We start from the raw sequence: 452,610 nt of genomic DNA on the forward strand, positions 1-452,610 counted from the left end.
GGCGCGGACGCCGAGGCTCGTGAGCAGGTTCGCGGCGCGCTTCACCTCGGCGGTGAGCTCGGCGTAGGTGATCGAGCGGGAGTCGCCGGGCTCGCCCTCCCAGTGCAGGGCGACGCGGTCGCCGTGGCCGGCCAGGACGTGCCGGTCGAGGCAGTTGTAGGCCACGTTCAGCTCGCCGTCGTCGAACCACTTCGCGAACGGGGGCTCGCTCCAGTCGAGGGTGCGCGTGAAGGGCCGGTGCCAGTGCAGGAGCTCGCGGCTCCGGTCGGCCCAGAAGGCGAGGCGGTCGGCCGCGGCCTCGTCGTACAGCGCGGCGGTCGCGACCGCTCCGGCGGCGAGATCGGCCGGCGGCGGGAACCGGCGGGTCTCGTGGAGGAGGTTGTCGATGGCGTTCCGGTCGGCCGCCGGGGCGTCGGGGGGAGTGGACATCTGCGATTCGCTCCTTCGCGAGTGAGACGTTCGCCGGCCCGCGCGGTCGGCGTCGCACCACCGTAGCGCCCGCCTCCGACGGGGATCGCCGCGCGCCGGAAGCTGAGTGCGGGGCGGGTGTCGGATAAGAGTCCGCAGAGAACGGGATCCGGGCTTGGCGAATCGCGATCCGTCCCCTACAGTTGCATACGGCCGAATGAACTTCGGCCCAGCGGCGCAAGTGATTCCCCCCAATCCAGCGCCGCCGAGGCGGCACCTGTTCCCCCCAATGGGTGCCGCCCCCTTCTTCCCGCCGGATCCGGCGGACGGACGCCCCCGCTAGAGCCCTGCTCGCGGGGGCGTTTCCGCGTCATGGGGACTTCTCCTCCGCGCGGCTCCGGCCCGGTCGCCGCGGAGTGCCCCTCTGCGGGTCCGGCCCGGGTGTCCCGGATCGCTCCTCCACAGGCGCGCTCGCGCACTACTCTCCTCGGATCGGACATCGGGCCCCCCGCCACGCGAGGCGGGCTCCTAGCGTGCCGGGATGACCCGCGACTTCGTCCCCCTCGTCCCCGCCGAGCACCGCCGCGACCCGTTACCGGTGCGGCCCGCCGCCGCCGGCCTCGGGCTGCTCGCGCCGCACGCCGCGGATCCCGCGGTGACCGACCTCTTCGTGAACGGCGGCGCGGGTCTCTGGATCGACCGGGGCGGTGGTGCGGAGCGGGTCCCGGAGTGGACGCTCGACGCCGCCGGAGCGAGGCGGCTGGCCGTCGCGCTGGTCGCGGCCGGAGGGCGGCACGTCGACGAGGCGAGCCCGTGCGTCGACGTGAGGCTCCGGCACGGGGTCCGGGTGCACGTCGTTCTGCCGCCGGTGGCGACCGCGGGAGCGCTGGTGTCGGTGCGGGTGCCGCGGTCGGACTCCTGGACGCTCGGGGAGCTGCAGGCGGCGGGGATGCTGGACGACGACGGGGTGCGGCTTCTGCGCCGGGCGGTCCGCGAGCGGTGGAACCTGCTGATCACGGGAGCGGGCGGATCGGGGAAGACGACGCTGCTCGGCGCCCTGCTCGGGTGCGCGGCGCCGACCGAGCGGATCGTGGCCATCGAGGACGTCGGCGAGCTCCGGCCGGCGCACCCGCACGTCGTCTCGCTCGAGGCGCGGCAGCCCAACCTCGAGGGCGCCGGTGCGGTGGGCCTAAACCGGCTCGTGAGGGAGGCGCTGCGGATGCGGCCGGACCGCCTGGTCCTCGGCGAGTGCCGCGGAGTCGAGCTGCGCGAGCTGCTGTCCGCGCTGAACACCGGGCACGACGGCGGCGCGGGAACCCTCCACGCGAACTCCCTCGAGGACGTGCCCGCGCGTCTCGAGGCGCTCGGGGTCCTCGCAGGGCTGGGGCCCGAGGCGATCGCGCGGCAGACGGTCAGCGCGATCGACCTGGTGCTCCACCTCGAGCGCCGCGGCGGGCGGCGGCGGCTGGCGGCGTCCGGGACGTTCGCGCTCGACGCGGCAGGGCGCCTGAGGGTCGAGGACGGGGCGCTCCCGAGCGCCTCGAGGTCGGGCGCGTGACGGATCGCGACGGCCTGGACGAGGTCGCGGCGGTCGTGCACCGGCTGGCCGTCCTCCTCGCGGCGGGAGTGGCTCCCGCGTCGGCCCTCGGGCATCTCGCGGGGGCGGAGGGGTCGGACAGCGGGGACGCGCGGCGGCGGCGTCTGCTCCGGGCGGTGTCGGAGGAGGCCGGCCGCGGGGGCGACGTGACGGAGGCGCTGCTGCGCGGGACGCCGGCCTCGCGGCGGAGCGGCCCGGAGCGGAAGCGGCCGCGACGGAGAGCAGAGAACACCGGTGAGGCGACCGCGTGGGCTGCGCTGGCCGCGGCCTGGCGGGTGGCCGCCGACTCCGGCGCGCCGGTCGCCGCCGCTCTCGGCGAGCTGGCGGAGTCCCTGCGCGAGCTGGCACGCGCCCGCCGGGACATCGAGGTGGCTCTGGCCGGTCCCTCCGCCACCGGGAGGGTCGTGAGCGCGCTGCCGCTGGCGGCGCTGGGTCTGGGGGCCCTGCTGGGCTTCGACGTGGTCGGCGTGCTCCTCGGGACCGTGCCCGGTCTGATCTGCCTGGTCGGTGGAGCCGGGCTGATGGCGGGCGCGCACGCGTGGACGCGGCGCCTCGTCCGAGGGGCGGCCCCGGCCGATCCCGCGCCCGGGCTCGCGCTCGACCTCCTCTCGGTGGCGCTGGCAGGCGGCGGTTCGATCGGGTCGTCGCGCGCCCGGGTCGTGGCGGCGCTCGCGGAGTGCGGGCTCGACGCGGGCGAGCGCGTGCTCTCCGACGCGGACCCGGTGCTCGCCCTCTCGGCAGCGGCGGGCGTGCCGGCAGGACGCCTGCTCCGGAGCGAGGCGGCTCTGGTCCGGGCGCGGGCGTCCTCCGCTGCGCGGGAGCGCGCCGCTCGGCTCGGCGTGACCCTCCTGCTGCCGCTCGGGGTCTGCGTGCTTCCGGCGTTCCTCCTGCTGGGAGTGGCTCCGATGGTCGTCTCGGTGCTGCTCTCGACGTTCTCGGCGGCGGCGTGACGCGGTCGGCCCCTCCTCCACAGGGGCCGGATCGGGTGGCGTCTCCACGGATCGGCCGGAGGATCGGTCGGCGGGACCGGGAGTGCACGATCCTCGAGGAGGGGGCACGGAGCGGGGCGGAACGGAGCAGGACGGATGAGCAGTGACACGGCGATCAGCGGCGGGGGAGCGACGCGGAGTCGGGGACTCGGCAGGAGCAGGGATGCGGGCGGGGGTGCGGCCGGGAGGAGTCGGAGCCCGAGGAGCGGCGGAGGCGCGGCGTCCGGCGGAGGAACGGGCCTCGACGTCTCCGCAGGCCGCGTCGAGTGGCGCCGACCCGGGTGGGGAGGGTTCGGCGCGCTGGGCGACGAGGAGGGCTCGGCGACGGCGGAGTACGCGATCGCGACGATGGCCGCGGTCGGCTTCGCCGGGCTGCTGGTGGTCATCCTCAAGGGCGACGAGGTGCGGAGCATCCTGACCGACCTGGTGACCCGCGCGCTCACCGCGGCGGGATGAGAGGCCTCCCGCTGCTGCGCGGGCGGCTCGCTCACGAGGAGGGGTCGGCCACCGCCGAGCTCGCGCTCGTGCTTCCGGCGGTGGTCGTGGTGCTGGCGCTGTGCCTGGGGTCGGTGGCGGCCTCGGCGCAGTACGTCCGGCTCGTCGACGCGGCGGCCGACGCGGCCCGGTCCGCGGCCCGGGGCGACGATCCTCACGCGTCGCTCGCCCGGGTGGCGGGGGCGTCGCTCACGGCGGGGGAGCAGGACGGACTGGTCTGCGTCGACGTCGCGGCTCGACTCCGGCCGCTCCCGGCGGTGTCGCTCCCGGTCTCGGTCCGGTCCTGCGCCCTGGGCGGGGGCGGATGATGCGCCGGCTCCCCGGGGCTGTCCGTGACGGGGAGGAGGGATCGGCCGCGGTCGTGGCCGTCGGAGTCGTCGCGGGCACGATCCTGGTGACGGCCGCCGTGCTCGCCGGCTGCGCAGGAGTCGTCGGGCACCAGCGAGCGGTCGCCGCCGCGGACGCCTCGGCTCTGGCCGCGGCCGACGTCGCCTCCGGTCTGCTGGCCGGGGATCCGTGCGGGCGGGCCGCCGCCGTGGCCCGGGCGAACGGCGCCGAGCTCGTCCTCTGCGAGGTCGACGGCGGCGTCGCGAGGGCGGAGGCGACGGTCGCCGCGGGTCCGCTCTCCCTCACTGCGCGGTCGCGGGCCGGCCCGCCGCCCTGAGCGCGGAGGCAGCAGCGGGAGTCGTCCGGACCGAGGCGCGGACGACTTCCGCGGGAGCGGGTCAGTCGGAGGCGAGGCGCTGGTACCGGTACGCGGCGGCGGTCGGCAGGGCGCCCGCGCCCTCGTCGTGCTCGAGGCCGCCGGCGAGGAGGTAGATGTAGCGGGAGCCCGCTCTCGCCCCGGGGATCTCGAGGCGTGCGGCGGGGGCCTGATCGTCGCCGTATCCCCTGCGGAGGGTCTTGCCCTCCAGCGGTCCGTCGAGGAGCTTGGCCGTGTAGGCGGAGGTCGTGGTCGTGTGCGTCGTTGCCATGCCTCATCATGCGCCGATCAGCGCCGCGCGTCACCCCGCCCGTGCCAGGTCGGGCAGACGGCTCGGAGGCCGTGTCCAGCGTCCTCCCGAGGTCCCCGCGTCCTCGGGAGGAGGCAGGACGCCCGGGGTCAGTGTGTATGGTGTGCCTGTCGGGCGCCCCCGCCGATGGGGACGCGTCGCCGTTCCCCGCACCACGTCGCCGCGCACCGTCTCCCCGCAGCAGGGGACGTCGGACCACTGGTCGTCCGACCCGACAGCACCAATCGAGGAGAACTGTGTCCGGCACGAAGAAGCTGGTGATCGTCGAGTCGCCGGCGAAAGCCAAGACCATCGCCCAGTACCTGGGCGACGGCTACGAGGTGCTCGCCTCCGTCGGGCACATCCGCGACCTCATCGAGCCGAAGAACCTCCCCCCGGAGCTGAAGAAGGGCCCGCTGGGCAAGTTCTCCGTCGACGTCGACAACGGCTTCGAGCCCTACTACGTCGTCTCCGACCAGAAGAAGAAGACGGTCGCCGATCTCAAGCGCGCGCTGAAGAACGCCGACGAGCTCTACCTCGCCACTGATGAGGACCGCGAGGGCGAGGCCATCGCGTGGCACCTCCTCGAGGAGCTCAAGCCCAAGGTCCCCGTGCACCGCATGGTCTTCCACGAGATCACGAAGGACGCGATCCAGAAGGCGCGCGACAACACCCGGGACATCGACACCTCCCTGGTCGACGCCCAGGAGACCCGCCGCATCCTCGACCGCCTCTACGGCTACGAGATCTCGCCCGTGCTGTGGCGCAAGGTCGGCCCCGGGCTCTCGGCCGGCCGTGTGCAGTCGGCCGCGACCCGCCTGGTGGTCGACCGCGAGCGGGAGCGCCTGGCGTTCGTGTCCGCCGGCTACTGGGACCTCGCCACCGTGCTCGCACCCGAGGCGGACGCCGCGGCGGGCTTCGACGCCCGCCTCGCCCGACTCGACGGCAAGCGGATCGGAAGCGGCCGCGACTTCGACGACCGCGGTCAGCTGAAGGGCGACGTCACCGTCCTCGACGAGTCCACCGCCGGTGCCCTCGCCGAGGCGCTCCGCGACCCCGCCACGGCGGTCCGGGTCTCGAACCTCGAGTCCAAGCCCTACTCGCGGCGTCCCGCCGCCCCGTTCACCACGTCCACGCTCCAGCAGGAGGCGGCGCGCAAGCTCCGCTTCTCGGCGCGCCAGACGATGAGCGTCGCGCAGTCGCTCTACGAGAACGGCTTCATCACCTACATGAGGACCGACTCGCCCGGGCTCTCGCAGCAGGCGCTGAACGCCGCACGCACCCAGGCCGCCTCCCTCTACGGAGCCGAGACCGTCCCGGACAAGCCGCGCCTGTACTCCGGCAAGAACAAGAACGCGCAGGAGGCGCACGAGGCGATCCGGCCCGCGGGCGAGACCTTCCGCACTCCGGACCAGCTCTCGGGAACCCTCCGCGGCAACGACCTCCGCCTCTACGAGCTCATCTGGAAGCGCACCGTCGCCTCGCAGATGGCCGACGCCAAGGGCTCGACCGCCACGGTGACGCTGCTCGCCGAGCCGGCCGGCGACGTCGCGAAGACCGCCGAGTTCACCGCCTCCGGAACCGTCATCACCTTCCGCGGGTTCCTGCTCGCCTACGAGGAGGGGCGCGACGAGGAGCGACACGGCGCCCGCGACGAGAAGGACGCCAAGCTGCCGGTGCTCGAGGTCGGCCAGAGCCTGGTCGTCGCCGAGGTCGAGGCCAAGGGCCACGAGACCTCGCCGCCCCCGCGCTACACGGAGGCGAGCCTGGTCAAGGCGCTCGAGGAGCTCGGCATCGGCCGGCCCTCGACGTACGCCTCGATCATCTCCACCATCGTCGACCGCGGATACGTCACTCCGCGCGGCACCGCCCTCGTGCCGAACTGGATCGCCTTCTCGGTGGTCCGGCTGCTCGAGGACTTCTTCTCGGACCTGGTGGAGTACGACTTCACCGCCGAGATGGAGGGCGACCTCGACCGCATCGCCGGCGGCGAGGAGGACCGCGTCGCCTGGCTCAACCGCTTCTACTTCGGCGGGGGCACGCACCCCGGGCTCCGCCACGTCGTGGACAACCTCGGCGAGATCGACGCGAAGAGCATCAACTCCGTCCGGATCACCGACGACATCACCCTGCGCATCGGCAAGTACGGCCCCTACCTCGAGGTGGCCCAGGAGGAGGGGCAGGAGACGCCGCGCCGCGTCAACCTGCCGCTCGAGCTGGCCCCCGACGAGCTCACCCCCGCCAAGGCGCAGGAGCTCGTCGACGCCCCGGTCCAGACCGACCGCGTCCTCGGCAGCAACCCCGACTCGGGCAAGACCGTCGTCGTCAAGGACGGGCGATTCGGCCCCTACGTGACCGAGGTCGATCCGGAGCCGGAGACCACCGCCGATCCCGCCACCGGGGAGGTCGTCGAGCCCGCGCCCGCGAAGCGCGGCGCGAAGAAGCCCGCTGTCGTGAAGCCGCGCACCTCCTCCCTCTTCAAGTCGATGGACGTCGCCTCGATCGACCTGGCGACGGCTCTGCGCCTGCTCGACCTGCCCCGCACGGTCGGCGACGATCCCGAGAGCGGCGAGCCGATCACGGCTCAGAACGGCCGCTACGGCCCGTACATCAAGAAGGGCACCGACAGCCGGTCCCTCACCAGCGAGGACCAGATCTTCGAGGTCGACCTGCCGACGGCGCTCGAGATCTTCGCCCAGCCGAAGTACGGCGCGCGACGCGCATCGAGCGCGCTGAAGGAGTTCGAGGCGGACCCCGTCAGCGGCAAGCCGATCCGGATCCGCGACGGACGCTTCGGCGCCTACGTGACCGACGGCGAGACCAACGTCACGATCTCCAAGGGCCTGACCATCGAGGAGATCGACTTCGAGCAGGCGGTCCAGATGCTGGCCGACAAGCGTGCGAAGGGCCCGGCGAAGAAGGCCCCGGCCAAGCGTGCGCCGGCCAAGAAGCCCGCGGCGAAGACGACGGCGGCCAAGACGACGGCGGCCAAGACGACGGCGGCCAAGACGACGGCGGCCAAGACGACGGCGGCCAAGACGACGGCGGCCAAGACGACGGCGGCCAAGACGACGGCCGCGAAGACGACGGCGACGAAGACCACCGCGGCCAAGACGACCGCCACGAAGACGACCGCGGCGAAGAAGCCCGCCGCGCCCCGCGCCACCGCCGCGAGCCGCGCGGCTGCCGCGGCGGCCGCCGAGACGTCGGACGCGACGGAGTCGTGACCGGGCTGTTCGTCACCCTCGAGGGCGGGGACGGCGCGGGCAAGACCACGCAGGCGCGGCTGCTCGAGGAGTGGCTGGCCATGCGGGGCGAGACGGTCGTCCGCACCCGTGAGCCCGGGGGCACCGAGGTGGGCGTGCAGATCCGCGAGATCGTGCTGCACCACCGCGGTGAGATCGACCCCCGGGCCGAGGCACTGCTGTACGCGGCGGACCGCGCCCAGCACATGGGGACGCTCGTGCGACCGGCGCTCAAGCGCGGCGAGGTCGTCGTGCAGGACCGCTACATCGACTCCTCCGTCGCCTACCAGGGAGCCGGGCGCGTCCTCGACGCCGTCGAGGTCCGGCGGCTCTCGGAGTGGGCCACGCACGACCTGAGGCCCGACCTGACCGTCCTGCTCGACCTCGATCCCGCCGTCGCGCGGGGCCGGCTCGACGCGGCCCGCACCCGCTTCGACCGGCTGGAGGCCGAGAAGGCGGAGTTCCACGGACGCGTGCGCGAGGCGTTCCTGGCGATCGCCGAGGGAGACGCCGAGCGCTTCCTGGTCGTGGACGCCGCTCGCCCGGTCGAGGAGATCGCGGCCGCGGTGCGGGAGCGGGTCGCCGCCCTCCTCGACGGCGCCTCGGCTGTCGGTGCTCGCGGTTAGCCTGGTGGCATGACCGTCTGGAGCCAGCTCGTCGGGCAGGAGCACGCCATCGGCGCCCTGCAGGACGCCTCCACGCCCCGGGACGACCGGGGCCGGGAGTCGTCGTCGATGACGCACTCCTGGCTCATCACCGGCCCACCCGGGTCCGGCCGCTCGAACCTCGCCTACGCGTTCGCCTCCGCACTGCTCTGCCGCCACGGCGGCTGCGGGGAGTGCCCCGACTGCCGCCAGGTCGCCGCCCGCTCCCATCCCGACCTCTCCGTGCTGACGACCGAGCGCGTGATCATCTCGATCGACGAGGTGCGGCGGCTGGTCAGCAGCTCGCAGTACTCGCCCTCGGTCTCGCGCTACCGGGTCATGGTCATCGAGGACGCCGACCGGATGAGCGAGCGCACGTCCAACGTCCTGCTGAAGGCGCTCGAGGAGCCGCCGGAGCGCACGGTGTGGATCCTGTGCGCCCCGAGCGAGGCCGATCTGCTTCCCACCATCCGCTCCCGCGTCCGCTCCGTGCGGCTCCGGGTGCCGAGCGTCGAGGACGTCGCCGGGCTCCTCGAGCGCCGCGACGGGGTCGATCCCGAGACCGCCGAGCGCGCCGCCCGCCAGGCTCAGAGCCACATCGGGATGGCGCACCGCCTCGCGACCGACGCGAACGCGCGCGAGCGCCGGGAGGAGACGCTCCGCATCGCCCTGCGCCTCCGCGGCGTCTCGGACGCGGTGCTCGGCGCGGCGCGGATGATCGAGGTCGCGACGGAGGACGCCAAGGCGATCACCCTCGAGCGCGACGAGGCCGAGCGGCAGCAGGCGCTGCGCTCGCTCGGCGTCGAGCCCGGGGGCACTGTGCCCGCCCAGCTCCGCTCTCAGCTGCGGGCGCTCGAGGAGGACCAGAAGCGACGCGCGACACGGAGCCTCCGCGACGGCCTCGACCGGATCCTCGTCGACCTGCTCTCCCTCTACCGCGACGTGGTGCGCCTCCAGCTCGGGGCGCCCGGCGGCGTCATCAACGAGGAGGTCCGGACCGAGATGACCGCGCTCGCCGAGTCGACTCCGCCCGACCGCACGCTCGCCGTCCTCGATGCGATCGCGACCGCCCGGCAGCGGATCGACGCGAACGTCTCCCCGGTCCTCGCTCTCGAAGCGCTGCTCGTGGTGGCCGCTCGCCGTCCGGTGGCCGCGTGAGGCGGGGGCGCCGGTCGGCCGTCGTCGTCGCACTCGTCGCGGCGGCGTCCCTCCTGACCGGCTGCTTCGCGCCCGGCCCGACCGTCGACCGGACCTCCACCCCGTATCCGCAGACCGTCGACGACTCCCTGGAGCGCTTCTACTCGCAGGTGCTGGTCTGGGACGACTGCGGCGACGGCGCTCTCTGCGCCGACGCGACCGTCCCGCTCGACTGGGACGCCCCCTCGGGGGAGACGGCGTCGATCGCCCTGGTGCGCCGGCCCGCCACGCAGGGCCCGGCGATCGGGTCCCTGCTCGTGAACCCGGGTGGACCGGGAGCGTCGGGCGTCGACTTCATCCGCGACAGCGCCGACTACGCGGTCGACTCCGCACTCGCTGCCCGGTACGACGTCGTCGGCTTCGATCCGCGCGGAGTGGGCGCCTCCACCGCGGTCTCGTGCCTCGACGCCGCGGGTCTCGACTCCTACCTCTACGACATCACGCCGGGGGAGCGGGGCAGCGACGAGTGGATCCAGGCGCAGCGCACGTCCGCCGCCGCGTTCGCCGCCGCCTGCGAGGAGCGCAGCGGGCCGCTGCTGCCCGAGGTCGGCACCCCGAGCGCCGCCCGTGATCTCGACGTGCTGCGAGCGGCGCTCGGCGACGAGTCGCTGCACTACCTCGGCTACTCCTACGGCACGTTCCTCGGAGCGACCTACGCCGGGCTCTTCCCGGACCGGGTCGGCCGCCTCGTCCTCGACGGCGCGATCGATCCGGCGGCGACCTCGTTCGACGTGGTGCGGGAGCAGGCGAGGGGGTTCGAGAGCGCTCTGCGCGCCTACCTCGCCGACTGCCTCCGCTCGGACGACTGCCCGTTCACCGGGACGGTCGACGCGGGGATGGCCCAGCTGAAGCGCATGCTCGAGGACGTGGACGCCTCGCCGATCCGAGCGGCCGATGGCCGAGAGCTCGGCGCGAACACGCTGTTCACCGCGATCGTGTACCCGCTCTACGACGCCACGGCGTGGGGAGCGCTGAGCGAGATGCTCGCCGACGTGCGCCGGGGCGACCCCGCGGTCGCGTTCCAGTACGCCGACGCCTACAACGGACGCGACGCGGACGGCCGGTACGCGGACAACACCACCGAGGCCTTCCTCGCGATCAACTGCGTCGACTACTCCTACGACGCGGACACCGCCTCGATGCGCGCCGACGAGGCCGCTCTCGAGCAGGCCGCGCCGACGATCGGCCGGTACATGGCCTACGGCGACATCCTCTGCAGCGAGTGGCCGGCGGCGTTCGAGGGCTCCCGCGAGCCGATCACCGCGGAGGGCTCGGCGCCCATCCTGGTCGTGGGCACCACGAACGATCCCGCCACTCCCTACGTGTGGGCGCAGGCGCTCGCCGGCGAGCTCTCCGCCGGTCACCTGGTCACCTACGACGGGGAGGGCCACACGGCCTACAACAAGTCGACGTCCTGCGTGAACGACGCGGTCGACGCGTACCTGCTCGAGGGGACCGTCCCGGAGGAGGATCCGCAGTGCTGACCGAGCAGGAGCGGCCCCGTGAGCAGCAGCCCGGGCTCCGCGAGCGCAAGCGCCTCGCCACGCGGCGGGCCATCGAGATCGCCGTCCTCCGTCTCGCGAGCGAGCGCGGTCCGGAGCGCGTGACCATCGAGGACGTCTCGCGCGCCGCCGACGTCTCCACGCGCACCTTCTTCAACTACTTCGCCTCGAAGGAGGACGCGCTGGTCGGCGGGCTCCCCGTCATCGCCGACGAGACGGCGGCGGGGTTCGTCGCGGGCCGGGGCGCCGTGCTCGAGGACCTGCAGCGGGTCTTCGTCGCCGCGATGGAGGAGCCGCTCGAGGAGGACCGGGAGCTGCACGTCCTCCGCCGCGCGCTCTTCCGCGAGCACCCTCATCTGGTCGGCCTGAAGATCGCGGGCATGCGCGAGTTCGAGCTCGCGGTCGAGGGGCTCGTCGCCGAGCGTCTCAGCCGGGAGGACGACGACGCGGAGCGGGTGCGCAGCCGGGCACGGATGCTGACGCTCCTCGGACTCGCCGCCGTGCGCCACGCGTGGGCGGCGTGGGTCGATCACGACGGCCGGGAGGTGCTGGCGGGACGCATCGCGCGCTCCTTCGAGGAGCTGCGCGGCGCGCTCGCCTGAGCCGAGCGCAGCGGTCGCGGCTACCGTCCCGGAGCCTCTGCCCGACCGCGCCGCTCTGATTCACGCCCGGGCGCGCGAGCAGGCTATGCTGTGTAATCGTGTCCGGGGCTCAGGCCCCGCGTGCACGCCGCCTTAGCTCAGTCGGCAGAGCGTCTCACTCGTAATGAGAAGGTCGTGGGTTCGATTCCCACAGGCGGCTCCCTCTCCCCGGATCCGCGACGTCCAGGTCGCGTCGAACTCGCATCGCTACCCTGTTGCGGATGACCGACACCCCTCCTCCCCGCCGTCGCCGCACTCTCGCGGTCGCCGCGGTGCTCGTGGCCGCCGTGCTCGGTGGCGGCGCCTTCGGCGTCGGGACGGCTCTCGGCAGCGCCGCGGAGCCGGAGGCGCTGCCCGTCGCCGCGACCCCGATGGCCACCACGACTCCCACCCCGACGCTCACGGCCACGACGCGGCCCACCGCGGAGGCGGCCGCCGAGGCGCTCCGCACCTGCTCGGTGGCGGACCTCGCCGCCGACCCGCGCCTGGGCTCGATGCAGGCGCGCGTGGTCGACGCCGCGACGGGCGAGGTCCTGTTCGACCGCGGGGGCGGAACCGCGTCCCGCACCGCCTCCGCCCTGAAGATCCTGACGGCCGCGTCGGCGCTCGCGGTCCTCGGCCCGGACACGCGCATCGCCACCACCGTGGTCCGGGGGAGCGAGCCCGGGAGCGTCGTCCTCGTCGGCGGGGGAGACCTCACCCTGACTCGGCTCCCGACCGGCCGGCAGTCGACCTACGCGGGAGCGGCGCACCTCGACGACCTCGCCGCGCAGGTCGAGAGCGCCTGGGAGGCGGACCCCTCGACCGCCGGCACGCCGATCACCTCGCTGGTGCTCGACTCCTCCCTCTACTCGGGCGAGACCTGGCAGCCGAGCTGGAACCGCAAGGAGCAGGTCGACGGCTACATGCCCGAGATCACGGCGCTCCAGGTGGACGGCGACCGCGAGGACCCCACGGCCTCGACCTCCGAGCGCGGCACGGATCCGATCGGGCGGGCCGGAGAGGCGTTCGCCGACGAGCTGGACGGCTCGCCCGTGGTCTCCACCGGGACCGCTCCCGCGGGCGCCGCCGTGCTCGGCACGGTGGAGTCGGCTCCGGTCGGCACGCTCGTGCAGCAGATGCTGCTGGTCTCCGACAACGCGATCGCCGAGATGCTCGCGCGGCTCGTCGCGATCCGCACCGGCGCAGGGAGCGACTTCGGCGCTGAGCAGGCCGGTGTGCTGCAGGGGCTCGCCGGCTACGGCGTCGACACCTCCGGGATCGCGATCGTCGACGGCTCCGGCCTGAGCGACGACAACGCGGTCGCGCCGTCATACTTCACCGAGCTGCTCCGGAAGGTGCAGGCCCGCGAGGGGCAGTTGGGGATCCTCCTCGACGGCCTGCCGGTGTCGGGCCGGACGGGGTCGCTCTCCTACTCCGACCGCTTCGCCGGCGACAACGCCGCGGCCGACGGCGCAGTGCGCGCGAAGACGGGCTGGATCGACACCGGCTACACCCTGGCCGGTGTGGTCACCGCGGCGGACGGCACCGAGCTGACGTTCGCGGTCTACGCTCTCGGCGACGTCTCCGACTCGGCGAAGACCGCGATCGACACCCTCGTGACGGGCGTCTATCGCTGCGGATCCTCGCTCTCCGACTCCTGACCCGGGCGGGTCGACCGCCCGCTCCTCCTCCCTCCTCGTCCCGGAAGGCCCACGATGACCACCGCACTCCTGATCGTCGACGTGCAGAACGACTTCACCGAGGGCGGCGCGCTCGCCGTCACAGGCGGCGCGGCCGTCGCCCAGGGCGTCACCGCCCATCTCGCGGCGCACGCCGACCGCTACTCCACGGTGCTGGCCTCCCGCGACTGGCACGAGGGCGACTCCGACAACGGCGGCCACTTCGCGGCGGAGCCGGACTTCGTCGACAGCTGGCCCGTCCACTGCGTCGCGGGCACGGACGGCGCGCGCTTCCACCCGGCGCTGGACACCGCTCGGATCGATGTGCAGATCCTCAAGGGACAGGGCCGCCCCTCGTACTCGGCCTTCGAGGGGACGACGGAGGCGGGCGAGGAGCTCGGCGCCGTGCTGGCGGAGCGGGGCGTCACCGCGCTCGACGTCGTGGGGCTCGCGACCGACCACTGCGTGCGCGCCTCGGCGCTCGACGCGCGACGGGCGGGGCTCGAGGTCCGCGTGCTCGAGGACCTGGTCGCGGGCGTCTCCGAGGAGGCGAGTGCCGCGGCGCTGCGCGAACTGACGGAGGCGGGCGTCCGCGTCGAGCGGTCCGCCTGAGCGGTCGTCCCTCCACAGGGCCCACGGCGACGCAGGTCCTCCCGGCTCCCGGCGACCCCGTCTCCGGAGCGATCGCCCGTCCTACACTGGGAGGACGAGAAGCTCCTCCCGGCGCGGTCTCCGCGCTCCGATCCGAAGAAGTGGTTCCCTCCTGTGACTGATTCCGTCGCGTCCCGCGTCGCCGAGACCGCTCTGCTCGCCCGCATCCCCACGCAGCTGCTGATCGGCGGTGAGTGGGTGGACGCCTCAGGCGGCGGCTCGATCGACGTCGAGGACCCGGCCACCGGAGCGGTCCTGGTCTCGATCGCCGACGCGACTCCGGAGGACGGGGTCCGGGCCCTCGACGCCGCCGTGGCCGCCGGTCCGTCGTGGGCCGCGACGGCGCCGCGGAAGCGGGGCGAGATCCTCCGGCGGGCGTTCGACCTGCTGCAGGAGCGCACCGAGGAGTTCGCGCTCCTCATGGCGCTCGAGATGGGCAAGCCGGTCGCGGAGGCCCGAGGCGAGGTCGTCTACGGCGGCGAGTTCCTCCGCTGGTTCAGCGAGGAGGCGGTGCGCATCAGCGGACGCTACGGCGTCTCGCCCGAGGGCAGCGGCCGGATGATCGTCTCCCAGCACCCGGTGGGCCCCTGCTACCTGATCACCCCGTGGAACTTCCCGCTCGCGATGGCGACGCGGAAGATCGCTCCGGCGCTGGCGGCGGGCTGCACCGTCGTCGTGAAGCCGGCCGAGCTCACTCCGCTCACCACGCTCGCCTTCGCGGCGCTGCTCGCCGAGGCGGGGCTCCCCGACGGCGTGCTCAACGTGGTCACCACGTCCTCGGCGGGAGCCGTCTCGGCTCCGATCCTGTCGGATGCGCGCCTGCGGAAGGTCTCCTTCACCGGCTCCACGCCGGTCGGGCGCACCCTGCTGCAGCAGGCCTCCGAGAACGTGCTGCGGACCTCGATGGAGCTGGGCGGCAACGCGCCCTTCGTCGTGTTCGAGGACGCCGACCTCGACCGGGCGGTCGAGGGCGCGATGCTCGCGAAGTTCCGCAACATCGGCCAGGCCTGCACGGCCGCCAACCGCTTCTTCGTGCACGAGTCGATCGCCGAGGAGTTCGCCGCGCGCATCGTGGAGCGCGTGCGCGCTCTGCGCGTCGGCCGCGGCACCGAGGACGGGGTGGCCATCGGCCCCCTGATCGACGAGCGCGCGATCGAGAAGGCGTCCGCCCTGGTGGAGGACGCCGTCTCCCGCGGTGCGCGCCTGCTCACCGGCGGCGAGCGGATCGAGGGAGCCGGTCACTTCTACCGGCCCACCGTGCTCGCGGGGGTCGACCGGGAGAGCGAGATCCTCCGCACCGAGATCTTCGGTCCGGTCCTCGCGATCGTGCCGTTCACGGACGAGGACGACGCCGTCGCGCTCGCCAACGACACCGAGTACGGCCTGGTCTCCTACGTCTTCACGCGCGACCTCGCCCGCGGCCAGCGGATGATCGAGCGGCTCGCCACCGGGATGATGGGCCTCAACGTCGGCGTGGTGTCGAACGCGGCGGCGCCCTTCGGCGGGGTGAAGCAGTCGGGCCTCGGCCGCGAGGGCGGACTCGAGGGCATCCACGAGTACCTCAGCACCAAGTACACGCTCACTCCCGACCCCTTCGCCTGATCCGGTGGAGCGGATCGAGGTCACCGCGCTCGACGACCCGCGGCTGCGCGACTACGCGCACGCCACGGACGTCGCGCTGAAGAACGCCCGCGGCCCGCACGGCCTGTACATCGCGGAATCGGCGCTCGTCCTCGAGCGGGCGATCGCCGCCGGGCACCGTCCGCGCTCGGTGCTCGCTCTCGGCGGGTCGGCCGCCGAGGCCGAGCGCCTGGTCGGCCGCTTCGACGTCCCCGTCTTCACGGGCCCGGGGGAGCTCCTGGCCGAGCTCACGGGGTACTCCCTGCACCGCGGCCTGATCGCGGCGATGGACCGCCCCGTCCTGCCCGACCCGGCCGGCCTGCTCGCGGGAGCGCGCCGGATCGTCGTGCTCGAGGACGTGGTCGATCCGACCAACGTCGGCGCGATCTTCCGCTCCGTCGGGGCGATCGGAGCCGATGCCGTGCTGGTGACGCCGCGCTGCTCCGATCCTTACTACCGCCGCGCCATCCGCGTGAGCATGGGGACTGTCCTGCAGGTGCCCTGGACGCGCGTCGGCGATTGGCCGTCGACGCAGCGGCTCCTGCACGGCGCGGGCTTCACGATCGCCGCGATGGCGCTGACCCCGGAGGCGGTGCCCCTGCGGGACTTCGCCGCCCGCGCTCCGGAGCGCGTCGCCCTCGTTCTCGGCACCGAGGGGCAGGGGCTGACCGCCGAAGCGCTCGCCGCGGCCGACGTCGCCGTCCAGATCCCGATGCGGCACGGGATCGACTCGCTCAACGTCGCTGCGGCGTCGGCGGTCGCGATGTGGGCGCTCGCCGAGCCCGCCTGAGAGGCGGGCCTGTGCCCCGTTGGGGGTGCCACAGGGCGTGAGAGCGCGCCCAGCGCTCCCCGGAGGCGGCGACTGCGCTACCGTGGCCGCACTCCCGCCCGCAGCCGTCACGAACGAGGTCGTCCATGCTCCTGCGCACGACGCTCCGCCCGCCCGTCGCGCTGCTCCTCGGAGCCGCGCTCGCGATGAGCCTCACCGCCTGCTCCGGTCCCGCCGCGGAGGTGCCGGACGGGTCCGTGCGCGACTCGGGCTCCGTCGCGACCGCTGCCCCGTCGCCCACCGGCACAGCCGATGCCGAGAGCGGCGCGCGGATGACCCGCCTGATCAGCGACTGCCTCGCCCGCTACGGCCTGAGCGACCGGCCGCCGCTCGCGAGTCCGCTCGCGGAGGAAGAGGTCCGCATGGCGGCGCAGCGCGCCCGGGACGCCTACGACGCCACCCTGACCGACTGCTCGGCGCATGCGCTCGCGTCCGGGGGGCCGAGCAGTGATCCGACGGGGGAGCCCGGCAGCGAGCAGACCGACGAGCCCGACTCGACCCCCGCTCCGGCGGGCTGACCGTGCGGCTCGAGGGGACGTCCGCGCTGGTCGCGGGGGGAGCGTCCGGACTGGGAGCCGCGACGGCGACGGCGCTCGACGCCGCAGGAGCGCGGGTGGTCGTGCTCGATCTTCCGCACGCGGTGGGGGCCGCGCGCCTGCCCGCCTCCGTGCAGCTGGTCGCCGGGGACGTCGTCGATCCGGACGCCGTCTCGCGCGCCGTGGACGCCGCGGGGGAGCTGCGCATCGCCGTGAGCTGCGCGGGCATCGCGACACCGGGGCGGCTGCTCGGCCGCGACGGGCCGCTGCCGCTCGAGCAGTTCGAGCGGGTGCTGCGGATCAACACGACCGGGACGTTCAACGTGCTGCGCCTCGCCGCGGCCTCGATCGTCGAACGCGAGCCGATCGACGGGGAGCGGGGAGTCCTGGTGACGACGGCGTCCGTGGCCGCCTTCGAGGGGCAGATCGGGCAGGCGGCCTACGCCGCGTCCAAGGGAGCCGTGGCGGCGATGATCCTGCCGCTCGCGCGCGAGCTGGCGGCCCGGCTCGTGCGCGTGGTGTCGATCGCGCCGGGCACCTTCGACACGCCCCTGCTCGCCGGACTGCCGGAGAAGGCCCGCGAGGCGCTCGGCTCGGCGACGCCGCATCCGGCCCGCCTCGGACGCCCCGAGGAGTTCGCGGCTCTGGTGCGGCACATCGTCGAGAACCCCATGATCAACGGCGAGACCATCCGGCTCGACGGGGCCCTGCGGCTGCCGCCGCGCTGAGGGACGAGCGGGCTCGGGCGCCCGGTCGAGACGCGCGCGGGGTCTCGATACGCCGCTCCGCGGCTACTCGACCAGCATGGAGGCGGGCCGCAGCGGCGCCCGTCAGACCAGCAGCTGGTGCTTGGCGAGGTCGCGGTAGAGCGGTGTCGACTCGACCAGCTCGGAGTGGGTGCCGACTCCGACGACCTCGCCCTTCTGCAGGACGACGATGCGGTCGGAGTCGACCACCGTCGACAGGCGGTGCGCGATCACCAGCAGGGTCCGGTTCTCGGCGACCGCGTCGATCGCCAGGCGCAGGCGCTGCTCGTTGAGGCCGTCGAGGCTCGACGTGGACTCGTCCAGCAGCAGGATCGGCGGGGCCGCCAGGAGCGCGCGGCCGATCGCGAGGCGCTGGCGCTCGCCACCGGAGAGCATCACTCCGCTCTCGCCGACCGGCGCGTGCAGGCCGAGCGGGTTGCGCTCGAGCACGTCGGTCAGGTTGACGGCCTCGAGCACCCGGAGGCAGTCGGCGTCGTCGGCGTCGGGGCGGCCGAGGACGAGGTTCTCGCGGATGGTGCCGGCCAGCACGGGGGCGTCCTGCTCGACGTAGCCGATCTGCGCCCGCAGCGCGTCACGGTCGATGGCCGTGATGTCCACGCCGCCGAGACGGACGACGCCGGCCTCCGGGTCGTAGAAGCGCTCGATGAGGGCGAGGATCGTGCTCTTGCCCGCTCCCGAGGGCCCGACGAGGGCGGTGCGCTTGCCGCGCGGCACGGTGAAGGAGACGCCGCGCAGGACGGTGCGATCGCGCTCCTCCGCTGCGGAATCGGCGTCCGGCACGGCGCCCTCCTCGTAGGAGAACACGACGTCCTCGAAGGAGACGGCGTCCTCCGCGACGCCGGCGCCGAGCCCGCCCGCCGAGGTGTCGCCGTCGCCCTCGATCGGCAGGTCGATGATCTCCTGGATGCGGCCGAGGGCGCCCAGCGCCGAGTTCACCGAGGTGATGGCGCCGATGAAGTTGCCCAGCGGCATCACCATCATGAAGAGGAAGAGGATGAACGAGACCAGCTGGGCGATGTCGATCGCACCGGACGCGACGCGGTAGCCGCCGACGCCGAGGACGGCGAGGAACGCGACCTGCAGGGCGATCCCCGCGACAGGCACCACGAGGGCCGAGACGTGCGCGACGCGGAGGCCGAGGCGGTACGCCTCCGTCGCGTGCCGGTCGACGACCGCGATCTCGCGATCGGTCGCTCCTGCCGCGCGGATGGTCCGCACCGCGCTGATGGCGCGCTCGACGGCTGCAGCCAGGTCGCCGACCTTCTCCTGCGCCATGCGGCTGGCGGTCCGGATGCCGCGGCCGAGGGTCAGCGCGAGCCCGAGGGCCACCGCGACGACGGCCACGATGATCAGGAGCAGCACCCAGTCGATGATCGCCATCGCGATGATCGCGCCGACGAAGACGAGGGAGCCCGCGATCGAGTCGACGAGCCCCTGGGTCAGCACGGCGCGCAGGAGGGTGGAGTCGGAGCCGACGCGGGAGACGAGGTCGCCGGTGCGGCGCGCGTCGAACTCCCGGATCGGGAGGCGCAGCAGCCGCGCGACCAGGCGGCGGCGGCTCGAGAGCACGATCCCCTCGCCGGTGCGCTGGAGCAGGTAGTGCGCGAAGCCCGAGATGAGCCCGGACGCCACGACCAGGCCGACGAGGGCCCACACCAGCGGGCCGAGATCGAGGCCGGACTGGACGCGGGTGATGACCTGGCCGACGAGCAGGGGCTGGCCAAGGCTCGCCGCCGCTCCGAACAGGCTGAGGACCACGACGACCGAGAGGATGCCGCGGTGCTCGAGCAGGTAGGGCACGAGCTGCGAGAAGGAGGCGCGGGGTCCGTCGTCGCGGGAGGGTCGTCGTCCGCCGCGCCGGGAGGTGGTGGTGCTCATCAGCGTCCATTCTGCCCCGTCCTCGCTGCGAGCAGGCCGCCAGCGGGCGGCCCCGGTGCTCAGGGAGGGAGCGGAGACGCGGACGGCCCGCCGGGGATCCCGACGGGCCGTCCTCTGCAGGGAGCCCTACGAGACGTTGTCGTGGTACGACGCGTTCTTCGTCTCCTTCGAGAGCAGGAGCGCGATCAGCGTCAGCACGGCCGCGGCGCTGAGGTAGAGGCCGACCAGCACCGTGCTGCCGCCCGCCGCCCTCCAGAGCGCGACCGCGATGATCGGCGCGAGGGCCGCTCCGAGGATCGACGCGAGATTGTAGGCCATCGCCGAGCCGGTGTAGCGGACGTTGGTCGGGAACAGCTCGGGGAGGACGGCGCCCATCGGGCCGAAGGTCAGGCCCATCAGCGTGAAGCCGAGGATCAGCACCGCCATGACGCCCGCGAAGCCGGCGCTGAACAGCGGCACGAAGAGCAGGCCGAACACGAGGATCGCCGCGGTCACCACGAGCAGCGTGCGCCGGCGGCCGAAGCGCTCCGCGAGCGGGCCGGAGACGAGGGTGAAGATCCCGAAGAACACGACGCCGACGATCAGCATGACGAGGAAGTCGTTGCGCGTGTAGCCGAGGCCCGGGACGGCGCCGTCGACGGGCGACGTGCCGTAGGTGAGCGTGAACGTGGTCATCAGGTAGAAGAGCACGTAGGTCGCCAGCATGATGAAGGTGCCCAGGATGAGCGGGCGCCAGCTGGTGACGAAGACGCGGGCGAGGGGCAGCTTGGCGACCTCGCCCTTCTCGACGACCTTCTGGAACGCGGGCGTCTCGACGAGCTTGAACCGCACGTAGAGGCCGATGATCACGAGCACGGCGCTCGCCAGGAACGGCACGCGCCAGCCCCAGGCGGCGAACGTCTCGTCGCTCATCGTGCTCGCCAGCACCAGGAACAGGACGTTGGCGACGATGAAGCCGATCGGCGCGCCCAGCTGCGGGAAGGTGCCGTAGATGGCGCGCTTGCCGGCCGGCGCGTTCTCCGTCGCGAGCAGCGCGGCTCCGGACCACTCGCCGCCGAGGCCGAGGCCCTGGCAGAAGCGCATCACGACGAGCAGGAACGGAGCGAGGAACTCCCAGCCGGGCGTGAGCGCGGTGGGCAGGCAGCCGATCAGGAAGGTCGCGACGCCCATCGTGAGCAGCGACGCGACGAGGGTGCCCTTCCGGCCGACGCGGTCGCCGAAGTGGCCGAAGATGATCGACCCGATGGGGCGCGCGATGAACGCGACGCCGAAGACGGCGAAGGAGGCGAGGAGGGCCGTGGCCGGGTCCTCGTTGACGAAGAAGAGCGACGGGAAGACCAGGACGGCGGCGGTCGCGTAGGCGTAGAAGTCGTAGAACTCGATCGACGTGCCGATGAGGCTCGCGAGGATGACGCGGCCGCGGGAATTCTGCGGGGCGGCTGCTGGCGCGTCGGAGACGGCGGGAGAAGACATGAGGGAGGGGCTCCGTGTGGACGGCGGCTCCCCCGAGCCGGCGGGGCGGGGCGTCGATCGGGCGTCGCGGGCCGCTGAGGCGTGGGGGAGGAGAGAGGGGTCGCTCGTGACGACCTCTCCACTTTACTCCGTGTTCTCCCAGCTTCGTGTGCAGGCGGCCCGTGGAAGGGGGCCGCCCGCGGGCCGTCAGCCGCGCAGCGAGCGGAGGAGCAGAGCGGTCGACACCGCCGCCTCGGCCGCCTCGCGCCCCTTGTCCTCCTTCGAGCCGGGAAGACCCGCGCGGTCGAGGCCCTGCTGCTCGGTGTCGAGGGTGAGCACCCCGAAGCCGACCGGCTTGCCGGTCAGGATCGAGACGGTAGTGAGCCCGGAGGTCGCGGCGTCCGAGACGTACTCGAAGTGCGGGGTGCCGCCGCGGATGATCACGCCGAGGGCGACGACCGCGTCGGCCCCCGCCTCCAGAGCCGCCTTCGCGGCCACGGGCAGCTCGAACGAGCCGGGCACACGCACGAGCGACCAGGACGCTCCGGCCTCGTCGAGCGCTCGGCTCGCTCCGGCGATCAGGCCGTCGCTGATCTGCTCGTGCCAGGTCCCCGCGATGACGACGACGCGCAGTCCCGTGCCGTCGAGAGGGGAGGTGGTGGGGGCGCCGCTACCGGCCATTGCTACTCCTTCGTGGTGGCGCCGGGGATCCCGGCGTCGAGGGCGAGGCCGGAGATCCCGGCGTCGAGGGGGTCGTGGTCGAGGACGCTGTCGAGGGTGTGGCCCATGCGGTCGCGCTTGGTCTCGAGGTAGCCCTGGTTGAAGGAGCCGACTCCGACGACGAGCGGCACGCGCTCGGCGACGACGATGCCCCGGTCGGTGAGCTGCCGGACCTTCTCGGGATTGTTGGTGAGCAGGCGCACCTCGGTGAGGCCGAGGTCCTCGAGGATGCCGACCGCCGCTCCGTAGTCGCGCGCATCGGCGGGGAGGCCGAGGGCGAGGTTCGCGTCGAGGGTGTCGAGGCCGTCCTCCTGCAGGCGGTAGGCGCGCAGCTTGTTGATCAGGCCGATGCCCCGGCCCTCGTGCCCGCGGAGGTACACGACGACGCCGCCGTCCCGCTGGATCGTGTCGAGGGCGGCGTCGAGCTGGGGGCCGCACTCGCACTTCAGTGAGCCGAACGCCTCCCCGGTCAGGCACTCGGAGTGCACGCGCACCAGGGCGGGCCGCCCCGCGGCGATCTCTCCCGCGAGGATCGCGACGTGATCCGCTCCGGTCTGCCGGTCGCGGTAGGCGCGGATCCGGAACGGGCCGTGAGTGGTCGGCACCGTGGTCTCGACCTCGAAGCTCACCCGCGCGCTCTCCGGGACCGCGACCGTGACGGGCACCTCCGCGTCGCAGTGGAACTCCTGCAGGTACGCGATGAGGGCCGCGACCGTGGTCACCGGCACGCCCTCGCGCTCGCCGAGGGCGATCAGCCCGGGCAGCCGCATCATCTCGCCGTCCGCGGCGACGATCTCGGAGATCGCGCCCACGGGGTACAGGCCGGCGAGCTTCATCAGGTCGACCGCCGCCTCCGTGTGCCCGTCGCGCTCGCGCACGCCGCCGTCGACGGCGCGCAGCGGCAGGATGTGGCCGGGGCGGTTCAGCCTCGAGGGGGTCGCCTCGGGGTCGGCCAGCACGCGGAGGGTGTGCGCGCGGTCGGAGGCGCTGATGCCGGTGGAGAGGCGGTCGGCCGCGTCGACGGAGAGCGTGTAGGCGGTGCCGCGCGGGTCCTCGTTCTCGACGACCATCAGCGGCAGGGCGAGGCGGTCGGCGATCTCGTTGGTCATCGGCGCGCAGATGAACCCGGAGGAGTGGCGGACCATCCAGGCGATCGTCTCCTGGCTGGCGAGCTGGGCCGAGACGATGACGTCGCCCTCGTTCTCGCGGCCCTCGTCGTCCGCGACGATGATCGGGCGCCCGGCGCGCAGGGCCTCGACGGCCTCGGGGATGGTCGCGAGGCTCACGAGCGGGCCTCCGCGATCGAGCGCAGTGCGAGCATCCGCTCGACGTGGCGGGCCAGGACGTCGGTCTCGATGTTGACCTGCTCGCCGATCGCGCGCGCGCCCAGCGTGGTGACGGCCAGCGTCTCGGGGATCAGCGAGACCTCGAACCACTGCTCCGGCTCCGCGGCGGGGCTGATCGCCGAGACGGTCAGCGAGACGCCGTCGACCGCGATCGAGCCCTTGTCGACGACGAGCGGGGCGATGCCCGCCGGCAGCGAGAACCGCAGCACGCGCCAGGCCTCGCCCGGTGCGATCGAGAGCAGCGTCGCCGTGCCGTCGATGTGGCCCTGGACGATGTGGCCGCCGAGCCGGTCGCCGACCAGCGCGGCGCGCTCGAGGTTGACGGGGTCGCCGACGCTCACGCCGTCGAGGGTCGACATCCGCAGGGTCTGCGCCATGACGTCGGCGGTGAACCCCTCGTCGGTGTGCTCGACGACGGTGAGGCAGACGCCCGAGACCGCGATCGAGTCGCCGTGCCGCACGCCCTCGACGGCGAGGGGCCCGCGGATGCTGAGGCGGATCGCGTCGGCGCCCGCCTCGACGGCCGTCACGACGCCCTTCTCCTCGATGATTCCGGTGAACATCAGTGGGTCTCCATCTGCAGGGCGTGGGGGAGGCGGGCCGGGGTGCCGGCACCGCCTGCGGGGAGGACGTCGGGGCGCGCGGTCACGAGGAGGTCGTCGCCGAGGATCTCGACCGAGCGGAGGGAGAGGCGCCGGGCCCCGCCGATGCTCGTCACGCCGAGGTCGCCGAGCGCCAGGCGGGGGCCGCCGAGGAGTGCCGGCGCGAGGAACACGAGGTACTCGTCGACCAGTCCGGCGGCGACGAGCGCGGAGGCGAGGGTCGGCCCGGCCTCGACGTAGACGCTGCGGGTCTCGGCGGAGTAGAGGTGCGCGAGGACCGCGGCGAGGTCGCGGGTGCGCTCGATCATCGCGGCGCGGGGGTGCTCGTGGAGGCGGGCGCCGGGCGGCACGGGCCGGGTGCCGACGACGACGGGCACCGGCTGGTGGGCCAGCAGCTCGCCTCCGTCGCCGCGGGCGGTGAGGGCGGGGTCGTCGGCGAGGACGGTCCCGGTGCCGACGAGGATCGCGTCGTGAGCGGCGCGCTGCTCGTGCACACGGCGGCGGGCCGCCGCTCCGGTGATCCATCGGCTGCTGCCGTCCGCCGCCGCAGTGCGGCCGTCGAGAGTCGAGGCCCACTTCAGCGTGACGAAGGGGCGGTGCAGGCGGGTCGCGGTGAGCCAGGGGTGGAGGAACTGCTCGCCCTCCTCGGCGAGCACGCCCTCGATCACCTCGACGCCGGCCTCGCGGAGAGTGCGACCGCCGCCGGCCGAGCGCTCGCCCGGATCGGGCACGGCGTAGACGACGCGGGACACGCCCGCCTCGATCAGGGCGCGGCTGCAGGGGCCCGTGCGCCCGGTGTGGTCGCACGGCTCGAGGGAGACGACGGCGGTGGCGCCCTCGGCGGCGCCCGGGGCGACGTGCGACAGCGCGTCGACCTCGGCGTGCGCGGTGCCGGCTCCGTGGTGCCAGCCCTCGCCGAGGACGGTTCCGTCGGGCGCGAGGATCACGCAGCCCACGCGGGGGTTGGGGCCGCGGGCGGGCCCGCGCTCGGCGAGCGCCAGCGCTCGGCGCATCGCGTGCTCGTAGTCGATCGTCATTCCCGGTTCTTCCGTTCGTCGCCGAACTCCGGGGTCTCGAGCGAGGTGCGCGGGCACCGTCGCTCAGCATCGCGCGGTGATGCGCGACGCTCGTGCTGCCTCTCCTCCGGACTTTCACCGTCGGTCCTGGAGTTCCACCAGGTCAACCGCCGCCCCTCTCGAGGGGCTGCGGCTCGCGGACTGTGACCGCCGGTTCGGAATTCCCACCGACCCCGGAGCACGTGCTGTCCGGTCAGCCTACTCACCCGCCGCCCGGAGGGAGCCTCCGCGCGTCACACTCCCGGCGCACGGTCGGCTGGCGCGCGGCGGGCGCGTCGGCGCTGCGTCCGTCTGTCATCTCCTCGCGGCGGCCGGTCGTGACCCGTCCCGTCTCTCGATCGAGCGCGTGAGGTCAGCTGTCCCGCTCCTCCGCGCGCAGGCGCCGTCTCGCGCGTCGAGCCACCGCCACGGTGAAAGCGGTGAGGACGAGTCCCGTTCCGGGCCCGACGAAGGGCGTGAGAACGCCGCGTGCGTCGGTGAACCAGAACAGGAGCAGGAGCACCGCCGTTCCGCCGAAGAGCAGGATCGCGAGTCCTCCGAGAACGGGAGTGCGGAGCTCGCGGCGGATCGCCCGGCCGATGTCGTGATCAGGTGTCATGAGCTGTCCTTCACTGGCGTCGCATGCCGACGCGATGGCCGGAATCGTCCGACGGCGACGGAGCCGACTGCGTCGATCGGCTCCGTTCAGACTGGCGCGGTCGTCGCCGGGCTTCACTGATCGGGCGGGTTCCACGAGCCCGCTGGCGCACGCGGAGGACCGCCCGCTCGCTCGCCACCCGGCGAGGGTGAGGCGCGACGGCCGCGGGTGGCGAGCGGGACGCCCGGCTCAGTTCCGGTGCTCGTCCACCCAGCGCGGGAACGGGTCCGCGTACTCCGCCCAGGCGGCCGGGCCGGCCAGCAGCTCCTCGGGGGTGAGCAGGCAGCTCTGCAGGACGGCGGTCAGCCTCCCGGTGTCCAGGCCGGTCCCGAAGAAGGCGAGCTCCTGGCCCAGAGGCGCGTCCTCGTCCCAGCTGAGCAGGCTCGTCGGATCCAGGGTCAGCACGTCGCCCGCGACCGACCACGAGCCGACCCGGTCGGCGCGGGTCGCCAGACGCACCAGGCCGCGGGAGCGGAGGATGCGCCCCACCTTCTCCGCCACCAGCTCCCCGTGCACGGCCGCGCTGAGGCGGCCGGGGTGGAAGGGCAGCGGATCGCGGAAGACGAACTCCTCGACGGGCGTGCCCGAGGCGCGGCGCCGCGAGGTCCCGTTGAGGGCGCACTGCCAGCCCATCGAGGAGGCGATCGCGTGCGCGCGCCGGAGATGGAGCCTCCGGGGCTCCGCCGGGTGCTCGCCGACGGGGACGAGGTCGGCGGAGGGGGCGAGCGCTCGCAGGAGGTCGCGGACGAGCGCGGTCCGCTCGGGGTCGCTGTCGGAGTGGGGCTCGGCGAGCGCGATGAGGCTCGAGAACTCCAGGCGGGCGGCGAGGCGCTCCGCCGAGTCGGACGAGGGGCCCGCGCCGCCGCAGAGCACGCGCAGGATCTCCTCTGTCGACGTCACGGCGACCACGTCGAGGATCGCGATGCGGGTGTCGGCCGGATGCCGCTGCGCGCAGAGGTGCTCGAGGACGAGTCCGATCTCGAGCGGGTCCGCCTCGGCGTCGAGGGCGACGACGGTGTGACCGCGGTGACCGTCGTCGGCGTCGGCGGCGAGGCGCCGGTGCAGCTCCTCCGCGAAGGCGGGGCCGTCGGCGCCGGGCAGGTCGACCTCGATGTCGATTTGGGACTCGGGCCTGCCGGCGAGGAGCGCGGCGGTCCGCGCGGCGTCGTGGGGCTCGGTCGCGCTCACGAGGGTGACGGCGAGTGCGGGGGGTGCGGGGTGGCGGGGATCCATGAGCCGCTACTCTATCGATAACAGTTCTCATTAACGACAGGAGCATCCGTGAAGGTCCGCAACTCCCTCAGGTCGGTGAAGGCGCAGCCCGGCTCGCAGGTGGTCCGCCGCCGCGGCCGCGTCTTCGTGATCAACGCACTGAACCCGCGCTTCAAGGCCCGTCAGGGCTGAGCGCCGACGGGAGGGTGCGGGCCCTCCCGTCGCGCGCGGCCTCAGTGCTCGTCGTAGTGGCCGGCGTGAGCGGCGTGCCTGTGGCCGTCGTGGACGTAGTCCACGTGGTCGTCGTGCTGCACGGTCTCGTGGCCGCAGGCGTCGCCGTGCTCGTGCTCGGTGCTCGAGTGCTCGGCCTCCGACTCGTGCTCGTCGTAGTGATCGCCGTGCAGGGCGTGGTGGTGCGTGCCGTGGACGTAGTCGACGTGGTCCTCGTGCTGCACGGCCGGGTGGCCGCAGCCCTCGCCGTGCTCGTGCTCGGTGACGGGGTGCTCGGCGTGGAGATCGGTGGTGCTCATGGTGCTGCCTTTCCGGATGCGGGGGCCGCGGACGCGACGGACTCCAGTCGACCAGATCCATAAACGCATTGCAATGGATGCGCCTCATCGAGAGCGATCATCGTTCCCGACAAGAACGCTGGCTCACCCCTCGAGTGCGTGCCGGACCGCGTCGTCGACGATGTGCGTGACGTGGGTGTCGGCGACGGAGTAGTGCGCCTCCCGGCCCACGCGCTCGACCGCGACCAGCCCGGCGGTGCGGAGCATCCGCAGGTGCTGCGAGACCAGCGGCTGCGAGAGCCCGGTCACCTCGGCCAGCCGCCCGACGGTCGACGTCTCCTCGGCGAGGGCCCGGAGCAGGCGCAGGCGGGAGGAGGAGGACAGCACCTTGAAGAGCTCGGCGGCGGGTTCGAGGTCCTCGGTCATCTGCTCATGTAAGCAGAGGTGCATGCGCCGTGTCCGCGCGGCGTCCCGCGCGCCTCCGGCTACCCTCGGTGCGATGGACGAGGACAGGTACGGGCAGGACGTGCTCGCCGGCGACTGGCGGGCCCGCGGCAGGGTCGAGGTGGCGGTCGTCGAGGCCGAGCGCGATCTGGTCGTCGAGGAGGTCGCCTCCGGCTTCGTGGGCGCCGTACTCGGCGTGGAGCTGCGGATGGTGCGGCTGGAGGACCGGTTCGGCAAGGTCCGCGTGTTCCCGCTCGGCCCCGGGTTCCTCCTGGAGGGCAAGCCGGTGTCGCTGAAGGCGCCCGGGCTGAAGCGCGACGCGGGCCTCGGTCGCGCGCGCTCCGCCTCCGGCTCCTTCCACGTCGCCGACGCGAAGGCGCGGGTCGCCCTGCCCAGCCGCATCTACGTCGAGGGCCGGCACGACGCCGAGCTGGTCGAGAAGGTCTGGGGCCACGACCTGCGGGTCGAGGGCGTCGTCGTCGAGTACATCGAGGGCGTCGACAACCTCGACGAGCTGGTGCACGAGTTCCGGCCCGGTCCGGGGCGCCGCATCGGCGTGCTCGTCGACCACCTGGTGCGCGGCTCGAAGGAGTCGCGGATCGCCGACCAGGTCGCCGCCGGCCCCCACGGCGCCCACGTCCTCGTCGTCGGCCACCCCTACATCGACGTCTGGCAGGCCGTGAAGCCCGGCCGGATCGGCCTGGAGCGCTGGCCCGAGATCCCGCGCGGCACCGAGTGGAAGCACGGCATCTGCGAGGCGCTCGGCTGGCCCCACGAGGAGCAGGCCGACATCGCGCGCGCCTGGCAGCGCATCCTCGGCCGGGTGCGCACCTTCCAGGACCTGGAGCCGGCTCTGCTGGGCCGGGTCGAGCAGCTCATCGACTTCGTGACGGAGCCCGCATGACCCGGCACGCGGGGCTCGGCCTCGCCCTCGACGCCGTGCTCGTCCTGGTCTTCGTGCTGATCGGCCGCGGGAGCCACGACGAGGGGTCGGCCCTCGTCGGCCTGCTCACCACGCTCTGGCCGTTCCTGGCGGCGCTCCTGCTCGGCTGGGTCGTCACCCGCTCGTGGCGCTCGCCGGACCGGATCGTGCCCGCCGGGCTCGTCGTGTGGGCGGTGACCGTCGCGGGCGGGATGCTGCTGCGGATCGCCTCCGGTCAGGGCGTGCAGTGGAGCTTCGTGATCGTGACGGCCGTCGTGCTGGCCGTGTTCCTCCTCGGCCGCCGCGCGCTGACCCGGCTGATCGCGCCCCGGCGCTAGGCGGGCGGCTCAGCCCACCCGCACCCCGAAGTGCTCCGCGAACAGCGGCAGCAGGAGGCTGAGCTGCAGCTCCGAGAGGGTGGCGCCGTGGAGGCCGTCCAGCCCGGCGAGCACGTGCAGCTCGGCGCCGCGCAGATCGAGGTGCTCGATCCGCGCCCGGGAGAGATCGAGGGAGCGGACGTCGCAGTCGACCAGGCGCAGCCGCGTGCCGGTCGCACCCGCCAGGTCGAGCTCGTCGATCGTGCAGCGCTCGAGCAGCACGTCGCGCACCGCGGCGCCGCGGAGGTTCAGGTAGCCCAGCTTGCAGTCGGCGACGCGCACCTGCTCCCAGGTGCTCTCGTAGAGCTCCGCCGAGCCCACCCGGGAGGCGAGCAGCTCGACGGAGCGCAGCCGGCTCCGCGGGGCCGAGAGCCCGGGGACGTCCAGCCGCTCCAGCCGGGACTCCGCGATCGACGCGGCCCGCAGCTGGGCGCCGTCCAGGACCACTCCCTCCAGCAGGCACTCGCTGAAGGAGGCCGCGGTGAGATCGGCGCCGGTGAGGTCGGTGCCGGCGAAGTGCAGCCCCTCGGCGTGCTCCCGGGCGCCCGTGTCACCGGCGTACCCCTCGGCGAGGCCGTCGAGGAGGAGGGGGTCGAGCCGGGGAGGAGCGGTCGCGTCGCGCACGCGGCGAGCCTAGTGCTGGCACCATGGCGGCATGCCCCGACTGCTCGCCGTGTGCCGTGTCGCCCGCCTCCTGCCCGACCCCGGCACGGTCGGCGTGACCGCGATCGACAAGCGGCCCGTCGAGGGCCCGGTCGGCGTGCGCGATCTGGGCCTCTACGGCGACGTGCAGGCCGATCGCGCGCACCACGGCGGCCTCGACAAGGCGCTCTACGCCTACTCCGACGAGGACGCGCTCTGGTGGGCGGAGCGCCTGGGGCGGCCGATGGCCGCGGGGGTGTTCGGCGAGAACCTGCGGATCGGCGGCCTCGACGTGAGCGGCGCCGTGATCGGCGAGCGCTGGCGGATCGGCGAGGCGGTCGAGGTCGAGGTGACGATGCCGCGGACGCCGTGCGCGACGTTCCAGCGGGCCCTCGGAGAGCCGCAGTGGGTGAAGCGCTTCGCCGACGAGGGGCGCACCGGCGCGTACCTGCGGGTGCTGCACCGCGGCTCGGTGGAGGCGGGCGACGCCGTCGAGGTGCTGAGCCGGCCCGGGCACGGTGTCCCGGTCGACCGCTGGTACCGCGAGCACAGCCCGGCGGATGCGCAGGCGCTCCTCGAGGCGGAGGAGGCGGGTGCGCTCCGGCCGGCTCCGGCGCTGCGGGCGTCGATCGAGCGGGCGCTCGCCTGACCCGGTCTACTCCCCGCGCGCCTCGCGCTTGAGGCGGCGCTTGACCGCTCGCTCCGTGAGCACCGTCAGGTAGTCCTGCACGGGCCGGTCCTGCAGCCCCGCGAGCTCCTCGCGCACGAGCGGCGCGACCTGCTCCTCGGAGTGGTCGGGGAACTTCTTGCGCACGTTCGCGGTCACGTCGCGCACCACCTGGTCGAGATCGAAGTCGGTCGTCATGCGGAGATCCTGCCCCTCGCAGGTGAACAGGAGGGGCGCGGAGCCCACGGCCCCGCGCCCCTCCTCCGTGCCTGTCGTCAGCTCGCGGCGACGGCGATCTCGTTCGGAGTGACGTCGAGCTCGCCCGTGGCGACGATCTCACCGGTGGTGAGGTCGACGGCGTGGATGCTGTCGGCGGCCGGGTCGGTCACGTAGGCGATGTCGCCGGCGACGGTGATCGCGGGGTGCGGGTCCTGCCACTCGACCGGGCTCTCCCACGCGTCGACGACGGGGTAGGAGGCGGTCAGCTCGCCGGTCCCGGGGTCGAGCACGTGGATCGCGCCGTCCGAGGCGATCATGTACGCCAGGTCGTCGGGGCCGCGGGCGACGCCGCGGAAGGTGTACTCGACGCCCTCGGGCAGGTCGACGACGTCGAGGGTCTTCGCCTCGGTGTCGATCAGCGCGACGCGGTGCAGGAGGTAGCCCTCGGCGTCGCGGTCGTCCTTGTAGTCGCCGACGACGACCGGGCTGGTCTCGCTGACCCAGGCGTTGCCCATGCGGCCGTAGGGCTGGTCCGGCGCCTCGAGCTTGGTGATCTCGCCGCCGTCGTAGACCAGGGCGCCGTTCTCGCAGCCGAAGACGACGACCTCGTTCTCGGCCGTGCCCTCTCCGTGGACTCCGGGGCACTGGTCGTTCGTGGCCACGACGGCGCCGGAGGCGTCGCGCACCTCGATGCCGGTGCGCCCGTCGGCGTCGCCGACCGTGGTGAGGAAGGTGCCGTCCTCGAGGACGATCGAGACGCCGTGGTGCGCGTCGACTCCCGGGATGGTCTCGGTCTCGGGCATCCCGTCCGAGGTCGCGAGGTCGGCGGTCTCGAGGACGGTCGTGTCGCTCGTGCCGTCGGCGTAGAGGACGGTCTTCCCGGCGTGCCGGACGACGTGCCCCGGGGTGTCCGCGGGGAAGACGATGTCCGTCAGCTCCGGCTCGCCGCCGGTGCCGGCGGCGGTGTCGAGGAGCTGGAACCCCTCGCTCATGGTGACCATGACGTGACGGTCGTCGCCGGCGGGGTTGAGGCGGGTGAACTCCTCGGAGTCCAGGTCCGCGACGGTCTCGAGGGTCTCGCCGTCGAGGACGAGGATGCCGCCCTCGTAGGCGACGGCGACACGGGCGCCTGCGGCTGCCGCCGCCTCGGTGGCCGGCGCGGTGGCCGCCGAGGACTCGGCCGCGGGGGTCGAGCTCGACGAGCAGGCCGCGAGGACCGTGATCGAGCAGGCGGCGATCAGGCCGAGGCCCGCCCGCCGGAGGTGGGTGTTCTGCATGGGTGCTTCTTCTTCCTGGTGGTGGATCGGAGGGCTCAGGGCGAGAGCCCGGTGGCGATGCGCTGCGTGTTGACGCGCATCATGGCGAGGTAGTCGGGGGCGCCGCCCTCGGGCCCCGTCAGGGACTCCGTGAACAGCTCGACCACCTCCACGCGGATGTCGGCCTCGCTCGCGAGCGCCTGGACGAGGCGGTCGGGAGACGAGGACTCCGCGAAGACCGTGGGGACGCCGGTCTTCTCGACCGCGTCGACGAGATCGGCGAGGTCGGAGGCGGACGGCGCCGCGAGGGTCGTGCCTCCGGGGATGACGGCGCCGACGACGTCGAAGTCGAAGCGGTCGGCGAGGTACCCGAAGACGTGGTGGTTGGTGACGAGGGCGCGGCGCTCGGCGGGGATCGCGGCGAAGGCCGCGGCCATCTCGGAGTCGAGCCGCTCGAGCTCGGCGCGGTACTCGGCCGTCCGGTCCCGGACGGCGGCCGGATCGACGCCGTCGAGCTCGGCGAGCACGGGCCCGAGGGAGTCGACGACGTCGATCATCCGGCCGGGGTCCGTCCAGAAGTGCGAGTCCGGGCTCCCCTCCGCCTCGCCCTCGCTGTAGTCGAGGACGTCGACGGCGTCGCCGGCGACGAACGCGGGCACGTCCGCTCCGGAGGCCTCGTCGAGGTGCTGCTGCAGGCCCTCCTCGAGTCCGAGCCCGTTCGAGACGACGAGGTCGGCGGAGCGCAGGCGCGCCGCCTCCTGCGCCGAGATCTCGAAGGAGTGGGGGTCGGCGTCCGGCTTCATCAGCGTGACGACCTGCGCCTCGTCGCCGACGAGCTCGCCCACGACGTCGCCGAGGATGTTGGTGGAGACGATGACGAGGGGCCGGTCGTCCTCCTCCGCGGCGGTGCAGCCCGACAGGAGCAGGACCGCCGCGGCGAACGCGAGCGCCCAGCGGCGCCTCATCGGCCCGTCTCCGCCGTGAAGGCCGGCTCGGTGGCGGTCTCGAAGGTGCGGGCGAGGCGCGCGCCGTCCGCGTAGTCGATCTCGTGCAGCCTCCGCTCGGCCGGCGCGCTCAGGTAGGCCCGCTGCTGGTCGGCGATCAGGACGGGCCGCGAGCCGTCGGCCGTCGTGTCCGCGACGAGGGGCGCGGTCTCGGCGAGGACCGCGCCGTCGGAGCCGTCGAGCACCAGCACGCGGCCGTCGGCGGCGAGGGCGAGGACGGTCTCGTCCGCGTCGTCGACCGCGGTGACCTGCGCCAGCGGTGCGGGCGAGGGGAGGAGGCGCCACGAGCGCTCCCGGGTGTCGAGGAGCCAGATGCCCGCCTCGCCGGCGAGACCGGCGACCGTGGGGCGGCCCTCGCGATTGTCGAAGGACGTGGCAGGAGGCGCGGAGGTGCCGGCGGGGTAGGGGATCCGCTCGACGACGAGCTCCTCGTCCTCGATCGACGCCAGGAGCGCGCCGTCGGAGCAGCCGATGACGGCGCCGACGCGGGTCGTGATCGTCCCGGCCGGATCCGGGCAGGCCTCGCGCAGGCCCGTCGGCTCGCCGTCCGAGTCGTAGCCGGCGACGGTCGCCCCGGATCCGGATCCCTCGGTCACCAGCGCGGCCGAGCCGACGGGCACGACCATCCCGGGTCCGGGGTCGACGTCCTTCCGGAACCGCTCGACGATCTCGCCCTTCGACAGGGCCTCGGTGTCGAGGAGGACAGCCTCGCCGGAGTCGGGGAAGAAGAGTCCGGTGCCGCCGGTGGTCGAGAGGTTCGTCGTGGCGACGACGGCCGTCCCGGCGCCCTCGACCGTGCCGATCAGGCGAGGGTCCGCGCGGTAGTAGTGGAAGTGGTCGACGTGGTCCCAGGTCCACACGCCGCTGTCGACGATCTCGACGCCCGCGTCAGTCTGCGCGAAGAGGTAGCGGCCGTCGGTCGTCATCGCGCTCGGGGCGCCGATGGTGCCGAGGCCGGTGACCCTCTCGTCGAGGAGGTCGAGGTGCGACACGGCGCCCGACGGGTCGATCGACGTCAGCCCCAGGCGCGGCTCGGCGAGCTCGGCGGCGTTCGCGACGGCGCCGTGGCCGGAGCCGGTGTCGTCGGCGGCCGGTGCGGACGCGTCGGTCGAGCAGGCGGCCAGGCCGAGCGCGAGAGCGCCCAGGAGGACGGTGGAGGCGGTGGTTCGGGAGTGCACGGAGTCCTTTCGAGGGGGAGCGGGGGAGGGGCGGTGCCGGGGAGGCCTCACGCGGCGACCGGCTGAGGGGCCGAGGGGGACGCGAGGGCCGACGCGGCCGAGCGGATCGCCCAGGACACGGCGGCGACCGCGATGGCCGTGCCGGCGACCGAGGCGCCCGCGGCCGTCGCCGCGTGCCAGGAGACGAGCAGGCCGATGAGCACGGAGGCAGCGCCGAGGATCGACGCGAGCAGCATCCGGGTCGGGATGCGGGTGGTCCAGTGCCCCGCCGCGACCGCGGGAGCCAGCAGCAGTCCGACGACGAGCAGCGAGCCGACCGCCTGGTAGGAGGCGACGACGGCGAGCGTCACGAGGCCGACCAGCGCCGCCTGGGCCGAGCGGGGACCGAGACCGAGCACGGCGGCGATGCGCTGGTCCAGCGCCAGGGCGACCAGCGGACGGTGGAAGACCGCTGCGACGAGCAGGCCGGCGGCGGCGGCGGCGGCGAGCAGCCCGATGTCGACGGGGGTGATCGCGAGGATGTCCCCGAAGAGGAGGGAGGTCGCGTCCGTGGCGAAGCTGCCCGAGTGCGAGATGACGATGACCCCCAGCGCGAGCATGGCGACGAAGAGCAGGCCGATGCTGGTGTCGTAGGACAGGCGTCCGCGCCGCTGCAGGGCGGCTATGCCGAGGCTCATCAGCACCGCGCTGGCCGTGCCGCCCACGAGGACGGGGGCGCCGAGCACCGTCGCGAGGGCGACTCCGGGGAGCATCCCGTGGGCGAGGGCCTCGCCGAGGAAGGCCATCCCGCGGAGGACCACCCAGGTGCCGACCACGCCGCAGAGGACCGCGACGAGGACGCCGCCGAGGAGGGCGCGCTGGAGGAAGTCGAGAGCGAACGGCTCGAGGATTCCGGCGAGGAGGCTGGGCATGGTGCCCGACCGTACACGATAATGAGAACGGTTATCACTCCTGTACGCTCGTCGGGATGGACGTCTCACCCCTGCCCGAGCCCCCGGTCCGCCTCCGAGGCGCGCACGTCGACTTCGGCTCCCGCCGCGCTCTCGCGGGCGTCGACCTCGACGTCGCCGCGGGCTCGCTCACCGCGATCGCCGGGCCGAACGGCGCCGGCAAGTCGACGCTCCTGGAGGTGATCGCGGGAGTGCGTCCTCTGACGTCCGGCACGAGGGACGTCACCGGAGCGATCGCCTTCGTGCCGCAGCGGGCGTCGATCCCGGACCGCCTCCCGGTGACGGTGCGCGACGTGGTGGCGGTGGGCACCTGGGGCCGGCTCGGCCGCCTCCGCCGCAGCGACGCGCGGGCCGCGGACGCGATCGCGACGGCGCTCGAGCGGATGGAGATCGCCGCGCTCGCCCGGGAGCCCTTCGCGGTGCTCTCCGGAGGTCAGCGGCAGCGGGCGCTCCTCGCCCAGGGGCTCGCCCGCGGGGCGGACCTGCTGCTCCTGGACGAGCCCACCACCGGTCTCGACGCTGCGAGTGCGGAGCGGATCCGGTCGGTCCTGCGCGCGGAGGCGTACCGCGGCGCGACGGTGGTCTGCGTCTCGCACGACCCCGCCGTGCTGGCCGACGCCGACCGCGTCGTCGCGCTCGCCGAAGGAGCCCTCACCCCGGCGCTCTGACCGCGGTGAGGCGTCACGAACGGTCGTCATCGGAGCGCAATCACGACCGTCCGTGACGCCTCGCGCAGGGCCGCGGGCTGGGAGGATGGGGGGATGACCTCGACGCTGCTCGACCGGATGCCGACGCCCGACGCGGACGGGCGCGTCGACGACGACGCGGTCTACCTGGCCTTCACCGAGTGGGCGGAGTCGCGCGGCCTGCCGCTCTACCCGGCCCAGGACGAGTCCATGCTCGAGATCGCGTCCGGGGCGAACCTGATCCTCTCGACGCCCACCGGCACCGGCAAGTCGCTCGTCGCGATCGGCGCGCACGCCGCGGCGCTCGCCTCCGGACGCCGCAGCTTCTACACGGCGCCGATCAAGGCGCTCGTCTCCGAGAAGTTCTTCGCGCTGGTCGACGTCTTCGGCGCCTCCAACGTCGGGATGGTCACCGGCGACTCCTCGGTGAACGCCGACGCGCCGATCATCTGCTGCACGGCCGAGATCCTCGCGAACCTCGCGCTCCGGCACGGCGAGGACACCCCGGTCGACCAGGTCGTGATGGACGAGTTCCACTTCTACGCGGACCCGGCGCGCGGCTGGGCCTGGCAGGTGCCGCTGCTCACCCTCCCGCACGTGCAGTTCGTCCTGATGTCGGCCACCCTCGGCGACGTGACGGCGCTCGCCGCCGACCTCAGCCGCCGCACGGGGCGGGAGACCGCCCGGGTCACCGGTGTGGAGCGCCCGGTGCCGCTGCACTACTTCTACGAGATCGCGCCGATCCACGACTCCATCGAGGAGCTGCTCTCGACGAACCAGTCGCCGGTCTACGTCGTGCACTTCTCGCAGGCGGCCGCGCTCGAGCGCGCGCAGGCGCTCACCAGCGCGAACATCGCCACCCGCGAGCACCGCGACCGCATCGCCGAGGTGATCGGCGGCTTCCGCTTCACCACCGCGTTCGGCAAGACCCTCTCCCGCCTGCTCCGGCTGGGGATCGGCGTGCACCACGCGGGCATGCTGCCGAAGTACCGCCGGCTGGTCGAGCAGCTCGCCCAGCAGGGCATGCTGCGCGTGATCTGCGGCACGGACACTCTCGGCGTCGGCATCAACGTCCCCATCCGCACCGTCCTGCTCACCGCGCTGACCAAGTACGACGGCACCCGGACGCGCCAGCTCTCGGCCCGCGAGTTCCACCAGATCGCCGGCCGCGCCGGTCGCGCCGGCTACGACACCGCCGGGACCGTGGTCGTGCAGGCCCCCGAGCACGAGTCCGAGAACCGGAAGGCTCTCGACAAGATGGGCGACGACCCGAAGAAGCGGAGGAAGTGGGTCGCCAAGCGCGCGCCCCAGGGCTTCGTCAGCTGGGGGGAGCCCAGCTTCCGCAAGCTCGTCGACGCGGAGCCCGAGACGCTGACCTCGCACATGACGATCACCTCGGCGATGCTGCTGAATGTGATCGCCCGCGGCGGCGACGCCTACGCGAACGTGCACGCCCTGATCTTCGACAACCACGAGCCGTGGAAGCGGCAGCTGCAGCTGGCCCGCCGGGCGCTCGGCATCTACCGGACGCTGCGGGAGGCGGGCGTGGTCGAGCAGAGCGTCGGCGCCGACGGCGTGACCCGCATCCGCCTGACCGTCGACCTGCAGCCGAACTTCGCGCTCAACCAGCCGCTCTCGCCGTTCGCGCTGGCCGTGTTCGACGTGCTCGACCCGGAGTCGCCGAGCTTCGCGCTCGACGTGATCTCGGTGCTCGAGGCGACCCTCGACGATCCGCGCCCGATCCTCGGGGCGCAGCAGTTCCAGGCCCGCGGCGAGGCCGTGGCCGCGATGAAGGCCGAGGGGATCGAGTACGAGGAGCGGATGGAGCTGCTCGAGTCCGTCACGCACCCCAAGCCGCTCGAGGAGCTCCTCGAGGCGACCTTCGAGACCTACACCGCCGCGCAGCCGTGGGTGAAGGACTTCGAGCTCTCGCCGAAGTCGGTCGTCCGCGACATGTACGAGCGGGCGATGTCCTTCGGCGAGTACACCGCCTTCTACAAGCTCTCCCGCTCGGAGGGACTGGTGCTGCGCTACCTGTCGGACGCGTTCCGCGCGGCCCGGCAGACCATCCCCGACGAGCTCAAGAACGAGGAGCTGCACGACCTGATCGAGTGGCTGGGCGAGCTGGTGCGCCAGGTCGACTCCTCGCTGGTCGACGAGTGGGAGGAGCTGGTCAACCCGGCGCTCCACGCGGCGGACCAGGCGATCGTGCCGCCCGCTCCGCGCCGCCTCACCGCCAACCACCGCGCCTTCCGCGTGCTGGTGCGCAACGAGATGTTCCGCCGCGTCACGCTCGCCGCCCTCGACGACCACGAGGCGCTCGGCGAGCTCGACGCCGCCGCAGGCTTCGACGCCGACGCCTGGGGCGCCGCCCTGGACGACTACTACGACGAGCACGACAGCATCGGCATCGGGCCCGACGCCCGGGGGCCGAAGATGCTGCTCGTCACCGAGGAGCCGACGCAGTGGCTCGTGCGGCAGATCCTCGACGATCCGGCCGGCGACCACGACTGGGGGATCTCGGCGACCGTCGACCTCGCCGAGTCGGACGAGCAGGGTGCGGCCGTCGTCCGCGTCACCTCGGTCGGCCGCCTGGACTGATCAGCGGCCGCGCTTCTCCCGGCGCTGCATCTCGGCGGCGATGTCCGCCTCGGTGATCTCCTTGCGGGTGGGACCCCAGATCGAGGCGGCCTGGCCGACCACGCCGATCCCGATCCCGATCATGGGCCAGATCGGCCAGAAGTAGCCGTCGGCCCCCGTGGCGACCCAGACCGCGGTCGTGATCGCCGAGACACTGGCCCATCCGCCGACAGAGCCCAGGAAGTCGCGGCGCCGCTTGACCTCGCGCACGGCCAGCGCCCGCTCGGCGTCCTCGACGCGGGCGGGCTCCACCGCCTCGCCGGAGGCGGCGGCCGGGACGACCTCCGCGGACCGGTCTCGCCGGGCGGACGGATCCGGAGTTCCCCACTCGTTCGTCATGCGGCCAGCCTACGCAGGGGCCGTCGGCAGCGGTACGCGGGCGTCGGCGGCGGTCGCCGGCTCCGGCTGGCAGTGCGGGCACCACCAGGTGCGGCGCTGCTCGGGGTCGTCGCGGACCTCCTCGCGGACGAGGACCGTCGTGCCGCAGCGCAGGCACGGGCGCCCGGCGCGCCCGGCGACCCAGTGCCGCTCGCCGCGGCGGGCGTCGCCGGTGGTGGTCTGGAACATCCCGGGGATCGTGACGGAGGCGCGGAGGCCTCTCGCCGCGGTCGCCACGAGGGCGCGGACGTCGAGGGAGCCGATCGGCCGCCAGGGCCAGGCGCCGCGGAGGAAGCAGACCTCGTTGGCCCAGAGGTTGCCGAGGCCGGCGAGGCAGCGCTGGTCGAGGAGCGCGGCGACGACGGGCCGGTCCGGGAGGCGGGAGAGGCGCCGGACGGCCTCGTCGGCGTCCCAGTCCGCGCGGAGCGGGTCGGGACCGAGGTGCCCGACGGCGCGCGGCTCGTCGCGGGTGGCGAGGAGCTCGACGACCGGGAGGTCGATGCCCCAGACGGTCGAGCCGTCGTCGAGGCGGAGGCGGACGCGGACGTCCTTCTGCACCGAGCGGGGGACCGCGCGTCCGGGTGCGGTCACGGTCCAGGAGCCCTGCATCCGCAGGTGGGTGTGCAGGGTCGATCCGCCGGATAAGCAGGTGAGGAGGTGCTTGCCGTGGGTGTCGTGCTCGAGGATCCGCAGCCCGGCGAGGGAGGTGCCGGCCGCCTCCCCGGAGCGCAGCTCGCCCTCGAGGACGGTGCGCCCGTCCGCCGCCCGCCTGAGGCGGGCGGCGAGACGGTGCACACTGTCTCCCTCGGGCATCCCCGAACTCTAGGAGCCGGAGCTCGTCGAGATCAGGGGTCGCGCGGGATCAGGCGCCGCGGTACGCCTGCTTGTAGACGCGCTCGGTGCCGTCGGGCGCGGTGACCTCGATGGTCGCCGTGCCGGCCTTGATCGGCTTGAAGACGGTCACGGTCTTCACCGTGAACGACTGGCCGGGCTTGACCGACTTCTTCGTCTTGCTTCCGTAGGCCGTCGTGATCTCGATCGAGACCGTCTCCGGTCCGTTGTTCACCGCCGACACTGTCAGCGTCCGCACGACGGCGAGGCGCTTGGTGGAGGCGGTGGTCGCGACGTCGATGACCGTGACGGGCTCGGGCTCCGGGTCCGTCTGGGTCTCGGGCAGGTCGAGGCCGACGACGACCGGGTCGTGGTCGCTGGAGCGGTACGCCGAGGTGTCGTAGAAGATCGTCGCGTTGTAGTCGTAGCGGCTGTACTCCAGTGCCACGGACTCGCCGCTGTTGATGTTCCAGGTGTCGACCCCGGTGACCGTCCTGTCGGCCGCGGGCGAGGCGAAGACGTGGTCGAGCGAGCCGACCGCGCCGTCGAACGAGTACGAGTACTTGCCGTCCTTCGCGCCCTGGTCGATGTAGCCGGCGTCGGTGATGACCTTCACCGGGTCCTCCTTCGAGTAGGCGTTGAAGTCGCCCAGCAGGTAGACGAGCTCGGTGGCCTTCTCGGTGCGGAGGCGGTCGGCGAAGGCGACGAGGGCGGTCGCCTGCTTCACGCGCGAGGCGTTCGAGGCGCCCTGGCCGTCGCCCTGGTCGGCGTCGGCGCCGGACCCGGAGCCCTTCGACTTGAAGTGGTTCACGATCGCGACGAACTCGCTGGCGCTGTCGCCGAGGAGGCGGAACTCCTGGGCGAGGGGCTTGCGGGCGTTCGAGAAGTTCACCGTGTCGTTGAGCACGACGGACTCGCCGACCGGCTCGATCGCCGCCTTCTTGTAGATGAAGGCGGTGCGGATGACGTCCTCGTCCGCGAGCGCGGGGAGCGCTGCGGGGGAGGGGACGTAGGCCCAGACCTCGGAGCCGGCCGCCGTGTTGAGCGCGGCGGTCAGGGTGGCGAGGGCCTCGTCGCGCGGCTTGCCGAACTTGGCCGAGTTCTCGATCTCCTCGAGCGAGACGACGCCCGCGCCGAGAGTGTTGATCGCGGTCACGATCTTGGCCTGCTGGCGCTCGAGGTCGTCGGCGTTCGCCGCTCCGCGGGCGTCGCAGCCGCTGTTGACCGTGACGGGGTCGCCGTCGCGGTCGGTGTAGAAGGTGCAGCCGGTGATCGAGTCGCCGGTGGTGGAGAAGTAGTTGAGCACGTTGAAGGACGCGATCGACAGGTCGCCGCCGACGGCCTCGGGCTTCGCGGTCCGGGTGTTCGCGAAGGTCGCGGGCTGCACGTCGCCGGCGTTCTCGACGGTCAGCTGCGTGGTCGGCTGGAAGGCCCAGCCGCCGTTGCGGTAGTCGAGGACGACGGGGCGGGTGAAGGTCGCCGGAGCGCCGACGCGGATCGGCGCGGTCGGGGTGAGGTAGGGCAGCGGGATCGCCTTGTTCGCGGCGGCGCCGAGGAAGTTGATCGAGGCCCCGTCGTCGAGGGTGATCGCGCGGGCGGCGTTGTCGGCGACGACGGCGGCGAGCTCCGGCGAGCCGGGGCGGGCGACCTCGGTCGGCGTGAGCAGCGGGGACGTGCCGGCGGCGAGGCCGACCGAGCCGAAGCTGTTCAGGTCGAAGGTGTCGGTGACGGTGTAGGCGCCCTGCGGGGCGATCAGCATGCTCTCGAGCACCTCGCGCTCGGCGGCGGTGCGGGGGAGCGCGGCAGCGGCCGGGACCGGCGCGGCGGCGGCGTCGAGCTTCACGACGGTCGCGGCCGAGGTGGGGGTGAGCTCGGTCAGGCCGTTGTACTCGCTCACCTCGCCGGTGATGCGCAGGTGGTCGCCGATCGCGACCGACCCGACGGAGGCGGAGGAGAAGACGAAGACGGCGTCGGAGGCCGTGCGCGAGCTCTCGCTGCCTGTGCCGGGGGTCTGGATGACGTAGCCGTTGTAGCCGCCGGAGGGGTAGCGGGCGGTGACGACGCCGGAGGTGGTGACGGTGCTGCCGACGAGCGGCGACGCGTCGCCGGTGCCCTGGATCTCCGCGATCGAGACCGCCGGGACGTCGGTCGGCGGGGTCGTCGGGGGAGTGGTCGGCGGGGTCGTCGGCGGCGTCGTGGGCTCGGGCTCGGATCCGGTGCCCGCGGCCTGCGGGGTCGGTGCGCCGAGCACGAAGTCGGTCGAGTTGACGTCGGTGTCGCCGGTGGCGGTGTCCGCGCGGGCGATGGTCTGGGTGAGCGAGGGGACCGTCGCGACGGACGACTCGAAGGTGTTCGAGGTGCCGTAGCCGACGAGGTCGATCACCGCGTCCGGCTGGGCGGCGGCGCCGGTGGGCGGAGCCACGAGCGCCGAGGTCCCCTCGACGAGGAAGAGGGTGCCGCCCGCTGCGGCCATGTTGAGGCCGTTCGCGCTCTGGTCGGGCGTCGGCAGGGCCGCGCCGTTGGTGCCGTTGCTGGCGCCGGCGAGGAGGAAGTGGCCGCCCGCGGGGACCGAGCCGGTGAGCGGCACGGTCGTGGTGGGGTTCGCGGTGCCGGTCGCGGAGCGGTACTGGATCGAGAGGCCGCCGATGGCGATCTCGGCGGCGGTGGGGTTGTAGAGCTCCACGTAGCGGTTGCTGAACGCGGCGCCGGCGGAGCCTCCGCGGGCGAAGACCTCGCTGATGACGAGCTCGTCGCCCGAGGGCGCGGCCGTGGCGGAGGTCGCGACCAGCGGAGCGGCCGCCAGGGCCAGGCCGGTCAGGGCCGCCAGGCCGAGCCCGCGCCTCCGGCGGCGGTCGGGCGGGGTGGGAGAGTCGGGCATGGTGGTCCTCTCGATCGCCGCTCGGAAGAGCGGTCGCAGCGTCGTCGCCGCGCGGCGCGGCCGGCGCACCCCCGGAAGGGGCACGCATGGTCACGCTATGCAGTGCGGGTGCCCGGCCTGTGAACCGGACGTTTCATGAACGTAAACTCATCCACCGACATCGGGGCGCGCAGCTGCCGCTCGCGGCGCGTTCGCGGCTTCGCGGGCCACACTCGTCGGATGATCTCCTTCGAGCTGGCCCGTGCCCTGCGCACGGCGGGCGTGCGCTGGACGCCCCGCACCGGTGACCGCTTCCGCATCGAGCGCGAGGGCTTCGACGGCGACGTCTTCACCGTCAGCGACATGACCATCGAGGCGCACGAGTACCCGAGCGGGACCGTCCTGGGCTTCAACGGCACCACGGAGTGGGCGCTCGACTCCGTCTCCCTGGAGGACTCGCTCTGGCTGCCGCGGGAGGACCAGCTGCGCGAGCTCCTCCGCGGGACCTTCCGCTCCCTCCGGCGCCTCATGGAGCCGGAGGCGCGGTTCGCCGTCGAGGTCGAGCTCGGCGGGCGGGCGCGGACCTTCGAGGACGCGGCCGCCGAGAACGCCTACGCGGAGGCGCTGCTCGCGCTGGTCAGCTCGGTCGCTGTCGACCTCGACGACGTGGACGATCTGGACGCGGCCGAGGAGCCCGGCCGGGCGGCCGAGCGGGCCTGATGCGCGGGCGAGCCCCGACCGGCCGGATCCGGCGGGGCTAGGACGCCGCCTTCTCCGCCGCCGCGGCCTTCTTCGGGGTCCGCTTCTTCGCGGGCACGTCGGCGGTCTTCTCCGTGTCGGACGTCTTCGCGGCGGACTTCTTCTTCGCGGCGGTCTTCGCAGGAGCCTTGGCCGCCGCCTTCGCCGCCGCCTTCTTCGGGACCGCCTTCGTCGCGGCCTTCTTCTCGGCGGGCGCCTCCTCCGCCGGCGCGCCCTTCGCCCCGCGGCTGCGCTCGACCGAGCGCTTGAGCGCCTCCATCAGGTCGAGCACCTCGCCGCCGCCGCCCTCCTCCTCCGGCGCCTCGCCGAAGGTCGCGGCGGTGTCGAGGGCGTCGCCCTGGTCGATCTTGGCGTCGATCAGCGTGCGCAGCTCCTCCTGGTACGCGTCGTGGAACTTCGCGGCGTCGAAGTCCTCCGAGTAGGAGTCGACCAGGTGCGCCGACATCTCGAGCTCGCGCGCCGCGATCCGGGTGCTGCCCTCCAGCGACGGGAACTCGACCTCCCGCACCTCGTCCGCCCAGAGCAGGGTCTGCAGCATCAGGAGCTTGCCGCGCACCCGCAGCGCCGCCAGGCGGGTCTTCTGGCGCAGCGCGAACTCGACGATCGCGGTCCGATCGGTCTGCTCGAGCGTGCGCCGCAGCAGCACGTAGGCCTTGGGGGAGGAGGAATCCGGCTCCAGGATGTAGGCGCGGTCGAACATGATCGGGTCGACCTGCTCGCTGGGCACGAACTGCACGACGTCGATCTCGCGGTCGCGCTCCTCCGGCAGGGCCTTGAGCTCGTCCTTCGACAGGACCACCGTTCGCTCGCCGTCGTCGTAGGCCTTGTCGATGTGGTCGAAGGTGACGACCTCGCCGCAGATCTCGCACTTGCGCTGGTACCGGATCCGCCCGCCGTCCTTATCGTGCACCTGGTGCAGCGGGATGTCGTGGTCCTCGGTCGCGCTGTAGATCTTCACCGGCACGTTGACCAGGCCGAAGGTGATCGCGCCCTTCCAGATGGCTCGCATGCGCCCAGTGAACACCGTGTCCCCCGGCCGCCGGAAGCCCTGGCGGCGGCACGGACGAGCCCCGGGCCCTCGAGACCGCTCGCGGGAGCGGGGTCTCGACGGCCCGGGCTCGTCCGGCCGGACGTGTCAGCCGATCGGCGTCGGGTCCACCGGGTCGGGCGGCACGGGGAGGGAGCCGTTGATGCGGTTCTGCGCCTGGCACTGGCTGGTGCAGTTGGTGGCGCCCTGCGAGAGCTCCACGGCGTCCTCGCCGAGCACTCCGCCGAGACGCCCGCCGGGAGCGACCGACCAGGTGGTGGTCGTGGCCGTCTGCGAGGTCTTCGTCGCGACCTGAGGGCTGTCCTTGCCCAGCAGCATCGAGTGGTAGCCGGTGGCGCTCTGCGCCGGAGTCACGGCGTCGACGCCGTTCCCGAAGTTGATCTTCCCGGTGAAGCTGTTGACGAAGTAGAAGAGGCCGGGGCCCAGCGTGTGCACCAGCTCGACGTTCCCCGCGAACTCGGGCTCCATCTGGAAGATGCCGCCCTGCGCGCCGTCCTTCGCCTGGACCTTGAGCTTGCCGGTCGCCGTCTGCAGGATCACGACGAGACTGTCGTCCTTCACCTCGAGCGACGAGATCCGCACGCCCGCGCGCTGCGCGGCCGTGAGCGTCGGGACCTTGGAGGAGAAGACGACCGTCGGAGCGGTGACCATGCGCTGGGTGTCCGGAGCCCCGGTGAGCGTGTAGTCGTAGACGCCGAGCGTCGAGGGGCGGAGGTCGAAGCGGTTGTTGACGCCGCGGACCGCGATCGTGCCGGTCGCGGCGACGTCCTTGAGCTTGACGTCGCGACCGGCCGCCGGGTTGTAGGTGGTCCCGTTCACGGTGACGGAGTAGTCGCCGCCCGCGGAGGTGGTCTTGGCCTGGGCGGGGGAGGCGGCCAGGCCGGTGAGGAGCAGCGCGGCCGCGGCGATCGCCACGGTGCGAGCGGTTCTGCTGAAGGGGGACATCGAGGGCCTTCCTGTCGACCGGCGCCGTGCCGGTGCGGGGTAGGAGGCCACCCTCGCGCGTCCTGCGGCGCGCGTCGATCGGACCTTGGTACTAGTACCCCTCTCCCGCGGGTCAGGGCGCCAGGTGGTCGCGCGCCCAGAGGGCCGCGCTGGTGCGGTCGCGCACGCCGATGCGGGTGAAGGCGTGGCCGGCGTGCACCTTCACCGTGCGCTCGGCGATCCCCAGCTCGTGCGCGATCCGCCGGTTCGTGAAGCCCGAGGCGATCAGCCGCAGCACCTGCTCCTCCCGGACGCTCAGGCCGAGCCCGCCCGGTCCCGCGCCGGGCAGGAGTGCGCGCGCCGCCCGCGGATCCAGGGGAGCGTCTCCAGCGGCCGCCGAGCGGATCGCGGCCAGCACCGACTCCGGATCGGCGTCCTTCAGCTGGTACCCCTGGGCGCCGGCGCGGAGAGCGGCGAGCACGCGGGCGCGGTCGTCGAAGGAGGTGAGCACGACCACCCGGGTGGTGGGGAGGACCTCGCGGAGGCGGGCCGTCGCCTCGATCCCGTCCATCCCCGGCATCGAGAGGTCCATCAGCACCACGTCCGGAGCGAGACCGGGAGCGAGGGCGAGCGCCTCCTCACCGCTGGAGGCCTGGCCCAGCACGCGGAGACCCTCCGCGGCGCCGACGAGACCGGCGAGTCCCGCACGCACCAGCGGATGGTCGTCGACGATCAGGACGCCGATCATCCCGCGATCTCCAGCCGCCAGTGCGTGCCGGCACCGGGCGCCGTGCGCAGGCGCAGCTCCGCCCCGTGCTCGAGCGCGAGGTCCCGCAGGATGCGCAGACCCAGGTGCCCCTCCGCAGGGCGGGCGAGAGCCGCCTCCGCGTCGAAGCCGACGCCGTCGTCGACCACGTCGAGGACGGTCGAGCGGCCCTTCCGCGTGCGGAGGCGACGCAGCCGCACCCGGACCCGGTCCGCCTCCGCGTGCTTGACCACATTGGCCAGCGCCTCGTTCGCCACCCGGAAGAACAGGCGCTCCCCGGCGGCGTCGAGCCCGGTCATCGGCGGGGCGTCGACCACGACCTCCACTCCGCGGGCCCGGGTCGTCGTCGCGAGGTCCTGCAGTGCGGCGGCGAGGCCGGCGTCGGCGAGGCTCGGCGGGTAGATGTCGACCAGGAGCGAGCGCAGCCCGCCGAGACCGGCCCGGATGGTCGTCGCGACCCCGGCGAGCTCCTGGGCGAGCGGCGCGCCGCGTTCCGTCCCCGCCTGCTGGGCGAGGGCGTGCACCGCGAAGGAGGCGGCGGTGAGGTCCTGGACGGCACCGTCGTGGACCGTCGCGGCGATGCGCCGGCGCTCGTCGGCGGAGGCGTCCAGCGCGCGCTGCAGCAGCGCCTCCCGGTGCAGGCGGGACCGGTCGAGGAGCGAGATCAGCCGGGCGAGCACGGGCAGGAGCACGACCACCAGGAGGACGATGCTGCCGAGCGAGATGGCCGCGAAGCTGCGCCACAGCTCGCCGCTGCGCTCCACGACCTCGTCGTAGCGGACGTAGCTCTCGAAGAGCAGCGGCCGCCCCGAGGGGGTCCGCACCGAGCGGTAGGCCTCGAGCAGGCGGCCGCTGTCGCGCTCGTACACGTTCTCCGGCGCCTGCAGGTCCGAGGCCTCCGCGTGGACGGCGTCGTCCTCGAAGGCCTCGAGATCGTCCTCGTCGAGGTCGAACACCCGGCCGAGCAGGCGCGGCTCGTCCGAGTAGAGGATCCGCCCCGTCCGGTCCCACAGCTTCACGCGGACGAGCGAGGCGTCGAGGACGTGGGCGCGGATCTCCGAGTCCAGCGCCGCGATCGCGCCGGGCTGCTCGGAGAGCACGCCCTCGGAGAGCGCGGGCTCGACGATCACCTCCGCGAGCAGGTCGGCGGTGTCGGCGGCGTCGTCGATCGCCTCGCTCTCGGCGAGGCTCCGGGCGGCCTGGACGTCCAGCAGGCCGATGCCGGCGATCAGCGCCAGCGCCAGGACGACGACGCCCGTGAACAGGCGCCGTGGGCGCAGGACGGGCTCGGCCGGGTGCTCTCCCGCGGCGGCGACGACGATCCACGAGGAGTCCATGTCCGGCGAGGCTACCAACGGAGCGGCCGCACCGGGGGGCGCGGTCCGCGGCTGCGAGGACCGGCAGGATCGCGCTCGGAACGACGGAGCCGCCCGGGCGTCGCACGGGGCGACGGCCGGACGGCTCCGGGGTGGTGGCGGCTAGCCGCGCTCGGCGCGCTGACGGCGCAGCGCGGCGAGCAGGAGTCCGCCGACGCCTCCGGCGATCAGCAGTCCGCCGAGGCCCAGCGGCAGGCCGATGTCGGCTCCCGTCGAGGCCAGGGGCGGTCGGCCGCCGGGGTGCGGCGCCACGGCGGTCGGCGTGCTGCTCGGGGTCGGAGCGGCCGTCGGCGCGGTGGTGGGCGCGGTCGTCGGAGCGACGGTCGGCTGCGCGGTCGGGGCGACGGTCGGCTCGGCGGTCGGGGCCACGGTGGGCTCCGGCGTCGGGGTCGGCGTGGTCGGGTCCTTCTCGGCGTCGATCGCGGAGGTGTCCGCGGCGAACGAGGCGGTCACGAAGGCGATGGCCTTCGACGTGATGCCGAGCGCCTCCTGGTTGATGTTGTCGATGTCGTCGGCGGCGGAGTGGTAGTTCGGGTCGTGCGTGATGCCGGCGGTGCCGCCGAACAGCGCGACCTCCTCCTCCGTCTTGACGTCGTCGGCGCCGGTGAAGACGCCCGAGGACGGGATGCCGACCGAGATGAAGCCGTCGTAGTCGCTGCGGCCGTCGAACGCAGTGTCGATCCAGGGCTGGTCGATCGAGTCGAAGTAGTCGGTGAACGCCTTCTCGGTCGCGATCGAGCCGGCGGGCACGTCCACGGGGGCCTCGTAGGTGGACTGGTCCGCGTCGTAGACGGAGATCACGTAGTTCGGCGAGGCGACCATGTCGAAGTTCATGTAGGTCGCGATCTTCGAGGCGTCCTCCTCCGTCAGGGAGTCGACGTAGGTGTAGGAGCCGACCAGGCCGACCTCCTCGGCGCCCCACCAGGCGAAGCGGACCGCGTTGGTCGTGTCGCCCGCGGCGGCCAGCTGCACGGCCGTCTCGAGCAGCGTCGCGGATCCGGAGCCGTTGTCGTTGATGCCGGGGCCGGCGGGCACGCTGTCGAGGTGCGCGCCGAGCATGACCACGTTGTCGTGGTCGCCGCCCGCGGTCTCGGTGACGATGTTGAAGGTCTTCACGTCGGTCGTCGTCTGGTCGATGAGGAGCGAGACGCTCGCGGGGAGCGACGCCAGCAGCGCCTGCCCCTCGGCCTGCGTGATGCCGACGCCGGGGACGGCGGCCTCGTCCTGTCCGCCGAACGTCCCGTTGAGGGCGTCGCTCGGCGCGTTGTCGTAGATCACGATCGCGGCGGCGCCCGCGGCACCGGCGGCGATCGACTTCTCGAGGAAGCTGCAGGTGCCGCGGCTCACAAGCGCGACCTTCCCGGTGGCATCGAGGCCGGTCCAGGCGTCGGCGGTGCAGCCGAGCGGATCGACGGGGGCGATGAGCTCGCCGGTCACGCCGCCCTCGGGCGTCGACGGAGTGAACTCCATCGGGGTGCCGACGGCCCCGGTGCCGGTGGTCAGCGTGAACGCGTCGATCGTCTGCGTCGCGGTGGTGAAGTCCTGGCGCTCCGACGTGTAGCCGGCGTCCGCGAGGACCTTCTCGATGTACTCGCCGCTCAGCTCGTAGCCCGGGGTGCCGATCGCGCGGGTGCCGCCGTTGGCGTCCGCGATCGCCTGGAGTGCCTCCAGGTGGGTCATGATGCCGTCGACCGTGACGGTGTCGGCGAAGTCGACCGGCTCGACGGCGCTCGCCGTCGGCGCGAAGGCGAAGCCGGCGACGAGGGCGCCCGCTCCGATCAACGCGCTCGAGCCGATCAGCGAGCGGCGTCGGCGGCCGCTCGGGGTGTTCGTGGTGGTTCGCGCCACTGGGGCTCCCTCTCCTCGAGAACGGGCCGCCGCGTCGGCGGCCCCGACGCGCGCCTCCCGAGAACTGGGAGGTCATCGCGTCCTCTGCGAGGGTATTCACAGGAAACGGTGCGGCCCAGTCCCCCCTGCCAGATTTCATCCGCACGAAACACGGGTCGCGCCCGCGGCCGGATCAGGCCGTCGCCGGGCTCTCGGCCCACTCGCGGAGCATCGCGAGGGTCTCCTGCGGGCGGTCGCGGTGGGGGCTGTGGCCCGCGCCGGCGACGACCGCGTACCGGATGCGCGGGTTCGCGCTCAGCACCAGGGCGGCGAGCGAGGGAGGGAGCAGCGTCTCGACCTGCGGGTCGCCGGCCAGCACGAGGACCGGCGTGCGCAGACCCGGCAGGTCCGCCAGCAGGTCCCAGGGGTCGTTCTCGTCGATCGTCGCCGCCACCGCGGCAGGGTCGGCGGCCCGCACCGCGGCGAGCTTCTCGGCCCGGTCCCGCTCGTCCCAGAGCGGCTGCGCGACAGCGAGCTCCTCGGCCGAGACCGCGAGTCCGGCGAGCTCGCCCGCACGGACGGCGGCCCGCTGCTCCGGGGCCAGCCGGAGCACCGGGTCCAGCAGCGCCAGGCGTCCCGCCCAGCCGGCGTCACGGGCGGCGGCGCGCACCGCGACCGCTCCGCCGAGCGAGTGCCCGACGACGAGGTCGAACGGTCCCCGCGCGAGGGCGTCGTCGGCGTAGGCGTCGTGGCGGGAGGAGCCGCCGCGCGGCCCGTCGCCGTGTCCGCGCAGGTCGGGCGAGGACACGCTCCAGCCCGCCGCGGTCAGCTCGCGTGCCAGGTGCCACCAGGTGCGGCCCGAGCCGCCCAGACCGTGCAGGAGCAGCGCCCTGCCCGCCGTCATCGTCGGCGCCTCAGTCGAAGCGCGGGTCGCGGCCGGTGCGCTCGCCGGTCGCGAGCCCGGCGATCGCGGCGAGGTCCTCGTCGTCGAGGGTGAAGCCGAAGACGTCCAGGTTCTCGCGGATCCGCTCCGGCGTCACCGACTTCGGGATCACGACGACGCCGAGCTGCACGTGCCAGCGCAGCACCGCCTGCGCCGGCGAGACGCCGTGCTTCGCGGCGACGCGGGCCAGGGCGGGCTCGTCGAGGAGGCGCCCGCGGGCCAGCGGCGACCAGGCCTCGGTGACGATCCCGTGGGCGGCGTCGAAGGCGTGCAGCTCCTCCTGGGGCAGCCGCGGGTGCAGCTCGACCTGGTTGATCGCCGGCACCACTCCCGTCTCGTCCAGCAGGCGCTGCACGTGCTCCTCGGCGAAGTTCGAGACGCCGATCGAGCGGGCCCGCCCCTCGCTCTGCAGGCGCTCGAGCGCCCGGTAGGTGTCGACGTAGCGGTCGCGCGAGGGGATCGGCCAGTGCACGAGGTAGAGGTCGACGTAGTCGGTGCCGAGCAGCTCGAGGCTCCGGTCGAAGGCGGCGAGGGTCTCGTCGAAGCCGTGGTCGTCGTTCCAGACCTTGGTCGTCACGAAGACCTGCTCGCGGGGGAGGCCGCTCGCGCGGATCCCCTCGCCGACCCCGCGCTCGTTGCCGTAGAGGGTGGCCGTGTCGACGTGCCGGTAGCCGGCCTCCAGGGCGACGGCGACCGTGCGGGCCGCCTCCTCGTCGCCGATCTTGTAGACGCCGAGCCCGAGCTGGGGGATCGCGCGGCCGTCGTTGAGGGGGATCAGGGGGACGCTCATGCCTCCCATGCTGGCACGCGCGCTCAGACGCTCCAGTCGAGCTCGCCGTGCGGCCCCACGTGCACGTCGTCCTCGATCAGCGCCGCGAGACCGGCCACCCCGAAGAGGAGGCGCCGCTCCGCACGCTCCGCGTCGCTCCGCTCGTCGATGCCGCGCACGGCGAAGTGCACGTCGTGGCCCGCCTGCAGGCCCTCGACGCCGAGCCGGCCGCGGAGCGCGCGCACGGGGCGCCGGCCGATGCCGAGACCGCGCCAGAGGGAGCCGGTCTCGAGGACGACCGCCGTCTCGGAGGCGACGACCCCGTGCTGCTCGCGGTGCGCGGTGAGCTGCCACCCGTAGCCGAGGTGGTGCAGGCGGGTCGAGTGCGGGCCGCGCCAGGCGTGCGAGGACTCCTCGCGGCGGAAGTAGACGGGGCTCGGGCGGAAGGACCCCTGCCAGAGCGCGGCGGCGAGCTCGGTGCACCACTCCGGGGTCTCCGGATCTGACCACGGGTCGAGGAGGTCGGTGCGGGCGGCGGCGCGACGGTGCTCGCGCACCAGCTCCTCCGCGTCCTCCCGCAGCCCCATGTCGCCCTCCCCGTCGTGGGCCCCCACCCTAGGGTGCCCGACAGGCGCCGGACAACCGAGGCGATCGCCTAGGAGGGCAGGGTGACCGGCTCGGTGTCGGGGAGCGGACTGGCGTCGCGCCCGCGGAGATCCGGATGGTACCGGCGGCCGAGCAGGGGTACCAGGAAGCCGACCAGGGCGAAGGCGGCGGCCACGACGATCGCGGCGGTCGGCCCGGCCTGGTCGATCTGCACGCCGGCGATCGCGGAGCCCAGCGCCGCGCCGATCAGCTGACCGGTGCCGACCCAGCCGTAGGCCTCCGCCGTGTCCGAGAAGCGCACGCTCGAGGCGGTGATCGCGAACAGCGCCGCGAGAGCGGGAGCGATGCCGATGCCGGCGAGGAAGAGGGTGACGCACAGCCACCAGAAGTCGGTCGAGACCGCGGCCAGGCCCATGCCGACCGTGACGATCAGCATCCGCCGCGCGGTCGCCCACCGGCTGATCGGGATGTGGCCGAGTGCGAGACCGCCGACCAGGGAGCCCGCCGCGAACACGGCGAGCACGACGCCCGACTCCACTCCGCCCTCGCCGAAGACCGCGACCACGCCCGCCTCGACGGCCGAGCAGGCGCCGATCAGGAGGAAGCCGACGACCGTGGCCAGCAGCACCGGGGGCTTCGTGAGCACCACGCCGAGGCGGCGCGTGGAGCGCGGGATGCGGACGCGGCCCACCTCGGGCGAGGCGATGAACCAGATCCCGCCGCCGATCAGGAACGCGGCGGCGGTCAGGATGCCCGCGACCGTCGACACCTGGATCGAGACGAGCGTCGCCAGCACCGGGCCGAGCACCCAGATGATCTCCTGGGCGGAGGCGTCGAGCGAGAAGAGCGGGGTCAGCTGCGAGCTGGTGACCATCTTCGGGTAGATGGTGCGCACGGCCGGCTGCACCGGCGGCATGCTCAGGCCGGCGACGAACCCGATCACGACGAACTGCCACACCTCGAGCGGGAGCACGGCCATCGCGATGATCGCGGCCGCGCAGACCACGAGGGTGATCGTGAGCACGCGGCGCATCCCGAGCCGCCCCATCAGGCGGCTGGTCAGCGGGCCGGCGATGGCCTGCCCGATCGACATCGAGCCGAGCACCAGGCCGGCGGCGGCGTAGGAGTGGTGCACCCGCTCCACGTGCAGGAGGAACGCCAGCGAGAGCATCCCGAACGGGAAGCGCGCGGTCAGCTGCGCGAGGATGATGCGCCCCACCCCGGGGGTCTTCAGGAGATCGGTGTAGCTGCCCACCGGACGACACTAGCGCCCCCGAGGGAACCCCGGTTCGTCGAGGGAGCCCGCTGCGCGAGGCTCCCTCGACGGCTCGGGGTTCCCTCGGCGGAGGGACGCGTCAGCCGGCCAGCACCTTGCGGATCCGCTGCAGCGACACGCTCTCGGCGGTGCCGAGCGACTGCGCGAAGAAGCTCACCCGCAGCTCCTCGATCATCCAGCGGGCGCGCGCGATCCGCTCCGGGGCGTGCGCGGGCAGCGGCACGACGCCTCCGGCCGAGCGGTAGAGCTCCTGGGCGGCCTGCACCTCGTTCAGCCAGACGCGGTCGCGCCCGACGTTCTCGGCGATCTTGCCGAAGCGCTCGGTGATCGCGCCGAGGTAGCGCGGGAGGTGCCGCAGCCGCTCCACTCCGGTCGCCGAGACGAAGCCCGGGTAGACCAGTCCCGAGAGCTGCTCCCGCGCATCCGTGAGGGCGGGCAGGAGCGCCATGCTCGTCGAGGCCTTGAGCGCCTTCTCGACACCCCGAGCGGTGGTGAGGATCGTCGTGACCGTCTTCACGGTCTCGAACATCGCGTCCATGACGCTCGCCGAGACCCGGTCGCGCACGGCGTCGAACTCGGCACGGAGGAAGAGCATCCCGTCGGGCTTCATCCGCCAGAGGACCGCGTCGACGCAGGCGAGCAGGCAGTCGGTGAAGAGCGCGGTCGTGTTCTGGTACGGGCTCTGCGCGAGCACGAGCTTCTCGTTCGAGGTGAGGTGCTGCTGCACGTACGCGACGGGGCTCGGCGTCGCGAGCAGGAGGAGGCGGCGCACGCCGCGCGGGTGCTCGCGCGCCTGGTCCTCGGCCGTGGCGAGGAGGCGGATCGAGACCGAGTCGCCGTCGTCGATCAGGGCCGGGTAGGCGCGGATGGTGTTCCCGCCCTGCCGGGTGTCGGTGACCCGGGGCAGCTCCGGCATGTCCCAGGTCCTCAGACCCCGGCGCTCGAGCGCGTCGGGGACCCGGGCCTCGACCACGCGGGCGACCTCGTCGCGGACCCGGCCGCGCAGGCGCTCGGCCAGCGGGGCGAGCTCCTTGCCTGCGGCGACCGTGCGGCCCCGCTCGTCGGCGACGGCGAAGGTGACCCGGAGGTGCGAGGGGATGCGCTCGAGATCGAAGTCCTCGGGCTGCACGACCACGCCGGCCTCGCGGCGGATCGCCCCGGCCAGGGTCGCCGCGAACGACTCCGTCGGCGGGTTCGGCACGTCGTGCGGCAGGGAGGCGGTGAGCTTGCGGGCCCAGTCGTTCGCGGGCACGACGTTCCGGCGCAGGTGCTTGGGCAGCGCCTTGATCATCGCGGTGACCAGCTCGGCCCGGAGTCCCGGCACCAGCCAGTCGAAGCCGAGGGGCGTCACGCGGGGCAGGAGCGCGAGCGGCACGTGGACCGTCACTCCGTCCTCCTCCGTCCCCGGCTCGAACCGGTACGAGAGGCGGAAGCGCTGGTCGGCCTGGCGCCACTGCGTCGGGAACGCGGTCTCGTCGATCTGCTCCGCGTCCTCGGGGAGGAGGGTCTCCTGCGTCATCGTCAGCAGGTCGGGCTCGTCGTGCTGGGTCGTCCGCCACCAGGAGTCGAACGAGCGCACCGAGGTGATGTCGCGGGGGAGCCGGCGGTCGTAGAAGTCGAAGACGGCCTCGTCGTCGACGAGCAGGTCGCGGCGGCGGGTGCGCTCCTCCAGCCGCTCCAGCTCGGCCCGCAGCGCCCGGTTCTTGCGGTCGAAGGCGTGGCGCGACTCCCACTCGCCCTCGACGAGGGCGTGCCGGATGAACAGCTCGCGGGCGTACGAGGCGTCGATCCGCGAGAACTGGACGCGGCGGCGGGCGATGATCGGCACGCCGTAGAGCGTGACCTTCTCGTAGGCGACGGCCGCGCCCTGCGACTTCTCCCAGTGCGGCTCGCTGAACTGCCGCTTCACGAGGTCGCCCGCGATCGCCTCGGCCCAGGCCGGATCGATCGCGGCGTTCGAGCGGGCGAAGAGGCGGCTGGTCTCGACGAGCTCGGCGCTCATCACCGCATCGGGGAGCTTCTTGGCCAGGGCGCTGCCGGGGAAGATCGAGAACTTCGCGTTGCGGGCGCCGATGTACTGCACGTTCTGGCGCTCGCGGCTCTTCGCCGCGCGCTGCGCCTGCTGCGAGGTGGTGTCCTTGATGCCCAGGTGCGAGAGCAGGCCGGCCAGGAGGCTCCGGTGGATCCCGTCGGGGTCGACCTTCGGCTCGCCCAGCTCGAGCTTGAGGGGGCGCGCGAGCTGGCGCAGCTGGCGGAACACGTCCTGCCACTCGCGCACGCGCAGGTAGTTCAGGTACTCCGCCTTGCAGAGTCGCCGGAAGGCGCTCGAGGAGAGCTCCTCCTGCTTCTCCTCCACGTAGTTCCAGAGGTTCAGCAGGGTGAGGAAGTCGCTGGTGGGGTCCACGAAGCGCGCGTGCTGCTGGTCGGCCTGCGCGCGGCGCTCGAGCGGGCGCTCGCGGACGTCCTGGATCGTGAGGCCCGCGACGATCGCCATCACCTCGCGGCTGACGCCGTGGCGGCGGGACTCGATCACCATGCGCCCGAAGCGCGGATCGATGGGGAGCCGTGCGAGGTCGCGCCCGATGCGCGTGAGCTGCGGCGCGGCCTCCGCCGCCCCCTTCCGCGAGATGCCACTTGAGGACGCGTTCGGCGGCGTGTCGCGTACCGGAGTGGCATCTCGCGGAGCTGCGGAAGGGGCGGAGGAGGAGCCGGGGACGCGGAGGGCGCCGAGCTCCGTGAGCAGGTCGAGGCCGTCCTTGATGCCGCGGGAGTCGGGCGGAGTGAGGAACGGGAACGAGGCGATGTCGCCCAGGCCGAGCGAGATCATCTGCAGGATGACCGCGGCCAGGCCCGTGCGCAGGATCTCGGGGTCGGTGTACTCCGGGCGTCGGAGGTAGTCCTCCTCGGAGTAGAGGCGGATGGCGATGCCCGCGCTGGTGCGGCCCGAGCGGCCGGAGCGCTGGTTCGCGGAGGCCTGCGAGACGGCCTCGATCGGTAGTCGCTGCACCTTCGACCGCGCGCTGTAGCGCGAGATGCGGGCCGTGCCGCCGTCGATCACGTAGCGGATCCCGGGGACGGTGAGGCTCGTCTCCGCCACGTTCGTCGCGAGCACGACGCGGCGGCGGACGCCGGGCGTGCGCCCCTTCTCGAAGACGCGGTGCTGATCGGCCGCGGACAGGCGGCCGTAGAGGGGGAGCACCTCGGTGCCCGGCAGGCCGCGGCCGCGGATGGCGTCCTCGGCGTCGCGGATCTCGTTCTCGCCCGAGAGGAACACCAGGACGTCGCCCGGATCCTCGCGCGCCAGCTCGGCCAGGGCGTCGGCGATGCCGGTCATCAGGTCGCGGCTGCCGCTCGTCGCGTCGGGGACGTCGGTGTCGTCGTCCTCCTCCGGCTCCTCGGCGACCAGCGGGCGGTAGCGGATCTCGACCGGGTAGGTGCGGCCGGAGACCTCGATGATCGGCGCGGGCTCGCCGGCGGCGTCGGCGAAGTGGGCCGCGAAGCTCTGCGGGTCGATCGTCGCCGAGGTGATGATGACCTTCAGGTCGGGTCGCTGCGGCAGCAGGCGGTGCAGGTAGCCCAGGAGGAAGTCGATGTTGAGGCTGCGCTCGTGCGCCTCGTCGATGATGATCGTGTCGTACCGGCTGAGCATCCGGTCGTGGTTCATCTCGTTGAGCAGGATGCCGTCGGTCATGAGCTTGATCCGCGTCGAGGCGGACGCCTTGTCGGTGAACCGGACCTGGTAGCCGACCAGCCCGCCGACCTCGTCGTCGAGCTCCTCCGCGATGCGCTCGGCGATGGTGCGCGCGGCGATGCGCCGGGGCTGCGTGTGCGCGATGCTCTCGCGGCCGAGCTCCAGACAGATCTTCGGCAGCTGGGTCGTCTTGCCCGATCCGGTCGCGCCCGCGACGATGACCACCTGGTGGTCGCGGATCGCGGCGGCGATGTCCTCGCGCCGCGCCGACACGGGGAGTTCGGGCGGGTAGCGGATGCTGAGCACGTCTGACATGAGCCCTCCATCCTACGCCGCGTGCGACAATGCCCTGTCTCGTGAATCGTCGCGGGCCACCCTGCCCGGTCGGGCGCTCCGGCGCCGGTCGACCGCGGCGCACGATCCCGTGGAGCACCCCGATGAATCCGCAGTCCCTGCTGGTCGTGCTGAACATCGTGCTGCTGCTGTTCGCGATCCGGGGCGTGCTGTCGAACCCGCGGCTCTCGAAGGTCGCGAAGGTCTCGTGGGTGGCGTTCATCGTGATCGCGCCGTTCCTCGGCAGCCTCGCGTACCTGGCGCTGGGCCGTCGCGGCGGGAGCGGCGGAGGCGGCACGGTCGTCCGCGGCACGGAGCGGCCCACGGGCTGGTTCTTCGAGCGCTGAGCTCCTGTGCGTCCCGGCGGCGGGCGAGACCCGCGGATGTCGGCGCTCCGCGGACCTTCTGACCCTCCGACCCGCGGCAACCCCCTGACCGGCGGCTCCGCCCGCGTCTAGCGTGGAGCGCATGGCCGAACGTCTGCGCTCCAGTGTCAGCCCCTACCTCCGCTCGCACGCGGACAATCCGGTCGACTGGTTTCCCTGGGGCGAGGAGGCGTTCGCCGAGGCGGTGCGCCGCGACGTCCCGGTGATGGTGTCGATCGGCTACTCCACCTGCCACTGGTGCCACGTGATGGCGCGGGAGTCGTTCTCGGACCCGGTGCTCGCCGCGCGGCTGAACGCGGGCTTCGTCGCGGTGAAGGTCGACCGCGAGGAGCACCCGGACGTCGACACGGCCTACCTGACGGCCGCGAGCGCGTTCACGCGGCAGCTCGGCTGGCCGCTGACGGCCTTCGCCACCCCTGCCGGCGAGACCTTCTTCGCCGGCACCTACTTCCCGCCGCGCGCCGTCGGCGGCGTGCCCGCCTTCTCCGACGTCCTCGACGCGGTCTCGGAGGCGTGGCGGCTGCGGCGCGACGAGGTGCAGGCGACGGCAGGCGGCCTGGCCGCAGCCCTGCGCGAGGCGACCGCGGCGCTGCCCGCCGACTCCGCACTGCCCGGCGACGCCGAGCTCGACGGCGCCGTCCGCGCACTCGCGGACGAGGAGGACCGGGTGCACGGCGGCTTCGGCGGCGCCCCGAAGTTCCCGGTCGCCCCCGTGCTCGGGTTCCTGGCCTCGCGGCCCTCGGGAGCGGCGCTCGCCGAGCGCACGCTGCTCGCGCTGGCCGCGTCCCCGCTCCGCGACCGCGACGGTGGCTTCTTCCGCTACGCGACTCAGGCCGACTGGAGCGACCCGCACTACGAGCGGATGCTCTACGACAACGCGCAGCTGCTCGACGTCGCGGCCGTCCTGCTCGGGCAGGAGGGCGCCCGGGTGGAGGAGCTGACCGGGATCGCGGAGGGCGTCGCCGCGTTCCTCCTGACCACTCTCGAGCGGCCGGGCGGCGGCTTCGCGTCGGCGCAGGACTCGGAGAGCATCGTCGACGGTCAGCGCTCGGAGGGCGGCTACTACCTGGCCGAGGACCGCTCCCCCCTCGCGCCTCCCGCTCTCGACGAGAAGGTCGTCACCGGCTGGAACGGCCTGGCGATCCGCGCGCTCGCCCGCGCGGGACGCGTGCTCGGACGCGAGGAGTGGATCGACGCCGCCCGTCGCGCGGCCGATGCCGTGGTGGGGCTGCACGTCGTCGACGGGCGGGTGGCGGCGCGCGCCTCCCTCGACGGCACCGTCTCGGCCGCCCGCCCGGCGCTGGAGGACGTGGGGATGCTGGCCGGCGGGCTCCTCGAGCTCGCCCTGGCGGAGGGCCGTCCGCGCTACGCGGTCGCGGCGCGCACCCTGATCGACGGCGCGCTCGACGCGGCGGACGGCCCGCTGCCGTTCGCGCTGCCCGGGGGAGGGGACCCGGCGCTGACCGCGCGCGGCCTCCTGCTCGCGGCCGATCCCTCCGAGGGCGCCTACCCCTCCGGCCTGTCGGCGACGGCGGACGCGGCGCACGAGCTGTACCTGCTCACCGGATCGCAGCGCTACCGGGAGGCGGCCGAGGCGGTCGTCGCCTCGATCGCGCCGGGCGCGGTCCGGCAGCCGATGGGCTTCGGCGCCGTGCTCGGGCTGGCCTCGCGGCTCGCGCGCCCGGTGCGGCAGCTGGTCGTCGTCGGCCCCGGAGCGGCGGAGGCGGTGCAGGGCGCGCGGTCCGCCGGATTCGGAGTGCTGGTCGGCGTGTCCGATGAGGGCGCCCGGGACTGGGCGGGCGCGGGCTTCGAGCTGTTCGAGGGGCGGAGCTCGCGGGAGGGGCTGCCGACCGCCTACTCGTGCGAGGCCTTCGTCTGCGCCCTGCCGACGACCCGCCTGCCGGAGGAGCTGCTCACGCGGCCGTGACCACCAGCGGCGCGTCGGGGTCGGCGGCCCACTCGTTGAGCGAGCCGTCGTAGACCACCGCCGTGTCGACGCCGAGCACCGCGAGCGCGAGCGCATCGGCCGTCGCGGCGATCCCGCCGCCGCAGTAGAGGACGATCCGCTCGGCCTGGAGAGCGTCGCCGAACAGCGACCGCAGCCGCTCCGGCGGCAGGAGCGTGTTGTCGGCCCGGTCGACGAGCCGCCCGGCGGGGACGCTCCGCGAGCCCGGCAGGTGTCCGAGGCGGGGGCGGCGCCCCTCCTCCCCGGAGAACTCCTTCGGCGGCACCGCGCAGACCAGCACTCCGGGAGCCCCGCCGCGCACGACGCTCTCGACGCCGGCCTTGTCGATCCAGAGCGGCCGCTCCTCGCGGACGCTGATGCCCCCGCTTCCGACGGGCTCGACGTGCCCCGTCTCGATCGGACGCTCCTCCCGCCGCCAGGCCGAGAGCCCGCCGTCGAGCACCGCGACCGCGTCGTGCCCGGCCGCGCGCAGGAGCCACCACAGGCGCGAGGCCCACTGGCCGACCGCGGAGTCGTACACGACGACCACCGAGTCGTCGTCGATGCCGAGCGCGGCGGTCGCGGCGGCGAAGCGCTGCGGGTCGAGCCGGGTGAAGGGCAGGGGAGCCGCGGAGTGGGACAGCTGCTCGAGCAGGTCGCCGAACACGGCGCCGGGAACATGCCCCTCGAGGAGGTACTGCTCGTCGCCGCTGAGGTAGCCGGGCCGCCCGTCGAAGCCGGGCACGAGCAGCACGCTGGCGTCGACGACGACGAGGTGCTCGCGGCCGAGCTGGTCGGCCAGCCACTGGGTCGAGACGATCGGCCGGGCGAGGTACGGGGCGGAGGAGGTGCTCACCCGCCCCACGCTAGGCGCGACCGCCGACACGTGCGCTCCCGCGCGTCACGTACGGTCACGGACGCGCCGCGGGCGCTCAGCACTCGATGACGTTGACCGCGAGGCCGCCCTCGCTCGTCTCCTTGTACTTGGAGGACATGTCGATGCCGGTCTGGCGCATCGTCTCGATGACCGCGTCGAGCGAGACGCGGTGGTCGCCGTCGCCGTGCAGGGCGAGGCGGGCTGCGCTCACGGCGGTGGAGGAGGCGATCGCGTTGCGCTCGATGCAGGGGATCTGCACGAGGCCGCCGACCGGGTCGCAGGTCAGGCCGAGGTGGTGCTCCATCGCGATCTCCGCCGCGTTCTCGACCTGGCGCGGAGTGCCGCCGAGCACTGCGCAGAGCGCCCCGGCCGCCATCGCGCAGGCCGAGCCGACCTCGCCCTGGCAGCCCGCCTCCGCACCGGAGATCGACGCGTTCGTCTTGCAGAGCGAGCCGATCGCGGTGGCGGTGAGGAGGAAGCGGCGCAGCCCCGCGCGATCGGCGCCCGGGACGAAGCGGAGGTAGTAGTGCGCGACGGCGGGGATGATGCCCGCCGCTCCGTTCGTCGGAGCCGTCACCACGCGCCCGCCCGCGGCGTTCTCCTCGTTGACCGCGAGGGCGAAGGCGTGCAGCCACTCCACGGAGGTCGCGCGGGCGCGGTCGAGCGGGTCCTCCTCGAAGGCCTCGAGCCGCTCGCGCAGCACCGAGGCGCGGCGGCGGACGCCCAGGCCGCCCGGCAGCACGCCGTCGGTCGCCAGGCCGTGCTCGACGCAGGCGGCCATGGCGTCCCAGATCGCGTCGAGGCGGGCGTCGATGTCGACCCCGGGGTGCAGAGCGCGCTCGTTCGCGGCGGCGATCTCGGCGATGCCGGAGCGGGTCCGGTCGCAGGTCGCCAGCAGGTCGAGCCCGGAGACGAAGGGGTAGGGGTGCGGGGCCAGGGCCGCCAGCTCGGCGCGCTCGCCCGCGCGACGGATGAAGCCGCCGCCGATCGAGTAGTAGGTCTCCTCCCACACCGGCAGCGCGTCGTCGCCGACCCAGACGCTGAAGGTGAGGGCGTTCGGGTGCTCCGGCAGTCTCGTGCGCGGCTCGAAGGCGATGTCGTCGCGCGTCATCGCGAGCTGTTGCTCGCCGGCCAGCAGGATCGTCCCCTCCGTGTCGAGGCGCTGCCAGGCCCCGCGCACCAGCGCCGGGTCGCACGTCTCGGGGTCCAGGCCGGCGAGACCGGCGACCACCGCGTCGGGGGTGCCGTGGCCGATCCCGGTGGAGCCGAGCGAGCCGTAGAGGGTGCACCCCACCCGGCTCACGCGGCCGAGGAGCCCGGCGTCGCGGATCCGCTCGGCGAGGGCGAGGGCTGCGCGCATCGGTCCGACGGTGTGCGAGCTGGACGGGCCGATCCCCACGCTGAACAGGTCGAGGACGGAGACGTAGGCGCTCATCCGTCGAGCGTACGCCCGTCCGCGGACGGTGGGAGGGCGGGCACCTTCCCGGATGCCCGCCCTCCTCACCGTGCCGCTCGGGTCACCCCTCGCCGTTCACGTGGTCGTCACGGCCTCGCCCGGCTCCTCACCGTGCGAGGAGCCGACCCCCGCCGCGAGATGCCACTTCAGCACGCGACACGCCGCGGGAGGCGTGCACAAGTGGCATCTCGCGGAGCGCAGCGAGTCAGCGCAGCGTCTTGCGCGCCGAGATCTGACCGGTGTCGAAGCCGAGCAGGTGCAGGCCGCCGTGGAAGCGGGCGTGCTCGACCTTGATGCAGCGGTCCATCACGACGGTCAGGCCCTTCGACTCGCCGTACTCGGCCACCTCCTGGTTCCAGATCCCCAGCTGCACCCAGACCGTGGGCGCGCCGACCGCGAGGACGTCGTCGATCACGGCGGGGATGTCGCTCGCCTTGCGGAACACGTCGACGATGTCGGGCACGACCGGGAGCTCGGCGAGGCTGCGGTAGACCGGCTGCCCCAGGATCTCGGTGGCGTTCGGGTTCACGAAGTAGAGCTCGTAGTCGCTCGACTGCTGCAGGTAGGTGGCGACGAAGTAGGAGGAGCGCGCCGGGTTCGGCGAGGCGCCGACGATCGCCACCGTCTTCGCGCGGCGGAGGATGTCGAGTCGCTTGCGGGCGTCAGGGCCGACCCAGGTGCGCTGCGAGCGCAGCATCTTCGCGAGCGGCGAGTTCGCCGGGACCGAGCAGCTCAGCCCGTTGGACAGCTGGACGACCGTGTCGGCGGTGTCGGTGGTGCTCATGCTCAGACCTCCACGGCCGGGGTGTGCAGGGTGGTGGTCGTGTCCTCGGGGAGCTCGGTCGGAGCGTCGGGGGTGCCGTGCTCCTCGACCGCGCGGGCGAGCGCCTGGTCGAGATCGTAGATGATGTCGTCCGCGTCCTCGATGCCGACGGAGAGGCGGACGAGTCCGGGGAGGACGCCCGCGTGGAGGAGCTGCTCCTCGGTGAGCTGGGCGTGAGTGGTCGACGCGGGGTGGATGACCAGCGTCTTCGCGTCGCCGATGTTGGCGAGGTGGCTGGCGAGGTCGACCGACTCGATGAAGGTCTGGCCGACGGCGCGGCCGCCCTTCACCACGAAGCTGAAGACCGAGCCCGGTCCCTTCGGCAGGTACTTCTGCGCGCGGTCGTGGTGCGGGTGCGCGGGGAGCCCGGCCCAGTAGACGGCCTCGATCCGCGGGTCGGCGTCGAGCCACTCGGCGACGCGGCGCGCGTTGTCGACGTGCGCCTGGATCCGGTACGGCAGCGTCTCGACGCCCTGGGCGAGCAGGAACGCGGAGTGCGGGGCGAGGACCGGCCCGATGTCGCGCAGCTGCTCCGCGCGCAGGCGGGTGAGGAAGCCGTACTCCCCGAAGTTGCCGTCCCACGACAGGTCTCCGTAGGAGGCGACCGGGTCGTGCAGCAGCGGGAACTTCTCGGGGGAGTAGTGGAAGCGGCCCGACTCGACCACGACGCCGCCGAGCGTGGTGCCGTGCCCGCCGAGGAACTTGGTGGCCGAGTGGATGACGATGTCGGCGCCCCACTCGATCGGGCGGACGAGGTAGGGCGTGGCGACCGTGGAGTCGATGATGAGCGGGATGCCGGCGGCGTGCGCGACCGCGGCGAGCCCCTCGATGTCGGCGATCTCGCCGGAGGGGTTCGCGATCGTCTCGGCGTAGAGCACCTTCGTCTTCTCGGTGATCGCCGCCGCGTAGTCGGCCGGGTCGCTCGATCGGACGAAGGTGGTGTCCACTCCGAAGCGGCGGAGCGTGACGTCGAGCTGGGTGATCGATCCGCCGTAGAGGTTGGCGGAGGACACCACGTGGTCGCCCGCGCCGACGAGCGCCGCGAAGGTGATGAACTGCGCCGAGAGCCCGGAGGCCGTGGCGACGGCGCCGAGACCGCCCTCGAGGCTCGCGACGCGCTCCTCGAAGGAGGCGACCGTGGGGTTCGACAGGCGCGAGTAGACGTTGCCGTACTTCTGCAGTGCGAAGCGGGCCGCGGCGTCGGAGGTGTCGTCGAAGACGAAGGCGCTGGTCTGGTAGATCGGCAGAGCGCGGGCGCCCGTCACCGCGTCGGGGATGTTGCCCGCGTGGATCGCACGCGTCTTGAAGCCGTACTCACGATCTGCCATGCGATCGACGCTAGCGGGAGCCGCCGACACCGCCGCCCGGGAGCGACGCATCGCGTAACAGAGCGGTCGCGCGGATGACGAGGGTCCGCGCGGATCAGAGCGCCAGCTGCACCGCGGCCAGCCCCATCGCCGCGATCGCCGCCCACGACACCAGGGCGACGAGCAGAGCACGCCACCCCGTCGTCACGAGCGCGCGCACCCGGACGGCGCTGCCGAGCGCGAAGAGCGCCGCGGCGAGGAGCCAGGTCTGCGCGGTGTCCGCGGCGGCGAGCAGCCCCTCCGGCAGGGGGAGGAGCGTGCGCAACAGCACCGCGGCGAGGAACCCGACCACGAACAGCGGAACGATCGCGGGGCGCGTCCCGCCGGTCTCGCCGCTGCGCCTCGTGACCGCTGCCGCCACCGCGACCATCGGCGCCAGCAGGACGACGCGGGTGAGCTTCACCACGACCGCGACGGCCAGCGCCGACGCCCCCGCCACCTGGGCCGTCGCCACTACCTGGCCGACGTCGTGGACCGAGGCGCCGACCCAGTGCCCGAACTGCACGTCGGAGAGGCCGAGCGGCTGCTGGAGGGCGGGGAGCACCGCGATCGCGAGCGTGCCGCAGAGCGTCACGAGCGCGACCGGCGTCGCCTGCTCCTGCTCCTTCGCCCGGGTCGCTCCGGCCATCGCGCCGATCGCCGAGGCCCCGCAGATCGAGAAGCCCGCCGCGAGCAGCAGCGGCTCCCGGCCGGGCAGCCGGAGCGCCCGGCCCAGCGCCCAAGTCAGGGCGAAGGTGGCCAGGACGATCCCGACGACGACCAGGATCGCGCCCCAGCCCAGCGCCGCGATGTCGATCAGCGAGAGCTTCAGCCCGAGCAGGACGATGCCGGTGCGCATCAGCGAGCGGGACGAGTACTTCAGGCCCGGTGCCAGCGCCCCGCTCAGCAGGGGGCGCGCCGCCGGCAGCTGCGCCACGAGGATCCCGAGCGCGACCGCCGCGGTCAGCATCGGCACCGCCGGCACCACCGCGTGCAGCAGGGCCGCGATCACCGCCGCGACCGCGCAGGCCGCGACTCCCGGGCCCAGCCGCCGGATCAGACCCACGAGGGCAGCCACATGTGGGCCTGCCAGAAGGTGAAGGAGGTCTGCGCGCCGATCCAGAGCGGCAGGAAGTAGGCCGTCAGCGCCGCCGCAGCCACCGTGAAGACGAGCACAACGAGGACGCCGCGGGTGCGCCGCCTCCGCTCGTCGCCCGGACTCCCGATCACGATCCCGGCCGTCAGCGCCAGCGCCAGCATCATGTAGGGCTCGAAGACGACGCAGTAGAACTGGAACACCGTGCGGTCGAGGTAGAGCAGCCACGGCAGGTAGCCCGCGACGATCCCCATCAGCACGAAGCCGGCGCGCCACTCCCGGTACCGCGCGAGCCGGTAGAGGAGGTACACCAGAGCAAGGACCCCGGCGTACCAGATGAGCGGATTGGCGACCGAGGTGATCGCCTCGTCGCAGCGTGCGGCGGTGCAGCCGTCGACGCCCGTCGCCTGGTCGACGAAGTACATGCTGGTCGGCCGGAGCATCAGCAGCCAGGTCAGCGGGTTCGCCTCGTAGGGGTGCGAGGCCCGCAGATTGATCGAGTAGTCGTACATCTGCACGTGGTAATGCCAGAGGCTCTGAGCCCAGTCCGGAACCCATGCCAGAGCCCCGGTCCAGGCGTTGCCGGGAGCCTCGGTGGCCCACTGCCGTGCCCATCCGCCGGAGGTGCGCAGCCAGCCCGTCCAGGTGACGAGGTAGGCGACCAGGGCGATCGGCACGACCAGGAGGAACGTGACCGGACCCTGCTTGAGGATCGCGCCGCTGCCCCAGAACGGCACGCCCGCCCGGCGCCGCATCAGCGCGTCGACGACCACCGCGTACACGCCGTACGCCGCGAGGAAGTAGACGCCCGTCCACTTCACGCCCGCGGCCAGACCGAAGAGCGCGCCGGCCGCGAGGAGCCAGGGCCGCCACCACAGGACCGGCCCCCAGCTCGGCAGCGCTCCCGCCGCCACCTTCCGCGCCAGCTGCAGCTCGGCCCAGCGCCGGTCCAGCAGCACCGCCGCGACTCCGCAGAGCGCGACGAACATCAGGATCCCGTCCAGCAGCGAGACCCGCGACATCACGATCGCGTGGCCGTCGAGCGCGAGCATCAGCCCCGCGAAGGAGGAGAGGAGGGTGGAGCGGAACAGGAGGCGGCCGATCACGATCACCAGGGCGACGGCGAGGATCCCTACGACGGCGGTCGAGACGCGCCAGCCGACGCTGTCGTCCGCGCCGAACACGCCCATCCCGAGCCCGATGATCCACTTGCCCAGCGGCGGATGCACGACGAAGGACGGCGCCCCCGTGAAGGTGTCCACGTCGCCGGCCGCGAAGCCGGGATCCGGGTTCTCGGGCCAGGCGCCCTCGAACCCGAGGTTCCAGAGGGTCCAGGCGTCCTTCACGTAGAAGGTCTCGTCGAACACGAGCGAGCGCGGGTGGCCGAGGTTCCACAGCCGCAGGACCGCGGCAAGAGCGACCACCACCAGCGGCAGTCCGAGCTCGTACAGTCGGCGGCGCGCGGGGGAGGCGACGAGCCGGGTGTGCAGGTCGTCGAACCAGGAGCCGCGCGGCACGTCCGGGAGGGGGGTGCGCTCGCGCGGGGCGGACGCCTCGGCGGGCTCCACCGGGACCGAGCGCGCCGATCCGGCCGCGTCCAGGAGCAGGTCGTCGAAGTCGCGCTGCGGTCGGTCCGTCACCCGGCCATGCTAACGGGGCGCCTCCTCCCGGGACGGCGGCGATCCGCGGCGGGAGGCCCCGGACCCGGCCTGGGAGACTGGCGGCATGATCATCCTCGCCGGCACTCCCATCGGAAACCTCGGCGACGCCTCCCGCCGGCTCGTGGAGGCGCTGGGCACCGCCCGCCACGTCGCGGCCGAGGACACGCGCGTGACCATCCAGCTGATGCGCGCACTCGGGGTGGAGAACCGGCCGGCGCTCTACGCGCTGCACGACCACAACGAGCGCGAGCGCGCCGCCGAACTGGTGGAGCTGGCCCGCGAGGAGGACCTGCTCGTGCTGAGCGACGCGGGCATGCCGACGGTCTCGGACCCGGGCTACCACCTGGTCGAGGCGGCGGTGGCGGCGGGAGTCGCGGTCACCGCGCTGCCCGGGCCGTCGGCGGTGCTGATGGCGCTCGCCGTGTCCGGGCTCCCGACGGACCGCTTCAGCTTCGAGGGCTTCCTCCCCCGCCGTCACGGCGAGCGGGTCTCGACCTTTCGGGCGCTCGTCGACGAGCGGCGCACCATGGTCTTCTTCGAGTCGCCGCACCGGATCGGCGACGCGCTCGCCGACCTGGTCGAGGCGATGGGCCCGGAGCGGCGCGTGGTCGTCTGCCGCGAGCTCACCAAGATGTTCGAGGAGGTCCGGCGCGGCACGGCGGCCGAGCTGGCCGAGTGGGCGGCCGACGGCCTGCGCGGCGAGATCTGCCTGGTCGTCGAGGGGGCCCCCGCGCGGGAGGCGTCGCTCGAGGACGCGCTGGCCGACGTGCTGGCCCGCGTCGAGGCCGGATCGCGGCTGAAGGAGGCGTCGGCGGAGGTCGCCGAGATCACCGGGCTCTCGCGCCGCGCGCTCTACGAGGCGGCGCTCGCCTCTCGCCGCGGCTGAGCGCTCCCTCCCCGGCGGCGCTCGCGGCCGGCCGTCCACAGCCTCCGTCACAGGCCGGGAGCGGTGCCGCGCGGTGAATAGGATGGTCGCCATGTCCGACGGCGCCTCCTTCTACCTCACGACCCCGATCTTCTACGTGAACGACGTCCCGCACATCGGGCACGCGTACACCGAGGTCGCCGCCGACGTGCTCACCCGCTGGCACCGCCAGGCGGGCGACGACACCTGGCTGCTGACCGGCACCGACGAGCACGGCCAGAAGATCCTCCGCACCGCCACCGCGAACGGCACGACTCCCCAGGAGTGGGCCGACCGCCTCGTGAAGACGGCCTGGCAGCCGCTGCTCGAGACCATCGACATCGCCAACGACGACTTCATCCGCACCACGGACGCGCGGCACGAGGTCAACGTCCAGAAGTTCCTGCAGAAGCTGTACGACGAGGACGCGATCTACACCGGCGAGTACGAGGGCTACTACTGCGTGGGCTGCGAGGAGTACAAGCAGCTGTCCGACCTCGAGGAGGGCACCGGCGACTACGCCGGCCAGTACGTCTGCAAGATCCACTCCAAGCCGGTCGAGCTGCTGAAGGAGAAGAACTACTTCTTCAAGATGAGCGAGTACACCGAGCGGCTGCTCGCGCTCTACGAGGAGCGTCCCGACTTCGTCCAGCCCGAGTCGGCGCGCAACGAGGTCGTGAGCTTCGTCCGCCAGGGCCTGGCCGACCTGTCGATCTCGCGCTCCAGCTTCGACTGGGGCGTGAAGGTCCCGTGGGACGACTCGCACGTCGTCTACGTCTGGTTCGACGCGCTGCTCAACTACATCACGGCGGTCGGCTACGGCCAGGACGAGGCGGAGTTCGAGCGCCGCTGGCCCGCGACCCACATCGTCGGCAAGGACATCCTGCGGTTCCACGCGGTGATCTGGCCCGCCATGCTCATGGCCGCGGGCCTCGAGGTGCCGAAGCAGGTGTTCGGCCACGGCTGGCTGCTGGTCGGCGGCGAGAAGATGTCGAAGTCGAAGCTCACCGGTATCGCGCCCGAGCAGATCACCGACACCTTCGGCTCCGACGCCTTCCGCTACTACTTCCTCCGGGCCATCACCTTCGGCCAGGACGGCTCGTTCTCGTGGGAGGACCTGTCGGCGCGCTACCAGTCCGAGCTCGCGAACGGCTTCGGCAACCTCGCCTCGCGGGTCGTCGCGATGCTGCACCGCTACTACGACGGCGTGGTGCCCGCGCCCGGCGAGCCCACCGAGGCGGAGGAGCGCGTGCAGCGCACCGTCGCCGAGGCCGCCGCGTCGGCCGACCGGTCGATCGACGCGCTCGCGATCCACGACGCGATCACCGCCGTCTGGAGCATCGTCGAGGAGCTCAACGGCTACATCACCGAGCAGGAGCCGTGGGCGCTCGCCAAGCGCGAGGAGCGCGAGCGCCTCGGCACGGTGCTCTACACCGCGACGGAGGGGCTGCGCGCCCTGGCCGTGCTGCTCTCGCCGGTCGTCCCCCGCGCGACGGCGTCCCTCTGGGAGGCGCTCGGCGTGACGGAGTCGCTGGGCGGCCTCACCGCGCAGCCGATCCGCGAGGCGGGCCAGTGGGGAGTCCTCCCCGTCGGCACGACCGTCGGCACGCTCGCCGCGCTCTTCCCGCGCATCGAGGCGCCCGCGTCCTGACGGCTGCGCCCGCCTGCGGGCGGAGCGTCCGGGCCGCGACAGCCCGGGGCTGCGGCCCTCCGCAGCCCTCCGGGTAGCCTGGAGCGCATGACCGACAGCCAGCACGTCCGCTCCCGCGAGGCCTCGTCCGGCCGCGACCTGACGTACCCGCCGCTGCCCGAGGCGCTCGTCGTCCCCGTCTACGACAACCACACCCACCTCGAGATCGCCGACGGCCTCGAGCCGCTCGACCACCGGGAGCAGCTCGACCGGGCCTCCACCGTCGGGGTCCGCGGCGTCGTCCAGGTCGGCACCGACGTCGAGACGAGCCGCTGGTCGGCCGAGCAGGCGGCGAGCGAGCCGCGCATGCTGGCCGCCGTCGCGATCCACCCCAACGAGGCGCCCGAGCTGGAGCAGCGCGGCGAGCTCGACGCCGCGCTCGCCGTCATCGCCGAGCTGGCCGAGCAGCCGCGGGTGCGCGCCATCGGCGAGACCGGGCTCGACTTCTTCCGCACCGGCGAGAGCGGCCGCGCCGCGCAGTTCCGCTCCTTCGAGGAGCACATCCGCATCGCGAAGGAGCACGACCTCGCGCTGCAGATCCACGACCGCGACGCGCACCGCGAGGTCATCGACACCCTGCGCCGCGTCGGCGCCCCCGAGCGCACGGTCTTCCACTGCTTCTCCGGCGACGCCGAGATGGCGCGGATGTGCACGGACGAGGGCTGGTACCTCTCCTTCGCCGGCACCGTGACGTTCAAGAACGCCGAGCCGCTGCGGGAGGCGCTCGTCGCGACCCCGCGGCACCTCATCCTGGTCGAGACCGACGCGCCCTACCTCACACCGTCGCCCTTCCGCGGCCGCCCGAACGCGCCCTACCTCCTCCCGCACACCCTGCGCTCGATGGCCGCGACCCTCGAGACCGACGTCGGCCACCTCGCCGCGACGATCGCCTCCAACACGGAGGCCGTGTACGGCGAGTGGGGCGGCGAGGTCGGCTCCGAGCCGACGGAGCCGGTCGGACCCCTCGCATGAGCGGCCGCCACGCCGCGGAGCCGACGGCCGCCGCGGTCCCGCGCCTGCTGGGCCCGGCCGAGATCCGCGACCTCGCGGGCCTGCTCGACGTCACGCCGACCAAGAAGCTCGGCCAGAACTTCGTGCACGACGCCAACACGGTCCGCCGCATCGTCAAGCTCGCGCGGGTGCGCCCGGGGGAGACGGTCGTCGAGATCGGCCCCGGTCTCGGATCGCTGACCCTCGGCCTGCTCGAGGCGGGCGCGCAGGTCGTGGCGGTCGAGATCGACGGACGCCTCGCGGAGCAGCTGCCGCGCACCGTCGAGCTGATGGCTCCGGGAGCCGATCTCGCGGTCGTGCACGCGGACGCGATGAAGGTGCTCGACCTTCCGGGGGAGCCGGTCCGGCTCGTCGCCAACCTCCCGTACAACATCTCGGTTCCGGTGCTCCTGCACTTCCTCGAGCACTTCGCGAGCATCCGGTCCGGAGTGGTGATGGTGCAGTCCGAGGTCGGGCACCGGCTCGCCGCCGGTCCCGGCTCCAAGGTCTACGGCGGTCCGAGCGTCAAGGCGGCGTGGTTCGGCTCCTGGTCGACCGGCGGCACGGTCTCGCGTCAGATCTTCTGGCCGGTGCCGAACGTCGACAGCGTCCTCGTCGCGTTCGACCGCGGCGAGGAGCCGGGCGACGAGACCCTGCGCCGCGCCGTCTTCGCGGTCGTCGACGCGGCGTTCGCCCAGCGGAGGAAGATGCTCCGCCAGTCGCTCGCGCCCCTCTTCGGCGACAGCGCCGCCGCGATCGTCGCGCTCGAGCGGTCCGGCGTCCCGCAGACCGCGCGCGGCGAGGAGCTGGACGTCGCCGCCTTCGTCCGCCTGGGCCGCGAGCTCGATCCGGCGCGGGTGCCCGTCCGCGGCGCGGCGGTGCCCGACGGGTCGCCGGCGGAGACCGACGGGGACGACGCGGACGGCGACGGGGAGCCCGCCCCGGGTGCGGACGAGGGCGCCTCCGCCACCCTGTAGCGTGGATGCATGGCCCATCGCGCGACGTCGACCCGGGTCCACGCGCGGGCGCCCGGCAAGATCAACGTGTTCCTCAAGGTCGGCGCCGTGCGCGACGACGGGTACCACGAGCTGGCCACCGCGTTCCAGTCGCTCTCGCTCTACGAGGACGTGTTCGCAGAGGACGCGGCCGACTTCTCGGTCTCCTTCTCGGGCTCGATCGACACCTCGCGCCTGGCTGTCGACGGCTCCAACCTCGCCGTCAAGGCGGCGCGAGCGCTCGCCCGGGCGACCGGCTACCGCGGCGGCGCGCACCTCGAGATCGAGAAGAACGTCCCCATCGCCGGCGGCATGGGCGGCGGCTCGGCCGACGCGGCCGCGACCCTCCTCGCCTGCGACGCGCTCTGGGGCACGGCCTGCACGAGGGAGCAGCTGCTCGGCATCGCCGCAAGCCTCGGCGCCGACGTCCCCTTCTCCTTCACCGGCGGCACCGCGATCGGAGTCGGCCGTGGCGACGAGCTGAGCCCGGCGCTCGCCAAGGGCCGCTTCGAGTGGGTGCTGGTCCTCTCGGAGGAGGGACTGTCGACCCCCGAGGTCTACAGCGAGCTCGACCGGCACCGCGAGCGCCACCTGCACGACTTCCGCCCGATCTCGGCGACCCCCGCCATCGATCCGAACGTTCTGCAGGCCCTCCGCGCCGGCGACGCCGCCATGCTCGCCGACGCGATGCACAACGACCTCCAGGCGCCTGCGCTGCACCTGCAGCCCGGGCTCGCGCGCATCCTCGAGCTCGGCGAGGGCCGCGGGGCGCTCGGCGGCCTCGTCTCGGGGTCCGGCCCGACCGTGGCGTTCCTCGCTCCGGACGCCGATGCGGCGGCCGACCTGCAGCGCGAGCTCAGCTCCGCGCGGCTGCGCGCCGTGCGGGTGTCCGGCCCGGTCCACGGGGCGCGCCTGCTCTCGACCTAGTCGCGGAGGCGGTGCCTCCCCAGCGGGTCGCACGAGCCTCGCATCCTGCCGCCCGGCGCGCTCCACAGACGGTCCGCAGAGAAGTTCCGACCTCGTGGCTTAGAGTGCCGCTCATGTCCCGCCGCGCCACCCTCTTCGCGATCCTCTCCGGGATCGTGGCCGCCGTCGTCGCCCTCGCGGCCGCCGAGGTCGTCGCGGTCTTCACCGGAGCGGGCGGCAGTCCGCTGGTCGCGGTCGGCGGCTTCGTCATCGACATCGTGCCCCCGGGTGTGAAGGACACGGTCATCGCGCTCTTCGGCACCGGCGACAAGCTGGTGCTCCTGGTCTCGATCGGACTCGCGATCGCGCTGCTGGCCGTCGGCGCGGGAGTGCTCGAGTACCGCCGCCCGCCGTTCGGCGTGCTGCTGCTGGCCGTCGTCGCGGGCGCCGGTGCGCTCGCCGCCGTCAGCCGCGAGGGCGCCTCCGGGATCGACGCCGCACCGAGCGTCGTCGGCATGGTGGCGGGCGCCGCTGTCCTCCGCTCGGCGTCCGTCCGCCTCCGCGGCTGGCAGGAGGAGCGCGAGAGCGACTCCCCGGACCGCCGGTCGTTCCTCCGCCTGGTCGGGATCGCCGGCGTCGCCGCGGTCGCCGCCGGCATCGGCGCCCGCTTCCTCACCTCCGCCTCCGCCGCCGTGACCGCCGTGCGCGAGGCCGTGTCCCTTCCGGCACCCGCGTCGGCCGTCGCGCCGGTCCCGGCCGGTGCCGTGCTCGACGACATCGACGGCATCAGCTCCTTCGTCACTCCCAACGCCTCGTTCTACCGGATCGACACGGCGCTCTCGGTGCCCTCGGTCGAGCCCGCCGACTGGTCGCTGAAGATCACCGGCATGGTGGAGGAGGAGATCGAGATCACCTGGGACGAGCTGCTCGCGCTGCCGCTCGAGGAGCACCTGGTCACCCTGTCCTGCGTGTCCAACGAGGTGGGCGGCGACCTGATCGGCACCGCCCTCTGGCTGGGCTACCCGATCCGCGAGCTCCTGGCCCGGGCCCGGCCGACGGCCGGCGCCGACATGGTGCTCTCGCGGAGCATCGACGGCTTCACCGCCTCCAGCCCGCTCGACGTGCTGCAGGACGAGGACCGCGCGAGCCTGCTCGCCGTCGGGATGAACGGCGAGCCGCTCCCGGTCGAGCACGGCTTCCCGGTCCGGATGGTCGTCCCCGGCCTCTACGGCTACGTCTCGGCGACGAAGTGGGTCGTCGAGCTGAAGGTCACCACGTTCGCGGAGGACCTGGCGTACTGGTCGACGCGCGGCTGGACCGAGCGCGGGCCGATCAAGATCGAGTCGCGGATCGACGTGCCGCGGCAGGGCCAGCCCGTCGAGGCGGGGACGGTCGCCGTGGCGGGAGTCGCGTGGGCGCCGCACACCGGCATCGCGAAGGTGGAGGTGCAGATCGACGGCGGCGCCTGGCAGGAGGCGCGCCTCGCCGAGCAGGTCACCGCGGACACCTGGATCCAGTGGGTCCTCGAGTGGGACGCGACGGTCGGCGACCACGTCGTCACGGTGCGCGCGACCGACACGGACGGCACGGTGCAGACCACGGTCGAGCGCCCGCCCGCCCCCGACGGCGCGACGGGGCTGCACCGCCGCTCGGTGTCCGTCTCGGAGCCTGCGCCCGCGGGCTGAGGCCCCGCGGCCGCCACCTCGCCGACCCGGCGCCGTGATCGCCCCGCGGCGGAGCGCTCAGGCGGCACCGCCTAGGCTGGATCCCTATGGCACATCTGCTGGGCGCCGAGGCGCTGCGACTCGAGTACCCCACACGCGTGATCTTCGACGACGTCTCCCTGGGGATCGAGGAGGGCGACCGCATCGGGATCGTCGGACGCAACGGCGACGGCAAGTCGACCCTCCTGCGCCTGCTCGCGCAGCGCATCGAGCCGGACAGCGGCCGCGTCACGCACCGCCGCGGCGTCACGCTCGGGATGCTCGACCAGGCCGACACGGTCGACGAGGACCTCACCGTCGCCCAGGCCGTCGTCGGCGGGCTCCAGGAGCACGAGTGGGCGGGCGACGCGCGCACCCGCGACGTGATCGCCGGCCTGCTGCGCGACGTCCCCTGGGACGGCGTCGTCGGCTCCCTCTCGGGCGGCCAGCGGCGCCGGGTCGCCCTCGCGAAGCTGCTCGTCGGAGACTGGGACGTCGTCTTCCTCGACGAGCCCACCAACCACCTCGACGTCGAGGGCATCGCCTGGCTCGCCGAGCACCTCAAGCGCCGCTGGGCGGCGTCGTCGGGCGGGCTCGCGGTCGTCACCCACGACCGGTGGTTCCTCGACGAGATCTGCACCGCGACCTGGGAGGTGCACGACCGCCTCGTCGAGCCCTTCGAGGGCGGCTACGCGGCGTACATCCTGCAGCGCGTCGAGCGCGACCGGATGGCCTCGACCATGGAGGCCAAGCGCCAGAACCTGATGAAGAAGGAGCTGGCGTGGCTCCGGCGCGGGGCGCCCGCCCGCACGGCCAAGCCCAAGTTCCGGATCGACGCCGCGAACCAGCTGATCGAGGACGAGCCTCCGGTGCGCGACTCGGTCTCGCTCTCGCAGCTCGCCGTCTCGCGCCTGGGCAAGGACGTCGTCGACCTGCTCGACGTCACCGTCCGCTACGGCGAGCGGACCGTCCTCAACCGCATCGAGTGGCGGATCGCGCCGGGCGAGCGCACCGGCATCCTGGGCGTGAACGGTGCCGGCAAGTCGACCCTCCTCGGCCTGGTCGCGGGCAGCGTGGAGCCGACGAGCGGCCGGGTGAAGCGCGGCACCACCGTGCGCGTCGCGATCCTCGACCAGCAGCTGCGCGAGCTGACCGGGGTCCAGCACCGGCCCGTCCGGGAGATCATCGCGGAGCAGCGCACCAGCTACTCCATCGGCGGCAAGGAGATGACCCCGGGCCAGCTGCTCGAGCGGCTCGGCTTCTCGAGCGCGCAGCTCTCGACGCCGGTGAAGGACCTCTCGGGCGGCCAGCGCCGGAGGCTCCAGCTCCTGCTCATCCTGCTCAGCGAGCCCAACGTGCTGATCCTCGACGAGCCGACCAACGACCTCGACACCGACATGCTCGCGGCGATCGAGGACCTGCTCGACTCCTGGCCGGGCACCCTTCTCGTCGTCTCGCACGACCGGTACCTGCTCGAGCGCGTCACCGACCAGCAGTACGCGGTCATGGACGGCGCGTTCCGCCACCTGCCCGGCGGCGTCGAGCAGTACCTCGACCTGCGCCGCGCGCTCGAGAAGGGCGCGCCCGTGACGGCGTCCTCGGGCGCCTCCTCCGCTGCGCCGGTGTCGAGCGGACTGGCGGGGGCCGAGCGCCGCACCGCCGAGAAGGAGGTGTCGGCGATCGACCGGCGCCTGCACAAGCTGACGCAGCTCACGAAGACCGTGCACGAGAAGATGGCGACCCACGACCAGGACGACTACGACGGCATCCTGGCGCTGAACGCCTCCCTCCGCGCCTACGAGGACGAGACCGCCGAGCTCGAGCTGCGCTGGCTGGAGCTCTCGGAGCAGCTCGAGGGCTGAGCGCGGCCCGGAACATCAGCTGAGAAGGGAGTGCCTCCGCTGTGGGGCGAGGGGCCCCGTCTCAGCTGACGTCGTGCAGCGGCGTCAGCCGAAGTCGAGCGAGAGCTTGCGGAGCAGCTGCGCCAGCCGCTCCTGCTGCGCGTGGGTGAGCGCGCCGAGCAGCTCCTGCTCCGCGTCGACCAGGCGGGTGATCGCCGCGTCGACCCGGGCGAGCCCCGACGGCGTCATCTGCACCAGCACGCCGCGCCCGTCGTTCGGGTCGTCGAGACGCTCGACGAGGTCGCGCTCGACCAGCCGGTCGATGCGGTTGGTCATGGTGCCGCTGGTGACCATGGTCGCCTGGAGGAGCTGCTTGGGGCTCATCCGGTAGGGCGCGCCCGCGCGCCGCAGGGCCGAGAGCACGTCGAACTCCCACGTCTCGAGCTCCGACCGGCCGAAGGCGCTCCCGCGCGCGCGCTCGAGCTGCTTGGCCAGCCGGCGCATCCGCGAGAAGACCTGGAGCGGCGTGAAGTCGAGATCGGGCCGCTCCCGGACCCAGGCGTCGACGATCCCGTCGACCTCGTCATTCGCACTCACCCGTCCATTGTGGCGGCTGGGCGGCTCGGCGGACGCCGGGAGGCGGACGGGTCCGGAGGCGGGGACCTCCAGGGCCCCCGTCGCCCGCCGCAGCGGAGGCCGCCCGCGCCCGGGGCGGGGCCGGGCGCGCGGGGGTGGCAGGATGGACGGCGCGCGAGAGCGCGGTCCGCCATGGTGTAACGGCAGCACGGCAGCCTTTGGAGCTGTCCGGTCCAGGTTCGAATCCTGGTGGCGGAGCGGCACCAGGACGGTGCGCTCACGGAGGAGAACGCGAAGAACATGGCAGACAGCACGCTCGCCGTCGTGATCCTGGCGGCAGGCCAGGGCACCCGCATGAAGTCCCGCACCCCGAAGGTCCTGCACCGCCTCGCCGGGAGGCCGCTGCTGGGCCACGTGCTCGACACGGCCGCCTCGCTCGACGCGGCGCACGTCGTCACCGTGGTGCGCCACGAGCGCGACCGGGTCGCCGAGGCCGTCCTCGAGCACACCCCCTCCGCGCTGGTGGTGGACCAGGACGGGACGCCCGGCACCGGCCGCGCGGTCGAGCAGGGCCTCGCGGCGCTCCCGGAGTCCTTCGCCGGCACGGTCGTCGTGCTGAGCGCCGACGTCCCGCTGCTGGATGCACCGACCCTCCGCCGCCTGGTCGACGAGCACCTCGCGGCGGCGAACGCGCTCACCATGCTCTCCTGCGTGCTCGAGGACCCGACCGGCTTCGGCCGGATCGTCCGCGGCGGCGACGGAGCGTTCGCCTCCATCGTGGAGCAGAAGGACGCGAGCCCCGACGAGCTCGACCTCACCGAGACCAACGCCGGCGTCTATGCGTTCGACGCCGCCGCGCTCCGCTCGGTCATCGGCGCGATCGGCACCGAGAACGCCCAGCGGGAGAAGTACCTCACCGACGCCGCCGCCGCGCTCAAGGCCGCCGGCCGCGCGATCGAGGCCGTCCCCGTGCAGGACCGCTGGCTCGTGGCCGGGATCAACGACCGCGCCCAGCTCGCGGACGCGGCGCTCGAGCTCAACGCGCGCATCGTGCGCCGCTGGCAGCTCGAGGGCGTCACGATCCAGGACCCGGCGACGACCTGGATCGACGTGGACGCGGTGCTCGCCCCGGACGTCGAGATCCTCCCGGGCACGCAGATCAAGGGCCCGACCGTCATCGCCACCGGCGCGGTCATCGGCCCGGACACCACGCTCGACTCCTGCGAGGTCGGCGAGGACGCGGTCGTGAAGCGCTCCGACGCGACGCTCGCCGTGATCGGCGCGAAGGCCCAGGTCGGCCCGTTCTCGTTCCTCCGCCCCGGCACCGTGCTCGGCGCCCGCGGGAAGATCGGCACCTACGTGGAGACCAAGAACGCCGTCATCGGCGAGGGATCGAAGGTCCCGCACCTCTCCTACGTCGGCGACGCCGTCATCGGCGAGGAGTCGAACATCGGCGCCGGCTCGATCTTCGCCAACTACGACGGGGTGAGCAAGGCGTCCTCCGTGGTGGGCTCGCACGTGCGTGCGGGGTCGCACAACGTCTTCGTCGCCCCCGTTAGAATCGGTGACGGAGCGTACACGGGCGCCGGAACGGTCATCCGCAAGGACATCCCCGCCGGAGCCCTCGGGATCACCGTCGCTCCGCAGCGCAACATGGCCGGGTGGGTGCAGACCCACCGTCCGGGCACCGCAGCGGCCGACGCCGCCGAGGCGGCCCTGGCGTCGGATCCCACCGGATCCGACCAGGCGCCCACCGGAGGAAGCGGAGCACAGTGACCGGCATCACCGCCAGCAACAAGAAGAGCCTGGTCCTCGTCTCGGGGAGGGCGCATCCGGCACTGGCGGAAGCGGTCGCCGCCGAGCTCGGGACCGAGCTCGTCACGACCGAGGGGCGGACCTTCGCCAACGGCGAGCTCTACGTCCGCTACGGCGAGTCGGTCCGCGGAGGCGACGTGTTCGTCCTCCAGTCGCACACGTCCCCGATCAACGAGTGGCTGATGGAGCAGCTGATCATGGTCGACGCGCTCAAGCGCGCCTCCGCCAAGCGGATCACCGTGGTCGCGCCGTTCTACCCCTACGCGCGCCAGGACAAGAAGGGCCGCGGCCGCGAGCCGATCTCGGCCCGGCTCGTCGCCGACCTCTTCAAGGCGGCGGGAGCCGACCGGATCATGTCGGTCGACCTCCACGCGGCGCAGATCCAGGGCTTCTTCGACGGACCCGTCGACCACCTCTTCGCGATGCCCGTGCTGCTCGAGCACTTCCGCGAGAAGCTCGACCCCTCGACCCTCACCATCGTCTCGCCCGACATGGGCCGCGTCCGCGTCGCCGACATCTGGAGCGACAAGCTCGGGGTCCCGCTGGCGATCATCCACAAGCGCCGCGACCCGAAGGTCGCCAACCAGGTCTCCGTGCACGAGATCGTCGGAGAGGTGAAGGGCCGCGTCTGCCTCCTCGTCGACGACCTCATCGACACGGGACGGACCATCGCCAAGGCGGCTGAGGCGCTGAAGAAGGCGGGCGCGATCGGCGTGGTCGTCGCCGCCACCCACGCGGTGTTCTCCGAGCCCGCGGTCGAACTGCTGAGCTCGGAGTTCATCGACTCCGTCGTCGTGACCGACACGCTGCCGCTCCCGGAGGAGAAGAAGTGGGACCGCCTGACGATCCTGCCGATCGCCCCGTTGCTGGCGCGGGCCATCCACGAGGTCTTCGACGACGGCTCCGTGACGTCGATGTTCGACGGCGACGCGTAGGCGCCTCCCGGCCACTCCATCGGTCGTGGGCGCAGGATGGCCGCTGAGCGGCGCCCCCGAGGCCCGCACAGGCGGCAGCGCCTAGGGTGAGGCCGTGCCCCAGCGTTCGGATGCGACCCTCGCCCTGGCGGCGGTCTTCCTGGTCTGGTCGCCGGCCGCCGCCGCGGCGGGCTGGTGGCTGCTCCTCGGGCTCGCCGTCGCTGCGGCCACCGCGGCCCTGGGCGCCGTCGCCGACGCCGGGCGCACCGTCCACGACGGCCCCTCCTCGGAGTGGCTCGGGATCGTCGGTCGGGCGTTCGTCTCGGCCGCTCTGGCCCTGACCGCGGCCCAGTCCGTCCTCGGGGGAGCGGCCCGGCCCCTGGCCGTCCTGCTGCTCGTGGCCGTCGCGCTCTTCGGTCTGCGCGGCGGGCGCCTCCCCTCTCGCCCGGTCCTGCTCCTCGTCGGCGCGGTCGCGGTCCTGCTGGCCGCCGCCGCCGTGATCGTGCTGGTGTCCCCTCCGGACCCCGCGCCGCTCGACCCGCTGCGCGACGGAGGGCCGCTGGGGGCCGGCACCGCCGCGGCGCTGCTCCTGATCCTCCTGCCGACCTCGCGCTCCGGAGCGGTGACGGGCGTTCGCCCCGCTCTCGTGCGCATCGGGATCGCCACGGCCGCCGCCGCCGCGCTCGGCACCGGTCTGCTCCTGGCGGCCGGTCCCGAGGTCCTCGCGGCCTCGGAGACCCCCCTGAGCGCCGTCGCCCGGGGCACGGCCGCGTCCGGGCTCGTCGGGGCCGCCGCCGTGATCGCGGTCCTGCTCGCGCTCCTCGACCTCGGGAGGAGGGACGCGCGCGCCCTCGTCCGCCTCGCCGACGCGGGGGAGATCCCGGCGGTGCTCGCCACGAGGAACCGCAGGACCGGGGTGCCCGCGGCGGCCCAGCTCGTCCTCTGCCTCGTCGCCGTGCTCGCGGTCGTGATCCTCGACGCGGACGCGCTGCTCGCCTTCGCCGTGGCGGCCCTGCTGGTGGCGACGATCGTGCGGCGCCTCGACCACGGAGCGGCCGGCGCGAGCGGGCCGGCCCTCGCGTCCGCCGCGGTGTCGCTGCTGCTCCTGCTCGCCCTCCCGGCGGCCACGGCGGCCGCTGCGGCGGTGCTCCTGGCGGCGCTCCTGATCGCGCGGGCGTTCCGGACCTGAGGGTCAGTCGGGCCGGGCGTCGAGCACGCGCTCGGGGAGCCGGAGGGCCAGCGGGGAGCCCCTCACGGGGAAGGCGCCCCCGCCCGAGGATCCGAGGATCCTGCGGGCGGGGGCGCCTTCCCGTGCGAAGCGGGTCAGTGCGTGGAGGGGTCCTGCTCGATCTCGCTGCGGTCACCCGACCACAGCGTGTGGAAGGTGCCCTCCTTGTCGACGCGCTGGTAGGTGTGGGCGCCGAAGAAGTCGCGCTGGCCCTGCACGAGGGCGGCCGGGAGGCGCTTCGAGGCGAGCGAGTCGTAGTACGACAGCGCGGCGCCGAAGCCGGGGATGGGCACGCCGGAGAGCGCGGCGGTCGAGACGATGCGGCGCCAGGCGGCCTCGCCGTTCGCGACGGCCTCGGCGAAGTACGGGTCCTCGAGGAGGGTCGTGATGCCGGCGTTCTCGTCGTAGGCGTCGACGATGCGGTTGAGGAACTGGGCGCGGATGATGCAGCCGGCGCGCCAGATCTTGGCGACCGCTCCCTTGTCGATCTCCCAGCCGTACTTCTCGGCTCCGGCGATGATCGCGTCGAAGCCCTGCGAGTAGGCGACGACCTTGGAGGCGTAGAGCGCGGCGCGCACATCGTCCTCGAAGCCGTCGTACTTCTCGACCGGAGTGGGGCGCGAGGCGACGCGCTTCTGCACCGCGGCGCGCTGCTCCGGCTTCGACGACACGGCGCGGGCGAACACGGCCTCGGCGATGCCGCCGACGGGGACGCCGAGGTCGAGCGCGTTCTGCACGGTCCAGACGCCGGTGCCCTTCGAGCCGGCCTGGTCGAGGACGACGTCGATGAAGGGGTTCCCGGTGTCGGCGTCGACCTGGCGGAGGACCTCGGCGGTGATCTCGATGAGGTACGACTCGAGGTCGCCCTTGTTCCAGGCGTCGAAGACCTCGGCGATGGCGGCGGGCTCGTGTCCGCCGACCGTGCGGAGCAGGTCGTAGGCCTCGGCGATGAGCTGCATGTCGGCGTACTCGATGCCGTTGTGGATCATCTTGACGAAGTGGCCCGCGCCGTCGGTGCCGATGTGGGTGACGCAGGGCTCGCCCTCGGCGACCGCGGCGATCGACGAGAGGATCGGGCCGAGGGTCTTGTAGGACTCGACCGAGCCGCCGGGCATGATCGACGGGCCCTTGAGCGCGCCCTCCTCGCCGCCGGAGATGCCGGTGCCGACGAAGTGGATGCCGGTCTCGCGGACCGCCTTCTCGCGGCGGATGGTGTCGGTGAAGAGCGCGTTGCCGCCGTCGACGATGATGTCGCCGGGCTCGAAGACCCGCGTCAGCTGCTCGATCACGGCATCGGTGCCGCGGCCGGCCTGGACCATGATGATCGCGGTGCGCGGGGTGGCGAGCGAGGCGGCGAAGTCCTCGATGGTCTCGGAGGCGACGAAGCCCGCCTCCGGGTGCTCCGTGATGAGGGTCTCGGTGCGGCCGTAGGAGCGGTTGAAGACCGCGACCGTGTTGCCCTCGCGGCTGGCGAGGTTGCGGGCGAGGTTCGAGCCCATCACCGCCAGACCGACGACTCCGATGTTGGCTGTGGCGATGGGCTTCTCAGACACGGTTCTCCTCGACGTTCGCGTTCAGGGGCGAGCCCAGGCTAGCCCCGGGGCGCTGCCGGGAGCCCGGGTCGGAGCCGTCTGTCGGCTGCACATCGGTCGTGCGGCGCGCGCACGGTCTTGCGCGCGCCGGGACGACCGCGGCCGGAGCGGGTCAGGCGCCGTGGCCCAGGGGGACGCGCTCCGACGGGATCGGCGGCGGCGGGGGAGTGCCGTCGCCGAACGGGCGGCCGCCGAGCTCCTCGCGGCGCGAGGGGACGAGCCAGCCGGAGAGGTCCGGCCCCTTGGGGACGACGCCGGTCGGATTGATGTCCCGCTGCACCTCGTAGTAGTGCGACTTGATATGGGTGAAGTCGATCGTGTCGCCGAACCCCGGAGTGGCGAACAGGTCGCGCGCGTAGCCCCAGAGCGCGGGCATCGCCGACAGCAGGTTCCGGTTGGCCTTGAAGTGGCTGTAGTAGACGGCGTCGAAGCGGGCGAGCGTCGTGAAGAGCCGCACGTCCGCCTCGGTGATGGTGTCGCCGACCAGGTACCGGCGGGTGCTCAGCCGCTCCTCCAGCCAGTCCAGCCGAGCCCAGAGGCGGTCGTAGGCCCGGTCGTAGGAGCGCTGCGACCCGGCGAAGCCGCACTTGTAGACGCCGTTGTTCACGTCGTGGAAGACCAGCTCGGCGATCTCGTCGATCTCCTCGCGGTGCTCCTCGGGGTAGAGGTCGGGGGCGCCGTCGCGGTGGAACGCGGTCCACTCGGTCGAGAAGTCGAGCGTCATCACCGGGTAGTCGTTGGTGACGACCCGGCCGCTCGGGATGTCCACGAGGGCCGGGACGGTGATCCCGCGCGGGTAGTCGGGGAAGCGGGCGAAGAACGCGTCCTGGAGGCGGGGGATGCCCAGCACCGGGTCGACGCCGCCCGGGTCGAGGTCGAAGGTCCAGCTGCGCTTGTCGTGCGTCGGCCCGCAGATGCCCATCGAGAGGGCGTCCTCGAGCCCGAGCAGGCGCCGCACGATCACGGCGCGGTTCGCCCACGGGCAGGCGCGGGAGACGACGAGGCGGTAGCGCCCCGCCTCCACCGGGTACCCGTCGCGGCCGTCGGCGGTGATCCGCGTCGGGATGTAGTTCGTGTCGCGGTGGAAGCCGTTCTTCTCGACGTAGGAGCCGAAGTCGTCGCTCGTCATACCGGCACGGTAGGCGGTCCGCCTGGACTTCCGGCTCCGAGTCCGGCGGCGCGACCGCCTGCTGGCGGGCGGCCGCGATGCCGGGTAGGATCGGCAGCTGAACTTCGGCGAGGGATGCACGTGCATCCGTGATCGACGCGGTGGAAGCAGGCGAGGCCCCCACGGGGCGCCACGGACTTCTCCTCACGCTGACATGCGTTCGAGTCGACAAACCGTCCGTGGCCGCAGGCCACGACCCGATCCGGTGGCGTGCGCGCCGCCCAAGGAGAACATCATGGCTGAACTGACCAACAAGGTCGTCGTCGAGGTCCGCACCTCGTTCGGCAAGGGCGCCGCCCGCAAGATCCGCGCGCAGGACAAGATCCCCGCGGTCCTCTACGGCCACGGCACCGAGCCCCAGCACCTCACCCTCCCGGGCCACCAGGTGCTCCTGCTCACCCGCAAGGCGAACGCGATCCTCGAGCTCGACATCGAGGGCGCGGCGCAGACCACGCTGGTGAAGGACATCCAGCGCGACCCGGTGCGCCAGATCATCGAGCACATCGACCTCGTCGTCATCAACAAGGGCGAGAAGGTCGAGGTGGACATCCCCGTGCACGTCGAGGGCGACGCCGCTCCCGGCACCCTCGTCTCGATCGAGTCGAACACCCTCTCGCTCGAGGTCGACGCCACGCGCATCCCGCAGAACATCGTCGTCTCCGTCGAGGGCCTCGAGGCCGGCACGCAGATCACCGCCGCCGACGTCACGCTCCCCGAGGGCGCCACGCTGGTCACCGACGCCGAGGTGCTCATCGTCAACGTCACCGCCGAGGTCGAGCAGGACCTGGGCGAGGACGACGAGACCCCGGCCTCGGGCGACGTCGTCGCCGAGACCGCGGAGTAGTCCGCACCACCCCGGGAACGGGCCCGCTCGCAGCCGCGGCGGGCCCGTTCCGCGTCCGGTGGGGGAGTCCCTCCGCCGCCCCCGAGGAAGAGGAACGACATGGGTGACACCTGGCTGGTCGTCGGACTGGGCAACCCGGGCGCGCAGTACGCGCGCAACCGGCACAACGTCGGCCAGATGGTGCTCGACGAGCTCGCGGCGCGCATCGGCGGCTCGTTCCGCCGGCACAACCGAGCCAACGCCGTGGTCGCCGAGGGCTTCCTCCGCCCGGGCGGGCCGAAGCTCGTGCTGGGCAAGCCCAACAGCTTCATGAACCTCTCCGGCGGGCCGACGGCGCAGCTGCTCGACTTCTACTCGATCGATCCGGCGCACCTGATCGTCGTGCACGACGAGCTCGACATCCCCTTCGACACCCTGCGCCTCAAGCAGGGCGGCGGTCACGGAGGGCACAACGGCATCCGCGACATCCTCGCGGCGACCGGAGGGGCCGAGTTCCTGCGCGTGCGGGTCGGCATCGGCCGCCCGCCGGGCCGCCAGCAGGCCGCCGACTTCGTGCTGAAGGACTTCGCCGGCCCGGAGCGCGAGGCGCTCCCCATCCTGGTCTCGGACGCCGCCGACGCCGTCGAGCTCATCGCCGACTCCGGCCTCTCCGCCGCCCAGCTGAAGTTCCACACCAGCGGCTGACCCCACCACTCCTGCCCCCCATCACTGAGGGAACTCCGGACCGTCGAGGGAGCCCGCAGCTCCGGGCTCCCTCGACGGTTCAGGGTTCCCTCGGCGGTCGGTGCGCGGGGCGGCCGTAAACTGGATCCGTGCCCCTCAACGAGATCATCTCGGCGCTGTCGCGCGCCTCCACGTTCGACGATGCTCTCGCGTACGCGGTGCGGGACGCCGACTTCTCGGTGGCCGACGGCCTCCGGGTCCCCCTGCTCGCGGGCCTCGTCGAGAGGCGTGCCGAGGCGGGAAGGCCGCAGGCGGCGCTGGTGGTCACGGCCACGGGCCGCGACTCCGAGAACGTGCGCGCCTCCCTCGGCTGCATGCTGCCCGACGCGGATGTCGTCGAGTTCCCCGCGTGGGAGACGCTGCCGCACGAGCGCCTGAGCCCGAGCGCCGAGATCGTGGGGCGGCGCCTGGACGCGCTGCGGCGGATGAAGCAGTGGTCCGGCGAGCGGCCCCTCGTGGTGGTCGCCTCCGTGCGCGCGGCGCTGCAGCCGGTCGCCGACAACCTCGCCGACATCGAGCCGATCCGACTCGTGAAGGGCGCTCGCGGCTACGACCTCGGCCGGATCTCCGCCGAGCTGGTCGATCTGGCGTACGCCCGGGTCGACATGGTCACGCGCCGCGGCGAGTTCGCCGTGCGCGGCGGCATCCTCGACGTCTTCCCGGCAGTGGCCGAGCACCCGAGCCGGGTGGACTTCTTCGGCGACGAGGTCGACTCCATCCGCGGCTTCTCCGTGGCCGATCAGCGCTCGCTCCCGGGCGAGGCCGACTCGGTGGTCCTCCCGCCGAGCCGCGAGCTGCTGCTGGTGCCCGCGGTGCGGCAGCGGGCGCGCGAGATGCTGCACGAGTTCCCGAGCCTGTCGGCGATGCTCGCGAAGATCGCCGAGGGCATCCCGGTCGAGGGGATGGAGTCGCTCGCTCCCGCGCTGCTGGAGCGGCTGGTCCCGATCTCGCACTACCTCCCCGAGGGGGCGGCCGTCGCGGTCCTCGCTCCCGAGCGCGTGGCGACGCGGGCGATCAGCCTCGCCGAAACGAATCGCGAGTTCCTGCAGGCGGCGTGGAGCGCCGCGACCGCCGGCGCCGAGGCCCCCATCGACCTCGCCTCGGGCGAGTTCATCTCGCTCGGGGCGCTCCGCTACTCCGTGAAGCTCAGCGCCCCGGGGGCCGACGCTCCCGACCACCCGTGGTGGACGATGAGCACGTTCCGCCAGGGCCCCGCCGCGGGCGAGGCCGAGGTGCTGCCGGAGGAGCTCGGGATCGACGAGATCCTCGCCGTCCGCGTCGAGGGCGAGCCGGTCCCCGGATTCGGTGCGAGCGTCGAGGGCGCCCTCGCCCACGTCCGCGCGCGTCTGGCCGACGGCTGGACCGTGGTCCTGACCGCGCCCGGCACCGGCACGGTGGAGCGCACCGACCAGGTGCTGGCCGAGCACGAGGTCGCCGCCCGCATCGTCGCCGACCTCCCCGCCGGGCTCGAGACGGGCCTCGCCTACGTGGTGCAGGCCTCCGTCGACCACGGCTTCGAGGTGGAGGAGGCGAAGCTCGCCCTGCTCACCGACACGGAGTTCTACGGCCGCACCGTCGGCTACGACTCCCGCGCGGTGAAGAAGCTCGCGTCGCGCCGCAAGAACGTCGTCGATCCGCTGCAGCTCACCCCCGGCGACTTCGTGGTGCACGCCACCCACGGCATCGGCCGGTTCGTGGAGCTCTCGCAGCGCGAGGTCTCCAGCGGAGGCCGCAACGCGATCAAGACGCGCCGCGAGTACCTGGTGCTCGAGTACGCCCCCAGCAAGCGCGGGTTCCCCGGCGACAAGCTGCTCGTCCCCACGGACCAGCTCGACCTGCTCTCCCGCTATGTCGGCGGCGAGGCTCCGGCGCTCAGCAAGATGGGCGGGAGCGACTGGGCGCAGGCCAAGAGCAAGGCCCGTCGCGCGGTCCGCGACATCGCGGTCGAGCTCGTAAAGCTCTACTCCGCCCGGATGGCCTCGCGCGGGCACGCGTTCCCGCCGGACACCCCCTGGCAGCGCGAGCTGGAGGAGGCGTTCCCGTTCGCCGAGACCCCCGACCAGCTGACCGTCATCGACGAGGTCAAGGCCGACATGGAGCGGCCGATCCCGATGGACCGCCTGCTCTCGGGCGACGTCGGCTTCGGCAAGACCGAGGTCGCCGTGCGTGCGGCCTTCAAGGCGATCCAGGACGGCAAGCAGGTCGCGATGCTCGTGCCGACGACGCTGCTGGTCCGCCAGCACCTCGAGACGTTCCAGGAGCGCTTCGCCGGCTTCCCGGTGCACCTGCGGGCGCTCAGCCGGTTCCAGAGCGCGAAGGAGTCGAAGGAGACGATCGAGGGCCTCGCCGACGGCACCGTCGACATGGTCATCGCGACCCACCGGCTCCTCAGCGACAACATCGTCTTCAAGGACCTGGGCCTGCTCGTGATCGACGAGGAGCAGCGCTTCGGCGTCGAGCACAAGGACAAGCTCAAGGCGCTGAAGAAGAACGTCGACATCCTCTCGATGAGCGCCACGCCCATCCCGCGCACGCTCGAGATGGCGGTGACCGGCATCCGCGAGATGTCGACCCTGGCCACGCCGCCGGAGGAGCGCCACCCGATCCTCACCTTCGTCGGCCCCTACTCCGAGAAGCAGGTGTCGGCCGCGATCCGCCGGGAGCTCCTGCGTGAGGGCCAGGTGTTCTTCGTGCACAACCGCGTCTCGACGATCAACCGCGTCGCCTCGCAGCTCGCCGAGCTGGTGCCCGAGGCGCGGATAGCGGTCGCGCACGGCAAGCTCAGCGAATCGCAGCTCGAGCGGATCATCGTCGACTTCTGGGAGCGCAAGTTCGACGTCCTCGTGTCGACGACCATCGTCGAGACCGGCCTCGACATCCCGAACGCCAACACGCTGATCGTCGACCGCGCCGACAAGTACGGGCTCTCGCAGCTGCACCAGCTGCGCGGGCGCGTCGGCCGCGGCCGCGAGCGCGCCTACGCCTATCTCCTCTACGACGAGACGAAGCCGCTGAGCGAGACCGCGCACGATCGGCTGCAGACCCTGGCCGCCAACTCGGACCTCGGCGGCGGCATGCAGATCGCGCTGAAGGACCTCGAGATCCGCGGCGCGGGCAACCTGCTCGGCGGCGAGCAGTCCGGGCACATCCAGGGCGTCGGCTTCGACCTCTACCTGCGGATGATCGGCGAGGCCGTCGACACCTTCCGCGGCGAGGTCGCCGAGGGGCAGACGGAGCTGCGGCTCGAGCTGCCCGTCGACGCGCGCATCCCGGAGGAGTACGTCGACAGCGAGCGGCTGCGCCTGGAGGCGTACCAGAAGCTGTCGGCCGCGTCGTCGCCGACGGCGAAGGAGGGGAGCATCGACCTCGTGGTCGAGGAGCTGACCGACCGCTACGGCGAGCTGCCCGAGGCGGTCGAGAACCTCATCCTGGTGTCGCGGCTGCGCATGCGCGCGCAGAAGGCGGGCCTCAGCGACGTGGTCGCGATGGGCTCGAACGTCCGTGTGGCTCCCGCGCACCTGCCCGACTCGATCCAGGTGCGCCTGCGCCGGATGTACCCGACCGCGAAGTACCTGCAGCAGGCCGACGCGGTCGTCGTGCCGATGCCCGTGCTCGACGGCGTCCCGCTCGGCGACCGGGCGCTCATCCAGTGGGTGGCGTCGCTCCTGGACGCGCTGTTCCCGGAGCCGGTCACCGTCTGAGGTCCTCCGGCGGCGCTCCCCGGTGGCGCGCAGCTCCTGCTGCCGCGCCCCGGGAGGCGTCGCCGCCTCGGGAGTGCCCGCTGGCAGGATGGAGGGCATGCCGCTCCTCGCCGCCCGACGTCCCCGAGAGCCGGAGCCGCTCGCCGGCCCGCTGGTCGCCGTCCGCGGTGTCGCGGTGCGCGCGTCGGGCGTCGAGCTGCTCGCCCCGTGCTCGCTCCGGGTGGAGGCGGGGGAGCGGGTCGCGGTGACGGGCCGCAACGGCACCGGCAAGACCACCCTCCTCCGGGTGATCGCCGGTCTCACCGCTCCGAGCGAAGGAGTCGTGGGGGTGGCCGGGCGCGCCCCGGAGGAGCGCTCCGGAGCCCACCGCCGCGCCGTCGCCGCCCTGATCGGCACCCCGCCCTTCGAGCGGGACCTGACCCTCGAGGAGCACCTCGCGATGGTCGCCGTCTCGTGGGGCGCGCCGGTCGCCGCCGCCCGGCGCGAGGCCGCAGCAGGTCTCGATGCGCTCGCGCTCGCTCCGCTCGCCCGCCGCTTCCCGCACGAGCTCTCCTCCGGGCAGACGCAGCTCTTCTCCCTCGCGCTCGTGCTGGCGCGTCCCTCCGCGGTGCTGCTGCTCGACGAGCCGGAGCAGCGGCTCGACGTCGAGCGGGTGCCGCTGATCGCGGAGGTCCTGCGGCGCGCCGCCGCGTCGCGCGCACTCGTCGTCGCGACCCACAGCCCCGTGCTGATCGAGGGCCTGGGCGCGCGGGTCGTCGAGCTGGAGCGGGCGTGACGCGCGCGGAGGGGGCCCGCGTCACCGAGGTGCGGGCTCTCCACCGGGGCCGTGCCGCGGCTCCGCCGAGACCGCGCGCCTACGCGGGCTACCTCGCCGCGATGACCGTCCTCGTCGTCGTCCTCCCCGTCGCCCGGGCCCTCGCACTCCTCGCCGCCGAGGCAGGAGCCGCGCCGGAGCCGCTGATCGCCCTCGCCGCGGGTCTCGCCCTGCCCGCCGCCGTGCTCCTGGGCCGGGTGCGCGGACCCGCGGTCGGGGAGCCGCACACCACGGCCGTCCTGCTCGCGACCGACCTGCGCCGCTGGGCGGTGCTCCGCCGGCCCGTGGTCAGGGCGTCGGCCGGTCTCGTGGCGGCCTGCACCGCCGTCGCCTCGCTCCTCGCCCTCGCCGCCTCCGCGCCCCTCCTCCCGGCCGTCGTCAGCGGCGCCGCGTTCGCCGGTCTCCTCGCCGTCGCCTGGCTCGCCGGTCAGTGCCTGCCCTCGCGCCTGCCCGCGCTCGCGGCGGGCCTCCTCGCCTCCCTCGCGGTCCTCGGGTCCCTTCTGCCCGGGCTCCTCACGCCGGGCGTCCTCCTCGCCTCGGCCGTGAGCGGAGTGGACGAGGTGCGCGCCGCGACCGTGCTGCTCGCGTCGGCCGCGGTGCTCCTCGCCGCGGCGCCCCGCCTGCTCGACGCCGCGCGCGGCCCGCGGCTCCTCGCCCAGGCCCGGCAGTGGTCGGCGACCGCCCGGCTCGGAGCGACGGGCGATCTCGCCGAGTCGCTCGACGGCTACCGCGCTCTCCCGTGGACCGGGCGCGGGCTCCGAGCCGTCCGCTTCTCCCCGTTCGCCCTCGCGGTGCCGGTGCGCGACGCGATCGGCGCGCTCCGCACTCCCGGCCGCTCGGCGGTCGCGGTCGTCGCCCTGGCCGCCGCGGGCGCCGCCGCTGTGCTCGCCGCGGTCGTCCCGTCCTCCCTCCTCGCACTCCCGGCCGCCGCGGCGGGTCTGCTCGCCTACCTCGGCGCCGGCGTCTGGAGCGACGGCTTCCGCCACGCGGCCGCGACCGCGGGTCAGCCGGCGCTCCTCGCTCCCGGCCCGTTCGAGCTGCTGCTCCTGCACGCCGTGCTCCCGCTGGTGCTCGCGGTCGGAGTCGCGGTGCTCGGCGCCCTCGCGGCCTCGCTGCTGCTCCCGGGCGCGGCGGTGCCCGTGGCCGTCGCGACCGCCGTGGTCGCCGTCGCCGCACGGGCGATGGATGCGACCCGCGGTCCGCTGCCGCCGCAGCTGCTCGGCCCGGTGCCGCTCCCGATCGGCGACGGCGCCGGCGCCGTGGTGGTGCTCTGGAACCTGGCGGGCGCACTGGTCAGCGCCTCGACCACCGCTGCCGTCGCCGCGACGCCCGCGCTCCTCGCCGCGGTGCCGCTCGTCGCCGGCGGGTGCCTCCTCGTCGCGCGGCGGCGTCTCGCGCGGGCCTGAGGCTCCCGGGCGCCCGCCCCGCCCGGATGTCCGCGGTGGCGGCCGGACCGGATGCGAGGATGGCCGAGTGACCGCGCATCCCCGGCTCGACGAGCTCATCCGCACCGTCCACGTCCTCCGCGCCCCGGGCGGCTGCCCGTGGGACGCCGAGCAGACCCACGAGTCGCTCGTGCGCTACCTGATCGAGGAGTCACACGAGCTCGTCGACGCCATCGAGGCGGGGGACCGGGCGGACCTGATCGAGGAGCTCGGCGACGTCCTGTACCAGGTGCTCTTCCACGCCGACCTGGCCGCCGAGAGCGCCGAGCCCTTCACCATCGAGGACGTCGCGGCGCACATGAACGCCAAGATGATCGGCCGCCACCCGCACGTCTTCGGCGACGCCACGGCCGAGACGGCCGACGACGTGATCGCGGTGTGGGACGAGCTCAAGCGCACCGAGAAGCCGCACCGCACCAGCTCGCTCGACGGGATCCCGCAGGGCATGCCCGCCCTCGCGCTCGCCGACAAGGTGATCGGCAAGGCGACCTCGCTGGGCGTCGTGGACGCCGGCCAGGGCCCGCTGCCCATCGAGTCGGAGGAGGACCTCGGCCCGCTGCTGCTGGCCATCGTCGCCTCCGCCCGCGCCCAGGGGCTCGACGCCGAGCGCGCGCTCCGCACGGCGACGCGCGACCTGCAGGACGAGATCCGCGCGCTGGAGCAGGAGCGGCGCGCGGACTGAGTCCCCCGCCGGCCCGGCTCGGCCGATCTGGGAGAATCGCCGTCATGGCCTCCCCGATCACCCCGCCCCGCGGCATGCGCGACTTCCTCCCCGCCGACAAGGCGAAGCGCGAGCACGCGCTCGGCGTCATCCGCCGGGTGTACGCCTCCCACGGGTTCGACGAGATCGAGACGCCCGTGGTCGAGGACTTCGACCGCCTCCACTCCGGCCTCGGCGGCGACAACGAGAAGCTCGCCTTCAGCGTGCTGCGCCGCGGGCTCACCCGCGACGACCTGGCGGCGGTCGACGACGCCTCCGCCCTCGCCGACCTCGGCCTGCGCTTCGACCTCACGGTGCCGCTCGCCCGCTTCTACGCCTCGCATCGCGCCGAGCTGCCGGCCGTCTTCCGCTCGGTGCAGATCGCGCCGGTGTGGCGCGCCGAGCGCCCGCAGAAGGGGCGGTACCGCCAGTTCGTGCAGTGCGACATCGACATCATCGGCGAGCCCGGGCAGCTGGCCGAGGTCGAGCTCATCACGGCGACCGCGGCCGCGCTCGACGCCCTGGGCCTCGAGGACTGCACCATCCGGATCAACGACCGCCGCATCCTCACCGGCATCCTCGAGCACTGCGGCTTCGCCCCCGAGCGCTTCGGCCCGGCCCTGATCTCGATCGACAAGCTCGACAAGATCGGCGCCGCCGGTGTCGTCGCCGAGCTCGAGGCCGACGGGCCGGACGCGGCCGCGGTCCTCGGCGGCTACCTCGCGCGGATCGAGCAGGCGGTCGCCGCCGGGGGAGTGGCGCTCGAGCAGTCCGCGATCCTCGACGTGCTGCCCGAGGGCATCGACCCGGAGGCGGTGCTCGCGCTCGAGACCCTCGCCCGGTCGCTGCGCTCGCTTCCCGCCGGCGTCTCGCTCCGCTTCGATCCCACGCTCGTGCGCGGGATGGGCTACTACACCGGCACGATCTTCGAGATCGCGCACCCGTCCTCGGGCTCCTCGGTCGGCGGAGGCGGGCGGTACGACGGGATGATCGGCCGCTTCCTCGGGCAGAACGTGCCGGCCTGCGGCTTCTCGATCGGCTTCGAGCGGATCGTCGAGCTGATCGGCGGCGCCGTCGTCGAGCGCCCCGACGCCGTCGTCCTCGTGCACGAGCGCGACGCGGCGCCCGAGGTGCTCCTCGCGCTCAAGCAGGAGCTGATCGCCCAGGGATCGCGCGTGCGCCTCGAGCGCCGGGCGAAGAACCTCACCCCGCTGCTCGACCGCGCGGCCGCCGCGGGCTTCACCCGCTTCGCGCTCGTTCCGCGCGACGCCGCCTCCGCCGCCGACCTCTCCTTCAAGGATCTCGGCTGAGCGTCGCCGGCGGCCTCGGGTGAGCGCCGCCGGCCGCCGGCGCTGAGCCGCGCCCGAGGCAGGGGCCGGGCGGGAGCGGGGCCGGCCGTCGGGGCTGAACAGGGTCTCAGACGATCCGTCAGCGGATCCCCCCGGATTGGTCGGATCGTTGTCGGATCCGTGAGAGCCTTAATACCCGCGAAATCTGCGGACACACCCGAGAAATCTCCCCCGGATAGCGTCGAGGCACCCGATCGGCGCGGCTTGGCGCGCCTGCACGGGCACCCCGTCGCGACCCCGCGCACCGCACTGCAGCAGCCTGACGATCCCACCCGAGGAGTCCCCCTTGACCCTGTCGCCCTTCCGCTCCACCAGCCTCGACCGCCGCAGCCTCCTCCGCCTGGCGGGCGTCGCCGGCCTCGCGATCGGCGGCGCCTCCGTCCTCGCCTCCTGCGCCTCCGACTCCTCCGGCGCGTCCGCCGCGGACGGCGGCGACCTCGGCACCCTCAAGGTCCAGCTCTCCTGGATCAAGAACGAGGAGTTCGCGGGCGAGTTCTTCGCCGACTCGAAGGGCTACTTCACCGAGGCCGGCCTCTCGGGAGTGACGCTCACCCCCGGCCCCTCGACCGGCGTGGCCGAGCTGCTCTCGGGCAGTGCCGACGTCGCGCTCAGCGACGCCGTCTCGATCGGCACCGCGATCGCCCAGCAGGAGGCCCCGCTCAAGATCATCGGCGCGACCTACCAGAAGAACCCCTTCACGGTCCTCTCGATCAAGACCGCCGGGAACATCGCCACTCCGGCCGACCTCGCCGGGAAGAAGATCGGCGTCCAGGCCTCGAACACCTCCCTGTTCCAGGCGCTGCTCGCCGCGAACGGCCTCTCCGAGTCCGACCTCACGGTCGTCCCCGTCGAGTACGACCCCTCCGTCCTCGTCAACGGCACCGTCGACGGCTTCATCGCCTACCTGACGAACGAGGCCATCACGGTCGCGGCCGAGGGCTACGAGGTCGTCAACCTGCCCTTCGCCGACAACGGCCTCCCCTTCGTCGCCGAGACCTTCTCGGTGTCGGAGCAGGCGATCGCCGAGAAGCGCGAGGCGCTGAAGGCGTTCCTCGTCGCCGAGATCAAGGGCTGGACCGACGCGGTCAACGACCCGGAGGCGGGCGCGATGCTCGCCGTCGAGAACTACGGCAAGGACCTCGGCCTCAACGAGGAGTCCTCCAAGAAGGGCGCCACCATCCAGGCCGAGGAGCTGGTCGTCTCGGACGAGACGGTCTCGAACGGCCTCTTCACCATCTCCGAGACGCTGCAGTCCGAGACCATCGCGTCCCTCGCGGGCGCCGGGATCGACGTCACGGCCGAGGACCTCTTCGATCTGACCCTCCTCGACGAGGTCTACGAGGAGAACCCCGAGCTGATGAAGTACGCGGCCTGAACCTGATCCACGAAGGGCACCACTCGTGACCGACACGACCGACGCCGGCACCCTGCGCGACCAGGGTGCCGGCGGCACCGGCATCCAGATCCACGGCCTGTCGAAGACGTTCCGGATGGGCTCGCGCAGCGTCGCGGCGCTGCAGGACACCGACCTCCACACCGACCAGGGCAGCTTCCTCGCCCTGCTCGGCCCGTCGGGCTGCGGCAAGTCGACCATCCTGCGCATCCTCGCGGGCCTGGAGGAGCCGACGTCCGGCTCCATCCGCGTCGACGGCCGCACCCCCCAGGAGCTGCGCCGCGACAACAAGCTCGGCATCGCCTTCCAGGACCACGCTCTCCTGCCGTGGCGGAGCGTCATGGCGAACATCCGCCTGCCGTTCGAGATCGCGGGCACGAGCGTCGACCAGTCGTACATCGACGAGCTGATCGACCTCGTCGGCCTCCGCGGCTTCGAGAAGGCCAAGCCGGCCCAGCTCTCCGGCGGCATGCGCCAGCGCGTGTCGATCGCGCGGTGCCTGATCCTCAAGCCCGAGGTCCTGCTGCTCGACGAGCCGTTCGGCGCTCTCGACGACATGACGCGGCAGAAGCTCAACCTCGAGCTGCTGCGGATCTGGACCGAGAAGCCCGCCACGACGCTCCTCGTCACGCACGGCATCTCGGAGGCGATCTTCCTCTCGGACCGCGTCGCGGTGATGAGCCCGCGCCCGGGACGGGTGAAGGAGATCATCGACATCGACCTGCCCCGCCCGCGCACGCCCGAGATGCAGCGCACCCCCGAGTTCCACGCCTACGTCGACCAGGCTTCGGAGCTGCTGTTCGGCGACGGCGGCGCGGCCGCGGACGACCGCGTCTAGGAGGCACCGTGGCCACCACGCTCCCCGCGGCCCCGCGCCGCACTCTGTCCCTCCCTCCGTGGCTCACCGGGCTGATCGGCGTCGCGGCGATCGTCGCCGTCTGGTGGATCGTGGCGCTCGTCACCGCGCCCACCGGCACCGCGACCTACGCGCCCGTCCCCACTCCCGTGCAGGTCGTGCAGACCGCGATGGAGGACGGCGCCGGCTTCTACTGGCGCAACTTCTCGGTCACGATCGGCGAGGCGGCGGTCGGCTACTTCTGGGGCAACCTGATCGCGCTCGTGCTCTCGGCGCTCGTGCTGGTCCTGCCCTGGCTGGAGGGGGTCGTCTCGCAGCTCGCGGTCATCACCTACTGCGTGCCGATCGTCGCCATCGGAGCGATCGTGCTGCTGATCCTCGGCGGCGCGGACGCTCCCGGGAAGGCGAGCGCGACGGCGATCTTCCTGGCCGGCCTCTCGGTGTTCTTCACCACGGTCGTCGGCAGCCTGCTCGGGCTGAAGGCGGCCGACAAGGCGGCGCTCGACGTCGTCACGGTCTACGGGGGCTCGCGGTTCACCCAGCTGCGCAAGGTCCGCCTGATCGCGGCCCTGCCCAACATCCTGTCGGCGCTGCAGATCGCGGTGCCCGCGGCCTTCCTCGGCGCGATCCTCGGCGAGTACTTCGGCAAGATCGAGACCGGCGTGGGCCCGATCCTGGTCGCGGCGCAGGTCTCGCTGAACTCACCCCGCGTCTGGGCGCTCTTCCTCCTCTGCGCGGGCGTCGCGCTCCTCGGCTACGGCATCGTCGGACTGATCGGGCGCCTCATCGCGCCCTGGTCCTCCGGAAAGCGGGCATGACCATGACGACCACCGTCCCCGACCGCACGGAGCAGTCCACGGCCACGTCGATCCTCGCGGTCGACGAGCTGCGGCGCCAGCTGCGCACGGCCGCCCTCGGCGCGACTCTCACGAGCCTGCGCAAGAGCCTGCTCGTCGCCCTCTCGACGATCGTGATCGTGCTGGCGATCTGGATCGGCGTGGTCCTCTTCAGCGGGGTCTCGCCCTACGTGGTCAAGGGCCCGTGGGACGTCTGGCAGCACCTGGTCACGGACGCGAAGGCGGCGGAGCACCGCGCCGAGCTGGGCGGCCTCTTCGCGGTGACCATGGGCGACGCGCTGATCGGCTTCGCGGCCGGCCTGGTCGTGGCGATCCTCGGCGCGATCCTGTTCCGCCTGTCCAAGGGCATCGAGCACGCGCTGATGCCGTTCGCGATGCTGCTGCGCTCGGTGCCGCTGATCGCGATGGCGCCGCTGATCATCCTCGTCTTCGGGACCGGCTCGATCGCCTCGGTCGCGGTGATCGGCGGGATCGTCGTCCTGTTCCCCGCGCTGGTGACGATCGCCTTCGGCCTCAACAACGCCTCCCCGCAGATGCTCGACGTGGTCGCGGTCTACGGCGGCAGCACCCTCACCGCGATCCGCAAGGTCGCCATCCCCGGCTCGCTGCCCTCGCTCTTCGCCGCGATCCGCATCTCGGTGCCCGGAGCGATCACGGGCGCGCTGCTCGCCGAGTGGCTCTCCACCGGCTCGGGCATCGGCGGGGCGATCAACGCCTGGTCGGCCCAGGCCCGCTTCGCGGACGTCTGGTCGGCGGTCGTGCTCGTGACTGGCGTCTCGCTGGTGCTCTACATGCTCGTGCAGGTGCTCGAGACCTTCGTCCTCTCCCGGATGTCCCTCTCCCTGAGCTGATCGCCCCCTCCTGCACTTCTCCGCGAGATGCCACTTCGGAACGCCTCCACCGGCGTGTCGCGTACCGAAGTGGCATCTCGCGGACGGGAGGAAAGGCGGGCGGGAAGGGGACAGGGCAGGGGGAGCGGAGCGACGGGGCCGGGTCAGACGGTGACGATCGCGTCGACGCGGTGGCCGGCCAGCACCTCGCGGCCGCCGAGCCCGTCGAGCTCCATGACCACCGCGATCCCCTCGAGGCTCCAGCCGGCGCGCTCGATCAGGCGGCGGCTCGCGTCGAGCGTGCCCCCGGTCGCCAGCACGTCGTCGACCAGCAGCAGGCGCGAGCCTCCGGGCGCCGCGTCCTCGTGCACCTCGAGCATCGTCTCGCCGTACTCGAGGGTCGCCTGCTCGCGGAGCACGGCCCGCGGCAGCTTGCCGGGCTTGCGGATGGTGACGACGCCGAGCCCCGCGGAGTAGGCGGCCGCCGCGGCCAGCAGGAACCCGCGCGCCTCCACGCCCGCGATCGCGTCGATCCGGCCGCGGTAGGGCTCGATCAGGGCGTCGGCCACCGCCCGCAGCGCCTCGCCGTCGCCGAAGACCGGCGTGAGGTCGCGGAACAGGATGCCCGGGCTCGGGAAGTCCGGGACGACGGCGGTGAGGCGGTCGACGTGGTCGGCGGCGGTCGTGGTCACGGGGAACCTCCGGGTCGGCGGGTGCGCCCGGGCCGTCCGGCGATCGGGCCCTGGGAGTCTACGACCGGCCGCGGTCTCCTGCGCTTCGGAGGCGGTCAGTAGACTCCTTCCCGACCGCTCCCGTCTCCGGGAGCCCATCCGTCAAGAGGAGATAGTTGTGGCCCTTATCGAGGCAGTCGTCGCCCGAGAAATTCTGGACTCCCGTGGCAACCCCACGGTCGAGGTCGAGGTCCTGCTCGAGGACGGCGCGTCCTCGCGAGCGGCCGTCCCGTCCGGCGCCTCCACCGGCGCGTTCGAGGCGTACGAGCTCCGCGACGGCGACTCCGACCGCTACCTCGGCAAGGGCGTGCAGAAGGCCGTCGACGCCGTCATCGACGAGATCGGCCCGGCCATCGAGGGCTTCGACGCCACCGACCAGCGCCTCGTCGACGCCGAGCTGATCGAGCTCGACGGCACCGAGAACAAGTCCCGCCTGGGCGCGAACGCGATCCTCGGCGTCAGCCTCGCCGTGGCCAAGGCCGCCGCGCAGTCGTCGGACCTGGACCTCTTCCGCTACGTCGGCGGCCCGAACGCGCACACCCTGCCCGTGCCGCTGATGAACATCATCAACGGAGGCGCGCACGCCGACACCGGCGTCGACATCCAGGAGTTCATGGCCGTCCCGCTGGGCGCCGAGTCCTTCTCCGAGGGCCTGCGCTGGGGCGTCGAGATCTACCACGCGCTCAAGGCGCAGCTGAAGAAGGCCGGCTTCGCCACCGGCCTCGGCGACGAGGGCGGCTTCGCCCCCGACCTGCCCACCAACCGCGAGGCGCTCGACTTCATCCTCAAGGCCGTCGAGGCCGCCGGCTTCACCCCCGGCACGGACATCGGGCTCGCGCTCGACGTCGCCTCCTCGGAGTTCTACGAGGACGGCGCCTACACGTTCGAGGGCAAGAAGCTCTCGGCCGAGGAGCTCTCCTCCTACTACGCCGACCTCGTCGCCAACTACCCGCTGGTCTCGATCGAGGACCCGCTGGACGAGGACGACTGGGCCGGCTGGACCCACCTCACCGCGGCGATCGGCGACAAGGTGCAGCTCGTCGGAGACGACCTGTACGTCACCAACCCCGTGCGCCTCGCCCGCGGCATCGCCGAGAAGGCCGGCAACTCGATCCTGGTCAAGGTGAACCAGATCGGCACGCTCACCGAGACGCTCGACGCCGTGGCCCTCGCCCAGCGCAACGGCATGACCGCGATCCTCTCGCACCGCTCCGGCGAGACCGAGGACACCACCATCGCCGACCTCGCGGTCGCGGTGGACGGCGGCCAGATCAAGACCGGCGCCCCGGCCCGCTCGGACCGCGTCGCGAAGTACAACCAGCTGCTGCGCATCGAGGAGATCCTGGGAGGTGCGGCGACCTACGCGGGTCGCTCCGCCTTCCCGCGCTTCTCCGCGTAGTCTCGGCACGCCGGACCGGCCCCGGAGCCCAGCACCTCGGTGCGGGCGCCGGGGCCGCTCCACTTCCCCCGCCGCGATCGAGGAGGCACCCGCCCATGGCCCGTCCGCCCCGCCGCCCCTCCGCTCCCGGGAGCGCGCCCCGATGGCCCGCTCCCGTCCCGGTCCCCGAGCGACCGGCCACCGGCGCGACGTCCGCCGGGAAGCCGCGAGGGGGCTCCGGCCTCCGCACGCCCTCCGCGCCGCGCGCCGCGTCCGCCCCGCGCACTCCCCGCCCGAAGCAGCCGCCCGCCCCGCCCTCGTCGGCGTGGATCGCCGGCGTCCGCGGCTCGGGCTTCACGCTGCTGGTGATGGGGATCATGATCCTCGCGGTGGTCGTGCTCGCCCCGAGCATCAAGAACTTCGTCGAGCAGCGCGCCGAGATCGCCGAGCTGCAGCGCTCCGTCGACGCGGCCAAGACGCAGGCGCAGAACCTCGACGAGCAGCGCACCCGCTGGTCCGACCCGGCGTTCATCCGCGCCCAGGCCCGGGAGCGCCTCTACTTCGTCATGCCCGGCGAGGTGAGCTACCTCGTGCTCGACGACGTGACGCTCGCCCAGCAGGCGCAGCAGCCCGCGAGCGACACGGTGCAGGAGACCCCGAGCGACTGGGCCGGCTCCCTGCTGTCCTCGATCGCGGTCTCGGGCCTCGGCGAGCCGACCGCCGACGAGCTGACGCCGGCCCCGTAGGTCCCGCCCGACCCCGCGTACACTGGAGCGTCCTCCCGGCCGTCCGTCCTCTGGAGCCCCCGTGACCACGCCCCCCTTCGATCCGCCGACCGAGCGCGACATCGCGGTCGTCTCCGCCCAGCTGGGCCGCCCCGCCCGCGACGTGGTCGGGATCAGCGCCCGCTGCGTCTGCGGCGACCCGACGGTGGTCTCCACGAGCCCCCGCCTGTCCGACGGCACGCCGTTCCCCACCTTCTACTACCTGACCCACCCCGCCGCGACGGCCGCGATCTCGCAGCTCGAGGCCACCCAGGTCATGGTCGAGTACAACGGCATGCTCGCGGAGGACGAGGAGCTGCGCGAGGCCTACGCCGCTGCGCACCGGGCGTTCCTGGCCGACCGCGAGAGCGTCGGCTCCGTCCCCGAGATCGCGGGCATCTCCTCCGGGGGCATGCCCTCACGGGTCAAGTGCCTCCACGCTCTCGCCGCGCACGCCCTCGCGGCGGGCCCCGGCGTCAATCCCATCGGCGATCTGGCCCTGGCCCGCGCCGACTGGTCTCCCGAGCGCTGCGCCTGCAGGCCGCTCGACGCGTAGCCGCTCCTACCGGAGCCACGGAGGCGCCACCACCGGCGCGCTCTTCGCTAAGCTGATTCCCAGTCGGGGTCAGTGCTGCCCACCGCATCGAGAGCGGGCACTTCGCGTTGCGTGAGGGTGTTCGCATTGTCCATCCCTCTTGGAGAGTCAACCGTGCCCAGAATCCTGATCGTCGGAGGCGGCTACGCCGGCTTCTACACCGCGTGGAAGCTCGAGAAGCAGCTCCGGCCGCACGAGGCAGAGGTCACGATCGTCGACCCGCTGCCCTACATGGCGTACCTGCCCTTCCTCCCCGAGGTCGCCGCGGGGTCGATCGAGCCGCGCCACGCGATCGTCTCGCTCCGCCGCCACCTCAAGAAGACCGCGATCCTCGCCGCCAAGGTGACGAAGATCGACCACGCGAACCGCACCGCCACGATCACCCCGACCGTGGGCGAGCCCTACGAGTTCGAGTACGACCAGATCGTCGTCACCGCCGGCTCCGTCTCGCGCACCTTCCCGATCCCGGGCGTCGCCGACAACGCGATCGGCCTGAAGACGATCGAGGAGGCGACCGCGATCCGCGACCGCATGCTCACCAACTTCGACAAGGCTGCGTCGCTCCCGGCCGGCCCCGAGCGCTCGCGCCTGCTGACCGTCACGGTCGTCGGCGGCGGGTTCGCGGGCATCGAGGTCTTCGCCGAGCTGCGCTCCTTCGCGAGCGCGCTGCTCAAGCGCTACCCCGAGATCGACTTCGAGGAGACGCAGTTCCACCTCATCGAGGCGATGGGCCGGATCATGCCCGAGGTCGCCCTCGAGACGAGCCACTGGGTGCTGAAGAACCTCGACCAGCGCGGCGCCACCGTGCACCTCGACACGCAGCTGAAGTCGGCCGAGAACGGCGTCATCCAGCTGTCGACGGGCGAGAGCTTCGAGTCGGACCTCATCATCTGGACCGCGGGCGTCATGGCGAACCCGTCGATCAAGAACTCCGACCTGCCCATCGAGGAGCGCGGCCGCCTGCGCGTGCGCGCCGACCTCCGCGTCGGCCACGACGACGTGCTCGTCGAGGGCGCCTGGGGCGCCGGCGACGCGACCGCCGTCCCCGACCTCACCGGTGGCGGCGTCGGCGGCTTCTGCGTGCCGAACGCCCAGCACGCCGTCCGCCAGGGCAAGCTCATGGCCAAGAACATCACCGCGGTGCTCCGCGGCGAGGAGCCGGTGGACTACTTCCACAAGAACGCGGGAGCGGTCGCCGGTCTCGGCATCGGCATCGGCGTCTTCCAGTCCGGCAAGATCGCGATCAAGGGCTTCCCCGCCTGGGTGATGCACCGCGGCTACCACGGTCTCGCCATGCCCTCGTGGGAGCGCAAGTTCCGCGTGGTCTGGGGCTGGTGGAACAACCTCTGGCTCGGCCGCGACATCGCCTCGATCGAGGCCCGCGAGTTCCCCCGCGGCTCCTTCGAGACCTACGCGTCGCGTCCGCGTCCGGCGGCCCCTGCCGCCGAGGCTCCGGCCGCGCAGGCTCCGGCGCAGATCCCCGGCCAGGCCGGTGCTCCGGTCCCGGTCGGCGGCGAGCCCGCGAAGTCCTGACATCGCCGCCGGGAGGATCCGTCCTCCCGGTGGTCGCCCCCATAGCCCAATCGGCAGAGGCAGACGACTTAAAATCGTCTCAGTCTGGGTTCGAGTCCCAGTGGGGGCACTCCGTCCGACGCGCTGGTCTCTAGGCGGCGCGGGCGTGCGCGCTGCGTCGCCCGGGCTCGAGCAGGGCGGACTCGAGGGCCTGGGTGATCTCGCCCGGGGTGCAGTCGGTGCAGAGCACGACGAGCTCCTCCTCGGTGTCGCGGCCGCCGGAGCGGTCGAGGACGACGGCGTCGGTTCCGCAGAGTGCGCATTCGATCATGCGGGTACCGTACGTCCGACCTCCGACACGGGCGCGGCAGTGCCCCGGCGCGTCACGACCGGATCCGTCGGGGAGCCGGGTCCGGTCCCGTCCCGGTCGTCCTTCCGCGGACAGGAGCCCGGTTTTCGGGAATCGGACGAGGATCCCGCGCGCCCGTGCCACCTCGCCTAGAGTCGTCACCGGGCGGTTCCGTGCCCGGGCGCCCGCGTCCGGAGGCGAGCCACCCGGTCCACGGCGGGCGCCGGGAACGGCCCCGCTTCTCGTGCCCGCGGGCACCGTCATGCACCGCCCGGAGACGGGCGGCCGGGAGGCCCCCATGGGGAAGCTGCTCTACGGAGCCTCGGGAGTCGAGATCGAGTTCGACGACCGCACGCTCACGCACGTCCAGATCGTCATCGCCAACAAGCTGCGGCGCCGTGAGAGCTTCTTCTTCTCCTGGCGGGACGACCCGGCGGTCGGCGACGGCCGCTCGAGCATCTGGCTCGACCCCTCCGTGCCCCTCTACTTCAAGTACTTCGGCGGCCGGGTCCCTTCGATCAACCGCACCTGGATCGACCTGCTGACCGTCTCGGCCAACTCGTCCGGCGGGCTGCAGCTCGTGCAGGAGCCGGACGCCGCCCCCACCCCGCCGCCGAAGGGCGAGCAGGGCGCCTGACCTCACCCGCCGTTCCCCGGAGAAGAGCCCCATGCAGCGCGACGTCTCGGCCCACCTGACCCTCGACGTCGCGGCTCCGGCCGCCCTCGTCCTCTCGATCGCGGTGGCCGACGCGTACGGGGCGGAGGAGTCGCTGACGCTCACCGTCGACGGCCGCCCGCTCGCCGCTCGCGAGGTGATCGACCAGCACGGCACCCGGCTGCACGTGCTCGACGCGCCGGTCGGGCATCTCGTCGTGGACTACTCCGCGCGCGTCCTGGGACGCCTCGCTCCGCTCGAGGGCGACGAGGTGGACCGGCTGCGGTACCTGCGGCCGAGCCGCTACGCCGAGTCGGACGTGCTGTGGGCGACGGCCCGCGCGGAGTTCGCCGGCCTCGCCGGAGCGGACCTCCTGCACGCGGTGAGCTCCTGGGTCGGCACGCGCCTGGCGTACGTCCCCGGCTCCAGTCTCCCGACGGACGGGGCCGAGCGGACGCTGCTCGCCCGCCGCGGAGTCTGCCGCGACTTCGCACACCTCGTCGTCGCCCTCCTCCGGGCGCTGGACGTGCCCGCCCGGCTGGCGGCCGTGTACGCGCCGGGGCTGCAGCCGATGGACTTCCACGCGGTCGCGGAGGCCTGGATCGAGGGGGAGTGGCGGGCGGTCGACGCGACGACGCTCGCGCCGCGGTCGAGCCTGGTGCGGATCGCGACGGGACGCGACGCGGCCGACACCGCGTTCCTGGGCGTCTACGGCGGCATCGCGACGCTGCGCGAGCTGACCGTCAGCGCCGTGGCCGACGTGCTGCCGGGCGACGACCTCGACCGGCCCGTCTCGATCGGCTGAGCGGGCCGCCCGGCCCGGCTACTCCGACTCGACGAAGCGGCGCCAGGCCCAGATCGACGTGCACACCGCGCTGAAGGCGACGACGGCGAAGAGCACCGGGCCCGCTCCGCCGTCGGTCGACCAGGACGCGATGGTCGGGGTGAGCAGAACGAACAGCACGGTCGTCGCGAGGAGCGTGAGCCCGAGCCAGAGCAGCGGGGACCACTGCAGGATGCTGCGGCCGGCGGGCCGCCCGACCGGGAACAGCAGCACCACGCTCGAGCCGACCGCGATCAGCGTGGTCGCGCTGAGCACCTCGGCGGCCAGCACGGAGCCGAACGAGCCGTCGGGCGGGACCACGGCGGAGGCGCCCCAGGCGAGTCCGGCCAGACCCAGCAGCGAGACGACGCGGACGGTGGAGAGCTTCGCCCGGTCGACGGCGGACGCGCCCTCGGGGAGGACGAGGCCGATCACCACGCCGAAGAGGAGTGCGGGGTCCAGTCCCGCGAAGCGCGAGACGAGAGCGGCCGCCGCGACCAGGAGGAGCGCGCGGGGAGCGGCGACGACGCCGATCACGCCGAGGCCGATCCGCCGCCCGACCAGCGCGGGGACGGCGGCGGCGACCGCGTTGACCACGGCGACGGCCACGATGACGGCGATCAGCAGGCGCAGGTAGGCCGGCTGGCCGTCGACGCGTCCCGAGAGCAGGACGAGGCCGGCCGCGCAGCCGATCATCCCGACGACCATCAGGCGCGGCGAGACGGGGCCGGCGTCCGGCTTGTCGTCGTACTCGACGGCGGCCCTGTTGCGGCCCGTGAGGTGCCAGCTGCGCTCGGCGCGGGGCGCGCGCCCGGCCGCGGCGAGGCGGGCCGGCACGACGACCAGGGCGAGCGAGAGCAGAGCGAGGGCGAGCGAGCGCATCCAGTCGGTCATCGAGACGACGGGCGATCCGGCCGACAGCGCGGTGGTCATCCCGGTCGCCGAGCTCCAGCCGCCCGGCTCCGATCCGGCGTCGGGGGCGGGCTGCGGCGGCACGTCTCCGCCGCCCTGGTCGGGAGCCGGGACCGGCGCCGCGGTGGGCTCGGCGGTCGGCTCGTCGTCGGGTGCGGGCGCGGCCTCTCCAGGGCGCACGGGCGACGGGGACGCGGTCGGCGCCGCGCTGCTCGGAGCGGGAGACGCGGTGGCCCCGGGAGCGGTGGGCGCGGCTCCGGGAGCGGCCGGCGTCGTCGCACTGGGCGTGCCGGTGGGGGCGGTCGTCGCCGCCGCGAAGGTCACGTCGATCCAGGGGCTCGGGGGGCTGTAGTTGCCGGCACTGTCGCCCGCGATGGCGGAGACCCGGTGCGCGCCCGCCGTGATCGTGCCGCCGGTGCAGCTCCAGGCGCCTCCGCTGACCGCCGCGTCGCAGGTGTTGACCCGGTCCACGTACACGTAGGCGCGAGTGCCGTCCACGCCCGTCCCGGAGTAGGAGGCGCCGCTGAGCGGCAGAGCGGCGCCGTCGGACGGCGACGTGAGGGCAGGGGCGGCAGGCGCTGCGGTGTCGACCACGAGGGTCACCGGCGCGCTGGCCGGCGAGGCCGCGCTGCCGGCGAAGGAGGCGGTCTGCGTCGCGGTGACGCGGTAGCTGCCCGGCGCCGGAGTGGGGGCGAGCTGGCAGAACCACGCGCCGCCGGAGTCGGCGGTGGCCAGGCACGCCGCGCCGCCGTTCGAGACCGCGGCGACGCTCGCGCCGGGGTAGGCCGTGCCGCGGACCGAGCCCGCGGAGGTCGCCGAGCCGTCGACCGACTCGATGACGGGGGCGCTGAGGACGGCGATCGAGACGGCGGCCGAGGTGGTCCCGCCGCCGGCGAGGAGCTCCACCGCGACCAGGGTCGCCGGTCCGTCGTCGAGCGAGACGGCGCAGCTCCAGCCGCCGTCGGCGCCCGCCGTGGTGATGCAGAGGGGGTCGCCGCCCCCGCGGAGCCCGATCTGCACCTGGTCCCCGGCCGTCGCCGTGCCGGTGACCGTCGTCGCTCCCGAGCTGAGGACCGCGCCGGCGACGGGCGCGGTGATCGCGACGGCGGCGGCCTGCGCGGCCGGAGCGGCCAGCCCGGAGACGGAGGCGACGGCCGCGAGCAGCACCAGCAGCAGGGCGGCCGTGCGCCGCGGGGATCGGCGGAGTCGGGGCGCCGGCACGACCGGTGAACCCCCCGGTACTGCCACGTCGACGCCCGATTTCACGATGCGTCCATTGCACGGGGGCAGGGGGGAGCTGTCAAGCGCGCCGCACCACTGTTCCCGGATGTACACCATTCGGAGGAGGCGTCTCAGCCGGTCGGGGGAGTCGGGGAGATCCGGGAGAGCGCTTCCGCGAGAATATACCCGTCGATCAGATCCGGAGGACAGTGCGATGCGCGAAGACGAGGCCCGCGGGCGCGATCGGCGGGAGGTGCGCGTCGAGGCCGCGCGCTTCGACGATCCGCGCGAGCTCGGCGGCCTCCTGCCGCCGGGCCTGCGCATCGGACTGGCGCAGAGCGCCTTCCAGACGGAGGGCTCCCTCGAGACGGGCGGCCGGGGCCGGTCGGTGTGGGACGACTTCGCGCTGAAGCGGGGGACGATCGCCGAGGAGGCCACCCCCGAGATCGCGACGGACTTCCTCCTGCGCTGGCGGGAGGACCTCGCGCTGCTGGTCGATCTCGGCGTCGACGAGCTGCGGCTCTCGGTCTCGTGGCCCCGACTGCAGCCCGACGGCCGCGGGCCGATCGACCGCGGAGGGCTCGGCTTCTACGACCGCCTGCTCGACGCTCTCGCCGAGTCCGGGATCCGGGTCGCGCTGACTCTGCACCACCGCGACACCCCGTCGGCGCTCAGTGGCGGCTGGATGAACCGCGACACCGCGTTCCGCTTCGGCGATCTCGCCTTCGAGCTGGGCGGTCGGTTCGGCGACCGGGTCGCCGACTGGATCACCCTCGACCAGCCGTCGACGGTGATGCTCGAGGGCTACGCGCTCGCGCGGCAGGCGCCGGGCGCCGGCCGGCTGTTCAGCGCCCTGCCGGCGCTGCACCACCAGCTGCTCGGGCACGGCGTGGCGCTGGAGGCGCTGCGGGCGGCCGAGGTCACCGGGAGGATCGGCCTGGTCGACGCGCTCGCCCCGGTCGAGCCCGCCTCCGACGACGACCGGGACCGCGCCTTCGCCTCCCTGGCGGACGTCCTGCGGAACCGCCTGGTCGCCGACGCCGTGCTGACCGGGTCGTACCCGGTCGGACCGGAGGAGCTGCCGCCGTTCCTCGGCGCCCTCGCGCAGGCGGATCCGGTCGACCTCGCGCGCATCTCGGCTCCGCTCGACTTCTACGCGGTCGCGCCGCTTCCGCCGCTGCGGATCGTCGCGGGCCGCGACCCGGCGCTGCCGACCGGGGTGGGCGCTCCTCCGGCGCTCCCCTTCCACACGGCGCCCTGGCCGGAGCTGGACCGCACCGGCGACGGCTCCCCGGTCGCGCCCTGGGCGGTGGTCTCGGTGCTGCGCTCGCTCGTCGAGCGCTACGGCGAGGCCCTCCCGCCGCTGGTCGTCACCGCGCTCGGCGCGAGCTACCCCGACGAGCCCGATCGCCAGGGCGCGATCGTGGACACGGAGCGGATCCGCTGGCTCGGGGCGCACCTGGCCGCGCTCGCCGAGGCCGTCCACGACGGACTGCCGGTGGAGGCCGTGCAGCTCTGGACCCTGGTCGACGCGTTCGAGTGGCAGCACGGCTACAGCCGCCCGCACGGACTCGTGGCCGTCGACACGCGCAGCCGCGACCGCGTGCCCAAGGCGTCGTTCGACTGGCTCCGGCGGGTCCTCGACGCCCGCTCCTGACGCGGGGGCGTGCGAGACTGCCGCCGTGCGCAGCCTCCTCGCCCTCGCGTCCGTCCTCCACGCCGACCCCGCCCCGGTGCTCGCCGCCCTCGCGGACGTCCTCGCCGCCGACGGCGCCTACGAGCGGCGGGGGACCGGGCTCGAGCGTCGGCTCCCGGTGCTCGGCGTCGAGCAGTGGCGGGTCCTTGCGGACGAGGAGGGGTCCCGGGTCGAGTGCGAGCTGGTCGCCGCGCCGGCCTCGTCGGCGCTCGCCGGGGTCCTCCTGCGGCGGCGGATCCGCGAGGCGCCGGAGCGGTTCCGCGCGGTCGTCACCGCGGTCGCCGACGCGGTGGAGTGACGCTCCGCGGCCGCCCGGCAGGGTCCGCTCCGCAGCCCGCTGTCCGCTCCGCCCGCCGCCACGCCTCCACGCCGCGCCAGCGCCCCCCGAACGGGGAATGCCCGGGCGCTCGCCGCTGTTGTCTACCGATGACGGGACGGGGCTCGGCGCCCCGCCCACCGGACAGCTCGGAGGAGCCAGAGGCAGATGGCAGGAACAGGGATGAACAAGGGTCGAGGGGCGCGCGGCACTGACGACGAGATCGTCTACCGCCGCCACGCGAACGGACGCGGCATGGTCGCTCCCGGATCGCGCGTCTCGGCGACCGCGTACGTGGAGACCGGCGCCTATGTGGAGCCCGGCGCGACCGTGGGCGAGCGCGCCTGGATCGGCGCGGGCAGCTGGGTCGACCGCGACGCCATGATCGGGCACAGCGCCTTCATCGGCGCGAACGTGCACGTCGGGCCCGAGGCGATCATCGGACCGGGCGCGCGGATCGGGAGCTACTCCCGCATCGGACGCTCGGCCGTGATCGCAACCGGCGCCCGGATCGACCGCGACACCGTGGTGCCCGACGGCGCCCGGAAGGGCCTCGACGAGGCGAGCGAGACCGGTCGCCGCGCGGCCTGACCCCCACGACCCTGTTCCGCCGACTCCCGGGAGCCGCGGATTAGGGTCGTTCCATGTTCGAACTCCACCACCTCAGCGCCCAGGAGCAGTGGGACTGGCTGCAGCGCGGAGAGGTCACGCCTCTCGAGCTCGCCGATCACTACCTCGCCCGGATCGAGCGCTGGAACGGAGAGCTCGGCGCCTTCGCCACGGTGACCGCCGACCGGGCCCGGGAGCGGGCCGCGGCGCTCGGCACCGATCCCGGAACCGCTCCGCTCTGGGGCCTGCCGAGCGGCGACAAGGACCTCTGGCGGCGCGCCGGCGTGCGGACCGCATCCGGATCCCGCCTGCGCGAGCACCACGTGCCCACCGCCTCCGACGAGATCGTCGAGGTGCTCGACGCGGCGGGGGCGGTCAGCCTCGGCAAGACCGCGGCGCCCGAGTTCGGGATGCCCTCCTACACTGAGACGCGGATCGGGCCGCCCGCCGTCACGCCCTGGGACATCCGCCTCGGAGCGGGCGGGTCCAGCGGCGGCGCGGCGGTCGCCGTCGCCGCGGGACTGCTGCCCTTCGCTCCCGCCTCGGACGGCGGCGGGTCCATCCGCATCCCCGCCGCTGCCTGCGGCCTGGTGGGCCTGAAGCCCTCCCGCGGACGCGTCGCCGCGCTCTCGGGGATCGGCGGGGTCGGCGGCCTGACGGTCGCCGGTCCGATCACCCGGTCGGTCGCCGACGCGGGCCTCCTGCTGGAGGGCATCCTGGAGAGGACGAACGGCCGTCTCCCGCAGCGCTGGTCGCTCGGTGCGCCCGGCGACGGCGACGGCTCGTTCCTCGGCGCCGCGGTACGCGGAGAGGGGCGCTTCCAGATCGGCGTGCTGACGGACTCGCCCTGGGACGAGGAGTACGAGATCGCACTCGCTCCGGAGGCGCGCGCCGCGCTGGACGAGGGGATCGCCGGGCTGGCCGCCCTCGGCCACGGTCTCGAGGAGGTGTCGCTGCCCCCGAGCGCCGCGTACCCCGCCGCGTTCCGGACGCTGTGGCAGAGCGGTGCCGCGACCCTGCCCGTCGAGGAGGCGGACCTCGATCTGCTGGAGCCGCTGACCCGCTGGCTGGTGGAGGAGGGGCGCCGGCGCTCCGCCCGCGAGATCGTCGAGGCGGCGTCCTGGCTCTCGGGCTACGAGCGCGCGGTGATCGCGGCGTTCTCCGGCGTCGATGCGGTCCTGACGCCGTCGCTGGCGATGACGCCGCGCCCCGTCGGCTGGTACGACCTCGAGGATCCCGAGCGCAACTTCGAGCAGCAGTGCCTCTACACGCCGTACACGTCCTTCGTGAACGTGAGCGGCCTCCCCGCGATCACCCTTCCGCTGAGCACCACGGAGGAGGGCCTGCCGATGGGCGTCCAGCTGATCGGGCGGCCCGGCGGCGAGGCGACGCTGCTCGCGATCGGCGCGCAGCTCGAGCGGCGGGCGCGCTGGCAGCGGCGGCACCCGCCGCAGTGGTGACGGGTCCGGCCGCGGCCGCTCGGCGGATGGTCAGGGTCCGGCTCTGGCCACTGAGGTAAGCCTTGCCTATACTCGACCACGATGTGCATGTTCGAGGACCGCGACGGCTCCGCGCCGGTCGACGTGAAGCAGTTCCTGATCGCGGGCGACGAGACCGTCGTTCCGTGGATCCAGAGCATCCTCGACACCCTCCCCGCGAACGCTCGCGGCCAGGTCTTCGTCGAGGTCGACGACGCGCGCGGACTGCCGCCGCTCGCCGCCCCCGGACGGGTCTGCGTCACCTGGCTCGGCCGCTCCGAGCGCTCGGGCGCCCCCGGCACCGGTGAGCGCTGCTCCCGCGGAGTCGCGCTCGACCGGGCGGTCCGGGCCTGGGTCGGGGAGATGTCGGTCGTCGACGGCGACTACCCGTGGGCCGACGACCGCCACGATTTCTGCGCCTGGATCGGCGGGGCCGGCCCCGTCGTCGCCGAGCTCGCCGCCGACGTCGAGGCGCGCCTGCGCACCTCCGCCGAGCACGCCGCGCGCTGACCGTCAGCCGGGCGTCCTGGCTGAGTGTTAGGCAAGGCTTACCTTCTGTGCGAGACTGAGGCGATGCCTCCGACGACCGCCGCCCCCGCCCGACCGGCCTACCGGCCGTACCTCGCGACCGTCGCCGCAGCGACCCGGATCGCCCCCCACTTCGTCCGCGTGACCCTCACCGGCACCGGCCTCGACCACATCGGCTGCACCGGCCCCGACCAGCGCATCAAGCTCGTCGTCCCGACGGCCGCCTCGGACGCCCCCGCCTTCCTCGCCTCCGTCTCGGACCCCGACGGACCCGACGGACTCGACCCCGACTGGTACGGCCGCTGGCGGCAGCTCCCCGACGAGCTCCGGAACCCGCTCCGCACCTACACGATCCGCGCCGTCCGCCCCGACGACGCCGAGGTCGACATCGACTTCGCCGCCCACGGCGACACCGGACCGGCCTCCGCCTGGGTCGAGACCGCCCGCCCCGGCGACCAGATCGTCATCATCGCGCCCGACACGCGCTCCGACCTCCCCGGCGGCGGAGTCGAGTTCCACCCCGGCGCCGCCACCTCCCTCCTGCTCGCCGGCGACGAGACGGCCGTCCCCGCCATCGCCGCGATCCTCGAGAGCCTCGACGACGACGCCACCGGAGCCGCGTTCCTCGAAGTCCCCACCGCCCTCGACCGCCTCCCGCTCCGCCACCCCGCCGGCGTCCACGTCACCTGGATCGTCCGCGCCGACGGAGCAGCCCCCGGAGCGGCCCTCGGCGACGCGGTCCGCGCCTGGGCCACCCGCTTCCTCACCGCCCACCACCGCGGCGTCGACGTCAGCGATATCGACGTCGACCACGAGATCCTCTGGGAGGTCCCCGACGAGAGCACCGACCCCGGCCTCTACGCCTGGATCGCCGGAGAGGCCGGCGCCGTGAAGCTGATCCGCCGCTGCCTGGTCACCGAGCTCGGACTGGACCGGAAGCGAGTGGCGTTCATGGGGTACTGGCGCCTCGGCCGCCAAGAGTCCAACTGACCCGGAGCGCCGCAGGGCGACGTTCTGCGGCGTTGTCGTCGGGCGCGATACCGCCGGTATCGCTTCCTCCTCCGCCTTGCAGAACGACGCCCTGCGACGCTCCGGGCACTGCTCGTAGGGGTGCGGCGCGCCAGAGGCGCGACCGCGGAACACGGCGCGCCACAGGCGCGACCGAGAGGTGGGGCGCGCCGGGGGCTCGACCGGGAGGTGCGGCGCGCCGGGGGCTCGACCGGGAGGTGCGGCGCGCCGGGGGCTCGACCGGGAGGTGCGGCGCGTCACGGGCGCGACCGAGGGCGATCATGCTGGGCGAGTAGCCCTCGCGAGGGCGTATCGAGATCCACTGCCGACGGGCGTCGCGCGGTGATCGAGCGGTCCTCGGGCATACGGCGACCCGGCCGACCGCGCACATCATGCTGATCGGGCAGCGCTCGCGAGGGCGTATCGAGATCCACTGCCGACGGACGTCGTGCGGAGATCGAGCGGTCCTCGGGGGCGCGGTGGCCCGGGCGACCGCGCACGACATGCTGGTCGGGCAGCCCTCGGAGAGGGCGTATCGAGATCCGCGGGGCGAGCACGCGGGCGCTCCGCTCCCGCACCGGGACGGCCTGTCGCGCCGCCCCGCGCCGCGCCGGCGGGGAGCGGCAGCGGGCTACAGGGTGGGGGAGACGCCCACGAGGCGGCTGGAGAGGGTCCAGAGGTCGTGGGCGAGAGCGCGGTCGCGGGCCTGGGGGTTCAGGGAGCCGTGCGGCGTCAGCTGGTCGAAGTAGGTGCCGCTGGCGGCGCCGACGTCGGGCTCGGAGGCGAGGGTGATCAGGGGCACCGCGCCCGCCTCGGCGGAGATCCCGAAGGAGCCGACGGAGAGGCTCGTCATCAGCTTCATCATCGTGCTGTCGGCGCCGAAGCTCGTCGAGACGACGCCCGGGTGGAACGAGTAGGCGTCGACCGACGTCGTCAGCAGGCGCTCCGCCAGCTCGCGGATGAAGAGGATCGTCACCAGCTTCGACGTGCCGTACGCCCGCCAGCCGCCGAGCCACGGGCCGCGCCGGTTGTCGAGGTCGTCGAGCTTCACGCGCCCGAAGCGGTTCGCGAGGCTCGCAGTGGAGACGACGCGGACACCGGCCCGCTCCCTCGAGGTCTCGATCATCCGCGGGAGCAGGAGACGGGTGAGCAGGAACGGCGCGAGGTGGTTGCTCTGGATCGTCCGCTCGTGGCCGTCGACCGTCTCGGCGCGGTGCGAGACGAGCCCGCCCGCGTTGTTCCCCAGCACGTCGATCCGTTCGTAGCGCTCGAGGAGGCCGTCGGCCAGGGCCCGGACGTCGTCGAGCCGGTCGAAGTCGGCCAGGAAGGCGTCGCCTCCCACGTCGGCGGCGACGGCGCGGGTGCGCTCGGGGTTCCGCCCGACCACGGCCACGCGGGCCCCGGCGGACGCCAGCGCTCCCGCCGCGACCCGGCCGATGCCGGAGCTCGCTCCGGTGAGGACGACGACGCGCCCCGTCATGTCAGTGACCACGGAGATATCCGCCCTTCTCGAGACCGGCTTCGATCTCGAATCGATTGCGCAGCGGATCGCGACCCGCCACCGTGTACGCGAACGGGAACCACATCCCGTAGAGCCGCCACTGCTCCTTGTGCACGGCCTCGTGCTCGAGGACGCTGTCGGAGACGTTGGTGCCCGTGAGGTAGCTCGTGCCGACGCAGGACCCGCCGCGGCCGAACGCCCAGGAGGGCAGACCGGTGAAGACGACGAGCCCGTGGCTGCGCCGGATCGGGCCCGTGCTCCACAGCGCGCCCCACGCCAGTCCGACCGCGCACGCGAAGAGGTAGCCCGGCCGGGTGATCGCCGGATCCAGGGCCACCGCCGCGACGGCTCGACGGAGCGCGCTCACGCGCTGTCGCGTCCGTAGGTCTCGAGCAGCCGCAGCCAGACCTCGCTGATCGTCGGGTAGGAGGGGACCGCGTGCCAGAGGCGCGAGAGCGGCACCTCGCCGACGACGGCGATCGTCGCGGAGTGGATCAGCTCGCCGACCTCCTTGCCGACGAAGGTGACGCCGAGGACGACCTTCCGGTCCTCGTCCACGACCATCCGCGCCGTGCCCGTGTAGCCGTCGGCCGCGAGGGCGGCGCCGGCGACCGAGCCGATCTCGTAGTCGACGACGCGGGTGCGGTAACCTGCCTTCTCGGCGGCCGCGGCGGTGAGGCCGACGGACGCGACCTCGGGGTCGGTGAAGACGACCTGCGGCACGGCCTCGTGGTCCGCGGTCGCGACGTGGGCTCCCCAGGGGGCGTCGCGGACCTCGGCGCCGGTGGCGCGCGCGACGATCACGTCTCCGGCCGCTCGGGCCTGGTACTTGCCCTGGTGCGTGAGCAGTGCGCGGTGGTTCACGTCGCCGACTCCGTAGAGCCACGGACGCCCGCCGCCGAGGGGAGCGCCGTCGTCGCCGAGCACGAGCATCGTGTCGTCGACGGTCAGCGAGGAGCCGGGCTCGAGGCCCACCGCCTCGAGGCCGACGTCGCGGGTGTGCGGGGCGCGGCCGGTCGCGGCGAGGACCTGGTCGGCCTCGATGACGTCGCCGCCCTCGAGCGTCACCGCCACGGTGCCGTCGGCGCGGCGCTCGACCGAGACGGGCGAGTCGCCGAGGCGCAGGTCGACGCCGAGGTCCTGGAGCGCCGAGCCGACGAGCTCGCCGGCGAAGGGCTCGAACGGCGCGAGGAGTCCGCTCCGGGCGACGAGCGTGACGGAGGAGCCCATGCCGGCGTAGGCGGTCGCCATCTCGGTGGCGACGACTCCGCCGCCGATGACGACGAGGCGCGGCGGCACCTCCTCGGCCGAGGTGGCCTCGCGGCTCGTCCAGGGCGAGGCGGCGCGCAGGCCCGGGATGTCGGGGACGACGGCGGTGGTGCCGGTAGCGACGGCGACGGCGGAGCGGGCGCGGAGCACGCGCACCTCGCCGTCGGGACCGGTCACGGTCACCTCGCGCTCCCCGCTCAGGCGGCCGTGCCCGCGGACGAGCTCGATGCCGGCGCCCTCGAGCCACTGCACCTGGCCGTGGTCGTCGAAGTGGCTGGTGAAGGAGTCGCGGCGGGCCAGGAGCGCGGGCACGTCGACTCCTCCGCTGACCGCCTGGGCTGCACCGGGCAGATCGCGGGCGGCGCGGAGCGCCATCGGCGGCCGCAGCAGCGCCTTCGAGGGCATGCACGCCCAGTACGAGCACTCGCCTCCGACGAGCTCGCTCTCGACGACGGCCGCGGTGAGGCCGCCCTGGACCGCGCGGTCGGCGAGGTTCTCGCCCACCGGCCCGGCTCCGATGACGATGACGTCGAACTCGTCGGTCGTGCTGGTCATGCTGTCTCCCTGGTGTTCTCGGAGGCGTCGAGCCCCGTTGTCGGTGAGTGCGCGGCGGTCAATGCGCCGGCACGATCTCGGCCCGCCAGCCGTCGTAGCGGCCGCCGTGGCTCTCCACCGCCTCGATCACCTGGCGGAGGAACGCGGTGGTCGACTCCTCGTCGACCGCCGCGTGGTGGCTCGCGACGAGGACCTGCCTCAGCCGCAGCCGCGAGATCGCGATCTGGTAGCCGGAGGCCACGAGGACGCGTCCGGCGCGCCGCGCGGTGCTGCGGCGGGAGAACACGGCGAAGTGGTCGACCTCGCGCAGCTCCCACACCTGGTCGCCGTAGCGGAGGCGGATCTCGAGCTGCTGCGCGGCCCGCTCCTGCTGCGCCTCGAGGGAGGAGCTGCCGGGCGCCGTGACGGTGGTGCTCTCGTCGCTCATCGTCCGGTGAACTCCGCCGTCGTGCGCCGGAGGAAGGCCTCGGTGCCGATGCGCGCGTCCTCGGACGCCGCCAGGCGGGCCAGCGCCCCGGGGAGCGCGGCCGCGGCCTCGACGTCGGACGCGGCGACCGCGAGCCGGGCGTTGGCCAGGGCGGCCTGCACGGCGAGCGGCGCCTGCGCGGCGATCCGGGCGGCCAGCGCCCGGGCCGCCTCGGCGACCGTCCCGTCGGGGACGACCTGCTGCACGAGGCCGATGCGGTGGGCCTCCTGGGCGTCGAAGAGATCGCCGGTGAGGATCCAGCGCATCGCGTCGCCCCAGCCGACGGCGCGGGGGAAGCGCAGCGTCGCCCCGCCGAAGGGCAGGATGCCGCGGGCGACCTCGATCTGGCCGAAGCGGGTGGACCGCTCGGCGAGGACGACGTCGCTCGCAAGGGCGAGCTCGATGCCGAGCGTGAGGCAGGTGCCCTGGAGGCCGATGACGACCGGCTTGCTCACGGGGCGGGTGCGCAGGCCCCAGGGGTCGAGACCGCCCTCGGGCACGAAGTCGAGGCCATCGGAGCCCAGGCGGGGCCCGATGTCGGCGAGGTCGAGCCCGGCCGTGAAGTGCTCGCCCTCAGCGAGGACGACGCCGGCGCGCAGCTCGGGGTCGCGGTCGAGCTCGCCGTAGGCGGACGCCAGCTCGGAGAGCAGCCGCAGATCGGCGGCGTTGCGCTTCTCGGGCCGGTCCAGCACGATCGCGAGCACGGTCCCGCGCCGCTCGGTGCGCACGCGCGGTCTGTCGTCGCTCATCGTTCCTCCGCTCGGTCGCGTCCGACCATCTTGCCGGGTGCCGCCGACACGCGCTCGGGCTTGCGCGTCGACGGGCAGGGCTCTCTCAGGCCCCGCGGGACAGAGCGCCGAGGAGGCGGAGGATCGTGGGCAGGTCGTCCTCGGCCGCGGTCGGCGACGACGGGGCGAACGAGGTGACCCCGGCGCCCGCGAGCGGGAAGCGGGCCCGGAGGGCGTCGAGGCTCGCGACGAGGCGGGAGGCGGGCACGCCGAAGGGCACCGGATCGAACAGCCCGGCGAGATCGGCGGGGTCGAGCACGTCCAGGTCGAGGTGCACGTAGACGGAGGCGGCACCGGTCGCCTCGACCGCCGCGACGAGCGACTCCGGGTCGACGGCGTCGGCGGTCAGCACCGCGGCTCCCCGCTCGACCAGCGGCTCCAGCTCGCCGTCGTCGGCGGAGCGGACACCAGCGAGGACGACGCGCTCGTCGGCCACGCGCTCCTCGGCGCCCGCGCTCAGCAGGCCGACGCCGCGGCCCAGCGCGGCCGTGAGGACCATGCCGCAGAAGGCGCCGCTGGGGGAGGACTCGGGCGTGTGCGCGTCCGGATGGGCGTCGAGCCAGACCAGCGCGACCGGGCCCGGTGCCGAGCGCACGGCGTGCCCGATCGCCGCGAACTCGACGCCGCAGTCGCCGCCGATCGTGATCACGGGATCGGTGCGGCCCGCGAGGGCCTCGCGCATCCGCTCGGCGACGGTGGCCACCGAGGCGTAGCGGCGGATGCCGGTGTCCTGAGCGTCGCCCGCCTCGGCGGGGACCTCGAGGGTCGTGGTGGCGGAGGAGGGCAGATCGCCCCGGATCGCCTCGGCTCCGTCGACGAGGCGCATCGCGCGCGTCGACGCCGAGCCCTGCCACTGGGGGACGACGAGGAAGGAGGCCATGTCCCTCACTATGGCACGCGCGCCGGTGGCGGGTGCCTGCGCGCTCAGGCCGCGGGCAGGCCTCCGGGGACGGCCGCGGGGCGGAGCGACGGGGGTGCGCCGTCGAGGTCGACCAGGGCCTCGTCGAGCGCGGAGCGGGCGCGGTCGGCGGCGGCGCGCGCCTCGGCGAGGGCGCCGGCCGGATCGGCTGCGGCACGGCGCACCGCGGTGTCCAGTTGCGCGAGCGTCTCCTCCGCGAGGATCCGGGGTGCCGCGGTGATGCGCTCGCCGTGCACGGCGGCCAGGAGCAGCGCCGACTCGGCGCCGAGCCGGGCCGCGGTGCGCGCCGCCTCGAGCAGGAGGAGCTGGCGCTCGGCCTGGGCGCGCGGCTCGCGGTAGCCGGACACGACGGCGTCCAGAGCGGAGTCGGCGTCGAGCAGCAGGACCAGCAGCGCGGCCGGATCGTGGCGGGCGCCGGCCGACCGGGCGTCGTCGGCGTCCAGGAGGAGCGACCGTGCCGCGGCGCAGGCGACGGCCACGTCGGCCGCGGAGGCGAGCTGCGCCGAGGTGCGCAGGTCGGAGAGGGTGGCGGCCCGCTCCAGGTCGTCCCGCACGGAGCGCTCGACGCCGCTCAGCTGCACCTCGGCGCGGGTCACGAGCCCGACGAGCGAGTCGACCGCGTCGAGCAGGGCGACGGGATCGGGGGAGCCGCCGGCGGCGACGTGCTCGACGGCCTCGCGCAGCGGCCGGACCCGGCGCTCGGGAGTGGTCCCGGCGAGGACGGAGACCTCGGAGCGCGCCTGCTGCACGCGCTCCGGGAGGGACGGGCTCGGCGAGGTCACTCCGTGATCGTACGGCCGGAGTGTGACACCGCGTGACACGGCGGTTCGACCGGCGGCGGCGGCGTGCCCAGGATGGAGCCATGACCCGCTCACTCGCCATCGTCGAGGTCGCCCGCGTGCGGCCGGGCCGCGAGGAGTACCACGCCTACGTGCAGATCCTGAACGGCCGCATCCTCGCCCTCGCCCACGAGCGCGGCTGGCGGGCGGAGCGCTTCGCCGCCGAGGAGCTCGGCACGGAGGAGCTGCTGGCCCGCACGGCCGGGGCGGACGCCCTCGTCCTCGCGGGCGGCGAGGACATCGCGCCTGAGCAGTACGGCGCCGACCGCGGCTACCCGGCCGAGGGCCCCCACGCGGAGCGCGCGGACGTCGCCCAGATCGCACTGGTGCACCGGGCGCTGGCTCGTCGGACCCCGCTGCTGGGCATCTGCCGCGGCCTGCAGATCGTCAACGTCGCGCTGGGCGGCACACTGGTGCAGGACCTGGGTCCGGAGGCGGAGCACGTCAACGCGGCGGCCCCCGCTCACCAGCGCATGCACCGGCACGAGGTCGGGCTCGCGGCGGGCTCCGTGCTCGGCGGGCTCTTCGGGTCCGAGGCGCTCGCGGTGCAGAGCGCGCACCACCAGGCGGTCGACCTGCTCGCTCCGGGGCTCCGGGTCGTCGCCCGAGCGGAGGACGGCGTGATCGAGGCCGTCGAGCACGTCGCGGCGCCCCTCGTGGGCGTGCAGTGGCACCCCGAGGACCCGGACGCCCCCGCCGGTCAGCTGGCGACGCTGCTCGACGGGCTGGCGCTGGCCGCCGCCCGCGGGGAGTTCGCGCTGCCCCTCGCCGCCTGAGCGGCCGGGGCTCCCCGCGGGCGACCGGGCTCAGCGGGCCAGGCGGGCCATCCACGCCTCGATGTCGTCGGCCGAGCGCGGGATGCCGGCCGAGAGGTTCTCGGCGCCGTCGGCGGTGACGAGCACGTCGTCCTCGATCCGGACGCCGATGCCGCGCAGCTCCTCCGGGACCGTGAGGTCGTCGGGCTGGAAGTAGAGGCCGGGCTCGATCGTGAAGACCATGCCCTCCTCGACCAGTCCGTCGAGGTACATCTCGCGCCGCGCCCGGGCGCAGTCGTGCACGTCGAGCCCGAGGTGGTGGCTGGTGCCGTGGACCATGTAGCGGCGGTGCTGCTGGTTGTCGGCCTCGAGCGCCTCCTCGGCGCTGACCGGCAGCAGGCCCCACTCGGCGGTGCGCCGCGCGATGACGGCCATCGCCGCGGCGTGCACCTCGCGGAAGCGGATGCCGGGGCGGACGATCGCGAACGCGGCGTCGGCCGCCTCCCGCACCGTCTCGTGCACCCGGCGCTGGGCCTCGGTGTAGCGGCCGTCGACCGGGAAGGTGCGCGTGATGTCGGCGGTGTAGTAGCTGTCCTGCTCGACGCCGGCGTCCAGCAGCACGAGCTGGCCGGGGCGCACCGGCCCGTCGTTGCGCGTCCAGTGCAGGATGCAGGCGTGGGGGCCCGCCGCGGCGATGGTGTCGTAGCCGACCGCGTTGCCGTCGGCGCGCGCGCGTTGGTTGAAGACGCCCTCGATCAGGCGCTCGCCCTTCTCGTGGGCGATGATGCGGGGCAGGTCGGAGAGGACGTCCTCGAAGCCGCGGCCCGTCGCGTCGACGGCGGCGCGCAGCTCGGCGATCTCGTACGCGTCCTTGACCAGGCGGAGCTCGGCGATGTCGCGCTCGAGCGCCGCGTCGCGGTCCGCCTGCTCGTCGGCCTCGACCGCGTCGAGACGGCCGGTCACGGCCGGGTCGGCCTCGCGCAGCACGGCGAGGGGGACGCCGTCGTGCGCGTCGAGGACGGCGTCGAGCTCGGCGATCCCGCGGGTGGTGAGGCCGAGATCGCTCGCGACCTGCGCGAGCGACGGACGCGGCCCGATCCAGAACTCGCCGATCTCCGGATTGGCGTAGAACTCGTCGGAGTCGCGGCCCGCCCGCTCGCGGAAGTAGAGCGTCGCGGTGTGGCCGGAATCGGCGGGCTCGAGCACGAGGACCGCGCCGGGCTCGGAGTCCGAGCCCCAGCCGGTGAGCCAGGTGAAGGCCGAGTGCGCGCGGAAGGGGTAGTCGGTGTCGTTGGCGCGCTGCTTGAGGCGGCCCGCCGGGACGACGATGCGGACGCCGGTGTGCATCTCGGAGAGGCGCTCGCGGCGGGAGGCGGCGAAGGAGGCCTGCTCACGCGGAGCGGGCAGCGGCTCGTCCCGCTCGGCCCAGCCGGACGCGATGAAGTCGCGGAACCGGTCGGAGCCGGGGGTCGTGGAGCGGTTCGCCGTGGCGCGGGGGCGCGGGGCGGCGGCGGGGTCGGGCGTCTGAGCGGCGGTCCGCTCCTCCGTGTTCGTCATGGCCTCCATTGTCCTCCTCCGCACGGCCACGGGGCCCGCCGACGGCCGGGCGGGGGAGGAGTGCGGGAAGTCGGGGTCTGTGGAGGAGCGTCAGGACGCGTCCTTCACCATCCCGCGGACCGAGAGCTGGACGACCAGCGGCCGGTGGTCGCTCCCGGCCTCGTCGCGGTCGTCGACGACCTGGTAGCCCGAGACCTCCCAGCGTCCCGAGAAGAGGACGTGGTCGATCGGGGCGCCGAGCGCGGGCGGGACCGAGGCCGGCCAGGTGCCCAGGGCGCCGCCGCCCGCGACGGTCCCCGCGTCGCGGCAGCCGCCCAGCGCGGCCGAGCCCGGCAGCCCGGTCCAGTGGTCGACGGTGGAGTTCAGATCGCCGAGGACCACGACGTCCTCCTCCGCGGAGCAGAGCGCGGCGACCGAGAGCAGATCGCTCCGCCACTCCGCCAGGCGCGAGGGGATCGGCGCCATGGTGTGCACGGCGGCGAGGACGGGGCGCTCGGGAGTGTCGGGGCGCGCGACGAGAGACGGCGTCGATCCGGTGACGATCGCGGCGGTGTCGACGCTGTACCCGCCGAGCGAGGGGGAGAGCAGCAGGGCCGCCCCGTCGTCGGCGCCCGACCCGGCGTAGTGGAGGGTCATCGACATCCCCTGGGCGCTCAGCGCGTTCACGACGTCCTGCGCGTGCTTCTGCGAGACCTCGAGGAGGGCGATGCCGTCGACCGCGCTCTCCCGGGCGAGCGAGGCGATCGTGTCGACGGGCACGCCGTCGTGCAGCACGTTCCAGGTCGCGAGGCGCACGTCGGCGAGGCGGTGGGCCCGCGGAGCAGCGGAGTCGTAGCCCCGCGCTCCCTGCACTCCCGCGAGCACGAGGGCGAAGACGACGCCGAGCGCCGCGAGGGCCAGCGCGAGGCGCCTGACCGGAGCGACGAGGACCGCGATCACGACCAGGACCGCGGCGAGCCCGACGGCCGCCGCTCCCGTCGCGAGCCGGAACGGCACCAGCTGGGCGAAGGGGGCCTCGCGGGCGATCCCGAAGAAGCCGGGCGCCGCGACCACCAGCAGAGCGATCGCCACGATCACCGCCACCGCGGTCTTCACCAGTCTCGTCCCCATCGCGGCCCAGGCTACTAGGGCATCGGAGGGCTCGCAGGCGGCGCGTCTACGATGAGCGCATGCATGTCGACGGGGGCCGTTACGACCTCCACACCCACTCCGTCGTCTCCGACGGCACCGAGGCTCCGGCCGTCCTGGTGCGGGCCGCGGCCGCGGCCGGGCTCACCGGAGTGGCGCTGACCGACCACGACACGACCGGTGGCTGGGCCGAGGCGCTCGCCGCGGCCGAGGAGGCCGGGATCGACCTGCTGCCCGGCATGGAGCTCTCCTCCCGCGTCGGCTGGGCGAGTGTCCACGTCCTCGCGTACCTCGTCGATCCGACGGACCCGGGGCTCGTGGCCGAGACCGCGCGCATCCGGTCGGCCCGCACGCATCGAGCGGAGGCGATCGTCACCGCGATCGCGGCCGACTACGACCTCACCTGGGACGACGTCCTCGCCCAGACCAGCCCGGGCACGACCATCGGGCGTCCGCACATCGCCGACGCGCTCGTCGCGCGCGGCCTGGCCACCGACCGCTCCGCCGCCTTCGCGGGGATCCTCGACTGGCGCGGCGGCTACTACCGCCCGCACTACGCGCCCGATCCGGTCGACGCCGTGCGCCTGGTCCGCGCGGCGGGCGGGGTCCCGGTCATCGCCCATCCGGCCGCGAGCGCGCGCGGGATCGCGGTCGAGTCGATCCTCCCGCAGCTCGTCGACGCCGGCCTCTTCGGCCTCGAGGTCGAGCACCGCGAGAACACGGCCGACGGCAAGCGCCGCCTGCGCGAGCTCGCCGAGCGGTACTCGCTCGTCACCACGGGCTCGAGCGACTACCACGGCACGGGCAAGCCCAACCGCCTGGGCGAGAACACGACCGCGCGCGCGACCGTCGACGCGATCCGCTCCTCCGCCCGCTGAGTCACGGAGAGCCGCGGACACCGCTGGGAGGCGGACACCGCTCGGACGCGGAGGCCGCAGGACGCGGACACCGCTGAGTCGCGAAGACCGCTGAGAGGGGCGACCCGTCGGGACCCGGCGACCCGTCGGGACGTGGAGACCCGCTGAGACGCGGAGAGCCCGCCCTCCCGCGACGGATCGCGAGGGGACGGGCTCGGGGGCGCTGAGGCTCAGGCCTGGGCGTCGGGGCGCGGGGCGCGGCGGCGGGACCGGGTGCGGCGGCGCGGCTCGCTGTTGCCGTCGTGGTGCTCCTTGCTCTCGCTCGAGGGAGCGGGGCCGGTCTGCTGCGGAGCGGTCGAGTCGGCGGAGTCGGAGCGGGTGCGGCGACGCGGCGGCCGGTCTCCCCGCTCGGAGCGCTCGCCGCGGTCGGAGCGCTCGCCCCGGTCCGGTCGGGCGTCGGCCTTCGCCTCGGCGGGGATCGGGGTCGGCTTCAACCGGCCCTTGGTGCCCGCGGGGATGTCGAGGTCGGTGTAGAGGTGCGGCGACGACGAGTACGTCTCGACCGGGTCGGGCTGGCCGAACTCCAGCGCCCGGTTGATGAGGGCCCACTTGTGCAGGTCCTCCCAGTCGACGAAGGTCACCGCGATGCCGGTCTTGCCCGCGCGCCCGGTGCGGCCGACGCGGTGCAGGTAGGTCTGGTCGTCGTCGGGGATCGTGTGGTTGATCACGTGGGTGACGTCGTTCACGTCGATGCCGCGCGCGGCGACGTCGGTGGCGATCAGGATGTCCTTCTTGCCGGCCTTGAACGCGGCCATCGCGCGCTCGCGCTGCTCCTGGTTGAGGTCTCCGTGCACGGCCGCCGCGTTGAAGCCGCGGTCGTTGAGCTCCTCGACGATGCGGGCGGCGGCGCGCTTCGTGCGGGTGAAGATGACGGTCTTGCCGCGGCCCTCGGACTGCAGGATGCGCGCGATGACCTCGTCCTTGTCGAGCGAGTGAGCCCGGTAGACGATGTGCTTGATGTTCGCCTGCGTGATGCCCTCGTCGGGGTCGGTCGCGCGGATGTGGATGGGCTTGTTCATGAAGCGGCGCGCGAGGGCGACGATCGCGCCCGGCATCGTCGCCGAGAAGAGCATCGTGTGGCGGGTGGGCGGCGTCTGCGCGAACAGCTTCTCGATGTCCGAGAGGAAGCCCAGGTCGAGCATCTTGTCGGCCTCGTCGAGGACCATCACCTGCACGTTGGCGAGCGAGAGCAGGCGCTGCCCGGCGAGGTCGAGGAGGCGGCCGGGCGTGCCGACGACGATCTGCGCGCCGGCCTTCAGCTGCTCGATCTGGCCCTCGTAGGCCTTGCCGCCGTAGATGGAGACGATCTTGGTCGGCCGGTTGGAGGCGGCCAGCTCGATGTCCTCGGTGACCTGCACGGCGAGCTCGCGGGTCGGGACGACGATGAGCGCCTTGACGCCCGGCTCCGGGTCGGTGCCGAGGGCCTGGATGAGGGGGAGGCCGAAGCCGAAGGTCTTGCCGGTGCCGGTCTTGGCCTGGCCGATGATGTCCTGCTTCTGCAGGGCCAGGGGGATCGTCTGCTCCTGGATGGGGAACGGCTCGAGGATGCCCTTGGCGGCGAGTGCGGCGACGATGTCGTCGTCGATGTTCAGATCGGAGAAAGTCACGGAGTGAAGCGCCTGTCGTGTCGAACGGTCTACGCCCCTGTACGACTCCGGGCGCAGGGTCACCGATCCAGCGCCGGTGACATCCCGGCGAGTCTACTGCTCCCGGCCGCGTCGGCCCCGGAACCGCGCTCCTCCGGCGCCCTATGCTGAGGAAATGGCTGCCTGGTTCCGACGTCGACGTCCCCTGCTCGACGTGCCCCGCCTGACGCCGCGGGGGGAGTCGAGCCAGAAGCGCGACCGCGTCGACCTCGCAGACCTCACCCCCGAGGTCCTGCCCTACCTCGGCCAGGTCGCCTACCTCCAGCTCGCGGTGTTCGAGGTGCTGGCCCGCGCCGTCGCCGAGACCGACGACCTCGCGGACAAGGAGGCCATCTCCTCCGCCGCCGGCACGGCGCTCGCGAAGCACCACGCCGTCGTCGCCGAGCTGCGCCGCCGCGACGTCGAGCCCGGCGAGGCCATGGCGCCCTTCCGCCCCGCGATCGACACCTTCGAGCGCCTCACCCGCGGCGCCGACCTGCACGAGACGCTGCTCTCGGCGTACATCACGGCGGGCCTGCTCGACGACTTCTTCATCCGCCTCACCGGCGGGCTGCCCACGGACGTCGGCCCGCGCATCGCGCAGACCCTCGGCGCCGACACGGGCGTCGAGGGCGTGATCGCGATCCTCCGCCGCGAGATCGCCGCGGACGAGCGCCTCGGCTCGCGCCTGGCCGTCTGGGGCCGCCGCCTGGTGGGCGACACCCTCCTCGTGGCGCGCTCCGCGCTGATGGGGTCGGGCAACCACGACTCCGACGAGTCGCGGATCGAGCCGGTGTTCACCGAGCTCATCGCCTCGCACACGCGGCGGATGGACGCGCTGGGGCTCACGGCCTGACCGTCGCCGCGCCGGACTCCGGGAACGACGGAGGCGCGGAAGTCCGAGGACTCCCGCGCCTCCGGCTCGGATCAGGGGGCGACGCGTCCCGAGAGCATCGCCTGCAGGGACGCCTCGTCGCGGCGGGCGCGGCTGCGCCCGAGCAAGAGGCCGACCGGGACGACGACCACGGCGGTCGCGACGAGGGACAGGACCCAGATCAGGCCGCCGTCCCACGGCAGGCCCGCCCAGGTCAGCGCGACCCAGACGACCGCGGCGACCAGGCCGCCGATCGCCGGGACCAGCACGGAGCCGTGCAGGTGCCGGTGCGGCAGCCCGTAGCGCGCGGCGAGACCGATCAGGACCCCGAACAGGGTGATGAAGAGGAGCTCCACGACGTGTCCGCCCGGGAGGCTCTACGCGACGAAGCCGACGCGGCGCGACTCCTCGGAGCCGACCTCGACGAAGGCGATGGTGGCGGTCGGGACGATGTAGATCTTGCCCTTCTCGTCGCGGAGGCGGAGGACGGCGGTGCCGGCCTCGAGAGCGGTGGTCACCGTCTTCTCGACCTCGGTCACGGACATCGACGACTCGAAGTTGAGCTCGCGCGGGGTGTTGACCATTCCAATACGGATTTCCACCAGCAGTGCCTTTCGGGAGGGGACGAGGCTGTCAGGATACGGGACCGCGCTCGGACGACCGCGCCGGTTTCGCGGTGAGCGGAGCGGGCGGCCGGGGCTCCCGGCGGGGACGGGCGGGAGTGTCGGACCCGGTGGCTACCGTGGTCGTGTGACCGCTCCCGCGACCCCCGCTCCCTCCACCGCAGCCTCCGTCGGCGAGGCGCTCCCGGGCGAGCCCGCGGTCGTGCTGGACGACTCCCAGCGCGCGGTGCTCGCCCTGCCCGAGGGGCGCAGCGCCGCCGTGCTCGGGGCGCCGGGGACGGGCAAGACCACGACGGTCGTCGAGCTGGTGGCCGAGCGCGTCCTCGAGCGGGGCTACCCGCCCGAGTCGGTCGTGGTGCTCGCGGCCAGCCGCACCGCCGCCAGCGCCCTGCGCGACGTGCTCGCCCTGCGCCTGGGCGTGCCGACCCGGGGCCCGCTCGCCCGGACCGCGACCTCGCTCGCGTTCGAGGCGGTCACCTCCTCCGCGAAGGAGCGCGGCTTCGAGCGGCCGACCCTCCTGACCGGCGGCGAGCAGGACGCCCTCCTCTCGGAGCTCGTCGAGGGCCACCTCGAGGAGGGGACCGGCCCGCGGTGGCCGGAGGAGTTCAGCCCCGAGGTGCTGAGGCTCCGGACCTTCCGGACCGAGCTCCGGGAGTTCGGGATGCGGGCGACCGAGCACGGGCTCGACTCGGACGCGATCCGCGCCCTCGGAGTCGACGCCGAGCGCGGCGAGTGGAGCGCGGCGGCGGACGTGCTCGATGAGCTGCGCGAGGTGGTCGAGTGGATGGCGCCCCAGGCGGGCACCCGACTGGACGCGGCGGAGTTCGCGGCCTACGCGGCCGAGGCGATCCGCGCGGGCGAGGGCGGCGAGCGGATCGACACGCTGCGCCTCGTCGTCGTCGACGACCTCCAGGAGGCGAGCGAGTCGACCCTCGTGCTGCTGCGGGCGCTGACGGAGCGCGGGGCGACCGTGATCGCACTGGGCGACCCGGACGTGGCGACGAGCGCCTACCGCGGCGCGGCCTCCGACACGCTCGGCCGGTTCGCCGCGAGCATCGGCGCGGCCGACGTGGAGACGCTGGTGCTCGCGCGGGTGCACCGGCATTCGGCCGGGCTGCGGGCGGTCGTGTCGGCGGCCACTGAGCGCATCGGCACCGCGGCGGCCGGACGGCAACGGGCGGCGGTCGCGGCTCCCGCCCCCGAGGCGGGCCCGGCGCCCGTGCTGGTGCTGCACGCCCCGACGGCGGCACGCGAGGCGGCGACGGTGGCGCGACTGCTGCGCGAGCGGCGGCTGCGCGACGGAGTGCCGTGGCGGCGGATGGCGGTCGTCGTCCGCTCCGGAGCCGCGGTCCAGCCGCTGGTGAAGGCGCTCGCCGTGGCGGAGGTGCCGACCCGCTCGGTGCTCGCCGGGCGGGCGCTGCGCGACGACCACGCTGCCCGGGCGCTGCTCGTGCTGGTCGGAGTCGCGATCGGCGAGCGGCCCCTCGACGCGGAGCTCGCGGCGGAGCTGCTGCTCGGCCCGTTCGGCGGGGTGGACCGGCTGGGGCTGCGCCGGCTCCGGCTGGCGCTCCGGGCGGAGGAGCTCGCCGGCGGCGGCATCCGCGCGAGCGATCCGCTGCTGGTCGAGGCCCTCGCCGCGCCCGGCCGCTTCGCCACCATCGATTCCGCTCCCGCCCGGCAGGCCGAGCGGCTGGCCGTGACGATCGACCGGGTCCGCCGCCTGCACGAGGTGGGGGGCTCGATCGAGGAGCTCCTCTGGTCGGCGTGGGAGTCCAGCCGTGTCGCCTCCTCCTGGCGCGAGCTCGCTCTCGGCACCGGCCTGACCGCCGCCGAGGCCAACCGCAACCTCGACGGCGTGGTCGCTCTCTTCAGCGCCGCGCGCCGGTTCGTGGAGCGGGCGACGGGGCACTCCGCGGTCGGCTTCGTCACCGAGATCCTCGAGGCGGAGGTCCCCGAGGACACGCTCGCTCCGCGCTCCGTCGAGGACGCGGTCCTGATCGGCACGCCCTCCTCCGTGGTCGGCCTCGAGTTCGACGTCGTGGTGGTGGCCCGGCTGCAGGACGGCGTCTGGCCCAACCTCCGCCAGCGCGGCTCACTGCTCGATCCGGACGGCCTGCTGCGGCACGCCCGCGGCGAGGGCGGCCTGCCGCTCGACGCCCGCAAGGCCACCCTCGACGACGAGCTGCGGATGTTCGCCCTGGCCGCCTCGCGCGCCCGGCGGCAGCTGGTGCTCAGCGCCGTCGCGGGCGAGGACGAGACGCCCTCCCTCTTCTTCCGGCTCACCCCGCCGGACGCGCCGCGGCTCGATCCGGCCTCCGCGGTGCCGCTCACGCTGCGCGGGGCGGTGGCGGCGCTGCGCCGGACGGCCACCACGCCGGACTCGACCGAGGCGCCCGCCGCCATCAGGGGGCTCAGCGCCCTGGCGCTCGCGGAGGTGCCCGGCGCCGACCCCTCCTCCTGGTCCGGGGTGCTCGAGCCCTCGACCACGGAGCCGCTCTTCGACGTCGGCGACCCCGAGCGTCCCGTCTCCGTCTCGCCGAGCCGCCTCGAGGCCTTCGAGCGGTCTCCGCTGGACTGGTTCGTCGACGCCGTCTCCGGCTCCACGACGAGCACGGCGATGGGAGTCGGCACCCTCGTGCACTGGGTCCTCGAGAACGCCGAGCGACCCGATCCGCAGGAGCTCTGGGCGGCCCTCGAGTCGCGGTGGCCCGAGCTGGTCTTCGAGTCGCCCTGGCTGGGCGAGCGGCAGAAGCGCGTCACGCGGCGGCTGATCGACGGCCTCGCCGGCTACCTCGCCGACTTCGAGCGCGGGGGAGGCGTGGTGCTCGGCCGCGAGCAGCAGTTCGAGCTCGACGTCCCGCCCGCCCGCGTGCGCGGCTCGATCGACCGCGTCGAGCGCGCGGCCGACGGCTCCGTCACGATCGTCGACCTCAAGACGGGCCGCAGCACGCCCCGGAAGGACGACATCGCCGAGCACGCGCAGCTGGGCAGCTACCAGCTCGCCGTCGCCGAAGGGGCGATCGAGTCGGCCGATCCGGCCGACGGGGGAGGCGCGAAGCTGCTCTTCGTGGCGACGGGCGTGCGCGGGAAGCCGTACCGCGAGGTGGTCCAGGAGCGCTTCGGCGAGGAGGAGCTGGAGCGGCTGCGCGAGCGCGTCCGCGCCGCGGCTCTGGGCATGGCGGCGGCGGGCTTCTCGGGCCTGCTCGACGCGACCCCGTTCTCGCCCGGGGACGCGCTGCGGTACCGCATCCACGCGGTGCCCGAGGTCCCGGGCGACGGACTCCTGGCGATCGACGGGATCGACGACGCGGACGACCTCGAGGACTCCGCGGAGCCGGATCCCGCTGGGCCGGCCGATCCTCCCGCCCCCGCCGCCCCCGCCGCCCCCGCCGCCCCCGACGCCTCCGCCGTCCCCGAGGAGGAGCTGCCGTGATCGACGCCCTGACCATCGCCGAGCGCCTCGATCTGCGTCCGCCGACCGCCGAGCAGCGCGCCGTCATCGAGGCGCCGCTCGAACCGGCTCTCGTGGTGGCCGGTGCGGGCAGCGGCAAGACCGAGACGATGGCCAACCGCGTCCTCTGGCTCCTCGCGAACGGCCACGCGGCGCCGTCCGAGGTGCTCGGCCTCACCTTCACCCGCAAGGCGGCGGCCGAGCTCGGCGAGCGCATCGGGCGGAGGATCGATCAGCTCGGTGCGGCGGGCCTGCTCCCGCTCGCATCCGGGCAGACGGCGCCCGATCCGTTCGAGGCCGCCACCGTCTCGACCTACAACGCCTTCGCGAACACGATCTTCCGCGACAACGCCGCGCTGATCGGCCGCGAGGGGGACGCGACCGTGCTCTCCGAGGCCTCCGCCTGGCATCTCGCGCGGGGAGTCGTGGCCGACACGGCCGATCCGCGCATCCTCGAGGTCGAGGCGGGGATCGACCGGCTGACCGACCTCGTCGTCTCGCTCGCGCACGACCTGGCCGACAACCTCGCCGATCCGGCCGCGGTCGCGGCGTTCGCCGAGGACTTCCTCCGCCTGGGCGAGCTGCCGCGCGGAGGCAGCGGTTCGGGGCTCTACCGCGAGCTCGAGAAGGCGCTGCAGGCCGTCGGCGCGCTGCCGGTGCTGACGGCGCTGGCCGAGCGGTTCCAGGAGGCGAAGGCCGAGCGCGGCTTCGTCGAGTTCTCGGACCAGGTCGCCCTCGCGCTGCGGATCGTCGACCGGGTCCCGCGGATCGTGGACGAGCACCGCGCGAGGTACCGGGTGGTGCTCCTCGACGAGTACCAGGACACCTCCGTGCTGCAGACCCGCCTCCTCTCGCGGCTCTTCGCCGGGCAGGGAGTGATGGCCGTCGGCGACCCGCACCAGTCGATCTACGGCTGGCGCGGCGCGAGCGCCGAGGGGCTCGGCCGCTTCGGCACCGACTTCGGGGGAGCGGGCCGCTTCTCCCTCAGCACGAGCTGGCGCAACGGCCGCCGCGTGCTGAGGGCCGCGAACGCGATCGTGGAACCGCTGTCGGCCGGGAGCGCGGTCGCGGTGGACACGCTGAGCGCGGGTCCGCAGGCCTCCGAGCACCCGGTCGAGCTCACCTTCCCCGAGACGATCGAGGAGGAGGCGGACGACGTCGCCGCCTGGTTCGCCGGGCGCCTGGGCGGGAGCCCCGAGCCGCCGTCGGCCGCGGTGCTCTTCCGGGTGCGCGCGCACATGGACCGCTTCGCCGCCGCACTGGCGAAGCACGGCGTCCGGTACCACATCCTCGGCATCGGGGGCCTGCTGCGCCAGCCCGAGATCGCCGACCTCGTCGCGGCGCTCACCGTGGTGGAGGACCCGGCCGCCGGCAGTGAGCTCGTCCGTCTCCTCGCCGGCGCCCGCTGGCGTCTGGGCGTCCGCGACCTCAAGGCGCTGCGCGACCTCGCCTCGTGGCTCGCGGCGCGCGACCCCGCGCACCGGCTGCTCCCGGAGGAGGTGCGCGAGCGGATGCGCGCGTCCGTCACCGAGGGCGAGGGCGGCTCGATCGTCGAGGCCCTCGACTTCATCGCGGCACGCCGACCCGGCGACGACGGGCGGATCGACCACTCCGCGCTCGGCGGATTCAGCGCCGAGGGCCTGCGGCGCCTGCACGAGGCGGGCACTCTGTTCGCCCGGCTGCGCGCCCGGGCCGGTCTCGACCTCCTCGATTTCGTCACCCTGGTCGAGCAGGAGCTGGGCCTGGACATCGAGGTCGAGGCGAACGAGTCGCGCGGGGACGGCCGCGCCAACCTCGAGGCCTTCCGCGAGGCGGTGGCCGGGTACCTGCAGACGGACGATCGCGGCGCCGGCACCGGCTCCTCCCTCCGTGGATTCCTCCGCTGGCTCGTCCTCGCGGACAAGCGCGACGGCCTGGCCCCGCGACCGGAGGACCCGGAGCCGGGGACGGTGCAGCTGCTGACGATCCACGGCTCCAAGGGTCTGGAGTGGGACCTCGTCGCCGTCCCGCGGATGGTCGACGGCGAGCTGCCCGGCACGCCGGTCGAGGGCTTCCGCGGCTGGGTGCGGCTGGGCGCGATGCCGTACGCGTTCCGCGGCGACGCCGCCGAGCTCCCCGATCTCGCGTGGCGCGGCTGCGGCACGCAGAAGGAGGTCGTCGACGCGATCGGAGCGTTCGGCGACACCCTCCGCGAGCGCAACGAGGCGGAGGAGCGGCGTCTCGCCTACGTCGCCGTCACTCGGGCGCGCCACCACCTCCTGCTCAGCGGTTCGTGGTGGGCCGGCCAGGCGAAGCCGCGCGGACCGGGCGTCTTCCTGCGGGACCTGGAGGAGGCCGGCACGATCCCGCCGCTGCCGGCCGAGCCCGCGAACGAGGAGAACCCGCTCGAGCGGGCCCCGCGCACGTTCCGCTGGCCGCACGATCCGCTCGGATCCCGCGGCGACCGGGTCCGTGCCGCCGCCGCCCGGGTCCGCAGCGCCGAGCCGGCCCTGCTCGGAGCGCGCGGCGACGACATCCGCCTGCTGCTCGCCGAGCGGGCGGTGCGGCTGGCCGGGGGCGAGCGCACGCCACTGCCCACCCGCATTCCCGCCTCCCGGTTCAAGGACATCGTCAGCACGCCGGACGAGGTCGCGGCGCAGCTGCGCCGGCCGATGCCGGAGCGCCCGTACCGGCAGACCCGGCTCGGCACGACCTTCCACTCCTGGGTCGAGAACCGCTTCGGCGTCCAGGGCGGTGCGGAGGCGGTCGACACCTTCCCCGACGAGCTCGACGACGCCGGTCCCGCGAGTGTCGAGCAGGAGAGGCTCGACGCCCTGATCGCCACCTTCGAGCGCTCGGAGTGGGCCGACCGGCGCCCGGAGGCGGTCGAGATCGAGATCCACCTCCAGCTCGCCGGCCACGTCGTCGTCTGCAAGCTCGACGCGGTGTACCCGACGGAGGACGGCGTGCAGATCGTCGACTGGAAGACGGGGCGGGCGCCGAAGGACGCCGCCGACCTCGAGCTCAAGCAGTTCCAGCTGGCGCTGTACCGGCTCGCCTACTCGCGCTGGCGGGGAGTGCCGCTCGAGAGCGTCGACGCCGTGTTCTACTTCGTCGCCGACGACCTCGTGCTGCGGCCCGAGCGCTTCTACTCCGAGCGCGAGCTCGCGGAGTCGCTCTCCTCCGCGACGGGAGCGAGCCCGCGGCCATGAGCGGAGGAGCCCGTGCGGGCTCCCGGCGTGCGGTTGAGCAGCGCCTCGACCTCCGAGACCTCCAGGACCGGGCCGGTGTCGGTCGAGAGGGGTGCGGAGAGGTCGCCGAGCACGCTGTCGACCAGCGTGTCCAGCATCGCGACCGCGTCGTCCACGATGGCGGAGTCGTCGGTCTCGGTGCCGTGCAGCAGCCAGCGGGCGAGCTCGAGCTCGGCGTAGAGCTGGGCGCGCTGGCGGATCGTGCGGTCCACCGCGCCCGCCCGCATCCGGGAGTAGGCCGAGAGCGCTGTCTCCGAGCCCGGGGCGCTCAGCAGCCAGTGCAGGTCGCGCGCCGGGTCGCCGACCCGCAGCGCCGCCCAGCCGAGGACGGCGGCGACGACGTCGCCCGAGCGGAGGAAGGAGTCGGCCGTCATCGAGCCGTTCACCACGGTCGGGTCGAACTGCCAGAGCGCCTCGTCGGAGGAGGCCGACTCCCACCGCGCGACGAGCGCTGCCGGGACGTGGCCGGTGTCGGCCGCGCGCTCGATCACCGCGACCGTCTCGTTCACGCTGTCGCGCGCGGTCGCGATCGGCAGGCCCGCCTCCTGGACGAACGACACCGGGAGCGAGTGGATCGCGCCGATCGCCCGGCCGATCGAGTCGGCGAGCCCGCTCTGCGCGGCCACGTCGTCGATGAGGACGCGCTCGCCCTCGAGGTACTCGTAGACGACCGCGCGGGTGCCGTCGAACGGCGTCTGCCCCACGCTCTCCTGCAGATCGAACGGCAGGCGGCTGCGGATGCCGGCGGTCAGCGCCCGGAGCGCGACGAGGTCGCCGAGCTGCTCCTGCTCCGCGAGCGCGGACGTGGGCACGCGCACGACGAGGCGGGCGCCCTCGCGCGTCGTCAGCAGGGCGGAGTCGAAGTCGCCGTGCGTCGAGGACGTGAAGGGGCGCGCGGAGCGGACGTCGAGGCCCTCGACGGCCGAGGTGGCCAGCGCGGCTAGAGTGAGATGGGATCTGGCCATGGTTTCCAGGGTAGGCGGCTCGCGCCCGGCCGGCCCGCCGCCACGCGCTGTCCCGCCGATGCCGTCGAAGGCCCGTGACAGCGGTCCTCGCGGCCCCCGTCACGAAATGAGCCCCGGATGTCACTGCCCTTCGCCGATCGCCTCCCGCTCTCGCGACAGGCGGCCGACCGCGACGGCGTCGGACGCTCGCGGCCCGCGCTCTTCGACGAGCTGCTCGCCGATCCCGCCACGCGCGTGCTCGTCCTGCACCACGACCGGACCCTGGTCGAGGCCGACCGCCTCCTCCTGCGCCGACCCGAGGACGTGACCGCCGGCACTCTCCGGATCTACCTCGGCCGCACCACCGCCGAGGCCCTTGGCGAGCCGGTCGGCACCCCCGTCATCGCGACCGTCCTCACCGATGCGGCCGCCGCCGAGCTCGAGCCCGACGAGGAGCGGTGGAGCGGCCTGCGCCCCATCGCCGAGCGCCTGAGCGACCGCGACGCGGGCCTGTTCACCGAGGCCCTCGCGATCGCGAACTGGCACGCCTCGCACGGCTACTCGCCCCGCAACGGCGACCCCACCGTCGTCGAACAGGGCGGATGGGTCCGCCGCTCGCCCACCGACGGCAGCCAGGTCTTCCCGCGCACCGACCCGGCGATCATCGTCTGCGTGCTCGACGCGGACGACCGCCTCCTCCTCGGCTCGAACGCGATGTGGGGCACCGGCCGCTTCTCCCTGCTGGCCGGCTTCGTCGAGCCGGGCGAGTCGCTCGAGGCCGCCGTGATCCGCGAGATCGGCGAGGAGTCGGGCATGCGCGTCGTGGACCCGCAGTACCTCGGCTCGCAGCCCTGGCCCTTCCCCGCTTCCCTCATGGTCGGCTTCACCGCCCGCCTCGCCGACGACCAGTCCCCGGAGGACCTGCTCCCGGACGGCGAGGAGATCGTCGAGCTGCGCTGGTTCACCCGGAAGCAGCTGCACGACTCGCTCGAGTCCGTGCTGCTGCCCGGCCGGTCGTCCATCGCCCGCGCGATGATCGAGGACTGGTACGGAGGCGAGCTGGAGAACGGCCCGATCGCGTGACCCTGCTCGACGGACTCGACGAGGGGCAGCGCGAGGCGGCGGAGGCGCTGCTGGGGCCGGTCTGCGTCCTCGCGGGCGCGGGCACGGGCAAGACCCGGACCATCACGCACCGCATCGCTCACGGAGTGGCGACCGGCGTCTACACACCGGGTCGCGTCATGGCCCTGACGTTCACCAGCCGCGCCGCGGCCGAGCTGCGCTCGCGCCTGCGGGTGCTCGGGGCCGGCGGCGTCCAGGCCCGCACCTTCCACGCCGCCGCCCTCTCGCAGCTCGGCTACTTCTGGCCGCAGCTGGTGGGGGGCACGATGCCCCAGCTGCTCGACGGCAAGGCGCGCCTGCTCGGGCACGCGGCCGAGCGGCTTCGCCTGAAGCTCGACACGGCGACGCTCCGCGACCTCTCGGCCGAGATCGAGTGGCGGAAGGTGTCCGCCCTCTCCCTCGAGCAGTACGCTGTCGCCGCCCGCACGCGCCCCCTGCCCGGCCGGCTCACCCTGGAGCAGACCGTCGCGCTCGTGGACGAGTACGAGGGGCTGAAGGACCAGCGCCGCCAGATCGACTTCGAGGACGTCCTGCTCGTCACCGCCGGGATGCTCGAGTCCGAGCCCGCGATGGCGATGCAGGTGCGCGAGCAGTACCGCTTCTTCGTCGTCGACGAGTACCAGGACGTCTCGCCGCTGCAGCAGCGGCTCCTCGAGCTCTGGCTCGGCGACCGGAGCGACCTCTGCGTCGTCGGCGACGCCAGCCAGACCATCTACTCCTTCGCGGGCGCACGGGCCGACTACCTCCTCGACTTCCCCTCCCGCTGGCCCGCCGCCACCGTGGTGCGCCTGGAGGAGAACTACCGCTCGGCCGTGCCGATCGTGCAGACCGCGAACCGCCTCATGCGGGGCAGGCCCGGCGCCCTCTCGCTCCACGCCGTCGCCGCGGCCGAGGCGCCGGAGCCCGCGATCGACGCCTACCCGGACGACATCGCGGAGGCGCGCGGCATCGCGGCGCGGGTCGCGGCCGACATCGAGGCGGGAGTGCGCCCCTCCGACATCGCGGTCCTCTTCCGCACCAACAGCCAGTCGGCGGTCATCGAGCACGCGCTGCACGAGCGGGGAGTGAGCGCGCACATGCGCGGCGGCAAGCGCTTCTTCGACCTCCCCGAGGTGAAGCAGGCCGTGATGCAGCTGCGCGCGGCGTCCGTGTCGATCAGCGGCGAGCCGCTGTTCAAGTCGGTGAGCGACGTCCTCCGCTCGCTCGGCTGGAGCGCCGAGCCGCCGTCGGCGCCCGGTGCGGTGCGCGACCGCTGGGAGTCGCTGGACACGCTGGCCCGCCTCGTCGACGAGGCGCCCGCCGGATGGACCTTCCGGCAGTTCACCGACGACCTGATCGCGCGCCAGCAGGTGCACCACGAGCCGGACCGCGGCGCGGTCACCCTCGCGACGCTGCACTCGGCGAAGGGCCTCGAGTGGGAGTCGGTGCACCTCATGGGCCTCGCCGAGGGCCTGCTGCCGATCTCGTACGCCGCCGGCCTCGAGGCGATCGACGAGGAGCGGCGCCTCCTCTACGTCGGCATCACCCGGGCCCGCCGGCGCCTGCGCCTCTCGTGGGCGCGCTCGACGGTCGGCCGCGTCACGCGGAGGGAGCCGTCGCGCTTCCTCGAAGAGCTCGGCACGCGCACTCGGGGTGCGGCTCCCGCTCCCGCACGGTGAAGGCTCCGGAGGCGTCGCTGTAGATCCGCTCGGCCCCGCGCAGCCCGCGCCAGCCCGCGAGGAGCCGCCGCAGCACGGCGTCGGCGGCCGCCACGGCGATCGCCGCGCTCGCGAGGGGCGTGCGGGTGGGAGCCGTGCGGCCGAGCACCTGGATCACGAGGCGCGCGCGATCCGGGTCGAGGTCCAAGCGGTCCCGCTCGGCGCAGTGCAGGCACGGTCCGGATCCCGGCTCCACCAGCGGCCCGAGGCTCACCGACTCGTCGCCGAACACGACCGCCAGGTGCGGCACGTCAGCCGCGAGCCAGTGCGCGGCGCGGGCGGGAGCGACGGCGAAGTCGGCGATCAGCACGGCGAGGTCGGGCGTCCCGTCGTCGGCGAGCAGCGAGCAGCCCTCGCTCCGGAGCAGCGTGCGCAGAGCGTCCGGTGCCGCGCCCGACCCCTCGACGACGACCCGCGGCGCCGGAGGCGGGCCGGGCTCGACGCTGCGCAGCAGGACCGGCCGGAGCGCCTCGAGCACCTCGTCGACCCGCGCCTCGCTCGCCCCGGCGCGCGTCGCGATCAGGCGGACGGTGCCGGCGCTGGTGCCCACGCGCAGGGCGTCGAGCAGGAGCTCCTCCGGGTAGCCCACGCCGTCCAGGACCGCGTGCGGCCGGTCGAGGCCGAGCTGCACCGCGGTCGCGGAGCGCCAGAGCAGGGGGAGTCGGGGATCGAGCCGGAGCACCATCCGGAGATCATGGCCGAGACCGGCCCGGCGCCGCGCGAGTTGTCCACAGGCGGGCGCCGGACGGGGATCAGACCGGGCGGTCGCCCGTGGGGGAGGAGCCGCGGTCGTCGTCCTCCGGCGATCCGGGGTCGTCGGTCGTGTCCGAAGGGTCTCGTCCGGCGATGCCGCCCTCGCGCGGCGTCGTGCCGTTCAGCAGGTCCTCCAGCGCGCGGTCCATCTCGTCGGGCTCCGGAGTCTCGCCGCGGGCCTCGGCCGAGAGCCGGGCGACGAGCGCGCTCGGATCGTCCAGGTCGTCCGATCCGGGGAGCAGGTCGGGGTGCGACCAGAGGGAGTCGCGGGCCTCGGGCCCGACGGCGTCGGTCACGGCCTGCCACATCGCGGCGGCCTCGCGGAGGCGGCGCGGGCGCAGCTCCAGGCCGACGAGGGTCGCGAACGCCGACTCGGCCGGTCCGCCGGAGGCGCGGCGGCGGCGGACCGTCTCGGCGATCGCCCCGGCGCTGGGCAGGCGCGTGGTCGCCGCCGCGGTGACGACGTCGACCCAGCCCTCGATGAGGGCGAGGACGGTCTCGAGGCGGCTGTGCGCGGCGAGCTGCTCCTCCGTCTTCGGCGGGATGAGCGCGCCGGAGGTCATCGCGTCGCGCAGCTCCTCGGGGTTCGAGGGGTCGAAGCCCTCGGCCAGCTCCTCGAGGCGCGTGGTGTCGATGCTGATCCCGCGCGCGAAGTCGGTGATCTGCGAGATGAGGGCGAGGCGGAGCCACTTGCCGTGGCGGAAGAGGCGGGCGTGCGCGAGCTCGCGGACCGCCAGGTAGAGCTGCACCTGGTCCAGCGGGATGTCGAGGCCCTCGCCGAACGCGGCGACGTTCTGCGGCAGGATCGCCGCGTCGTTCTCCTCCAGCAGCGGGATGCCGATGTCGCCGCCCGAGACGACCTCGGCGGCGAGCTGCCCGACGACCTGGCCCAGCTGGAGGGCGAACAGGGTGCCGCCGATCCCGCGCATCATCCCCTCGGCACCGGCGATCATCGCCTGCATCTCCTCCGGTGCCTGCTCGCGGAGCACGCGGGTCAGCGCATCCGAGATACTCAGCGCCACCGGCTCGGCGAGCTGGGTCCAGACCGGCATCGTCAGGGCGATCCACTCCAGGCGGCTGATCGAGCGCGGCGTGCGGCTCAGCTCCGAGACGTACGCGACCTCGTCGAGCCAGAGCGCGGCGACGCCGAAGGCCGCGTCGATCGGCGCCCGCACGGAGTCGGACACCGGCGCGGACTCGGCGCGCGCGAGCTGCTTCGCCTGCTCGAGCGAGAGCGTCCAGTCGACGCCGCCGTCGCCGTTGCGCTGCATCGCGCTCTGCAGCTGCGAGAGCAGGTTCTGCAGGGCCACCGGGTCGTCGGGCAGTCCCGCCGCTCCGGCGAGCTGCGAGGGGTCGACCGGGCCGTTCCCCGAGAGGAACTGCCGCAGCATCTCCCGGAACTCGTCCTCGGAGCCGCCGCCCGCTCGGTCCGCACTGTCGCCATCGGCCATCGGGATCAGCCCTCCGTCGCTCGCGTGAATCCGGTCGCCGCACCGCTTCCGCGGCCCTGCACAGGGCACCGGTTCCGGCGCGACTCCCAGTCGTGCAGGCTACGTTAGCCCGAGCGCCCGGGGCTTCGGCGTGCAGAGCACCGCTCGGGCCCGGCCCGCTTCCGCCCGCCGCGAACATGCCGGCGGAGCCGCTCCACCCGTTGCCAGAAAGGCCCCCGTGTCGCTGTTCTCCGACGACCCGCGCCCCTCCTCCTCCCCGCGCCGCCCGTGGGTCGGACCGGTCGTCCTCCTCTCGGGTGTCGCCCTCGTGGTCGGTCTGGGCGTCGCGCCCGCCCCGTACGTGATCGAGCAGCCCGGCCCCGTGTTCGACACCCTGGGCAGCAGCAAGGACGTGCCCCTCATCTCGATCCCGGACCGCACCACTTACCCCACGGCCGGCACGCTCGACATGCTCACCGTGTCGGTCGTCGGCAACCCGCAGAGCCTGCCCAACTGGGTGGAGGTGGCGAGCGCCTGGTTCGACAGGACCAAGGCGGTCGTCCCGGTCGACGCGATCTTCCCTCCCTCCTCCACGGTCGAGGAGCGCGACGAGGCGAACCAGGCCGAGATGGCCGACTCCCAGCAGGAGGCGATCGCCGCAGCGCTCACCGAGCTCGGCTATCCCGTCGAGCAGCGCGTCTCGGTCGTGCAGGTGCCCGAGGGCTCCCCGGCCGAGGGCGTCCTGGAGGCGGGGGACGAGATCCTCGCGGTCGCCGGCACCCCCGTCGCCGACGCGACCGCCCTGCGCGCGACCCTGCAGACCCTGGGCACCGGCTCCCCGGTGCAGATCACCATCGAGCGCGAGGGGGCCCGGCAGGAGGTGGAGGTCACGCCGCGCGACTCGAACGGCGCCGCCGTCATCGGCGTCCTCCCCGGCGCGGCCTTCGACTTCCCGTTCGAGGTCGACATCCAGCTGGACGACGTGGGCGGGCCGAGCGCCGGCATGATGTTCGCCCTCGGGATCATCGACAAGCTCACCGAGGGCGAGCTCAACGGCGGGCGGAGCGTCGCCGGGACCGGCACGATCGACGCGGCGGGCGAGGTCGGCGCCATCGGCGGGATCCGCCAGAAGCTCTACGGGGCGGAGGGCGCCGGAGCCGAGTACTTCCTCGCGCCGACGAGCAACTGCAACGAGGTCGTCGGCCACGTCCCCGACGGGCTCGACGTGCTCGCGGTCTCGACCCTCGACGACGCCCTCGCCGCCCTGAAGGGCATCGCCGCGGGCGACACCTCCGGGCTGCCGGACTGCAGCACGGCCGCTCCGATCGACTGATCCCACCCGCCGACCCCGGGTCGACGCCCAGGTGAGCCGGACAGCCGTCGCATAGCATGGGTGGCCTCCCCTCACATCTCGACAGCAAGAGGCCCCTACGTGAGTTCCACAGCAACCGAAACCCCGCCGCGGAAGAGACGGAGCGTCCTCGCCGTCACTGTCGTGGTGGTGGCCGTCCTGGTGGTGGCGTTCTTCGTCTTCGCCGGTCTGTACACCGACATCCTCTGGTACGACCAGCTCGGCTTCCTCTCCGTGCTCACGACGCAGTGGGCGGCGGCGGGCGGGCTCTTCGTCATCGGCTTCGTCGCCATGGCCGTGCCGGTGTTCATCAGCCTGATGCTGGCGTACCGCCTCCGGCCGGTCTACGCGAAGCTCAACTCGCAGATCGACCGCTACCAGCAGGTCGTGGAGCCGCTGCGGCGCCTGGCCACCTTCGGGATCCCCGCGGTGCTCGGCCTCTTCGCCGGCGTCTCCTCCGCCACCCGCTGGCAGACGAGCCTCACCTTCTGGAACCGCACGCCCTCGGGCACCACGGACCCGCAGTTCGGCCTCGACACGTCGTTCTACCTCTTCGAGCTGCCCTTCTACCAGAGCATCGTCGGCTTCGCGTCGGCGGTCCTGCTGATCTCGGCGTTCGCGACCCTCGCCACCGGCTACCTCTACGGGGCGATCCGGGTGAACGGCCGCGAGATCCGCATCTCGAAGGCCTCGCGCATCCAGCTGGCGGTCATCGCCGCCCTCTACCTCGCCGTGCAGGCGGTCAGCCTCTGGCTCGACCAGTACGCGACGCTCGCGCAGCAGGGGCCCCGCATCACCGGTGCGACCTACTCGACCGTCAACGCGACGATCCCGGGCCTGCAGATCCTGGCCGGCATCGCGGCGCTGGTCGCGATCCTCTTCGTCGTCACCGCCTTCATCGGCCGCTGGCGCTTCCCGGTCATCGGCACCGCGCTGCTGATCGTGTCGAGCCTGCTCGTCGGCTCCCTCTACCCGTGGATCGTGCAGAAGTTCCAGGTCGAGCCCAACGAGCGCACGCTCGAGCAGCCCTTCATCCAGAACAACATCGACATGACCCGCCAGGCCTACGGGGTCAGCGACGTCGACGTCATCCCCTACGACGCGACCACCGACGCGGAGCCGGGCGCCCTGCGCTCGGACGCCGAGACCACCGCGAACATCCGCATCCTCGACCCCGCCGTCGTCACCGACGCGTTCTCGCAGCTGCAGCAGTTCCGCCAGTACTACAAGTTCGGCGACACGCAGAACGCGCTCGACGTCGACCGCTACTCCATCGACGGATCGACGCAGGACGCCGTGGTCGGCGTCCGCGAGCTGAACCTCAACGGCCTCGGCACCAACCAGACCTGGTACAACCAGACGCTCGTCTACACCCACGGCTACGGCCTGGTCGCCGCGTACGGCAACCAGCGCTCGGCCGACGGCGAGCCGGTGTTCATCGAGTCCGGCGTCCCGACGACGGGCGACCTCGGCGACTACGAGCCGCGGATCTACTTCGGCGAGAACTCCCCGCCGTACTCGATCGTGGGCGGCAACGACTCGCGCGACATCGAGCTCGACTACCCCTCGGGCACCGACGGCGCGCAGCAGACCTACACGACCTTCGACGGCGAGGGCGGACCGGCTCTCGACAACGTCTTCAAGAAGCTCGTCTACGCGATCAAGTTCCAGTCCGAGCAGATCTTCCTCTCGGACGGCGTGAACGACGACTCGCAGATCCTCTACGACCGCGATCCCGTGCAGCGCGTCCAGAAGGTCGCGCCGTACCTCAAGCTCGACTCCGACGCCTACCCGACCGTCGTCGACGGTCGCGTGAAGTGGGTCGTCGACGGGTACACCACCTCGGCCGACTACCCGTACTCGGAGGTGCAGAGCCTCTCGCAGGCGATCGCCGACACGAACACGCAGCAGCAGTTCCCGACCGACGACGTCAACTACATCCGCAACTCGGTGAAGGCGACGGTCGACGCGTACGACGGCAGCGTCACGCTCTACGCCTGGGACACCGAGGACCCGATCCTGCAGACCTGGCAGAAGATCTTCCCGACCACGGTGAAGCCCGTGAGCGACATGTCGGGCGAGCTGCTCAGCCACGTCCGGTACCCGGAGGACCTCTTCAAGGTCCAGCGCGCGGTCCTCGGCACCTACCACGTCACCGACGCGGGCTCCTTCTACTCCCGTGAGGACGCGTGGGCGACGCCGAACGACCCGACCAGCGGAGCCGCGACCACGGCAGCCGCGACCGGCACCAGCCTGCAGCCGCCGTACTACCTGACGCTGCAGACGCCGGACCAGGACGTCCCGTCCTACTCGCTCTACTCGACGTACATCCCGGCGAGCGTCCAGGGCGCGCAGGCCAGCCGCAACGTGCTGACCGGCTACCTCGTGGCCGACTCCGACGCCGGCTCGACAGCGGGCTCCGTGGCCGACGGCTACGGCACGCTCCGCCTCCTCGAGCTGCCGAAGGACGACACGGTGCCCGGCCCCGGCCAGGTGCAGAACGCGTTCACCACCGACCCGACCGTCGCGAACGAGCTGAACATCCTCTCCCGCGGTGACACCACCGTCACGAGGGGCAACCTGCTCACGCTGCCGGTCGGCGGCGGCCTGCTCTACGTCCAGCCGATCTACGTGCGCTCCAACGGAGACACGAGCTTCCCGCTCCTGCAGAAGGTGCTGGTCGCGTTCGGTGACGACATCGCCTTCGAGGACACCCTCGACGCGGCCCTCGACAGCCTCTTCGGCGGCGACTCGGGAGCCGACGCGGGCGACACCGGCACGCCGACGACTCCGGACGCGGGCACCGGCACCTCGGGCGGCGACACCGGAGGCGACGCGGGCGGCACGACCGGCGGAACCGGCTCCACGCCGGCCACGGGCGACCAGACGGCGCTCCAGCAGGCGCTGAACGACGCGCGGGACGCCCTGACGGCTCGCGAGGCCGCGCTCAAGGCGGGCGACCTCACCGCCTTCGCGGCGGCGGACGAGCAGCTGACCGAGGCGCTCTCGCGGGCGCTGCAGGCCGAGGGCGGCCAGTAGTCGGCACGGTGCAGGTCGACCGCGGCGAGCACCTCCGCTCGGGGGAGTGGCTCGAGCTCAACCGCACGTACTGGGAGGAGCGCACCGGCGAGGGTGCGCTCCCCCCGGAGCTCGTCGCCGCGGCGCTCGTCGACCCGGAGCCGCGGGTCCTCCAGCTCGGCTCGGGCGACGGGCTCGTCGCGCTCGAGCTCGCCGAGCGCGGCGCCCGCGTGGTGGGTGTCGACTTCTCGATGCCGGCCGTGCGCCGAGCACGTGCCGCCGCCGCGGAGCGGGACCTCGCCGGCTCCGCCCGCTTCGTCTGCGCGAACCTCTACGAGCTGCGGCACATGCTGCCCGAGCCCGACTCGTTCGACGTCGTGCTCTGCAGCGCCGGCGTGATCTCGTGGCTCCCCGACCTGGAGGCGTGGGCGCGCCTGGTGGAGTGGTTCGTCGCCCCCGGCGGCGCGGTGCTCGTCGCTCCCTCGTCGTCCGCTCCCGTCGACGCGGACGTCCGCACCTGGTCGCGCACCTCGTCCGAGCTCGCCACCGCCCTGACGGCGGTCGGGCTGAGCGTGGTGGAGGACGCCCTGCTGCGCGCCTCCAAGCCCGCATGAGACCAGAGCCCGCTCCCGCCGCCGCGTCGATTTGCACCGGCGCCGGAACGCGTGTAATGTCTCTTCTTGTGCCGCGGGGTGGAGCAGTTCGGTAGCTCGCTGGGCTCATAACCCAGAGGTCGTAGGTTCAAATCCTGCCCCCGCAACAAGAAAGTAACCGTTAGAACCTCGGTCCTTTGAAGGGCCGAGGTTCTTTCTTTCCCAGGGGAAGCGACCCCGAGGGCGCCCCCGGGTCAGATACTGGCCCAAAACGCCGTTCGTGGCGGTCTGGACGAACTTTTCGGCCGTGCCGATCCCCACCTCTGTCGGGAGATCGTGCGACCCCCGTCAGTTTCGAAGGTCGTTGGTTCTGACGACCGGGGTTTGCACACGTTTCCGATCGCGTGCGAGATCCAGCTCCAGCGGGTCAGACAGGAGCCGGCGGAACGGTCCGGTCACGTCGCTGCCGGTCACCTCGTCGTCGTCGACGTAGACCCGGTCGAAGACGCTCTGGTTGAGATCACGGCGATTCGTATCCGGCGCGTTCGCGTAGCAGCGAATCGCGTCGGCGAGCAGCGCGCACAGGTAATCGAGCTTCTCGAAGATCAGATCCTGATCGGCGGAGTGCTTCGAGATCGTCGCTTCGGCAGCTGCTCGCGATTCGGCGATGCGCATCTGCTCCCGTTTCAGGCGGTCCATCGGGACGGCGTCCGCGTAATAGGCCTGCGTGAGCCGGTCGAGCTGCGTCTCCAATTCCCTCAGGGTCCGGCGGGCCCGGTCCCGTTCGCGCTGCTGGTTCGGCATCAGGGTGTCGACGTGCGAAAGCACGAGGCGGCGGATCTCCGCGATGCGGGCGTCCGTCAGCGTGACCGTGTCCCAGTGGCGCTGCACCAGCGCCTCGAGGACGTGCGCCTGTGTGGCCTTGAGCGTGCACCCGTTCTTCAACCGCTGCCTGCCGAGGCAGTAAAAGTAGCCATAGAGGTTGTCGGCGCGGTTGCGGCTCTGCTCGAAGGTCAGCGGCTCGCCGCACTGTCCGCAATATAGCGTGCCCTTCAGGTAGTGCCAATGGACGCGCGGCTTCTCCCGGCTTTGGATGCGGGACGCGCGCACCTGCTTGGCGCGCGCGAACAGTTTTTCGCTAATCAGCGCGGGGTGCTTGCCGGGGTACTCGACGCCCTCGTACTAGACGATGCGAACGTAGTACCGGTTCTTCAAAATGGCGTGGACGTGCGAGACGGCGATCGGAGCGCTCGCTTGTTGAGCTCGTCCCGGATCATCGAGACGGTCTAGTCCCCGCCCGCATAGCGCTCGAAAATCCAGGGCACCCACTCGGCGCGTTCCGGATCGAGCGCCACCGTGCGCATGTCGCGGCCCTCCGCCGTCCGGGCGTGGACGTTGAGATGACCGAACGGTACCGCGTTGACGGTGCCGCCGTTCTTGGCTTTCTGGAGCATGCCCTTGCGGGACTCGGTCGCGAGGTTGCGGCTATAGAACTCGGCGATCGAACTCATGATGCCGTGCAGCAGCATGCCGTTCGGCGTCTCGTCGATGTTCTCGGTGCAGCTGACGAGTTGGGCGCCCGCCTTGGTGAGTGCGAGGTTGATCTCGCCGTCGTCCACGCGGTTGCGGGCGAGGCGGTCGACCTTGTGCACGATGACCGTGGCCAAGCGGTGCTCTTCGACGTACTTAAGCATCCGCTTGAGTTTAGGACGGTTCGCCGACCGCGCGCTTTCATCCGCGTCGACGAACTCCTCGACGAGCTGGAGGCCCAGTGCGTCGGCCTTACGTATACACGCTTCGCGCTGCGCTGGGTTGGAGAAGCCTTCGGCCTCGCCGCCCCTGCCGGCTTGGTCCTTCGTGCTGACGCGCAGGTACATAACGGCGAGCGGCTTGCTAACGAACGCGCCGGCGGATTCGGTATTCATGCGGGGCACCTCGGTGATCGTGCGACGCGGAATCGCGTCGGGCCGGTGAATGCGGAGCGGACTTTATGAGCGCAGCGGACGTGCGGCAGGCGGTCACTGGCGGCGTTGAGCTTGACCTGACCGAGGCGCACAGTCACGGCGTCGACACTGACGCCGAAGTGCGCGGCGAGCATTTGGGGTTGTTGTAGGCCGCCGTCCCAAAGCGCTTTAAGTTTGCGTTTGGGCACGATCCCGGAGATCATTAGGGCGCCTCGCCGCCGACTTTGGGAAAGCAACCGACGCCGATGTCCCGCCACGCGAAAGCGAGTGAATGTCAGCACTCCGCGCGAGGATCGTCCCGACGACCGAGGGGGCCAACATGCTCGCCAAACATATGCTGACAGGGACGGTCGACTCAGTTCACCGGTACGTCGGGCAGCGGGTTTGCGAAAGCGTCACCATGCTCGTCGGGAGCGACGGATCGATTGAGCGGTAAAAGCCGTAGGGCGACGCTCGCCATCGAGCGCGACTTTTTCGAGGAGCGAGCCCGATAAAGATAAAGAGATACCCATCTTGTCCGCTGCTACCATGCGAAACGCACGTCTAACCGGGGAAGATAAGCTTCTTATCTGTTCGGCAACGGCGGGATTTAGGGAGTTATAGTTCACAAGGTCGTCAAGCCAACCTGAGCACCGTATAGCCAGCGTTCTTGATGCGTGCGTGCAAGTAACGGCCAATGCTCGGTGCTGTAATCAGTTCATCGTAGAGAGGCCCGGGGATATCAAGGTACTGGTACACCCCGCCATTAACAAACGCAACTTCCAATATCTTGGTCGTGGGGTCATAGCCAACCTCGGCCACGTTGCTGCTCACTACCCGATTGCGATTCATTCGCTTAATTCCTTTTCGTGGTTTCCCGATTCCAAACCCGCGAATTTGGACGCCATGGTTGGGTTCTTTCGGGTCAGCTTCTTGATGGTCACGTCCTGAGCCTTGTCGTTCGCCAGCCGCAGATTGCGTTCGGAGCCGAGCAGGGCTTCCTTCGCTTTCTGGAGTTTGTCAATCGACTTGTCAATTTCGTCGATGGCGGTATGGAAGCGCCGAGCGGCAAGCTCATAGTTTTTGCCGAACGCCGTCTTGAACGAGTCGAGATCGTTCTCAAAGTTGGTGATGTCGATATTCTGTGCCCTCACGAGCGCGAGTTCCGACTTGTAGGCGAGGGCGTTGAGGGCGGCGTCGCGCAGAAGCGTGATGAGCGGGATGAAGAATTGTGGTCGTATAACGTACATCTTCGGGAACCGGTAAGAGACATCGACTATGCCCGTATTATAGAGATCGTTTTCCGGTTCCAGCAAGGAGACCAGGATGGCGTACTCGCAGTTCTTCTCAGCGCGGTCCTTATCCAGTTCCTTGAAGAAGTCCTCGTTCTTTTTCTTGGTCGCGGTAGTGTCGCTCTCGTTCTTCATTTCGAACATGATTGACACGATCTCGGTGCCGGCCGGGTCTTCGTCCCGAAAAATGTAGTCGCCCTTGCTGCCGGAACGCGCGTCGTTGTCCTTCTCGAAATAAGCGCGAGGGAAAGCCGTCGCGCGGATACGGTTGAACTCGATCTCGCAGTGTTGCTCGAGCGTCTCTCCGACCATCTTCGTCGATAGCTTGGCCTTGAGGTCGCGCAGGCGTTCGATCTGCTCTTCGCGGTCCCTCAGTTGAGTCTCGTACTTGTCTTTCAACGAGGTTTCGGCGAGCTGTTTCTCGAGTTCGGACCTTTCGAAGCTGCTCCTGAACTCGTCCCGCTCCCGCTGAACGAGACTAACGGCTTCGGTCACTGCCAGCTTCTGCGACACCTCAGTGGCTTTGAGCTCCGATGTCAGCCGTTGCACCTCCGCGTCCTTCGCCGCCGCGGCTTTTTGCAGCTCTGCCGCCAGCCGCGCTTCCGCGAGGTCCGCGGCGGAACGGCTCTCGGATTTTGCTTTATCCAGTTCGCCCGACAGCAGGTCGCGCTCTCTCTCGAGCTCGGACAACGCCTCGGCGACGGCAAGCTTCTGCTCGACCTCGCGGAACTCAAGCTGAGCCTTCAGCTTTTCGACTTCGGCTTGGTTCGAAGATGCGGCTCTCTCCAACTCGACTGCCGCCTTCGCTTCCACAATTTCGATCGCGTTGCGCTTGTCTTCATCGGCGAGCGTCAGCCTTTCGTGCAGCTGCTTGTCGAACTCGCGGTCGCGGACCTGGCGGGCGATGTCCGCGTAGCCGGCCTCGTCTACCCTGAACGTCTGCCCGCAGTGCGGACACTTGATTTCCTGCGTCATTGCGTCTCCTCTTCGTTGGGCCGGGTGCGAGTACCGTTGACAGCGACTGCGACGTTACCGGTAAGACGCACGATTTCGTCGACCGCGCTTTTGAGAACGTCGGGCACGTCGTCGGTGCTTGCGGCGAACACCGCGTTCCGGTACGCGAGAAGGTTCTTGTTGCTGCGAGCGGCGAGCGCGATGCCCGCTGCGTCGAGGGCGGCGACGAAGCTGGGCCACGAGCCCAGCTCCTCTTCGATATCGTCTTTCCAGATAGTGAACCCCTCACTCACGACGGTGGGGTCTCCGAAGGAGTACGGAAGGGCGCCGCGAGCGGCCTCCGATACGAGCGGAAGCGAAGCTACGAGGGTGTCCGTCGCGGCCCTGTGGCTTCCGTGCGCGTTCTTCCGCGCGGCGAGGACCTCGTCGTCAGTCTTGTCTCTGTAGACCTTCCGGCCGGCGGTGCCGTGATCTCCGTCGGCCATGACGTAGGTCGGCACGCCGAGAGCGTCCAGGATCGCGCGCGCGATCCGGAGGCCACCCTTGCCTTCGACGGAAAGGACGGTGATACCCAGCCGGTCCAAATCCGATCCGCGGACAGACGCCAGAGCTTCCATCACGATCCGGTCAGTCTGCCCCTCCACCAGAACCACCGCGTCCGCGAAGAACCCTTCGGAGAATTCGGTCGGAACTCTGGCGACGATCTCCTTGGCAATCTTCTCCGCGTCGATCGACGAAGCCGCGGCGACGGAGTGGACCGAGGCAGTCGAGACAGAGGTGGCTCCGTCCGTATAAGTGAAGCGGTGGAGGTTGTCGAACTGCTCCGGCTGAATGAAGTAAGGGCTGTGGGTGGCCAGAAGAACCTGTACGTTCGGTTGGACGCTCAGCTCGAGCAGGGTCCTCGCGAATGCGCGCGCACGGACCGGGTGCTGATAGATCTCCGGCTCTTCGAGGCCGACGATGATGCTCGGCAGGCTGCCGAGAGACTCTTCAAGCCGGATCAGGGCTGCGGCCTCGTCTTCGCCCTCTTCCGCTTCGTGATTCTGGCGGGTGAGCGACTCGTCCGGCACCATAGCCTGGAACATCGAGATCATCACCGCGCGCTGCACACCGTGTCCCTGTCGGGAGACGTCGTTGGTCACGCCTGAGATGGTCACGGCGGTGCTGATGGAAGGGTCGATTTTTGGAACGAACTCGGGCACTGTCGGCGTCAGCGACACGCTGGCGTTCGGGATGAGCGTGGCCAGGCGCGAGTTGATGCGGTTGGCCTGAACGCCGGTAGCTCCCTCTATACTTTTGCGGATTTCGCCCGTCAGTTCCGCGACCGCCTCGGAGTGCTTGAGCAGCCAGGCAGCCTGTGCCCGAGCGCTGGCGGCCGCCATGAACGCGCCCACCAGCTCCGTGAGCGCTGTGCCTCGCGAGGCGGTGCCAATTTCGCCGGCGATGCTCGTCGCAGCCGGAATGAGCACGAAGCGCACGCACTCCCGAAGCACGTTGGCGCCGTTCCATCCCATCATCTGGTTCGCGTCCGAGTCGGCCACCTCTACCAGCTTCGAGTGGTTCGCGGGGTCGAATTCCCAGGCGTTCAACGCCTCGAGTACAGCGTCCTTGCTTGCGTTCCCGGGCAGCTCGGCGAGGTCAGGGTGTTCCGCCCGAAGGTCCCGGTACCCCTGTCTGCGAGCCGCGATCGCCTGGTCCGTCCGAACGTCCGCGAAGCCCGGCCCCTGCCGGGCGTTTCCGACGGTCTTCGTCTGCTTGGTGTCCGCGTACCAGGTGCGGCGAATCTCCACCCTTGCGCCGCGGCCATACTGCTGCAGGCGCTCGCGGTCTTTGGCGGTGAGATCGACGAACGTAAGGGCGACTTCGACCGTGGAGCCGGGCTCCAGGGTGTCGGGTCCCGAGCAGCCGTGTACGTCGCTTTCCGAAAGCGCGGTCCCGTTGAAGAACCAATCCAGCGCATACAAGACGGAGGACTTGCCGGACCCGTTCGAACCAATCAATGCGGCGTACTCGTCGAGTTTAAGAACGACTTCTTTCAAGCTTCTGTAGTTGCGAATAGTAATTTTTTCGATGCGCATCTGGCCTTCTCCCCCAGTTTTCGTATCGGCATCCGTCAGGTGCCACAATTATGATTTGTGCGGTTCGCAGCGAGCTGGAACAGCGTGATCTTAGTTTGCTATATCCGATCGAGAAATCGAAAGTGCCTTTCACTTCGACGGCGCCTCGGGTCGGCTGGATTCTTCGTCCCCTGCTAGCTCTGAAATTTCATCGATGCTTATGACCTCGTCCAATCCCTCTTCGCCGTCCGCGTCAGCGTCGAACGGGAAAGCGTCCGCCCGGTCGAGCTGGGGATACTTGTCGAGGAGGAACCGGCGCCGGTACGCCGTGTCGGCCGCGTCGACGACGCTCTCGAGGGTGGCCCAGTTGAAGGCGCCACCGAGCGCGATGCCCACCGCGGGGACAGCCTTGCCGAGGCCTTTCTTGGTCAGCCGGATGCCCATCTGCTGGGCGAACCGCGCTGAGGCTTTCGAGATGAGCGATTTGTTCAGGATCTGCCAGGAACTGCCGCGGACGAGCGCCTGCGTGAGCCGGGACAGGTCCGAGAATGCCGCGGCTTTCGCGGCCTGCGAGGTGGCGGTTCCGACGTTGATGACTGACATTACGAAAAGTTTCTCGGCCGGCTCCTCCGGGTCGTATCCGTAGAGCAGTGCGATATGGCCGACGCTGCGTGAAGACATGGCCAGCACCGCGGCGGCGTCTGCGGTGAAGGCCACGGCGATCGCGGTTCCCGAAGGCGCTGCGGCGGCACCTGCGGTGGCGGGCACAACGATCTCGCTGCCTGAGATTACGAATGCAGCACCTGCGCCCGAAAACGCCGCGACGGCCGGGTAAGCCCACGCGACCGCGCGGCCCTTCACCGAGTCGACCTGCTCAAGATCCAATTTCCGAACGTCCGCGAGCCTGGCAACGTCGTGCCCGCGCTGTTGATGACGCCTTACGACGCGCTGCGGCGACAATCCCAGCCGCGAGAGTCGAGCGGTCGAGTCGCGTGCCGACTTCGCTGCCGTCACGCTCCAATCGACGATGCCGTCCGGAACCGCGTCGACTACGCGGCGCGCGCCCGTCCCGACCGCGCTGGAAGCTTTCGACACCAACTGCCGACCGCCCTGCACCACGGCCTGCGTTTTCGGGCGTCCCTCCATCGCATCCGCGGCTCGCTTTGCTGCCACGTGGACGCCTCCGGCGATCCTCCGATTTGCATCAGCCATCGCTCGGGACGTAGGCCGCTGTCTGAAGCGCTGCACCTGTTCCCAAGCCATGAGCTCGTAGTCCGAAGGTTCCGTCATGTTTGGAGCATAAGGCAGAGCGCCACGCGGCGCGTCGTGCAGTGGTCGCACTGTCAGACAGGAAAAACGGACTCGTCGGCGGTGGCGCGATCCGGCTCGCTGTCCTACCGACGCTCCCACTACGGCCCTGTGGACAGCGACGTTGTGCCGTAACACGTGGTGGGCCAGCCTCTTTGCCGGACGAGCGGTGAGGCCCATGTGCATCATTCGATACTTGCGCTCGGACAGCTTGGTTACGTGTCTGCCTTCGACAGGGCCATGACCGGGACGGAACGCCAGACTGCTCCTGCTCCTGCTCCTGCTCCTGCTCCTGCTCCTGCTCCTGCTCCTTGACCGTGGCTGGTCTCTGTCTAACCGGATCAGTTCCACGGGTGTCGGTAGGAACTAGAGCCAGGACAGCCAGTTTGTTCTCGATTATCTTTACCGACGACTCGCACACTGAACTTCGTTTGATCCCGTGAGCTTGCATGGTCATCGGCGTCCGCCTTGCGAGCTGATGGTCACTCCGGCTCTGCGAAGCTTGTGAATGACCGACTGACGCGAGATGCCGAATTCGCCAGCGATCGCGCGTGAGGTTTCGCCCGCTTCGTACATGCGGATCATGCGATCGGTCATGGCTGCAGTCACCCGGACCACCGGCTTTTTCCTGATGGCGGGCCGGTCTACGTGCTGAGGCGTCTCGCTAAGGGTGTTGGCACTGACAGACGCAAGGACAACAAAAAGACGAAAGCCGGTCCTGAGAAGGGCCGGCTTTCGTCGTTTTCGGGGTGGTGCGCCGGGGCCGTCCGCCGTCCGCGGAGGACTCGCCGACGCAGGAGTCAGTCGCCCTCGATCACGCTCAGGACGTTGCCCGCCGGATCGCGGAACCAGCAGATCGTCGGTCCGTGACCGCGCATCACCCCGTCCGCATCGGTCGGCAGCGACGGATCGTCGTAGATCGCCGTGACGACGCCCGCCGCGTGCAGCTCGGCGACCGCCGCGTCGACGTCCTCCACCGAGAAGTTCAGGATCGTGAACGACGCCGGCTCGTGGTCCGGCTTCGGGTAGGCGATCGCGCGGCCGCCGCCCGGCAGCCGGATGTCGAGGATACCCATCGCATTCACCTCGACCTCGAGACCGAGCACTCCGCCGTAGAAGGCCCGCGCCGCCTCCACGTCGTCCACGCTGAAGCCGCTGAACGCCCTCTCGCTCCGGATCATCGCCGTCCTCCGTCCCGCGGCCGCACCGCCGCGTCCGCTCCGCTCCGGACGCTACTCCGGTCGCCCGCCCGCGTCACCGTCGGAGACGCCCACGGCACCGCCGACAACGAGCCGGGCCCGCTCGACCCGCATCCACGGACCGGCCTTCCGACGCTCCGCGCCAGCGCGTGTGCCGGACCGGCCCGCACGTTAGGCTCGACCCCGATGCGAGGGGTGCTGCTGTGAGGGACGAACGCCGGGACGACGGCTCGAACGAGGGGCTCGGCGACCGCCCGACCCGGCGGAGCCCGAGGCAGGCGCCGCACGCACTGCCCGCGGCTCGCGTCGCCACTCCGGTCCTCACGCCCGTCCGCCCGGTGCGACGCCGCCGGGGCCGCGTGTTCCGGACGACCGTCAGCACGGTCGCCCTCGCCGCCATCGCGGGCCTGGTGGCCGTCTCCGCGCTCCCCGCCTACTCCTTCGACCCGGCGCCCGATTCGCAGGCCGCCATCGAGGCCGCCGCCCGCGTGCAGGCGCTCGGCAACCAGAAGCTCACCGTCGCGCCGACCGCGGTCCAGGAGCAGGTCATCCGCGACTCCTTCACCGCGCCGACCCAGGCCCAGCTCGACGAGGCGGCCGCCCAGGCGCGCGCGCTCGCCGCCGCGGAGCAGGCCGCCCGAGACGCCGAGACCGCTCGCCTCGCCCAGGAGGCGCAGGCCGCGGCAGGCACGACCGGCACGGACGGCGCCTCCGCGGGCAGCGGCGGCACCAGCACCTCGGTCACGCCCCGCGAGGAGGGCGACGACTACCCCTGGCGCGATCAGCTCACCGACGACCAGGGCGGCGGCCTCTCGCCGCTGCGGTACTACTACCGCGAGTGCGTCGACTTCGTCGCCTGGCGGATCAACCGCGACCAGGGCTCGACGAGCGCCCCCTTCAAGTGGACCTGGGGCAACATGACCCCGGGCGGAGGCAGCGCCTACGCGTGGGCCGGCCAGTGGGCCTCCCACGGCTGGGTGACCAGCAGCACGCCCGTCCCCGGCGCGGTCGCCTGGTTCACCGGCAACCACGTCGCCTACGTGCAGGCTGTCAACTCCGACGGCACGGTCTCGCTCGAGGAGTACAACTGGGGCAACGACCACGCGTACCACAAGCGCACCATCCCGGCCTCCCAGGTCGCGCTGTTCCTCTACCCGCCGAGCTGATGGCCGGCGCCGTCGGCATGGCCGTGGCGCAGTTCGCCCCCTCGCCGGACCGGGAGGCGAACCTCGCGACGATAGGGCGCCTGTCCCGGGTCGCCGCCGAGCGCGGCGCGAGCCTGGTGGTGCTGCCGGAGTACAGCTCCGCCTTCACCGATCCGCTCGGGCCCGAGCTGGTCGCGGCGGGAGAAGCGCTCGACGGGCCGTTCGTCACGGCCCTCGCAGCCCTCGCGCGCGAGCTCCGGATCCATCTCGTGGCGGGCATGGTCGAGGCGGTGGACGGCCGCCGCATCGCGAACACGCTCGTCGCGCTCGACCCCGAGGGCGTGCTCGTGGCCCGCTACCGCAAGTTGCACCTCTACGACGCCTTCGGCCAGACCGAGTCGGAGTGGGTCGCCGCGGGGGAGATCGCCGCACCCGAGACCTTCGTGGTCGGCGGTCTCGTCGTCGGCCTGCAGACCTGCTACGACCTGCGGTTCCCCGAGGTCAGCCGCTGGCTGGTCGACGCCGGGGTCGACGTCATCGCGGCACCGGCCGAGTGGGTGCGCGGACCGCTCAAGGAGGCGCACTGGCGGACGCTGGTCACCGCGCGCGCGCTCGAGAACACGGTGTACCTCGTCGCAGCCGACCAGACTCCGCCGATCGGGATCGGCACGAGCATGATCGTCGATCCGATGGGCGTCGAGATCGCCACCCTCGGCGAGGTCGAGGACGTCGCCGTCGCCTGGGTCTCGCGCGAGCGGATCCTCGCGGCGCGCGCGAAGAACCCGGCTCTGGCCCTGCGGCGCTTCCGGGTGCTGCCGCTCTGACCGCCGCCACCGGCCCGACGGTCTCGGGGGTCCGGCCGCATCCGGTGCCGCCGACTCCTCAGCGCGCCATGCGCGCTAGGCCCGCGACCGCCGTCTCCAGCACCTCGAACCGCTTGCAGAACGCGAAGCGGACCAGCGACCGGTAGGCAGCGGCGTCCTCGGGGCGGCAGAACGCCGACACGGGCACCGCCACCACTCCCGCGAGCTCCGGGAGCGCCCGGCAGAGCGCGACGCCGTCGTCGTAGCCGAGCGGTGCCGCGTCCGCGACGACGAAGTAGCCGCCCGAGGACGGTGCGACTCCGAAACCCGCCGCCGCCAGACCCGCGGACAGCAGGTCCTTCTTGGCCGCCAGCGTCTGCGCCGCGCCGGTGAAGAAGGAGTCCGGGAGCCCGAGCCCGAGGGCGACCGCTCCCTGGAACGGCGAGCCGCTGACGTAGGTGAGGAACTGCTTCACGGCGAGGACGGCCGTGATGAGCTCGCGCGGGCCGGTCACCCAGCCGATCTTCCAGCCGGTGGTGCTGAAGGTCTTGCCCGCCGAGGAGACGGAGAGCGTCCGCTCGAAGGCTCCGGGGAGCGCGGCGAGCGGGACGTGCGGAGTGTCGAAGCGCAGGTGCTCGTAGACCTCGTCCGTCACGATCAGGGCGTCGTGCCGCTCGGCGAGCCGCACGATCAGCTCGCGGGTCCCGGCCGCGAGGACGGCCCCGGTCGGGTTGTGCGGGTCGTTCACCAGGATGACCCGCGTCCGGTCGCTCACTGCGGCGGTCAGCTCGTCGTGGTCGACCGTGAAGGAGGGGCCGCGCAGGAGCACGGTGCGGTGCACCCCTCCGGCGAGGGCGATCAGGGCTCCGTAGGCGTCGTAGTGGGGAGTGAAGGTGACGACCTCGTCGCCCGGCTCGAGCAGGCCCAGCAGGGCCGCGGCGAGGGCCTCGGTCGCGCCGGTGGTGACGAGGACTTCGCCGTCGGGGTCGAGGGCGATCCCGGAGAAGCGCAGCCGGTGCGCGGCGATCGCCTCGCGCAGGACGGGGAAGCCGGGACCCGGCGGGTACTGGTTGACGCCCGCCGCGATCGCCTCGCGCGCGGCATCGAGGATCTCGCGCGGGCCGTCCTCGTCCGGGAAGCCCTGGCCGAGGTTCACCGCCCCGGTGCGCAGGGCGAGCGCGCTCATCTCGCTGAAGACGGTGGCCGCGACCTCGCCGCCGGGGCCGAGGAGGCCGGCGCCCGCCGCGGCGCGGGACCAGGATCCGGGAATGCTCACGTGCCCAGTGTGCCCGCTCGGCGAGTCCGGCCCGTTTCATTTCCCGCTGACAGGCGCGTCATAAGAAACCCCCAGGTACGATCGCCAAGCTATCCCCGCTTGGAAGGAGCAGCACCCATGACCGAGAGTCACGAGGGTCCTCGTCAGCCGGAGGAACCCACCACGCCGACGGAGCCCGGCGCCCGAGAGGCGACCGAGCGCACCCACGGCGAGAGCTCCGGAGCGTCGTCCTCGACCACCGGGCCCACCGAGCCGATCCACCAGGGCGGAGCGCACCGCGAGAGCGAGAACCCGACCGTCCCCTACCCCTCCTCCTCGGCTCCGCAGCCGCCGTACACGCCGAACGCGACGGCCGGCAACGAGGCGCAGCCCGTGCGCTACGGGCAGTACGCGCCGCCCGCGGCGAACACCCTGCACGGCTCCGAGGAGCCGCCCTCCTCGAGCCCCTTCGGCCCGGGTGCCGAGTACACCCCTGCCCCCACCGCCACCAAGCGCCGAGCCGGAGTGGGCGTCGTCGCGGCGCTCGCCATCGGCGCGGTCGTGGGCGGAGTCGCGGGAGCCGGCGTGTTCGGCCTCTGGTCCGCCTCCAACGGCGGCGGGACCCGCGTGGTCTCCGCCAGCGGCTCGCAGACGATCACGGTCAACAACGCCGAGGACGCGACGACCGCCACCGCGGTCGCCGCCAAGGCGACTCCGAGCGTCGTCACCATCGCGGTGAGCGGCAGCTCGTCCGCCGGCACCGGCTCCGGCATCGTGCTCTCGAAGGACGGCTACGTCCTGACCAACACCCACGTGGTCACCCTCGACGGCGAGATCGCGAACGGCACCGTCTCGGTCACCACCAGCGACGGCCGGATCTTCGACGCGACCGTCGTGGGCACCGACCCGACCCTCGACCTCGCCGTCATCAAGCTGACCGGCGCGACCGATCTCAGCCCGATGACCTTCGCGGACTCCACCAAGATCAACGTCGGCGACACGGCGGTCGCCATCGGCGCCCCGCTCGGCCTCTCCGGCACCGTGACCGACGGCATCGTCAGCGCGCTCAACCGCAGCATCCAGGTCGCCTCCTCGGCGGCTCCTGACGACTCGGGCGACAGCTCGAGCGGCGGCAGCGAGAGCCCCTTCAACTTCGACATCCCGGGCCAGCAGGCGCCGACCCAGGCGAAGAGCACCATCTCGCTCCCCGTCATCCAGACCGATGCGGCGATCAACCCGGGCAACTCCGGCGGCGCGCTGCTGGACAGCGACGGCGAGCTGATCGGCGTGAACGTCGCGATCGCGAGCGCCGGCCAGTCCTCCTCGAGCGGCCAGTCCGGCAACATCGGAGTCGGCTTCGCGATCCCCAGCGCGATCGCCGAACGCGTCGCGAAGGAGATCATCGCGAACGGCTCGGCCTCGCACGGCCTGCTCGGCGCGAGCGTGTCGGACTCGACCGCGGACGTCCTCGGCGCCCGCATCGAGGAGGTCTCCGGAGGCGGTGCCGCGCAGGCGGCCGGTCTCGCCAAGGGCGACATCATCACCGCGATCGACAGCACTCCGATCACGAGCGCGTCCGACCTCACCGCGCAGGTCCGCGCGCAGGCCGCGAACGCCGCGGTCGAGCTGACCTACGTCCGCAACGGCCAGAGCTACCAGGCGAAGGCGACGCTCGGCCAGATGGCCGCAGGCTGACCCTCCGACGCCGCGCACAGCCCCTCGAGGATCCGTCCCCGGGGGGCTGTGCTCCGCCACCGCGCACAGCCCCTCGAGGATCCGTCCCCGGGGGGCTGTTCTGCGTCCGGGCCGGGCCCCGGGGCGGGGCGGTCCCCGCTGGTAGGGTGGTGGTCCCCTGCGCCCGCGCTCCTCCCGCACGAACTGGACCCATGCAGCCCGAGATCCCGGAAGACGACCTCTCCGACCTGCCCGGCGTCTCCTACGTCATGCCCGTCCTCAACGAGGTCGCCCACGTGCGCGCCGCGGTCGACTCGCTCCTGCACCAGGACTACGCCGGCCCCTTCGACGTCGTCCTCGCCGTCGCCCCGAGCATCGACGGCACGGAGGAGCTCGTCGCCGAGCTGAGCGCGGCCGATCCGCGGATCCGCGTCGTGCCGAACGAGGTCGGCTCCACTCCCGCGGGCCTCAACGCCGCGATCCGCGCCTCGCGCCACCCGGTCGTCGTCCGGGTCGACGCGCACTCCGTCCTGCCGCCCGAGTACGCGCGCACGGCCGTCGAGGCGCTGCAGCGCTCCGGAGCCGCGAACGTGGGCGGGGTGATGGCGGCGGAGGGTCTCACTCCGTTCCAGCGCGCGGTAGCCCGGGCGTACGGGTCGCGCATCGGCCTGGGCGGCACGCCCCACCACGTGGGCGGCGAGGAGGGCCCGGCCGACACGGTCTACCTCGGCGTCTTCCGCCGCTCCGCCCTCGAGCGCGCCGGGCTGTTCGACGAGCGCTTCAAGCGCGGTCAGGACTGGGAGCTGAACCGCCGGCTGCGCGAGCACGGCGAGGTCGTCTGGTTCACTCCGCGGCTCACCGTCACCTACCGGCCGCGGCCCTCGATGCGCGCCCTGCTGCGGCAGTTCCTCTCGACAGGGATGTGGCGCGGCGAGCTCACGCGCATGTTCCCGGCGTCGCGGTCGCTGCGCTACTTCGCTCCGCCCGTGCTCGTCGCGATGCTCGCGACCGGGCTGCTCGTCGGGCTGGCGGGAGTCGTCCAGGCGCTCGCCGGAGCGGCGCCCTGGCTCCTGCTCGGGTTCGCGGTGCCCGTCGCCTACCTCCTCCTGGTGGCGGCCGCCACCCTCGTGGTCGCGCGGCCGGACGGCGCGCGTGCGATGCTGTGGTTCGCCGTGGTCATCCCGGCGGTCCACGTGGCCTGGGGGACCGGCTTCGTGCTCGGCTTCGCCGGGCTGACCAGCAACATCTCCGCCCACCGCCACCAGCCGCGGTCCGACTCGCCGAGGGGCGCATGACCACGACGACGAGACCCCGCTCCATCGCCGAGCTGCGCGCCGTCGCGCAGCCGCCGGAGGTGCGCGGGCGCCGCAACGCCGAGCACTGGACCGCCTCGCTCTACCTGCGCCGCTTCTCGCCGTACCTGACCTGGCTGCTGCTGAAGACCTCGATCTCGGCGAACGGCGTCACCGGGCTGATGATCCTGGTCGGCTGGAGCGCGGCGGCCGCCCTCCTGATCCCGGGGATCGCCGGGGCGGCGCTGGCACTGCTCCTCGGCCAGCTGCAGATGCTGGTGGACTGCTGCGACGGCGAGGTCGCGCGCTGGCGCCGTACGTCCTCGCCGGCGGGCGTGTTCCTCGACAAGGTCGGGCACTACACGACCGAGGCGCTGATCCCGATCGCGCTCGGGCTGCGGGCGGCGGGCCTCCCGTTCGAGACGCCGGCGGACTTCCTCTGGACGACGATCGGCTTCGCCCTGGCCCTGGTGATCGTCCTCAACAAGGCGCTCAACGACATGGTGCACGTGGCGCGCGCGAACGCCGGTCTCACGAAGCTGGCCGACACGAAGGGCGAGGCCGTGCCGTCCTCGTCCGGACTGGCGAGCCTGCGCCGCGCGGCCCGCTTCCTGCCCTTCCACCGCCTCTACCACTCCGTCGAGCTGACGATGCTGGCCTTCGCGACCGCGCTGGTGGGCCTCGTCGTCGGAGAGGGCACGGCCGACCGGGTCCTCGTGGGGGCGCTCCTCCCGCTCGCCCTCCTCGCCCTGGCCGGCCACTTCGTCGCGATCATGGCCTCCAAGCGTGTCCGCTCCTGAGCCCCGGGTCGGCGTCGTCGTCCTGACGCAGGGGACCCGGCCCGACGACCTCGCCGCGGGGCTGGCCGGTGTCCTCGCGCAGGAGGGCGTGGCGCTCGACGTCGTCTGCGTCGGCAACGGCTGGGAGCCGGTCGGCCTGCCCGAGGGAGTGCGTGCCCTGGCGTTGCCGGAGAACCTCGGCATCCCGGCCGGCCGGAACGCCGGAGTCGACGCCGTCGCGGGGGAGTACCTCTTCTTCCTCGACGACGACGCCCGGATCCCGTCCCCCCGCTTCCTCGTCGAGGCGGTCGCGCTGCTCGCCTCGCACCGCCGCATCGGCCTGGTGCAGCCCCGCGTCGACAGCATCGACGGCACGCCGAGTCCGCGGCGCTGGATCCCGCGGATCCTCAAGGGCGACCCCCGCCGCTCCGGACCCGTCTTCTCGGTCTGGGAGGGAGCGGTCGTGCTGCGGCGCGACGTGTTCGCCCGGACGGGCGGCTGGGCGGCTCCCTTCTTCTACGCCCACGAGGGCATCGAGCTGGCCTGGCGGGTCTGGGACACGGGCCGCACCGCCTGGTACGCGGGAGAGCTCGTCGCCCAGCACCCGGTCATCCAGCCGACTCGCCACGCCGACTACTACCGGCTGAACGCGCGCAACCGGGTCTGGCTCGCCCGCCGCAACCTCGCCGCACCTCTGGCGCTCGCCTACGTGGGGTCCTGGACCGCGATCCAGTGCCTCCGCTGGCGTCGCGACCCGGCTGCCCTGCGCGCCTGGTTCGCCGGCTGGCGGGAGGGATGGCGCTCGGATCCGGGCGGCCGGCGCGTCCTCTCGGCCCGGACGGTGCTCCGGATGGCGTTCGCCGGGCGTCCGCCGATCGTCTAGCATCGGGGAATCCGCCCCCGCCGGGGCCCCCGAAAGGACGACGGTGTTCGATTCGACCCAGCTCTCCCCGCCCGAGCGCGCCGAGGCGGAGGCGACCCCTGCCGGACCCGACCTCCTCACGGCGGTCCGCGAGCGCCTCGGCGACGTCGACGACGAGTTCTCCGTCCGCCTCGACGAGCACCTCCCGCGCCTGGTCGATCTGCTCGCCACGGTCTACGCCGGCCGCGACGACCTCGAAGACCAGCTGGTCGCGATCGTCGAGCTCGCCGCCGCCTCCTGGGAGGAGCGGCCCGAGGAGCTCCGCGCGCTCGACCGCACCCGCGAGCAGCACCCGACCTGGTTCCTCTCGAACAAGGCGCTGGGCGGGGTCTGCTACGTCGACCGCTTCGCGGGCGACCTCGAGGGGCTCCGCGCCGAGATCCCGTACTTCCGCGAGATCGGCCTGAACTACCTGCACCTGATGCCGCTCTTCGACGCGCCGGAGGGCGAGTCGGACGGCGGGTACGCGGTCTCGAGCTACCGGCGCGTGCGCCCGGACCTCGGCGACATGGAGCAGCTCCGCGGGCTGGCCGCCGAGCTGCGCGAGCAGGGCATCGCGCTCGTGGTCGACTTCGTCTTCAACCACACCTCGAACGAGCACGAGTGGGCGCAGCGCGCGCTCGCCGGCGAGCAGCGCTTCGAGGACTACTACTGGATCTACCCGGACCGGGAGCAGCCCGACGCCTTCGAGCGCACGACGCGCGAGATCTTCCCCGACGACCACCCCGGCTCCTTCGTGCAGCTGGAGGACGGCCGCTGGGTCTGGGCCACGTTCCACCGCTACCAGTGGGACCTCAACTACTCCAACCCCGAGGTGTTCCGGGCGATGGCGGGCGAGATGCTCTTCCTCGCCAACCAGGGCGTGGACGCCCTGCGGATGGACGCGGTCGCGTTCATCTGGAAGGAGCTCGGCACCACCTGCGAGTCGCAGCCGCAGGCGCACCTGCTGCTGCGCGCGTTCAACGAGGTCTGCCGCCTGGCCGCTCCGGCGCTGCTGTTCAAGTCCGAGGCGATCGTGCACCCCGACGAGGTGATCGAGTACATCGACGTCGAGGAGTGCCAGCTCTCGTACAACCCGCTGCAGATGGCGCTCACCTGGGAGGCGCTCGCCACGCGCGACGTCCGCCTCCTCGCGCAGGCGCTCGAGCGCCGGCACGCCCTCCCCGAGGGCACCGCCTGGGTCAACTACGTGCGCGGGCACGACGACATCGGCTGGACCTTCGCCGACGAGGACGCGGCCGAGCTCGGGATCGACGCGGCCGGCCACCGCCGCTTCCTCAACGACTTCTACACCGACCGGTTCGACGGCACGTTCGCCCGCGGAGTGCCGTTCCAGGAGAATCCGCGCACCGGCGACCGCCGCGTCTCGGGCACCACCGCGTCCCTCGCCGGAGTGGAGGCGGGCGACGCCTACGGGATCGACCGCGTGCTGCTCGCGCACTCGATCGCCCTGAGCACCGGCGGGCTGCCGCTGCTCTACCTCGGTGACGAGGTCGGCCAGCTCAACGACCACGGCTACCTCGACGACCCGACGACGGCCGGCGACTCGCGCTGGGTGAACCGGCCGCGCCGCCCCGCGGAGCGCTACGGCGAGCGCGAGGTCCCGGGGACGGCCGCGAGCGAGGTCTTCGGCGGACTCCTGCACCTGATCGCCGTGCGCAAGGCCGTGCCGATGTTCGCGGGCACCGAGCTGAGCGTCTTCGACCCGGTCAACGACCACGTGCTCGGCTACCAGCGCCCCGGCGACGAGGAGTCGGTGCTCGTGCTCGCGAACGTGTCGGACGAGGTCCAGGAGGTGGCGGCCGAGCGGTTCGGCGGGTTCGCCGCGGAGGCGGTCGACCTGGTCACCGAGATCGCGGTCGACTTGCGCGAGGGCTTCCGTCTGGCTCCGCTGCAGTTCGTCTGGCTGAGGGTGACCCCGGCCTGATCAGCCCGCGGGACGCCCCGGCTCGGGGGCCGTCGCCGGTACCCTGGAGCGGATGACTCCCGCTCCCCGTGCCCTGCTCGCACGCCTCCGCACCGACGCGCGACTCGCGCGCAAGGTGGGCGGCGAGCTGCTCGCGGCCCGCCGGGCCCGCCACGCGGTGACCCGGCTGCTCGCGGAGCGCGGGCCGCTGCCCGAGGGGCGCTTCGAGATCGGCGTCTACTTCGCCGACGGCGACATCAACCTGTACCAGCTCCGGCAGTGGTACCGGCCGCTGGCCGAGCTGGCGCTGACGCACCCGGTCGTGCTGCTCAGCCGCAACGCCAGCGCCGCGGAGGTGCTGCTGCGCGAGAGCCCGATCCCCGTCGCCTACGTCCGCTCCGTCGCCGACCTCGAGAGCACTATCGCGAGCCAGCCGCTGCGGATCGTGCTCTACGTCAACCAGAACGCCCGCAACTTCCAGATGATGCGCTACGGGCGCCGCTGGCACGTCTTCGTCAACCACGGCGAGAGCGACAAGATGTACATGACGACGAACCAGTTCAAGGCGTACGACTACAGCCTGATCGCCGGGGACGCCGCCCTCGCCCGGCTGCACCGCGTGCTCTGGGACTACGACTTCGACAAGCGCGCCCTCGCCATCGGTCGCCCTCAGGCCGACCACTTCGCCGGCGCCGTGCCGTTCACGCCCGACGAGCGGCGCGTGGTGCTCTACGCGCCGACCTGGGAGGGCGACCGCCCCGCCGCGGGCTACGGCTCGATCCGGAGCCACGGCACGGCCCTCGTGCGCGGGCTCGTGGCCGACCCGCGGTTCCGGCTGGTCTACCGCCCGCATCCCCGCAGCGGCGCGGTCGACTCCGACTACGCCGCGGCCGACCGGGCGATCGTCGCGATGATCGCCGCCGCCAACGCCGCCGATCCGCGCGCCGGCCATGTGCACGACACCGGTGCCGAGCTCGGCTGGCAGCTCGCCGCCGCCGACCTCGCGATCCTCGACGTCTCGGCGATGGTCTACGATCGGCTGGCCACGGGGCGCCCGCTGCTGGTCACCCGGCCCGTCAGCACCGAGGCGGAGGTCGACGAGAGCGGCTACCTCGGCGATGCGGAGTGGCTGCGCGCGGAGGAAGCCTCCGCGATCGTCGCGCGGATCGACAGCGCCGAGCACGACCCGGAGTCGGTCGAGCGGCTGGAGCGCTGGGTGCACCGCTACTTCGGCGACACGTCCCCCGGAGCGGCGACGCGGCGCCTCCACGAGGCGATCGAGCACCTGCTCGCGGAGTGGGAGCGGCACGCCGCTCTGCACCGGGGCGACGGCGCCGTCGACGACCACGACCCGGAGGGCTGACCCGGCGGGAGCACCGCCCGGACCGCCGCGTCAAGGGTCGGCCCGGTCGCCGGGCGGCCTCCCGGCGCCCCGCTACGCTCGTCCCATGATGACCCCGCGCGCCTTCGCCCGCTCCCGCCGGCGCCGGTCGGCTCCCGCCCAGCCCGCGGTCGAGCCGGACATCGTGGTCTCCGCCGACCCGGAGAAGCCGGTCTTCACGATCCGCTCCTTCCGCATCGGCCTGTTCGGTGCGCTCGGCGTGCTGGTGGCGCTCGTCCTCGGCGGCCTCGTCGTCCAGCTGGGCACGGTGCTGACCTACATCTTCGTGGCGCTGTTCTTCGCGCTCGGCCTCGATCCGCTGGTCTCCTGGCTCGAGAGCAAGCGGCTGCCGCGGCCGCTGGCGATCACGGCGGTGTTCGCGGCGGTGGTGCTGATCTTCGCGGGGCTCCTGGTCTACATCATCCCGATCCTGGTCGAGCAGCTGACGATGTTCGTCACGAGCGCTCCGCAGATCGTCACCGACATCGCCTCGCAGCAGTGGGTGCTCGACCTCGAGCAGCAGCTGCGCGGCGTGATCGACATCGACGAGCTGATCGAGAGCGTCCAGAGCTTCATCGGCAACCCCAACAACCTGCTCTCGCTCGGCGGCGGACTGATCGCGGTCGGGACCGGGATCGCCAGCGGCGTGACCGGCGCCGTCATCGTGCTGATCCTGACGCTGTACTTCCTCGCGTCGCTGCGCTCGATGAAGGCCGTCGCCTACCGCTTCGCCCCCGCCTCGCACCGCGCGAAGGCGCACGAGGTCGGCGACGAGATCACCGGCGCCGTGGGCCGCTACGTGGTCGGCCAGGTCTCGCTGGCCGGGGTGAACGGGGTGCTCACGTTCATCCTGCTGCTCTCGATCGGCGCCCCGGTGCCGGCGCTGCTGGCCTGCGTCGCGTTCCTCGGCTCCCTGATCCCGCTGGTCGGCACGCTCTCGGGCGCCGTAATCATCTCGCTCGCCTGCCTCCTGGCCTCGCCGCTGACCGCGCTGGTCGCCGCGATCTACTACCTCGTCTACATGCAGGTCGAGGCGTACCTCCTCAGCCCCCGCATCATGAACAAGGCCGTCTCGGTCCCGGGTGCGGTCGTCGTGATCGCGGCGGTCGCGGGCGGCACCATCGCGGGCGTGCTCGGTGCCCTGGTCGCGATTCCGGTCGCGGCGTCGGTGATCATCGTCGTGCAGAAGGTCGTCTTCCCCCGCCAGGACGCCAAGTAGCGGACCGCACCGCGACGGCCGGTCCGCTCAGCGCCAGGGCGGCACCGCGCCGTCGACCGCCGCGGCGAAGCGGCGGACCGACTCCGGGACCGTCCCGCCCTCCTCCGCCGGCACCGGGGCGAGGGTTCGCACGACCAGCGGCACGACGCCCGCCCAGACCCCGGGCTCGGGTTCGTCGCCCGCTCCGTAGGCGCGCACCTTCAGGCTCGCCTCGGCCAGGGGGAGGCGCAGTACCAGCGTCGCCGCGATCTCGCGGGCGGTGCTCGGCCGCACCTCCTCGTCGCGTCCCGGCAGGAGGCGTGCCACCAGCAGGTCGAGAGCTCGCGCCTTTTCCTCGCCGTCCAGCACCTCGGCCCGGCCGATCACCATCGCCGAGCGGTAGTTCATCGAGCTGTCGAAGGTGGAGCGGGCGACGACCAGTCCGTCGACCAGCGTGATCGAGGCGGTGAGGAGCGAGTGCCGCGCCGCCTCCCGCAGCAGTCCTCCGCCGCTCGACCCGTGCAGCAGGAGGGAGTCGCCGTCGCGGGCGAACAGGATCGGCAGCACGATCGCGGCGCCGTCCCGCACGACGGCGACGTGGGCGATCAGCGCCTCGTCCAGCAGGGCGTGCAGCTCGGCGGGATCGGTGCGCTGGCGGTCGCGGAGACGGGAGACCCGGGTGCGGTCGGTGACGGGGAGACTGTCCATCCCGGAATCGTCCCGCGCCGACTGGATCTGCCAGGATGCCACCGGGCGGCGATCGGAGTGGTCCAGAGCGGAGCGGTCGATGGCGTCGGGCGATCTGGAGATCCCGCTCCTGCTCGGTCCGTCGCCGCGCGGCTCGGTCCGCGCCGCGCTCGCCGAGGCGCTGCGCCAGGCGGTGCTGGACGGGCGCTACCGGGCAGGGGATCCCATCCCATCGAGCCGCGTGCTCGCCGAGCGGCTCGGCGTCTCGCGCGGATCGGTGGTCGCCGCCGTGGATCAGCTGGTGGGGGAGGGGTACCTCGTCGCCCATCCGCGCGCGGCGGTGACGGTCGCCTCCGACGGACTGCTGGCGCCCGCGCCGCAGGAGTCGCGGCCGGAGTCCCGGGAGAGCGCCGCTCCGCCCGCCGCGGCGGACCTGCGGCCCGGCAGGCCGGACACCCGCGCCCTCGACACTCCGGAGTGGCGGGCGGCCTGGCGCCTGGCGCTCGCCTCGCCGCCCTCGGCGCCTCCTCGCGGATCCGGGGACCCGGCCCTGCGGGAGCAGATCGCCGAGCAGCTGCGCCGGTCCCGCGGCGTGGACGTGCAGGCGTCCGACGTGGTGGTGACCAGCGGCACCGCTGATGCCGTCGCGCTCCTCGCCCGCGCCGCCTCGGCCTCGCTCGGACGCGAGGTGCGCGTCGCCGTCGAGGACCCGGGCTACCCGGCGGTCCGGCGCCGCCTGCGCGCCGACGGGCACGAGGTCGTCGGCGTCCCGGTGCGCGGCGACGGCATCGACCTCGACGCCCTCGCGAGCTCCGGCGCGGACCTGGTCGTCGTGACTCCCTCGCACCAGTACCCGACCGGCGGCAGGCTCGCCCTGGCCGAGCGCCTGGAGCTGGTGCGCCGCGCGTCGGCCGGCCCCCTGCTCGTGGTGGAGGACGACTACGACAGCGAGTTCCGCTACGTCGGCGCCCCGCTGCCCGCGCTCGCCTCGCTCGACTCCGGCGGCGGAGTCGCCCACGTCGGTTCGTTCTCGAAGAGCGTCTCGCCGTGGCTCCGCATCGCCTACCTGGCCGTCCCGTCCTCGTCCTGGCTGCGCGGGGCGCTGTCGGGGCTCGACGACGAGAGGGACGCCTCCGCCTCGGGGCCGACGCAGGCGGCGCTCGCGCAGTTCATGGCGAGCGGGGCGTTCCGGCGGCATCTCACCCGCTCGAGGCGGCGCTACGCCCACCGCCGCGAGCTGGTCCGGGCCTTCGCGGAGTCGGTGCCGTGGGGCCGCGCGAGCGGACTCGACGGGGGTCTGCACGTCGTCCTCTCCCTGCCCGCGCCTCTGGACGCGCACGCCGTCGCGGCTGCGCTGCTCCGGGAGGGACTGCTCGTCGCCACCCTGCACGAGTACGCCCTCTCGGGACGGGCTCCGACCGAGGCGCTGGTCCTCGGCTACGGGCACGTCAGCGACCTCGAGCTCGCTGCAGCTCTGGACCTCGTCGACCGGACCGTCCGCGCGCTCGCCGCCGAGGCCGTCCGTGGTATGTCTGGAGGATGACCCGCGACTCCGCCCTGCACATCACCGACGATCCCGACGCCGACGCGCTGCTCAGCCGCGATCCGCTGGCTCTGCTGATCGGGATGCTCCTCGACCAGCAGGTGGCGATGGAGACGGCCTTCTCGGGTCCCCGCAAGATCGAGGAGCGGCTCGAGGCCGAGGGCGCCTCCTTCGACGCCGCGTCCATCGCCGGCTTCGACGAGGACGCGTTCTCGGAGCTCTGCCGGACTCCGCCCGCGATCCACCGCTACCCGGCGAACATGGCGGGCCGCGTGCAGGTCCTCTGCCGCGCTCTGGTCGACGACTGGGACGGCGACGCCGCGGCGCTCTGGACGCGCGACGACCCCGACGGCCGCACCGTCCTCGCGCGCCTGAAGGCGCTCCCCGGCTTCGGCGAGCAGAAGGCGCGGATCTTCCTCGCCCTGCTGGGCAAGCAGCGCGGGTTCTCGGGGGAGGGCTGGCGCTCGGCCGCCGGCGCCTACGGGGAGGAGGGCTCGTTCCGCTCGGTCGCCGACATCGTCTCGCCGGAGTCGCTGACGAAGGTCCGCGCCACCAAGCAGGCCGCGAAGGCCGCCGCCAAGGCGAAGAAGTAGGGCGCGGGGCAGCGCCGGAGTCTTCCGGGCGTGATTCCGCGAAGTGACGGTGCGAGCTGGGATCAGGGGAGCCGTGAGGATGTTTCTGGATGGTGCGAGAAGCACTGTCCGGGCTCTCTTCTGATCGCTCGTCGACGGGGTGTCGGCGCAATGCTGCGGAGCGCTGTCGATGCAGAGAGCAGGTGATTCGTCTTCGCCGCTGAGCACAGGTGTATCCGCTTCTTCTTCAGCGTCGGCGTCATCAGTGCGCGAGTGAACCGAGCTCTGTGCTCATGGTTGACGAGGGAGGGAGATTCGCAGCTCTCGACACTTGGCGCGTCGAGCGTGAATGTCGCCGATCGAGAACGTCCTCACCTCCTCGAAGCGGTCGGTCCGGTTCCCGGTCCATTGACCTCCCACGATCCGCCTGAAAGTCTGTCGTGATAAGCGCGCCATTTCTCGTCCTCTTTCGCGCCGCACCTCCGGCGCCTGATGACACGCAGCCTGAAGGAGTCCGCATCGCGCCGCTCCGTCGCCTCACTGCGACAGTGCACGCACGAAGAATGCCTGGTCGGCGCCATCTTCGCCGGCGTCGCTCTCCCGCTGCTAGCCGCCGACTTCGATCGGGTCGACTGGAGAGGAAGTGACCGAGCGGAGAGGGCGTCGATGGATCGGAGATGGACGAACAGCAGTCGATCTCGAATGATCGAGGCAGTCCATCGACCCTGACCAGGAGGAGACCGATATGAACAGCGTGACGAGAGGAGTCGTGTCGATCGCACTGTCGGCGGTGCTCGTCGCCTCACCCGCGATCGCCTCGGCGAATCCGACGCGTAGCCTGGATATCACGGATCCTGCTGCACTGATCGCACACATCGCGCCGGAGATATCCGGTGAAACAGTCCCTCTTGTCCGTCAGTCCGTGAAATACGCTTCCAATCCCGATGAGCAGGAACCTCGCGTGGTCCTGCCGGTGGTAGCGAGCGACAGCGTGCGGATCCTTCCTCCCGCCCTCGGCCCTGGAGCGGGTAGCGGTCTGGACGTGAGCGTCGTGGGTGCGATCGATGGTCCTGAGCTGTCCGACGGCATCGGAGTCATGCGCAGTTCCGGCGGGTTCAGCACGACGTACGTCCAGCAGACCGCTAGGGGCGCCAGGTTCTTGACTGCCATCAGTGATGCCACGGCCGGTAGTGAGTTCTCCTACATCGTCAACCCGGAGAGCGACGTTGCTCTCGTCACCCTGCCGGGTGGGGTGACGAACCTCGTGGACGAGAGAAGTCGATACATCGCCACTCTTGCTCCGGCTTGGGCGCGCGACACATCGGGAAGAGAATTGGCGACGAGATACGAGCTCGAGGGGAACACCCTCACTCAGCACGTCGACTTCCCGTCAGGTACTCACTTCCCAGTGCTCATCGATCCGGCGTGGAACTATGGTTTCGACTTCGCCGCCAACAGCGATCCCGGAAATCCCGTGCTGAACGTCAAGAACCCGAAAGCCCCGAGTCGGGAGGTGCAACCGTTGCTCGAGACCTGCTTCAACTGCTCCTTCCCCATCTCGGGAGCACCGGCTCACTATCCCAGGGACGGTGAGATCCTTCCATTGAACGCCAGTCCCTTCTCCTTCGTCCGCGTCGATGCGACGGTGAGGAAGACGACCGCTGCTCAAGGCGCCATGCTCTTCACGGCCGAGCCCGGCCATTTCGATGGAGAGGGGTCAACGATCTCGTTCTCCTGGTACAACGATCAGGACGGCTATCTGCACCTGTTCGTCTATGCCAATGTGCTCGGAGATGCCGGCGGTCCGGTCAACGCGGCCAATGCGACGGTCGCCGGAACCAACTGGTTGAACTTCTGGGCGAATGTCTGCAACAAGGTGCAGAAGTCGGGCGGGGGCGGCGGGGGCGGCGGTGTGTGGTGAGCTGTCCCGGTCCGGCAGGACGCTCGTGCTGTTCTCCGCTGCCGGCCCGCTCGTCGGCGGCCTCGCCGGCGTCGTCTACTCCCTCCTGGCCACGGTTCCGCAACTCCTGTGGTCGCCCTCGTCGGCCGGGGGGACCGGTTCGCCCGGCCTCACGATCGTCGGGGCACTGATCGGCGCGATCGTCGGCTTCGTCTTCGGAACCGCAGTGAGCGCTGTGGCCGTGACCGTCTTCGCCGCCGCAGGGTGGGCGCGGGTGCCGTGGTTCATCCGCGTGCTCATCGCCGCGGTCGGGGCGGCCGGGTGCTCGTTCGTCCTGGTCGGCGCACTCGGAGGATGGCGCGACGTGTCCGTGACTCTGCAGGCGCTCGTCTTCGCGATCGGGACCTTCGGGACCTTCGAGGTGGCCGGCATCGGTGGGCGCGAGCGCCCTCACGACGAAGGCTGAGCGCCCCCGTCCGCGCCCGAGCGCCGTGGATCGACCGATCAGCCGTCGCTGTGGGGGTCTCGGCCTAGAGCCGGTCCTCCAGCGCCGCGATCAGCGCCGCGCGGTCCTCGCGGAGGATCGACGCCCCGCCCCCCGGCACGGTCCGCACCTCGACGCCCCGGCCTGCGAGGACGCCGCCCAGCGAGCCGTGGCCCAGGGGGTCCTCCGGCAGCACGGCGAGCGTCGGCACGGCGAACGTCTCGGGGGCCTCGGCCGCACCCCGCGCCGTCAGTCCGTCGGCGGAGTCCTGCTCCCAGAGCGCGTGCGCCGACACGTCGAGCTCGATCTGCTCGTCCGTCCAGATCGGGTGGCGGTGGCGGAGGGAGTCGGCGTCGCCCTTCTCGACCTGCGCGACCGAGCTACCCCGATGCAGGGCGCTCGTCAGGCCGCGGGCGTCGGAGAACGCAGGGTCGAGCAGGATCAGCCGCTCGGCGCGGTAGTCGGGAGCGAGACGCGCGGCGACGACGGCGCCGAGGCCGTGGCCCACGATGAGATCGGGTGCCTGGAGCACCGAGGCCCGCACATCGGCGGCCCACCGCTCCGGCGAGTACACGGGCGACGTCGGCGAGCCTCCGTGACCGGCGAGATCGGGCGCCACCACGCGGTAGCCGTGCTCGTGCAGTGTGGGAACCAGGGCGTACCAGATCCGGGAGTCGGAGCCGAGGCCGTGGAGGAGGAGAGCGGTCCGGTCGCCCGTTCCGCCGTAGTCGCGGACGAACAGCGCCAGCGGCTCGGCCGGCGCGGCGGCCAGCGCCTTCCGCTCGGCGCGGGTCGGCTCGAGCACGAGGGTGTTGCCGAAGGCCTGCGGTGCCGGCCCGAACGCGTCGCGCGCGCTCTGGATCACCTTCCGGCCGAGCATCGCGTTGCCGACGCCGCCCAGTGCCGCTCCGATCCCGAACGGCATCGCCCGGCCGACCAGCCCCGCGCCCTGCTGGGCGAGGAAGTGGCGGGTGAACGACTTCTTGGCCCGGTCGGCGAGCTCGCCGACGAGGAACGACGGCAGCCCCTTCGTCACGACCGATCCCCAGTACTGGTTGAGGCCGCTGCCCCCGCCGACGGCCTGACCGGCCACCTGGCGCACCATCTCGCTGCCGGAGGAGCCCATCATCAGCGTGAGCACGAGGGCCCGCGCGCGCTCGGGGTCCTCGAGGGGGATGCCGTGCACCTCGGTCACCGACTGCGCGAAGAGGGCGCTCGCCTCCAGGAAGCCCGCCGCTCCCGCGCCCGAGAGCGCGACCGAGGCCGCGGTGCCCAGGCCAGGGACGACCGCGGTCGCGCCGATCGCGGCACCGCCCGCGGCCACGCTCGAGAGGTACTGCCGCTCGAGCGACGTGATGATCTGCTCGGGGGACGCTCCGGGGCGGCGGCGGCGCAGGGCTCGGATGTTCGCGAGCACCGCGGGCCGCTGGACTGCGAGAAGCCGGTCGAGCATCTTCGCGAGCTGGGCGTTCTCGCCGGCGCCGTCGGCCTGCTCGATCCCGCCGGCCTTCTCGACGGCGCGCTCGCGCTTGCGGTCCTTCTGGGCCATGTCGTGCACTCCTGCGTCCTCGGGTTCCGGGCGCGGGAGCGGTCAGTCGTCTGCGCCGGGGCCGTCGACGGGCGTTCCCGGAGCGGACGAGCCGTGCGCGGGCGGTGCCGTGCTGCTCCGCGGTGCCGGTGCGTAGTCCTCAGCGTAACGCGCGAGCACCTGCTCGATCGGCCCGTCCAGCACCAGTCGGCCCTTGTCCAGATAGAGCCCGCGGGTGCAGAAGCGGCGGAGGTCGCGCTCGTTGTGCGAGACGAAGAAGAGGGTGCGGCCGGAGGCGAGCAGCTCCTCGATCCGCGCGTAGCACTTCTCGCGGAACGCCCTGTCGCCGACCGCGAGCACCTCGTCCACCAGGATGATCGGCTCCTCGAGCCGGGAGACGACGGAGAAGGCGATGCGCACCTTCATCCCGCTCGAGAGGTGCTTGTAGGGGGTGTCGAGGAAGTCGCCGATCTCGGCGAACTCGATGATCGAGTCGAAGCGGGCGTCGACCTCGCGCCGGGACATCCCGTGGAGGCCCGCGGTCAGGTAGACGTTCTCCCGGACGCTCAGATCGGCCACGAAGCCGCCGGTGATCTCGATGAGCGGAGCGACGCCCCCGCGCACCTCCACGGCGCCCTCGTCCGGCAGAACCACCCCGGCGACGAGCTTGAGCAGCGTCGACTTGCCCTGCCCGTTCCGGCCGACGACGCCGATCGCCTCGCCCGCCCGCACCTGCACGTCGAGCCCGCGCAGCGCCCAGAACTCGCCGGGCCGCGAGCGGCGGGAGCGGCCGGCGAAGAGGTCCTTGAAGGAGCGGCGGCCCCGCCGGTTGCGGCGGAAGCGGATCCCGAGGCCGCGGCACTCGATGACCACCGGGGCGTCGGCCATCACAGCTCCTTCAGCACCGCGCGCTCGGAGCGGCGGAAGACGACGAGGCCCAGCGCCAGGACGAGCAACGAGATGCCCGCGGAGGCGAGGATGAGCGGAGCGTCGAGCTCGCTCTCGAAGAAGGCGGAGCGGTAGAGGGCGAAGATCCCGCTGAGCGGGTTGAGCGCCGCGAGCGGCCGGATCTGCTCCGGCAGGTTGGCCGTGGAGTAGATGATCGGCGACGCGTAGAAGAGGAACCGGAGCACGAGCTTCACGGCGCGCTCCAGATCGCGGAAGAACACCACGAGCGGAGCCACCAGCAGGCCCACGCCGAGCGTGAGCACCGCCTGCAGGAGGATCGCCACGGGGAACAGCAGCGCCGCCCAGGTCAGGTGCGCGCCGGCGACGACGGCGAAGAGCACCAGCACCGGCAGGCTCGCCACGAACTCGATGCCCTTCGAGAGCACGATCCGCCCGACCCAGATGGTCCGCGGGATCGACGTCGACCGCACCAGCTTCGCCTCGCGGAGGAACGCGCGGGTCGCGTCGGAGGTCGCCTGGTTGAACCACATCCAGGGCAGCAGGCCCGCGAGCAGGAAGACGATGTACGGGTCCTCGCCGACGGTCCGCCGGAAGACGACGGTGAAGACGAAGAAGTAGATGCCCGACATGACGAGCGGGTCGAGCACCGACCAGACGTAGCCGAGCGCGCTCGTGGCGTAGCGGACGGTGAGGTCGCGCTTCGTGAGGAGCCAGAGGGAGTGGCGGTAGCGCCAGGCCCGGGAGCGCCGGTGGCGCAGGGCCGTCTCGGTCGCGAGGGTGTCGGCCGTGCTCACTGCGCGACTCCTCCCGTCGGCTCCGCCCGAGCCGGGGAGGGGAGCGTCAGACGAAGAGGTTCGCGCGCTCGAGGTCCTCGGCGAAGTCCACCTCGACGGCGTAGAGGTCGGAGATGTCCATCGGCTCGACGAGCAGGCGGTCCTGCTCGATCGCCAACTCTATGCCACGCTCGAAGTAGTCCTGGGCGTCGACCCGGGCGAGCTGGCGCACCAGCGCGGCCTTGTCGGAGGCGGACACGTAGTTGATCCCGACCGCCTCGCCGAGGCCGCCGCGCACCGTCTTCGACAGCTCCTGGATGAAGCCCTCGGCGCTCGTCGTGTACTTGACCTCCTCGTCCGACACCTTCGAGGTGTTGACGGTGACGAAGGAGACGTCCTTCGCGATCAGCGCGGCCGCCCGGTCGAGGATCCGCGGGTCGAAGACGACGTCGCCGTTCATCCAGAGGACGCCGCCCTGCCCGCTCGCCTGCAGCGCGCGGAGCAGGCTCTTGGAGGTGTTGGTCTGGTCGTACTGCTCGTTGTAGACGAACGTCGCCGAGGGGAAGGCCTCGATGATGTGCTCGAGCTTGTAGCCGACGACGATGCTCACCGGGACCTTCGTGCCGAAGGCGTGGTGGATGTTGTCGAACTGCTGCTGCATGATCGTGCGCCCGTCGCTGAGCGGCGTGAGCGGTTTGGGGAGGGAGCGGCCGAGCCGGCTGCCCATCCCTGCGGCGAGGATGACGACGGTGGCGGGGCTGCTGCTCGTCGAACCTGTGTGCATCATCGTGTGTTCCCCTCGAATTAACCGCTGCGTCTCGATCTGATCGACTTCGCGGCCAGAGACCTAGTGTACAGTTCACGCCCCCCGGGGCCAGGGTGGTTGACCTCCCGCCGTGTCGCCGGGTGTCGGCGCGGGCGCCGGGGGCCCGCGGGCGAGTTGGTACCGTAGCCGGATGACGTCCGCGACGAACGCCGAGCCCGCTGAGGGCGCCGCGGATCCGGACGGCGCCTCGCCCGTCGTCTTCGAGCTGCACCAGCTGACCCGGACCTTCGGGAGGACGGTGGCGGTCGACCGCATCGACCTGGCCGTCCGCGCCGGGACCTTCTACGGGATCATCGGCCCGAACGGCGCGGGCAAGACCACCACGCTCTCGATGATGACGGGCCTTCTGCGCCCCGACACCGGTCGCGTCCTCGTGCACGGCGTCGACGTCTGGAAGGACCCGTCGGCCGCGAAGCCGCTGATCGGCGTCCTGCCCGACCGCCTCCGGCTGTTCGACCGGCTCACCGGCGCCCAGTTCCTCGCCTACTCCGCCGCGCTGCGCGGCATCGACCTCGCCACGGCGAAGCAGCGCACGATCGAGCTGGCCGAGGCGCTCGGCCTCTCCGACGCGCTGGAGCGCCTGATCTCGGACTACTCCGCGGGGATGGCGAAGAAGGTCGCCCTCGCGGCGGCGATGATCCACGCTCCGCGGGTGCTGGTCCTCGACGAGCCGTTCGAGTCGGTGGATCCGGTCTCCTCTGCCGCCGTCATCACCGTGCTGCGCCGCTTCGTCGAGGGCGGCGGCACGGTCGTCCTCTCCAGCCACGGGCTCGACTTCATCGAGCGCGTCTGCGACGACGTGGCCGTGATCGTCGGCGGGCGCGTGCTCGCCTCCGGAACGGTCGCGGAGGTCGCCGGCACCGCGACGCTGGAGGAGCGCTTCCTCGAGCTCGCGGGCGGCAAGCAGATCGCCGAGGGGCTGCAGTGGCTGCACGACTTCTCCGGCTGAGGATCGACGTCCTCCTGGGCGCGTTCCGCTCCGGGCCCGCGCGCTCGGCCGGCGCCGTCCTGGGTGTGCTCGTGGTCGTCGCGGTGACGGCACTGCTGATCGGAGCGATCGGCGCGCTGCGCTCCTCGGACGCGGCGGCGGGCGCCCTCGTGACAGCCGGCGGGCTCGTCTCCGTCGGCTTCCTGGTGCTGCCCTTCCTGCTCGGCCCGCTCGACCCGATGGATCCGCGCGCGTTCCGCCTCTTCGGCCTGCCGCCGCTCCGCCTGGCCGGGGCGCTCGCCCTGGCCGGCCTCGTCTCGGTCCCCACGCTCGCCCTGCTGGTGGTCGGGCTCGCGAGCGCGCCGCTCGTCCCCGGCGCCGGCGCCTTCGCCGTGGTCGGCCCGCTCCTCGCGGTGGCGACGGCCTCGCTCTTCGCGCGGATCGGCCTCGCCGCCTCCGCCGCCCTCGTCCCCTCCCGGACCGCCCGCGAGCTGCTGGCCGTGCTCGGCCTGGTGCTGATGCTGGGCGGCCCAGCCGCCCTCGGCGCCGCCGCGCTGGTCGACACGGGGGACACCCCGGTGCTCGAGCGCTGGGGCGCGGCGATGGGAGCCACTCCGTTCGGTGCGGCCTGGATGATCGCCCCGGCCGCCCGGACCGGGGACGCGCTCGGCCCGCTCCTGCTGTCCCTGGCGACGCTCGTCGCGGCGGGAGTGCTCTGGTGGCTCGTCGTCCGCCTGCTGACGGGGCGCCCCGAGCGCACGCACCGACCGCCGCGCGGCCTCCGCCTGGGCTGGTTCGACGTCCTCGGCTCGACGCGCACCGGCGCGATCGCGGCGCGCAGCATCACCTACTGGCTCCGGGACCCGCGCTACCAGGCGTCGCTCGTGGCCGTGCCGGTGCTGCCGGTCGCGGCCCTGCTGCTGCTCGCGGTCGTCGGCGTCCCCTTCCCGCTGCTCTCGCTGCTCCCGGTCCCGCTGATCGCGCTGTTCCTCGGCTGGTTCCTGCACAACGACGTCGCTTACGACGGCTCGGCGTTCTGGCTCCACGTGGCCGCGGGCGTCCGCGGCTGGTCGGACCGGCTCGGCCGCGCCTTCCCGACCCTCCTGCTCGGCGTGCCGGTCGTCGTGCTCGGCTCGCTGATCAGCAGCGCGACTTCGGGGCTCCCCGAGGCGCTGCCCGTCGTGCTCGCGGTCAACACCTGCCTCCTGCTCGTCCCCGCCGGCGTCGCCAGCGCCGTCTCGGCACGGCTCGCCTATCCGGCTCCGCGCCCGGGCGACAGCGCGTTCGTGCAGCCCCAGGCCCCCGGAGCCAGCGGCGCCGGTCCGCAGTCCCTCGCGTTCGGCCTGGGCCTGCTCCTCTCGGCTCCGGCCGTCGTGCTCGGCGTCCGGGCCCTGTTCGTCGACCCGGAGGCGGCGGGCGACGCCGTGCTCGTCGGCTTCGGCAGCGCAGTGGTCGTCTTCGCCCTCGGCGTGCTCTTCGGCGGCTGGCTCTTCGAGCGCCGGGCGACCGAGCTGGTCGCGTTCACCAGCCGCTACTAGCGCTGCGCGATCCGGAGCGCAGGGTCGCGAGCCCGGGCTCCGCGCGTAGGATCGTCGGCATGATTCCGCGCGTCCAGAACAGCAGCACCGACCCCCTCGAGGGAGGCGGAGGAACCGCCACGCTCGACCGCGAGCTCGAGGAGCTCCTCAACCAGGAGTCCATCGAGCCGGGCGACCACGAGCGCTTCTCCCACTACGTGCCGAAGGACAAGATCCTCGAGAGCGCGATCACCGGCAAGCCGGTCCGCGCGCTCTGCGGCAAGAAGTGGCTCCCGGGCCGCGACCCGGAGAAGTTCCCGGTGTGCCCGGCCTGCAAGGAGATCTACGCGAAGATGAAGTGAGCTCCCGCCCCGCTCACTCGTAGCGGGTCGGGATGACGGGCTCGCCGCGGCCGAGCCGGAGTGCGTCGAGGGGCAGCTCGAGGACCGCGTTCGCATGGTGCTCGCGGGCGGCCGCCACTCCCTCGATGCCGAGGTGCTCGGGGCGGATCGCCCCGTCCTCGATCAGGGGGACGAGCAGGGCCCGCTCGCCCTCGCCGACGGCGCCCTCGGGGCCCGCGCCCACGTGCACGACCTCGGCCTCGGCGAGCCCGTCCTCCGAGAGCAGCCGGCCGGCGGCCTTCCGCCCGCCGATCGACGCCTTCGAGACCGACTTCTTCGCCACCGCGACCCACTCGCCCGCGTCGTCCTCGTGCGCGACCAGCTTGTAGACCATGCCCGCCGTCGGGTGGCCCGAGCCCGTCGCCACCGAGGTGCCGACGCCGTAGGAGTCGACCGGTGAGGCCGCGAGCGCGGCGATCCCGTACTCGTCGAGGTCGTTGGTGACGGTGATGCGCGTGCCGGTCGCGCCGAGCGCGTCCAGCTGCTGCCGGACGGCGGCCACCTGCTGCGGGAGGTCGCCGGAGTCGATGCGCACGGCGCCGAGGCCCGTGCCCGCGACGCGGACCGCCAGGTCGACGGCGGCCGTCACGTCGTAGGTGTCCACCAGGAGGGTCGTGCCCGGGCCGAGCGCGGCGACCTGGGCGCGGAACGCCTCCTCCTCCGAGTCGTGGAGGAGCGTGAACGAGTGCGCGGAGGTGCCCATCGTGGGCACGCCGAAGCTGCGGCCCGCCTCGAGGTTCGAGGAGGCGCCGAATCCGGCGATGTACGCGGCGCGGGCCGCGGCGACGGCGGACCGCTCACCGGCGCGGCGCGAGCCCATCTCGGCGAGCGGGCGCCCGTCGGCGGCCGAGACCATCCGCGCGGCGGCGCTCGCCACGGCGCTGTCGTGGTTGAGGACGCTGAGCACCAGGGTCTCCAGCAGCACGCCGTCGGCGAAGGGCGCCTCGACGATGAGCACGGGGGAGCCGGGGAGGTAGACCTCGCCCTCGCGGTAGCCCCAGACGTCGCCGCGGAAGCGGTAGTCGGCGAGCCAGTCCAGCGTGCGGGAGTCGACCACGCGGTTCTCGCGGAGCCAGGACAGCTCGTCGTCGCCGAAGCGGAAGCGGGAGATCAGCTCGAGGAGCCGGCCGGTCCCGGCGAGCACGCCGTAGCGGCGTCCGGGCGGCAGGCTCCGGGCGAACACCTCGAACATGCAGCGGCGGTCGGCGGTGCCGCTGCCGAGGGCGCCCTCGACCATCGTGAGCTCGTACCGGTCGGTGAGGAAGGCCGTGGAGTCCATCCGCTCAGTGTTCCACGGCCGCCCCCGAGCGGCCCAGGCGGGGACGCCGGGGCTTGCGCACGCCGCCCGGCCCCGGAACGGCGTGCGGCCGGGACCGGGCCGCAGGGCGCGGGTAGGCTGTTCCCCCGTGACGGACGCACCGCTGGGCATCTTCGACTCCGGAGTCGGCGGGCTCACCGTCGCCCGCTCCGTGATCGACCAGCTGCAGAACGAGTCGATCGTCTACCTCGGCGACACCGCGCACTCGCCCTACGGGCCCAAGCCGCTCGCCGACGTCCGCGCCTACGCCCTCGACACCCTCGACACGCTGGTCGACCAGGGCGCCAAGCTGCTCGTCATCGCCTGCAACACCGCCTCGGCCGCGATGATGCGCGACGCCCGCGAGCGCTACACGCTCGGCCGCGGCATCCCGGTGATCGAGGTCATCCAGCCCGCCGTCCGCAGCGCTGTCCGCGACACCCGCAACCGCCGCGTCGGCGTGATCGGCACGGTCGGGACGATCCGCTCCCGCGCCTACGACGACGCCTTCGTCGCCGCGCCCGACCTGCAGCTGTTCACCGCCGCCTGCCCGCGCTTCGTCGAGTTCGTCGAGGCGGGCGTCACCTGGAGCGATGAGCTTCTCGCGGTGGCGGAGGAGTACCTCGCGCCGCTCAAGGCCGCGGGGGTCGACACGCTCGTCCTCGGCTGCACCCACTACCCGCTGCTGCGCGGTGCGATCGCGTATGTGATGGGGCCGGACGTCCGCCTCGTCTCGAGCGCCGAGGAGACCGCGCTCGACGTCTACCGGACCCTCGTGGCGCACGGCCTGCAGCGCACCTCCGCCGCGCCTCCGACGTACCGGTGGGAGGAGACGGGCTCGAGCGACTTCGTCCGCCTCGCCCGCCGCTTCCTCGGACCGGAGGTCTCGAGCGTCGACCTCGTCGAGACCGGCACCATCAACCTGCGCGAGCTCGACCGGGCCGCGCTCCCGCACGACCGAGGGAGACCCGAGTGACCGACAGCACCGCATCGAAGGCCGCGCGCAAGGACGGGCGTGCGCCCGACGAGCTGCGCACCGTGACGATCGAGCGCGGCTGGAGCACCCAGGCCGAGGGATCCGCGCTCGTCTCGTTCGGGAACACCAAGGTGCTCTGCACCGCCTCCTTCACCAACGGCGTGCCGCGCTGGCTGCAGGGCAAGGGCAAGGGCTGGGTCACCGCCGAGTACGCGATGCTGCCCCGCTCCACCAACTCCCGCATGGATCGCGAGTCGGTCAAGGGGAAGGTCGGCGGGCGCACGCACGAGATCTCCCGGCTGATCGGCCGGAGCTTGCGCGCGGTGGTCGACACGAAGGCGCTCGGCGAGAACACCCTCGTCATCGACTGCGACGTCCTCCAGGCCGACGGCGGCACCCGCACTGCGGCGATCACCGGCGCGTACGTGGCGATGGCCGACGCGATCGAGTGGGCGCGCGGCAAGAAGTACGTGGGGCAGAAGGCGCAGCCGCTGATCGACAGCCTCGCGGCGGTGTCGGTCGGCATCATCGACGGCGTGCCGATGCTCGACCTGGCCTATGTCGAGGACGTGCGCGCCGAGACCGACATGAACGTCGCCGTCACTGGACGCGGCCTGTTCGTCGAGGTGCAGGGCACCGCCGAGGGGGCCCCGTTCGACCGCCGCGAGCTCGACGCCCTGCTCGACCTCGCGGTCGCCGGCGCCTCCGACCTCGCGCGCATCCAGGCCGAGGCGCTCGCCGGGGAGCCCGGCGCGTGAGCCTGGACCTCGTCCTCGCCACGCACAACGCGGGCAAGGTGGAGGAGTTCCGCGCCATGCTGGCCGGCGCCCTCCCCGGGGTCGGCGTCCGCGCCTACGACGGACCCGAGCCCGTCGAGGACGGCGTGAGCTTCGCCGAGAACGCGCTGATCAAGGCGCGCGCGGCGTCGGCGCACACCGGCCTCGTGGCGCTCGCGGACGACTCCGGGATCTGCGTCGACGTCCTCGGCGGCGCCCCCGGCATCTTCTCGGCCCGCTGGTCGGGACGCGCGCACGACGCGACGGCCAACCTCGAGCTCCTCCTGGCGCAGCTGCACGACGTGAAGGCGGAGCACCGCGGTGCGCACTTCAGCTGCACCATCGCCCTCGTGGTGCCGGACTCCGTGCTCCCCGGCGGGCAGGAGACGGTGGTCGAGGGCCGCTGGGACGGCGCGATCGCGACGGCCCCGCGCGGTACCCACGGGCACGGCTACGACCCGGTGTTCATCCCCGAGGCCGGGGCGCTCACGGCGGCCGAGCTCGCTCCCGAGCAGAAGAACGCCCGGAGCCACCGGGCGCGCGCGTTCACCGCGCTGCGCGCCGAGCTCGCCGCCCTGTCCGCCCGCCTCTGACCCCGGGCTCGGCCCCCACCGCGAGATGCCACTCCGGTACACGTCTGTCGGCGTGTCGCGTACGCGAGTGGCATCTCGCGGAGGCGGAGGTCAGGACTTCGGGTGCTTGTCGTCCAGCGTGTCGGCGTCGAGCACGTAGGCGGCCGACTCGCTCGAGTCGGTCTCGGGGTCCGCGGCGAGCTTCGCCTTGCGCTGCTGCTGGAAGAAGTGGAACAGCGTTGGCACCAGCGCGAGCACGACCGCGCCGATCAGGATCACGTCGATGTAGTGCGAGACGAAGTCGGCGACCGGCGGGATGAAGGCGAGCAGCCACCCGATCAGGGTGACACCGCTGCCCCAGATGAGGGCGCCGATGAGGTTGTAGAGGCTGTACTTGCGGTAGCTCATGTGGGCCACGCCCGCCGCGATCGGCGCGAAGGTGCGGACGATCGGCACGAAGCGCGCGAGGATCACGGCGAGGCCGCCGAAGCGCTCGAAGAACGCATTGGTCCGCTTCACGTTCTCGATGCTGAAGAAGCCGGACTCCTTGCGCTCGAAGATGCGCGGGCCGGCCTTGTGCCCGATCAGATAGCCGACCTCGCCGCCGACGAAGGCCGAGAACCCGACAGCCAGGCAGATGAGCCAGATCGGGACGCCGAGGCCGCCGTTCGACGCGTTCTCGTGCGCCAGCAGGCCCGTGATGATCAGCAGCGTGTCGCCCGGGAAGAGGAAGCCGATCAGGAGCCCGGTCTCGGCGAACACGATGAGGCAGACCACGAGCACGCCCCAGGGGCCGAACGAGGTCAGGATCGTCTCCGGATCGAGCCAGGGGACGAGGGCGGCGTGGTTCAACGGATCTCCAGTCGACGGGGGCCGGTGGCCGGTCGGCGGTCACGCGAGCGCGCTCAGCGTACCGGCCGATCCCGTGCGGAAGGAGGGACTCGAACCCTCACGCCTCTCGGCACAGGAACCTAAATCCTGCGTGTCTGCCATTCCACCACTCCCGCGTGCGGGCTCCAGTGTAGGAGGAGGGCCCCGCGCCTCAGTCGCGGGGGGCGGCGCGCGGCAGGTACCGCGGGATCCAGCGGGCGAGCGCCCCCGCTCCGCCCAGACCGAGCACCCCCATCACGACGGCGGCGAAGGGGAGCGAGACCAGGGCGGTGAGCGCCGACACGACGATCGGGGCCGCGGCGTTGCCCGCGTCACCGGTGAAGCGGAACGCGCCGAGGAACGGGGCCGGGTCGGCGGGAGGCGCGAGATCGGCGCCGATGGTCATCAGGATCCCGGAGCCGATGCCGTTGGCGGCCGCGAGCACGCAGGCCACGGCGACGAACCAGGGCACCGGATCCGCGGCGGACAGGGAGGCGGCGAGCGCCAGGTGGCCGAGCCCGAGGCCGATCATCGAGGGGATCGCGGTGGCGCCCCGGCCGAAGCGGTCCATCAGCTGGCCGCCGGCGTAGAAGAGGGCGAAGTCGAGCGCGCCGGCGATGCCGATGATGATCGCGGTGTCGGTCTCGGCGAGCCCGATGCTCACCGCCCAGAGGGGGAGGATCAGCGTCCGGCTCGCCCGGAGCGCCCCGATCAGGGCGGCTCCCGAGCCCATCCGCGCGAGGACTCCGCGGTGCTCGCGCAGCGTCCCGAGCAGCGACTGCGGCGACTCCGGGACGGTCGCCGACGCCTGTACGGCGACCACGTCGTCCGGAGCGGCGCGGTCGGCCGCGGCCTGCGCCCGCCGCAGGACCGTCGCGGGGTCGGGCACGAGCAGCAGGACCACGACCGCCGCCACGCAGCAGACGATGTGCACCCAGAAGACGGACTCGACGGAGCCGGTGACGTGCACCACGCCGGCCGCCAGGAACGGGCCGATCAGCCAGCCGGCGCGGAACGCCCCGGCGAGGGCGCTGAGCGCGCGGGCGCGGTGCGTGATCGGGACGAACGACGTCATGAACGCGTGCCGCGCCAGCGCGAAGACCGCGGTCGCGAGGCCGATCACGAAGACGCCGATCGTCAGCCCGACCCACGACGTCGAGAGCAGGCACACCACGAGCCCGAGGATCGACGCGGCCGAGGCTCCGAGCATCGCGCCGCGCTCGCCGATCCTCGAGACGATCCAGCCGCTCGGGATGTCGCCCGCCAGCTCGCCGATCATGATCATCCCGGCCACGAGCCCCGCCAGAGCCAGCGTCGCCCCGAGGTCGCCCGCGGCGGCGGGCAGGAGGGGGATGATCGCCCCCTCGCCGATGGAGAAGAGGAGCGTGGGGAGGAAGGTCGACAGCAGCAGCGGCCCGACGGGGAAGGGGCGCGGAGCGGTGCTGGTCACCGTCCCCAGGGTACGCCCGGGCCGGAGGGCCGCCCCCGGCCCCCGGTAGTCTGGACGCACCATGCTGGACAACGACTTCACCGAGCAGATCACTGCTCTCCGCTCCACCTTCGCCGACATCCGCGCCGTCATCGACGTGGACGGCCTCCGCTCGAAGATCGCCGAGCTCAGCGAGCAGGCCGGCGCCCCCGACCTGTGGGACGACACGGCCAACGCGCAGAAGGTGACCAGCGCCCTCAGCCACCGCCAGTCCGAGCTCGCGCGGATCACCGCGATCGACCGGCGCCTGGACGATCTCGAGGTGCTCGTCGAGATGGCGAACGAGGCCGAGGACGCCGAGTCCGAGCAGGAGGCGATCGCCGAGCTCTCCTCCCTCCAGAAGGTCATGGGCGAGCTCGAGGTGCAGACCCTGCTCGACGGCGAGTACGACGACCGCCCCGCCGTGGTCACCATCCGCGCGGGCGCGGGCGGCGTCGACGCCTCCGACTTCGCCGAGATGCTCATGCGCATGTACCTCCGCTGGGCCGAGAAGCACAAGTACGCGGCGACCGTCATGGACGCCAGCTACGCGGAGGAGGCGGGCATCAAGTCGGCCACCTTCCAGATCGACGCCCCCTACGCCTTCGGCACGCTCTCGGTCGAGGCCGGCACCCACCGCCTCGTGCGGATGAGCCCCTTCGGCGCCGCGGGCAAGCGCCAGACCTCCTTCGCCGCGGTCGAGGTCATCCCGCTGATGGAGGAGGCCGGGGCGATCGAGATCCCGGACAACGACATCCGCGTGGACGTCTTCCGCTCCTCCGGCCCGGGCGGCCAGTCGGTGAACACCACCGACTCCGCGGTGCGCCTCACCCACCTGCCCACCGGCACCGTGGTGTCGATGCAGAACGAGAAGAGCCAGATCCAGAACCGCGCCGCGGCGATGCGCGTGCTCCAGTCGCGGCTCCTGCTGCTGCAGAAGGAGCAGGAGGCGGCCACCAAGAAGGAGCTCGCCGGCACCATCACCGCGAGCTGGGGCGACCAGATGCGCAGCTACGTCCTCGCTCCGTACCAGATGGTGAAGGACCTGCGCACCGACCACGAGGTCGGCAACCCCTCGCACGTGTTCGACGGCGATCTGGACGGCTTCATCGCCGCCGGGATCCGCTGGCGGAAGTCCTCCTAGCGCGGCGCGGGCGCGTCCCCACCGACGCGCCGCACGCCCCCTCGGCGGACTCCTCGGGATCGTCGCTTACCCTCGTACCGACATGATTCGCTTCGACAACGTCTCCAAGCAGTATCGGGGCGGCACGAGACCCGCCCTCAACGCCATCGATCTCGAGATCCTCCGGGGCGAGTTCGTCTTCCTCGTCGGCGCCTCCGGCTCCGGCAAGTCGAGCTGCCTCCGCCTGATCCTCAAGGAGGAGCGCCCCTCCTCCGGGTCGATCCACGTGCTCGGGCAGAACCTCGGCAAGATCTCGAGCCGCAAGGTCCCCTACTTCCGCCGCAACATGGGCGTGGTGTTCCAGGACTTCCGGCTTCTGCCGAACAAGTCGGTCTTCGACAACGTCGCGTTCAGCCTCCAGGTGATCGGCAAATCGAAGGGCTACATCCAGGAGGCGGTCCCGGACACGCTCAAGATGGTCGGCCTCGCGGGCAAGGCCTCGCGCCTGCCCCACGAGCTCTCCGGCGGCGAGCAGCAGCGCGTGGCGATCGCCCGCGCCGTCGTCAACAAGCCGGCCGTCCTGCTGGCAGACGAGCCCACGGGCAACCTCGACCCGACCACGAGCGCCGGCATCATGGCGCTGCTCGAGCGGATCAACGCGGGCGGCACGACCGTGATCATGGCGACCCACGAGGCCGGCATCGTCGACCAGATGAAGCGCCGCGTCATCGAGCTCTCGGCCGGCAGCATCGTCCGCGACGAGAGCCAGGGCGGATACGGCCAGACCGAGAGCATCACCGTCGTCCACGACGGCGTCGTGGTCGTGGCGGCCGACGACCACGCGGTCGCGGAGCAGCCGGCGCCCCCGGCGATCATCGACAGCGAGCTCGCGCCCGCCGAGGTCCCCGAGGTCGACCTCCGCCAGGAGGCTCCGGCCCCGCCGCCCGAGCCGACCCGCCTCTCGCAGACCGCCGCGCAGCCCCGCGTCCCCGAGGGCCGCCGCTCCGCCGCCGTCGAGCCGGAGCGCGAGCGCGAGCCGGAGCCCGCGGCCGAGCCCGCCGCCGCCCCGCGCGTCGTCGAGCTGCAGAGCCAGACCGGTCCGATCTTCCTCCCCGCCGACACCGGCGCCCTGCCCGAGGAGTCGCTCGCCGCGCGCCTCGGCCTCCGCGCCCACGCGGGCGAGGGCGACGAGACCGGCGACGACCAGCAGAACGTAGGACCCGTCAAGTGAGATTCGCACTGATCTGGTCGGAGGTCGCCAGCGGCCTCCGGCGCAACGTCTCCATGGTCGTCTCGGTGATCCTGGTGACCTTCATCTCCCTCACCTTCGTAGGCACGGCGATCCTGCTCCAGATGCAGATCGGCCAGATGAAGAACTTCTGGTACGACAAGGCGCAGGTCGCGGTGTACATGTGCACCGCCACCTCCGGCGGCTCGAACTGCAGCGGCTCCGACGCCACCGCCGAGCAGATCGACGCGGTGCAGGGCCAGCTCGAGGGGGCCACTCTCGCGCCGTACATCGACCGCTCCTACTTCGAGGACCACGACCAGGCCTACGCGAACTTCCAGGAGCAGTTCGCGGGCAACCCGGTCGCCGAGTACGTCACTCCCGACCTGCTCAACCAGACCTTCTGGATCAACCTGAAGGACCCGACCCAGTCGGACGTCATCGTGGAGAGCCTGTCGAGCGTCTCCGGAGTCGAGAGCGTCACCGATCAGCGGCAGTACCTCGACCAGATCTTCTCGATCCTCAACGCGGCGAGCTACACGGCGATCGGCATCGCCGTCCTGATGCTCGTCGCGGCCGTGCTGCTCATCGCCACCACGATCCGCCTCTCGGCGTTCTCGCGGAGACGGGAGCTGGGCATCATGCGGCTCGTGGGGGCCTCGAACAGGTTCATCCAGACCCCGTTCATCCTCGAGGGGGTCTTCGCCGCGCTGGTCGGCTCGGTCCTCGCGGGAGTCGCGGTGGTCGCCATCGTGCAGTTCTTCGTGCAGGGGTTCCTGGCGTACAGGATCCCGCTGACCTCCTTCGTGGGCCTGGACGACGCTCTGATCGTCGTGCCGATCCTGATCGTGGTCGGCATCGTCCTCGCCGCCGTCTCGGCCAACGTCGCGATCGCGCGGTACCTGCGGGTCTGATCCCGGACCGGACGTATACTGGTGGGCTGTCCCGTTCGGGGCGGCCCACCCGTGCATCGCCCCGACGATGCCCGCCCCCTTCATCCGCTCGCGACCCGAGGAGCAGCCGTGCCCAGAGAACAGGGACAGAAGGTCGTCGCGACCAACCGCAAGGCGCGCCACGACTACCTCATCGAGGACACCTATGAGGCGGGCCTCGTGCTGACCGGCACCGAGGTGAAGTCCCTCCGGGCCGGCCGCGCCTCGCTCGTCGACGGCTACGCCTTCGTCGACGGGGGAGAGGCGTGGCTCGACGCCGTGCACATCAACGAGTGGGCGCAGGGCACCTGGACGAACCACCCGCCGCGCCGCAAGCGCAAGCTGCTGCTGCACAAGGCGCAGATCCTCAAGATCCACAACAAGGTGAAGGAGGGCGGGTACACGCTGATCCCGCTCTCGCTGTACTTCAGCGACGGCAAGGCCAAGGTCGAGCTGGCCGTGGCCAAGGGCAAGAAGGACTACGACAAGCGCCAGGTGCTCCGCGAGCGCCAGGACCGCCGCGAGGCGGACCGCGCGATGGCGACCCGCCGCCGCCTCGGCGAGTAGGCCCCGCGGCGGGGGATGCCCGACGGGTGCCGCGCAAGCCTCTTCTTCGCGTCCGGTGCTTTGGGAGACTGGGGCGCGTGACCTCCTCCGAGAACAGCGCCCCCGCCGCCCTGAGCGCCGCCGATGAGAAAACGCGGTGGCGCGCCTTCGCGGTGAGCGTCGGAGTCGCGGCCATCACGATCCTCGACCTCTCGAAGGTGAACGTCGGCCTGCCGTCGATCGAGCGCTCGCTCGGAGCGGACGCGAGCCAGCTGCAGCTGATCGTCGCGGGCTATGCGCTCGCCTTCGGCCTGGCGCTCGTTCCGGCCGGCCGGCTGGGCGACATCCGCTCGAGGCGCCTTCTGTTCCTCATCGGGCTGACCGCGTTCACGATCACGAGCCTGCTCTGCGCGATCGCCCCGTCGATCGAGCTGCTCGTCGTCGCGCGCTTCCTGCAGGGCGTCGCCGCGGGCATCCAGATGCCGCAGGTCCTCGGGCTGGTGCAGCAGATGTTCACCGGCGCCGAGCGGGCCCGGGCCTTCGGAGTCTTCGGCGCGACCATCGGCCTGTCGACAGCCTTCGGCCCGACCCTCGGCGGCCTCCTGATCGCGATCGGCGGCGAGCAGGACGGCTGGCGCCTGCTGTTCTGGATGAACATCCCGCTGGGCGTCGCCGCGCTCGTGTTCGCCTGGAAGCTGATCCCGAAGAAGCGGTCCCGGCCCAAGGGGGACAGGTCCCTCGACCCGGTCGGCCTGCTGCTGCTGGCGGTCGCGATCTTCGCGTTCATGCTGCCGTTCCTGCTCACCACCGGCTCCTCCTCGGACTCGCCCTACCGCTGGTTCTGGCTGGTCCTCGCGGCGGCGGCCGCCGCGGTCTTCGTGCGCTGGGAGGCCCACTACGCGGCGTCGGGGCGGACGCCCGTCATCGACTTCCGCATCTTCCGGACCAGCTCGTACCGCAACGGCATCCTGGTCGCGACCTCCTACTTCGCCGCGATCCCGGCGACCTTCCTCCTCACCACGCTCTTCCTCCAGCAGGGGCTCGGCCTCGAGCCGGTGTTCGCCGGAATGGTGAGCATCCCGTTCGCGCTGACCTCGGCGGTGACCGCCTGGTACGGCGGCAAGCTGGTGCAGCGCTACGGCCGCGCGCTGGTGGTGCTGGGCATCGTGCTCGTGGTCATCGGCTTCACGCTCGTGCTGCTCGCCGCCGAGCTCCTCCCCGCCGAGACCGCGGCCTACGGCATGGGTGCCGCGATGCTCGTCGCCGGGGCCGGTGGCGGGTTCGTCGTGTCGCCGAACCAGACGCTCACCCTCGCCGAGATCCCGCCGGCGCAGGGCGGCGTGGCGGGCTCCGTCGGCCAGCTCGGCCAGCGCGTGGGCACCGCGGTCGGGACGGCCTGCGCCTCCGCCGTCTTCTTCGCGACGCTGGCGAGCGAGCAGGGGATGGCCGAGGGGCTGGACCAGTACCACGACGCCTTCCGCAACGGGTACTTCGTCACCCTCGGGCTGATCGCGCTCGCGCTCGTGCTCGGTCTTCTCGATCTGCGCCACCGCCGGGTGACCGCCCGCGGAGCTGAGGTAGACTAGATCCCGTAACTCCACAGTGTGCGACGAACGACCCACTCCAGCGGCCTCCGGGCCGTCGAGTGCTCGCGGGGATGATCGGTTTCGACATTGCCTGCGAAACTGCGAGAAGCGGGTCGAGGATCCAGGGTCATCTCGTCAACGATCCCTGGAAAACACAGGTGCCGAACAGAAGCGCACCGACTTCGCTCTCGCTGCCTAAGCCAGAGTAGATAGTCCGTCAGCCCGTGGGTGCGTCCTCGCCCCGGATCCTGGCGTCATCTAGAGGACTTGCTGCGTCGTTACGCCTGAGGGCGACGCGGGACTTGCACTCGGGCTGGGCCCGTCGACCGATGCGCCGATGGTAACGGTCGGGGCCGAGCAGAACGCTCTCATCGGCTACACCCGTAGAAGGCGCAGAATCACAGCGATGGACGGGGGTTCGATTCCCCCCATCTCCACCACCGGTCGTCGTCGCACACTGGGAGCTCCGCTCCACCGCCCTCAGGACGAGCGCACGTCGAGCTGTCTGATCCGCCCGTAGAGGGTGAGCATCGCCAGCCGGTCGTCGTCGTCGTGCGCCGGGCCGGCCAGGGCCTGCGGCGGGGCCCAGTCCCGGTAGAGCACGCCCGGCGCCAGCACGGCCACGGCGGTGCCGGCCGGGTAGTGGGCGCCCCGGTTCACCGGCAGTTCGGCGAACGCGTCGGGGAGGAGCCGGTGCAGCACCTCCAGCAGAGGACGGAGCCGTGCGGCCCGCGCCTCGTGCACGGAGAGGGTCACGGCGTTCATGGCGGCGAGCGCGGCCGCCAGGTGCTCGGCGGCCGCGTCGTCGTCGCACCGCTCGGTGACCAGCAGCGAGACCACCCCGCGCGGCTTCAGCCAGCCGAGCGTGGCGGCCTCGGCGTCGCCGTCCACCGAGACGACCCGGTCGGAGACGTGCGCGTAGTCGTGCAGGAGCCGCGACCAGACGTCCCCCGGGCCGGGCCCGTCGACCTCCGCGACCGCCTCCGCCGCGGCGAGCAGGGAGCTCTGCCGGTGGAGCCTCGGGAACAGGCTGTCGGCCGGTCCCCAGTGCTGCTCGGCCGTGCGCGAGCGCTCGGGGGGTTCCTGGTCGTGCCGGTCCTGCATGTCGACTCCTGAGCCGCCGGTCTCCGCGCCCCCTCGCGCCTGCCGGTCGTCCCTTCACCCTGCGCTCCGCCGGGGCGCGTGTCAATGAGCCGAACGGGGGGTCGACCGGAGCCGTGGTCAGCGAGCGGAGCCGAAGAGGCTGCCGGTGGTGGAGTCGTCGGCCGGATCGAGGACGGCGCAGACGATCGTGCGGTCGCCGTGGCGCCAGCCGACCTCGGAGGGGACCAGCGAGCGGTACTCGAGGGCGGAGTCCCCGTAGGCGATCCCCATCACGGCGCCGAACTCCGGCTCGCAGCCCGCCTCGGCCTGGGCGAGCAGCGTGTTGCGGCTGGTGTAGCGGTCTCCGGGCTGCGCGAACGTGTGGAAGACCTCCAGCGCGTGCTCCTCGGCGCACGGCACGACGTCGACGTCGGCGATGCGGTCGTCGCCCGGGTCGGCCAGGCAGTCGCCGCGGCGCAGGGAGAACACGTCGGAGACGCCGGCGGTCGCCACCGTGCCGCCCTCGTCGCGCACAGCCTCGGGACCGTCCGGCCCGACGACGGAGGAGCAGCCCGAGAGGAGCAGGAGGAGCGCCGCCGAGGCGAGCGCGGCCGTCCGGCTCCTCATCGCGGCGCCACGATCGCGAGCACCTCGTCGTGCAGCAGTCCGTTGGTGGCGACGGCGCTGCCGTGCCAAGGCCCGTCCTCCCCGTCGGCGGAGGTGAAGCGGCCGCCCGCCTCCTGCACGATCGGCACCAGGGCGGCCAGGTCGTAGGGCTTCACGTCGAACTCGCCCGCACCGTCGAGGAGCCCCTCGGCGACGAGCATGTAGGGCCACGCGTCTCCGTAGGCCCGGTCGCGCCAGACGGCGCCGGCGAGCTCGAGCAGCTGCGGGAGGCGGCCCGCGCCGTCCCACTGCTGGATGCTGTTGTAGCTGAAGGTCGCCGAGGCGAGGGTGTCGATCCCCGAGACGCGGAGCGGGCGCGGCTCGGCCCCGGCCTCCAGCTCGACGGCCCAGGCACCCGAGCCCTCGGCCGCCCACCAGCGCGTGCCGAGAGCGGGAGCGGAGACGACTCCGACGACGGGGACGCCGTCGACCGCGAGCGCGATCAGGGTCGCCCAGATCGGGACGCCGCGGAGGAAGTGGGCGGTGCCGTCGATCGGGTCGAGGATCCACTGCCGCGAGGCCTCGCCCGAGGTGCCGAACTCCTCGCCGAGGATCGCGTCGTCCGGGCGCTCGGCGGCGAGCAGCGAGCGGATCGCCTCCTCGACGGCGCGGTCGGCGTCGGTGACCGGGGTGCGGTCGAGCTTCGTGTCCACGACGAGGTCGAGCGCGCCGAACCGCTCCCGCGAGATCGCATCGGCCGCGTCCGCCAGGCGGAGGGCGAGTCGGAGGTCGTCGTCGAAGCTCTGGTCAGCGCTCTGGGGGGTCACACGCCCACGATACCGGTGGGCCCAGCGGAGGCTCCGATCGTCGCCGCGGGCGGTCCGCCGCGCTCGATTTGACGAGACGGGGGGAGACGCTGGTAGTGTGATCCCTCGGTTCGGCACGCACGATCAGCCGGACGAAATGCACCTCTAGCTCAATCGGCAGAGCAACTGACTCTTAATCAGTGGGTTCTCGGTTCAAGTCCGAGGGGGTGCACCACCAGCCCCGCACCTCCTCGTGAGGTGCGGGGCTTCGTCGTTCCCGGGGCCGGCTGTTCCCGGTGCCAGTCCGGGCCCGACCGGACTCGTGGAGGCGCCTCCCGCGGTCCGCCGACCAGGGCTGCAGGCCGGCGACGGCTCCCGGCCGCCTGCAGGATCCTGACTGCGCGTGCGGCGGAGGAGCGGGATCGGCAGCGCCTGAGCATCCGCACGGTGTCCGGCGCAGGACGCGCATCGACCCCCGTTCGCGTGGCAGGATCTCCGTTCGCTTCCGTTTTCCCCTCCAGAAAGGACCGATGTGCCCGAAGACGTCCTCCCCGTGATCGGCTCGATCGCGCTCGCCGTGGTGATCGCGGTCGTGATCGCCGTCGTCGCGACCGCCGTGGTCGCCCTCGTGCTGCGCTCCGTCGGCAAGCGCAAGACCTGGGCGCGCCTGCTGATCCGGCGCCTGCGCATCCCGTTCCGCGTGCTGCTGATGACCATCGCGGTCTGGGCCGCGCTCGCCGCCACCGTGTCGGGGGACCCCTGGCCCGGCCTCGTGCAGCGGGTGTTCCAGATCGCCACCATCGGCGCGGCGGCGTGGGTGATCGGCTCCCTGTTCGTGTTCCTCGAGGACCTGGGCGCCGAGCGCTACCGGACCGACACGGCCGACAACCGCCGGGCCCGCCGCCTCCGCACCCAGATGACGATCATCCGGAGGGTCGCCGTGGCGGCCGTCGTGGTCATCGCGATCGGCGCGTCGCTGCTGACCTTCCCCGAGGCGCGCACGGCCGGTGCGAGCCTCCTGGCGTCGGCCGGCGTGCTCTCGATCGTGGCGGGCCTGGCCGCGCAGTCGAGCCTCACGAACATCTTCGCCGGGATGCAGCTCGCCTTCAGCGACGCCATCCGCCTGGACGACGTGGTGATCGTCGAGAACGAGTGGGGGCGGATCGAGGAGATCACGCTGACCTACGTCGTCGTCCACCTCTGGGACGACCGCCGGCTGGTGCTGCCCACGAACTACTTCACGACCCAGCCGTTCCAGAACTGGACCCGCACAGGGTCCGAGCTGCTCGGCGCCGTCGAGCTCGACCTGGACTGGCGGGTGAGCCCCGAGCAGATGCGCGACGAGCTGCACAGCATGCTCGAGGAGACCGACCTCTGGGACGGGCGGACGAGCGTGCTGCAGGTGACCGACGCGACGGGCGGCTTCGTCCGGATCCGGGTGCTCGTCACCGCGAAGGACGCGCCGACGCTCTTCGACCTGCGCTGCTACGTGCGCGAGCGGCTCGTCTCGTGGCTGCACGAGAACGACCCCGTCGCCCTCCCGCGCCAGCGCGTCGAGATGGAGCGGGAGCCCGCCCCCACCGCGACCCCGCGCCGGCACGGGTCCTCCGCCCCGGACAACCTCTTCTCGGGCGACGAGCGCTCGAACGAGCGCGGCGCGATGTTCACGGGTCTCATCGACCTGCGGGACACCCCGACCCGCGACACCCGCGGAGTCCCCACCCGCGACCCGCGCGACTGACCCCCTCCGCGAGATGCCACCTGTGACGACGACACGCTGAGCACGGGCGTCACAGGTGGCATCTCGCGGGGGTCGGAGCGGGGGGGGCTAGCGGTTGACGGAGCTCATGTCGGCGTAGCGGTCGCCGACGGGGGCCTCGAGCGAGCCGAGGACGTCGAGCTGCTCCGGAGTCAGCACGAGGGCGTCCGCGGCGGCGTTCTCCTCGATGCGCGAGACGCGCTTGGTGCCCGGGATCGGAGCGATGTCGTCTCCCTGGGCGAGCAGCCAGGCGAGCGCCACCTGCGCGGCGGTCGCGTCCGCCTCGGCCGCCACGCGGTCGACGGCCTCCACGATGCGGAGGTTCGCCTCCAGCGCTCCGTCGGCGAAGCGGGGGTTGTCGCGGCGGAAGTCGTCGCTGCCCAGCTCGTCGACCGAGCGGATGCTGCCCGTGAGGAAGCCGCGGCCCAGCGGCGAGTACGGCACGAAGCCGATGCCGAGCTCGCGGAGGACCGGCAGCACCTCCGCCTCGGGGTCGCGGGTCCAGAGCGAGTACTCGGACTGCACCGCGGTGACCGGGTGCACGGCGTGAGCGCGGCGGATCGTCGCGGGCGCCGCCTCCGAGAGGCCGTAGCCGCGGAGCTTGCCCTCCTGGATCAGCTCCGCGAAGGCACCGGCGGTCTCCTCGACCGGGACGCCCGGATCCATGCGGTGCTGATAGTAGAGGTCGATGCGGTCGGTGCCGAGGCGCGTGAGCGAGCCCTCGACGGCGAGCCGCAGGTTCTCCGGGGAGCCGTCGAGTCCGCGGCCCCCGTCGCCGCGGTGGCGGATCATGCCGAACTTGCTCGCCAGCACGACCTCGTCGCGGCGGCCGGCCAGCGCGCGGCCGAGCAGCTCCTCGTTGGTGTACGGGCCGTAGATCTCGGCGGTGTCGAGGAACGTGACGCCGAGCTCGAGGGCGCGGTGCACGGTGCGGATCGACTCCGCGTCGTCGGTGCCGGCGCCGGTGTAGAACGCCGACATGCCCATCGCGCCGAGGCCGAGGCGCGAGACCTCGAGGGCGGCGACGTCGGATCCGAGGGTGATCGTCTTCATCAGTGGGTGGTCCTCTCCTGGTACGCCGCGATCTTGATGTCGATCGCGGCGAGGCTGGCGTGCGTCCGGGCGAGCTGCGCCTCGACCTCCTCGCGGTGCGTCCGGAGCAGCGCGAGGCGCTCCGGCTCCGTCGCGGGCCCGATCCGGAGGAGCCGGGCGTACTCGCGGATCCGCGCGATCGGCATCCCGGTCGCGCGGAGCTTGGTGAGGAAGTCGACCCAGCCGACGTCGGCCGGCCGGTAGCGGCGGTGCTGCGACGAGGCGCGCTCGACCGGGTCGAGCATGAGCCCGGCGCGCTCGTAGTAGCGCAGGGTGTGCACGGTGAGACCGGTGACGGCGGCGACCTGCGAGATCGACAGCACCTCCGGCTCGGCCGGGGCGGCGGTGGCGGTGGACATGGCGTCAACCTACGACTTCGAGTGCGCTCGAGGTCAAGCGGGAGCGGCCGACTCAGCCGACCTCGCGGCTGAAGCCCAGGAGGGCCTCGGCGATGCGGGCGTCCGCCTCCTCGTGGCTGATGGTCGCCTCGCCGTCGCCCGCCTGCGGCCCGTACCAGCCGAAGTCGGCGTGATTCGCGCCGTCGATCTCGACGAGGTCGGCGGAGGAGGGCAGCCGGACGCTCGCGTCGGCGACCTTCTCGGGCGTGCTGAGCCCGTCCTCCGATCCGCTGACGCTGAGGACGGGGAGCTCGGAGCCCGAGAGGTCGTTCGCGCAGTAGCTGCCGAGCAGCACCAGGCCCGCCACCCCCGGGCCGTCGGCCCACTGGCAGGCCCTCACGCCGCCGAGGGAGTGGCCGCCGACGAGCCAGCGGTCGACGCCCTCGGCCTGGCCGGTGAAGGTCTCGAGGGAGCGCAGGTCGAAGAAGGCCAGGTGCAGGATCGGCCGCGTGATCACGACGGTCGCTCCGGCGTCCACCAGCGGCGCCAGGGTCGCCTCGTAGGAGGAGGCGTCGACCTTCGCTCCGGGGATGAAGACCAGGCCCGTGCCGGCCAGCTCGCCGGTCGAGGTCGGCGTCATCACGAGCGCGTTGTCCGTGCGCTCGACCGCGATCGCCGGATCGGCGCGCACCCGCGCGAGGGCGTCCTCGTCGGGGCCGCTGACGATCGAGCTCCAGGTGAGGAAGCCGAGGACCGCGACTCCGAGGACTCCGCCGATGCTCGCGAGCACGATGCGGCGGCGCCTCATCGGGCCGCCGTGATCGCGTCGGCCGCCTGCACGAGGGCGAGGTGGGAGAGGGCCTGGGGGGTGTTGCCCGCGTGCCGGCGACCCTCGACGTCGTACTCCTCCGAGAGGAGGCCCACGTCGTTGCAGAGCCCGACGAGCCGGTCCATCAGGGTCCGCGCGTCGTCGATCCGGCCGGAGTCGGCGTACTGGCGGACGAGCCAGAAGGAGCAGGCGAGGAACGGGTGCTCGCCGCCGGCCAGGCCGTCGACCGAGGACTCGGTCCGGTAGCGGTGCAGCAGGCCGTCCTGCAGGAGCACGCGCTCCAGCTCCGCGACGGTGCCCAGCATCCGCGGGTCGTCGGCGGGGACGAAGCCGACCATCGGCAGCACGAGGAGCGACGCGTCGACCTCGGGCGAGCCGTAGGACTGCACGAAGTGGCCGCGCTCGGCGTCGTAGCCCTGGGCCTCGATCTCGGCGCGCACCTCGTCGCGGAGGCGCTCCCAGGTCTCGACCGGACCGGGCAGGCCGTTCTCGCGCACGGCGCGGACGCCCCGGTCGAGAGCGGCCCAGATCATGACCCGCGAGTGCGTGAAGTGGCGCGGCTCGCCCCGGATCTCCCAGATGCCGTTGTCCGGCCGCTGCCAGTTGGTCTCGACGAAGCCCAGGAGCGCGCGCTGGAGCGGCCAGGAGAACTCGGTCTCGTCCACTCCGGCCACGCGGGCCTCGTGCAGGGCGACCATCACCTCGCCGATCACGTCCGCCTGGTACTGGTCGACGGCGGCGTTGCCGATCCGCACCGGGGAGGCGCCGTCGTAGCCGGGCAGGCTCGGCATCTCGCGCTCGGGCAGGTCGCGCTCGCCGGCGAGGCCGTACATGATCTGGACGTCCTCCGGGGCGCCGGCCACCGCGCGGAGCAGCCAGGCCCGCCACTTCTGCGCCTCCTGCTCGAACCCGTGCGCGAGCAGGGCCTGCAGGGTGAGCGAGGCGTCTCGGAGCCACACGTAGCGGTAGTCCCAGTTGCGGGCGCCGCCGAACTGCTCCGGGAGCGAGGTCGTCGCCGCCGCGACGATGCCGCCGGTCTCGTCGTCGGTGAGGGCGCGGAGGGTCAGCAGCGAGCGGACGACGGCGTCGCGGTGCGGGCCGTCGTAGTCGATCGCCGACGCCCACTCGGACCACCAGGAGAGCGTGCGCTCGAGCGCGCGGTCGACGTCGAGGCGCTTCGGGGCGCGCTGGTGCGAGGGGAACCACGCCATCGAGAGGTCGACGACCGCGTCCGCATCGACGTCGAACTCCGCGGCGTGGGTGTGGTCGACGGCCTTCAGCCGCACTCCGCGCACCACGACCGCGTCGGGACCGGCGACGGCGACGAGCAGCGGGTCCTCGTCCGTCCCCTCCTGCCGCACCCACGGCATGGTGCGGGCGTAGTCGAAGCGGATGCGCAGCTCCTGCCGCATCCGCACGGTCCCCGACACTCCGCGCACCCGGCGGACCAGCTCTGCCCGCTCGTCGCGCAGCGGCATCACGTCGACCACCTCGACGACGCCCGTGGGAGTCGTCCAGCGGGTGACCAGCGCGAGCGTGTCGCCGAGGTAGCGACGCTCGCTCGTCGCCTCCGCGTCCACCGGCCGCAGCGACCAGCGCCCCTGGTCGTCGCCGCCGAGGAGGGCGCCGAAGACGGAGGCGGAGTCGAAGCGCGGCAGGCACAGCCAATCGATCCCCCCATCGCGGGAGACGAGAGCGGCCGTGCGGCAGTCGGAGAGGACGGCGTAGTCCTCGATCGGGGAGACCATGCGGCGATCCTCTCAGGTGCGGCTGTGGCCTCCCAGTCAAGGCGGAGCGGGGCTCCTCAGCGCCGCCGTAGGGTGAGCCGCATGGCACAGACCGTCTCGACCCTGCTCATCCTCGGAGCGACGGGGGACCTGTCCTCGCGGCTCCTCCTCCCCGCCGTCGGCCAGATGCTGACCCGCGAGACCGACCGGCGGCTCCACCTCGTCGGCGCGGGACGCGAGGACTGGACCCAGGGGCACTGGCACGAGGTGCTGACCGCCTCCTTCGCCACCGTCGAGGCGCGGGGCGAGGGCGTGGACGCGCTCACCTCCGGCACGCGCTACCAGCAGATCGACGTCACGGATCCGGAGGCGCTCGCCGCCCTGCTCGCGAGCTGCGACGGGCCGGTGGCGGTCTACTTCGCCCTCCCTCCGGCGATCGCGGCGAAGGCCTGCGAGGCGCTCGCCGCCCACGACCTGCCGGAGGGCACTGTGCTGGCGCTGGAGAAGCCGTTCGGGACCGACGAGGCGAGCGCCCACGCCCTCAACGAGCGCCTCGCCGCGCTCGTCCCCGAGGACCGCATCCACCGCGTCGACCACTTCCTCGGCCGCGCGACGGTGATGAACGTGCTCGGCCTGCGCTTCGCGAACCGGATCCTCGAGCCGCTGTGGTCGGCGGAGCACATCGAGAGCGTCGAGATCGTCTACGACGAGCAGCTGGCTCTGGAGGGGCGGGCGAGCTACTACGACGGCGCGGGCGCGCTGACCGACATGATCCAGAGCCACCTGCTGCAGGTCCTCGCGGTGATCGCGATGGAGCCGCCGTCCTCGCTCGACGCGGCCGACCTCCGGGACGCGAAGTCGATCGTCCTGCGCGCCACGCGCCTGCACGGCGACGACCCCGCCGCGAGCTCGCGCCGTGCCCGCTACACGGCGGGGACGATCGACGGTCGCGAGCTGCCCGCCTACGCGGACGAGAAGGGCGTGGACCCCGCTCGCCAGACCGAGACGCTGGCCGAGCTGGTCGTCGAGATCGACACCTGGCGCTGGGCCGGCGTGCCGTTCACCCTCCGCTCCGGCAAGGCTCTCGGGGAGCGGCGGCGCGAAGTGGTCATCCGCTTCAAGCCGGTGCCGCACCTTCCCCGCGGCTTCGTGGGCACCGAGGCGCCGTCCGTGCTCCGGCTTTTCCTCGCGCCCGACCAGATGTCGCTCGAGCTGAACATCAACGGCCCCGGCGACCCGTACACGCTCGAGCGCGCCTCACTGGAGGCGACCTTCGGCGCAGGCCAGCTGCTGGCCTACGGCGAGGTCATCTCGGGGATCCTCGACGACGACCCGTCGCTCTCGGTCCGCGGGGACGCCGCCGAGGAGTGCTGGCGCATCGTGCAGCCCGCGCTCGACGCCTGGCACGCGGACCGGGTGCCGCTCGACGAGTACCCGGCGGGCAGCGAGGGCCCCGAGAGCTGGCCCGCGGTCTGACGGGCGGGCGTCCGTCGCGGGGGATCTCGATCCGGCGGCGGTGCCGCCTGCTCGATCCCCATGGACGGCGGCGGGGCTCGTCCGGTCGGCGGGAGCGGCGACGGGGCTCGTCAGATCGGCCGGAGGGCGAGGCCCCCGGCCGGACCGCTCGGGTCAGGAGCGGGTCGCGACGGGGGTGTCGACGGCGACGTCGGCGGTGGCCGGCTCCGCCCACACGGCGATCGGCTGCGGCTCCCAGGTGAGGGCGGCCGGCTCCACCGGGGGAGTGGAGGCGCGCATCGCGGGGATCGCCTCGGTGACCGGGGACGACGTCCGCTCGGCTCCGGCGCGGAGCTGCTCCTCCTGAATGGCGGAGGAGAGCTCGTGAGCGAGCGAGCGCGCGAGCATCCCGTGGAAGATCGGGTCGCGGTCGTCGTGGCTGCGGCGTGTGACGACCCAGGCCCCCTCGGATCCGACGAAGGCCGCGAGGCGCTCGTGGACGACGGCGAAGAGCTCGTCCTGCGAGAGGACGGGGGCCGCCTCGACGATCTCGGGGGCCGGCTTGCGACGCCTCAGACGAAACCTCATGACGAACCCCGTTTCCCGTGCTGGCAGCGACTGGGAACAGTGTCGCCGCCAACGCCTCGGGAGAGGGGCTGACACGCCGCCCCGCGGGGAGGCGGCGCGTCAGGAGGGCTCAGCGGTCGCGCTTCTTGCCGCGCTCCTCCTTGGCGAGCTCCTTCGAGTCGTAGGAGACGGAGCCGAGGGCGACGGCGACCGCGATGGCCCAGCTGACCCACTGCAGGGCCAGGCGCCAGTCGCGCGGGCCCTTGCGCGTGGTCTGCAGGATCGACCAGCCGCCGACCATCGCGCTGATGACGCTGGAGTTGAGGATGAACTTGCGCATGCGTGTGCCTCCCGTGTTCACCCCGACGCTAGCGGGTGCGAAAGCTCTCAGAGGAACGCTTGACAGCACGGAGGGGTTGTCCCGCTACGGTGGACCGCCGCCGGGATCCGAATCCTCGTGCCGGGGCACGCCGAGGAGAACGGGAACGACATGCGCACGGCTGTGATCGGGGCGGTGCTGCTCGTCGTCGGGGCGGTGGCCGTCGTCACGGGGGTCCTCCCGATGGACGCGCTGGGCGAGCTGGTCGAGCGGACGGCGCCGATCCTCGGCTTCGTGGTCGCGGTGACCGTGGTCGCCGAGCTGGCGTCCGAGGCCGGCGTCTTCACGGTGGTCGCCGAGCGCTCCGCCGAATGGGGCCGCGGGCGGACCGCGGTGCTCTGGCTGCTGGTGGTGGTGATGGCCGTCGTCAGCACGGTGTTCCTCTCGCTCGACACGACCGCCGTCCTCCTGACCCCGGTGGTGGTCCTGCTCGCGGCGCACGTGCGCGTCTCCCCCCTGCCCTTCGCGATGGCCACGGTCTGGCTGGCGAACTGCGCCTCCCTCCTCCTCCCCGTCTCGAACCTCACCAACCTGCTCGCCCAGCGGCGGCTGGGGGTCGAGGGCCCCTTCGCCTTCGCCGCGCTGACCGCGGTGCCCGCGCTCGTCGCGGCCGTGGTGCCCGTGCTGATCCTCGCGATCCGCTACCGGCGCGAGCTGGCCGAGCGCTACACCCCGGGGGAGCGGACGCCGGTGGAGGACCGGGTGCTGCTCGTCGGCGCGGGGATCGTCGTAGCGCTGCTCCTGCCGGCGCTCGTCTCGGGACTCGAGGTGTGGATCCCGGCGACGGTCGCCGCGGCCGCGCTGGTCGTCCTCTTCGCCGTGCGCCGGCCCGCGGCGCTCACGCCCTCCCTCCTGCCGTGGCAGCTCGTCGTCTTCGCGGCGGGCCTCTTCGTGGCGATGGAGGCGGCGCACCAGCTCGGGCTGGGCGCGGCGCTCGCCGTGGTCGCGGGCGAGGGGAGCGGGACGCTCGACCTGCTGCGCCTCGCCGGCTCCGGTGCCGTCGCCTCCAACCTGGTCGACAACCTGCCCGCCTACCTCGCCCTCGAGCCGGTCGCGGCGGATCCGCTCCGCCTGGTCGCTCTGCTGATCGGCGTGAACGCCGGACCGCTGATCACCCCGTGGGCCTCGCTCGCCACCCTGCTCTGGCACCAGCGGCTGACCGCGCTGGGCGTGCACGTCTCGTGGCGCCAGTACGCGCTCCTCGGACTCGTCGCGGTCGTCCCCACGGTGGGCGGAGCGACGCTCGCGCTCGCCCTCGTGCAGGGCTGATCCCCCGTCCCCGTGCAGGGCCGGCTGCTAGCCTCGACGGGCACGACGACGGCTCGACCGACGAAAAGGGACCACCATTCCTCCGCACTCCGCCTCCTCCTCCTCCGCCGCTGACAGGACCGACGCCGGGACCTCGGGAGGGACCGAGCGCAACGCGTTCGTGGTCGTCTCGAACCGCCTGCCGGTGGACCGCGTCGTGGCCGAGGACGGCACCGCCTCCTGGAAGACCTCGCCCGGAGGGCTGGTCACCGCGCTCGAGCCCGTGATGCGCGCGAACGAGGGCGCCTGGGTCGGCTGGCCCGGCGTGGCCGACGAGGAGGTCGCCCCGTTCGTCGACAACGGCGTGCAGATCGTCCCCGTCGCCCTCAGCGCTCAGGAGCTCGAGGACTACTACGAGGGCTTCTCGAACGACACGCTCTGGCCGCTGTACCACGACGTGATCGCGCCCCCCACGTACCACCGCGACTGGTGGGACGCCTACGTCCGGGTCAACCAGCGCTTCGCCGAGGCGGCCGCGGCCGTCACGGAGGAGGACGGCGTGGTCTGGGTGCAGGACTACCAGCTCCAGCTCGTCCCGAAGATGCTGCGCGAGCTGCGGCCCGACGTCACGATCGGCTTCTTCAACCACATCCCGTTCCCGCCCTACGGGATCTTCGCCCAGCTGCCGTGGCGCCGGCAGATCGTCGAGGGCCTGCTCGGCGCCGACGTGATCGGCTTCCAGCGCCAGGGCGACGCGGGCAGCTTCCTCCGTGCCGTCCGGCGCCTGCTCGGCTACGACACCCGCAGCACGGTCGTCGAGGTCCCGGTCGAGGAGGAGGCCGTCGGCGGCACCCGCCGCGTCAACCGCTCGCGGCGCGGGGCGAGCGTGCGCCCGGTCGTCGCCCGGCACTTCCCGATCTCGATCGACTCCGCATCGTTCGAGGCGATGGCCCGCACCCCCGAGATCCAGGCCCGCGCCGCTGAGATCCGCGCCGAGCTGGGAAACCCCGAGACCGTGATGCTCGGCGTCGACAGGCTCGACTACACCAAGGGCATCGGCCACCGCCTGAAGGCTTTCGGCGAGCTCCTGGCCGACGGCCGCCTCACCTCCGAGGACGCGGTGCTCGTGCAGGTCGCGAGCCCGAGCCGCGAGCGCGTGGACACCTACCGGCAGCTGCGCGACGACATCGAGCTGCAGGTCGGCCGGATCAACGGCGACTACAGCACGCTCGGGCACCCGGCGATCAGCTACCTCCACCACGGCTACCCGCGCGAGGAGATGGTGGCGCTCTACCTCGCCGCCGACGTCATGCTCGTCACGGCGCTGCGCGACGGGATGAACCTCGTCGCGAAGGAGTACGTCGCCTCCCGCTTCGACAACGACGGCGTGCTCGTGCTGAGCGAGTTCGCCGGAGCGGCCGACGAGCTCAAGCAGGCCGTGCAGGTGAACCCGCACGACATCTCGGGGCTCAAGGACGCGATGGAGGCCTCGGCGCAGATGCCGCGCGTCGAGCGCACCCGGCGCATGCGCGCGCTCCGGCGCCGCGTGCTGGAGAACGACGTGGCGCGCTGGTCGGAGTCGTTCCTCTCGGCTCTCGCGGAGCACGCGGCCGGCCAGCAGCTCGACGTGCGGCCGGCCGCCCGCGGGCAGGAGGCGCCGCACGGCCAGGAGGCCGAGCACCGCGACGACGCGGCCCACGGACAGGCGGCGGAGCTCGAGCGGGAGGCCGCCGACGACCGCGAGCTCGACGGCGGCGCGCGATGAGCGGGGGAGTGCCCGAGCGGCTCGTCGCGGCGCTGCGGGAGCTCGCCGCGACCGACCGGCTCCTGGTGGCCCTCGACTTCGACGGCACTCTCGCGCCCGAGGTCGACGACCCCGCCCGTGCGCGGGCGCTCCCCGAGGCGCGCGAGGCCGTGCTGCGGCTCCTCGCCCTGCCCGGCACCCGGGTCGCGCTGGTCTCCGGCCGGGCGCTCGGGAGCCTCGAGGAGGTCTCGCAGCTGCCCGACGAGGCGCTGCTGGTCGGCTCCCACGGCATCGAGATCCGCCTCGACCCCGAGGAGGACGCGGTCCGCCTCGACGATGACGAGCTCGAGAAGGTGGGAGTGCTCGAGGACGTCCTGAAGGGCATCGCCCGCGGGATCGACAACGTCTGGATCGAGGACAAGCCCGCCGGCTTCGCCCTGCACACCCGTCTCGCGACCGAGCGCCACAGCCGCGTCGCCCACGTCGTCGCCCTCTCCGAGGCGCGCGCCGAGGTGCAGGGGGTCACCGTCCGCGAGGGCAAGAACGTCCTGGAGTTCTCGGTCCGCTCCACCACCAAGGGGGAGGCCGTGCAGCACCTCCGCCGCTACACCGGCGCGACCGCCGTGCTCTACGCGGGCGACGACGTGACGGACGAGGACGCCTTCGCGGTCCTCGGCTCCGGCGACGTCGGCATCAAGAGCGGCGAGGGCACCACCGCGGCCTCCTACCGGGTCCGCGGTCCCGAGCAGGTCGCGCACGCGCTCCGGCTGCTCGCCGACCTGCGCGCGGAGTAGCCGCTCCGGAGGAGCCGAGTGCGCGGGCCGGTCGAGGTCCGCCCGGCGAGCAGGGGCACCGCGCGCGAGGCGGTAGCCTCATCGCATGCCGGAAATCGATTGGAAGCCACGCTCGCGCACCGTCACGGACGGCATCGAGGCCACGACGTCGCGCGGGATGCTGCGGGCGGTCGGGATGGGCGATGACGACTGGGAGAAGCCCCAGATCGGCATCGCGTCCTCGTGGAACGAGATCACCCCCTGCAACCTCTCGCTCGAGCGCCTCGCGCGCTCCGCGAAGGAGGGCGTGCACTCGGGAGGCGGCTACCCGCTCCAGTTCGGCACCATCTCCGTCTCGGACGGCATCTCGATGGGCCACGAGGGCATGCACTTCTCGCTCGTCTCCCGCGAGGTCATCGCCGACTCCGTCGAGACCGTGATGATGGCCGAGCGCCTCGACGGCACCGTCATGCTGGCCGGCTGCGACAAGTCGCTGCCCGGCATGCTGATGGCCGCGGCCCGTCTCGACCTCGCCGCCGTGTTCGTCTACGCCGGCTCGATCGCCCCGGGCTGGGTCAAGCTCTCGGACGGCACCGAGAAGGACATCACGATCATCGACTCCTTCGAGGCCGTCGGCGGCGTCAAGGCCGGGATCATGTCCGAGGAGGACGCCAAGCGCATCGAGTGCGCCTTCGCCCCGGGCGAGGGCTCGTGCGGCGGCATGTACACCGCCAACACCATGGCCAGCGTCGCCGAAGCGCTCGGCATGAGCCTGCCCGGCTCCGCCTCGCCCGCCGCGGCCGACCGCCGCCGCGACTACTTCGCCCGCAAGTCCGGCGAGGCGGTCGTCGAGCTGCTGCGCAACGGCACCACGGCCCGCGACATCCTCACCAAGGAGGCGTTCGAGAACGCGATCGCGGTGGCGATGGCCTTCGGCGGCTCCACCAACGTCATCCTGCACCTGCTCGCGATCGCCAACGAGGCCGAGGTCGACCTCACGATCGACGACTTCAACCGCATCGGCGACACGATCCCGCACATCGGCGACCTCAAGCCCTTCGGCAAGTACGTCATGAACGACGTCGACCGCCACGGCGGCGTCCCGGCTGTGATGAAGGCGCTCCTGGACGCCGGGCTGCTCCACGGCGACTGCCTGACCGTCACCGGGAAGACGGTCGCCGAGAACCTCGCCGAGATGGACATCGCGCCGCTGGACGGCGAGGTCATCCGCACTCTCGACAACCCGATCCACGCGACCGGCGGGCTCACCATCCTCAAGGGCTCGCTCGCCCCCGAGGGCGCGGTCGTCAAGACCGCCGGCTTCGACGCCTCCGTCTTCGAGGGCCCGGCCCGCGTGTTCGAGCGCGAGCGCGCCGCGATGGACGCGCTGACCGAGGGCCGGATCGAGAAGGGCGACGTGGTGGTCATCCGCTACGAGGGCCCGAAGGGCGGCCCCGGCATGCGCGAGATGCTCGCCATCACCGCCGCGATCAAGGGGGCCGGGCTCGGAAAAGATGTACTACTGTTGACCGACGGACGATTCTCAGGCGGCACAACCGGCCTGTGCATCGGCCACATAGCTCCCGAATCGGTGGACGCAGGTCCCATCGCATTCGTTCGCGACGGAGACCCGATTCGGGTCGACATCGCCGCTCGCTCGATCGACCTACTCGTCGACGAGTCCGAGCTCGCCGCCCGCCGAGAAGGCTGGGCCCCTCTCCCTCCGCGCTACACCCGCGGGGTCCTCGCCAAGTACGCCAAGCTCGTCCGCTCGGCAGCCGAGGGCGCCGTCACCGGGTGACCCGGCCCGCTCCGGCCGGCCGCGCACTCGCGTTCCCGGGCACTCGCCTCCGGCTCTGCCCGCCGCCGCACCACCTCCTGAAGGAATCGACACCCGCATGACTCCGGATCCGTCCGCCGTGCAGCCCGCACCGACGCCCCAGCCACCCCGACCCGCCCACGCTCCCGGGGCCGCCCCCGCGGCCGAGGTCCTCACCGGAGCGCAGGCGGTCGTCCGCTCGCTCGAGATGCTCGGGATCGAGGACGTCTTCGGCCTGCCCGGAGGCGCGATCCTCCCGGTCTACGACCCGCTGATGGACTCCTCGAAGATCCGGCACATCCTGGTCCGCCACGAGCAGGGCGCCGGCCACGCCGCCGAGGGCTACGCCTCGGCCACCGGCAGGCTCGGCGTCTGCATCGCGACCTCGGGCCCCGGAGCGACCAACCTGGTCACCGCGATCGCGGACGCCTACATGGACTCGGTCCCGATGCTCGCGATCACCGGCCAGGTGTTCTCGACGCTCATGGGGACCGACGCGTTCCAGGAGGCGGACATCGTCGGCATCACCATGCCGATCACGAAGCACTCCATCCTCGTGACGCGCCCCGAGGACATCCCCTCGGCCCTCGCCTCCGCCGCGCTGATCGCCACCACCGGCCGCCCCGGCCCCGTGCTGGTCGACATCACGAAGGACGCGCAGCAGGACCAGGCGCCGTTCCTCTGGCCGCCGAAGATCGACCTGCCCGGGTACCGCCCGGTCACGAAGGCGCACGGCAAGCAGATCCAGGCCGCGGCCCAGCTGCTGGTCGAGTCGAGGAAGCCGGTGCTCTACGTGGGCGGCGGCATCATCCGCGCCCGCGCGGCGGCCGAGCTGAAGGCGTTCGCCGAGGCCTGCGGCGCCCCCGTGGTGACCACGCTGATGGCGCGCGGCGCGTTCCCCGACTCCCACGAGCAGCACCTGGGCATGCCCGGCATGCACGGCACCGTCCCCGCGGTGCTCGCGCTGCAGGAGGCGGACCTGATCCTCGCGCTGGGCTCGCGCTTCGACGACCGCGTGACCGGCAAGGCTGCGCTCTTCGCGCCCCACGCCAAGGTCGTGCACGTCGACATCGACCCGGCCGAGATCTCCAAGATCCGCACCGCCGATGTGCCGATCGTGGGAGACCTGAAGGACGTCCTCCCGGACCTCACCGACGCGTTCGCCAAGGCCTCCGCGGACGGCCGCGCCGACACCTCCGAGTGGTGGAGCTACCTCAAGGGGCTGCAGACGGAGTTCCCGCTCGGCTACACCGAGCCGAACGACGGCCTGCTCTCCCCGCAGTACGTCATCAAGCGCATCGGCGAGATCACCGGCCCCGAGGGCGTCTTCGCCTCCGGAGTCGGCCAGCACCAGATGTGGGCGGCGCAGTTCATCCAGTACGAGCGCCCCAACTCCTGGCTCAACTCGGGCGGCGCCGGCACGATGGGCTACTCCGTGCCCGCGGCCATGGGCGCCAAGGTCGGCGAGCCCGACCGGACGGTGTGGGCGATCGACGGCGACGGCTGCTTCCAGATGACCAATCAGGAGCTCGCCACCTGCACGATCAACGACATCCCGATCAAGGTCGCGGTGATCAACAACTCCTCGCTGGGCATGGTACGCCAGTGGCAGACCCTGTTCTACGAGGGCCGCTACTCGAACACCGACCTCAACACGGGTCACGACACCGTGCGGGTGCCCGACTTCGTGAAGCTCGCCGACGCGTACGGCGCGCTCGGCATCCGCGTCACGAAGCCGGAGGAGATCGACGACGCCATCCGCCTCGCGATCGCCACCAACGACCGGCCCGTCGTGATCGACTTCGTCGTCAGCCGCGACTCCATGGTCTGGCCGATGGTCCCGCAGGGCGTCTCCAACAGCTACGTCCAGTACGCCCGAGACCACAGCCCGACCTGGGACGACGAGGAGTAGACCCGCATGACGCACCACGTTCTCTCCCTGCTCGTCGAGGACAAGCCGGGACTGCTCACCCGCGTCGCCGGGCTGTTCGCCCGCCGCGGCTTCAACATCGAGTCGCTGGCGGTCGGTCCGACCGAGCTGGCCGGGCTCTCGCGCATCACGGTCGCCGTGGACGTCGAGGACCTGCCGCTCGAGCAGGTCACGAAGCAGCTCAACAAGCTCGTCAACGTGATCAAGATCGTCGAGCTCGACACCGACCAGTCGGTCCAGCGCGAGCACCTGCTCGTCAAGGTCCGCGTCGACAACGTCACGCGCTCGCAGGTGCTCGAGGCCGTCACGCTCTTCCGCGCCCGCGTGGTCGACGTCGCGACGGACGCCCTGGTGATCGAGGTCACCGGCGACACCGGCAAGACCAACGCGTTCCTGCGGGTGATCGAGCCCTACGGCATCAAGGAGATCGCGCAGTCGGGCCTGCTCGCCATCGGGCGCGGCTCCAAGTCGATCACCGAGCGCGTCTTCAAGAACTGACCGCGAACTCTCCACTACAGAAAAGGACTCACCACGTGACCGAGCTCATCTACGACGCCGACGCCGACCTCTCCATCATCCAGTCCAAGAAGGTCGCGATCGTCGGCTACGGCTCGCAGGGCCACGCGCACGCGCAGAACCTCCGCGACTCCGGCGTCCAGGTCGTCATCGCGCTGAAGGAGGGGTCGAAGTCGACCGCCAAGGCCGAGGACGACGGCTTCGAGGTCAAGAGCGTCGCCGACGCCGCCGACTGGGCCGACCTGATCATGATCCTCGCGCCGGACCAGCACCAGCGCGCCATCTACAGCGAGCAGATCGCGGACAAGCTGACCGAGGGCAAGACCCTCGCGTTCGCGCACGGCTTCAACATCCGCTTCGGCTACATCGAGGCGCCCGCCGGCGTCGACGTCATCCTGATCGCGCCGAAGGCCCCGGGCCACACCGTGCGCCGCGAGTTCGTCGCCGGCCGCGGCATCCCGGACATCATCGCCGTCGAGAACGACGCCTCCGGCACCGCCTGGGAGACCGCGAAGTCCTATGCGAAGGCCATCGGCGGCACCCGCGCCGGCGTCATCAAGACCACCTTCACCGAGGAGACCGAGACCGACCTGTTCGGTGAGCAGGCCGTGCTCTGCGGCGGCACCTCGCAGCTCGTCCAGTACGGCTTCGAGACCCTCGTCGAGGCCGGCTATCAGCCCGAGATCGCCTACTTCGAGGTGCTGCACGAGCTCAAGCTCATCGTCGACCTCATGTGGGAGGGCGGCATCGCCAAGCAGCGCTGGAGCGTCTCCGACACCGCCGAGTACGGCGACTACGTCTCCGGCCCGCGCGTCATCGACCCGCGCGTCAAGGAGAACATGAAGGCCGTCCTCGGCGACATCCAGAGCGGTGCCTTCGCGACGCGCTTCATCGGCGACCAGGACGCGGGCGGACCCGAGTTCCAGGAGCTGCGCGCCAAGGGCGAGAAGCACCCGATCGAGGAGACCGGCCGCGAGCTGCGCAAGCTCTTCGCCTGGAAGCAGACCGACGAGGACTACACCGACGGCAGCGTCGCGCGCTAGTCGCTCCGCGACGACCGGGAGAGCCCCGGTCCGACGAAGGACCCGTCCACCGGGATCCCCTCGCCGGGCCGGGGCTCCTCCGCGTCCGGAGGGCCCGGCTACCGCTCGGACTCGCGGACGAGACGGCGGAGACCGCCCTTCGGCGGGACGAGGACGGGGTCCGGCCACCGGGGCGAGAGGTGGTCGCCGAGCGTGACCCGGCGGAGCTTTCGGCCGACGAGGGGGAGGACCCAGTCGGCGGCCCAGCGTCGCTGCTCGCGCAGCCGCGCACGGAGGCGGAGCGGCTCGGGGGCCTCCCACGGCCCGGTCGAGATCGTGTGCGGCACGCCGAGCGCGTCGAGCACGCGAGCGGCGAGGACGCGGTGGCCGCGCTTGGAGAGGTGCATCCGGTCGGGCGACCAGAGCACGGGGGAGTAGAACTCCGTCATCGCCCAGTAGTCGACGAGGATCGCGCCCCGCTCGCGGGCGATCCGGCGGACCGCGCTGTTGTAGAGGTGGTTGCGTCGCACGAACATCCGCGGGGCGGGCAGTCCGGGGATGTCGACCCCGGTGAAGAGCACGAGGGACGCGCCGGTGGTCGCGAGCGCGTCGACGAGCGCCTCGTAGCGGGTGGTCAGATCGACCGTGTCGGTGCCCAGGTCGAGGATGTCGTTGCCGCCGGCGTACAGCGTGACCAGGGTGGGGCGGAGCGCGAGGGCGGGCGCGAGCTGGTCCTCGGTGATCTGGGCGAGGCGCTTCGAGCGGATGGCGAGGTTCGCGTACTCCCAGCCCGGCTCTGCCTTCGCCAGGCGCTCGGCGACGCGGTCGGCCCAGCCGCGCACGCCGTTCGGCAGGCGCGGGTGCGGGTCGCCGACCCCCTCCGTGAAGGAGTCGCCGAGGGCGACGAAGCGGCGGCGGCGGTCGTCCATCCGCTCAGCCTCGCCCCCGGGAGAGGACGCGGGGTGGCCGCCGGGTGTCGGGCAGGCGGCGGCGGGCTCCGAGCCTCCTGCGAGGTGTGCGCGGCTAGGGTGTTGCGGTGATCGATGGTGGACCGGGCCGCTCCCCGGAGGACGACGACGCGGCGACCCCGCCGGTGGACCGCGGGCCGGACACGGGCCCGGAGGACGACGCCGACGACGAGGCCCTGGAGTGGGCGGGCGAGGGCGCGGACCCGACGCTCGCCGCGGGGACGGCGCGCGTGCGCCGGACGCCCCGCGCGGTCGTCGGGGCCGATCCGGCGGACGACGACTCCGACGACGACGGCTCCGACGACGAGGACTCCGCCGACGAGGCCGCGTCCTCCTCCGCACTGCTGATCGCCGCGGGCATCGCCGCCGGTCTCTACCTCCTGTACGCGATCGCCTGGGCGATCACGGCGACGCGGCAGTCGCCGGTCGCCGCCGCGGGCTTCGCGGGCGACCCGCTCGGCGGAGCCCTCTACTCGCTCGGCCTCTGGCTGGCTGTCCTGGCGCCGCCGGTGTGGTTCGCCGTGGTGCTGCTCGCCACCCGCGACTCCCGCGTGCGCACCCGCGTGCTCTGGCTGGTCGCCGGCCTCGTCCTCCTCGCTCCGCTGCCGTTCCTGAAGGGGGCGTGATGACCGACTCGACCCGGGCCACCCTCGGCGGGACCGGCCGACGCGACCGGCCCGGCCGGCGCCTGGCCGCCTCCGTCCTCGTCGCCGTGCTGTTCGCGCTCTTCTTCGCCTGGGACGTGTGGGAGGCGGTCGGCAACCTGATCGGCCTGCGCAGCTACGCGGCCTCCCTCGGCACCGATCTGAACCCGACGGGCTGGGCGGTGCTCCTGCTCGGCCTGGTGCTGCCGGCCGCGTGCTTCGTCGCCGCCGTCCTGCTCGGGCGCCGCCGGGGGCTCCCGGCGCGCGTCGGACTGCTCGCGGCGGCGCTCTGCCTCTCGGCGGCGCTCTCGCTCGACGTGCAGCTGATCCTCGGCGTCGAGAGCCTGGTGTCGCTGAGCTGACCGGCGCCGTCACACGGCGCGGGGCGCGCGCACCCCTCCGCTACAGTGACGGGGGGCTGCCGACGCCCCCGCCTCGGTGCCCGCTCCGTCCCCTCTCCGAAGGAAGCGCCTCTCGTGACAAAGCCGGTCGTCCTGATCGCCGAAGAACTCTCGCCCGCCACCGTGGACGCGCTCGGTCCCGACTTCGAGATCCGCTCCGTGGACGGCACCGACCGCCCGGCGCTGCTCGAGGCCCTCGCCACGGCGCACGCGATCCTCGTGCGCTCCGCGACGCAGGTCGACGCGGAGGCGATCGCCGCGGCTCCCTCGCTCCAGGTGATCGCCCGCGCCGGAGTGGGCCTGGACAACGTCGACATCACCGCGGCGACCGCCGCGGGCGTCATGGTCGTGAACGCGCCGACCTCGAACATCATCTCGGCCGCCGAGCTCACCGTCGGCCACATCCTGAGCCTCGCCCGCCACATCCCCGCCGCGCACAGCGCGCTCGCGCAGGGCCTCTGGAAGCGCTCGAAGTACACGGGCGTCGAGCTGTACGAGAAGACCGTCGGCATCATCGGCCTCGGCCGCATCGGCGCGCTGATCACGGCGCGCCTGCAGGCCTTCGGCGTGGACGTCGTCGCCTACGACCCCTACGTGACCAGCGCCCGCGCGCAGCAGCTCGGCGTCACGCTCCTCTCCCTGGAGGAGCTGCTGGCCCAGAGCGACTTCATCACGATCCACATGCCGCGGACGCCCGAGACGACGGGCATGATCTCGGACGAGCAGCTGGCGCTGATGAAGCCGTCCGCGTTCATCGTCAACGTGGCCCGCGGCGGCCTCATCGACGAGGACGCGCTGCACCGCGCGCTCGTCGCGAAGACCATCGCCGGCGCCGGCCTCGACGTGTTCGTGAAGGAGCCGCCGACCGGCTCTCCGCTGCTGGCCCTCGAGAACGTGGTCGTCACTCCGCACCTCGGGGCCTCGACCGACGAGGCGCAGGAGAAGGCCGGCGTCTCGGTCGCCCGCTCGGTGCGCCTCGCGCTCTCGGGCGAGCTCGTGCCGGATGCGGTGAACGTCGCCGGCGGCGTGATCGACGAGTACGTGCGCCCTGGCATCCCGCTGGTCGAGAAGCTCGGCCAGGTCTTCTCGGGCCTCGCGGACTCGCCGGTCACCTCCATCGACGTCGAGGTGCGCGGCGAGCTCGCCGGCTACGACGTGAAGGTCCTCAAGCTGGCGGCCCTCAAGGGCGTCTTCACCAACGTGGTCTCGGAGACGGTGTCCTACGTCAACGCTCCGGTGCTCGCCGAGCAGCGCGGCATCGAGGTGCGCCTGATCACGGAGCCGGTCTCGGACGAGTACCGCAATGTGATCACGCTGCGCGGCGCGCTCTCGGACGGCTCGCAGATCTCGGTCTCGGGCACGCTGACCGGCACCAAGCAGGTCGAGAAGATCGTGGCGATCAACGGCTACGACGTCGAGGTCCCCCTCGCGAAGCACCTCGTCGTGATGAGCTACGTCGACCGCCCCGGCATCGTCGCGGTCTACGGCCGCGAGTTCGGCGACGCCTCCGTCAACATCGCGGGCATGCAGATCGCGCGCACCGAGGCGGGCGGCAAGGCCCTCTCGGTGATCACCATCGACTCGCCCGCCCCCGACGGCCTGCTCGAGAAGGTCCGCGTCGCGATCGACGCCGACCTCATGCAGGAGATCGACATCACCGAGCAGTGAGCACGCGGCGGTTCGCCCAGGTCGACGTCTTCGGCGCCGAGCCGTTCCGGGGCAACCCGGTGGCGGTCGTCGTCGACGGCGACGGCGTGGGCGACGCCGCGATGGCGGAGTTCGCGCGCTGGACGAACCTGTCCGAGACGACCTTCCTCCTCCGCCCCCGCGACTCCGCGGCCGACTACCGGCTGCGGATCTTCACCCCGGGCGGGGAGCTGCCCTTCGCCGGGCACCCGACCCTCGGGAGCGCGCACGCCTGGCTCGCGGCCGGAGGGACGGCCCGGGCGGCGGGAGAACTCGTGCAGGAGTGCGCCGCGGGCCTCGTCCGGCTGCGGGTGACGGAGGAGGGCATCGCCTTCGCCGCTCCGCCCCGCCGGCGGTCCGGACCGGTCGACGAGGCGACGCTCCAGCGGGTGGCCTCGGCTCTGCGGATCCCGCGCGGGGAGATCCTCGATCACGAGTGGGTCGACAACGGGCCCGGCTGGCTGGCCGTGCGGCTCGCCTCGGCGGAGCAGGTCCTCGCGCTGCGGCCGGACCAGGCGCTCCTCGCCGGGCTCCCCGTCGGCGTCGTGGGCGAGCGTCCGGCGGGAGGCGAGTGCGCGGTCGAGGTGCGGGCGTTCATCCCGGACGCCGGTGTCGCCGAGGACCCGGTGACGGGGAGCCTCAACGCGGGGATCGCCCAGTGGCTGATCGGGAGCGGCGCGCTGCCCGAGCGCTACACCGCGGCCCAGGGAGCGGCGATCGGCCGCGCCGGGCGCGTGCGGGTCGAGAGCGACGGCGGTGAGATCTGGATCGGCGGCGCGACCGTGACGCTGATCGACGGGGTCGTCGAGCTGTAGCGGGTCCGCCGGGGCGGCGCGGCTCAGCTCCCGAGGAGGCGCTGGACGACCGCGAGGACGTCCTCCGCCTCGCCGCGCGACGGCGTGCCCGTGGGGAGCAGGGCGGAGTTGTAGTAGAGCCCGTCGCTCATCAGCACGATCGCGCGGGCGACGAGCGGGTCGCCCACGGCGTCGGCGACCACCTCGTTCCAGCTGTCGTGGATCCGCGCGAGGCCGCCGCTGGCCCGCTCGTCGTGCCCCTGCGCGATGCGGGCGACGGCGAGGATCGTGCGGTCGAAGGCCGAGTCGGCGGCGAAGGAGGTGCGCAGCAGGTAGGCGACCACGCCCTCGGGAGCGGCGAGGCTCTGCGCGACGTCCTCCTCCCTCCGCGCGTCGAGGCGCTGCAGGAGCCCGTCGACGAGGGCGTCCTTGGAGGGGAAGTGGTAGAGCAGACCGCCCTTGGAGACCCCGGCCTCGCGGGCGACGGCATCGAGGGTCGCGGCGCGCTCGCCCTGCTCGATGAGGAGCTGCTCGAACGCGTCGAGGACGCGGTCGCGGGCGGGGGCGGGAGGCACGTCGTCCATCCTACGGCGGATCAGTGGTGACTGTACCGGCCGGACGGTATACTCGCTCCGTTCCTCTCTCGAAAGGTCGTCCCTGTGTCCGCGCGCACCGCTCCCGTCTCCACCCGCGACTCCGTCGGCGCCGCCGACCGGGTCGGACGACGCGCCTGGGTGGCGCTCGCGGTGCTGATGCTCCCGGTGCTGCTCGTCTCGGTCGACAACACGGTGCTGAACTTCGCTCTCCCCTCGATCGCCGAGGATCTCGGCCCCTCCGGCACGGAGCTGCTGTGGATCGTCGACGCCTACCCGCTGGTGCTCGCCGGCCTGCTGGTGGCGATGGGCAGTCTCGGCGACCGCATCGGGCGCCGGCGCCTCCTGCTGGTCGGCGCGGTCGGCTTCGCCGCCGTCTCGGTCGTCGCCGCGTTCGCTCCCACCGCCGCGGCGCTCATCGGCGCCCGCGCGGCCCTGGGCTTCTTCGGCGCGATGCTGATGCCCTCGACGCTCTCGCTCCTGCGCAGCGTCTTCCCGAACCGCGACCAGCGCCGCCTGGCGATCGCGATCTGGGCGACCGGCTTCGCGGTCGGCTCGGGCGTCGGCCCGCTGGTCGGCGGCGTGCTGCTCGAGCACTTCCCCTGGGGCTCGGTGTTCCTGCTCGCGGTGCCCGTGCTGCTCCCGCTCGTGGTCCTGGTGCCGATCCTGGTGCCGGAGTCGCGCGACCCGCAGCCCGGCCCTGTCGACGTGGTCAGCATCCTGCTGTCCCTGGCGACCATGGCGCCGGTCGTCTACGCGGTGAAGTCCTTCGCCGAGCACGGGATCGACGCGGTCGGCGTCGCGGCGCTCGTCGTGGGCGTCGTCTCGGGAGTCCTGTTCGTCCGCCGACAGCAGCGCCGGGCCTCGCCGATGCTCGATCTCTCGCTCTTCCGCCGCGGCTCGTTCAGCGCGGCGATCGTGGTCAACCTGCTCAGCGTGACCGCGCTGGTCGGCGGGCTCTTCTTCCTGTCGCAGCACCTGCAGCTCGTGGTCGGGCTCTCGCCGCTGGAGGCGGGTCTCGTGCTGGTCCCCGGCCTCGCCGTGATGATCCTGGCCGGGCTGGGCGTGGTGCCGATCGCGCGCCGCGTCGCTCCGCGCCTCGTCGTGCCGGCCGGGCTGCTCGTCTCGGCCGTCGGCTACATCCTGCTGGCCCTCGGCAGCGGGGCCCCCGGAGGAGCGTCCGCGCTCACCGTCGCCGTCGCCTTCGCGTTCCTCGGCCTCGGCATCGGCGCGGCCGAGACGGTGTCGAACGAGCTGATCCTGGCCAACGCGCCCGCCGACAAGGCCGGCGCCGCCTCCGCCGTCTCCGAGACCGCCTACGAGCTCGGCGCCGTCCTCGGCACCGCGACGCTCGGCACCGTCCTCACCGCCGTGTACCGCGGGGGAGTCGTGCTGCCCGAGGGTCTCGACGCCGCGCAGGCGCAGCGAGCCGGCGAGACTCTCGGCGGCGCCGTGTCGGTCGCGGGCGAGCTGCCCGCCGACTCCGGCGCGAGCCTCGTCGCGTCGGCGAGCGCGGCGTTCGACGCGGGCGTCGGCTGGTCGGCCTGGCTGGGCGTCGTCCTCGTGCTGGCCGCCGCCGCGGTCGGCGCCTGGCGCCTCCGCCGGAGCTGACGCTCCTCCTCCCGCCCGCCCGGCGGGGACGCGTGCCCCGGACCGCGGCGCGGGCGGCCCGCGAGTACGCTGGGGGGACTCCGACCCCGTACGCCTGAGGACCGCCATGCCCCGCACCGTGAAGCTCGCCGTCATCCCCGGAGACGGGATCGGGCCCGAGGTGACCGCCGAGGCCGTCAAGGTCCTCGACGCCGTCACCGCCGACTCCGACCTGGTGCTCGAGACGACCACGTTCTCGCTCGGAGCCGCCCGCTACCTCGAGACCGGCGACGTCCTCACCGACGAGGACCTCGCGGCGATCGCGGGGCACGACGCGATCCTCCTGGGCGCCGTCGGCGGGGCACCGGGCGACCCCCGCCTCCGGGACGCGAACATCGAGCGCGGGCTGCTGCTGCGGCTGCGCTTCGAGCTCGACCACTACGTCAACCTGCGGCCCACCCGTCTCTACGCGGGCGTCCCGTCGCCGCTCGCGGCTCCCGGGGAGGTCGACTTCGTGGTCGTCCGCGAGGGCACGGAGGGGCCCTACGTCGGCACCGGCGGCTCGATCCGGCAGGGCACCCCGCACGAGGTCGCCAACGAGGTCTCGGTCAACACCGCCTACGGGGTCGAGCGCGTCGTCCGCCACGCGTTCGAGCTCGCCCGCGCCCGCCGCTCGACGCTGACCCTCGTGCACAAGACGAACGTCCTCGTCTTCTCCGGGTCGCTCTGGAAGCGGATCGTCGACGAGGTGGGGGCCGCTTTCGAAGACGTGGCCGTCGACTACCTCCACGTGGACGCCGCGACGATCTTCCTGGTGACCGACCCTGCTAGGTTCGACGTCATCGTCACCGACAACCTTTTCGGCGACATCCTGACCGATCTGGCCGGCGCGATCAGCGGCGGCATCGGACTCGCGGCCTCGGGCAACATCAACCCCGACGGCGCGTTCCCCAGCATGTTCGAGCCGGTCCACGGATCCGCGCCCGACATCGCCGGACGGCAGCTCGCCGACCCGACCGCCGCGATCCTCTCGGCGGCGATGCTGCTGGACCACCTCGGCCGGAGCGACGAGGCCGCCCGCGTCACCGCGGCCGTGACCGCCGACATCGAGTCGCGCGACGGCACCCCGCGCTCCACGGCGGCGATCGGCGACTCCGTCGTCGCCCGCCTCCGCTGATCCCCCGCAGAAGGACACCACCACGATGAGCACCGACTCCGCCCCCGCCGACCTCGCCTTCGAGGTGACCGCCGCCCCCGCTCCCCGCTCCGAGGAGGAGCGCGCTCGGATCCTCGCGAACCCCGGCTTCGGCATGCACTTCACCGACCACATGGTCGGCCTCCGCTGGACCCGCGCGGACGGCTGGCACAGCGCCCGCGTCGAGCCCTACGGCCCGCTCGCGCTCGACCCCGCCGCCGCCGTCCTGCACTACGCGCAGGAGATCTTCGAGGGGATGAAGGCCTACCGCCACGAGGACGGCTCCGTCTGGACCTTCCGCCCGGAGGCGAACGCGCGCCGTCTGCAGCGCTCGGCTCGCCGCCTCGCGCTGCCGGAGCTCCCGACGGACCTCTTCGTCGAGTCGCTGCGGCAGCTGATCGCGGTCGACGGCGACTGGGTGCCCTCGGAGCCGGAGACCAGCCTCTACCTGCGCCCGTTCATGTTCGCGCAGGAGGCGTTCCTCGGCGTGCGCGCGGCCGAGGACGTGGCCTACTCCGTGATCGCCAGCCCCGCCGGGGCCTACTTCTCGGGCGGCGTCGCCCCCGTGTCGATCTGGCTCTCCACCTCCTACGCCCGAGCGGGCAAGGGCGGCACCGGAGCGGCGAAGACCGGCGGCAACTACGCCTCCTCCCTCCTCCCGCAGCAGGAGGCCTACAGCCACGGCTGCGCGCAGGTCCTCTTCCTCGACTCGCAGGAGTCGCAGTGGATCGAGGAGCTCGGCGGCATGAACGTGGTGCTGGTGAAGAAGGACGGCACGCTGGTGACCCCGGAATCGGACTCGATCCTCGAGGGCATCACGCGCGACAGCGTCCTGCAGCTCGCCGAGGACCGCGGCCACCGCGTCGAGCGGCGCCGCGTGAGCATCGACGAGTGGCGCGACGGAGTGGCCTCCGGCGACGTGGTCGAGGTGTTCGCCTGCGGGACCGCCGCCGTGATCACCCCGATCGCCGAGCTCAAGGGCGAGGGCTTCTCCGTCGGCCGCGAGGGCGCGCCCGCCGGAGAGCTCACGATGTCGCTCCGGGAGGAGCTGACCGGCATCCAGTACGGACGCCGCGAGGACACGCACGGATGGATGACGAGGCTGGACGCATGAAGATCGCACGATTCGCCACGCAGCGCGACGGGGACAACGGGGGAGCGATCCACTTCGGGATCGTGGACGAGGACGACCTGGTCGTGCTCGCCGGCGATCCGATGTTCGCCGGGTTCGACACCACCGGGGAGCGCATCCCGATCGCGGAGGCGAAGCTCCTCGCGCCGGTGATCCCGCGCTCCAAGGTCGTCGGCATCGGCAAGAACTACGCCGACCACGCGGCCGAGATGGGCGGCGACGCCCCGGCGGAGCCGCTGGTGTTCCTCAAGCCGAACACATCGGTCATCGGCCCGGACGAGGCGATCGTCCTCCCCGAGGACAGCCAGCAGGTGGAGTTCGAGGGCGAGCTGGCGATCGTGATCGGCGCCGTGGCCCGCAACGTCCGCGCGGAGGACTACGAGGACGTGGTCTTCGGGTACACGATCGCCAACGACGTCACCGCGCGCGACCTCCAGCGCGCGGACGGCCAGTGGACCCGCGCGAAGGGCTACGACACCTTCTGCCCGCTCGGACCGGTCATCGAGACCGAGTTCGTCTGGAACGAGAGCGCCATCGAGACGCGCGTCAACGGGCGCGTGCAGCAGTCGGGCAGCACCGGCGACATGATCCACGGGGTGCCCGAGCTCGTGGCCTACGTCTCGCGCATCTTCACGCTGCTCCCGGGGGACGTGATCCTCACCGGAACGCCCGCCGGTGTGGGGCCCATCGCGAACGGGGACACCGTCGCGGTGGACGTCGAGGGCATCGGCACGCTGTTCAACCCGGTGGTCGTCCGGCGCTGAGCCCGGGCCCTCCTCCGGGGAGGGTGAGCATGTCCGGCCCGCGCGATCCTCGGATCCCGCGGGCCGGACGCGTTCGAGCGCGACGTCAGTCGGCGCTCGCCGGGTCGCTGCCGACGGCGCCCTCGGTCCCGTCGGGCAGATCGGCGTCGCCGGAGGCGGTGTCGCCTGCGCTGTCGCCGTCGGTCACGGCGTCCGCGACGCCGCGGTCGATCGCGGTGCCCCCGGGGGCGGCCCCCGCAGCGGAGACGTCGGCCGCGTCCTCGCCGGGCAGCACCGTGTGCGCACCGCCGGTGTTCGGGACGGCGTCGCCGCCGGATCCGGGAAGGTCCTCGTTCACGTTCTGGTCGGCCATGCCGGCTCCTCTCGTCGGGCCTCCAGAACAGCACGCGACGGGCCCCTCCGCAGGACGTTGACAGAGCGGGGACGAGCGGGCAGAGGGCGGGGACGAGCGCTCGGACGGGCCGCGGAGTCCGGCGGCGCGCCTTCACCGTGCTCCCCGGCCGTGTCAAGCGGACTCCCTCCGGGGCCCTCTGGTCGTAGCGTCGAGCTATGAACTCCTCCCGCACCGACTCCGTCAGCCGCATCGCCCGGGAGGACTTCGGCTGGTCGTCGCTGCTCCCCGGTCAGCGCGAGGCGATCGAGTCGGCGGCCTCCGGGCGCGACACGCTGCTGGTGCTGGCGACGGGCGGCGGCAAGTCCGCGGTCTACCAGATCGCCGGAGCCGAGCGCGGCGGCGTCGTTCTGGTCGTCTCCCCGCTCGTCGCTCTGCAGGCCGACCAGCTCGCCGCGATCGAGGCCGCTCCCGCGGCTCCGCCCGCCGTCGCGATCAACTCCTCCCAGGGCGCCGCGGCCGTCGCCCGCGCCTGGGACCGGATCGACGAGGGCGGCCCGCTCTACGTGCTCCTGGCGCCCGAGCAGCTCGCCAAGCCCGAGAATGTGGCCCGTCTGGCGGCCGCGGGAGTGTCGCTCCTGGTCGTCGACGAGGCGCACTGCGTCTCCTCCTGGGGCCACGACTTCCGCCCCGACTACCTCCGCCTGGCCGACGTGCGCGGCGAGCTCGGCGACCCGCCGGTGCTGGCGATGACGGCCACCGCCTCCGGGCCGGTGCGCGATGAGATCATCGAGCGCCTCCGGATGACCGACCCCGAGATCCAGGTGCACGGCGTCGACCGTCCGGAGATCCGGCTGGTGGTCCACCGCCACGAGAGCGAGAACGAGAAGCGCGCCGCGGTCGTCGAGGAGGCGCGCAGCTGGACGGCTCCGGGCCTGGTCTACGTGGCCACCCGGAAGGAGACGGAGGCCTACGCGGCCGACATCGCGGCGGAGGGGCGCCGGGTCGCGGCGTACCACGCCGGGCTCAAGGTGTCCGAGCGGAAGGTCGTCCACGAGCAGTGGCGCGCCGGCGAGCTCGACGTCGTCGTCGCGACCTCGGCATTCGGGATGGGCATCGACCGGGCCGACGTCCGCTTCGTGCTGCACGCCACGACCACCGAGTCGCTCGACGCCTACTACCAGGAGATCGGCCGCGCGGGCCGCGACGGCGAGCCCGCCACGGGCGCGCTGCACTACCGCGCCGAGGACCTGGGGCTCCGCCGCTTCTTCGCCAAGCGCTCGGTCGACAAGGCCGCGCTGCGCGTGATCTGGGCGGCCGTCTCGGAGCAGCCGGGGCTCGACTCCGCGGCGCTCGCGAAGGAGCTGGGGAAGCCCGCCCGCACGATCGCCCGGATCGTCAACGACCTCGCGGACGCGGGTCTGGTCGAGACCGGGTCCGGCCTGCGCGCGACGCGCGAGGCCTCCGGCGATGAGGCCGTGCACGCGGTGAAGGAGGCGCTGGCCTCCCGCGAGCGGATCGCGGAGTCGCGCCTGTCGATGATGCGCGCATACGCCGAGACCAGCCAGTGCCGTCGCCGGGTCCTGCTCGACTACTTCGGCGTCGAGTCGGCCGAGTGGTGCGGCAACTGCGACGGCTGCGAGCGGCACGAGGCGAGCGGCGAGACCGCCGAGGCACCCGTGGACGCGCCTCTGAGCGTCGACGAGTCGGTGGAGCACCGCGAATGGGGCGCCGGCACCGTGATGAGCGTGGAGGCCGACCGGGCGACGATCTTCTTCGAGTCCGAGGGTTACAAGGTGCTGTCGTTCCAGGCGCTCGAGTCCGGCGTCCTGCGCGAGCGCGAGCACGCCTCCGCCTGACCCCTGCTCTGCGCGTCGGTCGAGCGCCGTCCGCGAGATGCCACTTCGGTACGGCCGGCACGGCGTGTCGCGTACCGAAGTGGCATCTCGCGGGGGGTGGTCAGACCTTCGAGACGGCCGAGCTCACGTCGGTGGGCTTCTCGTAGTCGCCGTCCGGGATCGCGCGGAGGGCCTCGAGGACGTCTCCGTCCGCTCCCTCCTTCTCGGCGGTCTCGACGATCGTGTCCTTCGAGGCGGGGTAGTCGATGCCCGAGAGGTACTTCTGGATCTGGATCGGGTTGGGTGCGTCCATCGTGCTGTCCTTTCGTCGCCTTGCTGAGTGTTACGAGTGCTCTTCGGCGAAGAGCCGGTCGAAGGCGTCGACGCGCCGGTCGGTGACCGTCGTGGGCGTCTCGAGGTGCACGGCGCCGCTGGGCACGAGGCCCGCGCCGCCGAAGCGCTCCATGACGCGCCACTGCGCGGCGACGTCCTCACCGCTGTGCTCCGGGGGCAGCTGCTCCCAGAAGTCGAAGCCGCCGACGGCCAGGAGGGCGTCGCGGCGGTAGAGGACGCAGGCGCCCAGCCAGGCGACCCGGTACGCGCGCCAGGCGCCCTCCGGGACGTCGAGGCGGGCGGCGACGTGCGTGAGGTTGGCGGCGTTGTGCAGGGGCCAGCGCTCGAACGCGGGGGTCCCGCGCCGCACCCGCTCGGGCTCGACGCGCTCCTCCCAGGTCTCGAACGACTCGGTCTCGTGCGGGCGCACGTCCTCGAGGTAGGACAGGCCCTGCACCGCGGAGCCGACGAAGCCGCAGTCGAGACGCTCGAGGGCCTCGTGCAGCCGCGCGAGCGTGCCCGGCTCGAGCCACACGTCGTCGTCGAGGAAGAGGACGGCGGGGGCGGTGGCGAGGGAGAGGAGGAACTGACGCTGCTCCGCGAGCCCGCGCCGGGGGAGGTTCCGCCGCACCACCGGAGCTCGGCCCTGCGCCTCCAGCACGCGCAGCATCGCGAGGATCGTCGGGTCGCTCCCGACGACCGCGTCGTCGGACTGGTCGCTGACGATCACGCGGAAGGGCGGATCGTCCTGGGCGGCCAGTCCGGCGAGCGTGGCCGTGAGCTCGGCACGGCGGCCGACGGTCGGCACGAGCACGTCGATCAGCGGCTGGTCGGGAGCGTCCGCGACCCCCCAGCGCCCGGACCACCGGCGGCTGGTCACGGCGCGGCAGATCGGATGCGCTGGACCATCTCGGTCGTGGAGTGCTCCGAGACGTAGCCGACGGTGGTCACGACGCCTCCGTACGAGCGGACGACGGCCGCCTCCGCGAGCATGTCGGGGTTGTAGTCCCCGCCCTTCACGTAGACGTCGGGCTGGACGCGCTCGAGCAGCGGGATGGGGGTGTCGCCGCTGAAGAGGGTCACGTAGTCGACGCAGCCCAGCTCGGCGATCACGCCGGCGCGGTCGCCCTCCGGGTTGATCGGCCGTCCCTCGCCCTTCAGCCGGCGGACGGAGTCGTCGTCGTTCACCGCGACCACGAGCACGTCGCCGAGCTCGCGGGCCTGGCGGAGGTAGGCGGTGTGGCCGCGGTGCAGGACGTCGAAGCAGCCGTTGGTGAAGACCACGCGGCGACCGCGGCGCGACTGCTCCGCGAGGACCTCGACGAGGGCGTCCTCGCCGAGCACGACGGCGCCGGGAGCGGCGAGGGAGGCGAGCAGGTCGTCGCCCGAGCAGACGGAGGTGCCGGGGCGCTGCACGACCACATCGGCGGCGGCCTGTGCCAGATCGACGGCGGTGGCCAGGGTGCGGCCGGCGGCGAGGGCGAGGGTGGCGGTCGCGGCGAAGGTGTCGCCGGCCCCGGACGCCTGCTTCTCCTCCGCGGGCTGCGCGAAGGTGCGGCTGACCGTGCCGTCGGCGTCGAGGGCGGTGGAGCCGTCCCGGTCGAGGGTGACGACGACGTGCCGGGCCCCCGAGCGCGCGCGCAGCTCCTCGGCGGCGTCGCGCACGGCGGCGGCCCGCTCCGTCCCGCGGCCGAGGGAGGCGCCGAGCAGCCGCTCCGCCTCCTTGGCGTTCGGGGTGACGAGATCCGGCCGGGCGAAGGCCCATTCGGCGAGCTCGTGCGCGTCGATCACGAGGAGGCCGGGGCGCTCGACGGCGAGCAGGCGCTCGACGGCGTCGCGGAGGATCCCCGAGCCGTAGTCGCAGACCAGGACGGCGTCGGCGCCCGCGGCGGCCTCGGCGGCGGCACCGGCGAGCAGGGCCAGCTCGTCGTCGGCCGGGCGGTGCGGGCCGGAGTCGACACGCAGCATCACGCTGTCGCCGCCGACCACGCGGGTCTTGATCGTCGTCGCGGCGCCGGTGCGGACCACCCGGGAGGTGTCCAGGCCGGCCCGCTCGAGGGCGCGCACGAGCCGGTCGCCCTCGGAGTCGCGACCGGCCACCCCGACCGTGCGGACGACGGCGCCCAGCGCGCGCAGGTTGGCGGCGGTGTTGGCGGCCCCGCCCGCGACGTCGACGACGTCCTCCAGCCGCAGGACCGGCGCGGGCGCCTCCCGCGTGACGCGCTCGGCCTCGCCGAGCCACCAGGAGTCGAGGATGAGGTCCCCGATCACGGCGACGACCGGCGGGCGCTCGTGGACGTGCGCCAGGAGCGCGCTCGCCCGCTGGAGCGCCGAGCCCTCGAGGCTCATCGAGCACCACCGGGCAGAACGGGGAGTCCGAAGTGGACGACCGTGGTGGTGGTCATCTCGTCGAGCAGCTCCGGGCCGTAGCCGAAGCCGGAGCCCGACGCGCCGCGGGGCTGAGCGCTGCCGCCCGGCGCGCCTCCGAAGACGCCGTTGACCTTCACGGTGCCGACCGGCAGCGTCGCCGCGGCGCGGTGGGCGTGCTCCATGTCGGCGGTGAGGATCGAGGCGGCCAGGCCGTAGGGGCTCGCGGCGGCGAGGCTCAGGCCCTCGTCGAACGAGTCGACGACGCGGATCGGAGCGACGGGCCCGAAGGTCTCCTCCGTCATCACCAGCATCGACTCGGTGCAGTCGGCCAGGACTGTCGCGGGGTAGAAGGTGCCGTCCCCGGGGGTGCCGCCGGTGAGGGTGCGCGCGCCGCTGCCGAGCGCCTCCGAGACGTGCTCGTGGACGGCGTCGCGCATCCGGGCGTCGACGAGGCGGGGGAGCGGGCCCGCGGTCCAGCGGTCGGCCTCGGCGACGAGCGCCGCCGTGAACGCCTCGGCGATGTCCCGGTGCACGTAGATCCGCTCGACGGAGGTGCAGATCTGGCCGGCGTTCGCGAAGGCGCCCAGAGCTGCCTGCTCGGCGGCCCAGACCGGGTCGACGTCGCGGTCGACCACGAGCGCGTCGTTGCCGCCGTTCTCGAGGATCACGTGCGCGCCGGTGACGGCGGCGACCCGGGCGAGCGCGCGGCCGGTGGCGGTCGAGCCGACGTGGGCGAGGACGTCGACGCCCTCGGTGCGCGCCAGCTCGTCGCCGATCGCCCCGTCGCCCTCGACCAGGGTCAGCACGCCCTCGGGCAGCGCCTCGGCGAGGATCGACGTGAACAGCGCACCGGTGCCCGGGCTGCGCTCGCTCGGCTTGTGCACGACGACGTCGCCGGACACGATCGCGGCGCCCAGCAGACCCGCGGCGACGGCGACCGGATCGTTCCACGGAGTGAGGGCGAGCACGACGCCGCGCGGGTGCGGCAGGGCCAGATCGACATTGAGGGCCCCTCCGCGCAGGCTCTTGCCCCGGTGGAGCGGGCCGAGCTCGGCGTACTGGAGCAGCGTGTCGACTCCGGCGCGGACGCCGCCGAGGGCGTCTCCGGCGGGCTTGCCCGTCTCCTCCGTGTTGAGATCGGCGAGCTCCTGCTCGCGCTCGGCCACGCGGTGGGCGGCGGCGCGGAGGAGGGCGCCGCGCTCGGCGGGCGCGGTGGCGGCCCACGCGGGGAACGCGGTCCGCGCGCGGCGGACGGCGTCGGCGGCGGTCGTGGCGGGGGTCGTGATGTCGATGGTCACGGTCACCTCTCGGTCGGGGGCGCCGCGGAGTGGCGGACGCATCCGTCCGGTACCCGGGTGGTGCGCGCCTAGACACGTCGCCTCCGGAATCCGCCCGGGTTCGGCGACACGGGCTCGCCGACGATCCGGTTTCGGATCGGCCTCGAGGGGGAAGTGGAGGAGTGCACCGTCCCCGGAGCCGCGCCCGCGCGCCTTCCGCACCTGAGAGGAACCCGTCGTGGTCGCCATCGCCCCCCTCCGAGAGCCCTTCGCCGGAGTCGAGAGGATCGCCGTCCTGCGCGGCGGCGGACTCGGCGACCTGCTGTTCGCGCTGCCCGCCGTCGACGCGCTAGCGGCCGCGTACCCGGGCGCCGAGATCACCCTGCTCGGGACGCCCGCGCACCGGGTCCTGCTCTCGGGCGTCGAGTCGCCGATCGCCGACGTCGAGATCCTGCCGGTGGCGCAGGGCGTCCGCGACGGCGAGGGGGAGGACCCCCGCGTCGTCGAGGACTTCACCGAGCGGATGCGCGCGCGCCGCTTCGACCTGGCCGTGCAGCTGCACGGCGGCGGGCGCTACTCCAATCCGTTCCTCCAACGGCTCGGAGCGCGCCACACGATCGGCTCGCGCACCGACGACGCCGCGGACCTCGAGCGGACGATCCCCTACGTCTACTACCAGCACGAGATGCTGCGGGCGCTCGAGATCGTCGGGCTGGCCGGGGCCGGAGCCGTCCGCCTGGAGCCCGTCCTGCCGGTCGACCCGGAGCGCCGCGACCGCCTGGCCGCGGCCCTGCCCGCGGGCGGCCCGCTCGTGCTGATCCACCCCGGAGCGACCGATGTCCGCCGCCGCTGGCCGAGCGCGTCGTTCGCCGAGGTGGCGACCGCTCTCCTCGACGACGGAGCGCGAGTGCTGGTGGTGGGAGACGCCTCCGACGTGCCCGCCGCCGATGAGATCGTCGCCGGAGCGCCGGGAGCGGTCTCCTGGGCGGGCGTCGTGGACCTCCCGGACCTGGCACCGCTGCTCTCGCTCGCCGACCTCGTGCTCGGCAACGACTCCGGCCCCCGTCATCTCGCCGCCGCGGTCGGTGCTCCGACGGTCGGCATCTTCTGGGTGGGCAACGCGATCAACGCGCAGCCCCTCGGACGGCAGCGCCACCGGGTGCAGCTGAGCTGGACCACCCGCTGCCCGGTCTGCGGCATCGATGTGACGCAGGTGGGCTGGACGGCTCCGCGCTGCGAGCACGAGCTCACCTTCGTCGACGACGTGCCGGTCGACCGCGTGCTCGAGGACGTCCGCGGAGTGCTCGCCTCCACCCGCTGAACCGCGAGATGCCACCTGTGGTGCTCGACATCGGCGTGTCGGCGGCACAGGTGGCATCTCGCAGCAGGGGGGATCCCGGGGTCCGCGTCAGCGGATCACGGCCAGGACGGCTCCTCCTCGTGGGTGATGACGAGCTCGCGGACCTCGCAGCCGCGCGGCTGGCCGAGGACGAACATGACGGCGTTCGCCACGTTCTCCGGGTCGTTCAGCAGCGCGTCCGGACCGGGCTTGTACTGCTCGTCGCGGTCGTCGAAGAAGCGCGTCTTCATGCCCGACGGGATCAGCGTGGTGACGCCGATCTCGCCCTTGGTCTCGGCCGCGAGCGCCCGAGTGAAGCCGAGCACGCCGAACTTCGACGCGCAGTACGCGGTCGCGTCCGACACGGCCTTGATCGCCAGCGAGGAGGCGACGGTGACGACGCGGCCGTGGGTCTCGGTGAGGAAGGGCAGGGCCGCGCGGACGACGGCCGCGGTGCCGAGGAGGTTCACGGAGATGACCCGCTCCCACTCCTCCGGCTCCACGTCGACGAGGCGGCCGCAGCGGTCGATGCCGGCCGCGGTCACGACGGCGTCGAGCCCGCCGTGCTCGCGGGCGATCTCGACGACCGCCTTCTCGGCCTCGCGGGTCTTCGCGACGTCGACCTGGTAGGCGGCGACGCCCTCCTTCACCGTCGAGACGTCGCGGTCGAGCACGATCGGGGTGCCGCCGGCGGCGGTGACCGCGGCGGCGACGGCCGCACCGAGCCCGGAGGCTCCTCCGGTGATCAGGACGCGGCCGATGGGGGTGGGAGTGGTGCTCATGGTTTCCTTCCGGGGGGTGGTCTGCGGGCCTCGTGAGCCGCGGGTCAGCCGACGCGCGCGAGCGCGGCGGCGAGATGGGTGGTCGAGCGGCCCGGGTGGTAGGGCACGGTCAGGACCCGGCCGCCCCACTCCGCGACCGTCGCCGTCTCGGGGAGGGACTCGGCGGAGTAGTCGCCGCCCTTCACCCAGACGTCGGGGCGGATGCGGCGCAGCGCCTCGTCCGGCGTGTCCTCGCCGAACACCAGCACGGCGTCGACGCACTCGAGCGCGAGCAGCAGGTCGACGCGGTCGTCCTCGGGGATGATCGGCCGCGCCGCGCCCTTGAGGCGGCGGACGGAGTCGTCCGAGTTGAGGCAGACGATCAGGCAGTCGCCGAGAGCGCGGGCGGCCGAGAGGGTGCGGGCGTGGCCGGCGTGGAGCAGATCGAAGCAGCCGCCGGTCGCGACCACGGTGCCTCCTGCCGCGCGGACGGCCTCGGCGACACGCAGGGCGTCGACCCCGCCGCCGTGGAGGGGCGCGGGGTCGGCGGGAGCCGACAGCGAGGCGACCCCTCCCGCGAGCAGGTAGGCGCCGGCCGCGGCGACGGCCGCCTGCACCGCCTCCGACGTGCCGGCGCCCTCGGCGAGGGCGACGGCGGCGGAGGCGGCGAACCGGTCGCCCGCGCCGCACGGGTCGGTGGGCGGAACGGCGACGGCCGGTGCGACGACCGGGACGCCGGCGCCGCGGGAGCGCAGCAGGGCGCCGGAGGATCCCATCGTCACGGTGACCGCGCCGCAGCCCCAGCGCTCGAGGAGGGTGGTCGCGGCCGACTCGGCGCGCGTCACTCCGCGGCCGACGGCACCGGAGAACGCCGTGGCCTCGGCCAGGTTCGGAGTGGCGAGCGTGGTGCCGGCGACCGGCTGCGAGCCCCGCGGGTGCGGATCCCACACCAGCGGCACGGTGAGCGCGTCGAGAGCCGAGCGGAGCGACGGGTCCTCGGTCAGGCGGCGGCCGTAGTCCGCGACGATCACGGCGTCGGCGTCGGCGAGCGCGGCGAGCATCGCGTCGGTCACGCCGGGGACGGGCGGCGTCTCGCAGCCGCGGTCGATCCGCACGACGGCCTGGCCGGAGGCGGCCACGCGGGTCTTCACCGGCGTCGGCGCTCCCGAGGGCCCGGCGATCAGACGGACGTCCGACAGCTCGGCGCGCAGCTCCGCCACGTCAGGATCCGAGTCCGCCGCGAGCGCGGTCACCAGCGTCACCTCGTGCCCGTCGCGGGCGAGCATCCGGGCGACGAGGCCGGCACCGCCGGCGCGGGCGCTGCGGGCCGACACGTCGACCACGGGCACGGGGGCGTCCGGGCTCAGCCGCTCGGCGGGTCCGGAGAGGTCGACGTCGAGCATCACGTCGCCGACGACGACGAGGTGCAGGCGGCTCACGAGGCGGCCGCCGTCCGCGCGCGGATCCGGTGCTCGAAGGCCCGGCAGAGCGCGTGCACGAGCACGAGCTGCGCCTCCTGCACGTTGGAGCCGTGGCCCTTTAGGGCGATCGCCTCGTCGCAGAGCTCCGTGAGCGGATTCGGCCCCTCGCCGGTCAGCGCCCACGAGCGGGCGCCCGCCGCACGGGCGGCCTCCGCGGCGTGGAGGAGGTTCGCGCTGCGTCCGCTGGTGGAGAGCAGCACCACGACGTCGCCCGCGCGGGCGTGCGCGGTGACCTGGCGCGAGAACACGTGGTCGAAGCCGTAGTCGTTGCCGATCGCGGTCAGGCTCGACGTCTCGGCGTGCAGCGAGATGGCGGAGAAGGGGACGCGGTCGCCGTCGAAGCGGCCGACGAGCTCGGCGGTGAGGTGCTGCGCCTCGGCCGCGGAGCCGCCGTTGCCCGCGGCGAGTAGGCGCGCGCCGGAGTGCAGGCGGTCGGCGAGCTCGACGCCCCAGGCGGCGATCCTGTCGGAGTGGCGCTCCAGCTGCGCGACCGCGTCGAGCGCGCGCGCCACGTGGTCGTCGACGAGGCGCCGCGCGGCGTCGGACGGGGTGTCCAGAGCGGTGTCGAGGGTCGCGGTGTCGATGGTCATCGTCGCGGAGCCGCCTTCCGGGTGGTGGGGGATGAGGGTGCGCTCGTGGCGCCGGTGAGGAGCGACTCGTCGCCGAGGCCGGCGAGGGTCGTGAGGTAGGCGCGCTCGGTGTCGGCGGCGACGCGGTCCCAGGAGTAGCGGGACTCGACGCGCTCGCGGCCGGCGGCCCCGTAGGCGCGGGCGCGGTCGGGGTCGTCCAGCAGCGAGCCGAGGGCTGCGGCCAGCGCGACCGGGTCGCGCGGGGGCACGTGGACTCCGGTGACGTCCTCGACCACGGTGTCGATCAGGCCGCCCACGGAGGAGGCGACGACCGGCACGCCGCACGCCATCGCCTCGAGCGGAGTGATGCCGAACGGCTCGTACCAGGGCGCGCAGACCACGACGTCGGCCGAGCGGAGCACCGCGGGCATCTCGGTCTGCGAGAGCTGGCCGACGAAGTCGACGCGGTCCGCGACTCCGAGGCTCTCGGCCACGCCGTGCAGCCGCTGGTACTCGGGGTCAGCCGTCAGCGCGTCACCGGAGCCGGAGCCGCCGACGACGACGAGCTCGGCGTCGTGGCCGGCCGCGACCAGGTGCGCGAGCGCCTCGATCGCGATGCCCATCCCCTTGCGCGGCACCAGGCGGCCGATGGTCATCAGCCGCGAGCGCTCGCCGCGCGGCGCGACCGGGCCCTCGACCGAGAACCGGTCGATGTCGACTCCGCAGGGCACCACCGAGATGCGCGAGGTCGGGACACCGAGCCCCTTGAGCTCGAAGGCCTCGTCCGAGCAGGTGGCGACGACGCCGTCGGCCCGCTGGCCCACGCCGGGCTCGAGCCAGGCGCGCTCCTCCGGGCTGGTGTCGAGTGCGCCCTGCTGGCGGCGCTTGACCACGCCCAGTGCGTGGAAGGTGTGGAAGACGGGCACGCGCCGCCCGGTGGCGCGCTCCACCCGCTCGGAGGCGTCGAGCGCGGCCACCCCGGACATCCAGAAGTGGCTGTGCACGAGGTCCGGCCGCTCCTGCAGCCACTCCTCGGCGAGGTCGACGGCGAAGTCGCCCATGAAGGGCAGCAGGTCGTCCTTGGACACGCGGCGCGCCGGGCCGGCGTCGATGTGCACGACCTCGACTCCCGAGGTGAAGGGCACGCGGCGGGGGAGGGAGGGGTCGTCACGGCGGGTGTAGACGACGACGCGGTGCCCGCGGCGGGCGAGCGCGTCGGCCAGCGCGGCCACGTGGACGTTCTGGCCGCCGGCGTCGACGCCGCCGAGGGTCGCCAGCGGGCTCGCATGCTCCGAGACCATGGCGATCGTGAGCGCGGGCGCGGCGGAGAGGTGCTGCGTCATCGGGTGCTCCCTTCCAGAGCGGGCTCCGGCGTCCGGCGCCCGGGGAGATCGGCGAGGACCTCGTCCCAGTCGCGGTGGAACCGGGCGAGGCCGTAGCGCGCGAGCGCGGCCTCGCGGGCGACGGCGCCGGCGCGGGCGGCGCGGTCGGGGTCCTCGACGAGCGCCCTGGCCGAGGCGACCAGGGCGTCGAGGTCGTTCGAGACCGCTCCGGCCTCGGGCGGGACGGCGCGTCCCGCCTCCGTCACGTCGAGTGCGACGACCGGCATCCCGAGGTGCATCGCCTCCAGCAGCGCGAGGCCGAGCGAGGTCCAGCGGAACGGGTGCAGGTAGACCCGCCGGCGGGCCAGGGCGGCGTGCATCGCCTGCGTGCGGACGTCGCCGAGGACCGTCACGTCCTCCAGGCCCGGCAGCTCGGCGAGCCGGTCGGTCTTCATCCCGAACACGTCCAGCGGAGCGACGGCGCCGAAGCGGGGGAGCAGGTCGGTGCCGGCGACGCGGCCGCGGCGGACGGGCTCGTTGACGACCACGCCGAAGTGCGGCAGCTCGCCGGTGTAGAGGGGGCCCGGGTCGTGGATCCCGTGCTCGATCACCGTGGTCCGCGTCGATCCGGTGTCCCACATCAGGGCGTTGAAGTGGGTGACGTGGACGATCAGCAGGTCGTCCCGGTCGGCGAGCGGGTGGCGGTTGTCCGGCACGTCCCCGCGCGGGGTGTTGTGCTCGACGTAGACGGCGGGCACGTCGCGGCCGAGGCGGCGCCCGAGCAACCGCTCCGCCTCGGCGAGCTCCTCGGGCCGCTGGAGGAGGACCGCGTCGACGTCGGCGTCGTGCAGCTCCTCGGGCGCGATCTCGACGGCGCTCGGCCAGTCGCGGCCGCCGGTGCCCAGGCCCCAGCCGTCGCGGGCCGGAGTGGTGGGGAGCAGGTAGGTGTGGGCGCCGCGGACGAAGGCGTCCGCCCAGCCGCCGTGCACGTGCCAGAGCAGGATCCTCATGCGATGGCCTCTCTCGGGGAAGTGGTGGGTCGGAGTCGGAGGGCGGCGGCGACCGCCTCCTCGGCGCTCACTCCCGCGAGGCAGGGATGGCCGGGGACGGGGCACACGCGGGCGCGCGAGCCGGCGCAGGGCGCCTCCTGGTCGCCGAGCAGCGCGACCGGGACGCCGTAGGGCGCCCAGCGCACGGCCGGGACGACCGGGGCGAACAGGCTGACCACCGGGGTGCCGACCGCGGCGGCGAGGTGCGCGGGGCCGGTGTTGCCGCAGATCACGACGTCGGCGCCGGCCAGCACCTCGGCGGCGCCGGCGAAGTCGGTGGCTCCGCCGAGGTCGATGCCGCGGGTGCCCGCGACCTCGGCCGTGAGAGCCCGCTCGCCCGGTCCGCCGGTGACGACGACCGCGAGGCCCGCGTCCGCCAGCAGCTCGACGGCGCGCGCCGCGTTCGCCGCGGGCCAGGCGCGGGCGGGGACGGCGGCCCCGGGGTGCACGACCGCGTAGGGGCCGATCCCCTCGAGAGCGGCCGGCAGCACGCCCTCGCGGCGCACGCGGAGCCGTCCGTCGTCGCCGGCGGGCAGCGCGAACCCGGCCGCCGCGGCGATCGCGAGCGCGCGCTCCGGCTCCGGCTGGTCCTCCTCGAGGGTCTCGCCCGGGACGAGGCGCACGTCGAGCAGGGCGCCCGCGAAGTCGACCGACGCGCCCGAGATGCGGACGACGCCGGCCAGTCGGAGCAGCAGTGCCAGCGGCAGCGGCGACTGGTGGAAGGAGGTGAGGATCACGGCCTCGTCCGGCGCGAACTCCTCGACGATCGCGCGCAGCTCGTCGACGAGCTCGGCGTCGACGGGGCGGGAGGCGTCGCCGATCCACGGGCACCACCAGGTGCGGACGGAGGAGGGCCCCGGCAGCAGCGCGGCGGCCGGCGCGCCCTGCGGACCGCTCAGCAGCAGCACCTCGGCGTCGGCCGCGATCGCGCGGACGGCGGGTCCGCACAGCAGGACGTCGCCCGCGCTGTCCAGGCGGGCGACGAGCACGCGGCGCCTCATTCGGGGTCCTCGTCGGGCTGCATCGCCAGCAGCAGCTCCACCGCCTCGAGGAGCGTCGCCGCCTGCAGCGGGGCGGCGTCCACCTCCTCGGCGCGGGTGATCGCAGTCGGCACCAGCACTCCGCGGGCACCGGCCGCGGCGGCGGCGCCGACGTCGGCGCCGATGTCGCCGATCACGGCGAGGGAGCGGGCCGGCAGTCCCAGTTGCTCGGCCGCGCCGAGCACCATGCCGGGCTCCGGCTTCCGGCAGGAGCAGCCGTCCTCGGGGCCGTGCGGGCAGAGCATCCACACGTCGAAGCCGCCGAAGAGCTCGTCGACGCGGCGGTTCACCGCGTCGGCCTGCCCGCGGTCGATGATCCCGCGGGCGATGCCGGACTGATTGGTGACCACGCCCAGAGCCAGTCCCGCCTCGCGCGCCCGCTCGACCGCAGCGAGGGCGGTGGGCATCGGGGCGACCTGCGCCGGGTCGCCGTTGTAGGGCACGTCGACCACGAGCGTCGCATCGCGGTCGAAGAGGATCCCCCGCAGTCGGGGGGCCCTCGTGCGCTCGTCGGCGCTCCGGGAGGAGGAGTCGTTCACCTCCTCCTCGTACCCCTCGATCGGGGATGTAAACCCCCTCCCGGAGAAGTCGGTCCCTCCGGGCGCGTCGCTCGCATCTGCGGGCGCCGCGTCTGAGGTTCGCGCAGCGGGGTACGGGGACTCCGACAGGAAGGAGGCGCCGTGCGCGCTCTCACCGCCCCGGACGGGACTCCGGAGATCCTCGCGCTGCGCGCCCTCAAGCTCGGCGACCTGCTCGTCGCGGTCCCGGCGCTGAAGGCCCTCCGCCGCGGCTTCCCGGAGCACCGGCTGATCATGGCGACCACGCCCTGGCTCGAGCCGATCGTCGACCTGGTCGAGGGCCTCGACGCGCTCGTGCCCACCCTCCACGGACTCGACGACCCGCTGCCGATGGCCGCCGGCCGGGTCGAGCTCGGCGTGAACCTCCACGGCAACGGCCCGGAGTCGCGGTTGCGGCTGCGCGAGATCGCGCCCGAGCGCACGCTCGAGTTCCGCGTTCCGGCGCTGGACCCGGGCGCGGGCCCGGGAGACCCGCGGCCGCTCTGGATCGACGGCGAGCTCGAGCGGGCCCGCTGGGCCCGCCTGGTGAACTCGATCGGTCTCGACGCCGACCCCGAGGACGTCGCGATCGCCGTCCCCGAGGCGCCCGCCTCGGCGCCCGGAGCGGCCGTCGTGCACATCGGGGCCTTCTACGGCTCGCGGGAGTGGCCGGAGGAGCGCTTCGCCGCGGTAGCGCGCTCCCTCGCCGCCGAGGGGCACCGCGTCGTCTACACCGGAGGCGCGAACGAGGCAGACCGGGCCCGTCGCGTCGCCGAGCTCGCCGGCACGGGCGAGGTGCTGGCGGGGGAGCTCGCGCTCAGCGGTTTCGCCGCGGTCGTCGCGGCCGCCGAGGTCGTGGTCACCGTCGACACCGGTGCCGCGCACCTCGCGTCGGCGTACGGCATCCCCTCGGTGGTGATCTTCGGGCCGGCGCCGCCCGAGGCCTGGGGCCCTCCCGCCTCGGGTCCGCACGTCGTGCTGACCGACGCCTCGCTCCGCCGCGGCGACGTCTTCTCCGCCGAGCCGGACCCGGCGCTGCTCGCGGTCCAGGTCGAGGACGTCCTCGCCGCCCTCGCGTCGCTCCCGACGCGTGCCGAGGCCCACCTCAGGCGGACTTCAGCCGCGTCGCCGGGCGCACCGGCGTGACCGTCGCCACCCGGGCCCGGGGCGCGCGCGGCTGATGGCTGCGCGAGGGGGCGCCGAGCCGGTCGGCGAGCTGCGCGAGGATCCGCCGCTGCAGGCGCGAGACCTGCATCTGCGTCGTCCCCAGCGCGTCCGCGATCTGCTGCTGGGTGCGCTCCTCGACGAAGCGCATCCGCAGGAGCTCGCGCTGCCCCTCCTCGAGCTCGGCGAGAGCCTCGGCGAGCCCGTGCCGCCGGTCGATCTCGAGCAGCCGCTCGTCCTCGCCGCCGAGGGTGTCGCCCAGGCCGACGCCCCCCTCGCCGACGGACTCGTCGAGGGAGAGCGGATGCCCGGCGAGGCGCGCGTCCGCCACCTCCGCGGCGTCCACGCCCAGGCGGCGCGCGATCTCGTGGTCGGACGGGTGGCGGCCGAGCTCCTGCGCCAGTTCGTCGGCGACGACGGCCGAGCGGCGGTGCAGCTCCTGCACGCCGCGCGGCGGCCGGATCATCCAGCCGAGGTCGCGGAGGTGGCGCTTGAGCTCGCCGGTGATGGTGGGGACGGCGAAGGCGGCGAAGCTGTCGCCGCGCTCCGGGGTGAAGCGGCGGGCGGCCTTGACGAGGCCCACGTACGCGACCTGGCGCAGATCCGCCCAGTCGCTGCTGCCGCGGGAGACCCGGCGGGCCATGGCCTCGGCCAGGCCCAGGTGGTCGAGCACGATGCGCTCGCGGATCCGCTCGCCCTCCGAGCCCTCCGCGCTCGCCGCGGCGTGGAAGAGCGAGAGCGTGCGGGCGTCCTTCTCCTCCCGCGCCGCCTCGGTGAGGACGCTCGGGCGGTCGGTGCGGGTGTCGAGGTCGATCGTGCTCATCAGTGCTCCTTCCGGGCACGCTCGCGCGGAGGCCCGGCGCGGCCTGCGGTGCGGCGCTCGGGCCCTCTCCACGAGAGGCCCATGGTCAGCGCACCACTGCTCCTGCCCGCCCGGGAGTCCGTTGACTCGGAGCAGTGCTTTCCGGTAGAAGCAGTGCCGGGCGGGCATCGGCGAGGCCGAGGTCCCTGTCCGACCGGGGCGAGCCGCTTCCGCACCCCCTGGATTCCGGGCGCCGCATGCCCACCCGCCGGTAGGATCGGCCTCGTATGTCTGAGCTCACCCCGCCCCTGGAAAGCGCGCCGGACGCGCACCCGTTCACGACCGCGACCGGGAGCGACGTCCGCGTCCGCTTCTGCCCGTCGCCGACCGGGACCCCGCACGTCGGCCTCATCCGCACCGCCCTGTTCAACTGGGCCTACGCGCGCCACACCGGCGGCACGTTCGTCTTCCGCATCGAGGACACGGACGCCGCCCGCGACAGCGAGGAGAGCGTGGAGCAGATCCTCGACGCGCTGCGCTGGCTGAAGCTCGACTGGGACGAGGGCGTCGGAGTCGGCGGCCCGCACGGCCCCTACCGCCAGTCCGAGCGCACCGGGGTCTACCTCGACGTGATCGCGCGCCTGACCGCCTCGGGGCACCTCTACGAGAGCTACTCCACGGCGGAGGAGATCGACGCGCGCAACGAGGCGGCCGGCCGCGCGAAGCAGCACGGCTACGACAACTTCGACCGCGACCTCACCGAGGAGCAGCGCGCCGCCTTCCGCGCCGAGGGACGCGCTCCGGCGCTGCGCCTGCGGGTGCCGGACGCCGACCTGTCCTTCGACGACCTGGTCCGCGGCCCGATCACCTTCCCCGCGGGCTCCTTCAGCGACTTCGTCGTGGTGCGCCCCAACGGCCAGCCGCTCTACACGCTGGTGAACCCGGTCGACGACGCGATCATGCAGATCACCCACGTGCTCCGCGGCGAGGACATCCTGCCCTCGACCGCCCGCCAGATCGCGCTGTACCACGCGCTGATCGACATCGGGGTGACGACGTTCGTCCCGCGCTTCGGCCACCTGCCCTACGTGATGGGCGACGGGAACAAGAAGCTCTCCAAGCGCGACCCGTCCTCGAACCTCTTCCACCACCGCGACCGGGGCTTCATCCCGGAGGGCCTGGTCAACTACCTCGCTCTGCTCGGCTGGTCGCTCACCCACGACCGCGACGTGTTCTCGATCGACGAGATGGTCGCCGCCTTCGACGTGGCCGACGTGAACCCCAACCCGGCCCGCTTCGACCTCAAGAAGGCCGAGTCGATCAACGGCGACCACATCCGCCTCCTGGCCGTCGACGACTTCACCGAGCGGACGGTCCCGTACCTCGTGGCGGCCGGGGTGCTCGAGGGCGAGCCGACCGCCGAGCAGCGCGCCGTGCTGGACGCCGCCGCGCCGCTCGTGCAGGAGCGGATCGGCCTGCTGGGGGAGGCCCCCGGCATGCTCGGGTTCCTCTTCACCTCCGCTGATGCCCTCTCCTACGACGAGGACGCGCTGAAGGGCCTGCCCGCGAACGCCGGCGAGGTCCTCGCCGCCTCGATCGGCGCCCTCGAGCTCGTCCCCGACTCCGAGTGGCTGACGGCCTCGATCCAGGAGGCGCTCGCCTCCGCGCTGATCGAGGGCCTGGGCCTCAAGCCCCGCATCGCCTACGGACCGCTCCGCACCGCGGTCTCCGGACGCCGGGTCTCCCCGCCGCTGTTCGAGTCGATGGAGATCCTCGGCAAGCAGGAGTCGATCGCCCGCCTCGACCGCCTGGGCGCTCACCTCTCCCGGCAGGCTTGACCCGTGGCGGAGACGATCGGCGGACGCTACGACGTCGTCGTGATCGGCGGGGGCCCGGCCGGGCTCTCGACGGCGCTCAACCTCGTCCGGGCGCGCCGCAGCGTGCTGCTGCTCGACAGCAACCGCCCGCGGAACGCCGCGACGCTGCACTCGCACGGGTTCCTCACCCGCGACGGCATCTCGCCGCTCGAGCTGCGCCGCCTCGGCCGCGAGGAGTTCGAGCGCTACGAGGCCGCCGAGGTGCACAACGCCCTCGTCACCTCGGTCGAGCGCTCCGGCGGCGAGTTCGTCGTCGGCGCCCGCGGCGTGCGCGGCAGCGCCGACCGCTCCGTCGTCGCCACCGCCGTCGTGGTCGCCGCGGGGCTGCTCGAGACGCCGCCCGCGCTGCCGAGCCTCCGCGCCTACTACGGCACCGCCGTGCACAGCTGCATGGAGTGCGACGGCTACGAGAAGGCGGGGGAGGCGCTCGCCCTGATCGGCGAGACCGACGACCTCGCCGAGCGGGCCATGCTCCTCTCGCAGTGGTCGACCGATCTGATCGTCTTCACCAACGGCGTCGGGACGGTGAGCGATGCCGACGAGTCGCTGCTCGCCTCGATCGGCATCCGGGTCGACCGGCGTCCGGTCGCCGACCTCGCCGGGGAGCGCGCCGAGATGACCGGCGTCCGCCTCGTCGACGGCGACGTCGTCCCGCGCACCGGCGCGTTCGTCCGCCCGGTCTGGACCCCCGTGCTGGACTACCTCGACGCGGCCGGTCCCGACCGCGACGCCGACGGCTTCCTCCTCGTGGATGCGGGCGGGCGCACCTCCGTCCCCGGCCTCTACGCCGCCGGCGAGGTCACCCCTCCCGGTCCGCAGCAGCTGATCGTGGCCGCCGGATCGGGAGCCCAGGTCGCCTCCGCCCTCAACCGCGACCTCGTGCGCGCTCGCCTCGGCGAGGCCGCCCCGGAGTCCGAGGGCAGCGTCGTCCGAGGCTCGATTTGAGCGGGATGCCCGCGTAGGGTACTGTCGTCTCTCGGCGCTTGGGTCTCGATCCGATCGCCGCCTGGTCCCGGGATCACCTCCGGATGACCATTGGGGTATGGTGTAATTGGCAACACGGCTGATTCTGGTTCAGTTGTTCTTGGTTCGAGTCCAGGTACCCCAGCACTGATCTCTCCCGCGGCATCTGTATCTCGCGAAATTTCGTGAGATCCTCCACCGCGGTCGACATGCCCAGCCGTGCACGGACATCTCGTCCGCTCATCGCGATCTCGACAGCCGCTGCCTGCCGCGGGCCGCCGACTCGCGCCAGCCGCTCCGGGCCCCGTCCGCCGCGTGCCCGCGTCTGCCACGATGGACCCTGTACGTCTCTCAGGTACCCGCGTCGCGCGGGTCGGACGAAAGGTCGCCCGCCCATGGAACCGGATCTCCTCTGGATCGTCCTCGCCGGAGTCGCCGTCGGCGCCCTCCTGCTGATCGCCCTCATCGGCTTCTTCCTCTTCCGCGCCTGGTACCAGGTGCCGCAGGCCGACGAGGCGATCGTGATCGTCGGAAAGAAGCAGAAGGGCGAGGACGGGCTCACCTCGAACATGACCGTCATCACCGGCGGCGGCGCGTTCGTGAACAAGCTGACCCAGCGGTCCGACCGCATCTCGCTGCGCTCCCGTCAGATCAAGATGGAGCCGGTCGCGCAGACCAAGAACGGCGTGACGATCCACCTCGCGGGCGTCGCCCTCGTCAAGATCGGCTCCACGGCCGACCAGGTCCGTGCCGCCGCCGAGCGCTTCGCGTCGCAGGACCAGTCGATCGACGTCTTCACGACCGAGCAGCTCGAGGGCGCCCTCCGCGGCGTCGTCGCGAAGCTCAGCGTCGAGGAGGTCATGCAGGACCGGCAGAAGCTCGGCGACGAGATCGCCGAGGGGATCAAGGGCGACCTGCTCGCCCAGGGCCTCGTCCTCGACTCCTTCGCCATCCAGGGTGTCACCGACCGCAACGGCTACATTGAGGCGCTCGGAGCGCAGGAGATCGAGCGCGTCCGCCGTGAGGCCGACGTCGCGCGGATCAACGCGGCCCGCGAGGTCAAGGCCCGCCAGCTCGCCACGGACGAGGCGAACCTGATCGAGCAGACCGCCTACGACAAGAACACCGCCGCCGCGAAGTCCGAGGTCGGCCGCGCCAATGCCGAGGCCGAGCAGGCCGAGAACCTGGCCCGCGCCGAGCGCGAGCAGGCCGTCCTCGTGCAGCGCGCCGAGAACCGGCAGGCCGAGCTGGACGCCGACGTCAAGCGCGTCGCGGACGCCGAGAAGTACCGCCGTCAGACCGAGGCCGACGCCGACGCCTACGGACGCGAGAAGAAGGCCGAGACGGACCGCCAGGTCGCGCAGCAGGTCTCCGACGCCGAGGCGTACGCCGTCCAGCGCCAGGCCGAGGCGCGCCAGGCATCCGCCGCCGCCGAGGCCGCCGCCGTGAGCGCCCGTGCCGAGGCCGAGGCCCACGCACTGCGAGCCAAGGCGGGCGCCGAGGCCGAGGCGCTGCGCGCGAACGCGACCGCCGAGGCGGAGGCCATCCGCGCGAAGGGCGAGGCGAGCGCGGCGGTCATCGCGGCCGAGGCGGAGGCGCTCCGCGAGAACCAGGAGGCGATCCTGGGTCGCGAGCTCATCGGGCAGCTGCCCTCGCTCATGGCCGAGTTCGCCAAGGGCTACCAGAACGTCGGCACGGTGACGCTGATCGGCGGCGACACCGCCGGCACCCACATCGCCCGCGAGCAGGCGGCGAGCCTCGCCGCCACCTTCGACAGCGTGAAGTCGGCGACCGGCGTCGACCTCGGCGCGATCCTCCAGGGCCAGGCCTTCGGCCGGGGGATGGCGACGGGCGGCACGGTCGTGCCGACCGGCGCGTCCGTGGCGACCGGATCGGGCGAAGCCCCGCGTCCGTCCGGCACCGGCGACCCGACCGCCGTCGCCTCCACGAGCTGACCGCCGCTGGCCTCGGACGATGCTCGCCGGACTGCAGGGCTGGCACCTGCTCATCATCCTCGTCGTCGTCTCGCCCGTGCTCCTGCTGGCGGTGGGGCTCCCGGTCGCCCTCGTGCAGGGGCGGGCCCGCCGGGAGGCGGGCCTCGTCACGGACCCGCAGGTGAACACGCTCGCGATCACCGCCTTCGTGCTCTCCTTCGTCGTCGGGCTCGCCGGAGTCGTCTGCGGCCACCTCGCCTGCGCGCAGATCCGCCGCACCGGCGAGGCCGGCTGGGGACTGGCCGTCTTCGCCCTGATCCTCGGCTACTGGGCCACCGCCGTCGCCGTCCTCGCCGGCGGCACTCTGCTGGTGTCCGCCTTCGTGCCGGTCTGAGGCGCCCCTCCGGTCGCTCCGGGCGACGGCCGACGCGCCGAGCGGGATGCGCGGGTCAGGCGAGCGGCTTGCGCATCTGCAGGGACGTCGTCTCGTAGCCGAGCGACTCGTACAGCGCCCGCGCGGCCGTGTTGAAGCCGAAGACGTTCAGCGCGAGGGCGGAGCCGCCGCGGGAGCGGACGTGCGACTCCGCGAGCAGCATCGCCGCCCGGCCGAGGCCGCGGCCGCGTTCGGCGGCGTCGATCTGCACGTCCCAGACGTACCCGACGCCCTCGAGTCCGCTCGGGTGCGGGCCGAGCCACAGCGACCCGACCGCGCGGCCGTCCTCAGAGACGAGCAGCACGTCGTGCCCGTCGGCGGGGGAGCCTCCCGGGAAGTACTTCTCGTATGCGGTGTCGGCGTTGCGCGTCGCGGCCGCCTCGTCGTCGCCCGCCCGCATCCGGTCCTCGATGTACGCCGAGCGCTGCACCCGCATCCACCGGGCGAGAGCGGCGACGGGCATCGGCTCGAGCGTGACGGTCATCCCCTCACGATCCCACTCCTCGCCCCTCTCCCGCGAACGATCCGTCGCGAACGGCCCGCAGGGATCCGGGGACGGGCCGCTCGCGACGGATCATCGCCGGCCCGCGTCAGTCCGGGGTCCGATCCGCGTGCTTCCGCTTCCCCAGGCGGGTGGCGAGGAACAGCAGCGTCCCCACGACCACGTAACCCGCCGTCGCCAGCCACACCACGCCCGTCTGCTGCGTCAGCAGCACCACGCTCGCGATGGTCGCGAGCACCGGCACCACCCGCGGCACGGAGTAGTGGGCGTGGTCGACGCGGTCCTTCTTCAGCACCAGCACCGAGACGTTCGCCGCGATGAACACCAGCAGGAGGAGCAGGACCGTCGTCTCGGCGAGAGTGCCGACGTCGCCGATGAGGCTGAGCAGCATGGTCACTCCGCCGACGACCACGATCGACACCCACGGCGTGCGGCGGCCCGGCAGCACCGTGCCGAACGCGCTGGGCAGGAGACCCGAGGTGGCCAGCCCGAAGCCGACGCGGCTCGCCATGACCATGAACAGCAGAGCGCCGTTCGCGATGGCGACCAGCGCGATCAGGCCGAACAGCCACGGCGGCACCGCGACTCCGCTCGCCGCGACCACGTCCAGCAGGGGGCCGCTCGAGGCCGCGAGCTCGTCATTCGGCAGCACGATCACCGCGCCCAGTGCGATCAGGAGGTAGACGACGGCGGCGGTGATCAGCGCGCCGAAGAGGGCCCGCGGGTAGACCTTCGAGGGGTTCCGCACCTCCTCGGCCATGTTCGCGGCGGCCTCGAAGCCGAGGAACGAGAAGAAGGCGACGATCGAGGCGGCGAACGCGCCCTGCAGCGGGGCGACGTCGGGGTTGAACTCGAGCACGCGGGAGGCGTCGCCGTCGCCGGCGCCGAAGAAGACCGCGGCGCAGACGATCACGATCACCAGTCCGCTCACCTCGATCACCGAGGCGACCAGGTTCGCGGTCAGCGACTCCTTGACCCCCCGCAGGTTCACGAGGGTGAGGATCGCGATGAACACGATCGCCGTGGGGATCGGCGGCACGTCCAGCAGGGCCCCGAGGTAGTCGCCGGCGAACGCGTTGGCGAGCGAGGCGGCCGTCGTGATGCCGGACGCCATCATCAGGAAGCCGATCAGGAACGAGAGGTACGGCTTCCCGAACGCGCGGTCCACGTAGCGCGCCGCGCCTCCGGCGTGCGGGTACTTCGTGATCAGCTCGGCGTAGGTGCCCGCGGTGAGCAGGGCGACGACCAGCGCGATCAGCAGCGGCAGCCAGATCACGCCGCCGACGTCCTCCGCCATCGTGCCGACCAGGGTGTAGATGCCGGCGCCGAGCGTGTCGCCCACGATGAACGCGAACAGCAGCGGTCCGGTGATCACCCGCTTGAGCGACGCCTTCCCGGGAGCGGTCTCGGCGGTGTCCGTCGTGTCGGTCATCCGCACACTCCACCGAAGCGAGGGGTCCGAGCGCAAGCCCACCTGCCCGATCGCTGCGAGATTTCTCACGATCGAAACACCGTGCAAGTGCTGCGGATCCGCGTCGACGAGCCGATCCCGCGACCGATCGACCTCCACCCCCTCCCGTACGAGCAGCTGGAGCGGGAGCGCATCGGCCGGCTCTCGCTGATCACCGCGGCCAGCGGTTCGCGGCACCTCTCGGACCTCGGAGGAGCGGCCGCAGCGGGAGGAGCGAGCACGGTGCGGACCGGGTGAACAGGGGGCGTCCGCGCGTGCCGCCGCGCCCCCGCACTGGGTAGGCTGGAGCGCTTCGTCGTGAGTGGAGCGGTCGCGGAGGAATCATGGGCAAGAAGCGCAACCAGGGACGATCCGGAGGCGGTCAGGGCGGGACCGGCGGTCAGGGCGGCGGCCGAACGGCCGAGACCGCGCTGATGGTGCGGTTCCGCAGCTGGTACCGCTCGCACCTGGCCGAGGTCGGCATGCAGCACGAGCACCTCGAGGCCGACGAGGCCGTCGAGGTGCTGACCGATCTCTTCGCGATGACCCGCGATCTGCGTCCGCGCGGCTCCTTCGCGCAGCCCGACGCCGAGCTGCTCGAGGCCGTCTTCGACCAGATCGAGGCCGATCTGTCGGGCGAGGAGAGCGAGGCCGACCTCGACGACACCCTCTTCACCGTCGCCGAGGTCGTCGAGCACTTCCTCGACTTCCTCACCGACGAGGACCTCTGGACCGGCACCGACGAGGAGCTGGACGAGTGCCAGGCCGTCCTCGACGAGGTCCTCGACCTCGCCGGCTCCTTCGTGGAGGCCGTGCTCGACGACCTCGCCGAGCTCGACGAGGTCCCGGCCGAGGAGCAGCTCTCCGCCGTCCGCGCCACCGCTCTCGTGCACGCCGCCGACGTCGTGGTCGAGCACCTCGCCGCCACCGACGGCGCCACCCTCACCGAGCGCGCCGCCCGCGAGATCGCGGTCGAGGCGGGGATCTCGTCCGCGGGATCCACCCCGAGCGACGACTCCGTCCGGATCCCGGTCTCGGCCTGGTGGGACGCGCTGGTCGGCTCGGCCGTGCTCGAGCAGGAGGGGTCCGCGGCCGGTCTCGGCGAGGCCGCCGTGCTCTGGCGCAGCTCCGACGCGCACGAGGCCGCCGCCGAGCGCGTCGCCTACGTCGCCCGCTTCCTCGAGCAGTGGATCCTCAGCGCCCAGACCGCGCTGACGGCCGCCGACACCGAGGACGGCGCCTTCTCCCCGGAGGAGCGCGCGGTCACCACCACCGACGCCGTGCTGGTCCGCATCGCGGTCGCCTGCCAGGCCGAGATCCACCCGGGCCTGGTCGTCGGCGAGCTGGTCGACGAGCTGGCCGCCGACTCCGGGGTCTCGCTCGACGAGGCCCTCGACGAGCGCGAGCGCATGGTCGGGACGGCCGAGAGGATGCTCGACGACACCGCCGAGCTCGGCCTGCTGCTGCACTCGCCCGAGTTCGGCTACGCCGTGCCGGAGGGCCTGGCGCCCGTCCTCGCCTCCGTCGTCCGGGCGACCGTCGTGCTCCTCGGCGAGCGCGAGGCCACCCGCCTCGAGATCCTCGACGAGGCGACCCAGGACACGGCGACCGCGTACGCCCTCCACGTCGCCCTTCTCGGGACCAAGCCCGTCGTGTGGCGGCGCCTCGAGCTCTCCTCCGAGTCGACCCTGCGCGATCTGCACCTCGCGCTCCAGCTCTCGCTGGGCTGGACCGACGCGCAGCCGCACTACTTCAGCGTGGGCGTTCCCGATGAGGAGCAGGCTCCGATCGGCTCGCCGTCCGACGCGGAGGAGTTCGGCGCCGACCTCGTGGACGAGGCGGGCGTCGCGCTCGCTGAGGTCCTCGAGCAGGAGCAGGACGAGCTCTTCTACGTCTACGACCTCGAGGACGAGTGGCGCCACGTCATCCGGCTGGAGTCGATCGCGCCGCTGTCGACGGCGCTGCCGCGCTGCACGGGCGCGCGCGGCGCGGCCCCGCTCGACGTGCCGGGAGGCCCCGCGGCCTGGGCCGACACGGTCCGAGCGGCGACGGACCCGTCCTCGGCCGACCACGCGGAGGCGCTCGAGGCTCTCGGCCTCGCCGCCGGAGCGTCGTTCGATCCGGCCGCGGTCGACGTCGACGGGATCAACCGCTCCCTCGGGCTGCTGCGCTCCGCGGTCTGAGTCCTCGGCGGCCCGGACATCTCGGAGGCCCCCGCTCGCTGAGGGGGCGGGGGCCTCCGGAACGTCCGGCGTCAGGGCGTGAGGAGCAGCTTCCCGATGTGGCCTGAGGAGCGCATCCGCTCGTGTGCGCGCTCCGCGTCCGCGAGGGGGACCACCTCGTCCACCACCGGGCGCACCGTCCCGGCGGCGACCAGTGGCCAGACCTTCGCGCGCACCTGCGCGACGATCGCTCGCCGCTCCTCCAGGGGCCGGGCGCGGAGGGTGGTGGCGTGCACCGCGCCGCGCTTGCGCATCAGCACGCCGAGGTCGAGCGAGCCCAGCGTGCCGGACTGGTTGCCGATGAACACCACGCGCCCACCCACGGCCAGCGCCTCCAGGTCGCGGGCGAGGTAGTCGCCGCCGACGGGGTCGAGGATCACGTCGACGCCGCGCCCGCCGGTCGCCTCGCGGATCCGCTCGATGAAGTCCTCCTCGCGGTAGTCGATCAGGACGTCGGCCCCGAGCGCGCGGCACGCCTCGAGCTTGCGGGGGCTGCCGGCAGTGACGGCGACGCGGGCGCCGAGGGCGGCGGCGATCTGGATGCCCGTGGTCCCGATCCCGCTCCCGCCGCCGTGGAGGAGGACGGTGTCGCCGGGTCCGAGCCCGGCCACCATCACGAGGTTCGACCAGACGGTGGACGTCGTCTCCGGAAGGGCGGCGGCCGAGACGAGGCCGACGCCGTCCGGCACCGGCAGCACCAGGCCCGCGTCGACCGCGACGTACTCGGCGTAGCCGCCGCCGGAGAGCAGCGCGCAGACCTCGTCGCCCTCCGAGAACCCGGTCGTGTCCTCGCCGAGCGCGACGACCGTGCCGGAGACCTCCATCCCGAGGATCTCGGAGGCGCCGGGCGGCGGCGGGTAGACCCCGCCGCGCTGGCCGAGGTCGGCGCGGTTGACGCCGGCGGCCGCGACGCGGACGAGGACCTCGCCGGGTCCGGGGGAGGGAGTCGGCACCTCCTCCAGCACCAGTCGCGAGTCGGGGCCGGGGTTCTCGATGCTGATCGCCTGCATGAGGGGGATGCTACGCCGCCTCCGCTCCTGTCTCCGCGCCTGTCCTCCCCGGCGTGCGATCTGCAGGGGATCCGGACGCCGCGCCGCGATTCACGCGGTGGAGAACGCTCTCCCGCCCGCATCCCCTGCGAACGGTACCGTCCCCTGCAGATCGGACTCCTGCAGATCGCACGGACCCCTGCAGATCGCACGGACTCCTGCAGATCGCGCGGCTAGCCCTGCTCCGCCAGGAACGCCAGCACCGCGTCCTTGAAGCCCCGCGCGGGCACCGTGCTGGTGTGGTCGCGGCCGGGGACGCTCACGAAGCGCGCCCCGGCCTCCGCCGCCAGCAGCTCGCCGCCGGGCGCGATCGGATCCGCGCCGCCGGTCACGAGCAGCGTCGGCAAGCCGGGGTGCCGCCCGTGCTCCGGGTGCGCCCCACCGCGGACGCCGTCGGCCACCGCCACCAGCGCCGCGAGGTCGTTGCCCTGCACCCCCTCCGCCATGCCGATGAAGGCGCGGGTGAAGCCGTCGTCGATCTCGCCGCCGGAGGCGACGCGGGCCCGGGCCGCCTCCGCGTCGAAGGAGCGGAGGGGCTCGCCCACCGTCAGCCCGCCGAGGCTCAGCGATGCGAGCCGCTCCGGGTGCTCGAGCCCCAGCACCCAGCTCATCCGGGCGCCGAGGGAGTAGCCGAGCACGTGGGGCGCCTCGAGGTCGTAGGAGTCGAGCACCCGCACCAGGTCGGCCACCATGGTGTCCACGCTGTAGGAGTCGGAATGGTGCGGCTTCTCGCTCGCGCCGTGCCCGCGCTGGTCGAGCGCCACGACGCGGTACCCGGCCCGGTGCAGCGTCCGCAGCCAGCCCGACGTCTCCCAGTTGAGCACCGCGTGGGAGGCGAAGCCGTGCACCGCGAGGACGGTCGGGGCGCCCTCCTCGCCGACGGAGTAGGTGGCCAGCCGCACTCCGTCGTCGGCCACGACGTACACGGGAGAGGGGAAGGCGATCACTCCACCACCCTGCCCGGCGCCGCTGCGTCGAGGGGGCACCGTGCCGCGGACACGCCGAGCGGAGCCCCAGGAGCGCGGAGCTGTCGTGCCCGGGGCCCCCGGACGGTCAGCGCGGCGGACGGGTGGAGCGGGCGAAGGGCACGGCGATCCAGAGGCGCACGGTGTGCCCCCGGCCGGACCGGATCCCGAGGACTATGCACAGCACGAGGTTGAGCACGGCCAGCGCGAGGATCGCCGAGATCGTCGCGAGCGGCCAGTCCGCGCTGAGCGAGTCGCGCACCGACACCAGCGCGAGGTGCAGCGGGACCAGCATCAGCTGGAGCGCGAGGTAGGTGAGCTGCCAGTTGACGGCGACCAGGCCGTTCCGGTCGCTGAGGGTGCCGATCCGCCGTCGCGACCCCCACACCATCACGGTCGCCGTGAGGGAGATCACGGGGGAGATCACCACGAAGCCGGCGAGCGCCGAGAGCCCGGCGAACCAGACGGCCCGGGCGCCCTTGCGGTCCCGCGTGCGGTGCCGCAGCTCGTCGTCGTCCATCGTCGCCGCCTCCTCGCGCCGGGACCAGTCTCGCACCCGCCCCCGCCCGCAGGCGGGGGATCGCCCCCGAGTTCCGGGGGTTCCCCGGATGGGGCGCGCCCGGGCGCGTCCGTAGCGTGGAGGCATCGCCGGAGCACACCGGCAGCACCGCCGGCCCGACCGGCGGCACCGCATCCCGCCGGGCGACCGGCACCCGAGAAGGAGCACACCGTGACCACCGACGACCGCACCGCCCGCCTCTCCACCCCCGCCGACGAGCAGCCGACCGTGGACCTGGGCGCGACCGCCGTCCTCACCGAGGAGCGGCCGTCCGCCGGGGAGCGCCCCGCCGCCGAGGAGCCCGCCTCCTCGCAGCAGAACCGTGCGCCCTACGGCACCCCGGCCGTCCCGCCCGCGGTGCTCGCCCCGGCTCCGTCGACCCCGTTCTCGCTCACCAGCCTGATCCTCGGCGTCACCTCCGTCTTCTTCGGTCTGACCGTGATCGCACCGGCCGCGGGCCTCGTCTTCGGCATCCTGGGCCTGCGGCGGGAGCCGACCGGCCGCACGCTCTCGATCTGGGGCATCGTGCTCAACTCCGTCATGCTCGGCCTCGTCCTGCTGTTCGCGATCGCCGTGCTCGTCGTGGTCGTGCTCGTGCCGCTCGCGGCCCTCGCGTCGGGCAGCGACTACCGCTGACCCGCCGCGTCCCGCGTCCCGCGCCTCCTGTCTGCTCCGGCGGCGGGAGGCGCGGTCGTTCCGCGCCTGTCGGCGGGCCGTTCCGCGCCCGTCGTCCGGCCGCTCCGCGCCTCCCGCCGTGCCCGCCTCGCACCCCGGCGATAGGCTGGCCGCGCAGTTCGCGAGCCCCCTGCACCCTCCGGGGCCGCACGACGACAGCAACGGAGCTGGACGTGACCCTCGCACCGAGCATCCTCCCCGACCGCGACCCGGAAGGCAGAGCCCTGAACGACACCGAGACCCCCGCCACTCGCACCGAGAGCGACTCCCTCGGCTCGATGGAGATCCCCGCCGAGGCCTACTGGGGCATCCACACGGCGCGGGCCCTCGACAACTTCCCGATCTCCAAGCGCCCCATCTCGATCTACCCCGATCTCGTCCGGTCCCTCGCCACGGTCAAGCTCGCGGCCGCCCGGGCCAACACCGAGCTCGGCAGCCTCGCTCCCGCCAAGGCCGAGCTGATCGAGACCGCGTGCCGCCGCATCATCGACGGCGAGTTCCACGACCAGTTCGTGGTCGGGGTGATCCAGGGCGGCGCCGGCACCTCGACGAACATGAACGCGAACGAGGTCGTCGCCAACGTCGCACTCGAGATCGGCGGCTTCGAGCGGGGCGACTACGCCCACCTGCACCCGCTCGACGACGTCAACCGCAGCCAGTCCACCAACGACGTCTACCCGACCGCGATCAAGATCGCGATGACCTGGTCGCTGCGCCGCCTGCTCGACGAGCTGGCGCTGCTGCGCGAGTCGTTCTCCCGCAAGGCGGTCGAGTTCGGCAGCGTCCTGAAGGTCGGCCGCACGCAGCTGCAGGACGCGGTGCCGATGACGCTCGGCCAGGAGTTCCACGGCTTCGCGACGACCCTCGGCGAGGACCACGCCCGGCTCTCCGAGACCATCTGGCTGCTCGCCGAGGTCAACATCGGAGCGACCGCGATCGGCACCGGCATCACCGCCGATCCGCGCTACGGCGCGGCCGCCGTCCGCCACCTCAACGAGATCACCGACCTCGACCTGGAGATGGCGCAGGACCTCGTCGAGGCGACGAGCGACACGGGCGTCTTCATGTCGTTCTCGAGCGCGCTCAAGCGCTCCGCGATCAAGCTGTCCAAGATCTGCAACGACCTGAGGCTCCTCTCCTCGGGCCCGCAGGCCGGCTTCGGCGAGATCAACCTGCCTCCGCGCCAGGCGGGATCGAGCATCATGCCCGGCAAGGTGAACCCGGTCATCCCCGAGGTGGTCAACCAGGTCGCCTACTCGGTGGCCGGGGCCGACGTCACGGTCACGATGGCGGCCGAGGCGGGTCAGCTCCAGCTCAACGCCTTCGAGCCGGTCATCGCGCACTCGCTGCTGCAGAGCATCACCTGGATGACGCAGGCCTGCAGGACGCTCCGCGAGAACTGCATCGACGGCATCACCGCGAACGTCGACCGGCTCGAGGCCATGGTCGCCTCCTCGGTCGGCGTCGTGACGGCGCTCACCCCGAGCATCGGCTACACCGCGTCCGCCGCCCTCGCGAAGGCGGCCCTCGCCACCGGCCGCAACATCGCCGACCTGGTGGTCGAGGCGGGGCTGATGTCCCGCGAGGAGGTCATGCGGCTCATCTCGCCCGCGCGGCTCTCGGGCATCGAGGCGATGACCGCGGCGCTCCCGATCATCGACCCCGCACCGGAGGCGTGACCGCGGCCGCGAGGCGCGCTCCGGCGTAGCTGCGCCAGGGCGCCCAGCGGCGTCCGGCCTCGGCGAGCGCGCGCTCGCCGGCGGGCAGGCCGAGCGCCGCCGCGCCCCGCCGGAGCACGGGTTCTCCCGTGAGCAGGACGTCGGGGTCACCGGTCGCCCGGAGCGCCACCGCGGCCGCCGTCGCCGGCCCGATCCCGGGAACCGCGAGCAGCTGCCCGACGAGCTCCTCCCGGTCGGTGTCGAGCCGCAGTGCTCCCTCGGCGAGCAGCGTGCTGGTCCGCACCAGCACGTCGGCGGATCCACCGAGCACGTCGGCGGCGTGCTCGGCGATCGCCGCGGGGGAGGGGAACGCGCGCGCGATCGATCCGCTCGCCACGGACTCCGGAAGCGTCGCGCCCAGCGCCGCGACCAGCCGGGCGGCCTCCCGCCGACCGAGCAGCGCGCGCACCAGGGTCTCGGCCGGATCGACGGAGCCGGGCACGCGGACGCCGGGGCGGGCGGCGACGCTCGGAGCGAGCGCGGGATCGGTCGCGAGGGCCTCGTCCACGGCCCGAGCGTCCGCGTCGAGGTCGAGCAGCCGCCTCACCCGGGCGACCAGCGGCCCGACGTCGGCGACGGAGACGAGCGTCGCGCTGCAGCGGACCGTCTCCCCGTCCGCCTCCAGACGGACCAGCGCCGCGCCCCCGGGCAGGGCGAGCGAGCGCGCGTAGCGGCCGGGAGCCGCCTCCTCGAGCCCGGGGAGCGCGCCGGCGCCGAGCACGTCGAGCACCCCGGGATCGAACGGAGCGCGCACGGCCAGCCGGAGCTCCAGCGTGGTCGCGCCGTCGTGGACGCTCGCCTCGGAGCGCGTGCCGCGGGCGGAGGCGCGCAGGGCCGTCGGCGTCCGCTCGTACACCTCCGCGAGGGTCGCGTTGAACTGCCGGATGCTCGTGAACCCGGCGGCGAACGCGACGTCGGACACGGGCAGGTCTGTGCTCGTGAGCAGGAGCCGGGCGGTCTGGGCGCGCTGGGCGCGAGCGAGGGCCAGCGGAGGAGCTCCCAGCTCCTCGCGCAGGATCCGGCCCAGATGGCGCGCGCCGTAGCCGAGCCGGGCGGCCAGTCCCTCGACCCCCTCGCGGTCGACCACTCCGTCCGCGATCAGCCGCATGGCGCGTGCGGCCTTGTCGTCGCGCAGGTTCCACTCGGGGGAGCCGGGGACGGCGTCCGGCAGGCAGCGCTTGCAGGCCCGCAGCCCCGCCTCGTGCGCGGCGGCGGCCGTCGGGTAGAAGCGCACGTTCGCGCGCCGCGGAGTGACGGCGGGGCAGCTCGGACGGCAGTAGATGCCCGTGGAGTGCACGCCGGTCAGAAACCGCCCGTCGAACCGGGAGTCGCGCGAGGCGACGGCGCGATAGCGCTCCTCGAAGAGCGGATCGGAGTCGGGCACGCCTCGAGCCTCGCACGCGGAGAGGTCGATCAGGAGCGGGAATCGGACACGGGCGTCGGCACCCGGCCCTCCTCCACGGGCCCTGCGTGTGTCAACCGCCGACGGCGCACCCCGCCAGTGCCCTACTCTCGCCCCCATGAGCGCCTACCCGCCGCCCGCACCGCCCGCCGTCGCCCGCCCCTCCGTCGTGCCGACCGTGCTCGGCTCGATCGGCGTGGCGCTCCTCGGGATCCTGCTGCTGCTCGTGCTCGCCTACGTCGTGCTCGGACTCGGCGTCAGCGCCGCGGGGATCTGCGCGGTCATCGCCCTCGTCCCGCTCGCCGTGGTGCTGCTGGGCGTCCGCTGGGTCGACCGCTGGGAGCCGGAGCCCGCGCTGGGCCTGTGGTTCGCGTTCCTCTGGGGCGCGGCCGGGTCCGTCGCCATCGCGCTCCTGGTCGACCTCGGCGTGCAGATCGCCGTCTACGCCTCCGGGCAGCAGCCGAGCGGATCCGACTTCGTCGGCGCCGTGATCCAGGCGCCGCTGGTCGAGGAGACGGCCAAGGGGCTCGGCGTCCTCCTCGTCCTGCTGATCTGGCGCCGGACCTTCGACGGTCCTGTCGACGGCATCGTCTACGCGGCCGTCGTCGCCTCCGGGTTCGCCTTCGTCGAGAACATCCTCTACTTCGGCAGCGCGCTGGTGGAGGGCGGTCTCGGCTCGCTCGCGGTGACCTTCTTCCTCCGCGGCGTGCTCTCGCCGTTCGCGCACGTGCTCTTCACCGCCTGCACGGGCGCGGCCCTCGGCTTCGCCTCGAACCGGCCCGCCGTCGCGCGGCTGCCCCTCGCCCTCCTCGGGCTGGCGCTCGCCGCGTTCCTGCACGCGCTCTGGAACGGCTCGTCGTTCCTGGTGTCCGACTGGTTCGGCTTCTACGGCGTGGTCCAGGTGCCGCTGTTCGCGGTCGCCGTGGTCGTCGTGGTGCTGCTGCGGCGGCAGGAGCGGCGCGTGACGCTCCAGCGGCTCGACGACTACGCCGTGGCCGGCTGGCTCTCGCCGGCCGAGGTGCGGATGATCGGCACCGCGGAGGGGCGCCGCACCGCCGCCCGCTGGGCCCGGAGCGCGGGAGGGGACCGGCCGCGCGCGATGCGGGACTTCCTCCGCTCGGCGACGCGGCTCGCGCACCACCGGCAGCACCTCCTGCTCGGCCGCGGCGGACGCACCGGAGCGGTCGACGAGCGGGTCCTGCTCGACGAGCTCGTCGCTCGCCGGGCCGTCCTCACCCGCTGAGCCGCGGCCCCCGCTCCGTCCGGGCGGGCTAGGCGGACGCGCTGCGCACGCGGCGCTCGCCGGCCGTCACGGGCACGCCGAGCCGGTTCTGCGCGGGCGGCAGCGGGCAGTTGTAGTGGGGCGAGAAGCCGCACGGCGGGATGTACGCCCGGTTGAAGTCCAGGAGCACCGGACCGGGGGTGCCGGCGTCGGCCGCGCCGCCGATCCGCTGCACGACGAGGAAGCGGCCGACGGGGTAGCTCGCGAGCTCCGGGTCGTCGCTGCGGTTGGTCGGATCGCCGAAGGGGACGAGCAGCGTGCCGCCGTCGTCGAACGCCGCGACCGTGTACTCGCGGGCGCGGCCGTCGTCCACGAGCGAGAAGGTGATGTCGCCGGGGACGACCAGCTCGCGGGTGGCGCCGTTGTCGCGCAGGTGCTCGAACGGGACGGTGCGGTCCTCGGCGACCGGCTCGAACCACGCCTCGAGCACCCAGGCCGCATCGAACGGGAAGGTCTCGATGGCGTCGAAGGAGCGGATGCCGTCGGAGGCCGCATCCCACACGCGGTAGCCGTACTCGGGCTCGCCGGTGTCGAGGTTCTCGCGGCGCATGCGCGTCAAGGTCGCGGAGGGGCCGTATCCGGCCAGCGCCTGCTCGTCGTCGACGCTCTCGCCGGGCTCGAGCCAGCGGGTCTCGACGAGGGCGAGATCGCCCCGGGGTCCGGTGACGCGCTCGACGCGTCGGGCGAGCCACGACTCCCAGCCGGCGCGCGCCGACTCCGTGAGGTCGATCGAGGCACGGGAGGGGGCGGTGACGCTGCTGCTCGGAGTGGCCATGGGGCGTGCAACGCGAGGCGGTCCGGTTCTCTTCCCGGGCGTCGATCGGACGGCGGTCGGACGGCGGTCGGGCACCCAGGAGAAAGAGCTCGACGCCCTGCGGCAGCGGCAGGGCCGGCTGCTCGGACGGGGCGTCGAGCTCTTCGTGAGAGAGAGGATGCTCCTCCGCGGCGCCGAGCGCAAGAGGCATCCGGATCCCGCTGACGGCACGGCCCCGTTCGGAACGCTCGGTAGACTGGACCGCCTGTTTTCCCGCGGCCCCCGGAGCGCATCCTGCGCCTCCCGGCCCGCGGCGGCGGACCCTCGGAAGGCGGACGATGACGGACGGCAGCACTGTGCAGGCCACCGAGCTCTCTCGGGAGCGCGACTACGTGGCGGCGCTCTACGCCCGCCTCGACGAGCTGATCGCCCAGGCCCGCGAGGCGCTGGACACCGTCCGCATCGAGAGCGTCGGCGGCAATCACCAGAGCCGCTCCGAGCGCGACGCGTACGCACGCCTCTACGAGGACCGCATCCGCTCGCTCACCGGCGCCGACGACCGGCTCGCCTTCGGCCGGCTCACGCTGGCGGACGCCGAGTCCGAGCACCGCTACATCGGCCGCATCGGCCTGCGCGACGAGGAGCAGGACACGCTGCTGCTCGACTGGCGCGCCCCGCAGTCGGCCGCGTTCTACCAGGCCACCGCCGCCCGGCCGATGGGGACGCGCGCCCGGCGCCACCTCACCACCCGGGGGCGCGAGGTCCTCCGCTTCGAGGACGAGGTCTTCGACGAGGAGCTGCTGCGCGAGGGCACCGTGCTGCAGGGCGAGGGCGCGCTCATGGCGGCCCTCGGTGCGCAGCGCACGGGCCGGATGCACGACATCGTCGCGACCATCCAGAGCGAGCAGGACCGCATCATCCGGTCCGAGCTGCGCGGCGTGCTCGTCGTGCAGGGCGGGCCCGGCACCGGCAAGACCGCGGTCGCCCTGCACCGGGCCGCCTACCTCCTCTACTCCTACCGCGACCGCATCGCCTCCTCCGGCGTGCTCGTGGTCGGGCCCTCGCGCTCCTTCCTCCGCTACATCGAGGCGGTGCTGCCCTCGCTCGGCGAGACGGGCGTCGTCCTCTCGACGCTCGGCCAGCTCTACCCGGGCCTCGACCTCGTCGAGGAGGACGTGCCCGCGGTCGCCCGCGTGAAGGGCTCGGCGCGGATGGCGGAGCTGCTCAAGCGCGCGGTCCGCTCCCGCCAGATCGTCCCGTCCGAGACGCAGGTGCTCGACGTCAACGGCGAGAAGCTCCGCCTGGAGCCGCAGGACGTGGAGCGCGCGATCACCCGGGCACGCGACACCCGCAAGCCGCACAACGAGGCGCGCGTCTCCTTCGTCAAGACGCTGCTCTCGCAGCTCACCCGCCAGCTCGCCGATCAGCTGCGGAGCCACGGCAGCACGGTCGACGAGGCCGACGAGGCGGTGCTGCGCGAGGACGTGCGGACCGCCCGCGACGTCCGCGTCGCGCTCAACACCGCCTGGATCCCGCTCACGCCCGAGAAGCTGCTGCAGGACCTCTACGCTCGCCCGAACTGGTTCGCGACGCTCACGCCGCGCTGGACCGCCGCGCAGCGCTCCCTCCTCCGCCGCGACCGCGACGCTGCGTTCACGGTCTCCGACGTGCCGCTGCTCGACGAGGCCGCGGAGCTGCTCGGCGCCTACGACGACCACGCCGACGCCTCGAAGAAGGCCGAGAAGGAGCAGCGCCGGCGCGACATCGAGAACGCGGAGGCCGCCATCCGCAACATGGGCGTCGACGGTCTCGTCAACGCCAAGGACCTCGCGGCCGGTTTCGCCGAGCGCTCGGTGCTCGGTACGACCGCCGAGCGGGCCGCGGCCGACCGCACCTGGACCTACGGGCACGTCGTGGTCGACGAGGCGCAGGAGCTCTCGCCGATGCAGTGGCGGGTGCTGCTGCGCCGCTGCCCGATGCGCTCGTTCACGATCGTGGGCGATGTCGCGCAGGCGTCCGGAGCCTCCGCCGCCTCGAGCTGGGACGCCGCGCTCCGCGACACCTTCGGTCGCCAGGGCCGGGGAGTGGAGGCGGCGCCGTGGCGCCTGGAGGAGCTGACGGTCAACTACCGCACGCCCGCGCAGATCGTCGCTTTCGCCGAGCGGACGGCGCGCGAGAACGGGCTGGAGATCACGCCGGGGGAGGCCGTGCGCTCCACCGAGTGGCCGGTGCGGACGATCCGCGACCGCGGTGACGCGGCCCTCACCGCACGCGTGCTCGCGGCCGTGGTCGAGGACAGGGCGATCGAGGCGGAGGGGACCCTCGCGGTCATCGCGCCCGACGACGACCTCGCCGCGATCGCCGAGCGCCTCGAGGAGCGGTTCGGCCGGGAGGTGGGCCGCGGAGCGACCGGGCTCGACCGCGCGATCGCCGTGCTCTCGACCAACGACGCCAAGGGGCTCGAGTTCGACTCCGTGATCATCGCCCGCCCGCGCCTCATCGCGCAGACCGGCGAGCGCGGCGCGGCGTCGCTCTACGTCGCGATGACCCGGCCGACGCAGCGCCTCACCCTGGTGGAGTGAGCGCTCGCAGCCCGCTCCCAGACTCCGCTCCCGGGCGCCGTAGGATCGAGGCATGAGCAGCGAGAACCTGACCAAGCCCGAGGTCGACGCCCCTGAGGGCCCGGCCCCCGACACCCTCGTCGTCGAGGACATCGTCGTCGGCGACGGCGCCGAGGCGCAGCCCGGCTCGACCGTCGAGGTCCACTACCTCGGCGTCGAGTACGACACCGGCGAGGAGTTCGACTCGTCCTGGAGCCGGAACCAGTCGATCAACTTCCCCCTGAACAACCTGATCCGCGCCTGGCAGCAGGGCATCCCCGGGATGAAGGTCGGCGGCCGCCGCAAGCTGATCTGCCCGCCCGCGCTGGCGTACGGCCCGGCCGGCGGAGGGCACCCGCTCTCCGGCAAGACCCTGATCTTCGTGATCGACCTGCTCGGCACCAAGTAACTCCGAGCACACGACGAAGGCGCAGCTCCTAGCGGGGCTGCGCCTTCTTCACGCGGTCGACCAGTTCGCGCCACGCCCCGTCGAGCTCGGTCTCGCCGAGGCGGACGTGGTGCGTCTGCACGCGGATCTCGTAGACGAAGCGGTCGGCCCGGCCGGGGGACTCGCCGTCCGCGGCGTCCCAGGGGAGCGAGCCGAGCAGGTCGCGCCAGGCGCGCTCGTCGGGCTGCTGCTCGACGTCGACCCGCCACACCCGGCGGAGGCCGGCGAATCCGCCGCTGCGCGACACGATGACGTCCATGCGCGCGATGCTACCCGCCTCCGCCCGCGAGCGGACCGGCTCAGGCGGACAGCGTCACGCCGACCGTCGTCCAGCCGGTGCGCACAGCGGCCTCGACCTCGGAGCCGGATCCGTAGCGCTCGGCGGCGGCCTGCACGGTGAGCGCTGCGAACGCCTCGAAGTCGGCCGTCGCGGTGAGGACGCCCCCGGTCAGCACGTCGTACCAGACCTGCCCGGCGCGCTCCCACGCCTGTCCGCCGAGGGTCGTCGCCGCCACGGCGAACGCGCGGTTGGGGATGCCCGAGTTGATGTGCACTCCGCCGTTGTCGTCGTCGGTCTCGACGTAGTCGGCCATCGAGCCCGGCTGCGGGTCGGAGCCGAGGACGTCGTCGTCGTACGCGGTGCCGGGCGCGATCATCGACCGCAGGGCCGTGCCCTGCACCTCGTCGGTGAAGAGCCCCTCACCGATCAGCCAGCTCGCCTCGTCGGCGCTCTGCCCGGCGCCGTACTGCTCCAGCAGGGCTCCGAACACGTCCGAGATCGACTCGTTGAGGGCTCCGGACTGGCCCCGGTAGACGAGGTTCGCCGTGTACTCGGTGATGCCGTGGGCGAGCTCGTGGCCGATCACGCTCTGCGAGACGGTGAAGCGGCGGAACACCTGGCCGTCCCCGTCGCCGAAGACCATCCGCGAGCCGTCCCAGAAGGCGTTGTCGTAGTCGTCGCCGAAGTGCACGGTCGCGTCGAGGGGGAGCCAGGCGTCGTCGATCGAGTCGCGGCCGTACGCCCCCTGCAGGAAGGCCGACATCGCGCCGAGGCCGTCGTACGCCTCGTCGACGGCCGCGTCTCCCGTGGCCGCCTCGCCCTCGCGGCGGACGACCGTGCCGGGCAGGGTCTCCTCCGTCCGCGCATCCGCGATGGTGCGCTGGAGCGACTGCACGCGGTTGCGCGGCGAGGGCGTCGCGGCGGCGGTCGGCGCCCCGCGGCCGGGCGAGGGCTCGCCGGGGCGGACCCGCCGGAACGGCACGTCCTGCTCGAGCGAGCGGGTCGCGGCCCGCGCGGCCCGGGCGAAGGCCGGATCGTCGAGGCGGGCGATGCGGACGAGGAGGTACGGCGGCACGACGGTTCGTCTCATGCCCCGATCCTGGCATCGACGTCCGACACGATCCCGGGCTCGCCCGGCGGACCCGCATGCGGTAGCGCCGAGCGGTAGCGTGAGCGCGACGAGCGGTTTCCAGCGATCCGGGGCCAGGCCCCGAGGACGACGAGGGCGGACATGGGCATCATCACGCGGGGCTTCTTCGGCAAGAGGGAGTCGGACCCGGACCTCCCGCCGGGCCAGCACCTCGAGAACGGGTTCCCCGTCCTCTCGATCGGACCCACCCCGAACATCCACGAGTGGGCCTTCTCCATCGACGGCGGCCCCGCGGGCGTCCGCCGCTGGAATCGCGAGCAGTTCGACGCCCTCCCGCACGAGGACGTGCACACCGACATCCACTGCGTGACCCGGTGGTCGAAGCTCGGCACCAGCTGGCGCGGCGTCTCGGTCGACACGCTGCTGGAGGGCATGGAGACGGACGCCGGCTTCGTCATGGCGCAGAGCTTCGGCGGCTACACGACGAACCTCCCGCTCGCCGAGATCCGCGGCGGGAAGGCCTGGGTCGTCACCGAGTTCGAGGGGAAGCCCCTCGCCGCCGAGCACGGCGGCCCCGCGCGGCTCCTGGTGCCGCACCTCTACTTCTGGAAGAGCGCGAAGTGGGTGCGGACGCTCCGCCTGATGCCCGGCGACGAGCCCGGCTTCTGGGAGCAGAACGGCTACCACATGCACGGGGACCCCTGGAAAGAGGAGCGCTACTGGTGATGTGGACGGAGGCGGTGGCCGAGTCGGTCGCGCCGCTCACCCCCACGTCGCGTCTTCTGGTGCTCCGCGTGCCCGGGTGGCCGGGCCACCTGGCGGGGCAGCACCTCGACGTGCGCCTCACCGCGCCCGACGGCTACCAGGCGAGCCGCTCCTACTCGATCGGCGCCCCGGCCGACGGGGAGCGGGTCGAGCTCGCGGTGGAGCGCTTGGACGACGGGGAGGTCTCCCCGTACCTGGTCGACGGCCTCGAGGCGGGCGACCGGCTCGAGATCCGCGGTCCGATCGGCGGCTGGTTCGTCTGGCGTCCCGAGCAGGCGGAGCCGGTGCAGCTGATCGCCGGCGGGAGCGGCGTGGTGCCGCTGATGGCGATGGCGCGCGAGCACGCCCGGTCCGGGAGCGGGGCGCGGATGCAGCTGCTCTACTCGGTCCGCTCGCCGGTGTTCGCCTACTACCGCGAGGAGCTGGGGGCGCTCGCCGACCTGCCGGCGGCCTCGGGCGGAGTCGCGGTGGACCACGTCTTCACCCGGGTGGCGCCGGCGGGAGCGGCGCGTCCGGCCGGCCGCGTCACTCCGGAGCTGCTCGCCGAGTCGGCACTGCCGGCCGCGCTCGAGCCGACCGTCTACGTGTGCGGCCCGACCTCGTTCGTCGAGGCCGTCGCCACCGCCCTGGTCGAGCAGGGCCACGCGCCCGAGCGCGTGCGCACCGAGCGCTTCGGCGGCGCCTGACGCATCCCCGCGAGCGGCCGCCCGGGCGGGAGCGCGCTGCGCGCGTCCGCCCCGGCGGGGTCCCGCGGGGAGGGAGGGATCACTCGAAGGAGACGGTGCGGTTCTCGCCGATGTCGGGCTGCCCGCCGGTGACGGCGGCCGTGAGGACCTTGAACAGCACGACCGGACGGGGCTCGTCGGTCGCCCACAGCTCGACGGTCTCGGCCTCGACGCGGATCAGCGCGACGGTCGGGTCGTCCTTGCCGTCGGGGAACCAGCCGGCGACGGCCGGGGACCACAGCTCGTCCACCTTCGCCGGGTCGTGCACGACGGTCGCCGAGCCCGCCACCGACAGGTAGCCCTTCTTCGACTCGAACGCGACGTTGACGCTCGGGTTCGCGCGGATGTCGTCGACCTTTGGCGACGGGTCCTGCGTGAAGAACCACAGCTCGCCGTCGAAGTCGATGTCCTGGGCCTTCAGCGGACGGCTGACGAGCTGCCCGGTGGCGTTGACGGTGGTGAGGAGCCCGATCCCGGCGCTCTTCACCATCTCGGTGATCTGCTCGCGGTCGTCGGAGTCGGCGGGAGTGATGTCGGTGTCGGTCATGGTGCCGACGCTACGCGGACCGGGCGCCGCCGCAAGGGGTGGCGACGCCTCCCCGTGCGTGTCTAGCGTCGAGGCATGGACACCGAATCGATCTACACCGCCATCCTCGACAGCGGAGCGGAGCAGGAGAGCATCCGCCTCGAGACGGTCGGCGGCGAACCGCAGCGCTCGCTCACCCGGACCGCCGACATCGACGGCGAGGAGGTCGAGGTGGTCTGGGAGCTCGAGCCCGACGACGACGGCTTCCACGTCTACCGCCCGGTGCGGGTCGAGGGCCGCGACGACGACAGCGGACTGGTCTCGGACGACCGGCTGACCGACGGCGGCGGCGCCGACGCGGCCTCCGGCGACTGACTCCCCGCGCGCCCGTCCGCCGGCCGGAGCCGCGCGGGCGGGCGCGCACCTCCGTCCGCCCCCCGCGGACGCCCCCGGGCTCAGGCCGTCGGGTGCAGCGCGTCGTACGCGCGGAACCCCGGTCGCAGGCGCAGCACCGCGGCGAGGATCGCGATGATCGCGAGCCCGCCGGCGAGCGGGGGCAGCCAGAGCAGCGCGAGCGAGGCCAGCAGGCCCGTGTAGAGGTCGCCGACCCGCGGGCCGCCCGTCACCACGACGATGAACACGCCCTGGAGCCGCCCCCGCATGTTGTCCGGGACCGCGGTCTGCAGCATCGTCTGCCGGAAGATCGAGCTGATGTTGTCGGAGGCGCCCGCTCCGGCCAGGGCGACCGCCGCGAGGGCGATGAGCACCGCGTTCGGAGTCGACGCGTCGTGCCGCACGAGCGCGGCACCGAGCAGGACCGCGCCGAACGCGACGACGAACGCGCCGTAGATCTGGATCGAGCGGCCGATCGCGAGGCCCTGCCGGCGGACCCCGGTGAGCCGCCCCGAGAAGACGCCACTGATCAGCGCGCCGATCGCGAACGCGGCCGTGAGAGCGCCCACCGTCACCGCGCCCCCGCCGAGCAGCACGGCGGCGGCTGCTGGGAAGACCACGCGCGGCTGGCCGAAGGTCATGGCCACGATGTCGACCAGGAACGACATCCGGATGTTCGGGGCGCCCTTCAGGAAGCGCAGTCCGTAGCGGAGGGACTCCAGCCCCGGCCGCTGCCGCTCGCCCTCCGGAACGAGCGCCGGCAGCCCCGCGATGCCGAGGAACGCGGCGAGGAACAGCACGACGTCGATCGTGTACGTGATCGCGAAGCCGGAGGAGGCGACCAGCACACCGGCGAGGGCCGGCCCGACGGTCACCTCGACTCCGCTCGCGATGCCGCCCAGCGCGGCGGCGGCGGGGACCAGCTCGGTGCGGAGCAGCCGCGGAGCCAGCGTCATCCGGGTGGTCACGATCACCGTCGTCGCCACCGCGTTCACCGCGGTCAGCAGGTAGAGGGAGAGCGGAGTCTCGGCGCCGAGCCAGGCGAGCGCCGCGATCCCCGCGGTCGAGCCCCAGGCCACGATCGCGGCGAGCAGGAGCACCAGGCGGCGGTCGAACGCGTCGGCGAGCATCCCGCCGTAGAGGCCGGCGATCACGGTCGGGACCAGCGCCACCACGCCGACCAGCGCGACCGCGAGGGTCGAGCCGGTGAGCTCGTAGATGTGCAGGCCGACCGCGACGATCGTCATCTGGCCGCCGATGCCCGAGATCACGTTGCCGGCCCAGAGCCGGGCGAAGGCGGGGGACTCGCGGAGGGGGGAGACGTCGAGGACGTGGCTGCGCCGGGGGGCGCGGGGGGTCTGGCTCACTCGCTCCATTCTGCTGACTCCACCGCCCCGACGGGCCGCGTCGCGCCGATCCGGGGGCTCAGGGGCCATCCCCTAGGGTGAGAGGCATGAGCACGTCATCCGACGGCGCGCCCGGGCGTCAGGGTCCTCCTGCACCGCGAGCAGCCGGAGCCGCCCCCTCGCGACGCTCGATCCGCACCGCCGCCGAGGCGGGCGCGCGTCGCGCCGCTGCCGCCACGGGTGGTCGGCGCAGCTCCACCGGCGGCGCGCGCACCGGTGCCGCGCAGACGGGTGCCGCCGCCTCCGGCGCCCGCGGGCTCCTCCGCCGCTACGGAGCCGGGATCGCCTCGGTCCTCCTGGCGCTCCTCGCCGTCCCGCTCTCGTTCTTCGTCTGGTACGCCCTGATCTCGCTCGGCGCCTACCCCGGCGACCAGGCCGTCAGCGATCTGCTGGTCGGCGTGCTCTACACCGCGCTCGTGCACGCGGTCCTGCTCGCCGGGATCCTGCTCGCGGTCTCCACCATCCGGGCCCGGCGCCGCGAGAAGCGCCCGCCGATCGCCGGCTGGATCGGAGTGGTCCTCAACGTCCTCGTGCTCGTCTACTGGCAGCTGCTGGTCTCGCCGTGGCTCGTCGTGCTCTGGAACCGGGCCACCGGCTCCTGACACGGCCCTCCCTCTGGTAGAGTCGTCCGGTTGCCGTTCGACGGCCGCGGATCAAGAGAGCCCACGCATCAGGCGCCGGGCACCGCGCAACGAGAGAGAGGGGATCCCATATATGGCACTCGAAGCAGATGTCAAGAAGGCGATCATCGAAGAGTACGCGACCCACCCCGGTGACACCGGATCCCCCGAGGTGCAGGTGGCGGTCATGACCAAGCGGATCAAGGACCTCACCGAGCACCTCAAGGAGCACAAGCACGACCACCACTCGCGTCGTGGTCTGCTGCTGCTCGTGGGTCAGCGTCGTCGACTCCTCGGCTACCTGTCGGATGTGGACATCAACCGCTACCGCTCGCTGATCGAGCGTCTCGGTCTGCGCCGCTAGCTCCTCCCGGAGCAGGGCGCGGTCTCGATGACACCGCGAACTTCTTGCCGATCGGGCCGTTCTCCTCGCGGAGGGCGGCCCGTTCCGCGTTCCCGGGCGGACGAGGCCCGCGGCGCAGGTCAGGGCAGGGGAGCGGGTCGGTCGACTCCGCCCCACGAGAAGCCGCTCGAGGCCGAGAACCAGTCGGCCGCGGCCCGCTGGAGCGCCGAGTCCTCCTCGGGGCGGCCGGGAGCCTCCACGGCGTCGACGAGCCCGGGCAGGGCGATCCGCCAGGCCGCGGCGCTGCGCTGGGCGCGGGCCCAGTCGCGCGCGCACACCGGATCGCCGGCCGCCGCGGCGAGAGCCTGCGGCGAGGTCACCCGCCAGCCGGTGTCCGATTCCGCGACCACGACCGCGCAGGTGAGCGCGGCGCCGCGGATGATGCTGTCGGGGCCGGCGGAGGGGCCGATCGCCTGATCCTGAGCCGCGACGACCGCCGTGAGCGCGAGCTGCAGCCGGGTCGAGGGCTCGTCGGGCCGCGGCCGGATCCTCCCGTCGCCGGCCGAGACCGACGCCGCCGAGCCGGGTGCGAGGAGCAGCCCGGAGGAGGACTGCGACGCGTGCAGGCTCAGCAGCCCCGTCACTCCGTCCGTCCCGCTCGTCACGCCCCGCACCGAGGAGTCGCCGAGGCTCCAGACGACGGGGGTGCGGTTGTGGAGGGTGAGGCGCCGGTGGTCCTCGTCGAGGCAGGCCACGAGGTGGCCGCCCGGCACGCCCGCTCCGCCCTCGAAGGCGGACGAGGCGGCCAGCAGCTCCCGGGCGTCGTCGCACTGGGCGGGGGCGTCGGAGGCGGCCGCGGCGCCCGAGGCGACCGGCGCCCGAGGGGTGAGGGAGCCCTGCACGCCCGCGACCGCCGCCGTGGTGAGCGCCGCGGCGGTGAGGAGGAGGACCACGCCGCGCCTGCCCATCCTCCGCACCTCCTGGTCGGAGGCTAGCCCGGCGGGGGCCCTCGGGCCAGCGTCGCGAGGGCCCGCGGGACGTCCGGCAGGATTTCTTTCGAGGAATCTCAGACCGGGTGCATCCGCGGAGGCGCCTCGGCCGGAAGTAGTGGTGAAGGCCCTTCTCGACCACCCCCCGACCCCTCGCGGGTCCCATCGTGAAAGAGGAACACCGTGACCGCTTCCCGCTTCTCCCGCAGCCTGCTCGCCGGTGCCTGCATCGGAACCCTGGCCGTCGTCGGCATCGCCGCCACGCCCGCCACCGCCGCAGACGCCGACTCGGCCGATCTCTCGGTCCTGCACGCCGTCCCCGACACCCCGGTCGACGTCTACGTCGACGACAAGCTGACGCTCGACGACTTCACCCCCGGCTCGCTCGCCGGCCCGCTCGACCTGCCCACCGGCACCTACAAGGTCGCCATCACGGCCTCCACCGCCGCGGACGCCAGCGCCCCTGTGATCGGCCCGATCGACATCAGCCTCGAGGCCGGCAGGAGCTACACCGTCGCGGCGCACCTCAAGCCGGACAACACCCCCACCGCGACCCTCTTCACCAACGACATCTCGAAGACCGCCGCGGGAGAGGGCCGGCTCACGGTCCGCCACATCGCCGCCGCTCCGGCCGTGGACATCCTCGCCGGAGGGTCGCCCGTCCTGACGAACGTGACCAACCCGAACGAGGGCGTGCTGAACCTCGCCCCGGCCACGATCTCGACCGTGGTCGCCGCGACCGGCACCACCGCGCCGGTCATCGGCCCGGCCGACGTGCAGGTCCAGGAGGGCGTGAACACGATCGTCTACGCCTGGGGCAGCCTGGAGAAGGGCAACCTCGCCCTCGCGACGCAGACCATCGAAGGACTGCACTCCTCGCCGTCGGGCGTCCCCGCCGGTGAGGCCGGCCTCGCCGCGGACAACCGCCCCGACGCCGCCGCGGGCTGGTGGGGCGGAGCACTGCTCGCCGCCCTCGCCGCCGCCGGCGCCGTGCTGATCGGCCGCCGCACCGCCGCCTCGCGTCGCTGACCCGAGGATCCGACCGCCGGGTCGGCCGTGCTGGAGCGCGGCCGTCCCGGCACCCCCGACCACGACCCAGGAGGACGCCATGAGCCGGAACCCCTTCCCTCTGCGCGTCCTCGCCGTGGTCGGGCTGATCGTGGCCGGTGCCGGTCTCGCCGGATGCGCGGCGCAGGAGTCCCGGGTGGAGCCCGCTCCCGCCGTCGTCTCCTCGGCGCCCCAGCAGCCGGTGCCGGCCACGGTCCCCTCCTCACCCGCGGCGGCCCCGCCGGAAGCTGTGCCGTCCGTCCCCGTGGCGGACGCCCGGCTCGGCGCGACTCCCGCCCCCACTGCGCTCGCTCCCGCGCGGCTCGTCGTCGACGGGCTCCCCGTCGACATGGCCGTCGAGCCGGTCGGAGTGGCCGATGACGGCACGATGGAGCTCGTGCCCGACACGCAGGTCGCCGGCTGGTACCGCTTCGGCGCCGGCCTCGACGAGCCGGAGGGCACGGTCGTGATCGCCGCGCACGTCGACTCCCTCGCCTACGGCCTCGGACCGTTCGTCGAGCTGAAGAAGGCGGTCGCGGGTCAGACCGTGACCCTGACCGGCGCGGACGGCGCGGAGCGTGCGTACACCGTCTCGACGGTGGAGACCACGGAGAAGACCACGGTCGACCTCTCGGCCGTGTTCGCCGCCGACGGCGCGCCGCGCCTGGTCCTGATCACCTGCGGCGGCGATTTCGACTACGACACCCGCCACTACCTCAGCAACGTGGTGGTCACGGCCGTCCCGGCCGGCTGATCCGCCCGCCCGGGCCTCAGCGACGTACGATGAGCCTCGCAGCGCCGCACGCCCCCGGGCAGCGGCGCCCCCCGCAGCCCTGGAGGGACCCCCTGATCGAGACCATCGAGCCCGCCGACGGCGCCGAGGCCGACAGCGCCCTCGTGGCCCGGCTCGGCCGCCGCTTCGCCGCGGGGGAGGAGGCGGCGCTCGCCGAGGCGTACTCGCGGTGGTCGCCGCTGGTCTTCACGCTGGCACTGCGCTCGCTCGGCGACCGCGGCGACGCGGAGGACGTGGTGCAGCGCGTGTTCGTCTCGGCGTGGACCTCCCGCTCGGGCTTCGACCCCGGACGGGCGGCCCTCGGGGCCTGGCTGGTCGGAATCTCCCGGAGGAGGATCGCGGACGCGCACGAGGCGCGGGCGCGCGAGCGGAGGCTCACCGAGGCCCTCGTCGCCGTCGCCCCGGTCGAGGAGGGGGAGGCCCCCGTCGACCTCGAGGCGCGGATCCTGATCGCCGACGAGCTGGCCCGGCTGGATCCCGTCCCCCGGCGCGTGATCGGCCTCGCCTTCTACGAGGACCTCACCCACACCGAGATCGCCGAGCGCACCGGCCTGCCGCTCGGTACCGTCAAGAGCCACATCCGCCGCAGCCTCGACCGGCTCCGCTCCCGCCTGGAGGTGAGCAGCACATGACCCACCTCGATCCCGACGAGCTCGCCCTGCTCGCCCTCGGCGAGCACTCGAGCGACGCCGAGCAGGCCCACCTGCGCGACTGCCCCGACTGCGCCCGGCAGCTGGTCGAGCTCGGCCACGCGGCGGGCCTGGGACGCGCGAGCCGCGCTCTCGAGCTGGAGGCGCCGCCCGCGATGGTCTGGGACCGCATCCGCGAGGAGCTCGCCCTCGGCGACCTCGGGCCCGGCGCCCTGCCGGAGTCGGCCGCCGCCGTGCCGCCTCCGCTCGCCCTTCCCCCGGGACGGCACCGTCCCGCCCGCCGCCGCCGGCCCCGCGCTCTGATCGCCGTGCTGGCCGCCCTCGGCTCGCTCGTCGTCGGGGTCGCGGGCGGAGCCTGGTGGCAGGCCTCGCGGAGCGACGACACCGCCGCCGTGGTGGCGCGCGCCGATCTCGCCGCGTTCCCCGACTGGCAGGGAGCGAGCGGTACCGCCGAGCTGGAGGACGCCGACGGCGCCCGACGCCTGCACGTGCACCTCGACGCGCAGAGCGCGGGCGACTCGTACCGGGAGGTCTGGCTCCTCGCCGCCGACGCCTCCGGGCTGGTCGGCCTCGGCGTGCTCGACGGGACCGACGGCGTCTTCGCCGTCCCCGACGACGTCGACCTCGCCGAGTACTCGCTCGTGGACGTCTCCCAGGAGCCGTTCGACGACGACCCGGAGCACTCCGGCGACTCGATCGTCCGCGGCCCCCTGCGCGAGGGCTGAGGCCTAGGCCGCGCGCTCCGCCAGCACGGCCGTGAGCGCCTGCACCGCGGCGGAGGGGCGCGGCGCCGTGCAGACCGAGAGCTCCCAGACCAGCCCCGGCCAGTCGAGCGCGAGGGCCGTGACGCCCTCCAGCGGCTCGACGCCCGCGCGCGGCACGATCGCCGGACCGAGCCCCGCCTGGACGAAGCGGGGGATGCCCGGCAGATCGGCGACCTCGGTCGCCACCCGGCGCGATGCCCCGGCCTCGCGGAAGGCGAGGTCGACGGCGACCCTGTTGCCGAAGCCGGCGGGCGTGTCCACGAAGGTGAGCCCGTCGAGGTCCTGCGGCGAGGGCGGTCCCGCCGCGGCGAGCGGATGCGCGCTCTCCACCAGCAGGACGTAGTCGCTGCGCACCAGCCGCGTCACCGCCAGGCCCCGCAGCTGCGGCGAGGGCAGAGCGAGCAGGGCGGCGTCGAGCAGGCCGCGGCGCAGGTCCTCCGCGAGACCGGTCGAGCCGGTGGTCGAGGTGCGCAGGAGCAGGTCCACCAGCGGGTGCCGGGCGCGGAAGACGCCGAGCGCCCCGGGCAGGTCGACGAGGTCGAGAGCGGAGAAGGTGCCCACCCGCACCCGCCCGCGGAGCCCCGCCGCGTCGTCGGCCGCGAGCGAGCGCATCCGGTCGAGGCTGTCGATCGCCGCCCGGGCGGAGGGCAGGAGGGCCTCGCCGACCGCGGTGAGCGCCACGCGCCGGGTCGAGCGGGCGAACAGCGGCGAGCCGAGCTCCTGCTCGAGCGAGCGGATGCTCGCCGAGAGGGTCGACTGCACGACGAACAGGCGCGCGGCCGCCCGGGTGAAGCTGAGCTCCTCGGCGACGGCGACGAAGGCGGCGAGCTGGCGGTCGTCCATGCGCCCATTATCCAGCAGTGCCGATCAATCCATCCGAGATCCTCCGTTGGACACGGATGATGGGGCGGAGCACTGTGGACACCGTGACCACCACCGACCGCTCCCTCCCCTCCGTCCACCGCCGCGAGCTCCCGCACCGCCACGGCTTCCGGGTGATCGCCGTCGCCTTCCTCGCGGTGATGGCGTTCTCCACCGTGCCGACGCCGCTCTACGCGATCTACCAGCAGCGCGACGGGTTCCCGGCCTTCGTCGTCACCGTGGTCTTCGCCGCGTACGCGGTCGGAGTCGTGGCGAGCCTCTTCCTCGCCGGGCACGTCAGCGACTGGCTCGGCCGCCGCCGGATCCTGCTCGCGTCGATCCTCGTCGAGGTCCTGGCGGCCGCCGTGTTCCTGCTCTGGCCGGACGTGCCCGGGCTGATCCTCGCCCGTCTGCTGACCGGGCTCGGCGTCGGCGCCCTCACCGCGACGGCCACCGCCCACCTCGCGGAGCTGCGCGCGATCGCCCGTCCGGAGGAGGGGCCGGGCGCCGCCCGCGCCGTCTCGACCCTCGTCAACATGGGCGGGCTGGCGCTCGGCCCGCTCGTCGGCGGGGTGTTCGCGGTGACGGTGCGCGAGCCGCTGGTCGTCCCCTACGCCGCGTTCCTCGTCCTCCTCGTCGTCCTCGGGATCGGCGTCGCGCTCGTCCCCGAGACGGTCGAGCGGCGCGAGGTCCTCCCGGCCTACCGCCCGCAGCGCCTGGCCGTCCCGGCCGCATCCCGCGGCGTCTTCCTCTCGGCCGCGGTCGGTGCGTTCGCGGGGTTCGCCGTGTTCGGCCTCTTCACGTCGCTGGCGCCGACCTTCCTCGCCGGGCGCTTCGGCGAGACCTCCCACCTCGAGGCGGGCGCGGTCTCCTTCGGGGTCTTCGCCGCCGGAGCCCTCGCCCAGCTGGTCTCGACCCGCCTGTCCTCGCGGACGGCGCTCCGTCTCGCGGCCGTCGCGCTGACGGCCGGGCTGCTGCTGGTCGCGACGGGCGCCGTGATCGTCTCGGTGTCCGCTTTCATCATCGGCGGGGTGCTCGCAGGAGCGGGGGTGGGCCTGCTCTTCCGCCTGGCGCTCGGAGTCGCGGGCTCGCTCGCCACCGACGAGACCCGCGGCGAGGTGCTCGCGGCGATGTTCCTCGCCGCCTACCTCGGCCTCGCAGTGCCGGTGCTGGCGATCGGAGCCGCGCTCGCGCTCCTGCCGGCCGTCCCGGTCCTGCTCGGCTTCGTCGCCGTCGTGCTCGTCCTGGTGCTCGCGGCGATCGCCCGGATGCGGCGCACCGCCTGACGCGAGCGGGGGAGGGGCCGCGCGCTGGACAATGGGGGCATGAAGCTCTTCTCGTTCGGACGCGGCGACGCGAACCCCCTCCCCTCCGACGACCGCGGCTCGGGCAAGCTCGACGACTACGACTACGAGCTGCGCCCGAAGTCGCGGCGCGGCGACACCCTCCTCAGGCTCGCCGACTCCCGCCCGCACCAGGACGAGATCGCGCGGGTGCTCGCCCTCGGCGAGGACGAGGTCACGGCCGTGATCCCGCGCCGCACCGCGGAGGAGGAGCGCGTGGACGCTCCGATGCCGGTCCGCCTGTTCGCGGCCCAGCGCCCCTCGGGACTCGTCGGTCAGGTGCCGCGCGGTCTCGAGAACGTGGTCGAGGCCGCCCTCGCCCGGCTCTCGGAGGCGGGGAAGTCGCCCCGCGTCCCGGCCCGCATCGTGACGGCCCGGGGCGGGCTGCGCGTCGAGCTGCTGATGCACGAGACGCGGGGCTGACAGGCGGGAGGCCCGCCGGGACGGCGCGGTCCATGGAGGAACCGCACCGCGGCTGATAGCATGGACCGGTTCCGAATCCGAAAGCGACCGCCGGTCGACCCAGGGTTCGAGCCACGGAGCAGGCCGGCAGGAAGCTGGTCCTCGGTGGTGGAGTCCCGGACAGCGGCAGCGTGCGACAGAGCACGGGCCGCCGCGGCACGAGTCGCAGGCGATCCCGATCGCACGCGGCACGTACCGCTCGCGGCGCAGGTCGCGACAGCCCGGAGCTCTTCTACTGGTGGCCAGCACGAACGCCCTCCACACGACGGCACGGCGCGAAGCCCTGCCGTGGGATCGTCTCGATTCCTGACCGGACCGCTGCTCCGACGAACGCCGGCGCCCAGAAGGGGCGCCGCTGCAGACGTTAAGGAGACAGACCTCTTGGAAGGTCCTGAAATCACATTCGCCGAAGCCGTTCTCGACAACGGCTCGTACGGCACCCGCACCGTCCGCTTCGAGACCGGCCGCCTCGCGCAGCAGGCTCAGGGCGCCGTCGCCGCATACCTCGACGAGGACACCATGCTCCTCTCGGCCACGTCGGCCTCGAAGAACCCGAAGGACAACTTCGACTTCTTCCCGCTGACCGTCGACGTCGAGGAGCGCTCCTACGCCGCCGGCAAGATCCCCGGCTCGTTCTTCCGCCGCGAGGGCCGCCCCTCCACCGAGGCGATCCTGGTCTGCCGTCTGATCGACCGGCCGCTGCGCCCCTCGTTCGTCGAGGGCCTGCGCAACGAGGTCCAGATCGTCATCACGGTCCTCAGCATCGCGCCGGACGAGTTCTACGACGCCCTCGCGATCAACGCCGCGAGCGCCTCCACGCAGATCTCCGGCCTCCCGTTCTCCGGCCCGATCGCGGGCGTCCGCCTCGCCCTCATGTCCGACGGCTCCGGCAACGACCAGTGGGTCGCCTTCCCCAAGGCCTCCCAGCTGGAGAACGCCGTCTTCGACCTCACCGTCGCGGGCCGCGTCGTCACCAACGAGGACGGCTCCTCGGACGTCGCCATCATGATGGTCGAGGCCGAGGCCACGGAGTCCTCCTGGAACCTCATCAAGGCGGGTGCGACCAAGCCCAGCGAGGACGTCGTCGCCGAGGGCCTCGAGGCCGCGAAGCCCTTCCTCCGCGCGCTCGTCGAGGCGCAGGCGACGCTCGCGAGCTCGACCGCGAAGCCGGTCAAGGACTACCCGGTGTTCCTGCCCTACGCGCAGGAGACCTACGACAACGTCGCCGAGCTCAGCTACGACGAGCTCGTCCGCGTGTACCAGATCGCCGACAAGGTCGAGCGGCAGGACGCCGACGACGCCCTCAAGGCGCGCGTCAAGGAGCAGATCGCCGAGCGCATCGCCTCGGGCCGTCTCTCGGCCGAGGCCTACAACCAGGTCGGCGCGGCGTACAAGTCCGTCACGAAGGTGGTCGTCCGCGGCCGCATCCTCCGCGACGGCGTGCGCATCGACGGACGCGGCCTGGCCGACATCCGCCCGCTCGACGCCGAGGTGCAGGTCATCCCGCGCGTCCACGGCTCGGCCATCTTCCAGCGCGGCGAGACCCAGATCCTGGGCGTCACCACGCTGAACATGCTCAAGATGGAGCAGCAGATCGACTCGCTGTCGCCCGTCACCAAGAAGCGGTACCTGCACCACTACAACTTCCCGCCCTACTCGACCGGTGAGACCGGCCGCGTCGGATCGCCGAAGCGTCGCGAGATCGGGCACGGCTTCCTCGCCGAGCGCGCCCTCGTGCCGGTGCTGCCGAGCCGCGAGGAGTTCCCCTACGCGATCCGCCAGGTCTCCGAGGCGCTGAGCTCCAACGGCTCGACCTCGATGGGCTCGGTCTGCGCGTCGACCCTGTCGCTCCTCAACGCCGGAGTGCCGCTGCGCGCCCCGGTCGCGGGCATCGCGATGGGCCTCGTGTCCGACGTCGTCGACGGCCAGACCCGCTACGCGGCGCTGACCGACATCCTGGGCGCCGAGGACGCGCTCGGCGACATGGACTTCAAGGTCGCCGGAACCTCCGAGTTCGTCACGGCCATCCAGCTCGACACGAAGCTCGACGGCATCCCGTCGTCGGTGCTCGACGCCGCGCTCAAGCAGGCCAAGGACGCCCGCACCACGATCCTCGCGGTGCTCACGGCGGCCATCGACCAGCCCGACGAGATGGCCCCGACCGCGCCCCGCGTGATCTCGGTGCAGATCCCCGTCGACAAGATCGGCGAGCTGATCGGCCCCAAGGGCAAGACGATCAACGCGATCCAGGACGAGACCGGCGCCGACATCTCCATCGAGGAGGACGGCACCGTCTACATCGGAGCCGTCGACGGTCCGTCTGCCGAGGCCGCGCGTGCGCAGGTCAACGCCATCGCGAACCCGACCAACCCCGAGGTCGGCGAGCAGTTCCTCGGAACCGTCGTCAAGCTCGCGACCTTCGGCGCGTTCGTCTCGCTCCTCCCGGGCAAGGACGGACTGCTGCACATCAGCGAGGTCCGCAAGCTCGCCGGCGGCAAGCGCGTCGAGAACGTCGAGGACGTCCTCGGAGTCGGCCAGAAGCTGCTCGTCCAGATCACCAAGATCGACGACCGCGGCAAGCTGTCCCTCGCGCCCGTCGTGGCCGAGGAGGCCGAGGCCGAGGCTCCCGCCGAGAGCTGATCCCTCCTGCACGACCGTGACGCCCGTCCCACTCCGTGGGGCGGGCGTCCGTCGTCGGCGGGGGCATGGGGTACGGTGGCGGGACCGCGCCGCACCGCCCCGACCGGAGGACTCCGTGACCGACCCGACGCCCCTGGCCATCGAGCCGGAGACGCCCCTCCTCTCACGCACCCTGGGTCGGACCGGCCTCCCCGTGCATCCGCTCGCTCTCGACGGCTCCGTCTTCGGCTGGGCCGCCGGGATCGACGACACCACCGAGGTGCTCGACGCGTTCGGCCGTCTCGGCGGCACGCTCATCTCGACCGCGGACCACTACGCGACCGGCCGGAGCGAGTACATGATCGGCCGCTGGCTCGAGCAGAGCGGGCTGCGCGAGCGGATGCTGGTCGCGACGAAGGTCGGCCGGCACCCGGACGCGCCGGGTCTCGCGCCGGAGGACGTCCGCATCGCGATCGAGGGGAGCCTCGAGCGGCTCGGGACCCGGATCGACCTGCTCTCGTTCGACAGCGAGGACCCCGAGATCCCCATCGCCGAGAGCCTGGCGGCCGTCGCGCCGTTCCTCGCGGACGGGTCGGTCGGCGCCCTGGGCGCCGCGCACTTCAGCGGAGCCGCGATCACGGCGCTGCACGAGACGGCGACCGCGTTCGCGCTGCCGTCGCTCTCGGCCGTCGTGTCGGAGTACAGCCTGATGGAGCGCCGGACCTACGAGACCGATGTCGCCCCCGAGGTGGTGCGGCTCGAGCTGGGCACCCTCGCGCGGCTGCCGCTGGCGAGCGGCTTTCTCACTGGTGCCCTGCGCAGCCGAACGGACGAGCCGGAGTCCGCCCTGTTCGAGGCGGGCCTGGACTACATCGGCCGCCACGGCTCGCGCGTGCTCGCGGCCCTCGACGAGATCGCCGAGGCCCACGGCACGGAGCCCGGCGTGGTCGCGCTCGCCTGGGTGCTCTCGCACCAGGAGGTCTCTGCTGCGGTCGTCCGGGCCCGCAACGCCGCCGAGCTCGAGTCGCTGTTCGCGGCGGCGGTCCTCCCGCTGACCCGGAGCGACATCGCTCAGCTGGACCGCGTCTCCGCCTGAGGCCCTCGCCCGCGCGGTACGCCCTCCTCGGGCACCGCGCGGGCAGTCCGCTCCCGCACCCGGAGCGGGGGACCGGAGCGGCGAGATTCAGCGGCGCAGGATGCGCGCCTCCCACGGCCCGAGCATCGATCCGGTCGCACCCGCGACGTTGCCCAGCACCGTCTCGGCACCCGCCCAGTCGTCGAGCAACGGCACCTCGATCGGCTCGCCGGACACGTTCCCGACGACGAGCAGCTCGCCCGGTCCGGTCCGGGTGAAGGCGAAGAGCGCGGGGTGCTCGGGCTCCAGCAGCGCGAAACGACCCAGCTGCACCGTCTCGTCGGCGTGCCGCAGGGCGATCAGCGCCCGGTAGTACTCGAAGACCGACCGCTCGGCGGCCCGGTCGGCGGTGACGTTCACCTCGGCGGCGTTCGGGTTGACCGCGATCCACGGCTCGCCTGTCGTGAACCCGGCCTGCGGACCGTCGTCCCACTGCACCGGGGTGCGGGCGTTGTCGCGGCTCTGCGCGCGCAGCCCGGCGAGCACCGTCTCCGGGTCCTCGCCGCGCTCGTCGACGGCGTCGGCCCAGTAGTTCAGCGACTCGACGTCGCGGAAGTCCTCGATGCCGGCGAACGGGACGTTCGTCATCCCGATCTCGTCGCCCTGGTAGATGTACGGGGTGCCGCGCTGGAGGTGCAGGAGCGTCGCCCAGAGGGTCGCGGACTCGTAGCGGTGGACGCCGTCGTCCCCGAAGCGGGAGACGAGTCGCGGCTGGTCGTGGTTGCCGAGGTACAGGCTGTTCCAGCCGCGCTCGGCCAGGCCGTCCTGCCAGCGGGCGAGGTTGGCCTTCAGGGCGACCAGGTCCAGCGGCACCGGATGGAACTTGTCGACCCCGTGGTCGATGCCGACGTGCTCGAACTGGAAGACCATGTCGAGCTCGCGCCGCTCGGGATCCGTGACGAGCACCGCCTCCTCGAGAGTGACCCCGGGCATCTCGCCGACGGTGAGGAAGGAGCCCTCGCGGTGCGCGAACACGGCCTCGTGCATCTCGCGGAGGTACTCGTGGAGCCGCGGACCCACGCCTCCGACGATGCCCGCGCCGCCCTGCTCGCCGTCGATCGCCCCGACGTCCTTCGAGACGAGGTTGATCACGTCCATCCGGAAGCCGTCCACTCCGCGGTCGAGCCAGCGGTTCATCATCGCGTGCACCGCGTGCCGCACCTCGGGGTTCTCCCAGTTGAGGTCCGGCTGCTGCACCGCGAAGAGGTGGAGGAAGTACTCGTCCGTCGCCGGGTCGAGTGTCCAGGCCGGGCCGGAGAAGTAGGAGCGCCAGCCGTTCGGCTCGGAGACGTCGAGGCCGGCGCCGGCGGCCGCCTCGAGCTCGCGGCCGGGCTCGGCCGAGCGGCGGCCGCGGCGCCACCAGTACCAGTCGCGCTTCGGGTCCTCCTGCGAGGAGCGGGACTCGACGAACCAGGCGTGCTCGTCGCTCGTGTGGTTGACCACCAGGTCCATCACGATGCGGATACCGCGCTCGTGCGCCTGGGCGAGGAGCAGGTCGAACTCCTCCAGCGTGCCGAACCGCGGGTCGATGTCCTCGTAGTCCGAGATGTCGTAGCCGTTGTCGTGCTGCGGCGACGGGTAGACCGGCGAGAGCCAGATCACGTCGACCCCCAGGTCGGCGAGGTGGTCCAGCTTCGAGCGGATGCCGCCCAGGTCGCCGATGCCGTCGCCGTTCGAGTCGGCGAACGAGCGCGGGTAGATCTGGTAGACGACGGCGCTCGTCCACCAGGGCGCGGTCGTCTCCTGCTCGGGGGAGCCGGAGGTCGGGGAGGTGGTCTCGGAGGGGGTCGGGGCGGCGGAGTCCATGGTCGCGAATCTAGCCCGGACGGCCCGCACGGCGGGGCCCGACGCACCGCTCGCGGGTGCGACGCGACCCGTCCGCGGCGCTCGTGTAACGATCTGGTGAACCGTGCGCGACACGGCGGAGTGGCGGCTCAGGCGCTCGGATACTCTCTCCCCTGGCGGGACCCGAGCCGCCGCAGGGAGAGTGGTGGCGTGCCCAGGGACAGGACCGGCGCCGCCGTGCGGGCTCCCCGTCACAGTGCCGTCCCGCTCCCGCCCGGGGCCTCCCGCGCAGTCCCAGCGAGCGGCGTCCTCGCCGAGACCGGGCCGGTCGAGCCGACCGCCGTCGCACCGTCGCGCCGCCGGCCGCTCGGCGACTCCGGCCACGACCTCTTCCCCTTCGTGCTCGACGCGGCGGCCCTCGGCCGCGACGACGGCGCCGCCCTGCTCGAGCGCTACGCGGCGTGGGGCGGCAACGGCGTCGTCGTCACCGACTCGACCCTCGCGGAGGGCGTGGGCGGCTGGCCCGCCGGCCACCGCGACCGGGACCGCTTCCTCCTGATCGGCCGCTTCGGCGCCCCGGCCGGAGCGCCCGCGACGCCGCGTGCGCTGGTGGACCGTGTCGAGGGGGCGCTGCGCCGCCTCCGCACCGACCGCCTCGACGTGCTGGCGGTCCGCCCGGACGGCGCGGGGCGCCTCGACGAGCTCCTCAGCGCCGTCGACGTGCTGCTGGCACGCGGCCTGGTGCGCTCGGTCGTCGCCTCCGGATTCTCCCCGGAGGAGTTGTTCGAGGCGCGCGTCCTCGCCGCCCACGGACTGCCCCGCCTCGCCGGCGCGGAGGTCCGGTGGAACCTGCTCGAGCGGCCCGGATCGGAGGGCGACCTCGGCCTCGTCGCCGCCGGCCAGGGACTCGCCCTGCTCGCGACCGTCCCCCTCGCCCACGGGTTCCTCCGCGGCGCCGAGCGCACCCGCCGCGAGCTCGGCCGCCTGCCCGACGGAGCACTCGCCGCCGCCCACCTCGGGCGCCGCGGCCGCCGGGTGCTCGCCGTCCTCGACGCCGTCGGCGCCGAGCTCTCGGCCTCGCCCGCCGCCGTCGCCCTCGCCTGGCTGCTCGGCCGGCCGCGCCTGACCGCCGCGACCGTCGCCCCCCGCTCGCCCGCCGACGTGGACGCGCTCGTCCGCTCCGTCTCGCTGGACCTCGACGCCGGCCACCTGGCCGCGCTGGAGCGCGCGCGCCGCTGACCGCGCGCGTCCGCGACGCCCCCAGCGGCTCTCCCGCCACGGCGCGACAGTCCGGCTCGGTCCGCTGTCGCGGTGGCCTAGGGTGGGCACGATGAACCACGGAGTCGCACTGCCCCTCGACCAGCCGGAGACGTCGGTCCGGGCCGCAGGCGGATCCACGGTCCGCCGCTCCGTCCTCCCGAGCGGTGTCCGCATCCTCAGCGAATCGGTGCCCGGCGCCCGCAGCGCCACGATCGGCTTCTGGGTGGCCGCGGGATCGCGCGACGAGCGGCCCGGCCGCCCCGCGACCGCGGGCGAGCCCGCCGTGCCCTCCAACGTGGGCTCGACGCACTTCCTCGAGCACCTGCTGTTCAAGGGAACGCAGAAGCGGTCCGCCCTCGACATCGCCGTGTCCTTCGACTCCGTGGGCGGGGAGCACAACGCTCTCACCGCCAAGGAGTACACCTGCTACTACGCCAAGATCCAGGACCGCGACCTTCCGATGGCGGTCGAGGTGATCGCCGACATGGTGACCTCGAGCCTGATCGACCCGGACGAGTTCGAGACCGAGCGCGGGGTCATCCTCGAGGAGCTCGCGATGGCGGACGACGACCCGGCCGACGTCGCGGGGGAGAAGCTGTTCGAGGCCGTCTTCGGCGACCACCCTCTGGGCCGCCCGATCGGGGGCACCGCCGCGACCATCGGCGAGGCCACCCGCGATGCGGTCTGGGCGCACTACCGCTCCGCCTACCGCCCGCGCGACGTGGTGATCACGGTCGCCGGCGCCGTCGACCACGAGGCGCTCGTCGCGCTGCTCCAGCGGGTGCTCGTCGCCGACGGCTGGGACCTCGGCACGGCGGCCTCGCCCGTCGAGCGGCGCGTCGGCGGCCGCGCCTCCTACACCCGCGGCAGCGCCCTGTCGGTCGTGCACCGCCCCACCGAGCAGGCGAACCTGCTGGTCGGCTTCCCCGGTCTCGCCGCGGGCGACGAGCGGCGGATGACGATGGGCGTCCTCAACTCGATCCTCGGCGGCGGCATGTCCTCGCGGCTGTTCCAGGAGGTGCGCGAGAAGCGCGGCCTGGCCTACTCCGTCTACTCCTTCGCCCCGTCCTACTCCGACGCAGGCCTCTTCGGGCTCTACGCCGCGTGCACCCCGGCGAAGGCGGGGACGGTCGCCGAGCTCCTGCTCACCGAGTTCCAGCGCCTCGCCGAGGACGGCGTCACCGACGACGAGCTCGCCCGCGCCCGCGGCCAGCTCTCGGGAGCGGCGGCGCTCGCGCTGGAGGACTCCGACACCCGGATGTCGCGCCTCGGCCGCGCCGAGCTGACCTTCGGAGAGTTCGTCGACCTCGACGAGAGCCTGCGCCGACTCGCCCTCGTCGGCGCGGAGGACGTCCAGGCACTCGCGGCAGACTTGGCCCGGGGGCCGTCGTCGATCTCGGCGGTCGGCGCGGTCGACGAGTCGGCCTTCGCCGGGATCACCGGGATCGGGAGCGCCTCCGCGATCTGATCCGATCGTCGAACGCCCGCTGAACGCGCATCGCCGCGCCGCACCAGGGAGGACCCCGTGTCCCACTACATCTACCTCGTCCGCCACGGCGAGCAGCAGGACGCCGAGCACGGCATGCCGGACGGCCCGCTCTCGGCCCGTGGCGAGCGCCAGGCGCGGCTCATCGCCGAGCGGCTCGGCGGAGTCCCCTTCACCGGAGCGTGGCACTCGCCGCTGCGCCGGGCCGAGGAGACGGCGGCCCGCTTCCAGACGCTCCTGCCGAGCCTGCCGCTCGAGCCGTCCTCGCTGCTGTTCGACTGCATCCCCTCGGGACCGACCCCGGACATGCCCAAGGCGTTCGAGCCCTTCTTCGGCAGCGTGACCGCGGCCGAGATCGAGGCGGGACACGCGCAGATGCAGGACGCGGTGGCCGAGTTCCTGGCGCCGTCGCGCGAGGACCGCCACGACCTCCTCATCACCCACAACTTCGTGATCGGCTGGTTCGTCCGCCACGTGTTCGACGCTCCCGACTGGCGGTGGCTGGGCCTCAACCAGGCCAACTGCGGGCTGACGATCATCCGGGTCCGCTCCCGCAAGCCGCCGGTGCTCGTCGTGCACAACGACCTCTCGCACCTGCCGGTGGAGCTGCGCACCGGCCTGCCGGAGGCCCAGCCGTACTGAGCCGCGGGCTACGCTGAGTCGGTGACTACCTCCGTCGCCGTGGTCGGCGCGTCCGGCCGACTCGGCTCGTTCACCTGCTCGCTCATCGAGGCGTCGAGCGAGTTCACGCTCGTCGCGCGGCTCGGCTCGCGGAGCGATCCCGCCGAGATGCTCGCGGCCGACGTCGTCGTCGACATGACCGTGCCGGCCGTCAGCCAGCAGATCGTCGACTTCGCCGTGGCGAACGGGAGGAAGGTGCTCGTCGGCACCTCCGGCTGGACCGGCGACCGCATCGCGGCCCTCCGGCGCAGCGTCGCCGAGCAGCCCGAGGCCGGCGTCGTGATCATCCCCAACTTCTCGCTGGGCTCGGTGCTCGCGACTGCACTGGCGACCGTGGCCGCGCGCTTCTTCGACGCCGCCGAGATCATCGAGACCCACGGCGCCCGCAAGGTCGACTCGCCCTCCGGGACAGCGGTCCGCACGGCCGAGCTCCTGCTGCGCGCGCGTGCCGAGCTCGGTCCGGTGCAGGCTCCGCACACCGACCAGCGTGCCCGCGGCCAGCAGGTCGCGAGCGTCCCGGTCCACAGCCTCCGCCTGCCCGGAGTGGAGGCGCGCCAGGAGGTCGTCTTCGGCGGCACCGGCGAGACGGTCACCATCCGCCACGACACCACCTCGCAGGCGTCCTACGAGCAGGGCGTCCTGCGCGCTCTCGACGCGGTCCGGACGACCACGGGCGTGGTGGTGGGCCTCGACGCCCTGATCGACCTCCGCGCCGCGTTCGACGCCGCGCCTCTCGCCGAGCGGCCGGTCGACGAGCGTCCCGTCATCGACCGGGCTCCGTCCGGTCAGGCCGCCGCAGCGACGAGCATCCCGTGAGGACCCGCATCGGCGTCGTCCTGATGGCGGTCCTGCTCGCGCTCTACCTGTTCGTCTGCCTGCAGTACTCCGTCGTCGCGTTCGCCGCGGCGACGGTGCCGGGCATCGTGATGGGCGTCGGCCTGCTGATCCTGGGCGCGGTCGGCGTCTGGGGGCTCGTGCGCGAGCTGCTGTTCGGGCTCCGTGCGGAGAAGCTGGCCCGGCGGCTCGAGGGCGAGGACGCGCTGCCGCAGGAGGTCCTCGACTCGCGCGCCAGCGGGCGCCCGCTCCGGGAGGAGGCGGACGCGCTGTTCCCGCAGTACGCGGAGGAGGTCGACGCGCAGCCCGAGAGCTGGCGCGCCTGGTACCGCCTCGGTCTCGCCTACGACGCGAGCGGCGACCGCAAGCGCGCCCGAGGCGCCATCCGCCGGGCCATCGCCTTGGAGCACGAGGCTCCGGCCTGACCGCTCCGCCACGACCGGGCGACGCGGGCACGGCGCTCCGGACGAGGACCGCTCCGGACGAGGACCGCTCAGGACGAGGACCGCTCAGGCGGCCGGGATCAGGCGAGCACCCACTCCAGCGCCTCGCCGACGGTGCGGTGGCGGAACGTGAAGCCGTCGTCGAGGAGCCGCTGAGGGACCAGGCGCTGGCTCGAGAGCAGCAGCTCGTGCCCGGCGTCGCGCAGCGCGAGCTCGATGATCTTCTCGGGGACGGCCAGCTTGAACGGGCGGTGCAGCTGCTCGGCGAGCGTGCGCATCACGTCGTTCGCGGTCGCCGGCACCGGTCCGGCGAGGTTCACCGGGCCCGAGAGCGAGGACGTGAGCAGGTGCCGGATCGCCGCGGCCTCGTCGTAGAGGCTGATCCAGGGCCAGGCCTGGTTGCCGCTGCCCAGCGGGCCGCTGAGACCGAGCTTCGTCAGCGGCAGGAGCGGCTTGAGCGCGCCGCCGTCGCCGAGCACGAGCCCGGTGCGGACGGTGACCACCCGCGTGGCCTCGGGGGCGAGGCGGGCGGCCTTCTCCCAGCGGTCGACGACGTCGGCGAGGAACCCGTCGCCGCGCGAGGACTGCTCGGTGAGCTCCTCGCCCGGGCGGTCCCCGTAGTAGCCGACCGCGGAGGCGTTGATCAGCGTCGTCGGCGGGGTCGAGGACATCCGCATCGCGTCGGTCAGTGTCTGCGTGGACTGGATCCGCGAGTCGAGGATCTCCCGCTTGTAGGAGGAGGTCCACGGGAGTCGGCTGATCGAGGCGCCGGAGAGGTTGATCACGGCGTCGACGCGGTCGAGCACGCTGAAGTCGAGCATGTGCGAGGTGGGCGCCCAGTGGAACTCGTCCGGGCTCGACGGGGCGTGGCGCACCAGGCGCAGGATCTCGTGCCCCTCGGCGCGCAGCTGACGGGTCAGCTCCGAGCCGATCATCCCGCTGGCCCCCGAGATCAGGACGCGGAGTCGGGGAGCGGACGAATCCTGCCGGGCCGAGGGCTGCTCGGACGGCGTCGACACGTGCTCACCCGGCGTGCGCGCGGCGCGTCGCGGCGAGCCGGAGCCCGTGCTCCCGTCGTGGTCGGAGTGCCGTGCGGATGAGTCGCTCATGGTGCCTCCCGGAGCCGGTCGCGGGCCGCCCGCGAAGCGGACCCAGCCTAGAGCCTCGTGCCAGGGAGTCGGCCGAGCGCCCGTCACGACGGGTGGTCGCCGGACGACGCAGGGATGCATCGCCGAGGCGACGGAGACGGGATCGGTCCGCGCCGCCGAGGGTCTATGTTCGATCCGTGACAGAGCAGACGAGCAAGCCCTCCGACCTCACGAGCGGATCCGACGAGAACGCCCCGGTCTTCCGCAGCGACGTCGTCGTCGAGCTGGTGCGCGCGAGCGCCCACGACTCCGACGTGCTGTTCGCGGCCCGCGTCTCGACTCAGGGGGAGAAGACGCTCGCCGAGGCGCTCGACGGCGAGGAGTCCGACGCGGAGCTGCAGCGCAAGCGCGACCGCGGCCTGATCAACTACCTGATGCGCGACCGGCACGGCTCGCCGTTCGAGCACAACTCGATGACCTTCTACGTGCAGGCGCCGATCTTCGTCTTCCGCGAGTTCATGCGGCACCGCATCGCCTCCTACAACGAGGAGTCGGGCCGCTACCGCGAGCTCCGCCCGGTCTTCTACGTGCCCGGCCCGCGGCGCAACCTCGTGCAGGTCGGCAAGCCCGGCGCCTACTCCTTCGAGCCGGGCACCCCGGAGCAGGCCGAGCTCGTCGCCGAGGAGACGCGCCGCGTCAGCACGCAGGCCTACGAGTCGTACCAGCGGATGCTCGGCGAGGGCGTCGCCCGCGAGGTCGCCCGGATCGTCCTCCCGCTGAACATCTACTCCTCGATGTACGTCACGCTCAACGCCCGCTCGCTGATGAACTTCCTCTCCCTGCGCACCAAGCGCGAGGACTCGACGTTCCCCTCCTTCCCGCAGCGCGAGATCGAGATGGCGGCCGAGCAGATGGAGACGCACTTCCAGGAGCTGATGCCCCTCACGGCCGCCGCCTTCACGGCGAACGGGCGCGTCGCCCCGTAGATGGCCGCCGGGCGCGTGTGCGTCGCGCGGCCTGAGGCGTCGCGTCTCCCGGCGCCCGCTTCGTCTGCAGGGGCCCGTGCCGTCTGCAGGGGCCGGTGCCGTCTGCAGGCGTCCGTGCCGTCCGCAGGGGCTGGTGCCGTCTGCAGGCGTCCGTGCCGTCCGCAGGGGCCGGTGCCGTCTGCAGGCGTCCGTGCCGTCCGCAGGCGTCCGTGCCGTCCGCAGGCGTCCGTGCCATCTGCAGGGGATCATCGAGGGGGAGCGCTCTCCTCCGCCTGGACAGCGCGCCGAGGACAGGATCTCCTGCAGATGGCACCGGCGCAGCCTGCAGATCGCACGGGTCCGGCCTGGAGATCGCACGGGTCACCCGTGTCGGCGGGGCGGCGGAGCGTCCTCCCCAGGCGCCGGTAGGAACAGCTCTCCCCAGTTCCGGCGATCGCACCGTCGACGGCGGTCCCGGTCACGCCACCCTCGACGGATGCGAGCGTCCTGTACCACCCTCCTCCGCGCCGGCGGCGTCGTGAAGACGGAGCAGTTCCTCCGGGAGGGGACGACGCGACGGGAGCTGTCCCGTGCCGTCATGTCGGGATCGCTCGTCCGCATCCGGAAGGGCTGGTACGCACTACCCGGTCTCGCTCCCGCGGTCGAGCAGGCCTTCCGCGTCGGAGGGGTCCTCGCCTGCGCGGATGCAGCACGCGTCCACGGGCTCTGGGTCCCGGCTTTCCGCGGTCTCCACGTCGGAGTGCCGGAGCAGGCCTCGCGTCTGCGCGATCGCGAGCGGTACCACCTGCGACTCGACACCTCCGACGACGTCGTCGTGCACTGGTCAGCCGCTGCTGCACCGCCCTGCACCCTCGTGCAGAGCATGGAGGACTGCATCGTCATCGCCTCCCACTGTCAGGGCGCCGAGTTCGGCTTCGTCCTCCTCGAGTCGGCGCTCCGGCAGGGGCTCCTCGGCACGGCGGCCAAGAACCGCCTGCTCGCCCGTCTGCCGACCCGGCTCGCGGTGCAGCTGCGCTGGGCGGGAAGGCTCTCCGAGAGCGGACTCGAGTCGATGGTCGCTTTCCGCCTTCGGAGGATCGGAGTCCGCTTCCGGCAGCAGGTGCGCGTGGGCGCTCGCCGTGTCGACTTCCTCATCGGCGAGGTCCTCGTCCTGGAGGTGGACGGCTCGGAGTTCCCCGAGGCCGACAGGGACAACCGTCGCGACATCGAGCTCGGACGCCTGGGCTATCGGATCCACCACTTCCGGACCGCGACCGTCGACACGCACTGGGAAGCGGCGGAGGCGGACATCCTCGCAGCCGTCTCCCGCGGCGATCATCTGCGCTCGTAGGCGATGGGGTCATCGGCGGCAGTCCCTGCGCCGCAACGCGAGCTGCAGCAGTGTCGTCCGAAGGGAGCTGTGCCGTCTGCAGGGACACGTGCCGTCTGCAGGGACGCGTGCCGTCTGCAGGGACACGTGCCGTCTGCAGGGACGCGTGCCGTTCTCAGGGACACGTGCCGTCTGCAGGGACAGCTGCCGTCTACAGGGACACGTGCCGTCTGCAGATGCGGTCTGCAGGGGTGTGTGGTCTGCAGGTGCGATCTGCAGGGAGGTGTGTCGTCTGCGGGTGCGATCTGCAGGGGATCCTCCGCGCGGCCGAGCCGTTGAGCGGAAGAACGCCCCGTACCGCGGAGAACTCCTGCAGACGGCACCGCCCCCTGCTGACGGCACGACCCCATGCTGACGGCACCGCCCCCTGCAGACGGCACCACCCCCTGCAAACGGCACACCTGCACTCACCGGAGCTGCGCGGCGGCGACCCGCTACCCTGGCAGCGTGTCAACTCCGGAGAATCCCTTCGGCCAGGTCCTGGTCGCCCTGGTCACCCCGTTCACCGCCGACGGCGAGGTCGACTGGCCCGGTGTCGAGAAGCACATCGACGACTGCATCGCAGCGGGCGCGGACGGCATCGTGGTCACCGGGACCACGGGCGAGACCAGCACCCTGACCGACCCGGAGAAGATCCGCCTCGTCGAGGTCGGCCGCTCGGTCGCCGGAGGCCGCGCCAAGATCATCACGGGAGGCGGCTCGAACGAGACCGCCCACGCCATGCAGCTCGCCCGTCAGAGCGAGAAGGCCGGCGCCGACGGCAACATGATCGTCACCCCGTACTACAACAAGCCCACCCAGGCGGGCGTGCTCACGCACTTCCGGATGATCGCGGACGCGACGGACCTGCCGGTCATCCTCTACGACATCCCCGGCCGCACCGGCGTGCCGATCCGCTACGAGACCATCCTGCGGGCGGCCAAGCACCCGAACATCCTGGCTGTGAAGGACGCGAAGGGCGATCTCTCCGAGGTCAGCCGCGTGCTCAACCAGACCGACCTGATGTACTTCTGCGGCGACGACGCGAACGTGCTCCCCGAGCTCGCCATCGGCGCCACGGGACTCATCGGCGTCACCGCGAACATCGCCGCCTCTCCGTACCGCACCATCGTCGACGCCGTGAACGCGGGCGACCTCCACGCAGCCACCCGCGCTCACCAGCAGCTCGAGCCGCTCGTGCGCGCCGTGATGACCCACGTCCCCGGGACCGTCGCCGCGAAGTACATCCTGCACGGCCTCGGCCGCATCTCCTCGCCGCGCGTGCGGCTGCCCCTGGTCGGCCCGGAGGAGTCGGAGGCGGCGCTCATCGAGGACGAGCTCGGCCTGGTCCGCGACATCCCGGGCGTGGACTTCCGCAACTTCCGGCCGGACCGCAATGCGGCGGCCGGCGGCGCCCTCCCGAAGGTCGCCGGCACCACCCGCTGAGCCCGAGCGGCACGTCCCGAGAAAGCACCGCTGGAGAAGGAGGGCGCATGCCCGGTCCCGTGATCATCCCCGCCCCCCTCGCGCCGGGAACGCTCCGGATCATCCCCCTCGGCGGTCTCGGCGAGATCGGCCGCAACATGACCGTCTTCGAGATCGACGGCAGGCTCCTGGTCGTCGACTGCGGCGTGCTCTTCCCGGAGGAGGACCAGCCGGGCGTCGACCTGATCCTCCCGGACTTCACGCCCATCAGGGACAGGCTCGACGACATCGTCGGAGTGGTGCTCACCCACGGCCACGAGGACCACATCGGCGCCGTCCCGTACCTGCTCCGGCTGAAGCGCGACATCCCGCTGATCGGCTCCACGCTCACGCTCGCCCTCGTCGAGGCGAAGCTCAAGGAGCACCGGATCACGCCGTACACGCTCACCGTGAAGGAGGGCGACGTCGAGAACCTCGGGCCCTTCGAGCTCGAGTTCGTGGCCGTGAACCACTCGATCCCGGACGCGCTGGCCGTGTCGATCGTCACCGACGCGGGCTCAGTGCTGCACACCGGCGACTTCAAGATGGACCAGCTGCCGCTCGACGGCCGGATCACCGACCTGCGCGCCTTCGCCCGCCTCGGCGAGGAGGGTGTCGACCTGTTCATGGTCGATTCCACCAACGCCGACGTCCCCGGCTTCACGCCCAGCGAGCGCGACATCGGCCCGGTCATCGAGAGCGTCATGGCCAAGGCGACCCGCCGCGTCATCGTCGCGAGCTTCTCCAGCCACGTCCACCGGGTGCAGCAGGTGCTCGACGCGGCGCACGCCACCGGCCGCCGCGTGGCGCTGCTCGGCCGCTCCATGGTCCGCAACATGCGCATCGCCGCGGACCTCGGCTACCTCCACGTCCCGCCGGGCGTCCTGGTCGACATGAAGAAGTCGGGCGACGTCCCCGAGGACAGGATCGTCTACATGTCCACCGGGTCGCAGGGCGAGCCTATGGCCGTCCTCAGCCGGATGGCCAACCTCGACCACCAGATCGAGCCGGGGGAGGGCGACACCGTGATCCTCGCCTCCAGCCTCATCCCCGGCAACGAGAACGCGGTCTACCGGGTCATCAACGGGCTCACCCGGCTCGGAGCGACGGTCGTGCACAAGGGCAACGCGAAGGTGCACGTGTCCGGGCACGCCGCGGCCGGCGAGCTGCTCTACTGCTACAACATCCTCAAGCCGGTGAACGTGATGCCGGTGCACGGCGAGTACCGGCACCTGGTCGCCAACGCGCAGCTCGCGCGCGAGACCGGGATCGCGGAGGAGAACACGATCATCGCCGAGGACGGCACCGTGATCGACCTGCTCGACGGGAAGGCGAGTGTCGTCGGACGGCTCGACCTGGGGTTCGTCTACGTCGACGGATCGTCGGTGGGCGAGATCACCGACGCCGACCTGAAGGACCGGCGGATCCTCGGCGAGGAGGGCTTCATCTCGATCATCGTGGTGGTCGAGGCGGGCTCGGGGCGGATCGTCGTCGGCCCCGAGATCCACGCGAAGGGCTTCGCGGAGGACGACAGCGTCTTCGACGAGGTCAAGCCCCGGATCGCGGCCGCGCTCGAGGAGGCGGTGCGGAACGGAGCGAGCGATCAGCACGCGCTCTCGCAGGCCGTCCGTCGCGTCGTCGGCCGCTGGGTCAACACCTCCTACCGCCGCCGGCCCATGATCGTGCCGCTCGTCATCGAGGCCTGAGCCTCCTGGCCGGGGGCCGATCGGCGTCGGGTCGCCGCGGCGCGGGTCGCCGGCACTGACGGGGGCGGCGGGTACGGTGGCCTCATGGCGACCAGTACCAAGACGACCTCCCGCGGGCGCGGCAGCGCGACTCCGCGCTCCGGCGCGCCGCGATCCGGCCGGGGCTCGGGCAAGGCGGCCGCCGAGACGAAGACGGTGGCCTTCGAATCCGCCCCGCGCACCAACCCGGCCGTGCGGCTCTGGATGGCGCTGGCACACCTCGCGGGCGGCGCCGCCCGCGCCCTCGGTCCCGAGCGGCTGGCGAAGGAGGAGCGCCGCGACGGCGTCCCCTTCCTCCTGCTGCTGCTCGCCGTCGCGGGCGCGGTCGTCGAGTGGTTCCTCGCGACCGACCCGGTCGCCCTGGTGCTCGACGCGTGGAGCTTCGGCGGCTTCTTCGGCAGGGTCGCCTACGTGCTGCCGGTCGTCCTGCTCCTCTTCTCCCTCTGGCTCTTCCGGCACCCCCGGTCCGTCGACGACAACGGGCGGATCGGCGTGGGCGTCATCACGCTGCTCGTCGCCTCCGCAGGCATCTGCCACGCGCACCTCGGCCTGCCGCAGCCCGGCCAGGGCATCGAGACCATGGCGGCAGCGGGAGGCGTCCTCGGCTGGCTGGTGGGCGCCCCGCTCGCGGCGATCGCCACCGTCCCCGGCGCGACCGTGCTGCTGTCGCTCGTGATCCTGCTGTCGCTGTTCATCATCACCAAGACCCCGCCGAACCGCATCGGGGCGCGCTCGCGCGAGCTCTACGGCTACCTCTTCGGCGCCCCCGTCCTCGACGACGAGGAGCGCGCCCGCCTGAAGGCCGAGCGGGCCGCTGCCAAGGCCGCCGCGAAGGCGGAGGCCGAGCAGGAGGAGGACGCGCAGCAGGACGGCGGAGAGCTGCCCTGGTGGCGCCGCACCGAGTCCGGGCGCGAGGACGAGCCGACCGTGCAGACCGAGCTCCCGATCGACTCCTTCACGGAGGTCATCGAGGGCACCGCGCCCGCCCGCGGCCGCGCGAAGGGCTTCGACACCGCGCTCGAGGAGCGCGACGACGAGGCGCACCCGCCGACCCGCTCCTACGGCACCGAGGTGCTGGCCGAGGCCGAGACCGCCGAGGCGGCCCTCGCCCGCTTCGAGCAGTCGGGCGCGCCCCGCGGCGCGACCGGAGTGGTCGACGACGACGCGACCGAGGTCATCCGGCTCGACCGCCTCGACGTGGCGCCCGCCGTCCCGATCCCGCCCGTCATCGAGACCGGCCCGATCACGCCCCTCGCCGAGGAGGACCCGACCGCCGAATTCGACTCCTCGTTCGAGGACGACGCACCGTACCGCCTCCCCTCGGCTGCCGCCCTCTCGACGGGCACGCCCTCCAAGGCACGCTCGGCGGCCAACGACGAGATGGTCCGCGCCATCACCGAGGTGCTGCAGCAGTTCAACGTGGACGCGACCGTCACCGGCTTCTCCCGCGGCCCGACCGTCACCCGCTACGAGATCGAGCTCGGCCCGGGCGTCAAGGTCGAGCGCGTCACCGCGCTCAGCAAGAACCTCTCCTACGCCGTCGCCAGCAACGAGGTCCGGATCCTCTCCCCGATCCCGGGCAAGAGCGCGATCGGCGTCGAGATCCCCAACACGGACCGCGAGATCGTCTCGCTGGGCGACGTCCTCCGCTCGCCGGCCTCGACGACGTCCACGCACCCGATGACCATCGGCGTCGGCAAGGACGTCGAGGGCGGCTACGTCGTGGCGAACCTCGCCAAGATGCCGCACCTCCTGGTCGCCGGCTCCACCGGCTCCGGCAAGTCCAGCTTCGTCAACTCGATGATCACGAGCCTGCTGATGCGCGCGCGCCCGCAGGACGTGCGCATGGTCCTGATCGACCCCAAGCGCGTGGAGCTCACCATCTACGGCGGCGTGCCGCACCTGATCACTCCGATCATCACGAACCCCAAGAAGGCCGCCGAGGCGCTGCAGTGGGTCGTGAAGGAGATGGACATGCGCTACGACGACCTCGCGTCGTTCGGGTTCCGCCACATCGACGACTTCAACGCGGCCGTCCGCGCCGACGAGATCAAGCTCCCCGCCGGCAGCAGCCGCGTCCTCAAGCCGTACCCCTACCTCCTCGTGGTGGTCGACGAGCTCGCCGACCTGATGATGGTCGCCCCGCGCGACGTCGAGGACTCGATCGTGCGGATCACCCAGCTGGCGCGCGCCTCGGGCATCCACCTCGTGCTGGCCACTCAGCGGCCGAGCGTCGACGTGGTGACCGGGCTCATCAAGGCGAACGTGCCCAGCCGCCTCGCCTTCGCGGTGACCAGCGTGACCGACTCGCGGGTCATCCTCGACCAGCCGGGAGCCGACAAGCTCATCGGGCAGGGCGACGGCCTCTTCCTCCCCATGGGCACCAACAAGCCGATGCGCGTCCAGGGCGCCTGGGTCCGCGAGGACGAGATCGCGAAGGTCGTCGAGCACGTCACCCGTCAGGCGCAGCCCGAGTACCGCCAGGACATCACCGTCCAGGCCCAGCGCAAGGAGATCGACTCCGACATCGGCGACGACCTCGAGCTGCTGGTCGCAGCGGCCGAGCTCGTCGTCAGCACGCAGTTCGGCTCGACCTCGATGCTGCAGCGCAAGCTCCGCGTCGGCTTCGCCAAGGCGGGCCGCCTGATGGACCTGCTCGAGTCGCGCGAGGTCGTCGGCCCCTCCGAGGGGTCGAAGGCCCGGGACGTGCTGGTCACCGCCGAGCAGCTGCCGGGCGTCCTCGCGCGGATGCGCGGCGAGGACCCGGGCGAGGGGCCCGCCGCGCCGTCCTCGGTCGCCCCGGACCCGTACGCGGATCCGCTGGCCGAGCCGACGGGGCCCGCCGCCACGGACTACCACGACGACGACGAGGGGTCCGGCGAGGACGCCTGGACGCTGACGGGACGCGAGTGACCGACCCGGTCGCCCGTACTGCGAGGAACGGCGGAGCACGATGACCACTCCCACTGCACCGGCTCCGGCCGCGTCGGGCAACTGGAACCTGCCGAACGCGATCACGGTCGTCCGGATCCTGCTGGCGCCCGTCTTCTTCTGGCTCCTGCTGGCCGACGGGGGGCAGGACGGCGGGGTCCGGATCGCGGCGGCGCTGCTCTTCATCGTCGCCATCGCGACGGACGGCATCGACGGGCACATCGCTCGGAGCCGTGGTCTCGTGACCGATCTCGGCAAGCTCCTCGATCCGATCGCCGACAAGGTGCTCACCGGGGCGGCGCTCGTCGGTCTCTCGATCCTCGCGGAGCTGCCCTGGTGGGTGACGATCGTCATCCTGGTGCGGGAGATCGGCATCACCGTCTTCCGGATGGCCGTCCTCTCGGACCGGGTGATCCCGGCGTCGCGGGGCGGCAAGCTCAAGACGATCGTGCAGTCGGTGGCGATCTCCCTCGCACTGCTGCCGCTCTGGGCCGTCCTCGGCGAGTGGGTGCACTGGCTCAACGGCGTCACGATGACCGCCGCCGTGGTGCTCACAGTCGTCACCGGGATCGACTACCTCGCCGACGCCGCCCGCCAGAGCCGGGCCGCCCGGACGACGCGGTGACGGCCGCGCAGCTCCTCGCCGAGCTCCGCCGGCGGGACGTCGACCTCGCTGTCGCGGAGTCCCTCACCGGCGGCGCGCTCAGCTCGGCCCTGGTGGAGGTGCCCGGCGCCTCCGCCGTCTACCGCGGGGGAGTGGTGAGCTACGCCACCGACCTCAAGGACCGGCTCCTCGGGGTCGACGCGCGCGTCCTCGACGCGCGGGGGCCCGTCGATCCCGGAGTCGCGGTCCAGATGGCGCGCGGAGCGTCCTCGCGGCTCGCGGCTGACGGGCGGCCGACGCTCGGCCTGGCGACCACGGGAGTCGCCGGTCCGGATCCGCAGGGGGACGCCGCCGTCGGCACCGTCTTCGTGGCGGCCGTCCTCGGCGCGGACGAGCTCGTCCGCGAGTACCGGTTCGACGGAGACCGCGCCGCGATCCGCGCCGCCTCGGTCGGCGCGGCCCTCGCGCTCGGCGCGGAGCTGCTCCGCCGCGGGGCATGAGGCGGATACCCAGCCGGGGCCTTCCGGGAATCGGAATGCGCTGCATTGCGGCCCGGTTACATCTGCTGTCGCTCACACGCAAAGTCCAGTCATCCGGTATTAGAGTCGACACCATACGAACCGGGTAGTGAACAGCTATCCGGTTCTCTCGTCCCAGCCCCCCGATCACCCGCTCCGGAGACTCTCCGGAGCCCGTGATCGCGGTGCAGGTGCACGACATGCGGTTGACGTGGAGAAGGAGGGTCCAGTGGTTCTAGTTCGTCAGGAGATCGGCGATGTCCTCAGGGACTTTCGCCTGCAGAAAGGTCGTACGCTCCGTCAGGTGGCGAGCAAGGCGAGCGTTGCGCTCGGCTACCTGAGCGAGGTCGAACGCGGTCAGAAGGAGGCCTCCTCGGAGATCCTCGCCTCTGTCGCAGACGCCCTCGACACCCCCATCTCGGTGATCATGCGCGAGGTCGGCGATCGTCTCGCCGTCATCGAGGGCATCGATACCATCCCCGACACCATCCCGGCCGACATGGTCGCCGGCTTCGACGCGGACCTCGTCACGCAGTAGTCGGCTCCCGTCCCCTCCACTCACCGCACCCGCTCCACGCGAAGGGCGCCCAGGCTCCGGCCGGGCGCCCTTCGGCGTTCCCGGGGAGTGCCGCTCCGGTCAGCGGCTACCGTGGACGCATGCGCTTGAGCGAGTTCCGGCAGCTGGTCGACGACGAGTTCGGCGGCGCCTACGCCCGTGTCCTGGTCTCCGACCTCGTGCTGACCGAGCTCGGGGGCCGCACCGCGGAGCGCGCCCTCGCGGACGGAGCGGAGCCGCGCGAGGTCTGGCTCGCCCTCTGCCGCGCCAACGACGTCCCCGAGGCGCGGTGGCACGGGGCGGATCCGCGGAAGCGCCACCGCTGACGCGCCCGCTGCCGAAGCCGTGTTCGACACGCCGACGGCTCGTGCTCGAATCCGTGTTCGAACGGGTCTAGGCTCCTCCACAGAAGCAGGAACGGCCCCGTCTCCACGGAGTCGCTCTCGCTCGGCCCCGATGTCGGTGGTCGGGCGTACCGTCGGAGACACCTGAACGGACCTGCTTCACCGCCTTGTCGCAGCCGGCCGGCACTGTCACTCCGACAGCCACCGGCATGTCGCGACAGCCTGTAGGCGACACCACCACGAACACGAGAGCGAGACGGCCATGCCCAGTTCCTCCGACCGCGAGAAGTCCCTCGAGACCGCACTCGCCCAGATCGACCGCCAGTTCGGCAAGGGCGCCGTCATGCGCCTCGGCAGCGACGACCGCGCCCCCGTCGAGGTGATCCAGACCGGTTCGATCGCGCTCGACGTCGCGCTCGGGATCGGCGGGCTGCCCCGCGGCCGCATCGTCGAGATCTACGGACCCGAGTCCTCCGGAAAGACCACCCTCACGCTGCACGCGATCGCGAACGCGCAGCGCAACGGCGGCATCGCCGCCTTCATCGACGCGGAGCACGCGCTCGACCCCGAGTACGCCAAGAAGCTCGGCGTCGACATCGACTCCCTCCTCGTGTCGCAGCCCGACACCGGAGAGCAGGCGCTCGAGATCGCCGACATGCTCGTGCGCTCGGGCTCGATCGACCTCATCGTGATCGACTCCGTCGCGGCCCTCGTGCCGCGGGCCGAGATCGAGGGCGAGATGGGCGACTCCCACGTCGGCCTGCAGGCCCGCCTCATGTCCCAGGCACTGCGCAAGCTGACCGGCGGGCTGAACACCACCAACACCACGATGATCTTCATCAACCAGCTGCGCGAGAAGATCGGCGTCTTCTTCGGAAGCCCCGAGACCACCGCGGGCGGCAAGGCGCTCAAGTTCTACGCGTCGGTCCGCCTCGACATCCGCCGCATCGAGACGCTGAAGGACGGCACCGACGCGGTCGGCAACCGCACCCGCGTCAAGGTCGTGAAGAACAAGATGGCCCCGCCCTTCAAGCAGGCCGAGTTCGACATCCTCTACGGCGTCGGCATCTCGCGCGAGGGCAGCCTGATCGACTTCGGCGTCGAGCACGAGATCGTCCGCAAGTCGGGCGCCTGGTACACCTACGACGGCGACCAGCTCGGCCAGGGCAAGGAGAAGGCGCGCCAGTTCCTCATCGACAACCCCGATGTGGCCGCCGAGATCGAGAAGCGCATCCTGGTCAAGCTCGGCGTGATCGTCGACCCGAACGCGGCCGTCGAGGCCGCTCCGGTTGCGATCGAGACCAAGCAGCCCGTGCGCAAGGGCGCCTAGCCCGTGGCGGAGAAGGCCGCGGAGGGGGCGAAGGGCCGCCCCGTGGCCTTCCTGCCCTGGGTCGACCGGGGTGCGGCGGGCGACGAGGGCTGGGCTTCCGCAGCGCCGGACGCCGACGGGCCCGGGTCGCTCCCGGAACCGCCCGAGTCACGCGTGCCGCGCACGAGCGCTCCGGGGGCGGCCGCACGAAGGTCGGAGGACTCCGCCGTCGACGGCGCCCCGTCTTCGGCTTCCGAGCGGATTGCCGAGCTCTCGGCACATACCGCCCGGCGCGTGCCCGCGTTCGTCGAGAGCGCGGACGACGAGGACGACGACGATGCGATCGAGATCCCGGAGGAGATCGATCCCGAGCAGGTCGCCGACCGGATCGTGCGGGGGCTCTCCCGCAAGAGCCTCTCGGTCGCCGAGGTCGAGGCCCGCTTGTACACGGAGGGCGTCGCCGAGAAGGACGCCCTCGAGATCCTCGAGCGCTTCACGCGCTTCGGCTACCTCGACGACCTCCGGATGGCGGAGCAGCTGGTCGTCTCGCTCCGCGACCGCAAGAAGCTCGGCCGCTCCTCCATCCAGCAGGAGCTGCGCGCGCGCAAGATCGACCCCGAGGCGATCGCGTCGGCGCTCGACGAGCTCGACGGCGACGACGAGTACCGCACGGCGCTCGAGCTCGCGCGCAAGCGACTGCCGAGCCTGCGCTCGCTGTCCGACGAGGTCGCCGAGCGCCGCCTGACGGGGTTCCTCGCGCGTCGCGGCTACGCCGGTGGACTCGTGCAGCGCGTCGTCCGCGAAACGATCCGCAAGCCGGGGTCGAGCGTCCGCTTCCGCTGACGCGGCGGGCCGGGAGCGGTCCGACCGGAGCGTAGAATCCCACACCATGAGCACGCTCGGTCCCGCCCCGTCGTCCGTCGTCGAGACCCGGCCGAGGACCTACGAGGTCCGCACGTTCGGGTGCCAGATGAACGTGCACGACTCGGAGCGGCTGAGCGGCTCGCTCGAGGCGGCGGGCTACGTGTCCGCCGACGGAGCCGAGGCCGACGTCGTCGTGATCAACACCTGCGCGGTGCGCGAGAACGCCGACAACAAGCTCTACGGCAACCTCGGCCACCTCGCGTCGGTGAAGCGCCGTCACGAGGGGATGCAGATCGCGGTGGGCGGCTGCCTCGCGCAGAAGGACAAGAACGTCATCCTCGACCGCGCCCCGTGGGTCGACGTCGTCTTCGGCACGCACAACATGGGTGCCCTCCCGAGCCTGCTCGAGCGGGCCCGCCACAACGACGAGGCGCAGCTCGAGATCCTCGAGTCGCTCGACGTCTTCCCCTCCACGCTCCCCACCAAGCGCGAGTCGACCTACAGCGGCTGGGTCTCGATCTCGGTCGGCTGCAACAACACCTGCACCTTCTGCATCGTGCCCTCACTTCGAGGCAAGGAGAAGGACCGTCGCCCCGGCGACGTCCTCGCTGAGATCCAGGCACTCGTCGACGACGGCGCGATCGAGGTCACCCTGCTCGGCCAGAACGTGAACTCCTACGGCGTCGAGTTCGGCGACCGCCAGGCGTTCTCGAAGCTGCTCCGTGCTGCGGGCACCATCGACGGTCTCGAGCGGATCCGCTTCACGAGCCCCCACCCCGCCGCCTTCACCGACGACGTGATCGACGCCATGGCCGAGACCCCGGCGGTGATGCCGCAGCTGCACATGCCGCTCCAGTCCGGCTCCGACCGCATCCTCAAGGCGATGCGCCGCTCCTACCGCTCCGAGAAGTTCCTCGGCATCCTCGACCGCGTGCGCGATCGCATCCCGCACGCGGCGATCAGCACCGACATCATCGTGGGCTTCCCCGGCGAGACCGAGGCCGACTTCCAGGAGACCCTGCGGGTCGTCGAGGCGGCCCGCTTCGCCTCCGCCTTCACCTTCCAGTACTCCATCCGGCCCGGCACCCCGGCCGCGACGCTGCCCGATCAGATCCCGAAGGCGGTCGTCCAGGAGCGCTACGAGCGGCTCGTCGCCCTGCAGGACGCGGTCAGCGAGCAGGAGAACCGGACGGTCGTCGGCCGCGAGGTCGAGGTCCTCGTCGCGACCGGCGAGGGCCGCCGCGACACGGAGACCCACCGCCTGAGCGGACGCGCCGAGGACAGCCGCCTGGTGCACTTCGACGTGCCCGAGGGCTCCGAGCAGCCGCGTCCCGGAGACGTGGTCTCGGTCCAGGTCACGCGTGCCGCGCCCTTCTACCTCCTGGCGGACTCGCCCGACGGCGCGCCGCTCCGCATCCGCCGCACCCGCGCCGGCGACGCCTGGGACCGCGCGCAGACCGAGTCCTGCGGGGTCCCGGCCGCCCCGGGCGCGAGCGGGGCGCCCCGGGTCTCTCTGGGCCTGCCGTCCCTGCGCGTGCGCGACGCCGGCGCCCTGACGACGCCGATCTACGACGCCCTCGATGGCGAGCGCTGAGGCCGAAGCCCCCGATGCCGCGCCGGAGCTGATCGCGGTCGTCGGCGCGACCGGTACGGGCAAGTCCGACCTCTCGCTCGATCTCGCCGAGGCGATCCGGCAGGACGGCGGCGCCGCCGAGATCGTGAACGCCGATGCGATGCAGCTCTACCGCGGGATGGACATCGGCACCGCGAAGGTGCCGGTGGAGGAGCGGCGGGGCGTCCCGCACCATCTGCTCGACGTCCTCGACGTGACGGAGGAGGCGTCGGTCGCCCGCTACCAGGGCGAGGCGCGGCGGATGATCGAGAGCGTGCTGGCGCGCGGGGCGACGCCGATCCTGGTCGGGGGCTCCGGCCTCTACGTCTCCAGCGTCGTCTTCGAGTTCTCGTTCGCGGGCACCGACCAGGCCATCCGGCGCCGGCTCGAGGAGACCGCCGAGCGGGAGGGCCTGGGCGTGCTCGTCGAGCGGCTGCGACGGGTCGACGCCGGAGTGGCCGAGCGGATCGGTCCGCACAACGCCCGGCGCATCATCCGGGCGCTCGAGATCGCGGAGCTGACCGGCGGGAGCACGCACAGCGCGCTGATGTCCGACGAGCCCGTTCCGTGGCGCCCCGCCTCGATCCTCTTCCTCGAGGCTCCGCGGGAGGAGCTGGTGCACCGCCTCGACCGGCGGGTGGAGCGGATGTGGGCGGCCGGGATGCTCGACGAGGTCGAGCGGCTCGTCCCGCTCGGCCTGGAGCGCGGCGTCACCGCGGGCCGCGCGATCGGGTACGCCCAGGCGCTCGCCCAGCGGGCCGGCGTCCTCCGCGAGGAGGAGGCGATCGCGGACACGCAGGCCCTCACCCGCCGCTACGCGCGCCGGCAGAACAGCTGGTTCCGGCGCTACGCAGGCGCCCACCGGCTCCCGTACGACACGCCGGACCTCGTGGCCCGGGCTCACGCCGCCGCCCAGGGCGCCGCTCCCGCTCCTCGCTAGGCTGTGCGCCATGACGATCGAGCTGCACTTCACCAAGGGCCAGGGCACCGGCAACGACTTCGTGCTCTTCAGCGACCCGGACGGTGAGGTGGACCTCTCGGCTGCGCAGATCGCGATGATCTGCGACCGCCACTTCGGCGTCGGCGCCGACGGCGTCATCCGCGCCGTCCGCTCCCGCGCGATCCCGGAGGGCGCCGCGGCCCTGGCCGAGGAGAGCGAGGCGGAGTGGTTCATGGACTACCGCAACGCCGACGGCTCGATCGCCGAGATGTGCGGCAACGGCATCCGCGTCTACGCCGCGTTCCTGCTCGCGGGCGGCCTGGCGACGCTCGAGCCCGGAGACACCCTGCCGATCGGCACCCGCGCCGGCGTCCGCGACGTGACCCGCAGCGGAGCCGGATTCCAGGTCGACCTCGGCCGCTGGGAGCTGGCGGGCGGCGAGCCCCTGGTGCGGGCGAAGGAGCTCAAGGTCGCGCGCCCCGGCATCGGGATCGACCTCGGCAATCCGCACGTGGTCGTCGCCCTCAGCAACGACGAGGAGCTCGAGTCCGCCGACCTCTCCTACATCCCGCAGCTCGACCCGGAGCCCGAGGACGGCGCGAACGTCGAGTTCGTCGTCCCCGGCGAGCCCCTGGTCCACGACGGCATCGGGCGGATCCGGATGCGGGTGCACGAGCGCGGCAGCGGCGAGACCCTGAGCTGCGGCACGGGTGCCGCGGCGGCGGCGCTGGCCGTGCGCTACTGGGCGGGAGCCCGCGCTCCGCAGGCCTGGCGCGTCGAGGTCCCGGGCGGCACGCTCGGCGTGACGATGTTCGCCGCAGAGGAGGGCGAGCACGTCGGGCTCTCCGGTCCGGCCGATCTCGTCTTCACGGGGACGATCCGGATCGACTGAGGGCCGGGTCAGCCCAGGCGGGTCGTCCGCAGTACGCGGAAGCCCTTCGCCGAGGAGACGCGCTGCACGTCGAGCCGTCCGGCGAACGCTGCGCCCAGCCAGGTCTGCAGCGAGTCGGAGCCGAGGTTGCGCTGCACGACGAGCCAGGCGTCCGCGCCCTCCTCGAGGCGCGGCAGCCAGCGCTCGAGCAGGAGGTGCAGCTCCTCCTTGCCGATGCGGATCGGCGGGTTCGACCAGACGGTGCGGAAGCGCACGTCGTCGGGAACATCCTCGGGCAGCACGGCGTTGACGTTGAGGACGCCGAGTTCCTCGCAGTTGCGACGGACCAGCTCGAGCGCCCGCTGGTTGACGTCGACCGCCCACACCCGGGCGTCGGGGGAGGCGAGGGCGAGCGCGAGGGCGATCGGCCCCCAACCGCAGCCGAGATCCAGCAGGTCCCCGTCAGCGGGGGCGTCGGGTACTGCGTCCAGCAGGACGCGCGTGCCCAGATCGACGTGACCGGGGCTGAACACCCCTCCTGCCGTCGTGACCTCGAGGTCGCGGCCGGCCAGGCGGGCCCGGATCCTGCGGGGCCGGAGGTCGCCGTCGGGAGTACTCGAGAAGTAGTGCTCGGCGGCCATGAGAAGTGAACCTATCAAGACCTGAGGAGTTAGTGTTATCCGGATGACGGAAGACCTGAACGAGACCGACACGACCGAGGCCGTGGACGTCGTCTCGAGGGTCCTGGCGAACGCGCAGTCGCGCTCGGCAGGGTACTCGCGCTTCGTCGCGGGTGGAGCCCAGGCGCTGCAGAGCGCCGGCCACGAGGGCGAGAACAGCGACGGCGAGCAGTTCGACCGCGACGACCGGCAGGCGCTGCGACGCGTCGCCGGCCTCTCGACCGAGCTCGAGGACGTCACCGAGGTCGAGTACCGCCAGCTGCGCCTGGAGAACGTCGTGCTCATCGGCGTGTACTCGCAGAACTCGCTGGAGGACGCGGAGAACTCGCTGCACGAGCTCGCCGCGCTCGCGGAGACGGCGGGAGCAACGGTCCTCGACGGCCTGCTCCAGCGCCGCCCGCACCCCGATCCGAGCACCTACCTCGGCAAGGGCAAGGCCCAGGAGCTCGCGGGGCTCGTCGCCGCGCTCGGCGCGGACACGGTCGTCGCCGACACCGAGCTCGCACCGAGCCAGCGCCGCGCGCTGGAGGACGTGGTGAAGGTCAAGGTGATCGATCGCACCGCGGTGATCCTCGACATCTTCAGCCAGCACGCGAAGAGCCGCGAGGGCAAGGCGCAGGTCGAGCTCGCGCAGCTCGAGTACCTGCTCCCGCGACTGCGCGGCTGGGGCGAGTCGATGTCCCGCCAGGCCGGAGGCCAGGTGGGTGCGGGAGCCGGAATGGGCTCGCGCGGTCCGGGTGAGACGAAGATCGAGCTCGATCGCCGCCGCATCCACACCCGCATGGCACGCCTGCGCAAGCAGATCACGGCGATGAAGCCCGCCCGCGAGGCCAAGCGCGCGAACCGCAAGCGCAACGCCGTCCCCTCGGTGGCGATCGCGGGCTACACGAACGCCGGCAAGTCAAGCCTGCTGAACCGGATGACGCATGCGGGCGTCCTCGTCGAGAACTCGCTCTTCGCGACCCTCGACGCCACCGTCCGCAAGGCCCAGACGAAGGACGGGCGCCTGTACACGCTCGCCGACACCGTCGGCTTCGTGCGAGCGCTTCCGCACCAGCTCGTCGAGGCGTTCCGGTCGACGCTCGAGGAGGTGGCGGACTCCGACGTGATCGTCCACGTCGTGGACGCCTCCCACCCCGATCCCGCCGGGCAGATCGCCACCGTGCGCGACGTGATCGGAGAGGTGGGCGCCCGCAGCATCCCCGAGATCATCGCCTTCAACAAGGCCGATCTCGTGGACGAGGGCACGCGCCTGGTGCTGCGCGGTCTCGCTCCGGACGCGGTCTTCGTGTCGGCGCGCAGCGGCGAGGGCATCGACGAGCTGGAGGCGCGGATCGCCGAGATCCTGCCCGAGCCGGACGTCGAGATCGACCTGCTCGTGCCGTACGACCGGGGCGACGTGATCTCGCATCTGCACCGCAGCGGCCGGATCCTGTCGACGCAGTACGTCGAGGGCGGCACGCACGTGGTCGCCCTCGTGCACGCCGATCTGGCGGGTTCGCTCACCGAGTTCGCGGTTCCGCGGGCGGCCGCCCAGGCCTGATCCCCACCATCGCAGCGCCCGTCTCCCCGTCCGGGAGGCGGGCGCTCCGTGCATCCGGGAGGAGGTGCGGCGTCTCGCGCCCTCGACCCGCTGCGGCGGCCGGGCGCTCGGCGACGGGGAGGCGGCAGCCCTCCTCCGCCGTCCCCCGACCGCGACGGAGGGGGCGCGCGCCCCGATCGTCGGCGCCCGTCGAACGCAGAAGGGCCCGACCGGCTGCATCCCGGTCGGGCCCCTCCTGCCCGACCGGCGTCAGACCGAGCGGAGGACCGCCACGATCTTCCCGAGCACCTCGGCCTCATCGCCGAGGATCGGCTCGAAGTTGGAGTTGCGGGGGAGCAGCCAGGTGTGGCCGTCGCGCTGGCGCAGCACCTTGACGGTGGCCTCGCCGTCGAGCATGGCCGCCACGATCTCGCCGTTCTCGGCGGTGCGCTGCGAGCGGACCACGACCCAGTCGCCGTCGCAGATCGCGGCGTCGATCATCGACTCGCCGACGACCTTGAGCATGAAGAGCTCGCCCTTGCCGACGAGTTGACGGGGCAGCGGGAACACCTCGTCGATCTGCTGGTCGGCCATGATCGGCACGCCCGCCGCGATCCGGCCGACGAGGGGGACCATCGCCGCGTCGCCGACCGTCGCTGTCGACTCGAACGAACCGTCGTCCTCCGTCGAGCTGGGGACGTCGATGAGGATCTCGAGGGCGCGGGGCCGGTTCGGGTCGCGGCGCAGATAGCCGCTGAGCTCGAGCTGGTTGAGCTGGTGGGTGACGCTCGACAGCGAGGCGAGGCCGACCGCGTCGCCGATCTCGCGCATGCTCGGCGGGTAGCCGCGGCTCGACACCGAGCGCTGGATCGCGTCGAGGATCGCGAGCTGCTTGGCGCTCAGGCTCTTCCGGCGCCGGCCCGCGGCCGCCCTCGTCTTGGCGGCCGGCGTCCCGGCCGTCTGCGCGTCGCTCACGATGCTCCCTCTTCCCGGTGCGCACGCCGCGTGCGCGCCCGCCCGGTCGCGACCCGACAAGGAATGTCGGTGGTCGCTGCTGTACTACGACCAGGCTCTCGAAACTGTATCCGCCGCGAGTCCCGACGCGGAACATTCGTTCGAGTGTGTCGCGCGCGGGCCCGCCCGCGGATCAGCCCGGACGGTTCCTTGACCGCTCGGTCATTCGAAGATATGTTCGGTACAGGCGTTCGGGGCGGCCCTCCCGGCCGAGGGCCTCCCCGAATCCCTGTTGAAAGGAGCGATCCCATGACCGCACAGCTCACCTCCCGCCTGCTGCAGCACTCCTCCGCGGCTCGGCCCGTCGAGGTCCTGCCGTCCGCTCCCGAGCCGGCGGAAGCCTCCGGCGGTGCGCGGATCGTCAGCACCCGGCTGCGCCTCACCCGCCGCGGCCGCGCCGTGGTCGCCGCTCTCGGCGCACTGCCGATCGTGGCGGGCGCCTTCGCCTTCGGGCTCAACGGCGGCGGAGCGGTCGCGTCGAGCGATGCGGCTGCGGTCGAGTTCCAGTACGTCACCGTCCACGCGGGCGAGTCGCTCTGGTCGCTCGCCGAGGAGCTCGCCCCGCAGGCGGACCCGCGCGACGTGGTCGATGACATCCTCTCCCTCAACCAGCTCTCGAGCGCGGGGGTCGAGCCCGGGCAGCGCCTCGCCATCCCGGCCGAGTACGACACCGTCGGCTGAGCCGGGCGGCCCGGCCGTCCGCCTCGGGCGCTTCGCTACCATTCCCTGGTGACGACTCTCGACGACCTGCCCCTCCGCGACGACCTCCGAGGCAAGCACCCGTACGGCGCGCCCCAGGCGGTCGTGCCCGTGGCCCTCAACGTCAATGAGAACACCCACCCCGTTCCGGACGACGTCATCGCCGACATCGTCGGACGGGTCTCCGAGGCGCTGCGGACGGTCAACCGGTACCCCGACCGCGAGTTCCGCGAGCTGCGCGACTCCCTCGCCGGCTACCTCGGGCACGGGCTCACCGCGGACGGCGTGTGGGCTGCGAACGGATCGAACGAGGTCCTCCAGCACGTTCTGCAGGCGTTCGGCGGTCCCGGACGCTCGCTGCTGGGCTTCGCGCCCACCTACTCGATGTACTCGATCCTCGCGTCGGGGAGCGGGACCGAGTGGATCCCCGCTCCGCGCGAGGCGGAGTTCGAGGTCGGAGCCGAGTACGCCGCCGAGCAGGTGCGCCGGTCCCGGCCCGACATCGTCTTCCTCTGCGCTCCGAACAACCCGACCGGGACGCCGCTCGACCTCGCCGTGATCGAGGCGGTCTACGACGCGACCGACGGCATCGTCGTCGTCGACGAGGCCTACGCCGAGTTCGCCGGCAGGGACGCGCCCACCGCGCTGAGCCTCCTCCCCGGCCGCCCGCGCCTGCTCGTGTCCCGCACCATGAGCAAGGCCTTCGCCTTCGCCGGCGTCCGTCTGGGCTACCTCGCCGCCGACCCCGCGGTGATCGACGCGCTCCGCCTCGTCCGCCTCCCGTACCACCTGTCGGCCCTCACCCAGGCCGCTGCGACCGCCGCCCTCGCCCACGCCGACGAGATGCTCGCGATGGTCGGCGAGATCATCGTGCAGCGCGACCGGATGATCGACGGCCTGCGCGCCCTCGGCTACCGCCCCTACCCGACCGGCAGCAACTTCGTCCTCTTCGGCGGCGTCGAGGACCCGGCCGCCGTGTTCGAGGGCCTGCTCGCCCGCGGCGTCCTCATCCGGGACGTCGGCATCCCGAACCACCTCCGTGTCAGCGCCGGCACCGAGGAGGAGACGACCGCGTTCCTCCAGGCGCTCGCCTCGCTCCCCGCCCCGTCCTCCGACCCCGCGGTGGCGCTCTCGCGCGAGTGAGCGCCGCCCGGGGAGCGGTGACCCGGCGCGAATAGACTGGGAGGCATGACCTCCCCGAGCGCCGCACCCGGGCGCACCGCCTCCCTCAGCCGTGCCACCAGCGAGTCGAGCATCGAGCTCTCGCTCGACCTCGACGGCACGGGCGTCGCCGACCTCGAGACCGGCGTGCCCTTCTTCGACCACCTGCTGACGGCGTTCGCGAAGCACTCGCTCACGGATCTGCGCGTCCGGGCCCGCGGCGACATCGAGATCGACATCCACCACACGGCGGAGGACATCGGCATCGTGCTCGGCACGGCCATCCGCCAGGCGCTCGGCGACAAGGCCGGGATCTCCCGCTTCGGCGACGCGCTCGTCCCCCTCGACGAGGCCCTCGTGCAGGCGGTCGTCGACATCTCGGGGCGCCCCTACCTCGTCCACACCGGTGAGCCGGAGGGCTTCGCGCTGCACCTGATCGGCGGCCACTTCACCGGGTCGATGGTGCGCCACGTCTTCGAGGCGATCGCGTTCAACGCCGGGCTCACCGTGCACGTCACGGTGCTCGGCGGCAGGGACCCGCACCACATCGCCGAGGCGGAGTTCAAGGCCTTCGCCCGAGCCTTCCGTCAGGCCAAGGCCCTCGATCCGCTCGTCTCCGGCGTGCCGTCGACGAAGGGCGCGCTGTGAGCTCGGCCCGTCCCTCCGTCGTGGTCTACGACTACGGCTCGGGGAACGTGCACTCCGCCGTCAAGGCGCTCGAGCTCGCCGGTGCCGACGTCGAGCTGACGGGGGACCGGCAGCGGGCGCTGGAGGCGGACGGCCTCCTCGTGCCCGGCGTCGGTGCGTTCGACGCCGTGATGTCGGCGCTGACCCGCGCCCGCGGCGGCGAGATCATCGAGAAGCGCCTCGCCGGCGGGCGCCCCGTCCTGGGCATCTGCGTCGGGATGCAGGTGCTCTTCGAGCGCGGTGTCGAGCGCGGGGTCGAGAGCGAGGGTCTGGGGGAGTGGCCGGGGACGGTCGACCTCCTCCCGGCCGAGGTCGTCCCGCACATGGGCTGGAACACCGTCTCCGCTCCCGAGGGCTCGGTGCTCTTCGACGGCATCGCCGAGGAGCGCTTCTACTTCGTGCACTCCTACGGCGCCCGTGAGTGGTCGCTCGACGTGATGCCGCCGTTCCCGCGTCCCGCGGTCACCTGGGCCGACCACGGCGGCCCCTTCATCGCGGCGGTCGAGAACGGGCCCCTCTCGGCCACGCAGTTCCACCCCGAGAAGTCGGGCGCCGCCGGGCTCCGGCTGCTGGCCAATTGGCTGGGCACCCTCCGCACGAACTAGGATCGGCCGGTGGTCGGCGCCTCCAGGGGTCGGCACCGGCTCCGAGACTGAGGATGACGATGAGCGAGTTCACCAAGGCACCGGGCCTGGTCCTCCTGCCCGCGATCGACGTGGCGGGCGGCAAGGCCGTGCGGCTCACGCAGGGCGAGGCCGGAACCGAGACCAACTACGGCGACCCCATCGACGCCGCGGGCGACTGGGCCGACCAGGGCGCGGAGTGGATCCACCTCGTCGACCTCGACGCCGCCTTCGGCCGCGGCGACAACCACGGCATCATGAAGAAGGTCATCCGGCAGGTGAAGGGCGTCAACGTCGAGCTCTCCGGCGGGATCCGCGACGACCGGAGCCTCGAGTCCGCGCTGAGCGCCGGCGCGAAGCGCATCAACCTCGGCACCGCGGCGCTCGAGAACCCCGAGTGGGCGGCGAGCGTCATCGCTCAGTACGGCGACCAGATCGCCGTCGGGCTCGACGTCCGAGGCACCACGCTCGCCGCGCGCGGCTGGACCAAGGAGGGCGGCGACCTCTGGCAGGTCCTCGACCGCCTGGAGGAGGCCGGCTGCACCCGCTACGTCGTCACCGACGTCACCAAGGACGGCACGCTCAAGGGCCCGAACCTCGAGCTCCTCGAGCAGGTCATGGCGCGCACCCACCGCCCCGTGATCGCCTCGGGTGGCATCTCGAACCTCGACGACATCGCCGCTCTGCGCGACCTCGTGCCCCAGGGCCTCGAGGGCGCGATCGTCGGCAAGGCGCTGTACGCGGGCGCGTTCACGCTCGCGGAGGCCCTGGATGTCGCATCCGAGTGAGCCCCGCCCGCTCCCGGCGCATCTGACCGACTCGGCCGGCACCCCCTGGGCGGGCCGGCACTTCGAGCCGAGCGCCGCGCCGGAGGACGACGGGAGCGCTCCGGAGGCGCTGGTCGCCGCGCTCGAGTCCTTCGCGCGCGGCACTCGCGGCCCGGAGGCCGTGGTCGATGCGCTCCGCACCTCCCGCCTGCTCATTCCGCTGGTCGCCCGCCTCGGCGAGGAGGCAGAGGGCGTCGGAGGACTCCGAGCGGACAAGACGCAGGAGCTCGCGATCGTGACGGTCGCCGGACCGGACGGCCGCACGGTGCTGCCCGTCTTCAGCGGCGTCGACAGCATGCGCCGATGGGACTCCGCTGCCCGTCCCGTCCCGGTCGACGGGCGCCGCGCGGCATTGGCGGCCGTTGCGGAGGGCACCGAGGTGATGGTCCTCGACCCCGCGTCCGAGCGGGAGTTCGCGGTCCGGCGCCCGGCCCTCTGGGCGATCGCGGAGGGCGGCGACTGGCGGCCGGCCCCCGCCGATCCGGAGGTGCTCCGAGCTCTGCGCGCGGGGGCGGAGGGGGAGCAGGCGGTCGCCTCGCTCGAGGTGCGCGCAGGAGACCCGCAGCAGCGCCTCGCGGGCCCCGAGCTCGTGGTGGTGCTGAGCCTGCGACCGGGGCTCGATCAGGACGCGCTCGGCGCCCTCGTCGCACGCCTGGGGGAGCGGTGGGCGGCCGACGAGACCGTCGCGCAGCGCGTCGACTCGATGACGCTGCAGCTCGCCGCCGCCCGCTGACTCCTGATCAGGTGACAGGGCCGGTCCACTTCTCGCCCGGGCCCTTGCCGATCGGGTCGGCGATGGGGGAGGCCTCGCGGAACGCGAGCTGGAGGGTGCGGAGGCCGTCGCGCAGGCTCCGGGCGTGCATGTCGCTGATGTCGGGCGCCCCGGCCGTGACCAGGCCCGCGAGCGCGTTGATGAGCTTGCGCGCCTCGTCGAGGTCGACCTGCGCTCCGGGCTCGTCGGCGAGCCCGCACTTGACGGCGGCCGCGCTCATCAGGTGCACGGCCGCGGTGGTGATGATCTCCACCGCCGGCACCTCCGCGATGTCGCGAGCCGCCTCCACGTCGGAAGCGCCGCCGTCCTCGCCGAATCGTCGCGTGTAGTCGTCGTCGTACTGGGCCATGGGTCCTTCGTTCGTCGTCCGTGGTGGAGGGGCGCGGCCGCCGGAGCAGCGGATCGAGGGGCGGCCGGATCCGCTCTGTCGGGCGGGCCGCCGGTCTGCTATGGTTGTCCGGGCTCCGAGGCATGTCCTCGGTTCGAAAGTGGAGATTCTCCCACCCGCGCTTGACCGCTTCACAAGGTTACCGGGTCAGAAGCACTCCGCCCCCGATGGTCGTCAGACCGCCGGAGGCAGGGCTGCGGCTCTCGAGGTCCGCCTCGGGAACCGCGTCACAGGGTGCGAGCGCCGTGCTGCAGGCACGACGTGGACGGGACGATCACCTCTCTCGGGTGCGCTGGAGAAGACTCCGGCAGCGCAGCTGCACTCACCGAGATCAGAGGAGAAACGCAATCAGCGATCCCCGTACCAACGACCGTATCCGCGTCCCCGAGGTCCGCCTCGTGGGTCCCGCAGGAGAACAGGTCGGCGTCGTCAAGATCGAGGTCGCCCTGCGACTCGCGCAGGACGCAGACCTGGACCTGGTCGAGGTCGCCCCCAACTCCAAGCCGCCCGTGGCCAAGATCATGGACTACGGGAAGTTCAAGTACGAGCAGGCTCAGAAGCTCAAGGAAGCCCGTCGCAACCAGGCGAACACGATCCTCAAGGAGGTCCGTTTCCGCCTGAAGATCGACAAGCACGACTACGAGACCAAGCGCAAGCGCGCCGAGGGCTTCCTGAAGGCCGGCGACAAGGTCAAGGCGATGATCCTCTTCCGCGGTCGCGAGCAGTCGCGCCCCGAGATGGGCGTCCGCCTGCTCCAGCGCTTCGCGGAGGACGTCGCCGAGTTCGGCCAGGTCGAGTCCACCCCGACCATCGACGGTCGCAACATGGTGATGGTCATCGGCCCGCTGAAGAACAAGTCCGAGGCGAAGGCCGAGGCCAATGCGGTCCGCGCCGCTCGTCGCGAGGCCAACACCCCCGAGGACACGGCCGAGGCCGAGTCCGTCTAGTACTTCACCGCCCCGGCCTCGGGGCCGGTGGACGCCCCGCTCGCGGGGCACCGGTTTCGCCCCGCCGAGCGCGGAGTGACGTTCACAAGGAGAGAACATGCCCAAGATGAAGACCCACTCGGGTGCCAAGAAGCGCTTCAAGGTGACCGGCTCCGGCAAGCTCATGAAGCAGCAGGCCGGTATGCGCCACAACCTGGAGTCGAAGTCCAGCGTCCGCACGCGCCGACTCAACCAGGACCAGGTCCTCGCCCCGCAGGACGCCAAGGTCGCCAAGAAGCTTCTCGGTCTGTAGCCCACCGCCGGCGCAGCCCGCTGCGCCGCGTGGTCGCTACTCAGCCGACACGGATCGATAGGAAGAAACAGCAATGGCAAGAGTGAAGAGGGCCGTCAACGCCCACAAGAAGCGTCGCGTCATCCTCGAGCGCGCCTCGGGCTACCGCGGCCAGCGGTCGCGCCTCTACCGCAAGGCGAAGGAGCAGGTCACCCACTCCCTCGTCTACTCGTACCGCGACCGCCGCGCCAAGAAGGGCGAGTTCCGTCGTCTCTGGATCCAGCGCATCAACGCTGCGTCCCGCGCGAACGGCCTGACCTACAACCGCTTCATCCAGGGCCTCGCCCTGGCCGGCGTCCAGGTCGACCGCCGCATCCTCGCGGACCTCGCGATCACCGAGCCGGCCACCTTCGCCTCGCTCGTCGCGACCGCGAAGAGCGCGCTGCCCGCCGACACCTCGGCGCCCAAGGCCGCAGCGTAGTCAGCACGGCTTCCCGGAGGGGGTCGCGACCGAGAGGTCGCGGCCCCCTCCGTCGTTCCCGGGTCCTCCCGCGCCGTGTCTGCGGGGGCCGCGATCAGCGCGCCGATAGGCTCGCCGCATGCTCGACAACCCCCGCTCTCCCCGTGTCCGCTCCGTGGCGAAGCTCACCCGCCGCCCGGCGCGGCTCGAGACGGGGCTCTTCCTCCTCGAGGGCCCGCAGGCCCTGTCCGAGGCGCTGCAGTACCGCCCGGAGCTGATCGTCGAGTCGTTCGCGACTCCGACCGCTCTGGAGCGGCACCCCGAGATCGTCGCCGCCGCCGCCGAGGCGGAGGTCGAGATCGAGTACGTGACCGAGGACGTCCTCGACGCGATGGCCGACACCGTCACTCCGCAGGGCTTCGTCGCGGTCTGCCGCCAGTTCCCCACCTCGCTCAAGGACGTCGTCGCCTCCGAGCCGCGCCTCGTGGCGGTGCTCGAGGAGGTCCGCGATCCGGGCAACCTCGGCACGATCATCCGTGCCGCCGACGCCGCCGGCGCCGACGCCGTCGTGCTCTCCGGCCGCTCGGTCGACCTCTACAACCCCAAGGTCGTGCGCTCCACGACCGGCTCGCTCTTCCACCTCCCGGTCGCGGTCGGAGCCGACCTCGCCGACGTGCTGGGCCGGCTCCGAGGCGTGGGCCTGCGCTCCGTCGCGGCCGACGTGAAGGGGGAGGACCTGCTCGATGTCCGCGCCCGCGGCGACCTCGCCCAGCCGACCGTCTGGGTCTTCGGCAACGAGGCGCGCGGCCTCGAGGACGAGTCGCTCGCCCTCGTCGACGGCGTGGTCGCGGTGCCCATCTACGGGGCGGCGGAGTCGCTCAACCTCGCGACCGCGGCCTCCGTCTGCCTGTACGAGAGCGCCTTCGCGCTGCGTTCCTGAGAGGAATCGGCTCGAGGGGGCCGCCAAGCTGGAGAACAGGGTGCGTTGTTACCCTTCGGTTAAGAATTCCCTCATGATTTGACCGGCCCATCCCCGTGTGATTCTCTGACGGCATGGTCACAGCCCCGCAAGACGAGCGCGCCGCCGCTCCCGCCGGTGAACCCCTCGTCGTCCTCTCCGGAGTGCAGAAGCACTACGGCGACTTCCAGGCCCTGAAGGACATCGATCTGACGGTGCACCGGGGCGAGGTCGTCGTGGTCCTCGGCCCCTCCGGGTCCGGCAAGTCGACGCTCTGCCGCACGGTCAACCGGCTCGAGACGATCTCGGGGGGCACCATCACCATCGACGGGCAGAAGCTCCCGGAGGAGGGCAAGGGCCTCGCCGCGCTCCGCGCCGACGTCGGGATGGTCTTCCAGTCGTTCAACCTCTTCGCGCACAAGACGATCCTCGAGAACGTCACCCTCGGCCCGATCAAGGTCCGGGGGCTCTCCCGCAAGGAGGCGGAGGCCCAGGCCACGGCGCTGCTCGACCGGGTCGGCGTCGGCCACCAGGCCGCCAAGACCCCGGCCCAGCTCTCGGGCGGGCAGCAGCAGCGCGTCGCGATCGCGCGGGCGCTGGCGATGAAGCCGAAGGTGATGCTCTTCGACGAGCCGACCTCGGCGCTGGACCCCGAGATGATCAACGAGGTCCTCGACGTGATGGTCGGGCTCGCCAAGGACGGGATGACGATGATCGTCGTCACCCACGAGATGGGCTTCGCCCGGAAGGCCGCCGACCGCGTCGTGTTCATGGCCGACGGCGAGATCCTCGAGGACACCGACCCGGAGTCGTTCTTCACCGCGCCCCGCACCGACCGGGCCAAGGACTTCCTCTCCAAGCTCATCACGCACTAGAAGCGCGATCAGCAGCCACCAGGCAGGTCGGACCCGTGACTGGGGAGCCGACCCGACATCGCCCGCTCCGGCGGGCCGAACCCCAGGAAGGACGACCATGCGCACCAGGCTCATGTTCATGACCGCGGGACTCGCAGCAGCGACCCTCGCCCTCGCCGGCTGCTCCGGCGACTCCGGAACCGCCGGCGGCGGCGCCGGAGGAGGCTCCGAGGGAGGGACCTCCGCGTACGAGGTCGCCTCCGACGTCACCCTCGAGGGCAGCCCGACCTTCGATGCGATGACCGCGGACGGCAAGGTCGTCATCGGCGTCAAGGAGGACCAGCCCGGGCTGGGCTACCTCGACGCGGCGACCGGCGAGCGCTCCGGCTTCGACATCGAGATCGCGAAGTGGACCGCCGCCTCGCTCGGCTTCGCGGCCGACGCCATCGAGTTCAAGGCGATCCCGTCGGCCAACCGCGAGGCGTCGATCGTGAACGGCGACATCGACTACTACGTCGGCACCTACTCGATCACCGACAAGCGCAAGGAGCAGGTCGGCTTCGCCGGACCCTACTTCGAGACCGGCCAGCAGCTCCTCGTCGCGGCCGACAACGACACGATCACCGGACCGGACGACCTCACCGCCGACACCACCGTGTGCTCGGCCACCGGCTCGACCCCGATCCAGAACATCCGCACCAACTACCCCGAGGTGAAGACCGAGGAGTTCGACACGTACTCGCAGTGCGTGGACGCGCTCTCCGACGGCACCGTCGACGCCGTCACCACCGACGGCGCGATCCTGATCGGCTACGCCGCTCAGAAGCCCGACGAGCTCAAGGTCGTCGGCGAGCCCTTCAGCACCGAGCTGTACGGCATCGGCCTGCCCAAGGACGACGACGCCCTGCGCCACTTCGTCAACGGCATGCTGACCGACGGCGGCGAGACCTGGAGCGCCATCTACGACGAGACGCTCGGCCAGTCCGGCACGACCGTCACCCAGCCGGCGGTGAACGACTACTAGGAGGCGCCCCGGGCGGCCCGACCGCCGCCCGGGGGTCTTCTCCTCCTCGACCACCACCACCGCTCCGACAGAAGGGCCAGCCGCATGGATGTCCTGTTGAACAACCTCGACGTCTACGTCCCGGCCTTCGGCAACACCCTGATCCTCTTCAGCGTCTCGCTCGTGTTCGCCCTGCTGATCGGCACGGTGGTCGGCGCGATGCGCGTCTCGCCCGTCCCGATCGCCCGCGCGGTCGGCACGGTGTACGTGAACACCATCCGGAACACCCCGCTCACGCTGGTGATGTTCTTCTTCGCCTTCGGCTACCCCAAGCTCGACCTGCCGCAGGTGGACTACACGAACCTCGCGATCTGCGCCCTCAGCCTCTACACCGCGACCTACGTCGCGGAGGTGCTGCGCTCGGGCATCAACACCGTGCCGATCGGCCAGGCCGAGGCGGCCCGCGCGATCGGCCTGGACTTCGGCCTCACCATGACGCAGGTCGTCCTGCCCCAGGCCTTCCGCTCCGTGATCCCGCCGCTCATGAGCGTCCTGATCGCGCTGCTCAAGAACACCACTGTCGCCGCCGGCTTCTCGGTCGCGGAGGCGGGCACCATCGTCCGCGTGCTCAACGAGCGCGGCGAGAACAGCCTCATCGTCGTCCTCTGGGTCGCCCTGGTCTTCGTGGTCCTGGTCACCCTGCTCTCGCTCGTCCAACGTCAGCTCGAGAAGAAGTGGAGGGTCGCCCGATGAGCTCCGTCCTCTTCGACAACCCCGGCCCCCGGGCCATCGTGCGCAACCGCGTCATCGGCGTCGTCGTCGTCCTGCTGATCGCCGCGTTCCTGGGCTTCGTGGTCTGGCGCTTCGCCGAGTCCGGCCAGTTCGACGCCTCCAAGTGGCGGGCGTTCGGCTACCCGCTGGTCTGGCAGAGCATCGGCGCCGCTCTCGGCCGCACGCTCGCGGCGTTCGCCACGGCAGGCGTCGCCAGCCTCGTCCTCGGCCTCCTCCTGGCCATCGGCCGGCTCTCGGACCGGCGCTGGATCAACCTCCCCGTCACGCTCTTCATCGAGCTGTTCCGGGCGATCCCCGTCCTGATCCTGATGATGCTGATGTACTACGGCCTGCCGTTCGCGGGGCTCAAGCTCAGCCCCTACCTCGCCGTCGTCATCGCCCTGACCCTCTACAACGGCTCCGTCTTCTCCGAGATCTTCCGCGCCGGCATCGAAGCCCTCCCGCGAGGACAGAGGGAGGCGGGCTACGCGATCGGCCTGCGGAAGGCCGGCGTGATGCGGCTCATCCTGTTCCCGCAGGCGATCCGCTCGATGCTGCCCGTGATCATCGCCCAGCTCGTCGTCGCCCTCAAGGACACGGCGCTCGGGTCGATCATCACCTACAACGAGCTGCTCTACTACGCGCGCTACCTGGGCAACCAGTCGAGCCTGGACAGCCCGATCATCCCGGCGGCGATCGTCATCGGCGCGATCTACATCGGCATCTGCCTCCTCCTCTCGGGACTGGCGAAGTGGATCGAGATCCGCACCAAGAGCGGCGGACGCGGAGGCCGCACCATCGGCGGCCACCCCGCGGCCCGCGCGCAGACGGACACGCAGCTGATCGCCGTGCAGGACTGAATCGTGAGGATCGCCCGAGGGCGATCCTCACCGCGGTCGGCTTGTCGACGGGGTCGGGTTCTGCGGAGCGTCCCGCGTCCGGCTAGGAGGAATCGCTGGCACGCGATTCCTCCGTTCGCCTTAGAGGTTCGGCGATCGCCGAGCGCATCCGAGAGGATTCCCTCAGTGCCGCGCCCGGCGCGACGAGCCGGGACGAGCACCGCGCGCGGGCGGCGGGAGGGGGCGGAGGCCCTCGCCTACACTGGGGGATCGTGTCAGACAGCAACCCGATCACCGACGAGGCCGTCTCCGCGGCGGTCGCCGACGCCCTCGCCGCCATCGGCGCGGCGGGCGACTCCGCCGCTCTGAAGTCCGCCCGAGCCGCCCACCTCGGCGAGGGCTCCGCCCTCGCCCGCCTCAATGCGCAGATGCGCTCCGTCCCTCCCGAGCACAAGGCCGCATCCGGCAAGCTCGTCGGCGGTGCCCGCAAGCAGGTGGGCGACGCCTACGCCGCCCGCGAGGCCGAGCTCGTCGAGGCCGAGGACGCGGCCGCGCTCGAGGCCGAGCGCGTGGACGTCACCGCCGGCGCCAGCTTCGTGCGCCGCGGCGCCCGCCACCCCCTCTCGCTGCTCCAGGAGTCGATCGCCGACGTGTTCGTCGGGATGGGCTGGGAGATCGCGGAGGGGCCGGAGCTCGAGAACGAGTGGTTCAACTTCGACGCCCTGAACTTCGACGAGGACCACCCGGCTCGCGCCATGCAGGACACCTTCTTCGTCGATCCCGTCGACTCGCACCTGGTGCTGCGCACGCACACGTCACCGGTGCAGATCCGCTCGATGCTCGAGCGCCCGCTGCCGCTCTACGTGATCGCTCCGGGCCGGGTGTACCGCACCGACGAGCTCGACGCGACGCACACGCCCGTCTTCACGCAGTTCGAGGGACTCGCCGTCGACCGCGGCCTGACCATGGCGCACCTGCGCGGCACCCTCGAGCACGTCGCGCGGATCCTCTTCGGCGACGACGCGCGCATCCGCCTGCGCCCGAACTACTTCCCCTTCACCGAGCCCAGCGCCGAGCTGGACGTCTGGCACCCGACCTTCGTCGGCGGTGCCCGCTGGATCGAGTGGGGCGGCTGCGGCATGGTCAATCCGAACGTGCTGCGCGCGGCCGGCATCGATCCGGAGGAGTACTCCGGGTTCGCCTTCGGCATGGGGATCGAGCGGACGCTGATGTTCCGCAACGACGTGAAGGACATGCGCGACATGGTCGAGGGCGACGTCCGCTTCAGCGAGCAGTACGGGATGGTGATCTGATGCGCATCCCGCTGAGCTGGCTGGGGGAGTACGTCGACCTCGAGCAGGACGTCACGACGGAGTCCGTGCACGCGGCCCTGGTGTCGGTCGGCCTGGAGGAGGAGGACGTCCACCGCTTCGAGGTGACCGGTCCCGTCGTCGTCGGCGAGGTGCTCGACCTCGCTCCGGAGCCGCAGAAGAACGGCAAGACCATCAACTGGTGCCACGTCCGCGTGGCGCCGGAGGGCGGGCGGGCCGCCGACGGCGGAGAGGACGTCCGCGGCATCGTCTGCGGAGCCCACAACTTCGCAGCCGGCGACAAGGTCGTCGTCTCCCTGCCGGGCGCGGTCCTGCCCGGGCCCTTCCCGATCTCCGCGCGCAAGACCTACGGGCACGTGTCCGACGGGATGATCGCCTCGAGCCGCGAGCTCGGCCTCGGAGACGACCACGACGGCATCCTCCGCCTCGCCTCGCTCGGGCTCGACCCGGAGCCGGGCACGGACGCGATCGCGCTCCTCGGTCTCGACGACGCCGCGGTCGAGGTCAACGTGACGCCCGACCGCGGCTACGCCTTCTCGATCCGCGGCATCGCCCGCGAGTACGCCCACGCCACCGGAGCCGCCTTCCGCGATCCCGCTCAGGCGCTCCCTCCGCACGAGCGCACGGAGACGGCGCCCGTCTTCCCCGTGTCCGTGGCCGACGCGGCGCCGATCCGCGGCCGTGCCGGCGCGTCCGTGTTCGTCACGCGCGTCGTCCGGGGCGTCGACGTCTCCCGGCCGACGCCGCCGTGGATGCTCGCGCGACTGCGCCTGGCCGGCGTCCGCTCGATCTCGCTCGTCGTGGACATCACCAACTACGTGATGTTCGAGCTCGGCCAGCCGCTGCACGGCTACGACCTGGCGACCCTGCAGGGCGGCATCGTGGTGCGCCGCGCCGCACCGGGGGAGACCCTCGAGACGCTCGACGGCCAGACCCGGCGCCTGCACGCGGAGGACCTCGTCATCGCCGACGACGGCGGGGCGATCGGCCTCGCCGGAGTGATGGGGGGCGCGCGCACCGAGATCTCGGACGCCACCTCGGACGTCCTGCTCGAGGCGGCGAACTTCGACCCGGTCTCGATCGCCCGGACGGCTCGCCGGCACAAGCTGCCGAGCGAGGCGTCGCGGCGCTTCGAGCGCGGCGTCGACCCCGAGGTGGCCTCCGTCGCCGCGGCCCGCGCGGTGCAGCTGCTGGTGGAGCTCGCCGGCGGCACGGCGGACGAGCTCGGCTCGGTCCTCGCCGACCCGCGCACGGCGGAGCCGGTCGAGCTGCCGGACGGCTACGTCGCAGGCCTCATCGGAGTGGAGTACACCCCGGAGGAGATCCGCGGCGCGCTCGTCGAGATCGGCGCCTCCGTCGAGGTCGGCGGAGCGGGCCTGCTGGTCACCCCGCCGAGCTGGCGCCCCGACCTCGTCGACCGCGCCTCGCTCGCGGAGGAGGTCGCCCGCATCACCGGGTACGACCGCATCCCGGCGATCCTGCCCGTCGCGCCTCCCGGCCGCGGCCTGACCCCGGGCCAGCGTCTGCGCCGCACCCTCGCCCAGGCGCTCGCCGCCGCGGGACTGACCGAAGTGCTCTCCTACCCGTTCCTCTCGCGCTCGATCAACGACCGGCTCGGCTCGGTCGACGGGCAGCCGCAGGAGCAGATCACGCTCGCCAACCCGCTCGACGCCACTGCGGGCCAGCTGCGGATCTCGCTGCTGCCGGGGCTCGTGCAGGTCGCGGCCCGCAACCGCTCGCGCGGCCTGACGGATCTCGCGGTCTACGAGCTCGGCTCCGTCTTCCTCCCGGCCGCCGGCCGCCCGTTCGGCTCCCGGGCGCTCCCCGCGGGCGGCGCGCGTCCGTCCGCGGACGTCGAGGCGGAGCTGAACGCGGGCATCCCGCCGCAGCCGCGGCACCTCGCAGCGCTGCTCACGGGTGCCGCCGTCGTGCGCCAGCCCGGTGTCGCCGGCCGCGACGTCGACTGGCGCGACGCCCTCGACGTGGTCCGCGAGGTCTCTGCGGCGACCGGCAGCGAGCTGGTCCTGCGCCAGGGGGCCCACGCCGCGCTGCACCCGGGTCGCACCGCCGAGGTCGTCCTCGACGGCGCGGTCATCGGCCACGCGGGGGAGCTGCTCCCGGCGCTCGCCGAGGAGCTCGACCTGCCGCGCCGTGTCGCCGTGGTCGAGCTCGACCTGGAGCCGCTGATCGCGCGGGCCGGGAGGGTCGTCGTGGCCCGCCCGGTGGGCGCGCTGCCCGCCGCGACCCAGGACCTCTCGCTCGTCGTGCCGGTCGGCACCGCAGCCGCCGACGTGCGCGCCGCCGTCGCCGAGGGGGCGGGCGAACTGCTCGAGGCGATCCGGCTGGTCGACGACTACCGCGGCACCGGGCTCGTCGAGGGGACGAAGTCGCTGACGTTCGCGCTGCGCTTCCGCGCGCCGGACCGCACGCTCACGGCCGCCGAGGCCACGGCGGCGAAGGAGAGCGGCGTGGCCGTGGCGGCGGAGCGCTTCGGCGCCCGTCTCCGCGAGTGAGCTCGGGGGTCCCGACCGGCTCGGCCGGGCGGGGCCCCGCACCCGCACCGGCTAGGCTCTCGGGCATGACTTTCTCCGTGGCGGTGGCCGGTGCGAGCGGCTACGCGGGCGGCGAGCTGCTGCGACTGCTCGCCGACCACCCCGAGTTCGAGGTGCGCACGGTGACGGCGCACGCCAACGCCGGACAGCCCCTCATCGCCGTGCACCCGCACCTGCGCTCGCTCCGCGACCTCGTCCTCGTCGACACGACGACCGGGAACCTCGCCGGGCACGACGTCGTCTTCCTCGCCCTCCCGCACGGGAAGTCGGGCGAGATCACCGCGACCCTCCCCGAGGACGTCCTCGTCGTCGACTGCGGCGCCGACCACCGCTTGACCGACCCGCAGGACTGGGCCGACTACTACGGGGGCGACTTCGCCGGGGCCTGGCCCTACGGGCTCCCGGAGCTGCTGATCGGCGGCGGCGGACGCAAGCAGCGCGAGGCGCTCGCCGGAGTGCGGCGCATCGCCGTCCCCGGCTGCAACGTCACGGCGATCACTCTCGGCCTGGCCCCCGGCCTGCACGCCGGAGTGATCGAGCCGTCGGACCTGGTCGCGGTCCTCGCCGTCGGCCCCTCGGGTGCGGGCAAGAGCCTGCGGACCGATCTGCTCGCCAGCGAGCTCCTCGGCTCCGCGCACGCCTACGGCCTCGGCGGCGCGCACCGCCACAATCCCGAGATCCGGCAGAACCTCCTGCTCGCAGGAGCCGGCCCCGTCTCGATCTCGTTCACCCCCGTCCTCGTGCCGATGTCCCGGGGCATCCTGGCGACCTCGACCGCGCGCCTCGCCCCCGGCGTCTCCGCGCAGGACGTGCGCGCCGCATGGGAGACCGCCTACGGCGACGAGACCTTCGTGCAGCTGCTCCCGGAGGGCTCCTTCCCCCGGACCGCCGACGTGGTGGGGGCCAACACCGCGCTGATCGGCCTCGCCGTGGACGAGCGGGCCCGCCGCGTCGTGGTCGTCTCGGCCATCGACAACCTGGTCAAGGGCACCGCGGGTGCGGCCGTCCAGTCCACCAACATCGCCCTGGGACTCCCGGAGTCCCTCGGCCTGAGCGTGAACGGAGTCGCGCCGTGAGCGTCACCGCAGCAGCAGGGTTCCGGGCGGCCGGAGTCGTCGCCGGGCTGAAGTCGACCGGAGCGCGCGACGTCGCGCTCGTGCAGAACCTCGGCCCGCTGCAGAGCGCCGCCGCGGTCTTCACGAGCAACCGCTGCAAGGCGAACCCCGTCCTCTGGAGCGAGCAGGTGATGCGCGACGGCGTCGTCTCGGCGATCGTCCTCAACTCCGGCGGTGCCAACTGCTACACCGGCGCCCAGGGCTTCCAGGTCACCCACCGGACCGCGGAGCTCGTGGGCGAGAGCCTCGAAGTGTCCGCCGGCGATGTGCTGGTGTGCTCCACCGGGCTGATCGGCGACCAGCTCGACCTCGCGAAGCTCACCGCCGGCGTGACCGGCGCCTCCGCCGAGCTCGCCGGCGGGTCCGAGGCGGGCGAGTCGGCCGCCCGCGCGATCATGACCACCGACACGGTCCCGAAGCAGGCGGTCGTCCGCTCCGAGCAGGGCTGGAGCATCGGAGGCATGGCCAAGGGTGCCGGGATGCTGGCGCCGGGCCTGGCGACGATGCTGGTCGTGATCACGACCGACGCGGCACTCGACTCCGCCGCTCTCGACACCGCCCTGCGCGCCGCGACCCGAGTCACCTTCGACCGCCTCGACTCGGACGGCTGCATGTCGACGAACGACACCGTCGCACTGCTCGCCAGCGGCGCCAGCGGCGTCGGGGTCGACGCCGACGCGTTCACCGAGGCGCTGACCGCGGTCTGCCGCGACCTCACCCTGCAGCTGCAGGCCGACGCGGAGGGCGCCGCCCACGACGTCGCGATCCGCGTGCTGAACGCCGCGACCGAGGACGAGGCCGTCGTCGTCGCCCGAGCCGTGTCCCGGAGCAACCTCTTCAAGGCCGCGATCTTCGGCAACGATCCCAACTGGGGCCGCGTCCTCGCCGCCGTGGGCACCACCGATGCGCAGTTCGACCCGTACGGCATCGACGTCGCGATGAACGGGGTGCAGGTCTGCCGAGCGGGCGAGCCGCACGAGAGCCGCGACCTCGTCGACCTCGCACCTCGCGAGGTCGCCGTCGACATCGACCTGCACGCCGGCGACGCGACGGCCACGATCTGGACCAACGACCTCACGCACGACTACGTGCACGAGAACTCCGCGTACTCGAGCTGAGGCGGCCATGAGCGACGACACCACCCTCTCCGCCGAGAGCCGCGCCGAGCGCGACGCCGCGCCCGGGAAGGCCGCGACGCTCATCGAGGCGCTGCCCTGGCTGCAGAGCTTCCACGGGCGCACGATGGTGATCAAGTTCGGCGGCAACGCGATGGTGTCGGAGGAGCTGCAGCGCTCCTTCGCCCAGGACATGGTCTACCTGCGCTACGCCGGGATTCGCCCCGTCGTCGTCCACGGCGGCGGGCCGCAGATCTCGCGGATGCTCGACCGGCTCGGGATCGAGAGCGAGTTCCGGGGCGGCTACCGGGTCACGAGCCCCGAGGCGATGGAGGTGGTGCGGATGGTGCTCACCGGCAGCATCAGCCGGGACATCGTCCGCCGGATCAACGAGCACGGCCCCCTCGCGGCGGGCATCTCCGGAGAGGACGCAGGCCTCTTCGTCGGCCGCCGCCGCGGTGTCGTGATCGACGGAGAGGAGCACGATCTCGGACTCGTCGGAGACGTGATCGCCGTGGACCCCGCCGCCGTCCTCGCCCAGCTCGAGGCCGGGCGGATCCCGGTCGTGTCCTCGATCGCTCCCGACTCCGACGACCCCACTCAGTCGCTGAACGTCAACGCCGACGCCGCCGCCGCCGCGCTGGCCGTCGCGCTCGGCGCCGAGAAGCTCGTCATCCTCACCGACGTGGCCGGCCTCTACTCCGACTGGCCCGACCGAGAGTCGCTCGTCTCCCACATCCGCTCGGACGATCTCGCGGTGCTGCTGCCCTCGCTCGAATCGGGCATGATCCCCAAGATGACCGCCTGCCTCGACGCCGTGCGCGGGGGAGTGCCCAAGGCCGCCATCATCGACGGCCGCATCCCGCACTCGATCCTGCTCGAGGTGTTCACCTCGGAGGGCATCGGCACCGAGGTCGTCGCCTCTCTCGACCCCCGCGACCGGGAGCGAATGTCGGGCCGCTGATCCTCAGCGGCCCCGGCTCCGAGCGCCCGTCCCGTCCGGGGCGCGCGCACCGTCGGCCCTCGTGGCCGGACCGCTCCGATCGAAAGGCCACCATGTCCACCCCCACGACCGCGTCCCGCACCGGCTCGGCGCGCGACCGCTACTCCGCCGCGATGATGCAGACCTTCGCGCCGCCGCTCGCCGTGCTCGAGCGCGGCGAGGGCTGCCGGGTCTGGGACGTCGACGGGCGGGAGTACCTCGACTTCCTCGGCGGGATCGCGGTCAACTCGCTCGGCCATGCGCATCCCGTGTTCGTCGAGGCCGTGACGCGCCAGGCCGGCACGCTCGCCCACGTCTCCAACTACTTCGCGACCGCCCCGCAGATCGAGCTGGCCGAGACCCTGCGCCGCCTCACCGGGGCCGGGGAGACGGGCCGCGTCTACTTCGCGAACTCGGGCACCGAGGCCAACGAGGCGGCCTTCAAGCTGGCGCGGCTGAACGCTGCCGGCGGGCGGCACCGCATCCTGGCGCTGCAGAACGCTTTCCACGGGCGGACGATGGGCTCGCTCGCGCTGACCGGCAAGGCCGCGATGCGCGCGCCGTTCGAGCCGATGCCGGGAGGGGTCGAGCACCTCGAGGCGAGCATCGAGGCCCTCGAGGCGGCTCTCGACGAGTCCGTCGCCGCGCTGATCGTCGAGCCCGTCCAGGGGGAGGCGGGCGTCATCCCGCTGCCGGCCGGCTACCTCGAGCGCGCACGGGAGCTCACCCGCGAGCACGGCGCGCTGCTCATCGTCGACGAGATCCAGACCGGGGTGGGGCGGACCGGACGCTGGTTCGCGTACCAGGAGGCGGGGATCCTGCCCGACGCCGTCACCCTGGCCAAGGGGCTCGGCGGAGGCTTCCCCGTCGGAGCGCTGGTGACCTTCGGCGAGGCGTCCGACCTCCTGCAGAAGGGCCACCACGGCAGCACCTTCGGCGGCAATCCGCTCGCGACCGCGGTGGCCGGAGCCGTGCTCGCCGAGATCGAGCGCGCCGACCTGCTCGGCAACGCGCGGGAGCGCGGGGCGCAGATCGTCGACGCGCTGACCGCGCTCGACTCTCCCCTGATCGGAGGGGTCCGCGGCGCGGGCCTCCTCCTGGGCATCGCCCTGACCCGGCCCGTCGCCGCCGAGCTCGCCGCCGCCTGCCTCGACGCCGGCCTGATCGTGAACGCGGCGAACGACTCGAGCATCCGGCTCGCGCCTCCGCTCGTGGTGACCGCCGCCGACGTCGCCGAGTTCGCCGAGCGCTTCGGCCGCGCACTGCAGACCCTCTGACCCCGTACCTCCACCGAAAGCGACCACCACCGTGACCCGCCACTTCCTCCGCGACGACGACATCACTCCCGCCGAGCAGGCCGAGATCCTCGACCTCGCCCTCGAGCTCAAGCGCGACCGCTTCTCCCGGAAGCCCCTCGCAGGGCCTCAGACCGTCGCCGTGATCTTCGACAAGTCCTCCACGCGCACCCGCGTCTCGTTCGCGGTCGGCATCGCCGATCTCGGCGGCAGCCCCCTGATCATCTCCACTGCGAGCAGCCAGCTCGGCGGCAAGGAGACCGCCTCCGACACGGCGCGGGTCCTCGAGCGCCAGGTCGCCGCGATCGTGTGGCGCACCTATGCGCAGTCGGGCCTGGAGGAGATGGCGCGCGGCACGCGCGTGCCGGTCGTCAACGCGCTCTCGGACGAGTTCCACCCGTGCCAGCTCCTCGCCGATCTGCTGACCATCCGCGAGCACCGCGGTCGCCTCGCCGGCCTCACGCTCACGTTCTTCGGCGACGGAGCGAGCAACATGGCGCACTCGTACCTCCTGGCGGGGGCCACGGCCGGCATGCACGTCCGCATCGTCTCCCCGGAGTCGTACTCGCCGGACGCGGCGGTCCTGGCCGATGCGCAGCGCATCGCCGCGGCCACCGGCGGATCGGCGATCACCACGACCGACCCCGACGAGGGCGCGGCAGGCTCCGACATCGTGATCACGGACACCTGGGTGTCGATGGGCAAGGAGGACGAGAAGGCGGCGCGCGTCGCCACCTTCGGCGCCTACCGGGTCGACGCCGCCACGATGACCGCCGCCGCTCCCGACGCGCTGTTCCTGCACTGCCTGCCCGCGGACCGCGGCTACGAGGTGACCGCCGACGTGATCGACGGCCCGCAGAGCGTGATCTGGGACGAGGCGGAGAACCGCCTGCACGCGCAGAAGGCCCTGCTCGTCTGGCTCCTGGAGCGGGCCGGCGCCGCCGACGCCGCTCAGTAGACTCGACAGCCGAACCCGAGGAGAACCATGACGGAACGACCCTCCGCCCGCGCGGGCGAGGCCGGAGCCCTCTGGGGCGGCCGCTTCGCCGGCGGCCCCTCGCCCGAGCTCGCCGCGCTCTCCAAGTCGACGCACTTCGACTGGCAGCTCGCCCCCTACGACCTCGCCGGCTCCCGCGCCCACGCCAGGGCGCTGGCCGGAGCGGGCTACCTCGACGACGCCGAGCTCACCGCGATGCTCGCGGCCCTCGACCGGCTCGAGGCGGCCGTCGCCGACGGGAGCTTCGCCGCCGACGAGTCCGACGAGGACGTGCACGGCGCCCTCGAGCGCGGTCTGATGCTCGAAGCCGGTCCCGAGCTCGGCGGCAAGCTCCGCGCCGGGCGCTCGCGCAACGACCAGATCGCCACCTTCGTCCGGATGTATCTCCGCGACCACGCGGCGCTCGTCTCCGAGCTGGTGGTGCAGCTCATCGACGCCCTCGCCGCGCAGGCGTCGGCGCACCCGGCGGCGATCATGCCGGGGCGCACCCACCTCCAGCACGCTCAGCCCGTGCTCCTCGCGCACCACCTGCTCGCCCACGGCTGGGCGCTGCTGCGCGATCTGGAGCGCCTGCGGGACTGGGCCGTCCGGGCGGACGTCTCGCCCTACGGCTCGGGCGCCCTCGCCGGATCGACCCTCGGACTGGACGCCGAGGCGGTAGCCCGCGATCTCGGCTTCGCGTCGAGCGTGCCGAACTCGATCGACGGGACGGCCAGCCGCGACCTCGTCGCCGAGTTCACCTTCGTCAGCGCCATGATCGGGATCGACGTCTCGCGCATCGCGGAGGAGATCATCCTCTGGAACACGCGGGAGTTCGCCTTCGTCACGCTCGACGACGGCTACTCGACCGGGTCCTCGATCATGCCGCAGAAGAAGAACCCGGACATCGCCGAGCTCGCCCGGGGGAAGTCCGGCCGGCTGATCGGCAACCTCACCGGCCTGCTCGCGACTCTCAAGGCGCTGCCGCTGGCCTACAACCGCGATCTGCAGGAGGACAAGGAGCCGGTCTTCGACTCGGTGACGACCCTCGAGGTCCTGCTCCCCGCGTTCAGCGGGATGATCGCGACCCTCACCTTCCACACCGACCGGATGGCGGAGCTCGCGCCCCAGGGCTTCTCGCTCGCGACCGACGTGGCCGAGTGGCTGGTGAAGAAGCACGTGCCCTTCCGGGACGCCCACGAGATCACCGGCGAGCTGGTCAAGCTGGCGGAGTCGCAGGGGAGGGGGCTCGAGGATCTCGACGACGCCGCGCTCGCCTCGGTGTCGCCGCTCCTCACGCCCGACGTCCGCTCGGTCCTCAGCATCGAGGGATCGGTGGCGAGCCGGAACGGTATCGGCGGCACGTCTCCCGACCGCGTCGCGGAGCAGCTCACCCGGCTGACAGAGAGCGTCCGGGTCGTGCGCGGCTCGCTCCGGGGGGAGCGCCCGTGACGCTCGGAGGGGCCCCGGGCGACGACGGCCGTCCGCCGCTGCGCCCCTGGCAGCAGCGGACTCTGGTGCTCGTCGCCGCAGTCGTCATCGTCGCGGTGATCGTGATCACCCTCGTGTCGGGCCAGAGCTTCTTCTGAGCGCGGACCTCCCCGATCTCTCGCGCTCGGCCCTCGAGGTGGCACCGGATCTGCTCGGCCGCGTCCTCCTGCACCGCACACCGGAGGGCGTGGTCGGCGTCCGGCTGACCGAGGTCGAGGCGTACCTCGGCACGGGTGAGGATCCGGGCTCCCATGCGCACCGCGGACCGACACCCCGGACGGCTCCCATGTTCGGTCCGCCCGGGTCCGTGTACGCGTACTTCACCTACGGGATGCACACCTGCGTGAACATCGTCTGCTCCCCGGCGGGCACGGCGTCGGCCGTGCTGCTGCGCGCGGGGGAGGTCGTGTCGGGGGAGGAGCTCGCGGTTCTCCGGCGCGGACCGGTGCGCCATCGTGACCTGGCCCGCGGACCGGCACGGCTGGCCAAGGCCCTCGGGGTTCGTCTCTCCGAGTCGGGCGACCCGCTCGAGGAGGCGTTCGAACTGCTGCCGGGGGAGAGGCCGTCCTCCGTGACGGTGGGCCCGCGGACCGGCGTCTCGGGCCCGGGCGGCGGGGACGGCTTCCCCTGGCGCTTCAGCATCCCGGGGGACCCCACCGTCTCGCCCTACCGGAGAGCCGTGCCCCGGCGACGGCCCGGAGCTCAGCCCGCGAGGTAGAGCCGGGCGAGCACGCCGAGAGCCGCCGACCAGGCGAGGCTCGCCAGCGTGCCGATGATGAACCGCTCGCGCGCCTCCGGGGAGGCGAGCTCGCTGAAGCGGCCGACGCCCTTGATCGCCACGACGACCGCGATCCCCTCGGGGAGACCGCTCATCAGTGCACCGGCCGTCGCGATCCGCTCGAGGACTCCGATCGTCGTCCCGCCGCGCAGCACCTCGATCGGCTGGCCGATCGCGGAGGGTGCGCCTCCGGCGGCGCCGCGGGAGGATCCGGCGACCATGATGCCGCCGTGGCTGCCGCTGCGGGAGTCGGCCGTCGCGAGCCGGAGGGTGAGCAGCACGACCGGCCCGCCGCCCGCGACCGCCAGCGCGAAGGCCAGCACCGCCACCAGGACGGAATGGATCGGGGGCGCTGACGGTCCGGCGACCGCCGTGAGGAGGAAGGCCGCGGCCGCGGCCGCAAGGGAGATCCAGGCCAGCTGCGGTCGGCGCAGGCGCACGGCGAGCACCGCGCCGGCGAGGCCCGCGAGCAGCACGAGCACCACGCCCGTCCACGAGGCGGACTGCAGCGCGGACGCGAGGAGCAGGGCGGGGGATCCGGGGGGTGCCGTCATCGGGGTGTCCTCTCGTCGGTGGGGCCGAGCGTACGGTCGACCACTGTCAGCAGGCGCGCGAGCGCGTCACGAGCGGGAGCGTCGACTCGAGCGCTCGCCGCGCGGACCCGGAGGCTGACCGCCTGCGGGCTGACGGCGAGGCGCTCGGCCGCGTCCTTCTGGGAGAGGCCGCTCTCGAGCAGGTCGACGATCTGCCAGCCGGCCTCGGAGCGCGCGTCGCGCAGCAGCAGGAGCGGATCGATCAGCGCCTGGACGTCCGCCGGTGCCGGCGCCGCCGTTCCCGGTGCGTCCGGATCGAGGGAGAAGCGCGTCGGCCGGCCCTTCGCCGCCTCGACCGCGCGGCGCGCCGCGAAGTACGCCTCCCCGGTCGCCGCTCTCGTGGTGGCGGGGAGCGGTCGGTCGACGGGGCCGATCCCGAGGCCGATGCTCCAGTGGCCGGTCCGGTGCAGGTCGAGCACGAGCGGGACGACCGCATCGGCCCGGTCGAGCACGCACTGGAACTCGTCGCCGGCCGTCCGCTCCGGGGGCAGGACGAACGACGTCCGCCTGTCGGCGATCACGCTCGCGATCGCCTGGTCCACCCGGTCGTGGTCGTGCCTGCTGTCGCGCTGATCCGCGGTGATGACGAACATCCGGCCTCCCCGATCAAGTATCGGCACTTGATCGCCCCGGATCAAGCCTGTGCGCTTGACTCCTGGGGACCCGGCAGCCCGGGCCGCGATAGCCTGGTCAGGTGATCGACCAGCACCTCCCCGGGTCCGCGACGAGCCCGCAGCTCGACCCCGCCTTCGACTCCGTGTGGGACGAGCTGGTCTGGCGAGGCTCGGTGCACGTGTCGACAGACGCGGGAGCGCTGCGCGAACTGCTGTCGGGGGAGCCGATCACCTACTACTGCGGCTTCGACCCGACAGCGCCCAGCCTCCACCTCGGGAACCTGGTGCAGCTGATCGTCATGCGCCGGCTCCAGCTGGCCGGGCACCGGCCGCTCGGGCTCGTCGGCGGCTCGACCGGGCTGATCGGGGATCCGCGGCCGACGGCCGAGCGGACGCTGAACTCGCGCGAGACGGTCACCGCATGGGTCGAGCGCCTCCAGGCGCAGGTGTCCCGGTTCGTCCCCGCGGGCGGCGACAACGGGATGCGCCTGGTCAACAACCTCGACTGGACCGCGCCGCTGTCGGCGATCGACTTCCTGCGAGAGATCGGGAAGCACTTCCGCGTGGGGACGATGCTCAAGAAGGACGCGGTCAGCGCCCGCCTCAACTCCGACGCGGGGATCAGCTACACCGAGTTCAGCTACCAGATCCTGCAGGGACTCGACTACCTGGAGCTCTACCGGCAGTACGGATGCGTCCTGCAGACCGGCGGCAGCGACCAGTGGGGCAACCTGACGAGCGGGACCGACCTGATCCACCGCACGGAGGGGGTGTCGGTCCACGCGATCGGCACGCCCCTGGTGATGAACTCCGACGGCACCAAGTTCGGCAAGAGCGAGGGCAACGCCGTCTGGCTCGACCCCGAGCTCACCAGCCCGTACGCGTTCTACCAGTTCTGGGTCAACACGGACGACCGCGACGTCGCCGACCGCCTGCGGATCTTCACCTTCCTGCCGCGCACCGAGATCGAGCGGCTGGAGAAGGCCGCCGCCGACGAGCCGTTCCGCCGGGAGGCGCAGCGGGCGCTCGCCTGGGAGGTCACGTCGCTGGTGCACGGAGCGGAGGCGACGCGCTCGGTGATCGACGCGTCCGCCGCGCTCTTCGGCAAGGGCTCGCTCGAGGGGATCGACCCGGTCATCCTCCGCGGCGCGCTCGAGGCGGTGCCCTCGATGGCGGCGACCCCGGAGACGCCGGCGCTGCAGGCGTTCGTCGAGACCGGACTCGTCGCCAGCACGGGGGAGGCGCGGCGAGCTCTCGCCCAGGGCGGGCTCTCGGTGAACAACACCACCCTCCCGTCCGAGACCGTCACGCTCGGCGAGCTCCCCTTGATCGACGGGATCGCCGTCCTTCGCCGCGGCAAGAAGAGCTTCGCCGGGGCCTTCGTCCGCTGATCGCGCGCCCGCTCTCCTCGGGCGGATCCGGGCGGTGACGGCGCCGGCGGCGGCAGGCCGATCGGTACTCGGTGTCCGGTGTCGGGTACCCGGTACCCGGGTACCCGGTACCCGGTACCCGGTACCCGGTGTCCGGTACCCGGTGTCCGGTGTCCGGTGTCCGGTGTCCGGTGTCCGGTGTCCGGTGTCCGGTGTCCGGTGTCCGGTGTCCGGTGTCCGGTGTCCGGTGTCCGGTGTCCGGTGTCCGGTACCCGGTATCCGGTACCCGGTGTCCGATGTCCCGCGACGCACGGACCCCGGATCGCGACACGCCCGGGACGCAGGCGATTTGCCGCCCGGCCGAGGCCCGACGTAATGTAACTCCTCGTCACCCCAAAGGAGCGGCAAGCGGGAGTCAGGCGCAGAGCGTCGAGACCAGCTGGCCCACCTCAAGCGGGGACCATCCCCTCGCTCCCAGGCCTTTTAGAGATTCGTCTCTTGAAGACTGCGGGATCGCGAGCGTAAGATGCAAAGCCTCCTCGGGACACGGTCCCGGCTTCGTCGCAAGGCCTCACGGCCGAGCCCGGTGCAGCGGCGCGATCCTCGATCGCGCGGCGAACACCGCGGAGAAGCCGGACTTGACACGGCCTGCGGATGTGCTAAGTTAGTCGAGTTGCCACGGAGGCGATCGGAACTCCGGTCCCGATAAGCCTAACCGGTCTCGGCAAGCAAGACAAATCGAGTGGCTCAGGCCCTCGTACAGAAATCTTCGATCACTCTCGTTGTGAAGCACCGTTCTGGTGTGGAGGCGGGATGTGTCCGATTCTTGAGAACTCAACAGCGTGCACTATGTTCAATGCCAATTTTATACCCCGGCCTTGATCTTCGGATCGGGTTGGGATTCCTTTGGAAATTGATGTCAGCTTCCGGCTTTCGGGTCGGAGAGATGTCTTATTTGCTAGAGGTCAAACTTGACTCTCCTCGCTCTTCGGGGTAGGAGGTCGTAATTTTTTTACGGAGAGTTTGATCCTGGCTCAGGACGAACGCTGGCGGCGTGCTTAACACATGCAAGTCGAACGATGAAGCCCAGCTTGCTGGGTGGATTAGTGGCGAACGGGTGAGTAACACGTGAGTAACCTGCCCTTGACTCTGGGATAAGCGCTGGAAACGGCGTCTAATACCGGATACGACCTGCCCCGGCATCGGGTGCGGGTGGAAAGTTTTTCGGTCAAGGATGGACTCGCGGCCTATCAGCTAGTTGGTGAGGTAATGGCTCACCAAGGCGACGACGGGTAGCCGGCCTGAGAGGGTGACCGGCCACACTGGGACTGAGACACGGCCCAGACTCCTACGGGAGGCAGCAGTGGGGAATATTGCACAATGGGCGAAAGCCTGATGCAGCAACGCCGCGTGGGGGATGACGGCCTTCGGGTTGTAAACCTCTTTTAGTAGGGAAGAAGGGCTTCGGCTTGACGGTACCTGCAGAAAAAGCACCGGCTAACTACGTGCCAGCAGCCGCGGTAATACGTAGGGTGCAAGCGTTGTCCGGAATTATTGGGCGTAAAGAGCTCGTAGGCGGTTTGTCGCGTCTGCTGTGAAAACCCGAGGCTCAACCTCGGGCCTGCAGTGGGTACGGGCAGACTAGAGTGCGGTAGGGGAGAATGGAATTCCTGGTGTAGCGGTGGAATGCGCAGATATCAGGAGGAACACCGATGGCGAAGGCAGTTCTCTGGGCCGTTACTGACGCTGAGGAGCGAAAGCGTGGGGAGCGAACAGGATTAGATACCCTGGTAGTCCACGCCGTAAACGTTGGGAACTAGATGTGGGGACCTTTCCACGGTCTCCGTGTCGCAGCTAACGCATTAAGTTCCCCGCCTGGGGAGTACGGCCGCAAGGCTAAAACTCAAAGGAATTGACGGGGGCCCGCACAAGCGGCGGAGCATGCGGATTAATTCGATGCAACGCGAAGAACCTTACCAAGGCTTGACATATACCGGAAACTTCCAGAAATGGTTGCCCCGCAAGGTCGGTATACAGGTGGTGCATGGTTGTCGTCAGCTCGTGTCGTGAGATGTTGGGTTAAGTCCCGCAACGAGCGCAACCCTCGTTCTATGTTGCCAGCACGTCATGGTGGGAACTCATAGGAGACTGCCGGGGTCAACTCGGAGGAAGGTGGGGATGACGTCAAATCATCATGCCCCTTATGTCTTGGGCTTCACGCATGCTACAATGGCCGGTACAAAGGGCTGCGATACCGTAAGGTGGAGCGAATCCCAAAAAGCCGGTCTCAGTTCGGATTGAGGTCTGCAACTCGACCTCATGAAGTCGGAGTCGCTAGTAATCGCAGATCAGCAACGCTGCGGTGAATACGTTCCCGGGCCTTGTACACACCGCCCGTCAAGTCATGAAAGTCGGTAACACCCGAAGCCAGTGGCCTAACCGCAAGGAGGGAACTGTCGAAGGTGGGATCGGTGATTAGGACTAAGTCGTAACAAGGTAGCCGTACCGGAAGGTGCGGCTGGATCACCTCCTTTCTAAGGAGCATCTGGACACCGCAGGGTGTTCCAGGCGCCAGATCAAAGCGAATGTCTTTGCTGGTAGCTCATGGGTGGAACATTGAACTAGGTGCTCGGTGAGATCGTCTCGCGTCAGTACAGCCTTCGGGTTGGGAACGCGTCGGGCGGTGGAGTCGGGTGCATGCACGCTGTTGGGTCCTGAGGGACCGGGCCGGCTGCCTTCGGGTGGCGGGGTCGACTCTCCGGATCCTTTTTTCACGCCTGGGTGTGTGGGAGAGGGATACCGCCCGTATTTTGAGAACTACACAGTGGACGCGAGCATCTTAGATTCACGGCTTCGGTCGTGGATCGACAAGATTCGCATGGCGCGGCTTTCGGGCTGCGGTCATGCAAATCATTGGATCTGCAACTTTTCGAGTTGTAGTTTCTTAACTCATGTGATTAGCAAGTTCATAAGAGCAAACGGTGAATGCCTTGGCATCTGGAGCCGAAGAAGGACGTCGTAATCTGCGATAAGCCTCGGGGAGCTGATAAACGAGCTGTGATCCGAGGATTTCCGAATGGGGAAACCCCGCCAGGCCCCTTGTGGTGACCTGGTGACTCCCGCCTGAATATATAGGGCGGGTAGAGGGAACGTGGGGAAGTGAAACATCTCAGTACCCACAGGAAGAGAAAACAACAGTGATTCCGTCAGTAGTGGCGAGCGAACGCGGAAGAGGCTAAACCGAGTCATGTGTCATACCCGGCAGGGGTTGCATGTCCGGGGTTGTGGGACTTTTCGTTCCGGTCTGCCGGCCGGTGAACGTTACAGCGCATCATAGACGAACAGGTTTGAACGCCTGGCCAGAGCGGGTGCGAGCCCCGTAGTCGAAATGGTGTTATGGCGTGAAGAGTATCCCAAGTAGCACGGGGCCCGAGAAATCCCGTGTGAATCTGTCAGGACCACCTGATAAGCCTAAATACTCCCAGATGACCGATAGCGGACAAGTACCGTGAGGGAAAGGTGAAAAGTACCCCGGGAGGGGAGTGAAATAGTACCTGAAACCGTTTGCTTACAAACCGTCGGAGCCTCCTTGTAGGGGTGACGGCGTGCCTTTTGAAGAATGAGCCTGCGAGTTAGTGCTCTGTGGCGAGGTTAACCCGTGTGGGGCAGCCGTAGCGAAAGCGAGTCCGAATAGGGCGATTCAGTCGCAGGGTCTAGACCCGAAGCGAAGTGATCTATCCATGGCCAGGTTGAAGCGACGGTAAGACGTCGTGGAGGACCGAACCCACTTCAGTTGAAAATGGAGGGGATGAGCTGTGGATAGGGGTGAAAGGCCAATCAAACTTCGTGATAGCTGGTTCTCTCCGAAATGCATTTAGGTGCAGCGTTGCGTGTTTCTTGCCGGAGGTAGAGCTACTGGATGGCCGATGGGGCCCAAAAGCTTACTGACGTCAGCCAAACTCCGAATGCCGGTAAGTGAGAGCGCAGCAGTGAGACTGTGGGGGATAAGCTTCATAGTCGAGAGGGAAACAACCCAGACCACCAACTAAGGTCCCTAAGCGCGTGCTAAGTGGGAAAGGATGTGGAGTTGCACAGACAACCAGGAGGTTGGCTTAGAAGCAGCCACCCTTGAAAGAGTGCGTAATAGCTCACTGGTCAAGTGATTCCGCGCCGACAATGTAACGGGGCTCAAGCACGCCACCGAAGTTGTGGCATTGACATTAGTGGTAGGCCTTCGTGGTCCAGCCGTGTTGATGGGTAGGAGAGCGTCGTGTGGCGAGTGAAGCGGCGGTGTGAACCAGCCGTGGATGCCACACGAGTGAGAATGCAGGCATGAGTAGCGAAAGACGGGTGAGAAACCCGTCCTCCGGAAGACCAAGGGTTCCAGGGTCAAGCTAATCTTCCCTGGGTAAGTCGGGACCTAAGGCGAGGCCGACAGGCGTAGTCGATGGACAACGGGTTGATATTCCCGTACCGGCGAAGAACCGCCCAAGACAATCCAGTAGTGCTAAGTATCTGAATCCCTTTGATGGATCCCTTCGGGGTGAAGCGTTGGGCCTAGCGTACGACCCCGTGCTGGTGCGTTTAGCGTATTAACAGGTGTGACGCAGGAAGGTAGCCGAGCCGGGCGATGGTTGTCCCGGTCTAAGGATGTAGGGCGAACGATAGGCAAATCCGTCGTTCACGTAGCCTGAGATCTGATGGGTAGACGCAAGTCGAAATCGGTGATCCTATGCTGCCAAGAAAAGCATCGACGCGAGGTTCTAGCTGCCCGTACCCCAAACCGACTCAGGTGGTCAGGTAGAGAATACTAAGGAGATCGAGAGAATCGTGGTTAAGGAACTCGGCAAAATGCCCCCGTAACTTCGGGAGAAGGGGGGCCTGAGGCGTGAACGGACTTGCTCCGGGAGCGTTCGATGGCCGCAGAGACCAGTGGGAAGCGACTGTTTACTAAAAACACAGGTCCGTGCTAAGTCGCAAGACGATGTATACGGACTGACGCCTGCCCGGTGCTGGAAGGTTAAGAGGAACGGTTAGCCGCAAGGCGAAGCTGAGAATTTAAGCCCCAGTAAACGGCGGTGGTAACTATAACCATCCTAAGGTAGCGAAATTCCTTGTCGGGTAAGTTCCGACCTGCACGAATGGCGTAACGACTTCCCAGCTGTCTCAACCGCGAACTCGGCGAAATTGCATTACGAGTAAAGATGCTCGTTACGCGCAGCAGGACGGAAAGACCCCGTGACCTTTACTATAGTTTGGTATTGGTGTTCGGTGTGGCTTGTGTAGGATAGGTGGGAGACTGTGAAGCGGGCACGCTAGTGTTCGTGGAGTCATTGTTGAAATACCACTCTGGTCACTCTGGATATCTAACTTCGGACCCTAATCGGGTTCAGGGACAGTGCCTGATGGGTAGTTTAACTGGGGCGGTTGCCTCCTAAAGAGTAACGGAGGCGCCCAAAGGTTCCCTCAACCTGGTTGGCAATCAGGTGGCGAGTGTAAGTGCACAAGGGAGCTTGACTGTGAGACTGACAAGTCGAGCAGGGACGAAAGTCGGGACTAGTGATCCGGCAGTGGCTTGTGGAAGCGCTGTCGCTCAACGGATAAAAGGTACCTCGGGGATAACAGGCTGATCTTGCCCAAGAGTCCATATCGACGGCATGGTTTGGCACCTCGATGTCGGCTCGTCGCATCCTGGGGCTGGAGTAGGTCCCAAGGGTTGGGCTGTTCGCCCATTAAAGCGGTACGCGAGCTGGGTTTAGAACGTCGTGAGACAGTTCGGTCCCTATCCGCTGCGCGCGCAGGAAATTTGAGAAGATCTATCCCTAGTACGAGAGGACCGGGATGGACGAACCTCTGGTGTGTCAGTTGTTCCGCCAGGAGCACCGCTGATTAGCTACGTTCGGAACGGATAACCGCTGAAAGCATCTAAGCGGGAAGCCGGCTTCGAGATGAGATTTCCATCCCTTCGGGGGAGAGGCTCCCAGCCAGACGACTGGGTTGATAGGCCGGATGTGGAAGACAGGACTAAAGACTGTCGGAGCTGACCGGTACTAATAAGCCGATAACTTGATAATCACTACACTCATACCGTTGTAAAGGCTGGTAGGAGTGGCCAGAGATTGCTTGCGTCCACTTTGTGGTTCCCAGAAGACGGGCACCCCGCGTCCTCCTTGGGGAGGAGCGGAACAATTGAATACACGCACGGCGTGTAACCCAGATTTGACCATGTGCCTTCGGGTGCGTGTGTCGCCAGGGTTACGGCGGCCATAGCGAGAGGGAAACGCCCGGTCACATTCCGAACCCGGAAGCTAAGACTCTCAGCGCCGATGGTACTGCAGGGGGGACCCTGTGGGAGAGTAGGACACCGCCGGACACCATTCACGATGGCCACCCAGAAATGGGTGGCCATCGCTGTTTAACCGGTCGGTCTCTGTTCGAGGAGGAACAGGGCCGGCTGGAGCGACGATGATCGTCGTCGCCCGACTCCGGAGCGAGGAGCAGCGATGAATCAGGACGACCCGAGGGGCGATCCAGGATCGAGTCCGTTCGAGAACGGCTCTGAAGTCGTGGAGGAGCTCGGTCTCACCGGCGAGCTCCTCCGGATCGAGCAGACTCCGCTCGGCGAGAGGGCTGCCGGATACCTCCTGCTGCAGGAGCAGCTCCGTGTCCGACTCGAGAATGCGGATCGCGACCGATGACCGACGACTCGCGACTCGACTCGGCTCTCGCTGATCGTGGCATCGCCCGTTCGCGCACGCATGCCGCCCGGATGATCGCCGACGGGCTGGTGACGGTGGACGGCGTCCCTGCGCTGAAGCCCTCGATCCGCGTGCGCGAGGATCAGGACGTCGCCGTTGCCGGCCTCGATCACTACGTCAGCCGGGCGGCCCACAAGCTGCTCGCGGCGCTCGACACCTTTGTGACCGTGCGAGTGGCCGGCCGGCATGCGCTCGACGTCGGCGCATCGACGGGCGGGTTCTCGCAGGTCCTGCTCGAGCGCGGCGCCGCGTCGGTGATCGCGCTCGACGTCGGGCACGCTCAGCTCGCCCCGCGGATCCGGTCGGACGATCGTGTCAGCGTGGTGGAGGGGTTCAATGCGCGGGATCTCACCGCCGCCCGGCTCGCCGAGGCCGCGAAGACGGACATCGTCCCGGATCTGGTCGTGTCCGACGTGTCCTTCATCTCCCTCCGGATGGTGCTGCCCCCGGTCGCCGCGTCCGTGGATCCGCTCGCCGATTTCGTGGTGCTGGTGAAGCCGCAGTTCGAGGTCGGGCGCCTCGGGGTGCGGGAGGGCATCGTCCGGGATCCGGAGCTGCGTCGCGAAGCACTCTCGGACGTCCTCTGGTCGGCGTGGGACCTGGGGCTCGGCGTCGTCGGGCTGGCCGAGTCGCCACTCCCGGGTGGCGCTGGGAATCGCGAGTATCTGGCGCACCTCCACCGCGACCGCGGAACGATTCCGACAGAATGGAGGGACGCGGTCACCGCGCTCACCACCGGATGACGCGATCGTGTCCGCCGCTGTCGACCGACCAGAAGGACACACCCTCGATGCAGTCCCCTCGTGACGAGCGCAACATCCTCGTCGTCGCCCACACCGGACGGACGGACTCCCTCGATGCGGCGGTCCTCGTCGTCGAGCGCCTCCGGAACTCCGGCGCCCACCCCGTCCTCTGCGCCGACGACAAGGGCGACATCGTCGCGGTCGCTCCGGATCTGATCGACGTCGCCGTGCTCGGATCCGACGTGCCGCTCGAGTCCATCGAGCTCGTCTTCGTGCTCGGCGGGGACGGGACCATCCTCCGCGCGGCGGAGATCGTCCGATCCGGGACGGCGCCGCTGCTCGGCGTGAACCTCGGCCACGTCGGATTCCTCGCCGAGAGCGAGCGGGACGATCTCGACGACGCCGTCGCGCGCGCGCTCGACGGCGACTACACGGTCGAGGAGCGGATGACGCTGCAGGTCCGCGTCAAGATCGACGAGGCCGTCGTCTACGAGACCTGGGCCCTCAACGAGGCCACCGTCGAGAAGGGCAGCCGCGAGCGCATGCTCGAGGTCATGGTCGGCGTCGACGGACGTCCGCTGTCCAGCTTCGGCTGCGACGGCATCGTCGTGTCCACTCCGACAGGGTCCACTGCGTACGCCTTCTCGGGCGGCGGCCCCGTCGTGTGGCCGACCGTCGAGGCGATGCTCCTCGTACCGCTCAGCGCCCACGCGCTCTTCGCACGGCCCCTCGTCGTGGGTCCGTCCTCGAGCCTCGCCGTCGAGGTCAAGGAGAGGACCGACGGCGTCGGCGTCCTCTGGGCCGACGGCCGGCGTGCGTACGAGCTGCCGCCGGGTGCCCGCGTCGTCTACCGGCGCTCGCCCGTGCCCGTGCGCTTCGCGCGTCTGCACGACGCCCCCTTCACCGATCGACTCGTGCACAAGTTCGGTCTCCCCATCCGCGGATGGCGGGGGTCGGCGGAGACGGAGTAAGGCCCGATGCTCGAAGAGCTGCAGATCCGCGACCTCGGAGTGATCGCCGAGGCGACGCTCCCGCTCGGACCGGGCTTCACCGCGGTCACCGGCGAGACCGGAGCCGGCAAGACGATGGTGGTCACGGCGCTCGGTCTCGTGCTGGGCGCGCGCTCGGACGCGTCCGCGGTGCGCTCGGGAGCGAAGCAGGCCTGGGTGTCCGGCCGCTGGCTGGTCCCCGAGGAGGGCCCGGTCGCCGAGCGCGTCCACGACGCCGGCGGCGATCTCGACGGCCCGGAGCTGCTGCTCGCGCGGTCGGTCTCGGCGGAGGGACGCGGCCGCGCCATCGTCGGCGGCCGCAGCGCACCGGTCAGCGTGCTGAGCGAGCTCGCCGATCAGCTGGTCGTCGTGCACGGGCAGTCGGACCAGATCCGCCTCCGCTCCGCCGCGGCGCAGCGCGAGGCCCTCGACCGGTTCGGCGGACCCGATCTCGCCCACGCCCTCCGCGACTACGCGAGCGCCTTCGAGCGCTGGCGGGCCAACCGGGAGGAGCTCGACTCCCTCACCGAGGCCCGCGAGACGCGCGCCCGCGAAGCCGAGCGGCTCCGCTCCGCCCTCGCCGAGATCGAGGTGGTCGCTCCCCAGCGCGGTGAGGACGTCGAGCTCGCTGCGCAGTCCGCCCGGCTCGGGAGCATCGAGCAGTTGCGGCTCGCCGCCGGCGAGGCCCGCGAGGCGATCTCGTCCGAGGAGTTGGACGGGCGGGACGCGCTCGGTCTCCTCGAGACGGCGCGGCGCGTGCTGGAGAGAGCGGCCGAGCACGACGCCGCCCTGCAGCCGACCGTCCAGACGCTCGGAGAGGCGGCGGTGCTCCTCGTCGACGCCGCAGGCTCGCTATCGTCGTACCTGGCGGAGCTCGACCTCGACGGCGCGCACGACCTGGAGCTGATCGAGAACCGGAGGGCGGAGCTCTCTCTGCTCGCCCGCACCTACGGACCGACGCTGGACGACGTGCTCGACCTGGTCGACTCCTCCGGACTGCGCCTGCTCGAGCTCGACGGCGACGACGAGCGGATCGCGGCTCTCGAGGCCGACACCGCTGCCGACGCGGACCTCGTCGACCGCCTCGCGACCCGCCTGACCGAGCTGCGGTCCGCGGCGGCCGCCGAGCTGGGGGAGCGGGTCAGCGACGAGCTCACCGCGCTGGCCATGGCCGATGCGCGCCTGCACGTGACGGTGACGGCCGCGGGGGAGCCGAGCGCCCACGGGCGCGACTCCATCGAGATGCTGCTCCAGCCGCACACCGGGGCCGCGCCCCGGCCCCTCGCCCGGGGCGCCTCGGGAGGCGAGCTCTCGCGAGTGATGCTCGCGATCGAGGTCGTGGTCGCCGCCAACGATCCCGTGCCGACGTTCGTCTTCGACGAGGTCGACGCAGGGGTGGGAGGCGCGGCGGCGATCGAGATCGGCCGGCGGCTCGCGCGGCTCGCCGAGACCTCGCAGGTCATCGTCGTGACCCACCTCGCGCAGGTCGCCGCCTTCGCCACGAACCACCTCCGCGTCGAGAAGGGCTCGGACGGAGCCGTGACCTCGAGCGCCGTGACGCAGCTCGACTCCGAGGAGCGGGTGTCCGAGATGGCACGCCTCCTCTCGGGGCTCACCGACTCCGCCAACGCTCTCGCTCACGCGCGGGAGCTCCTCGAATCGAGCCGGCGGGGCTGACCGCGAGCGGCCCCGGACGACATCGGTCCGTCCAGGGCGGTCCGCCGCTGCCGTTCTGCTGTTACGGTGGAACCCCGTGGTGGACTTTACGAACGCGGGCCTTTCCTCTTCTTCTCCCTCGGATCCCGAGGGCTCCTCCGGGTCCTCGACCCGGAGCGCTTCGACCCTCGGGCAGGACGCCCCCTCGAAGATCACGAAGCACATCTTCGTCACCGGCGGTGTCGTCTCCTCGCTCGGCAAGGGCCTCACTGCAGCGAGCCTCGGCAACCTGCTGACCGCGCGCGGGCTGCGCGTCGTCATGCAGAAGCTCGACCCGTACCTCAACGTGGATCCGGGGACGATGAACCCGTTCCAGCACGGCGAGGTCTTCGTGACCGACGACGGCGCCGAGACCGACCTCGACATCGGCCACTACGAGCGCTTCCTCGACATCAACCTGAACCAGGCCGCGAACGTCACGACCGGCCAGATCTACTCGCGGGTCATCGCCCGCGAGCGCGCCGGCGAGTACCTCGGCGACACGGTCCAGGTCATCCCGCACATCACGGACGAGATCAAGCGGCGCATGCGCCTCCAATCGGAGGACGACCCGCAGCCGGACGTCATCATCACCGAGATCGGCGGCACGGTCGGCGACATCGAGAGCCAGCCGTTCATCGAATCGGCCCGCCAGGTCCGCCACGAGCTCGGCCGCCGCAACGTCTTCTTCGTGCACGTCTCGCTGGTTCCCTTCATGGGCGCCTCCGGCGAGCAGAAGACCAAGCCCACCCAGCACTCCGTCGCGGCGCTGCGCTCGATCGGCATCCAGCCGGACGCCCTGGTGCTGCGGAGCGACCGGCCCGTGTCGGAGTCGAACAAGCGCAAGATCGCGCTGATGTGCGACGTCGACGAGCAGGCCGTGGTCAACGCGAAGGACGTCGCGTCGATCTACGAGATCCCGCAGATGCTCAACGAGCAGGGCCTCGACGCCTACATCATCGACCAGCTGGGCCTCCCGGCCGGCGAGGTCGTCTGGGACGGCTGGTCGCGACTGCTCGAGGCCGTTCACGAGCCCAAGCACGAGGTGACCATCGGCCTGGTCGGGAAGTACATCGACCTGCCCGACGCCTACCTCTCGGTGACGGAGGCTCTGCGGGCCGGCGGCTTCGCGCAGCAGACGAAGGTCGCGATCCGCTGGATCGCCTCCGACGGCCTCGAGGACCCGGAGGCGGCAGCCAAGGCGCTCTCCGAGCTCGACGGCATCTGCGTGCCCGGCGGCTTCGGCATCCGCGGCATCGAGGGCAAGCTCGGCGCGCTGCGCTTCGCTCGGGAGAACGGGATCCCGACGCTCGGGCTCTGCCTCGGCCTGCAGTGCATGGTCATCGAGTACGCCCGCAACGAGGCGGGCCTCGAGGGGGCCTCGTCGTCGGAGTTCGACCCGGAGACCGAGTTCCCCGTCATCGCGACGATGGCCGAGCAGGTCGAGATCCTCGCGTCCGGGGACATGGGCGGCACGATGCGCCTCGGCCTCTACACGGCCGAGCTCGCCGAGGGCTCGATCGTCGCCGAGGTGTACGGCGCTCCGGAGGCGGCCGAGCGCCACCGCCACCGCTACGAGGTCAACAACCGCTACCGCGACCGGATCGCCGAGGCGGGGCTCTGGTTCTCGGGTCTCTCGCCCGACGGCCACCTCGTGGAGTACGTCGAGCTGCCCCGCGAGAAGCACCCCTACTACGTGGGCACGCAGGCGCACCCGGAGCTCCGCTCGCGCCCGAACGCCGCGCACCCGCTGTTCCGCGGCCTCGTGACCGCCGCCCTCGAGCGCCAGGAGGCCTCGCGCCTCTTCCCGGCATCGGAGGCGGGCGCCGATGAGTGAGCCGCTGTCGGACGAGCTCGTCGAGCCGGAGGTCCTGACCAGTGAGCGCGTCTTCGACGGGATGGTCTGGGGCGTCCGCGCCGAGACGTTCCGCTACGGCGGCGGCGAGCTGCGCCGGGAGTTCCTCGATCACACGGGAGCCGTCGCGGTGCTGGCCCTCGACGACGAGGACCGCATCGCCCTGATCAAGCAGTACCGGCACCCGGTCCGCTCCCGCGAGTGGGAGATCCCCGCCGGCCTGCTCGACGTGGAGGGCGAGGATCCGCTGGTCGCCGCTCAGCGGGAGCTGGGCGAGGAGACGGACCTGCGGGCCGAGCGCTGGGACCTGCTCTCGGAGTTCGCGACCTCGCCGGGAGGCAGCGACGAGGTGATCCGGATCTACCTGGCCCGCGGGCTCTCGTCCACCGGCTCCGCCTTCGACCGCGAGGCCGAGGAGGCCGACATGGAGCTGCGGTGGGTGCCGCTGGACGAGGCGGTCGAGGCGGTCCTCGCCCGCCGGGTGCAGAATCCCTCGCTGACGATCGCGGTGCTCGCCGCGCACGCGTTCCGCGCGCGCAGCTGGGACGGGCTGGGCGACGCGTCCTCGCCGTGGACGCGCCACCCGCGGGTCCGCCACCCCCGGGGGTGAGCCCCCGCGCCTGCGCCGAGGCGTACCTCCGGCAGGCGAGCGTGGAGCGCGGGCTCTCGGCGCACACGCTCGCGGCCTACCGGCGCGACCTGGAGCTCTACCTCGGCTGGCTCGAGGAGCGCGGGAGCGTGGATCTGGCGCAGCTCGGACGGGTCGATGTGGGGGAGTTCTCCTCCTGGCTGGCCGCACGACCGGAGCGGCCGCTCGCGGCCAGCTCGCGCGCACGGATCCTCTCGAGCGTCCGCGGGCTGCACCGCTTCGCCCTCGAGGAGGGGGTCGTCGCGGACGACGTGGCCCGGGACGTGGTGCCGCCGAAGATCCCGATGACCCTGCCGAAGGCGGTCACGGTCGAGCAGATGGCGGCGCTGCTCGACGCGGCGCGCGGCGAGGAGCTCGCGGAGCTGCGGGACCGGGCGCTTCTGGAGCTGCTCTACGCGACGGGCGCGCGCATCTCGGAGGCGGTCGACCTGAACGTCGACGACGTGGTCGACGCGGAGGTGGTGCGGCTGACGGGCAAGGGGTCGAAGCAGCGGATGGTCCCGCTCGGCCGCTACGCCCGCGAGGCGGTCGAGGAGTACCTCGTGCGCGCGCGGCCCGAGCTCTCTCGGAGGGGACGCGCGACTCCGGCGCTCTTCCTGGGGGTCCGCGGCAGCAGACTGTCGCGGCAGAGCGCCTGGCTGGTCATCCGCGCCGTCGCCGAGAAGGCCGGGCTGGACCGCGAGATCTCGCCGCACACCTTCCGGCACTCGTTCGCGACCCACCTGCTCGCGGGCGGCGCGGACGTCCGCGTGGTGCAGGAGCTCCTGGGGCACGCCTCGGTGGCGACGACGCAGATCTACACGCTGGTGACGGCGGACACGCTCCGGGACGTCTACACGTCCGCGCACCCGCGAGCGCGGCGCTAGAGCCGCGGCCCCGTGCGGCGGGGCGCGGCGGCCGGGGAGCGGGGCGCCGGTACACTCGTCGGAGGCCGCGCGGGAGCGCACGCCGCCACGGAAGCGAGGACGACGCAGGTGACACGCAAGACGGACGACAAGGCCGAGCTCACCGGTCTCGAAGCCCCGACGCTCGGCCCGACCGGCCGCCCCCTGCGCGACTTCCCGCTGCCGGTGGAGCTCACCGGCCACGGCCCCGCTCGGATCATCTCCCTCTGCAACCAGAAGGGCGGCGTCGGTAAGACGACGACGACCATCAACCTGGGCGCGACGCTCGCCGAGTACGGCCGCCGCGTGCTGGCCATCGACTTCGACCCGCAGGGCGCCCTCTCGGCCGGCCTCGGCGTCACCACCTACGACGCCATCACGATCTACGACCTGCTCCTCGGCACCGTGAAGGACCCGGCCGAGGCGATCCGGAAGACTCGCGTGCCGGGCCTGGACGTCATCCCGGCCAACATCGACCTCTCCGCCGCCGAGGTCCACCTCGTCAACGAGGTCGCGCGCGAGCAGATCCTCGCCCGCGTGCTCCGCAAGGTGAGCGCCGACTACGACGTCATCCTGATCGACTGCCAGCCCTCGCTGGGCCTGCTCACGGTCAACGCGCTCACCGCGAGCCACGGCGTGCTCATCCCGCTCGAGTGCGAGTTCTTCGCGCTGCGCGGCGTGGCCCTGCTGATCGAGACGATCGATAAGGTCCGCGACCGGCTCAACCCGGTGATCGAGCTCGACGGCATCCTGCCCACGATGTACGACTCGCGCACCCTGCACTCGCGGGAGGTGCTCGACCGCGTGGTCGACGCCTTCGGCGACAGCGTCCTCGAGACGGTGATCGGCCGCACGGTGAAGTTCCCGGACGCCAGCGTGTCCGGCGTCCCGATCACCCAGTTCGCGCCCGAGCACAACGCCGCGAAGGCGTACCGCAAGCTCGCCAGGGAGCTGATCTCGCGTGGCGCGGTCGCCTGAGGTCCTCCTCGAGGAGCGCACCGCTCCCACCGGGTTCCACCTCGCGCTGACCAACTTCGAGGGTCCGTTCGACCTCCTGCTGAGCCTCATCGCGAAGCAGCAGGTCGACATCACCGAGATCGCGCTGAGCGCCGTGACGGACGAGTTCCTCTCGTACCTGCACGGGATCGACTCGCTCGAGGGGCTCGACCGCGCGTCGGAGTTCCTCGTCGTCGCCGCGACCCTCCTCGATCTGAAGATCGCCGGACTCCTGCCCCAGGGCGAGCTGGTGGACGCGGAGGACGCGGCGCTGCTGGAGGCGCGCGACCTGCTGTTCGCCCGGCTCCTGCAGTACCGGGCCTTCAAGCAGGTGTCGTCGTGGTTCGCCGAGCGGATCGCGGTCGAGACCGCCCGACACGTGCGCGACGTGCCCCTGGAGGAGGAGTACCGGTCCGCGAAGCCGGAGCTCGTCTGGACCCTGTCGCCCGCGGACTTCGCCGCCCTCGCGACCGTCGCCCTCGCTCCGCGCGAGCTGCCGACGGTGGGTCTGGACCACCTGCACGCCCCGCAGATCAGCATCCGGGAGCAGGCCGCCCACGTGGTGGCGGTGCTGCGCGCCCGCGAGCGGGCCACCTTCGGCGAGCTGATCGCGGACGCCGACGAGAAGGGCGTGATCGTCGCGCGCTTCCTGGCCGTGCTCGAGCTCTACCGGCACGCCGCGATCTCGTTCGACCAGCCGGAGCCGCTCGGCGAGCTCACGCTGCGCTGGGTCGCGGAGCACTGGAGCGACGCGAGCCTCGCCGCGCTCGGAGCCGACTATGACTCCTGACGCCGGTCCCGGGACCGTCGCCTTCGAGATCGACCGGGCGATCGAGGCGATCCTGATGGTCGCGGACGAGCCGCAGCCGCTCGCCTCCCTCGCGACCGCGCTGTCGAGGCCGATCGCCGTGGTCCGCCAGTCGATCGAGCGCCTGGTCGCCGACTACGACGGCGCCGACGGGGCGATCCGCCGGGGCTTCGAGCTGCGCGAGGTCGGTGCGGGCTGGCGGATCTACGTGCGCCGCGAGTACGACCCGGTGGTCAAGGAGTTCGTCCTGACGCAGAATCCGACGCGGCTCTCGCAGGCGGCGCTCGAGACGCTCGCCGTGATCGCCTACAAGCAGCCGGTCTCGCGCGGTCAGGTCGCGCAGATCCGCGCGGTCAACGTCGACTCCGTCGCGCGCACCCTCCTCGGCCGCGGCCTCATTGCGGAGGTCGGCCACGACCCCGAGACGGGCGCGGTCCTCTACGGCACCACCGAGCAGCTGCTCGTGCACCTCGGCCTCACCTCGCTCGACGAGCTGCCGAAGATCTCCCCCCTACTGAGCGACGGAAGAGACGGATTCGATGAGCGCGCCTGACAGCGGCCCCGACGGCGAACGACTGCAGAAGGTCCTCGCGGCAGCGGGGGTCGCCTCCCGACGAGTGGTCGAGGAGATGATCGTGGCGCGGCGGATCCGCGTCAACGGCGAGGTGGCGGACGAGCTCGGCCGCCGCATCGATCCGGCGACCGACCGGATCGAAGTCGACGGGGTCGCGGTGCAGCTGGACACCTCGCGCCGCTACGTGATGCTCAACAAGCCGATCGGCGTCGTCAGCTCACTGGCGGACGAGAACGGCCGCACCGACCTCAGCCTCTACACGAAGAACTTCGAGGAGCGGCTGTTCAACGTCGGACGCCTCGACGCCGAGACCTCGGGCCTGCTGGTGCTGACCAACGACGGCGAGCTCGCGCACGTCCTCGCGCACCCGTCGTTCGGAGTGACGAAGACCTACATCGCGAAGGTGCACGGACAGGTCCTCCCGCAGACGATCGCGACGCTGACCTCCGGGATCGAGCTCGACGACGGACCGGTGGCCGCCGACAAGGCTCGGCTCCTCGGCCGGCCGGAGGGCCGCTCGAACGCCTCGCTCGTCGAGATCACCCTGCACTCCGGGCGCAACCGGGTCGTCCGCCGGATGATGGCGGCGGTCGGGCACCCGGTGATCGAGCTCGTGCGACGCCAGTTCGGGCCGCTGCACCTGGGCACCCTCCGCTCGGGCGACTTGCGCGACCTGACGCGCGATGAGCTGGGCGCGCTGCTCACGATCGCGCGTCAGGGCGGCGAGGCGGTGGCGGCCGCTCCCGCGGCCCCCTCGAAGAAGGCGAGCGCGGGTGCCCGGCGGCCCCGGCCGGACAGCGGCGAGCGCGGCGCCCCGGCGGAGCGCGGCTCGGCCGGGCGCTCCTCGGACCGTGCCGGATCCTCCGGACGGTCGTCCGATCGCGGCGGCTCGGCCGGACGGTCCTCCGATCGCGGCGGCTCCTCCACCGGCGGCGGGCGGAGCGACGGTCCTCCGCGCCGGTCCGGCGCCGACAAGCAGCGCCGCACCGATCGCTAGGCTGTCGGAGTGAACGAGCTCCTGCACCCCGCGCCGCCCGCGATGCGGACGACCGGGACGGTGCGGGTGGTCGGCTCCGGACTGCTCGGCGCCTCCATCGGCCTCGGCCTCGCCTCCCGCGGGATCGACGTCGTCCTCGACGACGCATCGCCCGCGAGCCTCTCCCTCGCCATCGACTACGGGGCCGGCCGCGCCGCCTCCGCCGACGACCGGCCCTCCGTCGTCGTCGTCTGCGTCCCGCCGGACGTCACCGCGAGCGTCGTCGAGCGCGAGCTCGCGGCACACCCCGGAGCGGTCGTCACCGACGTGGCGAGCGTCAAGACCCAGCCGCTGCGCGAGCTGCGCTCCCGCGGCGTCGACCTCGCCCGCTACATCGGCTCGCACCCGATGGCCGGTCGCGAGCGCGGCGGACCGGTCGCCGCGCGGGGAGACCTCTTCGTCGGCCGGCCCTGGGTGATCTGCCGGGACGGCGAGACCGCCCCCGACGTGCTCGCGCGGGTGGAGGGCCTCGCCCTCGATCTCGGCGGCACCATCGTCGAGATGGACCCGGAGGAGCACGACCTCTCGGTCGGCCTCGTCTCGCACGCCCCGCAGGTGATCTCGTCGCTGCTCGGCCAGCGCCTCCTCGACGCTCCGAACGCGGCGCTCCGCCTCGCCGGGCAGGGCGTCCGCGACGTCTCGCGCCTGGCCGCCTCGGCCCCCGAGCTGTGGATGCAGATCCTGTCCGCGAACCGCGAGCACGTCGTCGCGGTGCTCGACGCCTTCCGCGACGACGTCGCCGCGGTCGCCGACGCTCTCCGCGACCTCGATGCGCCGGGCTCGCGCCGTGTGCTCGCCGAGCACCTGGCGGCCGGCAACGCCGGAGTGGCGCGCCTGCCCGGCAAGCACGGCCAGGACCAGCGCTTCTCGACCCTGATCGTCCTCGTCGACGACTCTCCCGGAACCCTCGCGCGGCTCCTGGTGGAGATCGGCGAGGCGGGCGTCAACCTCGAGGACGTGCGCCTCGAGCACGCGCAGGGGCGCCGAGTGGGTCTCGCCGAGATCTCGGTGGTGCCCGAAGCGGTCGCGCCGCTGACCGAAGAACTGACCGTACGCGGCTGGAGGATCGCCGGATGAGCACCGAGCAGAACAGGCAGGAGGGCGGCCTGAACAGGATGACGCCCGCCCGCCGGGCACAGCAGAGCATTCCGGAGGACGGGGGCGCGGCTCCCGAGCGCGAGGCGCGCTCCGAGGCCGCCGAGCAGGGCGACTTCGGCGAGGCCGTCGTGGTCGCCATCGACGGTCCGGCCGGCAGCGGCAAGTCCAGCGTGTCGCGCGCGGCCGCCCGCCGTCTCGACTTCGAGTTCCTCGACACGGGGGCCGCCTACCGCGCGCTCGCCTGGCACGGACTCGACCGCGGCCTCGACTTCGAGGACCAGGACGCGATCGTCGACGCGCTCGACGGCTTCGACTACTCCATCGGCACCGACCCCGAGTCGTACTCGGTGTGGGTCGGCCCGACCGAGGTGACCGCCGCCATCCGCGAGCCCCGGGTGACCGCGCGCGTCTCGGCCGTGGCGAAGGTCCCCGAGGTCCGCCGGAGGATCACGCTGCTGTTCCGGAGGATCATCGGCGAGACGCGCCGGGAGGGCATCATCGTCGAGGGCCGCGACATCACGACGGTCGTCGCACCGACCGCTCCGGTCCGGATCCTGCTGACGGCGAGCGAAGAGGCTAGAATGGCCAGGCGTTCGCGCGAGGTCACCACGGAATCCGCCGAGGCGACGGGTCAGGCGCTGCGGTCGAGGGACCGCGCCGACTCGCAGGTGGTCGACTTCATGAACGCCGCAGAAGGAGTCACTCTTCTCGACTCCACTCATCTCGACTTCGAGCAGACCGTCGACGCGGTCGTCGCCGAGGTCCGAACTTCGAGAGCAAGGGCCGGTCATGGCACAGGACACGCACGTCGGTGACGACGAGCTGAACTTCGGAGACGACGACCTCGTCGAGCGCCTCGGCGACCTCGACGAGCAGCTCGCCTCCTCACGCGCGCAGGCGCTCCGCAGCGGACTCGAGGACTACGACCTCGACGAGGAGGACCTCGACCTCCTCGAGTTCGCCGGGGAGGACTCGGACGAGGTCCGCTACCTCCCCGCCCTCCCGGTCGTGGCGATCGTGGGCCGCCCCAACGTCGGCAAGTCCGCGCTGGTGAACCGCATCCTCGGCCGCCGCGAGGCCGTCGTCGAGGACACCCCGGGCGTCACGCGCGACCGCGTGTCCTACAAGGCGGAGTGGATCGACCGGGCGTTCACCATCGTCGACACCGGCGGCTGGGAGCCCGACGCCCGGGGCATCGACGCCTCCGTCGCCATGCAGGCCGAGATCGCCATCGACCTCGCCGACGCCGTCATCTTCGTCGTCGACGCGAACGTCGGCGCGACCGCGACCGACGAGCACGTCGTGAAGCTGCTGCGCAAGACGAAGAAGCCGGTCTTCCTCGCCGCCAACAAGGTGGACGACGCCCGCCAGGAGCCCAACGCCGCCTCGCTCTGGTCGCTCGGCCTGGGCGAGCCCCGCCCCGTCTCGGCCGTCCACGGCCGCGGCGTCGCCGACCTGCTCGACGCGGTGCTCGAGAAGCTCCCGCTGGAGTCGGCCGTCGCCAAGCGCGAGGTCGGCGGACCGCGCCGCGTCGCGATCCTCGGCCGTCCGAACGTCGGCAAGTCCAGCCTGCTCAACAAGGCCGCGGGGGAGGAGCGGGTCGTCGTCAACGAGCTCGCCGGCACCACGCGCGACCCGGTCGACGAGCAGGTCGAGATCGCCGGCAAAGTCTGGCGCTTCGTCGACACCGCGGGCATCCGCCGCCGCGTGCACCTCCAGCAGGGCGCCGACTTCTACGCGTCGCTGCGCACCTCGACCGCGCTCGAGAAGGCCGAGGTCGCCGTCGTCGTCCTCGACGTCTCGCAGCCGATCTCGGAGCAGGACGTCCGGATCATCGACCTGGTGCTGGAGTCGGGCCGTGCGCTCGTGCTCGCCTTCAACAAGTGGGACCTCCTCGACGACGAGCGCCGCCGCTACCTCGAGCGCGAGATCGAGACCGACCTCGCCCACGTGGCGTGGGCGCCCCGGGTCAACATCTCGGCCCGCACCGGCCGCCACCTCGAGAAGCTCGTGCCGGCGCTCGAGCTCGCCCTCGAGTCGTGGGACACCCGCATCCCGACGGGCAAGTTCAACGCCTTCCTCGCCGAGCTCACCGCGGCGCACCCGCACCCCCTCCGCGGAGGGAAGCAGCCCCGCGTGCTCTTCGGCACGCAGGCCTCGTCGCGTCCGCCGACATTCGTTCTCTTCACGACCGGGTTCCTCGACCCGGGCTACCGCCGCTACATCGCGCGGCGCCTCCGCGAGATCTACGGCTTCCAGGGGTCGCCGGTGAACGTCAACATGCGCGTCCGCGAGAAGCGCGCGCGCTGAGCGCAGCCGTGTCCGGCCCGTGGGAGCTCCTCCCGCGGGCCGTTCGCGTCTCCGTGAGGAGCCGCCGTCGAGTCGCGCGGGCGGATGCTGCCCCGATGCGGCTCGACCGAGCAGGTCGGCCTCGTCTCGCGGAGGAGTGCCGGGAGGCGCGGTCCTGTCGTCTGCACGGCGGTCGCGCTCGATCTGCGCGGTCGTCTCTCCGAGTGTGCGTCGTCGGAGCGGGCCGAGGAGGCCGGTCAGTCGCCCGTAGCGAAGGGCCACCACGGCGGGAGGAGCCGTCGGTAGGCGGCGAGGTAGCTGCTGGGATCGCGGGGCGCGGGCAGGCGGAGCCACTGCTCCATCAGGCCGACGGAGCCCGCCGCGAGGAACGAGGCGGTCGCGTCCTCGAGGAACCCGGACGGTGCGTCCGCGGACGGGACGTCGAGGATCCCCGTGTCGAGCGTCGCGGAGACGGCGGTGCGGAAGTGCCCCGCGAGCATCGCGCGGAGGCCCGAGTCCCCGCCGGGGGCGTCGAAGGCGCGGAGGTAGAGGTCGCGGTGGCCGTCCAGGTGGCCGAGGACGCGGGAGGTGCCCTCGCGGATGCTGGCGTCGGTCGCGGCGCCGCTCCGGAGCTGCTGGAGGTAGCCCTCGCGGATCGCATCGAGCTCGTCCCGCAACGCGGCGCAGAGCAGCTCCGCGGCCGAGGAGGCGTGGGCGTAGAAGGTGGAGCGGTTCACGCCGGCGAGATCGGTGATCTCGGAGACGGTGAGGGTGGCGACGTCGCGGCCGGTCGCGAGTTCGATGATGGCCCGGTGCAGGGCTACCTGTGATCGCTTCTGCCGCGCATCCACTGCTGACGCCTCCCGAGCTGCCGACGGTGCGTCGACGGGTGCCGGCGCGTTCCGCGGTCGATTCTACGGGCCCCGCTCGTTTTCACTTCCGGCGTCGGCATCCGCTAAGGTAGTCGAGTTGCCCGGGCCTCGGCCCGGTCTGCCACGGGCTGTGGCGCAGCTTGGTAGCGCACTTGACTGGGGGTCAAGGGGTCGCAGGTTCAAATCCTGTCAGCCCGACGGAAAGCCCAGGTGAGAGCAAGTTCTCCACCTGGGCTTCGTCGTCTCCGTTGACCTTTTCGGGGGCTATATGGAAGCATCCGACCGCGGATGTCGGTGTCAGCCGACATGCTCCCCATCGAGGCCGGTGCGACGAGCCGATACCTGGCCGGGACCTGGAGCCCGCCGTAGCCGCGATCGCCAGCCTTCATCGAGGCCGCGGTGGCGTCGTTCGGGCGGACGGTTCGGGGCTCTGACGTTTTCGTGTGCGACGAGGAACGCGTCGGCGCAAGCGGCAGCGTCGGTGAGGTGCCTGGGGTCGGGGTGGAGACAGCCGTGGGTGGTCTCGATCGATGTGCGGCCGAGGATGTCCTGGAGGACGTGGAGGGGGATGTCGGCGTCGGCGAGCCAGGTTGCTCCGGTGTGCCGGAGGCCATGCCGGGTGAGGTTCGTCAGGTCGAGATCGGTGACGAGCTGATCCCCTTTCGTCGCGTCCCGCACGGAGGCGGTGGTGAGCACGCCACCGCGGGTTCCGGTCAGTGATCGGTCCTCTGGCTCACGGCCCGCGGTGAGGCGCTCAAGCGCAGAGGTGAGCGCTTGCAGAATCGGAACGTGCCGGATGTCTCGCCCCTGGGTCTGCTTGGTGACGAGGCCGCCTGCGCCAGCAGAGGTCTGGCGGAGGATCGTGACGAACCGTTGATCGCAGTGATGTCGCCGACGTGAAGCCCTGAGATCTCGGAGCCGCAGGCGGTGAGGAGCGCGCCGAGCATCACGAAGTCGGAGTAGCTCTGATGCACTTCCCCGGACCTGTCCGCCAGCGCCGCGAGATCCTTGAGCGCGTGCACGCGCGGTGACCGGTGAACCGCGCCTTGAGCAGGAGGGCGACGTCGACGACCGGGAGCATTTCCCCTGTCGAGGTGCTGGCGAGGAGCGGGGTCTCGGCAGCTGGGGGGAGATGGGTCGCACGGGAGCCGATCGGGCGGTCGCCTTCATCCACGGACTCGGAGACGACCTTGATGCCGGGGCGCACCAGATCAGCAGGCTTCCGAGGCGTGGCGGTCGGCGTACTCAGCCTCACCGCACTCGGCCCGGCCGCGGAGGAGTTCACTCTCGCGGACGCCCCCGCCGACGTCCTCGCGGCGACCGCCTCGGCATCGAACGAGCGGACCTCTGGGGGTGGACTGCTCGGACGTCTTCGGCTAGCGGTGGACCAGTTCCGGATCATGCGTGTGCAGACCTTCATGGGTGCCCTGAGGCCTTGCAGTGACGAAAACCGCTACAGCCATGCCAGCGTAAAGCAGGGTACTGACCAGCAACGTTCCGGTCGTGGTGAGCCAGAGCCGGAGCGCCAGATGGTCGTCACCGTACGCCGCCACCGCGGAAACCGCCGTCAGCAGAGGGATTGCCCCAAGAAGGAGGGACACGAATGCACGCCCCAGCGTCGCGTCTGAGAGCGCGCGCGCTCCCACGCCGCCGAAGGAAGAACTGAGCAGGTAGACAGCCAGGGGAACGAGGAAAGCCAACCCCCACAGAGGGCTGCCCACGACCATGGACACGCCGATGACCATTGCGGGTGCGCACACCAAGAGGTCGAGCAGAGCGTTGAGGCAGACTCCGACGAGTCCAGCTTTGATGAGAGACAGGTCCGCCAGAAGAAGGTGCTGGTGATCGAGTTCTGTTGCGGCAGGTTGAGAAGGACTCGATATGGTGACGACGAGGAGCGCGATGAGAAGCCCGGTGCCTGCGGGAACGAAGTCGCGAAGCAGAATCGGCACGAGGACGATCACGTTCATCACGAGGACCGTTCCGATGTACTGTGTCCGGCGGCGGCGTGCCTGGGCGAGGTGGCTGCAGAGGAGAGTGTGCAGGGGGTCATCAGGCCAGCGGGTCCAGGAGCTGAGCCCGGCTTTGTAACCGCGTCCCTGGAGGGAGGATGCCTGTCCGCCGGAGAGAACCTTCTGCAACTGGTTCGCCAGGATGCTCTCGTGAACTGCAGGCTCTACGAAGGCGTTCGCTCGTCCGATGCAGATCGTCAGCACCGCGGCGGCAAGCACGAGAACGGCGCCGCTGACGCCGAGGCCGCTGTGTTCCGGCTCAATGACTGCCCGGAATGGTGACGCCCCTGTTTCGGTCACGACGTCGACAAGCCATACGTCTTCGCCGACTCCGACGAAGCGTGCCACGAAGGAACCGACCCAGACCAGCGATGCTGCAACGAGTGTCGAGACGCCCGCCAGCCGTGCCCCCTTGAACCGGGACTGACCCAGCAGGTGAGATCCCAATGAGGCAGCACGTAGCGCAAGGAGAACACTGAGTACCGCGAACCCGGAGATGGGGCCGAGTGCTGGCGGTTCGCCTCGGAGCGCCAAGGCGACTGCTGCTGATACCGTCGCGCCGATGAAGGCGCTCAGCGAGGCGCCGACGCCGTGTACGAGAAGCACGACCCGAGGCCCGTGCCGGCTCTGCAATGCCCAGGAGACGTCGCCCGGCTGAAGCCGGAGGGGCGACCCTCGTCGAGCTGTCAAGGAGACGATGATCAAGCACAACCCGAAGACGAATCCTGCGACGTAGGGCTGGGCTGTGGATGGGTCGTCGGCGAGGTGATCGCCCTGCGTCACAAGGACCCAGATGTATCCGCCGGCTGCGACGACCGCAAAGACGAGTGCCAGGGGGTTGAAGAGAAGAATTCGGAGCTCTCGTAGGCGCATGAGCACTTGCGAGAGCGTGAGCGCCGCGGCTGACGACAGGACTTCGACTCTCGGGCTATGCGGATTCATCGCGGATAGCTCCAACGATAGCGAGGTATGATTCTTCTAGAGAGTCCCGTGAGGCGGAGGCATCGCTGAGCTCGGCGACATGGGCGATTTCTCCGCCATAGAGAATCAGAACTCGATCTGCGATCCGCGCGAGGTCCCCCAGCCCGTGCATGGAGATCAGGATGCCATGGCCGTCTTCGGACAAGTGCCGAATCTCCTCCCTCAGCTCCCTCGCCGAGACCGGGTCCAGTCCGTTGAACGGCTCATCGAGGAGAAGTACACGAGATCCCTTGCGGAGGGCGAGCACAAGGGCAAGCTTACGACGCATGCCCTGGGAAAGCTCGTGCGGCAGCGCATCGTGCTTATCCCGCAGTCCGTAGCGTTCGAGCAGATCCAACGCGACCTCGGCACTACTCCGCGTACCGTTGAGGCGTTCGATGAGTCGGACGTGTTCAACGACGCTGAGGCCGGGGTAGAGATCCGGATCTTCGGGCATGAGGCTGAGGGCTCGGCGCGCCCCAGGGGAACCGATGGGGTGCCCAAGGACGGATGCGGTGCCTCTCGTCGGCGAGTAGAGGCCGGCGAGAGTGCGCATGAGCGTCGTCTTTCCAGCCCCGTTCGGCCCGATGAGGCCGACGACTTCTCCTTCGCCGATCTCGAAGGTCATGCTGTTCAAGATCTGCAGACGATCGACGTCCTTGCCCAGCCCGCGAACCTCCATCACGGGGGCACTGTTGTTCGTCTCAGCCATCACCATGACCCAGCCATTCATGGAGTGTCTGGCCGGCTGATTCGACCATCTCGCCAACGGGGACGAGTTCGCCACTGTCAGCGAAGCTCCGGAGCACAGTCCGCACGTCGGGGGAACCGCCGGCTGCTGCGCGCTCGATCTCGCGTTGGAGCCGTGGTTCGACGTCCGGGCGGCGGGCGGGCAGAAGACGCTGCCGCAAGGAGGGCGGCTCAGGCTGCACCTGCCATCCTCGCCGCGCTCCGTACTCGATGACTGCACTACTGGCCGGAGTTCTTGCTGGTTCTGTTGCTGCGAGCGCGAAGGCTACGTGCTCCGGTGAGACAGCAACCCCGTGGCGCCGAGCAACGTGACCTGCGAACGCCATGACCCGGCGAAATTCCTTGATTCCGTTCATGATCAACCTCCTTTGCTTTCCGTGTGGGGCCTCGTGCGGCCGCCGAGAAGTCCGGCGACGGCTCGTACGAATGCTTCTAGGGGCCCACGTACGCCGCAATGGTGCAGGACAGCACAGAGGCCACTCAATATCGCGAAAAGGACGCCAGCGATTCCCATGGCGGCACTCGTCGAAAGTTGTCCGTATGCCCCGAAACCATATGCGAAGAGCGTGCAGAGGATGCTTGACCCAAGATAGATGGTCAGGGTGTATCGACCCACGGTTGCGAGGAACTGTGCACTCCGAGAACCGTTGAGGCGGGACTCGTTTCGTAACACCGCCACGTAGAGCGGAATCGCGAGCAGAGGTGGTGCAGAAATTTCGCAGGATGCAGCAACGGCGCTGGCTATGCCAGCCGCCTGAGGGCGAGCCACCTGGACGAAGACCTGAAACGCGCACCCCAGCGTGGCGGCCACGAGGATCGGTCGGAGTGCGACGCCGACGGTGTCCACACCGGCAGACACGAGTTCTCCTTACGCTGGGGTTCCGTGACACGGCGTCACGGAACCCCAGCGTAAATCGCAGCTCGTCGAGTCGCAAGAGGTTCGCTCAAGAGCGTCGGAAAGGCTCGCGGTCAGTGGTGTGGCCGATCGAAGGGCTGATTGGTGCACCGGTGCAGGGCGGGGGCTGGTGGGCGGGCGCGTGTCATGTCGCGCGGGAAGATCCGCGTTCCCGTCAAGGCGATGCAGGACGTGGGGAGGTCAGAGCTCGGGTGCTCGGCTTCGACGCGCTCGCCGGAGTCTCACTCCCGGGGGCGACGGCCGTTGCGCAGTGGCCGCACTCCTGCGTGCAGTCGTTCGCGCTCCTTGATCCTCGTGTGCCAGAGGCGGAATCGATGCGGAGGACGCGGCGCGGGTGTCTCCGACACGATGCGGCGGCGCGGTTGCGGCGCACAGGTGCGAGGTTCAGGCCACAAGGGGGCATTCGCGTGGTCAACGCATTCCGCGGTGAGTGTCGTCAGCGGATTGGCGACCTTCTCATCTCCGATCCATGATGATCGGGTTCCGCGGCTGACTCACCGTACGTTTCGGCGGCTCGATCGAGGATCGCCTTACTTGATGCCGAGGTAGCGGCACGCTGCTTGCACGGTTTCTTCCACCAGTTCTTCAGTGAGGTCGGAAGAGCTCGGAATGAGTGACCGGCTCATGAGCGGACCGACTAAAAGGTCTGCAACTGTTTCGGGCTTCCACCCCACGGCTGCGATCTCCCCGCGGTCGACTGCGGCGTTCAGTACGCGCGTGACATTCTCGCGGCGAGGCTTCACAAATTCTTCACTCAGGTGCTTCCGAACATCGGGATAAGCCCGCGCGGCTTCCAGAATCCCCAGAAGGGCGTGCTTCATGAACGGCGAAGAGAACATCTCGTAATCAGCCCGTTGCAGGAGATGCAGGTCGCTTTCAAGTGCCCCGGTGTCTACGCGGGCCCCGGTGCCGTACTTTTCGGCCATTATCTCTACGACCAGGTGCGGCAGGGAAGAGTATCTTCGGTAGAAGGCCGGCCGTGTGGTTCCCGCTCGGTTCGCGATAGCCTCCACGGTGAGGGCCGTGTATCCCTTATCGGTGACTATGCGCTCGGCAGATTCTCGTAGGGCTGCCGTGATGTCAGTCGCGCGGGGACGACCGCCTTGGTTCTTCACGGATACGAAGCTACCCTTTTCACCCACGCGATATGGCGTGTTCGGAGCAGTAGAGGGTATGTCTCTTCGAGAGGGCCTCAGCTTCGATCTCCTAGGAGATGCACTGATACACGAGGAATCGTCGCGGTGATGATCGACGGCGGCGTTCGTGAGGCGAGCGTTGTCTCCGTCGCGCTGAGAGACTGGGTTCGCCCACGACTGGAAGAACGCTTGCTTGCGAGAGCCCGGCACCCGGCACGTCACCGCGACCGGAATTCGGTCAGCGCCAGTTCGCGGACCAGCGGGAACATCATGGGGGGAGTGTGGCCTGCGGCAGATCGGCGGACGCTGACCGCGATTACATCACCCAGCAGATCGTCGACGCCGCAGAAAGCGTCTCGCTGCGGCTGACTCCGCCGGAGCTGGCATCGAGCCCGTCGAGCTTCCGCCGCGCGGACGGATCCAGCGTGTTCCGCCCGAAAGCCTCCATTGCTCAGTCCTCCGAACAGCTGCTCGCCGCCGAAGACAGACTCCTCATCGTGTCGAACGACAGGAGTGGACCGATGGTGCCGCTGACCTGGGTCGAGCAGGCGGCGCGGAAGAAGAACCGAGACGGGCACATGCTGTCACCGGATCAGGAGCGGGCGATCGCGAAGATCGGCGTCGCTGCACGCACGTCGATGTCCTCGTCGGCCCGGCAGGGACGGGGAAGACGACCACGATGTCCGCGTTGCGGCGAGCGTGAGGGAAACACCACGGCACGGGCTCCGTGATCGGTCTCGCCCCATCCGCGGCAGCAGCCGATGTCTTGGCCGACGATAGAGGGATCTCGACGGAGAACACGGCGGAGAAGCTCCACTAACACCGCAACGGCACCTGGAACCTCACACCAGGCCGACTCCTCGTCATCGAAGAAGCCTCTCCTGCTGGAACCCTCGCTCCCGACACCATCACCCCCCACGCTCAGCAGGCTGGTGCGAAGGTGACCGCCTTACCCCAGAGGGCCACGAGGACATCCTCGAGCAGGCATATCAGGCGTGGCGCGCCGACCCGGCCGAAGGGAGAGCATCGGTCCTGATCGGAGTTCCCAGAAGAAGTCGAGCGGGATCGTCCCCTCGCGGATGTAGTCCTGTTATCCGTCCCGTTCCCTCGCAGGTGAGGGGCGGCGATAAGCGTCCGCGGGGCTGGCGGTCTCAGGCGTCTGCCGGCCGGTGCGCAAGGGAAGTCGGCGCGGAAACCACACCTGATCGACGAGAACTCCGGCTGAAACGCCGCGTGCGGCGGCGACGTCGACCAAGCGCCGGGACCTGGCCGGGTCCTGACGCATGCAAACCATGCAACACATAACGTGAGAACGGGGCCTCTGATGGCAGAGCGACCCGGATAATCAAGGAATCGGGCTGAACCGTCTGCCCAAGGGTCAAGGGGTCGCAGGTTCACATCCTGTCAGCCCGATGGAAAGCCCTGATGGATCACCGGTCGTCGTCAGGGCTTCCGTCGTTTCCGGGGGCGATGAGCACCGTGGCGGCACCTTTCCTGGTCGTGGGCCGTGTCGGCGGCGTCCGGACTGAGAAGCCGGAGCGGCATGCACGGCGTCTCCCCGACCGCCCGCAAGGGCGGCGGCAGGACGACTCCCTAGCGTCGGTGGACGTGACCGACTCCGCTCCGCTCGCCCGCTGGTGGCGCGAACCCTGGTGGGCGCGACTCACCCTCCTGGCGATCCTGTGCGGATCGACGGTCCTCACCGGATGGAATCTCGCCCGGGGCGGAGACGCCGTCTTCTACGAGGCGGCGGCGCGGTCGATGTCGGAGTCGTGGCACGCGCTGGCGTTCGGAGCCTTCGATCCCGCCGCCTCGGTGACGCTGGACAAGCTGGCGGGGTTCGCGGTGCCGCAGGCGCTGAGCGTCAGGCTGTTCGGCATGTCGACGTCGTCGATCGCGCTGCCGCAGCTGATCGAAGGGCTGATCACGGTCGCGACGTGCTCGGTCGTCGGGCTCCGGTGGGGTGGCCGCGGGCTCGGGCTGGTCGCGGCGGCAGCGGCGGCGAGCACGCCGATCTTCGTGTCGATGTTCGGTCACCCGATGGAGGACGGGCTGCTGACGGCGGCACTCGCCGTGGCGCTGGTGTGGTGGCAGCGCGCGGTGCTGACGGGGCGGTGGTGGCCGCTGCTGGTGACCGGGCTGTCCATCGGGATCGGCTTCCAGGCGAAGATGATGCAGGCCTGGTTCGTCCTGCCGGCGCTCGTGGTGGCGACGCTGCTCGCTGTGCGCGGGTGGCGCCGCGCGCTGGCCTGGGCCGGCGGTCTCGTGGCCGTCTCGGTCGGCGCGTCCGTGGCATGGATGGTCGCGATCCAGGCGGTGCCCGCGGGCGATCGGCCGTACATCGACGGGTCGACGGGGAACGACGTGTTCGCGATGGTGTTCGGGTTCAACGGGGTCGACCGGCTGATCTCGGGAGCGGTGCCCGGCGCCGTCGTCGCTTCCGCCCACGTGGCGGCGATGGGCGGAGCGGCCGGATCCTCGCCGGCGAAGCTGCTGCTCGCGCAGTACGCGACCCAGGTCGGCTGGCTCTATCCTGCGGCACTCGCGGGGCTGATCCTCGGAGCGGTGCGCTGGTGGCCGCGGCGGGGGAGACGGGGAGGTGCCCGCGGTGCCTTCGCCCTCCTGGTCTGCCTCGCGGTGTGGCTGGTGACGGCGGCGGGCGTGCTCTCGGCGGCGACGGTGCCGCACACGGCGTACGTCGCGGCGATCGGCGTGCAGCTGGCGCTCCTCGCCGCGCTGGGCTGGGCGGAGGGGGTGCGGCTGCTCGCGTCGCCCCGGGTCGGCGCGCGGCTGGTGCTGCCGCTCCTCCTGGTCGGGCAGACGGCGTGGAGCGCGGCGCTCGCCGTGGGCGGGCAGCTGCCGTCGGTGCTGGGCCTGCCGCTCGCGGCGCTCGCCGGAGCAGGGCTCGTCGTGGTCGCGGTGGCGGCCCGGTGGAGAAGGGGCGGTGCGGGGGAGAGCAGAGGCGCGGCCCGGCATCGTTCGATCGCGCTCGCAGCGGCCGTCGTGATCCTGGCAGGGCCGATCGCGTTCAGCCTCCAGGTGCTCGACGCGTCCCTCGACGGGTCGGGCGGGGACGCGCTCGTCGGCCTGCGCTTCCCGCAGAGGGCCGAGACCTCGGCTCCGTTCGCGGTCTCGTCGCCGGACGCGGTCGGCGGGCACGACTCGATGACCGCCGACGAGACCGGCCTGGTCGCCGCTGCTCGTGCCGCCGGCGGCGGGGTGGACGGAGCGCCCCTGTTCCTCACCGACTCCTGGGCGATCTCGGCGCCGATCATCACGGCGACCGGCGCGAGCGTGCTCACCGACGGCGGCTACTCCGGCCAGGCTCGCGTCTTCACCGAGCAGGACATCACCCGGATGATCGCCGCAGGGCGCACGCACCTGCTGGTGCTGAAGAACTCCGCGCCACCGACCGAGTCGGTGCGGAAGGCCGCGGTGGCGGACGAATGCACCGAGCTGCAGGAGTGGGGGCCGGCGGCGACGGAGTCGAAGGAGCACACCTCCGCGGTGACCGGGTTCTCGTTGTGGCGGTGCGGACCGATGCCGAACGGCTCGGCGGGCGGGGTGTCGGGTGCCGGCCAGTGACGCCGTAGGGCAATTCTCGCCTGGACGAGATCGGGTCCCGCCGGAACGATCGCCCTCGTCCTTGCGCTCGACGGGTCAGGCCAGGCCGAGGAGGTCGAGCGTCCAGGCGTGAGCGAGGACGTTCTCCTGGTGGGACTCCTCGGGCGTCAGTCCGCTGAGGTGACCGCCCGAGGTCGCACGGAGGACGACGTGCGCGGGATCGTCGCGCTCAGCCACTGCCCGGTAGGCGCTTGCGAATTCCGCGATCGCCGACGCGTCGACCCGGGCATCGCGGAGACCGGCTCGGATCCACGCGCGGGGAAGCGGTCGGCTCCGCCCCACCATTGTGGCGATCGTCGCGAGTGGAGAGAGACCGCTTGCGAGGACCCAGTCAGGGTCACCGAACTCCTCACGGTCGGACGCCGCCGCGGCTGCGGAGCGATCATCGAGCGCGCCGACGGGATCGAGGAAGGGATGCACGAGGTGGAGGCCACGGAGTTCTGCGGGGCGACGGAGGCAGACCGTCGCAGCGACCAGCGCGCCCGCGCTCGCCGCGGTGAGAAGGAGCCGGTGCGAGTCGATCGCTGGAAGCTCACGAAGCAGCGCCAGGCAGGCGAGGAGGTCCTCGATCGGGCGCTCGCGGCCGAGGCCGGTCGCCTGCCGATGCCACTCCGGGCCGTTCTCTCCGCCCCCGCGGACATGACAGTAGGCGATCGCGGCTCCGCGCGCGAGGAGGTCGTCCGTGAAGGGATCGAACGGCCCCTCGAGGCTGATGCCGTAGGCGCCGTAGACGTGGACGACGACGGGACAGCTGTCGGCGCCGTCAGGAGTCATCAGGGTGAGCGGGACGAGGGTGCCGTCCCGGCTCGGAGCAGTGAGTGACCGGACCTTCATCCGTTCTGTGGCCTCGGCGGCGAGTGCCTTCCCCGGTACAGGGGTGACGCAGTGGGTGCGGTGAGCAGGGGAGGAGACGAGCACGATCGGGCGGCGGGTGATCGGATCGACGGCGGGGACAAGGGTCCCGGCCGCCGGCGCTAGCCAGAGCGCGTCTGCCCCGCCGCCGGGCAGCCACACCGCTCTCCTGCCGGACGACCGACCGAGTACGAAGAGCTCACCTTGTGCCTCCTGCAGGTGCTCCGCCTGAAGGGCCTTCGGAACGGGAACCTCGAGAGGACGCGTCGAGCCGATCATCCGGACGACTCCGTGCCGTCGATCCAGGACTGCGAGGCCGCCCCCGCAGGCGGAGACATCCGCGTTCTCCGTGCCGAGGTCGAGGCGACGGCACGTCGGGGGACTGCTCTCCTCTCCGGTCAGCACCCAGTACCGGGAGTCGCGCGCCCCTCTCGATCCGAGTACGGCGATCGCCCCGGCGACGCTGCGCAGATGGAGCCTCCGAGCCTGATCGGGCTCTTCGAGCCGCACGCGGGGAGTCGTCAGGCTGCGATGCCACCAGACCGCCTGCCAGGGCCGACCCGCGTCGTTCCGCCTTATCCAGAGGAATCCGTCCGAGAACGATCGGATGCGCGGGGAGACGGGGCGCTCGTCCTGAACGATCTCGACGGCTCCGCTCCTGGTCGCGACGGCGACGCGGATGCGGTGATGCTCATCACCGTCCTGATCGCTCACGAGTGCGAAAGCGGCGGCGCCCGGCGAGAGCACCAGAGACTCCTGCGGTGCGATGACGAGGGTGTGCTGCACGGGGCGCCCGTCGGGATCCCGGAGGCGCACCTGCCGGGGGCCTGTCGGCTCCGCGGCTGCGCTCGACGGCTGCAGAGCTGCGAGATGTCGCAGCCGTCCGGCGATCGCAGGAACCCGACGCGGCAGTGCGTCGCGACCCGTGATCACGTCAGACACCCTGCTCACGCAACCTCGGTCCAGGGGGACTGCTAAGCCGAGCCTGCGCGGGAATCAGGAGGATCAGCGAGAGCACGATCCACGAGCCGATGAGGCCGAGAACGACGCTCGGGACCGGCCAGATCACTACCCCTTCGCCGAGTGCTGCGCGACTGACGAGCCAGCAGACCGCGCCGGTGGCGGCGACGGGTGCGGCAGCTGCTGTGGAAGCGGCGAGGGACATCGCGAGGCTCTCGGAGACGACGAGCCCGATGATCTGTCGGCGCTGCAGGCCCGCTGCCTGGAGCAGGGCGATCTCGCGCTCGCGGTTCTGCGCAGAGAGAGCGACGACAGCGGCGCTGGTGGCGAGCATCGACACGGCTACGACTGCGACGATCGTCAGAACATCGGTGAGATCGGCGCGGGTCCCGGGCCGGACCGCCGTCGTCATGGCGACGACGGACTCCACCGCGCACAGGAGCACGGCGATCGCCCCCAGCCCTGCCGTGAGCGGCGCGATCGTGGCGGTGCTGACCTGCACCCGGGCTGCTGCCGCCCGGATTCCGAGAGCCGCGACGACGAGACCCGATCGGGCGGAGAGCGCGTGCAGAGCCCGGAAGACGAGCGCGATCACCTCCGGGCAGAGGAGGTAGACGGCCACGAGGACGCTGCCTCCTGCGTCGACGGCCAGGTTGAACATCGGCGCCGGTCCGGTCGCTCCGAGTTCTCGAGCAGAGGCGGATGCCGTGACAAGGCCGGAGGCGATGAGGAGGAGGGCGATGCCGCAGCCGATCCGCACCGCGCGCATCGCCGTACCCGGTCGACCGCTCCCGACTTCACGCAGCGCGGCGCTCGGCGGCGTGCGGGCCGCGCGGCGCGCGGGCAGGACTCCGCCCGCCAGAGCGGTGAGCGTGCCGAGCGCCAGCGTGACCACCGGAGCCCAGGGCGCGAGCGAGAAGCTCGGAAGATCGACCTCGGACGAGACGGCACCGTTGAATGCGGGAACCGCCCAGAACGCCAGCAGTGTCGAGAGGAGCGCTCCGATGCCGGCGCCGAGGAGACTCACGATGCCGAGCACGAGGAGAGTGACGACGAACACCTGGGCTCGGGAGGCGCCCAGCAGGAGCCAGAGCGCGTGCGTGCGTCCTGTGGCCAGAACGCTCGCTCGGCCGACGATCGTCAGGGCGACCCAGCCGACGAGCGCCACGACGGTGTAGATCGTGATCGAGAGGATCCGGAACTCCCCGAGCGCGACGCCGGCCACCGTGACAGCGGCGGTGAATGCGGGGTCGCCGGTCCAGGCGAACTGCTGAACGCACAACCCGATCAGCGTCGCCATCAGGGCGACCACAGCGATCGCGGGAGACCATCGGCGCCACTCGTCGGCGAACAGGCGTACGACGTAACGGGACACGAGTCAGGCCCCGGCCTCTTCGAGGATGCTCAGCAGCTCATGGCTGGTGCAGCGCCCCGTCGTCCGCACGGTCCGACCATCGTGCATCACCACGACCGTGTCCGCGAGGGCTGCGGCGTCGAGATCGTGCGTGACCATCACGATCATCTGGCCCTCGTCCGCCATCGTCCTCAGAGTCGACAGGACGACCCGCGAGCTCTGCGAGTCGAGGGCGCCGGTCGGCTCGTCGGCGAAGACGATGCCGGGCCGCCGTGCAAGGGCGCGGCAGAGAGCGGTCCTCTGCTGCTCACCTCCCGAGAGCGTTCGCGCCGGCGCACGGCGCCGGTCGCGCAGGCCGAACGATTCCACGAGTCCACCGATCAGGTCGTTCGGCACGGGTGATCGGTCGAGCCTGAAGGGGAGCGCGATGTTCTCCTCGACATCGAGGAAGGGCACGAGGTTGTACTGCTGGAACACGAACCCGATCTGGGCGCGGAGCATGCGAGCGCGATCGGCCGCTGACAGCCTGTTCACGTCCCGGCCGTTGACCTCGACGACGCCGGACGTCGGCCGGTCCAGTCCGCTGAGGCACATCAGGAGAGAGGACTTGCCGGAGCCGGAGCGTCCGACGACAGCGGTGAGCCCGCCCCCTTCCAGATCGATGTCGCAGCCCCGCAGGACGGTCGTCCGCTGCCGGCCTACGGTGATGACCTGCTCGACGGCTCGAGCCTGGAGGGTGGGGATCATGAGCGGTTCTCCTCGACGAAGGTGGGGACGTCTTACTCGTGAGACGCCCGCGATCCACGTCATGCTGGATCGCGGGCGCCCGGTAGCGACTATCAGCAGTTGCCCCACGTGATCGAGCTGGGCCAGCCCGGGCACGGCGAGATGACGCTGAAGGTGCTGACGCGCGCGGCGTCGTGCGCGTCGGCCTCACCTTCGAGGGTCTGGAAATCGAGGATCCGGTTCATGTGATCACCTCCTCTCCTCGTCTCGGGCCGACTCGGTCAGAGTCCGAACGGCAGGGCGGAGCGTCCGGTCTCGAGCTCGTCGAGCGCTGCGAGCACTCCGAGCGAGCCGGTCAGGTAGTCCGACGAGAGTCGGAGGTTCTGGTTGCCGCGGAAGAAGACGCCGGTGTCGTCGAGCACGGCGTGCAGGCGCAGCGACCGGACGTGCGAGCGGAGGACCTCCTCGAGTTCCGCGCTCGGGCGGTGCAGTACGCGGCGGCGGAGGTAGACGAGGAATCCGGACAGACCGTGGGCGAGTGAGGCCTGCGCGCACTGCTGGTAGGTCGCGGCGGCGTCGATGGACGCGAGGGGATCGGCGAAGAGCTCCTCGCCCGTGACCCGCCGCAGCTCCAGGATCGCCAGGCCGGGCCCGGTCGAGCCGATCCCCAGGTAAGGAAGAGTCCTCCATCCCTCATCGAACTCGAGAGTGTTGTTCCGGGTGATCGCACAGCGCGCCAGATCGGCGTCGACGGCTCGTATCGCGAGCGTGATGTACAAGTCGTCGCCAGTGGCTTCGTGGAGTCGGGCGAACAGGATCGCGGCCGCAGACCATCCGTGCAGGAGGCCGACGGAGGCTCCTCGGACGTCCTCATCGAGCAGCGTGGTGAGATGGTGGGCCGCCTCCGACGGGTCCCCTCCGTCTGCGAGCTCGGCGAGCCCTGCACCGGCCCACCCCGACCACAGCGTCGGACCTGAAGGGGCGGCCGAGGGCCTGCGGTCGAGGACCTCGAGTGTGCGCGCGAGTCCTGCCTGGCGAGCCGCGTAGCGAATTCCCTCGCTTCCGCAGAGACCACGCGACCGCACCTGGGCCACGCGAGCGGCGAGCCAGTGATCGGCGGCCTCGAGGTCGACATCTCCGGATCGTCCTAAGACAGCGACGACTCCGGCCGCGCCGTAGGGGAATCCGGCACGGTGGTCCGCGCTGTCGCGGGCGAGGACAGGGATGTCTCCGGGAACGACCGGCGAGTCGTCCGTCCACTGAAGCACCGATGCGACACCGCGGGCGATCTGGCCGCGCAGCTGGTCGTCCGAGAGGGCGGCGAGTCGACCGACGTCTTCGTCGATCGACCTCTGACCGGAGGCGGGGAGTACGTCGAGGGTGGAGGTCCTGATCGACCGCAGCACGGCGGGCGGAACCGCGAGATCGTCTGCGGCTGCTCGGAGGAGCTGCTCGATCTTCGCGACGTTGCCCTGGTCGGCGATCGTCGCTTGGGGGAAGAGGAGATCGAGTTCGAGGATGCCGAGCGACCACTCGTCCGCTTCCGTCCCCTTCAGGCCTTCCAGGGGCTCGTAGCCGGGCGCTCCCTGGCGACAACGCCACTCCGGATCCATTCGATGCGCGAACTCGAAGTCGAGGAAGCACGGGTGCGTGCCGTTCCGCATGATGACGTTCTTCGGGTGGATGTCGCCGAGCAGCCATCCTGCGCGGTGCACGGAGGCGAGAGCGGCGTCGAGGCGAGCGACGGTCGTGGTCAGCCAGGAGGTGTATGCAGGGTCACCGACGCGCCACGGTGCTGGTCGGAGCAGCGGAGTCCTCGTCATCCATTCGCGCTTCAGATCGTTCCCCTCGATGTGCTCCATGACCAGGTATCGGTGCTCCCAGGCCGTGAAGGATCCGTAGAAGACGGGTACGCAGTCCAGGGACTGCAGATCGACGAGCACCTCCTCCTCATGAGCCAGGCGAGTCACGGCGTCGACTCCGTCGGCGTCCAACCCGGCGTGCGGGCGCGCCTCCTTGAGGACCACGATCGTCCCGATCGGCACGAATTCGTCGGTCGTCGCTTCAGCGAGATAGACACCACCACCGTTCGAGAAGTGCAGCGCTGAGAGCATCGTGAAGCCGAAGGCGACCTCTTCCTCGTCCTCCGCCCCGACAGTGACGGACTCCGGTAGTGAAGCCCACGGGGGAGGTGTGAACGTCGGCCGCCGGACGTCCTCCACCTCGTTCCCGTCCGGGTCGAGCACCGTCGAGACGAAGCCGCTCTCCGTCTCGGACGGGACGAAGGCGCCGTAACGGAAGTGCACAGGCCCGGACTTCCACCGCCGGTCGGACAGTACGTACGGGCCTCTGAACCCGCGAAGACGGACGTCGAGGTCCTCCAGCGCTCGGGCGAACTCGTCGTCCGAACCGGGATACACGGTGATGAACTTCCCAGCTCCCGCTCGATCGGCGTACTTGCCGTTCTGCATCAGAAGGTGAGAGGTGGTCGAGAGATGCTTGAAAGGCAGTCGGGAGGCGAAGCAGTAGCGTGCAGCAGCGGCGAGGACCTTCTCCGCGTCATCGAGTGTCGACGAGAGGTGGAGCTTCCATCCCTGACGAGGGAGGAGGCAACCGTCCGGCATCCAGTTCCGCCAGGGCCGCGACTCCCTCACCTGCCAGTCCTCCGGAGCGAAGGACGCGACGTCGAAGGCGTCGCCATCGATGTCGTCCCCCTCCTCGGCGATCGCGTAGAACGGGTTGCCCGGGCGGCAGTACCGGAGATATTCGAGGTCGAGCGGCATCGCTTCCCTTTCCTGTCCGACTTGTCTCGCGGTGCGGCATGCGGCTCCCGGCGCTGACTTCGAGGCTAGGAAGGTCCGCAGTCGACCACCTCCCGCCGAAGTCACGGATGAGGATGACCGGAGTCACGGTGAGGGCGTGACTGCGGTCACGGGTCGGCATCCCGGAGTCGGAGCTACAGTTGTCGACATGGGCTCAACTCCGGAGACGGCGGCGGAGGTCTCCGCGCCGTCAGCGGCAGGACACGAGCGGGTCGCGGTCGCGCCGTCCCTGTCGAGCACCGTGGACAGGACCGTCATCGCACTTCAGGCGATCGCCCTGTGCTGCCTCGTCCTGGCAGGGATCCTGGGCGTCGTGGACTCCGCGCAGAGAGGCACGGGTGCAGCGGTCGCGGTCACATGGCTCGCGCTGGTGCCTGTGATCGCCGGGCTCTGGGCCGTCCGGCCCCGACTGATCCGAGCGGGACACGGGGTCGCCGTGACGACGGTGTCCATCGTCGCGGCGACGCCGGTCGTCGTCTTCGGCCGGCTCGATTTCACGATCCCGGTCCTCCTCCTCGTCGTGGCGTTCGCGGTGGTCGACGTCTCGCTCCGTGCAGGGGCGCACGCGATGATCTGGATCGCCTCCGTCGGACTGGCCCTCCATGTCGGGGGCGCCGCCGGCTCGGGGAGGGCGCTGCTCTCCGGAGTGCTCGACGGTCTGCTCAACGTGGTGCCCGTGGCCGTGCTGATGTGCTTCGGGATCGCCCTGGGACTCTCTCTTCGCGGCTTCGAGAGCGAGCGATCCGCCGACCAGCGTGTGATCAGGCGGTTGCATCGCGCCTCCGAGACGGAGAAGGAGCTGCTGCTGTCGGACGAGCGCGCCCGGAGCGCACGCGAGCTCCACGACGGCCTCGGGTACAAGCTGACCCTCGTCTCGATGAGTCTCGAGCTCGCTGATCGCCTGCGCTCCGCCGATGCCGAGCAGGCGTGGGCTGAGGTCCGCACCGCCCGATCCACGTCGAGCGAGGCTCTCGCGGACATGCGGATGTGGGTACGAGCGCTCAGTCCCTTCCGGGACGCGGGCGCCCGCGGCCTGGCTGCGCTGGAGTTGATCGCGGAGTCCTTCCGCGGCACGGGCGTGACCGTCGATGTGGTCGGCGACGAGGCGTCGGACCGTGTGCTCACCAGCGACGATGAGACCGCGCTCGTCGTCTACCGAGGCGTGCAGGAAGGGCTGACGAACGCTCTGCGGCACGGCGCTGCCCGCAGAGTCCGCATCGATATCGAGACGGACGACGTCCGGCTCGAGCTCTCGCTGCTCAGCGACATCGGCGCGGGAAGGAGCAACGGGATCAGCGACGCCGAGCCTGTGCTGGGGTTCGGGCTGCGCGGCCTCGACGATCGCGCGACGGCTCGCGGAGGTCGGTTGACGGCGCGGCGCATCGGCGACCGGTTCCTCCTGCGCCTCTCGATCCCTCTCGGAGGCGCCGACGGGGAACGGGAGAGCCGCGCCTCGTGACTGAGACGACACCGAGGCGAGTGCTGCTGGTGGAGGACCAGCAGATGATCCGCCGTGGGCTGGTCATGCTCCTCTCGACGGTCGAGGGTGTCGTGGTCTCGGCCCAGGCCGAGAACGGACAGGCTGCTCTGCACATTCTGCGCACGACGGAGGTGGACGTCGTCGTCACCGACGCGCGGATGCCGGTCATGGGCGGCGTGGAGCTCGCCGCCGAGTGTGCGCAGCTCCATCCGCGTCTGCCCGTCCTCCTTCTGACGACCTTCGACGACGACGCGCTCGTGCAGGCGGCCCTCTCGGCCGGCGCTTCCGGATTCCTCCTGAAGGACACCTCGGTGGAGGGTCTCGTCGTGGCCCTCGACGCGGTGATCGCCGGCGGGATGGTGATCGATCCGCGCGTCACCCGGCCGGCCGTCCAGCCGGGTCGCACCGGCGAGAGCCCGCTGACGCTGCTCACGCGGAGCGAGCGGGTGGTCGCCGAGCTGGTGGCCGAAGGGCGGACCAACAGGGAGATCGCGGCCGCCCTCGTGCTCGCCGAGGGCACCGTGAAGAACCACGTCTCGGCGCTGCTGCGCAAGCTCGGCCTCCGCGACCGCACCGCCCTCGCGCTCACGCTCTACAAAGGCTTCCGCCCCGACGGCGCCTGAAGGCGCTGGTCGGATTGCGGCCCAGGCGCGGCCGTCCTCGGGCGCCCGACCCGCCGCCTATCCTTGAGGGCGATGTCGAACTCCCGCGCCGAGGCCGCCTACCTGCGCTCCCTCGGCGCGTTCCGGACGCCGACCCTGGATCTCCTCCACGGCCGGTACGCCCCGTTCGTCGTCGCCGCCCTGTCGCTCGTGTTCACCGTCGACCGGCAGGTGGTGGCCGTCGCTGACGCGCACGCCGAGGTGGGGGAGCTGCTCGAGGAGCTGCGCGCGGCCGGGTACGACGAGGGCGAGCGCGCACTGCCGAGCGGCACGGCGCGCGAGGTGTGCCGCTACTGGGTCCGCGTCGGCTGGCTCGTGCCGCAGATCGAGGGCGAGGCCGAGGTCTACCGGCTGAGCGCCCACGCCGTGAGCGCCCTCGAGATCACCGGGCGCACCGGCGGCGGACGCACGCGCGTCTCGAACTCGCGGGTGCGCACCCTGCTGGAGGCTGTCGAGCGGCTGGCCGCGGACGTCGAGCCCGACCCGGAGGCCCGGCTCTCGCGGCTCCGCGAGGAGCGAGCGCGCCTGGACGCCGAGATCGCGGCCCTCGAGGAGGGCGCCGACCTCGAGCCGGCGGACGACGAGCAGCTGCTCGAGGAGGCCGAGAACGTGGTGCACCTCGCCCGCGAGCTGCCGGCCGACTTCGCGCGGGTGGCGGAGTCGATCAAGGCGATGCAGCGCGACGTGGTCGCGGACCTGCGCCGCGACGTCCGCCCGACCGGCGAGGTGCTGCGGGAGTACCTCGAGCGCGGGCAGCACGTGATGCAGGCCACCAGCGAGGGCCGCGCGTTCGCCGGTGCCCTCCGCCTCCTGGGCGACCCCGAGCGGATCGATGCGCTCGCCGATCAGCTGCACACCGTGCTCGTGCAGCCGTTCTCCCGCCTGATGGACCCGGCCCAGCGCGCGGAGCTGGCCGCGATCGGCCGCCGGGTGGAGCTGGGCGTGCAGGAGGTCCTGACGGCGCAGCGTCGCGCCTCCCACGTCATCACCGGTCAGGTCCGCACCCACGATCCGGCTCGCGACCGCCAGGTGGATGAGCTGCTGCGCGACGTGATGGCGGGGCTCCAGGAGTGGACGGGCGGGATCTCCCCGGACGCGCCGGTCGCGCCGCTGCGGCACCTTCCCGTCGCCGGGATCGGCCACCTGCGGCAGACCCTGGGCGACGTGCGCCCGGCCGGCGGGCCGGCGCCCCTGGCCGGAGACGACGGCGACGCGGAGTTCGTCGGCGACGACAGTCGGGCGTGGGGCGGTCCCCGGTACGCGGAGCTGGAGGCCTACGTCGCGGAACTCGGCGACGAGTTCGATCTGGCCGACGCGTTCAGTGCGGCTCCGGAGGACACGCGACGGCCCGTCGACCTGCTCGGACTGCTGGAGATCGCGCACCGGACGGGCCTCGTCGACCGCGAGGGCTACTCCGTCGTGAGTGCTCGCCGACCCGACGGGACCGTGCGCCGCTTCGCCTTCGGATCCGTGACCGCCCGCACCGAGGAGGAGACCGACGATGAGTGACACCCTGGCGACCGACGAGCCCGCCGCCGATCCGTTCATCGCGCCCGTCTCGATGGAGGACGACCCCGACGAGCTCTTCCCCGGCGACCGCGGCGTCCTCGACACCGAGGTGCGCCGCGTGCTCGTGCACGTGCTGCAGCGCCGCTTCCTCCTCGCCGACCGCCATCGCGAGCAGTGGGCCGTGCTCCAGGAGCACCGTCAGCTGATCGAGTCGCGGCTGAACGACCTGTTCGTGCGGCTCATCGTCGACCACGAGCGCGGGGTCGCCTACAAGCAGCAGGTGCGCTCCGACGAGGTCGAGATGCCGGTGCTGCTGCGCGACCTCCCCTACTCCCGCGCCGAGACGCTGGTGCTGGTGCACCTGCGCACGGTGCATCAGCGGGAGTCGGCGGCCGGCGAGCCGTCGGCGCGGGTGGACGTCGAGGAGGTCGAGCAGACGGTGCTCAGCTACTTCGCCGACGCCGAGCGCGACACCGCGCGTCGGCAGCGCATGGTCCGCAAGGCACTGGAGCGGCTCGGCCGCGACGGCATCGTCGACGAGGAGTCCGCGGGGCGGTACCGGATCAGCCCGATCGTGGAGATCGTGCTGAGCGCGCCGAAGCTGCGGGAGCTGAGCGACTGGCTGCGCGGGCGGGCAGGCGAGGACGCGTCCTCGGTGGTCGCCGGAGCGGCGCTCGCCGAGGAGCCCGGCTCGGACGATCCGGAGCAGGCGGACGACGACGCGCTCGAGGACGACGGCGTCGGCGAGGACGCGGACCTGTCCTCGGGCGCCGATCTCCCTGAGGACGCCGACGCACCTGATCCCGTCACCGCGGACGACGAGCCGATCGACGACGACACCCCCGACCCGGAGGACGACCCCCGATGACGATGCTCGACACCCTCTTCGGCCTGATCCCCGCCGCCTCGCGCGGTCAGCAGTGGCTCGCCGAGGACCTGCAGCTGGTCAACTGGGGCGGCTACGACGGCGCGCACCGGGTCCGCTTCTCGCCCGGCGCCACGCTGCTCTGCGGCGGCTCGGGCTCCGGCAAGTCCACGCTGATGGACGCCTACATCGCCCTGATGATGCCGCACACCACACCGTTCAACGGTGCCTCGAACGGCGGAGTGACGGGCCGTCCGCGCGGCGAGGACCAGCGCAACATCCTCTCCTACGCGCGCGGCAAGCTCGACGAGTCCCGCACGGACGAGGGCACGACCATGCGCGTCCTGCGCGGCGACGGAGTCGACACCTGGACCGCCGTCGCGATGACCTGGGTCGACCACGACGGCTCGCGGTTCAGCGCGGTCCGCGCCTGGTACGTCCCGGCCGGATCCCGCGTGCTCGAGGAGACGGTGCGCGTCCGCGCGAGCGCCGAGGGCCCGGTCGACCTCGCCGCACTCGACCGCGCGGCGGCGCACCGCTTCTCCGACGCGTCGCTGCGCGCGGCCGGCCTGGACCCGCTCGGCACCGATCGCGAGTTCTCGGCGCGCCTGCACGCGGTGCTCGGCATCGGAGCGGCGGGAGCCGGATCGAAGGCGATGAGCCTGCTCGCCCGCATCCAGGCCGGTCAGCAGATCACCACCGTCGACGACCTCTACAAGCGGCTCGTGCTCGAGGAGCCCGAGACCCTGGCCTCCGCCGACGCGGTCGTCGCTCACTTCGACGAACTCGAGAGCACCCGGCAGCGGATGCTCACCGCGCGCCAGCAGGTCGCGGCGCTCGAGCCGCTGCGGGGCCTGCGCCTGCGCATCGCCGCCTCGGCCGAGCGCGTGCGCCTGATCGACGCGCTCGGGGAGTTCGACGCCCCGGTGTCGCCCGCGGCCCTGTGGCGGGCGGAGCAGCGCCTCGGCCTTCTGCGCGACGTCGAGGCGGAGCTGCGCGAGCGCACCCGCGCCGTCGACGCCGTGCTCCGCGAGAAGCGGGCGCTCGCCGAGGCGGCGGAGTCGGAGCGGGACGGTCTCGCCGAGGTGCTGCGGGCCTCCGGCGGCGACCGACTCGAGACGGCTCAGCGCGAGCTCCGCGAGGTGGAGCGGCGGCTCGGCGCGGCGCGCGAGAACCGGGCCCGGCTCGAGGAGGACCTGCGCGCTCTCGGCGAATCGGAGACCACCCGCGAGCGCTTCGAGGCGGTGCTCGCCCGGGCGGCGGGCGCGGCCGACGCCAAGCGCAGCACCCGCGCGGCCTGGTCGGACGCGGTCGCCGAGCGGAAGGCCGCGGCGCGCGAGCTCGCCGAGCTCGAGGCGGAGGAGCGCTCGGCCTCGGACCGTCGGGACAGCATCCCCCGGCCTCTGCACGAGGCGCGCGAGCGGCTCGCGGAGGCGGCCGGCCTCACCGTCGACGACCTGCCCTTCGTCGGCGAGCTGGTCGAGGTCCGCGCCGAGTTCGAGCCCTGGCGCGAGGCCTTCACGCTCGCCCTCGGCGGCTTCGCGACGACGCTGATGATCGACTCCGCTCACCTGGACCGCTTCCGCCGCGCCATCGACTCCCTCCGGATCCCGGTCCGGCTCCGCTACGAGGGCGTGGAGACCGGGCTCGAGGAGGTGCGGGGCCTCGACCCGCAGACGCTGCCCGGGCGCCTCGACTACCGCGCCACCGCCTTCACCGGCTGGCTGCAGGACCGGCTCGAGGACCGCTTCGGCTACGTCTGCGTCGACAGTGCCGCGGAGCTCGGACGCCACCGGCTCGCCCTGACCCTCACCGGTCAGCTCTCGCAGGGGCAGCGCGGTGCACACGGCGGCCACGGCGCCGCGAACGTCCTCGGCTTCTCCAACTCCCGTCGGCTCCGCGAGCTGCGAGCCCTGATCGAGGCGGCCCGGGCTCGCAGCGCGGCGGCCGTCTCGGCGGCGTCGGCGGCGGAGGAGGCCCTCGATGCGCTCGACGACCGGATGACGCGCCACGCCCGCCTGGCGCTGGTGAGCTGGGAGACGGTCGACGTCGAGTCGCTGCTCGCCGAGCAGGAGCGCTGGGAGGCGGTCGGCGCGGAGGCGGCGGAGGCGAACCCCGAGCTCGCCGGGCTGCAGGAGCAGATCGACGGGTTCCGCGGCCGCCTCGAGCGCCTCCGCCAGGAGATCGCCCGCGCCGGCGTGGAGCGCGAGCGGATCGAGGCCGAGTGGGCCGTCGTGGTCGACGACGTCGACGCGAGTCAGGCGGTTCTCGATGCGGCGGAGCGGACCGGGCGCGAGCTCGACGACGACCAGCGCGCCTTCCTCGACGCCCGGTTCACCCTGACCGAGGCCGCGGCGTCCGGGAGCGCCTCGGACGTCCTGGTCCGCTTCGACGCCGCGCTGGCCACGGCGGCACAGCGACTGGCGGAGGACCGCCGCTCCGCGGCCGAGGCGCACGAGCAGCAGCGGGAGAGCGCCGGCCGGATCATGGCCGGCTTCCTCGACCGCTGGCCGAACCCGAACCTGCTCGTGGATCCCGAGGCGTCCGCGGGCGACTTCGAGCGGCTGCTCGACGCCCTCGAGACCAGCGGCCTGCACCGCCTCGAGACCGAGTGGCGCGACAGCCTGCTCACTCTCTCCGGCAACGACCTCACGAGCTTCGACTCCACGCTCGGCCGCTCGCTCCGCGAGATCCGCGAGCGGATCGAGCCGATCAATGTGATCATGCAGGATCTGCCGTTCTACGACGACGGCCACCGCCTGCAGATCACCACCCGCGAGAACCAGTCGGAGGTGCGCCGCCGCTTCCGACGGGAGCTCCGCGAGGTGCGCGCGCAGATCCAGGCGGTGTCCACGGAGGAGGAGCGCGAGCAGGTCTACCGGCGGATGTCCCGGCTCATCCAGCGGCTGCGGCGCACCGCGCCCGATTTCGGGGACCTCGTCGACGTCCGCAACCACGTCCGAGTCAGCGCCGAGCGCGTGGACGCCGTCACCCGAGCGCACGTGGCGCTGTACGACCACATCGGCGAGAAGTCCGGCGGGGAGTCGCAGGAGCTGATCGCCTTCATCGTCGGAGCCGCGCTGCGCTACCAGCTCGGCGACGCGGGAGCCGACCGCCCCCGGTACGCCCCGGTGTTCATGGACGAGGCGCTGATCAAGGCGGACGCCCACTTCACCAAGCGGGCGATCGGCGCGTGGCGAGGTCTCGGCTTCCAGCTCGTGATCGGCGCCCCGAACGACAAGTACAGCGCTATCGAGCCGCACGTCGAGGTGGAGTACGACATCCTCAAGGACACGCGCGGACGCTCGTGGGCCAGGCCGAAGGTGGGCCTGGCCCCGTAGGGCTACTTCCCGATCTTCGCGTGGCTGCGCGAGTAGGCGAAGTAGATCGCGAAGCCCACGGCCAGCCAGATCAGGAAGCGCAGCCAGGTCTCGATCGAGAGGTTGAGCATCAGGTAGGTGCAGATCAGGGCCGAGAGCAGCGGGAGCCACGGGTTCAGCGGGACCCGGAAGCCGCGCTTCAGGTCGGGCCGCTTGCGGCGCAGCACCACGACTCCGACCGAGACCAGCACGAACGCCGAGAGCGTGCCGATGTTGACCATCTCCTCGAGCACGCCGATCGGGGTGAGCCCGGCGAGCAGGGCGACGACGATCGTCACGACCACGGAGGTGAACCACGGCGTGCGCAGGCGCGGGTGGACGGTGGCCAGGCGCCGGGGGAGGAGTCCGTCGCGCGCCATCGCGAAGATGATGCGCGTCGCTCCGATCAGCAGCGTCAGCACGACGGTGGTCAGACCGGCGACGGCGCCGGCCGAGATGACCGTCGCCATCCAGGTCTGCCCGTGGTACGCGAATGCGTTGGCGAGCGCGGCGGACGGGTCGAGCTCGCGGTAGGGGACCATGCCGGTCACGACGAGGGCGACGGCGCAGTAGAGGACCGTGCAGATGATCAGCGAGGCGATGATGCCGATGGGCAGATCGCGCTGGGGGCGGCGCGTCTCCTCCGCGGTCGTCGCGACGACGTCGAACCCGATGTAGGCGAAGAACACCAGGGAGGCGCCGGCGATGATCCCGCCGACCCCGAAGGTGGCCGGCTCGATGCCCGAGAGGAACTGCAGGAGCGGCTGGGTCAGCCCGGACGCGGACTGGGAGGGCTCGGCGGTGGGGACGAACGGCGTGTAGTTGGCGGTGTTCACGAACTGCAGGCCCGCGATGATGACGAACAGGACGATGAACAGCTTGATCGCGACGAGCACCAGGTTCACGCGCAGCGACTCCTTGATCCCGAAGGTCATCAGCGCGCCGAGCACGAGGACGAGCAGGATCGCCGGCACGTCGACCACGCCGCCGTAGGTGAGCGCCGGTGGGAGCGTCACTCCCAGCTGCTGCAGCAGCGACCCGAGGTAGGCGCTCCACCCCTGCGCGACGACGCTCGCTCCGAGGAACAGCTCGAGGATCAGGTCCCAGCCGATGATCCAGGCGAAGAGCTCGCCCAGGGAGGCGTAGGAGAAGGTGTAGGCGGAGCCCGACACCGGGACCGTGGAGGCGAACTCGGCGTAGCACATGGCTGCGAGGGCGCAGGCGAAGGCGGCGATGACGAAGCTCAGGACGATCGCCGGTCCGGCGATGTCGTGGGCGGCGCGTCCGGTGAGGGTGAAGATGCCGGCGCCGATCACGACCCCGACGCCGAAGACCGTGAGGTCGAGCGCGGTCAGCGACTTCTTGAGCTTGTACTCGGGCTCATCGGTGTCGGCGATCGACTGCTCGACGGACTTGGTGCGGAGGAGGCTCACGGTGGTTCTCTCTGTGGGCTGCGGGGTGGAGGCGCGAGGGCCACTGGGGAGGATAGCGGGGCGGGCGCCTCTGCCGCGCCGGGCGTCGCGCGGGTACGCTTCCCGGCCATGAGCAGGATCTTCTCCGTGGCGTTCGCCGACGTGCACCCCCTCTACGTGGCGAAGGTGGAGCGCAAGGGCCGGACGAAGGAGGAGGTCGACGAGGCGGTGCGCTGGCTCACCGGCTTCTCGGACGAGGAGCTGACCCGGCACCTCGAGAGCAGGACGACCTTCGAGGAGCTCTTCGCGGCGGCGCGCCTGCCTCCGCAGGCCTCGGCGATCACGGGGGTGGTCTGCGGCGTGCGGGTGGAGACGATCGAGGATCCGCTGATGCAGCGCATCCGGTACCTCGACAAGCTGATCGACGAGATCGCGAAGGGACGGCCGATGGCGAAGGTGCTGCGGGCTCCCGCGGCCGGCTGAGCCGCCGGCACCGGGCGCTCCTCCACAGGTGCCGATCCGCTCCGGTTCTCCCCGGTCCGGGGCTGCGGGATTCTCCGCCCCCGGCCACGCGAGCAGGGTGTCCGACATGACATCCACACAGCGAACCCCTGCTCCTCCCTTCCGCCGTCGCGATCCCGAAGTCCTGCGGGCGAGCGCCATCCAGGACCTCCTGGCGGCCGTCCCCTCCATCATCGGCATCCGGCCGGAGGAGTCCGTCGTGGTGGTGCCGTTCCTCGGCACGCGCGCCGGTGGTGGCTTCCGGATCCCGCTCCCGGAGACGCTGCGCGGGATCGAGGCGGAGGCGCTGGCGGGCGGCTGCGCGGCCATGATGGAGACGATGCCGCGAGCCACCGGTGTGCTGGTGGTGGTCTGCACCCGCGCGGGCTACGCCGAGGAGCGGGGCATCCCGCATCTCGACCTCGGCCGTGCGGTGCTCCGCAGACTGGAGCGCACGCGCCTGGACATCATCGCCGTGGCCTGCATCGCCGCCGACGGATGGGGGCGCTACACGGACGCCGAGGAGTGCCGCCGGCCGCGTCCGCTCCTCGAGATCGAGCGGAGCGAGACCGGCGTCCTCGCCCGAGCGGTGGCCGACGAGCCTCTGGACATCGACGCGCTCTCGGTGCTGCCGCCGGTCGACGAGGCCGACCGCGCGCTCGTCGCCGAGGTTCTCCGCCGGCCGCCCCTGGTCGGCGACACGGAGCGGCTCGTCGAGCGCTGGCTCAGCGGACCGCGGGACGTCCGCCGCGAAGGACTGATCGTCCGCACCCTGCAGTTACCGCCACTCCGCGACCGGGTGACCGTGCAGATCGCGCGGAGCGCGCAGGCGGGGGTCGATGTGCCGCCCGTCGTGGTCGGCGAGGCCCGCGCCGGAGCGGACGACGATCAGGACCTCGAGCTGTCGGTCCTGCTGCTCGGTAGCGGGCGCGCTCCGGAGCGCGCCCGTCTGGCCCGGGCGACCGGGCTCCTCGCCCGTGCCGCTGCGCTGGCACCGGAGGAGGCTCGCTCCTCCGTGCTGACCGTGCTCGCCTGGTGCTGGTGGGCGAGGGGAGTCTCGAGCCTCGCCGGGCTCCATCTCGATGAGGCGCTGCGGCTCGACCCCGACGACTCGATGGCCCGGCTCTACGCCTCGCTGTTCGCGGCCCGCCCGCTGCCGGACTGGGTGCTCGCCGCCGCTGCGGAGGCCCTCGACGCCGCGAGCACCTGAGGCCGGGGGCCGGACCGGTGCGCTCTCCCCGGAGACGGATGCTCTTGCGCCGGGGGGAGGGCCGGCCCTAATGTGCAACCACATGGTTGTACAAATGGATGCCGACATCGACCTGCTCTTCCGGGCGCTGGCCGACAGCACCCGTCGCGACATCGTCGCCCGGGTGCTGGTCGGCGAGCAGTCCGTCTCCGCACTCGCGGCGCGCTACGAGATGTCGTTCGCGGCGGTGCAGAAGCATGTGGCCGTCCTCGAGCGGGCGGCACTCGTCCGCAAGCGGAGGAGCGGGCGGGAGCAGCTGGTGCAGGGCGAGGTCGCCGCAGTGCGGCGGGCGTCGCGCCTGCTCGACGCCTACGAGCAGCTGTGGGCGGGGAGGGTCGACCGCATGTCGGACCTCCTCGACGAGGAGTGACACCCGCGAGCCGACCGGTGCGCGGGATCTGCTGGAGGGAGAGGCGCGATGAGCGTGCTGCAGTCCGTGAAGGACATCGAGGAACTGACTCTGACCGTGACCGCCGAGTTCGACGCGGGGATCGAGCGCGTCTGGCTCCTCTGGACGGACCCGCGCCGGCTCGAGCGCTGGTGGGGGCCGCCGACCTGGCCGGCGACGTTCGAGCGGCACGAGCCGGTCGAGGGCGGGCGGAGCGCCTACGTCATGACCGGACCGGACGGCGAGCAGGCGCGCGGCTGGTGGCGCGTGACCCGGGTGGAGGAGCCGACGCGGTTCGAGTTCGAGGACGGCTTCGCCGACGAGCGGGGCGACCCGGTCGACGCGCTGGGCGTCACCCGGGCCACGGTCACCCTCGACGAGATCGAGCCGGGGCGCACGCGGATGGTCCTCAGCAGCCGTTTCGAGTCGGTCGAGCAGCTCGAGCAGATGGTCCAGATGGGCATGGAGGAGGGCCTCCGCCAGGCGATCGGCCAGATCGACGTGATCCTGCTCGAGGGTTGAGACGGCGCCGTCGCCTCGGAGGCATCGGCGCTCGCCGGGCCGATCCTTCTGGCGGAGGAGCCGCCCCTGCTACTGCTCGGGGTCGGTGAGGGCGGCGGCGTAGGCGCGGACGGAGCGCTGGTACCGGGGGAGCCTTGGAGCCAGCGCCTCCAGAGCAGTCCGCAGGGCCTCGTCGACGCGCCCGGCGCTGTGCAGGGCGAGCGCGAGGAACACCTCCCGCGCGGAGCCCACAGCGGGGTGCGCAGCGGCGCCGGCGAGGAGGTCGATCGCCTCGTCGGTGCGTCCGAGGTTCCGGAGCGTCGAGGCGTACTGGATCGTCAGCCGCGCACGCCGCTCGTCGTCGAGGCCAGCGGCGAGGGCCCGCTCGTACTCGACCGCCGCATCCGCCTCGTGTCCCGCGCTGTCGAGCGCGCCGCCCAGCTCGAAGGCGGCGACTCCGTCGTGTCCCGGGTAGCGGGCTGCGAGGACGCGCATCCGCTCGACGACGCCGTCCGGGTCGTCCTGAGCGTCGAGGCGCTCGACCGCCGCGAGCCAGAGGGCGAGCGCATCGGTCTCGGAGCGGTCGGAGTCGGAGGCGCGTGTCTCGGTCACGCCTCCGACGCTACCGCGCCCGCGCCGTGCGGCGGAGCGGGGCTACGAGGCGCTCGAGTCGGAGCCGTCGTCGTCCGACGCGTCGTCGTTCGACCCGGAGGTGCTCGCTCCGACCGGCGCGGCGCGGCGCCCGGCCTCGATCAGGGCGGTCGACGCAGCCGCTCCGCCGATCAGGGCGAACAGCGCCCACCCTGCTCCCCACTTGCGCTTGCCGATCAGGGCGTCGAACGAGAGCGCACCGGGACCGTCCGCGACGATCGCGGCCGCCGCCGCGACGAGGACGCCGTTGTACTCCCAGCCCCCGCCCGCGTTCCACAGGCCGTTGCTCCAGTGCACCTTCCGCACGGCGGTGACCATCGTGGCGATGAGTCCGGCGGCGGCGAGCGGAGTCGCGGCGCCGAGGGCGAGAGCGGCGCCTCCGGCCGTCTCGGTCACCGCTGCGGCGACGGCATTGCGCCGGGCCGGGTGCATCTCCAGGCTCGACATCATCTGCTCGGTGCCGTCGAGGCCGGGGCCGTCGAACGAGCCCCGCAGCTTCTGCAGACCGTGTCCGACGAAGAGCCCGCCGACGGCGAGACGGAGAGCGAGTGAGCCGACCTTCATGATGACCTCCGGGGTGGGGTGGGGACGTGTAGTGCGAGGGTCGCGGCTGGGCCGCGCCCGGTCAAGGGGTCGCGCCCGGCGACCGGGCAGCTCGGGAGGGGTGCGCGCTCAGAGCAGCGTGTAGGCGGAGGCGTCCATCATCACGGTGCCGTCGGTGCACACCTGGAGCTCGGCGGGAGCGCGGACCGCGCCGTCCTCCGCGTCGAGGACCTCGGCGACGAGGTACGCGGAGGTCCCGACCGCGCAGCCGTAGGCGCCGGGGGAGTGCCAGGCGACCCGGACGTCCGCTCGGGCGCCCGGGGCGAGGATCACGGGAGCGTCGGGGTTCGGGCCGGAGGCGTCGGCGACCGCGCTGATCCGGTTCCCGTCGGCGTCGGTCGCGTAGACGCCGGGGATCCCCGCGAGAGCGCAGTCCGAGGAGGAGGTGCTGGTGAGCACGAGGTCGAAGGCGCTGTTCCCGGCACCCGACGCGTCGGGGTCGGGCTGGTACTCCATCGTCAGGTCGGAGCCGGTGCAGCGCGCTGCCGTCGGATCCGCGGCGGGAGAGCCGGTCGACGAGGGCTCGGGGGTCGCCGTGACCGTCACCGTCACGGTCGGAGTCGGCGACGGCGAAGCGGTCGCGGCCGGTGAAGCGGTCGCGGTCGGCGTCGGGAGCGGCGTCCGCGCCGACGGGGCTCCGCCGCTGCCCGCGCAGCCGGAGAGGACGAGGACGAGTGCTGCTACTGCCAGCGCGGAGGCGCCGGTCCGGTGCGAGAACGTGCTCATGTCCGCAGTCTGCCACCGCCCGGACCGATCGGCCCCGCGGATCCGCGAGCATTCTCGGAGGTCCCGGTCAGGGAGGCGGAGGACGGATGCGGCGGGCGTCCGGAGGTGCCCCTCCTCGCGCCCGCCGCACCGGGGTCGGCGCTAGACGCGGACGACCATCTTCCCGGTGTTGCCGCCGCGCATCATCGAGAGGAACGCGTCCACGGCGTGGTCGATGCCGTCGACGACGGTCTCGTCGTAGGCGATCTCCCCGTCGGCGAACCAGCCGGCCATCAGCCGGTTGAACTCCGGCGCGTGGTCGAGGTAGCCGGACAGCGTGAAACCGCGCAGCGTGAGACCGCGGGTGATGATGTTCGCCATGTTGTCGGGACCCGGCGTCTTCTCGGTGCTGTTGTAGCCGGCGATCGCTCCGCAGAGCGCCGCGCGGCCGCCGTCGCGGAAGGCGTCGAGCGCCGCCTCGAGGTGGTCGCCGCCGACGTTGTCGAAGTACACGTCGATCCCGTCGGGCGCGGCCTCGGCCAGCTGCTCGCGGACCGGGCCGGAGTGGTAGTCGAAGGCGGCGTCGTAGCCGTACTTCTCCGTCAGCAGGCGGACCTTCTCGGCCGAGCCCGCGGATCCGACGACCCGCTCGGCTCCGAGGAGGCGTGCGATCTGGCCTGCGGCCGAGCCGACAGCTCCCGCGGCGCCGGAGACGAAGACGGTGTCGCCCTCCTTCATGCCCGCGATGGCGGTGAGCCCGACGTACGCGGTGAGACCGGTCATCCCGAGGATGCCGAGACGGAGCGAGAGCGGCACCCCGGGGATCTCGGGGACGACGCGGAACTGCGACGACTCGGCCTGCACGATGTCGCGCCAGCCGAGCTGGTGCAGGACCGCGCTGCCGACGGGGAACGCGGGGTCGTCGGAGACGGTCACGCGGCCGACGGCGCCTCCGGTCATGGTCTCGCCGAGGGCGAAGGGCGGGGTGTAGCTCTTGACGTCGTTCATGCGGCCGCGCATGTAGGGGTCGACCGAGAGGAAGGCGTTCTCGACGCGGATCTCGCCCGCGGCCGGGTCGCCGTACTCGACGGTCGCGGTCCGGAAGTCCTCGGCGACGGGCCAGCCGTCGGGTCGGCGGACGAGCTGGATCTGGGTGCTGGTGACGGTGCTCATGGGGCCTTTCGTGGTGGTGGAGCGGAGGCGATCAGAGTGCGAGGCCGACGGCGAGCGCGATCACCGCGAGCAGACCCGGGGTCATCTGGGTCAGCGCGGCGCGGCGCTTGGTCGGAGAGGAGAGGAGGAGGACGAGCGCTGCGGCGACCGTCGATCCGGCGCCGGCGAACACGAGGGCCGCGCCGACGGCGGTGGCCCCGGTCGCGACGGCGACGATGCCCGCCACGGTGACGACGGCGAGGAAGAGGTTGTAGAAGCCCTGGTTGTAGGCCATCTCCTTCGTCGCCTCCGCCTCGCCCGCGGTCGTGCCGAACGTCGAGCGGGCGCGCGGGGTCGTCCAGAGGACCGACTCGAGCACGAAGATGTAGACGTGCAGCGCCGCAGCGAGAGCGGCGAGCACCAGTCCGAGAACGATCACGGCGGGCCTCCAGGCGAGGGTGGTGGTGCGGAGGGCTCCGCACCGATTGTGTAACGACCAGTCCACAATATACTGGAGCGAGCGGTCCGCGCCAGTGCGGCACCGCAGCCGTCACCCGTCAGGAGGAGCGCCGTGGGTCGCACGCAGGGCTTCGACACCGAGCAGGTCGTCCGCGCCGCCCGCGCCGTCTTCTGGGAGAGCGGCTTCGAGGAGGCGTCGCTCCCCGACCTGGAGTCCGCGACCGGACTGCGCCGCTCCAGCCTCTACCACGCCTTCGGCAGCAAGCGCGGGCTCTTCGACGCGGCCGTGCAGAGCTACCTCGACGAGGTGGTGCGGCCCCGGCTCGCCCCCCTCGTCGCTCCGCGCGGTGCGTCACCGACAGCGCTGGAGGAGTACTTCACCGGGCTGCGGGCGGCGCTCGCCGACTCCCGCACGCTCTCCGCCAGGAGCGGCTGCCTGCTGCTCAACGCCGCGGGCGCGCCGATCGCCCGCGACGACGCGGTGCGCGAGGTGATCGCCCATTACCGGGCGGAGCTGCTGGGCGCTCTGCGAGCCGGCGCGCTGGCCCGGTGGCCGGGCGCGCAGGCGTGGGCGTCGGCTCAGGCGGACGTCCTCGTGTCGCTGCTGGTGGCCGCACTCGTGCTGGCTCGGGTCGATCCGGAGCAGTCGCTCGCCACCGTGGACGCGGCGCTCGCACTGGTGCGGTCCTCCGCGCCCTGACAGCGGCGCCACGAACGCCGGGGCACCGCCCGCGGGCCGTGCCCGCTCCTCGCACTCGGAGCGCCGGGTCGACAGGCACAGCACGACGCCCCCGTGCGCTTCGCATCCTGATCGACACAGGCGCACGGGGGCGTCGGGCAGGCGGATCAGTCGGTGCCGGCGTCGAACGCCGCACCCTCCGAGGCCAGGTCGGTGGCGCGCCCGAGCGCGTCGGCCGCTGCGGACCCGCCGCCCTCGGTGATCGCGTCGGCCTCGCCGATCTCGAGCTCGCCGACGAGCTCGGCGGTCGGGCCGCCGACCAGCCCGGCGGCCGCGTACTGCTCGAGCCGCGACCGGGAGTCGGCGATGTCGAGGTTGCGCATCGTGAGCTGGCCGATGCGGTCCTCGGGGCCGAACGCGGCGTCGCCGACGCGCTCCATCGAGAGCTTGTCGGGGTGGTAGCTCAGCGCGGGGCCCGTGGTGTCGAGGATCGTGTAGTCGTCGCCGCGGCGCAGACGCAGAGTGACCTCGCCCGACACGGCCGAGCCGACCCAGCGCTGGATGGACTCGCGCAGCATCAGCGACTGCGGGTCGAGCCACCGGCCCTCGTACATCAGGCGGCCGAGGCGGCGGCCCTCCGAGTGGTACTGGGCGACCGTGTCCTCGTTGTGGATCGCGTTGAGCAGGCGCTCGTAGGCGATGTGCAGGAGCGCCATGCCCGGGGCCTCGTAGATGCCGCGGCTCTTGGCCTCGATGATCCGGTTCTCGATCTGGTCCGAGACGCCGAGCCCGTGGCGCCCGCCGATCGCGTTCGCCTCGAGCACGAGGGCGACCGCGTCCGAGAACTCGACGCCGTTCAGCGCGACGGGGCGGCCGGCCTCGAAGCGCACCGAGACGACCTCGGAGGCGATCTCGACCTCGTCGCGCCACGAGGCGACTCCCATGATGGGCTCGACGAGCTCAAGACCGCTGGAGAGCTCCTCGAGGCGCTTCGCCTCGTGGGTGGCTCCCCAGATGTTGGCGTCGGTCGAGTACGCCTTCTCGGTGGCGTCGCGGTAGGGGAAGCCGCGGGCGACGAGCCACTCCGACATCTCGGTGCGGCCGCCGAGCTCGTTGACGAACTGCACGTCGAGCCACGGCTTGTAGATGCGCAGGCGGGGGTTGGCGAGCAGGCCGTAGCGGTAGAACCGCTCGATGTCGTTACCCTTGTAGGTCGAGCCGTCGCCCCAGATGTCGACGCCGTCCTCGCGCATGGCGCGGACGAGGAGGGTGCCGGTCACGGCACGGCCGAGGGGGGTGGTGTTGAAGTAGGTCTTGCCGCCCGAGCGGATGTGGAAGGCGCCGCACTGCAGCGCGACCAGTCCCTCCTCCACCAGAGCGCTCTTCGCGTCGACCAGGCGCGAGATCTCGGCGCCGTACTGCGCGGCGCGCGAGGGGACGCTCTCGATGTCGGGCTCGTCGTACTGCCCGATGTCGGCGGTGTAGGTGCAGGGCACCGCGCCCTTCTCGCGCATCCAGGCGACGGCGACGGATGTGTCGAGGCCTCCCGAGAATGCGATTCCGACACGCTCGCCCACGGGCAGACTGCTCAACACTTTCGACATGCCTCCGATTTTAGGAGGCTCGCGGGGTGTGCTCGCGCCGCGGGCGTCCGCTCACCCTGCTTCCGGGGCCGCGAGGGGTCCGTTCAGCCCCGCGGGACGTCGTCGGAGCCCGCGCGCACGCCGGCCGCGGGCAGGAGCACCGTGTCGATCAGGGAGACCAGGTAGTCGCGGTCCACCGGCTCGCGCAGCAGCAGCACCCGGTAGGCGACCATCGAGGGCGTGATCAGCGCCAGCTGCTCCACGTCGATGCCGGCCGCGATCTCGCCGCGCCCCACGGCGCGGTTCAGCAGGAGGCGGTTGGCCCGCGCCCGCGGCTCCACGATCGCGCTGCGCACGGCGTCCGCGAGCTCGGGGGCCTTGGAGATCATCGCGACGACGCCGGACATGATGTGCAGCTTCCGCTCGGCCTCCTCGATCGAGTGCGGCTTGATGAGTGCGATCAGGTCGCCGCGGAGCGAGCCGGTGTCGGGCAGCGACTCCTCCGCGAGGTCGGCTCCCTTGAGGCAGGAGAGGGCGTCGAGGACGAGCTCGGACTTGGAGTCCCACCGGCGGTAGACGGTCGCCTTCCCCGCTCGGGCGCGGGTGGCGACCATGTCGATGGTCATGCCCTCGTAGCCGGTCTCCGCGAGCACGTCGAGGGCGGCGGTCAGGATCTCGCCGTCGCGGCTCGGGTCGCGACGGCGTCCGGGACGCGCGGTCTCGCACGCAGCGGTGGGGGGAGTGGGCGGCGTCATCGCGGCTGCTCCTGTCGGTCTCGGCGGGACCGGGGTGGTCCCGCGTGAGGTCCATGCTAAATGAAGAACTCCGCAGTTCCGGAACTGCTCGGTCTCGTATATGGTCGAGCCCATGACCCAGACCTCCTCGCAGCCGCAGAGCGCCGCCCCCGCGGCCCCGGCTCGCCCGAACCGCCGCTGGTGGACCCTCGTGGCCGTCGGCCTCGCCCAGCTGATGGTCGTCCTCGACTCGACGGTGGTGAACATCGCCCTCCCGGCCGCGCAGGCCGACCTCGGGTTCTCGGACGGCGACCGCCAGTGGGTCGTCACCGCCTACTCCCTCGCCTTCGCCAGCCTGCTCCTGCTCGGCGGGCGCCTCTCCGACCTGCTCGGCCGCAAGCGCACCTTCATCATCGGTCTCGTCGGCTTCGCCCTCGCCTCCGCCCTGGGAGGAGCCGCTCCGAACTTCGAGCTGCTCATCGCCGCGCGGGCGCTGCAGGGGGTGTTCGGAGCGCTCCTCGCTCCGACGGCGCTCGCCGTGCTGACCACGACGTTCACGGTCCCGAAGGAGCGGGCGCGCGCGTTCGGCGTCTTCGGGGCGATCGCCGGAGCGGGCGGTGCCGTCGGGCTCCTCCTCGGCGGTGTGCTCACCGAGAGCTTCGACTGGCGGTGGAACCTCTACATCAACGTGGTGATCGCGATCGTCGCGGTGATCGGCGCGATCGTCTTCGTTCCGGCCATCGACCGCACCGGGCCGCGCCCGAAGCTCGACGTGCCCGGCACGATCCTCGTCTCCGCCGCACTGTTCGGGCTGGTGTTCGGCTTCGCCGACGCCGAGACCGACGGCTGGGACTCGCCGATGACCTGGGTGCCGCTCGCCGCCGCCGTCGTGCTGCTGGTCGGCTTCGTGCTGCGCCAGCGCACCACGGAGCACCCGCTGCTGCCGCTGCAGATCGTGCTCGACCGCGACCGCGGAGCCGCCTACTTGTCGGTGCTGATCGCGGGAGCCGGCATGTTCGGCATCTTCCTGTTCGTCACCTACTTCCTCCAGGTGTCGCTGGGCTACTCGCCGATCCAGACCGGCCTCTCGTTCCTGCCGATGATCGGGATGCTGGTGCTCGCCGCGCAGCTCTCGACCAACCTCCTGCTGCCCCGCTTCGGGCCGAAGGTCATGGTGCCGTTCGGCATGGTGCTCGGTGTGGTCGGCATGCTGCTGCTCACCCGCCTCGACCTCGACAGCGCGTACGCCGCCGACGTGCTGCCGGCGCTGATGGTGCTCGGCTTCGCGATGGGCTCGATCATGCCCGGCTCGATGCAGACGGCGACCCGCGGAGTGGACATGCGCTTCGCCGGGGTCGCCTCGGCGATGGTCAACACGAGCCAGCAGGTCGGCGGCTCGATCGGCACAGCGCTGCTGAACACGCTCGCGGCGACCGCGGTGACCGACTACCTCGCCTCGCACGCTCCGGCGACGGCGACCACGGCGGCGGAGGCCGCGGTGCAGAGCTACGCGGTGGCGTACGGCTGGGGCGCGGGATTCTTCGCCCTCGGCGCGGTGCTGTCGGTGCTGCTGTTCCGCCGCAGGTCGGACGCGATCGCGACGACTCCCGGGGCGGAGCCGGTGATCGCGCACTGAGTCCGATCCTCCGGAGCGGACGGGTCCTTCCGAGGTCTCGTCCGCTCCGTCGTCTCCTGGACATGTCGGCGTGTTGCGGTCGCGATCCCGGCAGGCGCGGGCCGTCAGTAGCGTCGGGGGATGCCCGAGACCCTCGACATCGGCCACCTGCGCACGCTCGTGGCGATCGCCGACTGCGGCGGCTTCGGGCGCGCGGCCGTCGCGCTGCACATCAGCCAGCCGACGGTGTCGCAGCACGTCCGCACCCTCGAGCGCCGGCTCGAGCGCACCTTCATCGAGAAGGTGGGGCGCAAGGCCCGCTTCACTCCCGCCGGTGAGCGCCTCCTCGTGCAGGCCCGCCGCATCCTCGCCGTCCACGACGACGCGCTCGAGACCCTTGACGCGGCGAGCGAGAACCCGCTCGCCCTCGGTCTCACCGAGCCCGCCGCCGAGCAGCTGCTGCCCCGGCTGCTCGAGACGCTGCGCCGCGCCTTCGACGACCGTCCGCTCACCTTCTCGCTCGAGCGCTCCACCCGTCTCGCGGAGGCGGTGGCCCGCGGGGTCGTCGACCTCGCGGTCATCCTCGGGGTCGGCGGTGACCTGCCGGGCCGCCAGATCGCGACGCTGCCGCTCGACTGGTACGCGGCGCCGGGCTGGCAGCCCGCCGAGGGCGCCCCGATCCCGCTCGTCGCCTACTCCGAGCCGTGCGGGATGCGCCAGCGCGCCCTGCAGCAGCTCGGAGCGTTCGGGCACGAGGTGCGGGTGGTCGCCGAGTCCGCGGGGCTCGAGGGCGTGATCGCTGCGGCGAGAGCGGGCATCGGAGTCGCGGTGCTGCCGACCTCGCACCAGGGCGCCGTCGCCGACGGACTCGAGGCGCGGCGCGACCTGCCCGCTCTGGGCTCGGTGAACCTCCGGCTGGTCTCGCGCCGCGGACTCGCGCCCGATGTCGAGGACACGGCGCTCGCCGCGCTCGTCGAGCTGTTCGGCCCGTCCCGCATCAGGACGCCGCTGCGCGAGGTCCGCTCGTGAACACGCTCGAACATGACGAATTCTTACCAACGATCGGGTTCGCCGATCGGAACGCATCCGGAATCATCGTTGGACGCCGCGGGCTCGCCGCCCGTAGCGTCGACGACATGACCTCCCCGCGTGCCCTCGTCTCGACTGCGCCCTCCGGCGCGGTCCGAGCGGCGCGCGTCGACGCAGCGGCCGGCCGGATGCGCCCGGGCCGAATGCCGGTGGGCGGGAACCCCTTCGCGTCGGTGCGCGGATGTTCCTGTCCAGCCTCTCGCTGACCGCCCGGTGCTGACGCCTCCGCGTCGCCCGCACTGACGCTCCCGCGTCGCGCTCTCCGACCGACGCGGCGGACTCCGCCGCACGCGACCCGCGCTCCTCGAGCAGCGCCGTCGACCTTCCTCCTCCGGGCCGCTCCGCCGTGCCCGCGAGCTCTTCTCCGCGCCCTCGCGCACCTCCTGTCGAAAGGACACCACCATGGCCGTCGAGTTCATCTCCGCGATCAACGTCAACAGCTCCAACGAGGTCAACGGGCTCACCCAGCCCGGCATCGACGTCGCCTACCTCCGCCGCTACTCGCGGATCCTCGAGGACGGCGGCTTCGACTACACGCTCGTGCCCTACGGTTCGGCCGGGCACGACCCGTTCACCATCGCCGCCGCGGTCACGCAGTACACCGAGCACCTGAAGCCGATCGTCGCGCTCCGCCCGAACACGATCTACCCGACGGTCGCCGCCAAGGCGCTCGCGACGCTCGACCAGCTCTCGAACGGCCGCGCAGTCGTGCACTTCATCGCCGGAGGCAACGACCACGAGCAGGCCCGCGAGGGCGACCGCCTGACCAAGGTCGAGCGCTACGCGCGCCAGGAGGAGTACATCCGGATCCTCCGGCAGGTCTGGTCGGCCACGGAGCCGTTCGACCACGAGGGCACCTACTACCGCTTCGAGGACTTCGTCTCGCGGGTGCTGCCGGTGCGGGGGAGCATCCCCGTCTCGGTCGGCGGCTCGAGTGACGAGGCCTACCGTCAGGGCGGCGCGCTCGCCGACATCTTCGGGCTCTGGGGCGAGCCGCTCGCCGACACCCAGCAGCAGATCGACCGGATCGCCGACGCCGCACTCGCGGCCGGCCGTCCCGACACCCCGCGCACCTGGGTCACCTTCCGGCCGATCATCGCGCCGACCGAGGAGCTCGCGTGGGAGAAGGCGCACCGGATCCTCGGGATCCTGCAGGGGCGCTCGGCCGCGACCGCCGACCCGAGGAAGGGCCTGTGGGTGCAGACGCCCGATGCGAACGGTCCGGCGAACGTCGGCTCGCAGCGCCTGCTCGACATCGCGCGCCGCAAGGATCTGCACGACCGCGCCCTCTGGACGCCGACCGCGACCGCGACCGGAGCGCAGGGCGCCTCCACCGCTCTCGTCGGCACGCCCGAGACCGTCGCCGCCGCGATCCTCGACTACGTCGACCTCGGCGCCGATCTGATCTCGATCCGCGGCTACGACAACCTGAACGACGCGGTCGACTACGGGCGCTCCATCATCCCGCTCGTCCGCGAGGAGCTCGCGCACCGCGAGGTCACCGGCCACCGCGGCGAGATCGTCGCGCAGCCTCCGCTCGAGAGCACCGAGCTGATCGGAGCGAGCGCGTGACGCTGCTCGACACGCCCGCCCGCGTCACCCCCGACCTCTCGGACCGGGCGCTCGCCCGGCTCACCGCCCGCCTCGCCGAGACCGCCGAGCGCTACGACCGCACCGCCCAGTTCCCGTGGGAGGGGATCCGCGCCGTCCACGACGCGGGGCTGCTCACCGTCGCGGTCGGCACTCGCTACGGCGGCACCCCGCCCTCGACTCTCGACCTCGTCCGGATCTTCGGCGCGCTCGGTCAGGGCGACCCGGCGGTCGCGCTGATCTCGGCGATGACCGTGCTGCAGCACGCTGCGCAGGACCGCGGCGCGACCTGGCCCGACGGGCTGTACCGCCGCGTCCTCGCCGACTCCGCCGAGCGCCCGGTGCTGCTGAACGCGGTGCGGGCCGAGCCCGAGTGGGGTGCCCCCGCCCGCGGCGGTCTGCCCGCGACGACGATCCGCCGCGACGGCGACGAGTGGGTGCTGGAGGGACGCAAGGGCTTCGCCACCGGCTCCGAGGGGCTCGCCTACCACCTGGTCTGGGCGGTCGACCTGCAGGGCGCCTCGGGTGAGCCCGAGCTCGCGCACGCGATCGTCCCGGGAGATGCTCCGGGCGTCCGGATCGAGAAGACGTGGGACCACCTCGGCCAGCGCGCCTCGAGCACGCACGACGTGGTCTACGAGCAGGTCCGCCTGCCGCTCGAGCACTTCCGCGGCACCCCGCGCTCGCAGCTCGCTCCGGAGGCGGGAGCGGGTGGAGGCTTCGGCCTCGCGGTCGCGGCGCTCTACGTGGGCGTCGGGCGGGCGGCGCAGAGCTTCTTCGTGCGGTTCGCGAACGAGCGGATCCCGACCTCGCTCGGGCGTCCGATCGCGACGACGGAGCGCATCCGCTCGGTCGCCGGCGAGATCGAGGCGCAGCTCGTGCAGGCCGAGGAGGTGCTGCTCTCGCTCGCCGCCCGCGTCGACGCGGGCGATCCGGCGGCCGCCGAGCGCCTCATCGTCGGCAAGCTGCTCGCCACCCGCTCGGCGGTCACGGCGGTCGAGACCGCCGTCGCCGCCCTCGGCAACCCCGGACTCACGCGGCACAACCCGCTCGAACGCCACCTGCGCGACGTCCTCGCCTCGCGCGTGCACCCGCCGCAGGACGACGCCGCCCTCCTGATCGCCGGCACGCGCACCCTCGCCGCCGCCGCCCACTGACTCCTCCCACTGACATCCCCTGCTCTGGAGACACAGCCATGACTCACCGACGATCCCGCTGGGCGGGCGCGACCGCGCTCACCCTCGCCGCCGCCCTCGCCCTGACCGCCTGCTCCGGATCCTCCGACGCGGGCACCGCTTCCGACGACGCGACCCCGGTCTCGGGCGGCCGGCTCTCGCTCGCCTTCTTCCCCGACAACGCCGCGTTCTCGTGCGTCGATCCGTTCCAGACCTACTGGATCGAGCACCGCACGGTGATCCGCAACGTCGCCGACTCCCTGACCGACCAGGACCCTGAGACGGGCGAGATCGAGCCGTGGCTCGCGACCGCCTGGAGCGTCGACGACGCGGGAACCGAGTACACCTTCGATCTGCGCACCGACGTGACGTTCTCGGACGGCACGGCGTTCACCGCCGACAGCGTCAAGACCGCCTTCGACAACGACCAGGCGACCCTCGCGCAGCTGCCCGCTGCCTACGGCGGCGTCTACCTGGCCGGCTACTCGGGCACGGAGGTGGTCGACGCCGACACGGTGAAGGTCACGTTCTCGACCCCCAACGCCGCGTTCCTCCAGGGCACCTCGACCACCAACCTCGCGATCCTCGCCGCCTCCTCGTACGAGAAGACGCCCGAGGAGCGCTGCCTCGGTGCAGTGGTCGGCTCCGGGCCCTTCACCCTCACCGACTACACCCCGGGCACCGGGATCACGCTCGACAAGCGCGCCGGCTACGCCTGGGGCTCCCCGCTCCGCGACAACACGGGGGAGGCGTACCTCGACGGCATCGACGTCAGCTACGTCGCCGAGGACAGCGTTCGCGTCGGCCAGCTCACGAGCGACGAGATCGACATCGCCTGGGGCCGGAACCCGATCTCCGAGAACGACCAGGCGGTGATCACCGGCAACGGCGACACCGTCGAGAGCCGGTCGCTGCCGGGCCCCGCGAGCAACTACTACCCGAACGTGTCGGAGGGGAAGATCCTCTCGGATCAGAAGGTGCGCGTGGCGGTGCAGAAGGCGATCGATCGAGAGACCTACGCGTCGACGATCTTCGGCGCCGGCTATCCGGCGGTGACGAGCGTCTACAACACGACCACGCCCTTCTCCAAGGACGAGTCCTCGGCACTGGCCTTCGACGCCGACGGCGCCGGCGAGCTGCTCGACGAGGCGGGCTGGGCGCTCGGTGACGAGGGCTACCGCCACAAGGACGGGCAGAAGCTCACCCTCTCGGTGCCGATCGTGGCGCAGTTCGGCGCGGGTGACCAGCTGATCCAGGACCAGCTCAAGCAGGTCGGCATCGACCTCGAGCTGAACGTGATCACCAACGCGCAGCGCGCGGACGTGCTCAACAGCGGCGACTACGACCTGATCTCGACCTACTACACCCGGGCCGACCCGGGAGTGATCCAGTGGATCATCGACTCCCGGTACGCAGGATCGAAGGCGCAGGCCGTGAACAACTTCACCCCCGAGCAGGCGAGCGAGGTGCAGGCCCTGCTCGACGAGGGCGTCCAGACCGTCGACACGACGGCCAGGGCGGCGGTCTACGGCCGGCTGCAGGACTACCTGCTCGACAACGCGCTCGTCTTCCCCTTCGCCGAGCGGGTGCAGCTGGCCGGCGTCTCGTCGGCGGTGCACGGCTTCCGCTTCACCTCGGAGGCGTTCGGCGACTTCGCCGGGACCTGGATCCAGCCGTGACGACCCTCGCGACACCCGCGGCACCGGGGAGGCCGGGCCTCCGCTCGGCCCCCTCGGGCCTCGGCCGCTACCTCGTCGGGCGGCTGGGCCAGGCGGTCCTCGTGCTGTGGGCCGCCTACACGGTGACCTTCGCCGTGCTGTGGCTGCTGCCGAGCGACCCGCTCGCGCTGCTGCTCTCGGCCAACAACGTCGAGGTCGACTCTCTGACTCCGCAGCAGCTCGCCGAGGCGCAGGCGCGCTACGGCCTCGACCAGCCCGTCTGGCAGCAGTACCTGCACATGCTCGGCAACGCGCTCCGGGGCGACTTCGGCACCTCCATCACGAAGGGGATCCCGGTGACCCAGCTGATCGCCGAGAAGCTGCCGGGAACCCTCCAGCTCAGCGCCCTCGCGATCGGGCTCGCACTCGTCGGCGGCACGGCGCTCGCCTACCTGGCGGCGTACGTGCAGTGGCGGCCGCTCAAGGTGCTGCTGAGCCGGCTGCCCTCCGCGGGAGTCGCGTTCCCCGGGTTCTGGATCGGCCTGCTGCTCATCCAGTTCTTCGCCTTCACGATGCACCTGCTGCCCTCCACGGGCAGTGCGACGCCGGCGAGCCTGATCCTGCCGGCCGTGACGATGGCGATCCCCACCTCGGCGATGCTCGCGCAGGTGCTGACCCGCAGCTTCGCCGACGTCGAGCGGGAGGCGTACATCACCACCGCCCGCGCGGCGGGGCTCTCCCGCGCTGCGGTGCAGTGGCGGCACGCGTTCCGCAACGCCTCGCTGCCGACTCTGACGATCCTCGGCATCCTCGCCGGCAACACCGTCACCGGGGCGATCGTCGCCGAGACGATCTTCGGCCGGCAGGGCATCGGCACGCTCGCTCAGGAGTCGGTGCTCACCCAGGACGTGCCGGTGGTGCAGGCCGTCGTCGTGCTGGCCGCAGCCGTCTTCGTCGGGATCAACCTCCTCGTCGACCTGCTCTACCCCCTCCTCGATCCGCGCATCACCACGACAGCGAAGGCGAGCCGGCCATGACGCTCGAACTCACCAGAACCGAGACCGCCGCGACAGTCGCGCCCGAGCCCCGCGAGCGCGCCCCGCAGGGCAGGAGCGGGCGGCGCCTCCGCACCGCACGGCTCCTCCTGCGCCGCCCCGGGTTCGTGATCGCGCTCGCCTTCGCCGTCTTCGTGCTGGTCTCGGCGATCACCCCGGCCCTGTTCACCGGCTACGACCCGACTGCGACGGCGCCCGTCGACAAGCTGCAGGCGCCGAGCACCGCGCACCTGTTCGGCACCGACGAGCTCGGCCGCGACCTGTTCGCGCGCGTTCTGCACGGCGGGGCGCTGACCATCCAGGCCACCGTGATCGCGATCGCGATCGCCCTCGTCGGCGGCCTCGCGCTCGGCGTCGTCTCGGGCTACGCGGGCGGAGTCGTCGACGCCGTCATCATGCGGATCGTCGACGTGCTCCTCGCGATCCCGGGGCTGCTGCTGGCGCTCGCCATCGTCACCGCGATCGGCTTCGGCACACTGCCGGTAGCGCTGGCCGTGGGGATCGGGATCCTGCCGGGCTTCGCGCGCACCACGCGCGCCGAGGTCCTGCGGGTGAAGACGCTGCCCTTCGTCGAGGCCGCCCGCACCGGAGGCGCCACTCGGCTGCGCATCCTCGTGCGGCACGTGCTCCCGAACTCCTGGGGCCCGGTCGCCGTGCTGGCGGTGCTCGATCTCGGGACCGCGATCATCGCGGTCGCCGCGTTGAGCTTCCTCGGCTTCGGTGCCGCTCCTCCCGCGGCGGAGTGGGGCACGCTCATCTCGAGCGGTCGCAACTACCTGGTGACCAGCCCCTGGCTCTCGCTGCTGCCCGGCCTGTTCGTCGGACTCCTGGTCTTCTCGCTGAACCACGTGGCGAAGACCGTCGAGGAGGTGCAGCGATGAGCGCGATCGTACGGCTGGATCGCCTGTCGGTCGCCTACGGCGAGCAGACCGTCGTGCACGAGGTCTCGCTCGAGATCGCGCCGGGCGAGATCGTCGCCGTGGTCGGCGAGTCGGGGTCGGGCAAGTCGACGACCGCGAACGCCGTGCTCGGGCTGCTGCCCGCGTCCGGGCGGATCCTCGGCGGCTCGGTCGAGATCGCCGGCGGCGATGTCACTCGCGCCTCCGAGAAGGAGCTGCGACGCCTCCGGGGACGCGTCGTCGGGCTCGTGCCGCAGGACCCGATGGTCGGCCTCGACCCCACCCTGAGGATCGGTGCCCAGGTCGCCGAGGCCGTGCGCCTGCGGGGGGTCGACCGCCGCTCGGTCGACGCCGAGGTGCTCGAGGCGCTCGGGCAGGCGGGGATCGATGATCCGGAGTTGCGCGCCCGGCAGTACCCGCACGAGCTCTCGGGGGGCCTGCGCCAGCGCGCGCTGATCGCGATCGCGCTGGCGGGGAAGCCGCGGCTGATCATCGCCGACGAGCCCACCTCGGCGCTCGACGTCACGGTGCAGAAGCGGATCCTCGACCACCTGCAGTCGCTCGTCCGCGAGCAGGGGATCGCGCTGCTGATCATCACGCACGACCTCGCGGTCGCCGCCGACCGGGCCGACCGCGTCCTCGTGATGCGGGCCGGCCGGGTGATCGAGCAGGGTCCGCCGGCCGAGATCCTCGTGGCGCCGCGGGAGGAGTACACCCGCGCTCTGATCGACGCGGCACCCGGTCTCGGGCACGGCGGGGCGATCGTGCCGCGCTTCGATCACGTGGAGCCGGCTCCCGAGATCCTGCGGATCGAGAAGGTCGTCAAGGACTTCACGCTCCCCGGGCGACGCGCCGACTTCCGTGCGCTCGACGACGTCTCGTTCTCGGTGCGCGCCGGGCAGACGCTCGCGCTGGTGGGGGAGTCGGGCTCGGGCAAGACGACCGCGCTGCGGATAGCCCTCGGCCTCGAGCGCGCGTCGGGCGGCCGCGTGCTCGTCGAGGGGGCCGACCTGACCCACGCCGGCGAGAAGCAGTGGCGGCCGCTGCGTCGGCGCATCCAGCTCGTGCACCAGAACCCGTTCGCGGCGCTCGACCCGCGCTTCACCGTGCTCGAGTCGGTCGTCGAGCCGCTGGTGTCGTTCGGAGTCGGCGATCGCCTCACCCGCCTCGCCCGCGCCCACGAGCTGCTCGACCGGGTCGGGCTCCCCGACTCCTTCCTCTCCCGTCTGCCCGCCGAGCTCTCGGGCGGCCAGCGCCAGCGGGTCGCGATCGCCCGGGCGCTCGCACTCGGGCCGGATCTCGTGCTGCTCGACGAGCCGGTCTCGGCGCTCGACGTGTCGGTGCAGGCGCAGATTCTCGAGCTGCTGGTCGAGCTGCAGCGAGACCTCGGCGTCGCCTACCTCTTCATCTCGCACGACCTCGCGGTCGTCGCCGACGTCTCGCACGAGATCGTGGTGCTGAACCGCGGCCGGGTCGAGGAGGCGGGGAGCACCTCCCGCGTCTTCCGCTCGCCCGAGTCGGAGTACACCCGGACGCTCCTCGCGGCGATCCCCGGAGTGTCGGCGGTGACCTCGTGAGCCGGCGCTTCCTCGTCATCGGCGGCGGGGCCGTGGGCTCGGTGGTCGCGGCGCAGCTGCATCTCGCGGGGGAGGACGTCGTGCTGATCGCGCGCGGCGAGCACCTCCGCCTGGTCCGCGAGCGCGGGCTGCGCCTCCGACGGCCGGCCGGCGACGAGACGGTAGGGGTGCCGGTGGCGAGCGGACCGCTCGAGGCGGCACCGCGCCGAGGCGACGTGCTCGTGCTGACCGTGAAGGCGCAGGACGCCGAGGCGGCGCTCGCCGAGTGGGCGTGGACGCCGCTGGTCGGCGGGGGAGCGGGCAGCGAGCTGCCGGTGCTCACCTTCCAGAACGGACTTGCCGCCGAGGACGCGGCGCTGCGCCGCTTCGCCGACGTGTCCGGCGTCTCGATCGGCATCGCGGCCAGCTTCCTCACCCCCGGCGAGATCGTGTCGCCGTCGTTCCCGACGGTCGGAGCGCTCTGGATCGGCCGACACCCCGACGCCGACGACCCCCGGGCCGAGGCGCTCGCCGCGACGTTCCGCGATGCGGGCTTCGCGGCGCGGGCCGTGCCCGACATCGGCGCGTGGAAGGCGCGGAAGCTGCTCGCGAACGCCGTCAACGGCCTCGACCTCTTCACCGGCTCCGACGACGAGCGCAGCGCGCTTCGCGACACGCTCGTGGCGGAGGCGCGCCTCGCGCTCACCGCGAACGGCCGCACGATCGCCGCCGACGACGGCACTCGCCTCCGGGTCGACCCCGTCGCCGGCCACACCGCCGGTCGTCTCTCGACCTGGCAGAGCTTCGCCCGCGGCGCCGGAAGCGAGGTCGACCACCTCACCGGCGAAGTCGTGCTGCTCGCCCGCCGAGCGGGCGTCGCCGTTCCCGTGAGCGAGCGCCTGCAGCTCCTCCTCGGGCTCCGCGGTCGGGAGGCGGCCGTCGCGCCGCTCCCGCTCGCCGAGCTCTCCGTCCCCTCTCCCGAAGGAGTCCCCGCATGACCCTGACCATCCCCGCCCCCCTCGTCCAGCGCTTCGACGAGCCCGAGGGCATCGGGCCCCGAGGCACACTGATCGTCCTCGGCGGCCGAGGCGAGACGCCGGCCGTCTACGAGCGCTTCGGCACCCGGCTCGCTCGCGACGCCTACCGCGTTCGCGCGCTGGGCGACGCGACCGTCGAGGGGATCCGGGAGGCGGCGCTCGAGCTCCTCCACGACCCCGCCGCCGTCTCACCCCTGGTGCTGGTCGGCTCCGACGCGGGCGCGGCGGTCGCCCTCGAGCTCGCCGCGACCCACCCCGAGGCGGTCGACGCGGTGATCGTCGCCGGTCTGCCCGTCCGCGCCGTGGGAGGCGAGGGCGTCGCCGAGCGGACCGCCTGCCCGACCCACGCCGGGGTGCTCGCGCGCGAGGCCGATGCGGTCGCGCGCGACGCGGTGCTTCCTCCGGAGCTGCTCTCGGTCGCGGCGAGCGCGGTGCGCGCCCCGCTGCTCGCGCTGCACGGCGAGGCCGACGCGATCAGCCCCGTGGCGGAGGCGGTGGCCGTCTACCGCACGGCCCCGCGCGCCGAGATCCACCTCCTCGCCGACGGGCGGCACGACGCGCTGAACGACGCGACTCACCGCTCGGCCGCGGCGACCGTGGTCCTGTTCCTCGAGTGGGTGAAGGCGTCGGCGGCGACCGCGGCGATCATCACGCGGGTGGAGGCGTGAGCGCCATCGCGCCCGCTCCCGACATCGCGCCCGCTCCCGACATCGCGCCCGCCGTCGTCCACGCCGACCGCTCGGGCTGGTCGCCCGCGGGCGATCCGGTCGGAGTGGTGCGCGCCCGCGATGTCGCCGAGGTCCGCGCGACGCTCGCGTACGCCTCCGCCCACGGGATCCCCGTGGTGACCCGAGGGGCCGCCTCCGGACTCGCGGGCGCCGCGAGCGCGGGGGAGGGCGTGATCGTGCTCGACGTCTCCGGGCTCGACCGCATCCTCTCGATCGACCCGGTCGACGGCGTCGCACGGGTCGAGCCCGGGGTGATCACCGCCGACCTCGACCGCGCCGCCGCCCGCCACGGCCTGCTCTACGCGCCCGACCCCGGCAGCGTCGAGATCTCGACCATCGGCGGCAACATCGCCACGAACGCGGGCGGGCTGCGCGGCGCCAAGTACGGAGTCACCCGCGACGCGGTGCTCGCCCTCGACGTGGTCCTGGCCGACGGCTCGCTCGTCCACCTCGGCCGCGACACCGTGAAGGGCGTCGTCGGCCTCGACCTGACCGCCCTCGTGGTCGGGTCGGAGGGGAGCCTCGGCGTGGTCGTCGGCGCGACCCTCCGCCTCCTGCCGCGGCCCCGCGTCACCGCGACCGCCGCGGCGTTCTTCGCCGATGTCGCCGCGGGAGCCGAGGCCGCCGTTGCGCTCGCGCTCGCGGGCCTGCGCCCGAGCGTGCTCGAGCTCGTCGACGACCGCACCCTCGAGGCGATCGACGCGCTGCGCGGCTCCGATCTGGCGGCCCGCGGAGGCGCGTTCCTCCTCGTGCAGACCGACGGCTTCGGCGCGGCCGACGAGATCGAGGCGGTCCGCACCGTTCTCGCGGCGACCGCGTCGAGCGTCGAGACGACCCTCGACGCCGCCGAGGGGCTCGCTCTGGCGGCCGCGCGCCGCGACGCACTGCCCGCTGTCGAGGCGCGCGGCCGGGTCCTCATCGAGGACATCGCCGTGCCCCGGTCGCGTCTCGCCGAGGCGATCCGGCGGATCCACGCGATAGCGGCCGACACCGGCGCCGACGTGTACGTGTTCGCGCACGCCGGCGACGGCAACCTGCACCCGATCATCCGGCTCCGCGACGAGACCGACGCGGCTCGCGCGCAGGCCGACGCCGCGGCCGAGGCCGTGTTCGCCCTCGCTCTCGAGCTCGGCGGCACCGTCAGCGGCGAGCACGGCGTCGGTGGCCTGAAGCGCGAGTGGGCCAGGCGCGAGCTCGGCCCCGACGTCGTCTCCCTGCAGCGCGCAGTGCGGCGGCTGTTCGATCCGCAGGGCATCCTGAATCCCGCAACCGCGCTGTGAGCGCACTCGAAAGGACCGTCATGACCGACCCTGCTCTGTTCGATACTGCACTTTCCGACCCTGCGCTTTCCGACCCTGCGCTCTCAGGCTCCGACCGCTCCGGCTCCGCTCTCCCCGATCGGCGCGACGTGCTCGTGACGCCCGAGGAGCTCGAGGAGGCGCTCGCGTCGCCCGAGCCGCCGCTCGTGCTCGACGTGCGCTGGCGCCTCGATCGCCCCGACGGCCGGCCCGCGTACCTCGACGGGCACGTGCCCGGAGCCGTCTACGTCGACCTCGATCACGAGCTGGCCGAGCACGGCGACCCGGCTGACGGGCGGCACCCGCTGCCTCCGATCGACGCGCTGCAGGGGGCGGCCCGCGGCTGGGGCCTGCGCCAGGGCCAGGCGGTCGTGGTCTACGACGACCTGAAGAACCTGTCGTCGGCCCGCGCGTGGTGGCTGCTGCGGGCGGCCGGAGTCGCCGAGGTGCGCCTGCTCGACGGGTCGCTCCGCGCCTGGACCGGGTCGGGGCGCGCGCTCGAGACCGGTCCCGTGACTCCGGTGCGCGGCGACGTGGAGCTCGCCTACGGTGCCCTGCCGGTGCTCGACATCGACGCGGCGGCCGCGTTCCCCTCTCACGGCGTGCTGCTCGACGCCCGCGCGCCCGAGCGGTACCGCGGCGACGTCGAGCCGATCGACCCGCGCGCCGGGCACATCCCGGGGGCGCTGAACGCGCCGGCGACCGACAACGTCGACTCCGAGGGCCGCTTCCCCCCGTCCTCCGAGCTGCGCGCGCGCTTCGAGGCGGTCGGCGTGCGGGCCGATGCTCCGGTCGGCGTCTACTGCGGCTCCGGAGTGACGGCCGCCGCCGACGCCGTCGCGCTGACGCTCGCGGGCTTCGCGCCGCGCCTCTACCCCGGCTCGTGGTCGCAGTGGTCGAACACCCCCGGTCGCCCGGTCGCGACGGGCCCGTCCGCGTAGCACGCACTCTCCTCGTTCTCGATTCGCCGGCGCACCCACTCCTCAGAAGTCGCGGTAGTCGCGTCCCACTCCCGCGACTTCTGGAGTGTGGGCGGCCCGTCGGCGCGCGGACGTCCTCCGGCCGTCGAGAACGCAGGAGTTGTCGTCCTCGACGTCCGACTGCGACAACTCCTGCGTTCTCGGGCGTAGGCCAGCGCCTTCACGCCGACGAGGCCGCGAGTACGCGTCGCGAAAGTCGCGTGCCACTACCGCACCCTGTGGAGAGTCGGCGGTCTGCCCGTGCGCAGACGGGGTCGCCCATCGAGAACGCGAGAGTTGTCGTACTCGACGACGACGACGACTTCTGCGTTCTCGCGCAGCCAGGACGGTGCCTCTGGGAGGCGTGGCCGCGAGTGCGCGAAAGGTGCGGTAGTCGAGCGCGACCACCGCGACTTCTGAGGAGTGGCGCGCCTCAGCCCAGGCGGGAATGCTCGCCGAGGTGGTGCCAGGTGCGGTTGTGGTACACGAGCGGCGCCGTGGTCTCGGAGTCCTCGGGCACGTGCGCCTCGAGGGCGTGCACGGCGACGATCGTCGATGATCCCGCCTCCATGCGGTTGATCACCGTGCCGCGGATCCACGCGGCGGCCCCCGGGAAGAACGGCTCGCCCGTGGGCAGCCGCGACCAGAGCGACGCATCGGCGAAGCGGTCGATGCCGCTGGTCGAGCCCAACCGCGCCAGGTCGAGCTGCTCCGCCCCGAGCAGGTGGACGACCAGCGTCTCGGACGCCTGGATGGCGGGCGAGCTGGACGAGGCGGACGAGAGAGAGAAGACGAACAGCGGCGGCTCGGCGCTCACCGAGAAGACGGAGGTCGCGGTCAGGGCGACCGGGCCGGTGCCCGGGTCGGCGGTGATCAGCGCGACTCCGGCGGCGTGGTTGCGGAACGCGAGCTTGAAGTCCTCCGGGGAGAGCCCGGCGAAGGCGCGGTGCTCCGGCTCGTGGTCCGGCGTGGTGGCGAGGTTCTCGCGGCTCATCGGAGACTCCTGATCGATCGAGGGTGCGGCACGGGGTGGTGGCCCGCCGTCGCGCCGCAGCACGGCTCCTCCAGACTGGCGCACCGGCCGAGGGAGGTCCGCCCCATTGCGGAGTATGACGCCGCGACCTCCGTGAACGCCGACCCCGGGCCGCGGATGCCGGTCCGCCGCCGGCTGCTCGCCCGTGCGATCTGCAGGACCCTGTGCGATCTGCAGGACGCTGAGCAATCTGCAGGACCCTGTGCGATCTGCAGGTGATGGTGCGCAGAGAGCGATCTCTGCCGCATGATCCTGTCTGCCGCCGGCCGGTTCGCCTGCAGATCATCCCTGCAGAGGGCACGGGGTCCTGCGGATCGTACAGAATCCTGCAGATCGTACGGGGCGCGAAGATCGTTCCTGCAGACGGCACGGGGTCCTGCAGATCGTTCCTGCAGACGGCACGGAGTCCTGCAGACGGCGCTGAGTCCTGCAGACGGCACGGAGTCCTGCAGATCGCACACCAGCTGCTCGCCCTCAGCGCAACCCGTCGCCGCGGCTCTCGTCTGCGCGCAGACTCGACGGCATGGCCCACCGTCAGCGCACCTCCACGGCGCACCCCGAGAGCAGGACCTGCGCCTCCTGCGGCCGCGAGATCGAATGGCGGGCGAAGTGGGCGCGCGATTGGGAGAACGTCCGCTACTGCTCGGACGCCTGCCGCCGGCGCGGGGTCGGCCCGGAGGAGGCGCGCCTCGAGGAGGAGATCCGCACCGTTCTGCTCGCGCGGGCGGCGTCGTCGACGGCGTGCCCGTCCGAGGTCGCGCGCCGGGTCGGCGGCGAGGAGTGGCGGCCGCTGATGGAGCCGGTGCGCCGGGCCGCGCGCCGCCTGGTCGACCGGGGCGAGATCGACATCGTGCAGGGCGGACAGGTCGTCGATCCCTCGCGGGCGAAGGGCCCGATCCGGCTGCGGAGGCGCCCCGGCGGACCCCTGTCGCCGGGCGGCGCCGCGGGCTAGCCTCAGCAGATGCCCAGCAGCGACGCCGTCGTCCTCACCGTCCCCGGACCGAACGGCGAGCGGGAGGTGCGGATCTCGAGCCCCGAGCGCGTGCTCTTCCCCGAGCCGGGCATCACCAAGCGCGAGGTCGCGGAGTACCTGATCGCCGTCGGTGAGCCGTTCGTCGCGGCGAACGGCGGCCGCCCCGTCTCGCTGCAGCGCTTCTCCTCCGGGATCGAGGGCGAGCAGTTCTTCTCGAAGAACCCGCCCAAGGGCGCACCCGAGTACGTCCGGTCCGTCCCGGTGACCTACCCGAGCGGGCGCGTGCATCCGCAGCTCGTGATCGACGAGCCCGCGGCCGCCGTCTGGGCGGCGCAGATGAACACCGTCGTCTTCCACCCGTGGGCGGCCCGCGCCGACGCGCCGGACCTGCCCGACCAGCTCCGGATCGACCTGGATCCGCAGCCGGGCACCGACGTCGCCGACGCGGTCGTCGCGGCTCACGCGCTGCGCGAGGTGCTGCGCGAGGCCGGCCTCGAGCCGTTCGTGAAGACCTCCGGCAACCGCGGCCTGCACGTCTTCGCGCCGATCGTCGCCGAGCACGAGTTCCTCGACGTGCGCCACGCGGTGATCGCCGCGGCGCGCGAGCTGGAGCGGCGGATGCCCGAGCAGGTCACGACGGCGTGGTGGAAGGAGGAGCGCGGCGAGCGGATCTTCGTCGACTTCAACCAGGCGAACCGCGACCGGACGATCGCCGGCGCCTACAGCCCGCGAGCACTCGCGCACGCTCCCGTCTCCACTCCGCTGGACTGGGACGAGCTCGACGGCGTCGACCCGCGGGCCTTCACGATCCGCACGGTCCCGGCGCGCCTCGCCGAGCGCGGCGATCCGTGGGCCCGGATGCACGACGCTCCCGGCCGCCTCGACGCCCTGCTCGCCTGGTGGGAGCGCGACGTCGCCGCGGGCCTGGGCGAACTGCCGTTCCCGCCCGACTTCCCGAAGATGCCGGGCGAGCCGCCCCGCGTGCAGCCCAGCCGCGCGAAGAAGGCCTAGCCGAGGACGTCGCCGAGGTCGTACGCGGTCGGCTGCTCGAGCTGCTCCAGGGTGCAGGAGGCGGCGTCGCGGTCCGGGCGCCAGCGCTCGAACTGCACGGTGTGCCGGAAGCGGTCGCCCTCGCGCTGGTCGTAGCGGACCTCCAGCACGAGCTCGGGACGCAGGCGAACGAAGGAGGTGTCGCGGCCGCTCGAGAACCGGCTCCGCTCGCCCTCGCCGCGCACCGGCTCGGCCGCGGCGTCGCGCTCGACCGCGGGCGCGAGCTCCTCGAGCAGCTGCACCCGCCTCTCGTCGCTGAACGCCGAGGCCCCGCCGACCTGCCGGACCTCACCGTCGTCGCCGTGCAGGCCGAGCAGGATCGAGCCCACGCCCGGCTTCGAGGCGTGCTCGCGGTACCCGATCGCGATCACGTCGGCCGTGCGGTGGTGCTTGACCTTCAGCATCGTGCGCTTCCCGGGGGAGTAGGGCGAGGCCAGGGGCTTCGCCACGACGCCGTCGAGTCCCGCGCCCTCGAAGCGCTCCAGCCAGTCGCGCGCCAGGGCCTCGTCGTCGGTGGTGCGTCCGAGGTGCAGCGGATGCGGGACGCCGGCCAGCACCGCGGCGAGCGCCTCCCGCCGTGCCGAGTACGGCTCCTCGAGCAGGCTGCGTCCGTCCACGGCGAGCAGGTCGAAGGCGACGAGCATCGCCGGGGTCGTCTCCGCCAGCATCGTCACGCGGCTGGCGGCCGGATGGATGCGCTGGGAGAGCAGGTCCCAGTCGAGCCGCTGCGCTCCCGGCTCGCCCGTCGCCAGGACGATCTCGCCGTCGAGCACGCAGCCGTCGGGGAGCAGTCGCAGGAAGGCCTCGACCAGCTCGGGGAAGTACCGGGTCAGCGGCTTGGAGCCGCGGCTCCCGATCTCGCACTCCCCGCCGGCGACCGAGACGATCGCGCGGAACCCGTCCCACTTCGGCTCGTAGGAGTATCCGCCCGCGACGGCGGTCTGCTCCGGCACCGCCGGGACGGCCTTGGCGAGCATCGGGGCGAGGGGGAGCGCGAACGGCAGGTCCATGCCCTGATCATCCCGGCCGCAGTCCCCGACCGCACCCCCTTCCGGAAGGCTGTGGACCGGGCGGTTCCGGGCCCGCCTCACGGGTTCGAGGCGTAGCGTTCCCGGCATGAGCATTGACTGGAAGCGCTGGACGCCCGTCGCCGTCGTCCCCGCGGTCGTCGTCGCCGCGGCCGTCGCCCTCCCCCTCTCCGCGAGCGCCGCGGGGGACCTCCCCGAGAAGTCCGCCGCCGACCTCCTCGCCTTCGTCGCCGAGAGCGACACCACCGCCTTCTCCGGCGAGATCCAGCAGACCTCCGACCTCGGGCTGCCCGATCTCTCGGCGCTCGGCGGCTCCGCCGGCTCGGCGTCCGCCGACCCCGCCGACTCCCTCGTCGAGCTCGCTACCGGCTCGCACCAGGCGCGCGTCTACGTCGACGCCGAGAAGGGCGCGCGTCTCCAGGTGCTCGACCGGCTGGCCGAGCGCGACGTCGTCGCCTCGACGACCGGCGGAGTCTGGATCTACGACTCGAGCGCGAACACCGCCACCCACCTGGCGCCTCCCGCGGGCGGAGACCCGGTGGGCGACCAGGTCGTCACGCCGTCGTCTGCGGCCCAGCAGTTGCTCGCCGCGATCGACCCGACGACCACGGTCGCGGTCGGCTCGGACGTCAGCGTCGCCGGGCGCGACGCGTACGAGCTCGTGCTCACGCCCCGCGACAGCGGCACCCTGGTGGGCTCCGTGACCGTCTCGGTCGACGGCGAGACCGGCCTCCCGCTCGGAGTCGCCGTGACCGCTCGCGGAGGCACCGCGCCCGCGTTCAGCGTCGCGTACACGAGCATCGACTTCCGGACGCCGGACGCGTCCCTCTTCTCCTTCACGCCCCCGGCCGGCGCCGAGGTGACGGAGCACGCCGCTCCGGTCGACGACGCGACGGACGCCCCCGAGGCGTCCGCCCCGAGCGCCGCGGGGCACTCCGACGTCGTCACCACGGGATCCGGCTGGACGAGCGTCGTCGAGCTGCCCGCGGGCGACACCGACGCGCTCTCCTCGCTCGACGCGGTCACCACGCCGGTCGACGGCGGCCGCATCCTCTCCTCCGCCCTGCTGACCGTCCTCGTCACCGACGACGGACGCGTCCTCGCCGGCGCGGTCCCGGCCGAGACGCTCCGCGACGCGGCCTCCGCTCGGTGACGGCGGGCGAGCTCGCGGTCGAGACGCGGGGGCTCACCAAGCGCTTCGGGCGCCAGGAGGCGGTCTCCGGTCTCGACCTCGCCGTCCCTCGTGGCGCCGTCTTCGGCTTCCTCGGCCCGAACGGGTCGGGCAAGACCACGACCATCCGGATGCTGCTCGCGCTGGCCGCGCCGACCGCCGGCAGCATCACCGTCCTCGGCCAGGCCATGCCCCGGCGCTCGGCCGAGGTCCTGCCCCGGGTGGGCGCGCTGGTCGAGGGGCCGGGCTTCTACCCGTTCCTCTCCGGAGCGGCCAACCTCCGGCGCTTCGACGCCGCGGAGGCGGGCACCTCGTCCCGGACCCGCGACACCCGCGCGAAGGAGGCCCTCGCCCGGGTCGGTCTCTCGGCCGCTGCGCGCAAGAAGGTCGGCTCCTACTCCCTGGGCATGAAGCAGCGGCTCGGCATCGCGGTCGCCCTGCTCTCGCCGCGCGACCTGATCGTGCTGGACGAGCCCACGAACGGCCTCGACCCGCAGGGCACCCGCGAGGTGCGCGCTCTCGTGCGCGGGCTGAACCAGGACGGCACGACCGTCCTCGTCTCCAGCCACCTCCTCGCCGAGATCGAGCAGCTCTGCACCCACGCCGCCGTCATGCGCACCGGGCGCCTCGTCGCCCAGGGCGGGCTCGACGAGCTGCGCGGGGACGCCGCCTCGGTCGAGCTGCTGACGCCCGACCGCGAGCGCGCGATCGTGGCCCTGCACACCCGGGGTCTGGAGCCGCGGACCGCGCCGGGCCCGCACCCCGCCGATCCGCCGCTCGTCGTCGCCGCTCTGCCGGCCGGACTCGCGGCCGAGACGCTGGTCGCGGACCTCGTGCGGGCCGACGTCCGCGTCCGCGGCTTCGCCGTCCGCCGCCCCTCGCTCGAGGAGCGCTTCGTCGAGCTGACCGGGGAGGGCTTCGATGTCGAGCGCTGACGCGGCCGTGCGCCGCGCAGGGATCGGGTCCCTGCTCGCCTCCGAGCTCGCCCTGCTCTTCCGCCGGCGCCGCACCTGGGCGCTGCTCGCGGCCCTGGCCGCCATCCCGATCCTGCTCGCCGTCGCGGTGCGGCTCTCGGGCGGCGACGGAGGCGGACCATCCTTCGTGGGCGCGATCGCCGGAAACGGACTCTTCACCGGCTTCGCGGCGATCACGGTCGCCGTCCCGCTGTTCCTCCCGCTCACGGTCGGGGTCGTCGCCGGCGACGCGATCGCGGGGGAGGCCTCGCTCGGGACGCTGCGCTACCTGCTGGTCAGTCCCGTCGGCCGGGTGCGGCTGCTCGCGGTGAAGTTCGCCGCCTCCCTCGCCTTCTGCCTCGCCGCAGCCCTCACGGTCATGGTGGTCGGGATCCTGATCGGGCTGGCGCTCTTCCCGGCAGGACCGGTGACGCTGCTGTCCGGCAGCACCGTCCCGCTCGGCGACGCGATCGGCCGGGCCCTGGCGATCGCCGTGTACGCAGCGCTCTCGCTGGTCGGGCTCTCGGCGATCGGCCTCTTCATCTCGACGCTGACAGACGTGCCGGTCGGCGCCATGGCGGCCACCGTGGTCGTCTCCATCGCGGCGCAGATCGTCGGCTCGCTCTCACAGCTGGACGCCCTCCACCCGTTCCTGCTGACGGACCGGTGGTTCGACTTCGCCGATCTCCTGCGGGATCCGATCACGTGGAGCTCCTTCGGCGAGAACGCGCTGCTCCAGCTCGCCTACGTCGCCGTGTTCGGGTCGCTCGCGATCGGCCGCTTCACCACCCGCGACGTCCTCTCCTGATCCCGGGAACGACGGAGGCCGCCCTCCCGCACTGCGGTGGGGGCGGCCTCCGTGTCGTCGGGGTCAGCCCTGCGGCGCGATCCCGAAGCTGACGGAGCCGCCCTCGTCCACCTGCGCGTCGAGGACCTTGTCGCCGAGAGCGACGGAGGCGGCCACGTCGAGGAACACGCGCGCCCCGTCCTGCTCCACGACGGCGTCCGTCGACTCGGGGGCCGCGGCGACCGCGACAGCGAAGTTGCGGGCGTCGAGATCGGTGCCGCTGATGCGCAGGCCTCCCTCGACGGGGGTCTCGGTCTGCCCGGTGATGGTCTTGACGACGGTGCTGGCGTTGTCGGTGAGCGTGAGCATCGGGTCGTTCCTTCCGTCCGTGATCGATGAGGGGGCCACGTTGCCGGGAACCGGCGGCACCCTCAAGGCGGCGCAGCGGATGTGGAGGGGATGCACACCTGGGCGGCGCGGGCAGTCCCGGCGCTCGCCGGAGTCGCGCCGGGCCGGAGGCGCCGCACCGCCTGTCACACTGGCCGGATGCACCCCGCCGACTCCTGCCCCTGCGGAAGCCGCCGCCACTACGCCGACTGCTGCCGCCCCGCCCACCTCGGCGAAGAGCCCTCGCCGACGGCGGAGCGCCTGATGCGCAGCCGCTACAGCGCGAACGTCCTCGGCAGCGCCCCCTACCTGCTCGCGAGCTGGTACCCCTCGACCCGGCCGCGCCGCATCGACCTCGATCCCGACGTCCAGTGGCGCCGGCTCCAGATCGTCGACACCTCGTTCGGCGGGGAGGGCGACGAGGAGGGCCTGGTCGAGTTCCGCGCCTCCTACCGCTCGCCCGCCGGCCCCGGCCTCGTGCACGAGCGCAGCCGCTTCCTGCGCGAGGACGGTCGCTGGCTCTACGTCGACGGCGAGATGCTCGGAGACGAGGCCTGATCCGCCCGGGCCGTCCTACTCTGGAGGCATGGCCAAGGACTTCCGCCGAGCGGACGACGCGTCGCGCTACGAGCTCCACCTCGACGGCGCCCTGGTGGGCGTCCTCGACTACCGGGAGGCGCCCGGCAGCGTCTCCCTCGTCCGCTCCTTCACGACCCCGCCCTTCCGCGGCCGCGGGCTCGCCGGGGAGCTGGTCTCCTTCGCCGTCGACGACATCGAGGCCGCCGGCGGGCGGAGCGTCGTGCCGATGTGCTGGTACGTCGGGCAGTGGTTCGAGCAGCACCCGGAGAAGGCGCACCTGCTCGCTCCCTCCTGAGCCCGCCGCTCACTCGCGGACCGCGGGCTCCACTCCGGCGAGGTCCGGGCCGAGGCCGATGTCGACCAGGCGCAGACGGCCCGCGTAGGAGTCGCCCGGATGCAGCAGCAGACCGGCCTTGATCGCGCCGAAGGTGACCGTCACATCGGCGCGCAGCACGGTCGGATCGGGGACCGACCCGTCGTCGGGATGGATGCCGCTCGGCAGATCGACAGCGACGACCACCGGGCGCTCGGCCCGCCGCTCCAGCGCGTCGAGCACCGCCTCGACGACGGCGCGCGGCCGTCCCCGCAGCGCGGGCTCCGTCGCTCCGATGCCGAGGATCCCGTCGACCAGGACGTCGGCGCGCGCCACCGCCGCCGCGAGGCCGCGAGCGTCGTCGGCGGACAGCTGCCCGCAGCCCTCGTCGAGCGCCACGGCGAGGCCTCGGCGGTGCACCCGCTCGGCCGTGAGGACGAGGACGACGTCGGTCCCGGAGGAGGAGAGCTCGGCGGCCGCGTAGAGCGCGTCTCCGCCGTTGTCGCCCGGGCCGACCAGGACGAGCACGGAGCCCGGACGGGAGCGGTCGGAGCGACCGGCGAGCACGAGCCGCAGCTCGCGGGCGAGGCCGTCGGCGGCGCGCTGCATCAGCGGCTCCCGCCGGGCCAGGTGCGGCGCCTCGGCTGCCCGCACCTGCGCGGACGTGTATCCCTCGACCATGCGCTCCACTGTGCGCGCGGCGCAGCGGGCGTGCAACCCCGTCAGCTCTCCTGCACCGCCCGGTCCGACTCCTCGACGATCGCGCGCATCGCGGCCTCCGCGGCGTCCGCGTCCCCCGAGGCGACGGCGGCCGCCACCGCCCGATGCAGCCGCACCGCGGTGGAGTCGGCCTCGCGCGGCATGAGCGCGTTGCGGGTGCGGCCGGCGAGGACCTCGGCGACCAGATCGCCCAGCTGTGCGAGCATCCGGTTGCCCGAGGCGGCCAGGAGGGAGCGGTGGAAGGCGGTGTCGGCGGCCAGATAGGCGGACTGGTCGGCTGCACGGGAGTGCGTCGAGAGAGCGTCGCCCGCCTCCGTGAGCGCTCGCCGCTGCTCCTCGGTCGCGTTCGCGGCGGCGAGCCGGGCGGCCAGCGGCTCCACCCCGAGCCGGAGCTCGCTGAGCTGGTGCAGCTGGCGCCGCCGGTCAGGGCCGTCGAGGCCCCACGCGACGACCCGCGTGTCCAGCGCGTTCCAGCACTCCGGAGGCTGCACCCGCGTCCCCGCGCGCCGTCGGGACGTCACGAGCCCGAGAGTCTCGAGCACGCGCACGGCCTCCCGCATCACCGAGCGGGAGACCCCGCGCCGCTCGGCCCGCTCGTCGGCGCTGAAGGTGGTGCCCGGAGGGAGCTCGCCGCGCACGATCTGCGAGCCGAGCTCGTCCAGCACCGAGTGGTGCAGCGAGGGCGTCGGCGCGGGCATGCGGTCATCCTGCCATCGCCGGAGTCGCGCCCCGGCCGATCTTCGGGCATGATCGGGGCACACGCAGGTTATGTCGGACAAAAGCCGGCCGCTGGCCGTCGGCTCGACCAAGGACGCTCATGACACCGACTCTCCTCCCCGCCCTCCGCGCCGCCGCCGGGGACGCACCCGCCACCACCGCCGGGCAGGGGCAGCTGATCCTCGCCGCCGTCGTCGGCATCGCCGTGATCGTCGTGCTGATCACCTGGCTGAAGCTGCACCCCTTCGTCTCCCTGCTGATCGGCGCGCTGACCACCGGCCTGATCGCGGGGCTGGCGGCGGCGGACGCGGTGGCCAGCTTCGCGCTGGGGTTCGGCAACACCATGGGCGGCGTCGGCATCCTCATCGGCCTCGGGGCGATGTACGGCAAGCTCCTCGCCGACTCGGGTGGAGCGGACCGCATCGTGGACACTCTCATCGCCCGCTCGAGCACCCGCGCGCTGCCCTGGATGATGGGCTTCGTCGGTGCGCTCATCGGCCTGCCGATGTTCTTCGAGGTCGGCCTCGTGCTGCTGATCCCGGTGGTGATCCTGGTCGCCCGCCGGAGCGGTCTGCCGCTGATGAAGGTGGCGATCCCGACCCTCGCCGGCCTCTCGGTGATGCACGGCCTCGTCCCGCCGCACCCCGGACCGCTGGTCGCGATCGACGCGCTCGGCGCGAACCTCGGCGTGACCCTCGCGTTCGGCGTCCTGGTCGCGATCCCCACCGTCGTCGTCGCCGGCCCGCTCTTCGGCCGGGTCGCCGCCCGGTGGGCGCCGGTGGAGACGCCGCCGCTCTTCGGCGAGGGAGCGGGCGAGACGCGCGAGCACCGCCCGGGCTTCGCCGCCGCCGTCGCGAGCATCCTGCTGCCGGTCGTGCTGATGCTGGGCAAGGCGATCGCCGACATCGCGGCCCCCGGTTCCACGGACGCCTGGAAGGGCGCCCTCGACTTCCTCGGCACGCCGACGATCGCGCTGGGGATCGCCCTCCTGGCCGGTCTGGTCCTGCTCGGCCGCGGCGGCCGGATGAACCGCACCGAGCTGCAGGCCTCGCTCTCGAGCTCGCTCCCGCCGATCGCGGGCATCCTGCTCATCGTCGGCGCGGGCGGCGGCTTCAAGCAGGTCCTCGTCGACACGGGGATCGGCGGGGTCGTCGCCCAGCTCGCGGAGGGGAGCGGCGCCTCGGCGCTGCTGCTCGCCTGGCTCGTGGCCGTCGTGATCCGCGTCGCCACCGGCTCCGCGACCGTCGCCACGGTGACCGCCGCAGGGATCCTCCAGCCGCTGACCGAGACCATGGACGGGCCGATGGTCGCCCTCATGGTGCTCGCGATCGGCGCCGGCTCGGTGTTCCTGTCGCACGTCAACGACGCCGGGTTCTGGCTGGTGAAGGAGTACCTCGGGCTCAGCATCGGCCAGACGCTCAAGACCTGGACCGTGATGGAGTGCCTGGTCTCGGTGACCGGGCTCGCCGGGGTCCTCCTGATCGGTCTCTTCGTAGGAGGTATCTGATGACCGCTCTTCCCACCGTCCCCGTCCGCGCCGTCGTCGTCATGGGCGTCTCCGGAAGCGGCAAGTCGACCGTCGCGTCGCTGTTGTCCCGCCGACTCGGCTGGGAGTTCCTCGAGGGGGACGACCTGCACCCGCAGGCGAACGTCGACAAGATGCACGCCGGCATCCCGCTCACCGACGAGGACCGCGCGCCCTGGCTGTCCGAGATCGCCCGCGTGGTCGACCAGCGGATCGCCGCGGGCGCCTCGGTCGTGGTGACCTGCTCGGCCCTGCGCCGCCGCTACCGCGACGTCCTGCGCCGCGACGACCTCGTGTTCGCGCACCTCGCGGGATCGAGGGACCGGATCGCCGGGCGGCTCGCCTCGCGGGTCGGCCACTTCATGCCGACCACGCTGCTCGACTCCCAGTTCGAGGCGCTCGAGCCCCTCGGCGACGACGAGTTCCATGTCACGGTCGACGTGGGCGGCGCTCCGGAGGAGGAGATCGCCGAGATCCTCGGAGGGCTCGGCCTCGCGCCCGCGGGCGCCTAGCCCAGCAGCGACTCCACCGGCACGGCCGGGAGGTCGAAGGCCGCGGCGACGGCGGCGTTCGTCACCCGGCCGTCGTGGGTGCTCAGGCCTCGGGCGAGCGCCGGGTCGGCGGCCAGGGCGGCCCGCCACCCGCGGTCGGCCAGCGCGACCGCATAGGGGAGCGTCGCGTTGGTGAGCGCGCGGGTCGAGGTCTCGGGGACGGCGCCGGGCATGTTGGCGACGCAGTAGTAGACGCTCTGGTGCACCGGGAACACCGGGTCGTCGTGGGTGGTCGGCCGCGAGCCCTCGAAGCAGCCGCCCTGGTCGATCGCGATGTCGACCAGCACCGAGCCCGGCTTCATCGTGGCGACCATCTCGTCCGTGACCAGCTTCGGCGCCTTGGCGCCCGGGATGAGGACGGAGCCGATCACGAGGTCGGCGTCGGCCAGCTGCGCGGCGATCTCGTAGGCGGAGGAGGCGCGCGTCTGGATCGCTCCCTGGAAGCGGTTCTCGAGCTGCGCGAGGCGGGGGAGCGAGAGGTCGACGATCGTGACGTCGGCCCCCATGCCGAGGGCGTTGGCCGCGGCGTGCTCACCGGCCGTGCCGCCGCCGATCACGACGACCTTCGCCTTCGGAGTGCCGGGGACTCCGCCGAGCAGCGTGCCCCGTCCGCCGACGGCGCTCATGAGGTGGTAGGCGCCGACCGTGATCGACAGCCGCCCGGCGACCTCGCTCATCGGCGAGAGCAGCGGCAGCCGCCGGTCGTCCAGCTGGACCGTCTCGTAGGCGATGGAGGTCGTCCCCGCGGCGAGCAGCGCATCGGTGCACGGGCGGGAGGCGGCGAGGTGGAGGTAGGTGAAGAGCACCTGGTCGTGGCGCATCCGCGGGTACTCGGCCTCGATCGGCTCCTTGACCTTAAGGACCAGCTCGGACTCGGCCCAGACCTCGTCGGGCCCGTCGACGACGCGGGCGCCGGCACTGCGGAAGTCGTCGTCCGACACGCGGGAGCCCAGGCCCGCGCCGGCCTCGACCAGGACCTCGTGGCCGCGGCGCACCAGCTCGTGGACGCCGGCCGGAGTGGCGGCGACCCGATTCTCGTTGTTCTTGATCTCGGTGGGGATCCCGACGCGCACGGCGGCTCCTTCGCTGCGGCCCGCGGGGCGGGCGGTGGGCGCCGATCCTGCACCGGCTCTGCCTCCATCGTGCGAAGATCGTGCCGGGAGCGGAGGGATTCCGCAGGATCGATCAGAAGTCGCCGGGCGAGCCGAAGGTTCGTCGGTCGAGCAGGGGAGCGGACGCATGGCACCGAAGGATCTGCACGACCTCGACGACCTGGATCCGGTCGACCGGACCCTGGTGCGCCTCCTCCGCGCCGACGCTCGCACGCCCAACAGCCGGCTCGCCGAGCGCGCCGGCATCGCCCCGTCGACCTGCGTGGCACGCGTGCGCGGCCTCGTCGAGCGCGGCGTGATCACCGGATTCACCGCCGAGCTCGATCCGGCGGCGCTCGGCCTGACCCTGCAGGCGCTGATCAGCGTCAACATCCGCGTCGGCCAGCGCCAGGCGATCACGCGATTCGCGGAGGAGATCCGCGCGCTGCCCGAGGTGGTGCAGCTGTTCTTCCTCGGCGGCTCGGAGGACTTCATCATCCACGTCGCGGTCCGCGACTCCAACGACGTGCGGGACTTCGTGGTCTCGAACCTGTCGGCGCACCCGGCGGTGGCCTCGACGCGCACGAGCCTGGTGTTCGACCACCACCGCAAGGGTCCGGCGGTCCCCGAGTAGCGCGGGCGGACGCGGGGCCGAGCAGCCGCCCGGCCCCGCGCCCGCCCCCCGCGCTAGTGCGCTCCGGGGTTCACGTCGCCGCCCCCGCGCTGCATGAGGCCGGGGATGCGCTTCGCGAGCCCCGGGATCGCCTCGTCCGAGATCGAGATCCTCGTATCGCGCAGGCGCTGGCGCAGCAGGGTCTCGACGTCCTCCTCCGGTCGCAGGTCGGCGTCGCCGGCGACCTGCAGCAGAACGCCGCGCAGCTTCTCGTCGAGCTGGGCGTCCTCGCTGCCGTGCTGGATCGGGTGGTCCTGGGATGCGTTCGTCATGCCTCCATGCTGGCACCGGCCATCGCGTGCCGAGAGGACTTGCGCCGCGGCAGGATGGTCGCATGCCGTTCACCCGCGCCGAGCTCGCCGTGTTCCAGGACCGCACGGTCGAGGACCTTCTGGGCGACGACGTCCGCCTCCTGTTCGTCGGCATCAACCCGGGACTGTGGACCGCCGCCACCGGCGCGCACTTCGCCCACCCCGGCAACCGCTTCTACCCGGCGCTCGTCGCGGCCGGGATCCTCGAGCGCGCGCCGCGCGTGTCCGAGGGGATGAGCGCCGCGGACCGCGCGGAGCTCGTCTCCCGCGGCGTCGGCATCACCAACCTCGCCGCCCGAGCGACCGCCCGGGCCGACGAGCTGACCGCGGAGGAGCTGCGCGAGGGCGCTCATCGGCTGGTCACCACCGTGGAGCGGGTGCGGCCCCGAGCCGTCGCGGTCGTCGGCATCACCGCCTACCGGATCGCGTTCGGACGCCGCCGCGCGGAGCAGGGCAGGCAGGAGGAGGACGTCGCGGGCGCGCCGCTCTGGGTGCTGCCGAACCCGAGCGGCCTGAACGCGCACGACACCGTCGCCTCGCTCGGGCGCGCCTACCGCGAACCGGCGCTCGAGGCGGGGATCGTCTCTCCCGACGCGCTCCTGCCCGGGGCCGCCGGACCCCGCCCGCAGGAATAGCCGTCCACCCCCGGAGGTTGCAGAAGTCCATGAGTATGCATGAAGTCAAGTTCGGCGTCGACACGTTCGGCGACGTCACCGCCGGCCCCGACGGCACCCCGCTGCCGTACGGCCAGGTCCTCCGCGACGTGGTGGAAGAAGGGGTGCTGGCCGACCGGGTCGGCATCGACTTCTTCGGGATCGGCGAGCACCACCGCGCCGACTTCGCGGTGAGCGCCCCGGACGTCGTGCTCGCCGCCATCGCTGCCCGCACCGAGCGCATCCACCTCGGCTCCGCCGTGACGGTCCTCTCCTCGGACGACCCGGTCCGCGTCTACCAGCGCTTCGCGACCCTCGACGGACTGTCCGGCGGGCGGGCCGAGGTCATCCTCGGTCGCGGATCGTTCACCGAGTCCTTCCCGCTCTTCGGCTACGACCTCGCGCAGTACGAGGTCCTCTTCGAGGAGAAGCTCGACCTCTTCCACGCCCTGGTCCAGGGCGGCCCGGTCACCTGGCAGGGCACGACCCGCCCCGCGCTCACCGAGCAGAGCGTCTACCCGACCCTCGACAACGGCACCCTCCGCACCTGGATCGGCGTCGGCGGCAGCCCCGAGTCGGTCGTCCGCGCCGCCCGCTACGGCTTCCCGCTCGTCCTGGCGATCATCGGCGGCTCGCCGGCCCGCTTCCGCCCCTACGTCGACCTCTTCGGCCGCGCGCTCGACCAGCTCGAGCAGCCCCGGCTCCCGGTCGCCGTGCACTCGCCCGGCTTCGTCGCCGACACCGACGAGGAGGCGCGCGAGCTGTACTTCCCGCACCACAAGGCGATGATGGACGCCATCGGCCGCGAGCGCGGCTGGTCCCCGATGACCCGCGAGCGCTTCGACGAGGAGGCGGGCCCCGACGGCGCGATCCACCTCGGCTCGCCCGAGACGGTCGCCCGGAAGATCGCGCGCACGGTCGAGGCCCTGGGCATCGACCGCTTCGACCTCAAGTACAGCGCCGGCACGCTGCCGCACCCGGCGATCATGCGCAACATCGAGCTCTACGGCACGCAGGTCATCCCGCGGGTGCGCGAGCTGCTCGCGCACTGACCCCCCGCCGGGCGCCCGCTCCCCGGCGGGCGCTCGGCGCGTTCCGAGCCGACGCGGTGCGCGCTCCCATCGGGCGCCCGGCCGGCGTCGATACACTCGGAACCCCCCGCCCCGACCCTCCCGGAAGCACATGCCCGACAGCCACGCCGCCCGCACCCCCTACGAGGTGCTGGGCGTCGCCGCCACCGCGTCCGACGACGAGCTCCGCCGGGCGTACCGGCTCCGCCTCCGCGAGACCCATCCGGACACGGGAGGCGACGCCGCGTCGTTCCACGCGGTGCAGCTCGCCTGGGAGCGGATCGGCAGCGCCTCCGCACGCAGCGACTACGACCGGGGCGCTCCAGCGCCCGGGACGTCGTCCCCGCAGTCGCCGTACACCGGCTCGCCGCGCCCGCAGACCGCCTCGGCCGTGCGCGCCCGCTCCTACGGTCACCCGGGAGGCGCGGCGCGCGAGTACTACCTGCGCCTGGTGCGCGAGTGGCTCGGCCGCGGCGTCGAGACCGAGGACCCCTTCGACCCGGCGATCGTCCGCTCCGCTCCGCGCGAGGTCCGCTCCTGGCTCGCCAAGGCCCAGGCGGAGGAGGCGACGGCCGCGCTCGTCGGCGCCCTCGGCATCGCCTACACGATCTGGAACGACGTCGCGGTCGGCGACGGCGGGCTCAAGATCGACCACCTCGTGCTCGGGCCGGCCGGCCTGCTCGCGCTGACCTCCGCCGACTGGGGCGACCCCGTCCGCCTGCGCAAGGGCGAGCTCGAGGGCCCCGGGATCGCCGAGGACGAGAAGCCGATCGCCTCGCTCGCGAAGGCCGCGCGCCGTCTCGGCCGCGAGCTGGGCGTCCGCTTCTCGGCGAGCGTCGTGGTCGTGCCGGACGACGCGCTGGAGCAGCCGTTCGAGCAGGTCGAGCGCGGCCGGCACCAGGGCGCCGTCGTCATCCGCCGCTCGCTGCTGCCGCAGCTGCTGCGCTCCGGCACGGACGACCCGCGCCTCGGCGGGTACGGCGAGTCGTTCGAGGTCCGCACCCGCGTGCAGAACCGCATCCGCTTCGTCTGACGCCGCGCTAGCCGCCGTTCGCGGCCGGGGCAAGGGGTTAGCACCCGCGTTCCGCCTCGCCCACCATGGGACGTGCCCCCGGGCATCCCACGACGAGCGGAACGAGGACGGACCATGGTGCGATTCGGATACACCCTGATGACCGAGCAGAGCGGACCCAAGCAGCTGGTGGGCTACGCGGTCGACGCCGAGAGGCTCGGCTTCGAGTTCGCGGTCTCGAGCGACCACTACTCGCCGTGGCTGACGGAGCAGGGGCACGCCTCCTACGCCTGGACGTTGCTCGGAGCGGTCGCACAGGCCACGTCGACCATCGACCTCACGACCTACGTCACCGCGCCGACCATCCGCTACCACCCGGCCGTGGTCGCGCAGAAGGCGGCGACGCTCGCGATCCTCTCCGACGACCGCTTCACGCTCGGCCTCGGTTCGGGCGAGAACCTCAACGAGCACGTCGTCGGCGAGGGCTGGCCCTCGGTCGCCGTGCGCCAGGACATGCTCGAGGAGGCCGTCCACCTCATCCGCGAGCTGCACACCGGCGAGCTGGTGACCTGGGAGGGCGAGTACTTCCGCGTCGACTCCGCCCGCATCTGGGACCTGCCGGACACGCCGGTCGAGATCGGCCTCGCCGTCTCCGGCCCGAAGTCCATCGAGCGCTTCGCGCCGCTGGGCGACCACTTCATCACCACCGAGCCCGACGCCGAGCTCATCTCGCAGTGGACCGCGGTCCGCGGGCCCGACGCGGCTCCCTCCCGGACGATCGGGCAGATCCCGATCTGCTGGGCGCCCGACAAGGACCAGGCCGTGAAGCTTGCCCACGAGCAGTTCCGCTGGTTCGCCGGCGGCTGGTCGGTCAACGCCGACCTGCCCACGCCCGCCGGGTTCGCGGGAGCGAGCCAGTTCGTGCGTCCGGAGGACGTGGCCGAGCAGATCGCCTGCGGCCCCGACCTCGACGAGCTCGCGCAGAGCTTCGTGCCCTACATCGAGGCGGGCTTCACCGACATCGCGCTCGTGCAGGTCGGCGACGAGCTGCAGCAGCGGTTCCTCGACGAGGCGGCGGACGGGCTCCTGGAGCGCCTGCGCGCCCTCGCACCCTGAGGCCGCGGGCCGCCGCCCGACCGCGCCGTCAGAATCCGCGGAGCCGCTCGATGTCGCGCCGGTCGCGCTTGGTCGGGCGGCCCGCTCCGCGGTCCCGGACGATCACGCCCGGCGCGGACTCCCGGGGAGGCGGCGGCGGCGTCCGGTCCTCCACGCACTCGGCGGCCACCGGCGCACCGACCCGCTTGACCACGAGTCCGCGGACGATCAGCTCCCGGTCGAAGCCGCCGATCCGGGCGCGGACCTCGTCGCCGACCCGCACGGTCTGCGCCGCCTTGGCCCGCTCGCCGTTGACGCGGATGTGGCCGGCCCGGGCCGCGGTCGTCGCGGCGGAGCGCGTCTTGTAGACGCGCACCGCCCAGAGCCACGCGTCCACCCGCACGGCACCGGTCACCGGGATCTGCATCCCCCCAGTCTACGAAGCGGCGCGCGCTCGCCATCCACCCCGCGGTCCTACACTGGCCGCCGACAAGGAGGTTCCCATGAACCGAGACGACAGCATCTACACCGGAGCGGACGACGCGCTGCAGAGCGGCGACGACCGCATGGTCGCGGCGAACGACAGCTCCGGAGCCGGCGGCACCCGCGGCGACGTCGGCATGAGCACGACGAGCGGCGAGGGCACCGGGGTCCCGACCCGCGGCGCGCCTCCGCAGAGCGGATCCCCGTCCGAGCTGCGCCCCACCGGCTTCCCGCACGCGGGCCTCGAGTTCTCGCTCGTCCCGTCCGGCCACGAGGAGTGGCGGATCGAGCACCCGGGCGGCCGCACCGTCGGCGTCCTCGCCGTCATCTCGCACGCGGGCGAGGAGTCGGAGGCCGTCTTCGTCACGCGCCGCGTCGGCTCTGAGGACGCCGTCGCCGAGGGCACCGACTGGCGCGGCATCGTCTCGGCCGTCATCAACGACGAGGCGGCGGACGAGCGCGAGCCCGTCCAGCTCGACCCCACCGTCGAGCACGTCCGCGGCGGACTGATCAGCCGCGGCCCCGCGGACGTCGACGGCCTCTCCTGAGCGATCCCTCCTCCGGGACGCCGTCCGCGCTCGGCGCGGGGCGTCCCGCGGGGGAGGATCGGAGGCTCAGCGGGCGAGGAGCGCGGCGTTGATCCGCGCCGAGAGGTCCGCGTCGACGCGGCGGTCGATCCCGTCGACGGCGCGGACGGGAGCGGCGTTGCGTGCGCTCGAGACCAGCCACGCCGCGTCCGCAGCCTCCAGATCGTCCGCGCGCAGCGGACGCACGGCCGTCCCGAGGCCGAGGCCGGGGGCGAGCGCGAACAGGTCGGCCTGCGTGGTGCCGGGCAGCAGTCCGAGGCTCGGCGGGGGAGTCACGAGCTCGCCGCCCGCCAGCAGCACGAGATTCGAGGTCGGCCCCTCGAGCAGGTAGCCGTCGCTCGACACGAACAGCGCGTCGTCCGCGCCGCGCCGGGCGGCCTCCCGTGCGGCCGCGCGGTTCACCGCGTACGAGAGCGTCTTCGCCCCGGCGAGAAGCCAGGGGGACGTCGTCTGCACGTCCGAGCGCAGCCCGCGGTCCAGGAGCACCACGCGCACGCCGTCGCGGCGGGCCGGGCCGAAGTCCGGGCTGGTCTGGACGAAGACGACGCCGGTGGGCCGACCGCCGCCCTCGACGCCGCGGGTCAGGATCGTCTTCACCATCGCCTCGGCGACGGGCGGGTGCGCTGTCACCGCCGCTCCGATCGCCTCGAGCCAGGCGGCCCGGTCCGGCCGGGGCAGGTCGAGCATCCGGGCCGAGCGCTCGAAGCGGTCCAGGTGCGCGTCGAGCGCCTGGAGCCGTCCGTCGACGAGGTTGATCGTCTCGAACACGCCGTCGCCGCGCGTGAAGCCGAGATCGCTGACGTCCAGATCGCCGCGCCCGCTCGGATCGATGCGGTGCGCGGGTCCTCCCGGCGAGTGCGCCTCCGCGTCGAGGGAGGGTCGGTCGAGGACGACGAGGGTCTCAGCGGGCATGGGCGGTGCGGTCCTTCCGGGAGCGGCGGCGGGGGGAGAAGCGGAGCAGCGCGACCGTCAGCAGCGCGCCGATCACGGAGCCGCTGCCGTTCGAGACCAGGTCCTGCACGTCGGAGACGCGGGTCGGCAGCCACAGCAGCTGCGCGGTCTCGACGGCCGCCGAGACCCCGAGGCCGATGGCGGCGGCCCACAGGCGGCGCCCCGGCGGCAGCTGCGCGGCGATCAGCGCCCCGAGCGGCACGAAGAGCAGCACGTTCGCGGTGAACTCCGCCACGTCGAAGTCGAACCACCCGGTGAGCGGCGTGGAGGCGAGGAAGGCGATGATCCCGCGGATCAGCGCGTTCGGCTCCCCGGCCGGGTAGGGCGCGGGCGTCAGCGTGATCAGGGCGATCAGCGCGAGCCAGGCGAGCGTCGCGAGGCGGAGGGGTCTCGAGCGGCGCATCGTCCGATTCTGCCAGCCCGTCGGGGTCGGGCGCGGCGGGCGCGGTGTGGGAGGCTGGAGGGCATGACCAGCGAGGACCCCGGCGCGGACGCCGTGCTCCCGCGCCACCCCTTCGACGCGTCGCTCGGCGACGGCTGGGTCGAGATCGGCGACGGACGCCGCTTCTGGGGGCGCTTCGGCGCCGCCGGCCTCCTCCTGCGCGATCCGTCGGGACGCGTCCTGCTCCAGCACCGCGTGAGCTGGAGCCACTTCGGGGACACCTGGGGGCTGCCCGGCGGCGCCCGTCACCCCGAGGAGACGGCCTTCGAGGCGGCCCTCCGGGAGTCGGAGGAGGAGGCGGGCGTCCCCGCCGACCTGATCCTGCCCGTGCTCTCCAGCGTCGTCGTGATCGGCCCGTGGAGCTACTCCACCGTCCTGGCCGACTCCCGCGAGCACTTCACTCCCCGCATCAGCGACGCCGAGAGCACCGAGCTGCGCTGGGTCGCCCCGGACGACGTCGACTCCCTGCCGCTGCACCCGGGCTTCGGGGCGGCCTGGCCGGGCCTGCGCGCGCTCGGCTCCTCGATCCCGGTGCTCGTCGTGGACGCCGCCAACGTGGTCGGCTCCCGCCCCGACGGCTGGTGGCGCGACCGCGCCGGCGCCGCGGAGCGCCTCCTCGCCTCCCTCGCCCGCCTCGCGGAGGCCGGCGTCCCCGGCCGTCTCCTGGGGATCGACGCCGACACCGTCTGGCCGCGCATCGCCGTGGTGCTCGAGGGAGCGGCGCGCGCCGCCCGCCCGGAGGCCGGTGCTCCCGCGGCGCGGCTGACTGTGCACGCGGCGGACGGCTCGGGCGACGACGCGATCGTCGAGCTGGTCGGCGCGCTCGAGACCGCGGTCGTCGTGACGGCCGACCGGGGACTGACCGCCCGCGTTGAGGCGCTCGGGGCCGCCGTGGTCGGCCCGCGCTCGCTGCTCGACCTCCTCGATCCCGCCCGGGAATAGGCCGCGGGGGCGCCCGGTTGCATCCCCCATGGCTACGACTGCGATGACCCTCGACTCCCACGACCAGACGATCGCCGACGGCATCGTCCTCATCGACTTCTGGGCCGACTGGTGCGGCCCGTGCAAGCAGTTCGCTCCGGTCTTCGAGGCCACGAGCGAGAAGAACGCCGACATCACCTTCGCGAAGGTCGACACGGAGGACCAGCAGCAGCTCGCCGCGAGCTACGGCATCTCCTCCATCCCCACCCTCGTGGTGTACCGCGACGGCATCCCGCTGATGGCTCAGCCCGGCGCCCTGCCCGCCCCCGCGCTCGACAACCTGATCGAGCAGGTCCGCGGCCTCGACATGGTCGAGGTGCGCCGCCAGTACGAGGAGGCGAAGGCCGCTCAGGAGGCGGGCGCCGCTACGCAGGCCTGATCCGCCCGGCGCCTCGACCCGCTCCGCAGGCGGGAGGCGCCAGCAGACGCACGAGAACCCCCGGCAGCCAAGAGGCCGCCGGGGGTTCCGTCGTTCCGAGCCGGGATCAGCCGGTGTTCTGCAGTCCCGCCGCGACTCCGTTGACCGCGAGCAGGAGCAGCCGCTGGTTCTGCTCCGTCCCGGATCCGCCCGGGTCGGTGCGGAGCGCCTTCAGCGCGCGCAGCTGCAGGAGCGAGAGCGCGTTGACGTACGGGGTGCGCAGGCGCACGGCCCGGCCGAGCACGCGGTGGCCGGTGAGCAGGCTCTCCTCGCCGGTGATCGAGAGCACCCACCGACGGGTGAGCGCCATCTCGTCGAGCACGAGCCCGGCGAGGTCGTCGCGGGAGTCGAGGGCGAGGTAGCGGCGGGCGATGCCCTCGTCGGTCTTCGCGAGCGACATCTCGACGTTGTCGACCATCGTCGTGAACAGCGGCCAGGAGGCGTAGGCCTCGCGGAGCAGGTCCAGGTCGCCGACGGCCTCGAGCGCGCTGCCCAGGCCGAACCAGCCGGTCAGGTTGACGCGGGCCTGGGTCCAGGCGAAGACCCATGGGATCGCACGCAGATCCTCGAGCGACTCGACGGAGAGGCCGCGGCGGGCCGGACGCGAGCCGAGCGCGAGCAGGCCCACCTCCTCCTGCGGGGTGACCCGGGCGAACCACGGCGCGAAGCCGTCGGCCTTCACGAGCTCGAAGAAGCGGCGGCGCGACTCGCGGTCCATCGTCGCCGCCACCTCGGCGAAGCGCTCCGCGGCGCCGGCGTTGCGCTCGCCGACCGCGGGGGAGGAGGCGAGCAGAGTCGCTCCCGCCACCTGCTCGATGTGCCGAGTGGCGATGTCCGGGTTGCCGTAGCGGGCGAAGATGACCTCGCCCTGCTCCGTCAGCTTGAAGCGGCCGTCCACGGATCCGGGCGGCTGCGCGAGGACGGCGCGGTTGGCCGGCCCGCCACCGCGGCCGAGCGCGCCGCCGCGTCCGTGAAACAGCGTGAGCACGATGCCCTCGTCGGCCGCCCACTGCGCGATGCGCGCCTGCGCGTCGTAGAGCGCGAGCGTCGCCGAGACCGGTCCGACGTCCTTCGACGAGTCGGAGTAGCCGAGCATCACCTCGAGCCGGCTGCCGGTCGCCGCGAGGCGCGCCTGCACCTGGGGGAGGCGGATCATCTCGGCGAGGATGTCGGTCGAGGCGTCGAGGTCGGCGAAGGTCTCGAAGAGCGGGACCGCGTCGATGATCGGCGGCACGCCGTCGGTCGCCGCCTCGGCCAGATCGAAGACCGTCCGCAGGTCGTCGGCCGACTGCGTGAACGAGACGATGTAGCGCCTCGCCGCGTCGGTGCCGAAGCGCTCCTGGATCTTCGCGATCGCCCGGAACACCGACAGGACCTCGAGACCGCGCTCGTCCAGCTCCTCGCCGGCGCGGATCGCGGCGATCGTCTCGCGGTGCACCTTCGAGTGCTGGCGCACCTCGATCTCGGCGAGGTGGAAGCCGAAGGTCTCGAGCTGCCAGACGAAGTCCTGGAGGTCGCCGTAGGCCGCGCGGACGTCCTCGGCCTCCACGAGGGACTCCTGGAGGGTGCGCAGCTCGGCCAGCAGCTCGGCGGCGGCGGAGTAGGCCAGCGGCCCCTCGGAGCGGGTCGCGGACAGGCGCTCGGCCGCGAAGAGCAGGACGCGGCGGTGCGCCTCGTTGGGCGAGCGCTCGGCGATGTCGGCGGCGAGCTCGGGAGCGCGCTCGACGCAGGAGGCCCAGAGCGCCTCGACGGCGGCCGACGGGGGAGTGGTGGAGGCGTCGAGGGTCAGCGCGCGGCCCACGCGGCGGGCGACGCGCTCCAGGCCCATGAGCACGTGCTCGGAGGCGATGTCCACCGCCGCGAGGGTCGTCTCGGCGGTGACGAAGGGGTTGCCGTCGCGGTCGCCGCCGATCCAGGTGCCGAGGCGGACGAAGGCCGGTGCGACCGGTGCCCGGGTGCCCGAGCCCTCGCCGAGCAGGGCGTCGTCGAGGCGGCGGTAGACGCGGGGGAGCACCGAGAACAGCGACTCGTCGAAGACGCTCATCGCGGTGCGCACCTCGTCGAGAGGGGTGGGCTTGGACTCGCGCAGCGGAGCGGTGCGCCACAGCGTGTCGACTTCGGCGAGGAGCCGGCGGCGGATCTCCACCAGCACGACGCCGCCCATGCGCGGGTCGTCGCGCTGCTCGAGCAGGTCGCTGATGCGGCGGATGGTCGAGGCCACGGCGCGGCGGCGGGCCTCGGTCGGGTGCGCCGTGAGGACCGGACGGAACTCCAGCCGGGAGAGGCGCGCGAACGCCTCGTCCTCCCCGAGCTCCCCGGTCAGCCGGCGCATCGAGGCGAGGATCGAGTCCTCGGGCGACTGCGCACCGGCGTCGGCCTCGCGGCGGCGCAGCACGCGGACGCGGTGGAACTCCTCCGCCACGTTCACGAGGTGGAAGTAGCAGGTGAAGGCCCGGGCGACCTCCTCGGCGCGCTCCAGCGTGAGCGAGGCGACGAACTCCTCCGCCTCCGCGGTCCCGGCCGCATCGCCGCTGTCGTAGGCGCTGATCGTGAGCGCGCGCAGGCGCTCCACGTCCTCGTAGAGAGAGGGCTCGCCCGACTCGCGGAGCACCTGACCGAGCAGCTCGCCCAGCAGGTGGACGTCGGCGCGGATCCTCTCGTCGAGCGGAGGCGCGGTCGTCCCGTCGGCGGAGGAGGGTGCGGTGGCGGAGGCGGGTGCTGCGGTCGCGGCGGACGCGTCGGAGAACGGAGGCACGGGAGAGACCTTAGCGGCGGTGCGTATCGCGCACATGACGCCTGCGTCACGATCCGAACTGGAATGATCGAGGGGTGACCGTGACAACCGCACCCCCCGCTCCCGCCGTCCAGACTGAGCAGGCGGCACCCCATGTCGTCGTGCTGTTCGGCGCCGTCGGCGACCTGGCCCGGCGCAAGCTCATCCCGGGGATGGCCCACCTCGCGCTCTCCTCCCTCGCGCCGGACCTGCAGATCGTCGGCACCTCGCTCGAGGAGCACGACGACGCCTCGTTCCGCGCCTTCGCGAAGCTGGCCTACGACGAGTTCGGGAGCCGCTCCCTGACGCCGGCGCAGTGGGACGAGTTCGCGTCCAAGCTCCGCTACGTCCCGCAGTCCGCCGGTCCGGCCGCCCTGGCCGCCGCCGTGACCGACGCGGAGGCGGTCCTCGGCCCGGACGTGAGCCGGCTGCACTACCTCAGCGTCCCGCCCAAGGCGGCGCTCTCGGTCGTGCGGATGCTCGCCGAGGCCGGGCTGGTCGAGCGCTCGCGGATCATCATGGAGAAGCCGTTCGGCGTCGACCTCGAGAGCGCGGTCGTCCTCAATGCGGAGCTCCACGAGACCTTCAGCGAGGAGCAGATCTTCCGGATCGACCACTTCCTCGGCAAGGAGCCGGCGCAGAACATCCTCGCCTTCCGCTTCGCGAACGGCCTGTTCGAGCCGATCTGGAACCGCAACTTCATCGATCACGTCCAGATCGACATCCCGGAGCGCCTCACGCTCGACCGCCGAGCCGAGTTCTACGAGTCCACCGGCGCGTACAAGGACATGGTCGTCACCCACCTGTTCCAGGTGCTGGCGTTCATGGCGATGGAGCCGCCGACCGCGCTCGAGCCGCAGGCCATCAGCGAGGAGAAGAACAAGGTCTTCCGCTCGATGCGCCTGCTGAACCCCGAGAACGTGGTGCGCGGCCAGTACATCGGCTACCGCGACGAGCCGGGCGTCGCCGCCGACTCCGAGACCGACACCTTCGTCGCGCTGAAGTGCGAGATCGACAACTGGCGCTGGGCGGGAGTGCCGTTCTACCTCCGCACCGGCAAGCGGATGGCCGAGGGCCAGCGCATCATCTCGATCGCCTTCCGCGAGCCCCCGAAGAGCATGTTCCCGCAGGGCTCCGGCGTCGGCGCGCACGGCCCGGACCACCTCACCTTCGACCTGGCCGACGCCTCGAAGGTCTCGCTCTCGTTCTACGGCAAGCGTCCCGGGCCCGGCATGCGGCTCGACAAGCTGAGCATGCAGTTCGCGCTCCAGGAGACCGACCGCGCGGGCGACGCGCTCGAGGCCTACGAGCGCCTGATCCTCGATGCGATGCGGGGAGACCACACCCTGTTCACCACGGCGGAGGGAATCGAGCGGCTCTGGGAGGTCTCGGCGCCCCTCCTGCAGGATCCGCCGCCCGTCCGTCTCTACGCGCCCGGCTCCTGGGGGCCGAACGCGATCCACCAGCTGATCGCGCCGCACGCCTGGCGCCTGCCGTTCGAGAGGGTCTGGCGCGACAAGCGCTGACCGCGCCGCCGTGCGCCCCGCCTAGGCTGGGCGCATGGCGCGCACCGGGGAGGACCGGATCTGGACGGTCCCGAACGTCCTCAGCATGGTGCGCCTCGCCCTGGTGCCGGTGTTCCTCGTGCTCGTGGTCCTCGGCGAGGACGCGCTCGCGCTCCTGACCCTCGTCGTCTCGAGCCTCACCGACTACCTCGACGGCTGGATCGCGCGCCGCTTCGACCAGATGACGCGCCTCGGCCGCGTCCTCGATCCGGCCGCCGACCGCCTCTACATCTTCGCCACAGTCCTGGGCCTCGCGGCTCGCGGCCTGGTGCCCTGGTGGCTGGTCGCCGTGCTGCTGGCACGCGACCTGATGCTCGTGGTCCTGGCGGTCGTGCTGGCCAGCAACGGCTACGGACCGCTTCCCGTGCACCACCTGGGGAAATTCGCGACGTTCTGCCTCTTCTACGCCCTCCCGCTGATCATGCTGGGGCAGGCGTTCCCGGCCCTCGCGCCCGCCTCCGTCCCCATCGCCTGGGCCTTCGCGCTGTGGGGCGCGTTCCTCTACTGGTGGGCCGGGATCGTCTACGCCGTCCAGACGAGGGACCTCGTCCTGGGGGTCCGCACAGGTGCTCAGGGGTCCGACGAGGGTCACGATTCGGATACGCTGACCCGATAGGAGGTACGTCTTGGTCGAGCCCGTCGGTGGAGCATCATCCGCCCAGCACAATTCCGTTCCCGGTGAGCCGTCGACGGAGACGACTCTGACGTTCACCGACGACATCGGCGCCCAGCTCGCCGCTCTCGACAACCGCGCGTCCCGCGAGGAGGCCGAGGCCGTCGGCGCTCTGCCCTCCGGCTCCGCGCTGCTGGTCGTGCGCCGCGGACCGAACACCGGGGCGCGCTTCCTCCTCGACACCGACTCCACGACGGTCGGCCGCCACCCCGACGCGGGCATCTTCCTCGACGACGTCACGGTCTCGCGCCGGCACGCCGAGTTCGTCCGCCGCGGCACGGCGTTCGAGGTCCACGACCTCGGCTCCCTGAACGGCACCTACTTCGACGGAGTCCGGATCGAGTCCGCGATCCTCACCGACGGCTCCGAGGTGCAGGTCGGCAAGTTCCGCCTCACCTTCTACGCGTCCCGCGCCGACCTCGTCGCCGCTCCGGACGCGTGAGCCGTGGGCCGCTCCTCCGCGCGCGCCCTCCCCACCGGTTCCGCCGCTCTGCTGAGCATCGGGCAGGTGCTGGCCAGGCTGACCACTGAGTTCCCGGACGTCACCCCGTCCAAGCTGCGCTTCCTCGAGGAGCAGGGGCTCGTCTCGCCGGCCCGCACCGACTCCGGCTACCGCAAGTTCTCGGGCTCCGACGTCGAGCGGCTCCGGATGATCCTCGCGCTGCAGCGCGACCACTACCTCCCCCTCAAGGTCATCCGCGGGTACCTCGACGACATCGACGCCGGACGCGAGCCCGCCCTGCCGGCCGGTGTCGGGGGTCCGAGCGCCTCGCTCCTCGGCCCCGCCACGCGGTTGACGCGCGAGGGCCTCGCGGCCGAGTCCGGCGCCACTCCCGCTCTCGTCCAGGAGGCCATCGCCGCCGGGCTCGTGCGGGGTGGCGACGTGTTCGGTGACGAGGCCGTGACGACGCTCAAGGCGCTCGTCGACCTGGGACGATCGGGCATCGAGCCCCGCCACCTCCGTCCGCTCCGCGTCGCCGTCGAGCGCGAGATGTCGCTGATCGAGAGCGTCGTCGCCTCCAGCGCCCGCCGCGGAGAGGCCTCGGGCTCGGCCGGTGCCGCCGAGAACGCGGTGGGGCTCGCGACCCAGCTGGGCACGATCCGCGGGGCAATGGTGCGCAGCGCCCTCTCGCGGATCGCCCGCTCGTGAGTGCCGCACCGCCGGCCGACGGGTGGCCCGGGCGACACGCCGCGGCGACGAGGCCGATGTCGTTTACTCGGCCTGCGCCGGTCGGTACGGTAGGGAGCGCGTTCGGAGGATCCGGCGTCCGGATCCGAGAGGCACAGGGATGAGAGAAGTCAGCCGCGACGTCAGCGGCCAGCGCGACCTCGTCCTCTTCACCGACGGACTGCCCGAGCTCGACGCCGACGCGGGCTACCGCGGGGCCGTCGCGGCCCGTGCCGCGGGCATCACCTACCGGCAGCTCGACTACTGGGCGCGCACCGAGCTCGTCGAGCCCACGGTGCGCGGCGCGTCCGGCTCCGGCACGCAGCGTCTCTACGGCTTCCGCGACATCCTCGTGCTGAAGCTGGTCAAGCGCCTGCTCGACACCGGGATCTCGCTCCAGCAGATCCGCACCGCGGTCAACCAGCTCCGCGAGTCCGGGGTCGACGACCTCGCGCAGACGACGCTGATGAGCGACGGCGCGAGCGTCTACCTCTGCACCTCGAACGACGAGGTCATCGACCTGCTCAGCCGCGGGCAGGGCGTCTTCGGCATCGCCGTCGGCAAGGTCCTCCGCGAGGTCGAGTCGAGCCTCGTCGAGCTCGACCACCAGTCGGTCGACCCGAGCGACGAGCTCGCCCAGCGCCGCGCCTCCCGCCGCGTCGGCTGACCGGCCGCTCCTCGGTCTCGACGGCCGACCCCGGGCTCTCCCGGGGCCCCTGCGCACCGCCTCTCTCCGCCGCTCCTCCAGCGGATCGAGCGGCGGGCGCCGCCCGCGTAACGCCGTGCTGATCGAGTAGCGGGCGCCGCCCGCAAATCGAGATCCGCCCACCGGACGCGAGCCGCCGCCGCTCAGGCCCGCTCGCCATGCTGATCCAGTAACGGGCGCCGCCCGCGTAACGCCGTGCTGATCGACTAGCGGGCTCCGCCCGCGTATCCAGATCGTGCGCGCGGCGACGCCGAGCGTCCGCCGGCGCCGCTCCTGAGACGGATCGAGCAGCGGGCACCGCCCGCGCATCGAGTACCGAGCCGACTGCGTCCGGCGGACCTGCCCGCCCTAGGTCGCGGCGGGGACCTGCTCGCCGATGCGACCGGTGCGGATGACGCGGTCGAGCAGCAGGTCGAAGTTGTGCGCCATCTCCTGCGCGCTCTCTCCGGGCCAGACGTGGACCGGCTTCGCCGCTCCCTGTGCCTGCTGGAGGGAGGTGCGCTCCGGGAGCTGGGGGCTGAGGACGAGCGGCCCGAACATGTCGCGCAGCTCCTTGATCCGGAACTGGTGCTCGAGCGACTGGACGCGGGCGCGGTTGACGATGATGCCCAACGGCTGGAGGCGCGGGCTCAGTCCGCGGCGGATCTCCTCGATCGCCCGGAGCGCCCGGTCGGCGGCGGCCACCGAGAACAGGCCCGGCTCCGTGACGACGGCGACGCGGTCGCTCGCGGCCCACGCCGTGCGCGTGAGGGCGTTGAGCGACGGAGCGCAGTCGATCAGCACGAGGTCGTAGTCGGCCTCGACGCTCGCGAGGGCCTCCTCGAGCTTCCAGATGTCGCGGATGCTGGGGTGCGGCCCGTCGAAGTTGATCGCGGAGGGGCTGCCGATCAGCACGTCGATCGTGCCGTGGTGCTCCTTGGTCCACCCGGAGGGGGCGATCGCCGAGCGGACGATCTTCTCCTTCGGCGACGTCAGGACGTCGGCGATGTTGAGATGGCCGGCGACGTTGATGTCCATTCCGGTCGACACGTCGGACTGGGGATCGAGGTCGACGACCAGCGTTCGCAGGCCCTTCGAGAACGCCGCGGATGCAAGGCCGAGCGTCACCGTGGTCTTGCCGACGCCGCCCTTGAGGGAGCTCACGCTGAGTACATGCATGGCTGACTACTTTACGTTCCTCCGGGCGGCAGAACCTAACCGTTCGCTGCACGCGCCGTCCGCGCCGCCTCCGGAGGAGGGCCGCACTAGCAGTCGGGGCGCGCTCCGACCAAGCCGCCCGGCGCGATCCGGGCCCGCCGGTACACTCGTCCTGAGCGGAAGGAGGCTCGTTCGCATGGATGAGCGCAACGACGAACAGCCCGACACCGGCACCGGTCCCACGCCGCGGACCGCCATGGACGCGGCTCGGGAATCGGGTCAGTACTCCCCGCGAGCGAGCGACACCGCGCCGACTCTCCTGCCCGACGGCGTGCGGATCACTCCGCCCGGCCCGCGGCGCCGCTCCACCGCCCCCGCTCCGGTCGAGGACGAGGACGCGATCGACGTCGGCCGCCTCGGCCTGCCGCCCTCGCGCTCGCACGCTCTCGTGCCGCCGGAGCCGACTCCTGCTCCGACGCCTGCACCGCCTCCCGCACACCCGCCTGTCTCGAACGGACCGGTCTCGGCGGGGATCCCCGCCCGGGCCGAATCCGCGGAGAAGCCCACGGCGTCCGAGTCCGCGGGGGAGCCCGCCGCCGTCCCCACGCGCCGGGACCGCCTCCGCGCCGAGTCCTCGAGCACCGCTCCCGCCCCGTCCGCGCCGAGCGCCGCCGTCCCCGAGTCGGCGTCGATGCTCACCCCGGACAGGCTCCTGGAGGTCAACCGGAAGACCCGGCCAGCTCCCACGGGCGGCTGGCACCGCTTCCTCTACGGCCTCACCTTCCACACGGTCAACCTCGGCGACTCCGCGAAGGTGAAGGCCTGGAAGGCGATGGACGAGCGGATCGGCCGGCAGTTCGAGGGCGGCACCCGCTTCGTCCCGGTGATGACCCGCAAGGGCGGCGTCGGCAAGACGACGGTCACGACGCTCCTGGGCATGGCCCTCGCCGACGCGCGCGAGGACCGCATCATCGCGGTCGACGCGAACCCCGACCGCGGCACCCTGGCCGAGCGCGTCCCCAAGCAGACGCGGGCGACCGTCCGCGACGTCGTGAACCGCGCCTCCGGCGTGACGGGCTTCACCGAGTTCTCGACGATGGTCTCCCGCGACGAGACCCGCCTCGACGTCCTCGCCTCCGACACCGACCCGCAGTTGTCCGAGGCCTTCGACGAGGACGACTACAACGTGGTCGCCGACCTGGTCGAGCGCTTCTACTCGATCATGCTCACCGACTGCGGCACGGGCATCGTGCACTCGGTGATGCGGCCCACGCTGCAGCGCGCCGACACGGTGGTGATCGTCTCGGGCGGCAGCGTCGACGAGGCCCGCCTCGCCTCCGAGACCCTCACCTGGCTGGACGCGAACGGCTACGGCGCCCTGGTGCGCAACGCGGTCGTCGCGCTCAACACGGCGACGCAGGGCACGAGCCTGGTCAAGCTGGAGGAGATCGAGTCGCACTTCCGCTCCCGCGTCCGCGACATCGTCCGCATCCCCTACGACCCGGTGCTCGCCGCCGGCTCCGTGGTGAAGTGGGAGCAGCTGCGCGAGGGCACGAAGGACGCCGCACGCCTGCTCGCCGCGCTGGTGGTCGAGGGCATGCCGGTCCGGCGTGTCTGAGCCCCGGGGCTCAGGGGCGGCGTCCACCGCGCTCCAGGACCGTACCGACGGGCCCGACGCGTCCACCGACGCCTTCGACCTGATCGTGATCGGGGCCGGCTCCGGCAACTCGATCGTCGGTCCGGAGTTCGACGGCCTGCGGGTCGCGATCCTCGACGACGGCGAGTGGTTCGGGGGCACCTGCCTCAACGCCGGCTGCATCCCGACCAAGATGCTCGTCCACGTGGCCGACGTGGTCACCGACGTCGACCAGGGCGGCCCGATCGGCGTCCACTCCCGCCTCCGCCGGCCCGAGTGGGCGGAGGTGCGCGACCGGGTCTTCGGCCGCATCGACGCGATCAGCGAGGGCGGGTTCGAGTACCGCGATCAGCGCTCACCGAACGTCACCGTCCTCCGCGAGAGCTTCGGCTTCGAGTCGCTCGGAGACGGCGCCCGTCCGCACGTCCTCGTCAGCGCGAGCGGTGCCCGCATCAGCGCGCCGCAGGTGGTCGTGGCCGCCGGCTCGCGGCCCAGGCCGCTCCTCGCAGCGTACGAGCCCGACCCCCGCATCCAGGACTCCTCCTCGGTCATGCGTCTCGACGAGCTCCCCGAGCGGATGCTGATCCTCGGCGGCGGCGCGGTGGCCGTCGAGTTCGGCCACGTCTTCTCCTCCTTCGGCACGGCCGTGACCGTCGCCGTCCGCGGCGACCGCCTCCTCCGCGCCCTCGACGCGGACGTCTCGCGCCGGTTCACCGAGATCGCCGCCGAGCGGTACACCGTGCTCACCGGAGTGAGCGCCGACAGCGTCGACGCCCGCCCGGACGGCCTCCGCGTCGCCCTCAGCGACGGCACGACGGTCGAGACCGACCTGCTGCTCGTCGCGCTCGGCCGCGACCCCAACAGCGACACCGTTGCGGCCGCCTCCGTCGGCATCGACCTGCACGAGGACGGCCGGATCAGCGTCGACTCCGAGCAGCGCGTGCTCTCGGGCGGGCGCCCCGTGCCCGGCCTCTTCGCCCTCGGCGACGTGTCGTCCCGCTGGCAGCTCAAGCACGTCGCCAACCACGAGGCGCGCCTCGTGGCGCACAACCTCCTGCACCCCGGCGAGCTTCTCTCCAACACCCTCTCGCCGGTGCCCGGCGCGATCTTCGCCCACCCGCAGATCGCCCACTTCGGGCTCACCGCGGCAGAAGCGCGCGACCAGGGGCTCGACGTCGTCACCGTCACCCAGGAGTACGGCTCCACCGCCTTCGGCTGGGCGCTCGAGGACGACTCCAGCGCCTGCCTCCTGGTCGTCGGACTCGACGGCGCCCTCCTCGGCGCGCACATCATCGGGCCGCAGGCCAGTATCCTCATTCAGCCGCTCGTCCAGGCCGCCAGCGCCGGCACCGGCATCCGCGGACTCGCCCGCAGCCAGTACTGGCCGCACCCCGCAGCGAGCGAAGTCGTCGAGAACGCCCTCCTGAGCGCGGAGGAGGCCCTGAGGGAGCGCACCACATGACCGAACGCCAGATCCGCATCTTCGGGGACCCGGTGCTGAAGACCGCGTCCGCGACCATCGAGACGGTCGACGCCGGCGTCCGCGGCCTCGTCGAGGACCTCGTCGACAGCGTCCGCCCGCCCGGACGCGCCGGCGTCGCGGCACCCCAGATCGGCGTCAACCTCCGCGCCTTCAGCTACAACGTCGACGGCGTCATCGGCTACATCCTCAACCCCGAGATCGTCGAGCTCAGCGGAGACCCGCAACCGGTCGACGAGGGCTGCCTCTCCGTCCCGAACCTCTGGTACCCCGCGATCCGCTACCCGCACGCGAAGGTCCGCGGCACCGACCTCGACGGCAACGAGATCGTCCTCGAAGGCGACGGCCTCATGGCCCAGGCCCTCCAGCACGAATGCGACCACCTCGACGGACGCCTCTACCTCGACCGCCTCTCCAAGGACGACCGCCGCGCCGCCATGAAGGCCGTCCGGGAATCCGACTGGTTCTGAGTTCGATTCGGAGCCGGTCCCAGCCCGGCTCCGCGCGGTCGGCTTTTCGAGGTGGGAGCGCTCTGTAGAGCGTGTCGCGTTCCGCCGACGGGAAAGCGCTGGGACGCGCTTTCCCGGATACGGCTGCGTTGAGGGGGGAGCCGGTCCCTGCCCGGCTCCGCGCGGTCGGCTCGGCGAGGTGGGGGCGTTTCGCGGAGCGGGGAGCGTTCCGCCGACGGTGAAGCGCTGGGACGCGCTTCACCGGATACGGCTGCATCGGGTTCGGAATGGGTTCTGCGCGACTCGGCAGGGGGCGCGCGTCAGCGGAGGGAGATGCCCTCGGTGGCGGGGGAGGCGGAGTAGACGGCGGCGATGGTGTCGGCGAAGTCGGCGAGGATGACGTTCCGCTTGATGCTCATCTTCGGGGTCAGATGACCGCTCGCCTCCGTGAACTCGGTCGGGAGGATCACGAACTTGCGGATCGACTCGGCACGGGACACGCGCTCGTTCGCCGCATCGACGGCCCGCTGCACCTCGGCCAGCACGACCGGGTTCACGGCCGCGTCCTCGAGCGAGAGGCCCTTGTCCTGGCCGTTGTTCGCGAGCCACGTCGGCAGCATCTCGGAGTCGAGCGTGACCAGCGCGGCGATGAACGGCCGCTGGTCGCCGACGACGACCACCTGGCCGACCAGCGGATTCGCGCGGATCGGATCCTCCAGCGCCGCCGGAGCGACGTTCTTGCCGCCGGCGGTGACGATGATCTCCTTCTTCCGCCCGGTGACGCGCAGGTACCCGTCCTCGTCGAGGGTTCCGAGGTCGCCCGTGCGGAACCACTCGCCGTCGAACGACTCCGCCGTCGCCGCCTCGTTGTTCCAGTAGCCGCCGAAGACGTCGATGCCGCGCACCTGGATCTCGCCGTCGGCCGCGATCCGGATCGAGACCCCGGGCATCGCCGGGCCCACCGAGCCGATCTTGAACCGCTCGGTGCGGTTGACCGTGGCGGGCGCTGTCGTCTCGGTGAGGCCGTAGCCCTCGAGGATCTTGATGCCGAGGCTGTGGAAGAAGTGCCCGAGCCGGTCGCCCAGCGGTGCCGAGCCGGACACGGCGAAGCGGACGTTCCCGCCCATCGCGGTGCGCAGCTTCGAGTAGACGAGCCGGTCGAAGAGCAGGAACTGCAGCTTCAGCGCGAGCGGCACCGAGCCCGATTCGAGCGCCATCGAGTGGGCGACGGCGACATCGGCCGCGCGGCGGAAGATCTTCCCCTTGCCGCCCGCCTCGGCCTTCTGCTCGGCGGAGTTGTACACCTTCTCGAACACGCGCGGCACGGCGAGGAGGAAGGTTGGCTTGAAGGACGCGAGCGAGGGGAGCAGCTGCTTCGTGTCGGCCTGGTGCCCCACCTTGACGCCGCCGTGCACGCAGAGGATCGCGATGAAGCGGGCGAAGACGTGGGCCGTGGTGATGAACAGCAGCGTCGACGCGCCGGGCTGGTGGATCAGCTCCGTCAGGGCGACCGCCGAGTTGCGGCTGAGCTCGACGAAGTTCGAGTGCCGGATGATGCAGCCCTTGGGGCGGCCGGTGGAGCCGGAGGTGTAGATGATCGTCGCGATATCGGTGCCGGTCGCCAGCGAGCGGCGGCGCTCGATCTCGGCGTCCGGCACGTCGACGCCCCGCGCGACGAGCTTGTCCAGGTCGCCCAGCCCGATCTGCCAGGCGAGGCGGACCTCCGGCAGGTCGGCGCGGATCTCGTCGAAGCGGGCGAAGTGCTCCGGGGTCTCGACGATCACGGCGTGCGCGCCGGAGTCGGCGAGGTTCCACTGCACCTGCGCGGGGGAGGAGGTCTCGTACACCGGGACGAGGACCCCGCCGGCGAACCAGACGGCGAAGTCGATCAGCGTCCACTCGTAGCGCGTCTTGCAGATCAGTCCGACCTTCTCGCCCGGCTCGAGGCCGGCGGCGACGAAGCCCTTCGCGAGGGCAGTGACCCGGTCGAGGAACTCCTGCGCCGTCACGTCGCGCCAGCCTTCGCCGTCGGGCAGCGCGAAGAGCGCACGATCGGGCGTCTCGCGGACACGGTCCAGCAGGAGGGCGGTCGTGTTGGCCTGGGGATCGGCCGGAACCACCAGGGGGGAATCGAACTGGTCCACGGCAACTCCTTCGGTACCTGAATGAACGTCGCCTCCACCCTACCGGCGCGGCGCAAGCTGTGGATCCGTTCAGGGTAACGATCCAGCGGAGGCTCCGCGAGGAGGGCCGACACGCGTCGCCGGGTCTCGCCGCCGAGCGGCACCGGAGTGCTCGCGGTCACTACACTCGTCCTGGCCGCCGCTCAGGGCGGTCCGCCGACGCTGCCGCGCCGGTGGCGACGGGAAGGCGGTTCGCGTGCACGCGATCGGGATCGACATCGGCGGCACGAAGATCGCCGGAGCCCTGGTCGACGAGTTCGGGGGGATCCTCCGCGAGGACCGTCGGCCCACTCCTGCCGGGCACCCCGAGCTGATCGTCGACGTCGTGGTCGAGATGGTCGAGCACCTGCGCTCCGGCCTGCTCCCGGGGGACGTCGCCGCGGTCGGAGTCGCCGCCGCCGGCTTCATCGACGCCTCGCAGTCGATCGTCTACTACGCCCCGAACATCAACTGGCGCAACGAGCCCTTCCGCGAGAAGCTGTCGGCCCGCATCGACCTGCCGATCATCATCGAGAACGACGCGAACGCCGCCGGCTGGGCCGAGTTCCGCTACGGCTCCGGCCGCCTCGTCAGCGACATGCTGATGCTCACCATCGGCACCGGAGTGGGCGGCGCGATCGTGATCAACGACCGGCTCCTGCGCGGCGGCTTCGGCGCCGCGGCCGAGATCGGGCACATGCGCGTCGTCCCCGGGGGCCTGCCCTGCGGCTGCGGGGCCCGCGGCTGCATCGAGCAGTACGGCTCGGGCCGCGCGCTCCAGCGCTTCGCCGGCGAGCTCGCCGACGCCGGCGGGATCGGGCAGGGCATCGCCGACGCCCGCGCCCGCAACGGCGGCAAACTGAACGGCCACCTCCTCTCCGAGCTGATCACGGCCGGCGACCTGGGCGCCCTCGCGGCGCTGCGCCAGCTCGGCCACTGGCTGGGCGAGGCGGCGGCCAGCCTGAGCGCCGTCCTCGACCCGCAGATGTTCGTCATCGGCGGCGGAGTGGCGCAGGCCGGCGACCTCCTGCTGGACCCCATCCGCCAGGCCTACCTCGACAACCTCCCCGCCCGGGGCTACCACCCCGAGCCCGAGTTCCGCATCGCGGAGCTCGTCAACGACGCCGGAGTCGTGGGGGCCGCCGACCTGGCGCGCCTGCACGCGAGCTCCCTCTAGCGGCACCCGCCGCACCCGATCCGCCGCACCGCCGAGGAGCCCGATGTTCTACTGGTTCATGAAGCACATCGTCGCGGGCCCGCTCCTGAAGACGATCTTCCGACCGTGGGTGGTCGGTGCCGACAAGGTGCCGCAGAACGGCGGCGTGATCCTCGCGAGCAACCACCTCTCGTTCATCGACTCCGTGATCCTCCCGCTGGTGATCGAGCGGAACATGGTGTTCCTCGCCAAGAGCGACTACTTCACCGGCAAGGGCCTCAAGGGCTGGGCGACACGGACGTTCTTCACCGCCACGGGGATGCTGCCGATCGACCGCTCCGGCGGCAAGGCGTCGGAGGCCTCGCTCAACACGGGGCTCCGCGTCCTCGCCGGCGGCCACGCCCTGGGCATCTATCCCGAGGGCACGCGCAGCCCCGACGGCCGCATGTACCGCGGCCGCACCGGAGTCGCGCGCATGGTCCTCGAGGCCCGCGTGCCCGTCATCCCGGTCGCCATGATCGACACCGCGCGCATCATGCCCATCGGCAAGCGCCTGCCGAAGCTCGGCCGCATCGGCATCGTCTTCGGGGAGCCGCTCGACTTCAGCCGCTTCGAGGGCATGGAGGGCGACCGCTTCATCCTCCGCTCGATCACGGACGAGATCATGTACGAGCTGCTCGCCTTGAGCGGCCAGGAGTACCTGGACGTCTACGCGACCTCGGTCAAGGAGAAGCGCGCAGCCCTCACCCGCTGAGCGCCCGCTCGACGCCAGGGCACCCTCCCGGCCGAGCGCCCTGCCAGGCGATAAGCTCGTCAACCGCTGCCGTCCGTCCGGACGGCGGCCCTCCGCGCGCCGCTGGCGCCAGTCAGAACCGGGAACACCCTCGTGGTCATCGATCCGAACGAACCGTACGTCCTCGCCGCCCCCTCCGTGGTCGCCGGCCTGGACTATTGGCGCGAGCTCGAGATCAAGCAGCAGCCGCAGTGGCCCGATGCGGAGGCCGTGCGAGCGGCGTCCGCCGAGGTGGCCGCGCTCCCTCCGCTGGTGTTCGCCGGCGAGGTCGACCAGCTGCGCGAGAGGCTCGGAGCCGCGGCCCGCGGCGAGGCGTTCCTCCTGCAGGGCGGCGACTGCGCCGAGACCTTCGCCGGAGCGACCGCCGAGCAGATCCGCAACCGCGTCAAGACCGTGCTGCAGATGGCCGTCGTCCTCACCTACGGCGCGAGCATGCCCGTCATCAAGATGGGCCGGATGGCCGGCCAGTTCGCGAAGCCGCGCTCGAGCGACCTCGAGACCCGCGGCGACGTGACCCTGCCCGCCTACCGCGGCGACATCGTCAACGGCTACGACTTCACCCCGGAGTCGCGCGCCGCGGACCCGCGCCGCATCGTGCAGGGCTACCACACCGCCGCCTCGACGCTGAACCTCATCCGCGCCTTCACGCAGGGCGGATTCGCCGACCTGCGCCTCGTCCACTACTGGAACAAGGGCTTCACCGAGAACCCGCAGAACCAGCGCTACGAGCAGCTGGCCCGCGAGATCGACCGCGCGGTCAAGTTCATGGTGGCGTGCGGGGCCGATTTCGAGGGCATGAAGCGCACCGAGTTCTACACCGGCCACGAGGGCCTACTGATGGACTACGAGCGCCCCATGACGCGCATCGACTCGCGGACCGGCACGCCGTACAACACCTCCAGCCACTTCATCTGGATCGGGGAGCGCACCCGCGACCTCGACGGCGCGCACGTCGACTTCCTGTCCCGCGTGCGCAACCCGATCGGCGTGAAGCTCGGTCCGTCGACCACGCCCGAGACGATGCTCGAGCTGATCGACAAGCTCGACCCCGAGCGGGAGCCCGGTCGCCTGACCTTCATCACCCGCATGGGTGCCGGGAAGATCCGCGACTCCCTCCCGCCGCTGCTCGAGGCCGTCAAGCGCAGCGACGCACTGCCGCTGTGGGTGACCGACCCGATGCACGGCAACGGGCTGACGACGCCCACCGGCTACAAGACCCGTCGCTTCGACGACGTGGTCGACGAGGTCAAGGGCTTCTTCGAGGCGCACCGCGCGGCGGGGACGCACCCCGGCGGCATCCACGTCGAGCTCACGGGCGACGACGTCACCGAGTGCCTCGGCGGCTCGGAGCACATCGACGAGGCGACGCTCGCCACCCGGTACGAGTCGGTCTGCGACCCGCGCCTGAACCACATGCAGTCGCTGGAGCTCGCGTTCCTCGTGGCGGAGGAGCTCCGGGGCCGCGCGATCTGATCCCGACCGCCGGTCGAGTCCCCGCCGCGGGGCTCGACCGGCGGCGTCAGGTCGTGATGGTGATCGACAGCTGGATCGTCGTGCCGCGCTGCACGAGATCGCCGGCCTTGTTGGACTGGTTCGTGACCTTGGTCAGCTCGTTCGGAGCCGCGTCGATCAGCGGGCCGAGGGTCGTCAGCGAGTAGCTCCACGACAGGTCCGCCGCCTCGAGGGCCGCCTTCGCCTCGTCGCGGTTCATCCCCACGACGTTCGGCACGGCGACCGGCTCCGGCCCCTTCGACACGACCACCGAGATCGTGTCGCCGGTCACGGCGGGTGCCTCCGGGTTCGCCTGCGTGAGGACGACGCCCGCGGCCACCGTGTCGCTCCAGTCCTCACCGCTGCGGTCGAGGGCGAGACCGGCCGCCTCCGCCTTCGCCGTCGCGTCGTCGATCGACAGGCTGACGACGTTCGGGATCGGTCCGAGGCTCACCACCATCGAGATGGTGCTGGTCTCCGACATCGTCTCGGGCAGCGCCGATCCGTCCGGCAGCGACGCGGAGACGACGACACCCGCGTCGACGTCGGCGTCGAAGATCTTCGAGACGTCGCCGACGGTGAACGAGCCGCCCGTCACCGCGGCGGCGGCGTCGGCCTCCGAGAGGCCGGCGAGCGAGGGGACCGGCAGCTGGCGCGGTCCGCTCGAGACGGTCAGGGTGATGACGGAGCCCTTGTGCACCCCCTGCCCGCCGGGCGGATCGGAGCTCACCACCGTCCCTGCGGGCACGGTGAGGTCCGGCGTCTCCTGCGGCTGCACCTCGAAGCCCTGCGCCTGCAGCTGGGCGGTCGCGTCCTGCTGCGACTGGCTGACGACGTCCGGGATCGACACGATCGCCCCGGGCCCCTCGCCGAACCACCAGGCCGTCCCGCCGCCGATGAGCGCCAGGAGGAGTACGACCACCGTGAGCAGGACGCCGCGGCGCCGTCGGACGCGGCGCCTGCTCGCGAGCCGGGCGACGGTGTCGTCGTCCTCGTCGACCACGAGCACCGCTCCGGCGGCCGGCGCCGGGTCGAAGACCGAGGTCTGCCCGGGTTCCGCCGGATCGAAGACGGCCGTCGCCGGCGCCGGCTCGGCAGCCGGTGCCGGGAGCGGGGTGACCGCCTGCGTGTCGCCGCGGCGGTCGGTCGGCGTGATGCCCATGAGGCGCTCGGCCTCGAGCAGCTGCGCGAGCATGACGCCGGCGTCGCGGGGCCGCATGTCGGGATCGCGCTCGGTCGCCCAGAGGACGAGCTCGTCGAGCGAGGTGGGCACGGAGGCGACCGTCGCGCTGGGGTAGGGGACGGAGTCGTTCGCGTGCTGGTAGGCGATCTGCATCGGCTGCTCGCCCGTGAAGGGCTGCTCGCCGGTCAGCATCTCGTAGATCATGATCCCGATGGCGTAGATGTCGCTGCGGGTGTCAGCGGTGCCGCGGGTGACCAGCTCGGGGGAGAGGTAGGCGATCGTGCCGAGGAGCGCCTGGCCGGAGGCGGTGTTGGCGGAGGCGGCGCGCGCGAGGCCGAAGTCGCCGATCTTGATCCGGCCGTCGTCGGCGAGGAGGACGTTCTCGGGCTTGAGGTCGCGGTGCAGGATCCCGGCGCGGTGCGCGGCGGCGAGTCCCGAGAGCACGGAGTGCATGATGTCGACGACCTGCTGGGCGGTCAGCCGGCCGCGCTCCTTGAGCAGGTCGCGCAGGGTGATCCCGGGGAGGTACTCCATCACGAGGTAGGCCATGTCCGAGTCCTGGCCCTGGTCGAAGACGCTGACCACGTTCGGGTGGGCGAGGCGGGCGGCGGAGCGCGCCTCCTGGACGAAGCGGTTCTTGAACGTCGCGTCGTCGGAGAGGTGGCCGTGCATGACCTTCATCGCCACGCGGCGCTCGAGGCGCTGGTCGTGCGCGAGGTAGACCGTCGCCATGCCGCCGCGGGCGATCCTCGAGCGCACCTCGTACCGGCCGTCGACGAGACGGCCGAGGAGGGGGTCGAGCTGGCTGGTGGTCACGCGACGAGTCTAGGCAAGACCCCCGGGGGAACCGGTGAGCGACGCCCGGGCGGCGCAGGACGAGCCCAGCACCTTCTCCGGGGCCGCCGCAGTCGACGGCCCCCCGGGCTCGTGGCAGTCTTGACGCGTGACCGACTCGTCCGCTTCCCCCGCCGCCTCGACCGATTCCGAGCTCGAGTGGCTGACCGTCCCCGACCTCGTGGAGCTGACCGGGCTCGGCGCCGGCCGGGTCCGCCGCCTCCTCGAGGAGCGCCACCTGCTCGGCACCCGCCGCGACGGCGTGCTGAAGGTCCCCGCCCTCTTCCTCCGCGACGGGGAGCCGATGAGCGAGATCCGCGGCACCGCGATCCTGCTCGCCGACTCCGGCTTCACCGACGACGAGGCGGTCGACTGGCTGCTGACCGTCGAGGAGAGCCTGGGCACGAGCCCGATCGTCGCCCTCCGCGCCGGCCGCAAGGCCGAGGTCAGGCGGGTCGCCCAGGCCCTGGCCTGATCCGCGGGTCCGCTCCTAGGAGGTGCGGACCGTGACCTGGGCGGCCAGATCGCGCAGCTCCGCCACGCCGTCCGCCCGGAGCGGCGCGTCGGGGAGGACCGCGACGGCCGCGGCCACCTCCTGGTCGATGCGCTCCTCGAGCCGCTCGAGAGCGCCGCTGCCCGCGATGATCTCCTGCGCTCGCGCGATAGCCGCCGCGTCGGCGTCGCTCCGGCCCACGACCGCGTCGAGCTCGGCCCGCTCGCTCGGCGAGCAGGCGCCGCGGGCGAGGCCGAGCAGCACGGTGCGCTTGCCCTCGCGCAGATCGTCGCCGGCGGGCTTGCCCGTCACGGCCGGATCCCCGAAGACTCCGAGGACGTCGTCGCGCAGCTGGAAGGCGATGCCGACCGGGAGCCCGAAGCGCCGCAGCGCGTCGAGCTGGGCGTCGTCGCCGCCGGCGAGGGAGCCGCCGATCGCCAGCGGTGCCTCGATGCTGTACTTCGCGCTCTTGTAGACCACCACCCGCTCCGCCCGCTGCAGGTGCTCGTGCTCGGGGTGCTGCACCCAGGCGCTCTCCTCGAGGATGTCGAGGTACTGGCCCAGCGTGACCTCGGTGCGCATCAGGTTGAACTCGGCGCGCGCGCGCTCGGCCGCGATGCGGTCGCCCAGCGACCACTCCGCCGCGGCGAAGATCTCGTCCGACCAGACCAGGAGGAGGTCGCCGAGGAGGATCGCGGAGGAGCGGCCGAACTCATCGCGGTCGCCGGTCCAGCCGCCGTCCGCGTGCAAGGAGGAGAAGCGCCGATGCGCCGCGGGGGCGCCGCGGCGGGTGTCGGAGTTGTCGATCACGTCGTCGTGGACGAGGGCGGCGGCGTGGAACAGCTCCAGGCCGGCCCCCACCCTCGCGATCGGATCGGAGCCGCTCGGATGGGCCTCGCTCGAGACGCTCGAGACCGCGTTCCAGCCCGCCTCGCAGAAGCGCGCGCGGAACCGCTTGCCCCCGCTGAGAAAGTCCCGCGAAAGGTCGCCGAGAGCGGAGACGTCCTCTCCTATGGAGCGCAGAATTGGCGTGCGCCCGGTGAGGAATTCATCGATTCGGAGCTGGACGCGATCGACCAGTCGAGAGCTGTGGTTCACCCGACCAGCCTATGCACCGAAGGTGCCTGGTGCCTGCGTCGGGCTCGGTCTACACTGAAGCGCCGCCCGACCGGTCGAGCCCAGACGCCGCCTATTCCGGTGCCGATCCCCGAAAGGATCGGCGCCACACCCTGAAGGGGTCACGATGCCGCTTTCGGAACACGAGCAACGGCTCCTCGATGAGATGGAGCGGAACCTCTACCAGAACGACGCCGATTTCGTAGCGGCTGTCGGCAAGGGGCGCGGCGGCACCAACTACCGGGCGCTCGTGCTCGGCATCCTCTTCGGCATCCTCGGTCTCGCCGTGCTCGTCGCGGGCGTGGTCGTGCGCCAGCCCCTCGTCGGCATCCTCGGCTTCGCCTTCATGCTCGGCGGCGTGATCGTGGCCATGCGCCCGGCCGCCGGCGGCGCCTCCGAGCCCGGCCTGCCGGACGTGGGCCGTCCGTCGAAGCCCCGCTCGGGCAACCGCCAGGGCTCCGGCTTCATGGACCGTCTGAACGACAGGTGGGACAACCGCGGAGACGGGCGCGGCTAGCCCCCCTCCGCTCCACCACTGGGTCGATCCTCACGGATCGGCCCTTTTTTCGTGCCCGCGGCCTCCCTCCCGCCGCATTCCTCCTCCACTTCGCCCCACTGTCGCGATTCCGCGGGAACACGCGGATGACCGGGGCCTCTGCGGCGCGCCCCACCTCGCGCCGGGGTTGTGAGTGGGGGGAAGTGGAGTACTGTGGAGGACACACCATCCTTGGCCGGAAGAAGTGGGGGGCAGTCCGTGTTCCTCGGCACCTATTCCCCCAAGCTCGACGAGAAGGGCCGCGTGATCCTCCCCGCCAAGTTCCGCGACGAGCTCTCCTCCGGAGTCGTCGTCACGCGCGGCCAGGAGCGGTGCCTATACGTGTTCAGCCAGGCCGAGTTCGAGGTCATGCACGAGAAGATCCGGCAGGCGCCGGTGACCAGCAAGCAGGCGCGGGACTTCCTCCGGGTGTTCCTGTCCGGCGCGAGCGCCGAGACGCCGGACAAGCAGAACCGCGTGACCCTCCCGGCTCCGCTGCGCGCCTACGCCGGCCTCGACCGCGACCTCACCGTCATCGGGGCGGGCAACCGCGCCGAGATCTGGGCGCAGGGCGCCTGGGAGACCTACCTGCAGGAGCAGGAGTCCGTGTTCTCCGACACCCAGGAGGAGGTGATCCCCGGCCTGTTCTAGGTCCTGTCGCGCGACTCCCAGCCACTCGGCGCCCGGACGCACCTTCCCCGGTGTCCGGACGCGAGGTGGATGGGGATCGGACGACAGGAACGGGAACGGCGGGACCGCCATGGCAGAGAACACTCCGAAGGACGCTCCGCGCCCGACCGAGGAGCGGCACCTCCCGGTGCTGCTGGAGCGCTGCGTCGAGCTCCTGGCTCCGGCGCTGGAGCGCGACGGAGCGGTCGTCGTCGACGCGACGCTCGGCATGGGCGGGCACTCGCTCGCGCTGCTCGAGCGCTTCCCGGGTCTGCGCCTCGTGGGCCTGGACCGCGATCCCGAGGCGCTGCAGCTCGCGGGGGAGCGGCTCTCCGCCCACGCCTCGCGGATCGATCTCGTGCACGCCGTCTACGACGAACTGCCCGACGTGCTCGACGAGCTGGGCATCGACACGATCGACGGCGCGCTCTTCGACCTCGGCGTCTCCTCGCTCCAGCTCGACGAGACCGAGCGCGGCTTCTCCTACTCCAAGGACGCCCCGCTGGACATGCGGATGGACGCGACCGCCCCGCTCACGGCGGCGAGCATCCTCGCCGACTACGACGAGACCGCCCTGCGCCGCATCTTCCACGAGTACGGCGAGGAGCGGCTCGCCGCGCGCTACGCCAAGAAGATCGTCGAGGCCCGCCGCGAGGCTCCGCTGGAGCGCTCCGGCCGTCTGGTCGAGATCATCCAGGCGGCGACCCCGGTCGCGATCCAGCGGAACGGCCACCCCGCGAAGCGCGTCTTCCAGGCGCTGCGGATCGAGGTCAACCAGGAGCTCTCCGTCCTCGAGCGGGCGATCCCCGCCGCCCTGGGCCGGATCAACGAGGGCGGGCGGATCGTCGTCGAGGCGTACCAGTCGCTCGAGGACCGCATCGTCAAGCGCGCGCTCCAGGCCGCGTCCTCCTCCACCGCCCCGCCCGGCCTCCCCATGGAGCTGCCGGAGCACCGACCCGAGTTCCGACTCGTCATCCGCGGAGCCGAGCTCGCCTCCGACGATGAGAAGGCCCGCAACCCCCGAGCGACACCCGTGCGTCTGCGCGCGGCCGAGAGGATCAGGAGCACCGCATGAGCGCCACCGCCGTCATCGACCCCGCCGTCATCGACACCGCCCGCCGGGCACGCCCCGAGGAGGAGGCGCCCCGCCCCCGCATCGAGGCCGTCCCGGCAGGCCAGGCGCAGTCGCGCCCGAAGCTCGTCTACGGGATCGTCGCGGTCGCCGGCCTGTTCGCGATCATCGTCGTCCAGCTCCTGGTGAGCGTCGGCCTCTCGCAGGGGGCCTACCAGATCTCGGCGCTGCAGACCGAGCAGAAGTCGCTCACCCGCAGCAACGCGGAGAAGCAGGACGCCGTCGACACCCTGAGCTCGCCGCAGAACCTCGCCACCGCCGCGCAGGGCCTGGGCATGGTCGCCAACACCGCTCCGGTCTACCTCCGGCTCTCGGACGGCGCCGTGCTGGGCGACCCCTCCTCCGCCGCGTCGAGCGAGGTCGCGGGCACCGCCTCCGCGCCGCTCGTGCCCAACGCCCTCGTCCCGGCTCTCCAGCCCGGCGCGAGCGCGCCCTCCCCGGCTGTCGACGGTGCGGCCGTACCGTTGCAGGGCGAGCTGCCCGCGCCCATCACGCACTGACGCACGGCGTCGCGGTCCGCCTCCGCGCGGGCACCCGTCCCGCGGGGCGCACGACGACCATCCGGACCCGACGAACGGCGGCCCGCCCGCCCGGAGCAAGAAGGACACCGCCGCAGTGAGACACCACCGCTCGAGCAGACGCCGCACGGCCGTCACGTTCGTGATCATCGTCGCCGTCGTCGGACTCTTCATCGGCAAGCTGGTGGACATCCAGATCGTCCGGGCGAACGAGCTCACCGATGCGGCCGCCCAGAACCAGTCGAACAGCGTCGTCACCTACGGCCAGCGCGGCCCGATCGTGGACCGCTCGGGGACGGTGCTCGCCGACACCACCACGCGCTACCGGCTGACGACCTCGCCGAAGAACGTGGCCGAGTTCCCGCGCGAGCTGGGCGAGGACCAGAAGGTGATGGTCAGCGTGCAGCAGGCCGCCTCCGAGATCGGCGCGATCACCGGCCAGTCCGTCGAGCAGATCACCGGGGCCGTCGACGCGGCCCTCGCGAAGGACGCGAAGGCCAACTACCTGATCCTCGCGGAGGGGCTCGACCTCGAGGCGTACCAGAAGCTCGTCGCGCTCGACATCCCGTGGACCTACTTCGAGACCCAGCAGGGCCGCAGCTACCCCAACGGCGCGGTGGCCGGCAACCTCGTCGGCTACGTCGGAGCGGACGGAGCGGCCCAGGAGGGCATGGAGTACGCGGAGAACACCTGCCTCGCGGGGCAGAACGGGTCCGAGAGCTACGAGCGCAGCGCCGACTACGTCCGGATCCCGGGCAGCACCGTCTCGGAGACCCCGGCCGTCGACGGCGGGACGCTGAAGCTCACCATCGACTCCGACCTCCAGTACTACTCCCAGCAGGTCCTCTCGCAGCGCGTCGCCGAGGTCGGCGGCAGCTACGGGATCGTCGTGGTGCAGGAGGTCAAGACCGGCAAGCTGCTCGCCGTGGCCGAGACTCCGACCGTCGACCCCAACAACGTCGAGGCGAGCGCCTCCGCCGACCGCAGCTCGCGCGCCTTCCGCGCGCCGTTCGAGCCGGGCTCGACCTTCAAGCCGATGACGGCCGCGATGCTGATCGACCAGGGCCAGGCGGGCCCGACGACCCAGGTCGTCGTCCCGGACTCCTTCGAGAAGGACGGCGCCTCGTTCAGCGACGACTTCGCGCACACCCCCACGAACTACACGCTGACCGGAATCCTCAAGGACTCGTCGAACGTCGGCATCTCGATGCTCGGCTCCCGCCTGTCGGCGCAGACCCGCTACGACTACCTGCAGAAGTTCGGGCTCGGCACGCCCACCACGAGCGGCTTCCCCGGCGAGGAGGGCGGCCTGCTCGCCGACTACCAGGACTGGGACAACCAGACGAACTACACGACGATGTTCGGCCAGGGCGTCTCGGCGACCGCCGTGCAGGTCGCGAGCATCTACCAGACGCTCGGCAACGGCGGAGTGCGGCTCCCGTCGCAGCTGATCGACGGCTGCACCACGGCCGACGGCTCCGTCGTCGACGTGCCCGACGCGACGGGCACCCAGGTGGTGACGAGCGCGGCCGCGAAGCAGGTCGTCGACATGCTCCAGACCCACTACAACGAGGGCTGGCTGGCGAACGACATCCACGTCGACGGCTACAACATCGCCACCAAGACCGGAACCGCGCAGCAGCCGGACGGCAAGGGCGGCTACTCGAAGAGCTACACCGTCTCGCTCGCCGGGCTCGCGCCGGCGGAGGACCCGGAGTACGTCGTGACGGTCACCATCGCCGATCCGGTTAAGATGAACACGTCCCAGGCGACGGCTCCCGTCTTCCAGCAGGTCATGACCCAGGTGCTCAAGACCAATCGGGTGGAGCCGTCCACGGTGCCGCCCGTCGAGTACCCCACGACGTGGTGAGCCCCGCCGGGACCACGATCCACGCATCAGAACGAGAGAAAGAGCGGGCAGTGCACGACCCTCGCCCGCAGTCCTCCCTCCGCCCCGAGCACCCCGTGCCGCGGAGCCTCTCGCAGCTCGTCGCCGAGTTCTCCCTCGGCCCGGTCCGCGGCCTCGAGGGCGTCGAGGTGAGCGGAGTCACGCTGGACTCGAACCAGGTCGAGTCCGGAGACCTCTACGTCGGTGTCGCAGGACGTCGTGCCCATGGCGCGGCCTTCGCGTCCGCGGCCGCGGCGTCCGGAGCCGTCGCCGTGCTGACCGATCCCGCCGGAGCGGAGTTCGCCGCCGACAGCGGCCTGCCCGTGCTGGTGACCCCCGACCCGCGGGCCGCCCTCGGCGACGTCGCCGCCTGGATCCACCGCACCCGCGAGGACGTCCCGACGCTCTTCGGCGTGACGGGGACCAACGGCAAGACGAGCGTCGTCTACATCCTCGATGCGCTGCTGCGCCGGCTCGGAGTCGTCTCGGGTCTGAGCTCCACCGCCGAGCGCCGGATCGGCGACGTCGCGGTGGTGAGCTCCCTGACCACTCCCGAGGCGAGCGAGCTGCACGGCCTGCTCGCGCGGATGCGCGAGTCCGCCGTCCGCGCGGTCTCCATCGAGGTCTCGGCGCAGGCGCTCACGAGGCACCGGATCGACGGGCTCGTCTTCGACGTCGTCGGCTTCACCAATCTCAGCCACGACCACCTCGACGACTACACGGATCTGCGCGAGTACTTCGAGGCCAAGGCCGACCTCTTCGAGCCGGAGCGCGCACGCCGCGGCGTCGTCACTGTCGACAGCGCGTGGGGGCGCGAGCTCGCCGAGCGCAGCCGCATCCCCGTCGCGACGCTCGCCGGCTCGCCGGTCGTCGGGGTCGCCCCGACGACGCCCGCCGACTGGTCGATGACGGTGCTGGACGCGACGCCCGACAGCACCACCTTCCGCCTGGAGGGGCCCGAGAACCGCTCCGTCGTCGTCACCGTCTCGCTGATCGGCTGGTACATGGCGTCCAACGCCGCACTGGCGATCGTGATGCTGGTGGAGTCGGGCTTCGACCTGGACGCCATCGCGCACGCGCTCGAGGACAGCCGTCTCGACGTCTACATCCCGGGCCGCGCCGAGCTCGTCTCGGGGGAGCGCGGACCGCGCGTCTACGTCGACTACGGCCACACCCCGGACGCGTTCCAGAACGCGCTCGAGGCACTGCGGGCCATCACGCCCGGCCGCCTGTTCATGGTGTTCGGGGCGGACGGGGACCGCGACACGACCAAGCGGGGCGACATGGGCGCCATCGCCGCACGTCTCGCCGACGTCGTGGTCGTCACCGACTTCCACCCGCGCTGGGAGGATCCGGCCGCCATCCGCGCCGCGCTCCTCCAGGGCGCCCGGGCCGCCGTGCCCGACCGGGAGATCCACGAGATCGCCGACCCGCGTGCCGCCGTGCGCGCCGCCGTCGCCCTCGCGCGCGAAGGGGACTCGATCCTCTACGCCGGGCCCGGCCACGAGGACCACCAGGAGATCGCAGGAGTGCACATGCCGTATTCGGCCAGAGACGACGTCCGGCACGCGCTGCGCGAGGCGGGCTGGCTGTAGATGATCGCGCTCACCCTCACCGAGATCGCCGAGGCCGTCTCCGGACGCCTCCACCTGGCCGGCTCGTCCGCCACGGCCGCCACCGTGATCGACGGAGCGACCGAGACCGACTCCCGCGAGATCGCGCCCGGCGGGATCTTCGTCGCCAAGCGCGGCGAGCACACGGACGGCCACCTCTTCGCGCCCGCCGCCCTCGAGCGCGGTGCCGCACTCCTCATCGTGGAGCGCCCGCTCGACCTCGACGTGCCGCAGATCCTCGTCGACGACTCCGTCGAGGCGCTCGGCGCCCTGGCGACCGAGGTCGTCCGCCGCGTCCGCGCGAAGGGCGGACTCACGGTCATCGGCGTCACCGGCTCGAACGGCAAGACGACGACCAAGAACCTCCTCCGCACCGTCCTCGAGCGGGTCGGCGAGACGGTCGCGCCGCGCGGATCCTTCAACAACGAGGTCGGCGCGCCGATCACGATGCTCCAGGTGTCCGAGTCGACGCGCTTCCTCGTCGCCGAGATGGGCGCGAGCGCGGTCGGCGAGATCCGCCGCCTCGTCCGGATGGCCAGGCCCGACGTCGGCGTCGTCCTCGCCGTGGGCCTCGCTCACGCCGGCGAGTTCGGCGGGATCGAGCGCACGCTCGAGGCCAAGACCGAGATGGTCGCCGACCTCACGGCCGACGACGTCGCCGTGCTGAACGCCGACGACGGCCGGGTCGCCTCGATGGCGGGCCGCACCGCCGCCCGGGTCCTCTGGTTCGGCCGCGGCGAGAGCGCGGACGTCCGCGCCGTCGACATCGACGCGACCGCCGACGGCACCCGCTTCGCCATCGAGGTCTCCGCGGGGGAGGGCCGCGAGGCCGCTCGCGCCGAGCTCCTGCTGCGCGTCCTCGGCGAGCACCACGTGATGAACGCCCTCGCGGCGACCGCCGCCGCGCTCTCCGTCGAAGTGGCGCTGCCCGCGATCGTCGACGCGCTCGCGACCGTCACTCTCGCCGAGCGCGGCCGCATGGAGGTCCTGGGCGGCGAGGACGTCCGCGTCATCAACGACGCGTACAACGCGAGCCCCGACTCCACCGCGGCCGCCCTGCGCACCCTCGCCCAGATCGCGAAGCCCGGGGGGCGCACCGTCGCCGTCCTGGGCGAGATGAGCGAGCTCGGCGAGTGGGCGGACGAGGAGCACGAGCGCGTGGGCCTGCTGGCCGTCCGCCTCAACATCTCCCAGATCGTGGTGGTGGGCCGGGGCGCCCGCCGGATCCACGTCGCGGCCGAGCGCGAGGGGTCGTGGAGCGGTGAGTCCGTCTTCGCGGAGACCTCCGACGAGGCGTTCGACCTCCTCGAGGACTACCTGCAACCCGGCGACACCGTGCTGGTCAAGTCGTCCAACTCCGCGGGGCTGCGCTTCCTCGCCGACCGTCTCGGGGAGCGTCACCGATGAGGGCACTCCTCCTGTCCGGCGCGTTCTCCGGAGCCTTCACGCTCCTGATGACGCCCCTGTTCATCCGCCTCTTCCACCGCCTGCAGTGGGGGCAGTTCATCCGCGAGGACGGACCGAAGTCGCACCACGTCAAGCACGGCACGGCGACGATGGGCGGCATCGTCATCATCATCGGCACCGTGGTCGGCTACTTCCTCGGGATGCTGTTCGGCAACCGGGCCATCGCGCCGTCGGCCCTGCTGGTGCTCTTCATGATGGTCGGGCTCGGACTCGTGGGCTTCGTCGACGACTTCCTCAAGACCCGCAACCAGCGCAGCCTCGGCCTCGGCGGCTGGGCGAAGATCGCCGGCCAGATCATCGTCGCCGCGGCCTTCGCCGTGATCGCGATCATGGTCCGCGACTCCAACGGGCTCACCCCCGCCTCGACCTCGATCTCGTTCATCCGCGACCTGCCGTTCGACTTCGCCTCCCTCGGCTGGATCGGCATCGGCCTGTTCGTGCTGTGGATCTGCATCATCGTCACCAGCACGTCGAACGGCGTGAACGTCGCCGACGGGCTCGACGGACTCGCGACCGGATCCTCGATCCTCGCGATCGGGTCCTACGTCATCATCGGGTTCTGGCAGTCGAACCAGTGGTGCTTCGACCAGCACCTCAACCCCGAGGTCGTCGACAAGTGCTACCAGGTGAGCGATCCGTTCGACCTGGCGATCATCGCGGCCGCCGTCTCCGGCGCCCTGGTGGGCTTCCTCTGGTGGAACACCTCGCCGGCGCAGATCTTCATGGGCGACACCGGCTCGCTCGGCCTCGGCGGCGCGCTCGCAGCCCTGGCGATCCTCACCCGCACCGAGCTGCTCGTCATCCTCATCGGCGGCCTGTTCGTCATCGTGACCGGATCGGTCATCCTCCAGCGGATCTACTTCAAGCTGACCCGGGGCAAGCGCATCTTCCTGATGAGCCCGCTGCACCACCACTTCGAGCTCAAGGGCTGGGCCGAGATCACCGTGGTGGTCCGGTTCTGGATCATCGCCGGCATCTTCGTCGCCGCCGGCGTCGGGCTCTTCTACCTGGAATGGCTGTCGCTGGCATGACCGATCCCGCCCGTCCCGACTCCCTCCGCAGCTGGCACTCGGACTGGCGGGGCCTGCGCGTCGCCGTGCTGGGCCTGGGCGTCACCGGGTTCTCGGTGGCCGACACGCTGACCGAGCTCGGCTCCGAGGTGCTGGTCCTCGCCGACCGCGCCGACGAGGAGCGCGAGCGCCTGCTCGAGGTGATCGGCGCCCGCCTGCACCGGGCCGACCGCCTCGACTCCGCTCCGGAGGAGCTGCTCTCGTTCGCACCGGAGCTGGTCGTGGTGTCGCCCGGCTTCCGGCCGACGCACCCGATCCTCGTGTGGGCGGCGGAGTCCGGGATCCCCGTGTGGGGCGACGTCGAGCTCGCCTGGCGCGTCCGCGACAAGGTCGTGCGCGCCGACGGCACTCCGGCCGACTGGGTGGCCGTCACCGGCACCAACGGGAAGACCACGACCGTCCAGCTCACGGCGACGATGCTCGTGGCCGGCGGCCTCCGCGCCGCTCCCTGCGGCAACATCGGCGTCCCCGTGCTCGACGCGGTCCGCGACCCGCAGGGCTTCGACGTCCTCGTCGTGGAGCTCTCGAGCTACCAGCTACACTACCTGGGCGCGATCGAGCCGATCGCGAGCACGTGCCTCAACATCGCCGACGACCACCTCGACTGGCACGGCTCGTTCGAGGCCTACCGCGCGGCCAAGGGCAAGGTCTACGCGGGCACCCGCGTCGCCTGCGTGTACAACCGCGCCGACGCGGCGACCGAGCAGATGGTGCTCGACGCCGAGGTGGTGGAGGGCGCCCGCGCGATCGGGTTCGGCCTCGGCGTCCCCGGCCCGAGCGACTTCGGGATCGTCGACGGCATCCTCTGCGACCGCGCCTTCCTCGAGGACCGTCGCACCAGCGCGCTCGAGATCACCACCGTGGACGAGCTCGCCGCACGCCACCTCGCCGCTCCGCACATCGTCCAGAACGTGCTCGCCGCAGCGGCGCTCTCCCGAGCGTGCGGGATCGAGGTCGCGGCCGTCCGGACGGCGCTGGCGGCCTTCGAGCTCGACGCCCACCGCATCCAGGTCGTCGCCGAGCGCGACGGGGTGACCTGGGTGAACGACTCCAAGGCCACGAACCCGCACGCCGCAGACGCCTCGCTGCGCGCGTACCCGTCGGTCGTCTGGGTCGTCGGAGGGCTGCTCAAGGGAGTCGACGTGGACGCCCTCGTGGCCGCGCACGTCGGCCGCCTGCGGGGCGCCGTGGTGATCGGCGCCGACCGCTCGGCGCTGCTCGGGGCATTCCGACGACACGCGCCCGCCCTCCCCGTGAGCGAGGTGGTGCCGGACGACACTGGTGCGGTGATGCAGGCGGCCGTCGAGGCCGCCGCGACGCTCGCCCGCTCGGGGGACGTCGTCCTGCTCGCACCCGCCGCGGCCTCGATGGACCAGTTCCTCGACTACGCGGCTCGGGGCCGCTCCTTCGCGGCCGCCGTGGCGACATACCTGGGAGGGGGAGCCGATGACCGCTCCGACGACGAGCCGCCCCTCGGGCCGCTCGCGCACTGAGCCGCGCGGGAAGGACCGGGGCGGGGCGCGCTCCGCGCGGATCGTCCTGTCGAAGGTCTTCGCGTCCCACTCGCCGAACTTCTACCTCCTCTTCGGCACCACGCTCTTCCTGGTGCTGTTCGGGCTGACGATGGTGCTCTCCTCCTCCTCGGTCACCTCCTACGTGTCGAGCGACGACTCCTTCGGCGGCTTCCTGCGCCAGGGCGGGTTCGCCCTCCTCGGGATCCCGATGATGCTGGTGGTCTCACGGCTGCCCCTCGGCGTGTGGAAGCGCGTGACGCCGATCCTGCTCATCGCCGGCTGCGTCCTCCAGTGCCTCGTGCTCTTCACGCCGCTCGGCGACTCCGTCGGCGGGAACCGCAACTGGATCCGCCTCGGCGCCTTCAGCATGCAGCCCTCCGAGATCATCAAGCTCGCCCTCGCCCTCTGGCTGGGGCTCCTGCTCGCCCGCCGCTACCGGTCGCCCAAGGACTGGAAGGACGCGCTCATCCCCGTCCTGATCGTCGGCGGCGCCGCGATCGGCCTGGTCCTCATCGGCGGCGACCTGGGGACGGTCGTGATCATGGCGGGCATCGTCCTCGCCGCGCTCTTCTACGCGAACGTGCAGATGAAGGTCCTCGTGCCGATCGTGGTGGTCGGCGCGATCGGAGCGGTGCTGTTCGCCGTCTCCAGCGACAACCGCCTCACCCGGATCATGTCCTTCCTCGGCGACTGCTCCAACGTCGAGGAGTACCAGAACTCGTGCTGGCAGCCGGTGCACGGCACCTGGGCCATGGCCTCCGGCGGGATCTTCGGAGTGGGCCTCGGCAACTCCAAGGCCAAGTGGTCCTGGCTGCCCGCCGCCGACAACGACTACATCTTCGCCATCATCGGCGAGGAGCTCGGGCTGATCGGAGCGATCGTCGTCCTGGCGCTGTTCGTGGTCCTCGCGGTCGCCTTCTTCCGCGTCATCCACGCGTCCGCCGATCCGTTCGTGCGGATCAGCACCGGCGCGATCATGGTCTGGCTGATCGGCCAGGCGTTCGTCAACATCGGCGTGGTCCTCGGGGTGCTCCCGGTGCTGGGGGTCCCGCTGCCGCTGATCTCCTCCGGAGGCACCGCCCTGCTCAGCTCGCTCCTCGCCATCGGCGTCGTCCTCTCCTTCGCCCGCACCCAGACCGCGCCCCTGCCCGGCGCGGGCGTGCTGCGCCGCAGGAAGGCGGCGGCGGAGTGACCCGCTACCTCCTCGCCGGCGGCGGCACCGCCGGCCACGTCAATCCGCTGCTCGCGACGGCCGACGAGATCCGCTCGCGGAACCCGGACGACGAGGTGCTCGTGCTCGGCACCGCGGAGGGGCTCGAGGCCCGCCTCGTCCCCCTCCGCGGCTACGAGCTCTCGGTGATCCCGCGGCTGCCGTTCCCGCGGCGCCCGAACGCGGCGGCGCTGCGGTTCCCCGGAGCCTTCCGCGCGACCATCGCCGGCATCGTCCGGACGATCCGGGACCGGCGGATCGACGCGGTGGTCGGCTTCGGCGGGTACGCCGCGGCACCCGCCTACCTGGCGGCCCGCCGCGCCGGCGTTCCTTTCACGGTGCACGAGGCCAACGCGCGTCCCGGGCTCGCCAACCGCCTCGGCGCGCGCGCGACCCGCTCGGTCGGCGTCGCCTTCGAGGGCACGCCCCTGCCGCACGCGCGGGTCGTCGGCATGCCGCTGCGCCGAGAGATCGCCGAGCTCGACCGGGCCGCGCGCCGCGACGAGGCGATGGCCGCGCTGGGCCTCGACCCGTCCCGGCAGACCCTCCTGGTCACCGGCGGCTCCCTCGGCGCTCGACGCATCAACGCGACGGTGCACGCCGCCGCCCGGGATCTCGTCGCCACCGGCTTCCAGGTCCTTCACATCACGGGCGACCGCGCCGAGATCACGGACCCGGGCGTCGCCGGCTACCACCTCCTCGCCTACTGCGACCGGATGGACCTCGCGCTCTCGGCCGCGGACGTGGCGGTCTCCCGCGCGGGTGCGGCGACCGTCAGCGAGTTGACGGCGCTCGGCCTGCCCGCGGTCTACGTCCCGTACCCGGTCGGCAACGGCGAGCAGCGCTTCAACGCGCGCGGCGTCGTCGACGCCGGAGGAGCGGTCCTCGTCGAGGACGCCGCCTTCCTGCCCGGCTGGGTCGAGCGGGAGCTCGTGCCGCTCCTGGGCGACAGCGCCCGTCGCGACGAGATGGCGCGCAGGGCCGCCCGCGTCGGCGTCCGCGACGGCTCCGGGCGGCTCGTCGACCTGATCGAGTCGAGCCTCTCCGCACCGCGCTGAGCCCGCTCCGCGCGGCTCGGGAGAGCACTCCCACCCACCGTCTACACTGATCCGGCGCACCGCGGGAGGCCCCTTCCGCCCGCCGCGACCCACCCGAAAGCGAGAGCCCCGTGATCAAGCCCGACCTCGGCATCACCGTCCCCGACGAGCTCGGCTCGGTCCACTTCATCGGCATCGGCGGCTCCGGGATGAGCGGGATCGCGCGGCTGTTCCACCACGCCGGGCACCGGGTCACCGGGTCCGACGTCCGCGAGTCCCACCCCGTCGAGCAGCTGCGGGAGCTCGGGATCCCGGTCGCCATCGGCCACGACGCGGCGAACCTCGGGGACGCCGAGGCGGTCGTCGTCACCTCCGCCCTGTGGCCCGACAACCCGGAGTACCTGCTCGCGAAGGAGCGCGGTCTGCCCGTGCTGCACCGCTCGCAGGCCCTCGCCTGGCTGGTGCGCGGCAAGCGCCTGGTCGCGGTGGCCGGAGCGCACGGCAAGACGACGTCGACCGGCATGATCGTCACCGGCCTGCTCGGCGTCGACGCCGACCCCAGTTTCGTCAACGGCGGCATCATCGAGAGCCTCGGCACCTCGTCCGCCGCCGGCTCCGGCGAGGTCTTCGTCGTCGAGGCCGACGAGTCGGACGGCAGCTTCCTCCTCTACGACACCGCGGTCGCCCTCATCACGAACGTCGACCCGGACCACCTCGACCACTACGGATCGCTGGAGGCGTTCGAGGAGGCCTTCGTCACCTTCGGCTCCTCAGCGAGCGAGCTCGTCGTCATCTCCTCCGACGACCCCGGCGCCGTCCGCGTCTCCGAGCGGCTGGAGGGCCGCCGGGTGCTGACCTTCGGCGAGGCCGAGGGAGCGGACGTCCGTGTCGTCGACCTCGACCTCGTGGGCCCCGTCGGCTTCTCCGTCGAGTACGAGGGCCGGCGCTACTCGGCCCGCCTGCGCATCCCCGGCCGGCACAACGCGATCAACGCGGCCGGCGCGTTCGCGGTGCTGGTGGGTCTGGGCTTCGATCCGGCCGCCTCGCTCGAGGCCGTGTCCGCGTTCGGCGGCACGGAGCGCCGCTTCGAGCTGCACGGAGCGGTCCGCGGCGTCAGCGTCTACGACGACTACGCCCACCACCCCACCGAGGTGGCCGCCGCCCTCTCCGCGGCCCGCACCGTGGTCGGCGAGGGCCGCATCATCGCGGTGCACCAGCCGCACCTCTACAGCCGCACCCGCCTCTTCGCCCGCGAGTTCGCCGAGACGCTCGAGCGCTACGCCGACGAGACGGTCGTCCTCGACGTCTACGGGGCGCGCGAGGATCCGGAGCCCGGAGTGACCGGCGCGCTGGTCAGCGAGAAGTTCGCCGACCCGTCGCACGTCTCGTTCGTCCCGGACTGGGCGGAGGCGGCCCGCCTCACGGCCCGGATCGCGCGCGAGGGCGACTTCGTCATCACCCTCGGCTGCGGCGACGTCTACCGGATCATCCCGCAGGTGCTCGAGTCGCTCGGCGCGAGCGAGGCCGCGCCGGTCGCACGATGACCGCGGTCCTCGCGCCCGCTGCGGGGGAGCGGCCGTGAAGCGGCCCGACAGCACACGCCCTCCGGCGCCCGGTCGCAGCGTCCCGACGCGCGGCGGAGAGCCGGAGCCGGACACGGAGCCGATCCGGATCGTCTCCGCGATCCGCCTGGACCCGGAGCCGGCCGGGCGCACTCCGTCGCGCGCGGGCGCCGTCCGCAGCACCCTCTCGGGCCTGCGCCTGCCCGGCGCCGAGAACCGGGCCGTCTCCCGCGCCGCCCGCGAGCGGAGGCGCTACGAGCGGGGAGAGGTCCGCCGGTTCACGAAGCGCGCACGTCGGCGCCGCCTGATCGCCCTCGTCGTGGCCGGGTCGCTCGTCGCCCTCGCCCTGATCGTCGGAGTCGCGGCCTTCTCGCCGCTCATGGCCGTGCGCACGATCGAGATCTCGGGCACCCAGCGCGTCGACGCGGCCGCCCTGCAGGGCGAGCTCGACGACCAGCTCGGCGTCCCGCTCACCCTCGTGGACCGGGACGAGGTCGGCCGCGTGCTGGGCGCGTCCCCGCTCATCCAGAGCTACTCGGTGCAGACCCGGCCGCCGAGCACCCTCGTGGTGTCGATCGTCGAGCGCACGCCCCTCGGCGTGATCGCGGCGGGGGGCCGCTTCGAGCTGGTGGACGCGGCCGGAGTCGTCATCGAGACGGCGGACTCGGCGCAGCCCGGCTACCCGGTCCTCACCACTGTGTCCGGAGACGCCTCCGGGGCCGGCTTCCGCGCGACCGCGCGGGTGCTGCGCTCCCTGCCCGCATCGCTCGCTCCGCAGGTGACGGCCGCCACCGCCACGACCGGCGACGACGTCTCGCTCACCCTGCAGAACGGCACGACCGTCGTCTGGGGCGGGTCGGACGAGTCGGCGCTCAAGGCCGTCGTGCTCGAGAAGCTGATGGCCGCGACCGACCCCGCCGTCGTCGGCACCTACGACGTGTCCTCGCCCCAGGCCGCCGTCGTGGCGCCCCGTCCGTGACCGGCAGCGGATCCGCGGGTTCTTTCGAGCGTTGCGGGCGTGTCTGCTGGGAGCGCGACCCGACTCCGCCTACCGTCGGAGCCGAACCCCAAATGCATACTCAGCATAACTTTAAGCCTCAACTACAGGTTTAAGGTTCAGCCCGGAGGCCGGAGACGTGACTTCAAACCAGAACTACCTCGCCGTGATCAAGGTCGTCGGCATCGGCGGTGGCGGCGTCAACGCCGTCAACCGCATGATCGAGCTCGGCCTGCGCGGTGTCGAATTCATCGCGATCAACACGGACGCCCAGGCGCTCCTGCTCAGCGACGCCGACGTCAAGCTCGACGTGGGCCGCGAGCTGACCCGCGGACTCGGCGCCGGCGCCGATCCCGAGGTCGGCCGCCGCGCCGCCGAGGACCACGCCGAGGAGATCGAGGAGGTCCTCGCGGGGGCCGACATGGTCTTCGTCACCGCGGGCGAGGGCGGCGGCACCGGCACCGGCGGCGCGCCCGTCGTCGCGCGCATCGCCAAGTCGATCGGCGCCCTCACCATCGGCGTCGTGACCAAGCCCTTCGGGTTCGAGGGCCGCCGTCGCCAGACGCAGGCCGAGGCCGGCGTCGCGACGCTGAAGAACGAGGTCGACACCCTCATCGTCGTCCCGAACGACCGCCTGCTCGAGATCAGCGACCGCGGCATCTCGATGCTCGAGGCCTTCGCGACCGCCGACCAGGTGCTCCTCGCCGGTGTCCAGGGCATCACCGACCTGATCACCACCCCCGGCCTGATCAACCTCGACTTCGCCGACGTGAAGTCGGTCATGCAGGGCGCGGGCTCGGCGCTGATGGGCATCGGCTCGTCGCGCGGCGCCGACCGCGCGATCAAGGCCGCCGAGCTGGCCGTCGCCTCGCCGCTGCTCGAGGCCAGCATCGACGGCGCGCACGGCGTGCTCCTCTCGATCCAGGGCGGCTCGAACCTCGGCATCTTCGAGATCAACGACGCCGCGCGCCTCGTCCAGGAGGCGGTGCACGCCGAGGCGAACATCATCTTCGGCGCCGTGATCGACGACACGCTCGGCGACGAGGTGCGCGTCACCGTCATCGCCGCGGGCTTCGACGGCGGAGAGCCGGGCGGGACGGCTCAGGCCGCGATCGCCCAGCCCCGCCAGCAGCAGAGCTCGGCGAGCGAGTCGGCCGCCGAGCCCGTCCCGGCTCCCGCCGCCGCCCCCGCGGCCGGCTCGATCTGGTCGAGCACCCCCGTCGCCGCCCCGGCTCCTGTCGCCGACCCGTCCTTCGACGACGACGACAGCGACCTGGACATCCCCGACTTCCTCAAGTAGTCGTGCCGGATCCGGAGCTGGCCGCGCGCTGGGCCGAGGTCTCCGAGCGGGTCGCCGATGCGACCCGCTCGGCCGGTCGCGAGGCCTCCTCGGTCACGACGATCGTGGTGACCAAGTTCCACCCCGTGTCGCTGCTCCGCGACCTCCTCGAGCTGGGCGTCGTCGACTTCGGCGAGAACCGGCACCAGGAGGCGCAGGAGAAGTCGGCCGAGCTGGCCGGGACCGCTGCGCGCTGGCACTTCATCGGGCAGCTCCAGAGCAAGAAGGCGCGCCAGGTGCGCCGGTACGCCGACGCGGTCCACTCCGTCGACCGGCTCGCACTCGTGCCGCTCCTGGAGGCGGGGGAGCATGCGCTCGACGTGTTCCTGCAGGTCAACCTCACCGAGGATCCCGACCGCGGGGGAGCGTCGCCCGCCGACGTCGAGCCCCTCGCCGAGGCCCTCGCGAAGGCGCCCGGCCTGGTGCTGCGCGGCGTGATGGCGGTCGCCCCGCTGGACGAGGAGCCCCGCGCCGCGTTCGCCCGGCTCCGGTCGATCTCCGACCGGGTGAGCGCCGTCGAGCCCTCCGCCACGGCGATCTCGGCGGGCATGTCGAACGACTTCGCCGAGGCGATCGCGGAGGGTGCGACACACCTGCGAATCGGGTCGGCAATCACCGGAGAACGCCCCACCCGCACCTAACCTCGTGGTGACCCACCTGTGGGAGCACACACGACACGGAGGACACCCCATGGCCAACCCGCTCAAGAAGACGATGGTCTACCTCGGACTCGCCGACGAAGAGGTCGAGTACGAGCGCGCAGAGCCCGTCGAGGCGGCCCCGGCGACGGCCCACCGCGCACCGGTCTCCCCGGTGCAGCCCGTCCCTCCCGTCGAGCCGGTGCAGCAGCCCCGCGCGACGGTCACCCCGCTCCGCAAGCCCACCCCCCAGACCCCGAAGGCGACGGCACCCGCCGAGATGAACGAGATCCTCACCGTCCACCCGAAGCAGTACCGCG

At 72.5% G+C, this 452,610-nt stretch carries 415 protein-coding genes, 8 tRNA genes, 3 rRNA genes, 1 other RNA gene, 1 pseudogene and 1 riboswitch (2 of these 429 running past the window's edge); of the genes and pseudogenes, 275 read left to right on the top strand and 153 right to left on the bottom strand.

All coding sequences use genetic code 11. The features are described from left to right. Positions 1-429, bottom strand: partial view of an acetate--CoA ligase gene (gene acs / locus GSU45_RS04900; RefSeq protein WP_159913177.1) — the 5' end (the start) only. 1,566 nt of this gene lie to the left of the window's left edge; 429 of the gene's 1,995 nt are visible here — the first part of the coding sequence; the start codon lies at positions 427-429; its stop codon lies beyond the left edge, outside the window. 520 nt (positions 430-949) lie between these two features. On the opposite strand from acs, the gene GSU45_RS04905 reads away from it, so the two are divergent. From GSU45_RS04905 to GSU45_RS04925, 5 genes are all read left to right on the top strand, one after another. Beyond that, on the top strand, positions 950-1,966 hold the full coding sequence (locus GSU45_RS04905; protein ID WP_159913179.1) for a TadA family conjugal transfer-associated ATPase: 1,017 nt from the start codon (positions 950-952) through the stop codon (positions 1,964-1,966). Beyond that, positions 1,963-2,955, top strand: coding sequence for a type II secretion system F family protein (locus tag GSU45_RS04910; RefSeq protein ID WP_159913181.1), 993 nt, complete (start codon positions 1,963-1,965; stop codon positions 2,953-2,955). Before GSU45_RS04905 ends, GSU45_RS04910 begins: the two co-directional genes overlap by 4 nt. 135 nt (positions 2,956-3,090) lie before the next feature. Further along, the gene (locus tag GSU45_RS04915) at positions 3,091-3,450 is read left to right on the top strand and encodes a DUF4244 domain-containing protein (RefSeq protein WP_159913183.1); all 360 of its coding nucleotides are present in this window, start codon (positions 3,091-3,093) and stop codon (positions 3,448-3,450) included. After that, a complete protein-coding gene (locus tag GSU45_RS04920) occupies positions 3,447-3,797 on the top strand; it encodes a TadE family type IV pilus minor pilin (RefSeq protein WP_159913185.1) in 351 nt (116 codons plus the stop codon). Before GSU45_RS04915 ends, GSU45_RS04920 begins: the two co-directional genes overlap by 4 nt. Next, positions 3,797-4,153 carry an Rv3654c family TadE-like protein gene (locus GSU45_RS04925; RefSeq protein ID WP_208543525.1) on the top strand — a complete coding sequence of 119 codons (357 nt, stop codon included), beginning with the start codon at positions 3,797-3,799 and terminating at the stop codon, positions 4,151-4,153. Before GSU45_RS04920 ends, GSU45_RS04925 begins: the two co-directional genes overlap by 1 nt. Positions 4,154-4,214: 61 nt before the next feature. On the opposite strand, the gene GSU45_RS04930 is transcribed toward GSU45_RS04925, so the two are convergent. Continuing rightward, a complete protein-coding gene (locus GSU45_RS04930; protein ID WP_159913189.1) occupies positions 4,215-4,463 on the bottom strand; it encodes a hypothetical protein in 249 nt (82 codons plus the stop codon). A gap of 275 nt (positions 4,464-4,738) precedes the next feature. Here GSU45_RS04930 and topA point away from each other — a divergent pair, with 275 nt between their 5' ends. From topA to GSU45_RS04990, 12 genes are all read left to right on the top strand, one after another. Next, positions 4,739-7,708 carry a type I DNA topoisomerase gene (gene topA / locus GSU45_RS04935; RefSeq protein ID WP_159913191.1) on the top strand — a complete coding sequence of 990 codons (2,970 nt, stop codon included), beginning with the start codon at positions 4,739-4,741 and terminating at the stop codon, positions 7,706-7,708. Continuing rightward, entirely contained in the window at positions 7,705-8,352 is a 648-nt protein-coding gene (tmk, locus tag GSU45_RS04940; protein WP_159913193.1) for a dTMP kinase, read from the top strand. Before topA ends, tmk begins: the two co-directional genes overlap by 4 nt. Before the next feature lie 9 nt (positions 8,353-8,361). Next, positions 8,362-9,528 carry a DNA polymerase III subunit delta' gene (locus GSU45_RS04945; protein ID WP_159913195.1) on the top strand — a complete coding sequence of 389 codons (1,167 nt, stop codon included), beginning with the start codon at positions 8,362-8,364 and terminating at the stop codon, positions 9,526-9,528. Beyond that, positions 9,525-11,051 carry an alpha/beta hydrolase gene (locus tag GSU45_RS04950; protein ID WP_159913197.1) on the top strand — a complete coding sequence of 509 codons (1,527 nt, stop codon included), beginning with the start codon at positions 9,525-9,527 and terminating at the stop codon, positions 11,049-11,051. Before GSU45_RS04945 ends, GSU45_RS04950 begins: the two co-directional genes overlap by 4 nt. Continuing rightward, the gene (locus GSU45_RS04955) at positions 11,045-11,671 is read left to right on the top strand and encodes a TetR/AcrR family transcriptional regulator (RefSeq protein WP_208543495.1); all 627 of its coding nucleotides are present in this window, start codon (positions 11,045-11,047) and stop codon (positions 11,669-11,671) included. Before GSU45_RS04950 ends, GSU45_RS04955 begins: the two co-directional genes overlap by 7 nt. Before the next feature lie 126 nt (positions 11,672-11,797). Continuing rightward, positions 11,798-11,870 (top strand) — tRNA-Thr (locus tag GSU45_RS04960). Between the two features lie 61 nt (positions 11,871-11,931). Continuing rightward, on the top strand, positions 11,932-13,353 hold the full coding sequence (dacB, locus tag GSU45_RS04965; RefSeq protein ID WP_159913199.1) for a D-alanyl-D-alanine carboxypeptidase/D-alanyl-D-alanine-endopeptidase: 1,422 nt from the start codon (positions 11,932-11,934) through the stop codon (positions 13,351-13,353). A 54-nt stretch (positions 13,354-13,407) separates the two neighbouring features. After that, entirely contained in the window at positions 13,408-13,983 is a 576-nt protein-coding gene (locus GSU45_RS04970; RefSeq protein WP_159913201.1) for a nicotinamidase, read from the top strand. Between the two features lie 153 nt (positions 13,984-14,136). Beyond that, positions 14,137-15,624, top strand: coding sequence for an NAD-dependent succinate-semialdehyde dehydrogenase (locus GSU45_RS04975; protein ID WP_159913203.1), 1,488 nt, complete (start codon positions 14,137-14,139; stop codon positions 15,622-15,624). Between the two features lie 4 nt (positions 15,625-15,628). Continuing rightward, entirely contained in the window at positions 15,629-16,432 is an 804-nt protein-coding gene (locus GSU45_RS04980; protein ID WP_159913205.1) for an RNA methyltransferase, read from the top strand. A gap of 125 nt (positions 16,433-16,557) precedes the next feature. Further along, positions 16,558-16,989, top strand: coding sequence for a hypothetical protein (locus tag GSU45_RS04985; RefSeq protein WP_159913207.1), 432 nt, complete (start codon positions 16,558-16,560; stop codon positions 16,987-16,989). 2 nt (positions 16,990-16,991) lie between these two features. Beyond that, positions 16,992-17,735, top strand: coding sequence for an SDR family NAD(P)-dependent oxidoreductase (locus GSU45_RS04990; RefSeq protein WP_159913209.1), 744 nt, complete (start codon positions 16,992-16,994; stop codon positions 17,733-17,735). 102 nt (positions 17,736-17,837) lie between these two features. Here the strand turns inward: GSU45_RS04990 and GSU45_RS04995 are convergent, their stop codons facing one another. From GSU45_RS04995 to GSU45_RS05030, 8 genes are all read right to left on the bottom strand, one after another. Continuing rightward, the gene (locus tag GSU45_RS04995) at positions 17,838-19,652 is read right to left on the bottom strand and encodes an ABC transporter ATP-binding protein (protein WP_159913211.1); all 1,815 of its coding nucleotides are present in this window, start codon (positions 19,650-19,652) and stop codon (positions 17,838-17,840) included. A gap of 126 nt (positions 19,653-19,778) precedes the next feature. Further along, positions 19,779-21,125, bottom strand: a complete 1,347-nt coding sequence (locus GSU45_RS05000) for an MFS transporter (protein WP_104222221.1) — start codon at positions 21,123-21,125, stop codon at positions 19,779-19,781. A gap of 186 nt (positions 21,126-21,311) precedes the next feature. Further along, complete coding sequence (gene ribH / locus GSU45_RS05005) at positions 21,312-21,785, bottom strand: 6,7-dimethyl-8-ribityllumazine synthase (protein WP_159913213.1); 474 nt, start codon at positions 21,783-21,785, stop codon at positions 21,312-21,314. A 2-nt stretch (positions 21,786-21,787) separates the two neighbouring features. Beyond that, positions 21,788-23,110: a GTP cyclohydrolase II gene (gene ribA / locus GSU45_RS05010; RefSeq protein WP_159913215.1), complete on the bottom strand. Its 1,323-nt coding sequence runs from the start codon at positions 23,108-23,110 to the stop codon at positions 21,788-21,790. Beyond that, positions 23,107-23,733 carry a riboflavin synthase gene (locus tag GSU45_RS05015; RefSeq protein WP_159913217.1) on the bottom strand — a complete coding sequence of 209 codons (627 nt, stop codon included), beginning with the start codon at positions 23,731-23,733 and terminating at the stop codon, positions 23,107-23,109. The genes ribA and GSU45_RS05015 overlap by 4 nt, the downstream gene beginning before the upstream one ends. Further along, entirely contained in the window at positions 23,733-24,809 is a 1,077-nt protein-coding gene (gene ribD, locus GSU45_RS05020; protein ID WP_244248223.1) for a bifunctional diaminohydroxyphosphoribosylaminopyrimidine deaminase/5-amino-6-(5-phosphoribosylamino)uracil reductase RibD, read from the bottom strand. The genes GSU45_RS05015 and ribD overlap by 1 nt, the downstream gene beginning before the upstream one ends. 90 nt (positions 24,810-24,899) lie before the next feature. Next, positions 24,900-25,032: riboswitch (FMN riboswitch) on the bottom strand. Between the two features lie 168 nt (positions 25,033-25,200). Further along, positions 25,201-25,446 carry a hypothetical protein gene (locus GSU45_RS05025; protein ID WP_159913218.1) on the bottom strand — a complete coding sequence of 82 codons (246 nt, stop codon included), beginning with the start codon at positions 25,444-25,446 and terminating at the stop codon, positions 25,201-25,203. Positions 25,447-25,674: 228 nt separating this feature from the next. Further along, positions 25,675-26,718, bottom strand: coding sequence for a GTP-binding protein (locus tag GSU45_RS05030; RefSeq protein ID WP_159913220.1), 1,044 nt, complete (start codon positions 26,716-26,718; stop codon positions 25,675-25,677). 48 nt (positions 26,719-26,766) lie between these two features. Between GSU45_RS05030 and ykgO the strand changes: the two genes are divergently transcribed. Beyond that, the gene (gene ykgO, locus GSU45_RS05035) at positions 26,767-26,889 is read left to right on the top strand and encodes a type B 50S ribosomal protein L36 (protein WP_104280808.1); all 123 of its coding nucleotides are present in this window, start codon (positions 26,767-26,769) and stop codon (positions 26,887-26,889) included. Between the two features lie 41 nt (positions 26,890-26,930). Here ykgO and GSU45_RS05040 read toward each other — a convergent pair whose 3' ends face one another. Both GSU45_RS05040 and GSU45_RS05045 read right to left on the bottom strand, forming a co-directional pair. Further along, on the bottom strand, positions 26,931-27,227 hold the full coding sequence (locus GSU45_RS05040) for a hypothetical protein (protein ID WP_159913222.1): 297 nt from the start codon (positions 27,225-27,227) through the stop codon (positions 26,931-26,933). A 123-nt stretch (positions 27,228-27,350) separates the two neighbouring features. Continuing rightward, positions 27,351-27,632 (bottom strand): metalloregulator ArsR/SmtB family transcription factor, encoded by a 282-nt coding sequence (locus GSU45_RS05045; protein WP_104222235.1) that lies wholly within the window; start codon positions 27,630-27,632, stop codon positions 27,351-27,353. A 73-nt stretch (positions 27,633-27,705) separates the two neighbouring features. Here GSU45_RS05045 and GSU45_RS05050 point away from each other — a divergent pair, with 73 nt between their 5' ends. After that, the gene (locus GSU45_RS05050) at positions 27,706-28,554 is read left to right on the top strand and encodes a DUF3097 domain-containing protein (protein ID WP_159913224.1); all 849 of its coding nucleotides are present in this window, start codon (positions 27,706-27,708) and stop codon (positions 28,552-28,554) included. Continuing rightward, positions 28,551-28,910 (top strand): DUF3054 domain-containing protein, encoded by a 360-nt coding sequence (locus GSU45_RS05055; RefSeq protein WP_159913226.1) that lies wholly within the window; start codon positions 28,551-28,553, stop codon positions 28,908-28,910. The genes GSU45_RS05050 and GSU45_RS05055 overlap by 4 nt, the downstream gene beginning before the upstream one ends. Positions 28,911-28,919: 9 nt before the next feature. On the opposite strand, the gene GSU45_RS05060 is transcribed toward GSU45_RS05055, so the two are convergent. Beyond that, positions 28,920-29,573: a pentapeptide repeat-containing protein gene (locus GSU45_RS05060; RefSeq protein ID WP_159913228.1), complete on the bottom strand. Its 654-nt coding sequence runs from the start codon at positions 29,571-29,573 to the stop codon at positions 28,920-28,922. Positions 29,574-29,604: 31 nt separating this feature from the next. Between GSU45_RS05060 and GSU45_RS05065 the strand changes: the two genes are divergently transcribed. Continuing rightward, positions 29,605-30,240: an MOSC domain-containing protein gene (locus GSU45_RS05065; RefSeq protein WP_159913230.1), complete on the top strand. Its 636-nt coding sequence runs from the start codon at positions 29,605-29,607 to the stop codon at positions 30,238-30,240. Between the two features lie 6 nt (positions 30,241-30,246). Here GSU45_RS05065 and GSU45_RS05070 read toward each other — a convergent pair whose 3' ends face one another. The 5 genes from GSU45_RS05070 to aztB form a co-directional block, all read right to left on the bottom strand. Further along, on the bottom strand, positions 30,247-30,456 hold the full coding sequence (locus GSU45_RS05070; RefSeq protein WP_068254857.1) for a hypothetical protein: 210 nt from the start codon (positions 30,454-30,456) through the stop codon (positions 30,247-30,249). 77 nt (positions 30,457-30,533) lie between these two features. Then, entirely contained in the window at positions 30,534-31,754 is a 1,221-nt protein-coding gene (gene aztD / locus GSU45_RS05075; protein ID WP_159913232.1) for a zinc metallochaperone AztD, read from the bottom strand. A gap of 35 nt (positions 31,755-31,789) precedes the next feature. Next, positions 31,790-32,698 (bottom strand): zinc ABC transporter substrate-binding protein AztC, encoded by a 909-nt coding sequence (gene aztC / locus GSU45_RS05080; RefSeq protein WP_159913234.1) that lies wholly within the window; start codon positions 32,696-32,698, stop codon positions 31,790-31,792. Then, positions 32,695-33,915, bottom strand: a complete 1,221-nt coding sequence (locus tag GSU45_RS05085) for an ABC transporter (protein WP_159913236.1) — start codon at positions 33,913-33,915, stop codon at positions 32,695-32,697. The genes aztC and GSU45_RS05085 overlap by 4 nt, the downstream gene beginning before the upstream one ends. A 47-nt stretch (positions 33,916-33,962) precedes the next feature. Beyond that, on the bottom strand, positions 33,963-34,826 hold the full coding sequence (gene aztB, locus GSU45_RS05090) for a zinc ABC transporter permease AztB (RefSeq protein ID WP_159913238.1): 864 nt from the start codon (positions 34,824-34,826) through the stop codon (positions 33,963-33,965). Positions 34,827-34,882: 56 nt separating this feature from the next. On the opposite strand from aztB, the gene aztA reads away from it, so the two are divergent. Then, entirely contained in the window at positions 34,883-35,533 is a 651-nt protein-coding gene (aztA, locus tag GSU45_RS05095; RefSeq protein WP_159913240.1) for a zinc ABC transporter ATP-binding protein AztA, read from the top strand. 93 nt (positions 35,534-35,626) lie between these two features. After that, positions 35,627-38,152, top strand: a complete 2,526-nt coding sequence (locus GSU45_RS05100; protein ID WP_159913242.1) for a DEAD/DEAH box helicase — start codon at positions 35,627-35,629, stop codon at positions 38,150-38,152. Here GSU45_RS05100 and GSU45_RS05105 read toward each other — a convergent pair whose 3' ends face one another. The 3 genes from GSU45_RS05105 to GSU45_RS05115 are packed head-to-tail and all read right to left on the bottom strand — an operon-like array spanning position 38,153 to position 42,278. After that, positions 38,153-38,530, bottom strand: a complete 378-nt coding sequence (locus GSU45_RS05105; protein ID WP_159913244.1) for a 2TM domain-containing protein — start codon at positions 38,528-38,530, stop codon at positions 38,153-38,155. A gap of 9 nt (positions 38,531-38,539) precedes the next feature. After that, positions 38,540-39,382, bottom strand: coding sequence for a DNA-formamidopyrimidine glycosylase family protein (locus GSU45_RS05110; RefSeq protein ID WP_159913246.1), 843 nt, complete (start codon positions 39,380-39,382; stop codon positions 38,540-38,542). Positions 39,383-39,431: 49 nt separating this feature from the next. After that, a complete protein-coding gene (locus GSU45_RS05115) occupies positions 39,432-42,278 on the bottom strand; it encodes an ExeM/NucH family extracellular endonuclease (RefSeq protein ID WP_159913248.1) in 2,847 nt (948 codons plus the stop codon). A gap of 219 nt (positions 42,279-42,497) precedes the next feature. On the opposite strand from GSU45_RS05115, the gene GSU45_RS05120 reads away from it, so the two are divergent. Next, a complete protein-coding gene (locus GSU45_RS05120) occupies positions 42,498-42,977 on the top strand; it encodes a pilus assembly protein CpaE (protein WP_244248224.1) in 480 nt (159 codons plus the stop codon). A gap of 37 nt (positions 42,978-43,014) precedes the next feature. On the opposite strand, the gene GSU45_RS05125 is transcribed toward GSU45_RS05120, so the two are convergent. From GSU45_RS05125 to hrpA, 10 genes are all read right to left on the bottom strand, one after another. Next, on the bottom strand, positions 43,015-44,025 hold the full coding sequence (locus GSU45_RS05125) for a Ku protein (RefSeq protein ID WP_159913250.1): 1,011 nt from the start codon (positions 44,023-44,025) through the stop codon (positions 43,015-43,017). A 126-nt stretch (positions 44,026-44,151) separates the two neighbouring features. Further along, positions 44,152-45,009 carry a hypothetical protein gene (locus tag GSU45_RS05130; protein WP_159913252.1) on the bottom strand — a complete coding sequence of 286 codons (858 nt, stop codon included), beginning with the start codon at positions 45,007-45,009 and terminating at the stop codon, positions 44,152-44,154. A 112-nt stretch (positions 45,010-45,121) separates the two neighbouring features. Next, entirely contained in the window at positions 45,122-45,736 is a 615-nt protein-coding gene (locus GSU45_RS05135) for a response regulator transcription factor (protein ID WP_159913254.1), read from the bottom strand. Beyond that, positions 45,733-47,091 (bottom strand): ATP-binding protein, encoded by a 1,359-nt coding sequence (locus GSU45_RS05140; protein WP_159913256.1) that lies wholly within the window; start codon positions 47,089-47,091, stop codon positions 45,733-45,735. Before GSU45_RS05140 ends, GSU45_RS05135 begins: the two co-directional genes overlap by 4 nt. A 141-nt stretch (positions 47,092-47,232) precedes the next feature. Next, complete coding sequence (locus GSU45_RS05145) at positions 47,233-48,978, bottom strand: M28 family peptidase (protein ID WP_159913258.1); 1,746 nt, start codon at positions 48,976-48,978, stop codon at positions 47,233-47,235. Positions 48,979-49,150: 172 nt separating this feature from the next. Further along, positions 49,151-49,861 (bottom strand): alpha/beta hydrolase, encoded by a 711-nt coding sequence (locus tag GSU45_RS05150; protein WP_159913260.1) that lies wholly within the window; start codon positions 49,859-49,861, stop codon positions 49,151-49,153. Between the two features lie 10 nt (positions 49,862-49,871). After that, complete coding sequence (locus GSU45_RS05155; RefSeq protein WP_159913262.1) at positions 49,872-50,690, bottom strand: aldo/keto reductase; 819 nt, start codon at positions 50,688-50,690, stop codon at positions 49,872-49,874. A gap of 23 nt (positions 50,691-50,713) precedes the next feature. After that, positions 50,714-51,256: a hypothetical protein gene (locus GSU45_RS05160; RefSeq protein WP_104226914.1), complete on the bottom strand. Its 543-nt coding sequence runs from the start codon at positions 51,254-51,256 to the stop codon at positions 50,714-50,716. A gap of 68 nt (positions 51,257-51,324) precedes the next feature. After that, on the bottom strand, positions 51,325-52,530 hold the full coding sequence (locus GSU45_RS05165) for an MFS transporter (protein ID WP_159913264.1): 1,206 nt from the start codon (positions 52,528-52,530) through the stop codon (positions 51,325-51,327). A gap of 100 nt (positions 52,531-52,630) precedes the next feature. After that, positions 52,631-56,557, bottom strand: coding sequence for an ATP-dependent RNA helicase HrpA (gene hrpA, locus GSU45_RS05170; protein ID WP_159913266.1), 3,927 nt, complete (start codon positions 56,555-56,557; stop codon positions 52,631-52,633). Positions 56,558-56,679: 122 nt separating this feature from the next. Between hrpA and GSU45_RS05175 the strand changes: the two genes are divergently transcribed. Both GSU45_RS05175 and GSU45_RS05180 read left to right on the top strand, forming a co-directional pair. Then, complete coding sequence (locus tag GSU45_RS05175; RefSeq protein WP_159913268.1) at positions 56,680-56,922, top strand: PLDc N-terminal domain-containing protein; 243 nt, start codon at positions 56,680-56,682, stop codon at positions 56,920-56,922. 121 nt (positions 56,923-57,043) lie between these two features. Further along, positions 57,044-58,888: a DUF255 domain-containing protein gene (locus tag GSU45_RS05180; RefSeq protein WP_159913270.1), complete on the top strand. Its 1,845-nt coding sequence runs from the start codon at positions 57,044-57,046 to the stop codon at positions 58,886-58,888. On the opposite strand, the gene GSU45_RS05185 is transcribed toward GSU45_RS05180, so the two are convergent. The 6 genes from GSU45_RS05185 to GSU45_RS05210 form a co-directional block, all read right to left on the bottom strand. Further along, entirely contained in the window at positions 58,875-59,762 is an 888-nt protein-coding gene (locus GSU45_RS05185; RefSeq protein ID WP_159913272.1) for a rhodanese-like domain-containing protein, read from the bottom strand. The genes GSU45_RS05180 and GSU45_RS05185 overlap by 14 nt on opposite strands. 76 nt (positions 59,763-59,838) lie before the next feature. Further along, the gene (locus GSU45_RS05190; protein ID WP_159913274.1) at positions 59,839-61,218 is read right to left on the bottom strand and encodes an L-serine ammonia-lyase; all 1,380 of its coding nucleotides are present in this window, start codon (positions 61,216-61,218) and stop codon (positions 59,839-59,841) included. Between the two features lie 226 nt (positions 61,219-61,444). Continuing rightward, on the bottom strand, positions 61,445-62,023 hold the full coding sequence (locus tag GSU45_RS05195) for a CoA-binding protein (protein WP_159913276.1): 579 nt from the start codon (positions 62,021-62,023) through the stop codon (positions 61,445-61,447). A 2-nt stretch (positions 62,024-62,025) separates the two neighbouring features. After that, a complete protein-coding gene (locus GSU45_RS05200) occupies positions 62,026-63,390 on the bottom strand; it encodes an O-acetylhomoserine aminocarboxypropyltransferase/cysteine synthase family protein (protein ID WP_159913278.1) in 1,365 nt (454 codons plus the stop codon). 94 nt (positions 63,391-63,484) lie between these two features. After that, complete coding sequence (locus GSU45_RS05205; RefSeq protein ID WP_244248225.1) at positions 63,485-64,474, bottom strand: putative sulfate exporter family transporter; 990 nt, start codon at positions 64,472-64,474, stop codon at positions 63,485-63,487. After that, positions 64,465-66,144 carry a phospholipid carrier-dependent glycosyltransferase gene (locus GSU45_RS05210; RefSeq protein WP_244248226.1) on the bottom strand — a complete coding sequence of 560 codons (1,680 nt, stop codon included), beginning with the start codon at positions 66,142-66,144 and terminating at the stop codon, positions 64,465-64,467. Before GSU45_RS05210 ends, GSU45_RS05205 begins: the two co-directional genes overlap by 10 nt. A gap of 85 nt (positions 66,145-66,229) precedes the next feature. On the opposite strand from GSU45_RS05210, the gene rsmI reads away from it, so the two are divergent. The 7 genes from rsmI (at position 66,230) to GSU45_RS05245 (ending at position 75,215) form a co-directional block, all read left to right on the top strand. Next, positions 66,230-67,051 (top strand): 16S rRNA (cytidine(1402)-2'-O)-methyltransferase, encoded by an 822-nt coding sequence (gene rsmI / locus GSU45_RS05215; RefSeq protein ID WP_159913282.1) that lies wholly within the window; start codon positions 66,230-66,232, stop codon positions 67,049-67,051. A gap of 91 nt (positions 67,052-67,142) precedes the next feature. Further along, positions 67,143-68,720, top strand: coding sequence for a methionine--tRNA ligase (gene metG, locus GSU45_RS05220; protein ID WP_159913284.1), 1,578 nt, complete (start codon positions 67,143-67,145; stop codon positions 68,718-68,720). An 87-nt stretch (positions 68,721-68,807) separates the two neighbouring features. Then, positions 68,808-69,731 (top strand): TatD family hydrolase, encoded by a 924-nt coding sequence (locus GSU45_RS05225; protein WP_104276383.1) that lies wholly within the window; start codon positions 68,808-68,810, stop codon positions 69,729-69,731. Beyond that, on the top strand, positions 69,728-70,726 hold the full coding sequence (gene rsmA / locus GSU45_RS05230; protein ID WP_159913286.1) for a 16S rRNA (adenine(1518)-N(6)/adenine(1519)-N(6))-dimethyltransferase RsmA: 999 nt from the start codon (positions 69,728-69,730) through the stop codon (positions 70,724-70,726). Before GSU45_RS05225 ends, rsmA begins: the two co-directional genes overlap by 4 nt. A gap of 9 nt (positions 70,727-70,735) precedes the next feature. After that, positions 70,736-71,671, top strand: coding sequence for a 4-(cytidine 5'-diphospho)-2-C-methyl-D-erythritol kinase (locus GSU45_RS05235; protein WP_159913288.1), 936 nt, complete (start codon positions 70,736-70,738; stop codon positions 71,669-71,671). 113 nt (positions 71,672-71,784) lie between these two features. Further along, on the top strand, positions 71,785-73,335 hold the full coding sequence (locus GSU45_RS05240; RefSeq protein ID WP_159913290.1) for a molybdopterin-dependent oxidoreductase: 1,551 nt from the start codon (positions 71,785-71,787) through the stop codon (positions 73,333-73,335). A gap of 86 nt (positions 73,336-73,421) precedes the next feature. Continuing rightward, entirely contained in the window at positions 73,422-75,215 is a 1,794-nt protein-coding gene (locus GSU45_RS05245; protein WP_159913292.1) for an ABC-F family ATP-binding cassette domain-containing protein, read from the top strand. Positions 75,216-75,299: 84 nt separating this feature from the next. On the opposite strand, the gene GSU45_RS05250 is transcribed toward GSU45_RS05245, so the two are convergent. Further along, positions 75,300-75,791, bottom strand: coding sequence for a MarR family transcriptional regulator (locus GSU45_RS05250; RefSeq protein WP_104222340.1), 492 nt, complete (start codon positions 75,789-75,791; stop codon positions 75,300-75,302). Between the two features lie 165 nt (positions 75,792-75,956). Here GSU45_RS05250 and GSU45_RS05255 point away from each other — a divergent pair. From GSU45_RS05255 to GSU45_RS05270, 4 genes are all read left to right on the top strand, one after another. Next, positions 75,957-76,028 (top strand) — tRNA-Gln (locus GSU45_RS05255). A 42-nt stretch (positions 76,029-76,070) separates the two neighbouring features. Continuing rightward, positions 76,071-77,546: a bifunctional UDP-N-acetylglucosamine diphosphorylase/glucosamine-1-phosphate N-acetyltransferase GlmU gene (gene glmU, locus GSU45_RS05260; RefSeq protein WP_159913294.1), complete on the top strand. Its 1,476-nt coding sequence runs from the start codon at positions 76,071-76,073 to the stop codon at positions 77,544-77,546. Then, positions 77,543-78,520, top strand: a complete 978-nt coding sequence (locus tag GSU45_RS05265; protein WP_159913296.1) for a ribose-phosphate diphosphokinase — start codon at positions 77,543-77,545, stop codon at positions 78,518-78,520. The genes glmU and GSU45_RS05265 overlap by 4 nt, the downstream gene beginning before the upstream one ends. A gap of 94 nt (positions 78,521-78,614) precedes the next feature. Beyond that, positions 78,615-79,688, top strand: coding sequence for a hypothetical protein (locus tag GSU45_RS05270; protein WP_159913298.1), 1,074 nt, complete (start codon positions 78,615-78,617; stop codon positions 79,686-79,688). A gap of 134 nt (positions 79,689-79,822) precedes the next feature. Here GSU45_RS05270 and gndA read toward each other — a convergent pair whose 3' ends face one another. Both gndA and GSU45_RS05280 read right to left on the bottom strand, forming a co-directional pair. Beyond that, positions 79,823-81,280, bottom strand: coding sequence for an NADP-dependent phosphogluconate dehydrogenase (gene gndA / locus GSU45_RS05275; RefSeq protein WP_159913300.1), 1,458 nt, complete (start codon positions 81,278-81,280; stop codon positions 79,823-79,825). 151 nt (positions 81,281-81,431) lie between these two features. Next, positions 81,432-82,448 carry a glutathione S-transferase C-terminal domain-containing protein gene (locus tag GSU45_RS05280; RefSeq protein WP_159913302.1) on the bottom strand — a complete coding sequence of 339 codons (1,017 nt, stop codon included), beginning with the start codon at positions 82,446-82,448 and terminating at the stop codon, positions 81,432-81,434. Between the two features lie 274 nt (positions 82,449-82,722). Between GSU45_RS05280 and GSU45_RS05285 the strand changes: the two genes are divergently transcribed. The 11 genes from GSU45_RS05285 (at position 82,723) to GSU45_RS05330 (ending at position 96,020) form a co-directional block, all read left to right on the top strand. Next, positions 82,723-83,331 (top strand): 50S ribosomal protein L25/general stress protein Ctc, encoded by a 609-nt coding sequence (locus GSU45_RS05285; RefSeq protein WP_104238997.1) that lies wholly within the window; start codon positions 82,723-82,725, stop codon positions 83,329-83,331. Positions 83,332-83,430: 99 nt separating this feature from the next. Further along, a complete protein-coding gene (pth, locus tag GSU45_RS05290; RefSeq protein WP_159913304.1) occupies positions 83,431-84,015 on the top strand; it encodes an aminoacyl-tRNA hydrolase in 585 nt (194 codons plus the stop codon). Positions 84,016-84,143: 128 nt separating this feature from the next. Beyond that, positions 84,144-87,755 carry a transcription-repair coupling factor gene (gene mfd / locus GSU45_RS05295; protein WP_159913306.1) on the top strand — a complete coding sequence of 1,204 codons (3,612 nt, stop codon included), beginning with the start codon at positions 84,144-84,146 and terminating at the stop codon, positions 87,753-87,755. Positions 87,756-87,852: 97 nt separating this feature from the next. Then, a complete protein-coding gene (locus tag GSU45_RS05300; RefSeq protein WP_159913308.1) occupies positions 87,853-88,530 on the top strand; it encodes an ATP-binding cassette domain-containing protein in 678 nt (225 codons plus the stop codon). Continuing rightward, on the top strand, positions 88,527-89,975 hold the full coding sequence (locus GSU45_RS17225) for a hypothetical protein (protein ID WP_244248227.1): 1,449 nt from the start codon (positions 88,527-88,529) through the stop codon (positions 89,973-89,975). Before GSU45_RS05300 ends, GSU45_RS17225 begins: the two co-directional genes overlap by 4 nt. Before the next feature lie 67 nt (positions 89,976-90,042). Then, positions 90,043-90,696 (top strand): MazG family protein, encoded by a 654-nt coding sequence (locus tag GSU45_RS05305; RefSeq protein ID WP_244248228.1) that lies wholly within the window; start codon positions 90,043-90,045, stop codon positions 90,694-90,696. Positions 90,697-90,740: 44 nt separating this feature from the next. Continuing rightward, the gene (gene hisS / locus GSU45_RS05310; RefSeq protein WP_159913312.1) at positions 90,741-92,024 is read left to right on the top strand and encodes a histidine--tRNA ligase; all 1,284 of its coding nucleotides are present in this window, start codon (positions 90,741-90,743) and stop codon (positions 92,022-92,024) included. 325 nt (positions 92,025-92,349) lie between these two features. After that, positions 92,350-93,438 carry an ABC transporter substrate-binding protein gene (locus tag GSU45_RS05315; RefSeq protein WP_244248229.1) on the top strand — a complete coding sequence of 363 codons (1,089 nt, stop codon included), beginning with the start codon at positions 92,350-92,352 and terminating at the stop codon, positions 93,436-93,438. Positions 93,439-93,553: 115 nt separating this feature from the next. After that, on the top strand, positions 93,554-94,294 hold the full coding sequence (locus tag GSU45_RS05320; RefSeq protein ID WP_159916900.1) for an ABC transporter ATP-binding protein: 741 nt from the start codon (positions 93,554-93,556) through the stop codon (positions 94,292-94,294). Between the two features lie 8 nt (positions 94,295-94,302). Continuing rightward, positions 94,303-95,130, top strand: coding sequence for an ABC transporter permease subunit (locus tag GSU45_RS05325; protein WP_244248230.1), 828 nt, complete (start codon positions 94,303-94,305; stop codon positions 95,128-95,130). Continuing rightward, on the top strand, positions 95,127-96,020 hold the full coding sequence (locus GSU45_RS05330; RefSeq protein ID WP_159913314.1) for an ABC transporter permease subunit: 894 nt from the start codon (positions 95,127-95,129) through the stop codon (positions 96,018-96,020). The genes GSU45_RS05325 and GSU45_RS05330 overlap by 4 nt, the downstream gene beginning before the upstream one ends. Positions 96,021-96,163: 143 nt before the next feature. Here GSU45_RS05330 and GSU45_RS05335 read toward each other — a convergent pair whose 3' ends face one another. Further along, on the bottom strand, positions 96,164-96,691 hold the full coding sequence (locus GSU45_RS05335) for an adenine phosphoribosyltransferase (RefSeq protein WP_244248231.1): 528 nt from the start codon (positions 96,689-96,691) through the stop codon (positions 96,164-96,166). Between the two features lie 157 nt (positions 96,692-96,848). Between GSU45_RS05335 and eno the strand changes: the two genes are divergently transcribed. The 5 genes from eno to GSU45_RS05360 all read left to right on the top strand — a co-directional run bounded on the left by eno (position 96,849) and on the right by GSU45_RS05360 (position 101,109). Next, on the top strand, positions 96,849-98,129 hold the full coding sequence (gene eno / locus GSU45_RS05340; protein WP_159913318.1) for a phosphopyruvate hydratase: 1,281 nt from the start codon (positions 96,849-96,851) through the stop codon (positions 98,127-98,129). Positions 98,130-98,224: 95 nt separating this feature from the next. Further along, complete coding sequence (locus tag GSU45_RS05345) at positions 98,225-98,854, top strand: septum formation initiator family protein (protein ID WP_159913320.1); 630 nt, start codon at positions 98,225-98,227, stop codon at positions 98,852-98,854. 61 nt (positions 98,855-98,915) lie between these two features. After that, positions 98,916-99,428, top strand: a complete 513-nt coding sequence (locus GSU45_RS05350; RefSeq protein ID WP_159913322.1) for a DUF501 domain-containing protein — start codon at positions 98,916-98,918, stop codon at positions 99,426-99,428. A 153-nt stretch (positions 99,429-99,581) separates the two neighbouring features. After that, positions 99,582-101,000 (top strand): NAD(P)/FAD-dependent oxidoreductase, encoded by a 1,419-nt coding sequence (locus GSU45_RS05355; RefSeq protein WP_159913324.1) that lies wholly within the window; start codon positions 99,582-99,584, stop codon positions 100,998-101,000. Positions 101,001-101,035: 35 nt separating this feature from the next. Next, positions 101,036-101,109, top strand: a tRNA-Leu gene (locus tag GSU45_RS05360). A gap of 21 nt (positions 101,110-101,130) precedes the next feature. Here the strand turns inward: GSU45_RS05360 and GSU45_RS05365 are convergent. Beyond that, entirely contained in the window at positions 101,131-101,310 is a 180-nt protein-coding gene (locus GSU45_RS05365; RefSeq protein WP_159913326.1) for a hypothetical protein, read from the bottom strand. Positions 101,311-101,626: 316 nt separating this feature from the next. Here GSU45_RS05365 and GSU45_RS05370 point away from each other — a divergent pair, with 316 nt between their 5' ends. Further along, positions 101,627-101,965: an ATP-dependent DNA ligase gene (locus tag GSU45_RS05370; RefSeq protein WP_068211888.1), complete on the top strand. Its 339-nt coding sequence runs from the start codon at positions 101,627-101,629 to the stop codon at positions 101,963-101,965. Positions 101,966-101,996: 31 nt separating this feature from the next. Further along, positions 101,997-102,788, top strand: a complete 792-nt coding sequence (locus GSU45_RS05375) for a transglutaminase family protein (RefSeq protein ID WP_159913328.1) — start codon at positions 101,997-101,999, stop codon at positions 102,786-102,788. Positions 102,789-102,806: 18 nt separating this feature from the next. On the opposite strand, the gene GSU45_RS05380 is transcribed toward GSU45_RS05375, so the two are convergent. After that, on the bottom strand, positions 102,807-104,939 hold the full coding sequence (locus tag GSU45_RS05380) for a hypothetical protein (RefSeq protein ID WP_159913330.1): 2,133 nt from the start codon (positions 104,937-104,939) through the stop codon (positions 102,807-102,809). Between the two features lie 214 nt (positions 104,940-105,153). Between GSU45_RS05380 and GSU45_RS05385 the strand changes: the two genes are divergently transcribed. From GSU45_RS05385 to GSU45_RS05410, 6 genes are all read left to right on the top strand, one after another. Further along, a complete protein-coding gene (locus GSU45_RS05385; protein ID WP_159913332.1) occupies positions 105,154-106,596 on the top strand; it encodes a family 1 glycosylhydrolase in 1,443 nt (480 codons plus the stop codon). Between the two features lie 25 nt (positions 106,597-106,621). Beyond that, positions 106,622-106,933 (top strand): hypothetical protein, encoded by a 312-nt coding sequence (locus GSU45_RS05390; RefSeq protein WP_159913334.1) that lies wholly within the window; start codon positions 106,622-106,624, stop codon positions 106,931-106,933. A gap of 186 nt (positions 106,934-107,119) precedes the next feature. After that, entirely contained in the window at positions 107,120-107,542 is a 423-nt protein-coding gene (locus tag GSU45_RS05395; RefSeq protein ID WP_244248232.1) for a transferase, read from the top strand. Positions 107,543-107,595: 53 nt separating this feature from the next. Beyond that, on the top strand, positions 107,596-109,020 hold the full coding sequence (locus GSU45_RS05400; RefSeq protein WP_159913336.1) for an amidase: 1,425 nt from the start codon (positions 107,596-107,598) through the stop codon (positions 109,018-109,020). A gap of 81 nt (positions 109,021-109,101) precedes the next feature. Continuing rightward, on the top strand, positions 109,102-109,548 hold the full coding sequence (locus tag GSU45_RS05405; protein ID WP_104225027.1) for an SIP domain-containing protein: 447 nt from the start codon (positions 109,102-109,104) through the stop codon (positions 109,546-109,548). Positions 109,549-109,611: 63 nt separating this feature from the next. After that, entirely contained in the window at positions 109,612-110,556 is a 945-nt protein-coding gene (locus GSU45_RS05410) for a siderophore-interacting protein (RefSeq protein WP_159913338.1), read from the top strand. A 649-nt stretch (positions 110,557-111,205) separates the two neighbouring features. On the opposite strand, the gene GSU45_RS05415 is transcribed toward GSU45_RS05410, so the two are convergent. The 7 genes from GSU45_RS05415 to GSU45_RS05445 all read right to left on the bottom strand — a co-directional run bounded on the left by GSU45_RS05415 (position 111,206) and on the right by GSU45_RS05445 (position 116,854). After that, on the bottom strand, positions 111,206-112,066 hold the full coding sequence (locus GSU45_RS05415) for an SDR family NAD(P)-dependent oxidoreductase (protein ID WP_244248233.1): 861 nt from the start codon (positions 112,064-112,066) through the stop codon (positions 111,206-111,208). Then, positions 112,056-112,442, bottom strand: a complete 387-nt coding sequence (locus GSU45_RS05420; RefSeq protein ID WP_159913340.1) for a Fe-S oxidoreductase — start codon at positions 112,440-112,442, stop codon at positions 112,056-112,058. The genes GSU45_RS05415 and GSU45_RS05420 overlap by 11 nt, the downstream gene beginning before the upstream one ends. Further along, positions 112,439-113,899: an NAD(P)/FAD-dependent oxidoreductase gene (locus GSU45_RS05425; RefSeq protein WP_159913342.1), complete on the bottom strand. Its 1,461-nt coding sequence runs from the start codon at positions 113,897-113,899 to the stop codon at positions 112,439-112,441. The genes GSU45_RS05420 and GSU45_RS05425 overlap by 4 nt, the downstream gene beginning before the upstream one ends. Positions 113,900-113,957: 58 nt before the next feature. After that, positions 113,958-114,326, bottom strand: a complete 369-nt coding sequence (locus tag GSU45_RS05430) for a ribonuclease E inhibitor RraB (RefSeq protein WP_159913344.1) — start codon at positions 114,324-114,326, stop codon at positions 113,958-113,960. Further along, the gene (locus tag GSU45_RS05435; protein WP_159913346.1) at positions 114,323-115,114 is read right to left on the bottom strand and encodes a crotonase/enoyl-CoA hydratase family protein; all 792 of its coding nucleotides are present in this window, start codon (positions 115,112-115,114) and stop codon (positions 114,323-114,325) included. The genes GSU45_RS05430 and GSU45_RS05435 overlap by 4 nt, the downstream gene beginning before the upstream one ends. A gap of 85 nt (positions 115,115-115,199) precedes the next feature. Beyond that, positions 115,200-116,033 carry an arginase family protein gene (locus GSU45_RS05440; protein WP_159913348.1) on the bottom strand — a complete coding sequence of 278 codons (834 nt, stop codon included), beginning with the start codon at positions 116,031-116,033 and terminating at the stop codon, positions 115,200-115,202. Positions 116,034-116,077: 44 nt separating this feature from the next. Further along, positions 116,078-116,854 (bottom strand): hypothetical protein, encoded by a 777-nt coding sequence (locus tag GSU45_RS05445; RefSeq protein ID WP_159913350.1) that lies wholly within the window; start codon positions 116,852-116,854, stop codon positions 116,078-116,080. Positions 116,855-116,934: 80 nt separating this feature from the next. On the opposite strand from GSU45_RS05445, the gene GSU45_RS05450 reads away from it, so the two are divergent. Continuing rightward, a complete protein-coding gene (locus GSU45_RS05450) occupies positions 116,935-117,687 on the top strand; it encodes a gamma-glutamyl-gamma-aminobutyrate hydrolase family protein (RefSeq protein WP_159913352.1) in 753 nt (250 codons plus the stop codon). Between the two features lie 30 nt (positions 117,688-117,717). Here GSU45_RS05450 and GSU45_RS05455 read toward each other — a convergent pair whose 3' ends face one another. After that, complete coding sequence (locus tag GSU45_RS05455; protein WP_244248234.1) at positions 117,718-119,223, bottom strand: aminopeptidase P family protein; 1,506 nt, start codon at positions 119,221-119,223, stop codon at positions 117,718-117,720. Between the two features lie 90 nt (positions 119,224-119,313). Further along, positions 119,314-120,333 carry an endonuclease/exonuclease/phosphatase family protein gene (locus GSU45_RS05460; protein ID WP_159913356.1) on the bottom strand — a complete coding sequence of 340 codons (1,020 nt, stop codon included), beginning with the start codon at positions 120,331-120,333 and terminating at the stop codon, positions 119,314-119,316. Between the two features lie 59 nt (positions 120,334-120,392). Between GSU45_RS05460 and GSU45_RS05465 the strand changes: the two genes are divergently transcribed. Further along, positions 120,393-121,229, top strand: coding sequence for a PHP domain-containing protein (locus tag GSU45_RS05465; RefSeq protein WP_159913358.1), 837 nt, complete (start codon positions 120,393-120,395; stop codon positions 121,227-121,229). 209 nt (positions 121,230-121,438) lie between these two features. Here GSU45_RS05465 and GSU45_RS05470 read toward each other — a convergent pair whose 3' ends face one another. After that, positions 121,439-122,875: a DEAD/DEAH box helicase gene (locus GSU45_RS05470; protein WP_159913360.1), complete on the bottom strand. Its 1,437-nt coding sequence runs from the start codon at positions 122,873-122,875 to the stop codon at positions 121,439-121,441. A gap of 154 nt (positions 122,876-123,029) precedes the next feature. On the opposite strand from GSU45_RS05470, the gene GSU45_RS05475 reads away from it, so the two are divergent. Then, positions 123,030-123,749 (top strand): ferritin-like fold-containing protein, encoded by a 720-nt coding sequence (locus tag GSU45_RS05475; protein WP_159913362.1) that lies wholly within the window; start codon positions 123,030-123,032, stop codon positions 123,747-123,749. Positions 123,750-123,820: 71 nt separating this feature from the next. On the opposite strand, the gene GSU45_RS05480 is transcribed toward GSU45_RS05475, so the two are convergent. Continuing rightward, positions 123,821-124,123, bottom strand: coding sequence for a hypothetical protein (locus GSU45_RS05480; RefSeq protein WP_159913364.1), 303 nt, complete (start codon positions 124,121-124,123; stop codon positions 123,821-123,823). A 21-nt stretch (positions 124,124-124,144) separates the two neighbouring features. Further along, positions 124,145-124,369, bottom strand: a complete 225-nt coding sequence (locus GSU45_RS05485; RefSeq protein WP_104224841.1) for a DUF3107 domain-containing protein — start codon at positions 124,367-124,369, stop codon at positions 124,145-124,147. Positions 124,370-124,517: 148 nt separating this feature from the next. Between GSU45_RS05485 and GSU45_RS05490 the strand changes: the two genes are divergently transcribed. Both GSU45_RS05490 and GSU45_RS05495 read left to right on the top strand, forming a co-directional pair. After that, on the top strand, positions 124,518-127,823 hold the full coding sequence (locus GSU45_RS05490) for an ATP-dependent DNA helicase (protein ID WP_159913366.1): 3,306 nt from the start codon (positions 124,518-124,520) through the stop codon (positions 127,821-127,823). Continuing rightward, a complete protein-coding gene (locus GSU45_RS05495) occupies positions 127,820-131,032 on the top strand; it encodes an ATP-dependent DNA helicase (protein ID WP_159913368.1) in 3,213 nt (1,070 codons plus the stop codon). The genes GSU45_RS05490 and GSU45_RS05495 overlap by 4 nt, the downstream gene beginning before the upstream one ends. Here GSU45_RS05495 and GSU45_RS05500 read toward each other — a convergent pair. Beyond that, on the bottom strand, positions 130,969-132,036 hold the full coding sequence (locus tag GSU45_RS05500) for a phosphotransferase (RefSeq protein WP_159913370.1): 1,068 nt from the start codon (positions 132,034-132,036) through the stop codon (positions 130,969-130,971). The two genes, GSU45_RS05495 and GSU45_RS05500, sit on opposite strands and share 64 nt — an antisense overlap. Before the next feature lie 117 nt (positions 132,037-132,153). Here GSU45_RS05500 and nudC point away from each other — a divergent pair, with 117 nt between their 5' ends. Both nudC and GSU45_RS05510 read left to right on the top strand, forming a co-directional pair. Further along, entirely contained in the window at positions 132,154-133,098 is a 945-nt protein-coding gene (gene nudC, locus GSU45_RS17230; RefSeq protein ID WP_159913372.1) for an NAD(+) diphosphatase, read from the top strand. After that, on the top strand, positions 133,095-134,795 hold the full coding sequence (locus GSU45_RS05510; protein ID WP_104224836.1) for an ATP-dependent helicase: 1,701 nt from the start codon (positions 133,095-133,097) through the stop codon (positions 134,793-134,795). Before nudC ends, GSU45_RS05510 begins: the two co-directional genes overlap by 4 nt. Here GSU45_RS05510 and GSU45_RS05515 read toward each other — a convergent pair. Both GSU45_RS05515 and GSU45_RS05520 read right to left on the bottom strand, forming a co-directional pair. Then, positions 134,716-135,519, bottom strand: a complete 804-nt coding sequence (locus tag GSU45_RS05515) for a hypothetical protein (RefSeq protein ID WP_159913376.1) — start codon at positions 135,517-135,519, stop codon at positions 134,716-134,718. The genes GSU45_RS05510 and GSU45_RS05515 overlap by 80 nt on opposite strands. A 67-nt stretch (positions 135,520-135,586) precedes the next feature. Continuing rightward, positions 135,587-137,038: a zinc-dependent metalloprotease gene (locus GSU45_RS05520; protein WP_159913378.1), complete on the bottom strand. Its 1,452-nt coding sequence runs from the start codon at positions 137,036-137,038 to the stop codon at positions 135,587-135,589. Between the two features lie 217 nt (positions 137,039-137,255). Between GSU45_RS05520 and GSU45_RS05525 the strand changes: the two genes are divergently transcribed. The 4 genes from GSU45_RS05525 (at position 137,256) to GSU45_RS05540 (ending at position 142,146) form a co-directional block, all read left to right on the top strand. Next, entirely contained in the window at positions 137,256-138,350 is a 1,095-nt protein-coding gene (locus GSU45_RS05525; RefSeq protein ID WP_159913380.1) for a PDZ domain-containing protein, read from the top strand. A 99-nt stretch (positions 138,351-138,449) separates the two neighbouring features. Beyond that, a complete protein-coding gene (locus GSU45_RS05530; protein ID WP_208543496.1) occupies positions 138,450-141,407 on the top strand; it encodes a UPF0182 family protein in 2,958 nt (985 codons plus the stop codon). A gap of 8 nt (positions 141,408-141,415) precedes the next feature. After that, positions 141,416-142,000, top strand: a complete 585-nt coding sequence (locus GSU45_RS05535) for a methyltransferase domain-containing protein (RefSeq protein ID WP_159913382.1) — start codon at positions 141,416-141,418, stop codon at positions 141,998-142,000. Between the two features lie 72 nt (positions 142,001-142,072). Continuing rightward, positions 142,073-142,146 (top strand) — tRNA-Met (locus tag GSU45_RS05540). A 181-nt stretch (positions 142,147-142,327) separates the two neighbouring features. Here GSU45_RS05540 and GSU45_RS05545 read toward each other — a convergent pair. Then, entirely contained in the window at positions 142,328-143,089 is a 762-nt protein-coding gene (locus GSU45_RS05545) for a zinc ribbon domain-containing protein (protein ID WP_159913384.1), read from the bottom strand. Positions 143,090-143,265: 176 nt separating this feature from the next. Continuing rightward, positions 143,266-143,904, bottom strand: a complete 639-nt coding sequence (locus GSU45_RS05550) for a recombinase family protein (RefSeq protein WP_159913386.1) — start codon at positions 143,902-143,904, stop codon at positions 143,266-143,268. Between the two features lie 65 nt (positions 143,905-143,969). On the opposite strand from GSU45_RS05550, the gene GSU45_RS17365 reads away from it, so the two are divergent. Next, a complete protein-coding gene (locus GSU45_RS17365) occupies positions 143,970-144,092 on the top strand; it encodes a hypothetical protein (RefSeq protein WP_279631110.1) in 123 nt (40 codons plus the stop codon). A gap of 466 nt (positions 144,093-144,558) precedes the next feature. On the opposite strand, the gene GSU45_RS05555 is transcribed toward GSU45_RS17365, so the two are convergent. The 6 genes from GSU45_RS05555 to GSU45_RS05580 form a co-directional block, all read right to left on the bottom strand. Then, a complete protein-coding gene (locus GSU45_RS05555) occupies positions 144,559-144,756 on the bottom strand; it encodes a KTSC domain-containing protein (protein WP_208543497.1) in 198 nt (65 codons plus the stop codon). Between the two features lie 14 nt (positions 144,757-144,770). Further along, positions 144,771-146,189, bottom strand: a complete 1,419-nt coding sequence (locus GSU45_RS05560; protein ID WP_159913390.1) for a DUF2130 domain-containing protein — start codon at positions 146,187-146,189, stop codon at positions 144,771-144,773. Further along, complete coding sequence (locus GSU45_RS05565) at positions 146,186-148,246, bottom strand: AAA family ATPase (protein WP_159913392.1); 2,061 nt, start codon at positions 148,244-148,246, stop codon at positions 146,186-146,188. Before GSU45_RS05565 ends, GSU45_RS05560 begins: the two co-directional genes overlap by 4 nt. A 129-nt stretch (positions 148,247-148,375) precedes the next feature. Further along, on the bottom strand, positions 148,376-149,398 hold the full coding sequence (locus GSU45_RS05570) for an EcsC family protein (protein WP_208543498.1): 1,023 nt from the start codon (positions 149,396-149,398) through the stop codon (positions 148,376-148,378). 588 nt (positions 149,399-149,986) lie between these two features. Continuing rightward, a complete protein-coding gene (locus GSU45_RS05575; protein WP_159913394.1) occupies positions 149,987-150,130 on the bottom strand; it encodes a helix-turn-helix domain-containing protein in 144 nt (47 codons plus the stop codon). A 203-nt stretch (positions 150,131-150,333) separates the two neighbouring features. Then, positions 150,334-150,714 (bottom strand): VOC family protein, encoded by a 381-nt coding sequence (locus GSU45_RS05580; RefSeq protein WP_159913396.1) that lies wholly within the window; start codon positions 150,712-150,714, stop codon positions 150,334-150,336. A gap of 221 nt (positions 150,715-150,935) precedes the next feature. Between GSU45_RS05580 and GSU45_RS05585 the strand changes: the two genes are divergently transcribed. After that, positions 150,936-151,898 (top strand): CHAP domain-containing protein, encoded by a 963-nt coding sequence (locus tag GSU45_RS05585; protein ID WP_159913398.1) that lies wholly within the window; start codon positions 150,936-150,938, stop codon positions 151,896-151,898. After that, positions 151,898-152,701, top strand: coding sequence for a carbon-nitrogen hydrolase family protein (locus GSU45_RS05590; protein ID WP_159913400.1), 804 nt, complete (start codon positions 151,898-151,900; stop codon positions 152,699-152,701). Before GSU45_RS05585 ends, GSU45_RS05590 begins: the two co-directional genes overlap by 1 nt. A 58-nt stretch (positions 152,702-152,759) precedes the next feature. Here the strand turns inward: GSU45_RS05590 and GSU45_RS05595 are convergent, their stop codons facing one another. After that, positions 152,760-153,956: an aminotransferase class I/II-fold pyridoxal phosphate-dependent enzyme gene (locus GSU45_RS05595; protein ID WP_159913402.1), complete on the bottom strand. Its 1,197-nt coding sequence runs from the start codon at positions 153,954-153,956 to the stop codon at positions 152,760-152,762. A gap of 117 nt (positions 153,957-154,073) precedes the next feature. On the opposite strand from GSU45_RS05595, the gene GSU45_RS05600 reads away from it, so the two are divergent. From GSU45_RS05600 to GSU45_RS05630, 7 genes are all read left to right on the top strand, one after another. Then, positions 154,074-155,630 carry a trypsin-like peptidase domain-containing protein gene (locus GSU45_RS05600; RefSeq protein ID WP_159913404.1) on the top strand — a complete coding sequence of 519 codons (1,557 nt, stop codon included), beginning with the start codon at positions 154,074-154,076 and terminating at the stop codon, positions 155,628-155,630. Positions 155,631-155,821: 191 nt separating this feature from the next. After that, positions 155,822-156,904: a glycosyltransferase family 2 protein gene (locus tag GSU45_RS05605; RefSeq protein WP_208543499.1), complete on the top strand. Its 1,083-nt coding sequence runs from the start codon at positions 155,822-155,824 to the stop codon at positions 156,902-156,904. Beyond that, positions 156,901-157,701 carry a CDP-alcohol phosphatidyltransferase family protein gene (locus GSU45_RS05610; RefSeq protein ID WP_159913406.1) on the top strand — a complete coding sequence of 267 codons (801 nt, stop codon included), beginning with the start codon at positions 156,901-156,903 and terminating at the stop codon, positions 157,699-157,701. The genes GSU45_RS05605 and GSU45_RS05610 overlap by 4 nt, the downstream gene beginning before the upstream one ends. Continuing rightward, complete coding sequence (locus GSU45_RS05615; protein WP_159913408.1) at positions 157,688-158,563, top strand: glycosyltransferase; 876 nt, start codon at positions 157,688-157,690, stop codon at positions 158,561-158,563. The genes GSU45_RS05610 and GSU45_RS05615 overlap by 14 nt, the downstream gene beginning before the upstream one ends. A 43-nt stretch (positions 158,564-158,606) precedes the next feature. Then, positions 158,607-160,529 carry an amylosucrase gene (locus GSU45_RS05620; protein WP_159913410.1) on the top strand — a complete coding sequence of 641 codons (1,923 nt, stop codon included), beginning with the start codon at positions 158,607-158,609 and terminating at the stop codon, positions 160,527-160,529. 52 nt (positions 160,530-160,581) lie between these two features. After that, a complete protein-coding gene (locus GSU45_RS05625; protein WP_167302043.1) occupies positions 160,582-161,871 on the top strand; it encodes a hypothetical protein in 1,290 nt (429 codons plus the stop codon). An 85-nt stretch (positions 161,872-161,956) separates the two neighbouring features. After that, positions 161,957-163,108, top strand: coding sequence for an AI-2E family transporter (locus tag GSU45_RS05630; protein WP_244229611.1), 1,152 nt, complete (start codon positions 161,957-161,959; stop codon positions 163,106-163,108). Between the two features lie 27 nt (positions 163,109-163,135). Here GSU45_RS05630 and GSU45_RS05635 read toward each other — a convergent pair whose 3' ends face one another. Then, the gene (locus GSU45_RS05635; RefSeq protein ID WP_159913412.1) at positions 163,136-163,795 is read right to left on the bottom strand and encodes a pyridoxamine 5'-phosphate oxidase family protein; all 660 of its coding nucleotides are present in this window, start codon (positions 163,793-163,795) and stop codon (positions 163,136-163,138) included. 79 nt (positions 163,796-163,874) lie between these two features. Here GSU45_RS05635 and GSU45_RS05640 point away from each other — a divergent pair, with 79 nt between their 5' ends. The 4 genes from GSU45_RS05640 to GSU45_RS05655 all read left to right on the top strand — a co-directional run bounded on the left by GSU45_RS05640 (position 163,875) and on the right by GSU45_RS05655 (position 168,255). Beyond that, positions 163,875-165,317 carry a PLP-dependent aminotransferase family protein gene (locus tag GSU45_RS05640; RefSeq protein ID WP_159913414.1) on the top strand — a complete coding sequence of 481 codons (1,443 nt, stop codon included), beginning with the start codon at positions 163,875-163,877 and terminating at the stop codon, positions 165,315-165,317. Then, on the top strand, positions 165,314-165,910 hold the full coding sequence (locus tag GSU45_RS05645; RefSeq protein ID WP_159913416.1) for an HhH-GPD-type base excision DNA repair protein: 597 nt from the start codon (positions 165,314-165,316) through the stop codon (positions 165,908-165,910). The genes GSU45_RS05640 and GSU45_RS05645 overlap by 4 nt, the downstream gene beginning before the upstream one ends. A 724-nt stretch (positions 165,911-166,634) precedes the next feature. Continuing rightward, positions 166,635-167,810, top strand: coding sequence for a hypothetical protein (locus GSU45_RS05650; protein ID WP_159913418.1), 1,176 nt, complete (start codon positions 166,635-166,637; stop codon positions 167,808-167,810). Between the two features lie 25 nt (positions 167,811-167,835). After that, complete coding sequence (locus tag GSU45_RS05655) at positions 167,836-168,255, top strand: hypothetical protein (protein ID WP_159913420.1); 420 nt, start codon at positions 167,836-167,838, stop codon at positions 168,253-168,255. Positions 168,256-168,319: 64 nt separating this feature from the next. Here the strand turns inward: GSU45_RS05655 and GSU45_RS05660 are convergent, their stop codons facing one another. From GSU45_RS05660 to GSU45_RS05675, 4 genes are all read right to left on the bottom strand, one after another. Further along, positions 168,320-169,822, bottom strand: a complete 1,503-nt coding sequence (locus GSU45_RS05660) for an alpha/beta hydrolase family protein (RefSeq protein WP_159913422.1) — start codon at positions 169,820-169,822, stop codon at positions 168,320-168,322. Positions 169,823-169,864: 42 nt separating this feature from the next. After that, positions 169,865-170,689 (bottom strand): ABC transporter ATP-binding protein, encoded by an 825-nt coding sequence (locus GSU45_RS05665; RefSeq protein WP_159913424.1) that lies wholly within the window; start codon positions 170,687-170,689, stop codon positions 169,865-169,867. Further along, entirely contained in the window at positions 170,689-171,468 is a 780-nt protein-coding gene (locus GSU45_RS05670; protein ID WP_159916917.1) for an ABC transporter permease, read from the bottom strand. The genes GSU45_RS05665 and GSU45_RS05670 overlap by 1 nt, the downstream gene beginning before the upstream one ends. A gap of 82 nt (positions 171,469-171,550) precedes the next feature. Further along, positions 171,551-172,267: a phosphocholine cytidylyltransferase family protein gene (locus tag GSU45_RS05675; protein ID WP_104226983.1), complete on the bottom strand. Its 717-nt coding sequence runs from the start codon at positions 172,265-172,267 to the stop codon at positions 171,551-171,553. Positions 172,268-172,439: 172 nt separating this feature from the next. On the opposite strand from GSU45_RS05675, the gene GSU45_RS05680 reads away from it, so the two are divergent. From GSU45_RS05680 to GSU45_RS05690, 3 genes are read left to right on the top strand one after another with little or no spacing between them, the layout of a single operon-like run. Continuing rightward, on the top strand, positions 172,440-173,258 hold the full coding sequence (locus GSU45_RS05680) for an ABC transporter ATP-binding protein (RefSeq protein WP_159913426.1): 819 nt from the start codon (positions 172,440-172,442) through the stop codon (positions 173,256-173,258). Continuing rightward, positions 173,234-174,775 carry an ABC transporter permease gene (locus tag GSU45_RS05685; RefSeq protein ID WP_159913428.1) on the top strand — a complete coding sequence of 514 codons (1,542 nt, stop codon included), beginning with the start codon at positions 173,234-173,236 and terminating at the stop codon, positions 174,773-174,775. The genes GSU45_RS05680 and GSU45_RS05685 overlap by 25 nt, the downstream gene beginning before the upstream one ends. A gap of 59 nt (positions 174,776-174,834) precedes the next feature. Further along, positions 174,835-175,116, top strand: a complete 282-nt coding sequence (locus GSU45_RS05690) for a DUF3039 domain-containing protein (protein ID WP_104223568.1) — start codon at positions 174,835-174,837, stop codon at positions 175,114-175,116. 13 nt (positions 175,117-175,129) lie between these two features. Here GSU45_RS05690 and GSU45_RS05695 read toward each other — a convergent pair whose 3' ends face one another. Beyond that, positions 175,130-176,434 carry a nicotinate phosphoribosyltransferase gene (locus tag GSU45_RS05695; protein WP_159913430.1) on the bottom strand — a complete coding sequence of 435 codons (1,305 nt, stop codon included), beginning with the start codon at positions 176,432-176,434 and terminating at the stop codon, positions 175,130-175,132. A 127-nt stretch (positions 176,435-176,561) separates the two neighbouring features. On the opposite strand from GSU45_RS05695, the gene murI reads away from it, so the two are divergent. The 3 genes from murI to rdgB are packed head-to-tail and all read left to right on the top strand — an operon-like array spanning position 176,562 to position 178,797. After that, a complete protein-coding gene (gene murI / locus GSU45_RS05700) occupies positions 176,562-177,428 on the top strand; it encodes a glutamate racemase (RefSeq protein ID WP_104223566.1) in 867 nt (288 codons plus the stop codon). Next, entirely contained in the window at positions 177,425-178,186 is a 762-nt protein-coding gene (gene rph / locus GSU45_RS05705; RefSeq protein WP_159913432.1) for a ribonuclease PH, read from the top strand. The genes murI and rph overlap by 4 nt, the downstream gene beginning before the upstream one ends. Beyond that, positions 178,183-178,797, top strand: a complete 615-nt coding sequence (gene rdgB, locus GSU45_RS05710) for an RdgB/HAM1 family non-canonical purine NTP pyrophosphatase (RefSeq protein WP_159913434.1) — start codon at positions 178,183-178,185, stop codon at positions 178,795-178,797. The genes rph and rdgB overlap by 4 nt, the downstream gene beginning before the upstream one ends. Positions 178,798-178,887: 90 nt before the next feature. Here rdgB and GSU45_RS05715 read toward each other — a convergent pair whose 3' ends face one another. The 3 genes from GSU45_RS05715 to GSU45_RS05725 all read right to left on the bottom strand — a co-directional run bounded on the left by GSU45_RS05715 (position 178,888) and on the right by GSU45_RS05725 (position 181,096). Beyond that, complete coding sequence (locus GSU45_RS05715) at positions 178,888-179,628, bottom strand: VTT domain-containing protein (RefSeq protein ID WP_159913436.1); 741 nt, start codon at positions 179,626-179,628, stop codon at positions 178,888-178,890. 74 nt (positions 179,629-179,702) lie between these two features. Then, positions 179,703-179,783, bottom strand: a tRNA-Leu gene (locus tag GSU45_RS05720). Positions 179,784-179,818: 35 nt separating this feature from the next. Next, complete coding sequence (locus GSU45_RS05725) at positions 179,819-181,096, bottom strand: MFS transporter (RefSeq protein WP_244248235.1); 1,278 nt, start codon at positions 181,094-181,096, stop codon at positions 179,819-179,821. A gap of 61 nt (positions 181,097-181,157) precedes the next feature. Here GSU45_RS05725 and prfB point away from each other — a divergent pair, with 61 nt between their 5' ends. From prfB to ssrA, 6 genes are all read left to right on the top strand, one after another. Continuing rightward, positions 181,158-182,258: a peptide chain release factor 2 gene (gene prfB / locus GSU45_RS05730; protein ID WP_104226967.1), complete on the top strand. Its 1,101-nt coding sequence runs from the start codon at positions 181,158-181,160 to the stop codon at positions 182,256-182,258. Between the two features lie 82 nt (positions 182,259-182,340). Then, complete coding sequence (ftsE, locus tag GSU45_RS05735; RefSeq protein ID WP_159913440.1) at positions 182,341-183,468, top strand: cell division ATP-binding protein FtsE; 1,128 nt, start codon at positions 182,341-182,343, stop codon at positions 183,466-183,468. Beyond that, positions 183,465-184,379 carry a permease-like cell division protein FtsX gene (gene ftsX / locus GSU45_RS05740; RefSeq protein WP_159913442.1) on the top strand — a complete coding sequence of 305 codons (915 nt, stop codon included), beginning with the start codon at positions 183,465-183,467 and terminating at the stop codon, positions 184,377-184,379. Before ftsE ends, ftsX begins: the two co-directional genes overlap by 4 nt. Before the next feature lie 108 nt (positions 184,380-184,487). Further along, the gene (gene smpB, locus GSU45_RS05745) at positions 184,488-184,964 is read left to right on the top strand and encodes an SsrA-binding protein SmpB (protein WP_055793597.1); all 477 of its coding nucleotides are present in this window, start codon (positions 184,488-184,490) and stop codon (positions 184,962-184,964) included. 77 nt (positions 184,965-185,041) lie between these two features. Then, positions 185,042-186,529 carry an MFS transporter gene (locus tag GSU45_RS05750; protein WP_159913444.1) on the top strand — a complete coding sequence of 496 codons (1,488 nt, stop codon included), beginning with the start codon at positions 185,042-185,044 and terminating at the stop codon, positions 186,527-186,529. 67 nt (positions 186,530-186,596) lie between these two features. Further along, positions 186,597-186,969, top strand: a transfer-messenger RNA (tmRNA) gene (ssrA, locus tag GSU45_RS05755). Positions 186,970-187,009: 40 nt separating this feature from the next. Here ssrA and GSU45_RS05760 read toward each other — a convergent pair. The 3 genes from GSU45_RS05760 to GSU45_RS05770 form a co-directional block, all read right to left on the bottom strand. Next, positions 187,010-187,633 (bottom strand): hypothetical protein, encoded by a 624-nt coding sequence (locus GSU45_RS05760; protein WP_159913446.1) that lies wholly within the window; start codon positions 187,631-187,633, stop codon positions 187,010-187,012. Positions 187,634-187,750: 117 nt separating this feature from the next. Continuing rightward, positions 187,751-188,239: a septum formation family protein gene (locus tag GSU45_RS05765; protein ID WP_159913448.1), complete on the bottom strand. Its 489-nt coding sequence runs from the start codon at positions 188,237-188,239 to the stop codon at positions 187,751-187,753. Beyond that, the gene (locus GSU45_RS05770) at positions 188,236-189,045 is read right to left on the bottom strand and encodes an inositol monophosphatase family protein (protein WP_159913450.1); all 810 of its coding nucleotides are present in this window, start codon (positions 189,043-189,045) and stop codon (positions 188,236-188,238) included. The genes GSU45_RS05765 and GSU45_RS05770 overlap by 4 nt, the downstream gene beginning before the upstream one ends. 138 nt (positions 189,046-189,183) lie before the next feature. On the opposite strand from GSU45_RS05770, the gene GSU45_RS05775 reads away from it, so the two are divergent. Together GSU45_RS05775 and GSU45_RS05780 are read left to right on the top strand one after the other, a co-directional pair. Continuing rightward, positions 189,184-189,259, top strand: a tRNA-Lys gene (locus tag GSU45_RS05775). Between the two features lie 297 nt (positions 189,260-189,556). After that, entirely contained in the window at positions 189,557-190,765 is a 1,209-nt protein-coding gene (locus GSU45_RS05780; RefSeq protein ID WP_208543501.1) for a mechanosensitive ion channel domain-containing protein, read from the top strand. 87 nt (positions 190,766-190,852) lie between these two features. Here the strand turns inward: GSU45_RS05780 and GSU45_RS05785 are convergent, their stop codons facing one another. The 4 genes from GSU45_RS05785 to GSU45_RS05800 are packed head-to-tail and all read right to left on the bottom strand — an operon-like array spanning position 190,853 to position 194,790. Continuing rightward, positions 190,853-191,836 carry an aldo/keto reductase gene (locus GSU45_RS05785; protein WP_159913452.1) on the bottom strand — a complete coding sequence of 328 codons (984 nt, stop codon included), beginning with the start codon at positions 191,834-191,836 and terminating at the stop codon, positions 190,853-190,855. Then, entirely contained in the window at positions 191,836-192,234 is a 399-nt protein-coding gene (locus tag GSU45_RS05790; protein ID WP_104223551.1) for a MerR family transcriptional regulator, read from the bottom strand. Before GSU45_RS05790 ends, GSU45_RS05785 begins: the two co-directional genes overlap by 1 nt. A gap of 52 nt (positions 192,235-192,286) precedes the next feature. Beyond that, a complete protein-coding gene (locus tag GSU45_RS05795; RefSeq protein WP_159913454.1) occupies positions 192,287-193,021 on the bottom strand; it encodes an alpha/beta hydrolase in 735 nt (244 codons plus the stop codon). After that, positions 193,018-194,790, bottom strand: coding sequence for a glycoside hydrolase family 15 protein (locus GSU45_RS05800; protein WP_159913456.1), 1,773 nt, complete (start codon positions 194,788-194,790; stop codon positions 193,018-193,020). Before GSU45_RS05800 ends, GSU45_RS05795 begins: the two co-directional genes overlap by 4 nt. Positions 194,791-194,871: 81 nt before the next feature. Here GSU45_RS05800 and GSU45_RS05805 point away from each other — a divergent pair, with 81 nt between their 5' ends. Further along, positions 194,872-196,245, top strand: a complete 1,374-nt coding sequence (locus GSU45_RS05805; RefSeq protein WP_208543502.1) for a glucose-6-phosphate dehydrogenase — start codon at positions 194,872-194,874, stop codon at positions 196,243-196,245. A 153-nt stretch (positions 196,246-196,398) separates the two neighbouring features. Here GSU45_RS05805 and GSU45_RS05810 read toward each other — a convergent pair whose 3' ends face one another. Continuing rightward, complete coding sequence (locus GSU45_RS05810; RefSeq protein ID WP_159913460.1) at positions 196,399-196,812, bottom strand: hypothetical protein; 414 nt, start codon at positions 196,810-196,812, stop codon at positions 196,399-196,401. A 109-nt stretch (positions 196,813-196,921) separates the two neighbouring features. Next, on the bottom strand, positions 196,922-197,131 hold the full coding sequence (locus GSU45_RS05815; protein ID WP_159913462.1) for a hypothetical protein: 210 nt from the start codon (positions 197,129-197,131) through the stop codon (positions 196,922-196,924). A gap of 150 nt (positions 197,132-197,281) precedes the next feature. Between GSU45_RS05815 and GSU45_RS05820 the strand changes: the two genes are divergently transcribed. From GSU45_RS05820 to ilvC, 7 genes are all read left to right on the top strand, one after another. Next, positions 197,282-198,439, top strand: coding sequence for an SLC13 family permease (locus tag GSU45_RS05820; RefSeq protein WP_159913464.1), 1,158 nt, complete (start codon positions 197,282-197,284; stop codon positions 198,437-198,439). Positions 198,440-198,599: 160 nt separating this feature from the next. Beyond that, a complete protein-coding gene (locus GSU45_RS05825; RefSeq protein WP_159913466.1) occupies positions 198,600-200,183 on the top strand; it encodes a trehalose-6-phosphate synthase in 1,584 nt (527 codons plus the stop codon). Next, positions 200,180-200,956, top strand: a complete 777-nt coding sequence (gene otsB / locus GSU45_RS05830; RefSeq protein ID WP_159913468.1) for a trehalose-phosphatase — start codon at positions 200,180-200,182, stop codon at positions 200,954-200,956. Before GSU45_RS05825 ends, otsB begins: the two co-directional genes overlap by 4 nt. Positions 200,957-201,041: 85 nt before the next feature. Then, positions 201,042-202,736 (top strand): dihydroxy-acid dehydratase, encoded by a 1,695-nt coding sequence (gene ilvD, locus GSU45_RS05835; protein WP_159913470.1) that lies wholly within the window; start codon positions 201,042-201,044, stop codon positions 202,734-202,736. A gap of 97 nt (positions 202,737-202,833) precedes the next feature. Continuing rightward, on the top strand, positions 202,834-204,666 hold the full coding sequence (locus GSU45_RS05840) for an acetolactate synthase large subunit (protein WP_159913472.1): 1,833 nt from the start codon (positions 202,834-202,836) through the stop codon (positions 204,664-204,666). 6 nt (positions 204,667-204,672) lie between these two features. Next, the gene (gene ilvN, locus GSU45_RS05845) at positions 204,673-205,182 is read left to right on the top strand and encodes an acetolactate synthase small subunit (protein WP_104223540.1); all 510 of its coding nucleotides are present in this window, start codon (positions 204,673-204,675) and stop codon (positions 205,180-205,182) included. Positions 205,183-205,217: 35 nt separating this feature from the next. Further along, on the top strand, positions 205,218-206,243 hold the full coding sequence (gene ilvC / locus GSU45_RS05850; protein ID WP_159913474.1) for a ketol-acid reductoisomerase: 1,026 nt from the start codon (positions 205,218-205,220) through the stop codon (positions 206,241-206,243). Positions 206,244-206,341: 98 nt separating this feature from the next. Here ilvC and GSU45_RS05855 read toward each other — a convergent pair whose 3' ends face one another. Further along, entirely contained in the window at positions 206,342-207,151 is an 810-nt protein-coding gene (locus tag GSU45_RS05855) for an SGNH/GDSL hydrolase family protein (RefSeq protein WP_159913476.1), read from the bottom strand. A 107-nt stretch (positions 207,152-207,258) separates the two neighbouring features. On the opposite strand from GSU45_RS05855, the gene GSU45_RS05860 reads away from it, so the two are divergent. The 4 genes from GSU45_RS05860 to GSU45_RS05875 all read left to right on the top strand — a co-directional run bounded on the left by GSU45_RS05860 (position 207,259) and on the right by GSU45_RS05875 (position 210,736). After that, on the top strand, positions 207,259-207,816 hold the full coding sequence (locus GSU45_RS05860) for a hypothetical protein (RefSeq protein ID WP_159913478.1): 558 nt from the start codon (positions 207,259-207,261) through the stop codon (positions 207,814-207,816). Then, positions 207,816-208,196, top strand: a complete 381-nt coding sequence (locus tag GSU45_RS05865) for a hypothetical protein (RefSeq protein ID WP_159913480.1) — start codon at positions 207,816-207,818, stop codon at positions 208,194-208,196. Before GSU45_RS05860 ends, GSU45_RS05865 begins: the two co-directional genes overlap by 1 nt. 114 nt (positions 208,197-208,310) lie before the next feature. Then, positions 208,311-209,903: a phosphoglycerate dehydrogenase gene (gene serA, locus GSU45_RS05870; RefSeq protein WP_159913482.1), complete on the top strand. Its 1,593-nt coding sequence runs from the start codon at positions 208,311-208,313 to the stop codon at positions 209,901-209,903. Further along, positions 209,900-210,736 carry a PhzF family phenazine biosynthesis protein gene (locus GSU45_RS05875; RefSeq protein ID WP_159913484.1) on the top strand — a complete coding sequence of 279 codons (837 nt, stop codon included), beginning with the start codon at positions 209,900-209,902 and terminating at the stop codon, positions 210,734-210,736. Before serA ends, GSU45_RS05875 begins: the two co-directional genes overlap by 4 nt. Positions 210,737-210,759: 23 nt before the next feature. Here GSU45_RS05875 and GSU45_RS05880 read toward each other — a convergent pair whose 3' ends face one another. Further along, positions 210,760-211,299: a TetR/AcrR family transcriptional regulator gene (locus tag GSU45_RS05880; protein ID WP_159913486.1), complete on the bottom strand. Its 540-nt coding sequence runs from the start codon at positions 211,297-211,299 to the stop codon at positions 210,760-210,762. Positions 211,300-211,374: 75 nt separating this feature from the next. Between GSU45_RS05880 and GSU45_RS05885 the strand changes: the two genes are divergently transcribed. From GSU45_RS05885 to GSU45_RS05900, 4 genes are all read left to right on the top strand, one after another. Then, the gene (locus GSU45_RS05885) at positions 211,375-212,919 is read left to right on the top strand and encodes an MFS transporter (protein WP_244248236.1); all 1,545 of its coding nucleotides are present in this window, start codon (positions 211,375-211,377) and stop codon (positions 212,917-212,919) included. Between the two features lie 106 nt (positions 212,920-213,025). Further along, positions 213,026-214,075, top strand: coding sequence for a 3-isopropylmalate dehydrogenase (locus tag GSU45_RS05890; protein ID WP_159913488.1), 1,050 nt, complete (start codon positions 213,026-213,028; stop codon positions 214,073-214,075). A gap of 25 nt (positions 214,076-214,100) precedes the next feature. Further along, on the top strand, positions 214,101-215,207 hold the full coding sequence (locus tag GSU45_RS05895) for a branched-chain amino acid aminotransferase (protein WP_159913490.1): 1,107 nt from the start codon (positions 214,101-214,103) through the stop codon (positions 215,205-215,207). Further along, on the top strand, positions 215,204-215,989 hold the full coding sequence (locus GSU45_RS05900) for a fumarylacetoacetate hydrolase family protein (RefSeq protein ID WP_159913492.1): 786 nt from the start codon (positions 215,204-215,206) through the stop codon (positions 215,987-215,989). Before GSU45_RS05895 ends, GSU45_RS05900 begins: the two co-directional genes overlap by 4 nt. An 85-nt stretch (positions 215,990-216,074) precedes the next feature. On the opposite strand, the gene GSU45_RS05905 is transcribed toward GSU45_RS05900, so the two are convergent. Next, positions 216,075-216,341: a hypothetical protein gene (locus tag GSU45_RS05905; protein ID WP_159913494.1), complete on the bottom strand. Its 267-nt coding sequence runs from the start codon at positions 216,339-216,341 to the stop codon at positions 216,075-216,077. 197 nt (positions 216,342-216,538) lie between these two features. Between GSU45_RS05905 and GSU45_RS05910 the strand changes: the two genes are divergently transcribed. Then, entirely contained in the window at positions 216,539-218,179 is a 1,641-nt protein-coding gene (locus tag GSU45_RS05910) for a RecQ family ATP-dependent DNA helicase (protein WP_159913496.1), read from the top strand. Positions 218,180-218,279: 100 nt separating this feature from the next. Here GSU45_RS05910 and GSU45_RS05915 read toward each other — a convergent pair whose 3' ends face one another. From GSU45_RS05915 to GSU45_RS05930, 4 genes are read right to left on the bottom strand one after another with little or no spacing between them, the layout of a single operon-like run. After that, the gene (locus tag GSU45_RS05915; protein WP_104223528.1) at positions 218,280-218,471 is read right to left on the bottom strand and encodes a DUF2795 domain-containing protein; all 192 of its coding nucleotides are present in this window, start codon (positions 218,469-218,471) and stop codon (positions 218,280-218,282) included. Between the two features lie 30 nt (positions 218,472-218,501). Further along, the gene (locus GSU45_RS05920) at positions 218,502-219,371 is read right to left on the bottom strand and encodes a glycosyltransferase family A protein (protein WP_208543503.1); all 870 of its coding nucleotides are present in this window, start codon (positions 219,369-219,371) and stop codon (positions 218,502-218,504) included. Then, entirely contained in the window at positions 219,368-220,840 is a 1,473-nt protein-coding gene (rfaE2, locus tag GSU45_RS05925) for a D-glycero-beta-D-manno-heptose 1-phosphate adenylyltransferase (RefSeq protein ID WP_159913498.1), read from the bottom strand. Before rfaE2 ends, GSU45_RS05920 begins: the two co-directional genes overlap by 4 nt. Further along, the gene (locus tag GSU45_RS05930; protein WP_244248237.1) at positions 220,837-222,159 is read right to left on the bottom strand and encodes an aldehyde dehydrogenase family protein; all 1,323 of its coding nucleotides are present in this window, start codon (positions 222,157-222,159) and stop codon (positions 220,837-220,839) included. The genes rfaE2 and GSU45_RS05930 overlap by 4 nt, the downstream gene beginning before the upstream one ends. Positions 222,160-222,376: 217 nt before the next feature. On the opposite strand from GSU45_RS05930, the gene GSU45_RS05935 reads away from it, so the two are divergent. Further along, a complete protein-coding gene (locus GSU45_RS05935) occupies positions 222,377-223,459 on the top strand; it encodes a glycosyltransferase family 9 protein (RefSeq protein WP_159913502.1) in 1,083 nt (360 codons plus the stop codon). A 95-nt stretch (positions 223,460-223,554) separates the two neighbouring features. Here GSU45_RS05935 and GSU45_RS05940 read toward each other — a convergent pair whose 3' ends face one another. From GSU45_RS05940 to GSU45_RS17070, 7 genes are read right to left on the bottom strand one after another with little or no spacing between them, the layout of a single operon-like run. Then, positions 223,555-224,259 (bottom strand): SDR family oxidoreductase, encoded by a 705-nt coding sequence (locus GSU45_RS05940; RefSeq protein WP_159913504.1) that lies wholly within the window; start codon positions 224,257-224,259, stop codon positions 223,555-223,557. A 44-nt stretch (positions 224,260-224,303) separates the two neighbouring features. After that, positions 224,304-225,668 carry a PfkB family carbohydrate kinase gene (locus GSU45_RS05945; RefSeq protein ID WP_159916925.1) on the bottom strand — a complete coding sequence of 455 codons (1,365 nt, stop codon included), beginning with the start codon at positions 225,666-225,668 and terminating at the stop codon, positions 224,304-224,306. A gap of 5 nt (positions 225,669-225,673) precedes the next feature. Then, entirely contained in the window at positions 225,674-226,309 is a 636-nt protein-coding gene (locus tag GSU45_RS05950) for an SIS domain-containing protein (protein WP_159913506.1), read from the bottom strand. Continuing rightward, positions 226,306-227,631 carry a glycosyltransferase gene (locus tag GSU45_RS05955; RefSeq protein ID WP_159913508.1) on the bottom strand — a complete coding sequence of 442 codons (1,326 nt, stop codon included), beginning with the start codon at positions 227,629-227,631 and terminating at the stop codon, positions 226,306-226,308. The genes GSU45_RS05950 and GSU45_RS05955 overlap by 4 nt, the downstream gene beginning before the upstream one ends. Next, a complete protein-coding gene (locus GSU45_RS05960; protein ID WP_159913510.1) occupies positions 227,628-228,620 on the bottom strand; it encodes a glycosyltransferase in 993 nt (330 codons plus the stop codon). The genes GSU45_RS05955 and GSU45_RS05960 overlap by 4 nt, the downstream gene beginning before the upstream one ends. After that, the gene (locus GSU45_RS05965) at positions 228,617-229,660 is read right to left on the bottom strand and encodes a glycosyltransferase family 9 protein (protein ID WP_167302045.1); all 1,044 of its coding nucleotides are present in this window, start codon (positions 229,658-229,660) and stop codon (positions 228,617-228,619) included. Before GSU45_RS05965 ends, GSU45_RS05960 begins: the two co-directional genes overlap by 4 nt. Then, the gene (locus GSU45_RS17070) at positions 229,657-230,238 is read right to left on the bottom strand and encodes an HAD family hydrolase (protein ID WP_244248238.1); all 582 of its coding nucleotides are present in this window, start codon (positions 230,236-230,238) and stop codon (positions 229,657-229,659) included. Before GSU45_RS17070 ends, GSU45_RS05965 begins: the two co-directional genes overlap by 4 nt. Before the next feature lie 141 nt (positions 230,239-230,379). Between GSU45_RS17070 and GSU45_RS05970 the strand changes: the two genes are divergently transcribed. After that, positions 230,380-231,402 (top strand): glycosyltransferase family 9 protein, encoded by a 1,023-nt coding sequence (locus GSU45_RS05970; RefSeq protein ID WP_159913512.1) that lies wholly within the window; start codon positions 230,380-230,382, stop codon positions 231,400-231,402. On the opposite strand, the gene GSU45_RS05975 is transcribed toward GSU45_RS05970, so the two are convergent. Continuing rightward, positions 231,362-232,243 (bottom strand): sigma-70 family RNA polymerase sigma factor, encoded by an 882-nt coding sequence (locus GSU45_RS05975; protein WP_159913514.1) that lies wholly within the window; start codon positions 232,241-232,243, stop codon positions 231,362-231,364. The genes GSU45_RS05970 and GSU45_RS05975 overlap by 41 nt on opposite strands. 266 nt (positions 232,244-232,509) lie before the next feature. Between GSU45_RS05975 and gltX the strand changes: the two genes are divergently transcribed. From gltX to GSU45_RS06000, 5 genes are all read left to right on the top strand, one after another. Further along, complete coding sequence (gene gltX / locus GSU45_RS05980) at positions 232,510-234,060, top strand: glutamate--tRNA ligase (protein ID WP_159913516.1); 1,551 nt, start codon at positions 232,510-232,512, stop codon at positions 234,058-234,060. A gap of 3 nt (positions 234,061-234,063) precedes the next feature. Continuing rightward, positions 234,064-235,044, top strand: a complete 981-nt coding sequence (locus tag GSU45_RS05985) for an NAD(P)/FAD-dependent oxidoreductase (protein WP_159913518.1) — start codon at positions 234,064-234,066, stop codon at positions 235,042-235,044. 91 nt (positions 235,045-235,135) lie between these two features. Then, positions 235,136-235,207 (top strand) — tRNA-Gln (locus GSU45_RS05990). A 250-nt stretch (positions 235,208-235,457) separates the two neighbouring features. Further along, a complete protein-coding gene (locus GSU45_RS05995) occupies positions 235,458-237,017 on the top strand; it encodes an SPFH domain-containing protein (RefSeq protein WP_159913520.1) in 1,560 nt (519 codons plus the stop codon). 19 nt (positions 237,018-237,036) lie between these two features. Next, positions 237,037-237,390 carry a DUF4190 domain-containing protein gene (locus GSU45_RS06000; RefSeq protein WP_159913522.1) on the top strand — a complete coding sequence of 118 codons (354 nt, stop codon included), beginning with the start codon at positions 237,037-237,039 and terminating at the stop codon, positions 237,388-237,390. A gap of 55 nt (positions 237,391-237,445) precedes the next feature. On the opposite strand, the gene GSU45_RS06005 is transcribed toward GSU45_RS06000, so the two are convergent. Next, complete coding sequence (locus GSU45_RS06005; RefSeq protein WP_159913524.1) at positions 237,446-237,913, bottom strand: GNAT family N-acetyltransferase; 468 nt, start codon at positions 237,911-237,913, stop codon at positions 237,446-237,448. 106 nt (positions 237,914-238,019) lie between these two features. Further along, positions 238,020-239,363, bottom strand: a complete 1,344-nt coding sequence (locus GSU45_RS06010) for an APC family permease (RefSeq protein ID WP_159913526.1) — start codon at positions 239,361-239,363, stop codon at positions 238,020-238,022. An 87-nt stretch (positions 239,364-239,450) separates the two neighbouring features. On the opposite strand from GSU45_RS06010, the gene GSU45_RS06015 reads away from it, so the two are divergent. Both GSU45_RS06015 and GSU45_RS06020 read left to right on the top strand, forming a co-directional pair. Continuing rightward, a complete protein-coding gene (locus tag GSU45_RS06015) occupies positions 239,451-239,639 on the top strand; it encodes a hypothetical protein (protein ID WP_159913528.1) in 189 nt (62 codons plus the stop codon). Positions 239,640-239,725: 86 nt separating this feature from the next. Beyond that, positions 239,726-241,564 carry a plasmid pRiA4b ORF-3 family protein gene (locus GSU45_RS06020; protein ID WP_159913530.1) on the top strand — a complete coding sequence of 613 codons (1,839 nt, stop codon included), beginning with the start codon at positions 239,726-239,728 and terminating at the stop codon, positions 241,562-241,564. 71 nt (positions 241,565-241,635) lie between these two features. Here GSU45_RS06020 and GSU45_RS06025 read toward each other — a convergent pair whose 3' ends face one another. The 3 genes from GSU45_RS06025 to GSU45_RS06035 all read right to left on the bottom strand — a co-directional run bounded on the left by GSU45_RS06025 (position 241,636) and on the right by GSU45_RS06035 (position 244,137). Further along, positions 241,636-242,613, bottom strand: a complete 978-nt coding sequence (locus GSU45_RS06025) for an NAD(P)H-quinone oxidoreductase (protein ID WP_159913532.1) — start codon at positions 242,611-242,613, stop codon at positions 241,636-241,638. Positions 242,614-242,825: 212 nt separating this feature from the next. Beyond that, the gene (locus GSU45_RS06030; RefSeq protein ID WP_159913534.1) at positions 242,826-243,599 is read right to left on the bottom strand and encodes an alpha/beta hydrolase; all 774 of its coding nucleotides are present in this window, start codon (positions 243,597-243,599) and stop codon (positions 242,826-242,828) included. A 106-nt stretch (positions 243,600-243,705) separates the two neighbouring features. Continuing rightward, complete coding sequence (locus GSU45_RS06035; protein ID WP_159913536.1) at positions 243,706-244,137, bottom strand: DUF4870 domain-containing protein; 432 nt, start codon at positions 244,135-244,137, stop codon at positions 243,706-243,708. 210 nt (positions 244,138-244,347) lie between these two features. Here GSU45_RS06035 and GSU45_RS06040 point away from each other — a divergent pair, with 210 nt between their 5' ends. Further along, positions 244,348-244,812: a DUF4190 domain-containing protein gene (locus tag GSU45_RS06040; RefSeq protein ID WP_159913538.1), complete on the top strand. Its 465-nt coding sequence runs from the start codon at positions 244,348-244,350 to the stop codon at positions 244,810-244,812. 263 nt (positions 244,813-245,075) lie between these two features. After that, positions 245,076-246,530 carry an aspartate ammonia-lyase gene (locus GSU45_RS06045; RefSeq protein WP_279631115.1) on the top strand — a complete coding sequence of 485 codons (1,455 nt, stop codon included), beginning with the start codon at positions 245,076-245,078 and terminating at the stop codon, positions 246,528-246,530. Here the strand turns inward: GSU45_RS06045 and GSU45_RS06050 are convergent. After that, a complete protein-coding gene (locus GSU45_RS06050) occupies positions 246,505-247,953 on the bottom strand; it encodes an Ada metal-binding domain-containing protein (protein ID WP_244248239.1) in 1,449 nt (482 codons plus the stop codon). The two genes, GSU45_RS06045 and GSU45_RS06050, sit on opposite strands and share 26 nt — an antisense overlap. A 136-nt stretch (positions 247,954-248,089) precedes the next feature. On the opposite strand from GSU45_RS06050, the gene GSU45_RS06055 reads away from it, so the two are divergent. Next, positions 248,090-249,214, top strand: coding sequence for a PrsW family intramembrane metalloprotease (locus tag GSU45_RS06055; protein WP_159913542.1), 1,125 nt, complete (start codon positions 248,090-248,092; stop codon positions 249,212-249,214). Positions 249,215-249,242: 28 nt separating this feature from the next. On the opposite strand, the gene GSU45_RS06060 is transcribed toward GSU45_RS06055, so the two are convergent. After that, positions 249,243-250,028, bottom strand: a complete 786-nt coding sequence (locus GSU45_RS06060) for a DUF1684 domain-containing protein (protein WP_104233244.1) — start codon at positions 250,026-250,028, stop codon at positions 249,243-249,245. A gap of 317 nt (positions 250,029-250,345) precedes the next feature. Between GSU45_RS06060 and GSU45_RS06065 the strand changes: the two genes are divergently transcribed. After that, positions 250,346-252,589, top strand: coding sequence for a UvrD-helicase domain-containing protein (locus GSU45_RS06065; RefSeq protein ID WP_159913544.1), 2,244 nt, complete (start codon positions 250,346-250,348; stop codon positions 252,587-252,589). Between the two features lie 52 nt (positions 252,590-252,641). Beyond that, a complete protein-coding gene (locus tag GSU45_RS06070; RefSeq protein WP_159913546.1) occupies positions 252,642-253,016 on the top strand; it encodes an FKBP-type peptidyl-prolyl cis-trans isomerase in 375 nt (124 codons plus the stop codon). A 28-nt stretch (positions 253,017-253,044) separates the two neighbouring features. Here the strand turns inward: GSU45_RS06070 and GSU45_RS06075 are convergent, their stop codons facing one another. Together GSU45_RS06075 and GSU45_RS06080 are read right to left on the bottom strand one after the other, a co-directional pair. Continuing rightward, positions 253,045-253,314 (bottom strand): protealysin inhibitor emfourin, encoded by a 270-nt coding sequence (locus GSU45_RS06075; RefSeq protein WP_104239032.1) that lies wholly within the window; start codon positions 253,312-253,314, stop codon positions 253,045-253,047. Between the two features lie 40 nt (positions 253,315-253,354). Continuing rightward, positions 253,355-254,425 (bottom strand): M4 family metallopeptidase, encoded by a 1,071-nt coding sequence (locus tag GSU45_RS06080; protein ID WP_159913548.1) that lies wholly within the window; start codon positions 254,423-254,425, stop codon positions 253,355-253,357. Between the two features lie 141 nt (positions 254,426-254,566). Between GSU45_RS06080 and GSU45_RS06085 the strand changes: the two genes are divergently transcribed. Both GSU45_RS06085 and GSU45_RS06090 read left to right on the top strand, forming a co-directional pair. Continuing rightward, positions 254,567-255,151, top strand: a complete 585-nt coding sequence (locus GSU45_RS06085) for a molybdopterin-dependent oxidoreductase (RefSeq protein ID WP_159913550.1) — start codon at positions 254,567-254,569, stop codon at positions 255,149-255,151. Continuing rightward, complete coding sequence (locus GSU45_RS06090; RefSeq protein WP_159916927.1) at positions 255,151-255,876, top strand: ferredoxin reductase; 726 nt, start codon at positions 255,151-255,153, stop codon at positions 255,874-255,876. Before GSU45_RS06085 ends, GSU45_RS06090 begins: the two co-directional genes overlap by 1 nt. 79 nt (positions 255,877-255,955) lie before the next feature. Here the strand turns inward: GSU45_RS06090 and GSU45_RS06095 are convergent, their stop codons facing one another. Further along, positions 255,956-256,462 (bottom strand): pyridoxamine 5'-phosphate oxidase family protein, encoded by a 507-nt coding sequence (locus GSU45_RS06095; protein WP_159913552.1) that lies wholly within the window; start codon positions 256,460-256,462, stop codon positions 255,956-255,958. A 75-nt stretch (positions 256,463-256,537) separates the two neighbouring features. On the opposite strand from GSU45_RS06095, the gene GSU45_RS06100 reads away from it, so the two are divergent. After that, positions 256,538-256,816 carry a hypothetical protein gene (locus GSU45_RS06100; RefSeq protein WP_159913554.1) on the top strand — a complete coding sequence of 93 codons (279 nt, stop codon included), beginning with the start codon at positions 256,538-256,540 and terminating at the stop codon, positions 256,814-256,816. An 80-nt stretch (positions 256,817-256,896) separates the two neighbouring features. Here GSU45_RS06100 and GSU45_RS06105 read toward each other — a convergent pair whose 3' ends face one another. After that, positions 256,897-258,201 (bottom strand): MFS transporter, encoded by a 1,305-nt coding sequence (locus GSU45_RS06105; RefSeq protein WP_244248240.1) that lies wholly within the window; start codon positions 258,199-258,201, stop codon positions 256,897-256,899. An 86-nt stretch (positions 258,202-258,287) separates the two neighbouring features. On the opposite strand from GSU45_RS06105, the gene GSU45_RS06110 reads away from it, so the two are divergent. Continuing rightward, entirely contained in the window at positions 258,288-258,842 is a 555-nt protein-coding gene (locus GSU45_RS06110) for a hypothetical protein (RefSeq protein ID WP_159913558.1), read from the top strand. Positions 258,843-258,954: 112 nt separating this feature from the next. After that, complete coding sequence (gene rpsO / locus GSU45_RS06115) at positions 258,955-259,224, top strand: 30S ribosomal protein S15 (RefSeq protein WP_104276136.1); 270 nt, start codon at positions 258,955-258,957, stop codon at positions 259,222-259,224. Between the two features lie 119 nt (positions 259,225-259,343). Here the strand turns inward: rpsO and GSU45_RS06120 are convergent, their stop codons facing one another. Beyond that, complete coding sequence (locus GSU45_RS06120) at positions 259,344-260,171, bottom strand: hypothetical protein (RefSeq protein ID WP_159913560.1); 828 nt, start codon at positions 260,169-260,171, stop codon at positions 259,344-259,346. A 204-nt stretch (positions 260,172-260,375) separates the two neighbouring features. On the opposite strand from GSU45_RS06120, the gene GSU45_RS06125 reads away from it, so the two are divergent. The 4 genes from GSU45_RS06125 (at position 260,376) to GSU45_RS06140 (ending at position 263,407) form a co-directional block, all read left to right on the top strand. Further along, positions 260,376-261,221: a DUF4397 domain-containing protein gene (locus GSU45_RS06125; protein WP_159913562.1), complete on the top strand. Its 846-nt coding sequence runs from the start codon at positions 260,376-260,378 to the stop codon at positions 261,219-261,221. Between the two features lie 79 nt (positions 261,222-261,300). Continuing rightward, positions 261,301-261,993, top strand: coding sequence for a class F sortase (locus GSU45_RS06130; protein ID WP_159913564.1), 693 nt, complete (start codon positions 261,301-261,303; stop codon positions 261,991-261,993). Between the two features lie 29 nt (positions 261,994-262,022). Continuing rightward, positions 262,023-262,664: a sigma-70 family RNA polymerase sigma factor gene (locus tag GSU45_RS06135; protein ID WP_159913566.1), complete on the top strand. Its 642-nt coding sequence runs from the start codon at positions 262,023-262,025 to the stop codon at positions 262,662-262,664. Next, a complete protein-coding gene (locus GSU45_RS06140) occupies positions 262,661-263,407 on the top strand; it encodes an anti-sigma factor (RefSeq protein ID WP_159913568.1) in 747 nt (248 codons plus the stop codon). The genes GSU45_RS06135 and GSU45_RS06140 overlap by 4 nt, the downstream gene beginning before the upstream one ends. A 3-nt stretch (positions 263,408-263,410) precedes the next feature. Here the strand turns inward: GSU45_RS06140 and GSU45_RS06145 are convergent, their stop codons facing one another. After that, positions 263,411-264,289 carry a LysR family transcriptional regulator gene (locus GSU45_RS06145; protein WP_159913570.1) on the bottom strand — a complete coding sequence of 293 codons (879 nt, stop codon included), beginning with the start codon at positions 264,287-264,289 and terminating at the stop codon, positions 263,411-263,413. Between the two features lie 83 nt (positions 264,290-264,372). Here GSU45_RS06145 and GSU45_RS06150 point away from each other — a divergent pair, with 83 nt between their 5' ends. The 4 genes from GSU45_RS06150 (at position 264,373) to GSU45_RS06165 (ending at position 269,827) form a co-directional block, all read left to right on the top strand. After that, complete coding sequence (locus GSU45_RS06150) at positions 264,373-265,593, top strand: MFS transporter (protein ID WP_244248241.1); 1,221 nt, start codon at positions 264,373-264,375, stop codon at positions 265,591-265,593. Between the two features lie 39 nt (positions 265,594-265,632). Continuing rightward, on the top strand, positions 265,633-266,073 hold the full coding sequence (locus GSU45_RS06155) for a hypothetical protein (RefSeq protein WP_159913572.1): 441 nt from the start codon (positions 265,633-265,635) through the stop codon (positions 266,071-266,073). A gap of 420 nt (positions 266,074-266,493) precedes the next feature. Continuing rightward, positions 266,494-268,752 carry a polyribonucleotide nucleotidyltransferase gene (locus GSU45_RS06160; protein ID WP_159913574.1) on the top strand — a complete coding sequence of 753 codons (2,259 nt, stop codon included), beginning with the start codon at positions 266,494-266,496 and terminating at the stop codon, positions 268,750-268,752. A gap of 115 nt (positions 268,753-268,867) precedes the next feature. Next, positions 268,868-269,827: an aldo/keto reductase gene (locus GSU45_RS06165; protein ID WP_159913576.1), complete on the top strand. Its 960-nt coding sequence runs from the start codon at positions 268,868-268,870 to the stop codon at positions 269,825-269,827. 87 nt (positions 269,828-269,914) lie between these two features. Here the strand turns inward: GSU45_RS06165 and GSU45_RS06170 are convergent, their stop codons facing one another. Then, the gene (locus tag GSU45_RS06170) at positions 269,915-271,672 is read right to left on the bottom strand and encodes an alpha-glucosidase (protein ID WP_159913578.1); all 1,758 of its coding nucleotides are present in this window, start codon (positions 271,670-271,672) and stop codon (positions 269,915-269,917) included. Positions 271,673-271,861: 189 nt separating this feature from the next. On the opposite strand from GSU45_RS06170, the gene GSU45_RS06175 reads away from it, so the two are divergent. The 5 genes from GSU45_RS06175 (at position 271,862) to GSU45_RS06195 (ending at position 276,337) form a co-directional block, all read left to right on the top strand. Next, positions 271,862-272,890, top strand: coding sequence for an aldo/keto reductase (locus GSU45_RS06175; RefSeq protein ID WP_159913580.1), 1,029 nt, complete (start codon positions 271,862-271,864; stop codon positions 272,888-272,890). Between the two features lie 91 nt (positions 272,891-272,981). After that, positions 272,982-274,379 carry a pitrilysin family protein gene (locus tag GSU45_RS06180; RefSeq protein ID WP_159913582.1) on the top strand — a complete coding sequence of 466 codons (1,398 nt, stop codon included), beginning with the start codon at positions 272,982-272,984 and terminating at the stop codon, positions 274,377-274,379. Between the two features lie 57 nt (positions 274,380-274,436). Continuing rightward, entirely contained in the window at positions 274,437-275,039 is a 603-nt protein-coding gene (locus GSU45_RS06185; RefSeq protein ID WP_159913584.1) for a histidine phosphatase family protein, read from the top strand. Between the two features lie 21 nt (positions 275,040-275,060). Continuing rightward, the gene (dapB, locus tag GSU45_RS06190) at positions 275,061-275,894 is read left to right on the top strand and encodes a 4-hydroxy-tetrahydrodipicolinate reductase (protein WP_159913586.1); all 834 of its coding nucleotides are present in this window, start codon (positions 275,061-275,063) and stop codon (positions 275,892-275,894) included. Further along, positions 275,891-276,337, top strand: coding sequence for a hypothetical protein (locus GSU45_RS06195; RefSeq protein WP_159913588.1), 447 nt, complete (start codon positions 275,891-275,893; stop codon positions 276,335-276,337). Before dapB ends, GSU45_RS06195 begins: the two co-directional genes overlap by 4 nt. Before the next feature lie 98 nt (positions 276,338-276,435). Here GSU45_RS06195 and GSU45_RS06200 read toward each other — a convergent pair whose 3' ends face one another. Then, positions 276,436-277,464, bottom strand: coding sequence for a TIGR01777 family oxidoreductase (locus GSU45_RS06200; RefSeq protein ID WP_159913590.1), 1,029 nt, complete (start codon positions 277,462-277,464; stop codon positions 276,436-276,438). A 263-nt stretch (positions 277,465-277,727) separates the two neighbouring features. Here GSU45_RS06200 and thyX point away from each other — a divergent pair, with 263 nt between their 5' ends. The 14 genes from thyX to dapF all read left to right on the top strand — a co-directional run bounded on the left by thyX (position 277,728) and on the right by dapF (position 293,556). Then, a complete protein-coding gene (thyX, locus tag GSU45_RS06205) occupies positions 277,728-278,429 on the top strand; it encodes an FAD-dependent thymidylate synthase (protein ID WP_244230677.1) in 702 nt (233 codons plus the stop codon). Between the two features lie 475 nt (positions 278,430-278,904). Then, positions 278,905-279,759, top strand: a complete 855-nt coding sequence (locus tag GSU45_RS06210; protein ID WP_159913594.1) for a type IV toxin-antitoxin system AbiEi family antitoxin domain-containing protein — start codon at positions 278,905-278,907, stop codon at positions 279,757-279,759. Positions 279,760-280,245: 486 nt separating this feature from the next. Next, a complete protein-coding gene (dapA, locus tag GSU45_RS06215) occupies positions 280,246-281,223 on the top strand; it encodes a 4-hydroxy-tetrahydrodipicolinate synthase (protein ID WP_159913596.1) in 978 nt (325 codons plus the stop codon). Between the two features lie 47 nt (positions 281,224-281,270). Continuing rightward, the gene (locus tag GSU45_RS06220) at positions 281,271-282,947 is read left to right on the top strand and encodes a ribonuclease J (protein ID WP_159913598.1); all 1,677 of its coding nucleotides are present in this window, start codon (positions 281,271-281,273) and stop codon (positions 282,945-282,947) included. A gap of 84 nt (positions 282,948-283,031) precedes the next feature. Further along, positions 283,032-285,899, top strand: a complete 2,868-nt coding sequence (locus GSU45_RS06225) for a DNA translocase FtsK (protein WP_159913600.1) — start codon at positions 283,032-283,034, stop codon at positions 285,897-285,899. Positions 285,900-285,939: 40 nt separating this feature from the next. Continuing rightward, complete coding sequence (gene pgsA, locus GSU45_RS06230) at positions 285,940-286,542, top strand: CDP-diacylglycerol--glycerol-3-phosphate 3-phosphatidyltransferase (RefSeq protein ID WP_159913602.1); 603 nt, start codon at positions 285,940-285,942, stop codon at positions 286,540-286,542. Next, entirely contained in the window at positions 286,539-287,021 is a 483-nt protein-coding gene (locus GSU45_RS06235; protein ID WP_159913604.1) for a CinA family protein, read from the top strand. The genes pgsA and GSU45_RS06235 overlap by 4 nt, the downstream gene beginning before the upstream one ends. 247 nt (positions 287,022-287,268) lie before the next feature. Next, entirely contained in the window at positions 287,269-287,577 is a 309-nt protein-coding gene (locus GSU45_RS06240) for a helix-turn-helix transcriptional regulator (protein ID WP_068207524.1), read from the top strand. Positions 287,578-287,696: 119 nt separating this feature from the next. Next, positions 287,697-287,921: a DUF3046 domain-containing protein gene (locus GSU45_RS06245; RefSeq protein WP_159913606.1), complete on the top strand. Its 225-nt coding sequence runs from the start codon at positions 287,697-287,699 to the stop codon at positions 287,919-287,921. A gap of 280 nt (positions 287,922-288,201) precedes the next feature. After that, entirely contained in the window at positions 288,202-289,269 is a 1,068-nt protein-coding gene (gene recA / locus GSU45_RS06250) for a recombinase RecA (protein WP_104224475.1), read from the top strand. Between the two features lie 273 nt (positions 289,270-289,542). After that, a complete protein-coding gene (locus GSU45_RS06255; RefSeq protein WP_159913608.1) occupies positions 289,543-290,091 on the top strand; it encodes a regulatory protein RecX in 549 nt (182 codons plus the stop codon). Between the two features lie 46 nt (positions 290,092-290,137). After that, the gene (gene miaB / locus GSU45_RS06260) at positions 290,138-291,706 is read left to right on the top strand and encodes a tRNA (N6-isopentenyl adenosine(37)-C2)-methylthiotransferase MiaB (protein WP_159913610.1); all 1,569 of its coding nucleotides are present in this window, start codon (positions 290,138-290,140) and stop codon (positions 291,704-291,706) included. Continuing rightward, positions 291,693-292,664 carry a tRNA (adenosine(37)-N6)-dimethylallyltransferase MiaA gene (gene miaA / locus GSU45_RS06265; RefSeq protein WP_159913612.1) on the top strand — a complete coding sequence of 324 codons (972 nt, stop codon included), beginning with the start codon at positions 291,693-291,695 and terminating at the stop codon, positions 292,662-292,664. The genes miaB and miaA overlap by 14 nt, the downstream gene beginning before the upstream one ends. 10 nt (positions 292,665-292,674) lie before the next feature. After that, on the top strand, positions 292,675-293,556 hold the full coding sequence (gene dapF, locus GSU45_RS06270) for a diaminopimelate epimerase (protein ID WP_159913614.1): 882 nt from the start codon (positions 292,675-292,677) through the stop codon (positions 293,554-293,556). Positions 293,557-293,564: 8 nt separating this feature from the next. Here the strand turns inward: dapF and GSU45_RS06275 are convergent, their stop codons facing one another. After that, positions 293,565-294,176 (bottom strand): methyltransferase, encoded by a 612-nt coding sequence (locus GSU45_RS06275; protein ID WP_159913616.1) that lies wholly within the window; start codon positions 294,174-294,176, stop codon positions 293,565-293,567. 43 nt (positions 294,177-294,219) lie between these two features. Here GSU45_RS06275 and hflX point away from each other — a divergent pair, with 43 nt between their 5' ends. Further along, positions 294,220-295,758 carry a GTPase HflX gene (hflX, locus tag GSU45_RS06280; protein WP_159913618.1) on the top strand — a complete coding sequence of 513 codons (1,539 nt, stop codon included), beginning with the start codon at positions 294,220-294,222 and terminating at the stop codon, positions 295,756-295,758. A 249-nt stretch (positions 295,759-296,007) separates the two neighbouring features. Here hflX and lexA read toward each other — a convergent pair whose 3' ends face one another. Then, complete coding sequence (gene lexA / locus GSU45_RS06285) at positions 296,008-296,640, bottom strand: transcriptional repressor LexA (RefSeq protein ID WP_244248283.1); 633 nt, start codon at positions 296,638-296,640, stop codon at positions 296,008-296,010. A gap of 360 nt (positions 296,641-297,000) precedes the next feature. Here lexA and GSU45_RS06290 point away from each other — a divergent pair, with 360 nt between their 5' ends. Genes GSU45_RS06290 through GSU45_RS06315 form a run of 6 tightly spaced genes read left to right on the top strand, consistent with a single transcriptional unit; the run spans position 297,001 to position 301,481 of the window. Further along, the gene (locus GSU45_RS06290) at positions 297,001-297,432 is read left to right on the top strand and encodes a LysM peptidoglycan-binding domain-containing protein (protein ID WP_159913622.1); all 432 of its coding nucleotides are present in this window, start codon (positions 297,001-297,003) and stop codon (positions 297,430-297,432) included. 45 nt (positions 297,433-297,477) lie between these two features. Beyond that, positions 297,478-298,593 carry a histidinol-phosphate transaminase gene (locus GSU45_RS06295; RefSeq protein ID WP_159916931.1) on the top strand — a complete coding sequence of 372 codons (1,116 nt, stop codon included), beginning with the start codon at positions 297,478-297,480 and terminating at the stop codon, positions 298,591-298,593. A gap of 45 nt (positions 298,594-298,638) precedes the next feature. Further along, on the top strand, positions 298,639-299,259 hold the full coding sequence (hisB, locus tag GSU45_RS06300) for an imidazoleglycerol-phosphate dehydratase HisB (RefSeq protein ID WP_104224484.1): 621 nt from the start codon (positions 298,639-298,641) through the stop codon (positions 299,257-299,259). Further along, positions 299,256-299,903: an imidazole glycerol phosphate synthase subunit HisH gene (hisH, locus tag GSU45_RS06305; RefSeq protein WP_104224485.1), complete on the top strand. Its 648-nt coding sequence runs from the start codon at positions 299,256-299,258 to the stop codon at positions 299,901-299,903. The genes hisB and hisH overlap by 4 nt, the downstream gene beginning before the upstream one ends. Before the next feature lie 59 nt (positions 299,904-299,962). Continuing rightward, on the top strand, positions 299,963-300,709 hold the full coding sequence (gene priA, locus GSU45_RS06310) for a bifunctional 1-(5-phosphoribosyl)-5-((5-phosphoribosylamino)methylideneamino)imidazole-4-carboxamide isomerase/phosphoribosylanthranilate isomerase PriA (RefSeq protein WP_104276102.1): 747 nt from the start codon (positions 299,963-299,965) through the stop codon (positions 300,707-300,709). After that, complete coding sequence (locus GSU45_RS06315) at positions 300,693-301,481, top strand: SseB family protein (protein WP_159913624.1); 789 nt, start codon at positions 300,693-300,695, stop codon at positions 301,479-301,481. Before priA ends, GSU45_RS06315 begins: the two co-directional genes overlap by 17 nt. Before the next feature lie 7 nt (positions 301,482-301,488). On the opposite strand, the gene GSU45_RS06320 is transcribed toward GSU45_RS06315, so the two are convergent. Continuing rightward, positions 301,489-301,869 (bottom strand): DUF1844 domain-containing protein, encoded by a 381-nt coding sequence (locus GSU45_RS06320; RefSeq protein ID WP_104313470.1) that lies wholly within the window; start codon positions 301,867-301,869, stop codon positions 301,489-301,491. Between the two features lie 386 nt (positions 301,870-302,255). On the opposite strand from GSU45_RS06320, the gene infC reads away from it, so the two are divergent. The 18 genes from infC (at position 302,256) to GSU45_RS06410 (ending at position 319,586) form a co-directional block, all read left to right on the top strand. Further along, positions 302,256-302,855, top strand: coding sequence for a translation initiation factor IF-3 (infC, locus tag GSU45_RS06325; RefSeq protein ID WP_084415833.1), 600 nt, complete (start codon positions 302,256-302,258; stop codon positions 302,853-302,855). Between the two features lie 97 nt (positions 302,856-302,952). Then, positions 302,953-303,147: a 50S ribosomal protein L35 gene (gene rpmI / locus GSU45_RS06330; RefSeq protein WP_056042364.1), complete on the top strand. Its 195-nt coding sequence runs from the start codon at positions 302,953-302,955 to the stop codon at positions 303,145-303,147. Between the two features lie 73 nt (positions 303,148-303,220). Continuing rightward, entirely contained in the window at positions 303,221-303,607 is a 387-nt protein-coding gene (rplT, locus tag GSU45_RS06335) for a 50S ribosomal protein L20 (protein ID WP_104224487.1), read from the top strand. 118 nt (positions 303,608-303,725) lie between these two features. Beyond that, positions 303,726-304,526 carry an RNA methyltransferase gene (locus GSU45_RS06340; protein ID WP_104224488.1) on the top strand — a complete coding sequence of 267 codons (801 nt, stop codon included), beginning with the start codon at positions 303,726-303,728 and terminating at the stop codon, positions 304,524-304,526. 113 nt (positions 304,527-304,639) lie between these two features. Continuing rightward, positions 304,640-305,419 carry an amino acid ABC transporter ATP-binding protein gene (locus GSU45_RS06345; RefSeq protein WP_159913626.1) on the top strand — a complete coding sequence of 260 codons (780 nt, stop codon included), beginning with the start codon at positions 304,640-304,642 and terminating at the stop codon, positions 305,417-305,419. 97 nt (positions 305,420-305,516) lie between these two features. Then, positions 305,517-306,422: a glutamate ABC transporter substrate-binding protein gene (locus GSU45_RS06350; protein ID WP_159913628.1), complete on the top strand. Its 906-nt coding sequence runs from the start codon at positions 305,517-305,519 to the stop codon at positions 306,420-306,422. 84 nt (positions 306,423-306,506) lie between these two features. Further along, positions 306,507-307,154 (top strand): amino acid ABC transporter permease, encoded by a 648-nt coding sequence (locus GSU45_RS06355; RefSeq protein ID WP_104224491.1) that lies wholly within the window; start codon positions 306,507-306,509, stop codon positions 307,152-307,154. Then, positions 307,151-308,032 carry an amino acid ABC transporter permease gene (locus GSU45_RS06360; RefSeq protein ID WP_159913630.1) on the top strand — a complete coding sequence of 294 codons (882 nt, stop codon included), beginning with the start codon at positions 307,151-307,153 and terminating at the stop codon, positions 308,030-308,032. Before GSU45_RS06355 ends, GSU45_RS06360 begins: the two co-directional genes overlap by 4 nt. A gap of 251 nt (positions 308,033-308,283) precedes the next feature. Continuing rightward, positions 308,284-309,324 carry a phenylalanine--tRNA ligase subunit alpha gene (gene pheS / locus GSU45_RS06365; RefSeq protein ID WP_104226313.1) on the top strand — a complete coding sequence of 347 codons (1,041 nt, stop codon included), beginning with the start codon at positions 308,284-308,286 and terminating at the stop codon, positions 309,322-309,324. Beyond that, complete coding sequence (pheT, locus tag GSU45_RS06370) at positions 309,324-311,855, top strand: phenylalanine--tRNA ligase subunit beta (protein WP_159913632.1); 2,532 nt, start codon at positions 309,324-309,326, stop codon at positions 311,853-311,855. Before pheS ends, pheT begins: the two co-directional genes overlap by 1 nt. A 65-nt stretch (positions 311,856-311,920) precedes the next feature. After that, positions 311,921-312,970, top strand: coding sequence for an N-acetyl-gamma-glutamyl-phosphate reductase (gene argC, locus GSU45_RS06375; protein WP_159913634.1), 1,050 nt, complete (start codon positions 311,921-311,923; stop codon positions 312,968-312,970). Beyond that, the gene (argJ, locus tag GSU45_RS06380; RefSeq protein WP_159913636.1) at positions 312,967-314,127 is read left to right on the top strand and encodes a bifunctional glutamate N-acetyltransferase/amino-acid acetyltransferase ArgJ; all 1,161 of its coding nucleotides are present in this window, start codon (positions 312,967-312,969) and stop codon (positions 314,125-314,127) included. The genes argC and argJ overlap by 4 nt, the downstream gene beginning before the upstream one ends. 7 nt (positions 314,128-314,134) lie before the next feature. Continuing rightward, a complete protein-coding gene (gene argB / locus GSU45_RS06385) occupies positions 314,135-315,088 on the top strand; it encodes an acetylglutamate kinase (RefSeq protein WP_159913638.1) in 954 nt (317 codons plus the stop codon). A gap of 92 nt (positions 315,089-315,180) precedes the next feature. Continuing rightward, on the top strand, positions 315,181-316,383 hold the full coding sequence (locus tag GSU45_RS06390) for an acetylornithine transaminase (RefSeq protein WP_159913640.1): 1,203 nt from the start codon (positions 315,181-315,183) through the stop codon (positions 316,381-316,383). A gap of 31 nt (positions 316,384-316,414) precedes the next feature. After that, positions 316,415-317,359 (top strand): ornithine carbamoyltransferase, encoded by a 945-nt coding sequence (gene argF, locus GSU45_RS06395; RefSeq protein ID WP_159913642.1) that lies wholly within the window; start codon positions 316,415-316,417, stop codon positions 317,357-317,359. A gap of 27 nt (positions 317,360-317,386) precedes the next feature. After that, the gene (gene argH, locus GSU45_RS06400; RefSeq protein ID WP_159913644.1) at positions 317,387-318,829 is read left to right on the top strand and encodes an argininosuccinate lyase; all 1,443 of its coding nucleotides are present in this window, start codon (positions 317,387-317,389) and stop codon (positions 318,827-318,829) included. Further along, entirely contained in the window at positions 318,826-318,966 is a 141-nt protein-coding gene (locus GSU45_RS06405; RefSeq protein ID WP_159913646.1) for a hypothetical protein, read from the top strand. The genes argH and GSU45_RS06405 overlap by 4 nt, the downstream gene beginning before the upstream one ends. After that, positions 318,963-319,586 (top strand): DNA-3-methyladenine glycosylase, encoded by a 624-nt coding sequence (locus GSU45_RS06410; protein WP_159916933.1) that lies wholly within the window; start codon positions 318,963-318,965, stop codon positions 319,584-319,586. Before GSU45_RS06405 ends, GSU45_RS06410 begins: the two co-directional genes overlap by 4 nt. Here GSU45_RS06410 and GSU45_RS06415 read toward each other — a convergent pair. Together GSU45_RS06415 and GSU45_RS06420 are read right to left on the bottom strand one after the other, a co-directional pair. Next, the gene (locus GSU45_RS06415) at positions 319,571-320,200 is read right to left on the bottom strand and encodes a hypothetical protein (RefSeq protein WP_244248243.1); all 630 of its coding nucleotides are present in this window, start codon (positions 320,198-320,200) and stop codon (positions 319,571-319,573) included. The genes GSU45_RS06410 and GSU45_RS06415 overlap by 16 nt on opposite strands. Next, the gene (locus tag GSU45_RS06420) at positions 320,197-320,832 is read right to left on the bottom strand and encodes a DNA-binding protein (RefSeq protein ID WP_159913648.1); all 636 of its coding nucleotides are present in this window, start codon (positions 320,830-320,832) and stop codon (positions 320,197-320,199) included. The genes GSU45_RS06415 and GSU45_RS06420 overlap by 4 nt, the downstream gene beginning before the upstream one ends. Before the next feature lie 101 nt (positions 320,833-320,933). Here GSU45_RS06420 and tyrS point away from each other — a divergent pair, with 101 nt between their 5' ends. From tyrS to der, 17 genes and pseudogenes are all read left to right on the top strand, one after another. Continuing rightward, the gene (tyrS, locus tag GSU45_RS06425) at positions 320,934-322,244 is read left to right on the top strand and encodes a tyrosine--tRNA ligase (protein WP_159913650.1); all 1,311 of its coding nucleotides are present in this window, start codon (positions 320,934-320,936) and stop codon (positions 322,242-322,244) included. Between the two features lie 990 nt (positions 322,245-323,234). Beyond that, positions 323,235-324,757: ribosomal RNA gene (locus GSU45_RS06430) — 16S ribosomal RNA — on the top strand. A gap of 424 nt (positions 324,758-325,181) precedes the next feature. Then, positions 325,182-328,297: ribosomal RNA gene (locus GSU45_RS06435) — 23S ribosomal RNA — on the top strand. Between the two features lie 182 nt (positions 328,298-328,479). Then, positions 328,480-328,596: ribosomal RNA gene (rrf, locus tag GSU45_RS06440) — 5S ribosomal RNA — on the top strand. The 16S, 23S and 5S rRNA genes sit together here, the layout of an rRNA operon. A 321-nt stretch (positions 328,597-328,917) precedes the next feature. Further along, positions 328,918-329,724: a TlyA family RNA methyltransferase gene (locus tag GSU45_RS06445; protein WP_159913652.1), complete on the top strand. Its 807-nt coding sequence runs from the start codon at positions 328,918-328,920 to the stop codon at positions 329,722-329,724. Positions 329,725-329,771: 47 nt separating this feature from the next. Then, positions 329,772-330,695 (top strand): NAD kinase, encoded by a 924-nt coding sequence (locus GSU45_RS06450; RefSeq protein ID WP_159913654.1) that lies wholly within the window; start codon positions 329,772-329,774, stop codon positions 330,693-330,695. A gap of 6 nt (positions 330,696-330,701) precedes the next feature. Beyond that, entirely contained in the window at positions 330,702-332,390 is a 1,689-nt protein-coding gene (recN, locus tag GSU45_RS06455) for a DNA repair protein RecN (RefSeq protein WP_159913656.1), read from the top strand. Between the two features lie 190 nt (positions 332,391-332,580). Further along, positions 332,581-334,245, top strand: coding sequence for a CTP synthase (locus tag GSU45_RS06460; protein ID WP_104222604.1), 1,665 nt, complete (start codon positions 332,581-332,583; stop codon positions 334,243-334,245). Then, positions 334,238-334,873, top strand: coding sequence for an NUDIX hydrolase (locus GSU45_RS06465; protein WP_159913658.1), 636 nt, complete (start codon positions 334,238-334,240; stop codon positions 334,871-334,873). The genes GSU45_RS06460 and GSU45_RS06465 overlap by 8 nt, the downstream gene beginning before the upstream one ends. After that, positions 334,870-335,778, top strand: a complete 909-nt coding sequence (gene xerD / locus GSU45_RS06470; RefSeq protein ID WP_159913660.1) for a site-specific tyrosine recombinase XerD — start codon at positions 334,870-334,872, stop codon at positions 335,776-335,778. The genes GSU45_RS06465 and xerD overlap by 4 nt, the downstream gene beginning before the upstream one ends. Positions 335,779-335,886: 108 nt before the next feature. Further along, complete coding sequence (locus GSU45_RS06475) at positions 335,887-336,774, top strand: ParA family protein (RefSeq protein ID WP_104255453.1); 888 nt, start codon at positions 335,887-335,889, stop codon at positions 336,772-336,774. Beyond that, positions 336,758-337,582 (top strand): ScpA family protein, encoded by an 825-nt coding sequence (locus GSU45_RS06480; protein ID WP_159913662.1) that lies wholly within the window; start codon positions 336,758-336,760, stop codon positions 337,580-337,582. The genes GSU45_RS06475 and GSU45_RS06480 overlap by 17 nt, the downstream gene beginning before the upstream one ends. Next, positions 337,572-338,153, top strand: coding sequence for an SMC-Scp complex subunit ScpB (scpB, locus tag GSU45_RS06485; protein WP_159913664.1), 582 nt, complete (start codon positions 337,572-337,574; stop codon positions 338,151-338,153). Before GSU45_RS06480 ends, scpB begins: the two co-directional genes overlap by 11 nt. Continuing rightward, positions 338,140-338,892, top strand: a pseudogene (locus GSU45_RS06490) (pseudouridine synthase); the annotation flags it as partial. The gene scpB and the pseudogene GSU45_RS06490, both read left to right, overlap by 14 nt. 321 nt (positions 338,893-339,213) lie before the next feature. Beyond that, positions 339,214-340,287: a prephenate dehydrogenase gene (locus tag GSU45_RS06495; protein ID WP_159916936.1), complete on the top strand. Its 1,074-nt coding sequence runs from the start codon at positions 339,214-339,216 to the stop codon at positions 340,285-340,287. After that, the gene (gene cmk / locus GSU45_RS06500) at positions 340,284-341,123 is read left to right on the top strand and encodes a (d)CMP kinase (RefSeq protein WP_244229618.1); all 840 of its coding nucleotides are present in this window, start codon (positions 340,284-340,286) and stop codon (positions 341,121-341,123) included. The genes GSU45_RS06495 and cmk overlap by 4 nt, the downstream gene beginning before the upstream one ends. After that, positions 341,098-342,618, top strand: a complete 1,521-nt coding sequence (gene der / locus GSU45_RS06505; protein ID WP_104222506.1) for a ribosome biogenesis GTPase Der — start codon at positions 341,098-341,100, stop codon at positions 342,616-342,618. The genes cmk and der overlap by 26 nt, the downstream gene beginning before the upstream one ends. A 236-nt stretch (positions 342,619-342,854) precedes the next feature. On the opposite strand, the gene GSU45_RS06510 is transcribed toward der, so the two are convergent. After that, positions 342,855-343,448 carry a TetR/AcrR family transcriptional regulator gene (locus GSU45_RS06510; protein ID WP_159913668.1) on the bottom strand — a complete coding sequence of 198 codons (594 nt, stop codon included), beginning with the start codon at positions 343,446-343,448 and terminating at the stop codon, positions 342,855-342,857. Positions 343,449-343,593: 145 nt separating this feature from the next. On the opposite strand from GSU45_RS06510, the gene GSU45_RS06515 reads away from it, so the two are divergent. Next, positions 343,594-343,667, top strand: a tRNA-Pro gene (locus tag GSU45_RS06515). A 99-nt stretch (positions 343,668-343,766) separates the two neighbouring features. On the opposite strand, the gene GSU45_RS06520 is transcribed toward GSU45_RS06515, so the two are convergent. The 4 genes from GSU45_RS06520 to GSU45_RS06540 form a co-directional block, all read right to left on the bottom strand. Next, complete coding sequence (locus GSU45_RS06520) at positions 343,767-344,639, bottom strand: tyrosine-type recombinase/integrase (protein ID WP_244248244.1); 873 nt, start codon at positions 344,637-344,639, stop codon at positions 343,767-343,769. A 206-nt stretch (positions 344,640-344,845) separates the two neighbouring features. After that, on the bottom strand, positions 344,846-346,423 hold the full coding sequence (locus GSU45_RS06525) for a hypothetical protein (RefSeq protein ID WP_159913670.1): 1,578 nt from the start codon (positions 346,421-346,423) through the stop codon (positions 344,846-344,848). Further along, positions 346,410-347,153: an ABC transporter ATP-binding protein gene (locus tag GSU45_RS06530; RefSeq protein WP_159913672.1), complete on the bottom strand. Its 744-nt coding sequence runs from the start codon at positions 347,151-347,153 to the stop codon at positions 346,410-346,412. The genes GSU45_RS06525 and GSU45_RS06530 overlap by 14 nt, the downstream gene beginning before the upstream one ends. 1,484 nt (positions 347,154-348,637) lie before the next feature. After that, a complete protein-coding gene (locus tag GSU45_RS06540) occupies positions 348,638-349,222 on the bottom strand; it encodes a TetR/AcrR family transcriptional regulator (RefSeq protein WP_159913676.1) in 585 nt (194 codons plus the stop codon). Between the two features lie 302 nt (positions 349,223-349,524). Here GSU45_RS06540 and GSU45_RS17115 point away from each other — a divergent pair, with 302 nt between their 5' ends. Both GSU45_RS17115 and GSU45_RS06550 read left to right on the top strand, forming a co-directional pair. After that, on the top strand, positions 349,525-349,974 hold the full coding sequence (locus tag GSU45_RS17115; protein ID WP_208543506.1) for a hypothetical protein: 450 nt from the start codon (positions 349,525-349,527) through the stop codon (positions 349,972-349,974). Between the two features lie 877 nt (positions 349,975-350,851). Then, positions 350,852-352,828, top strand: a complete 1,977-nt coding sequence (locus GSU45_RS06550; protein WP_159913678.1) for a glycosyltransferase family 39 protein — start codon at positions 350,852-350,854, stop codon at positions 352,826-352,828. 75 nt (positions 352,829-352,903) lie between these two features. Here GSU45_RS06550 and GSU45_RS06555 read toward each other — a convergent pair whose 3' ends face one another. The 5 genes from GSU45_RS06555 to lanKC form a co-directional block, all read right to left on the bottom strand. Next, on the bottom strand, positions 352,904-354,505 hold the full coding sequence (locus GSU45_RS06555) for a prolyl oligopeptidase family serine peptidase (RefSeq protein ID WP_159913680.1): 1,602 nt from the start codon (positions 354,503-354,505) through the stop codon (positions 352,904-352,906). 148 nt (positions 354,506-354,653) lie between these two features. Then, positions 354,654-356,054: an FtsX-like permease family protein gene (locus GSU45_RS06560; RefSeq protein WP_159913682.1), complete on the bottom strand. Its 1,401-nt coding sequence runs from the start codon at positions 356,052-356,054 to the stop codon at positions 354,654-354,656. A gap of 3 nt (positions 356,055-356,057) precedes the next feature. Then, positions 356,058-356,780, bottom strand: a complete 723-nt coding sequence (locus GSU45_RS06565; protein ID WP_159913684.1) for an ABC transporter ATP-binding protein — start codon at positions 356,778-356,780, stop codon at positions 356,058-356,060. A gap of 92 nt (positions 356,781-356,872) precedes the next feature. Further along, complete coding sequence (locus tag GSU45_RS17370; protein ID WP_258059251.1) at positions 356,873-357,004, bottom strand: hypothetical protein; 132 nt, start codon at positions 357,002-357,004, stop codon at positions 356,873-356,875. 36 nt (positions 357,005-357,040) lie between these two features. Beyond that, positions 357,041-359,542, bottom strand: a complete 2,502-nt coding sequence (gene lanKC, locus GSU45_RS06570; RefSeq protein WP_159913686.1) for a class III lanthionine synthetase LanKC — start codon at positions 359,540-359,542, stop codon at positions 357,041-357,043. 136 nt (positions 359,543-359,678) lie between these two features. Here lanKC and GSU45_RS06575 point away from each other — a divergent pair, with 136 nt between their 5' ends. The 5 genes from GSU45_RS06575 to GSU45_RS06595 all read left to right on the top strand — a co-directional run bounded on the left by GSU45_RS06575 (position 359,679) and on the right by GSU45_RS06595 (position 367,438). Then, positions 359,679-361,040, top strand: coding sequence for a histidine kinase (locus GSU45_RS06575; RefSeq protein WP_159913688.1), 1,362 nt, complete (start codon positions 359,679-359,681; stop codon positions 361,038-361,040). After that, positions 361,037-361,684, top strand: coding sequence for a response regulator transcription factor (locus tag GSU45_RS06580; protein ID WP_244248245.1), 648 nt, complete (start codon positions 361,037-361,039; stop codon positions 361,682-361,684). The genes GSU45_RS06575 and GSU45_RS06580 overlap by 4 nt, the downstream gene beginning before the upstream one ends. 72 nt (positions 361,685-361,756) lie before the next feature. Next, the gene (locus tag GSU45_RS06585; RefSeq protein WP_159913690.1) at positions 361,757-363,232 is read left to right on the top strand and encodes a DUF3375 domain-containing protein; all 1,476 of its coding nucleotides are present in this window, start codon (positions 361,757-361,759) and stop codon (positions 363,230-363,232) included. Then, positions 363,225-364,100 carry a DUF4194 domain-containing protein gene (locus GSU45_RS06590; RefSeq protein ID WP_159913692.1) on the top strand — a complete coding sequence of 292 codons (876 nt, stop codon included), beginning with the start codon at positions 363,225-363,227 and terminating at the stop codon, positions 364,098-364,100. The genes GSU45_RS06585 and GSU45_RS06590 overlap by 8 nt, the downstream gene beginning before the upstream one ends. Further along, entirely contained in the window at positions 364,097-367,438 is a 3,342-nt protein-coding gene (locus GSU45_RS06595) for an ATP-binding protein (RefSeq protein WP_159913694.1), read from the top strand. The genes GSU45_RS06590 and GSU45_RS06595 overlap by 4 nt, the downstream gene beginning before the upstream one ends. Positions 367,439-367,440: 2 nt before the next feature. Here GSU45_RS06595 and GSU45_RS06600 read toward each other — a convergent pair whose 3' ends face one another. Next, positions 367,441-368,889: an amino acid permease gene (locus tag GSU45_RS06600; protein ID WP_159913696.1), complete on the bottom strand. Its 1,449-nt coding sequence runs from the start codon at positions 368,887-368,889 to the stop codon at positions 367,441-367,443. Between the two features lie 108 nt (positions 368,890-368,997). Between GSU45_RS06600 and GSU45_RS06605 the strand changes: the two genes are divergently transcribed. The 4 genes from GSU45_RS06605 to GSU45_RS06620 all read left to right on the top strand — a co-directional run bounded on the left by GSU45_RS06605 (position 368,998) and on the right by GSU45_RS06620 (position 371,528). After that, entirely contained in the window at positions 368,998-369,351 is a 354-nt protein-coding gene (locus tag GSU45_RS06605) for a DUF2200 domain-containing protein (protein ID WP_159913698.1), read from the top strand. Between the two features lie 106 nt (positions 369,352-369,457). Further along, positions 369,458-370,579 (top strand): DUF4192 family protein, encoded by a 1,122-nt coding sequence (locus tag GSU45_RS06610; RefSeq protein ID WP_159913700.1) that lies wholly within the window; start codon positions 369,458-369,460, stop codon positions 370,577-370,579. A gap of 82 nt (positions 370,580-370,661) precedes the next feature. After that, entirely contained in the window at positions 370,662-370,988 is a 327-nt protein-coding gene (locus GSU45_RS06615; protein ID WP_159913702.1) for a helix-turn-helix domain-containing protein, read from the top strand. Between the two features lie 48 nt (positions 370,989-371,036). Next, on the top strand, positions 371,037-371,528 hold the full coding sequence (locus GSU45_RS06620; protein ID WP_159913704.1) for an SRPBCC domain-containing protein: 492 nt from the start codon (positions 371,037-371,039) through the stop codon (positions 371,526-371,528). A gap of 69 nt (positions 371,529-371,597) precedes the next feature. On the opposite strand, the gene GSU45_RS06625 is transcribed toward GSU45_RS06620, so the two are convergent. From GSU45_RS06625 to GSU45_RS06645, 5 genes are all read right to left on the bottom strand, one after another. Continuing rightward, positions 371,598-372,119, bottom strand: coding sequence for a tetratricopeptide repeat protein (locus GSU45_RS06625; protein WP_244248246.1), 522 nt, complete (start codon positions 372,117-372,119; stop codon positions 371,598-371,600). A gap of 42 nt (positions 372,120-372,161) precedes the next feature. Further along, positions 372,162-372,722, bottom strand: coding sequence for a DoxX family membrane protein (locus GSU45_RS06630; protein WP_159913706.1), 561 nt, complete (start codon positions 372,720-372,722; stop codon positions 372,162-372,164). A gap of 108 nt (positions 372,723-372,830) precedes the next feature. After that, positions 372,831-373,487 carry a DUF4232 domain-containing protein gene (locus tag GSU45_RS06635; RefSeq protein WP_159913708.1) on the bottom strand — a complete coding sequence of 219 codons (657 nt, stop codon included), beginning with the start codon at positions 373,485-373,487 and terminating at the stop codon, positions 372,831-372,833. 141 nt (positions 373,488-373,628) lie between these two features. After that, entirely contained in the window at positions 373,629-374,639 is a 1,011-nt protein-coding gene (locus GSU45_RS06640; RefSeq protein WP_159913710.1) for an NADP-dependent oxidoreductase, read from the bottom strand. A gap of 31 nt (positions 374,640-374,670) precedes the next feature. Continuing rightward, positions 374,671-375,057 (bottom strand): DUF1304 domain-containing protein, encoded by a 387-nt coding sequence (locus GSU45_RS06645; protein WP_159913712.1) that lies wholly within the window; start codon positions 375,055-375,057, stop codon positions 374,671-374,673. 132 nt (positions 375,058-375,189) lie between these two features. On the opposite strand from GSU45_RS06645, the gene GSU45_RS06650 reads away from it, so the two are divergent. Continuing rightward, positions 375,190-375,777: a TetR/AcrR family transcriptional regulator gene (locus tag GSU45_RS06650; protein ID WP_159913714.1), complete on the top strand. Its 588-nt coding sequence runs from the start codon at positions 375,190-375,192 to the stop codon at positions 375,775-375,777. A gap of 146 nt (positions 375,778-375,923) precedes the next feature. On the opposite strand, the gene argG is transcribed toward GSU45_RS06650, so the two are convergent. Together argG and GSU45_RS06660 are read right to left on the bottom strand one after the other, a co-directional pair. Then, entirely contained in the window at positions 375,924-377,360 is a 1,437-nt protein-coding gene (argG, locus tag GSU45_RS06655; protein ID WP_104222545.1) for an argininosuccinate synthase, read from the bottom strand. A gap of 83 nt (positions 377,361-377,443) precedes the next feature. Beyond that, positions 377,444-378,094, bottom strand: coding sequence for a TetR/AcrR family transcriptional regulator (locus tag GSU45_RS06660; RefSeq protein WP_159913716.1), 651 nt, complete (start codon positions 378,092-378,094; stop codon positions 377,444-377,446). 112 nt (positions 378,095-378,206) lie between these two features. Here GSU45_RS06660 and GSU45_RS06665 point away from each other — a divergent pair, with 112 nt between their 5' ends. From GSU45_RS06665 to GSU45_RS06720, 12 genes are all read left to right on the top strand, one after another. Next, on the top strand, positions 378,207-379,709 hold the full coding sequence (locus tag GSU45_RS06665; protein ID WP_159913718.1) for an MFS transporter: 1,503 nt from the start codon (positions 378,207-378,209) through the stop codon (positions 379,707-379,709). 120 nt (positions 379,710-379,829) lie between these two features. Next, positions 379,830-380,717 (top strand): LysR substrate-binding domain-containing protein, encoded by an 888-nt coding sequence (locus GSU45_RS06670; protein ID WP_159913720.1) that lies wholly within the window; start codon positions 379,830-379,832, stop codon positions 380,715-380,717. A 462-nt stretch (positions 380,718-381,179) separates the two neighbouring features. Then, positions 381,180-382,349 (top strand): LLM class flavin-dependent oxidoreductase, encoded by a 1,170-nt coding sequence (locus GSU45_RS06675; protein WP_159913722.1) that lies wholly within the window; start codon positions 381,180-381,182, stop codon positions 382,347-382,349. Then, a complete protein-coding gene (locus GSU45_RS06680) occupies positions 382,346-383,524 on the top strand; it encodes an acyl-CoA dehydrogenase family protein (RefSeq protein WP_244248247.1) in 1,179 nt (392 codons plus the stop codon). The genes GSU45_RS06675 and GSU45_RS06680 overlap by 4 nt, the downstream gene beginning before the upstream one ends. Positions 383,525-383,562: 38 nt before the next feature. After that, positions 383,563-385,221 (top strand): ABC transporter substrate-binding protein, encoded by a 1,659-nt coding sequence (locus GSU45_RS06685; protein ID WP_159913724.1) that lies wholly within the window; start codon positions 383,563-383,565, stop codon positions 385,219-385,221. Further along, on the top strand, positions 385,218-386,237 hold the full coding sequence (locus tag GSU45_RS06690) for an ABC transporter permease (protein WP_159913726.1): 1,020 nt from the start codon (positions 385,218-385,220) through the stop codon (positions 386,235-386,237). The genes GSU45_RS06685 and GSU45_RS06690 overlap by 4 nt, the downstream gene beginning before the upstream one ends. Further along, positions 386,234-387,136 (top strand): ABC transporter permease, encoded by a 903-nt coding sequence (locus GSU45_RS06695; RefSeq protein WP_159913728.1) that lies wholly within the window; start codon positions 386,234-386,236, stop codon positions 387,134-387,136. Before GSU45_RS06690 ends, GSU45_RS06695 begins: the two co-directional genes overlap by 4 nt. Beyond that, entirely contained in the window at positions 387,133-388,731 is a 1,599-nt protein-coding gene (locus tag GSU45_RS06700; protein ID WP_159913730.1) for an ABC transporter ATP-binding protein, read from the top strand. Before GSU45_RS06695 ends, GSU45_RS06700 begins: the two co-directional genes overlap by 4 nt. Beyond that, positions 388,728-389,708 carry a 2-dehydropantoate 2-reductase N-terminal domain-containing protein gene (locus GSU45_RS06705; protein WP_159913732.1) on the top strand — a complete coding sequence of 327 codons (981 nt, stop codon included), beginning with the start codon at positions 388,728-388,730 and terminating at the stop codon, positions 389,706-389,708. Before GSU45_RS06700 ends, GSU45_RS06705 begins: the two co-directional genes overlap by 4 nt. Next, positions 389,705-390,415 (top strand): lysophospholipase, encoded by a 711-nt coding sequence (locus GSU45_RS06710; protein WP_159913734.1) that lies wholly within the window; start codon positions 389,705-389,707, stop codon positions 390,413-390,415. The genes GSU45_RS06705 and GSU45_RS06710 overlap by 4 nt, the downstream gene beginning before the upstream one ends. Continuing rightward, positions 390,412-391,755, top strand: a complete 1,344-nt coding sequence (locus GSU45_RS06715; protein WP_244248248.1) for an FAD-linked oxidase C-terminal domain-containing protein — start codon at positions 390,412-390,414, stop codon at positions 391,753-391,755. Before GSU45_RS06710 ends, GSU45_RS06715 begins: the two co-directional genes overlap by 4 nt. Before the next feature lie 128 nt (positions 391,756-391,883). Beyond that, positions 391,884-392,714 (top strand): sulfurtransferase, encoded by an 831-nt coding sequence (locus tag GSU45_RS06720; protein ID WP_244248249.1) that lies wholly within the window; start codon positions 391,884-391,886, stop codon positions 392,712-392,714. A gap of 451 nt (positions 392,715-393,165) precedes the next feature. Here GSU45_RS06720 and GSU45_RS06725 read toward each other — a convergent pair whose 3' ends face one another. Next, positions 393,166-393,726, bottom strand: a complete 561-nt coding sequence (locus GSU45_RS06725; RefSeq protein ID WP_159913738.1) for a flavin reductase family protein — start codon at positions 393,724-393,726, stop codon at positions 393,166-393,168. 562 nt (positions 393,727-394,288) lie between these two features. Between GSU45_RS06725 and GSU45_RS06730 the strand changes: the two genes are divergently transcribed. Continuing rightward, positions 394,289-394,717 carry a DUF2256 and DUF3253 domain-containing protein gene (locus tag GSU45_RS06730; RefSeq protein ID WP_159913740.1) on the top strand — a complete coding sequence of 143 codons (429 nt, stop codon included), beginning with the start codon at positions 394,289-394,291 and terminating at the stop codon, positions 394,715-394,717. A 9-nt stretch (positions 394,718-394,726) separates the two neighbouring features. Beyond that, on the top strand, positions 394,727-395,749 hold the full coding sequence (gene ligD, locus GSU45_RS06735) for a non-homologous end-joining DNA ligase (protein WP_208543508.1): 1,023 nt from the start codon (positions 394,727-394,729) through the stop codon (positions 395,747-395,749). Here ligD and GSU45_RS06740 read toward each other — a convergent pair. After that, positions 395,746-396,798 carry an ATP-dependent DNA ligase gene (locus GSU45_RS06740; RefSeq protein WP_159913742.1) on the bottom strand — a complete coding sequence of 351 codons (1,053 nt, stop codon included), beginning with the start codon at positions 396,796-396,798 and terminating at the stop codon, positions 395,746-395,748. The genes ligD and GSU45_RS06740 overlap by 4 nt on opposite strands. 106 nt (positions 396,799-396,904) lie before the next feature. Between GSU45_RS06740 and GSU45_RS06745 the strand changes: the two genes are divergently transcribed. The 3 genes from GSU45_RS06745 to GSU45_RS06755 are packed head-to-tail and all read left to right on the top strand — an operon-like array spanning position 396,905 to position 399,748. After that, complete coding sequence (locus GSU45_RS06745; RefSeq protein ID WP_159913744.1) at positions 396,905-397,969, top strand: DUF2092 domain-containing protein; 1,065 nt, start codon at positions 396,905-396,907, stop codon at positions 397,967-397,969. Further along, positions 397,966-398,922, top strand: coding sequence for an ATP-binding cassette domain-containing protein (locus GSU45_RS06750; RefSeq protein WP_159913746.1), 957 nt, complete (start codon positions 397,966-397,968; stop codon positions 398,920-398,922). Before GSU45_RS06745 ends, GSU45_RS06750 begins: the two co-directional genes overlap by 4 nt. Then, positions 398,909-399,748: an ABC transporter permease subunit gene (locus GSU45_RS06755; RefSeq protein WP_159913748.1), complete on the top strand. Its 840-nt coding sequence runs from the start codon at positions 398,909-398,911 to the stop codon at positions 399,746-399,748. The genes GSU45_RS06750 and GSU45_RS06755 overlap by 14 nt, the downstream gene beginning before the upstream one ends. Before the next feature lie 63 nt (positions 399,749-399,811). Here the strand turns inward: GSU45_RS06755 and GSU45_RS06760 are convergent, their stop codons facing one another. Further along, the gene (locus tag GSU45_RS06760) at positions 399,812-400,096 is read right to left on the bottom strand and encodes a hypothetical protein (RefSeq protein ID WP_159913750.1); all 285 of its coding nucleotides are present in this window, start codon (positions 400,094-400,096) and stop codon (positions 399,812-399,814) included. A gap of 177 nt (positions 400,097-400,273) precedes the next feature. Here GSU45_RS06760 and GSU45_RS06765 point away from each other — a divergent pair, with 177 nt between their 5' ends. Together GSU45_RS06765 and GSU45_RS06770 are read left to right on the top strand one after the other, a co-directional pair. Continuing rightward, the gene (locus GSU45_RS06765; RefSeq protein ID WP_159913752.1) at positions 400,274-400,672 is read left to right on the top strand and encodes a YchJ family metal-binding protein; all 399 of its coding nucleotides are present in this window, start codon (positions 400,274-400,276) and stop codon (positions 400,670-400,672) included. A gap of 28 nt (positions 400,673-400,700) precedes the next feature. Next, on the top strand, positions 400,701-400,988 hold the full coding sequence (locus GSU45_RS06770; protein WP_104222554.1) for a GNAT family N-acetyltransferase: 288 nt from the start codon (positions 400,701-400,703) through the stop codon (positions 400,986-400,988). A 9-nt stretch (positions 400,989-400,997) separates the two neighbouring features. Here the strand turns inward: GSU45_RS06770 and GSU45_RS06775 are convergent, their stop codons facing one another. Both GSU45_RS06775 and GSU45_RS06780 read right to left on the bottom strand, forming a co-directional pair. Beyond that, a complete protein-coding gene (locus GSU45_RS06775; protein ID WP_159913754.1) occupies positions 400,998-401,687 on the bottom strand; it encodes an NAD(P)H-hydrate epimerase in 690 nt (229 codons plus the stop codon). A 41-nt stretch (positions 401,688-401,728) separates the two neighbouring features. Beyond that, the gene (locus GSU45_RS06780) at positions 401,729-402,424 is read right to left on the bottom strand and encodes an FCD domain-containing protein (protein WP_159913756.1); all 696 of its coding nucleotides are present in this window, start codon (positions 402,422-402,424) and stop codon (positions 401,729-401,731) included. Between the two features lie 119 nt (positions 402,425-402,543). Between GSU45_RS06780 and GSU45_RS06785 the strand changes: the two genes are divergently transcribed. Continuing rightward, positions 402,544-403,950: a gluconate:H+ symporter gene (locus GSU45_RS06785; protein WP_104273301.1), complete on the top strand. Its 1,407-nt coding sequence runs from the start codon at positions 402,544-402,546 to the stop codon at positions 403,948-403,950. Continuing rightward, positions 403,950-404,480 (top strand): gluconokinase, encoded by a 531-nt coding sequence (locus GSU45_RS06790; RefSeq protein WP_159913758.1) that lies wholly within the window; start codon positions 403,950-403,952, stop codon positions 404,478-404,480. The genes GSU45_RS06785 and GSU45_RS06790 overlap by 1 nt, the downstream gene beginning before the upstream one ends. Here the strand turns inward: GSU45_RS06790 and ald are convergent. Beyond that, positions 404,477-405,592, bottom strand: a complete 1,116-nt coding sequence (gene ald, locus GSU45_RS06795; RefSeq protein ID WP_159913760.1) for an alanine dehydrogenase — start codon at positions 405,590-405,592, stop codon at positions 404,477-404,479. The two genes, GSU45_RS06790 and ald, sit on opposite strands and share 4 nt — an antisense overlap. Positions 405,593-405,758: 166 nt before the next feature. Between ald and GSU45_RS06800 the strand changes: the two genes are divergently transcribed. Next, positions 405,759-406,244, top strand: a complete 486-nt coding sequence (locus GSU45_RS06800; protein ID WP_159913762.1) for an Lrp/AsnC family transcriptional regulator — start codon at positions 405,759-405,761, stop codon at positions 406,242-406,244. Between the two features lie 53 nt (positions 406,245-406,297). On the opposite strand, the gene GSU45_RS06805 is transcribed toward GSU45_RS06800, so the two are convergent. Next, positions 406,298-406,555 carry a hypothetical protein gene (locus tag GSU45_RS06805; RefSeq protein ID WP_159913764.1) on the bottom strand — a complete coding sequence of 86 codons (258 nt, stop codon included), beginning with the start codon at positions 406,553-406,555 and terminating at the stop codon, positions 406,298-406,300. Between the two features lie 62 nt (positions 406,556-406,617). Here GSU45_RS06805 and GSU45_RS06810 point away from each other — a divergent pair, with 62 nt between their 5' ends. The 4 genes from GSU45_RS06810 to GSU45_RS06825 all read left to right on the top strand — a co-directional run bounded on the left by GSU45_RS06810 (position 406,618) and on the right by GSU45_RS06825 (position 410,445). After that, a complete protein-coding gene (locus GSU45_RS06810) occupies positions 406,618-407,229 on the top strand; it encodes a mismatch-specific DNA-glycosylase (RefSeq protein WP_159913766.1) in 612 nt (203 codons plus the stop codon). Positions 407,230-407,264: 35 nt separating this feature from the next. Further along, entirely contained in the window at positions 407,265-408,299 is a 1,035-nt protein-coding gene (locus tag GSU45_RS06815; RefSeq protein WP_159916942.1) for an LLM class flavin-dependent oxidoreductase, read from the top strand. A 130-nt stretch (positions 408,300-408,429) separates the two neighbouring features. Beyond that, positions 408,430-409,350, top strand: coding sequence for a J domain-containing protein (locus tag GSU45_RS06820; RefSeq protein WP_159913768.1), 921 nt, complete (start codon positions 408,430-408,432; stop codon positions 409,348-409,350). A 114-nt stretch (positions 409,351-409,464) separates the two neighbouring features. Continuing rightward, positions 409,465-410,445: a TIGR03557 family F420-dependent LLM class oxidoreductase gene (locus tag GSU45_RS06825; RefSeq protein ID WP_159913770.1), complete on the top strand. Its 981-nt coding sequence runs from the start codon at positions 409,465-409,467 to the stop codon at positions 410,443-410,445. A 28-nt stretch (positions 410,446-410,473) separates the two neighbouring features. On the opposite strand, the gene GSU45_RS06830 is transcribed toward GSU45_RS06825, so the two are convergent. Further along, on the bottom strand, positions 410,474-410,851 hold the full coding sequence (locus tag GSU45_RS06830; protein WP_208543509.1) for a S4 domain-containing protein: 378 nt from the start codon (positions 410,849-410,851) through the stop codon (positions 410,474-410,476). 76 nt (positions 410,852-410,927) lie between these two features. Between GSU45_RS06830 and GSU45_RS06835 the strand changes: the two genes are divergently transcribed. Then, entirely contained in the window at positions 410,928-411,455 is a 528-nt protein-coding gene (locus GSU45_RS06835) for a hypothetical protein (protein WP_159913772.1), read from the top strand. Between the two features lie 66 nt (positions 411,456-411,521). Here GSU45_RS06835 and GSU45_RS06840 read toward each other — a convergent pair whose 3' ends face one another. Together GSU45_RS06840 and GSU45_RS06845 are read right to left on the bottom strand one after the other, a co-directional pair. After that, positions 411,522-412,406, bottom strand: coding sequence for an aminotransferase class IV (locus GSU45_RS06840; protein WP_159913774.1), 885 nt, complete (start codon positions 412,404-412,406; stop codon positions 411,522-411,524). Then, a complete protein-coding gene (locus tag GSU45_RS06845; RefSeq protein ID WP_159913776.1) occupies positions 412,396-412,848 on the bottom strand; it encodes a VanZ family protein in 453 nt (150 codons plus the stop codon). Before GSU45_RS06845 ends, GSU45_RS06840 begins: the two co-directional genes overlap by 11 nt. A 63-nt stretch (positions 412,849-412,911) precedes the next feature. Here GSU45_RS06845 and GSU45_RS06850 point away from each other — a divergent pair, with 63 nt between their 5' ends. After that, positions 412,912-413,829 carry an NUDIX hydrolase gene (locus tag GSU45_RS06850; protein ID WP_159913778.1) on the top strand — a complete coding sequence of 306 codons (918 nt, stop codon included), beginning with the start codon at positions 412,912-412,914 and terminating at the stop codon, positions 413,827-413,829. A gap of 28 nt (positions 413,830-413,857) precedes the next feature. Next, positions 413,858-414,247, top strand: a complete 390-nt coding sequence (gene trxA, locus GSU45_RS06855; protein ID WP_159913780.1) for a thioredoxin — start codon at positions 413,858-413,860, stop codon at positions 414,245-414,247. A 106-nt stretch (positions 414,248-414,353) separates the two neighbouring features. Here the strand turns inward: trxA and GSU45_RS06860 are convergent, their stop codons facing one another. Further along, entirely contained in the window at positions 414,354-416,939 is a 2,586-nt protein-coding gene (locus GSU45_RS06860; RefSeq protein WP_244248284.1) for a phosphoenolpyruvate carboxylase, read from the bottom strand. A 182-nt stretch (positions 416,940-417,121) separates the two neighbouring features. Here GSU45_RS06860 and zwf point away from each other — a divergent pair, with 182 nt between their 5' ends. The 5 genes from zwf (at position 417,122) to GSU45_RS06885 (ending at position 421,132) form a co-directional block, all read left to right on the top strand. Then, positions 417,122-418,585, top strand: a complete 1,464-nt coding sequence (gene zwf, locus GSU45_RS06865) for a glucose-6-phosphate dehydrogenase (RefSeq protein WP_159913784.1) — start codon at positions 417,122-417,124, stop codon at positions 418,583-418,585. 34 nt (positions 418,586-418,619) lie between these two features. Next, positions 418,620-419,240: a CDP-alcohol phosphatidyltransferase family protein gene (locus GSU45_RS06870; RefSeq protein ID WP_159913786.1), complete on the top strand. Its 621-nt coding sequence runs from the start codon at positions 418,620-418,622 to the stop codon at positions 419,238-419,240. Between the two features lie 85 nt (positions 419,241-419,325). Next, complete coding sequence (locus GSU45_RS06875; protein ID WP_181027143.1) at positions 419,326-419,739, top strand: FHA domain-containing protein; 414 nt, start codon at positions 419,326-419,328, stop codon at positions 419,737-419,739. Between the two features lie 3 nt (positions 419,740-419,742). Beyond that, positions 419,743-420,447: a MerR family transcriptional regulator gene (locus GSU45_RS06880; RefSeq protein ID WP_104225380.1), complete on the top strand. Its 705-nt coding sequence runs from the start codon at positions 419,743-419,745 to the stop codon at positions 420,445-420,447. A 139-nt stretch (positions 420,448-420,586) separates the two neighbouring features. Next, on the top strand, positions 420,587-421,132 hold the full coding sequence (locus GSU45_RS06885) for a MerR family transcriptional regulator (protein WP_159913788.1): 546 nt from the start codon (positions 420,587-420,589) through the stop codon (positions 421,130-421,132). 387 nt (positions 421,133-421,519) lie between these two features. Here the strand turns inward: GSU45_RS06885 and GSU45_RS06890 are convergent, their stop codons facing one another. Further along, a complete protein-coding gene (locus GSU45_RS06890) occupies positions 421,520-422,329 on the bottom strand; it encodes a ParA family protein (RefSeq protein WP_104222576.1) in 810 nt (269 codons plus the stop codon). A gap of 175 nt (positions 422,330-422,504) precedes the next feature. Here GSU45_RS06890 and GSU45_RS06895 point away from each other — a divergent pair, with 175 nt between their 5' ends. Genes GSU45_RS06895 through def form a run of 3 tightly spaced genes read left to right on the top strand, consistent with a single transcriptional unit; the run spans position 422,505 to position 425,894 of the window. Continuing rightward, entirely contained in the window at positions 422,505-423,926 is a 1,422-nt protein-coding gene (locus tag GSU45_RS06895; protein WP_244248250.1) for a MinD/ParA family protein, read from the top strand. Further along, positions 423,919-425,406, top strand: coding sequence for a mycothione reductase (locus tag GSU45_RS06900; protein ID WP_159913790.1), 1,488 nt, complete (start codon positions 423,919-423,921; stop codon positions 425,404-425,406). The genes GSU45_RS06895 and GSU45_RS06900 overlap by 8 nt, the downstream gene beginning before the upstream one ends. Beyond that, positions 425,403-425,894 (top strand): peptide deformylase, encoded by a 492-nt coding sequence (gene def, locus GSU45_RS06905; RefSeq protein WP_159913792.1) that lies wholly within the window; start codon positions 425,403-425,405, stop codon positions 425,892-425,894. Before GSU45_RS06900 ends, def begins: the two co-directional genes overlap by 4 nt. A gap of 299 nt (positions 425,895-426,193) precedes the next feature. Here the strand turns inward: def and GSU45_RS06910 are convergent, their stop codons facing one another. Continuing rightward, positions 426,194-428,017, bottom strand: a complete 1,824-nt coding sequence (locus GSU45_RS06910) for an AMP-dependent synthetase/ligase (RefSeq protein ID WP_159913794.1) — start codon at positions 428,015-428,017, stop codon at positions 426,194-426,196. A gap of 235 nt (positions 428,018-428,252) precedes the next feature. Between GSU45_RS06910 and GSU45_RS06915 the strand changes: the two genes are divergently transcribed. The 3 genes from GSU45_RS06915 (at position 428,253) to GSU45_RS06925 (ending at position 431,457) form a co-directional block, all read left to right on the top strand. After that, positions 428,253-429,212: an ROK family glucokinase gene (locus tag GSU45_RS06915; protein WP_159913796.1), complete on the top strand. Its 960-nt coding sequence runs from the start codon at positions 428,253-428,255 to the stop codon at positions 429,210-429,212. Positions 429,213-429,255: 43 nt separating this feature from the next. Continuing rightward, the gene (locus GSU45_RS06920) at positions 429,256-429,945 is read left to right on the top strand and encodes a lysophospholipid acyltransferase family protein (RefSeq protein WP_104222581.1); all 690 of its coding nucleotides are present in this window, start codon (positions 429,256-429,258) and stop codon (positions 429,943-429,945) included. A 177-nt stretch (positions 429,946-430,122) separates the two neighbouring features. Next, positions 430,123-431,457, top strand: a complete 1,335-nt coding sequence (locus GSU45_RS06925; protein ID WP_159916947.1) for a 3-deoxy-7-phosphoheptulonate synthase class II — start codon at positions 430,123-430,125, stop codon at positions 431,455-431,457. A 46-nt stretch (positions 431,458-431,503) separates the two neighbouring features. Here the strand turns inward: GSU45_RS06925 and pknB are convergent, their stop codons facing one another. After that, positions 431,504-433,474, bottom strand: coding sequence for a Stk1 family PASTA domain-containing Ser/Thr kinase (pknB, locus tag GSU45_RS06930; protein ID WP_159913798.1), 1,971 nt, complete (start codon positions 433,472-433,474; stop codon positions 431,504-431,506). Positions 433,475-433,601: 127 nt separating this feature from the next. Here pknB and GSU45_RS06935 point away from each other — a divergent pair, with 127 nt between their 5' ends. Further along, positions 433,602-433,967, top strand: a complete 366-nt coding sequence (locus GSU45_RS06935; RefSeq protein WP_244248251.1) for an Rv2175c family DNA-binding protein — start codon at positions 433,602-433,604, stop codon at positions 433,965-433,967. Between the two features lie 15 nt (positions 433,968-433,982). Here the strand turns inward: GSU45_RS06935 and GSU45_RS06940 are convergent, their stop codons facing one another. After that, positions 433,983-435,083, bottom strand: coding sequence for a polyprenyl synthetase family protein (locus tag GSU45_RS06940; protein WP_159913800.1), 1,101 nt, complete (start codon positions 435,081-435,083; stop codon positions 433,983-433,985). A gap of 145 nt (positions 435,084-435,228) precedes the next feature. Between GSU45_RS06940 and GSU45_RS06945 the strand changes: the two genes are divergently transcribed. From GSU45_RS06945 to sepF, 16 genes are all read left to right on the top strand, one after another. Beyond that, positions 435,229-435,618, top strand: a complete 390-nt coding sequence (locus GSU45_RS06945; RefSeq protein WP_159913803.1) for a DUF3040 domain-containing protein — start codon at positions 435,229-435,231, stop codon at positions 435,616-435,618. A 237-nt stretch (positions 435,619-435,855) separates the two neighbouring features. Continuing rightward, on the top strand, positions 435,856-436,287 hold the full coding sequence (gene mraZ / locus GSU45_RS06950; protein ID WP_104222586.1) for a division/cell wall cluster transcriptional repressor MraZ: 432 nt from the start codon (positions 435,856-435,858) through the stop codon (positions 436,285-436,287). A 109-nt stretch (positions 436,288-436,396) separates the two neighbouring features. Beyond that, positions 436,397-437,380, top strand: coding sequence for a 16S rRNA (cytosine(1402)-N(4))-methyltransferase RsmH (rsmH, locus tag GSU45_RS06955; protein ID WP_159913805.1), 984 nt, complete (start codon positions 436,397-436,399; stop codon positions 437,378-437,380). Beyond that, a complete protein-coding gene (locus GSU45_RS06960) occupies positions 437,377-437,937 on the top strand; it encodes a hypothetical protein (protein WP_159913807.1) in 561 nt (186 codons plus the stop codon). The genes rsmH and GSU45_RS06960 overlap by 4 nt, the downstream gene beginning before the upstream one ends. Positions 437,938-438,052: 115 nt before the next feature. Continuing rightward, a complete protein-coding gene (locus GSU45_RS06965) occupies positions 438,053-439,825 on the top strand; it encodes a penicillin-binding protein 2 (protein ID WP_244248252.1) in 1,773 nt (590 codons plus the stop codon). Positions 439,826-439,875: 50 nt separating this feature from the next. Continuing rightward, positions 439,876-441,438: a UDP-N-acetylmuramoyl-L-alanyl-D-glutamate--2,6-diaminopimelate ligase gene (locus tag GSU45_RS06970; protein WP_159913809.1), complete on the top strand. Its 1,563-nt coding sequence runs from the start codon at positions 439,876-439,878 to the stop codon at positions 441,436-441,438. Beyond that, the gene (murF, locus tag GSU45_RS06975; protein WP_159913811.1) at positions 441,439-442,863 is read left to right on the top strand and encodes a UDP-N-acetylmuramoyl-tripeptide--D-alanyl-D-alanine ligase; all 1,425 of its coding nucleotides are present in this window, start codon (positions 441,439-441,441) and stop codon (positions 442,861-442,863) included. It abuts the gene before it with no gap. Then, positions 442,860-443,954: a phospho-N-acetylmuramoyl-pentapeptide-transferase gene (mraY, locus tag GSU45_RS06980; protein ID WP_104261331.1), complete on the top strand. Its 1,095-nt coding sequence runs from the start codon at positions 442,860-442,862 to the stop codon at positions 443,952-443,954. The genes murF and mraY overlap by 4 nt, the downstream gene beginning before the upstream one ends. Continuing rightward, positions 443,951-445,486 carry a UDP-N-acetylmuramoyl-L-alanine--D-glutamate ligase gene (gene murD / locus GSU45_RS06985; RefSeq protein ID WP_159913813.1) on the top strand — a complete coding sequence of 512 codons (1,536 nt, stop codon included), beginning with the start codon at positions 443,951-443,953 and terminating at the stop codon, positions 445,484-445,486. Before mraY ends, murD begins: the two co-directional genes overlap by 4 nt. After that, positions 445,440-446,699, top strand: a complete 1,260-nt coding sequence (gene ftsW / locus GSU45_RS06990) for a putative lipid II flippase FtsW (RefSeq protein WP_159913815.1) — start codon at positions 445,440-445,442, stop codon at positions 446,697-446,699. Before murD ends, ftsW begins: the two co-directional genes overlap by 47 nt. Continuing rightward, positions 446,696-447,775, top strand: a complete 1,080-nt coding sequence (locus tag GSU45_RS06995) for a UDP-N-acetylglucosamine--N-acetylmuramyl-(pentapeptide) pyrophosphoryl-undecaprenol N-acetylglucosamine transferase (protein WP_159913817.1) — start codon at positions 446,696-446,698, stop codon at positions 447,773-447,775. The genes ftsW and GSU45_RS06995 overlap by 4 nt, the downstream gene beginning before the upstream one ends. Positions 447,776-447,885: 110 nt before the next feature. Then, the gene (murC, locus tag GSU45_RS07000; RefSeq protein ID WP_159913819.1) at positions 447,886-449,298 is read left to right on the top strand and encodes a UDP-N-acetylmuramate--L-alanine ligase; all 1,413 of its coding nucleotides are present in this window, start codon (positions 447,886-447,888) and stop codon (positions 449,296-449,298) included. A 34-nt stretch (positions 449,299-449,332) separates the two neighbouring features. Continuing rightward, positions 449,333-450,295, top strand: a complete 963-nt coding sequence (locus tag GSU45_RS07005) for a cell division protein FtsQ/DivIB (RefSeq protein ID WP_159913821.1) — start codon at positions 449,333-449,335, stop codon at positions 450,293-450,295. A gap of 157 nt (positions 450,296-450,452) precedes the next feature. Continuing rightward, positions 450,453-451,613, top strand: coding sequence for a cell division protein FtsZ (gene ftsZ / locus GSU45_RS07010; protein WP_104222597.1), 1,161 nt, complete (start codon positions 450,453-450,455; stop codon positions 451,611-451,613). 2 nt (positions 451,614-451,615) lie between these two features. Then, positions 451,616-452,293: a YggS family pyridoxal phosphate-dependent enzyme gene (locus tag GSU45_RS07015; RefSeq protein WP_159913823.1), complete on the top strand. Its 678-nt coding sequence runs from the start codon at positions 451,616-451,618 to the stop codon at positions 452,291-452,293. 49 nt (positions 452,294-452,342) lie between these two features. Next, a protein-coding gene (gene sepF / locus GSU45_RS07020) for a cell division protein SepF (protein ID WP_104222599.1) crosses the window boundary here: on the top strand, positions 452,343-452,610 show its 5' portion. The gene runs 245 nt beyond the window's last position; only the first 268 of its 513 coding nucleotides appear in the window; its start codon is at positions 452,343-452,345; its stop codon lies off the right edge, out of view.

The sequence above is a fragment of the Rathayibacter sp. VKM Ac-2801 genome (assembly GCF_009834245.1).
In the GTDB taxonomy this organism is placed as follows: domain Bacteria; phylum Actinomycetota; class Actinomycetes; order Actinomycetales; family Microbacteriaceae; genus Rathayibacter.

Excerpts from the sequence above, each read along its gene's own strand:
- GSU45_RS04905 (WP_159913179.1), top strand. The coding sequence starts at position 950 with ATGACCCGCGACTTCGTCCCCCTCGTCCCCGCCGAGCACCGCCGCGAC.
- GSU45_RS04915 (WP_159913183.1), top strand. The coding sequence starts at position 3,091 with ATGAGCAGTGACACGGCGATCAGCGGCGGGGGAGCGACGCGGAGTCGG.
- GSU45_RS04920 (WP_159913185.1), top strand. The coding sequence starts at position 3,447 with ATGAGAGGCCTCCCGCTGCTGCGCGGGCGGCTCGCTCACGAGGAGGGG.
- GSU45_RS04925 (WP_208543525.1), top strand. The coding sequence starts at position 3,797 with ATGCGCCGGCTCCCCGGGGCTGTCCGTGACGGGGAGGAGGGATCGGCC.
- GSU45_RS04930 (WP_159913189.1), bottom strand. The coding sequence starts at position 4,463 with ATGGCAACGACGCACACGACCACGACCTCCGCCTACACGGCCAAGCTC.
- GSU45_RS04945 (WP_159913195.1), top strand. The coding sequence starts at position 8,362 with ATGACCGTCTGGAGCCAGCTCGTCGGGCAGGAGCACGCCATCGGCGCC.
- dacB (WP_159913199.1), top strand. The coding sequence starts at position 11,932 with ATGACCGACACCCCTCCTCCCCGCCGTCGCCGCACTCTCGCGGTCGCC.
- GSU45_RS04970 (WP_159913201.1), top strand. The coding sequence starts at position 13,408 with ATGACCACCGCACTCCTGATCGTCGACGTGCAGAACGACTTCACCGAG.
- GSU45_RS04985 (WP_159913207.1), top strand. The coding sequence starts at position 16,558 with ATGCTCCTGCGCACGACGCTCCGCCCGCCCGTCGCGCTGCTCCTCGGA.
- GSU45_RS04995 (WP_159913211.1), bottom strand. The coding sequence starts at position 19,652 with ATGAGCACCACCACCTCCCGGCGCGGCGGACGACGACCCTCCCGCGAC.
- GSU45_RS05000 (WP_104222221.1), bottom strand. The coding sequence starts at position 21,125 with ATGTCTTCTCCCGCCGTCTCCGACGCGCCAGCAGCCGCCCCGCAGAAT.
- ribH (WP_159913213.1), bottom strand. The coding sequence starts at position 21,785 with ATGGCCGGTAGCGGCGCCCCCACCACCTCCCCTCTCGACGGCACGGGA.
- GSU45_RS05015 (WP_159913217.1), bottom strand. The coding sequence starts at position 23,733 with ATGTTCACCGGAATCATCGAGGAGAAGGGCGTCGTGACGGCCGTCGAG.
- ribD (WP_244248223.1), bottom strand. The coding sequence starts at position 24,809 with ATGACGATCGACTACGAGCACGCGATGCGCCGAGCGCTGGCGCTCGCC.
- GSU45_RS05025 (WP_159913218.1), bottom strand. The coding sequence starts at position 25,446 with ATGACACCTGATCACGACATCGGCCGGGCGATCCGCCGCGAGCTCCGC.
- GSU45_RS05030 (WP_159913220.1), bottom strand. The coding sequence starts at position 26,718 with ATGGATCCCCGCCACCCCGCACCCCCCGCACTCGCCGTCACCCTCGTG.
- GSU45_RS05040 (WP_159913222.1), bottom strand. The coding sequence starts at position 27,227 with ATGAGCACCACCGATCTCCACGCCGAGCACCCCGTCACCGAGCACGAG.
- GSU45_RS05045 (WP_104222235.1), bottom strand. The coding sequence starts at position 27,632 with ATGACCGAGGACCTCGAACCCGCCGCCGAGCTCTTCAAGGTGCTGTCC.
- GSU45_RS05050 (WP_159913224.1), top strand. The coding sequence starts at position 27,706 with ATGGACGAGGACAGGTACGGGCAGGACGTGCTCGCCGGCGACTGGCGG.
- GSU45_RS05055 (WP_159913226.1), top strand. The coding sequence starts at position 28,551 with ATGACCCGGCACGCGGGGCTCGGCCTCGCCCTCGACGCCGTGCTCGTC.
- GSU45_RS05065 (WP_159913230.1), top strand. The coding sequence starts at position 29,605 with ATGCCCCGACTGCTCGCCGTGTGCCGTGTCGCCCGCCTCCTGCCCGAC.
- GSU45_RS05070 (WP_068254857.1), bottom strand. The coding sequence starts at position 30,456 with ATGACGACCGACTTCGATCTCGACCAGGTGGTGCGCGACGTGACCGCG.
- aztD (WP_159913232.1), bottom strand. The coding sequence starts at position 31,754 with ATGCAGAACACCCACCTCCGGCGGGCGGGCCTCGGCCTGATCGCCGCC.
- aztC (WP_159913234.1), bottom strand. The coding sequence starts at position 32,698 with ATGAGGCGCCGCTGGGCGCTCGCGTTCGCCGCGGCGGTCCTGCTCCTG.
- aztB (WP_159913238.1), bottom strand. The coding sequence starts at position 34,826 with ATGCCCAGCCTCCTCGCCGGAATCCTCGAGCCGTTCGCTCTCGACTTC.
- aztA (WP_159913240.1), top strand. The coding sequence starts at position 34,883 with ATGGACGTCTCACCCCTGCCCGAGCCCCCGGTCCGCCTCCGAGGCGCG.
- GSU45_RS05100 (WP_159913242.1), top strand. The coding sequence starts at position 35,627 with ATGACCTCGACGCTGCTCGACCGGATGCCGACGCCCGACGCGGACGGG.
- GSU45_RS05105 (WP_159913244.1), bottom strand. The coding sequence starts at position 38,530 with ATGACGAACGAGTGGGGAACTCCGGATCCGTCCGCCCGGCGAGACCGG.
- GSU45_RS05110 (WP_159913246.1), bottom strand. The coding sequence starts at position 39,382 with ATGCCCGAGGGAGACAGTGTGCACCGTCTCGCCGCCCGCCTCAGGCGG.
- GSU45_RS05115 (WP_159913248.1), bottom strand. The coding sequence starts at position 42,278 with ATGCCCGACTCTCCCACCCCGCCCGACCGCCGCCGGAGGCGCGGGCTC.
- GSU45_RS05120 (WP_244248224.1), top strand. The coding sequence starts at position 42,498 with ATGATCTCCTTCGAGCTGGCCCGTGCCCTGCGCACGGCGGGCGTGCGC.
- GSU45_RS05125 (WP_159913250.1), bottom strand. The coding sequence starts at position 44,025 with ATGCGAGCCATCTGGAAGGGCGCGATCACCTTCGGCCTGGTCAACGTG.
- GSU45_RS05130 (WP_159913252.1), bottom strand. The coding sequence starts at position 45,009 with ATGTCCCCCTTCAGCAGAACCGCTCGCACCGTGGCGATCGCCGCGGCC.
- GSU45_RS05135 (WP_159913254.1), bottom strand. The coding sequence starts at position 45,736 with ATGATCGGCGTCCTGATCGTCGACGACCATCCGCTGGTGCGTGCGGGA.
- GSU45_RS05140 (WP_159913256.1), bottom strand. The coding sequence starts at position 47,091 with ATGGACTCCTCGTGGATCGTCGTCGCCGCCGCGGGAGAGCACCCGGCC.
- GSU45_RS05150 (WP_159913260.1), bottom strand. The coding sequence starts at position 49,861 with ATGACGGCGGGCAGGGCGCTGCTCCTGCACGGTCTGGGCGGCTCGGGC.
- GSU45_RS05155 (WP_159913262.1), bottom strand. The coding sequence starts at position 50,690 with ATGAGCGTCCCCCTGATCCCCCTCAACGACGGCCGCGCGATCCCCCAG.
- GSU45_RS05160 (WP_104226914.1), bottom strand. The coding sequence starts at position 51,256 with ATGGGGCTGCGGGAGGACGCGGAGGAGCTGGTGCGCGAGCACCGTCGC.
- hrpA (WP_159913266.1), bottom strand. The coding sequence starts at position 56,557 with ATGTCAGACGTGCTCAGCATCCGCTACCCGCCCGAACTCCCCGTGTCG.
- GSU45_RS05175 (WP_159913268.1), top strand. The coding sequence starts at position 56,680 with ATGAATCCGCAGTCCCTGCTGGTCGTGCTGAACATCGTGCTGCTGCTG.
- GSU45_RS05180 (WP_159913270.1), top strand. The coding sequence starts at position 57,044 with ATGGCCGAACGTCTGCGCTCCAGTGTCAGCCCCTACCTCCGCTCGCAC.
- GSU45_RS05190 (WP_159913274.1), bottom strand. The coding sequence starts at position 61,218 with ATGAGCGCCTACGTCTCCGTCCTCGACCTGTTCAGCGTGGGGATCGGC.
- GSU45_RS05195 (WP_159913276.1), bottom strand. The coding sequence starts at position 62,023 with ATGAGCACCACCGACACCGCCGACACGGTCGTCCAGCTGTCCAACGGG.
- GSU45_RS05200 (WP_159913278.1), bottom strand. The coding sequence starts at position 63,390 with ATGGCAGATCGTGAGTACGGCTTCAAGACGCGTGCGATCCACGCGGGC.
- rsmI (WP_159913282.1), top strand. The coding sequence starts at position 66,230 with ATGATCATCCTCGCCGGCACTCCCATCGGAAACCTCGGCGACGCCTCC.
- metG (WP_159913284.1), top strand. The coding sequence starts at position 67,143 with ATGTCCGACGGCGCCTCCTTCTACCTCACGACCCCGATCTTCTACGTG.
- GSU45_RS05225 (WP_104276383.1), top strand. The coding sequence starts at position 68,808 with ATGACCGACAGCCAGCACGTCCGCTCCCGCGAGGCCTCGTCCGGCCGC.
- rsmA (WP_159913286.1), top strand. The coding sequence starts at position 69,728 with ATGAGCGGCCGCCACGCCGCGGAGCCGACGGCCGCCGCGGTCCCGCGC.
- GSU45_RS05235 (WP_159913288.1), top strand. The coding sequence starts at position 70,736 with ATGGCCCATCGCGCGACGTCGACCCGGGTCCACGCGCGGGCGCCCGGC.
- GSU45_RS05240 (WP_159913290.1), top strand. The coding sequence starts at position 71,785 with ATGTCCCGCCGCGCCACCCTCTTCGCGATCCTCTCCGGGATCGTGGCC.
- GSU45_RS05245 (WP_159913292.1), top strand. The coding sequence starts at position 73,422 with ATGGCACATCTGCTGGGCGCCGAGGCGCTGCGACTCGAGTACCCCACA.
- glmU (WP_159913294.1), top strand. The coding sequence starts at position 76,071 with ATGGCAGACAGCACGCTCGCCGTCGTGATCCTGGCGGCAGGCCAGGGC.
- GSU45_RS05280 (WP_159913302.1), bottom strand. The coding sequence starts at position 82,448 with ATGACGAGCGACGACTTCGGCTCCTACGTCGAGAAGAACGGCTTCCAC.
- GSU45_RS05285 (WP_104238997.1), top strand. The coding sequence starts at position 82,723 with ATGGCTGAACTGACCAACAAGGTCGTCGTCGAGGTCCGCACCTCGTTC.
- pth (WP_159913304.1), top strand. The coding sequence starts at position 83,431 with ATGGGTGACACCTGGCTGGTCGTCGGACTGGGCAACCCGGGCGCGCAG.
- GSU45_RS05300 (WP_159913308.1), top strand. The coding sequence starts at position 87,853 with ATGCCGCTCCTCGCCGCCCGACGTCCCCGAGAGCCGGAGCCGCTCGCC.
- hisS (WP_159913312.1), top strand. The coding sequence starts at position 90,741 with ATGGCCTCCCCGATCACCCCGCCCCGCGGCATGCGCGACTTCCTCCCC.
- GSU45_RS05320 (WP_159916900.1), top strand. The coding sequence starts at position 93,554 with ATGGGCTCGCGCAGCGTCGCGGCGCTGCAGGACACCGACCTCCACACC.
- GSU45_RS05330 (WP_159913314.1), top strand. The coding sequence starts at position 95,127 with ATGACCATGACGACCACCGTCCCCGACCGCACGGAGCAGTCCACGGCC.
- GSU45_RS05345 (WP_159913320.1), top strand. The coding sequence starts at position 98,225 with ATGGCCCGTCCGCCCCGCCGCCCCTCCGCTCCCGGGAGCGCGCCCCGA.
- GSU45_RS05365 (WP_159913326.1), bottom strand. The coding sequence starts at position 101,310 with ATGATCGAATGCGCACTCTGCGGAACCGACGCCGTCGTCCTCGACCGC.
- GSU45_RS05370 (WP_068211888.1), top strand. The coding sequence starts at position 101,627 with ATGGGGAAGCTGCTCTACGGAGCCTCGGGAGTCGAGATCGAGTTCGAC.
- GSU45_RS05375 (WP_159913328.1), top strand. The coding sequence starts at position 101,997 with ATGCAGCGCGACGTCTCGGCCCACCTGACCCTCGACGTCGCGGCTCCG.
- GSU45_RS05385 (WP_159913332.1), top strand. The coding sequence starts at position 105,154 with ATGCGCGAAGACGAGGCCCGCGGGCGCGATCGGCGGGAGGTGCGCGTC.
- GSU45_RS05395 (WP_244248232.1), top strand. The coding sequence starts at position 107,120 with ATGGCAGGAACAGGGATGAACAAGGGTCGAGGGGCGCGCGGCACTGAC.
- GSU45_RS05400 (WP_159913336.1), top strand. The coding sequence starts at position 107,596 with ATGTTCGAACTCCACCACCTCAGCGCCCAGGAGCAGTGGGACTGGCTG.
- GSU45_RS05405 (WP_104225027.1), top strand. The coding sequence starts at position 109,102 with ATGTGCATGTTCGAGGACCGCGACGGCTCCGCGCCGGTCGACGTGAAG.
- GSU45_RS05410 (WP_159913338.1), top strand. The coding sequence starts at position 109,612 with ATGCCTCCGACGACCGCCGCCCCCGCCCGACCGGCCTACCGGCCGTAC.
- GSU45_RS05425 (WP_159913342.1), bottom strand. The coding sequence starts at position 113,899 with ATGACCAGCACGACCGACGAGTTCGACGTCATCGTCATCGGAGCCGGG.
- GSU45_RS05430 (WP_159913344.1), bottom strand. The coding sequence starts at position 114,326 with ATGAGCGACGAGAGCACCACCGTCACGGCGCCCGGCAGCTCCTCCCTC.
- GSU45_RS05435 (WP_159913346.1), bottom strand. The coding sequence starts at position 115,114 with ATGAGCGACGACAGACCGCGCGTGCGCACCGAGCGGCGCGGGACCGTG.
- GSU45_RS05440 (WP_159913348.1), bottom strand. The coding sequence starts at position 116,033 with ATGGCCTCCTTCCTCGTCGTCCCCCAGTGGCAGGGCTCGGCGTCGACG.
- GSU45_RS05450 (WP_159913352.1), top strand. The coding sequence starts at position 116,935 with ATGACCCGCTCACTCGCCATCGTCGAGGTCGCCCGCGTGCGGCCGGGC.
- GSU45_RS05455 (WP_244248234.1), bottom strand. The coding sequence starts at position 119,223 with ATGACGAACACGGAGGAGCGGACCGCCGCTCAGACGCCCGACCCCGCC.
- GSU45_RS05460 (WP_159913356.1), bottom strand. The coding sequence starts at position 120,333 with ATGGGGACGAGACTGGTGAAGACCGCGGTGGCGGTGATCGTGGCGATC.
- GSU45_RS05465 (WP_159913358.1), top strand. The coding sequence starts at position 120,393 with ATGCATGTCGACGGGGGCCGTTACGACCTCCACACCCACTCCGTCGTC.
- GSU45_RS05475 (WP_159913362.1), top strand. The coding sequence starts at position 123,030 with ATGGCTGCCTGGTTCCGACGTCGACGTCCCCTGCTCGACGTGCCCCGC.
- GSU45_RS05500 (WP_159913370.1), bottom strand. The coding sequence starts at position 132,036 with ATGGCCAGATCCCATCTCACTCTAGCCGCGCTGGCCACCTCGGCCGTC.
- nudC (WP_159913372.1), top strand. The coding sequence starts at position 132,154 with ATGTCACTGCCCTTCGCCGATCGCCTCCCGCTCTCGCGACAGGCGGCC.
- GSU45_RS05515 (WP_159913376.1), bottom strand. The coding sequence starts at position 135,519 with ATGGTGCTCCGGCTCGATCCCCGACTCCCCCTGCTCTGGCGCTCCGCG.
- GSU45_RS05520 (WP_159913378.1), bottom strand. The coding sequence starts at position 137,038 with ATGGCCGATGGCGACAGTGCGGACCGAGCGGGCGGCGGCTCCGAGGAC.
- GSU45_RS05550 (WP_159913386.1), bottom strand. The coding sequence starts at position 143,904 with ATGAATACCGAATCCGCCGGCGCGTTCGTTAGCAAGCCGCTCGCCGTT.
- GSU45_RS17365 (WP_279631110.1), top strand. The coding sequence starts at position 143,970 with ATGAGCGCAGCGGACGTGCGGCAGGCGGTCACTGGCGGCGTTGAGCTT.
- GSU45_RS05560 (WP_159913390.1), bottom strand. The coding sequence starts at position 146,189 with ATGACGCAGGAAATCAAGTGTCCGCACTGCGGGCAGACGTTCAGGGTA.
- GSU45_RS05565 (WP_159913392.1), bottom strand. The coding sequence starts at position 148,246 with ATGCGCATCGAAAAAATTACTATTCGCAACTACAGAAGCTTGAAAGAA.
- GSU45_RS05575 (WP_159913394.1), bottom strand. The coding sequence starts at position 150,130 with ATGACCGATCGCATGATCCGCATGTACGAAGCGGGCGAAACCTCACGC.
- GSU45_RS05580 (WP_159913396.1), bottom strand. The coding sequence starts at position 150,714 with ATGATCCGGAGCGAGAGGGCGTTCAGCGGCTTCAGCGTGGACGACGTG.
- GSU45_RS05590 (WP_159913400.1), top strand. The coding sequence starts at position 151,898 with ATGGCCGGCGCCGTCGGCATGGCCGTGGCGCAGTTCGCCCCCTCGCCG.
- GSU45_RS05600 (WP_159913404.1), top strand. The coding sequence starts at position 154,074 with ATGACCGAGAGTCACGAGGGTCCTCGTCAGCCGGAGGAACCCACCACG.
- GSU45_RS05605 (WP_208543499.1), top strand. The coding sequence starts at position 155,822 with ATGCAGCCCGAGATCCCGGAAGACGACCTCTCCGACCTGCCCGGCGTC.
- GSU45_RS05610 (WP_159913406.1), top strand. The coding sequence starts at position 156,901 with ATGACCACGACGACGAGACCCCGCTCCATCGCCGAGCTGCGCGCCGTC.
- GSU45_RS05625 (WP_167302043.1), top strand. The coding sequence starts at position 160,582 with ATGACTCCCGCTCCCCGTGCCCTGCTCGCACGCCTCCGCACCGACGCG.
- GSU45_RS05630 (WP_244229611.1), top strand. The coding sequence starts at position 161,957 with ATGATGACCCCGCGCGCCTTCGCCCGCTCCCGCCGGCGCCGGTCGGCT.
- GSU45_RS05635 (WP_159913412.1), bottom strand. The coding sequence starts at position 163,795 with ATGGACAGTCTCCCCGTCACCGACCGCACCCGGGTCTCCCGTCTCCGC.
- GSU45_RS05640 (WP_159913414.1), top strand. The coding sequence starts at position 163,875 with ATGGCGTCGGGCGATCTGGAGATCCCGCTCCTGCTCGGTCCGTCGCCG.
- GSU45_RS05645 (WP_159913416.1), top strand. The coding sequence starts at position 165,314 with ATGACCCGCGACTCCGCCCTGCACATCACCGACGATCCCGACGCCGAC.
- GSU45_RS05650 (WP_159913418.1), top strand. The coding sequence starts at position 166,635 with ATGAACAGCGTGACGAGAGGAGTCGTGTCGATCGCACTGTCGGCGGTG.
- GSU45_RS05660 (WP_159913422.1), bottom strand. The coding sequence starts at position 169,822 with ATGGCCCAGAAGGACCGCAAGCGCGAGCGCGCCGTCGAGAAGGCCGGC.
- GSU45_RS05665 (WP_159913424.1), bottom strand. The coding sequence starts at position 170,689 with ATGGCCGACGCCCCGGTGGTCATCGAGTGCCGCGGCCTCGGGATCCGC.
- GSU45_RS05675 (WP_104226983.1), bottom strand. The coding sequence starts at position 172,267 with ATGCACACAGGTTCGACGAGCAGCAGCCCCGCCACCGTCGTCATCCTC.
- GSU45_RS05680 (WP_159913426.1), top strand. The coding sequence starts at position 172,440 with ATGACGTCCGCGACGAACGCCGAGCCCGCTGAGGGCGCCGCGGATCCG.
- GSU45_RS05690 (WP_104223568.1), top strand. The coding sequence starts at position 174,835 with ATGATTCCGCGCGTCCAGAACAGCAGCACCGACCCCCTCGAGGGAGGC.
- GSU45_RS05695 (WP_159913430.1), bottom strand. The coding sequence starts at position 176,434 with ATGGACTCCACGGCCTTCCTCACCGACCGGTACGAGCTCACGATGGTC.
- prfB (WP_104226967.1), top strand. The coding sequence starts at position 181,158 with ATGCTGGACAACGACTTCACCGAGCAGATCACTGCTCTCCGCTCCACC.
- ftsE (WP_159913440.1), top strand. The coding sequence starts at position 182,341 with ATGATTCGCTTCGACAACGTCTCCAAGCAGTATCGGGGCGGCACGAGA.
- GSU45_RS05760 (WP_159913446.1), bottom strand. The coding sequence starts at position 187,633 with ATGCAGGACCGGCACGACCAGGAACCCCCCGAGCGCTCGCGCACGGCC.
- GSU45_RS05765 (WP_159913448.1), bottom strand. The coding sequence starts at position 188,239 with ATGAGGAGCCGGACGGCCGCGCTCGCCTCGGCGGCGCTCCTCCTGCTC.
- GSU45_RS05785 (WP_159913452.1), bottom strand. The coding sequence starts at position 191,836 with ATGAAGACGATCACCCTCGGATCCGACGTCGCCGCCCTCGAGGTCTCG.
- GSU45_RS05790 (WP_104223551.1), bottom strand. The coding sequence starts at position 192,234 with ATGTCCACCGCCACCGCCGCCCCGGCCGAGCCGGAGGTGCTGTCGATC.
- GSU45_RS05795 (WP_159913454.1), bottom strand. The coding sequence starts at position 193,021 with ATGAGGCGCCGCCGCATCGTGCTCGCGAGCATCGGCGGAGTCCTCGGA.
- GSU45_RS05800 (WP_159913456.1), bottom strand. The coding sequence starts at position 194,790 with ATGGTCTCCCCGATCGAGGACTACGCCGTCCTCTCCGACTGCCGCACG.
- GSU45_RS05805 (WP_208543502.1), top strand. The coding sequence starts at position 194,872 with ATGGCACAGACCGTCTCGACCCTGCTCATCCTCGGAGCGACGGGGGAC.
- GSU45_RS05810 (WP_159913460.1), bottom strand. The coding sequence starts at position 196,812 with ATGAGGTTTCGTCTGAGGCGTCGCAAGCCGGCCCCCGAGATCGTCGAG.
- GSU45_RS05815 (WP_159913462.1), bottom strand. The coding sequence starts at position 197,131 with ATGCGCAAGTTCATCCTCAACTCCAGCGTCATCAGCGCGATGGTCGGC.
- GSU45_RS05820 (WP_159913464.1), top strand. The coding sequence starts at position 197,282 with ATGCGCACGGCTGTGATCGGGGCGGTGCTGCTCGTCGTCGGGGCGGTG.
- otsB (WP_159913468.1), top strand. The coding sequence starts at position 200,180 with ATGAGCGGGGGAGTGCCCGAGCGGCTCGTCGCGGCGCTGCGGGAGCTC.
- ilvD (WP_159913470.1), top strand. The coding sequence starts at position 201,042 with ATGCCGGAAATCGATTGGAAGCCACGCTCGCGCACCGTCACGGACGGC.
- GSU45_RS05840 (WP_159913472.1), top strand. The coding sequence starts at position 202,834 with ATGACTCCGGATCCGTCCGCCGTGCAGCCCGCACCGACGCCCCAGCCA.
- ilvN (WP_104223540.1), top strand. The coding sequence starts at position 204,673 with ATGACGCACCACGTTCTCTCCCTGCTCGTCGAGGACAAGCCGGGACTG.
- GSU45_RS05855 (WP_159913476.1), bottom strand. The coding sequence starts at position 207,151 with ATGGACGACCGCCGCCGCCGCTTCGTCGCCCTCGGCGACTCCTTCACG.
- GSU45_RS05865 (WP_159913480.1), top strand. The coding sequence starts at position 207,816 with ATGACCGACTCGACCCGGGCCACCCTCGGCGGGACCGGCCGACGCGAC.
- GSU45_RS05880 (WP_159913486.1), bottom strand. The coding sequence starts at position 211,299 with ATGGACGACGTGCCTCCCGCCCCCGCCCGCGACCGCGTCCTCGACGCG.
- GSU45_RS05890 (WP_159913488.1), top strand. The coding sequence starts at position 213,026 with ATGCCCCGCACCGTGAAGCTCGCCGTCATCCCCGGAGACGGGATCGGG.
- GSU45_RS05895 (WP_159913490.1), top strand. The coding sequence starts at position 214,101 with ATGAGCACCGACTCCGCCCCCGCCGACCTCGCCTTCGAGGTGACCGCC.
- GSU45_RS05900 (WP_159913492.1), top strand. The coding sequence starts at position 215,204 with ATGAAGATCGCACGATTCGCCACGCAGCGCGACGGGGACAACGGGGGA.
- GSU45_RS05905 (WP_159913494.1), bottom strand. The coding sequence starts at position 216,341 with ATGGCCGACCAGAACGTGAACGAGGACCTTCCCGGATCCGGCGGCGAC.
- GSU45_RS05910 (WP_159913496.1), top strand. The coding sequence starts at position 216,539 with ATGAACTCCTCCCGCACCGACTCCGTCAGCCGCATCGCCCGGGAGGAC.
- GSU45_RS05915 (WP_104223528.1), bottom strand. The coding sequence starts at position 218,471 with ATGGACGCACCCAACCCGATCCAGATCCAGAAGTACCTCTCGGGCATC.
- rfaE2 (WP_159913498.1), bottom strand. The coding sequence starts at position 220,840 with ATGAGCCTCGAGGGCTCGGCGCTCCAGCGGGCGAGCGCGCTCCTGGCG.
- GSU45_RS05940 (WP_159913504.1), bottom strand. The coding sequence starts at position 224,259 with ATGAGCACCACTCCCACCCCCATCGGCCGCGTCCTGATCACCGGAGGA.
- GSU45_RS05950 (WP_159913506.1), bottom strand. The coding sequence starts at position 226,309 with ATGACCATCGACACCGCGACCCTCGACACCGCTCTGGACACCCCGTCC.
- GSU45_RS05955 (WP_159913508.1), bottom strand. The coding sequence starts at position 227,631 with ATGACGCAGCACCTCTCCGCCGCGCCCGCGCTCACGATCGCCATGGTC.
- GSU45_RS05960 (WP_159913510.1), bottom strand. The coding sequence starts at position 228,620 with ATGAGGATCCTGCTCTGGCACGTGCACGGCGGCTGGGCGGACGCCTTC.
- GSU45_RS05965 (WP_167302045.1), bottom strand. The coding sequence starts at position 229,660 with ATGAGGCGCCGCGTGCTCGTCGCCCGCCTGGACAGCGCGGGCGACGTC.
- GSU45_RS05975 (WP_159913514.1), bottom strand. The coding sequence starts at position 232,243 with ATGAGCACGATCGACCTCGACACCCGCACCGACCGCCCGAGCGTCCTC.
- gltX (WP_159913516.1), top strand. The coding sequence starts at position 232,510 with ATGTCTGAGCTCACCCCGCCCCTGGAAAGCGCGCCGGACGCGCACCCG.
- GSU45_RS05995 (WP_159913520.1), top strand. The coding sequence starts at position 235,458 with ATGGAACCGGATCTCCTCTGGATCGTCCTCGCCGGAGTCGCCGTCGGC.
- GSU45_RS06000 (WP_159913522.1), top strand. The coding sequence starts at position 237,037 with ATGCTCGCCGGACTGCAGGGCTGGCACCTGCTCATCATCCTCGTCGTC.
- GSU45_RS06005 (WP_159913524.1), bottom strand. The coding sequence starts at position 237,913 with ATGACCGTCACGCTCGAGCCGATGCCCGTCGCCGCTCTCGCCCGGTGG.
- GSU45_RS06010 (WP_159913526.1), bottom strand. The coding sequence starts at position 239,363 with ATGACCGACACGACGGACACCGCCGAGACCGCTCCCGGGAAGGCGTCG.
- GSU45_RS06020 (WP_159913530.1), top strand. The coding sequence starts at position 239,726 with ATGGGCAAGAAGCGCAACCAGGGACGATCCGGAGGCGGTCAGGGCGGG.
- GSU45_RS06025 (WP_159913532.1), bottom strand. The coding sequence starts at position 242,613 with ATGCAGGCGATCAGCATCGAGAACCCCGGCCCCGACTCGCGACTGGTG.
- GSU45_RS06035 (WP_159913536.1), bottom strand. The coding sequence starts at position 244,137 with ATGGACGACGACGAGCTGCGGCACCGCACGCGGGACCGCAAGGGCGCC.
- GSU45_RS06055 (WP_159913542.1), top strand. The coding sequence starts at position 248,090 with ATGAGCGCCTACCCGCCGCCCGCACCGCCCGCCGTCGCCCGCCCCTCC.
- GSU45_RS06060 (WP_104233244.1), bottom strand. The coding sequence starts at position 250,028 with ATGGCCACTCCGAGCAGCAGCGTCACCGCCCCCTCCCGTGCCTCGATC.
- GSU45_RS06065 (WP_159913544.1), top strand. The coding sequence starts at position 250,346 with ATGACGGACGGCAGCACTGTGCAGGCCACCGAGCTCTCTCGGGAGCGC.
- GSU45_RS06070 (WP_159913546.1), top strand. The coding sequence starts at position 252,642 with ATGAGCAGCGAGAACCTGACCAAGCCCGAGGTCGACGCCCCTGAGGGC.
- GSU45_RS06075 (WP_104239032.1), bottom strand. The coding sequence starts at position 253,314 with ATGGACGTCATCGTGTCGCGCAGCGGCGGATTCGCCGGCCTCCGCCGG.
- GSU45_RS06080 (WP_159913548.1), bottom strand. The coding sequence starts at position 254,425 with ATGAGACGAACCGTCGTGCCGCCGTACCTCCTCGTCCGCATCGCCCGC.
- GSU45_RS06085 (WP_159913550.1), top strand. The coding sequence starts at position 254,567 with ATGGGCATCATCACGCGGGGCTTCTTCGGCAAGAGGGAGTCGGACCCG.
- GSU45_RS06090 (WP_159916927.1), top strand. The coding sequence starts at position 255,151 with ATGTGGACGGAGGCGGTGGCCGAGTCGGTCGCGCCGCTCACCCCCACG.
- GSU45_RS06095 (WP_159913552.1), bottom strand. The coding sequence starts at position 256,462 with ATGACCGACACCGACATCACTCCCGCCGACTCCGACGACCGCGAGCAG.
- GSU45_RS06100 (WP_159913554.1), top strand. The coding sequence starts at position 256,538 with ATGGACACCGAATCGATCTACACCGCCATCCTCGACAGCGGAGCGGAG.
- GSU45_RS06110 (WP_159913558.1), top strand. The coding sequence starts at position 258,288 with ATGAGCACGTCATCCGACGGCGCGCCCGGGCGTCAGGGTCCTCCTGCA.
- rpsO (WP_104276136.1), top strand. The coding sequence starts at position 258,955 with ATGGCACTCGAAGCAGATGTCAAGAAGGCGATCATCGAAGAGTACGCG.
- GSU45_RS06120 (WP_159913560.1), bottom strand. The coding sequence starts at position 260,171 with ATGGGCAGGCGCGGCGTGGTCCTCCTCCTCACCGCCGCGGCGCTCACC.
- GSU45_RS06130 (WP_159913564.1), top strand. The coding sequence starts at position 261,301 with ATGAGCCGGAACCCCTTCCCTCTGCGCGTCCTCGCCGTGGTCGGGCTG.
- GSU45_RS06135 (WP_159913566.1), top strand. The coding sequence starts at position 262,023 with ATGAGCCTCGCAGCGCCGCACGCCCCCGGGCAGCGGCGCCCCCCGCAG.
- GSU45_RS06140 (WP_159913568.1), top strand. The coding sequence starts at position 262,661 with ATGACCCACCTCGATCCCGACGAGCTCGCCCTGCTCGCCCTCGGCGAG.
- GSU45_RS06145 (WP_159913570.1), bottom strand. The coding sequence starts at position 264,289 with ATGGACGACCGCCAGCTCGCCGCCTTCGTCGCCGTCGCCGAGGAGCTC.
- GSU45_RS06155 (WP_159913572.1), top strand. The coding sequence starts at position 265,633 with ATGAAGCTCTTCTCGTTCGGACGCGGCGACGCGAACCCCCTCCCCTCC.
- GSU45_RS06170 (WP_159913578.1), bottom strand. The coding sequence starts at position 271,672 with ATGGACTCCGCCGCCCCGACCCCCTCCGAGACCACCTCCCCGACCTCC.
- GSU45_RS06180 (WP_159913582.1), top strand. The coding sequence starts at position 272,982 with ATGAACCACGGAGTCGCACTGCCCCTCGACCAGCCGGAGACGTCGGTC.
- GSU45_RS06200 (WP_159913590.1), bottom strand. The coding sequence starts at position 277,464 with ATGAGCGACTCATCCGCACGGCACTCCGACCACGACGGGAGCACGGGC.
- GSU45_RS06210 (WP_159913594.1), top strand. The coding sequence starts at position 278,905 with ATGCGAGCGTCCTGTACCACCCTCCTCCGCGCCGGCGGCGTCGTGAAG.
- GSU45_RS06220 (WP_159913598.1), top strand. The coding sequence starts at position 281,271 with ATGCCCGGTCCCGTGATCATCCCCGCCCCCCTCGCGCCGGGAACGCTC.
- GSU45_RS06225 (WP_159913600.1), top strand. The coding sequence starts at position 283,032 with ATGGCGACCAGTACCAAGACGACCTCCCGCGGGCGCGGCAGCGCGACT.
- pgsA (WP_159913602.1), top strand. The coding sequence starts at position 285,940 with ATGACCACTCCCACTGCACCGGCTCCGGCCGCGTCGGGCAACTGGAAC.
- GSU45_RS06245 (WP_159913606.1), top strand. The coding sequence starts at position 287,697 with ATGCGCTTGAGCGAGTTCCGGCAGCTGGTCGACGACGAGTTCGGCGGC.
- recA (WP_104224475.1), top strand. The coding sequence starts at position 288,202 with ATGCCCAGTTCCTCCGACCGCGAGAAGTCCCTCGAGACCGCACTCGCC.
- miaB (WP_159913610.1), top strand. The coding sequence starts at position 290,138 with ATGAGCACGCTCGGTCCCGCCCCGTCGTCCGTCGTCGAGACCCGGCCG.
- miaA (WP_159913612.1), top strand. The coding sequence starts at position 291,693 with ATGGCGAGCGCTGAGGCCGAAGCCCCCGATGCCGCGCCGGAGCTGATC.
- dapF (WP_159913614.1), top strand. The coding sequence starts at position 292,675 with ATGACGATCGAGCTGCACTTCACCAAGGGCCAGGGCACCGGCAACGAC.
- GSU45_RS06275 (WP_159913616.1), bottom strand. The coding sequence starts at position 294,176 with ATGGCCGCCGAGCACTACTTCTCGAGTACTCCCGACGGCGACCTCCGG.
- hflX (WP_159913618.1), top strand. The coding sequence starts at position 294,220 with ATGACGGAAGACCTGAACGAGACCGACACGACCGAGGCCGTGGACGTC.
- GSU45_RS06290 (WP_159913622.1), top strand. The coding sequence starts at position 297,001 with ATGACCGCACAGCTCACCTCCCGCCTGCTGCAGCACTCCTCCGCGGCT.
- hisB (WP_104224484.1), top strand. The coding sequence starts at position 298,639 with ATGACCTCCCCGAGCGCCGCACCCGGGCGCACCGCCTCCCTCAGCCGT.
- priA (WP_104276102.1), top strand. The coding sequence starts at position 299,963 with ATGAGCGAGTTCACCAAGGCACCGGGCCTGGTCCTCCTGCCCGCGATC.
- GSU45_RS06315 (WP_159913624.1), top strand. The coding sequence starts at position 300,693 with ATGTCGCATCCGAGTGAGCCCCGCCCGCTCCCGGCGCATCTGACCGAC.
- GSU45_RS06320 (WP_104313470.1), bottom strand. The coding sequence starts at position 301,869 with ATGGCCCAGTACGACGACGACTACACGCGACGATTCGGCGAGGACGGC.
- rpmI (WP_056042364.1), top strand. The coding sequence starts at position 302,953 with ATGCCCAAGATGAAGACCCACTCGGGTGCCAAGAAGCGCTTCAAGGTG.
- rplT (WP_104224487.1), top strand. The coding sequence starts at position 303,221 with ATGGCAAGAGTGAAGAGGGCCGTCAACGCCCACAAGAAGCGTCGCGTC.
- GSU45_RS06340 (WP_104224488.1), top strand. The coding sequence starts at position 303,726 with ATGCTCGACAACCCCCGCTCTCCCCGTGTCCGCTCCGTGGCGAAGCTC.
- GSU45_RS06345 (WP_159913626.1), top strand. The coding sequence starts at position 304,640 with ATGGTCACAGCCCCGCAAGACGAGCGCGCCGCCGCTCCCGCCGGTGAA.
- GSU45_RS06350 (WP_159913628.1), top strand. The coding sequence starts at position 305,517 with ATGCGCACCAGGCTCATGTTCATGACCGCGGGACTCGCAGCAGCGACC.
- GSU45_RS06355 (WP_104224491.1), top strand. The coding sequence starts at position 306,507 with ATGGATGTCCTGTTGAACAACCTCGACGTCTACGTCCCGGCCTTCGGC.
- GSU45_RS06360 (WP_159913630.1), top strand. The coding sequence starts at position 307,151 with ATGAGCTCCGTCCTCTTCGACAACCCCGGCCCCCGGGCCATCGTGCGC.
- pheT (WP_159913632.1), top strand. The coding sequence starts at position 309,324 with ATGCGCATCCCGCTGAGCTGGCTGGGGGAGTACGTCGACCTCGAGCAG.
- argC (WP_159913634.1), top strand. The coding sequence starts at position 311,921 with ATGACTTTCTCCGTGGCGGTGGCCGGTGCGAGCGGCTACGCGGGCGGC.
- argB (WP_159913638.1), top strand. The coding sequence starts at position 314,135 with ATGAGCGACGACACCACCCTCTCCGCCGAGAGCCGCGCCGAGCGCGAC.
- GSU45_RS06390 (WP_159913640.1), top strand. The coding sequence starts at position 315,181 with ATGTCCACCCCCACGACCGCGTCCCGCACCGGCTCGGCGCGCGACCGC.
- argH (WP_159913644.1), top strand. The coding sequence starts at position 317,387 with ATGACGGAACGACCCTCCGCCCGCGCGGGCGAGGCCGGAGCCCTCTGG.
- GSU45_RS06415 (WP_244248243.1), bottom strand. The coding sequence starts at position 320,200 with ATGACGGCACCCCCCGGATCCCCCGCCCTGCTCCTCGCGTCCGCGCTG.
- GSU45_RS06420 (WP_159913648.1), bottom strand. The coding sequence starts at position 320,832 with ATGTTCGTCATCACCGCGGATCAGCGCGACAGCAGGCACGACCACGAC.
- GSU45_RS06445 (WP_159913652.1), top strand. The coding sequence starts at position 328,918 with ATGACCGACGACTCGCGACTCGACTCGGCTCTCGCTGATCGTGGCATC.
- GSU45_RS06450 (WP_159913654.1), top strand. The coding sequence starts at position 329,772 with ATGCAGTCCCCTCGTGACGAGCGCAACATCCTCGTCGTCGCCCACACC.
- recN (WP_159913656.1), top strand. The coding sequence starts at position 330,702 with ATGCTCGAAGAGCTGCAGATCCGCGACCTCGGAGTGATCGCCGAGGCG.
- GSU45_RS06465 (WP_159913658.1), top strand. The coding sequence starts at position 334,238 with ATGAGTGAGCCGCTGTCGGACGAGCTCGTCGAGCCGGAGGTCCTGACC.
- scpB (WP_159913664.1), top strand. The coding sequence starts at position 337,572 with ATGACTCCTGACGCCGGTCCCGGGACCGTCGCCTTCGAGATCGACCGG.
- GSU45_RS06495 (WP_159916936.1), top strand. The coding sequence starts at position 339,214 with ATGCGGACGACCGGGACGGTGCGGGTGGTCGGCTCCGGACTGCTCGGC.
- cmk (WP_244229618.1), top strand. The coding sequence starts at position 340,284 with ATGAGCACCGAGCAGAACAGGCAGGAGGGCGGCCTGAACAGGATGACG.
- der (WP_104222506.1), top strand. The coding sequence starts at position 341,098 with ATGGCACAGGACACGCACGTCGGTGACGACGAGCTGAACTTCGGAGAC.
- GSU45_RS06520 (WP_244248244.1), bottom strand. The coding sequence starts at position 344,639 with ATGAAGGCGACCGCCCGATCGGCTCCCGTGCGACCCATCTCCCCCCAG.
- GSU45_RS06525 (WP_159913670.1), bottom strand. The coding sequence starts at position 346,423 with ATGAATCCGCATAGCCCGAGAGTCGAAGTCCTGTCGTCAGCCGCGGCG.
- GSU45_RS06530 (WP_159913672.1), bottom strand. The coding sequence starts at position 347,153 with ATGGCTGAGACGAACAACAGTGCCCCCGTGATGGAGGTTCGCGGGCTG.
- GSU45_RS06565 (WP_159913684.1), bottom strand. The coding sequence starts at position 356,780 with ATGATCCCCACCCTCCAGGCTCGAGCCGTCGAGCAGGTCATCACCGTA.
- GSU45_RS17370 (WP_258059251.1), bottom strand. The coding sequence starts at position 357,004 with ATGAACCGGATCCTCGATTTCCAGACCCTCGAAGGTGAGGCCGACGCG.
- lanKC (WP_159913686.1), bottom strand. The coding sequence starts at position 359,542 with ATGCCGCTCGACCTCGAATATCTCCGGTACTGCCGCCCGGGCAACCCG.
- GSU45_RS06585 (WP_159913690.1), top strand. The coding sequence starts at position 361,757 with ATGTCGAACTCCCGCGCCGAGGCCGCCTACCTGCGCTCCCTCGGCGCG.
- GSU45_RS06590 (WP_159913692.1), top strand. The coding sequence starts at position 363,225 with ATGAGTGACACCCTGGCGACCGACGAGCCCGCCGCCGATCCGTTCATC.
- GSU45_RS06595 (WP_159913694.1), top strand. The coding sequence starts at position 364,097 with ATGACGATGCTCGACACCCTCTTCGGCCTGATCCCCGCCGCCTCGCGC.
- GSU45_RS06605 (WP_159913698.1), top strand. The coding sequence starts at position 368,998 with ATGAGCAGGATCTTCTCCGTGGCGTTCGCCGACGTGCACCCCCTCTAC.
- GSU45_RS06610 (WP_159913700.1), top strand. The coding sequence starts at position 369,458 with ATGACATCCACACAGCGAACCCCTGCTCCTCCCTTCCGCCGTCGCGAT.
- GSU45_RS06615 (WP_159913702.1), top strand. The coding sequence starts at position 370,662 with ATGGTTGTACAAATGGATGCCGACATCGACCTGCTCTTCCGGGCGCTG.
- GSU45_RS06620 (WP_159913704.1), top strand. The coding sequence starts at position 371,037 with ATGAGCGTGCTGCAGTCCGTGAAGGACATCGAGGAACTGACTCTGACC.
- GSU45_RS06630 (WP_159913706.1), bottom strand. The coding sequence starts at position 372,722 with ATGAAGGTCGGCTCACTCGCTCTCCGTCTCGCCGTCGGCGGGCTCTTC.
- GSU45_RS06635 (WP_159913708.1), bottom strand. The coding sequence starts at position 373,487 with ATGAGCACGTTCTCGCACCGGACCGGCGCCTCCGCGCTGGCAGTAGCA.
- GSU45_RS06640 (WP_159913710.1), bottom strand. The coding sequence starts at position 374,639 with ATGAGCACCGTCACCAGCACCCAGATCCAGCTCGTCCGCCGACCCGAC.
- argG (WP_104222545.1), bottom strand. The coding sequence starts at position 377,360 with ATGTCGAAAGTGTTGAGCAGTCTGCCCGTGGGCGAGCGTGTCGGAATC.
- GSU45_RS06660 (WP_159913716.1), bottom strand. The coding sequence starts at position 378,094 with ATGACGCCGCCCACTCCCCCCACCGCTGCGTGCGAGACCGCGCGTCCC.
- GSU45_RS06665 (WP_159913718.1), top strand. The coding sequence starts at position 378,207 with ATGACCCAGACCTCCTCGCAGCCGCAGAGCGCCGCCCCCGCGGCCCCG.
- GSU45_RS06670 (WP_159913720.1), top strand. The coding sequence starts at position 379,830 with ATGCCCGAGACCCTCGACATCGGCCACCTGCGCACGCTCGTGGCGATC.
- GSU45_RS06675 (WP_159913722.1), top strand. The coding sequence starts at position 381,180 with ATGGCCGTCGAGTTCATCTCCGCGATCAACGTCAACAGCTCCAACGAG.
- GSU45_RS06685 (WP_159913724.1), top strand. The coding sequence starts at position 383,563 with ATGACTCACCGACGATCCCGCTGGGCGGGCGCGACCGCGCTCACCCTC.
- GSU45_RS06695 (WP_159913728.1), top strand. The coding sequence starts at position 386,234 with ATGACGCTCGAACTCACCAGAACCGAGACCGCCGCGACAGTCGCGCCC.
- GSU45_RS06700 (WP_159913730.1), top strand. The coding sequence starts at position 387,133 with ATGAGCGCGATCGTACGGCTGGATCGCCTGTCGGTCGCCTACGGCGAG.
- GSU45_RS06710 (WP_159913734.1), top strand. The coding sequence starts at position 389,705 with ATGACCCTGACCATCCCCGCCCCCCTCGTCCAGCGCTTCGACGAGCCC.
- GSU45_RS06725 (WP_159913738.1), bottom strand. The coding sequence starts at position 393,726 with ATGAGCCGCGAGAACCTCGCCACCACGCCGGACCACGAGCCGGAGCAC.
- GSU45_RS06730 (WP_159913740.1), top strand. The coding sequence starts at position 394,289 with ATGGCCCACCGTCAGCGCACCTCCACGGCGCACCCCGAGAGCAGGACC.
- ligD (WP_208543508.1), top strand. The coding sequence starts at position 394,727 with ATGCCCAGCAGCGACGCCGTCGTCCTCACCGTCCCCGGACCGAACGGC.
- GSU45_RS06740 (WP_159913742.1), bottom strand. The coding sequence starts at position 396,798 with ATGGACCTGCCGTTCGCGCTCCCCCTCGCCCCGATGCTCGCCAAGGCC.
- GSU45_RS06745 (WP_159913744.1), top strand. The coding sequence starts at position 396,905 with ATGAGCATTGACTGGAAGCGCTGGACGCCCGTCGCCGTCGTCCCCGCG.
- GSU45_RS06755 (WP_159913748.1), top strand. The coding sequence starts at position 398,909 with ATGTCGAGCGCTGACGCGGCCGTGCGCCGCGCAGGGATCGGGTCCCTG.
- GSU45_RS06760 (WP_159913750.1), bottom strand. The coding sequence starts at position 400,096 with ATGCTCACGCTCACCGACAACGCCAGCACCGTCGTCAAGACCATCACC.
- GSU45_RS06765 (WP_159913752.1), top strand. The coding sequence starts at position 400,274 with ATGCACCCCGCCGACTCCTGCCCCTGCGGAAGCCGCCGCCACTACGCC.
- GSU45_RS06770 (WP_104222554.1), top strand. The coding sequence starts at position 400,701 with ATGGCCAAGGACTTCCGCCGAGCGGACGACGCGTCGCGCTACGAGCTC.
- GSU45_RS06775 (WP_159913754.1), bottom strand. The coding sequence starts at position 401,687 with ATGGTCGAGGGATACACGTCCGCGCAGGTGCGGGCAGCCGAGGCGCCG.
- GSU45_RS06780 (WP_159913756.1), bottom strand. The coding sequence starts at position 402,424 with ATGCCCGCGCCGACGCCCTCGCTGCACCACTCGGTGCTGGACGAGCTC.
- GSU45_RS06785 (WP_104273301.1), top strand. The coding sequence starts at position 402,544 with ATGACACCGACTCTCCTCCCCGCCCTCCGCGCCGCCGCCGGGGACGCA.
- GSU45_RS06790 (WP_159913758.1), top strand. The coding sequence starts at position 403,950 with ATGACCGCTCTTCCCACCGTCCCCGTCCGCGCCGTCGTCGTCATGGGC.
- GSU45_RS06800 (WP_159913762.1), top strand. The coding sequence starts at position 405,759 with ATGGCACCGAAGGATCTGCACGACCTCGACGACCTGGATCCGGTCGAC.
- GSU45_RS06805 (WP_159913764.1), bottom strand. The coding sequence starts at position 406,555 with ATGACGAACGCATCCCAGGACCACCCGATCCAGCACGGCAGCGAGGAC.
- GSU45_RS06810 (WP_159913766.1), top strand. The coding sequence starts at position 406,618 with ATGCCGTTCACCCGCGCCGAGCTCGCCGTGTTCCAGGACCGCACGGTC.
- GSU45_RS06815 (WP_159916942.1), top strand. The coding sequence starts at position 407,265 with ATGCATGAAGTCAAGTTCGGCGTCGACACGTTCGGCGACGTCACCGCC.
- GSU45_RS06820 (WP_159913768.1), top strand. The coding sequence starts at position 408,430 with ATGCCCGACAGCCACGCCGCCCGCACCCCCTACGAGGTGCTGGGCGTC.
- GSU45_RS06825 (WP_159913770.1), top strand. The coding sequence starts at position 409,465 with ATGGTGCGATTCGGATACACCCTGATGACCGAGCAGAGCGGACCCAAG.
- GSU45_RS06830 (WP_208543509.1), bottom strand. The coding sequence starts at position 410,851 with ATGCAGATCCCGGTGACCGGTGCCGTGCGGGTGGACGCGTGGCTCTGG.
- GSU45_RS06835 (WP_159913772.1), top strand. The coding sequence starts at position 410,928 with ATGAACCGAGACGACAGCATCTACACCGGAGCGGACGACGCGCTGCAG.
- GSU45_RS06840 (WP_159913774.1), bottom strand. The coding sequence starts at position 412,406 with ATGCCCGCTGAGACCCTCGTCGTCCTCGACCGACCCTCCCTCGACGCG.
- GSU45_RS06845 (WP_159913776.1), bottom strand. The coding sequence starts at position 412,848 with ATGCGCCGCTCGAGACCCCTCCGCCTCGCGACGCTCGCCTGGCTCGCG.
- GSU45_RS06850 (WP_159913778.1), top strand. The coding sequence starts at position 412,912 with ATGACCAGCGAGGACCCCGGCGCGGACGCCGTGCTCCCGCGCCACCCC.
- trxA (WP_159913780.1), top strand. The coding sequence starts at position 413,858 with ATGGCTACGACTGCGATGACCCTCGACTCCCACGACCAGACGATCGCC.
- GSU45_RS06870 (WP_159913786.1), top strand. The coding sequence starts at position 418,620 with ATGGCGCGCACCGGGGAGGACCGGATCTGGACGGTCCCGAACGTCCTC.
- GSU45_RS06885 (WP_159913788.1), top strand. The coding sequence starts at position 420,587 with ATGAGAGAAGTCAGCCGCGACGTCAGCGGCCAGCGCGACCTCGTCCTC.
- GSU45_RS06890 (WP_104222576.1), bottom strand. The coding sequence starts at position 422,329 with ATGCATGTACTCAGCGTGAGCTCCCTCAAGGGCGGCGTCGGCAAGACC.
- GSU45_RS06895 (WP_244248250.1), top strand. The coding sequence starts at position 422,505 with ATGGATGAGCGCAACGACGAACAGCCCGACACCGGCACCGGTCCCACG.
- def (WP_159913792.1), top strand. The coding sequence starts at position 425,403 with ATGACCGAACGCCAGATCCGCATCTTCGGGGACCCGGTGCTGAAGACC.
- GSU45_RS06920 (WP_104222581.1), top strand. The coding sequence starts at position 429,256 with ATGTTCTACTGGTTCATGAAGCACATCGTCGCGGGCCCGCTCCTGAAG.
- GSU45_RS06945 (WP_159913803.1), top strand. The coding sequence starts at position 435,229 with ATGCCGCTTTCGGAACACGAGCAACGGCTCCTCGATGAGATGGAGCGG.
- rsmH (WP_159913805.1), top strand. The coding sequence starts at position 436,397 with ATGGCAGAGAACACTCCGAAGGACGCTCCGCGCCCGACCGAGGAGCGG.
- GSU45_RS06960 (WP_159913807.1), top strand. The coding sequence starts at position 437,377 with ATGAGCGCCACCGCCGTCATCGACCCCGCCGTCATCGACACCGCCCGC.
- murF (WP_159913811.1), top strand. The coding sequence starts at position 441,439 with ATGATCGCGCTCACCCTCACCGAGATCGCCGAGGCCGTCTCCGGACGC.
- mraY (WP_104261331.1), top strand. The coding sequence starts at position 442,860 with ATGAGGGCACTCCTCCTGTCCGGCGCGTTCTCCGGAGCCTTCACGCTC.
- murD (WP_159913813.1), top strand. The coding sequence starts at position 443,951 with ATGACCGATCCCGCCCGTCCCGACTCCCTCCGCAGCTGGCACTCGGAC.
- ftsW (WP_159913815.1), top strand. The coding sequence starts at position 445,440 with ATGACCGCTCCGACGACGAGCCGCCCCTCGGGCCGCTCGCGCACTGAG.